General features: G+C 65.5%; 349 protein-coding genes, 5 tRNA genes, 1 other RNA gene and 12 pseudogenes (1 of these 367 cut by a window edge). 206 read left to right on the forward strand and 161 right to left on the reverse strand.

Annotated elements, in window-relative coordinates; all coding sequences use genetic code 11:
• Window positions 1-523 carry the start of a Rieske 2Fe-2S domain-containing protein gene (locus tag AC4ELH_RS07045; protein ID WP_448446135.1) on the reverse strand. It extends 1,034 nt beyond the left edge of the window, so 523 of the gene's 1,557 nt are visible here — the first part of the coding sequence; the start codon lies at window positions 521-523; its stop codon lies off the left edge, out of view.
• 90 nt (window positions 524-613) lie between these two features.
• Between AC4ELH_RS07045 and AC4ELH_RS07050 the strand changes: the two genes are divergently transcribed.
• From AC4ELH_RS07050 to AC4ELH_RS07060, 3 genes are read left to right on the forward strand one after another with little or no spacing between them, the layout of a single operon-like run.
• The gene (locus AC4ELH_RS07050; RefSeq protein ID WP_448446137.1) at window positions 614-1,414 is read left to right on the forward strand and encodes a lysophospholipid acyltransferase family protein; all 801 of its coding nucleotides are present in this window, start codon (window positions 614-616) and stop codon (window positions 1,412-1,414) included.
• Window positions 1,415-1,421: 7 nt separating this feature from the next.
• Window positions 1,422-2,210, forward strand: coding sequence for a lysophospholipid acyltransferase family protein (locus AC4ELH_RS07055; protein WP_448446139.1), 789 nt, complete (start codon window positions 1,422-1,424; stop codon window positions 2,208-2,210).
• On the forward strand, window positions 2,210-3,034 hold the full coding sequence (locus AC4ELH_RS07060; protein ID WP_498883634.1) for an HAD family hydrolase: 825 nt from the start codon (window positions 2,210-2,212) through the stop codon (window positions 3,032-3,034). Before AC4ELH_RS07055 ends, AC4ELH_RS07060 begins: the two co-directional genes overlap by 1 nt.
• Before the next feature lie 21 nt (window positions 3,035-3,055).
• Here AC4ELH_RS07060 and AC4ELH_RS07065 read toward each other — a convergent pair whose 3' ends face one another.
• Together AC4ELH_RS07065 and AC4ELH_RS07070 are read right to left on the reverse strand one after the other, a co-directional pair.
• Complete coding sequence (locus AC4ELH_RS07065) at window positions 3,056-4,663, reverse strand: N-acetylmuramoyl-L-alanine amidase (RefSeq protein ID WP_498883635.1); 1,608 nt, start codon at window positions 4,661-4,663, stop codon at window positions 3,056-3,058.
• 128 nt (window positions 4,664-4,791) lie between these two features.
• Window positions 4,792-5,739 carry a hypothetical protein gene (locus tag AC4ELH_RS07070; protein WP_064882791.1) on the reverse strand — a complete coding sequence of 316 codons (948 nt, stop codon included), beginning with the start codon at window positions 5,737-5,739 and terminating at the stop codon, window positions 4,792-4,794.
• Between the two features lie 240 nt (window positions 5,740-5,979).
• Here AC4ELH_RS07070 and glf point away from each other — a divergent pair, with 240 nt between their 5' ends.
• From glf to AC4ELH_RS07140, 14 genes are all read left to right on the forward strand, one after another.
• Entirely contained in the window at window positions 5,980-7,227 is a 1,248-nt protein-coding gene (gene glf, locus AC4ELH_RS07075; RefSeq protein WP_064882789.1) for a UDP-galactopyranose mutase, read from the forward strand.
• Window positions 7,224-9,161, forward strand: a complete 1,938-nt coding sequence (locus AC4ELH_RS07080) for a glycosyltransferase (protein ID WP_064957360.1) — start codon at window positions 7,224-7,226, stop codon at window positions 9,159-9,161. Before glf ends, AC4ELH_RS07080 begins: the two co-directional genes overlap by 4 nt.
• A gap of 1 nt (window position 9,162) precedes the next feature.
• Entirely contained in the window at window positions 9,163-9,696 is a 534-nt protein-coding gene (locus AC4ELH_RS07085; RefSeq protein ID WP_064882786.1) for a phosphatase PAP2 family protein, read from the forward strand.
• On the forward strand, window positions 9,693-10,631 hold the full coding sequence (locus AC4ELH_RS07090) for a decaprenyl-phosphate phosphoribosyltransferase (RefSeq protein WP_064882784.1): 939 nt from the start codon (window positions 9,693-9,695) through the stop codon (window positions 10,629-10,631). The genes AC4ELH_RS07085 and AC4ELH_RS07090 overlap by 4 nt, the downstream gene beginning before the upstream one ends.
• The gene (gene aftB, locus AC4ELH_RS07095; protein ID WP_498883638.1) at window positions 10,609-12,651 is read left to right on the forward strand and encodes a terminal beta-(1->2)-arabinofuranosyltransferase; all 2,043 of its coding nucleotides are present in this window, start codon (window positions 10,609-10,611) and stop codon (window positions 12,649-12,651) included. Before AC4ELH_RS07090 ends, aftB begins: the two co-directional genes overlap by 23 nt.
• Before the next feature lie 165 nt (window positions 12,652-12,816).
• The gene (locus AC4ELH_RS07100; RefSeq protein ID WP_498883640.1) at window positions 12,817-13,194 is read left to right on the forward strand and encodes a hypothetical protein; all 378 of its coding nucleotides are present in this window, start codon (window positions 12,817-12,819) and stop codon (window positions 13,192-13,194) included.
• Window positions 13,195-13,330: 136 nt separating this feature from the next.
• Window positions 13,331-14,326, forward strand: a complete 996-nt coding sequence (locus AC4ELH_RS07105) for an esterase family protein (RefSeq protein WP_055118679.1) — start codon at window positions 13,331-13,333, stop codon at window positions 14,324-14,326.
• A 176-nt stretch (window positions 14,327-14,502) separates the two neighbouring features.
• Entirely contained in the window at window positions 14,503-15,405 is a 903-nt protein-coding gene (locus AC4ELH_RS07110) for an alpha/beta hydrolase-fold protein (protein WP_064882779.1), read from the forward strand.
• A 75-nt stretch (window positions 15,406-15,480) separates the two neighbouring features.
• Window positions 15,481-15,927: a hypothetical protein gene (locus AC4ELH_RS07115; protein ID WP_064882834.1), complete on the forward strand. Its 447-nt coding sequence runs from the start codon at window positions 15,481-15,483 to the stop codon at window positions 15,925-15,927.
• Between the two features lie 42 nt (window positions 15,928-15,969).
• Window positions 15,970-16,983 (forward strand): carboxylesterase Culp6, encoded by a 1,014-nt coding sequence (gene culp6, locus AC4ELH_RS07120; protein WP_498883641.1) that lies wholly within the window; start codon window positions 15,970-15,972, stop codon window positions 16,981-16,983.
• 254 nt (window positions 16,984-17,237) lie between these two features.
• On the forward strand, window positions 17,238-19,127 hold the full coding sequence (gene fadD32 / locus AC4ELH_RS07125; protein ID WP_498883642.1) for a long-chain-fatty-acid--AMP ligase FadD32: 1,890 nt from the start codon (window positions 17,238-17,240) through the stop codon (window positions 19,125-19,127).
• Between the two features lie 62 nt (window positions 19,128-19,189).
• Window positions 19,190-24,628, forward strand: coding sequence for a polyketide synthase Pks13 (gene pks13 / locus AC4ELH_RS07130; RefSeq protein ID WP_498883643.1), 5,439 nt, complete (start codon window positions 19,190-19,192; stop codon window positions 24,626-24,628).
• Complete coding sequence (locus AC4ELH_RS07135; protein ID WP_055118670.1) at window positions 24,625-26,178, forward strand: acyl-CoA carboxylase subunit beta; 1,554 nt, start codon at window positions 24,625-24,627, stop codon at window positions 26,176-26,178. The genes pks13 and AC4ELH_RS07135 overlap by 4 nt, the downstream gene beginning before the upstream one ends.
• A gap of 97 nt (window positions 26,179-26,275) precedes the next feature.
• The gene (locus tag AC4ELH_RS07140) at window positions 26,276-27,691 is read left to right on the forward strand and encodes a phytoene desaturase family protein (RefSeq protein ID WP_498883645.1); all 1,416 of its coding nucleotides are present in this window, start codon (window positions 26,276-26,278) and stop codon (window positions 27,689-27,691) included.
• Between the two features lie 145 nt (window positions 27,692-27,836).
• Here AC4ELH_RS07140 and AC4ELH_RS07145 read toward each other — a convergent pair whose 3' ends face one another.
• On the reverse strand, window positions 27,837-28,445 hold the full coding sequence (locus tag AC4ELH_RS07145) for a TetR/AcrR family transcriptional regulator (protein ID WP_448446164.1): 609 nt from the start codon (window positions 28,443-28,445) through the stop codon (window positions 27,837-27,839).
• A 39-nt stretch (window positions 28,446-28,484) separates the two neighbouring features.
• Between AC4ELH_RS07145 and AC4ELH_RS07150 the strand changes: the two genes are divergently transcribed.
• Window positions 28,485-28,934 carry an SRPBCC family protein gene (locus AC4ELH_RS07150; RefSeq protein WP_448446166.1) on the forward strand — a complete coding sequence of 150 codons (450 nt, stop codon included), beginning with the start codon at window positions 28,485-28,487 and terminating at the stop codon, window positions 28,932-28,934.
• A 76-nt stretch (window positions 28,935-29,010) separates the two neighbouring features.
• Here the strand turns inward: AC4ELH_RS07150 and AC4ELH_RS07155 are convergent, their stop codons facing one another.
• The 6 genes from AC4ELH_RS07155 to AC4ELH_RS07180 form a co-directional block, all read right to left on the reverse strand.
• Complete coding sequence (locus AC4ELH_RS07155) at window positions 29,011-32,211, reverse strand: arabinosyltransferase domain-containing protein (RefSeq protein WP_448446168.1); 3,201 nt, start codon at window positions 32,209-32,211, stop codon at window positions 29,011-29,013.
• Complete coding sequence (locus tag AC4ELH_RS07160; protein ID WP_498883648.1) at window positions 32,208-35,474, reverse strand: arabinosyltransferase domain-containing protein; 3,267 nt, start codon at window positions 35,472-35,474, stop codon at window positions 32,208-32,210. The genes AC4ELH_RS07155 and AC4ELH_RS07160 overlap by 4 nt, the downstream gene beginning before the upstream one ends.
• 94 nt (window positions 35,475-35,568) lie before the next feature.
• Window positions 35,569-38,847 (reverse strand): arabinosyltransferase domain-containing protein, encoded by a 3,279-nt coding sequence (locus AC4ELH_RS07165; protein ID WP_498883650.1) that lies wholly within the window; start codon window positions 38,845-38,847, stop codon window positions 35,569-35,571.
• Window positions 38,837-40,729 carry a galactan 5-O-arabinofuranosyltransferase gene (locus AC4ELH_RS07170; RefSeq protein ID WP_498883652.1) on the reverse strand — a complete coding sequence of 631 codons (1,893 nt, stop codon included), beginning with the start codon at window positions 40,727-40,729 and terminating at the stop codon, window positions 38,837-38,839. The genes AC4ELH_RS07165 and AC4ELH_RS07170 overlap by 11 nt, the downstream gene beginning before the upstream one ends.
• Entirely contained in the window at window positions 40,729-41,493 is a 765-nt protein-coding gene (gene dprE2, locus AC4ELH_RS07175; protein ID WP_448446176.1) for a decaprenylphospho-beta-D-erythro-pentofuranosid-2-ulose 2-reductase, read from the reverse strand. Before dprE2 ends, AC4ELH_RS07170 begins: the two co-directional genes overlap by 1 nt.
• A 92-nt stretch (window positions 41,494-41,585) precedes the next feature.
• On the reverse strand, window positions 41,586-42,464 hold the full coding sequence (locus AC4ELH_RS07180; protein ID WP_498884093.1) for an SDR family oxidoreductase: 879 nt from the start codon (window positions 42,462-42,464) through the stop codon (window positions 41,586-41,588).
• 83 nt (window positions 42,465-42,547) lie between these two features.
• On the opposite strand from AC4ELH_RS07180, the gene AC4ELH_RS07185 reads away from it, so the two are divergent.
• From AC4ELH_RS07185 to AC4ELH_RS07195, 3 genes are all read left to right on the forward strand, one after another.
• Window positions 42,548-43,111, forward strand: a complete 564-nt coding sequence (locus AC4ELH_RS07185) for a TetR/AcrR family transcriptional regulator (protein ID WP_498883654.1) — start codon at window positions 42,548-42,550, stop codon at window positions 43,109-43,111.
• Window positions 43,112-43,206: 95 nt separating this feature from the next.
• Entirely contained in the window at window positions 43,207-44,289 is a 1,083-nt protein-coding gene (locus AC4ELH_RS07190; RefSeq protein WP_463806141.1) for an oxygenase MpaB family protein, read from the forward strand.
• Between the two features lies 1 nt (window position 44,290).
• Window positions 44,291-44,917, forward strand: coding sequence for a TetR/AcrR family transcriptional regulator (locus AC4ELH_RS07195; RefSeq protein WP_498883656.1), 627 nt, complete (start codon window positions 44,291-44,293; stop codon window positions 44,915-44,917).
• Between the two features lie 61 nt (window positions 44,918-44,978).
• On the opposite strand, the gene katG is transcribed toward AC4ELH_RS07195, so the two are convergent.
• The 4 genes from katG to AC4ELH_RS07215 form a co-directional block, all read right to left on the reverse strand.
• The gene (gene katG, locus AC4ELH_RS07200; RefSeq protein WP_498883658.1) at window positions 44,979-47,183 is read right to left on the reverse strand and encodes a catalase/peroxidase HPI; all 2,205 of its coding nucleotides are present in this window, start codon (window positions 47,181-47,183) and stop codon (window positions 44,979-44,981) included.
• Between the two features lie 33 nt (window positions 47,184-47,216).
• Entirely contained in the window at window positions 47,217-47,621 is a 405-nt protein-coding gene (locus AC4ELH_RS07205) for a Fur family transcriptional regulator (protein ID WP_064931554.1), read from the reverse strand.
• Between the two features lie 102 nt (window positions 47,622-47,723).
• Entirely contained in the window at window positions 47,724-49,106 is a 1,383-nt protein-coding gene (dprE1, locus tag AC4ELH_RS07210; RefSeq protein WP_064957343.1) for a decaprenylphosphoryl-beta-D-ribose oxidase, read from the reverse strand.
• Window positions 49,107-49,229: 123 nt separating this feature from the next.
• A complete protein-coding gene (locus AC4ELH_RS07215) occupies window positions 49,230-49,652 on the reverse strand; it encodes a GtrA family protein (RefSeq protein ID WP_498884094.1) in 423 nt (140 codons plus the stop codon).
• Window positions 49,653-49,700: 48 nt separating this feature from the next.
• On the opposite strand from AC4ELH_RS07215, the gene AC4ELH_RS07220 reads away from it, so the two are divergent.
• Entirely contained in the window at window positions 49,701-50,327 is a 627-nt protein-coding gene (locus AC4ELH_RS07220) for a trimeric intracellular cation channel family protein (protein WP_064882749.1), read from the forward strand.
• On the opposite strand, the gene pdxR (AC4ELH_RS07225) is transcribed toward AC4ELH_RS07220, so the two are convergent.
• Complete coding sequence (gene pdxR / locus AC4ELH_RS07225; protein WP_498883660.1) at window positions 50,324-51,784, reverse strand: MocR-like pyridoxine biosynthesis transcription factor PdxR; 1,461 nt, start codon at window positions 51,782-51,784, stop codon at window positions 50,324-50,326. The genes AC4ELH_RS07220 and pdxR (AC4ELH_RS07225) overlap by 4 nt on opposite strands.
• Here pdxR (AC4ELH_RS07225) and AC4ELH_RS07230 point away from each other — a divergent pair.
• The 3 genes from AC4ELH_RS07230 (at window position 51,783) to AC4ELH_RS07240 (ending at window position 54,025) form a co-directional block, all read left to right on the forward strand.
• Entirely contained in the window at window positions 51,783-52,256 is a 474-nt protein-coding gene (locus AC4ELH_RS07230) for a carboxymuconolactone decarboxylase family protein (RefSeq protein WP_064882747.1), read from the forward strand. The genes pdxR (AC4ELH_RS07225) and AC4ELH_RS07230 overlap by 2 nt on opposite strands.
• Before the next feature lie 601 nt (window positions 52,257-52,857).
• Window positions 52,858-53,505: a porin MspA gene (mspA, locus tag AC4ELH_RS07235; protein ID WP_064957341.1), complete on the forward strand. Its 648-nt coding sequence runs from the start codon at window positions 52,858-52,860 to the stop codon at window positions 53,503-53,505.
• A 100-nt stretch (window positions 53,506-53,605) separates the two neighbouring features.
• Complete coding sequence (locus tag AC4ELH_RS07240) at window positions 53,606-54,025, forward strand: pyridoxamine 5'-phosphate oxidase family protein (RefSeq protein ID WP_064957340.1); 420 nt, start codon at window positions 53,606-53,608, stop codon at window positions 54,023-54,025.
• Window positions 54,026-54,029: 4 nt separating this feature from the next.
• Here AC4ELH_RS07240 and wzm read toward each other — a convergent pair whose 3' ends face one another.
• Genes wzm through AC4ELH_RS07265 form a run of 5 tightly spaced genes read right to left on the reverse strand, consistent with a single transcriptional unit; the run spans window position 54,030 to window position 59,074 of the window.
• Window positions 54,030-54,860, reverse strand: a complete 831-nt coding sequence (wzm, locus tag AC4ELH_RS07245; protein WP_064885886.1) for a galactan export ABC transporter permease subunit Wzm/RfbD — start codon at window positions 54,858-54,860, stop codon at window positions 54,030-54,032.
• Window positions 54,857-55,813 (reverse strand): galactofuranosyltransferase GlfT1, encoded by a 957-nt coding sequence (gene glfT1, locus AC4ELH_RS07250; RefSeq protein WP_064885909.1) that lies wholly within the window; start codon window positions 55,811-55,813, stop codon window positions 54,857-54,859. Before glfT1 ends, wzm begins: the two co-directional genes overlap by 4 nt.
• Complete coding sequence (gene wzt, locus AC4ELH_RS07255; RefSeq protein WP_055118629.1) at window positions 55,773-56,570, reverse strand: galactan export ABC transporter ATP-binding subunit Wzt/RfbE; 798 nt, start codon at window positions 56,568-56,570, stop codon at window positions 55,773-55,775. The genes glfT1 and wzt overlap by 41 nt, the downstream gene beginning before the upstream one ends.
• Before the next feature lie 6 nt (window positions 56,571-56,576).
• Window positions 56,577-57,092, reverse strand: coding sequence for a bacterial proteasome activator family protein (locus AC4ELH_RS07260; RefSeq protein WP_064885884.1), 516 nt, complete (start codon window positions 57,090-57,092; stop codon window positions 56,577-56,579).
• Window positions 57,093-57,115: 23 nt separating this feature from the next.
• The gene (locus AC4ELH_RS07265) at window positions 57,116-59,074 is read right to left on the reverse strand and encodes a DUF6541 family protein (protein WP_448446197.1); all 1,959 of its coding nucleotides are present in this window, start codon (window positions 59,072-59,074) and stop codon (window positions 57,116-57,118) included.
• Window positions 59,075-59,199: 125 nt separating this feature from the next.
• Between AC4ELH_RS07265 and AC4ELH_RS07270 the strand changes: the two genes are divergently transcribed.
• The gene (locus tag AC4ELH_RS07270) at window positions 59,200-60,396 is read left to right on the forward strand and encodes a cysteine desulfurase-like protein (protein ID WP_064885881.1); all 1,197 of its coding nucleotides are present in this window, start codon (window positions 59,200-59,202) and stop codon (window positions 60,394-60,396) included.
• A 5-nt stretch (window positions 60,397-60,401) separates the two neighbouring features.
• On the opposite strand, the gene AC4ELH_RS07275 is transcribed toward AC4ELH_RS07270, so the two are convergent.
• The gene (locus AC4ELH_RS07275) at window positions 60,402-61,379 is read right to left on the reverse strand and encodes an NAD(P)H-quinone oxidoreductase (protein WP_448446199.1); all 978 of its coding nucleotides are present in this window, start codon (window positions 61,377-61,379) and stop codon (window positions 60,402-60,404) included.
• Between the two features lie 67 nt (window positions 61,380-61,446).
• Here AC4ELH_RS07275 and AC4ELH_RS07280 point away from each other — a divergent pair, with 67 nt between their 5' ends.
• The 8 genes from AC4ELH_RS07280 (at window position 61,447) to AC4ELH_RS07315 (ending at window position 71,236) form a co-directional block, all read left to right on the forward strand.
• Entirely contained in the window at window positions 61,447-61,959 is a 513-nt protein-coding gene (locus AC4ELH_RS07280; protein ID WP_055118620.1) for a MarR family winged helix-turn-helix transcriptional regulator, read from the forward strand.
• A gap of 19 nt (window positions 61,960-61,978) precedes the next feature.
• Window positions 61,979-62,065 (forward strand) — tRNA-Ser (locus tag AC4ELH_RS07285).
• A gap of 154 nt (window positions 62,066-62,219) precedes the next feature.
• Window positions 62,220-63,407 carry a site-specific integrase gene (locus AC4ELH_RS07290; protein WP_498883666.1) on the forward strand — a complete coding sequence of 396 codons (1,188 nt, stop codon included), beginning with the start codon at window positions 62,220-62,222 and terminating at the stop codon, window positions 63,405-63,407.
• Between the two features lie 77 nt (window positions 63,408-63,484).
• The gene (locus AC4ELH_RS07295) at window positions 63,485-64,126 is read left to right on the forward strand and encodes a hypothetical protein (RefSeq protein ID WP_498883667.1); all 642 of its coding nucleotides are present in this window, start codon (window positions 63,485-63,487) and stop codon (window positions 64,124-64,126) included.
• Between the two features lie 114 nt (window positions 64,127-64,240).
• Window positions 64,241-69,223, forward strand: coding sequence for a DEAD/DEAH box helicase (locus tag AC4ELH_RS07300; protein WP_498883669.1), 4,983 nt, complete (start codon window positions 64,241-64,243; stop codon window positions 69,221-69,223).
• Between the two features lie 6 nt (window positions 69,224-69,229).
• The gene (locus AC4ELH_RS07305; RefSeq protein ID WP_498883671.1) at window positions 69,230-69,694 is read left to right on the forward strand and encodes a GNAT family N-acetyltransferase; all 465 of its coding nucleotides are present in this window, start codon (window positions 69,230-69,232) and stop codon (window positions 69,692-69,694) included.
• A gap of 269 nt (window positions 69,695-69,963) precedes the next feature.
• On the forward strand, window positions 69,964-70,809 hold the full coding sequence (locus AC4ELH_RS07310; RefSeq protein WP_498883673.1) for a hypothetical protein: 846 nt from the start codon (window positions 69,964-69,966) through the stop codon (window positions 70,807-70,809).
• Between the two features lie 34 nt (window positions 70,810-70,843).
• Window positions 70,844-71,236 (forward strand): hypothetical protein, encoded by a 393-nt coding sequence (locus AC4ELH_RS07315; protein ID WP_498883674.1) that lies wholly within the window; start codon window positions 70,844-70,846, stop codon window positions 71,234-71,236.
• Here AC4ELH_RS07315 and AC4ELH_RS07320 read toward each other — a convergent pair.
• On the reverse strand, window positions 71,230-71,388 hold the full coding sequence (locus AC4ELH_RS07320; RefSeq protein ID WP_498883676.1) for a hypothetical protein: 159 nt from the start codon (window positions 71,386-71,388) through the stop codon (window positions 71,230-71,232). The genes AC4ELH_RS07315 and AC4ELH_RS07320 overlap by 7 nt on opposite strands.
• 136 nt (window positions 71,389-71,524) lie before the next feature.
• Between AC4ELH_RS07320 and AC4ELH_RS07325 the strand changes: the two genes are divergently transcribed.
• The 7 genes from AC4ELH_RS07325 to AC4ELH_RS07355 all read left to right on the forward strand — a co-directional run bounded on the left by AC4ELH_RS07325 (window position 71,525) and on the right by AC4ELH_RS07355 (window position 76,184).
• Window positions 71,525-71,806, forward strand: a complete 282-nt coding sequence (locus AC4ELH_RS07325) for a hypothetical protein (protein ID WP_498883678.1) — start codon at window positions 71,525-71,527, stop codon at window positions 71,804-71,806.
• Complete coding sequence (locus tag AC4ELH_RS07330; protein WP_498883680.1) at window positions 71,803-73,497, forward strand: GH-E family nuclease; 1,695 nt, start codon at window positions 71,803-71,805, stop codon at window positions 73,495-73,497. The genes AC4ELH_RS07325 and AC4ELH_RS07330 overlap by 4 nt, the downstream gene beginning before the upstream one ends.
• A gap of 176 nt (window positions 73,498-73,673) precedes the next feature.
• Window positions 73,674-74,159 carry a hypothetical protein gene (locus tag AC4ELH_RS07335; protein ID WP_498883682.1) on the forward strand — a complete coding sequence of 162 codons (486 nt, stop codon included), beginning with the start codon at window positions 73,674-73,676 and terminating at the stop codon, window positions 74,157-74,159.
• Window positions 74,149-74,580 carry an ankyrin repeat domain-containing protein gene (locus tag AC4ELH_RS07340; RefSeq protein ID WP_448401935.1) on the forward strand — a complete coding sequence of 144 codons (432 nt, stop codon included), beginning with the start codon at window positions 74,149-74,151 and terminating at the stop codon, window positions 74,578-74,580. The genes AC4ELH_RS07335 and AC4ELH_RS07340 overlap by 11 nt, the downstream gene beginning before the upstream one ends.
• Before the next feature lie 125 nt (window positions 74,581-74,705).
• Window positions 74,706-75,485, forward strand: a complete 780-nt coding sequence (locus tag AC4ELH_RS07345) for a DUF2185 domain-containing protein (protein WP_498883683.1) — start codon at window positions 74,706-74,708, stop codon at window positions 75,483-75,485.
• A gap of 48 nt (window positions 75,486-75,533) precedes the next feature.
• Window positions 75,534-75,992, forward strand: a complete 459-nt coding sequence (locus tag AC4ELH_RS07350; RefSeq protein WP_498883685.1) for a hypothetical protein — start codon at window positions 75,534-75,536, stop codon at window positions 75,990-75,992.
• Window positions 75,993-76,055: 63 nt separating this feature from the next.
• The gene (locus tag AC4ELH_RS07355; protein WP_498883686.1) at window positions 76,056-76,184 is read left to right on the forward strand and encodes a hypothetical protein; all 129 of its coding nucleotides are present in this window, start codon (window positions 76,056-76,058) and stop codon (window positions 76,182-76,184) included.
• Window positions 76,185-76,233: 49 nt separating this feature from the next.
• Here the strand turns inward: AC4ELH_RS07355 and AC4ELH_RS07360 are convergent, their stop codons facing one another.
• Both AC4ELH_RS07360 and AC4ELH_RS07365 read right to left on the reverse strand, forming a co-directional pair.
• Window positions 76,234-76,593: a hypothetical protein gene (locus AC4ELH_RS07360; protein WP_498883688.1), complete on the reverse strand. Its 360-nt coding sequence runs from the start codon at window positions 76,591-76,593 to the stop codon at window positions 76,234-76,236.
• Between the two features lie 149 nt (window positions 76,594-76,742).
• Window positions 76,743-77,270, reverse strand: a complete 528-nt coding sequence (locus AC4ELH_RS07365; protein WP_498883690.1) for a hypothetical protein — start codon at window positions 77,268-77,270, stop codon at window positions 76,743-76,745.
• 504 nt (window positions 77,271-77,774) lie between these two features.
• Between AC4ELH_RS07365 and AC4ELH_RS07370 the strand changes: the two genes are divergently transcribed.
• Entirely contained in the window at window positions 77,775-78,911 is a 1,137-nt protein-coding gene (locus tag AC4ELH_RS07370; protein WP_498883692.1) for a site-specific integrase, read from the forward strand.
• A gap of 27 nt (window positions 78,912-78,938) precedes the next feature.
• Here the strand turns inward: AC4ELH_RS07370 and AC4ELH_RS07375 are convergent, their stop codons facing one another.
• The 3 genes from AC4ELH_RS07375 to AC4ELH_RS07385 form a co-directional block, all read right to left on the reverse strand.
• Window positions 78,939-79,202 (reverse strand): helix-turn-helix domain-containing protein, encoded by a 264-nt coding sequence (locus AC4ELH_RS07375; protein WP_498883694.1) that lies wholly within the window; start codon window positions 79,200-79,202, stop codon window positions 78,939-78,941.
• 61 nt (window positions 79,203-79,263) lie between these two features.
• The gene (locus AC4ELH_RS07380) at window positions 79,264-79,644 is read right to left on the reverse strand and encodes a VOC family protein (protein WP_498883696.1); all 381 of its coding nucleotides are present in this window, start codon (window positions 79,642-79,644) and stop codon (window positions 79,264-79,266) included.
• The gene (locus tag AC4ELH_RS07385) at window positions 79,641-79,817 is read right to left on the reverse strand and encodes a hypothetical protein (protein WP_498883698.1); all 177 of its coding nucleotides are present in this window, start codon (window positions 79,815-79,817) and stop codon (window positions 79,641-79,643) included. Before AC4ELH_RS07385 ends, AC4ELH_RS07380 begins: the two co-directional genes overlap by 4 nt.
• Window positions 79,818-80,014: 197 nt before the next feature.
• On the opposite strand from AC4ELH_RS07385, the gene AC4ELH_RS07390 reads away from it, so the two are divergent.
• The 4 genes from AC4ELH_RS07390 to AC4ELH_RS07405 all read left to right on the forward strand — a co-directional run bounded on the left by AC4ELH_RS07390 (window position 80,015) and on the right by AC4ELH_RS07405 (window position 82,548).
• Window positions 80,015-80,614: a hypothetical protein gene (locus tag AC4ELH_RS07390; RefSeq protein WP_498883700.1), complete on the forward strand. Its 600-nt coding sequence runs from the start codon at window positions 80,015-80,017 to the stop codon at window positions 80,612-80,614.
• Complete coding sequence (locus AC4ELH_RS07395; RefSeq protein ID WP_498883701.1) at window positions 80,614-81,228, forward strand: hypothetical protein; 615 nt, start codon at window positions 80,614-80,616, stop codon at window positions 81,226-81,228. The genes AC4ELH_RS07390 and AC4ELH_RS07395 overlap by 1 nt, the downstream gene beginning before the upstream one ends.
• Window positions 81,225-81,836 (forward strand): hypothetical protein, encoded by a 612-nt coding sequence (locus AC4ELH_RS07400; protein ID WP_498883703.1) that lies wholly within the window; start codon window positions 81,225-81,227, stop codon window positions 81,834-81,836. The genes AC4ELH_RS07395 and AC4ELH_RS07400 overlap by 4 nt, the downstream gene beginning before the upstream one ends.
• Window positions 81,837-81,906: 70 nt before the next feature.
• The gene (locus AC4ELH_RS07405) at window positions 81,907-82,548 is read left to right on the forward strand and encodes a VOC family protein (protein WP_498883705.1); all 642 of its coding nucleotides are present in this window, start codon (window positions 81,907-81,909) and stop codon (window positions 82,546-82,548) included.
• A gap of 22 nt (window positions 82,549-82,570) precedes the next feature.
• Here AC4ELH_RS07405 and AC4ELH_RS07410 read toward each other — a convergent pair whose 3' ends face one another.
• The 6 genes from AC4ELH_RS07410 to AC4ELH_RS07435 all read right to left on the reverse strand — a co-directional run bounded on the left by AC4ELH_RS07410 (window position 82,571) and on the right by AC4ELH_RS07435 (window position 85,668).
• Entirely contained in the window at window positions 82,571-82,897 is a 327-nt protein-coding gene (locus tag AC4ELH_RS07410; RefSeq protein WP_450072485.1) for a helix-turn-helix domain-containing protein, read from the reverse strand.
• Between the two features lie 71 nt (window positions 82,898-82,968).
• Complete coding sequence (locus AC4ELH_RS07415; protein ID WP_498883707.1) at window positions 82,969-83,169, reverse strand: helix-turn-helix domain-containing protein; 201 nt, start codon at window positions 83,167-83,169, stop codon at window positions 82,969-82,971.
• A 374-nt stretch (window positions 83,170-83,543) separates the two neighbouring features.
• Complete coding sequence (locus AC4ELH_RS07420; protein ID WP_448446201.1) at window positions 83,544-84,065, reverse strand: DUF1990 domain-containing protein; 522 nt, start codon at window positions 84,063-84,065, stop codon at window positions 83,544-83,546.
• Window positions 84,066-84,079: 14 nt separating this feature from the next.
• Window positions 84,080-84,871, reverse strand: coding sequence for a hypothetical protein (locus tag AC4ELH_RS07425; RefSeq protein ID WP_498883710.1), 792 nt, complete (start codon window positions 84,869-84,871; stop codon window positions 84,080-84,082).
• A gap of 146 nt (window positions 84,872-85,017) precedes the next feature.
• On the reverse strand, window positions 85,018-85,326 hold the full coding sequence (locus AC4ELH_RS07430) for a hypothetical protein (protein ID WP_064885877.1): 309 nt from the start codon (window positions 85,324-85,326) through the stop codon (window positions 85,018-85,020).
• 66 nt (window positions 85,327-85,392) lie between these two features.
• On the reverse strand, window positions 85,393-85,668 hold the full coding sequence (locus AC4ELH_RS07435) for a hypothetical protein (protein ID WP_498883711.1): 276 nt from the start codon (window positions 85,666-85,668) through the stop codon (window positions 85,393-85,395).
• Window positions 85,669-85,757: 89 nt separating this feature from the next.
• Here AC4ELH_RS07435 and AC4ELH_RS07440 point away from each other — a divergent pair, with 89 nt between their 5' ends.
• From AC4ELH_RS07440 to AC4ELH_RS07455, 4 genes are all read left to right on the forward strand, one after another.
• Entirely contained in the window at window positions 85,758-86,783 is a 1,026-nt protein-coding gene (locus AC4ELH_RS07440; protein ID WP_064885873.1) for a linear amide C-N hydrolase, read from the forward strand.
• Window positions 86,784-86,898: 115 nt separating this feature from the next.
• Window positions 86,899-87,816, forward strand: a complete 918-nt coding sequence (locus AC4ELH_RS07445; RefSeq protein ID WP_055118498.1) for an acyl-ACP desaturase — start codon at window positions 86,899-86,901, stop codon at window positions 87,814-87,816.
• Between the two features lie 140 nt (window positions 87,817-87,956).
• Window positions 87,957-88,682 carry a cutinase family protein gene (locus AC4ELH_RS07450; protein ID WP_055118496.1) on the forward strand — a complete coding sequence of 242 codons (726 nt, stop codon included), beginning with the start codon at window positions 87,957-87,959 and terminating at the stop codon, window positions 88,680-88,682.
• A gap of 58 nt (window positions 88,683-88,740) precedes the next feature.
• On the forward strand, window positions 88,741-88,890 hold the full coding sequence (locus AC4ELH_RS07455; RefSeq protein ID WP_157923448.1) for a hypothetical protein: 150 nt from the start codon (window positions 88,741-88,743) through the stop codon (window positions 88,888-88,890).
• 13 nt (window positions 88,891-88,903) lie between these two features.
• Here the strand turns inward: AC4ELH_RS07455 and pdxR (AC4ELH_RS07460) are convergent, their stop codons facing one another.
• Window positions 88,904-90,301 (reverse strand): MocR-like pyridoxine biosynthesis transcription factor PdxR, encoded by a 1,398-nt coding sequence (gene pdxR / locus AC4ELH_RS07460; RefSeq protein WP_448446209.1) that lies wholly within the window; start codon window positions 90,299-90,301, stop codon window positions 88,904-88,906.
• 46 nt (window positions 90,302-90,347) lie between these two features.
• Between pdxR (AC4ELH_RS07460) and AC4ELH_RS07465 the strand changes: the two genes are divergently transcribed.
• Together AC4ELH_RS07465 and AC4ELH_RS07470 are read left to right on the forward strand one after the other, a co-directional pair.
• Entirely contained in the window at window positions 90,348-90,782 is a 435-nt protein-coding gene (locus AC4ELH_RS07465; RefSeq protein ID WP_064847794.1) for a hypothetical protein, read from the forward strand.
• Window positions 90,783-91,691, forward strand: a complete 909-nt coding sequence (locus tag AC4ELH_RS07470) for an NAD-dependent epimerase/dehydratase family protein (RefSeq protein ID WP_498883715.1) — start codon at window positions 90,783-90,785, stop codon at window positions 91,689-91,691.
• On the opposite strand, the gene AC4ELH_RS07475 is transcribed toward AC4ELH_RS07470, so the two are convergent.
• Window positions 91,678-92,493 (reverse strand): crotonase/enoyl-CoA hydratase family protein, encoded by an 816-nt coding sequence (locus AC4ELH_RS07475; protein WP_463806147.1) that lies wholly within the window; start codon window positions 92,491-92,493, stop codon window positions 91,678-91,680. The genes AC4ELH_RS07470 and AC4ELH_RS07475 overlap by 14 nt on opposite strands.
• Before the next feature lie 19 nt (window positions 92,494-92,512).
• On the opposite strand from AC4ELH_RS07475, the gene AC4ELH_RS07480 reads away from it, so the two are divergent.
• Entirely contained in the window at window positions 92,513-93,058 is a 546-nt protein-coding gene (locus AC4ELH_RS07480) for a TIGR03086 family metal-binding protein (protein ID WP_498883717.1), read from the forward strand.
• Here the strand turns inward: AC4ELH_RS07480 and AC4ELH_RS07485 are convergent.
• Complete coding sequence (locus tag AC4ELH_RS07485) at window positions 93,055-93,528, reverse strand: DUF4334 domain-containing protein (RefSeq protein ID WP_498883719.1); 474 nt, start codon at window positions 93,526-93,528, stop codon at window positions 93,055-93,057. The two genes, AC4ELH_RS07480 and AC4ELH_RS07485, sit on opposite strands and share 4 nt — an antisense overlap.
• Window positions 93,525-94,607, reverse strand: coding sequence for a histidinol-phosphate transaminase (hisC, locus tag AC4ELH_RS07490; RefSeq protein WP_498883721.1), 1,083 nt, complete (start codon window positions 94,605-94,607; stop codon window positions 93,525-93,527). The genes AC4ELH_RS07485 and hisC overlap by 4 nt, the downstream gene beginning before the upstream one ends.
• Before the next feature lie 88 nt (window positions 94,608-94,695).
• Here hisC and AC4ELH_RS07495 point away from each other — a divergent pair.
• Together AC4ELH_RS07495 and AC4ELH_RS07500 are read left to right on the forward strand one after the other, a co-directional pair.
• A tRNA-Ser gene (locus AC4ELH_RS07495) sits at window positions 94,696-94,787 on the forward strand.
• Window positions 94,788-94,824: 37 nt separating this feature from the next.
• A tRNA-Arg gene (locus tag AC4ELH_RS07500) sits at window positions 94,825-94,897 on the forward strand.
• Between the two features lie 127 nt (window positions 94,898-95,024).
• Here the strand turns inward: AC4ELH_RS07500 and AC4ELH_RS07505 are convergent.
• Both AC4ELH_RS07505 and AC4ELH_RS07510 read right to left on the reverse strand, forming a co-directional pair.
• Complete coding sequence (locus tag AC4ELH_RS07505) at window positions 95,025-95,438, reverse strand: hypothetical protein (protein ID WP_498883723.1); 414 nt, start codon at window positions 95,436-95,438, stop codon at window positions 95,025-95,027.
• Between the two features lie 103 nt (window positions 95,439-95,541).
• Window positions 95,542-95,898 (reverse strand): Fe-S protein, encoded by a 357-nt coding sequence (locus tag AC4ELH_RS07510; protein ID WP_463791939.1) that lies wholly within the window; start codon window positions 95,896-95,898, stop codon window positions 95,542-95,544.
• Window positions 95,899-95,962: 64 nt separating this feature from the next.
• Here AC4ELH_RS07510 and AC4ELH_RS07515 point away from each other — a divergent pair, with 64 nt between their 5' ends.
• Complete coding sequence (locus AC4ELH_RS07515) at window positions 95,963-96,463, forward strand: metallophosphoesterase family protein (RefSeq protein ID WP_498883726.1); 501 nt, start codon at window positions 95,963-95,965, stop codon at window positions 96,461-96,463.
• A 5-nt stretch (window positions 96,464-96,468) separates the two neighbouring features.
• Here the strand turns inward: AC4ELH_RS07515 and AC4ELH_RS07520 are convergent, their stop codons facing one another.
• On the reverse strand, window positions 96,469-96,807 hold the full coding sequence (locus AC4ELH_RS07520; RefSeq protein ID WP_064885853.1) for a winged helix-turn-helix transcriptional regulator: 339 nt from the start codon (window positions 96,805-96,807) through the stop codon (window positions 96,469-96,471).
• 102 nt (window positions 96,808-96,909) lie between these two features.
• Here AC4ELH_RS07520 and AC4ELH_RS07525 point away from each other — a divergent pair, with 102 nt between their 5' ends.
• The 6 genes from AC4ELH_RS07525 to AC4ELH_RS07550 all read left to right on the forward strand — a co-directional run bounded on the left by AC4ELH_RS07525 (window position 96,910) and on the right by AC4ELH_RS07550 (window position 104,020).
• Window positions 96,910-97,785: an NAD(P)-dependent oxidoreductase gene (locus tag AC4ELH_RS07525; protein ID WP_498883728.1), complete on the forward strand. Its 876-nt coding sequence runs from the start codon at window positions 96,910-96,912 to the stop codon at window positions 97,783-97,785.
• Window positions 97,782-98,654 carry an NAD(P)-dependent oxidoreductase gene (locus AC4ELH_RS07530; protein WP_498883730.1) on the forward strand — a complete coding sequence of 291 codons (873 nt, stop codon included), beginning with the start codon at window positions 97,782-97,784 and terminating at the stop codon, window positions 98,652-98,654. The genes AC4ELH_RS07525 and AC4ELH_RS07530 overlap by 4 nt, the downstream gene beginning before the upstream one ends.
• Window positions 98,655-98,672: 18 nt before the next feature.
• Complete coding sequence (locus AC4ELH_RS07535) at window positions 98,673-100,550, forward strand: alkyl/aryl-sulfatase (RefSeq protein WP_498883732.1); 1,878 nt, start codon at window positions 98,673-98,675, stop codon at window positions 100,548-100,550.
• A gap of 88 nt (window positions 100,551-100,638) precedes the next feature.
• Entirely contained in the window at window positions 100,639-101,775 is a 1,137-nt protein-coding gene (locus AC4ELH_RS07540) for a TIGR03364 family FAD-dependent oxidoreductase (protein ID WP_498883734.1), read from the forward strand.
• A 26-nt stretch (window positions 101,776-101,801) separates the two neighbouring features.
• Window positions 101,802-102,500 carry a phosphonatase-like hydrolase gene (locus tag AC4ELH_RS07545; protein WP_064885845.1) on the forward strand — a complete coding sequence of 233 codons (699 nt, stop codon included), beginning with the start codon at window positions 101,802-101,804 and terminating at the stop codon, window positions 102,498-102,500.
• Between the two features lie 185 nt (window positions 102,501-102,685).
• Window positions 102,686-104,020: an MFS transporter gene (locus AC4ELH_RS07550; RefSeq protein WP_498883736.1), complete on the forward strand. Its 1,335-nt coding sequence runs from the start codon at window positions 102,686-102,688 to the stop codon at window positions 104,018-104,020.
• Between the two features lie 51 nt (window positions 104,021-104,071).
• Here the strand turns inward: AC4ELH_RS07550 and AC4ELH_RS07555 are convergent, their stop codons facing one another.
• A complete protein-coding gene (locus AC4ELH_RS07555; RefSeq protein ID WP_413784931.1) occupies window positions 104,072-104,818 on the reverse strand; it encodes a GntR family transcriptional regulator in 747 nt (248 codons plus the stop codon).
• A 60-nt stretch (window positions 104,819-104,878) separates the two neighbouring features.
• On the reverse strand, window positions 104,879-105,634 hold the full coding sequence (locus AC4ELH_RS07560; protein WP_064885840.1) for an SDR family NAD(P)-dependent oxidoreductase: 756 nt from the start codon (window positions 105,632-105,634) through the stop codon (window positions 104,879-104,881).
• A gap of 48 nt (window positions 105,635-105,682) precedes the next feature.
• On the opposite strand from AC4ELH_RS07560, the gene AC4ELH_RS07565 reads away from it, so the two are divergent.
• Together AC4ELH_RS07565 and AC4ELH_RS07570 are read left to right on the forward strand one after the other, a co-directional pair.
• The gene (locus tag AC4ELH_RS07565) at window positions 105,683-106,291 is read left to right on the forward strand and encodes a histidine phosphatase family protein (RefSeq protein WP_064885899.1); all 609 of its coding nucleotides are present in this window, start codon (window positions 105,683-105,685) and stop codon (window positions 106,289-106,291) included.
• Window positions 106,292-106,300: 9 nt separating this feature from the next.
• A complete protein-coding gene (locus AC4ELH_RS07570) occupies window positions 106,301-107,323 on the forward strand; it encodes a phosphotransferase family protein (protein WP_448446234.1) in 1,023 nt (340 codons plus the stop codon).
• Between the two features lie 4 nt (window positions 107,324-107,327).
• Here the strand turns inward: AC4ELH_RS07570 and AC4ELH_RS07575 are convergent, their stop codons facing one another.
• A complete protein-coding gene (locus AC4ELH_RS07575; RefSeq protein ID WP_064957315.1) occupies window positions 107,328-107,723 on the reverse strand; it encodes a LapA family protein in 396 nt (131 codons plus the stop codon).
• A 154-nt stretch (window positions 107,724-107,877) separates the two neighbouring features.
• Here AC4ELH_RS07575 and AC4ELH_RS07580 point away from each other — a divergent pair, with 154 nt between their 5' ends.
• Genes AC4ELH_RS07580 through AC4ELH_RS07600 form a run of 5 tightly spaced genes read left to right on the forward strand, consistent with a single transcriptional unit; the run spans window position 107,878 to window position 111,932 of the window.
• Complete coding sequence (locus AC4ELH_RS07580; RefSeq protein ID WP_498884097.1) at window positions 107,878-108,792, forward strand: ABC transporter substrate-binding protein; 915 nt, start codon at window positions 107,878-107,880, stop codon at window positions 108,790-108,792.
• On the forward strand, window positions 108,789-109,895 hold the full coding sequence (locus AC4ELH_RS07585; RefSeq protein ID WP_448446237.1) for an ABC transporter ATP-binding protein: 1,107 nt from the start codon (window positions 108,789-108,791) through the stop codon (window positions 109,893-109,895). The genes AC4ELH_RS07580 and AC4ELH_RS07585 overlap by 4 nt, the downstream gene beginning before the upstream one ends.
• 2 nt (window positions 109,896-109,897) lie before the next feature.
• Window positions 109,898-110,569, forward strand: coding sequence for an ABC transporter permease (locus AC4ELH_RS07590; RefSeq protein WP_064885828.1), 672 nt, complete (start codon window positions 109,898-109,900; stop codon window positions 110,567-110,569).
• Complete coding sequence (locus tag AC4ELH_RS07595) at window positions 110,566-111,348, forward strand: ABC transporter permease (RefSeq protein WP_064957386.1); 783 nt, start codon at window positions 110,566-110,568, stop codon at window positions 111,346-111,348. Before AC4ELH_RS07590 ends, AC4ELH_RS07595 begins: the two co-directional genes overlap by 4 nt.
• Entirely contained in the window at window positions 111,345-111,932 is a 588-nt protein-coding gene (locus AC4ELH_RS07600; protein ID WP_064885826.1) for a putative glycolipid-binding domain-containing protein, read from the forward strand. Before AC4ELH_RS07595 ends, AC4ELH_RS07600 begins: the two co-directional genes overlap by 4 nt.
• Here the strand turns inward: AC4ELH_RS07600 and AC4ELH_RS07605 are convergent.
• Window positions 111,895-112,839 carry a prephenate dehydrogenase gene (locus AC4ELH_RS07605; RefSeq protein WP_498884098.1) on the reverse strand — a complete coding sequence of 315 codons (945 nt, stop codon included), beginning with the start codon at window positions 112,837-112,839 and terminating at the stop codon, window positions 111,895-111,897. The genes AC4ELH_RS07600 and AC4ELH_RS07605 overlap by 38 nt on opposite strands.
• A gap of 98 nt (window positions 112,840-112,937) precedes the next feature.
• On the opposite strand from AC4ELH_RS07605, the gene AC4ELH_RS07610 reads away from it, so the two are divergent.
• The 3 genes from AC4ELH_RS07610 (at window position 112,938) to AC4ELH_RS07620 (ending at window position 114,028) form a co-directional block, all read left to right on the forward strand.
• Window positions 112,938-113,444 carry a tRNA adenosine deaminase-associated protein gene (locus AC4ELH_RS07610; protein WP_064885821.1) on the forward strand — a complete coding sequence of 169 codons (507 nt, stop codon included), beginning with the start codon at window positions 112,938-112,940 and terminating at the stop codon, window positions 113,442-113,444.
• Window positions 113,441-113,896 carry a nucleoside deaminase gene (locus AC4ELH_RS07615; RefSeq protein ID WP_064885819.1) on the forward strand — a complete coding sequence of 152 codons (456 nt, stop codon included), beginning with the start codon at window positions 113,441-113,443 and terminating at the stop codon, window positions 113,894-113,896. The genes AC4ELH_RS07610 and AC4ELH_RS07615 overlap by 4 nt, the downstream gene beginning before the upstream one ends.
• Before the next feature lie 41 nt (window positions 113,897-113,937).
• Window positions 113,938-114,028: transfer RNA gene (locus AC4ELH_RS07620), tRNA-Ser, on the forward strand.
• A 139-nt stretch (window positions 114,029-114,167) separates the two neighbouring features.
• Here the strand turns inward: AC4ELH_RS07620 and AC4ELH_RS07625 are convergent.
• Window positions 114,168-115,034, reverse strand: coding sequence for an SAM-dependent methyltransferase (locus AC4ELH_RS07625; RefSeq protein ID WP_498883741.1), 867 nt, complete (start codon window positions 115,032-115,034; stop codon window positions 114,168-114,170).
• Window positions 115,035-115,141: 107 nt separating this feature from the next.
• Here AC4ELH_RS07625 and AC4ELH_RS07630 point away from each other — a divergent pair, with 107 nt between their 5' ends.
• Window positions 115,142-115,699, forward strand: coding sequence for a TetR/AcrR family transcriptional regulator (locus AC4ELH_RS07630; protein WP_448446246.1), 558 nt, complete (start codon window positions 115,142-115,144; stop codon window positions 115,697-115,699).
• 16 nt (window positions 115,700-115,715) lie between these two features.
• On the opposite strand, the gene AC4ELH_RS07635 is transcribed toward AC4ELH_RS07630, so the two are convergent.
• Both AC4ELH_RS07635 and AC4ELH_RS07640 read right to left on the reverse strand, forming a co-directional pair.
• Complete coding sequence (locus tag AC4ELH_RS07635) at window positions 115,716-117,491, reverse strand: peroxidase family protein (RefSeq protein WP_448446248.1); 1,776 nt, start codon at window positions 117,489-117,491, stop codon at window positions 115,716-115,718.
• Complete coding sequence (locus AC4ELH_RS07640) at window positions 117,451-117,861, reverse strand: hypothetical protein (RefSeq protein ID WP_448446250.1); 411 nt, start codon at window positions 117,859-117,861, stop codon at window positions 117,451-117,453. Before AC4ELH_RS07640 ends, AC4ELH_RS07635 begins: the two co-directional genes overlap by 41 nt.
• 110 nt (window positions 117,862-117,971) lie before the next feature.
• On the opposite strand from AC4ELH_RS07640, the gene AC4ELH_RS07645 reads away from it, so the two are divergent.
• A complete protein-coding gene (locus tag AC4ELH_RS07645; protein ID WP_448446252.1) occupies window positions 117,972-119,327 on the forward strand; it encodes a WS/DGAT/MGAT family O-acyltransferase in 1,356 nt (451 codons plus the stop codon).
• Between the two features lie 26 nt (window positions 119,328-119,353).
• Here AC4ELH_RS07645 and AC4ELH_RS07650 read toward each other — a convergent pair whose 3' ends face one another.
• From AC4ELH_RS07650 to AC4ELH_RS07660, 3 genes are all read right to left on the reverse strand, one after another.
• On the reverse strand, window positions 119,354-121,126 hold the full coding sequence (locus AC4ELH_RS07650) for a penicillin-binding transpeptidase domain-containing protein (RefSeq protein ID WP_498883745.1): 1,773 nt from the start codon (window positions 121,124-121,126) through the stop codon (window positions 119,354-119,356).
• A gap of 24 nt (window positions 121,127-121,150) precedes the next feature.
• Window positions 121,151-122,464 carry a PE-PPE domain-containing protein gene (locus tag AC4ELH_RS07655; protein ID WP_448446257.1) on the reverse strand — a complete coding sequence of 438 codons (1,314 nt, stop codon included), beginning with the start codon at window positions 122,462-122,464 and terminating at the stop codon, window positions 121,151-121,153.
• Between the two features lie 107 nt (window positions 122,465-122,571).
• The gene (locus AC4ELH_RS07660; protein WP_064885896.1) at window positions 122,572-123,072 is read right to left on the reverse strand and encodes a lipoprotein LpqH; all 501 of its coding nucleotides are present in this window, start codon (window positions 123,070-123,072) and stop codon (window positions 122,572-122,574) included.
• A 138-nt stretch (window positions 123,073-123,210) separates the two neighbouring features.
• Here AC4ELH_RS07660 and AC4ELH_RS07665 point away from each other — a divergent pair, with 138 nt between their 5' ends.
• Window positions 123,211-124,119, forward strand: a complete 909-nt coding sequence (locus AC4ELH_RS07665) for a haloalkane dehalogenase (RefSeq protein WP_448446259.1) — start codon at window positions 123,211-123,213, stop codon at window positions 124,117-124,119.
• On the opposite strand, the gene AC4ELH_RS07670 is transcribed toward AC4ELH_RS07665, so the two are convergent.
• On the reverse strand, window positions 124,106-124,555 hold the full coding sequence (locus AC4ELH_RS07670) for a lipoprotein LpqH (RefSeq protein ID WP_064885798.1): 450 nt from the start codon (window positions 124,553-124,555) through the stop codon (window positions 124,106-124,108). The genes AC4ELH_RS07665 and AC4ELH_RS07670 overlap by 14 nt on opposite strands.
• A gap of 66 nt (window positions 124,556-124,621) precedes the next feature.
• Between AC4ELH_RS07670 and tgt the strand changes: the two genes are divergently transcribed.
• The gene (tgt, locus tag AC4ELH_RS07675; RefSeq protein WP_448446262.1) at window positions 124,622-125,866 is read left to right on the forward strand and encodes a tRNA guanosine(34) transglycosylase Tgt; all 1,245 of its coding nucleotides are present in this window, start codon (window positions 124,622-124,624) and stop codon (window positions 125,864-125,866) included.
• Here tgt and AC4ELH_RS07680 read toward each other — a convergent pair.
• Window positions 125,859-127,082, reverse strand: coding sequence for an MFS transporter (locus AC4ELH_RS07680; protein WP_498883747.1), 1,224 nt, complete (start codon window positions 127,080-127,082; stop codon window positions 125,859-125,861). The genes tgt and AC4ELH_RS07680 overlap by 8 nt on opposite strands.
• A gap of 73 nt (window positions 127,083-127,155) precedes the next feature.
• On the opposite strand from AC4ELH_RS07680, the gene AC4ELH_RS07685 reads away from it, so the two are divergent.
• From AC4ELH_RS07685 to AC4ELH_RS07695, 3 genes are all read left to right on the forward strand, one after another.
• Window positions 127,156-128,469, forward strand: coding sequence for an acetyl-CoA hydrolase/transferase family protein (locus tag AC4ELH_RS07685; protein ID WP_064957300.1), 1,314 nt, complete (start codon window positions 127,156-127,158; stop codon window positions 128,467-128,469).
• Between the two features lie 61 nt (window positions 128,470-128,530).
• Window positions 128,531-129,880 carry a hydroxysqualene dehydroxylase HpnE gene (hpnE, locus tag AC4ELH_RS07690; protein ID WP_498883749.1) on the forward strand — a complete coding sequence of 450 codons (1,350 nt, stop codon included), beginning with the start codon at window positions 128,531-128,533 and terminating at the stop codon, window positions 129,878-129,880.
• Window positions 129,877-130,473, forward strand: a complete 597-nt coding sequence (locus tag AC4ELH_RS07695) for a TetR/AcrR family transcriptional regulator (RefSeq protein WP_498883751.1) — start codon at window positions 129,877-129,879, stop codon at window positions 130,471-130,473. Before hpnE ends, AC4ELH_RS07695 begins: the two co-directional genes overlap by 4 nt.
• Window positions 130,474-130,533: 60 nt before the next feature.
• Here the strand turns inward: AC4ELH_RS07695 and AC4ELH_RS07700 are convergent, their stop codons facing one another.
• The 6 genes from AC4ELH_RS07700 to AC4ELH_RS07725 all read right to left on the reverse strand — a co-directional run bounded on the left by AC4ELH_RS07700 (window position 130,534) and on the right by AC4ELH_RS07725 (window position 136,276).
• Window positions 130,534-131,298, reverse strand: a complete 765-nt coding sequence (locus tag AC4ELH_RS07700; RefSeq protein ID WP_448446270.1) for an amino acid ABC transporter ATP-binding protein — start codon at window positions 131,296-131,298, stop codon at window positions 130,534-130,536.
• Complete coding sequence (locus AC4ELH_RS07705; protein WP_498884099.1) at window positions 131,295-132,713, reverse strand: ABC transporter permease subunit; 1,419 nt, start codon at window positions 132,711-132,713, stop codon at window positions 131,295-131,297. Before AC4ELH_RS07705 ends, AC4ELH_RS07700 begins: the two co-directional genes overlap by 4 nt.
• 95 nt (window positions 132,714-132,808) lie before the next feature.
• Entirely contained in the window at window positions 132,809-133,690 is an 882-nt protein-coding gene (gluQRS, locus tag AC4ELH_RS07710) for a tRNA glutamyl-Q(34) synthetase GluQRS (RefSeq protein ID WP_448446272.1), read from the reverse strand.
• 13 nt (window positions 133,691-133,703) lie between these two features.
• Window positions 133,704-134,072 carry a hypothetical protein gene (locus AC4ELH_RS07715; RefSeq protein ID WP_064885890.1) on the reverse strand — a complete coding sequence of 123 codons (369 nt, stop codon included), beginning with the start codon at window positions 134,070-134,072 and terminating at the stop codon, window positions 133,704-133,706.
• A gap of 42 nt (window positions 134,073-134,114) precedes the next feature.
• Window positions 134,115-135,107 carry an ATP-grasp domain-containing protein gene (locus tag AC4ELH_RS07720; protein WP_448446274.1) on the reverse strand — a complete coding sequence of 331 codons (993 nt, stop codon included), beginning with the start codon at window positions 135,105-135,107 and terminating at the stop codon, window positions 134,115-134,117.
• Complete coding sequence (locus AC4ELH_RS07725) at window positions 135,104-136,276, reverse strand: peptidase MATCAP family protein (protein WP_498883753.1); 1,173 nt, start codon at window positions 136,274-136,276, stop codon at window positions 135,104-135,106. The genes AC4ELH_RS07720 and AC4ELH_RS07725 overlap by 4 nt, the downstream gene beginning before the upstream one ends.
• Before the next feature lie 69 nt (window positions 136,277-136,345).
• Here AC4ELH_RS07725 and AC4ELH_RS07730 point away from each other — a divergent pair, with 69 nt between their 5' ends.
• The 3 genes from AC4ELH_RS07730 (at window position 136,346) to AC4ELH_RS07740 (ending at window position 141,462) form a co-directional block, all read left to right on the forward strand.
• Window positions 136,346-137,647 carry a carboxylesterase family protein gene (locus AC4ELH_RS07730; protein WP_498883755.1) on the forward strand — a complete coding sequence of 434 codons (1,302 nt, stop codon included), beginning with the start codon at window positions 136,346-136,348 and terminating at the stop codon, window positions 137,645-137,647.
• A gap of 92 nt (window positions 137,648-137,739) precedes the next feature.
• A complete protein-coding gene (locus AC4ELH_RS07735; protein ID WP_498883757.1) occupies window positions 137,740-140,538 on the forward strand; it encodes a helix-turn-helix transcriptional regulator in 2,799 nt (932 codons plus the stop codon).
• Window positions 140,539-140,607: 69 nt separating this feature from the next.
• Entirely contained in the window at window positions 140,608-141,462 is an 855-nt protein-coding gene (locus tag AC4ELH_RS07740; RefSeq protein ID WP_064885773.1) for a hypothetical protein, read from the forward strand.
• Here AC4ELH_RS07740 and AC4ELH_RS07745 read toward each other — a convergent pair.
• Window positions 141,459-142,532, reverse strand: a complete 1,074-nt coding sequence (locus tag AC4ELH_RS07745; protein ID WP_498883759.1) for an ATP-dependent DNA ligase — start codon at window positions 142,530-142,532, stop codon at window positions 141,459-141,461. The two genes, AC4ELH_RS07740 and AC4ELH_RS07745, sit on opposite strands and share 4 nt — an antisense overlap.
• Before the next feature lie 218 nt (window positions 142,533-142,750).
• Here AC4ELH_RS07745 and AC4ELH_RS07750 point away from each other — a divergent pair, with 218 nt between their 5' ends.
• Together AC4ELH_RS07750 and ligD are read left to right on the forward strand one after the other, a co-directional pair.
• Window positions 142,751-143,809 carry an ATP-dependent DNA ligase gene (locus AC4ELH_RS07750; protein ID WP_498883760.1) on the forward strand — a complete coding sequence of 353 codons (1,059 nt, stop codon included), beginning with the start codon at window positions 142,751-142,753 and terminating at the stop codon, window positions 143,807-143,809.
• A gap of 1 nt (window position 143,810) precedes the next feature.
• Window positions 143,811-144,854: a non-homologous end-joining DNA ligase gene (gene ligD, locus AC4ELH_RS07755; protein WP_498883761.1), complete on the forward strand. Its 1,044-nt coding sequence runs from the start codon at window positions 143,811-143,813 to the stop codon at window positions 144,852-144,854.
• 14 nt (window positions 144,855-144,868) lie between these two features.
• On the opposite strand, the gene AC4ELH_RS07760 is transcribed toward ligD, so the two are convergent.
• Genes AC4ELH_RS07760 through AC4ELH_RS07770 form a run of 3 tightly spaced genes read right to left on the reverse strand, consistent with a single transcriptional unit; the run spans window position 144,869 to window position 147,586 of the window.
• Window positions 144,869-145,885, reverse strand: a complete 1,017-nt coding sequence (locus AC4ELH_RS07760) for an aldo/keto reductase (RefSeq protein ID WP_498883763.1) — start codon at window positions 145,883-145,885, stop codon at window positions 144,869-144,871.
• Complete coding sequence (locus AC4ELH_RS07765) at window positions 145,882-146,748, reverse strand: SDR family NAD(P)-dependent oxidoreductase (protein ID WP_498883765.1); 867 nt, start codon at window positions 146,746-146,748, stop codon at window positions 145,882-145,884. Before AC4ELH_RS07765 ends, AC4ELH_RS07760 begins: the two co-directional genes overlap by 4 nt.
• 46 nt (window positions 146,749-146,794) lie before the next feature.
• A complete protein-coding gene (locus AC4ELH_RS07770; protein ID WP_498883767.1) occupies window positions 146,795-147,586 on the reverse strand; it encodes an SDR family NAD(P)-dependent oxidoreductase in 792 nt (263 codons plus the stop codon).
• 85 nt (window positions 147,587-147,671) lie between these two features.
• Here AC4ELH_RS07770 and AC4ELH_RS07775 point away from each other — a divergent pair, with 85 nt between their 5' ends.
• Window positions 147,672-148,238, forward strand: coding sequence for a TetR/AcrR family transcriptional regulator (locus tag AC4ELH_RS07775; protein ID WP_498883769.1), 567 nt, complete (start codon window positions 147,672-147,674; stop codon window positions 148,236-148,238).
• Here the strand turns inward: AC4ELH_RS07775 and AC4ELH_RS07780 are convergent.
• The 7 genes from AC4ELH_RS07780 to AC4ELH_RS07810 form a co-directional block, all read right to left on the reverse strand.
• Window positions 148,222-148,785: a TetR/AcrR family transcriptional regulator gene (locus AC4ELH_RS07780; protein WP_498883771.1), complete on the reverse strand. Its 564-nt coding sequence runs from the start codon at window positions 148,783-148,785 to the stop codon at window positions 148,222-148,224. The genes AC4ELH_RS07775 and AC4ELH_RS07780 overlap by 17 nt on opposite strands.
• Window positions 148,786-148,810: 25 nt before the next feature.
• Window positions 148,811-149,275, reverse strand: a complete 465-nt coding sequence (locus AC4ELH_RS07785) for a GreA/GreB family elongation factor (RefSeq protein WP_448446297.1) — start codon at window positions 149,273-149,275, stop codon at window positions 148,811-148,813.
• A gap of 95 nt (window positions 149,276-149,370) precedes the next feature.
• Window positions 149,371-150,621 (reverse strand): NAD(P)/FAD-dependent oxidoreductase, encoded by a 1,251-nt coding sequence (locus tag AC4ELH_RS07790; RefSeq protein ID WP_448446299.1) that lies wholly within the window; start codon window positions 150,619-150,621, stop codon window positions 149,371-149,373.
• A gap of 74 nt (window positions 150,622-150,695) precedes the next feature.
• Complete coding sequence (locus AC4ELH_RS07795) at window positions 150,696-152,270, reverse strand: PucR family transcriptional regulator (RefSeq protein ID WP_448446301.1); 1,575 nt, start codon at window positions 152,268-152,270, stop codon at window positions 150,696-150,698.
• A gap of 3 nt (window positions 152,271-152,273) precedes the next feature.
• Entirely contained in the window at window positions 152,274-153,296 is a 1,023-nt protein-coding gene (locus AC4ELH_RS07800) for a S1C family serine protease (RefSeq protein WP_448446303.1), read from the reverse strand.
• 50 nt (window positions 153,297-153,346) lie between these two features.
• Window positions 153,347-154,105, reverse strand: a complete 759-nt coding sequence (lucA, locus tag AC4ELH_RS07805) for a lipid uptake coordinator LucA (protein WP_448446305.1) — start codon at window positions 154,103-154,105, stop codon at window positions 153,347-153,349.
• 84 nt (window positions 154,106-154,189) lie between these two features.
• A tRNA-Ser gene (locus tag AC4ELH_RS07810) sits at window positions 154,190-154,275 on the reverse strand.
• Window positions 154,276-154,344: 69 nt separating this feature from the next.
• Between AC4ELH_RS07810 and ffs the strand changes: the two genes are divergently transcribed.
• The 3 genes from ffs to AC4ELH_RS07825 all read left to right on the forward strand — a co-directional run bounded on the left by ffs (window position 154,345) and on the right by AC4ELH_RS07825 (window position 157,856).
• Window positions 154,345-154,439, forward strand: an RNA gene (gene ffs, locus AC4ELH_RS07815) — signal recognition particle sRNA small type.
• Window positions 154,440-154,473: 34 nt separating this feature from the next.
• Window positions 154,474-155,757, forward strand: coding sequence for an aspartate aminotransferase type Ic (locus tag AC4ELH_RS07820; RefSeq protein ID WP_498884101.1), 1,284 nt, complete (start codon window positions 154,474-154,476; stop codon window positions 155,755-155,757).
• A 26-nt stretch (window positions 155,758-155,783) separates the two neighbouring features.
• A complete protein-coding gene (locus tag AC4ELH_RS07825; protein ID WP_498883775.1) occupies window positions 155,784-157,856 on the forward strand; it encodes a DNA polymerase III subunits gamma/tau in 2,073 nt (690 codons plus the stop codon).
• Window positions 157,857-157,871: 15 nt separating this feature from the next.
• Here the strand turns inward: AC4ELH_RS07825 and AC4ELH_RS07830 are convergent, their stop codons facing one another.
• Window positions 157,872-159,185, reverse strand: coding sequence for a class I SAM-dependent methyltransferase (locus tag AC4ELH_RS07830; RefSeq protein ID WP_498883777.1), 1,314 nt, complete (start codon window positions 159,183-159,185; stop codon window positions 157,872-157,874).
• A 13-nt stretch (window positions 159,186-159,198) separates the two neighbouring features.
• Window positions 159,199-160,590 carry an FAD-binding oxidoreductase gene (locus AC4ELH_RS07835; RefSeq protein WP_498883779.1) on the reverse strand — a complete coding sequence of 464 codons (1,392 nt, stop codon included), beginning with the start codon at window positions 160,588-160,590 and terminating at the stop codon, window positions 159,199-159,201.
• Window positions 160,591-160,655: 65 nt separating this feature from the next.
• On the opposite strand from AC4ELH_RS07835, the gene AC4ELH_RS07840 reads away from it, so the two are divergent.
• Window positions 160,656-161,093 (forward strand): SRPBCC family protein, encoded by a 438-nt coding sequence (locus AC4ELH_RS07840; RefSeq protein WP_044521372.1) that lies wholly within the window; start codon window positions 160,656-160,658, stop codon window positions 161,091-161,093.
• Here the strand turns inward: AC4ELH_RS07840 and AC4ELH_RS07845 are convergent.
• Window positions 161,090-161,818 carry an Rv3717 family N-acetylmuramoyl-L-alanine amidase gene (locus AC4ELH_RS07845; protein WP_044521370.1) on the reverse strand — a complete coding sequence of 243 codons (729 nt, stop codon included), beginning with the start codon at window positions 161,816-161,818 and terminating at the stop codon, window positions 161,090-161,092. The genes AC4ELH_RS07840 and AC4ELH_RS07845 overlap by 4 nt on opposite strands.
• 148 nt (window positions 161,819-161,966) lie before the next feature.
• On the opposite strand from AC4ELH_RS07845, the gene AC4ELH_RS07850 reads away from it, so the two are divergent.
• Window positions 161,967-162,299 (forward strand): YbaB/EbfC family nucleoid-associated protein, encoded by a 333-nt coding sequence (locus AC4ELH_RS07850; RefSeq protein ID WP_044521368.1) that lies wholly within the window; start codon window positions 161,967-161,969, stop codon window positions 162,297-162,299.
• Window positions 162,300-162,911 (forward strand): recombination mediator RecR, encoded by a 612-nt coding sequence (recR, locus tag AC4ELH_RS07855; protein ID WP_003883644.1) that lies wholly within the window; start codon window positions 162,300-162,302, stop codon window positions 162,909-162,911.
• A gap of 72 nt (window positions 162,912-162,983) precedes the next feature.
• On the opposite strand, the gene AC4ELH_RS07860 is transcribed toward recR, so the two are convergent.
• Window positions 162,984-164,225: a hypothetical protein gene (locus AC4ELH_RS07860; protein WP_498883783.1), complete on the reverse strand. Its 1,242-nt coding sequence runs from the start codon at window positions 164,223-164,225 to the stop codon at window positions 162,984-162,986.
• Window positions 164,226-164,728: 503 nt separating this feature from the next.
• On the opposite strand from AC4ELH_RS07860, the gene AC4ELH_RS07865 reads away from it, so the two are divergent.
• Window positions 164,729-165,448 carry an MBL fold metallo-hydrolase gene (locus AC4ELH_RS07865; protein ID WP_498883785.1) on the forward strand — a complete coding sequence of 240 codons (720 nt, stop codon included), beginning with the start codon at window positions 164,729-164,731 and terminating at the stop codon, window positions 165,446-165,448.
• A 9-nt stretch (window positions 165,449-165,457) separates the two neighbouring features.
• Here AC4ELH_RS07865 and AC4ELH_RS07870 read toward each other — a convergent pair whose 3' ends face one another.
• On the reverse strand, window positions 165,458-165,904 hold the full coding sequence (locus tag AC4ELH_RS07870; protein WP_498883787.1) for an Lrp/AsnC family transcriptional regulator: 447 nt from the start codon (window positions 165,902-165,904) through the stop codon (window positions 165,458-165,460).
• A gap of 165 nt (window positions 165,905-166,069) precedes the next feature.
• Between AC4ELH_RS07870 and AC4ELH_RS07875 the strand changes: the two genes are divergently transcribed.
• The 8 genes from AC4ELH_RS07875 (at window position 166,070) to AC4ELH_RS07910 (ending at window position 175,523) form a co-directional block, all read left to right on the forward strand.
• A complete protein-coding gene (locus AC4ELH_RS07875) occupies window positions 166,070-167,197 on the forward strand; it encodes a thiamine pyrophosphate-dependent enzyme (RefSeq protein WP_498883788.1) in 1,128 nt (375 codons plus the stop codon).
• 11 nt (window positions 167,198-167,208) lie between these two features.
• Window positions 167,209-168,168: an alpha-ketoacid dehydrogenase subunit beta gene (locus AC4ELH_RS07880; protein ID WP_498884103.1), complete on the forward strand. Its 960-nt coding sequence runs from the start codon at window positions 167,209-167,211 to the stop codon at window positions 168,166-168,168.
• A 28-nt stretch (window positions 168,169-168,196) separates the two neighbouring features.
• Window positions 168,197-169,435, forward strand: coding sequence for a dihydrolipoamide acetyltransferase family protein (locus AC4ELH_RS07885; protein WP_498883789.1), 1,239 nt, complete (start codon window positions 168,197-168,199; stop codon window positions 169,433-169,435).
• On the forward strand, window positions 169,435-170,850 hold the full coding sequence (lpdA, locus tag AC4ELH_RS07890) for a dihydrolipoyl dehydrogenase (protein WP_498884105.1): 1,416 nt from the start codon (window positions 169,435-169,437) through the stop codon (window positions 170,848-170,850). Before AC4ELH_RS07885 ends, lpdA begins: the two co-directional genes overlap by 1 nt.
• Before the next feature lie 11 nt (window positions 170,851-170,861).
• Window positions 170,862-171,926 carry a Glu/Leu/Phe/Val dehydrogenase dimerization domain-containing protein gene (locus tag AC4ELH_RS07895; RefSeq protein ID WP_498883791.1) on the forward strand — a complete coding sequence of 355 codons (1,065 nt, stop codon included), beginning with the start codon at window positions 170,862-170,864 and terminating at the stop codon, window positions 171,924-171,926.
• A complete protein-coding gene (gene hxlB, locus AC4ELH_RS07900; RefSeq protein WP_498883793.1) occupies window positions 171,923-172,483 on the forward strand; it encodes a 6-phospho-3-hexuloisomerase in 561 nt (186 codons plus the stop codon). Before AC4ELH_RS07895 ends, hxlB begins: the two co-directional genes overlap by 4 nt.
• A gap of 27 nt (window positions 172,484-172,510) precedes the next feature.
• Window positions 172,511-173,140: a 3-hexulose-6-phosphate synthase gene (gene hxlA / locus AC4ELH_RS07905; RefSeq protein ID WP_498883795.1), complete on the forward strand. Its 630-nt coding sequence runs from the start codon at window positions 172,511-172,513 to the stop codon at window positions 173,138-173,140.
• Between the two features lie 67 nt (window positions 173,141-173,207).
• Entirely contained in the window at window positions 173,208-175,523 is a 2,316-nt protein-coding gene (locus AC4ELH_RS07910) for a LuxR C-terminal-related transcriptional regulator (RefSeq protein WP_498883797.1), read from the forward strand.
• On the opposite strand, the gene AC4ELH_RS07915 is transcribed toward AC4ELH_RS07910, so the two are convergent.
• A complete protein-coding gene (locus tag AC4ELH_RS07915) occupies window positions 175,520-177,103 on the reverse strand; it encodes a 4Fe-4S binding protein (RefSeq protein WP_498883799.1) in 1,584 nt (527 codons plus the stop codon). The genes AC4ELH_RS07910 and AC4ELH_RS07915 overlap by 4 nt on opposite strands.
• 310 nt (window positions 177,104-177,413) lie before the next feature.
• On the opposite strand from AC4ELH_RS07915, the gene AC4ELH_RS07920 reads away from it, so the two are divergent.
• From AC4ELH_RS07920 to AC4ELH_RS08005, 18 genes are all read left to right on the forward strand, one after another.
• The gene (locus AC4ELH_RS07920; RefSeq protein WP_498883801.1) at window positions 177,414-178,181 is read left to right on the forward strand and encodes an MlaE family ABC transporter permease; all 768 of its coding nucleotides are present in this window, start codon (window positions 177,414-177,416) and stop codon (window positions 178,179-178,181) included.
• A 32-nt stretch (window positions 178,182-178,213) separates the two neighbouring features.
• A complete protein-coding gene (locus AC4ELH_RS07925; protein ID WP_498884106.1) occupies window positions 178,214-179,032 on the forward strand; it encodes an ABC transporter permease in 819 nt (272 codons plus the stop codon).
• A gap of 4 nt (window positions 179,033-179,036) precedes the next feature.
• Window positions 179,037-180,347: an MCE family protein gene (locus tag AC4ELH_RS07930; RefSeq protein ID WP_498883803.1), complete on the forward strand. Its 1,311-nt coding sequence runs from the start codon at window positions 179,037-179,039 to the stop codon at window positions 180,345-180,347.
• A gap of 22 nt (window positions 180,348-180,369) precedes the next feature.
• Window positions 180,370-181,398: an MCE family protein gene (locus AC4ELH_RS07935; protein ID WP_498883805.1), complete on the forward strand. Its 1,029-nt coding sequence runs from the start codon at window positions 180,370-180,372 to the stop codon at window positions 181,396-181,398.
• Window positions 181,395-182,663, forward strand: a complete 1,269-nt coding sequence (locus AC4ELH_RS07940) for an MCE family protein (protein WP_498883806.1) — start codon at window positions 181,395-181,397, stop codon at window positions 182,661-182,663. The genes AC4ELH_RS07935 and AC4ELH_RS07940 overlap by 4 nt, the downstream gene beginning before the upstream one ends.
• On the forward strand, window positions 182,660-183,925 hold the full coding sequence (locus AC4ELH_RS07945) for an MCE family protein (protein WP_498883807.1): 1,266 nt from the start codon (window positions 182,660-182,662) through the stop codon (window positions 183,923-183,925). Before AC4ELH_RS07940 ends, AC4ELH_RS07945 begins: the two co-directional genes overlap by 4 nt.
• Window positions 183,919-185,052 carry an MCE family protein gene (locus tag AC4ELH_RS07950; protein WP_498884108.1) on the forward strand — a complete coding sequence of 378 codons (1,134 nt, stop codon included), beginning with the start codon at window positions 183,919-183,921 and terminating at the stop codon, window positions 185,050-185,052. Before AC4ELH_RS07945 ends, AC4ELH_RS07950 begins: the two co-directional genes overlap by 7 nt.
• 1 nt (window position 185,053) lies before the next feature.
• Window positions 185,054-186,487 (forward strand): MCE family protein, encoded by a 1,434-nt coding sequence (locus tag AC4ELH_RS07955; RefSeq protein WP_498883808.1) that lies wholly within the window; start codon window positions 185,054-185,056, stop codon window positions 186,485-186,487.
• Window positions 186,488-186,687: 200 nt separating this feature from the next.
• Complete coding sequence (locus tag AC4ELH_RS07960; RefSeq protein WP_498883809.1) at window positions 186,688-187,929, forward strand: cytochrome P450; 1,242 nt, start codon at window positions 186,688-186,690, stop codon at window positions 187,927-187,929.
• 4 nt (window positions 187,930-187,933) lie between these two features.
• Window positions 187,934-188,164 (forward strand): ferredoxin, encoded by a 231-nt coding sequence (locus AC4ELH_RS07965; protein WP_498883811.1) that lies wholly within the window; start codon window positions 187,934-187,936, stop codon window positions 188,162-188,164.
• A complete protein-coding gene (locus tag AC4ELH_RS07970; protein ID WP_498883813.1) occupies window positions 188,161-189,162 on the forward strand; it encodes an LLM class flavin-dependent oxidoreductase in 1,002 nt (333 codons plus the stop codon). The genes AC4ELH_RS07965 and AC4ELH_RS07970 overlap by 4 nt, the downstream gene beginning before the upstream one ends.
• Before the next feature lie 11 nt (window positions 189,163-189,173).
• A complete protein-coding gene (locus tag AC4ELH_RS07975) occupies window positions 189,174-189,629 on the forward strand; it encodes a nuclear transport factor 2 family protein (RefSeq protein WP_498883814.1) in 456 nt (151 codons plus the stop codon).
• Window positions 189,626-190,426, forward strand: coding sequence for an alpha/beta fold hydrolase (locus tag AC4ELH_RS07980; protein ID WP_498883816.1), 801 nt, complete (start codon window positions 189,626-189,628; stop codon window positions 190,424-190,426). Before AC4ELH_RS07975 ends, AC4ELH_RS07980 begins: the two co-directional genes overlap by 4 nt.
• Window positions 190,427-190,430: 4 nt before the next feature.
• On the forward strand, window positions 190,431-191,342 hold the full coding sequence (locus AC4ELH_RS07985) for a DUF1028 domain-containing protein (RefSeq protein ID WP_498883818.1): 912 nt from the start codon (window positions 190,431-190,433) through the stop codon (window positions 191,340-191,342).
• Window positions 191,339-192,526 (forward strand): M20 family metallopeptidase, encoded by a 1,188-nt coding sequence (locus AC4ELH_RS07990; RefSeq protein ID WP_498883820.1) that lies wholly within the window; start codon window positions 191,339-191,341, stop codon window positions 192,524-192,526. Before AC4ELH_RS07985 ends, AC4ELH_RS07990 begins: the two co-directional genes overlap by 4 nt.
• Entirely contained in the window at window positions 192,513-192,992 is a 480-nt protein-coding gene (locus AC4ELH_RS07995; RefSeq protein WP_498883822.1) for an Rv1363c family protein, read from the forward strand. Before AC4ELH_RS07990 ends, AC4ELH_RS07995 begins: the two co-directional genes overlap by 14 nt.
• A gap of 23 nt (window positions 192,993-193,015) precedes the next feature.
• Window positions 193,016-193,570, forward strand: coding sequence for a hypothetical protein (locus tag AC4ELH_RS08000; protein WP_498883823.1), 555 nt, complete (start codon window positions 193,016-193,018; stop codon window positions 193,568-193,570).
• Window positions 193,540-194,028: a CAP domain-containing protein gene (locus tag AC4ELH_RS08005; protein ID WP_498883824.1), complete on the forward strand. Its 489-nt coding sequence runs from the start codon at window positions 193,540-193,542 to the stop codon at window positions 194,026-194,028. The genes AC4ELH_RS08000 and AC4ELH_RS08005 overlap by 31 nt, the downstream gene beginning before the upstream one ends.
• Here AC4ELH_RS08005 and AC4ELH_RS08010 read toward each other — a convergent pair.
• Complete coding sequence (locus tag AC4ELH_RS08010) at window positions 194,025-194,726, reverse strand: type 1 glutamine amidotransferase (RefSeq protein ID WP_498883825.1); 702 nt, start codon at window positions 194,724-194,726, stop codon at window positions 194,025-194,027. The two genes, AC4ELH_RS08005 and AC4ELH_RS08010, sit on opposite strands and share 4 nt — an antisense overlap.
• Window positions 194,727-194,731: 5 nt before the next feature.
• Window positions 194,732-195,952, reverse strand: coding sequence for a Mur ligase family protein (locus AC4ELH_RS08015; RefSeq protein ID WP_044521359.1), 1,221 nt, complete (start codon window positions 195,950-195,952; stop codon window positions 194,732-194,734).
• A 74-nt stretch (window positions 195,953-196,026) separates the two neighbouring features.
• Here AC4ELH_RS08015 and AC4ELH_RS08020 point away from each other — a divergent pair, with 74 nt between their 5' ends.
• Window positions 196,027-197,016 (forward strand): DEDDh family exonuclease, encoded by a 990-nt coding sequence (locus tag AC4ELH_RS08020; protein ID WP_498883827.1) that lies wholly within the window; start codon window positions 196,027-196,029, stop codon window positions 197,014-197,016.
• Between the two features lie 21 nt (window positions 197,017-197,037).
• Here the strand turns inward: AC4ELH_RS08020 and AC4ELH_RS08025 are convergent, their stop codons facing one another.
• Window positions 197,038-197,424, reverse strand: coding sequence for an SHOCT domain-containing protein (locus AC4ELH_RS08025; RefSeq protein WP_205264970.1), 387 nt, complete (start codon window positions 197,422-197,424; stop codon window positions 197,038-197,040).
• A gap of 50 nt (window positions 197,425-197,474) precedes the next feature.
• Complete coding sequence (gene leuA / locus AC4ELH_RS08030; protein ID WP_498883828.1) at window positions 197,475-199,304, reverse strand: 2-isopropylmalate synthase; 1,830 nt, start codon at window positions 199,302-199,304, stop codon at window positions 197,475-197,477.
• A 318-nt stretch (window positions 199,305-199,622) separates the two neighbouring features.
• Here leuA and AC4ELH_RS08035 point away from each other — a divergent pair, with 318 nt between their 5' ends.
• Window positions 199,623-199,838, forward strand: a complete 216-nt coding sequence (locus AC4ELH_RS08035) for a hypothetical protein (protein ID WP_211156391.1) — start codon at window positions 199,623-199,625, stop codon at window positions 199,836-199,838.
• A 70-nt stretch (window positions 199,839-199,908) separates the two neighbouring features.
• Here the strand turns inward: AC4ELH_RS08035 and AC4ELH_RS08040 are convergent, their stop codons facing one another.
• From AC4ELH_RS08040 to AC4ELH_RS08075, 8 genes are all read right to left on the reverse strand, one after another.
• Entirely contained in the window at window positions 199,909-200,913 is a 1,005-nt protein-coding gene (locus AC4ELH_RS08040) for a lytic transglycosylase domain-containing protein (protein ID WP_498883829.1), read from the reverse strand.
• 33 nt (window positions 200,914-200,946) lie between these two features.
• The gene (locus AC4ELH_RS08045) at window positions 200,947-201,591 is read right to left on the reverse strand and encodes a helix-turn-helix domain-containing protein (protein WP_044521341.1); all 645 of its coding nucleotides are present in this window, start codon (window positions 201,589-201,591) and stop codon (window positions 200,947-200,949) included.
• A 15-nt stretch (window positions 201,592-201,606) separates the two neighbouring features.
• Window positions 201,607-202,794, reverse strand: a complete 1,188-nt coding sequence (locus AC4ELH_RS08050; protein ID WP_498883831.1) for an NAD(P)/FAD-dependent oxidoreductase — start codon at window positions 202,792-202,794, stop codon at window positions 201,607-201,609.
• The gene (locus AC4ELH_RS08055; protein WP_498883833.1) at window positions 202,791-204,083 is read right to left on the reverse strand and encodes an FMN-binding glutamate synthase family protein; all 1,293 of its coding nucleotides are present in this window, start codon (window positions 204,081-204,083) and stop codon (window positions 202,791-202,793) included. The genes AC4ELH_RS08050 and AC4ELH_RS08055 overlap by 4 nt, the downstream gene beginning before the upstream one ends.
• Complete coding sequence (locus tag AC4ELH_RS08060) at window positions 204,083-204,766, reverse strand: GltB/FmdC/FwdC-like GXGXG domain-containing protein (protein WP_211156388.1); 684 nt, start codon at window positions 204,764-204,766, stop codon at window positions 204,083-204,085. The genes AC4ELH_RS08055 and AC4ELH_RS08060 overlap by 1 nt, the downstream gene beginning before the upstream one ends.
• Window positions 204,754-205,623 (reverse strand): class II glutamine amidotransferase domain-containing protein, encoded by an 870-nt coding sequence (locus AC4ELH_RS08065; protein ID WP_498883835.1) that lies wholly within the window; start codon window positions 205,621-205,623, stop codon window positions 204,754-204,756. The genes AC4ELH_RS08060 and AC4ELH_RS08065 overlap by 13 nt, the downstream gene beginning before the upstream one ends.
• An 11-nt stretch (window positions 205,624-205,634) precedes the next feature.
• A complete protein-coding gene (glnT, locus tag AC4ELH_RS08070; protein ID WP_211156386.1) occupies window positions 205,635-206,939 on the reverse strand; it encodes a type III glutamate--ammonia ligase in 1,305 nt (434 codons plus the stop codon).
• A 133-nt stretch (window positions 206,940-207,072) separates the two neighbouring features.
• Window positions 207,073-208,332 (reverse strand): ammonium transporter, encoded by a 1,260-nt coding sequence (locus AC4ELH_RS08075; RefSeq protein WP_498883837.1) that lies wholly within the window; start codon window positions 208,330-208,332, stop codon window positions 207,073-207,075.
• A gap of 188 nt (window positions 208,333-208,520) precedes the next feature.
• Between AC4ELH_RS08075 and AC4ELH_RS08080 the strand changes: the two genes are divergently transcribed.
• The 3 genes from AC4ELH_RS08080 to AC4ELH_RS08090 are packed head-to-tail and all read left to right on the forward strand — an operon-like array spanning window position 208,521 to window position 211,239.
• Window positions 208,521-209,834, forward strand: a complete 1,314-nt coding sequence (locus AC4ELH_RS08080) for a cytosine permease (protein ID WP_498883838.1) — start codon at window positions 208,521-208,523, stop codon at window positions 209,832-209,834.
• Entirely contained in the window at window positions 209,831-210,520 is a 690-nt protein-coding gene (gene biuH, locus AC4ELH_RS08085; protein WP_498883840.1) for a biuret amidohydrolase, read from the forward strand. Before AC4ELH_RS08080 ends, biuH begins: the two co-directional genes overlap by 4 nt.
• Complete coding sequence (locus AC4ELH_RS08090; RefSeq protein ID WP_211156382.1) at window positions 210,517-211,239, forward strand: GntR family transcriptional regulator; 723 nt, start codon at window positions 210,517-210,519, stop codon at window positions 211,237-211,239. Before biuH ends, AC4ELH_RS08090 begins: the two co-directional genes overlap by 4 nt.
• Window positions 211,240-211,246: 7 nt before the next feature.
• Here the strand turns inward: AC4ELH_RS08090 and AC4ELH_RS08095 are convergent, their stop codons facing one another.
• The 3 genes from AC4ELH_RS08095 to AC4ELH_RS08105 are packed head-to-tail and all read right to left on the reverse strand — an operon-like array spanning window position 211,247 to window position 214,202.
• On the reverse strand, window positions 211,247-212,617 hold the full coding sequence (locus AC4ELH_RS08095; protein WP_498883842.1) for an alpha/beta hydrolase: 1,371 nt from the start codon (window positions 212,615-212,617) through the stop codon (window positions 211,247-211,249).
• A complete protein-coding gene (locus tag AC4ELH_RS08100; RefSeq protein WP_211156380.1) occupies window positions 212,614-213,558 on the reverse strand; it encodes a UTP--glucose-1-phosphate uridylyltransferase in 945 nt (314 codons plus the stop codon). Before AC4ELH_RS08100 ends, AC4ELH_RS08095 begins: the two co-directional genes overlap by 4 nt.
• A 44-nt stretch (window positions 213,559-213,602) precedes the next feature.
• Window positions 213,603-214,202 (reverse strand): nitroreductase family protein, encoded by a 600-nt coding sequence (locus AC4ELH_RS08105; RefSeq protein ID WP_498883844.1) that lies wholly within the window; start codon window positions 214,200-214,202, stop codon window positions 213,603-213,605.
• Window positions 214,203-214,289: 87 nt separating this feature from the next.
• On the opposite strand from AC4ELH_RS08105, the gene AC4ELH_RS08110 reads away from it, so the two are divergent.
• The 12 genes from AC4ELH_RS08110 to egtE all read left to right on the forward strand — a co-directional run bounded on the left by AC4ELH_RS08110 (window position 214,290) and on the right by egtE (window position 225,401).
• Entirely contained in the window at window positions 214,290-215,555 is a 1,266-nt protein-coding gene (locus AC4ELH_RS08110) for an aspartate kinase (RefSeq protein WP_044521271.1), read from the forward strand.
• 1 nt (window position 215,556) lies between these two features.
• Complete coding sequence (locus tag AC4ELH_RS08115) at window positions 215,557-216,591, forward strand: aspartate-semialdehyde dehydrogenase (RefSeq protein WP_498883847.1); 1,035 nt, start codon at window positions 215,557-215,559, stop codon at window positions 216,589-216,591.
• A gap of 40 nt (window positions 216,592-216,631) precedes the next feature.
• Window positions 216,632-217,723: a DUF4185 domain-containing protein gene (locus tag AC4ELH_RS08120; protein WP_211158310.1), complete on the forward strand. Its 1,092-nt coding sequence runs from the start codon at window positions 216,632-216,634 to the stop codon at window positions 217,721-217,723.
• A 72-nt stretch (window positions 217,724-217,795) separates the two neighbouring features.
• Window positions 217,796-218,227 (forward strand): hypothetical protein, encoded by a 432-nt coding sequence (locus AC4ELH_RS08125; RefSeq protein ID WP_498883849.1) that lies wholly within the window; start codon window positions 217,796-217,798, stop codon window positions 218,225-218,227.
• Window positions 218,228-218,277: 50 nt separating this feature from the next.
• Window positions 218,278-218,715, forward strand: coding sequence for a Fur family transcriptional regulator (locus AC4ELH_RS08130; protein ID WP_124713236.1), 438 nt, complete (start codon window positions 218,278-218,280; stop codon window positions 218,713-218,715).
• A gap of 113 nt (window positions 218,716-218,828) precedes the next feature.
• On the forward strand, window positions 218,829-219,356 hold the full coding sequence (locus AC4ELH_RS08135) for a hypothetical protein (protein WP_498883850.1): 528 nt from the start codon (window positions 218,829-218,831) through the stop codon (window positions 219,354-219,356).
• A 17-nt stretch (window positions 219,357-219,373) separates the two neighbouring features.
• Window positions 219,374-220,015 carry a sensor domain-containing protein gene (locus AC4ELH_RS08140; RefSeq protein WP_498883852.1) on the forward strand — a complete coding sequence of 214 codons (642 nt, stop codon included), beginning with the start codon at window positions 219,374-219,376 and terminating at the stop codon, window positions 220,013-220,015.
• Between the two features lie 77 nt (window positions 220,016-220,092).
• Window positions 220,093-221,364, forward strand: coding sequence for an ergothioneine biosynthesis glutamate--cysteine ligase EgtA (gene egtA / locus AC4ELH_RS08145; protein ID WP_211156375.1), 1,272 nt, complete (start codon window positions 220,093-220,095; stop codon window positions 221,362-221,364).
• The gene (gene egtB, locus AC4ELH_RS08150; protein WP_498883854.1) at window positions 221,361-222,635 is read left to right on the forward strand and encodes an ergothioneine biosynthesis protein EgtB; all 1,275 of its coding nucleotides are present in this window, start codon (window positions 221,361-221,363) and stop codon (window positions 222,633-222,635) included. The genes egtA and egtB overlap by 4 nt, the downstream gene beginning before the upstream one ends.
• A complete protein-coding gene (gene egtC / locus AC4ELH_RS08155; RefSeq protein ID WP_211156373.1) occupies window positions 222,635-223,327 on the forward strand; it encodes an ergothioneine biosynthesis protein EgtC in 693 nt (230 codons plus the stop codon). Before egtB ends, egtC begins: the two co-directional genes overlap by 1 nt.
• A complete protein-coding gene (gene egtD / locus AC4ELH_RS08160; protein WP_498883857.1) occupies window positions 223,324-224,289 on the forward strand; it encodes an L-histidine N(alpha)-methyltransferase in 966 nt (321 codons plus the stop codon). The genes egtC and egtD overlap by 4 nt, the downstream gene beginning before the upstream one ends.
• Complete coding sequence (egtE, locus tag AC4ELH_RS08165; RefSeq protein ID WP_498883859.1) at window positions 224,286-225,401, forward strand: ergothioneine biosynthesis PLP-dependent enzyme EgtE; 1,116 nt, start codon at window positions 224,286-224,288, stop codon at window positions 225,399-225,401. The genes egtD and egtE overlap by 4 nt, the downstream gene beginning before the upstream one ends.
• Here the strand turns inward: egtE and AC4ELH_RS08170 are convergent.
• Window positions 225,398-225,775 carry a DUF6985 domain-containing protein gene (locus AC4ELH_RS08170; RefSeq protein ID WP_498884110.1) on the reverse strand — a complete coding sequence of 126 codons (378 nt, stop codon included), beginning with the start codon at window positions 225,773-225,775 and terminating at the stop codon, window positions 225,398-225,400. The two genes, egtE and AC4ELH_RS08170, sit on opposite strands and share 4 nt — an antisense overlap.
• On the opposite strand from AC4ELH_RS08170, the gene AC4ELH_RS08175 reads away from it, so the two are divergent.
• Both AC4ELH_RS08175 and AC4ELH_RS08180 read left to right on the forward strand, forming a co-directional pair.
• On the forward strand, window positions 225,722-227,020 hold the full coding sequence (locus AC4ELH_RS08175) for a DUF222 domain-containing protein (protein ID WP_498883861.1): 1,299 nt from the start codon (window positions 225,722-225,724) through the stop codon (window positions 227,018-227,020). The genes AC4ELH_RS08170 and AC4ELH_RS08175 overlap by 54 nt on opposite strands.
• A 9-nt stretch (window positions 227,021-227,029) precedes the next feature.
• Window positions 227,030-228,466: a recombinase family protein gene (locus AC4ELH_RS08180; RefSeq protein ID WP_498883862.1), complete on the forward strand. Its 1,437-nt coding sequence runs from the start codon at window positions 227,030-227,032 to the stop codon at window positions 228,464-228,466.
• 481 nt (window positions 228,467-228,947) lie between these two features.
• Here AC4ELH_RS08180 and AC4ELH_RS08185 read toward each other — a convergent pair whose 3' ends face one another.
• The 3 genes from AC4ELH_RS08185 to AC4ELH_RS08195 form a co-directional block, all read right to left on the reverse strand.
• The gene (locus AC4ELH_RS08185) at window positions 228,948-229,424 is read right to left on the reverse strand and encodes a GNAT family N-acetyltransferase (protein WP_498883865.1); all 477 of its coding nucleotides are present in this window, start codon (window positions 229,422-229,424) and stop codon (window positions 228,948-228,950) included.
• A 103-nt stretch (window positions 229,425-229,527) separates the two neighbouring features.
• Window positions 229,528-230,505: a prolyl aminopeptidase gene (pip, locus tag AC4ELH_RS08190; RefSeq protein ID WP_498883866.1), complete on the reverse strand. Its 978-nt coding sequence runs from the start codon at window positions 230,503-230,505 to the stop codon at window positions 229,528-229,530.
• 55 nt (window positions 230,506-230,560) lie between these two features.
• Complete coding sequence (locus AC4ELH_RS08195; RefSeq protein ID WP_498883867.1) at window positions 230,561-231,034, reverse strand: AAA family ATPase; 474 nt, start codon at window positions 231,032-231,034, stop codon at window positions 230,561-230,563.
• 76 nt (window positions 231,035-231,110) lie between these two features.
• On the opposite strand from AC4ELH_RS08195, the gene AC4ELH_RS08200 reads away from it, so the two are divergent.
• Window positions 231,111-231,575, forward strand: a complete 465-nt coding sequence (locus AC4ELH_RS08200; protein WP_498883869.1) for a GNAT family N-acetyltransferase — start codon at window positions 231,111-231,113, stop codon at window positions 231,573-231,575.
• A 13-nt stretch (window positions 231,576-231,588) separates the two neighbouring features.
• Here AC4ELH_RS08200 and AC4ELH_RS08205 read toward each other — a convergent pair whose 3' ends face one another.
• The 8 genes and pseudogenes from AC4ELH_RS08205 to AC4ELH_RS08240 form a co-directional block, all read right to left on the reverse strand.
• Complete coding sequence (locus AC4ELH_RS08205) at window positions 231,589-232,125, reverse strand: AAA family ATPase (protein WP_498883871.1); 537 nt, start codon at window positions 232,123-232,125, stop codon at window positions 231,589-231,591.
• A gap of 339 nt (window positions 232,126-232,464) precedes the next feature.
• On the reverse strand, window positions 232,465-233,196 hold the full coding sequence (locus AC4ELH_RS08210) for a hypothetical protein (protein WP_498883873.1): 732 nt from the start codon (window positions 233,194-233,196) through the stop codon (window positions 232,465-232,467).
• A 203-nt stretch (window positions 233,197-233,399) separates the two neighbouring features.
• The gene (locus AC4ELH_RS08215) at window positions 233,400-233,813 is read right to left on the reverse strand and encodes a TetR/AcrR family transcriptional regulator (protein ID WP_498884119.1); all 414 of its coding nucleotides are present in this window, start codon (window positions 233,811-233,813) and stop codon (window positions 233,400-233,402) included.
• A 6-nt stretch (window positions 233,814-233,819) separates the two neighbouring features.
• Window positions 233,820-233,879, reverse strand: a pseudogene (locus AC4ELH_RS08220) (hypothetical protein); the annotation flags it as partial.
• 148 nt (window positions 233,880-234,027) lie between these two features.
• Window positions 234,028-234,741, reverse strand: a complete 714-nt coding sequence (locus AC4ELH_RS08225; protein WP_498883875.1) for a hypothetical protein — start codon at window positions 234,739-234,741, stop codon at window positions 234,028-234,030.
• A gap of 79 nt (window positions 234,742-234,820) precedes the next feature.
• Entirely contained in the window at window positions 234,821-235,237 is a 417-nt protein-coding gene (locus tag AC4ELH_RS08230; protein ID WP_498883877.1) for a type II toxin-antitoxin system VapC family toxin, read from the reverse strand.
• A complete protein-coding gene (locus tag AC4ELH_RS08235; RefSeq protein WP_498883879.1) occupies window positions 235,234-235,485 on the reverse strand; it encodes a FitA-like ribbon-helix-helix domain-containing protein in 252 nt (83 codons plus the stop codon). The genes AC4ELH_RS08230 and AC4ELH_RS08235 overlap by 4 nt, the downstream gene beginning before the upstream one ends.
• A gap of 640 nt (window positions 235,486-236,125) precedes the next feature.
• A complete protein-coding gene (locus AC4ELH_RS08240; protein WP_498883881.1) occupies window positions 236,126-236,425 on the reverse strand; it encodes a type II toxin-antitoxin system Phd/YefM family antitoxin in 300 nt (99 codons plus the stop codon).
• Between the two features lie 642 nt (window positions 236,426-237,067).
• Here AC4ELH_RS08240 and AC4ELH_RS08245 point away from each other — a divergent pair.
• Window positions 237,068-237,361 (forward strand): hypothetical protein, encoded by a 294-nt coding sequence (locus tag AC4ELH_RS08245; RefSeq protein ID WP_498883883.1) that lies wholly within the window; start codon window positions 237,068-237,070, stop codon window positions 237,359-237,361.
• Window positions 237,362-237,389: 28 nt separating this feature from the next.
• Here the strand turns inward: AC4ELH_RS08245 and AC4ELH_RS08250 are convergent, their stop codons facing one another.
• Window positions 237,390-237,965 carry a TetR/AcrR family transcriptional regulator gene (locus AC4ELH_RS08250; protein ID WP_498883885.1) on the reverse strand — a complete coding sequence of 192 codons (576 nt, stop codon included), beginning with the start codon at window positions 237,963-237,965 and terminating at the stop codon, window positions 237,390-237,392.
• 97 nt (window positions 237,966-238,062) lie between these two features.
• On the opposite strand from AC4ELH_RS08250, the gene AC4ELH_RS08255 reads away from it, so the two are divergent.
• The 3 genes and pseudogenes from AC4ELH_RS08255 (at window position 238,063) to AC4ELH_RS08265 (ending at window position 239,861) form a co-directional block, all read left to right on the forward strand.
• The gene (locus AC4ELH_RS08255; protein ID WP_498883887.1) at window positions 238,063-238,905 is read left to right on the forward strand and encodes an oxidoreductase; all 843 of its coding nucleotides are present in this window, start codon (window positions 238,063-238,065) and stop codon (window positions 238,903-238,905) included.
• Window positions 238,906-238,947: 42 nt separating this feature from the next.
• On the forward strand, window positions 238,948-239,127 hold the full coding sequence (locus tag AC4ELH_RS08260) for a hypothetical protein (RefSeq protein ID WP_498883889.1): 180 nt from the start codon (window positions 238,948-238,950) through the stop codon (window positions 239,125-239,127).
• 4 nt (window positions 239,128-239,131) lie between these two features.
• Window positions 239,132-239,861, forward strand: a pseudogene (locus tag AC4ELH_RS08265) (oxidoreductase).
• Window positions 239,862-240,530: 669 nt separating this feature from the next.
• On the opposite strand, the gene AC4ELH_RS08270 reads toward AC4ELH_RS08265, so the two are convergent.
• From AC4ELH_RS08270 to AC4ELH_RS08285, 4 genes are all read right to left on the reverse strand, one after another.
• Complete coding sequence (locus AC4ELH_RS08270) at window positions 240,531-241,622, reverse strand: LLM class flavin-dependent oxidoreductase (protein ID WP_498883891.1); 1,092 nt, start codon at window positions 241,620-241,622, stop codon at window positions 240,531-240,533.
• Window positions 241,623-241,654: 32 nt separating this feature from the next.
• Window positions 241,655-242,056 (reverse strand): nitroreductase family deazaflavin-dependent oxidoreductase, encoded by a 402-nt coding sequence (locus AC4ELH_RS08275; RefSeq protein WP_498883893.1) that lies wholly within the window; start codon window positions 242,054-242,056, stop codon window positions 241,655-241,657.
• Window positions 242,057-242,178: 122 nt separating this feature from the next.
• On the reverse strand, window positions 242,179-243,261 hold the full coding sequence (locus AC4ELH_RS08280; RefSeq protein ID WP_498883895.1) for an NAD-dependent epimerase/dehydratase family protein: 1,083 nt from the start codon (window positions 243,259-243,261) through the stop codon (window positions 242,179-242,181).
• 72 nt (window positions 243,262-243,333) lie between these two features.
• A complete protein-coding gene (locus AC4ELH_RS08285; RefSeq protein ID WP_498883897.1) occupies window positions 243,334-244,497 on the reverse strand; it encodes an epoxide hydrolase family protein in 1,164 nt (387 codons plus the stop codon).
• Window positions 244,498-245,142: 645 nt separating this feature from the next.
• Here AC4ELH_RS08285 and AC4ELH_RS08290 point away from each other — a divergent pair.
• The 3 genes and pseudogenes from AC4ELH_RS08290 to AC4ELH_RS08300 all read left to right on the forward strand — a co-directional run bounded on the left by AC4ELH_RS08290 (window position 245,143) and on the right by AC4ELH_RS08300 (window position 247,448).
• Window positions 245,143-245,820 carry an SDR family NAD(P)-dependent oxidoreductase gene (locus AC4ELH_RS08290; RefSeq protein ID WP_498883899.1) on the forward strand — a complete coding sequence of 226 codons (678 nt, stop codon included), beginning with the start codon at window positions 245,143-245,145 and terminating at the stop codon, window positions 245,818-245,820.
• Window positions 245,821-245,951: 131 nt separating this feature from the next.
• Window positions 245,952-246,414, forward strand: a pseudogene (locus AC4ELH_RS08295) (SRPBCC family protein).
• Between the two features lie 473 nt (window positions 246,415-246,887).
• Entirely contained in the window at window positions 246,888-247,448 is a 561-nt protein-coding gene (locus tag AC4ELH_RS08300) for an ERG2 family protein (RefSeq protein WP_498883901.1), read from the forward strand.
• Window positions 247,449-247,911: 463 nt separating this feature from the next.
• Here the strand turns inward: AC4ELH_RS08300 and AC4ELH_RS08305 are convergent.
• Window positions 247,912-248,456 (reverse strand): annotated as a pseudogene (locus AC4ELH_RS08305) (AMP-binding enzyme); the annotation flags it as partial.
• Between the two features lie 440 nt (window positions 248,457-248,896).
• Between AC4ELH_RS08305 and AC4ELH_RS08310 the strand changes: the two are divergent.
• The 3 genes and pseudogenes from AC4ELH_RS08310 to AC4ELH_RS08320 all read left to right on the forward strand — a co-directional run bounded on the left by AC4ELH_RS08310 (window position 248,897) and on the right by AC4ELH_RS08320 (window position 251,892).
• A pseudogene (locus AC4ELH_RS08310) lies at window positions 248,897-249,587 on the forward strand (TetR/AcrR family transcriptional regulator).
• A gap of 116 nt (window positions 249,588-249,703) precedes the next feature.
• Complete coding sequence (locus tag AC4ELH_RS08315) at window positions 249,704-250,825, forward strand: aromatic ring-hydroxylating oxygenase subunit alpha (RefSeq protein ID WP_498883903.1); 1,122 nt, start codon at window positions 249,704-249,706, stop codon at window positions 250,823-250,825.
• 149 nt (window positions 250,826-250,974) lie between these two features.
• Window positions 250,975-251,892: an alpha/beta fold hydrolase gene (locus AC4ELH_RS08320; RefSeq protein ID WP_498883905.1), complete on the forward strand. Its 918-nt coding sequence runs from the start codon at window positions 250,975-250,977 to the stop codon at window positions 251,890-251,892.
• A 20-nt stretch (window positions 251,893-251,912) separates the two neighbouring features.
• Here AC4ELH_RS08320 and AC4ELH_RS08325 read toward each other — a convergent pair whose 3' ends face one another.
• The gene (locus tag AC4ELH_RS08325; protein WP_498883906.1) at window positions 251,913-252,839 is read right to left on the reverse strand and encodes an SAM-dependent methyltransferase; all 927 of its coding nucleotides are present in this window, start codon (window positions 252,837-252,839) and stop codon (window positions 251,913-251,915) included.
• 115 nt (window positions 252,840-252,954) lie between these two features.
• On the opposite strand from AC4ELH_RS08325, the gene AC4ELH_RS08330 reads away from it, so the two are divergent.
• The 3 genes and pseudogenes from AC4ELH_RS08330 to AC4ELH_RS08340 form a co-directional block, all read left to right on the forward strand.
• Window positions 252,955-254,745: an N-acyl-D-amino-acid deacylase family protein gene (locus AC4ELH_RS08330; protein ID WP_498883908.1), complete on the forward strand. Its 1,791-nt coding sequence runs from the start codon at window positions 252,955-252,957 to the stop codon at window positions 254,743-254,745.
• Between the two features lie 100 nt (window positions 254,746-254,845).
• Window positions 254,846-255,718, forward strand: a complete 873-nt coding sequence (locus tag AC4ELH_RS08335; protein ID WP_498883910.1) for a diaminopimelate epimerase — start codon at window positions 254,846-254,848, stop codon at window positions 255,716-255,718.
• Window positions 255,719-255,720: 2 nt separating this feature from the next.
• Window positions 255,721-256,005: pseudogene (locus AC4ELH_RS08340) on the forward strand (2Fe-2S iron-sulfur cluster-binding protein); the annotation flags it as partial.
• 60 nt (window positions 256,006-256,065) lie between these two features.
• On the opposite strand, the gene AC4ELH_RS08345 reads toward AC4ELH_RS08340, so the two are convergent.
• From AC4ELH_RS08345 to AC4ELH_RS08360, 4 genes are all read right to left on the reverse strand, one after another.
• Window positions 256,066-256,986: a metal-dependent hydrolase gene (locus AC4ELH_RS08345; RefSeq protein WP_498883912.1), complete on the reverse strand. Its 921-nt coding sequence runs from the start codon at window positions 256,984-256,986 to the stop codon at window positions 256,066-256,068.
• Window positions 256,987-257,130: 144 nt separating this feature from the next.
• Window positions 257,131-258,057, reverse strand: a complete 927-nt coding sequence (locus AC4ELH_RS08350) for an alpha/beta hydrolase (protein WP_498883913.1) — start codon at window positions 258,055-258,057, stop codon at window positions 257,131-257,133.
• Between the two features lie 16 nt (window positions 258,058-258,073).
• On the reverse strand, window positions 258,074-258,844 hold the full coding sequence (locus AC4ELH_RS08355; RefSeq protein ID WP_498883915.1) for a glucose 1-dehydrogenase: 771 nt from the start codon (window positions 258,842-258,844) through the stop codon (window positions 258,074-258,076).
• 20 nt (window positions 258,845-258,864) lie between these two features.
• Entirely contained in the window at window positions 258,865-260,835 is a 1,971-nt protein-coding gene (locus AC4ELH_RS08360; RefSeq protein ID WP_498883917.1) for a flavin-containing monooxygenase, read from the reverse strand.
• A 177-nt stretch (window positions 260,836-261,012) separates the two neighbouring features.
• Here AC4ELH_RS08360 and AC4ELH_RS08365 point away from each other — a divergent pair, with 177 nt between their 5' ends.
• The 4 genes and pseudogenes from AC4ELH_RS08365 (at window position 261,013) to AC4ELH_RS08380 (ending at window position 263,180) form a co-directional block, all read left to right on the forward strand.
• Window positions 261,013-261,939: an alpha/beta hydrolase gene (locus AC4ELH_RS08365; RefSeq protein WP_498883919.1), complete on the forward strand. Its 927-nt coding sequence runs from the start codon at window positions 261,013-261,015 to the stop codon at window positions 261,937-261,939.
• A 114-nt stretch (window positions 261,940-262,053) separates the two neighbouring features.
• Window positions 262,054-262,143: pseudogene (locus AC4ELH_RS08370) on the forward strand (nuclear transport factor 2 family protein); the annotation flags it as partial.
• Window positions 262,144-262,231: 88 nt separating this feature from the next.
• Window positions 262,232-262,435: a nuclear transport factor 2 family protein gene (locus AC4ELH_RS08375; protein ID WP_498883921.1), complete on the forward strand. Its 204-nt coding sequence runs from the start codon at window positions 262,232-262,234 to the stop codon at window positions 262,433-262,435.
• 85 nt (window positions 262,436-262,520) lie between these two features.
• Window positions 262,521-263,180 (forward strand): TetR/AcrR family transcriptional regulator, encoded by a 660-nt coding sequence (locus AC4ELH_RS08380; RefSeq protein ID WP_498884112.1) that lies wholly within the window; start codon window positions 262,521-262,523, stop codon window positions 263,178-263,180.
• Window positions 263,181-263,203: 23 nt separating this feature from the next.
• On the opposite strand, the gene AC4ELH_RS08385 is transcribed toward AC4ELH_RS08380, so the two are convergent.
• From AC4ELH_RS08385 to AC4ELH_RS08400, 4 genes are all read right to left on the reverse strand, one after another.
• Window positions 263,204-263,710: a hypothetical protein gene (locus AC4ELH_RS08385; RefSeq protein WP_498884114.1), complete on the reverse strand. Its 507-nt coding sequence runs from the start codon at window positions 263,708-263,710 to the stop codon at window positions 263,204-263,206.
• Complete coding sequence (locus AC4ELH_RS08390; protein WP_498883923.1) at window positions 263,604-264,776, reverse strand: phosphotransferase; 1,173 nt, start codon at window positions 264,774-264,776, stop codon at window positions 263,604-263,606. Before AC4ELH_RS08390 ends, AC4ELH_RS08385 begins: the two co-directional genes overlap by 107 nt.
• A gap of 102 nt (window positions 264,777-264,878) precedes the next feature.
• On the reverse strand, window positions 264,879-265,688 hold the full coding sequence (locus AC4ELH_RS08395; RefSeq protein WP_498883925.1) for an NAD(P)/FAD-dependent oxidoreductase: 810 nt from the start codon (window positions 265,686-265,688) through the stop codon (window positions 264,879-264,881).
• A 144-nt stretch (window positions 265,689-265,832) separates the two neighbouring features.
• Complete coding sequence (locus tag AC4ELH_RS08400) at window positions 265,833-266,492, reverse strand: flavin-containing monooxygenase (RefSeq protein ID WP_498883927.1); 660 nt, start codon at window positions 266,490-266,492, stop codon at window positions 265,833-265,835.
• 148 nt (window positions 266,493-266,640) lie between these two features.
• On the opposite strand from AC4ELH_RS08400, the gene AC4ELH_RS08405 reads away from it, so the two are divergent.
• Window positions 266,641-267,873 carry a cytochrome P450 gene (locus tag AC4ELH_RS08405; protein ID WP_498883929.1) on the forward strand — a complete coding sequence of 411 codons (1,233 nt, stop codon included), beginning with the start codon at window positions 266,641-266,643 and terminating at the stop codon, window positions 267,871-267,873.
• 7 nt (window positions 267,874-267,880) lie between these two features.
• On the opposite strand, the gene AC4ELH_RS08410 is transcribed toward AC4ELH_RS08405, so the two are convergent.
• Window positions 267,881-269,071 (reverse strand): alpha/beta hydrolase, encoded by a 1,191-nt coding sequence (locus AC4ELH_RS08410; RefSeq protein ID WP_498883931.1) that lies wholly within the window; start codon window positions 269,069-269,071, stop codon window positions 267,881-267,883.
• Window positions 269,072-269,515: 444 nt separating this feature from the next.
• Between AC4ELH_RS08410 and AC4ELH_RS08415 the strand changes: the two are divergent.
• Window positions 269,516-269,751 (forward strand): annotated as a pseudogene (locus tag AC4ELH_RS08415) (IS607 family element RNA-guided endonuclease TnpB); the annotation flags it as partial.
• 448 nt (window positions 269,752-270,199) lie between these two features.
• Here AC4ELH_RS08415 and AC4ELH_RS08420 read toward each other — a convergent pair.
• Both AC4ELH_RS08420 and AC4ELH_RS08425 read right to left on the reverse strand, forming a co-directional pair.
• Window positions 270,200-271,717, reverse strand: coding sequence for a flavin-containing monooxygenase (locus AC4ELH_RS08420; protein WP_498883933.1), 1,518 nt, complete (start codon window positions 271,715-271,717; stop codon window positions 270,200-270,202).
• A gap of 433 nt (window positions 271,718-272,150) precedes the next feature.
• Complete coding sequence (locus AC4ELH_RS08425; RefSeq protein ID WP_498883935.1) at window positions 272,151-273,074, reverse strand: metal-dependent hydrolase; 924 nt, start codon at window positions 273,072-273,074, stop codon at window positions 272,151-272,153.
• Between the two features lie 854 nt (window positions 273,075-273,928).
• Between AC4ELH_RS08425 and AC4ELH_RS08430 the strand changes: the two genes are divergently transcribed.
• Window positions 273,929-274,858: an enoyl-CoA hydratase-related protein gene (locus AC4ELH_RS08430; protein ID WP_498883936.1), complete on the forward strand. Its 930-nt coding sequence runs from the start codon at window positions 273,929-273,931 to the stop codon at window positions 274,856-274,858.
• 728 nt (window positions 274,859-275,586) lie between these two features.
• Here the strand turns inward: AC4ELH_RS08430 and AC4ELH_RS08435 are convergent.
• From AC4ELH_RS08435 to AC4ELH_RS08450, 4 genes are all read right to left on the reverse strand, one after another.
• On the reverse strand, window positions 275,587-276,231 hold the full coding sequence (locus tag AC4ELH_RS08435) for a PaaI family thioesterase (RefSeq protein WP_498883938.1): 645 nt from the start codon (window positions 276,229-276,231) through the stop codon (window positions 275,587-275,589).
• A gap of 198 nt (window positions 276,232-276,429) precedes the next feature.
• Window positions 276,430-276,963, reverse strand: coding sequence for a hypothetical protein (locus AC4ELH_RS08440; RefSeq protein WP_498883940.1), 534 nt, complete (start codon window positions 276,961-276,963; stop codon window positions 276,430-276,432).
• Between the two features lie 149 nt (window positions 276,964-277,112).
• Window positions 277,113-277,550, reverse strand: coding sequence for a hypothetical protein (locus AC4ELH_RS08445; RefSeq protein ID WP_498883942.1), 438 nt, complete (start codon window positions 277,548-277,550; stop codon window positions 277,113-277,115).
• A 251-nt stretch (window positions 277,551-277,801) separates the two neighbouring features.
• Window positions 277,802-278,620, reverse strand: a complete 819-nt coding sequence (locus tag AC4ELH_RS08450; RefSeq protein ID WP_498883944.1) for an Emopamil-binding protein — start codon at window positions 278,618-278,620, stop codon at window positions 277,802-277,804.
• Window positions 278,621-278,841: 221 nt separating this feature from the next.
• On the opposite strand from AC4ELH_RS08450, the gene AC4ELH_RS08455 reads away from it, so the two are divergent.
• The 3 genes from AC4ELH_RS08455 to AC4ELH_RS08465 all read left to right on the forward strand — a co-directional run bounded on the left by AC4ELH_RS08455 (window position 278,842) and on the right by AC4ELH_RS08465 (window position 281,378).
• Complete coding sequence (locus AC4ELH_RS08455; protein ID WP_498883946.1) at window positions 278,842-279,510, forward strand: TetR/AcrR family transcriptional regulator; 669 nt, start codon at window positions 278,842-278,844, stop codon at window positions 279,508-279,510.
• Window positions 279,511-279,574: 64 nt separating this feature from the next.
• A complete protein-coding gene (locus AC4ELH_RS08460; RefSeq protein WP_498883948.1) occupies window positions 279,575-280,366 on the forward strand; it encodes a class I SAM-dependent methyltransferase in 792 nt (263 codons plus the stop codon).
• A gap of 202 nt (window positions 280,367-280,568) precedes the next feature.
• Complete coding sequence (locus AC4ELH_RS08465; protein WP_498883950.1) at window positions 280,569-281,378, forward strand: MlaE family ABC transporter permease; 810 nt, start codon at window positions 280,569-280,571, stop codon at window positions 281,376-281,378.
• 333 nt (window positions 281,379-281,711) lie between these two features.
• On the opposite strand, the gene AC4ELH_RS08470 is transcribed toward AC4ELH_RS08465, so the two are convergent.
• Entirely contained in the window at window positions 281,712-282,371 is a 660-nt protein-coding gene (locus AC4ELH_RS08470; RefSeq protein ID WP_498883952.1) for a TetR/AcrR family transcriptional regulator, read from the reverse strand.
• Between the two features lie 512 nt (window positions 282,372-282,883).
• On the opposite strand from AC4ELH_RS08470, the gene AC4ELH_RS08475 reads away from it, so the two are divergent.
• Genes AC4ELH_RS08475 through AC4ELH_RS08515 form a run of 9 tightly spaced genes read left to right on the forward strand, consistent with a single transcriptional unit; the run spans window position 282,884 to window position 292,372 of the window.
• Window positions 282,884-283,741: an MlaE family ABC transporter permease gene (locus tag AC4ELH_RS08475; RefSeq protein WP_498883954.1), complete on the forward strand. Its 858-nt coding sequence runs from the start codon at window positions 282,884-282,886 to the stop codon at window positions 283,739-283,741.
• Window positions 283,742-283,763: 22 nt separating this feature from the next.
• Entirely contained in the window at window positions 283,764-284,936 is a 1,173-nt protein-coding gene (locus AC4ELH_RS08480; protein ID WP_498883956.1) for an MCE family protein, read from the forward strand.
• Entirely contained in the window at window positions 284,933-285,958 is a 1,026-nt protein-coding gene (locus AC4ELH_RS08485) for an MCE family protein (RefSeq protein WP_498883958.1), read from the forward strand. Before AC4ELH_RS08480 ends, AC4ELH_RS08485 begins: the two co-directional genes overlap by 4 nt.
• Entirely contained in the window at window positions 285,958-287,040 is a 1,083-nt protein-coding gene (locus AC4ELH_RS08490) for an MCE family protein (RefSeq protein ID WP_498883960.1), read from the forward strand. Before AC4ELH_RS08485 ends, AC4ELH_RS08490 begins: the two co-directional genes overlap by 1 nt.
• Window positions 287,037-288,470, forward strand: coding sequence for an MCE family protein (locus AC4ELH_RS08495; protein ID WP_498883962.1), 1,434 nt, complete (start codon window positions 287,037-287,039; stop codon window positions 288,468-288,470). Before AC4ELH_RS08490 ends, AC4ELH_RS08495 begins: the two co-directional genes overlap by 4 nt.
• On the forward strand, window positions 288,467-289,810 hold the full coding sequence (locus AC4ELH_RS08500) for an MCE family protein (RefSeq protein WP_498883964.1): 1,344 nt from the start codon (window positions 288,467-288,469) through the stop codon (window positions 289,808-289,810). The genes AC4ELH_RS08495 and AC4ELH_RS08500 overlap by 4 nt, the downstream gene beginning before the upstream one ends.
• Window positions 289,810-291,369, forward strand: a complete 1,560-nt coding sequence (locus AC4ELH_RS08505) for an MCE family protein (RefSeq protein WP_498883966.1) — start codon at window positions 289,810-289,812, stop codon at window positions 291,367-291,369. The genes AC4ELH_RS08500 and AC4ELH_RS08505 overlap by 1 nt, the downstream gene beginning before the upstream one ends.
• The gene (locus tag AC4ELH_RS08510; protein WP_498883968.1) at window positions 291,366-291,887 is read left to right on the forward strand and encodes an Rv2253/PknI dimerization domain-containing protein; all 522 of its coding nucleotides are present in this window, start codon (window positions 291,366-291,368) and stop codon (window positions 291,885-291,887) included. Before AC4ELH_RS08505 ends, AC4ELH_RS08510 begins: the two co-directional genes overlap by 4 nt.
• Window positions 291,888-291,934: 47 nt before the next feature.
• Window positions 291,935-292,372: a hypothetical protein gene (locus tag AC4ELH_RS08515; protein ID WP_498883970.1), complete on the forward strand. Its 438-nt coding sequence runs from the start codon at window positions 291,935-291,937 to the stop codon at window positions 292,370-292,372.
• On the opposite strand, the gene AC4ELH_RS08520 is transcribed toward AC4ELH_RS08515, so the two are convergent.
• From AC4ELH_RS08520 to AC4ELH_RS08535, 4 genes are all read right to left on the reverse strand, one after another.
• Window positions 292,337-292,939, reverse strand: coding sequence for a TetR/AcrR family transcriptional regulator (locus AC4ELH_RS08520; RefSeq protein ID WP_498883972.1), 603 nt, complete (start codon window positions 292,937-292,939; stop codon window positions 292,337-292,339). The genes AC4ELH_RS08515 and AC4ELH_RS08520 overlap by 36 nt on opposite strands.
• Window positions 292,940-293,016: 77 nt before the next feature.
• A complete protein-coding gene (locus AC4ELH_RS08525; RefSeq protein WP_498883973.1) occupies window positions 293,017-293,514 on the reverse strand; it encodes a hypothetical protein in 498 nt (165 codons plus the stop codon).
• A gap of 271 nt (window positions 293,515-293,785) precedes the next feature.
• Window positions 293,786-294,076: a type II toxin-antitoxin system RelE family toxin gene (locus tag AC4ELH_RS08530; RefSeq protein ID WP_498883975.1), complete on the reverse strand. Its 291-nt coding sequence runs from the start codon at window positions 294,074-294,076 to the stop codon at window positions 293,786-293,788.
• Window positions 294,073-294,342 (reverse strand): type II toxin-antitoxin system Phd/YefM family antitoxin, encoded by a 270-nt coding sequence (locus AC4ELH_RS08535; RefSeq protein WP_498883977.1) that lies wholly within the window; start codon window positions 294,340-294,342, stop codon window positions 294,073-294,075. Before AC4ELH_RS08535 ends, AC4ELH_RS08530 begins: the two co-directional genes overlap by 4 nt.
• A gap of 137 nt (window positions 294,343-294,479) precedes the next feature.
• Between AC4ELH_RS08535 and AC4ELH_RS08540 the strand changes: the two genes are divergently transcribed.
• The 4 genes and pseudogenes from AC4ELH_RS08540 to AC4ELH_RS08555 all read left to right on the forward strand — a co-directional run bounded on the left by AC4ELH_RS08540 (window position 294,480) and on the right by AC4ELH_RS08555 (window position 299,241).
• Window positions 294,480-295,325 (forward strand): helix-turn-helix domain-containing protein, encoded by an 846-nt coding sequence (locus AC4ELH_RS08540; protein ID WP_498883979.1) that lies wholly within the window; start codon window positions 294,480-294,482, stop codon window positions 295,323-295,325.
• A gap of 7 nt (window positions 295,326-295,332) precedes the next feature.
• A pseudogene (locus AC4ELH_RS08545) lies at window positions 295,333-295,701 on the forward strand (recombinase family protein); the annotation flags it as partial.
• A gap of 1,042 nt (window positions 295,702-296,743) precedes the next feature.
• Entirely contained in the window at window positions 296,744-298,141 is a 1,398-nt protein-coding gene (locus AC4ELH_RS08550; protein WP_498883980.1) for an N-6 DNA methylase, read from the forward strand.
• Window positions 298,141-299,241 (forward strand): restriction endonuclease subunit S domain-containing protein, encoded by a 1,101-nt coding sequence (locus AC4ELH_RS08555; RefSeq protein ID WP_498883982.1) that lies wholly within the window; start codon window positions 298,141-298,143, stop codon window positions 299,239-299,241. The genes AC4ELH_RS08550 and AC4ELH_RS08555 overlap by 1 nt, the downstream gene beginning before the upstream one ends.
• A gap of 218 nt (window positions 299,242-299,459) precedes the next feature.
• Here AC4ELH_RS08555 and AC4ELH_RS08560 read toward each other — a convergent pair whose 3' ends face one another.
• The gene (locus AC4ELH_RS08560; RefSeq protein ID WP_498883984.1) at window positions 299,460-299,621 is read right to left on the reverse strand and encodes a hypothetical protein; all 162 of its coding nucleotides are present in this window, start codon (window positions 299,619-299,621) and stop codon (window positions 299,460-299,462) included.
• A pseudogene (locus AC4ELH_RS08565) lies at window positions 299,614-300,216 on the reverse strand (replication initiator); the annotation flags it as partial. The pseudogene AC4ELH_RS08565 and the gene AC4ELH_RS08560, both read right to left, overlap by 8 nt.
• Here AC4ELH_RS08565 and AC4ELH_RS08570 point away from each other — a divergent pair.
• From AC4ELH_RS08570 to AC4ELH_RS08580, 3 genes are all read left to right on the forward strand, one after another.
• Window positions 300,156-300,308, forward strand: a complete 153-nt coding sequence (locus AC4ELH_RS08570) for a hypothetical protein (RefSeq protein WP_498884121.1) — start codon at window positions 300,156-300,158, stop codon at window positions 300,306-300,308. The pseudogene AC4ELH_RS08565 and the gene AC4ELH_RS08570 overlap by 61 nt on opposite strands.
• 216 nt (window positions 300,309-300,524) lie before the next feature.
• Entirely contained in the window at window positions 300,525-301,343 is an 819-nt protein-coding gene (locus AC4ELH_RS08575; RefSeq protein ID WP_498883986.1) for a helix-turn-helix domain-containing protein, read from the forward strand.
• Window positions 301,344-301,351: 8 nt separating this feature from the next.
• A complete protein-coding gene (locus tag AC4ELH_RS08580; RefSeq protein ID WP_498883988.1) occupies window positions 301,352-301,819 on the forward strand; it encodes an NUDIX hydrolase in 468 nt (155 codons plus the stop codon).
• A gap of 16 nt (window positions 301,820-301,835) precedes the next feature.
• Here the strand turns inward: AC4ELH_RS08580 and AC4ELH_RS08585 are convergent, their stop codons facing one another.
• Together AC4ELH_RS08585 and AC4ELH_RS08590 are read right to left on the reverse strand one after the other, a co-directional pair.
• On the reverse strand, window positions 301,836-302,369 hold the full coding sequence (locus AC4ELH_RS08585) for an HD domain-containing protein (protein WP_498883990.1): 534 nt from the start codon (window positions 302,367-302,369) through the stop codon (window positions 301,836-301,838).
• A gap of 555 nt (window positions 302,370-302,924) precedes the next feature.
• A complete protein-coding gene (locus AC4ELH_RS08590; protein ID WP_498883992.1) occupies window positions 302,925-303,587 on the reverse strand; it encodes a TetR/AcrR family transcriptional regulator in 663 nt (220 codons plus the stop codon).
• Between the two features lie 229 nt (window positions 303,588-303,816).
• Here AC4ELH_RS08590 and AC4ELH_RS08595 point away from each other — a divergent pair, with 229 nt between their 5' ends.
• From AC4ELH_RS08595 to AC4ELH_RS08610, 4 genes are read left to right on the forward strand one after another with little or no spacing between them, the layout of a single operon-like run.
• The gene (locus AC4ELH_RS08595; RefSeq protein WP_498883994.1) at window positions 303,817-304,242 is read left to right on the forward strand and encodes an MmpS family transport accessory protein; all 426 of its coding nucleotides are present in this window, start codon (window positions 303,817-303,819) and stop codon (window positions 304,240-304,242) included.
• Entirely contained in the window at window positions 304,239-307,136 is a 2,898-nt protein-coding gene (locus AC4ELH_RS08600) for an MMPL/RND family transporter (protein WP_498883996.1), read from the forward strand. The genes AC4ELH_RS08595 and AC4ELH_RS08600 overlap by 4 nt, the downstream gene beginning before the upstream one ends.
• Window positions 307,136-307,465: a DUF732 domain-containing protein gene (locus tag AC4ELH_RS08605; protein ID WP_273733161.1), complete on the forward strand. Its 330-nt coding sequence runs from the start codon at window positions 307,136-307,138 to the stop codon at window positions 307,463-307,465. The genes AC4ELH_RS08600 and AC4ELH_RS08605 overlap by 1 nt, the downstream gene beginning before the upstream one ends.
• A 16-nt stretch (window positions 307,466-307,481) precedes the next feature.
• Window positions 307,482-307,946: a DUF5078 domain-containing protein gene (locus AC4ELH_RS08610; RefSeq protein ID WP_498883997.1), complete on the forward strand. Its 465-nt coding sequence runs from the start codon at window positions 307,482-307,484 to the stop codon at window positions 307,944-307,946.
• Between the two features lie 466 nt (window positions 307,947-308,412).
• On the opposite strand, the pseudogene AC4ELH_RS08615 reads toward AC4ELH_RS08610, so the two are convergent.
• Together AC4ELH_RS08615 and AC4ELH_RS08620 are read right to left on the reverse strand one after the other, a co-directional pair.
• Window positions 308,413-308,625: pseudogene (locus AC4ELH_RS08615) on the reverse strand (helix-turn-helix domain-containing protein); the annotation flags it as partial.
• A gap of 108 nt (window positions 308,626-308,733) precedes the next feature.
• Window positions 308,734-310,302 carry a hypothetical protein gene (locus AC4ELH_RS08620; protein ID WP_498883999.1) on the reverse strand — a complete coding sequence of 523 codons (1,569 nt, stop codon included), beginning with the start codon at window positions 310,300-310,302 and terminating at the stop codon, window positions 308,734-308,736.
• A gap of 841 nt (window positions 310,303-311,143) precedes the next feature.
• Between AC4ELH_RS08620 and AC4ELH_RS08625 the strand changes: the two genes are divergently transcribed.
• Window positions 311,144-311,377: a PASTA domain-containing protein gene (locus tag AC4ELH_RS08625; RefSeq protein ID WP_498884001.1), complete on the forward strand. Its 234-nt coding sequence runs from the start codon at window positions 311,144-311,146 to the stop codon at window positions 311,375-311,377.
• Window positions 311,378-311,721: 344 nt separating this feature from the next.
• Here AC4ELH_RS08625 and AC4ELH_RS08630 read toward each other — a convergent pair whose 3' ends face one another.
• The 19 genes from AC4ELH_RS08630 to AC4ELH_RS08720 all read right to left on the reverse strand — a co-directional run bounded on the left by AC4ELH_RS08630 (window position 311,722) and on the right by AC4ELH_RS08720 (window position 329,273).
• The gene (locus AC4ELH_RS08630; protein WP_498884003.1) at window positions 311,722-312,027 is read right to left on the reverse strand and encodes a TetR-type transcription factor C-terminal domain-containing protein; all 306 of its coding nucleotides are present in this window, start codon (window positions 312,025-312,027) and stop codon (window positions 311,722-311,724) included.
• A gap of 20 nt (window positions 312,028-312,047) precedes the next feature.
• Window positions 312,048-312,368, reverse strand: a complete 321-nt coding sequence (locus AC4ELH_RS08635) for a TetR/AcrR family transcriptional regulator (RefSeq protein ID WP_498884005.1) — start codon at window positions 312,366-312,368, stop codon at window positions 312,048-312,050.
• A gap of 246 nt (window positions 312,369-312,614) precedes the next feature.
• Entirely contained in the window at window positions 312,615-313,214 is a 600-nt protein-coding gene (locus tag AC4ELH_RS08640; protein ID WP_498884007.1) for a histidine phosphatase family protein, read from the reverse strand.
• A gap of 143 nt (window positions 313,215-313,357) precedes the next feature.
• The gene (locus AC4ELH_RS08645; protein ID WP_498884009.1) at window positions 313,358-314,200 is read right to left on the reverse strand and encodes a 3-hydroxyacyl-CoA dehydrogenase family protein; all 843 of its coding nucleotides are present in this window, start codon (window positions 314,198-314,200) and stop codon (window positions 313,358-313,360) included.
• A gap of 340 nt (window positions 314,201-314,540) precedes the next feature.
• Window positions 314,541-315,524 carry an NADPH:quinone oxidoreductase family protein gene (locus AC4ELH_RS08650; RefSeq protein WP_498884011.1) on the reverse strand — a complete coding sequence of 328 codons (984 nt, stop codon included), beginning with the start codon at window positions 315,522-315,524 and terminating at the stop codon, window positions 314,541-314,543.
• Window positions 315,525-315,550: 26 nt separating this feature from the next.
• Complete coding sequence (locus AC4ELH_RS08655) at window positions 315,551-316,678, reverse strand: CaiB/BaiF CoA transferase family protein (protein WP_498884012.1); 1,128 nt, start codon at window positions 316,676-316,678, stop codon at window positions 315,551-315,553.
• Window positions 316,675-318,342: an AMP-binding protein gene (locus AC4ELH_RS08660; RefSeq protein WP_498884013.1), complete on the reverse strand. Its 1,668-nt coding sequence runs from the start codon at window positions 318,340-318,342 to the stop codon at window positions 316,675-316,677. Before AC4ELH_RS08660 ends, AC4ELH_RS08655 begins: the two co-directional genes overlap by 4 nt.
• Window positions 318,339-319,409 carry an acyl-CoA dehydrogenase family protein gene (locus AC4ELH_RS08665; protein WP_498884015.1) on the reverse strand — a complete coding sequence of 357 codons (1,071 nt, stop codon included), beginning with the start codon at window positions 319,407-319,409 and terminating at the stop codon, window positions 318,339-318,341. Before AC4ELH_RS08665 ends, AC4ELH_RS08660 begins: the two co-directional genes overlap by 4 nt.
• Entirely contained in the window at window positions 319,406-320,182 is a 777-nt protein-coding gene (locus tag AC4ELH_RS08670; RefSeq protein WP_498884017.1) for an enoyl-CoA hydratase-related protein, read from the reverse strand. The genes AC4ELH_RS08665 and AC4ELH_RS08670 overlap by 4 nt, the downstream gene beginning before the upstream one ends.
• 1 nt (window position 320,183) lies before the next feature.
• The gene (locus AC4ELH_RS08675) at window positions 320,184-321,071 is read right to left on the reverse strand and encodes a 3-hydroxyacyl-CoA dehydrogenase family protein (RefSeq protein ID WP_498884019.1); all 888 of its coding nucleotides are present in this window, start codon (window positions 321,069-321,071) and stop codon (window positions 320,184-320,186) included.
• Window positions 321,072-321,080: 9 nt separating this feature from the next.
• Window positions 321,081-321,959, reverse strand: a complete 879-nt coding sequence (locus tag AC4ELH_RS08680; protein WP_498884021.1) for a 3-hydroxyacyl-CoA dehydrogenase family protein — start codon at window positions 321,957-321,959, stop codon at window positions 321,081-321,083.
• A gap of 20 nt (window positions 321,960-321,979) precedes the next feature.
• Window positions 321,980-322,732 carry an SDR family NAD(P)-dependent oxidoreductase gene (locus AC4ELH_RS08685; RefSeq protein ID WP_498884023.1) on the reverse strand — a complete coding sequence of 251 codons (753 nt, stop codon included), beginning with the start codon at window positions 322,730-322,732 and terminating at the stop codon, window positions 321,980-321,982.
• Window positions 322,729-323,952, reverse strand: coding sequence for an acyl-CoA dehydrogenase family protein (locus AC4ELH_RS08690; protein WP_498884025.1), 1,224 nt, complete (start codon window positions 323,950-323,952; stop codon window positions 322,729-322,731). The genes AC4ELH_RS08685 and AC4ELH_RS08690 overlap by 4 nt, the downstream gene beginning before the upstream one ends.
• Window positions 323,949-324,740: an enoyl-CoA hydratase/isomerase family protein gene (locus AC4ELH_RS08695; RefSeq protein WP_498884027.1), complete on the reverse strand. Its 792-nt coding sequence runs from the start codon at window positions 324,738-324,740 to the stop codon at window positions 323,949-323,951. The genes AC4ELH_RS08690 and AC4ELH_RS08695 overlap by 4 nt, the downstream gene beginning before the upstream one ends.
• Window positions 324,737-325,978, reverse strand: a complete 1,242-nt coding sequence (locus AC4ELH_RS08700) for a CaiB/BaiF CoA transferase family protein (protein WP_498884029.1) — start codon at window positions 325,976-325,978, stop codon at window positions 324,737-324,739. Before AC4ELH_RS08700 ends, AC4ELH_RS08695 begins: the two co-directional genes overlap by 4 nt.
• Before the next feature lie 83 nt (window positions 325,979-326,061).
• Window positions 326,062-327,294 carry an NAD(P)/FAD-dependent oxidoreductase gene (locus tag AC4ELH_RS08705; protein ID WP_498884031.1) on the reverse strand — a complete coding sequence of 411 codons (1,233 nt, stop codon included), beginning with the start codon at window positions 327,292-327,294 and terminating at the stop codon, window positions 326,062-326,064.
• Window positions 327,288-327,608 carry a 2Fe-2S iron-sulfur cluster-binding protein gene (locus tag AC4ELH_RS08710; protein ID WP_498884033.1) on the reverse strand — a complete coding sequence of 107 codons (321 nt, stop codon included), beginning with the start codon at window positions 327,606-327,608 and terminating at the stop codon, window positions 327,288-327,290. The genes AC4ELH_RS08705 and AC4ELH_RS08710 overlap by 7 nt, the downstream gene beginning before the upstream one ends.
• Before the next feature lie 73 nt (window positions 327,609-327,681).
• Window positions 327,682-328,863 (reverse strand): thiolase family protein, encoded by a 1,182-nt coding sequence (locus AC4ELH_RS08715; protein ID WP_498884035.1) that lies wholly within the window; start codon window positions 328,861-328,863, stop codon window positions 327,682-327,684.
• Window positions 328,860-329,273, reverse strand: a complete 414-nt coding sequence (locus tag AC4ELH_RS08720) for a Zn-ribbon domain-containing OB-fold protein (protein ID WP_498884037.1) — start codon at window positions 329,271-329,273, stop codon at window positions 328,860-328,862. The genes AC4ELH_RS08715 and AC4ELH_RS08720 overlap by 4 nt, the downstream gene beginning before the upstream one ends.
• Window positions 329,274-329,632: 359 nt before the next feature.
• On the opposite strand from AC4ELH_RS08720, the gene AC4ELH_RS08725 reads away from it, so the two are divergent.
• The 3 genes from AC4ELH_RS08725 (at window position 329,633) to AC4ELH_RS08735 (ending at window position 333,511) form a co-directional block, all read left to right on the forward strand.
• Entirely contained in the window at window positions 329,633-330,472 is an 840-nt protein-coding gene (locus AC4ELH_RS08725) for a DUF2889 domain-containing protein (RefSeq protein WP_498884039.1), read from the forward strand.
• Complete coding sequence (locus tag AC4ELH_RS08730) at window positions 330,472-331,704, forward strand: cytochrome P450 (protein WP_498884041.1); 1,233 nt, start codon at window positions 330,472-330,474, stop codon at window positions 331,702-331,704. The genes AC4ELH_RS08725 and AC4ELH_RS08730 overlap by 1 nt, the downstream gene beginning before the upstream one ends.
• Window positions 331,705-331,912: 208 nt before the next feature.
• On the forward strand, window positions 331,913-333,511 hold the full coding sequence (locus tag AC4ELH_RS08735) for an AMP-binding protein (RefSeq protein ID WP_498884043.1): 1,599 nt from the start codon (window positions 331,913-331,915) through the stop codon (window positions 333,509-333,511).
• A 91-nt stretch (window positions 333,512-333,602) separates the two neighbouring features.
• Here AC4ELH_RS08735 and AC4ELH_RS08740 read toward each other — a convergent pair whose 3' ends face one another.
• Complete coding sequence (locus AC4ELH_RS08740; protein WP_498884045.1) at window positions 333,603-334,451, reverse strand: FadR/GntR family transcriptional regulator; 849 nt, start codon at window positions 334,449-334,451, stop codon at window positions 333,603-333,605.
• A 228-nt stretch (window positions 334,452-334,679) separates the two neighbouring features.
• Between AC4ELH_RS08740 and AC4ELH_RS08745 the strand changes: the two genes are divergently transcribed.
• The 20 genes and pseudogenes from AC4ELH_RS08745 to AC4ELH_RS08840 all read left to right on the forward strand — a co-directional run.
• Entirely contained in the window at window positions 334,680-335,252 is a 573-nt protein-coding gene (locus AC4ELH_RS08745; RefSeq protein WP_498884047.1) for a hypothetical protein, read from the forward strand.
• Window positions 335,253-335,368: 116 nt separating this feature from the next.
• A complete protein-coding gene (locus AC4ELH_RS08750) occupies window positions 335,369-337,024 on the forward strand; it encodes a GMC family oxidoreductase (protein ID WP_498884049.1) in 1,656 nt (551 codons plus the stop codon).
• A complete protein-coding gene (locus AC4ELH_RS08755) occupies window positions 337,021-338,094 on the forward strand; it encodes a zinc-dependent alcohol dehydrogenase (RefSeq protein ID WP_498884051.1) in 1,074 nt (357 codons plus the stop codon). Before AC4ELH_RS08750 ends, AC4ELH_RS08755 begins: the two co-directional genes overlap by 4 nt.
• Before the next feature lie 140 nt (window positions 338,095-338,234).
• The gene (locus AC4ELH_RS08760; RefSeq protein WP_498884115.1) at window positions 338,235-339,368 is read left to right on the forward strand and encodes an epoxide hydrolase family protein; all 1,134 of its coding nucleotides are present in this window, start codon (window positions 338,235-338,237) and stop codon (window positions 339,366-339,368) included.
• Window positions 339,369-339,417: 49 nt separating this feature from the next.
• On the forward strand, window positions 339,418-340,623 hold the full coding sequence (locus tag AC4ELH_RS08765) for an NAD(P)/FAD-dependent oxidoreductase (RefSeq protein ID WP_498884053.1): 1,206 nt from the start codon (window positions 339,418-339,420) through the stop codon (window positions 340,621-340,623).
• Window positions 340,624-340,656: 33 nt separating this feature from the next.
• The gene (locus tag AC4ELH_RS08770; protein ID WP_498884055.1) at window positions 340,657-340,977 is read left to right on the forward strand and encodes a 2Fe-2S iron-sulfur cluster-binding protein; all 321 of its coding nucleotides are present in this window, start codon (window positions 340,657-340,659) and stop codon (window positions 340,975-340,977) included.
• Window positions 340,978-341,026: 49 nt separating this feature from the next.
• Window positions 341,027-342,250, forward strand: coding sequence for a cytochrome P450 (locus AC4ELH_RS08775; RefSeq protein ID WP_498884057.1), 1,224 nt, complete (start codon window positions 341,027-341,029; stop codon window positions 342,248-342,250).
• Window positions 342,251-342,748: 498 nt separating this feature from the next.
• Window positions 342,749-343,462, forward strand: a complete 714-nt coding sequence (locus AC4ELH_RS08780) for an MlaE family ABC transporter permease (RefSeq protein ID WP_498884116.1) — start codon at window positions 342,749-342,751, stop codon at window positions 343,460-343,462.
• Between the two features lie 9 nt (window positions 343,463-343,471).
• The gene (locus tag AC4ELH_RS08785; protein ID WP_498884059.1) at window positions 343,472-344,323 is read left to right on the forward strand and encodes an ABC transporter permease; all 852 of its coding nucleotides are present in this window, start codon (window positions 343,472-343,474) and stop codon (window positions 344,321-344,323) included.
• Between the two features lie 4 nt (window positions 344,324-344,327).
• Window positions 344,328-345,752, forward strand: a complete 1,425-nt coding sequence (locus AC4ELH_RS08790; protein WP_498884061.1) for an MCE family protein — start codon at window positions 344,328-344,330, stop codon at window positions 345,750-345,752.
• Window positions 345,753-345,782: 30 nt separating this feature from the next.
• On the forward strand, window positions 345,783-346,811 hold the full coding sequence (locus AC4ELH_RS08795; RefSeq protein ID WP_498884062.1) for an MCE family protein: 1,029 nt from the start codon (window positions 345,783-345,785) through the stop codon (window positions 346,809-346,811).
• On the forward strand, window positions 346,808-348,124 hold the full coding sequence (locus tag AC4ELH_RS08800; RefSeq protein ID WP_498884064.1) for an MCE family protein: 1,317 nt from the start codon (window positions 346,808-346,810) through the stop codon (window positions 348,122-348,124). The genes AC4ELH_RS08795 and AC4ELH_RS08800 overlap by 4 nt, the downstream gene beginning before the upstream one ends.
• On the forward strand, window positions 348,121-349,419 hold the full coding sequence (locus AC4ELH_RS08805; RefSeq protein ID WP_498884066.1) for an MCE family protein: 1,299 nt from the start codon (window positions 348,121-348,123) through the stop codon (window positions 349,417-349,419). The genes AC4ELH_RS08800 and AC4ELH_RS08805 overlap by 4 nt, the downstream gene beginning before the upstream one ends.
• A gap of 38 nt (window positions 349,420-349,457) precedes the next feature.
• The gene (locus AC4ELH_RS08810) at window positions 349,458-350,588 is read left to right on the forward strand and encodes a virulence factor Mce family protein (protein ID WP_498884117.1); all 1,131 of its coding nucleotides are present in this window, start codon (window positions 349,458-349,460) and stop codon (window positions 350,586-350,588) included.
• A gap of 1 nt (window position 350,589) precedes the next feature.
• Window positions 350,590-352,050 carry an MCE family protein gene (locus AC4ELH_RS08815; RefSeq protein ID WP_498884067.1) on the forward strand — a complete coding sequence of 487 codons (1,461 nt, stop codon included), beginning with the start codon at window positions 350,590-350,592 and terminating at the stop codon, window positions 352,048-352,050.
• Complete coding sequence (locus AC4ELH_RS08820) at window positions 352,014-352,607, forward strand: Rv1363c family protein (protein ID WP_498884069.1); 594 nt, start codon at window positions 352,014-352,016, stop codon at window positions 352,605-352,607. The genes AC4ELH_RS08815 and AC4ELH_RS08820 overlap by 37 nt, the downstream gene beginning before the upstream one ends.
• Window positions 352,604-353,269, forward strand: a complete 666-nt coding sequence (locus AC4ELH_RS08825) for an Rv1363c family protein (protein ID WP_498884071.1) — start codon at window positions 352,604-352,606, stop codon at window positions 353,267-353,269. Before AC4ELH_RS08820 ends, AC4ELH_RS08825 begins: the two co-directional genes overlap by 4 nt.
• Window positions 353,239-353,625, forward strand: a complete 387-nt coding sequence (locus AC4ELH_RS08830; RefSeq protein WP_498884073.1) for a DUF732 domain-containing protein — start codon at window positions 353,239-353,241, stop codon at window positions 353,623-353,625. Before AC4ELH_RS08825 ends, AC4ELH_RS08830 begins: the two co-directional genes overlap by 31 nt.
• Window positions 353,622-354,098 (forward strand): CAP domain-containing protein, encoded by a 477-nt coding sequence (locus AC4ELH_RS08835; protein ID WP_498884075.1) that lies wholly within the window; start codon window positions 353,622-353,624, stop codon window positions 354,096-354,098. Before AC4ELH_RS08830 ends, AC4ELH_RS08835 begins: the two co-directional genes overlap by 4 nt.
• 207 nt (window positions 354,099-354,305) lie before the next feature.
• A pseudogene (locus AC4ELH_RS08840) lies at window positions 354,306-355,733 on the forward strand (acetate--CoA ligase); the annotation flags it as partial.
• On the opposite strand, the gene AC4ELH_RS08845 reads toward AC4ELH_RS08840, so the two are convergent.
• Both AC4ELH_RS08845 and AC4ELH_RS08850 read right to left on the reverse strand, forming a co-directional pair.
• Window positions 355,714-355,926, reverse strand: a complete 213-nt coding sequence (locus AC4ELH_RS08845) for a hypothetical protein (protein WP_498884077.1) — start codon at window positions 355,924-355,926, stop codon at window positions 355,714-355,716. The pseudogene AC4ELH_RS08840 and the gene AC4ELH_RS08845 sit on opposite strands and share 20 nt — an antisense overlap.
• Window positions 355,923-356,780: an RNA-directed DNA polymerase gene (locus AC4ELH_RS08850; RefSeq protein WP_498884079.1), complete on the reverse strand. Its 858-nt coding sequence runs from the start codon at window positions 356,778-356,780 to the stop codon at window positions 355,923-355,925. Before AC4ELH_RS08850 ends, AC4ELH_RS08845 begins: the two co-directional genes overlap by 4 nt.
• Window positions 356,781-357,149: 369 nt before the next feature.
• On the opposite strand from AC4ELH_RS08850, the gene AC4ELH_RS08855 reads away from it, so the two are divergent.
• On the forward strand, window positions 357,150-358,265 hold the full coding sequence (locus AC4ELH_RS08855) for an ApeA N-terminal domain 1-containing protein (RefSeq protein ID WP_498884081.1): 1,116 nt from the start codon (window positions 357,150-357,152) through the stop codon (window positions 358,263-358,265).
• Window positions 358,266-359,144: 879 nt separating this feature from the next.
• Here AC4ELH_RS08855 and AC4ELH_RS08860 read toward each other — a convergent pair.
• From AC4ELH_RS08860 to AC4ELH_RS08875, 4 genes are read right to left on the reverse strand one after another with little or no spacing between them, the layout of a single operon-like run.
• Window positions 359,145-360,263 (reverse strand): DUF4062 domain-containing protein, encoded by a 1,119-nt coding sequence (locus AC4ELH_RS08860; protein WP_498884083.1) that lies wholly within the window; start codon window positions 360,261-360,263, stop codon window positions 359,145-359,147.
• Window positions 360,260-360,829 (reverse strand): hypothetical protein, encoded by a 570-nt coding sequence (locus tag AC4ELH_RS08865; protein WP_498884084.1) that lies wholly within the window; start codon window positions 360,827-360,829, stop codon window positions 360,260-360,262. Before AC4ELH_RS08865 ends, AC4ELH_RS08860 begins: the two co-directional genes overlap by 4 nt.
• A 9-nt stretch (window positions 360,830-360,838) precedes the next feature.
• Entirely contained in the window at window positions 360,839-361,222 is a 384-nt protein-coding gene (locus AC4ELH_RS08870; RefSeq protein WP_498884086.1) for a hypothetical protein, read from the reverse strand.
• A gap of 7 nt (window positions 361,223-361,229) precedes the next feature.
• Window positions 361,230-361,670 carry a hypothetical protein gene (locus AC4ELH_RS08875; protein WP_498884088.1) on the reverse strand — a complete coding sequence of 147 codons (441 nt, stop codon included), beginning with the start codon at window positions 361,668-361,670 and terminating at the stop codon, window positions 361,230-361,232.
• Window positions 361,671-361,771: the final 101 nt, after the last annotated feature.

Genomic DNA, 361,771 nt, shown 5'->3' on the forward strand with positions numbered 1-361,771 from the left:
GCAGCATGTGCACGTCGATCTGGCCGAAATCTGTGTCCAGGACCTCGAGATCTACGGGCCGCGCGTCGTTCATGTTGAACACGACGGTCTCACCGTCGTCGACCACCAGACCCGAATCGCCGATCGGGCCGTCGGCCGGCGCCCGCAGCGCGATGATCATCACATCGAGGTCGCCCTTGGGGCCGCTGACGGTGTGTTTGACCGAATCGGTGGTCTCGAAGAACCGGTGAAAGCCCAGCGCCTGCAGCTCGCGCTGCAGATCGGGCACCGGGAAGTCGGGCAGCAGCACCACAGCGTCCTTGTTGACGTGGCGGCGCAGATTTTCCGGGTCGAAGTGGTCCTTGTGCAGGTGCGACACATACAGATAGTCGACATTTCCCAGCGCCGTCCAGTCCAACTGCGTGTTGTCGGGGAACGGGAACCAGGAGGCAAAGTAGGCGGGGTTGACCCAGGGGTCGCACAGAATGCTGCCAGCCTTGGTCTCGATCAGGAAGCCGGCATGTCCGACGCTGGTGACCTGCACAAACGGCCTTTCGATGGAGTACTTCGATGCCCGCCCAGCCTAGCCCGAGTTGGGTGATGCGCCGATCCGGGCTGGGATTAGGCTGGCTACGTGGAACCGGTGTACGGGACTGTCATACAAGTTGCTCGAGCTGCCTGGCGTTTGCAGGGGCTGAAGTTCACGGTGACGGGGGTAGAGAATCTCCCGGTCACCGGCGGTGCGGTGGTGGCCATCAACCACACCAGCTACTTCGACTTCACCTTTGCCGGCTTGCCGGCCTACCTGCAGAAGCGGGGCCGCAAGGTGCGGTTCATGGCAAAGAAGGAAGTCTTCGACAACAAGATCACCGGACCGATCATGCGCAGCCTGCGCCACATCGAGGTGGACCGCGACAGCGGGGCCGCCTCGTTCGAGTCGGCGGTCGACTACCTCAAGGCGGGTGAGCTGGTCGGGGTGTACCCCGAGGCGACGATCAGCCGCAGCTTCGAGATCAAGGACTTCAAGTCCGGCGCCGCGCGGATGGCGATCGAGGCCGGGGTGCCGATCGTGCCGCACATCGTGTGGGGTGCCCAGCGCATCTGGACCAAGGGCCACCCGAAGAATCTGTACCGGCCCAAGGTGCCCATCTCGATCGCCGTCGGCGAGCCGATCCAGCCCACCCTGCCCGCGCCGGAGTTGACCGCACTGCTGCATTCGCGCATGCAACATCTGCTCACCCAGGTGCAGGACGCCTACGGCCCGTATCCGCCCGGTGAATTCTGGGTACCGCACCGGCTCGGTGGTTCGGCCCCGACGCTGGCCGAGGCCAACCGGATGGACGCCGAGGAGGCCGCCGCCAAAGCGGCCAAGAGAGCCGAGGCCGGACCCACAGGGCCCACCGGACCTTCTGGACCGACCGACCTCTCGGGGTAAGTCGCGTATGGAACCGGTCTTCCGAAGTTTGGAGATTGCCGCCGGGCTCGTGGTGCGGGCCACCGGAACCCGGATCACCTTCCGTGGGCTGGACAATCTGCCCACCACGGGCGGAGCCGTCGTCGCCATCAACCACACCAGCTACGTCGACTTCCTGCCTGCAGCTCTGGCCGCGACCGAACGTGGCCGCCGGATGCGCTTCATGATCAAGGCGGAGATGGAGCAGGTGAGGCCGGTGGGCTACCTGATCAAACACACCGGGACGATCCCGGTGGACCGCAGGGCGGGAGCGGGCGCCTACAGCGCGGCGGTGGAGGCGTTACGCCGCGGCGAGTTGGTCGGGGTGTACCCGGAGGCGACGATCAGCCGCAGCTTCGAGCTGAAGGATTTCAAGACCGGTGCGGCGCGCATGGCCCTGGAGTCCGGTGTGCCGATCATTCCGCTGATCGTCTGGGGAGCCCAGCGCATCTGGACGAAGGACCATCCGAAGTCACTGGGACGCAAGAAGATTCCGGTGAGCGTGGCCGTCGGCGAGCCGATCTGGGCATCGGGTTCGGTCACTCAGATCGACGACACCCTGCGGGCCGCGATGTCGGCACTGCTCGATCAGACCCATCAGGGCTACGCCGAGCCTGCCGGGGCGTACTGGGTGCCGAACCGGCTCGGTGGAAGTGCGCCGACACCGGCCGAGGCGAAGCTGCTCGACGAGGCGGAACTCGCCGAACGTGCGCGTAAGCGGGCGAGCGAAGCGACAAGGAACGATGGCTGGACGAGCGAAGCGACGGGAAACAGTTGATGGGCGACGAACGGGCGCCGGGGCTGATCGCCACCGACGTGGACGGAACGCTGCTCGACGAGGACGAGAAGGTCACGCCGCGCACGCGGGCGGCGGTACAGGCGGCGGTGGCGGCGGGGACGACATTCGTCCTGGCCACCGGACGGCCGCCGCGCTGGATCGCACCGGTGGTCGAGGGCCTCGGTCTCGCGCCGATGGCGGTGTGCGCCAACGGTGCCGTGATCTACGACCCGGCCACCGACCGCATCGTGTCGGCGCACACGCTCTCGACCGAGGTGCTCGGTGAGCTCGCCGAGATCGCCACGCGGGTGATCCCGGGCGCGGGGCTGGCGGTGGAACGCGTGGGTCGGTCAGCGCACGACACGGCGACCCCGCAGTTCGTCAGCTCGCCGGGATACGAACATGCCTGGCTCAATCCGGACAACACCGAGGTGTCGGTGGAGGATCTGCTCAGTGCCCCTGCGGTGAAGCTGCTCATCCGCAAGGCCGGCGCACGTAGTGCCGACATGGCCGCCGAGCTACTCAAACACGTTGGGTTACAGGGCGATATCACCTATTCGACCAACAACGGGCTCATCGAGGTGGTGCCGCTGGGCATCAGCAAGGCCACCGGTGTGGCGGAGTTGGCCACCCCGCTGGGGCTCACCGCGGCCGACATCGTCACCTTCGGCGACATGCCCAACGACATACCGATGTTGAGCTGGGCCGGGCGTGGTGTGGCGATGGGCAATGCCCACCCCGAGGCGGTGGCCGCTGCTGACGAGGTCACCGTGACCAATGCCGAGAACGGTGTGGCCCACGTGCTCGAACGCTGGTGGTCCTGAGCCGCAACCGGTTTCGGCCGGTCAGGTGATCGGGGTGAAACGCTCCAGTTGCACCGGCTGATCGTCGGGTGACGGCGGGGGCAGTTCGACCGGCACGCCGTCGACGACACGGGTGACCGTCCCCTTCTCGCGGTCGAAGTTCAGCGTGCCGTGCTGGAAGTTCTGCACGATCCACTGGGGTTCACCGATCTCGGAACTGGTCGGCAGGCCGAGGACTCCCCGTTCGAAGCCAAGGGTTCCCCACGCCTCGTAGATGGCTCCGGAGACCGGTTCGGCACCGCTGTCGGGCGACCAGTACACGGCGCCGCGCTCGAAGGTGGCGTAGCGGGTGGCACCTTCGCCCGCGGTCTCGGGCGAGGTTGGATTGCCCAGCATTCCGGCCGCACCGCCCGCGGCCTGCCACCGGTTGTAGATCGCGCCGCCACGCATCTGGTCGGCCAGGTCCGCCGGGCCGGGCGGCTGGTTGAACCGGGCGGCGATGTCGCGGATGCGATCCATCTGGGCGTACGCCGCGTTGCCTGGGCAGTCGGTGATACCGACATCACGGTGGGTGAAGATCGTCGGCAAAGTGGGGGTGGCTCCGCGCGGGAAGTGGGTGAAGGATCCGCCGGCTGAGGTGAGAACGACGGTGCCGTGCGGGTCGATGTGATCGAGGCCGAGTCGCCAGCCCAGCAGGCGGCCGGTGTTGCGCACCTGGATCTCGGTCGGTGGCACGACGTCGAAGTCGCCCATCATCGCCACACCCCAGGTGTCGATGTTGAACCCGCCGGTGTGGGATCCCTCGACAGGCTTGTCCATGCCGCCTGCGCGGCCCTCGAACACCTGGCCGTATTTGTCGACCATGGCGTTGTAGGCGATGTCGCACCAGCCCAGCTCGCGGGTGTGGTACTCGTAGATCGACCGGATGATGCCCGCCGAGTCCTCGGGGGCGTAATCGTTGCTACCTGCCGTGTGGTGCACGATGCCGGCTCGGATGCCCTTGTCGTACACGGTGTTTCCGCATCGCATCGATTCGTTGGCGCCCCACTGTGCGCGGCTGATGATGGTCGGCGGCTGGCCGGGGTTGATGGCGGCGGTGGGCAGCGGCCCGACGTCGACGGGGGCCTGGGGCGGGCTGATCAGGACCGCGGTGACGTTCTGGCCGATGGGTGCTTCGACGTTGGCAGGTACATAGCCGAGCGCCGGCCCGACCTTCCCCCTCTTGCCGGGAGGTGGCGGTGGGGCTTGCGGCGCGCGGGTGACGGCGATCTGCACGGTGTTGGTACGCCCGACGAATACCGGTTCGGTGCCGCGCGGGCCGGGAGTGTCGGCGCCGACCCCGTCGAGATTCTCGGCCTGGTACCAGGGTCCCCAGCTGCCGTCGTCCTTGCGGGCGCGAACCCGGGCCGAGGTGCCGCGCAGGTCCGGCGAGGTGAGCGCGACCATCGAGAACGGGGTGTCCTGATGGACCTCGCGGATGCTCTCACCGACCGTGAGATTGTCGAGTGGTTGCTGTGTGAGCTGCGGCGCAGCGTCTGATGCGGTTTGGTGTTCGCCGGAATCGGATCCGGAGATGGCCCACGGCACGATCACAACCGTCGCCGCAAGTGCGGTGAAGAGAATCGACGGCGTGGAGCGGCGGGACTGCACGGACTGATGTTACGTATGAGTCTGGTGTTACGAATGATTCGACACGGCCCGCGCGTCACCTTTCGCACACAACGGCACCGCAGAGCCGATGGCTTCTGCGGTGCCGTTCTTTCAACCGGGCTTATTTACTAGGCGGGCGGCGGCGGGACCGGGGCCGGGGCCGCGGGCACCGGCGGCTTCATCGCCGAGGTGATCGCCGGCATGACCATGCCCTTGAGCAGATCGATGGCCTGGCCGGCGCCGAGCTGGTTGGCCGCGCTGGACAGGTCGCCGAACAGTCCGCCACCGCCGCTGCTGGTGGCGGGCATCGCGGCCAAGGACGGGTCGGCGCCCAGCAACGGGTAGGTGCCCGCACTGGGATCCAGCCCGATCGGAGCCGAGATCGGCACCTCGCCCGGGGCTCCCAGGCCACCGCTCAGGGCCGGGTCCAGGCCCGTCGGCGAGGTCAGGCCCCCGCCCAGGCCTGCCGGGGTCGTGGTCAGCCCGCCCGGTGCGGCGCCGGCCGGCGTCAGTGCCGGGTTGGTCAGCGAGCCGGTCCCCGGCGGGGTGAGTGCCGGGTTGGTCAACCCGCCGGGTGCGGCGGGAAGGCCGGCGGTCGGCGAGGTCAAGCTCGGCGTCGCGCCATTGGGGCTGGTCAGCGCGGCGTCAGGGGACGTCAGGCCCGGTGAGGCGAGCCCCGGCGAAGTGAGTCCGGGTGACGTGAGCCCCGGCGAGGTCAGTCCGGGTGAGGTGAGACCCGGGTCGGTCAGGCCCGGCGCGGTCAGCCCCGGTGACGTGAGTCCCGGCGACGCCAGGCCCGGCGAGGTCAGGGTCGGCGAGCCAAGGGTCGGGGCCGGGGTGGAACTGTTGAGAAACGGCATCGGCGGCAGGTTGACGCCGAACTGGGACAGGCCCTGCGACAGTGCGGACATCAGTTCGCCCGGCAGGTCGGTGACCAGCGCTGCCTGGGTGAACTCGCGCTCCTGCGGCGCGGGGGACAGCTGCGACATGGCAACTAGGGCGACTGGACTTGCGACTGCCACTGCGGCGACTGCGCTCATGGCTGTCGAGAGCTTGCGTCGACGGCGGTTCGGCACGGAAGTCTCCTCAATATGTTTGCAGTTAAGGACTGCATTTCGGATTGCACGGGGTGCTCTCCGCTTGCTTCATCGGCGGTTCCGGACCAGGTGGTGTGGAGCCCATGAATGCCAACGAGATCGATGTTAAGGCTGTTACTCGTGTGTCTAGAGTGACGATATTGAATCGTGAGCGAATTGCGACCTGGGCCCTTCGTCGAATTCGGGGCACGGGGGCACGGTCGGATACCCTGGCTGCCGATGACGTCCTTATCTCCCCGGGTCGCTACAGACCAGTCCAGCGGACATTTCGACTTATTCGTCGTCGGTTCCGGTTTCTTCGGTCTGACGATCGCTGAGCGCGCGGCGACGCAGCTGGGCAAGCGTGTCCTTGTTATAGAACGGCGCCCGCATATCGGCGGCAACGCCTACTCGGAAGCCGAACCGCAGACCGGCATCGAGGTCCACAAGTACGGCGCCCACCTGTTCCACACCTCCAACCAGCGGGTGTGGGACTACGTGCGGCAGTTCACCGACTTCACCGGCTATCAACACCGCGTCTTCGCGATGCATGACGGCCAGGCCTACCAGTTCCCGATGGGGCTGGGCCTGGTCTCGCAGTTCTTCGGGCGCTACTTCACCCCCGACGAGGCCCGCGCCCTGATCAAGGAGCAGGCCAGCGAGATCGCCGGGCACGAGGCGGCGAACTTCGAGGAGAAGGCCATCTCGCTGATCGGGCGCCCCCTCTACGAGGCGTTCATGAAGCACTACACCGCCAAGCAGTGGCAGACCGACCCGCGCGAGCTGCCTGCGGCCAACATCACCCGCCTGCCGGTGCGCTACACGTTCGACAACCGCTACTTCAACGACACCTACGAGGGCCTGCCGGTCGACGGGTACACCGCCTGGCTGGAGAACATGGCCGCCGACGACCGCATCGAAGTGCGGTTGGACACCGACTGGTTCGACGTCCGCGACGAATTGCGTGCCGCCAATCCCGACGCCCCGGTGGTGTACACCGGGCCGCTGGACCGCTACTTCGACTACTCCGAGGGCCGGCTGGGCTGGCGCACACTGGATTTCGATCTGGAGGTGCTCGACACCGGCGACTTCCAGGGCACACCCGTCATGAACTACAACGACGCCGACGTGGATTACACCCGGATCCACGAGTTCCGCCATTTCCATCCCGAGCGGGACTACCCGGCCGACAAGACGGTGATCATGCGCGAGTACTCGCGCTTCGCCGAAGAGAGCGACGAGCCGTACTACCCGATCAACACCGAGGCCGACCGCGCCCTGCTGGCCTCCTACCGGGCCCGCGCCAAGGCAGAGACCGCCTCGGCGAAGGTGCTTTTCGGTGGCCGGCTGGGCACCTACCAGTACCTCGACATGCACATGGCCATCGCCAGCGCGCTGAACATGTACGACAACACCCTGGCACCGCACCTGGCTGACGGTGCTCCGCTGGTGAATGAGCAGACCGACAAGGAAAGCAGCAACGCATGAGTGACATCCCTTCCGGCGCACTGGCGGCCGGAGAGTCCAGGGCGGTCAGTCTGCTCGCCCGCGTGATCCTGCCGCGACCGGGTGAGCCACTGGACGTCCGCAAGCTCTATCTCGTCGAAGACCCGACCAATGCCCGCCGGGCCCACGCGCCCACCCGCACGACGCTGGAGATCGGCACCGAATCCGGCATCTCGTTCGCGACCTACTTCAACGCCTTCCCGGCCAGCTACTGGCGGCGCTGGTCCACCCTGAAGTCAGTGGTGCTGCGCGTGGAGCTGACCGGCACCGCCCGCGTCGACGTCTACCGGTCCAAGGCCACCGGCGCCCGGATCACCGTCGGCGGCGCCCCTGTTTCGAGTGGTGACTCCGCCGAGCCCGCAGCCGTCGAATTCGAGATCGACCTCGCACCCTTCGAGGACGGCGGCTGGATCTGGTTCGACATCACCAGCAATACCGCGGTGCGCGTCCACAGCGCCGGTTGGTACGCCCCGACACCTGCGCCGGGCCGCGCCAACATCGCCGTCGGCATCCCGACCTTCAACCGTCCCTCCGACTGCGTCAACGCGCTCGCCGCGCTGACCTCGGATCCGTTGGTCGACGAGGTGGTCAGCGCGGTCATCGTGTCCGATCAGGGCACCAGCAAGGCCAAGGACCATCCCGGTTTCGAGGACGCCGCGGCAGCGCTCGGCAACCGGCTCACGATCCACAACCAGCCCAATCTGGGCGGGTCCGGTGGCTACAGCCGGGTGATGTACGAAGCGCTGAAGAACACCGACTGTGAGCAGATCCTGTTCATGGACGACGACATTCGCATCGAACCCGATTCGATCCTGCGCGCCCTGGCCATGAACCGGTTCGCCAAGGAACCGATCCTGGTGGGTGGCCAGATGCTCAACCTGCAGGAGCCGTCGCACCTGCACATCATGGGCGAGATGGTCGACCGGACGAACTTCATGTGGTCGGCGGCCCCCAACGCCGAGTACGACCACGACTTCGCCAAGTACGCGCTGGACGACACCGACTCCGACCGCAGCAAGCTGCTGCACCGCCGGATCGACGTCGACTTCAACGGCTGGTGGATGTGCATGATCCCCCGGCAGGTGGCCGAGGAACTCGGGCAACCCCTGCCGTTGTTCATCAAGTGGGACGACGTCGAATACGGCTTGCGGGCCGCCGAGCACGGCTACCGCACCGTCACCCTGCCCGGCGCGGCGATCTGGCACATGGCGTGGAGCGACAAGGACGACGCCATCGACTGGCAGGCCTACTTCCACCTGCGCAACCGGCTGGTGATCGCGGCTCTGCACTGGGACGGCGACGCGCGCGGGCTTTTGGCCAGCCACCTCAAGGCCACGTTCAAACATCTTCTGTGCCTTGAGTATTCGACGGTCGCCATCCAGAACCGGGCCATGGAGGACTTCCTGGCGGGCCCGGAACACATCTTCTCCATCCTGGAATCGGCCCTGCCCGACATCCGCGCGATGCGCCAGCAGTTCCCCGATGCCGTCGTGCTGGGCGGTGCCACCGAACTGCCCGCGGCCTCGGACCTCAAGCGCAAGAAGGTCCGCATCCCGGTGTCCAAGCCGGCCATCATGGTGAACCTGGCCCGCGGCGTGGTCCACCAACTGCGTCAGCACGACCCGGAAACCCACACCCGGCCGGAGATCAACGTGGCGACCCAGGACGCCCGCTGGTTCTCCCTGTGCCGGGTCGACGGGGTCACCGTCACCACCGCCGATGGGCGTGGTGTGGTGTACCGCCAGCGCGATCGCGCCAAGATGTTCGCGTTGCTCCGGGCCTCGCTGCGCCAGCAGTTGCGTGTGGTCCGTCAGTTCGACCGACTGCGCAAGGTCTATCGTGAGGCGCTGCCGGTGCTGACCAGCACCCAGAAGTGGGAGACGGTGTTGCTGACAGAGTCGGCGGAGAAAAACTGACATGACCGATGCCCCGCGCGGCGAGGACGCCGTGTTGGTTGCCGTGCAGTCTGCCCTGGCCACCCGGCCGGGCGTACTGACCGGCGCTCGTGCGCTGTCTCATTTCGGTGAGCACAGCCTGGGTTGGCTCGGGCTTGCGGCGGCCGGTGCGCTGGCCCAGCCGGCCAAGCGCAAGTCATGGTTGGCGGTGGGTGCCGGGGCTTTCCTGGCCCATGCCGCCGCGGTCCTGATCAAAAGGGTGGTACGCCGTGAGCGGCCGCACCACCCCGATATCGCCGTGAACGTCGGGACGCCGAGCCGGTTGAGCTTCCCTTCGGCACATGCCACCTCGACCGCCGCCGCCGCGGTGCTGCTGGCCCGGACCACCGGTCTGCCGGTGCGTGCGGTGCTGGTGGTGCCCATGGCGCTGTCGCGTCTGGTGCTGGGCGTGCACTATCCCACCGATGTGCTCACCGGCGTGGCCGTCGGGACGCTCGTCGGTTCTGTGGTCGGAAATACTGCCGGTGTCGGGCCGAAGGAGACTGTGGCCAAATGAGTGAGGAAGCGCAGCCGGAGGCCGGTCCGCCGAAGAACCTGGCCGTCGGCCTGGTCAAGGCCGTCCGTCCGCGTCAGTGGATCAAGAACCTGCTGGTGCTCACGGCCCCGGTGGCCGCGGTCGGCAGCGGGATCCAGTACGACTACGCCGATCTCGCCTACAAGGTGTCGATCGCGTTCGTGGTGTTCTGTCTGGCCGCATCGTCGATCTATCTGGTCAACGACGCGCGTGACGTCGAGGCCGACCGCGCCCATCCCACGAAGCGGTTCCGGCCCATCGCGGCCGGCGTGGTCCCGGCATCGCTGGCCTACACGCTGGCTGTCGTGCTCGGGGTGGCCTCGATCGGCATCTCATGGCTGTTGAACCCGAATCTGGCACTGGTGATGGTTGTGTACATCGCCATGCAGCTGGCGTATTGCTTCGGGCTCAAACACCAGGCCGTGCTGGACATCTGCATCGTGTCGCTGGGGTTCTTGATCCGGGCGATCGCCGGTGGTGTGGCCGCGGACATCCCGCTGTCGCAGTGGTTCCTGTTGGTGATGGCCTTCGGCGCATTGTTCATGGCGGCCGGTAAGCGGTACGCCGAGCTGCAACTGGCCGAGCGCACCGGCGCCAAGATCCGTAAGTCGCTGGAGCGCTACACCAGCAGCTACCTGCGCTTCGTGTGGACGTTGTCGGCCACCGCGGTGGTGCTCTGCTACGGCCTGTGGGCCTTCGGCCGCGACAGTGCCAGCGGCGGCTCCGGCCTGGACGGGAATGCATCGTGGTACGCGATCACGATCGTTCCCTGGACGGTCGCGATCCTGCGTTATGCGGTCGACATCGACGGTGGCATCGCCGGTGAGCCTGAGGAGATTGCGCTGAAAGACCGAGTGCTGCAGATCCTGTTCCTGGCCTGGATCGGAACCATCGGTGCAGCCATCTACTTCAGCTGACCGGATCACGCTGCGCCGCCTGGCGGGCGGCGTGGGTGCCCGGTTGGCGCGGTGGCCGGTGTTTCCCTACGACGTCTCCGTGCGGGTCAGCCTGTGGGTGAGTGTCGTCGTGGTGGCCGGGCTGTTCGGCTGGGGCGCCTGGCAGCGCCGCTGGATCGCCGACGACGGTCTGATCGTGTTGCGGACGGTCCGAAACCTGCTGGCGGGCAACGGTCCCGTCTTCAATGCGGGTGAGCGGATCGAGGCCAACACCTCCACCGCGTGGACCTATCTGGTGACGCTGGGCGCCTGGCTCGGCGGTTCGGTCCGGATGGAGTACGTGGCGTTGGCCCTCGCGCTGACGTTGAGCGTGCTCGGTGTCGTCCTGGCGATGCTCGGCACCGGCCGGTTGTATGCCCCGAGCCTGCAGGGTCGCCGCGCCCTGCTGCTGCCCGCGGGCGCGCTGGTCTACATCGCCGTCCCGCCGGCCCGCGACTTCGCCACCTCGGGGCTCGAAAACGGTTTGGTCCTCGCCTATCTGGGCCTGCTGTGGTGGATGTTGGTGTGCTGGTCGCAGGCCCTGCGCGCGGCTCCGGCAACACGGCGCGGCGCGGCCAAAAAGGCACCGAACCCGGTGTCCAGCAAGTACTTCGATGGTGCACTGGCCACCGTGGCCGGGCTGAGTGTGCTGATCCGTCCCGAGTTGGCGTTGATCGGCGGTGGCGCACTGGTCATGATGCTGATCGCCGCCCGGGGCTGGCGTCGCCGCGTCCTGATCTTGGTGGCCGGCGGACTGCTGCCGGTCGCCTACCAGATCTTCCGGATGGGCTACTACGGGCTGATCGTGCCGGGCACTGCGGTGGCCAAGGACGCGTCGGGATCCAAGTGGGCCCAGGGCCTGACCTATCTCACCAACTTCAACCACCCGTACCTGCTGTGGGTGCCGGTGCTGTTGCTGGCTGCCCTCGGCGCGGTGCTGCTGACCACGCGGACCCGGCCGTGGTGGGTGCGCCATCAGGTGCCCCGCGGCTACGGCTGGCTGGCCCGCACTGTCCAGAGTCCCGCGGCCGTAGTGCTTTTCATGTTCGCGAGTGGGTTGCTGCAGGGCATCTACTGGGTGCGCCAGGGTGGTGACTTCATGCACGGCCGGGTGCTGCTCACTCCGCTGTTCTGCCTGCTGATGCCCGTCGCGGTCATACCGGTCGTGCTGCCCGACGGCACCAGGTTCACCCGGGAAACCGGATACCTGCTCGCCGCGGCCACCAGTGTGTTGTGGGCATCGGTGGTGGGCTGGTCGATCTGGGCCGCCAACTCGCCGGGCCTGGGGGCCGACGGCACCCGCGTCACCTATACCGGGATCGTCGACGAGCGCCGGTTCTACTCGCAGGCCACCGGTCACGCGCACCCGCTGACCGCCGCCGACTACCTGGACTATCCCCGGATGCGTGCGGTGCTGACCGCGATCAACAACACCCCCGACGGGGCGCTGCTGTTGCCATCGGGCAACTACGACCAGTGGGACGTCGTACCCGCCTATCCGCCACCGCCCGATCTCAGCCCATCCGACCGTCGGGCGCTGGAAACCCCGCACACCGTGTTCTTCACCAACATGGGCATGCTCGGCATGAACGTCGGACTCGACGTGCGGGTCATCGACCAGATCGGTCTGACGAATCCGCTGGCGATGCACACCCAGCGGCTGACGGACGGCCGCATCGGTCACGACAAGAACCTGTTCCCGGACTGGGCGGTGGCCGAAGGGCCGTTCCTCAAGACCAAGCAGTGGATCCCGCCTTACCTGGACGAGGAATGGGTCTCTCAGGCCGAGGCCGCACTGGAATGCCCGGACACCGAGTCGATGCTGAACTCGGTGCGCGGCGAGATGAGCCCACGGCGGTTCCTCTCCAACCTGGCGCACGCCTACGAGTTCACCAAGTACCGGATCGACCGCGTGCCTCTCTATGACCTGAAGCGGTGCGGCCTGCCGGTTCCCGAGCCCAAGAACCCGCCGTACACAGGGATGCCCGCCACCGGACCGTGACCGCGCGCGAGATCGTAGGACCGAATTCTGTGTATCCGGTAACGCCCGGGCGGGCGGCACCGATACCCAGACGAGCCCGCGTGATCGATCTTGAACGGACGGTACGAGAAACCGATGCTGACCTCTGGTGTCTCCGGTATGCGCCCTTGGGGTCGGCGCTTACCGATGGCCACGGCCCGTGCGTTCTCTCGCGAGACCTTCCTCACACCCGGGTTCGCGGGTCATCTGGCCGCCGACGAGCAGGTCGTCTGGACCGGGAACGCTGCGGAGGCGTTGACGATGTCGGCCGGGTCCGCGTCGAACATGTCGGTCTACCGCCCGGGCCGGCCCACCCGTGCCGCGTCGTTCCCGGCATTGCGCACCGTCGCCAGGACGCGCAACGACCCGATCAAGTGCAACAAGGACTTTCAGACTGCCCGCGGCAACGCGGGCGGGAGCAACGTGAGCTCTCATTTTCCCCCGGCGGGCAACCACGCCCGGCCGTACCGGGCCGCTCAACTGCGGGCCCTCCAACCAGACCTGATCGCGACCATCAACGGCTGAGGGGCGACCAGGGACGACAACTGCTGAAGAGAAGCATCACGCAATCGTGTGGTTGACTACACGGGCACGTGAGCCGCTTACGTCGGTCATTTATCGATGTGCGGAATACGAAGAAGAGATTCAGATAGGGAGCGGTATGAAGTTCGTTGGGAAGATGCGCGGCCTGTCGCGCCGGTTGACGGTTGCGGTCGCCGCAGCAGCCGTGCTGCCTGGCCTGGTTGGCGTCGTAGGCGGCTCGGCAACCGCTGGAGCCTGGTCTCGGCCCGGCCTACCGGTCGAGTATCTCGAAGTTCCGTCGGCAGCGATGGGACGTGACATCAAGGTCGAGTTCCAGAGCGGTGGCGCGGGTGCACCTGCGCTCTATCTGCTGGACGGTATGCGCGCTCGCGAAGATCAGAACGGGTGGGACATCGAACTGCCTACGTTCGAGTGGTTCCTGAACTCCGGCATCTCGGTTGTCATGCCGGTCGGCGGCCAGTCCAGCTTCTACAGCGACTGGTACAAGCCGGCCTGTGGCAGCAAGGACGGCGGCTGCAAGACCTACAAGTGGGAGACCTTCCTGACGCAGGAGCTCCCGGCGTGGCTGGCGGCCAACAAGGACGTGAAGTCGACCGGCAGCGCTGTGGTCGGTCTGTCGATGGCGGGTTCGTCGGCGCTGATGCTGTCGGCTCGGCACCCGGATCAGTTCATCTACGCCTCGTCCCTGTCGGGCACGTTGAACCCGTCCGAGGGCTGGTGGCCGATGCTGATCGGTATCTCGATGGGTGACGCCGGCGGCTACAAGGCCGACGACATGTGGGGCAAGACGGGTGACCCGGACAACGCCTGGAAGGCCAACGACCCGACCGAGAACGTCGCGACCCTGGCCAACAACGGCACCCGGCTCTGGGTGTACTGCGGTAACGGCAAGCCGGGCGAGCTCGGTGGCGCCGACATGCCCGCGAAGTTCCTCGAGGGCTTCGTGTGCCGCACGAACTCCACCTTCCAGGAGAAGTACATCGCGGCCGGCGGCAAGAACGCGGTGTTCAACTTCCCGCAGAGCGGTACGCACAACTGGGCCTACTGGGGCCAGCAGCTGCAGGCCATGAAGCCTGACCTGCAGCGCGTCCTGGGCGCTACCCCGACCGCCTGAGCGGACGATAGGTAGCGATCCAACGCACCTGACAACACGGAAGACGGCGGCGATCCCCACGGGGTCGCCGCCGTCAGCCGTTTCTGGGCCCCGGCTGTGGTTGCGATGTGGTTCACTACAACGCGGATTACGTGTGCGGGGGCACGCCGAACGACCGGCAGCGGGAGAGGTTGATGATGAGACGTGCGTTGAGTCTGATGCGGGCGATGCTGCTGGCGGTGGTGTTGGGAGCCGGCCTGTGGACAGCGTCGGCGACGACGAGCGCTCCGGCCCGGGCGGACGGTGTCGAGTACCTGATGGTCCCGTCGGCGGCCATGGGCCGTGACATTCCGGTCGCGTTCCAGGGCGGTGGCCCGCACGCGGTGATCCTGCTCGATGCGTTCAACGCGGCCCCCGATGTCAGCAACTGGGTCAACGCGGGTCATGCGATGTCGACCCTGGCCGGCCGCGGTATCTCGGTGGCGGCCCCGGCCGGTGGCGCGTTCAGCCTCTACACGAACTGGGAGCAGGACGGCAGCAAGCAGTGGGAGACCTTCCTCTCGGCCGAGCTGCCGGACTGGCTGGCCGCCAACAAGGGGCTGGCTCCGGGCGGGCACGGGGTCGTGGGCGCCTCGCAGGGCGGCACCGCCGCGCTGACGCTGGCTGCGTTCCACCCCGACCGGTACCGCTTCGCCGGATCGCTGTCGGGCTTCCTGACTCCGTCGGCCACCACTCTCAACGGCGCGATCACCGCGGGTATGGCCCAGTTCGGCGGGGTGGACAGCTACGGCATGTGGGGTGCCCCACAGCTGGGCCGCTGGAAGTGGCATGACCCCGACGTGCACGTGCAGTTGCTGGCCGATGCCAACACCCGGCTCTGGGTGTACAGCCCCGCCGCCCTGACGTGCAGCGACCCGGCTGCCATGATCGGTGTCTGCGATCTGGCGCAGGGCAGCAACCGGTCCTTCTACCAGCACTACCGCTCGGTCGGCGGCAGCAACGGGCACTTCGACATGCCGGCCGGAGGCCAGCATGACTGGGGTAGCTGGGCGCCGCAGCTGGCGCAGATGTCGGGTGAGCTGGTCGCGACCATCAAGTAGCGGTCCGGGCGGGCCGCCGTGGTGACCAGAATCAGCTGCGCCGGGGCACTTTTCACCAGCCGGTACGGTGGAAGCGTGCAGCACACGGTACGGTCGGCCACCCTGGTGGCAGCGGTGTCCGCTGCGTCGTTGCTCACGGCGTGCGACGCGGGCGGCGACATCATGGCGCCGCTGGCCCTGCCGACGTCACAGGTCAACGGTGCGCAGCCGCAGGCGGTGTCCGCGCAACCTCAGCAGGGTCGTCCCGGTGAGCTGGACCTGACGTCGCAGCAGCACACGTATCTCGACAAGCTCAAGGACACGGGGATCAACCCGTCCAGTGAGCTGCTGGCGCTGTCGATCGGGTCGTATGTGTGCCAGGCTCACGCCGCCAAGCTGAACGACCAGGCGGTACGGGATTTCGTCCTGCCGTTGGTGCGTAGCGATGTCCGGGCCGCCCATACCTCGGAAAGCCCCACGTCCGGCGAGATCGACGCCGCCGCCACCGACTACATCCGTATCGCCACCGAACATCTCTGCTGACAAGCAGATCACCGCACCGCACGCGAGGAGCCCGAGTAACCCATGGCAAAAAATGCCGGCCGCCGGAAGCGGCACCGCATCCTGGCACTGATCGCCGCCGGGGCGATGGCACTCGTCGTGGTGCTGGTGGTGTCCATCGTGGTGATCTACCTGCGTCGCCCCGAGAGCCCGTCGGCGCCGCCGTCGGCCCAGCCGCCGGCCGGGGTCCCGGGACCGTCGACGACACGTAAGCCGCGCCCGGAGTTCCAGTCCGCCGACTGCCCCGACGTGATGCTGGTTTCGATCCCCGGCACCTGGGAGTCCTCGCCACAGGACGACCCGTTCAACCCGACGCAGTTCCCGCTGTCGCTGATGAGCAATATCAGCCGGCCGATGTCCGAGCAGTTCGGGAAGGACCGGCTCGAGGTCTACACGGTGCCCTACACCGCGCAGTTCCATAACCCGTTCGCCGCAGACAAGCAGATGTCCTACAACGACAGCCGCGCCGAGGGGAAGCGCACCGCGGTCAAGGCGATGACGGACATGAACGACCGGTGCCCGCTGACCAGCTATGTGATCGCCGGGTTCTCGCAGGGCGCGGTGATCGGTGGGGACCTTGCCAGCGATATCGGCAACGGCCGTGGCCCGGTGGACGAGGATCTGGTGCTGGGCGCGACGTTGATCGCCGACGGGCGTCGCCAACTCGGCGTCGGGCAGGACATCGGCCCCAACCCGCCCGGCCAGGGAGCCGAGATCACGCTGCATGAGGTGCCGGTGTTGTCCGAGATGGGTCTGACCATGACGGGACCGCGGCAGGGCGGCTTCGGGGCGCTCAACGACCGGACCAATCAGATATGCGGCAAGGGAGACCTGATCTGCTCGGCGCCGGAGGAGGCGTTCTCGATCTTCAACCTGCCCAAGACCCTGGAGACACTGACCGGCAGCGCGGCCGGCCCGGTGCACGCTCTGTACAACACCCCGCAGTTCTGGGTGGAGAACGGCGAGACCGCCACGCAGTGGACGTTGAGCTGGGCCAAGGGCCTGGTGGACAACGCGCCGCACCCCAAGCACGGTTGACACCGAACACGCCCGGACCGCGACTCGCGTGGCGGATTTGGCCGGGACCGTCACAGTCCCTTAACATTAAGAGAAAAATAAGAGCTTTGCGCGTGCGTGGTTGGTTGACTAGAGCCGTCAGCTGACTCGTAGGCGTGGTCGCCGCGCCCGGTACGATCGTCCGGGTTTGGGTACGTACGGCCGCCCGAGTGGCTGCAACGCACCTCCAGTGACGTGCGACAACGCGACGAGTACGGCTCTGACAGGAGAGTTATATGCCGTTCATCAATCCGTTCATCAAGGACGGTCAGATCAAGTTCCCTGACGGCGCCAGCATCGTCGAGCACGTCGAGCGTTGGGCCAGGGTTCGCAGCGACAAGCTGGCATACCGCTTCCTGGACTTCTCGACCGAGCGCGACGGTGTCGCCCGTGACCTGACCTGGGCGCAGTTCAGCGCCCGCAACAAGGCGGTGGCCGCCCGGCTTCAGCAGGTCACCCAACCCGGCGATCGCGTCGCCATCCTGTGCCCGCAGAACTTGGACTACCTCGTCGCCTTCTTCGGTGCCCTCTATGCCGGCCGCATCGCGGTGCCGCTGTTCGACCCGTCCGAGCCCGGCCACGTCGGCCGCCTGCACGCGGTGCTGGACGACTGCCATCCGGCGGCGGTCCTGACCACCACCGAGGCCGCCGAGGGCGTGCGCAAGTTCTTCCGCAGCCGACCGGCCAACCAGCGTCCCCGTGTCATCGCGGTGGACGCCGTGCCCGACGACGTCGCCGCCACCTGGGTCCACTTCAAGGACGTCGACGAGACGACCATCGCCTACCTGCAGTACACCTCCGGCTCGACCCGGATCCCGACCGGTGTCCAGATCACCCATCTGAACATGGCCACCAACGTCGTGCAGATCGTCGAGGCGCTCGAAGGTGAGGAGGGCGACCGCGGACTGTCCTGGCTGCCGTTCTTCCACGACATGGGTCTGGTCACCGGTCTGATCGCGCCGATGATCGGCCACTACTTCACCTTCATGACCCCGGCCGCGTTCGTGCGCAGGCCCGAACGCTGGATCCGCGAGATGGCCCGCAAGGAAGGCGACACGGGCGGCGTCATCTCGGTGGCCCCGAACTTCGCGTTCGACCACGCCGCGGCACGTGGCGTGCCCAAGGACGGCGAGCCGCTCGACCTCTCCAATGTCAAGGCCGTGCTCAACGGCAGCGAGCCGATCTCGGCGGCCACCGTGCGCCGGTTCAACGAGGCCTTCAGCCCGTTCGGCTTCCCGGCCAAGGCGATCAAGCCGTCCTACGGCTTGGCCGAGGCGACGTTGATGGTGTCGACCACGCCGTCCGCCGAAGAGCCGAAGATCATCTCCGTCGACCGCGACGAGCTCAACACCGGTCGGATCGTCGAGGTGGACGCAGACTCGCCCAAGGCGGTCGCCCAGGCCTCGGCAGGCAAGGTCGGCGTCTCCGAGTGGGCCGTCATCGTCGACGCCGAGAGTGCGACCGAGCTGCCCGACGGACAGGTCGGTGAGATCTGGATGAGCGGCCAGAACATGGGCACCGGCTACTGGGGTAAGCCCGAAGAGACCATCCAGGTTTTCCAGAACACCCTCAAGTCGCGGACGAGCCCGTCCCACGCCGAGGGTGCCGACGACGACGCCACCTGGGTCCGCACCGGCGATTACGGCGCCTTCTACGACGGCGACCTCTACATCACCGGCCGCGTCAAGGACCTGGTGATCATCGACGGCCGCAACCACTACCCGCAGGACCTGGAGTACTCGGCTCAGGAGGCCAGCAAGGCGCTGCGCACCGGTTACGTCGCGGCCTTCTCGGTGCCGGCCAACCAGCTGCCCGACGAGGTGTTCGAGAACGCGCACGCCGGCCTGCACCGTGACGACGACGACAGCTCCGAGCAGCTGGTCATCGTCGCCGAGCGCGCTCCGGGCTCCCACAAGCTCGAAGTCGGCCCGATCACCGACGACATCCGGGCCGCGATCGCCGTGCGGCACGGTGTCACCGTGCGCGACGTGCTGCTGACCGCGGCCGGCGCCATCCCGCGTACCTCCAGCGGCAAGATCGGCCGTCGGGCCTGCCGCTCCGCGTACCTGGACGGCAGCCTGCGCAGCGGGAAGATCGCCAACGCGTTCCCCGACGAGACGGACTGACCGAACCTCTAAGCCAACGACACGTGGCCGACCAGCCCGTTCTGATGCAAGGTGACCTGAATATGGATGAAACACAAAGCAATTCGAATCTTCCAGAGGGCACCCAGCCCGCCGGGGCACCGGCGTCGCGCCCCGACCTGACCGTCGCGGAGATGCGCGAGTGGCTGCGCAAAGCGGTGGCCACCGCCACGAGTCAGTCGCCGGACGTGATCGACGAGACCACGCCGCTGATCGAGCTGGGCCTGTCCTCGCGCGACGCGGTGGCGATGGCCAGCGACATCGAGGACCTGACCGGGGTCACGCTGACGGCCACGGTGCTGTTCCGGCACCCCACCATCGAGTCGCTGGCGACGGTGATCATCGAGGGCGAGCCCGAACCCCCGAGCACCGACGACGAGGACTGGTCGCGGGAACACGATGTGGAAGACATCGCCATTGTCGGCGTCGCCACCCGCTTCCCGGGCGACCTCAACACCCCCGACGAGATGTGGGACGCCCTGCTCGCCGGCAAGGACTGCATCACCGACCTGCCCGAGGGCCGCTGGGAAGAGTTCCTCTCCGAGCCGCGGATCGCCGAGCGCGTGGCCAAGGCCCGCACCCGGGGCGGCTACCTGTCGGACATCAAGGGTTTCGACTCCGAGTTCTTCGCGCTGTCGAAGATGGAGGCCGACAACATCGACCCACAGCAGCGCATGGCGCTGGAGCTGACCTGGGAGGCCCTGGAGCACGCCCGGATCCCGGCGTCGAGTCTGCGCGGCACCAGTGTCGGTGTGTTCGTGGGCAACTCGACCAATGACTACCAGTTCCTGGCGGTCTCGGACCCGTCGGTGACCCACCCGTACGCCATCACCGGAACCGCGAGTTCGATCATCGCAAACCGGGTTTCGTACTTCTATGACTTCCGCGGCCCGTCGGTCGCCGTCGACACCGCATGCTCGAGCTCGCTGGTGGCAGCGCATCAGGGTGTGCAGGCGCTGCGTTCCGGTGAGGCCGATGTGGCCATCGTCGGCGGTGTCAACGCGTTGATCACCCCGATGGTGACGGTCGGCTTCGACGAGGTCGGTGGCGTGTTGGCGCCGGACGGCCGCATCAAGTCGTTCTCCTCGGACGCCGACGGCTATGCCCGCTCCGAAGGTGGCGGCATGCTGGTGCTCAAGCGGGTGGCCGACGCCCGCCGCGACGGCGACCAGATCCTGGCCGTCATCGCCGGTAGTGCGATCAACCACGACGGCCGGTCCAACGGACTGCTCGCCCCGAACCCCGATGCGCAGGAAGCGGTTCTGCGGAAGGCGTACAAGAACGCGGGGATCAACCCGCGGACCGTCGACTACATCGAGGCGCACGGCACCGGCACCATCCTGGGTGATCCGATCGAGGCCGACGCCCTGGGCCGGGTCATCGGACGTGGCCGCGAGGCAGACAAACCCGCCCTGCTGGGTGCGGTGAAATCCAATGTGGGCCACCTCGAGTCGGCGGCCGGCGCGGCAAGCCTGGCGAAGATGACGCTGTCGCTGGCCAACGACAAGCTGCCCCCGTCGATCAACTACGCCGGGCCCAATCCGTACATCGACTTCGACAAAGAGCACCTCAAGGTCAACGACACCGTCTCGGAGTGGCCGCGCTACAGCGGTCATGCGATCGCCGGTGTGTCGGGCTTCGGCTTCGGTGGCGCCAACGCGCACCTGGTGCTGCGCGAGGTCCTGCCATCGGATCTGGTCGAGCCGGAGCCGGAACCCGAAGCGGTCGAGGACAAGTCGGCTGCCGATGACGCCAACGCGACGTATGTCGGTGGCGTCCGGATGGATGAGTACGGCGAGTTCATCCACGACGAGGCTGAAGCTGACGAGTACCCGACGTACGACGAGGCCAACCATGAGCTGCCCGGCCTGACCGATGAGGCCAAGCGCCTGATCGAGGCGGCCCGCGAGGAGCTGGCCGCCGCCGACGCCGCCGAGCCGGTCAAGAAGGTTGTCCCGCTTGCCGTCTCGGCCTTCCTGACCTCACGCAAGAAGGTCGCCGCCGCCGCGTTGGCGGACTGGATCGACAGCGAAGAGGGTCGGGCGTCGTCGCTCGAGTCCATCGGACGCTCGCTGTCGCGCCGCAACCACGGCCGTTCGCGTGCCATCGTGCTGGCCCACGACCACGACGAGGCGGTCAAGGGGCTGCGGGCGGTCGCCGATGGGAAGCAGCATCCGAGTGTGATCTCGGCCGACGGCCCGGTCACCAACGGCCCGGTGTGGGTGCTCGCCGGTTTCGGCGCGCAGCACCGCAAGATGGGCAAAGAGCTGTACCTGCGCGAGCCGGTCTTCGCCGAGTGGATCGACAAGGTCGACGCCTACATCCAGGATGAACGCGGGTACTCGGTCGTCGAGCTGATTCTCGACGACGCGATCGACTACACGAACGAAACCTGCGAATACCCCATCGAAGTGGTCCAGACGGTGATCTTCGCCATCCAGGTCGCGCTCGGTGAGTTCCTCAAGGCCCACGGTGCGAAACCCGGTGCAGTGGTGGGGCAGTCGCTCGGTGAGGCTGCCGCCGCATACTTCTCCGGCGGTTTGTCGCTGGCCGATGCCACCCGGACCATCTGCTCGCGTGCCCACCTGATGGGCGAGGGCGAGGCGATGCTGTTCGGCGAGTACATCCGCCTGATGGCGCTGGTCGAGTACTCGGCCGACGAGATCAAGACGGTGTTCGCCGACTACCCGGGTCTCGAGGTGTGCGTGTACGCCGCCCCGACCCAGACCGTGATCGGCGGTCCGCCGGAGCAGATCGACGCGATCATCGCCCGTGCCGAAGCCGAGGGCAAGTTCGCCCGCAAGTTGCAGACCAAGGGCGCCAGCCACACCCAGCAGATGGACCCGCTGCTCGGCGAGCTGTCCGCCGAAATCCAGGGCATCGAACCCCACCCGCTGAGCACCGGCTACTTCTCGACCGTGCACGAGGGCAAGTTCATCCGGGCGGGTGCCGAGCCGATCCACGACGTGGAGTACTGGAAGAAGGGCCTGCGGCACAGCGTCTACTTCACCCACGGCATCCGCAACGCGGTGGACAACGGTCACACCACATTCCTGGAGCTGGCACCGAACCCGGTGGCGCTCATGCAGGTTGGGTTGACGACGGCTTCGGCCGGGCTGCACGATGCGCAGCTGATCGCGACCCTGGCCCGCAAGCAGGACGAGGTCACCTCGATGGTCACGGCCATGGCTCATCTGTTCGTCCACGGCCATGACCTGGACCTGCGGACCCTGTTCCCGCGCAAGTCCACCGGCCTGGCCGGCGCGCTGGACTTCGCCAACATCCCGCCGACCAAGTTCAAGCGCAAGCAGCACTGGCTGGATGCGCACTTCACCGGCGACGCCTCCACGGTGATGCCCGGCAACCACGTCGCGACGCCCGACGGCAAGCATGTCTGGGAGTTCGTGTCGAAGGGCGCCGCTGATCTGGCTGCCCTGGTGAAAGCCGCGGCCGCGCAGGTGCTTCCGGATGCCAAGCTGACCGCGTCGGAGCAGCGGGCGGTGCCGGCCGAGGGCTCTCGTCTGGTCACCACGCTGACCCGGCACCCGGGTGGTGCCTCGGTGCAGGTGCATGCCCGCATCGATGAATCGTTCACCTTGGTCTATGACGCGATCGTGACTCGCGGCGGTGCGGCAACCACGCTGCCGACCGCGGTGGGTGCCGGTGTTGTCGCCGAACAGGTTTCGGCCGCGCCGGCTCTGGCCGAGCCTGAGGTCGAGGATGATGCCGAGATCCTTCAGGACAACCTCACCAAGGGTGCCGGCATGGGCGCCGGGTTCGAGAAATGGTCGCCGGAGTCGGGCGAGACCATCGCGCAGCGGCTCGGCGCCATCGTCGGCGGCGCCATGGGCTACGAGCCCGAGGATCTGCCGTGGGAGGTGCCGCTGATCGAGCTGGGCCTGGATTCCCTGATGGCGGTACGGATCAAGAACCGCGTCGAGTACGACTTCGACCTGCCGCCGATTCAGCTGACCGCGGTGCGTGACGCCAACCTCTACAACGTCGAGGAGCTCATCAAGTACGCGATCGAGCACCGCGACGAGGTCGATCAGATCGCCGAATCCCAGAAGGGCAAGACGGCCGAGGAGATCGCGGCCGAGCAGTCCGAACTCCTGGGCGGTGCCTCGACGGTTGCCGAGCTCGAGGCCAAGCTGGCCGAGGCCGGACATCCGTTGAGCGAGAAGGACGAAGCAGTCACCGGGGTGGACCCCGTCGCCGAGGCCGCTGCCACCGAGGGCCTGGAGATCCCGCCGCCGCCGAGTGATCCGAGCGGACCGGCCGTCCCGGCTCCGCCGAGCGATCCGAGCGGACCGGCCGCCCCGGCGCCGTCGGGACCCAGCAAGGCCACCGCGGCTGCCGCGGCAGCCAAGGTGCTCACCCAGGAGGCCGTCACCGAGGCGCTCGGCGCCGACGTGCCCCCGCGTGACGCCGCGGAGCGGGTCACCTTCGCCACCTGGGCGATCGTCACCGGCAAGTCGCCGAGCGGCATCTTCAACGAGCTGCCCTTCGTCGATGTCGAGACCGCGACCAAGCTGTCCGAGCGGCTCTCCGAGCGCGCCGAGGGCACCGTCACCGTCGAACAGGTGCGTTCGGCCAAGACCATCGAAGAGCTGTCCACGATCGTGCGCGATCAGCTCGAAGAGGGTGTGGTGGACGGATTCGTCCGTACGCTGCGGGCTCCCAAACAAGGAACCTCACACGTTCCATTGTTCGTGTTCCACCCGGCCGGTGGATCCACCGTCGTCTACGAACCGTTGATCAAGCGGTTGCCTGCCGATACCCCGATCTACGGCATCGAGCGGGTCGAGGGTGCGATCGAGGAGCGTGCAGCCGAGTACGTGCCCAAGCTGCTGGCGATGCACAACGGCCCGTTCATCCTGGCCGGCTGGTCGCTCGGTGGGGCGCTGGCCTACGCGTGTGCGATCGGTCTGAAGCAGGCCGGCGCCGATGTCCGGTTCGTCGGGCTGATCGACCTCGCGCTCCCTGGCGAGCCGATCGACCAGAGCAAGGAAGGCATGCGGGCCCGTTGGGACCGCTACGCCCTGTTCGCCCAGCGCACCTTCAATGTCGAGATCCCGGCGATTCCTTACGAGGAGCTGGAGCAGCTCGACGACGAGGGCCAGGTGAAGTTCGTCCTGGACGCGATCAAGGACAGCGGCGTGCAGATCCCCGGCGGGATCATCGAGCATCAGCGCACGTCGTACCTGGATCAGCGGGCTCTGGCCACCATCGAGGTCCAGCCCTACGACGGCCACGTCACGCTGTACCTCGCCGACCGGTACCACGATGACGCCATCGTCTTCGAGCCCGCGTACGCGACCCGCAAGCCCGACGGCGGCTGGGGCGAGTACGTCAAGGATCTCGAGGTGGTGCCCATCGGGGGCGAGCACATCCAGGCCATCGATGAGCCGTACATTGCCAAAGTCGGTGCTCACATGAGCGAGGCGATCAACCGTATCGAAGCCGAGAGCGAGAGCAAGTGACGAACAAGACCACGGCTGAACTCCTGGCCGAGCTCCGCGAGAAGCTGGAACTGGCCAAGGAGCCGGGCGACCCCAAAGCCATTGCGCGACGGGACAAGAAGGGCATCCCGAGCGCCCGTGCCCGCATCCACGCATTGCTCGATCCGGGCAGCTTCCTGGAGATCGGCGCGCTGGCCAAGACCCCGGGCGATCCCAACGCGCTCTTCGGCGACGGCGTGGTCACCGGGCACGGAACCATCAACGGCCGACCGGTCGGCGTGTTCAGCCACGACCAGACGGTGTTCCAGGGTTCGGTCGGTGAGATGTTCGGCCGCAAGGTCGCCAAGCTCATGGAGTGGGTGGCCATGGTCGGCTGCCCGATCATCGGGATCAACGACTCCGCCGGCGCTCGCATCCAGGACGCGGCGACCTCGCTGGCCTGGTACGCCGAACTCGGCCGCCGGCACGAGATGCTGCGCGGTCTGGTCCCGGAGATCTCCATCATTCTGGGCAAATGCGCTGGCGGCGCGGTCTATTCGCCGATCCAGACCGATCTGCTCGTGGCGGTGCGCGACCAGGGCTACATGTTCATCACCGGCCCGGACGTGATCAAGGACGTCACCGGTGAAGATGTGACGTTCGACGAGCTCGGCGGCGCCGACGTCCAGGCCCAGCGCGGCAACATCCACAAGGTTGTCGAGGATGAGGCGGCCGCGTTCCAGTACGTGCGCGACTATCTTTCGTTCCTGCCCGCCAACCACTTCGACGATGCCCCGATCGTGAACCCGGGTCTGGAACCCGAGATCACGCCGCACGATCTGGAGCTGGATTCGATCGTGCCGGATTCCGACAACACCGCGTACGACATGCACGAGATCCTGCTGCGGATCTTCGACGACGGTGACGTCTTCGAGATCGCCGAGCAGCGTGGCCCGGCGATGATCACCGCGTTCGCGCGGGTGGACGGTCGGCCGGTCGGTGTGATCGCCAACCAGCCGATGTTCCTGTCCGGTGTGGTGGACACGGACGCCTCCGACAAGGCCGCGAGCTTCATCCGGTTCTGCGACTCCTTCAACCTGCCTTTGGTTTTCGTGGTCGACACCCCGGGCGCCATGCCGGGTGTGCAGCAGGAGAAGGACGGCATCATCAAGCGTGGCGGCCGATTCTTCAACGCGATCGTCGAGGCCGACGTGCCGAAGGTGACCATCGTCGTCCGCAAGGCCTACGGCGGCGGGTACGCGGTGATGGGCTCCAAGCAGCTCTCGGCAGACCTGAACTTCGCCTGGCCGACCGCGCGTATCGCGGTGATCGGCGCCGAGGGCGCGGCGCAGCTGTTGGTGAAGCGATTCCCGGATCCGACCGCGCCCGAGGTGCAGAAGATCCGCGCCGACTTCATCGAGGGTTACAACCTCAACCTGGCCACGCCGTGGATCGCGGCCGAGCGCGGATACATCGACGGTGTGATCCAGCCGCACGAGACCAGGCTGCTGCTCCGCAAGTCCCTGCACCTGTTGCGGGACAAGCAGAACATGCCCAAGGTTCAGCGCAAGCACGGCCTGACCCCGATCTAACCTTCTTTTCCAGCGCGAGCAGACGTGTAGGTACCCCTGAACTACGGTTTAGGGGTACCTACGCGTCTGTTCGGCGAAAGGCAGGAGGGCACCACGCATGACTACCGCGCTTGTGGTCGGCGCCGGGCCCAACGGTCTCGCGGCCGCCATCACCCTGGCGAAGGCCGGACTGGACGTCACCGTGCTGGAGGCCGCCGATGAGATCGGCGGTGGGGTGCGTTCCGGCGAGGGCGAGATCGCGGGCCTGGTTCACGACCACTGCTCGGCGATCCACCCGATGGCGGTCGGCTCGGCTTTCCTGAGCGGTCTCGGGCTGGAACGCCATGGACTGCACTGGAAATGGCCTGAAATCGATTGCGCGCATCCTCTCGACGAGGGTGACGCCGGCCTCCTGTATCGCGGTATCGACGACACCGCAGCGGCTCTCGGGTCGGACGGCCACCGCTGGCGCCGGGCCTTCGGTGGGCCGTCGGCGAACTTCGACCTCCTGTCGCAGGACATCATGGGGCCGCTGTTGCGGGTGCCCAGGCACCCGGTGGCGTTGGCCCGGTTCGGTGCGCCCACCCTGCTCCCGGCGTCGGCATTCGCCCGGCTCTTCCGTACCGAACGGGCCCGGGCTCTGTTCGGTGGCGTTGCGGCACATACCTTCCGGCCCCTGCGCTATCCGCTGACGTCTGCCATCGGCCTCGGCATCATCACGGCCGGGCACCGGCACGGTTGGCCGGTGGCGCAGGGCGGTTCGCAGGCCATCACCGATGCGTTGGCTGCGGTGCTCGCGGAGCTCGGTGTCAAGGTGGAAACCGGCGTCCGCGTCACGTCGGCAGCGCAGCTCCCACCGGCCGAGGTGACGATGTTCGACCTTGCGCCGACGGCCGTCGTCGACATCCTGGGGGACCGGCTGCCACGGCGGGTCGCCCATGGTCTGGGTGGATTCCGTTACGGTCCAGGTGCATTCAAGGTCGACTTCGCGGTCCAGGGCCCGGTGCCGTGGACGAATCCCGCGGTCAACGATGCCGGAACGGTACATCTGGGTGGCAGCTTCGCCGAGGTTGCTGCGACGGAGCGGGCGATCCACGCCGGCCGGATGCCGCAGCGACCGTTTGTGCTCGTCGGGCAGCAGTATGTGGCCGATCCCAGCCGCTCGGTCGGCGACATCAATCCGGTGTATTCGTATGCCCATGTGCCACACGGCTACACCGGTGATGCGACCGAGGCGATCGTCGGTCAGTTCGAGCGGTTCGCCCCCGGGTTTCGCGACCGGATAGTCGGGACGTCGGTGCGGTCGACGACGGAGATGTCGGTGTACAACGCCAACTACGTCGGCGGTGACATCTGTACGGGCGCCAAGGACATCCGGCAGCTGATGTTCGGCCCACGTACTACGCTGCAGCCGTACAGAATTGGTGTTCCCGGCATGTACCTGTGCTCGGCGGCCACCCCGCCGGGGCCCGGGGCGCACGGTATGTGCGGCGCGAACGCGGCCGCGGTCGCCTTGTCCGCCCTCCCGCGGTGACGCCGTTCAGGTTTGCAACAGGCCGCCGGCGCACAGCCTTACTCACAAGCGTGTAATTCGAAAACGTGGCTCCTGAAAAGCTGTGATGCTCAGGCTGCCGAAAACTATCCACAAGTTGTCCACAGGGCACTCGTATTCGCTGTAATCACCCGTGCAGGCCTGCGATGAAGATCTCGAGCAGCCGTCTCAGGGTTGCTTCGAAGTCGGTGACCATGGCGTCGCGCCCGGCCGAGTTCGGCGTCGCCCAGGCCCACGCGGTACCGGTGAAGGCGTGGACGGCGGCCGTCAGGGATCGGAGCTGTTCGTCGGACAACGGAAGTGACTGCTGCAGCGCCGAGCCGAGTCGCCGCTGTGCGGCTTCGCCCTGAGTCGTCAGGGTGCGGAAGCCCTCCGGGTCGAGTCGATTGATGAGCACGGGTGAGGCCGCGATGAGATCGCACAGCACCGGGTGGGCTGCCAGTGTGCGGGCCAGTGCCGCCGCGGGAGCTGACCGACCGAGTTCGTCGGCCAGGGCCTCGATCCAGGACAGATGTTCGTCGTACATCACCCGCAGCAGCAGCGCCTCGCGTGACCCGAAGTACCGCAGGATGCCCGACTTCGCGAGTCCGGCTGCTGCGGCCACGTCGCCCAATGTCAGGGTGGCCGCACCGGTTTCCTCCAGGCATCGCCGCGTTGCGGTCAACACGTGGGACGACCGGTCCTGACGTTGCGCCTCGCTGCGTGCGCGGGTGAACGGCGGGGAGGGTTCCGGCATTCCGCAATAATAGAACATCGTTCTGTTAAAGTCCCGACCGTGAACCGCTACGAATGCGTCATTCGGCGCCACGCAACGGCGTCGCCAAAAACCCTGTTCGCCATCGTGTCCGACGGATCCCGCTGGTCCGAGTGGGCCGCACCCCTGATTCCCTATTCGGCATGGGAGACGCGGGGCCCGGCCGATGACGGCGGCGTCGGGGCGATCAGGGCGGTGGGCATGCGCCGGAAACCGACCCACGAGATGACCACCATCCACGAACCGGACCGCCGGCACGGCTACACCATGCTCACCGACGGCCCGATCCGCGACTATCAGGCACAGGTGACGTTTGACGAGGTTGCCGACGGTACCGAGGTGACCTGGCGCGGGCGGTTCGAGACGCGTTGGCGGGTGGTCGGATTGGCCTACCGGCTGGTTCTGCGGGTCGTGCTCGGGACGCTGGCACGCAAGCTGGTTGCCGCCGCCGAAAAGTCGTCGGCTGGCTAGCGCGATTGGCCAGTTATGACACGGATTTTCGTTGTACGCGTGTCACAACTGGCCACTCGATGCCTCTGACGGAACGTTACGGCTTGATACGGATCCGGCCCGGCTTGTAGAGCCCGGAATGTGTTGCCGTCCCGAGCTCGACCTCCGCGGGTGTCGCGTCGACGATGGTGTCGAACTTGCGCAGCGAGCCCCAGTCGCGACCCCAGTCCTTGTTCAGGTAGGTGGCCATCACATGCTGGCGCAGCAGCAGGTCACTGATGCCCAGCAGACCGCCGTTGATGCCGTCCTCCCAGGTGTCGGTGTCCTTCATCTTGGCGTTGTAGTCCGGGGTGATGCGGAACTTCGGCACCTCGGTGACACCGTTGGCGTGCAGCATCGGCTGCTGGCACGGGAAGGCCAGGCCCACAGCCCAGTCCATCAGCACGGGCTGCTGTGAGCCGATGTACTCCTGCACGGTCTTGACCTCGGGAACGCGGGGCGGGGTGACCGCGATCCAGTCGCCGAGAGACAGCGACTTGTCCTCGGCGATCACCCGGACGAACGTCGCATCCGCCGGGATCTCGCTGCGGTCGAAGCGCAGGTTGCGCCAGGACGGGATCGGACCGAGGTCGTAGGGCGTCACGCGTCCGGCCGGGACGGCGGCGCCGTCGGGCCCGGGCCGCCCGTACTCCAGCTCGACCGCCTGACCTTCGGTGCGGCCGTTGAAAATGCTGTTGCCGGTGATGGTTCCGGCCGCGGTGACGACCACGAGCGGGTGGGCGGCGTCGGGAGCGGGCAGCTGGTACCAGGCGGAGGCCAGCTTGCTCTCCTGCTGGGCCGGGCCTTCGACGTAGCTGCCTGCCAGCGGCACGCGGGCCGGGTCCAGTCCGTAGGGCAGCGGCACGGTCGAGCCGTTGATGCCCGGGGTCTTCAGCTCGGCAGGTGCATTCCAGTCGGCGTCGATGCCCGGCATCGGGACGGTGATCCGAATCGCCTCGGCGACAATGTGGTCCGGCACGCCGTTGGGGGTGAACCCGGTCGGTGCGGTACCTCCCAGCGGCCCGAGCGGGCCGTACTCGCCCGGCACCGGGGTCAGGAACCCGTCGTTGGTGTCGGGTTCGACCAGCACATCGTCGGCCAGGCCGCAGCCGCCGGCGAAGGCCCGCAGGTTCGAGGACGCGTTGGAGTAGGTGCCGTCCTGGCGCACCACGCCGTAGAGCATCGAACCGACGAACACCACGACCATGAACCCGGCCGCGATCGGCACCGGTGCGGTGGTCAGTGCCCGCGCCACCCGGCCCTCGGCAGAGGGTCTCAGGTGCAACCAGTACGCCCACAGCGCGGTGATGGCGAACAGCGCAAAGAAGATGGCGCTCACCGTGACTCCGCCGATGTTTGGCTTGTCGTTGTTGAACGGCACGCCGTAGCTGGAGACGTACCACCAGCCGTTGGTCGTGGCGAAGCACAGCGCCAGCACGAACAGCACAGCCGCGGTGAAGGCCATCCGGTTACGCGCCGAGCGCAGGACCGCAGGCCCGGCGAGCACCGTGACCACCGCCGCCATCGCCGCACCCACGGCGGCGAACAGGCCGAAGTGGTGCACCCACTTGGTGGGGGTGAACATCAGGCAGAACATGGTGGCGAAGATGATGCCCATCAGCCGCCATACCGGCCCGCGGGCCACACCGGGAACCCGCTTGCGCCGCAACATGATGAACAGGGAGGCGAACAGGCTCAGTGCGGTGATGATGAACCCGAACCGGCGCGACAGTGAGCCGTCGACGGTGGGCAGGATCAGGTAGTAGTAGCGCAGGTTCTCGGTGTACCACTCCTGGCTCGGGCCGATCGCGGTGCGAATCCTGGTGGCCTCCAGCACCGTTGCCAGCGTCTGGTCGGCGAACACCACGGTCAGGATCACCGTGCCCGCGGCGAGCAGCGGCAGCACCAGCGGCCACACGCCCAGCACGCGCCGGCGGCGTACCAGGATGCGCAGCAGCGGGCGGCCACCGGCGAGCAGCGCGGCGACGGCGATCAGGCCGGTCGGCTGGATGCCGAGGGTGAAGGCTGCGGAGATGATCGCCATGGCGGCCGGAGTCAGCCGTCCGGAGATGATGGCCCGTTCGATCAGCACGTAGGTGATCAGTGCGCCGGTGGCGATCTGGCCCTCGGGACGCAGCCCGTTGTTGAACGGCATCCAGGCGGCCATCAGCACCAGGCCCGCGGCCCACAGTGCGGGCTTGGAGGCGATCACCGCAGGTCCGAGGCGCGGCAGCACCTCACGCGACAGCAGGAGCCAACAGACCAGCGCGCAGATCAGGTCGGGCAGCCGCATCCAGATGCTGGCGTCGCTGACATGGGTCATCAGGGCCAGCAGGTTGTAGAACCAGCCGAACGGGTCCTCGGGACTGCCGAACCAGCGGAAGTAGTTCGACATATAGCCGGCATGGTCGGCCACCCGCGCCATCTGCAGGATGTAGCCATCGTCGGATGAGTTCGCGCCGATCACGTGCCAGCTCAGGAACCCGCCGACCACCACCACGTCCACGGCGCTGAACGTGCGCCAGCGAGACGGGATCACGTGGTGCATCCGCCGGCCGTCGAGCCGGTCGAGGCGCCACAGCGCCAGCAGTGCCACCACGGTGGCGGCGATGCCGAGCAGGATCGCCACCAGCTTGAGTGCGGTGGGTTTGGAGGTGAACCGGGTGTCGATCGTGGCCGACAACGAAAGACCTTGCGGTGCAGCTCCGCTCAGCTCGGTGAAGACACCGACGATCTGGGGCCGCAGGTTGGGGTCGGCGAAGCCGGTGCGCAACTCTTTGCCGTCGGTACCCGTGAGCCCGACGAAAGTGGCGAAGGTGCCGGCGTCTGACGAGGTGATCTCGATGCGTTGACAAGCAGGCGAGTCTGTCTTCTCCCGCGCGACGCTGGCGATCACCACGTTGCGGTCGGTGATGTCGACGCGTTTGGCGTTGACGTTGACGAACAACGCGTTCAGCGCGGCCTGCCTGCCCTCCTTGGGGGCGGTGCCGAGCACCATCGCCCCCTCGGGCGGCACCGACCGGATCACCTCGCACGGGATCGTGATCGACATGGTGACCGGCGTCTGGGTGATCAGCGGGGCGGTGACGTTACCGAGCTGACCTTGCTGAGGCCAGTTCAGCGTCGCCGTGGTCTGCACCACCGGCAGCAGGGGTGTGGCCACCGCGCACAGGAAGCCGATGAGTCCGGCGATCATCGCGACCCAGCGGGTCATCTGCACATTCTTGTCGGCGCTGTGTTCGCGCAGGGTCACGCTCATGGCAGGGCCCGGATCGGTCCGGGCCGGCTGAAGCCGAACACTCGTTGCGTCCCTTGATCAATCGTGGCGACCGGCGCCTGGCCGGCCGGGACCACCTGGTCGTACTTCTCGATCGAGCCCCAGTCCCGGTACCAGTCGTCGCGCAGGTACGTCGGGATGGTCGACGTGCGCAGCAGCGCCTGGATGAAGAGGAAGGGGCCACCCTTCTGGGCGGACTGCCACATGTTCGACGACACCACCACTTGCTTGACGTTGGGAAGGATCCGGTACTCCGGCAGCTCGGCGACACCGAGATGCTCGGAGAACGGGCGCTGGCACGGGAAATTCGCGGCGGTCGCGATGTCCATCAGCACCGGGGTCTGCGTGCCGAGGAACTGCTGCGCGGTCTGCAGGGTCGGCACCCGCGGCGGGGTGAAGCCGAACCACTGGTCTTCGGAGAGGTTGGGATCATCGGCGACGATCCGGGCCACGTTCGCCTCCGGCGGTGCCCACGCCAGCGGGAAACGCAGGTTGCGCCAGGCATATTGGGCGAACACGTCGATCGGCTGTACGGCGTCGAGTGCCTGGAAGCTGCCGTCGGGGCGGTGCACGCCCCACTGCAGTTTCAGCGACTGGCCGTAGTGGAACTCGTGTTCCTCGTCGTAGTACCAGATGGCGCCGGCGGCGGCGACCGTCACGAGGGGACGGTCCGCGGTGCGGGGCGGCAGCTGGTACCAGGCCGAGGTGGCCTTGGCGGCGACGGTGTTCTCCTTGTAGCTGCCCATCACCGGGGTGCGGGCCGGGTCGAGGCCGAACGGCAGGTACACCCGGGAACCGTTGACGCCGACGGGTCCGTAGCCACCACCGGTGCCTGCGGCGTATGCGATGCCGACGTTGGGTTTGTTGGGTGAACCGTCCGAGTTGACCGTGCCGGGGTTGGCGACCACGGGCTTCGGCGGTTCCAGCGTGTCGCTGATTCCGTTGGGGGTGAACCCAACTGGGTTCTCGCCGCCCAGCGGCCCGTACTCGCCGTAGGTCTGGCCCTCCACCGGCTGCAGCATGCCCGCGTTGGTGTCGGCCTCGACGAGTACGTCGTCGGCCATGGCGCAACTGTTGGACGACAACCCCGAGGTCAGCGCCGAGACATTGGCCTTGGCGGTGGTGTAGACGGGGTAGCGCTGGACGAATCCCTTTGCCATCGAGCCGACTTCGAGGACCACCATGATGGTTGCGACCACCAGCAGCGGTGTCGACGCCAGCACGCGGTTGCGTCGGGTGTCGGCCACCTCGGTGTGACCGGCGTAGTCGATCCGGAAGTGCAGCCAGCCGGCAAGTACCGCGGTGATGATGGCCAGGGCCAGGAAGATGGTGGTCACCGGGAACCCGGCGATCACGGGCTGGCGGTCGAACCAGGGCACGCCGTAGTTGCCGACGTAGAACCAGCCGTTGGTACCGGAGGTGGCCCACGCCAGGACGAACAGGAGCGCCGTCACGTACAGGGCGAGGTTGCGTCGGCTGTGCAGGCCCACCCGGGCGAAGGCGAACGCCGTCACCGCCCCGAGCCCGGCGGCCAGCCCGGCGAAGGCACCGAACTGCACGGCCCACTTGGTCGGGGTGAAGTGCAGCAGCAGCAGGCCGATCGCGGTGGTGCCGATCAGCCGCCAGACGGGGCCGCTGGCCAGTCCGGGTACCCGGCCCTTGCGCAGCAGGACGGCGATCATGCCGAACAGGCACAGCATCATCGCCAGGACCGCGAACCGGCGCGTCAACGAGCTGTCGACAGAATCTTCGACGGTCAGGAAGTAGTAGCGCAGGAACTCCTGGTACCACGAGATGGTCGGGCCGACGGTGTATTTGATGCGGGCCGATTCGGCGACGCTGGCCAGGGTCTGGTCGCGGAACACCACGACGAAGATCAGTGCGGCCGACCCGGCGAGCGTGGCCAGTGCGGGCAGGGCGATGCGCCGGGCTTTGATGATCCTGACGACGGTGCGGGCGCCGACCAGCAGCGGGGCCAGCGCGATGAGTCCCTGCGGGGCCAGCGTGACGCTGAACGCCGCGACGATGATCGCCAGGCAGGTCGGCCACAGTCGGTGGGTGGCGATCGTATTCTCGACCAGCGCCCACACCGCGAGCACGCCGAAGGCGATCAGTGGTTCGGGGCGCAGGCCGTTGTTGAACGGCATCCAGGCGGCCAGGAACACCGCGCCGGCGGTCCACACGGTGACGCGGTTCAGTGCGACGCGTCGTCCGAGGCGGGGGAGCACCCAACGGCTCAGCAGCAACCAGGTGCCGATGCCGGCCAGGGTGGCGGGCAGCCGCATCCACACCCCGGCCGTACTGATCGCCGCGAAGTGGCCCAGCACGGACTGGTACCAGTCGAACGGGGCCTCGGTGGTGCCGAAGTAGCGGAAATAGTTGGCGGTGTACCCAGCGTCGGCCGACACCCGCGCGATGGTCAGGTTGTAGCCGTCGTCCGACGAGATGGCACCGATGACGTGCCACACCAGCAGGCCGCCGATGACGCCGATGTCGGCGATCCAGGTGGCGAGCGGGACCTTCACGAACCGGCGCCAGGCGCTGCGGATCCGGTGGCTGCTCCGGCGGTCCAGCACGGCCAGCGCGAGGATCGACGCCACCACGCACACCACCCCTAGCGCCATCACCAGCAGCTTCAGTGCGGTCGGCGTGGTGATGAAGCGGGTATCGATGTCGACGCGGGCGGACAGACCCGGCTGCGGCGCCATCTTCAGGTCGGTGAACAGGCCGGCAACCTGAGGCTTCTTCTCCACGGCCGCGGTGCCGGTGGCGCCGGGGATGCCGACGAAGTCAGCGCCCACATCGCCGAGGTTCGCCCACAGGTGCAGCGCGCTGCAGCCGCCCGCGTTGATGGCGGCGCGGGGCGCGACGGCGGCCACCGAGTCGCGGAACGCCACGACCACGGTCTCGGGGTTGGCCCGCACGAACAGGCCGTTTCGGCTGGCGTCGATGCCGCCCGAGGGGATCGTGGAGAACACCAGGCCGCCCTCGGCGGGCAGCGTCGCGATCGCCGAGCACGGGATGGACACGTCGAGGGACTGCGGGGCGCCCGACACCAGCGGGGCCGTCACCGAGGTGACGTTGCCTGCGGCATCGGTGCCCTGCGGCCACTGGATGGTCGCGGTGGTCTGTTTGACGGGCAGCAGCGGCACCAGCGCGCACAGCACCACACCCGCGATGCCCGCGACGATGGCGATCAGGCGTGCGATGCCCACAACACGGTCGGTTGGCTCATCGGAAGGCACGAGGCTCGATGTTATGCGACCCGTATGTGAGCCCTGGCCACCGTCGCCCTTTTGGCGAGAGTGTGTGTGAACTTCTAATCAAGCACGGGTTTGATCAGCTGTGCCTCAGCGGCGCCGGGCTCCACAGTCCACTGCGGATCGCGGTGCCCAGGTCCAGGCGGGCCGTTGTGGCGTCCGGATACCAGGGTGTGAGCCGTTGCAGCGAGCCCCAGTCCCGGAACCAGTCGTCCTTCAGATACGTCGGCACGCTCGACGGCCGCAGCAGCAGTTCGGAGATGCCCAGCGGGCCACCACCCAGGTAGTCCATCACCGGCGAGTTGGCCTCGGCGCCGAAGCGGTCCGGCAGGATCCGCCACTTGGGCACCTCGGTGACGCCGTACTGATGGCCGAACGGGCGCTGGCACGGGAATGCCAGACCCACCAGCCAGTCGAGCAGCACCGGGTCCTCGGAGCCGACCACGTCCTGCAGGCTGCGCAGTTCCGGGATCCGCGGCGGGGTCACCGCGATCCAGTGCTGCGGGGCCAGGTCGTCGTCGGAGGCGACCAGGCGGATCTGGGTGGCCTCGTGGGGGATGGCGGCCATCGGGGCGCGCAGGTTGCGCCAGGCCGGCGCTGCGCCGACATCGGCGAACCCGACACCGCCGCCGGGCTTGTTCTCGGCGGCCTGGGCATCGGTGGCCCACTGGGCCACGACCTCGCCCGGATCGAAGCGGCCTGCGGCCGAGACGACCAGAAGGGGTCCGGCCTTGTCCCGGTCGGGCAGCCGGTACCAGGCCGAGCGCATGATCGCGGGCTGCTGGGTGCCGGCCCGCCAGCTTCCGAGCACCGGGGTGGTGGCGGGGTCGAGTCCGTAGGGCAGCCGGGCCCGGGATCCGTTGACGCCGGCGGCCGCGGTGGTCCCGCCTTCGGTGCCGACTTCGCTGCCCGTCACGGTGCCCGAGTCGGTGTCGGCGAAGTTGCCCGCACCGGGCTGTTCCATCACCGGGTCGGCCGAGACGTCCGACGGGATGCCGTTGGGACCGAATCCCTGCGCGGTGACCGCGCCGAGTGCCTGCCCCGGCGGCTCGCTGATCGGTGCCAGCAGGCCGGTGTTCGCGTTCTCCTCGACCATCACGTCGTTGGCCAGTCCGCAGGTCTTGCCGGTGAGCGCCTCGAGGTTGGAGCGTCCGACCGACCAGGCCGGGTACTGCTCGGTCATCGCCAGGGTCAGCGACACCACTTCGAACATCACCAGCACCCAGGCGGCGATCGCGAGCGGCGATTGCACGATCCGTTGCCAGCGGCGTTGCGGCTCGTCCGGGGACTGGTCGCGGTCGGTGAAGTGGAACCAGGCGGCCAGCAGAAGGGCCAGCACCGACAAGCCCAGCAGCATCGTGGTGAATCCGAAGTGCCACTCGGGGAACGAGTTTGACCACGGCACTCCGAAGTTGGAGACGTACCACCAGCCGTTGACCGTCGCGAACGACAGAGCCATCACGAACAGCACGAGTGCGGCGAACATCGACCGGTTGCGCCGGGACTTCATCGCTGCGGCGGTCACCGCGACCGCGGCCAGTGCGCCGAGCGATCCGGCCAGACCGGCGAACACGCCGAAGTGGTGGGTCCACTTGGTCGGGGTGAACATCATCGCGAGGAACGAGATGATCGTGATGCCGATGATGCGCCGGCTCGGACCGGCGGCGGTGCCGGGGATGCGGCCCTTGCGCAGCGTCATCGCCACCGACACGGCCAGCGCCACCAGCAGCGTCAGCACCGCGAAGCGCCGCGCCACCGAACCATCCGGGCTCGAGGTGAACAGCCGCGAGTAGCGGATGTGCTCGTCGAACCACGCCAGGCTGGGGCCGACGGCGGATTTGAAGGTGCTGGCCTGCAGCTCGCCGGCCAGGGTCTGGTCACGGAAGATCAGGATGATCGTCACGGTGCAGGCCGCCAGGATCGGCGCCAGCAGCGGCAGGTGTCCGAAGCGTGAGGTATGCCGGGCCACAATCGTTTTCAGCGGTCCCACGGCGACCAGCAGGGCGCCGACGGCAGCGATGCCGGTGGGTCCGGAGAACAGTGTCAGCGCGCCGATGATGATCGCGATCGCCACCGGCAACATGCGGTTCGTGGCCACCCCGCGCTCCACCGAACACCAGGTCAGCAGGATGCCGAGGGCGATGATCGGTTCAGGGCGCAGCCCGTTGTTGAGCGGCAGCCAGAACGCCAGGAACATGCCCGCGGCGGTCCAGGCCGCGGCGCGGTTGGTCTTGACGGCGCGGCCCAGGCGCGGAAGTACCTCGCGGCTGATCACCCACCAGCAGGCGAGTGCCATCACGAGTGTGGGCAGCCGCATCCAGACGCTGTTGGTGGAGACGTGGGCCCACAGGGCCAGCAGGTCGTAGTACCAGCCGAACGGGGCTTCGGGCGTGCCGAACCAGCGGTAGTAGTTGGCCATGTAGCCGGCGTGTTCGGACACTCGGGCCATCGTCAGGATGTAGCCGTCGTCCGACGTGTTCGCCCCGACGAAGTGCCACCACACGAGAACCGCGGTGACCAGCCCGTCCAGCGGCGTCATCGACCACCAGCGGGGTGGGAGGAAGCGACGGTGCCGGACGCCGTCGGCGGTATCGAGACGGTGCAGGGCGCCCAGCGCGATGACGGTCATCGCCACCCCGATGATCATCGCCAGCATCTTGAGCAGCGTCGGGGCGCTGCTGTAGCGGGAGTCGATGGTGGCCGAGAACTTCAGGCCCTCGGGTGCCGGCCCGGACAGGTCGGTGAAGACGCCGACGATCTGCGGACGGAAGTCATAGCCGCCGCGCTCACCACGCAAAGGTGCGGTCGGGTCGTCGGCGGTTTCGCTGGCGTCGCCCTGTGTCAGCCCGACGAATTCGCCGGTCACCTTGTCGGCGTGCGCGGTGAACGTCAGGGACTGGCAGGCCGGGCTGAGCACGGCGGCCAGCGGCGCGCTGACCACCGGAGTGTTGCGCACGATGACAAGCAGGTCGTTGTTGACCCGCTCGATCAACAGCCCGCGGTCGACTGCCTTCGGGGCCTGCTTGGGCACGGTCGACAGCAGGACTGTCTTGCCGCGGTTCTCGGGCCCGGCCAGTCCGGCCGCGGCCTGGCACGGCACGGTGATGGTCAGGTCGGTGGCGACATACCCGATCAGTGGCGCGTTGATGCTCTGCCAGGTGCCGTTCTGCGGCCAGTTCAGCTGGGCGGTGGTCTGCTTGACCGGAAGCAGCGGTGTTGCCACCGCCATCAATACGCCGAGCAAACCGGCGACGATCGCGATGAGCCGCACCGTCCGGTGGTTGCTGCCGGCGGTTCCCTGCGGTCCCGTCACGGGCTCTGATGCTATCGGCGTATCTGCGCCGGAACTAATGGCCATCGGGGGTTGGCTTTCTGATCGCCAGGACAAAGGGGCCGATGTCGGTCACCTCGAAACGTGGATCTTCGAACAGGGCCGCGTCGAGCGCCACGTGGTAACGGCGCACGTTCGGCTGGTTGGGGTAGACGTCGGAGGCCAGGCGCAGCGTGTACGTGTCGTTCGCGCCATGGCGCATCAAGAACACTGTCGGCGCCTTCCAGGGCATTTCGTCGAGCGCCTTCACGAACTGGTCGGCCTTGCCCATCGTGGCCCAGCCCTCGATGGCCTTGGCCCGCTTGTCGAACTCGGCCAGCGGGTTCGCGTAGTGCGACGTCAGCCCCTGGAACCCGTAATAGGGGTAGTACGACAGGAAGCTGTAGTCGGCGGTCAGCACCACGGTCTGGTTCCGCGGCACCCCGGTGACCTCGGCGATCTTGGCGTCGATCTCGCGGTAGTAGCGCTCGGCCCCCGGAGCCCGGCGGTCGGCCCGCTGGCCGGTGCCGTCGGTGTCGGTGTAGGCCACGTTGATGTCGGGGCGCAGCACATCGGGGATGTCCTGGCTGAACGTGACGGCGCCGATCGCGCCGATGGCAGTGGCTGCGGCGACCACCCGCCGCGCGGTTTCGGCCCGGTAGCGCCTCGCTGCGAGACGGGCCAGGCCCTGTGCCGATTCAACGAATCCGAACGCCCCTGCGGTGGTGAGCAGCACGGTCAGTGCGGGCTGAAGCCGGAAGGACAGCAGGGTGGTGCCGGCCAGGGTGGTCAACATCGACAGCAGAGACCAGGCGTAGACGGCGAGCACCGCGATGGCCAGGGCCCCGGCCCGGGTCGAGCTGCGGGCGCGGATCACGAGCCACAGCGTGCCGAGCATGCACAGCGCACCGAGCAGGGTGAAGCTCAGCATGGGGAAGGTCAGCTGGGCGCCGGCGTCGGGCAGGTAGTGCTGGGCGGTGCCCTTCTCGGCGGGTTCACCGCGCAACGACGCCAGTAGGTACGGGGCCCAAGTGAGCAGGGCGATGGCCCCGGAGATGACGGCGATGACGGTCAGCCGCAGCAGCGGGTCGATGCTGCGGCGCGCCACGGCCAGCACCAGCCCCATGATGGTGAGCGTGAATGCGCAGTAGAGGAACAGCAGGGTGTAGAGCAGGGCGGCGAAGCCGAGGAAGATCCCGACGCCGATGACGGCGGCCCACCCACCGTTGCGGGTTTTGCCCCGTAGCCCCGACCAGGCCAGCACGAACACCGGCGGCAACAGCACGGTGATGATCGCGGCGTAGGGCTCGGTGGAGGAGTAGGCCAGCATCGCCGCGGTGCTCGCGGTCGTCACGATCAGCGCGTACTCGAAGCGAATCATGGTGGCCCACAACACGAATGCCAGCGCCACGGCGATGGTGATCGAGACGATCGACCAGGGCTTGAACATCTCCCAGGCCGGGGTGTCGGTGGCCGCGGCGATGCGCCCGCCCATCCAGAACCAGCCCGCCGGGTAGTACGGCGGCAGCCCGAAGTAGGTCATGTCGTGCAGGCCGGGGGTGTCGGCGAGCCGGGTGAGGTATTCGGTGCGGAACTGCTGGTCGACCGAGACCCCGAACAGGTAGAGCTTGGTCGCGCCCAGCGGCATCGCCAGGGTGACCACCGAGAAGGCCGACAGGAAGATCAGGCCGACCAGCCGGGCCAGGGTGCGCCGGCCGCGCCGCCAGATCAGACCGGCGGCGAAGATTCCGGCCAACGCGCCGACCTGGCCCACCGTGGTGAGTGCGTGCAGTTGGTTGGACGTGTTGTAGGCCGGCCATTGGACCTGGGCGATCGCCGCGATCGACACCCCGGCCACCGCCGAGGCGAGCATCAGGGCGATCACCATGTGTCCGGCCACCCTGGCCGGACCGGCCACTCCGGCCGGCATTAGATGGGGAGCTTGCGGAAGATGGAGCGCGGGATGTGCCGCAAAACCATCATCACGTAGCGGAACGCACCCGGCGCCCAGACCAGCTCCTTGCCCTTGGCCGACGCGGTGACGGCCAGTTCGGCGACGTATTCCTTGTCGACGGTCAGCGGGGCTTCCTTGACGTGGGCGCTCATCCGGGTGCGGACCTGCCCGGGCCGGATCACCAGCACCCGCGGTCCGAATTCGCGCAGCGCCTCGCCGAGGCCGAGGTAGAACCCGTCGAGCCCGGCTTTGGTGGAGCCGTAGACGAAGTTGGAGCGACGCACCCGCTCGCCGGCGGCCGAGCTCATCGCGATGATCTGGCCGTAGCCCTGTGCCCGCATCTTCTCGCCGACGAGGACACCGACCGAAACGGCTGCGGTGTAGTTGATCTCGGCGATCTGCACGGCCTTGCGCTGGTTCTGCCACAACTCTTCGGCATCACCGAGCAGGCCGAACGCGACGATCGCGACATCTACGTCACCGGAGGCGAACGCCTTGTCGATCACGTCGGGGTGACTGGCGGTGTCGACCGCGTCGAAGTCGATGACCTCGACTGCGCTGGCGCCCGCCTTGCGCAGCTGGGCGACCGCGTCGTCGCGGCCCGGATCGCCGGGCAGGGCGGCCAGCACGATGCGGGCCGACGCGTCGCGCAGATAGCGCTCACAGATCGCCAGCCCGATCTCTGAAGTGCCGCCGAGCAGCAGAATCGTCTGGGGGTTACCTACGGCGTCGAACACCATCTAGCGCAGCTCCAAGCCTCGTGGGACATCGTGACGAGGGTACCGTGCGTCCCGTCCCGCGAGGTCGAACGTCCAGGCCAGGCCATCGGGAATCAGAAGTAGTGGCCGAGCGCGAGGTCGTCGAGCAGTCCGATCTCGGTCGGCGTCCAACCGAACCGGTCCCTGGTGTGCACGCTCGATGCGGGGACATCGAGCGAGAAGATCGTGCCGATCCAGCCGAAGTGCTCCGTCGCGGCGTCCGGGGCGATGCCCGTGACGGGCAGATGCAGTTGCCTGCCGATGACGCCGGCGATGTCGCCGACCGGCATGCCCTCCTCGTCGACCGCATGAAGTCGCGAACCGGCGGGCGCCGATTCGACGGCCAGCCGGAACAGTCTCGCGGCGTCGAGTCGGTGCACGGCCGGCCAGCGGTTGGAGCCGTCACCGGGGTAGCCCGATTCACCGCGTGCCCGGGCGATCTCGATGAGCTGCGGGACGAATCCGTGATCGCCCGGCCCGTGTACCGAGGGTGGCAGCCGCACCACCGACGAGCGCACGCCGCGGTCGGCGAACGCCAATGCCGTCGCCTCGGAGACCCGCGGTAACCCGGGCGTCGCCGCGTCGTCCTCGGTGGAGACCTCCCCAAACCGGATGCCGGTGGTGCCGGATGCCACGACCAGTGGGCGGTCCGACCCGGCGAGTGTCTCGCCGAGTGTCTCGATCGCGCGGCGGTCGATCTCGCTCGCGGCGGCGAACTCGTTGAAGTCGTGCACGAAGGCCAGGTGGATGACGCCGTCGGCGTCCTGTGCGCCTGACCGCAGGCTGTCCGGGTCGTCGAGGTCGCCGCGGTGGACCTCGACGCCGGCGGTTCGCAGCGCAGCTGCCGACGCGTCGGAGCGGGCCAGACCGAGGACCTGATGCCCGGCCCCGATGAGCTCGGGTACGACGGCCGAGCCGATGAAGCCGGATGCGCCGGTGACGAATATCCGCATGGGAACCTCCACAGTGATGTCAGTTGCTGTCATCGCCAACGATACGCACGATGTCAGCAACTGTCATCACATAGGATCTCGGGATGGCGCGATGGGAACCCAATGCCCGTGGCCGGCTGGAAGAGGCTGCGCTCGAGCTCTTCGGGGAGCAGGGCTTCGAGCAGACCGCCGTCGCCGAGATCGCAGCGCGGGCCGGGCTTACCGAGCGCACCTACTTTCGTCATTTCGCCGACAAGCGTGAGGTGCTGTTCTGGGGTGAGCATCTGCTGAGCGACACCCTCGTGGGTGCGATCGCGGACGCGCCGGAGTCGGCCTCCGCGCTGGACATGGTCAGGGCGGGGCTGGGGGCGGTGACGGCGATCTTCGTCGAACGGCGGGACCACGCCCGCCGGCGGCAGGCTGTCATCGACGCCAACCCGGGCCTTCAGGAGCGCGAGCTCGCCAAGCTCGCCGCGCTGGCCACCGCAACGACCGAGGCCCTGCGCGCCCGTGGCGTTGCCGAGCCCGCTGCGAGCCTGGCCGCGCAGGCCGGCGTCGCGGTTTTCAAAGTGGCCTTCGGGCAATGGATCTCGGCATCCGATGGCGCAGATCTGGCTGATGTGATCGACGCGATGTTCGCCGAGCTCAAAGCTGTCACCGTGAACTGACCTCCGCGCCGGGTCGACCTCCGTCGGAAAATTCGGGCGCAGGGTATTGACCGCATTTCCTACACGACGTAGCTTTTTTCTACACCGTGTAGGAAATGGGGGAGATCATGACGATCCGCGACTGGCTGACACTGCCCGACACCGAACCGGGGGAGGACTACGGATTCTTCGGTCCCGATTCGGTGACCTGGAAGGTGTGGAGTTATCCCACCTCGCTGTCGATCGGGTTTCAGCGGGCCGTCGTCATCGAGGAACTCGACCCCGCGCTGGTCGCGGCGGTCGACAAGACCCATGAGATCTACGCGCGGCCGCGCACCCGCTATGACCGCACGCTGCGGTACTTCGCCATGGTGGCGTTCGACGACAGCCGTTCGACCACGAAGGCCGCCGATGTCCTGGTCAAGATCCACTCCAAGGCCATCGGCACCGACCCCGTCACCGGAAAGACGTATGACGCCAACGATCCCGGTTCGCAGTTGTGGATCCACCTGACCGCCTGGCATTCCATCCTGGTGGCCTACGAGAAGTACGGCCCCGGCCCGCTGTCACCCGAGGAGGAGTTGCAGTACTGGCGGGAATGCGCGGTCGCAGCCGAACTGCAGACCTGCGATCCCTCCGACGTTCCGCTGACCCGCGAGGGCATCCGCGACTACTTCGAGCAGATGCGGCCCCAGCTGATCGGCTCGGACATCGCCCGCCAGGCCATGCATCACCTGCTCGGTGCCGAGGTGATGTTGCCCAAGATGCCGCTGCTGCTGCGCCCCGGCACCACGGTCATCACTGCCTTCCTGCGCCGCGGCACCCTGGCGACGATGCCGCGCTGGATGCGGGAAATGGCCGGGCTCAGCACATCCCGGGTCCTCGACGCGCTGGCCGTGCTGCCGCTGCGGATCGGGTTCCGGGTGATCGCGATGAGTACCCGGCTCGAGCTGATCCTGCTGCGGCTGCTCTCGCCGGCGACCCTGCCCATCGGCGCCCGGGTCCTGCTGTCCGTCCCGCCGAAGGATCCCGTGACGACGACGCCGCGAGAGGCCCAGCGCCGCTTCGGTTACGACGCACCGAGTCAGGCTCACTTCGCGCTTCGCGACAGGCAGGCGGTCCGCGTGTTCGGCGAGGGCCGCGCGCCGAGTGACGAGGGAATCGTGGAATCACAGCCGATCCTTGGCACCATCGGTTGACATGGAAGATGCCGCACTAGCCAACCGGGCCCGCGCCGAACACCTGGGCCCGGACCGCCGTCGGCCGCAGGTGCTCGATACCGCGTTGGAGATCGCCGCGCACCAGGGCCTGGCCGACGTGACGATGGGGACCATCGCGCGACGTCTGGGTGTCACCCGGCCGGTGGTGTACGCCTGCTACCCCGGCCGCGGGGAAGTGCTTGCCGCACTGTTGGATCGGGAAACCGACGCGGTGCTGGCGAGCCTGCTCGAACTGTTGCCACCTGAGCGCACCGGATCGATCGAGCAACTGTTCGTCGATGGATTCCACGCGCTGCACAGCACGGTCCGCGAGCGTCCGGCCTCGTGGCGCATCATCTTCGCGGCCGATCCCGATCCGGTGCTCACCGCGGCGATCGTCGCCGGCCGGGAGCGGATCCGGGGTCAGCTCGCCACGGCGATGAGCCCACTGCTACAACGGTGGCAGGTCGCCGATGTCGATGTCACGCTGCCGATGCTGGTCGAGGTGTTCCTGGCGATCTGTGAGGCGGCCGTCCGGAAGATGCTTGACGACGATGGCGATGCCGAGTTGGTCGCGGAGACGTTCGGTAAGGCGGCGTATCGGGCCATGCGCGCAAAAGGCCAGTGAGCCAACAACACCCCGCGAGCTTGAAGCCCGCGGGGTGTTGCGTTACCTGTCGGTCAGGCGATCAGGCCAGGTCGAACCGGTCGTTGTCCATCACCTTGGTCCAAGCGGCGACGAAGTCCTTCACGAACTTCTCCTTGGAATCGTCCTCGGCGTAGACCTCGGCGAGCGCCCGCAGCTGCGAGTTCGAGCCGAACAGCAGGTCGACGCGGCTGGCAGTCCACTTCGGGGAGCCGCTGGCGCGGTCGGTGCCGACGTAGGTGCCGTCATCGGCCGGTGCCGGTGCCCACTTGATGCCCATGTCGGTGAGGTTGACGAAGTAATCGTTGGTCAGCTGACCCTTCTTGTCCGTCAAGACACCGACGTCCGAGCCACCGTGGTTGGCGCCCAGCACGCGCAGGCCGCCGATCAGCACGGTCAGCTCCGGACCCGACAGGCCGAGCAGGTTGGCCCGGTCGATCAGGCGGTACTCGGCAGGCAGGGTGTCACCCTTGGCCACGAAGTTGCGGAAGCCGTCGCCCTTGGGCTCCAGGTAGGCGAACGAGTCGACGTCGGTCTGCTCCTGGGTGGCGTCGCCGCGGCCCGAGGTGAACGGCACCGCGACGTCGAAACCGGCGTCCTTGATTGCCTTTTCGAGACCCACGACGCCGCCGAGAACCACCAGATCGGCGAAGGACACCCCAGTGTCCGAACCGGCCTGGATCTCCTCGAGCTTGGCGATCACCGGCGCCAGCTCCTCGGGCTCGTTGACCTCCCAGCCGAGCTGCGGCTGCAGCCGGATCCGGCCGCCGTTGGCGCCGCCACGCATGTCGCTCGAGCGGTACGAGGCCGCCGCCTTCCACGCGGTGTCGATCAGCTGCTGGGTGGTCAGACCCGAATCCGCGATCGCCGCCTTGAGGGTGGCGACGTCGGCATCGGACAGCTGCTTACCGGCCGGGATGATGTCCTGCCACACCCAGGTCTGCTTGGGCACCAGCGGACCGAGGTAGCGGGTCACCGGACCCATGTCGCGGTGGATCAGCTTGAACCAGGCCTTGGCGTACTCCTCGGCCAGCTCCTCAGGGTGATCCAACCAGCGGCGGGTGATCTCGCCGTAGATCGGGTCGAACCGCATGGACAGGTCGGTGGTCAGCATCGACGGGTGGGTCTTGCCGGTGCCCTGCGCCATCGGCACCGAGTTGGCCCAGCCGTTGTCCTTGGGCTTCCACTGGTTGGCGCCCGCGGGGCTCTTGGTCAGCTCCCACTCGTTGCTGTAGAGGATCTCCAGGAAGCTGTTGTCCCACTTGGTGGGGGTGTGCGTCCAGGTGACCTCGATGCCACTGCTGACGGTGTCGTTGCCGAGGCCGGGGTTGGCCCAGCCAAGGCCCATCTGCTCCAGCGGGGCGGCCTCGGGCTCGACACCGTTCTCGATGTCGGTGGCACCGTGGGTCTTGCCGAAGGTGTGGCCACCGACGATCAGCGCCGCGGTCTCGATGTCGTTCATCGCCATCCGGCCGAACGTCTCGCGGATGTCGATGGCGGCGGCCAGGTAATCCGGATTGCCTTCGGGCCCTTCGGGGTTGACGTAGATCAGACCCATGTGGCTGGCACCCAGCGGGTTCTCCAGCTTGGTGCGGTCACCGTCGGCACCGGCGTAGCGTTCCTGCGAGCCCAGCCACTCGTGCTCGGCGCCCCAGTAGATGTCCTCCTCGGGCTCCCAGAAGTCCGGGCGGCCGAAGGCGAAGCCCGCGGTCTTGAAACCCATGTGCTCCATCGCCCGGTTGCCGGCGTAGACGATCAGGTCGGACCACGAGATCTGCTTGCCGTACTTCTTCTTCAGCGGCCACAGCAGACGGCGGGCCTTGTCCAGGCTGACGTTGTCGGGCCAGCTGTTCAGCGGGGCGAAGCGCTGCATGCCGCGCCCGCCGCCACCGCGGCCGTCCTCGACGCGGTAGGTGCCCGCGGCGTGCCAGGACATGCGGACGAACAGGGGACCGTAGTGACCGAAGTCCGCGGGCCACCAGTCCTGCGAATTGGTCAGCAGCTCATCAAAATCGCGCTGGAAGGCCTCGACATCGAGAGACTTGACGGCCTCGCGGTAGTCGTAGCCCTCGTCCGACGGGTCGATGGCGGGGGGATTCTTCTGAAGGATCTTCAGATTGACCGCGTTGGGCCACCAGTCGCGGTTGCTGCCGCCCTCGACGGGAGGCTTGATGACCATGGGACAACCGCTTTCGGCGGGTTCGGTTTGTGCTTCACCAATCGGGGGGTGAGTTTCGGCGTCGGCCATGACAAATCCTTTCCGGGGCTGGCGGGTTAAGGGTTATCTAGTTGGGGCAGTGGAACATTCGGGGCAAGTACCCCAGTAGATGACCTCGGCTTCATCGATCTCGAAACCGTGGTCATGTGACGCGGTCAGGCATGGGGCAGACCCGGCCGCGCAGTCCACGTCGGCGATTGCGCCACATGATCGGCACACGACGTGATGGTGGTTGTCGCCGATACGTGATTCGTATCGGGCGACCGAACCGGATGGTTGGATGCGCCGCACCAGGGCTGCTGCGGTCAGCGCATGCAACGAGTCGTACACGGCTTGGTGGGAGACCTCGGGCAGGTCTTCACGCACCGATCGGATGATCGTTTCCGTATCGGCGTGCGGGTGCGCATGGACTGCATGCAGGACCGCCACTCGGGGGCGGGTCACACGCATGTCGGCGCTTCTCAGCATCTGCTGGAAGTCCGCGGTTGTCGCCACGGGACCGAGTCTGGCCCGTTTTCTGGAATTAGTCAAGAATAAAATTCTCGCCAATCCGAGGTGAACGGTGAGGAGCTAGACGAGCTCCAGTCGGCGTGCCATGTCTGAGACGAACAAGCCGTCGGGATCGACCTTACGTCGCACTGCCAGCCACTCTTCGATACGCGGATACATGGCGTGGAACGTCTTCGCCGTGGTCCGCGAGTCCTTGGCGGTGTAGAGCCGGCCGCCGAATTCCATTACACGCCGGTCGAGTTCGGTGAGGAACTCGCTGAGGCCGGCCTTGATCTGGAAGTCGACGCAGACGTTCCACCCGGGGATCGGGAAACTCAGTGGCGCCTGGTTGCCCGGACCGAACAGCTTGAACACATTGAGGAACGAGTAGTGCCCGGACCGCTGGATGTCGATCATGATGCGCTTGAACTCGTCGACGGCCTCGGTGGGCACCACGAACTGGTACTGGGTGAATCCGCTCGAACCGTAGGCGCGGTTCCATTCCCCGACCATGTCCAGCGGGTGGTAGAACTGCGTCAGGTTCTGCGCCTTACCCCGGTAGGTCTTGCCCAACCGGTACCACACCTCGGTCATCGCACCGAAGATGAGCTTGTTGCCCAGACCGTTGGGGAAGACGTCCGGCGCGGTGAAGTACTGCGGCGCATCGAATTTCAGGGGATCGCGCTGCAGATTGGCTGGCAGTTGGTCCAGTTTCGCCAGCGAGCCGCGGGAGATCACCGCGCGCCCCAGCTTGGGCGGGGCGCTCATCGCATCGAACCAGGCCGACGAGTAGGTGTAGTTGTCCTCGGTTCCGTCGCTGTGGAACTCGATGGTCTCGTCGAGGCCGTGGGTGACATCGCCGTCGGCGATGAAATACGCCGTCTCCGTTGGCGTCATCTCGATCGTGGCCCGCAGCACGATGCCCGTCAGGCCGTTACCGCCGACCGTCGCCCAGAACAGCTCGGCTTCGGGGCCGTCCGGGGTGAGCTTGCGGATCTCGCCACTCGCGGTCAGCAGGTCGATCGAGCGTACGTGGTTGCCGAAGCTGCCTGCGCTGTGGTGGTTCTTGCCGTGGATGTCACAGCCGATGGCGCCGCCGATGGTGACCTGACGGGTACCCGGCAGCACCGGAACCCACAGACCGTGGGGCAGTGCGGCCCGCATCAGTTGGTCGAGGTTGACCCCGCCGTCCACGTCGACCAGCCGGGAACCGGCATCGATCGAGTGGATCTGGTTCAGCGCGGACATGTCGATGACGAGCCCGCCGCCGTTCTGCGCGTTGTCGCCGTACGAGCGGCCCAGGCCGCGGGCGATCACGCCCCGGCCCTTCTCCTCGGCGGCCCTGGTCACAGCCTTGACGATGACCTCGGGATCGCTGGTAGAGAGCACCTGTGCCACGGTCGGTGCGGTCCGGCCCCAGCCTGTCAGGCGCTTGGGAGTGGTCGGCAAGTCAGTAGTCGACATCGCTAAGGAGAGTACCCGTCAGTAGCCACGGACCAGCCCGACTGAACGCCGAGTGTGACGTGATGGTTGTCAGATCGGTGCGCAGAACAACCCTGGTGTCACTCTCGTGGAGGTGATGCCAACTCAGTGCAGTTTGAAGATCACCGCACGTTGCACGATGAAGTTGATCACCGTCGCGGTGCCCTGGGCGATGACGAAAGCCACCGGCACTCGCCAGGGCTGGTTCTCGAACTGCATGTAGAACACGAAGTTGATGCCCACCTGCACCGCATAGGTGAGTGCGTAGAGAACGCAGACTGCGATGAACCGGGCCCTGCTGGGCGGCGCCTGGAAGGTCCAGCGCCGGTTGATCAGGTAGGCCGTGGTGGTTCCGGCGATGAAACTGATGGTCTTGGCGACGTTGACCCGGATGTCCTCGTCGACGTGCCAGACCGTGGAGAACAGCCGAAGGAGGGTGACGTACAGGCCGAAGTCCACGATCGCGGCCAGTCCGCCGGTGACGAGGAACCGGAACGCCTGCGTTTTGAGGTCAAGAGTCGGCGACATGACAGGTTCGGCCACCCGGGCAGCTTAGCGAGCGCATACGGTGCACTCGTGTTGCAGACGGTGCTCAACGACCTCGGGATCGCGGTGTTCGCGTCATCGGGGGTCATGGTGGCGATCCGCAAGGGCTTCGATCTGTTCGGGATCGCGGCCCTGGGTGTGCTGACCGGCGTGAGTGGCGGGGTGATCCGTGACGTCTTCCTCGGGGTCCATCCGCCCGTCTCCATTCAGCACTGGCCGAACATCACGGTGGCGCTGGCGGCGACGGTTGTGGCCACCCTCACCGCGAAGTACCTCATCCGGTTCAACCACATCGTGTTGCCGCTGGATGCGATCGGCATGGGTTTCTTCGCGACCTCGGGCGCGGCGTTCGCCGTGGACCACGGCGCCAGCTGGTTCGCGGCAGTGCTGATCGGCATGACCACCGCCATCGGCGGCGGCATCATCCGCGATGTGCTGGTCCGCGAGATCCCGATGTTGATGCGGCCTGCCGATCTCTATGCCGTGCCCGCCTTGATCGGTGCGACTGCCTATGCCGTCATCGACTATTTCGGTCCGCAGTGGGTCGGCCTGGTGGTGGGCTCGGTGCTGGCGACGACGCTACGGCTGGCCGGATTGATGTTCGGATGGCGGCTGCCCACCGGTCCGGCAGACCTGATCGTCGGTGAGGATTCCTAACGCAACGCAGCTGAAAGCACGCCGCACAACGCGTCGACCGCAGGCCCGAAGGCGTGCTCGGCGGGCGCTCCGAATCCGATGATCACCCCGTCGGGGTCGGGGGTGTCGGGTCCGGCCAGGGGATGACGCATGAGCGACAGCCCGTTCAACGCGATGCCGGCCTCCCCGGCCCGGCGCAGCACCTCGGGTTCGGCGCCGTCGGGCAGGGTGAGCAGCATGTTGACTCCTGCAGCCAGACCGTCGATGCGGAGGTCGAACCCGGCGAGTGCGGCGACAAGGGTGTCGCGTCGTTGCCGATAGCGGTTGCGCATCCGCCGGATGTGCCGGTCGTAGCCGCCGCTGCGGATGAAGTCGGCCAGCGTCAGTGCCGTGAGGGCGTCGACGTGGTACTGCGCCCCGCCGGCCGCCCCGATGACCGGATCGATCAGTGCCTCGGGCAGCACCATCCACCCGACGCGCATCACCTGCGCCATGCTCTTACTGGCCGAGCCCAGGTATACGACCCGTTCGGGGTTCAACGCCTGCAGGGCGCCGACAGGCTGACGGTCGTAGCGGAACTCGCCGTCGTAGTCGTCGTCCAGCACGTACCCGTTGGTGCGTTGTGCCCAGTCGATGACCGCGGTGCGGCGGGACGGGTGCAGCGCCATGCCGAACGGACTCTGATGCGCGGGAGTAAGTAGTACGGCCGAAGCGTCCAGGCGCTCGAGGTCGCCGATCACCGCCCCGTGTTCGTCGACGCCGATCGGTGTTGTCGGGACGCCCAGCGCCGCGAGTACGTCGCGAAAGATGAACAGCCCGTGGGCTTCTACCGCGACGGGGCGGTCGGTGCCCAGGACTCGCCCGATCAGGTCGATGCCGTCGCGCACCCCGGAGCAGATCACGACCGACTCCGGAGTCGTCCGCACGCCTCGCACCCGGCCCAGATACTCGGTGAGTGCCTCGCGCAGCGTCAGCGGTCCGCGCGGATCTCCCATTCGCAGCGCGGATACGGGCGCGTCGGTGATGGCCCGGCGGGCCGATGCCAACCAGGCCGACCGGGGGAACTGCGACACATCGGGCGAGCCGGGCATCAGATTGTGCCGAGGGACCGAGGGAATGCGGCGTGGGCGTGGCGCCGGCGGAGTGACGGTGGTGCGCGCTACCCAGGTGCCCGCCCCCTGACGTGAGGCCAGCCAGCCTTCGGCGACCAACTCCGCGTAGGCCTCGGCGACGGTGTTGCGGGCCAGCCCCAGATCGGAGGCCAGCGCGCGTGACGGTGGCAGTCGCATCTCGGTGCTCAATCGGCCGGTTCGGATTCCTTCTCGGAGAGCGGTGATCAGCTGTTCGCGGGCGGTGCGGCTGCCGGGCTCAATCCTTGCGCGCAGCTCGAGGTGTAGGTCCCGACCGAAATTGGCCCGTGAAATCACCACGATATTGAACCATCTGGGCGGTACTTTCCCGGCTAGCGTTGTCGTCATGACACAGACAATCGAGCCCGCCGTGACCGTCGACCGCCTCAAGATCTACAAGGTCTCGCCGGGTCTCTACGACGCGATGATGACGCTGTCGAGCACGGCGTCCAAGGACATCGACCCGACCATCGGTGAGCTGGTCAAGATCCGGGCCTCACAGATGAACCGCTGCGCCTTCTGCCTCGACATGCACACCCACGACGCCCGCCAAAACGGCGAGACCGAGCAGCGGCTGTCGCTGATCGCCGCCTGGGAAGAGGCGGGCGATCTGTTCACCGAGCAGGAGCAGGCGGCGTTGGCGTTGACCGAGGCGGTGACCGATCTGACTCGTGGACCGGTCTCCGACGCGGTCTACGCACGCGCGGCGGCGGCTTTCACCGAACGCGAGCTGGGGCAGGTCGTCTCCATGGCGGTGACGATCAATGCGTGGAACCGCATCAATGCGGTGGTGAAGGCGGTTCCGCCTCGGCGACCATGACCGCTGAGCGACCCCGGAAGGCCCGTTCTCCAGCGCCGCAAGTGTGATGTCAGCCACAAAATGGAATAACGGCTGCGAGGCCACTGAAGGATCTTCGGCCGGTGTAGTTAATCCGGGCGTTCGGCGGCGCGTAACGGGGCGTTTACACAGCAAGCGCAAACGTGGAGCCGTCGGCGGGGCGGGTTGCGATATTGACGATGGTGACGGCAATCCTTCTGCTCAGCGTGATTGACTGCCCCGCCCTCCATGGAAATGGTGAAATAGCAGTTCCGGTGCCGTGACGAGGCTCTGGCGCGGCGTTCGCGCGGCGGGCACAGGCGAACGCGGCGCGCCGAGCTCTCAGGCAATGGACAGCGACGGTGTGACGCGTTCGGCTGCTGATCCAGCAAACTTTGTGCCAGGGTTTGTCTGCTCGGTGGCCGGAAACCGTTGGCGTTGCCGCCCGGGAAATGCCCGGTTACGTTTCTCCTGCCAATCATGAGCACGGCATGAGAAACGGATGTGACCTGCCTAATCGGGTAGCGAATCGCCCATGTATCTCTGGGGTGGGGACCCTGGTTGGTGAAGAACGAATCGGATCACCGACACAGCTAGGGAGAACATGTTGGCATTCAGTCGGGTGCTGGTCGCATTGGTGACCGCAATGGCAGGGGTCTTTGCGGGCCTCTTCATAGGCACGGCCACTTCTCATGCGGGTCTGGACAATGAACTGAGCCTGGTCGATGGTCAGGATCGGACCCTGACGGTTCAGCAGTGGGACACCTTCCTCAATGGTGTGTTCCCGCTGGATCGCAACCGGCTGACCCGTGAGTGGTTCCATTCCGGCCGCGCCAAGTACACCGTGGCAGGCCCGGGTGCCGAGGACTTCGAGGGCACCTTGGAGCTGGGCTACCAGATCGGCTTCCCCTGGTCACTGGGCGTCGGGATCAACTTCTCCTACACGACCCCCAACATCCTGATCGACGATGGTGACATCACCGGCCCGCCCTTCGGCCTGAACTCGGTGATCACGCCGAACCTGTTCCCGGGTGTGTCGATCAGCGCGGACCTGGGCAACGGCCCCGGTATCCAGGAAGTGGCCACCTTCTCGGTGGACGTCAAGGGCGCGGCCGGCGGGGTGGCGGTGTCCAACGCGCACGGCACCGTGACCGGTGCGGCCGGTGGTGTGCTGCTGCGTCCGTTCGCCCGCCTGATCGCCTCGACCGGTGACAGCGTCACCACCTACGGCGAGCCTTGGAACATGAATTAAGGACATGAACGTCCGGTAGTCATCCCGCCAATCGGCGCGTCCCGCTTCTTCTTCGAAGAGCCGGGCGCGCCGATCGTCTTTTCGGCGCTACGGTGGCCTCATGACGCCGCAGAGCCCGGTTTCGGTGCTCGGGGAAGACGAGTGCTGGCAGTTGCTGTCGAGCGTGACGCTGGGGCGTCTGGTCACGACGGTCGGCACCCGGCTCGAAATCTTCCCGGTCAACTTCGTCGTCCAGCGCCGCACCGTGTTGTTCCGGACTGCCGAGGGCACCAAGCTGATCAGCGCCCTGTGGAACGACCGGGTGCTGTTCGAAGCCGACGAGCACAACGTGGTCGGGGGCTGGAGCGTGATCGTGCGGGGCGAACCGCAGCTTCTTGAGACGCCGGACGAGATCGCCGCGGCCGAGAGCGGGCAGCTGCTCTCCTGGATTGCCACCACAAAACGTCGCTACGTCCGCATCCACCCGAAGGAGATCTCCGGACGCAGGTTCGTGTTCGGCTCCGAACCGGAGGATATGTAGCGGTCTACACCCAGTACGGCACGCGTGCCCGGTACTGGCGCATGGCGATCGCCGCGAAGCCCCAACCGATCGCCGTCAGAGCCAGGACCACAATCCAGTGCCGCGCCTCCTGATCGGCGCCCAACAGTGGGGCCCGCACGATGTCCAGGTAGTGGAGCAGCGGATTGATCTCGACGATCTTCGCCCACGATCCGGCGCCCTGCTGTTGGAGCGTCGACTCGTTCCAGATGATCGGAGTCATGAAGAACAACAGCTGAACCACCGAGGCCAACAGCGGACCGATGTCGCGGTAGCGGGTGGCGAGGATGCCGAAGCAGATCGACACCCATACGCAGTTCAGCACGATCAGGCCGAGCGCCGGGATGACCGCCAGGTCGGTCCACTTCCAGGGTTTCGGATAGACGATCGCGATGATCACGAAGATGACGATGTTGTGGCCGAACAGGATCAGCTGCCGCCACACCAACCGGTAGACGTGCACCGACAACGGGGTCGGAAGTTGTTTGATCAGGCCCTCATTGGCGATGAACACCTCGGAACCTTCGAGGATCGACGCGTTGATCAGATTCCAGATGATCAACCCGAGCGTGACGTAGGGCAGGTGCTCTTCCAGAGGGAGCTTGAACAGCTTCGAGTACAGCAGGCCCATCGCCACCGCGGTGGTGCCGGTGGCGATCGTGATCCAGAACGGACCGAGCACACTGCGCCGGTAGCGCTGCTTGATGTCCTGCCAGCCGAGGTGCAGCCACAGCTCGCGCTTGCTGAAGCCGTCGGAGAGATCGCGTACGGCCCGGGCCATGGTCTTGGAGTCGGACGCCGCGTCGGTGAACGTCATCTGTTGCTTCTCCCGTCGCTTCGCTCGCCCCGAAAAAACCTTTCGCTACTGCCCAACCGCCGCAGGCGGATCCATTCACGCAGACCTGCAGGGTCGCGGCGGGACACCAGAAAGTACCAGCCGAACCGCATCCACTCCTGCGGCAGCAGTTTGCGCAAACCTGGCTGGGACAGCAGGTAGCCCCGGTTGCGGTAGGTGAAGAACCGCTTCGTCTCGTCGTCCGGGTATTGCGTGTGCATCCGACCGCCCAGGATCGGCTTGAACTCATCGGTCCCGCATGGGTGCAGATAGCTTGCGGTCAAACAGGTTCCGAACGGCAGACCGGAGCGGACCAGTCGCCGGTGCAGCTCGACCTCGTCGCCGCGGACGAACAGGCGCAGATCGGGGACGCCGACGGACTCCACTGTGGCGGCCCGGAACAGGGCACCGTTGAACAGCGAGGCGATACCGGGCAGCAGGGCACCCTCACCCTCGGTGCGCAACTCGCTGACCAGTCGACGCCACACCAGTCCGCGGCGCAGCGGGAACGCCAGGCGCTCCGGATCGTCGAGGTTGCACACCATGGGCGAGACCTCGGCCAGGCTGTACTGCTCGGCACAGGCCAGCAGGGTGGAAAGCACCGTGTTGTCGGCAGGGCGGCCGTCGTCGTCGGCCAGCCAGATCCAGTCCGCTCCCTGGGCCAGAGCATGCAGCATGCCCAGCGCGAAACCTCCTGCGCCGCCGAGGTTTCGGCGGGAACCGAGATACGTCGCGGGTACCGGCTGGCTCAGGACCAGCTCGCGTACATCCTCGTCGTTGTCATTGTCGACCACGATCAGGTGATCGGGTTTGCGGTCCTGGGTGACCACCGCGGCAAGGGATTTGGTGAGCAGTTCCCGACGCCGGTGCGTCACGATCACCGCGACGACGGATTCAGGCTCCACGGGCCGTTTCCTCCAACACCTCACGCACATGCCGGGCCGCATCCGGACCCTCGTAGGCACCGACAACCTCTTCGATGCCGCCGGTCATCCGGATGGTGCCGTGGTCGATCCACATCGCGGTCTTGCACAGGCGGGCCAGAAACTCGTTGGAATGGCTTGCGAACACCAGGATCCCGGACCGTTCCACCAGGCTCTGCAGACGTGACTGCGCCTTCTTCAGGAACTCCGCGTCGACCGCGCCGATGCCTTCGTCGAGCAGCAGGATCTCGGGGTCGATGCTGGTGACCACGCCCATCGCGAGGCGCACCCGCATACCGGTCGAGTAGGTCCGCAACGGCATCGACAGGTACTCGCCCAGTTCGGTGAACTCGGCGATCTCGTCGACCTTGGCAAGCATCTGCTTGCGGGTCTGTCCGAGAAACAGTCCACGGATGATGATGTTCTCGAAACCCGAGATCTCAGGGTCCATCCCGACACCGAGGTCGAAGACCGGAGCCACCCGCCCACTCACCGTGGCCGAGCCTCGCGTCGGCTCGTAGATACCCGAAAGTAGCCGCAGGAGTGTGGATTTGCCCGCACCGTTGTGGCCGACCAGACCGACCCGGTCGCCCATTTTCAGCGACATCGTGATGTCGCGCAGTGCTTCGATGACGACGACGTTGGACTCGTTGCGTCCGATGGCGCCGCCGGCCTTGCCGAGGAACGCCTTCTTCAGCGAGCGGGTCTTGGCATCGAAGATGGGGAACTCCACCCATGCTTCGCGCGTCGAGATAAACGGATCAGACAACGCGACCTACAGGTACTGACCGGTGCCGGGGTGCGACGGGCCGCCGCGCTGCCCGCCCGGGACCTGCAGTCCTGGCGGAAGGGCGCCCTGGCGCATCTGCTCGAGCTGCGCGCGGGCCGCCATCTGCTGGGCGAACAACGCCGTCTGGATGCCGTGGAACAGGCCTTCCAGCCAGCCGACCAGCTGTGCCTGCGCGATGCGGAGTTCGGCGTCGGACGGAATGCTGTCCTCGGTGAAGGGCAGCGTCAGCCGCTCGAGTTCTTCCCGCAGTTCGGGGGCCAGACCGTCCTCGAGCTCGCGGATGCTGGTGCGGTGGATGTCGCGCAGCCGGTTGCGGCTGGCGTCGTCGAGCGGAGCGGCGCGCACCTCTTCGAGGAGCTGCTTGATCATGGTGCCGATACGCATGACCTTGGCCGGCTGCTCGACGAGGTCTGTCAGCGACTTGCCGTCAGCTTCGGCATCGGTCTCATCGGCCGTGCTGGCGAGGATCTCGATGTTGTCATCGTCGGGGTTGATGGTCATGGCCTTCCCTTGGATCGGTCGTGTCAGTTCGTCTTCTTCGCCGCGTTCTCTCCGTGCCAGCGGTAGATGCGGTCCTCACCGTTGTCGTAGATCTTCTCCCACGACCGTGAGCTGTCTAGCGACACTAGTCCGTCGGGCATCACGAACCCGCGGACCACCGGTGTGCTGGTGAGCACGTAGCGGATGTTGAGCGCCTCGACGGCCTCGGCAACGCGGGGATCGGTGTCGGCATCATCTGCGTATGCCCAGAAAATAAACCGGTGATACCCCGGGCCTTGCTGCATCGGATAGTCGTAGTGCGTCCACAGCGGGTGTAGCCCCGAAACCGCGTACATCCAGGCGGTGCCGTCGGTGTTGGCGTCGCCGATCAACGTGGTGCGGGCATCCGGCAGTTCAGCCAGGTAGGCGAAGGCCTCGAGGTCCTTGGCGCCGATCATCACCGAGTCGTACTTCTGTCCGAACAGGTACTTGTGCCGGGGGAAGTAGTGCCAGGCCAGGCCCACTGTGGTGGCGACCAGTGCGACGGCGGCCGCCGCGTGGATCCAGGTCGGTCGGGCGCCGGCCCGGCGCAGCGCAGCGGCGCCCAGCAGGACCAGTGCGCCCAGACCGATCGCCGCCATCGGCGCGTACAGAAGGGTGACCACTGCCGACAACCGGCGCGGATCGCTGTAGAACAGGTCGCTGAACTTTCCGGTGATGGCGCCCACCGGCCCGCCGAACGGTGCGCCGGAATGCACGATCGACGCGATGAGGATCAGCCACACCGCCAGCGGCCACCAGATCTTCTTGACCAGCATCACCACTCCGCCGATGGCGGCCAGAGCGATGAGGGCGTTCTGGATCGGGAAGTCGTTGAGGTGGCGGGTGTGCTGGACGACGGCCGCGAACAGCGAGTGCTTCTTGCCGAGGTGGTTGACGAAGGCGTGGCCGACGATGATGTCGGCTTGCTGAAGGACCGCGAGAAATTGGGGCAGCAGGATCACCAGGGCCGGTACCGCGACGGCGGCCAGCGTCAGGAAGTCGGAGAGCCGGCCGCGCACCGGCTGCCACAGTGCATGCCCCAGCCACCAGACGCCCACCAGCAGCGCCGTCACCACGCCACCCGTGAGGTGCACGGAGAAGACGCCGACCGTGGCGAGTGCGGCCAGCCCGATGCGGTCGCGATGGGCCGGGGTCGAGGCGATGAGGGCGAACACCGGTACCGCGAGGCCGTAGGCCACCAGGTTGGGCATTGCCGCCACATCGAACTCGACGTAGGGCACGGCGGTGAACGATGCGGCGAGTGCTGCCGCGGTGCCCGCAACCACGGCGGTGCGCATCTGACAGGTGTGCGGGCGAACCATCTTCCACGCCAGGACTGCCGCGCTCACCGGGAACAGCCATACTGCCGCGACGACCGAACTCACGGTGTACGCGGTGGTCGCGGCGGCACCGGTGAGCTGGCAGTAGACGGCCGCAAGAGCATGGAAGGCCGACGGGTAGTAGAGCGCCTCGTGGGTCTCGACGTTGCGCAGTTCACCCATGTGGGTCGGAGAAGCCTGGCCGGTGTCGAGGATCCACCGGATGGTGTTGGCGTGCCACACCGAGTCCCAGGTGCTGGGAATGGATTGCCAGTGCGGGAGCCCGGCGAAAGCGGCGGCGGCGATCAGGACGGCGCCCAGCACCACCCCCGCCGCAACCACCAATGCCGGCTTGATGGCGATGCCCGACGCCTCGGCGTCGCGGTCCCGGTAGCGGACAAGCAGCCTCCGCAACCCGGCCGCCAGGGCGGCAACGATGGCTACAGCAAACAATGCTGACCATGCATTCCACGGGACGCCGACGGCCCCGAGTGGAACGATCGTCAACGCGACAGTGCCGTAGGTCAAGGCTGGACCCACTGCGACCGCCGTCGACACGGTGAGTCCACCCGCCCTGGCTATCAGCGCCCCGGGTATTACCAGCAACAACAGTGCGATTAGCACTCCGAACCCGAAGCCCACTGGACTAGTATGGCTGCCCAGGGCGACCCGGTCCGAGCACGGTCTCTTCAAGTGCAAACGTGCGGTCGGGCGCTCACCAAATCGTGTCGGTTTGTGATATTTGCGGACGCTCTAAGGTGGCTGGCATGGCATACGACGTCGCCCGGGTGCGTGGCTTGCACCCGTCATTGGGCGATGGGTGGGTCCACTTCGATGCCCAGAACGGCATGCTGGTGCCCGATTCCGTCGCGACGACGGTGTCCACTGCGTTCCGAGGCTCGATGCCCACGGCAGTGGGACCGCACCCATCGGCACGCCGCAGCGCGGCCGTCCTCACCGCTGCCCGTCAGGCTGTCGCCGACCTGGTCAACGCCGATCCGCGGGGCGTGGTGCTGGGCGCAGACCGGGCCCAACTGCTGACCTCGCTGGCCGAGGCCTCCTCCAGTCGGGTCGGCCTCGGCTACGAGGTGGTGGTCACCCGCCTGGACGACGAGGCGAACATCGCGCCCTGGTTACGGGCGGCGAATCGCTATGGCGCCAAGGTCAAGTGGGCCGAGGTCGACATCGAGACGGGAGAGCTGCCGTCCTGGCAGTGGGAAGGGCTGATCGACAAGCCGACCCGTCTGGTGGCCATCGCTTCGGCGTCGTCGACGCTGGGAACCGTCACCGATCTGAGCGAGGTGACAAAGCTCACGCATGAGGTCGGCGGAATGGTGGTCGTCGACCACTCGGCCGCGGCTCCGTACCGGCTGATCGACATCAACGAGATCGACGCCGACGTCGTCGCCCTCAACGCTGTGCCGTGGGGTGGCCCTCCGATCGGTGCCCTGGTGTTCCGCGACCCGTCGGTGATCGACTCGCTGGCCTCGGTGTCGTTGAACCCCCAGGCGACCGGCCCGGCCCGGCTCGAGGTGGGCATGCACCAGTACGGCTTCCTCGGTGGCGTGGTGGCCAGCATCGAGTACCTGTCGAACCTCGATGACACGGCCAGCGGCTCGCGGCGCGAACGGCTGGCCGTGTCGATGCAGTCGGCGGGGGCGTATCTGGACCGCCTGTTCGAGTACCTGGTGGCCTCGCTGCGCTCCTTGCCGTTGGTGATGGTGATCGGCAGGCCGGAGTCGCAGATTCCGGTGCTCAGCTTCGTGGTGCGGGACGTGCCGGCCGAGCGGGTGGTGCAACGGCTGGCAGACAACGGCATCCTGGCGATCTCGAATGCCAGCTCCCGCGTGCTGGACGTGATCGGGGTGAACGACATCGGTGGCGCGGTGACCGTGGGGTTGTCGCACTACTCGACGGGCGCCGAGGTCGATCAGCTCGTGCGGGCACTGGCCTCGCTGGGCTGATCGCGCTAGACGGTCAGGACGATCTTTCCCGACACCTCGCCGGAGGCGAGCAGTTCGTGGGCCTGCTGAGCCTGCTGGATGGGCAGTTCGGCACCGATGATCGGCCGCACCCGCCCGTCGGCGATCATCGGCCACACGTTGTCGAGGACCGCCCGCACGATCTCGCTCTTGCCGCCGGGTCCGTCGACGGGCCGGGGACGCAGCGAGGTGGCGATGACGCCAGCGCGCTTACCGAGCAGCTTGGCGATGTTCAGCTCGGCCTTGATGCCGCCCTGCATGCCGATGATCACCAGCCGGCCGCCGGTGGCCAGTGCGTCGACGTTGCGGTCGAGGTAGGCGGCGCCCATGATGTCGAGGATCACGTCTGCCCCGGAGCCCCCGGTCTCGGCCCGCACCCTTTCGACGAAGTCCTCGTCCCGGTAGTTGATGGTGATGTCGGCGCCGAGCTCGCGGCACAGGGCGAGCTTGTCCGCCGACCCTGCAGTTACGGCGACCCGCGCGCCGAGTGCGTGGGCCACCTGGGTGCCGTGGGTGCCGATGCCGCTGGCGCCGCCGTGGAACAGGACGAGCTGGCCGGCCTGCAGACCTGCCGTCATCACGACGTTCGACCACACTGTGGAGGCCACTTCGGGTAGGCCTGCGGCCTCGCTCAGGGCAACGCCATCAGGCAATGGCAGCACCTGGGCGGCGGGTACGGCGACAAATTCCGCGTAGCCGCCGCCGGCGAGCAATGCACATACGGGTTGCCCAACTGACCAGTCGGTAACATTCGCGCCGAGCTCGGCGACGGTGCCCGACACCTCCAGTCCGATGACGTCGCTGGCGCCTGGCGGGGGCGGATACTTGCCCGCCGCTTGCAGCAAGTCGGCCCGATTGACGCCCGCGGCGTGAACCCGGATCAGAATCTCGTCGTTTGCTGGTGTGATATCAGCGACGTTTTCCCAGGTCAGATGGCCATCGACGGAAGCGACAATTGCATGCATTTTTTCCACGCTACAAGCCTTCTGTTTCCCAAGCGCAGCAATACTGACGTCCCTTACGATTGCGCCCATGGCGGGGATGATTGCGGGGCGCACGGCGGGTGACATGCCGGGCCTGGACATCGCCGAGCAGAGGTCATGGCAGAACTACCTCGACTCGGCGTTGCGAATGTATGCGACCTTGAACCGGTCGTTGGTAGATGCGCATCATCTGACGCTGAATGATGTGCGCCTGCTCGATATCTTGGACAAGTCGTCGACCGGGTCGGCGCGGATGGGTGACTTGGCCGAGCGGCTGATGTCTCTGCCCAGCCGGGTAACCCGGCAGATCCGACGGCTGGAAGTTCAGAACCTGGTGACCAGGTGTGCCAGTCCGGACGACGGGCGCGGCGTGGTCGCCACGATCACCGAAGAAGGCAGGGTCGCCGTCCGCGAGGCGATGGTGACCTACGGGCAGGGCGTCCGCTCGCACTTCCTCGGCAGGCTTTCGCGTCCACAGATCGCGGCAATGGGGGAGAACTGTCGCCGCATCAGCGTCGCGCTGAAGAACGGATCGCCGCCCGCGCACATCGGCCGGGTGTGAAGCCCGTACTCTTGTCGGCGGTGGCGTGGCAGAGCGGCCTAATGCACTCGCCTTGAAAGCGAGAGACGGCTAACACCGTCCGGGGGTTCAAATCCCTCCGCCACCGCAGCTCAGAGGTGGTTTCCGAGTTTCGCGTGCGGAGCTCGGAACCATCTCGATGACCCAAAGTGACCCAATCCGCGGGGAATTGACCCGCCGGACCGGTCGGCGTGTCGTTCGCCTGCGCTGGTCTCACCGAATTTCTACGGTGGGATTTTCCTATGGCTCGCTTGCCCAGTTACATCACCCGCGTCGACACCGGTGACGGTCCGCGCTACGAGGTGCGCCTCCACGCCCGACGGGCGGACGGCTCCCGGTTCCAGCACAAGAAGCGGTTCAAGACGCCGGCAGAAGCGACGGCATGGCACTCGACGATCACCGCGGAGCTCGCCTCCGGCACGCACACGGCGCCGAGCAACGTGACCGTGCGCGAGGCCGTCGAGCAGTGGCTAGCGGCGAAGAGCGCGCGCGTGAAGCCCACGACGGCCGCCGCGTATCGATTCGCTCTCGCTCCCGTGGCGGAACGGTACGGCGACGTGAAGGTGCAGAAGCTCACCAAGCTCGACGCCGAGACGTTAATCACTGAATTGCGAACGGGTTCCGGCGATCGCGGCGTGTGGGCGCGCACCACGATCAACCCGATGTTGGCCCGGTGGAAGACCGTGTGGCGCGACCTTCATGCGCAGGGCGTGGTCGCCCGCGACGTGGTGGCGTTGGTCGAGCCGCTCCGGAAGCCGAGCAACGAACCGGCGATGAAGACCGACGACTCCCTGTCCGAAGCGGAAGTGGAGCTGCTCATCAAGGCGCACACGGAGGGCACCGACGAGTACGCGCGTCGCCGGGAACCATTCGTGCACCTGGCTCTGCTCGGCCTACGCCGCGGAGAACTTGCCGGACTACGCTGGAGTGCAATAGATCTCGACGCCGAGGCGCCTACCCTCACCGTACGGGCAACCCGGGTGGCCACCGCCGAGGGAACCATCGAACAGGATGATGCGAAGACGATTTCGTCAGTCCGGACGCTCCCGATCCCGCCGCACCTGGTGCCGATCCTGCAGCGGGTACACGCGGAGCAGGACGAGACTCGGCGTCGTCTCGGAGAACGCTGGGAGGGCGGAGGCGACGGCCACGTGTTCTGCCACGACCTCGGTGCGCCGCTGTCCCCGCGGACGTTAAACGCTTGGTGGAACAAGAGTCTCGAGGCGGCAGGGCTGCCGCACCGTCGACTGCACGCGAGCCGGCACACCGCAGCGTCGCTGCTGAGCTTGCGCGGGGCGCCGGTGCCGATGATTGCCGCGTGGCTCGGGCACGCTGACGGTGGCGTGCTGGCGATGCGGGTCTACGTACACACGCCGGGCGAGGCGCTCGGGGACACCGCCGCGCTGTTGAGCAAGGGGACTGGCGCATGACCCGACGCGGTACAACGGCTGTGCTCCCTGATCCCCGTCTCCGCCCGCAAGACCGCTGGCTCAGGCACCATCACTCCATGGCGGATGACACCTACCAGGTCCGGCGCATGAAGCTCAGCGAGTCTGATGCGAATCGACTCGGGAAGTGGTCCTCCCTGTGGGCGGACCTGATCCACGTCGACATGGTCCTCGCAGCCAGGACGAAGATCACCGACGTCGCGGCCAACGTGTTCCACCGGCGTGCGCTGTGGGAGTCAGCGATCGTCAGCTATGGGCGGATGGCCGTCAGCGAGAAGCGGCGCAACGTCGACTACGAGGCGCTGCTGCGCGCAGCCCGCGGTGACCGCGGCATCGAGTTCCACGAGACCCTGATGGGATGGCGCCACGATCACGTCGCACACCGCCGGTCCCGTGATCTTGAGACCGTCTCCGTCTACGCCGACTACCTGGACGCTGAGCCTGACGTGCTCGACTCGATCCGGGCCTCGGTGTCGCCTTCCGGCGGTCCTTCGGACACCTCGCCGCTGGCGGTCGAATTCGGAGAGCACGTCAGGGTTCTTCGCGACACCTTGTGGGAGCAGTATCTGGCCCCGATCGGCGAGCTGATCGCGACTCGGGGGCCACGCGGGGGCCTAGTGCCAGCTGAGCCCGAGACATCGGGCAGCTTCGTTGTTCACCAGGTGTTGTGGTCTCGGGGCAACGGCGCGGGTATCGGCTAACGGCACCGCAACCGAAGCCAGACACGCAGTCGCTCCACCCAGGTGCACCGCCTTGTCGTCACTGCCGCCTAGGCTCATCTGACGCACGCGTCGATAGCCGAGGGGGCACGCAGCATGGGGTCGATCCACGAGGTGATGGCAGCGTTCCGTGAAGCGCCATCGAACTCCGAACGCGGGACCAAGTTCGAGAAGCTGATGGTTCGCTACTTCGAGCTAGATCCGCTGCTGGCGCAGCAGTACGACGCGGTGTGGAGGTGGATCGACTGGCCGGACCGGAAGGGTAAGCCGGACACCGGAATCGACCTGGTGGCCCGGGAGCGGGACACCGGCGAGTACACGGCGATCCAGTGCAAGTTCTACGAGCCAACGCACACGCTCCGCAAGGAGGACATCGACTCGTTCTTCACCGCCTCGGGGAAGAACCCGTTCACCAACAGGATCATCATCTCCACCACGGACAAGTGGGGGAAGAACGCCGAGGATGCACTCGAGGGACAGAAGATCCCAGTGCAGCGGATCGGCCTCGCCGAGATCGCGGACTCGCCGATCGACTGGGACGTCTCGATGGTGGACGGCGACCTGCAGATCGACGTGTCGGAGGCGACGCGCCACGAGCCGCGCCAGCACCAGGCGACCGCGATCGAGAAGGTCTTCGATGGGTTCGCGGCCGGCAACGACCGCGGCAAGCTGATCATGGCCTGCGGCACCGGCAAGACGTTCACCGCGTTGAAGATCGCGGAGCGTGCCGCAGCCGAGAACGGCGGCAGCGCACGGATCCTGTTCGCGGTCCCATCGATCTCCCTCCTCTCGCAGACGCTGCGGGAGTGGACCGCTCAGACTCAGCTCGACTTGCGGGCGTTCGCGGTGTGCTCGGACACGAAGGTCTCCCGAGCCGCCGAGGACATCAACGTCTACGACGTGGCGATCCCGGTGACCACGAACGCGGCGAAACTGGCCGACGAGATGGCGCACCGCAAGCGCGCGAAGGGTCTGACGGTCGTGTTCACCACGTACCAGTCGCTGCCGGTGGTCGCCGACGCGCAGAAGCTCGGTGTGGCCCCGTTCGACATGGTGATCTGCGACGAGGCGCACCGCACCACCGGCGTGACGCTGGAAGACGCCGCCGAGTCGAATTTCGTGAAGGTCCACGACGAGGACTACTTGCACGCGACTCGGCGTCTGTACATGACGGCCACGCCGCGGATCTATGACGAGGCCGTGAAGGCGAAGGCCGATGAGCATTCGGCCGAGATCACGTCGATGGACGACGAGTCGAAGTACGGCCCGGAGTTCCACCGCCTGTCCTTTGGGGAGGCCGTCGAGCGCGGCCTGCTGACCGACTACAAGGTTCTGGTGCTCACAGTCGACGAGGAGATGGTGGCCGCTCCGCTGCAGACACAGTTGGCCGGCGGAGAGGGGGAGCTGCGCCTCGACGACGCGACCAAGATCGTGGGCTGCTGGAACGGCCTGGCGAAGCGCGCCGGTAAGACTCCGGACGGTCAGGGCTTCGCGCCCGGTGAGGCGCCTATGCGGCGGGCGGTCGCGTTCGCGAAGGACATCGCGACTTCCAAGCAGGTCGCCGAGCTGTTCCCGAAAGTCGTTGAGGCATACCGGGAGATGCTCAGCGACAGCCAAGACGACGGCGTCGACATCAACACCACGAACCTCGACTTGGCGGTTCAGGTCCGCCACGTCGACGGCACCTTCAACGCCCTGGAACGTAACCGGGAGCTCCAGTGGCTCAAGGCGCCGCTGCCGGAGAACGAGTGCCGCATCCTGTCCAACGCGCGGTGCCTGTCCGAAGGGGTGGACGTTCCCGCACTCGATGCGGTGATGTTCCTCCATCCCCGCAACAGCGTCGTCGACGTCGTCCAGTCCGTAGGTCGTGTGATGCGCAAGGCCCTGGGGAAGGACTACGGGTACATCATCCTGCCCGTCGCCGTTCCGGCCGGGATCTCTCCGTCGCAGGCCCTCGGCGACAACCGGCGGTTCAAGGTGGTGTGGCAGGTTCTCAACGCCCTGCGTGCTCACGACGACCGGTTCAACGCGATGGTGAATTCGATTGCCATCAACGCGGCGAACCCCGGTGTCGACGCAGGGAAGGGATCCGACCGTCTGCTGGGCGGGCACGTCGGCCCGACCACTGACGACCCGGAGACGTTCGGCGAGGGGTCGGCCTCCACCGCCGAGGGTGGCACCGACACAACCGACCCGGCTTCCGGTGTCGCTGACGGCGAGGGTGTCGACGGCGGTGGTCTGGCGCAGCAGATGGCGCTGTTCTCCCTGTCGGAGTGGCAGGAGGCGATCTACACCCGCATCGTCGACAAGGTCGGCACCCGCACGTACTGGGAGGACTGGGCGAAGGACGTTGCGGACATCGCCGCGGCTCTGATCACCCGGATCGGAGCACTGCTGGACGGTGCCGACAAGAAGGTCACCGCGGCGTTCGACAAGTTCCTCCAGGGCCTGCGCGACAACCTCAACGACTCCATCAGCCGAGACGATGCGATCTCGATGCTCGCCCAGCACCTGATCACCGCACCGGTCTTCGACGCGCTGTTCGCCGGCCACGAGTTCGCGGCGCACAACCCGGTGTCGAAGACGATGCAGGCGATGGTGGACCAGCTCGGCGGTGCGGGTCTGGAAGCTGAGACCGCGCACTTGGAGGGCTTCTACGATTCGGTGCGGATCCGGGCGTCCGAGGTTGCCACCGCGGACGCCAAGCAACAGGTGATCGCCGAGCTGTACGAGAAGTTCTTCAAGATCGGTTTCGCCAAGCAGGCCGAGGCCCTGGGCGTGGTCTACACCCCGGTCGAGATCGTGGACTTCATCCTCCGCGCCGCGGATCATGCGTCGCGGGAGGCATTCGGCCGCGGTCTCACCGACGAGGGCGTGCACGTGCTGGACCCGTTCACCGGGACCGGCACGTTCGTGACCCGGCTGCTGCAGTCCGGCCTCCTGCGCCCGGAGGATCTGGCCCGCAAGTACACCGGCGAGCTGCACGCCAACGAGATCATGCTGTTGGCGTACTACATCGCTGCGGTGAACATCGAGACCACCTACCACGCGCTGACCAAGGCGGAATACAGCCCGTTCGAGGGGATCGTCCTAACGGACACCTTCCAAATCACCGAAGACGGCGACTCGATGGACACGGAGATGTTCCCGCAGAACAACTCTCGCATCGTCAAGCAGCTCGCGGCACCGATCCACGTCATCGTCTGCAACCCGCCCTACTCCATGGGGCAGGACTCAGCGAACGACAACAATGCAAACCTCGCCTACCCCACATTGGACAACAGGATTCGCCAGACCTATCTCGCGACCAGGGGACGCGGCGGCAGCAATTCGATGTTCGACTCGTACATTCGCGCATACCGATGGGCGTCCGACCGCATCGGAGACCACGGTGTCGTTGCGTTTGTATCCAACGGCGGCTGGATTGACGGCAATACGGCTGACGGCATGCGTCTCGCCCTCGCCGACGAGTACAGCCGGTTGTACGTCTACAACTTGCGCGGCAACCAGCGCACCGCCGGTGAGCTGTCCCGCCGCGAAGGCGGCAAGGTTTTCGGCTCCGGCAGTCGGAACACTGTCGCCATCTTCATAGGAGTCAGGAATCCTGCCCACGTCGGGCCTTGCGAGATCTTTTATCACGACATCGGCGACTACCTGACCCGGGAGCGAAAACTAGAGATCGTCGCGGGTGGTGATCTCGAATCTGTTGAATGGCAGACGATTGCCCCTAACAAACACGGTGACTGGGTTAGCCAGCGTAGCGACGATTTCGGCGCGTGGCCCGCCATCGGTGCCAAGAAACCGAACCCCGGAGACGTCCAAGTTTTCAAACTGCACTCCCGTGGGCTAGAGACAGGCCGCGACGCTTGGGTGTACAGCTATTCCCGCATGTCACTTGAAAATGTCTGCAGCTCGGCCATTTCATTCTTCAATAAAACAGTCGAAAAATACGCGTCATGGATATCGAACCAAGGGCTTCCGGCGAGTAAGTTAAATATCACAAACTATTTCGACAGAAAATCAGCTGAGTTGAATGATCCCACCAAATTCAGCTGGACACTCAGCGCGAAAAATCGGCTCGCGTCGGCCAAACCCATGAGCTACGAACCTCAGCGCATCACTGAATGTATTTACCGACCATTCAGCAGGCAGAATGTCTACTATGACCGGCAGCTCAACCACATCTGGGGCTCGCTGGGGTCAATCTTCCCTACACCGCACCATGAGAACACCGGCATTTACCAGGTTGGCAATGGATCATCCGTACCCTTCTCGGCTCTCATGCTCGACAGGCTGCCAGACCTGCACGTCACGGGGGCAGGCAGCGGAGGTCAATTCTTCCCCCGCTGGATCTACGAGAAGGTCGATGCCGACGATGGGGCGCTTGACCTTGATACCGGCACCGAGGACGTGGACGCACATGGCTACCGCCGCGTCGACAACATCACCGACGGGATCCTCGCCCTATACCGGGCGGCGGTCGGCGATCACGTCACCAAGGACGACATTTTCTTCTACGTCTACGGCCTATTGCACGATCCGTCTTACCGCGAGACCTACGCGGCGGACTTGAAGAAGATGCTGCCGCACATCCCGACACCGGACTCGCGGGAGCGGTTCGAGCAACTCGCCACGGCCGGACGGGCGCTGTCCGAACTCCACATCGGATATGAGTCTGTCCTGCCGTATCCGGTTGATGTGCAACTCAAGCCGGGCGTGGATCCGAAGGACCGCGAGACGTGGCGCGTGACCAAGATGAAGTGGGCAAAGAAGAAGGATCCCGACACCGGTAAGAACATCGATGACGTCACCAAACTGACCTACAGCCCGAAGGTGACCGTCGCCGGCATCCCCGAGGACGCGGATCGGTACATGATCGGATCTCGCTCAGCGCTCGCCTGGATCATCGATCGCTACTTGGTGAAGACCGACAAGGCATCCGGAATCATCAACGACCCGAACGGCTGGTGCGACGAGCACGGCGACCCGCGGTACATCGTCGACCTCATCGCCAGGGTCACCACGGTCGCGGTCGAGACGATGAAGATAGTGGACAGTCTGGCCGAGAGCGCGGAGTAGAGCGCCATGACCCTGGAGTTCATTGACCGCCGCCGCGGTTCGGCGGACAGGTATTCGTGGATGCCGCCGTTCGATCGGTCGGTCGCCTACGAGAACGAACGCTGGTGGGACGAGCCCCGGCGCTACTCCGTGAGCGAGCCCTGGTTCGTGCAGGTACTGGAAGGCGGCGTGGAGGTAGCCCGGGTGGAACTCGACGACCCCGGCGGCATCAACCCCGAGTACACGGGTGTGCCGAAACTCGGGGATGAACGCCTAGAGATCCAGTTCATGGAGGTGGCCACCGCGGTGCGCAATCGGGGTGTAGGCCCCCGTGTGGTCCAGGGCCTCGCGGAGCTGCACCGTCAGCGTCGGTTGTTCGCATACAGCGAGGAGGCGGACGAGTTCTGGGCGTCCCTCGGCTGGGACCGCTTCGATCATAGGGACGGACAGCCGCAGTTCCACCGTGCGCTGTTCATTCAGCCGGCCCGGTGAGCGGCTCGCCCAACAGGGGAATCGAGCGGGTGATCGACTTCTCCTACGACGCATGCTGGCTCGAGTGCCCGCAGTGCGACGACCGCGTGGTCATGTCGTTCGAGGACCGCGACAGAGGAGAATCCCGCACCTGCCGTTCAGGGCACGACGTCTGCGCGCACCCTCGCGGCTCTCTAGGCACAGCCGGTTAGAGAAGTCATCGCTGCACCGGCGTCCGAGTCCACCGACCCGGACGCCAGCACTACCAGCGCGTGAGTCACCCTGTCCCAGTGGACATCAGCATGGCCGACCAGATCGCTCAACTCCCAGTGCCGATCTACCACGGCACCCGTGTCTCGATGGCGGAACGGATCATGCGGGACGGGTTCGCGCCTCCGCCGGTGTCGGAGCTGATCGAGGCCGTCGCCGCCGACCACGACGTCACGGTGGATACGCTGAGAGCAGATCTCAAGGCGTACAACAGGTTCGTGTTCGCCGACCCGCGGACGGACACCGTGTTCACGACGGGCAACCAGGTGAAGGCCGGCAGCTGGGCCGACCGCGCGCCGGAAGCCACCTGGGAGGCGTTGTGGGCCGTGTACCGAATCCGCCACTCGGAACTCGGCTGGGACTGGAACATGTCCCAGGAGGGGCACCTGTGGGTACTCGCGCAGCGCCTGGTCGACCCGCCGGCAGTGCTGGAGGCAATGGCGCCGCTCGGGGCGGTTCGCAATAGGCATGGCCGTCCCGCCGCAGAGCGCTTCCTCGCCGCGATCGAGTCGGGTGACCCAGACGCAGTGGTGCAGCAACACCGCCTCTTCGGCAAGACACCCGAGTGGCTGGTGGATCCCGGCGACATCACAGCACGCGGCTTCACTACGGTGCCCGCGAGGGTGGACAACGACCTGCTGCTGTTCCTGTCTGGAGAAAACGAGGAGACGTTCCGCGAGCAGCTGCGCACTGATCACTGGGGCGAGTGGGGTGCCAGCGCCCACCCGGGTGACCGGCCATGGCATCCCTTCGACGAGGTGTGGGCGCGGCTGTCCGGTGACCGGCGGGCCGAGTTGGAGGAGTTGGTCGGGCTCCCGATCACAGCGCTGCTCGGAGCCGCGGCCGAACTGGTGCCGGAGGCCTGACTCCTTACGTCGGACCGAATGACAGGATCACCCGATGAACGCCGTCACCTACACCGGCCACCGCCACCGCATCTACTGTGACCCGGTGGCCGGCACCGTTATCGTGACCCCGTACCGCGGCGGGCAGCCTTGGACGGTGGCGCTGGATGAGATCGAGGCCGTCGGCTTCCGGTATTCCACATTGATCAAACGCGGCACGCTGCGGCTGCTGGTCAAGGGACAGACGTGGGAGGAGATCACCGACAGCTCCCCGAACGCCGTGGGACAGGCCCGCGCAGTACCTCGCGGCGACGATGACGATCCGTTCACTATCGTCACGGCGTTCGGCCAGGCGGGAATCCCGATGGTGCCGCTGGATGGGAAGGGCCACGCGGCGAAGGTGAAGAAGCCCGGGCTGCTGGACGGCCTGGACCTGAGCGGCTACTGACCGAGGCGCCGACGCAGTTGCTCCCGCGCCTCCGACTCGCTCATCGCACCGGTCCAGCGCAGCAACCGGTGCCACTCGCGTTCCCCTACCAGGTAGTCCTCTGCCCACCCCGGCAGCCGCGGTCCGGGCAGATCCTCCGCGTACTCGTCCATGTCTACTTGGACGCAGCCCGACCGGGTTCGGTTCCACGCGGTTGCCGAGCCACCCCCGTGACAATCTCGCGCACAGGTGGGCGCAAATCGTGAGATAGGCTCACGACCAGGTGTATCAGCCGGTTGGGGGATTGGCGTGGCAAACGGATTGGAAGTCGACGGGGCGGGTCTGCGCACAGCGGCGTTCAGCAGCGAAGTCGTGGGCGCGGGGCTGACGGGCGGACACTTCGACACCGCCGCATCCTCACAGCCCAGCGGTGCCGGCGTGGCAGCGGTCAACGCGGCCCTCGCCTCAGTGCGTCAGCGTCAGTCGGCGCGCATCGAGGGCCAGGCCGATGACCTGTCGGTGAGCAGCGCCCGGTACGACACCACGGACTCCGACGGCCGCGACGCCATCAACACCACGGTGTCCGTGTGAGTCCGGCTGCTGCTCCCACTCCAGTCCCCACGCGCTCAGAGATCGAGGAGTGGGCGACTTCGCACCTGTCCGACGCCGCGACCACCTGGCGGACCGCGGCCACGGGATCCGAGAGCGCCTTCGATGAGCACCGCCAGAACATCTCGTCGCCGGGTGGCACCACCTGGGAGGGCACGGCGAAGGACGCCGCCCTCGACCGAGTGACAGCAGACACCGCCGTGGTCGGCCGTCAGAGCGGTGTACTGCGCGCCGCCGCGGACCTCGCCGAGAACGGCAGCCACGACATCAAGGCCGCCAAGGACAAAGCGGTGGAGGCGATCAAGGCTGCCGAGGACGCAGGGTTCAGCGTCGCCGAGGACTTGTCGGTGACCGACACCAAGCGCGTCGACGTGTTCTCCATGCGGGCGCGCCAGACATCCCTGAACGAGCACGCCGAGGACATCCGATGGGCGGCTCAGCAGCTCATGCAGGCCGACAAGTTGGTCGGTGACCGACTGGAGGCGAAAGCCGCTGATCTGGAAGGGATCCGGTTCGACGGCGAGAGCGACGGACGGAACGGTCACGTCGACCTCGTCGACCATGAGACAGATGGCTCAGACCCGAACCACCCTGCGGTGGGCGCACCGAACGACGGGTCGGGGCCGATGTCCGACGCCCAGGTCGCGGCCGCACTCAACGACCTGGTCAACGGACAGGATCTCTCCGCGGCGGAAGCCGCGCAGCTTGAAAACGTGCTGCGTGAAGGCCTGGTCGTAGCGTCCAGCCGCGGTCTGAACGCGAACGACGCCTATGCGCAGGCCGAAGAGGCCGCGACGAACTTCATGTCGAAGCTGCGCCGGCCCTACATCCGCAAGTCGACGCGCTTGGGTGTTTTCAGAGATTCGCTCCGCACGCCAGAAGGCGACTTCCTGTCGGACGTCAGCGGTGATGTGATCCCCGCCCTGCGGGATGCCGACGGGAAGTTGCTCTGGTTCGACGAGGTAACGGGCAGGCGTGTCGCAGAGGGAACACCGGGGGCGATGACCGTCCCGGACCAAGGCAAATACCATCTCGGACATGATTTCGGCTCCGAGAACTGGCGGATCCTCAGGCAAGCCATGGAGGAGGGCTGGACGCAACAGGAGCTCAACGACTTCGTGAATCGCCGGGAGAACTTCCGGATGGAAACACCGGCAGAGAACTCTGGTCACGCCAACGAGGACAAGAGTCCATACGCCCCAAATCCAGCCTGGACGCCAGACCGCATCGTGCAGGGAGCCAACGCCGCGGCGGGAAGCACTGCAGCGCCGAGCATCTCACTGCCGCCCAACCTGCCCAACGTGCTGAACCATCCGCCGGTCGCTCTGCCCTCATTCGACGGCAGTCATCACTCGCCTGTGCCGGGACTTCCGCCCGTCGCCCCGCCACCGCCGCTGCCGCCGTGGCTCACCGGTGCGGGTGGCGTGGGCGGCGGCGAATACACGTACAACCCCTTGGGTGGCCCGGCCGGCGTCAACGCCGATACCCTGCCTGCCCCCGCGCCGGCGGCTCCGTCTCCCGGGTGGTCCCCGCCCGACATCTCGGTTCACATGCCTGACGTGAACGTCACGCCCGAGGAAGCGGGGAAGGCGGGTGGGATCCTGGCGGGAATCGGCGGGGTCCTCGTGATCCTCGGTAAGTTCGGCAGCGATCTGGCCTACCTGCTCAAGTGATGACCCACCCAGACTCAGACCCCCGCAACGACCACCGTCGACTGATCACGGTGGAGTCGGTTGTCGACACCGTAGCCCCGTACCTTGCCGATCTCCGCCTATGTCGGCCGCAGGAGTCCCCGGAGTGGTTGTGGCAGTTGACTGTTCCGCACACTTGGCAGGTTGTCCAAGTCGACATGGGATCGGTCCAACCCACCAGGACAGCTGTCGTCGCCGAAGCCCGCGCCGACGGCGGATGGGACGGCTGCGAAACCATCAGCGTCTACCGATTCACCGGATGGCCGCCATGCAGTGTCATCTCAGAACACAACGACTGCACCTTGCGCGGGTTGGCCGCCGAGTCGCTCACGACGCATCAGTTGACGGTGCCCGAAGGGCAGCAGGCGTGCGCGGTGCGCAGCAGCGGCTACTTCACCGCCGCCGGGCGCCGCATGTGGGCGCAGTACAGCACCTACGTCATGGGAGGCAATACACCGAGCGCCGGTTCGCTGACCCTGCACGGCCTGTTCATCAGCGCCGACGCCCGCGCCCGGCTGCGCGATGACGTCACCGAGCTGTCGGACGCCGTGCACGACGCGTTCCTCACCGCGGCCGATACCGTGAATGCCGAGGCACCAACCATCCCGATTCCCATAACGGAGGTACATCCCCATGGCTCGTAGCGGTCGTCCGCCCAAGATCGACCCCCTCAGGCCGATCCACCGCGCGGTCATGGACAACGACGCCGCGGCGTTCGGTGTGGAGCTCGCTGAGGGCACCGACATCAACACCCCCGGACCCGAAGACATGACGCCGCTGCACATCGCCGCGGACCGAGGCAACGTCGAGTTCGCCAAGGCGCTGCTCGATTCCGGGGCGAACGTCGATCCGATCAACGTGTGGGGCAACACTCCGCTGTGGATGGCGATCATGAAGCAGAGCCGCACCTGTCCCGACGGTTCGATGGTGCGGTTGCTGCTGGACCACGGCGCCGACCCCAACCGCACCGAGGGCAAGAACTCCCCGCTGGTGATGATTGGCCGGATCGCCGGGTTCCCTGACGATCTCATCGAACTGATCGAGCAGAAGGCGAAGGGACAGTAGCCATCGCCGGAATCGAGGACGTGGCGGATCTGGCCGGGGTGCCGCTGTGACCGGGCCTGCGTGGGTCTGAACGCTCGACGGCGGCACGGGAGAGCATTAGCGCGGTGGGCGGTACTGTGCCGTTCGTGGCGAACAAGAAGTTCCGGTTGTCGGCCGAGGACATCGTGCCGGGCCTCGCTCCAGGGGACGGCTGCATGGCGACCGACCGAATCCTGGTAGACGGCAGCCAGGTCGGCTACATGTACCGCGACGGCTCGGGCTGGGTGTTCACCGCCGGGGACGAGACCCCGCAGTACCTTGCCGAACCCGGCCACGTGAACCTGCTGTCGCTCAACGAGATCGCCAACTACGACCGTGCGATCCTGCCGTACCTCCAGGCGCCGCCGGGGGCTGCGTTCATCCGACACGGGGACGCGTTCGTGGAGGATCCCGAGGGCGCGCCGCGTGAGCCGGATGAGCCGACACCGCCTGCGCTCAACCCGCAGTTCCCCGTCGTGAGCGGCTACCACGAGCTCAGCGCGGACTGGGTGCTCACGGTGCCCGAGCCGATGAACTTCCGCATTCACCAGGACACGGGCTCGTCCTCGGCGGTGTTCTGGCGGCCGGGCCTGACGGCGATGCTCACCCCGTGGGGTAACCCCCGCAACGACGCCCCGTCCGAGCGCCTGCGGCAGGTGAAGGGCCACGTCTCACCGCGGGGATTCGACCACGCTGAGTGGTCCGAGGACGGTGTGCACTACCTCACGTACCGCCTCGCCGAAGGGGCCGACGACGGGAGGCTGCCGGCGCTCTACGGCTTCGCGGTGAGCAGCGCCGGCCACCTGCAGCTGGCCGTGTACTTCGACAGCGGCGACGATCTGACCTCGGCGCAGGCACTGGTGCGGTCGATCAGATGTGGGCGATGAGTGGGTTCGCCCTGCCCGGCAACCAGACGGCGACGGGCTGTTCCGCACGTGTTTGAGTTCATGGAGAACTACCGGAACGTGTCCATCCCCGCGCCGGACATGGATGGAGTGACGCTCACTTGCAGCCTGGACGCCGGGCTCAGTGACAGTGACATCCCGGCCGGTGCCACAAGGCAGCTACGCGAATTCTGGCACCGCACTTCCGGAGGGCTGCTTCTCGTCGACGAACAGTTCGGAATATGCGGATTGACACTTCACAACCCGACAGAGGCGAAGCAGCGATCGCGGGACCGGGCCAATGACGGCTACGAAGTTTCGGAATCTGACTGGGTGCTCGGTGAATTCGTCGGCGACACCGACATGCTCATCATCGATGCGGACGATGCTGTATTGATTTCGGCGGGCTCATATCCACGCAGCGATTGGTATAGATTCGAATCCCTGTCTGACGTGTTGAGTAAATACGTGGAGACGGCCGCCGAGAAGTACTGGGAGCTGACCGGATAGTTACGTGGCAATGGTCTCAACGAAGCTCCGTACTAAGCGATTCCGGGGGATGACATGGTGTACATGGCGGGACAGCTGCTCTTCTTGGCAGTCGTCGCGGCGGTGATCGGCGGAGTGATCTGGGCGGTATCGGTGATGCGCAAGCCGCGTCCGCCGCTTGAGGAAGCGGACGACGAAGACGACGGGTGGTGACGCCGGTTTCTCCGCGGCGTTGGCCCGGGGCGCAGGGCGAGGCGGAGCGCTACGAAAAATCGCTCAGCAGGTACTCGGTCTCGCTGCCTACGTCGAACACCCGCCACCCGAGCTGATGCCCGTTGCGGCAGAACAGCTCTAGCAGCTCGCCCGTCGGCCTCGAGATCCAGATCGATCGAACATCATCGCGATGAATGTGGAAGCGCACTGCCGCTACACCATCCGGCAGGGTCACACCTGAAGTGTCGTCACGCCATGGAGTTCCGAGTCCGGCCGCCGTGATCCATGAGTTGATCTGATCGCAGATGTCGGTGGGACTCCCCATCGGGGGATATTCATCGGCACCCCATTGCTTCACTGTGGTCATGGGATCTTCAACGCCGGGGCCGGGGATGAACACGGCGGTCATGGAACCCATCGCGTCAGCATAGGCGCAGAGCGGGCGACGGCGACGCACGGCGGATCATCGCGTCAACCGTGAGTCGGGTGACGCCGAGGCGCTCCATCGCGTCGGCGGGGCGACACCTCGTGCGCAGACGCGCGGTGGTGTTGCGGGGCCTACCTTCGCCGAGCGCTCGCTCCGCGAGTCACGCAACGCAGCGGCTGCGTCGTCTCCCTCAGCCCGAACTCCGACTGCACGGCGGTGAGGCGGGCGTACACGTGCTGGCGCAACTCCGGCGACATCTCGGACTCGAAGTGCAGCAGCGCCCGTAGGACACCGTCCTCGTGGCCGGCCTCGGCTTTGGTGTGGGACGGTTCCGCGTCGGCGACCTGGTGAACGGCGCGGCGGAGGTCCTCGATCCTGCTGAGCTTCACCTCGTCGCGCTTGGCGGCAGCCTGCGCGACCGACAAGCCGGCATCCTCATCGCGCAACGCGTTGCCGTAGTGGCAGTCGGCGCTGCGGAGAAAGTTGAGTACCTCGTCGCGGTACGGCTCGGTGTCCTCCAACGCGACGAGTGCGGCCACCGGCTTGCCGGCGCGCACGATGACGATCTGTTGGCCGGTCCGGATCACCTGTTCGACTGCGGTGTCGAGGTCGTCGGCCAGTTGAGAGGTGGTCATGCACGCGGTCTGGGCAACGGTCATGGAGGGACCCTAGCGGTACCGGCGACGCCGTTGATCAGAACGGCCCGGTCACTCCCGATCTCGTTCCTCATCGTCCCACTGCTCGCCTTCGTCGCGGATGTTCTCGTTGTCGTACACGGGATCTGTCTGGTCCATGTCGGTCACCGTGCCCTCGGCTACCGCCGGGGCGGGTGTAGGGCGCGACCGCGGAGGCTAAACCCCAGCTCAACCCATTTCCAGGCTCACCCTGAGTTAACCGACGGGAATTTCTTCCCACCTCTTCTCTGGCCCTTGACCAGCGCATCGCCCCAGGTCGAATCTCCTTGCTCGCCAGCCCATCACAGTCACATCCGGTTTCTGTGCGGTGACCGACGAGAATTTCCATTCCCGCAGTTATCGAGCCCGTGAACAGGGGAAATAGCTTGAGAAATAGGGCGTTCCCGCACAGGGCGCAGGTAGACGTCGAGGCCGTGCCGACGCGCCCCATGCCTCATCGCGGCGGGCGAGCCGCATAGTTTCCGCCGCATGATGCTTCCCGCAGTGACTGCCGGCGCGCAGCCGCCGGACCTCGCACCCGATGTCGTCGAACGAATCCGGTCCGCCACCGTCTCGTCGCAGTCGGAGGGCACCCGTCGCGCCTACACGTCGGCGTGGCGGCGGTTCGAGGGCTGGTGCCGGCGCAGTGGGTACGAGGCACTGCCCGCGCATCCCGCGACCATCGCGGCGTACGTCGTCGACGCCGCCGAGACGATCACCCCGGACGGACAGCGCGCCTACTCGACGATGACGTTGGGGAAGTGGGTCGCCGCGATCGCAGACCGTCACCGCCGCGCGGGCGTGGAACCGAACCCTGCAGCGCACGAACTGGTGCGTCAGACCGTGGCGGGGATCAGGCGGCAGTACGCCTCCCGCGGTGACAGACCACGCATGCCTCGTACCCCGCTGCTCACCGACGACGTGGTCGCCATCGTCACCGCCGCGCGGGAGCAGGCGACCGGCTGGGTGTCGCAGGTGTACGAGCGCCGAGACAGCGCCTTGTTGCTGATGGGATTCGCGGCTGCGCTGCGGCGCAGCGAGCTCACGGCACTCACCGGCGCCGACGTGGAGCTGCACGCGGCGGACGGTGTTCACGTGCACCTGCGGAAGTCGAAGACGGACCAGTTGGGGGAGGGCGCCGTGTACCCGTTGCCGCGGTCGAAGGAGCCGAAGCGGTGCCCGCCGTGCGCCTATGTCCGTTGGGCCGCAGTATCTTCCGCGTTCGATGGGGGTGGCAAGGACGCGGTGATCCGGTTGATCACTGATGCGCCGGAGTTCGGGGACCGTCACGTGTGCCGGTCACGCGCGGCGAAGATCGACCCTCGGCGTCCGCTGTTCCGGTCGGTCCGCCGCAGCGGGATGCTCACTGACACTGCACTGTCCGGTGCGGGGGTTCATGCGGTGATCCGGCGACGGGCGCTCGCGGCGGGCTTCGATCCCGAGGCCGTCGCGCGGCTCGGCGGGCACAGTCTGCGGGCGGGATTCGTGACTCAGGCGGCGCGGGCCGGTGCGGATCACCACAGCATCATGAGGCAGACCGGACACCGGTCGCCCGCGATGGTCACCCGCTACGTGCGCGAGTCAGCGCCGCTGATCGGGAACGCGGTCACGCAGCTCGGGTTGTGACTGAGGCGGACTGATTCTCCGCTGCGGTCAGATGTCGGCGGTGGCGGCGTGGAACAGCGCTACTCGGTCGACGCCGTAGGCATCCGCGAGTGCGGCGAGTTCAGCGACTCGGCATGGTCGCTGGCCCAACTCGATGCGGGTGATGATGCTTTTGTCGATGCCGGACGCCTCCGCCACCTCGCGTACCTGCATCCCCGCCCGCTCGCGCGCCGCGGCGAGCACCTGGCCGATCTCGGCGTCGGCTTCGGTTACGCGCTGCGGGACCCACGGAGTCTTCTCGGTCTCAACCATCCGGACATTCTCCAGGGTGGGGCCGGCGCGTGGTCGCACCACTCGGTTGCCGTCGCCGTCACTACATCAGCTCGTCCCGGCCGAGCCTTGCAGAGAGGGCGGCGTCCGTCTCCCGCCGCGAGACCGCCTCGGAGTCTGTGATCTCAACGCGGTTCCCGTCCGGGTCGATCGCGAGGCTCTGCCGCTTGACGGTGAACCCCGCCACGCGCAGCGCCGCCGCCACCGCTGCCCGATCCCGCACCATGAATCCCAGCCGGGTGCGGGTGACGGGGTGATCGCCCGCTGGGTACAGCTCCAGCACGATCCCGCTGGGCAGCTCTGCGGCGTGGTGAACCGGGCCGCCTTGATGGCGCTGCTCGGTGAAGTCCAGGCCGAGCAACTCGTAGAAGTCTCGGCTTCGCTCCGGGTCGGAGACGTAGAGCACCAGAAGGGTCAGCGTCACGTAGCCTCCGCGACGATCATGACCAAGTGGTGTCCGGAGGGTGCGGACACCTCGTCGCGCGCGGAGGTGATCGTCACCGGCGCGTCGAAGAGCAGGGACAAGAACTCGGCCAACGCGGCGATGTCCGAAACGTTCGCGCGGATCACGGGGCGGGTGGCGGTGGCGTTGCTCATCCCTGCAGACTGCCACGCCACCGCGGCATCGGACACGGCGAAAAACACCGCTCTGCAATCTAGTTCACCGATCCTGCAACAGCTCGCGGAGCGGCCGCAGGTCCATCATCGTTTGCCGGATCTGTTGCACATGCACCGCGGCGTGCATCGAGGAATTGGCTCGCGGGGTGTCAGTGCGGCCCGGCAGGATCGGCCTCATGACCGAGACCGACGGCTACGGCTGGCCTCCGATCGACCCCAACGATGGCTGGGCGGAGCTCCTCGCTGCGCTCCGCGCCGACCTGGAGCGCATCGATCCGCACCTCGTCGTGCGGCAGGTGAAGCAGAAGCTCGGGACGCTCGAGGTGTGGGCCGAGGCGAGCGACCCGGAACTGGCCGAGTCAGTGCATGAGCGGATCGCCGCCGCCGAGCGGCAGTCCGCCGTCACCTGCGAACGCTGCGGAGCGCCCGGCCAGCTGCATCAGCGCGACAACGGCTGGGTACGGGTGGAGTGCGGCGTGCATTCCCAGCCCGCGCACCGCTGGCCGGCCTGCCCCTGGCCGGGGTGGGCGGCACTGTACGCGCACCTGATCCGCGACTTGGTGAACATCGACGAGGACCTGGTCGTCGAGAGCGTGGATGTGCGCGACGGGGAACTGCACGTAGAGGTGCGGGGTGCCGGTGCCGATCGGCACAACGCCGCGCTGGCGCGAGTGGCTGACGCCGAGGACCAGTCCCTGATGACGTGCGTCGTCTGCGGCGAGGAGGCCGACGTGCCCGAGGATGCGGTCCCACCGCTGTGTGAGGAGCACCGGTGATGCCGACGTCAGAAGATCGTGACCGCCGCGCTGCTGATCTTCGCGAGCGTGCCGCTCTCGTGCGCCGCGACAGCTGGGCGCCGTACGAGTCGACCTGGAGCGCAGGGGAAGTCGCGGGTGTCCGAGCCGTACTCGGAGAACCAGGTGCCGTGGAGGAAGCCGCCGAGTTGTGGGCGACAACGCTGTGGGGTGCCGGCGCGGCCGAGGCTGACGCCCGGACCGGTTACCAGTCCACGTGGAAGTGGTTCGCGGCGCTGCGGGGTCACGCCGCGGTTGACGTCGAGGCCACAGCGGGGATTCCGGCCGGTCCCGTCACCACGGCGGGGGAGCTGCGAGCTCTGCTCGACGGAGTGCCGGACGACGTGTTGATCCTGACTCAGGGTTACGAGGGCGGCTTCACGACGATCTCCAGCGCCACTCTGCATGAGGTGCAGCGGCTCGACCGGCACGGCGAGCAGGACTACCTGGGGGACTACGAGCTGATCGACGAGGCACAGCGGCAAGCTGCCGAGCCTGCTGGCGGAAGCGCCTGCAACCCGATCCAGGACTTCGTTCCTCCGACCTTGGTCGGGGAGCCGGTCACCGCGCTGATCCTTGGAAGGGAGGGCCGATGAGGTACGACGCCGACGCGCGCCGTCTCGAGCTCACTATCCGAAATCTGAACGCGCTCTTGGACAAACTCGGCGATCCGCAATCCGCCCGCGCCCTGGGCTCACCGTGTGGCCGCGTGATGGTGCGCAGCGTCGAGGACGGCGGGCGCACCAGCGCGGACACCAGCGAGGGCATGGTCACTGTCACCCGCAGCGAGCTCGCCGAGCTGCTGGCCGGCACTGCGGTCACGGTGGGTGGGATCAGCGTGGTTCCTGTGCCGGATGCCGCGCACTACAGCGGCCGCCCGGCCGGCGACGTGGTGATGCCGAGCAGCGGTGAACTCCGCAGCGGGGTGGACGCGATGAGTCTCCGGCACATCTGCGAAGTCTGCGGCCGGACCGAGATCCTCACTCCCGCCGCGGCGTACGAAGCTGGGTGGGATTATCCGCCGAAGATGGGGCAGTTCGGCGTGATCAGTCCGCGCACATGCCCGGCCTGCCCCATGGCGAAAACTGTCTGGGCTGCGCTCACCCTGGAGCAGCGCAGCCAGGAGGATCTCACTGAGGAACAGCTCGACGTTGTCGCTCGCATCCTCGCGGAGCCGATGTCGATCACGGTGGAGCAGCCGTGACGAGCGGCAGTGACATCATCGGCATCGAACCCCGTGGCGGCGCCGAAGGCACGGTGATCGAGCGCGTCCGGTGATCGAGATCGCGCTGTACGTCAGCGATGTGGAGCGGAGCGCGTTGTTCTACCGCCTCATCGGGTTCGATTTCCGCGCCGGCAAGGCCGGCCAGCTAGCGGCGCGGCTGCCCAGCGACGTCTGGATCGTGCTGCACGCCGCCGGACGCAGCCCTGTTACGCGCATCCACCTCACGTACCCCGTGGCCGATGCCGAGACAGTGACTGAGCAACTGCGTGACCATGGCTTCGTCGTCCGGCACAAGGCCCTGGCCCTGGACCCCGACGGCAATCGCATCGAGCTGCACGAGGCGGAGAATCCGGACCCGGCAAGCCTGCCCACAGCACGCGAGCTTGGATTCCCACCGCCGCCAACAGTCGGGGAGCTGCGACAGTTCCTTGCCGGACTCCCCGAGACGGCACTGGTGCTCACTGACGGGTATGAGGGCGGCTTCAGCGAAATCCTCGGCGCCACAAGAATGGAAGTGCAGCAGCTGGACCGTCACGGTGGTGACGATTACCTGGGCGATTACGAGGAGGTCAGTGAGGCGCTGCGGCAAGCGGAGCGGGGTAAACGCGGGGTCGCCGCGGGTGCAGTTCCGTCTCCGACGCTGATCGGTAAGCCGGTCACAGCCGTGGTGCTGACACGGGAGGGCCGATGACCGGCACGCACCCAGCGCGCAGCTAGTCGGCCAGCAGCTCGTCGATGAACCGGAGGAGATCCCGGTACTGGATCAGGGTTCGCGAGCCCAACTTGATCGAGCGGAGCCTGCCCTGGCCCATCAGCTGGTAGAGGTGTGTCCGACCGATACGCAGTTCGGCCATCGCCTCCTGAACCGTGAGAAGTGAGTCCGGGGTCAGGGTGCGTGGAGCCGAAGTCGCGGTGTCCGCCGTTGTCTCCTCGGGTCTGCGCGGCTCCGGCGGTGGAGGCGGCGATTGGTCACGGATCTCCTGCCGAAGGGCAGAGACGAGCGCGGTGATCGCAGCGGTGATGGGGTCAGATTCGGTCATGTACCCGAAGCGTAAGACCGGCAACGTTCCAGAAGCGTTTGCCGGTCTGATGCATCTTCGTTGCCAGATCCCTATGCTGCCCGCGCCGCAGCGATCACCCTGTCGATCTCAGACGCCTCGACCAGCGTGCGCCGGCCGAACTTGACCACGGTGATCTCGCCGCGCTGTCGCATGCGGTACAGGTACTCCCTACTGACACGGAGGATCTCGGCCGCCTCCTCCATGGTGTGCAGCTTCTGCGGCATCAGACCCGCGGCGTTGTTCTCGCTCATAAGGCCATGGTCTCTTGAGGCCACGACAGGTTCCACCGAGACCGCTCCGGAGCCTTCGGCGTGTCGAGGGACCGGGGGAGAGGCGTCGGGACACGCTGGTACACATCTCCGGACTGGGCGTCGTGCCAGGTCGCGACATGGTGACGGTCCGTCGCTGATGACCCACGGATGACCCAATCCCGTCCTGCGATCCGCTCCGCGAGACCACCTAAGTGCACGTCGGGACACGCCGAGCAATCCGACACCCGGAGCATTTACCCTGTTCGCGGTATCTTGAAAGCGAGAGACGGCTAACACCGTCCGGGGGTTCAAATCCCTCCGCCACCGCCATAAGGCGTGTGAGCCCGCCGGCCGTCAGGCGATGAGTCGATCGCTCAGACAGCAAGTGCCCGCAGATAGCGGCGGCGAAAGAAGCGTTGCGCGATCAGCAACGCGGGAAACAGCGGCCGCCAGGGCCACTCGGGTGCAGGCCGCGTCAGGGAGCGCAGTGTCAGAAATACTGTGCCGACGGCATTTCGGTGCACGATGAATGCCTCTTCGCCACAGACCGGGTGTCCGAGTCGCGTGCCGTACGCGAAACCGCAACGATCGTCGTCGTCGACGACAGCGACGACCCGTACCGGCTCCCGTACGACGACAGGTCCCCACCTTGCCGTGATGCAGAAGTCGGAACCTTCAACGGCAACACTGTTCGGTGCGACATCGAAGCCGCTGCGCCGCTTGATGCCCCACTGCATCACCTCGGCCGCCGCGAAGATCCACACAGCATTCCCGTGGCCGACGACGATCGTGTGCTCGAAGCGGCGGAAGGTCGGTGGATTGGCCGTCCAGACATCGCGGCCGGGTTCGGTGAGGCTTGCACCGGCATAGGTCAGTTCCGCCGGAAATGTCGGCATGGATGTGGCTGCCCTCAGTCCGCCCGCAGCACATCGAGCATCCCCGGCCGCAGCTGATCTGCGATCTGGTCCCAAGGCACGGTCACGACTACGTAGTCACCCATCACGTGGGCCACTGACACGTAGACCTCGAGCCCGCTCGACGTGGGCAACCAGTTGGCGTCGATGTCCTCGCCCGAGACCGAGCTCTCGTTGAGCCGCCCGCTGGTGTCCAGCTGCGGCAGGAGCGTCCGCAGCCGGGCCTGCGCGGCGGGGCGATCCTGGTAAAGGTCATCGACGGTGACCGGCGTCGCGGTGTGGGTCGCGATCACCACGGTGCCCAGACTCTGGTTGGGGTGCGCGGCGCCTTTGCCGTACCAGAGCAGGACGATGCGCCCGGCGACGACGCCGGACCCGATCCTGGTCACGCCGCTACCGAACCCGCCGGGCAGCTCCCCGTCGTCCACGCTCATGTCGGCGGACTGTGCGGGCATCCCGGCCCGCGAGGCCTGCATGGCAGCGTTGAAGCGCGCAGTGACGGCCGGGTCGCCGCCGGACAGCTGAGGGATGGTCACCGACTTGTCCGGTTGCGAGCCTGGCTCCGTGATCGACGTGACCGTGTAACCGTGCGCATCGGTGGCCAGTGGTGGGGCCGAGGTTGCGGCGGACGGTTCGTGCTTCGTGCTCGATGGCGTCGTACTGGCCGGTGCCGCAGAGGTTGTCGCACTTGTCGGGACGGCTGGTGGCGACGGTGCGGTGGTCGGCCCGCAACCTGTGAGGGTGACAGCGGCTACTGCGGCAGCCGTGACCAGTCTTGCCGGCAACATGAAGGTGAATCCTATCGGTCGGCTGCGGCCAGTCGCGGCGCATTGCAGCGGGTGTCTCCCGATGAAGGTGCCGGCCCTGATCGCAGCGCGCGAGCAGCGAACGAACACGAGGTGCTGGGTAGGTCTGCACGGCCGACGAAGGTCGATCAGAACGCAAGTTGCAGCGTGACGAGCGACAGAAGCGCCAGCGGCGCAGAGGCCATGAGTACCAACACTATTGGGACGACCATGCGACCCGCGACAACTGCCACCCATGCGCATCCTCCGGCCACGACGCCACTCACTGCGGCGATGCGGTTACCCAACACGTCGGTCCCCGGTGGCGCGACGCCATTCTCGAATCTGGATGCCATGTCCGTGTCGGAGAGCACCGCGAACACCAGTAGATACGCGACAACCATCGCAGCGATGCCGATGAACGACAGCGGCCCGCGGCGACTCGGTTCGTGATTCATGACGCCATCGTGGGTCACGGAGTGGACGACCGGATCAGTAGAACTACGCGAGCAACTTCTTGGGGCTCAACCGAATACCGGCAATCCGTTCGGGCCGATCTGTGGTGGCGGCATGAAGCACGGCGGGATGCCCGGCGCGTACGGCGGCACGCACGGCTGCGGAAAGCACAGTTGCCCATTCCAATAGGACGGTTGGTTCGGCGGGCACACGGTCATCGGATCGGCCATGGCGCTCACGGCGCCCGACAGCGCGGTCGCGGCGGCGAGCACCGTTGCCGCGAGGACCGTGCACAGCGTTGCCGGGAGCGAAGAAGGCAACTTGAACAACGTCGTCGACGCCATGCCTTGAAACGATAGCGGTTAACTGCGCGATGAGATGTGTTCCGCGGGTTCGCCGTACACCTACGTGTGCCGACACTAGGCTCGCTCGCATGTGCACAAGAGTCATGTGGCCCGAAGCAGGCGATGCGGTTCTGGTCGGCAGGAACATGGACTTCCACAAGGACCTGATGACCAATCTGTGGAAGCAACCCCGCGGCGTCAAACGGGATGACGGGGTTTCGGGCAAGCTCACCTGGACCTCGAAGTACGGCAGCGTGGTCGCCACGGCCTTCGACATCACCTCTGTCGACGGCATGAACGAGGCGGGCCTTGCCGGACACATCCTGTGGCTGGCGGAGTCGACCTACGGTGAGCCTGACGATTCGCGCACCCAACTCGGCCAGGGCATCTGGCTCCAGTATTTCCTGGACAACTTCGCGACGGTGGCGGAGGCGACCGCCTGGATCGCGGAGACCGATGTCCAGGTCGTACAGATGGACGATCCGACCGGCGGGGTCCGCCCCGGATTGCACTTGGCGCTCGACGATGCGACCGGGGATTCGGCGATCATCGAGTACGTCGACGGCAAGGCCCGGGTGTACCACTCGAAGGACTACAAGGTGATGACCAATTCGCCGACGTTCGATCAGCAGCTGGAACTGGTGAAGTCGTTCACCGGTCTGGGTGGCGATCAGCCGATCCCGGGCTCCACCCTGGCCAGCGACCGCTTCGCCCGGGCCAGTTACTACGCCGGCCGACTGCCCAAACCGGCCGGCCAGGTGGAGGCCATCGCCGGCATGTTCTCGGTGATCCGTAACGCCGCGCAGCCGTTCCGCATCCCGGACCCGGGCAAGCCCGATGCCTCGCAGACCATCTGGCAGGTGGTCCTGGATCTCACCAACAAGCGGTACGTCTACGAGTCCACCACCCGTCCGAACATCGTGTGGGTGGATCTGGCGGATCTCGACTTCTCGGAGGGCGGTCCGCAGCTCAAACTCGACCTGATCGGTGAGCTCGCCGTGCAGGGCGGCATCGCCGGCAACGTGGCCCACAAATTCGAGGACAAGGGTGCCATGACCTTCTTGTCGCTGGCGATGCTCCGTGAGCTGGAGGAAGGTGCGGCCGGGGCGAAGTGAGCCGCCTCTGAACCGTTCATCCAAAAATAACCTACGGTCCCGTAACCTACGCTACCGTAGGTTACGGAATGGCGCGTTGACGCCGTTGTGTCGCCAACACCTTGGGAGGACTGGAATGGACGCCCAGAGCGGAGTGCTCCACGAACTGGAACCGGTTGTCGCGAGCAACCTCGACCGCCATCTCTCGATGGCGCGGGAATGGTTTCCGCACGACTACGTCCCGTGGAGTCGGGGGCGCGACTTCGCCTTTCTGGACGGGGAAGACTGGCAACCCGAGGATTCGCCGCTGGATCATGTCGCCAAAGTGGCCATGACGGTGAATCTGCTGACCGAGGACAACCTGCCGTCCTACCACCGTGAGATCGCCACGCGCTTCTCCCGCGACGGCGCGTGGGGCACCTGGGTCGGGCAGTGGACCGCCGAAGAGGGGCGCCACAGCATCGCCCTGCGCGACTACCTCGTCGTCACGCGCGGTGTGGATCCCGTTGCCCTGGAACGTCTTCGCATGGCCCATACGGTGGCGGGGTACGACTCTGGCGACAAGACGCCGCTTGCGGCGATGGCCTATGTGTCGTTCCAGGAGCTGGCGACGCGGGTGTCGCACCGCAACACCGGGCGGGCATCCGGTTGCCTCATTGCCGATCAGTTGCTCGCCCGGATAGCCGCCGACGAGAACCTGCACATGGTCTTCTACCGCAATCTCATGGCGGCGGCGCTGGACATCGCGCCTGACGCCTCGATGATCGCCATCCGTGACGAGGTGGTGAACTTCGCGATGCCGGGTCTGGGGATGGCCGACTTCGCGCAGAATGCGATCACCATCGCCAAGGCCGGCATCTACGATCTGCGCGTCCATCACGACGACGTGGTGCAGCCGGTGTTGCGCTTCTGGCGGATTTTCGACCGAACCGATTTCGGGCCGGAAGGTGAGAAGGCCCGCGAGGAGCTAGCCCAGTTCCTCGATGCGGTCGACGAGCGCGCCCGGTTCTACGAGGAGAAACGCGAGCGCCAGCGCGTTGGCGCGGCTTCCTAGCAACCTGAGGGCCGCCACCGCGTCGCGCTAAACGTGTCGCACATCACACCTTCGGGGAGATTCACTCCGCCTTGATCTTGGGTATCGAGGAGTAGTTGGTGCGAAAAGTTGTCGCGGGTCGAAACGAGTGGGGTCGAGAAATGAACCGGATTGGTCGTTGGTTGGCGGCAGTGGCATCGTCGGCGTTCGTGGCGGGTGGGTGCATCGCCGCTGCCGGGCAGGCTTCTGCGGATTCGTGTGCGGACGTGCAGGTGGTATTCGCGCGGGGCACGTTCGAGCCGCCGGGCGTGGGTGGTGTCGGGGACGCGTTCGTCAACGCGCTGCAGGCCAGGACCGGCGGGAAGTCCGTCGACGTCTACGCGGTGAATTACCCTGCCTCACTTGACTTTGCGACTGCAGCCGACGGTGTCGCCGACGCGAGCAACAAGGTCAGGGCAACGGTGGCGGCCTGCCCCGACACCAAGATCGTGCTGGGCGGTTTCTCCCAGGGTGCTGCGGTGGCCGCTTACCTCACCGAGGATGCGGTGCCGCAGGGGTTCGTGTTGCCGCCGAGCATCAGTGGCCCGTTGCCCGCGGAGGTGGCCGATCATGTCGCCGCGGTGGCGTTGTTCGGCAAGCCGTCGAGCGGCTTCCTCCAGATGATCTACACCGGCGCACCGCCGATCACGGTTGGCCCCCGGTACGCCGGGAAGACCGATGATCTGTGTATCCCGGAGGACCCGGTGTGCTCGCCGACCGGTGGTGACAGCAATGCGCACAACCTGTACGCGGCGAACGGCTTGACGGACCAGGCTGCCGACTACGTGGCCGGCAAGCTGGGTGTCAAGCCCGCCGACCGCAGTGTCGATCAGGCTGCCGGGCGGTAGGAGCTCCGAAGCTGACACACGCTACTGTTCGGGCACGTTCTCGGATAGGGGAGAGTCAGTGACGGATCAAGAGCCACAGTTGACGGCGGCCCAGAAGGCCAAGCTGTACCTTCAGGCCGCAGGCGCGTTCGCGCGCAATCCCAAGGCGCTGGTCGCTCTCGTGAAGTACAAGATGGCAGAGCGGAAGTCGGCCAAAGAAGCAGGCTGACACGGCGTCACGGTCAGGCCGCGCCCAATTGGCGTGCGGCCTGACCCAGCATTTCCACACCGGTCGCGATCTGATCCTCGGTCAGGTTGGCATACCCGAGGATCAGCCCGGGGGGCGCGGTCGCCGGATCGGCGTAACAGGGCCCCAACGGCTCCAGTCGGATACGTGACTCGGCGGCGCGTCGGGTCAGCTCCTCGAGCGGGAATCCTTCCGGAAATCGCACGGTCAGGTGCACGCCTGCGGCCGCGCCGAGAACCTCGGCCTGGGGTAGGTGCCGCGACAACGCTGTCAGCAGCGCGGCGCGGCGGGCCGGATAGCGTCGGCGCATCTGCCGTAGGTGACGGTCGTAGCCACCGGAGGTCAGGAACTGGGCGAACGCGATCTGATCCATCACCGAGCTCCCGGTGTCGGCAAGGCTTTTGGCGGTTCTGACCCGCTCGATCAGGTGGGCGGGCAACACCATCCAGCCGATGCGCAGCCCCGGGGCCAAGGTCTTACTGGTCGAGCCGAGGTACACCACCCGGTCCGGCGCGACTCCCTGCAGAGCGCCCACCGGCGCCCGGTCGTAGCGGTACTCGGCGTCGTAGTCGTCTTCGATGATCAACCGCCCGGGCTGGGCCCATTCGAGAAGTGCGGTGCGCCGGACGGCCGAGAGCACCACCCCTGTCGGCGATTGGTGGGCCGGAGTGGTCAGCACCGCCGTGGCATTGCCGGCGGCCAGTGCGGCGACGTCGATACCGTTGTCGTCCACCGGGATCGGGACCGGCTCGACACCGTTGTGGCGCAGGATCATCCGGTGCAACCAGAATCCGGGATTCTCTGCCGCGATCGGCCCGTCGAGGCATCGGGCCAGCAGCGCGACGGCTTGGGTTGCGCCCGAGCACAACACGATGCGGCGTGGATCGGCGACCACGCCGCGGGTACGGCGCAGGTAGTCGGCCACCGCGCTCCGGGCGGCCGGCAGCCCGTGGGGCGCCACGTAGCCGAATGCGCTGGATTCGATCTCGGCCAGGCCCTGGCGCATGGCCCGTAGCCAGGCCTGACGCGGGAAGCTGGCGAGATCCGGTGAGCCTGGCGCGAAGTCGATGTCGAAGCGGGGGCGAACGCGGTCAGGACCGAAGCTGCCGGAGGGGGCGGCGTCGACGGCCGCGACCCGGGTGCTGCCGCCCTGGCTGCTGTGCAGGAATCCCTCTGCCGTCAGTTGCCCGTAGGCCTCGACCACGAGCCGTCTCGACACTCCGAGGTCGGCGGACAGGACACGGGTGGACGGCATCCGGGACGCCGGAGCCAGCCGACCGGAACGGATGGCATCGCGCAGTCCGTCGGCGAGTTGACGATGCAGCGGCGCCTTGCTGCCCCGGTCGAGTTCGACCAACAGCTCCGGACCCGAACTGGTACCCGAATCTGCCATGGAATTGGAGCCTACTCGGAGACCACTGCAGCGTTAGCGTGATGACATGGCCAATGCCGCGCCGCCGGTGCCGCAGACCCGGCGCTACCCCGAAGTGGTCCTCGCCGTGTTCGGCGCCTACTCGGTGATCCTCGGTCTGTTCATGTTGTTCGCGCCGGGCACATTCTTCGACACCCTTGGCGCGTTCGGCACACGCAACGATCACTACATCCTCGACAACGCCTCGTTCGAGTTACCGCTCGGGCTGATGATGCTGGCGGCGCTGAAGTGGCCGCGTTGGCGCGTGCCCACGCTGGCCTTCGCGACCGCGCACTGGGTCCTGCATTCGTTGAGTCACCTGATCGACACCAACCACGCCGCAGGCAACTGGGTGGGTTGGTTGGAAGCTGCGGGTCTGGTGCTGACCACGGTGCTACTGGCAATTGCCTTACGTATCAGCATGTCCGACCAGAAATTCAACGTAGAGGCAGGAGAACCATAGATGCGTGTCCTGGTGGCGGGTGCAACCAGTGTCCCGGGAATCCCGTTGCTGCGGGAGCTCACCGCACGCGGTCACGAGGTGATCGGGGTGACCCGCTCGTCGGGCAAGACCGCCCAGATCTCCGCCGAGGGTGCCAAACCGGTGGTGGCCGACGTCCTCGATACGGGCCAGATCGACGCGGTGCTGGCCGAATTCGCACCGGAGGCGGTGGTGAGCCTGCTGACCACACTGCCGAAGTGGGGTCCGAAGCGCCCCAAGGACTTCGGCCCCGCCACCGAACTGTGGAGTCGTGGGGCGCCGAACCTGGTGGCAGCGGCCCAACGTGCGGGCGTGCGTCGCGTCGTCGCGGAATCGGTCATCTTCGCGTACGGCTATGGCGCAGACGGGCCGACCCGGATCGACGAGAGCGATCCCTACCCGGGGCCGCCACCGCCGCACGGCGCCGAGTTCCTGGAGGCGCTTCGTGGCATGGAACGCACGGTGTTGAGCTCGGGTGAACACAGCGGCACCGAGGGAATCGTGTTGCGCTACGGCGTTTTCTATGGGCCTGGGGTGATCCACGACGAGCTGTTCCACCGGCTCGCCAAGTGGTGGGCCCTGCCGGCACTGACCGGTCCGGGAGTCCTGTCCTGGGTACACATCGACGACGTCGCCCGGGCCACCGCCGACGCCCTCGACAGGGGCCGGGGCGGGCAGATCTACAACATCGTCGACGACCGCCCCCAGTCCTTCGGCGACTACGCCAGGGAGCTCAGCCGCAAGCTACACCGGCCGCCACCGGTGCCGATCTCGCACCGGCTGGTAGGACTGGTCGCCTCGTACCCGGCGACCGCGTTCGGGCAGGCGTGGCTTCCGCTGTCGAACGCGAAAGCCAAGGCCGAACTCGGCTGGACGCCTATTCCCCGGTGAACTGCGGCGGGCGCTTCTGGAACATCGCGGTGACCGCCTCGGCCAGATCCTTGGACGGCAGGAACGCCGAGTTCCACGCGGCCACGTACCGCAGGCTCTCGGCCACCCTGGCGGTGCGCTGCTGATCCAGCACGTCCTTGACGCCGGCGACGGTCAGCGGCGGGTTGGCGGCGATCTCGTTGGCAGTGGCGTGCGCCGCCGCCAACGAGGCATCGGCGTCGTCGTACACGTCGTTGACCAGACCGATGCGCGCGGCATGCGATGCGTCCACGTCTTTACCGGTCAGAACCAGCTCGCGCAGGTGCCCGTCCGACAGGATCAGCGGCAGGCGGGCCAGGCTGCCCACGTCGGCGACGATGGCCAGCTTGGTCTCGCGCACCGAGAATTTGGCGTCGGTGCTGGCGTAGCGGATGTCCACCGCGCTGATCAGGTCGACGCCGCCGCCGATGCACCAGCCGTGGATCGACGCGATGGTGGGGGTGCGGCAGTCGGCGACAGCGGTGATGGCGCCCTGCATCTTGCGCAGGGTGGTGTGGAAATCGGCCCGGGCCTTCGCGCCGGCGTCCAGTCCCGGCATCGTCGCGCCCATGGCAGGCAGGTCCAGGCCATAGCTGAAGTTCTTGCCTGAGCCGGTCAGCACGATCGCGCGTACGTCCGGGTCGGCGTCGAGAGCGCCGAACACGTCGGGCATCTCCGCCCAGAACGCCGGACCCATCGCGTTGCCCTTGCCGGGACCCAACAGCGTCACCTGGGCGACGTAGTCCTTGATCTCGACGGAAACGGACTCGTACGTGTCAGACATGGAGTGGACACTACCGAGTATGGATGAACTCGATAGCGCCGAGGCCACCCTCGACGTGCTGCAACGCGTGCTGAGCGGCATCACTGCGGACGATCTGTCCCGTCCGACACCGTGTCGCGAGTTCGACGTGGCGGGGCTGACGGACCACCTGCTGAACTCCATCACCCTGATCGGCTCTGCGGCCGATGCGCAGCTCCCCGAACGCAACCCAGACACCTCGGTGGAGGAGCAGGTGCTCAGCGCGGCGCGGCCGGCCGTGGCGGCTTGGCGCCGACGCGGAGTGGACGGCACCGTTCCGTTCGGTCCGGGGGAGGCCCCGGCGCGGATGATGGCCCGGATCCTGTCACTCGAATTCCTGGTGCACGCCTGTGATTACGCCGCGGCCACCGGACAGACGGTCGACGTGTCGGATGATCAACCGCAGCGTGTCCTGGAGTGGGCGCGCGGAATCATCACGCCCGACGGGCGGGTGCGCGCCGGCTTCGACGATCCGGTCGAGATCAGCGATGGGGCGCCGGTGCTGGACCAGCTGCTGGCCTTCACCGGCCGCCGGCCGCAGGGTTAGACGCGCTGCAGGTAGAAGTACAGGTAGCGAGCCGCCCCCGAAGTGGTGTCGACCGCGCCCTTGCCGTTCATGATGCCGACGACGGTGTTGTCGTCGACCACCTTGAAGTGGTCGTGCACGGGACGGCCGTCGTAGACCATGGTCGCGGTCACCTCGCCGCGGAACTCCTCCAGCCACAGGCTGGCCTCGCCGTTCATGGCCTCCGTGTTGGAGAACTTGTTGCCCTCGGCGTCCAGACACACGAGCGGCTGGGCCTCGGCGGCCGAGCGGAACGACTTGCCGAACCAGTTGAGCCGGTTCATGAATCCGTTGGCCTTGTGGCCGGTCTGGAATTCGCCGCCCTTCCACTCGCCGAGCATGAAGTCGATGCTCGCGGGCCGCAGCAGCGCCCAGAACGCGTCGAGTTCGGCGTCGGGGATCTGACCCTCGCGGCTGACGAATCCGTCGAACGTGCCGCGTACACCGTTCACTTCGTCTCTCCTGTCCGAGTCCCGGCGTCACCCGCGATCCAGCGCGTGGCGAATTCCAGGAAGGCGTCGTTCTCGTGCGGGGCTCCGATGGTGACCCGCACGCCGTCCTCACCGTACGGGCGCACGATGAGGCGGTTGTCGGCGGCCCTGGCCACGAAGTCCAGAGTGCGTTCGGCCAAAGGTAACCAGACGAAGTTGGCCTGCGACGGTGGGAGCGTGAATCCGGCTTCACGCAGGGCCGCGCTGACGCGGATGCGCTCGGCGACGACAGCGTCGGTGCGGGCCAGGAGTTCGTCGGCGGCCTCCAGCGAGGCGATGGCCGCGGCCTGGGACACGCTCGTGGCGCTGAAGGGCACGTAGACCTTGCCCAGGGCGGTCACGATCTCCGGATCGGCGACGGCGTACCCGACCCGCAGACCGGCCAGCCCGTAGGCCTTCGAGAAGGTGCGCAGAACAACGACATTGCGATGCGAGCGGACCAGACCGAGGCTGTCGGGCAGCAGCCCGTCGCGGATGTACTCCACGTAGGCCTCGTCGAGCACGATCAGGATGTCGTCGGGCACCGCCGCCACGAACCGGGCCAGCGCCTCGGGTTCGACGACGGTGGAAGTCGGGTTGTTCGGATTGCACACGAAGATCAGCCGGGTGCGGTCGGTGACCGCCGCGAGCATGGCGTCGAGATCGTGAGTCTCGTCACGCAACGGCACCGGCACGCCCGTCGCGCCGGCGGTGCGGATCTGCAGCGGATAGATCTCGAAACTGCGCCATCCGTACACGACTTCGTCGCCGGGAGCGGATGTGATTTGTATCAACTGCTGGCACAGGCTCACCGAACCGCAGCCGACGGCGATGTTCTCTGGCGCGAAACCCACGTGCTTGGCCAGATGTTCGCGCAGGTCAAGGTACCCGTTGTCGGGGTAGCGGTTGATGTTCTCGGTGGCTCGCACGATCGCCTCGCGCACGCTGGGAAGCGGCGGATGCACGGTTTCGTTGCTCGCGATCTTGATTGCGCCTGGAACTGTTTTGCCTGGTGCGTACGCCGGGAGGTCGGCCATTTCGGGGCGCAAACGGATACTCACTTGGCCAGAATAGGGGAGGCTGTGTACTGTGTGCCCTCGGCGGTTTCGGGCGACAGGACGGAGTCCGGTACCCTCACAGAAGTTCGAAGGAGGCGTGCCAGAGCGGCCGAATGGGACTCACTGCTAATGAGTTGTCCCCCTTACAGGGGACCGGAGGTTCAAATCCTCTCGCCTCCGCCACGGTTGACTTGTCAACCGCACAACTGAATAACGCTAGGCGCCCGTAGCTCAACGGATAGAGCATCTGACTACGGATCAGAAGGTTAGGGGTTCGAATCCCTTCGGGCGCACTCTGAAAAAGCGAGGCGTGGTCTGCGGACCGCGCCTCGCTTTTTTTCGTCGAGATCCACACCAGGGCTGTGCTTCTTGCGAGACAGCGACCCTGGCGTCGATCTCGGCGACTACAGGGGCTAAGCCTCAGTCGGAAGCGACGGCGGTGGCGATGTCGACCGCCATCTCGCGCAGAACGTCGTCGGTGACGAACTGACGCGCGCTCTGGCGGTCCAGCCGCAGCACGGAGACCAGTAGTTCGATGTGGCCGGCCACCTGGACCCGGGCGAGTTCGGGCGGCAGATGCAGCCCGTGCAACTCTGCGAGGAACCCGCGCAGCACGGTGACGCGATCGTTCATCCACGGTGACCGGCCGGTCACCGTGGATGTCGAGGACTTCAACTGCCCGATGTAGCGGCGCTTCCGCGGCTGCTCGAACGCGCCGTGGTGGGTCTGACGCGCCGATTCTGCGGGACGCGTGCGCGCGCGTACCCGGATGTCACCGTGTGGTGAAGCGCATCCGGTGAATGCCGCCGTGCGCATGACCTTGGCGGTTGCCATGGCGTGTCTGTGACCCATCGTTCCCGTACCTGCCGACAAAAGTTGTTTGCCAGTTAACTTTACGGGAACGTCTCAGGTTCAGCTCAGGTTCGAGGCCGGGGCCTCAGTTCCAGAGCACCGCGATCGCCGACGCGAGCAGGGGCAACACGCCCGCGGTGATGAAGAGTGCCATGACCGGTTGGCCGCCCGCTCGACGCTGCCGTGCCGTGCCGATGCCCAACACCGCACCGAGCGCCACCAGGATGACCAGCTTGGTGCCGATCTTGGGGTAGTTCAGCACGATGCCGGCGGGCCAGGGCGCGGCCAGTGCCATGCCGGTGACGAGCGACAGCACCATGCCGTAGGTCATCACCGGGGTGATCAGGAAGCGTCGGGCTGCGGCCTCGGCGATCCAGGCGCCGACCATGACTGCGAAACCGATGAGATGCGCATAAACAACTACGTTGCGTAGTAGATCCATGGTCGGAGTGTAAGCGGTACGAGATCCCGGGCTCACCGGTATCGGTCACGTAGGCTCGGCTGGCATGCGGCTGCTGCTGATCGCCGATACCCATGTCCCCAAGCGCGCCAAGGATCTGCCGGCTCAGGTGTGGGAGGAGGTGGACCAGGCGGATGTCGTTGTCCACGCCGGTGATTGGGTCGACCCCGCACTGCTCGACGCGCTCAGTTCACGCGCGGCGCACCTGATCGGCTGCTGGGGCAACAACGACGGGGCCGAGTTGCGCAGGCGACTACCCGAGCGTGCCGACGTGACGCTGGACGGGCTGCGATTCACCGTCGTGCACGAGACCGGTACGGCCACGGGTCGGGAGGCCCGGATGGCCCGCGACTATCCCGGTACCGACGTCCTGGTGTTCGGCCACAGTCACATCCCCTGGGATACCACCGCGAAAACCGGTCTGCGCCTGCTGAATCCGGGATCGCCGACGGACCGGCGTCGCCAGCCGTACTGCACATACATGACGGCTCGTATCGCCTCGGGCGTGTTGTCGGACGTCAGCCTGCACACGCTGGATCGGCCGTGATGCGGCTAGCTCGCCTCTCCCGCGCAGATTAGCTCTATGTGTTTGGTGGCCCAATCTCCGAGTGGTTCAAGGGATTCGAGTAGCTCCCGGCCCGCGGGCGTCATGGAGTACTCCACCCGCGGCGGAACCTCGTGATAGCTCTCCCGATGTACGACGCCGTGCCGCTGGAGTTCCTTGAGGTGCTGGGTCAGCATCTTCTGGGACACCCCGGGCAGGCTTCGGTGCAGTGCGTTGAATCGTTTCGGGCCTTCCTGCAGCTCCCAGAGGATCAGCGGTTTCCATTTGCCATCCACCACGGCGAATGCCGCATCGAGTCCGCAGGTGTACTTGCCCAGTTGGGCCATCGGAGATTCTCCCTGCTCAGGGCCAATAGTTTCGAAAAAGTAAGTATCCCACTTTTAAGTGGGTACTTGTCGGGTGGTCAGTGTCTCTCCAACGATGGTGGCATGACAACCACACGCCATACGATCAGTTTTCTCGGTCTCGGTGAGATGGGTTCAGCCCTGGCAGACACCGCCGTGAAGGCGGGCCACCCCACCGTCGTCTGGAACCGGACCGCTGCACGGACCGCTGCACTCGTCGAGGCAGGAGCCACCGCTGCGGCAGATCCGGCTGCGGCGCTCGACGCGGACGTGATCGTGGTCTGCCTGTTCGACCAGGCTTCGGTGCGTGAGGTTCTCGAACCCGTCGCGGACCTGCTGGCCGGCCGCCGTGTGGTGAACCTGACCACCACATCACCAAATGGTGCGCGCGAATTGGCTCGCTGGGTTGCTTCCCACGGTGCCGACTATCTGGACGGCGGCATCATGGCGACGCCGGAGATGATCGCGACGCCGCAGTCGGCGATCCTATACAGCGGCTCGGCCGCCTTGTTCGAAGACCATCGCGAGCTCTTCGAACTGTGGGGCAGCACTGAGTACTTCGGGGACGATGCGGGCATGGCGTCGCTGTATGACCTGGCGCTGCTGTCGGCCATGTACGTGATGTTTGCGGGATTCGCACACGGAGCCGCCATGGTGGGAGCGGCCGGAGTGCCTGCGAAGGAGTTCGCCGCCCGCACGGCCGCGTGGCTGCCGGCCCTGATGCCCGCGATCGCCGGGTACGCGACCGTGATCGACGGTGGCGACTACTCGGTACCCGGCCAGCAGAGTCTGCACTTCTCCGATCTCAGTGACATCGTCAACGCCAGCCGGGACCAGGGGATCAGTACCGAAGTCGTCGACATGGTGCAACGGCTGATCCACCGGCAGATCGACGCCGGCCACGGCAACGACGGCTTCGCCCGCATCATCGAGAGCATCAAGAACGGGGCGGCCGCATGACCACCACCGTCACCGTGCTCGGTCTCGGACCGATGGGCCAGGCGCTCGCGAGCGCGCTGGTGGCTGCGAAACACCGCACTACCGTGTGGAATCGGACAGCGGCCAAGGCCGACGCGCTCCGTGCCCGCGGCGCGCTGTGGGCCGACACACCCGCGCTGGCGGCCGCGGCCGGCGACCTCGTCCTGGTCAACGTCGTCGATCAGTCGGCCGCAGACGCGGTGCTGACTGCGGCAGGCGACGCACTCGCGGGCCGGGCGGTCATCGGATTGTCCTCAGATATCCCGGATACGGCGCAGCACACCGAGGACCTGGTGATCGCACGCGGCGGACGTTATCTGGACGGGGCCATCATGACGCCGACCGACACCATCGGAACCCGCAGCGCGAGCATTCTTCTCGCCGGGCCGCGCGACGTGTTCGACGCCCACCGGGAAGTGCTCGAGGCGTTGGCGACGGTCAGCTGGGTCGGCGCAGATGTGGGTCGGGCCGCGGCCTTCGACATGGCCCTGCTCGATGTGTTCTGGACCTCGGTCAGCGGGTTCGTGCATGCCCTCGCGATGGCGGGTGCGCATGGCATCCCACCCACCGAGTTGCTGCCGCACGCGAACAACATCGCCGCGATCCTGCCGCCGATCTTCGGCGAGATCGCCGAACGCGTCGAGGACGACCGTCACAGCGACGCCGGCGCCTCGGTGTCCTCGGTGGCCGCCTCGGTGCGGCACCTGATCGCTGCGTCGCAGGCGGCGGGTCTGGACGCAGGCGCGCTGGAAGCCTTCCGCGGTTACGTGGACGCGGCGGTCGACGCGGGGCACGGGGGAGACGAGATCAGCCGGATCATTCCGGCAAGCGTGACCGTGCCGTCAATCTGAAGTGGCAGGCTCGTCGGTATGGAGCAGAAGCCACCGGCCGCCGTCATCGACGCCGCCCACCGCGAGCACCTGATGAGCCTGCCTTTCGAGGACACGCGCGATTTCGACGACACCGACCGCGGTTTCATTGCCGCGCTCGACCCGTGTGTGGTGCGAGCGGCGGACGGAACTGTGGTGTGGGACAACGACGTCTATGCCTTCCTCGAAGGTGAGGCGCCGCCGTCGGTGCATCCGAGCCTCTGGCGCCAGTCGCAACTGTGCGCCAAGCAGGGCCTCTATGAGGTGGTCGAGGGCATCTATCAGGTGCGCGGGTTGGACATCTCGAACATCAGCTTCATCGAGGGCGATACCGGCGTCATCGTCATCGACCCGTTGATCTCCACCGAGGTGGCCGCGGCGGCCTTCGGTCTGTACCGCGAGCATCGCGGGGACCGGCCCGTGGTCGCGGTCATCTACACCCACAGCCACGGCGACCACTTCGGCGGAGTCCTCGGCGTCACCAACCAGGCCGACGTCGATGCGGGCAAGGTCGCGGTGCTGGCGCCCGAGGGATTCGTCGAACACGCGGTGCAGGAGAACGTCTACGCCGGCACCGCGATGACCCGTCGCGCCACCTACCAATACGGCGGGCGGCTGGACCGCGGGCCGCAAGGCCAGGTCGGGTGCGGGCTCGGCCAGAGCACGTCCACTGGCGAGGTCGCGATGATCGTCCCCACCATCGACATCTGCCGCACCGGTGAGACCCACACCATCGATGGCGTCGAGATCGAGTTCCAGATGGCGCCCGGGACCGAGGCGCCCGCCGAGATGCACTTCTACTTCCCGAAGTTCCGCGCGTTGTGCATGGCCGAGAACGCCACCCACAATCTCCACAATCTGCTGACCCTGCGCGGTGCTCTGGTACGTGATCCGCACGGCTGGGCCGGGTATCTCACCGAGGCCATCGACACCTTCGCCGACCGGACCGACGTCGTGTTCGCCTCGCACCACTGGCCCACATGGGGCCGGGAACGGATCGTGGAATTCCTTTCGCTGCAACGGGATCTGTACGCGTACCTGCACGATCAGACGTTGCGCCAGCTCAACCAGGGCTACACCGGCATCGAGATCGCCGAGCAGTTCCAGTTGCCGCCCGCGCTGGAGAGGGCCTGGCATGCCCGCGGTTACTACGGCTCGGTCAATCACAACGTCAAGGCGATCTACCAGCGCTACATGGGTTGGTTCGACGGCAACCCGGCCCGCCTGTGGCCACACCCGCCCGAAGCGCTGTCACCGCGCTACGTCGACGCGATTGGCGGCCCTGACCGGGTTGTCGAGCTGGCCGGCAAGGCCTTCGATGAAGGTGATTACCGCTGGGCGGCAACACTTCTGGATCATGTGATGTTCACCGATGCCGAGCACGCCGCGGCCCGCGCGCTCTATGCGGACACGCTGGAACAGCTCGCCTACGGTTCGGAGAACGCCACGTGGCGCAACTACTTCCTCTCCGGCGCTCTTGAGCTGCGTGAGGGCAAGTTCGGTACGGTCGGGCAGGTCACCGCGCCGACGATGCTGGCCCAGTTGAGTCCCGAGCAGATGTTCGACGTCCTCGCCATCAGCCTCAACGGGCCGCGGGCCTGGGATCTCGACCTGGCCGTCGACGTGACGTTCCTCGACACAGCGACGAACTACCGCGTGACGGTCCGCAACGGGGTGCTGGTCTACCGCAAGGCCGACGCCGACGCGGCGAGTGCGCTGACCACCGTGAAGCTGGCGAACAAGCTGCGACTGCTGGCCTTCGCCACCGGCGACGCCGCGTCACCGGGCCTCGAGGTCACCGGTGACACCGACGCCCTGCCGTCGCTGTTGGCCGCTCTGGACCGACCCGACCCGGACTTCAACATCGTCACGCCGTGAGGTGAACAGAACTTTACATATATAGACACGAGGTAAAAACTCGTAACTTGTATTGACAAGTTGCGGTGATGTGGACCACAGTGTCCGCATGGGAAAACACAGCTACGACGTCGTGGTCGTGGGTGCAGGCATCGTCGGCCTGGCGCACGCCTATCACGCGCATCAGCGGGGACTGAGCGTCGCCGTGGTCGATCACGCCGACGGTGTCGTCGGCGCGTCGGTCCAGAACTTCGGCCACGCCTGCATCACCGCGCAGTCCGGCGTCGCGCGGGATTACGCCCGCAACGGCCGGCAACACTGGCTCGACCTGTCCCGCAAGGCGGGGTTCTGGTCGGCCGAGTCGGGTACGTTCTGCGTCGCCCGCCACGACGACGAGCTCGCGGTGATGGATGAGTTCGCCACCACCCGCGAGGACGGCGAGGTGCGCCTACTGAGCCGCGAGCTGCTCCTCGAGAAGATCCCGGTGGTGCCGACCGATGTCACCGGCGGCATGTACCTGCCGAATGATCTACAGGTCGATCCGCGTACCGCCGCCCCGTCGATCGCTCGGTGGCTCGAATCCGAGGGCGTCGACTTCCATTGGCGTACCGCGGCTTCGGGGTTCGAACCCGGCGTGGTGCACACCCCGCGCGGGCCGCTGCATGCGGGCACGACGTTCGTCACCGTCAACTACGACGTCGACCGGTTGTTCCCCGAGCTGGCCGAACGTGACGGCCTGCTGCGCTGCCGGCTCCACATGCTGCGGGCTCGGCTGCCGCTGGCCTTCGCGCTGCCCGCACCACTGTTCACCGGCTGGTCGCTGCTGAGATACTCCGGATTCGAGGGGCTCCCGAGCACGCCGGCCGTCGCCGATCGGTTGCGCGCCGAGCACCCCGACTACCTCGCGATCGACCTGCATCAGATGTACACCCCGCAGCCCGACGGCTCACTGCTGATCGGCGACACCCACTATCGCGACATCTCCGCACCTCCGTTCCAGTCCGAAGAGGGATTTGCCGTCCTGCTCGACGAGGCCCGGAAACTGTTCGGCGTCAATGACATCGAGGTGACCGAGCGCTGGCAGGGCGTATACACCTCGGCGCCCGGGCAGGAGTTCCTGATCGAGCAGCCCATCGAGGGCACCCACGTCGTCACCGTCACCACCGGTATCGGCATGACCACCAGCATGGGCCTGGCCCACGCCGGCGTCTGCAACGCGCTGGACCGGCTCGCCGCCACCGTCTGAACGATCCAAACCGAAGGGATAAACCAATGGGTACCAAAGCAACTGATCCGATCAGCCTCGTCGTCTTCGACATGGCCGGCACCACCGTCGAGGACAGCGGGCTGGTTCAGCAGTCGTTCCTGGCCGCCGACAGTCATGCGGGTCTGTCGAAGACCGACGCCGACCGTGAGGAGATGCTGCGCTACGTCTCCGACACCATGGGCCAGTCCAAGATCGTGGTCTTCCGGCACCTGGCCAAGGGCAACGAGGAACAGGCGCAGGCCGCCAACAAGGAGTTCGAACGCTGCTACGCCCAGCTGGTCTCCGAGGGTAACTGCAGCCCGATCCCCGGTGCTGAAGATGTCATTACATCTTTGCGCTCCAGTGGTATCAAGACCGCGCTGACCACCGGGTTCGCCCATGAGACCCAGTCGGCCATCATCAATGCCCTGGGCTGGCACAACTTGGCCGACGTGGTGCTGTGTCCGTCCCCGGGCGTCCGCGGCCGGCCGTACCCGGACATGCCGCTGACCGCGCTGATGCAGACCGAAACCGATTCGGTGCGTTCGATGATCGTGCTGGGCGACTCCTCCTCGGACGTCATCAGTGGGCTGCGTGCCGGCGCGCGAGCCTCGATCGGCGTGCTGACCGGAGCCCACAACCGGGCTCAGCTGTCCGAGGCCGGCGCCACCCACATCCTCGACAGCGTCGCCGATCTCCCCGCTCTGGTGGCAGCCCTCCGGTAGTCCGCCACCCTCCACCGCCCCCGCGGCGGTCGGTCGCAGGCCGCGCCTCCCGACCGCCGCGCCCCCTCTGCACCGTTCTCGCAAGAGAAACCTGCCTTTGACGTTCGGCCACACTCGTTCGGCAATCTGCCCCGGCCCGTCAGCACACCGCATGCCTGCAGCACGCCCACCAGAGGTGCAATCTCATGACCCAAACCGCGATTCCCGCTCCTACCACGATCGTTCCGCGCTACAAGCGCTGGCGGTTCCAGATCTTCGCCGTCACCTGGATCGCTTACGCCGGTTTCTATTTCACCCGGCAGGCCTTTTCTGTCGCCAAGCTCGGCATCCTCGAAGACCCGATCCTGAGCACGCACCTGACCAAGAGCACCCTGGCCAACCTCGATGCCGCCTACCTCGCGGCGTATGCGGCCGGGCAGTTCGTCTGGGGGCAGGTTTCCGACCGCTTCGGCCCGCGGGTGGTCATTCTCGGCGGTCTCGCGATATCGGCGATCGCCACCGTCTTCATGGGGCTGTTGCCCGCGCTGGTGTTCCTGCTGCCGCTGATGATCGTGCAGGGCCTGGCCCAGTCCACCGGCTGGTCCCCGACGCTGAGCAACATGGCCCAGTTCTTCTCGATCGGAGAACGGGGTCGGGTTCTCGGATTGTGGAGCACCAATTACGCATTCGGTGGCCTGGTGGCCGCACCGATTCTGGGTTGGGCCGCCTACGACGTGTTCGGCACCTGGCGGGCGGCGTTCTTCACCGGGGCGGCCATCGTGGTCGGGGTGTTCGTGCTCGTGCTGCTGTTCCAGCGCAACCGGCCGCAGGATGTCGGGTTGCCGCCGATCGAGGAGTACCGCGCTGCCCAGGATGCCCGGGAGGGCGTCGAACTCGACGAGTCGCCCGAGGCCGAGGCGGTCGCCGAACCGACCCCGTCGTGGCGGGAGTCGCTGAAGGTGGTGCTGAGTGACAGTATGGTGAGAACCCTTGGCGCGTCGTACTTCCTGCTCAAGCCCGCCCGCTACGCGATCCTGCTGTGGGGGCCGGTGATCGTCGCGGAGCGTCTGGTCGACGGTGACAAATTCCAGGCCGTGACCATCCCGGTGGCGTTCGGTGTGGCGGGCGTGATCGCCCCGATCCTGCTCGGCCGGATCTCCGACCGCGTGTTCAGTGCGCGACGCGTGCCCGCCTGTGTGATCAGTCTAGGGATCCTGGTGGCGGTGCTCGCGCTGTTCGGTCCGCTGACCGCGACCGGCAGTGCCTGGGTCATGGTGGTGGTGCTCGGGCTGATCGGCCTGAGCGTGTACGGCGCCGACGCGATGATCTCCTGTGTCGCCGCGGTCGACTTCGGCACTTCCAAGCACGCCGGCACCGCGGCCGGTTTCATCAACTGTTGCGGTTCGGTCGGCGCGATCCTCGGTGGGCTGCTGCCCGGTTACGTGAGCACCTCGACGCTGTTCTACGGATTCGCCGGCGCCGCACTGCTGTCCGCGTTGCTGCTCATCCCGCACTGGAATCGGATGCCCGCCGCGGACTGATTCCCGCGAGCAGACGTGAACGCACCCCAAATCACCCGGTTTGGGGTGCGTTCACGTCTGTTCGGCGGAGGAAAACTTGGTGCGGGCGTTGACGATGCTGAATGTGACGACGTCGGGCCGGTAGCGGTCGTCGGCGCACTCGAAGACGACGCCGTGCTGGTCCCGCGAGACTCGTCGCTCCCGCAACAACGGACTGCCCGGCGCGATCCCGAGATTCGCGGCGTCGTCCGGTCCGGCGGCGACCGCGTCGAGCACGTGTTCCATCGAGTCGAAGTACACGCCACGGCTGGCCAGATAGTCGGTCATCGACCCGGAGTCGGTATCGAACTCGAACAGCAGGGAACCCACGGATTCGATGAAGGTGCTGCGCTCGATCATCGCCGGTTCGCCGTCGAGCAGGCGGACACGCAACACCTCGACCACGAAGTCGTCGGCCGTCAAACCCAATGCCTCGATGGCGGTTTCGGAGGCACGGCGGCGCGCCACCTCGATCGTGCGGTTGCCCGCGACGCGCCCGGCACGCTCGGCCCACTGGGTGAACGGCGTGAACGTGTCCAGGGTCTGGGTGGCGTCATGACTGCGGACCACCGCCGGCTTGCCCCGCGAGACCCGGATCAGGCCCTCGTTCTTCAGCGTCGCGAGAGCCTGGCGCACCGGACCGCGCGACACGTCGAACTCGGCGCACAGCGCGCTCTCGGTGGGTAGGGGCGCTCCGATGGCGTAGTCGCGGCGTCTGATGCGCTGACGCAGTTCGGAGGCGACGTGCTCGTGGCGCGAAACGGGCCCCGCCATCCGCATCACCTTCCGGTCAGGGTGTCATGACAAGTTTGCTACCCGCGCTACATTACCGCGCCCTGCTCAGGGCAGGCCGCCGTCTACCCGCAGGATCGATCCCGTGGTGAAGCTGGACGCATCAGACATCAGAAACAGTGCAGCCCCGACGATCTCGGGAGGGTTGCCGGCCCGCTGCAGGGCGAGGTGGGCGAACGGCTCGCCGGCCATGTCCCAGGCCTTGCTGACATCGGTGAGGAACGGCCCGGCCATCAGGGTGTTGACCCGCACGGTCGGACCGAACGCCTTGGCCAGCCCTTCGGTCATGGCGTTGAGCCCGGCCTTGGCCGCGGCGTAGGGGAGCATGTACTGGTCGGGCCGTAGCGAGCCGGATGAGCTGACGTTGATGATCGTGCCGCCGCCGTCGGCAACCATGCGTTCACCGAGCAGGGCCGAAAGCCGGAACGGCCCTTTGAGATTCAGGTTGAACACCGAGTCGAAGAGTTTCTCGCTGACCGAGCCCAGCGACTCGTACAGCGGTGACATGCCGGCGTTGTTGACCAACACGTCGACCTTGCCGAACCGCTCATACACCGCGTCCACCAGACCGTCGAGCTGGTCCCACCGGCCCACGTGCACCTGATAGGGCAGGGCAGCGCGACCGGTGGCCGCGCTGATCTCCTCCGCGGTGGTCACACATGAGTCCAGGTTGCGGCTGGCGATCACCACGTCGGCGCCGCACCGCGCGGCTCCCATCGCGATCTCGCGGCCCAGCCCGCGGCTGCCGCCGGTGACCAGGACCACCCGGTCGGTGAGGTCGAACAACTCGTCGGCATATCCCATGTGATGACCCTCTCCGGCCGGCTTACACCGCGGCCCTATGGTGACACGGTGCAACTGCTTCTGGTCCGACATGCTTTACCGCTGCGCAGCGAGCCCGGTCAAGGGTCCGATCCCGACCTGTCCGAAGAAGGCATCGCCCAGGCGCAGCGGCTGCCCGCCGCCCTGGCTCGCTTTCCCGTCAGCCGGCTCGTCAGCAGCCCGCAGCGGCGTGCGATCCAGACCGCGGGACCGGTCGCCAAGGAGCTGGGCCTGCAGGTCGAGGTCGACGAGCGGCTCGCCGAGTACGACCGCGACATGTCGCACTATGTGCCGATCGAGGAGATCGCCAAGGAGAACCCCGAGGAGCTGGCGCGGTTGGTGAACGGTCACCTGCCCAGCAGCGTGGACGAGAACGCGTTCATGGCCAGGATCGGCGCCGCGGTCGAGGACCTGGTGGAGGCCGGTGACCATGACGGCACCGTCGCGGTGTTCAGCCACGGTGGGGTGATCAACGTGCTGCTGCACCAGATCCTGCAGACCCAGCGGCTGCTGTCGTTCCACGTCGACTACGCCTCGGTCACCCGGCTGCTGTCGTCGCGCTCCGGCAAGCTGGCCGTCGCCTCGGTCAACGGGACCGAACACGTATGGGACCTGCTGCCTCGAAATGTCCGGTGGTAAACAGTGACGGTGACAAATCTGGAGGGTCTCGACCTCAGCGCCCTGGACCGGCATCTGCGCTCGGAGGGCATCGCCCGCAGCGGTGAACTCCGCGCCGAGCTGATCGCCGGTGGCCGTTCCAACCTGACGTTCCGGGTGTGCGACGACGAGTCCGCCTGGGTGCTGCGCCGTCCGCCGCTGCACGGTCTGACCCCGTCCGCACATGACATGGCCCGCGAGTACAAGGTGGTGGCGGGGCTGGCCGGCACCGCGGTACCGGTCGCCCGGGCAGTGACGATGAGCAATGACGACTCCGTGTTGGGTGCTCCGTTCCAGATGGTCGAGAACGTGGACGGCAGGGTGGTCCGCAGCGCATCTGAGCTTGCCGAGCTGGGTGACGAGACCGTGATCAGCGACAGCGTCGACGCCCTGATCCGCGTGTTGGCCGACCTGCACGCGGTGGATCCCGAGGCCGTCGGTCTCGGCGATTTCGGCAAGCCCGCCGGCTACCTGGAACGGCAGGTACGTCGCTGGGGTTCGCAGTGGGACCTGGTCCGGCTGCCCGACGACCCCCGCGACGACGACGTCAAGCGCCTGCATCAGGCCCTGGCGGATTCGGTTCCGGCCCAGAGCCGCAACTCGATCGTGCACGGTGACTACCGCATCGACAACACGATCCTGGACGCGCAGGATCCGACGAAGGTCCTCGCGGTGCTCGACTGGGAGCTCTCCACGCTGGGCGACCCGCTGAGCGACGCCGCGCTGATGTGCGTGTACCGCGACCCGATGTTCAACCTGATCCTGAGCATGGAAGCGGCGTGGAGTTCACCGCAGATGCCGTCGGCCGACGAGTTGGCCAACCGCTACTCGGTGCAGTCCGGCCAGGACCTGGCGCACTGGGACTTCTACATGGCGCTGGCGTACTTCAAGGCAGCGATCATCGCCGCGGGTATCGACTTCCGTGCACGCCAAGGCTCTGAGGCGCCCGGCGGTTCGAGTGTCGGCGAGGCGGTGGCCCCGGCGATCGCCTCGGGCCTACGCGCTATCGGCTGACGAGTCAGTCGCGCTGCGCGGCCTTGAAGTTCTTCTTGGCCGTGCGGCGCAACTGGAAGATTCGCGCCGATCCGGCGGCGACGGTCAGCAATCCGCCGGCCACCGCAGCGCCCAGGATGGCCACGCCTGTCGGCAGCGACCAGTGCCAGGCCAGGAACGTCATCGGGACCGGCTCGGTGTTCTGCGCGATGAAGATCAGCAGCACGATGAGCACCAGGAAACCCAGGATCAATGCTGACCACAGGGCCCCGGCGCGGGTCAGTTTGGGCTCGGCGGCCTTACCTGACTTGGCGGGGGGCTTGCCGGCATCGGGGACTTTGCCTGGGTCAGGAGTCGGTGTCACCGGAACATTCGGCGTCGGCTCAGGCAGATCGGGCGATGCAGACGGATCGCTGGTCATACTGACATCTTTGCCCGTCATGGCGGCAAAGCAAACACCATGAGGTAAAGCGCGGCGGCATGTCGGGTGTGCCGTTAGGGTCGTCAGAGGCTGATCGTCCCGCCGCCGTCGCCGAAAGGATGCGCCTGTGCAGCGCAAAACCCTGGCAATCACGATGACCCTGCTCGCCCTGATCGTTCCGCTGGCGGTGGCCTGCGGAAGCTCCAATCCGCTGGGCGGCGGGCCGATCTCGGGTGACCTGAAGTCGATCACCGTCGGGTCGGCCGACTTCCCGGAGTCCAAGATCATCGCCGAGATCTATGCCCAGGCTCTGGAGGCCAATGACTTTCAGATCCGCCGGCAGTTCGGTATCGGTAGCCGCGAGACGTATGTGCCTGCGGTGCAGGACCACTCGATCGATCTGATCCCCGAGTACACCGGGAATCTCCTGCAGTATTTCGATGCCCAGGCCACTGCCACCACTCCGGACCAGGTGCTGATCGCGCTGTTCAAGGCCTTGCCGGGCGACCTGTCGATCCTGTATCCGTCACCGGCTGAAGACAAGGACACCCTCGCGGTCACCGCCGAGACCGCCCAGCGTTGGAACCTGAAGACCGTTGCCGATCTGGCTGCGCATTCGCCTGAGGTGAAAGTCGGTGCACCATCGGAGTTTCAAACCCGTCAGACCGGACTGGTCGGCCTGAAGTCCCGGTATGGGCTGGACATCGCGCCCGTCAATTTCGTCGCGATCAGTGACGGTGGCGGTCCGGCCACCGTTCAAGCCCTCAACAGTGGCGCCGTCACGGCCGCCAACATCTTCAGCACTTCACCGGCGATCGAGCAGTACCACCTGGTGCCTCTGGGGGATCCCGAGAACGTCTTCCTGGCCGCCAATGTCGTTCCACTGGTGGCCTCGCAGAAGATGTCGAATGAACTCAAGACCGTGCTCGACGCGGTGTCGGCCAAGCTCACCACCGAGGCCCTGATCGAGTTGAACACCGCGGTCGAGGGCAATGCCGGCGTCGATCCGGACGAGGCGGCGGAAAAGTGGATCAGGGACAACGGATTCGATCGGCGGGTGATCAAATGATCACCTTCGAGAACGTCACCAAGCAGTACCCGGACGGCACGGTCGCCGTCGACAATCTCAATCTGGAAGTGCCGCAAGGCACGCTGACGGTGTTCGTCGGTCCGTCGGGCTGCGGTAAGACCACCTCGATGCGGATGATCAATCGGATGATCGACCCCACCTCGGGCACCATCACCGTCAACGGGGACGACATCAGCACGGTCGATCCGGTCAAGCTGCGTCTCGGCATCGGCTACGTCATCCAGAGCGCCGGCCTGATGCCCCATCTGCGGGTGGTCGACAACGTCGCGACCGTGCCCGTGCTGCGGGGCGAATCCCGGCGCAAGGCCCGCAAGGCCGCGATCGGCGTGATGGAACGGGTGGGGCTCGACCCGAAACTTGCCGACCGGTATCCGGCACAACTGTCCGGCGGGCAGCAGCAGCGGGTCGGGGTGGCCCGCGCGTTGGCCGCCGACCCGCCGATCCTGTTGATGGACGAGCCGTTCAGTGCGGTGGACCCGGTGGTCCGCGAGGACCTGCAGGCCGAAATCCTGCGATTACAAAGCGAATTGCGCAAGACGATCGTGTTCGTCACGCACGACATCGACGAGGCGGTCAAGCTCGGGGACAAGGTCGCGGTGTTCGGCCGCGGCGGGGCGCTACTGCAATACGCCGATCCTGCCTTTGTGCTGTCGAATCCGGCCAACGAACTCGTATCGGCGTTCGTCGGTGCCGACCGTGGCTACCGCGGACTGCAGTTCTTTCACGCGAGCGGACTGCCATTGCACGAGATCGAACACATCGACGAGGACGACATCGACGCGCTCGACCTGAGCCCGGGTCAGTGGCGGCTGGTCATCAAATCAGGCAAGCCGTTCGCGTGGATCAATGCCGACGGGGTCGAGGTGCATCGCAAGGGCAATGAGCTCTACGACAGCACCATCGGCGGCGGGTCGTTCTTTCCGCCCGACGGCACCCTGCGGCAGGCGCTGGACTCCGCGCTTTCGTCACCGAGCGGTCTCGGTGTCGCGGTCGACGAGGAAGGCCGGCTCCTCGGGGGTGTGCGCGCCGACGACGTGCTCGACGCGCTCAAGGAGCAGCGCCGCGTCCCGGAGTTGGGGTAGCCGTGCGGTATCTGCTGAACCATCTCGACGACCTGTGGGTGTTGACCATCGTGCATCTGCGGTTGTCACTGGTGCCGATCGTGCTCGGGCTGCTGATCGCGGTGCCGTTGGGCGCGGCGGTTCAACGCACCACGGCGCTGCGGCGGCTGACCACCCTGACCGCGAGCATCATCTTCACCATCCCGTCGCTGGCGTTGTTCGTGGTGCTGCCGCTGGTCATCCCGACCCGCATCCTGGACGAGGCCAATGTCATTGTGGCGCTGACGCTTTACACCACGGCGCTGTTGGTGCGGGCGGTGCCGGAGGCGCTCGACGCGGTGGACGATCAGGTGCGTGACGCGGCAACGGCGATCGGCTACCGACCGTGGGTGCGGATGCTCAAGGTGGAACTTCCGCTCGCCATCCCGGTACTGATCGCCGGGCTGCGGGTGGTGGCCGTCACCAACATCTCGATGGTGTCGGTGGGTTCGGTGATCGGCATCGGCGGCCTCGGCACCTGGTTCACCGAGGGCTATCAGTCCAACAAGAGTGACCAGATCATCGCGGGGATCATCGCGATTTTCGTGCTGGCCGTCGTCATCGACACTTTGATCATGTTGGCCGGCAAGGCCATCACGCCGTGGAATCGCACGCCTCGAACGCCGCGGGCCACGCGCGCCAAGGCGGCAGCATGAACTTTCTGCAACAGGCACTCGACTTCATCTTCACCGCCGCCAACTGGGCCGGGCCCGCAGGGTTGACTGCCCGCATCGTCGAACACCTGCAGTACACCGTCGTCGCGGTGGCGGCTTCGGCGGTGATCGCGATCCCGGTCGGCCTGCTCATCGGGCACACCGGGCGCGGCACCTTCCTGGTCGTCACCGGGGTCAACGCGTTGCGCGCCCTGCCCACGCTCGGCGTGCTGCTGCTCGGGGTGTTGTTGTGGGGGCTCGGCTTGGTGCCGCCGACGGTGGCCCTGATGCTGCTGGGCATTCCTCCGTTGCTGGCCGGCACCTACGCCGGGATCGCGAACGTCGATCCCGCCGTGGTGGACGCGGCCAGATCGATGGGCATGACGGAGCGGCGGGTGCTGTTCGGGGTCGAGGTGCCCAACGCGCTGCCGTTGATCGTCGGCGGTCTGCGAACCGCGACGCTGCAGATCGTGGCGACCGCGACGGTGGCGGCCTACGCGAGTCTCGGCGGGTTGGGCCGGTATCTGATCGACGGCATCAAGGTGCGGCAGTTCCACATCGCGCTGGTGGGTGCGCTGATGGTGACGGCGCTGGCCTTGATTCTCGATGCCGCGCTGGCGTTCGCGGTGTGGCTCTCGGTACCCGGTAGTGGCCGCTTGGGAGGTCGACGACGGATTCCGCAGCCGTTGCTCGGCGACGAGGTGGCGCTCGAGTCGCGTCCGGCGGGGAGTTCCGGACTCGGCTACGAAGGCCGCGCGTCGTCGCATACGGTAGACGGGTGAGCGACGAGAAGGATCGTGCCTGGCCAGCAGTGTTGACCTGGCGGGCGCACGACGAACCCCGGATGGAATCCGCTCGGGTTCAGCTGTCGGGCAACAGGATCAAGGCCTATGGCCGGATCGTGGCGGCTTCCACCGATTCCCACCCGGCCTTCTCGGCCTCCTATGACCTGGTCACCGACGAGACCGGCGCCACCAAGCGGTTGTCTCTGACTGTCACGCTGGCCGAGCGGGAACGCCAGCTCTCCATCGCCCGCGATGAGGAGAACATGTGGCTGGTGCAGGATCACACCCAGACCAAGCGCTCGGACTTCGGCGGTGCGCTCGATGTGGATCTCGTGTTCAGCCCGTTCTTCAACGCGCTGCCGATCCGGCGGACGGGCCTGCACCAACGCGCGGAGTCGGTGACGCTGCCGGTGGTCTACGTGCGGTTGCCGGACCTGTCGGTGGAGACCGCGAACATCAGCTACAGCAGCCCGGGGCCCGGAGCCGCGGTGAAACTGCGCTCGCCCGTCGCCGACACCACCATCACGGTTGATCCCGACGGCTTCATCCTTGATTACCCAGGACTGGCAGAGCGGATCTGATCACCCCGCCGGCTCGTCCGGCGGCGGCCAGCTCGGCCCGCCAGTTGTCGGTGCCGACCACCGTGGTGATGATCTCGGGGCGGCTGAAGCTGTCGTAGCGCATCCGCGCGGCATGCCCGGTCTCGACCAGATCGGCCACCGAACCCGTGTCCGCCAGTGTCTCCTTGGCTCGCGTCAGCAGTTCGATGCCGTGTTCCAGCGCGGGCAGCAGCTGGTCGGCGTTGGCCTCGCACATGGCCCGCACCAGGTCCGGTGCGGTGGCCGCCACCCGGGTGCCGTCGCGGAATGATCCGGCGGCCAGGGCAAAGGCCAGCGGAACTTCTCCGGCGATCACGGCCAGGGTCTCGGCGAACAGGTGCGGCAGGTGCGAGATCGTGGCCGCGGCGGCATCGTGCTCGTCGGAGCGGGCCGGCACCACGACGGCGTGGCAGTCCAGGGCCAGCTGGGCCACCTGGGACCAGACGCCGGCGTCGACGTGGTCGTCCACGCTGACCACCCACGCGGCGCCGGTGAACAGCGTGGCATCACCGGCCGACCAGCCGGAGTGCGCGGTACCGGCCATCGGATGCCCGCCGACGAAGTTCTGCAGGAGGCCGGCTTGTGCCACCTCGGCGAGCACCGCGCCCTTGACACTGGTCACGTCGGTCAACGGGCACTGGGGTGCAGTGCTGCGGATGCGGTCGAGCATCTGCGGCAGGGCCGGCATCGGCACCGCCACCACGATCAGCGCGTTGCAGTCGGCCGCCCGGCGCAGCGCCTCGTCGAGGTCCGCCGTGGCGTCGAACCCGTCGAACTTGGCGGCCGCGACGGACTCCAGCGACCGGTTGTAGCCGAAGACCTCACGGCCCGCCCCGGCAGCGGCGCGCATCAGCGAGCCACCGATCAGACCGAGGCCCAACACGCACACGGGTGTGTTCGTCACGCATCAAGGTTGGCACACCGACCCGGCCGGGGCCGAGGGTGATCCCTGTCAAAATTGCTGGTCGGCGACTACCGTAGGCGGGCATGGAGGCGCAGCGTGCACCGGCAGACCTGCCCGATGGTTTCGGGGTGGCCGTTGTCCGGGAGGACGGCAGGTGGCGGTGTGCCCCGATGCGGTCGTCATCGTTGAAGAGTTTGACCGCCGCCGAAACCGAGCTTCGCGAGCTGCGCAGCGCCGGGGCGGTGTTCGGACTGCTCGATGTGGACGACGAATTTTTCGTGATCGTGCGGCCCGCACCGGCGGGTACCCGGTTGCTGCTGTCGGACGCCACCGCGGCACTGGACTACGACATCGCCGCAGAGGCGCTGGAGAATTTGGACGCTGACCTGGAAGAAGAGGATCTCGAAGACTCGGATCCCTTCGAAGAAGGCGACCTCGCGGTGCTGTCCGACATCGGTCTGCACGAGGACGTGCTCGGGGTGATCTTGTCGGAGACCGACCTGTACGCCGACGAGCAGATCGGGCGGATCGCCCGCGAGATGGGCTTCGCCGACGAGCTGTCGGCGGTGCTCGACCGGCTCGGTCGGTGAGTGCCTCAGACGAATCCCTGATCCGCGCGGCGCTCGGGGCTGCCCGGACAGCCGGTCCGCGCGACGTGCCGATCGGTGCGGTGGTGTTCGCCGCCGACGGGACCGAGTTGGCGCGCGCTGCGAACGTCCGTGAGGCCACCGGCGACCCGGCCGGGCACGCCGAGATCGTGGCGATGCGCGAGGCCGCCCGGGTGCTCGGCGACGGGTGGCGGCTGGAAGGTGCGACGCTGGCCGTGACAGTCGAGCCGTGCACGATGTGCGCGGGCGCGTTGGTGCTTGCCCGGGTGGCGCGGGTGGTGTTCGGCGCCTGGGAACCCAAGACCGGGGCGGTCGGCTCGCTGTGGGATGTGGTCCGTGATCGCCGGCTCAACCACCGTCCCGAGGTGGTCGGCGGGGTCCTGGCCGACGAGTGCGCGGCCCTGCTGGAGGAGTTCTTCGCGGCCCAGCGGTAAGCGATTAGGGCTTGGCGCGCTCGCCCGGTAAGCTGCCACACGGTGGCGTGTCCGAGCGGCCTAAGGAGCACGCCTCGAAAGCGTGTGACGGGTAACCCCCGTCCGAGGGTTCAAATCCCTCCGCCACCGCCATAAATCCCGCACCTGTTCTCGCAGGTAGCGGGATTTTTTGCGATCAACGCGCGACGCAGATCACTCGCCTGGGCGCTGTGTCGAGCGTGCAGCCTTTCTGTCGCTGATGGCGAAATTGCGACAACAACCTGCACGTTCGTCACAGGGTTTCCAACCGGGTGGCGGTGACGGTTCCGCTGCCGGCGTCTGAACCGACCTTGCGGGGATAGCGTGCGGCCAGTTCGGCGAAGCTGGTGAAAGACGTTGACCACCCCAGGCTTTCGATCCAGTGCCGGGCGTCGTCACCGAGGCCCCGATCGACATTGGACGTGCCGCGATACAGGTCTGCGGCGCCGTCCACCGACTTCAGTGTGGTGTTGAAGCTCTGGCTACCCATGGTCGGGAATTCGTACCGGCTGCCGGGCGTGGACAGTCGCGTGATCGCCTCGACCCCGGCGCGAGCCGAGGCCCTCGGCAGTGTCATCAGGGCATGGTCGACCCAATGCGTCGGGATGGCGGGATCAAACCCGTTGGTCACCAGGGATTCTGCCCAGTCGCCGTCGGACAGGTCGGCCTCGATGACGTGGCGCTCGCAGGTCGCGACGGCGTCGCGCAGGGTCGGTTCCTTGAAGGCGAAGAGCTGGGGTAGATCGACCTCGAACAGGTGCACGGACCCGGGCCAGGTCAGCCGGAACGCGTGGGTGTCCAGCCCGGCGCCGATCAACACGATCTGGGTGCGCCCGGCATCGGCCGCTTGGGTCAAGGCGTCGTCGACCAGGCGGACACCGACTGTGCGGGATTCGTACATCACCGCGGCCAATCGCAACACGGTCGCCCAGGTTTCGGCGGCACCCTCGGGCGCGTCCGGGGCGAGATATGCCTGCTGTGCTGCCGCGACGAAGCGGGCGGCGTAAGGATCGGCATAGAGGCGGTCATCCCGTTCGGATTCCCGGGCTCGGATCACCGCGACCCCGACGGCGGTGAGTGGTGGGCCGGTCAGTGTTGTGGGCAGCTCTGAACCGTGCATGGATTCCCCCTCGATGCGTCACATTCATTACTTGACGGCAGGTAAGTAATGGATCCGGCCACGCTAAGCTCATCCCTTACCGGGCGTCAAGTAATGGGAGGGGCTGGATGGCAGGTCGACGGACCGACACCCGCGACAAGATCCGCGCCGTGGCCCTTGAGCTGTTCTCGGCCCACGGCTACGACCACACCTCGATCCGTCAGATTGCCGAAAGTCTCGGGATCACGAAGGCCGCTGTCTACTACCACTTCCCGGCAAAAGAGGACATCGTGGTGAGCCTTGCCGACGATTTGCGTACGGGTGTGGACGAGATCCTGAGCTGGGCTGCCGATCAACCTGCGGGCAGGGAAACCGGACTCGAGGTCCTGCGACGGTACGGCACGGTTCTGCACGGCACCGGCCGGGCCATGACGCGGTTCATGCACGAGAATTATGCGGCGTTCAATCGGCTCGGGGTCGGCGCCGACCTGCGCTACCAGTTCCGCACCGTTTCCGACGCCATGACTGCCCCCGCCCACGATCCCGTCGCGGTGTATCACGCCCGCCAGGCCCTGCTGACCATCTCCTGGAGCGTGGCAATGATGGGTGACCTGCCGCTCACCGATGAGCAGTGCAACGACACGGCCATCGCGATCGCCGCGGACATTTACGAGCGCACCTTCTAGCGGCCCGATGTCCCAACTAGATCCGCGCCCACGGCGCGAAGGCGTTGCGCTGCCCGCGCAGTGACGGCTCGAGCTCGGGATAGTGCCGCAGCAACACCGAGGTCATGTCGTTGTGGTCGATCCAGTCCATGCCCTCGGGGGTGTAGACGCGCGGCGTGAAGTCCACGGTGTAGAACCGGTCGCTCTTGAGGCGACGGGTGGCCATCAGCACGAAGATCCGGAATGCGGTGTCGCTGAACCCGAATCCCTCTGGCAGTTTCTCGCCGAACATGCCGACGGTGGTGTCCACCTTCTCGATGTCGCCGCCGTAGATCTCGGCCATCACAGCGGCGGTGGAAGCGTCGCCGCCGCTGATCTGGTCGAAGCTGGTCACCGGGTTCAGTCGCAATGCACGGCGGAAGTCGTTGTAGCGCGGGACTCCTCGTTCCCGGGAGCGCAGGATGTCGGTGGCGATCATGTCGAGTGTGTGTTCGTCGGTGCGCTGGAAGTTCCGCATGAAATTCGGGCTGTTGTGCAGGGTGACCGCGCCGGGATGGGCGACGCCCAGGGAGTACAGGCACTCGGCCACACCCATGCTCTTGAGGACACCGCGGGAGTTCGCCCCGCCGTGGATCTCGCCGAAGGTGAGTTGGCGTGGCTCGACTCCGGTTGTCAGGCTGAGGAATTCATAGTCATCGGGCACCAGGGGGTGCATCCGGTAGACGGTGACGAAGTCCTCGGTAATCGAATACGGGGCGGTGTGGTGGTCGGTGGTCGAGCCCGGGATACCGCTGACCACATCGCTGGACCCGATCCGGCCGAACAACTCCTTGACCCGCTCACCGGCTAGGCCGAACCAGTTGGCCCGCATCCCGATCTGCAGGGTCGGATGCCCCAGGATCGCCGGGGTCCATTCGATGGTGTGGATCTTGGCGATCAGCGCGGCGTTGATGAGTCGTGCCTTGTTGAACAGTTGGTCGTCGTCCCAGTTCGGATATGCCGCCTTGAGCCGGTCACAGATGGCGTTGTGCTCACGCATGAATATCGTGCCCATCAGCTCCATGCCCAGCCACCAGCCGTCCGCGCCACCGGAAGCGCCGATGAGGGCCGGGTCGATGTCGATGAACCCGTCGGCGTCGATGCGCACCTTGCCGCCCTTGCCGCTACGGATGGCCTTCTGGAAATCCTGGTTGCTGCCGTAGATCTGCGAGGCATCCCACCAGTGGGTTTCGGTGTTGACAAAGGTCGAACCGCCCGGCGCGGCCGTGGGGTCGACGGCCGTGGCGGGGACCTTGATGGTGTCCTCGGGCCATTCGTCGTCCCCGTTGGGGCGGGGGATCTCGAGCATCCGATTGGCGTCGGTACCGTGGCTGAACCAGTCCCGGGTCTCGAACTGCAACCACGCCCCGGCGAGCACGTTGAGTGTGGTGGCCGGCTTGAATTCGCGGCGCTGCAACAGTTTGGTGCTGATCAGTCGGGGATTGGGATCCATCAGCTGCGGCAGCGTCTCGGCCCGGCCCTCGGCCAGGGGCACGTTGCGCCCGAACCGGGTGTTGGCCATGCCCATCGACGGCGCCGAGAGGTCGTTGTAGGCGCCGTTGGCCGTCCGGTTGGTCAGGTATTCGGTCGGGGCCAGCGGCGGCGCCTCCGGTGGCTTGCCCTGGTAGGTGTCGTACAGGTTGTGCTCGCGCAGGGCATCGCGGATCCCGACCAGCACCGAGATGCCGACGATCGGGGGCAGCTTGTCCCAGCCGATCCGCCGGTCGACCAGCTCAGTGGTTTTGAGAAACAACCTCGTGAGAAGCGATGGCATGACGGGATCCTTTCCAGGCGATGACGGCGAGAGCGGTGTTGATGGCGGAGATGACTGTGGCCGTCACGCCGTGGCGGCGCGGCAGATCGCCGCGCGCTGTGGTGACGGCGGCCGACAGGGTGTCGGTGGCGTGGATCAGGACGGCGAGGTTCTCGGCCCGACGAAGTTCGCTGCCCCGCAGGACGAGCAGATCCAGCCCGATCAGCACGGTCCTGATGCCGAACATCCGGAACGGATAGCCGGCCGAACGATCGCGTGCGGTGTCGACGCCGAGGCGGGTGAGAAGTCTTTCGGGCGCCGCAAGGGCGGTCGCGCCATTGAGGATCCGGATCACCGCCAGCGCGGTCCGTGCTGCTGTCGGGCTCAGCATGTCTAGATCTTGGGCGTTCGCCGCGGCCGGTGCATGAGTAGTCGGCTACTTGTTTCGCCTGATTCGCCCGGTCTTCGTCAGAGCTCGTCGCAACGGCGTTGAATGTGTCCATGGATCTGATGTCGCCGACCGATTCGATGTTCCTGATCGCTGAGACGCGGGAGCACCCGTTCCATGTCGGTGGCCTCGCGCTCTACGAACCTCCGGCCGGCGCGGGCAGTGACTTCGTGCGCGAATTGCACGAGGAGATGGTGGCCCAGACCGACATTCAGCCGGTGTTCCGCAAACACCCGGCGACCATCCTCGGCGGCATCGCCAACGTCGGCTGGACCTACGACAACGACGTCGACATGGACTACCACCTGCGCCGGTCGGCGCTGCCGACCCCGGGCCGCGTTCGGGATCTGCTGGAGTTGACCTCCCGTCTGCACGGCGGCCTGCTCGACCGGCACCGTCCGCTGTGGGAGGCGCACCTGATCGAGGGACTCGCCGACGGCAGGTTCGCGGTCTACACCAAGATGCACCATTCGTTGATCGACGGGGTGTCGGCGCTGAAGCTGTTGATGCGCACCCTGTCGCAGGATCCGGATGACACCGAGGTGCGGGTGCCGTGGTCGCTGCCGCGCCGCAAGCGGGAGAAGCAGAGTTCGTCGGTGCTGCGAACGGTCGCCGATACCGTCGGCTCGGCCGCGGGCCTGGCGCCGTCGACGGTCAAGCTGGCCCGTTCGGCGCTGCTCGAACAGCAACTCACCCTGCCGTTCGCGGCTCCCAAGACCATGTTCAACGTCAAGATCGGCGGAGCCCGCCGGGTCGCGGCCCAGTCCTGGCCGCTGGAGCGGTTCCAGCGGATCTCGCGGGCCGCCGGGTTCACAGTCAACGATGTGGTGCTCACGGTGTGCGCCGGAGCGCTACGTGCCTATCTGGTGGAACAGGACGCGCTGCCGGACCAATCGTTGATCGCGATGGTGCCGGTGAGTCTGCGCGCCGAACACGAGGCCGACGCCGGCGGCAACATGGTCGGCACGGTCCTGTGCAATCTGGGTACCGATGTGGATGACCCCGCCGAGCGGCTGAATGTCGTCGGGGAGTCGATGCGGGGCAACAAGAAGGTGTTCTCCGAACTGCCGAGAGTCCAGGCCCTGGCGCTGTCGGCGCTGATGATCGCCCCGCTGGGCCTGGCTGCGGTTCCCGGATTCGTCAAGGCCACGGCACCGCCGTTCAACCTGGTCATCTCCAACGTGCCCGGGCCGCGACATCCCTTGTACTGGAAGGGCGCTCGGCTTGACGGCAACTATCCACTGTCGATCGCGCTGGACGGGCAGGCGATGAACATCACCTTGGCCAACAATGCCGACAACCTGGATTTCGGGCTGGTCGGATGCCGGCGCAGTGTGCCGCACCTGCAGCGGATGCTCAGCCATCTGGAGGACTCGCTCAAGGCGCTGGAGGTGGCGTCGGGCGCCTGACGCCATGCTCACATCCTCCGCGTCGATCAGCCCGCGGACCGCAGGAAATCTCCCGAGATCTTGACCGCGGGCGTCGAGGAGTCCCCGCCCACCACCAGCGTCGCGAACGCGATGTCACCGGCGATCCCGGCGAACCACCCGTGCGAGTGCGTGTTGTCGCCGAATTCCGCCGTACCGGTCTTGCCACCGAGATCCGGGATATCGCTCAACTGGCTGGCGGTGCCCTCGGCGACGGTCTTGCGCATCATGTCCCGCAGCGCTGCGGTGACCCCGGCCGGCAGCGTTTCGGAGGGCGTATCGGCGGTCACCTTCTCACCGTCGACCAGGCTGGGCAGGACTGTCGAGCCGTGCGCCAAGCTCGCCTCGGCGACGGCGAGACCGAACGGGCTGACGGTCACCGTGCCCTGGCCGATACCGTTCTCCACCCGCTGGGCGGCCGTGTCGGCGTTGGGAACGCGGCCCGTAACAGTGGTGAGCCCCGGAATGGTGAAGTCCACCCCGATACCGAACGCGCGCGCCGTCTTGGTGAGCGCATCGGCGGGCAACTTCTCCGACAGTGCCGCCATGCTGGTGTTGCACGAGTGGGAGAACGCCGACGCCAAAGGCACGGTTCCCAGGTCGAAGTCATCGTCGTTGGGAATGGTGCGGTTCTCGATCGTCAACCGACCGGGGCATGCCACCGGGCTGTCCGGGGTGGCCAGGTTCGCTTCCAGCGCGGCTGCGGTGGTGATGGTCTTGAACGTCGACCCCGGCGGGTAGAGCCCGGAAAAGGCAATGGCGCCTTGGGGATCCGCCGCCGTGTTCTGTGCGGCAGCCAGAATCCCGCCCGTCTTGCCCGACAACGCGACCAGCACCGCGGGACGCGTCTCCTGGTCGACGGCCTGTTGGGCGAGCAGTTGCAGCCGCAGGTCCATCGTGGTGCGCATCGGGTCGGTCGGTGCGGGCGGTTGCGCGGTGAGCCGCTGCGCGGCCGCGCCCTCGGCGTCGACCAGATAGACCGACCATCCGGCGGCTTTGGTGATCCGGTCGTGCCACAGCTCGGTGAGCCCGCCGATGGCCGGCGAAGACAGCTGGCGGTCGGCAGTCAGCAAGTCACCCTGCTCGGCCACGGTGACCCCCGGAATCTGGGCCAGCTGGTCGCGCACCTGGGCGAGGTCGTCTTCGCGCAGTTTCATCACCGTCACGCGGTCGTCGGTGTTCGACGTGAACTGCGCGCCGATGGATTCCGCGGTCGTAGTGGCATCGAAGCGGTTCAACAGCGCGGCAAGCGGCGCGGCGGAACCGACGTGGGCGCGGTCCAGCGACACGACGCCAACGGTCTGCCAGGTCATCAATGGCTGGCCGGTCCGGTCGAGCACCGGGGTCTGCAGGTCACTGTCGGTGCTGTACTGAAAGCGCAAGCCGTCCCGCAGATCTCGGTGCAACAGCGTCGGGGTCCAGGTGATCAGCCAGTCGTCGCCGGTCTTGGCAGCGGTGCCGGTGGTGTCGTAGCCGAAGTCGTGGCCCTCACCCCAGGACCACTGATACTTCAGGGTCGCGCCGGTCTGGTCATCGGGTTCGGCGCTGACCTTGACCGAGGCGGCGTCGCCCATGCCGTTGAACATCGAGGTGATTGCCGGCTCGGCAGCTGCGGGGTCATCGGTCTGCACGGCCGCGCCGTGAGCGTCCTTGCGTTGCAGGGCTTCGGCGAATGCGGTGAATCGGTCAGCCGGGTCCGGGGACGACGAGCATCCCACGACGGGAAGAAACAGGCCGAGTAGCAGGAACCAGACGATGGCGGGGCGGTGCCGTCGAGTCATGCCCCCAGCATGACATCCCGGGCTCTAGGCAGCCTTGTCCGTGTCTGACGCCTGTTGCGGCTTGGCCCGGTGCTTGGGCTCGGACTTGGGCTTGGGCTTGAAAGAGTCCCTGACGTTCTTCGCCACATCCGACATAGTGTTTCGCATCTCGTCGCGCCGCTGCACGGGTGCGCGCTTGATGGGCCTCTTCGGGGTCTCGGCGTCGGCATTCGTCTCGACTGCCTTGGGGGCTTCCTTTGCCGCGATACGGACGGTGGGTGCCGGAGCCGTCGAAGGTGGTGTCGTCGAGGGCAATCCATCCTTGAAGTTGTCCGCTCCCTGCTGCAAGGCACCGGGGACCTGGTTCAGGGTCTCGGCAATCCGCTTGGGGGGCGTGATCAACGAGAACCGGGTCGGCGTGGCGGGATCGGAGTAGTCGCGATCGGTGTAGCCCATGTCGACGGCGAGCTTGAGGGTGGGCTCGATCGCGCCGAGCACCGGCTCGGTGAATGCCGTGGTGTGCAGCGCCGTCGACACGTCGCGGATGGGCTGCAGCAAGGGCAGGTGCTCGGTCTTGACCAGGATGTAGGTGTCTGTCCCGCCACCCGGCGTGGTGACGGTCTTCACGATGACGGCGTCGGGATTGTTGAGGTCGGTGGCATCCGGCGTCGGGTCGCCGTGCAGATAGACGAACCCGGCCGCGGCATTGGCTAGTGCCAGTGGATTGGCGTAGGCCGGGAAGTCGCCGACCGGGTCGTACTCGATGGTGATGAAGGTTTCGTCATAGGGCGACTGTTCGGCTGCGCCGGTGCTGGTGAATCCGAGGAGCCCGAGCGGTCCCATATTCGGGAAGCGGGCATAGATTCCGCCGTTGGGAACCGTGGGCGCCGCGATGTACACGAACTTCAACGCGCCGGTGTCAGGGCTGTTTTGGGCATCGAGTTCGCGCTTGTACTTCTCGGCGACGATGGTCCCCTCGGAGTAACTGACGATGTAGACGGTCCCGCCGGGGCCGGCCGCGGTGCGCGCTTGGGCGACTGTGTCGATCAGCGGCTGGCGGCCCTCGGCGACGCTGTCATCGATCGGCAATGTGGCCGGGTAGTTGACGCCGTAGAACTGGCCTGGGTCGGTACCGACGAACTCGCCGCCGTACGGCACGTAGTTGCCCTGGAACTTGTTCGGGATCCGGTCGCTGTTCGGGTTCTTCGCCCCGCCGACACCGACCACCGCATTGCCGCCCGGCAGGGTGGCCGCCAGCGCGTCGGCGACATGTCCGAAGGTGAGCACCGCGGCCAGGCCTGCGGTAGCACCGGCCACCACGGCAGTCGATGATCGTGCGCGCTTACGTTGGTCGGCCACGGTGCTCCTCAGGTCGTCCGAACTGAAAACGACTGAGAACAGAGCGTGGGCCCGGGATCAGTCCGGGCCCACACTATGCCAGATGTTTGCTAAAAGTGAGTGGATTGCTACGGGCAGGAGACTTCCAGCTCGAAAGGCTTGGTCACCGGGTTCATTCCATCCACACCGGTGGCCTCACCCTTGATCGTGTACTTGTTGCCATCCTTGGTGGCTTCCGCACTGCCGCCGGGTACGCCGGGCGTGTAGCCGAGGCTGACGCCGTCGATGTTGCCGAGTGCCACTGCGGTCACCGACGGCTGGTCGCCTTCGCCGAGGGTGGCGCTGACCGCGGACATGCCCTGCCCGACGGTCAAGGTGACATTGCCTGCGACCGTGGCACACACAACCGTGCCCTCGACCTTGTGGTCCTTGCCGTCGATGCTGACCCGGGCGGTGCCTGCACCCGTGGTCGCCTTGGCGTCGCCTGCCTCGACCGAAGCCGTTGCCGACGCCGTTGCGGTGGCCTTCGTCTCGCTTGAGGTGTCTTTCTTGTCGCTCGACGAACAGCCGGACAGGCCGGCGATGACGATCGCGGCGCCGCCGACGGCAACCAGGAACTCACGCTTCACCACTGCTCTCCTCACGGTTGTGCAGCCCGTCGTCAGTGGCGGACTGTCAGGCAGAAGTATTGGGGTTGATGCAGGTCATGGGCATGGGATTGGAAGAATCGTTCCCCGCGGACGCGAGGCGGTCGTAAGTTCAGCGTCATGCAGACGTTGCGTACTCCAGATGACCGGTTCGCTAATCTTCCCGAGTTTGCTTATCTACCAGTCTATTCCGAGATCGACGACAGCGAGGGTGGCCGATTGCGGGTGGCGTGGGTGCAGGCCGGCCCACCGGAAGCCGACCCGGTGTTGTTGTTGCACGGGGAACCATCCTGGTCGTTTCTCTACCGGCGCATGATCCCGATCCTGGCCGCGGCGGGCCATCGCGTCGTCTGTCCTGATCTGGTCGGCTTCGGCAGATCGGACAAACCCACGCGCATCGAGGATCACACCTATGCCCGGCACGTCGAGTGGATGCGGACGCTGGTCTGCGATGTCTTGGACCTGCGGCGGGTGACCCTGGTCGGTCAGGACTGGGGTGGCCTGATCGGGCTGCGACTGGCGGCTGAGAATCCCGACCGGTTCGCCAACATCGTCGTTGCCAACACCGGGCTGCCCAGCGGCGACATTCCCATGCCGGAAATCTGGTGGCAGTTCCGCAAGGCCATCCAGAATCTGCCGACCATCGATGTCGGCAGATTCGTGGAGGCCGGATGCCGTCGCCCGGTCAGCGACGAGGTCCGGGCGGCGTACGACGCGCCGTTCCCCGACGACACCTTTTGCGCGGGTCCGCGCGCTATGCCCGGTCTTGTTCCCACCGCACCCGACGACCCGGCCGCGGCCGCCAACCGGTCAGCTTGGAAAGCGTTGACGGCCAGCGAAACCCCGATGCTGGTGGCGTTCAGCGACGGCGACCCGATCACCGGAGCCATGGCGCCCATCTTCCAACGGGACATGCGGGGCGCACAGGGCGTCGATCATCCGACGATCGCGAACGCGGGTCATTTCCTGCAGGAGGATGCCGGCGAGGAACTTGCCGGGGCGATCGTGACCTTCCTCAGGGGCAGGTGATCGCGATGTCGAACGGCATGTCCACCGGTTCGCCCGGCTGGTTGGGGTCGATGCCCATGCCGGTGCCGGTGATCGTGTAGGCCTTGCCGTCGCGTGCGGCCACGACCGGTGCGCCCGACAGGCCGGACAGGTAGGTCAGCGAAGCCCCCTCGCCGTTGACGTCGCCGATGTTCACCGACTGCACCACGGGGGCCTCGCCGTCGGTCAGCGCCACGGAGGCCGGCATCTTGCCCTTGACGCCGATCGTGGTCAGCCCGTCCTTGGTCTCGCAGCTGACGCTGGTCACGGGGCCGGCGTCGTTGGGACCGAAGGTCACCCGCCCCTGGCCGGACTTTCCTGATGAACCCGATTCCTGCGACGAGCATCCGGCGACTGCAGCCAGACACACAGCAAATCCGGTGGCAATGACAATGGGGCGGCGCATGACCAAATTCACGTCCGCAGTATGGCCGCGTGCGCCCCCGTGACGGAAATCGGACGCGCATCCGGTTGAATACCAGGTGTGGACCAGCCGTATTTCACCGTGGAGGCCGAGTTGCCCGGCCGACTTGGTCGGGTCGGGATAATCCACACGCCGCACGGCGATATCCAGACTCCGGCGTTCATCGCGGTCGGCACCGCGGCCACCGTCAAATCGGTGCTTCCCGAGACCATGAAACAGCTTGGTGCCCAAGCGATCCTGGCCAACGCCTACCACCTCTACCTGCAACCGGGCCCGGATGTCGTGGCCGAGGCCGGCGGGCTCGGGGCGTTCATGAACTGGCCCGGACCGACCTTCACCGACAGCGGCGGCTTCCAGGTGATGTCGCTGGGTGTCGGGTTCAAGAAGGTCCTGGCGATGGATACCGAGCGGCTGCAGGCCGACGACATCATCGCCAAGGGCAAAGAACGGTTGGCTCACGTCGACGACGACGGGGTCACCTTCCGCTCGCATCTGGACGGTTCGAAGCACCGGTTCACCCCGGAAATCTCGATCGGCATCCAGAACAAGCTCGGCGCCGACATCATCTTCGCGTTCGACGAGCTCACCACGCTCGTCAACACCCGCGCCTACCAGGAAAGCTCGGTGCAGCGCACCCATGAGTGGGCGGTGCGGTGCCTGGCCGAGCATCACCGGCTGCAGGCGCTGTCACCGGAGCGGCCGCGGCAGGCGTTGTTCGGGGTGGTGCAGGGCGCGCAGTACCAGGATCTGCGCCGGCAGGCCGCGAGCGGGCTGGCCTCGATCGGGCAGGAGGCCGGGCCCGCCGAGGGACTGAGCTTCGACGGCTACGGCATCGGCGGCGCGCTCGAGAAGCAGAATCTGGCCACCATCGTCGGCTGGGTCAGCAGTGAACTGCCCGCGGACAAGCCCCGGCACCTGCTTGGCATCAGTGAGCCCGATGACCTGTTCGACGCCGTGGCCGCCGGAGCGGACACCTTCGACTGTGTGTCGCCGTCACGGGTGGCGCGCAATGCGGCGGTGTACTCGGCGACCGGCCGCTTCAACATCACCGGGGCGCGGTACAAGCGGGATTTCACCCCGATCGATGCCGAATGCGATTGCTACACCTGCGCCAATTACTCCCGCGCCTACATCCGGCACCTGTTCAAGGCCAAGGAAATGCTGTCGGCGACGCTGTGCACGATCCACAACGAGCGGTTCGTGATCCGGCTGGTCGATCAGATCCGGGCATCGATCCTGGCCGGCGAATTCGATGAGCTCCGGTCGCATGTGTTGGGGCGGTACTACGGGGTGCCCGTCAACTGACCCGCCCGCACTTTGTCACGCTGGCGTGGCATTCGGCGACGGGAGCCACTCTGGCGTGACGGTCGGTGGCGCCGAGCAATAGCGCGACAACGATTGCCCCGGCAGTTACGGCTGCGGTCGCAGGCCATCCCATCCACCCGACCGCGGCCGCGCCGAAGGCGGTGCCCAGGCTGCCGCCCACGAAGTACACCACCATGTAGGCGCTGTTGAAGCGCGCGGGTGCGGCGGCGTCGATCGCCAAAACCGTGCTCTGATTGGCAACTTGAGCCGCGAAGAGCCCGGCGTCGAACACGGCCAGACCGATGATCGTGGCCGCCGTGTTCGACAGGCACACAGCGAGGCTGATCGCGCCGAGGGCCGCGACGACCAGGCCGACCAACATCACTCGACGTGGACCCACGCGATCGGTCCACGTGCCGGCGATGCGCGTTGCGAGGATGCCCAGGAGGCCGGCGAGCGCGTACAGGCCGATCCGTTCGGCTGTGTACGAATACGGCGGTTGTGCCAGCGCAACAGCGAGCCCGGCCCACACCGCGCAGAACGCGAAGAACCAGAGCGCGCCGCGTACCGCGGCCATGCGCAACGTCGGGAATCGCAGGTAGAGAGCGGGCAGGCCGCGAAGCGTCTCCATGATGCCGCTCGCGGTGGAACCGGCGGTGGCAGGCAAGGTCCGTACGGCGACAACTGCGGTGACGGCCGATGCGAGGGCGAACACGAGCAGAGCGCCGCGCCATCCCGATACGTCGGTCAGCCAGCCGCCGGCGATGCGGCCCCCGATGATCCCGGCCGAAATGCCCGCCGTGACAATGCCCAGTGCGGTGGCCCGGCGCCCCTCCGGGACGAAGCGCGCGGTGATCGAACTCAACTGCGCACCGACCGTGGAACAGGCACCGATCAGCATGATGGTGAGCGCCAGCAACCACATCGTGCCGCAGGCGGCGTTGGCGGCCAAGGCTGCGGCCAAGGCGCCGAACTGTGCGGCGAGGACGTACTTCGGTGGAAACCGGTCGACGAGCGGTACCAGCAGGGCGAGCCCCAACAGATAGCCGACCGGGCCGCACGCCAGCGCGACACCGACGTGGGCAACCGAGATGTCAAGACTGTCGGCCACATCGGACACCGCCGGTTGGAGCGGATAGATCGCGGCAGTACCGAGTGCGGCGGCAATCGCCATGAACCACACGGTGATTCGGGTCATCTGGGGCTGCGATGTCATGCCGCTGACGCTATGGGCGCCCAGGTCAGCGTGCTGGCGGAAATCGGACCATGCGGTGTGGGAGAGTGGCGCCATGCCGGAAGAGCTCACCGCCGAACAGGCCGCCACGCGTCTGGCGACCGCCGACACGCTCGGGATCCCGCTGGGGCCCGGCCAGCCGCCCGCGTTCCTCCGTGCACTCGGAGAGCGCACGGATTGGACCGACCTGCGTGTCTACGGCGCACTGCTCGGAGTCGGGACCGAACTGTTCAACCGCTCCGGTGTCCGTTACCTGTCCGGCTTCTTCGGTCCCTTCGAGCGGATGTTGCGGGACATGGGCGCCGACGTGGAATTCGCCCCCGCGGATTTCCGTCGGTTCGCTCCGCTGCTCGAGCGTCAGGCACCGCGCGTGATGACGACCGTGGCGGCCGCGCCCGACGAGCATGGCTGGTGCTCCCTGTCGCTGCATGCCGGTGCCACGGTGGGTGAATTACGCCGCGCCGGTGCCGATCCGCAACGGTTGCTCGTCGTCGAGGCGTCCGACGCCTATCCGCGGACATTCGGGCTCGACGGATATCGACATGCGCTGCACGTCGACGAGATCGACGTCCTCGTGCACTCGACCGACACACCGCTCGCGCTTCCCCCGGCGTCGCCCTCCGACGTCGACAGGGCGATCGCGAGGCACGCGGTCGCCTACATCCCGTCCGGCGCGACCCTGCAGACCGGCATCGGCTCCATTCCCAGCCAGATCGCCGCGCTGCTCGCCGAGGGAGACGGGGGAGACTACGGGCTGCACAGCGAGATGTTCACCGACGGCTGCATGCAGTTGCACCGGGCCGGCAAGGTCACCAACGCAGGCAAGGGACTCTATGACGGTGTCAGCGTGACGACGTTCGCGTTCGGCTCGTCCGAGCTCTACGCCTGGCTCGACGGCAATTCCGATGTCGCGTTCCTCCCCGTCGAGATCGTCAACGCGCCCGAGGTGATCGGTGCGAACAACGACATGATCACGATCAACGGCGCGCTCGGGGTCGACATCCACGGCCAGGTGGTCGCTGACACCATCGCGGGCGATCAGTTCAGCGGGATCGGCGGCGCCGAGGATTTCGTGGCCGGAGTCGGGCTTGAGCTGTCGGACCGCTCGTTGATCTGTCTGCCCTCGACGTTCGAGAAGGACGGAGTGCTGCAGTCGCGGATCGTGCCGTGGTTCGGCCCCGGTGCCGTGATCACGACGCCCCGGCATCAGGTGGATGTAATCGTCACCGAGTACGGCGCAGCCGAGTTGGAGGGCCGGACGGTCCGTGAGCGCGGCGAGGCGTTGGCCGCGATCGCCCACCCGCAGTTCCGCGACGCGCTGCTGGCCGCTGCGCATCGTGCCGCGCAAGGACGCTCGCCCGTCCAATAGCACCCACGCGGCCTGGCCCCTAACTTACAATTTGCAAGTTAGTCGACGAAGGGGCTGCGACATGGGCGAACGCTACGTGGTGATCGGCGGCGGGCTGGCCGGGCTGGCCGCCGCGGTGTGGCTGAGCGAAGCGGGCAAGAGCGTCACCCTGCTGGAGCGTCGAGGCCAACTCGGTGGGCGCACCCATGCGATGCGGGCCGAGACGGTCGACGACATCCCGGACAACGGCCAGCACGTGATCGCCAGCGGCTATCAGCATCTCTACCGCTATCTGACGAGCGTGGGCACCCGGGAGCACATCGCCTTCCCGAAATCGTCCACGCTGCGTTGGCCCGACGGGCGCAAGGTCACCATGCAGACCACGGGCGCAGGCGCGATCTGGACCCTGTTCGGGGTTCACCCCGACGCGAGCTGGGCCGACCGCCTGCGGGCAGCCCGCGCGACGCTGCGGTTGGGTTGGCAGGCCCTGCATCAACCGGCCGACCTGGCGGATCTGAGTACCGAGCAGTGGTTCGAGCGGGTCGGCATGCCGGCCCCGGCGCGAGAAGCCTTGTGGGACTGGCTGGCCCTCGGGATCGCCGCCGAGCCTGTCGCCCGCGAATCCGCCAAGGTGTTCGCCAACGTGATGGCGACCGGCTTCCGGCTTGGCGTCAAACACCGCACCCCCGTCACCATCGGTTACCCCACAGTGGATCTCGACACGCTCTACATCTCCGGGGCGCTGAAAGTGTTCGAGGAGCGTGGTGTCGATGTGCGGTACCGCGCCGTGGCCCGAAAGATCGTGATCGAGAACAGCGCCGTCACCGCGGTGCTGCTCGCCGACGGCACCCAGATCCCCGCCGACGCTGTGGTCTGCGCGGTACCGAACTCGAACATCGGCGGGCTGCTCGACGATCTGCCCGAACATCCCGAAATCTATGCCGCTGCCGACAAACTGGGCTACACGCCGATCGTCAGTACCAACCTCTACCTGGACGGGCCGTTGGGCACCGAGTCCGCATTCGAGGGGCTCATCGGCGGCACCGGGGTGATCGACGAGGTCTTCGACCGCCAGATCATGCACGGCCGCAGCACCGACCGCGCCTGGCTGTACTGCCTGACCACCAGCGGTGCCTACGAGCAGATCCACAAGAGCAACGACGAGATCGTCGACGAGCAGATGGCGCTGCTGCGTCGTTACTACCCGGCGGCGGGCGGCGCGAAAGTGGTTCAGGCGCAGGTGGTCAAGATGCCCAAGGCCACGTTCTCCCAGGTGGTGGGCACGGATGCGCTGCGGCCGCCGCAGAAGACCTCGGTGCCCTCACTGGTGCTGGCGGGTGACTGGACTGCGACGGACTGGTCGGCGACCATGGAGAGCGCCGTGCAGAGCGCCGCCAAGGCCGTCGACCTGCTACTGGAACTCCGACAATGACCCGGCGGCGGCTCAGCGGTGCCGAGCGCAGGGTGCAGCTGCTCGACGTCGCGCGTGACCTCGTGGCCGAGGGCGGTTACCCCGCATTGACCATCGAGCAGGTTGCCGGCCGGTCGGGTGTAACCAGAACCGTTGTCTACCAACAGTTCACCGATCTTGCCGGTCTGATCACCGCTCTGCTGGACCGCGAGTCGGCGATCGCGTTCGCGGGAATCAGCACCGTGGACCGGCCCGACCTCGATCCCGAGCAACTCGGCAAAGGCATCCTGGCCTACCTGCATGCGGCGCCGACGAGCTGGCGCATCATCTTGCGGCCCCCGGACGGTGCACCGCCGCAGGTGCGCGAGCGCATCGAGCTGGGCCGCCGGTACGCCAGGAAGGTCGCGGCCCGCCCACTGTCGGTCGCCGCGGGCGTGGACATCGATCCGGACGGCACAACCGTACGAATCCTGTTGTCCGCCGTGGAGGAACTCGCGCGACTGCATCTGGAGGACCCGCGCGAACATCCCGACGAGGAAGTTCTGACCCACCTCCGTTCGCTGGTCGGGTGGGCCGTCACCATCTCTGCCGAGCAGACGCGAACGCACCCCTGACCGGGCGAAAATGGGTACCTCCGCGTCTGCTCGCGAGGGGAATCGCAGGTGCTGGGACAACTACAGCGGGTTGAGGATCCGCTGCAGGAACTGGCGGGTGCGTTCTTCCTTGGGATCGCCGATCACCGCGGCGGGCGGGCCCTGCTCCAGGATCACGCCGCGGTCGGTGAACAGCACCTGATCGGAAACCTGCCGGGCGAACTGGATTTCGTGGGTGACGATCACCAGCGTCCAACCTTCGACGGCCAGGTCGCGGATCACCGCGAGCACCTCACCGACCAGTTCCGGGTCCAGTGCCGAGGTCGGCTCGTCGAACAAGACCACCTTCGGTTTCAAAGCCAGCGCCCGGGCTATGCCGACGCGCTGCTGCTGGCCACCCGAGAGCTGATACGGGTACTTGTCGCGCTGGTCGGCCAGCCCCACCTGGCCCAGCAGTTCGGTGGCCTCGGCCAGCACCTCCTCACGCGGGCGTTTCTGCACGATCAACGGGCCCTCGGTGACGTTCTGGAGGACGCTCTTGTGCGGAAACAGGTTGTGGGACTGGAACACAAAGCCGCTCTGCGCCCGGTAGCGGCGCAGCTGGTCCTTGGGTACCGGCTCGGAGAAGTCGAGTTCGGTGTCGCCGACCCGGATCACCCCGGAGTCCGCGACATCGAGGGCGTTCAGCGTGCGCAACAGCGTGGTCTTACCGGAACCCGACGGACCGATGACGGTGGTCGCAGTGCCGCGCGGCACGGTGAACGACACACCCTTGAGTACCTGGAAGTCGCCGAACGCCTTGTGCACATCGGTCGCGACGATCCGGTCTTCGCGTTCTGTGGTCATCGCGCAACGTGCCTTTCCAGTCGGCGTTCCAGACGACTCTGGCCGAACGACAGCACCAGGCAGATCACCCAGTAGTAGATCGCGGCTGTGCCGTACAGGGCGAAGAACTCGAACGTGGGCGCCGCGATGATCTGGGCCTGCCGCAGCAGTTCGGTGACCAGAATCGTCGACGCCAATGAGGTGTCCTTGACCAGCGAGATCAAGGTGTTGGACAACGGCGGGACCGCCACCCGGGCGGCCTGGGGCAGGATGATGCGTCGCAGCGTGCCGGTGTAGTTCAGCCCGATCGTCTCGGCGGCCTCCCATTGCCCCTTAGGGATGCTCTGGATCGCGGAGCGGATGATCTCGGCCGCATAGCCGCCGACGTTGAGGCTGAAGGCGATCACCGCGGCGGGGAACGGATCGATCTTCACCCCGAACTCGGGCAGCGCGAAGAACACGATGAACAGCTGCACCAGCAGCGGGGTGCCGCGGATGATCGAGATGTAGAACCGGGCGATGTTGCTCAGCACCACATTCGGCGACAGCCGGGCCAGCGCCACCGCCAACGCGATCACCAGACCGATGATGAAGCTGATGATCGTCAACGGAATGGTCATCGTCAGAGCCGCTTTCGCCAGCGGCCACAAGTTGTCGGCGATCAGCTGCCAGGTGGAACGTGGAGCCGGGGCACCTTCCGCAGGCGCCCCGGATGCGTTGGCCTTGAGGTATTTCTGCGAGATGGCGGCCAGCGTGCCGTCGGCCCGTAACTCGTCGAGTGCGGTGTTGAGTTCGGGCAGCAAACCGCTGTCCTTGCGGGCCGCGAAGCCCTGTTCGCTCTTCTCCCCGACATTGCCCGCGATCTTCACCGACTTGTCGTTCGTCTCGGCCAGATACGCGTAGACCGCGATGCTGTCGTTGACCACGACATCGACCCGACCCTGGTTGAGCAGCTTGATGGCCTGGGTGAACCCTTCGACCGCTTCCACCCGGGCCCCGGCCTTACGGGCGATCTCCGACCAGTTGCTGGTGGCGTTCTCGGCAGCGACCTTGCCCTTCAGGTCCGTGAGGCTCTTGATGGAGTTGTCGTCGGCGCGGGTGACGATGACGCCCTCGCCGATCGAGTACGGCTGGGACAGGTCGTATTTGGCCTGGCGTTCCGGCGTGATCGTGACCTCGTTGGCCACCACGTCGAACCGGTTGGCCTCGAGCGCGGCGAAGATCGAATCCCATGGTGTTTCGACGAATTCGACTCTGACGCCGAGTTTGTCGCCGACCGCGCGGGCGACGTCGACGTCGTAGCCGACGAGTTGGTTCGTGGCGGTGTCGTGGTAGCTGAACGGGGAGTACACACCTTCGGTGCCCACGCGCAGCACACCGGCCGATTTCAGCGGTTCATCCGTATTGCCGGTAGTCCCCCCGCATGCCGCCAGCATCGCCGTGACGATCAGCAGGAGGCCCAGTAGCGGAATTCGTCGGGAGCGCACGGCCGGACGCTAACAGGGGCACGCCCTGTTCGGCAGGCTTCTGCTCAGCCCGGCCGATATATCCACGGATGCCGCGGCAGAGCGGCCGGGTCGAACCGGTCCAGCATGCCGACCACGTCGAGCGCAGGCCACCCCAGCGACGCGCTGATCTGCTCCAGCGCCCGCTCGACGCCGATCTCGGCCAGGGTGACCGCTCCGTCGCGTTTGGCCAGCCGGGCGCCGTCCTCGTTGAGCACCAGCGGGACATGGGCGTAGACCGGCTCCGGGCACCCCAGTAGCCGCGCCAGGTAGGCCTGCCGCGGAGACGAACTCAGCAGGTCGTCGCCGCGCACCACCTGGTCGATGCCTCCGGCGGCGTCGTCGACCACGACGGCCAGGTTGTAGGCGGGGACTCCGTCGCCGCGTCGCACCACGAAATCGTCGATGATGCCGGTGTAGCTGCCGTGCAGCAGGTCGGTGACGGTGCCGACGAAGGTGTCCGTGCGCAGCCGCAGCGCAGGTGGGCGTCCGGTCTCGGCGCGGCGCTGCGCGCGTTCGGCGTCGGTCAGGTCTCGGCAGGTGCCCGGATAGGCGCCTTCAGGGGCGTGCGGGGCTCGCGGGGCTTGGGCGATATCCCTTCGGCTGCAATAGCATTCGTACAGCAGCCCACGCTCGAACAGGTCGCCGACCACCGCGTCGTAGCGTTCCTGGTGGCCCGTCTGCCATTGCACCGGCTCGTCCCAGGTCAGCCCGATCGCGGCCAGGTCAGCCACCTGACGGTGTCCGATCTCGGGAAAAGTGCGGTCGTCGAGATCCTCGACGCGCAGCAGGAACCGGCGCCCGGTGGACCGGGCGAACAACCAGGCCAGCACCGCGGTGCGTAGGTTGCCGATGTGCAGGTCGGCCGACGGGCTCGGCGCGAACCGCCCGGCGGGGGTTGGGCTCACGCCCGCAATCTAGCTAATCGCGGTCCCAGGGCGCTGTCTCGCCCATCTTCTCGTAGTACTTCGCGAGGTGGCTTTTCACCCGGTCGATGTCGTCCTTCGGGAGGTCGACGCCGCCGCGCGCGCCGTCCATGATCCCGCCGGCAGCCATCACCCCGCGAGGTACTACCTCCAGTTTGCCGCCGACCACGTCGGCGATCAGCAGCTTGTAGCCGGTGAAGTTGTCCTTCGCGTCCTTGTCGTACCAGACGTGCGCGTCGCGGTACTTCTCGTTGGGTTCGTCCTCCGCACCGGCCCACTTGCGGACCCGTTTGTCGGCAGCATCGCCGTCCCACTCCCGGTCCCGGTCAGCCAGTGGCAGATCCTGAAATGCGGTTACAGACATGCTGTTGGCGTGCCCGAACCGGGCGCCCGGTAAACCCGCCACTCACGCCCTACTCCGGCGCTCCAGTGCTTCGATCACGGCCGGGCAGATGTCGACTCCGTACAGATGCTCCATCGCCTGCAGGCCGCCCGGACTCTCGGCGTTGATCTCGATGACTTTGTCGCCGATCATGTCGATGCCGACGAAGAACATCCCATCTTGCGCGAGTTTGTCCTTCATCGTCTCGATCACCGCGCGCTGCTTGTCGGTGACCTCTTCGGGTTGAACTGTGCCGCCCTTGCAGATGTTGGCTCGCGGGTCGTTCCCCTCTGGCACCCGCCGGAAAGCGGCGGGATGCCCGTCGACCTCGATGAGCTCTCCGTCGAGCAGGAAGATCCGCATGTCGCCGTCCTCGGCGCCCTCGACGTATCCCTGGGCGTAGATGTAGCCGTCTTCCAGCACAGACTCCATCATCTGATTCAAGTTGGGCTCGTCATCGCTGACGATCATGAACACGTTGCGGCCCTGCGCGCCGCACAGCGGTTTGATGATGGAGCGTCCCACGGACGAGATGAAGCTCCGGACGTCGTTCACGTTTTGCGTCACCAGGGATCGCTGGCGGATCTGCGCCGGAAACTCGTCGAGGTATACCTTCAACGCCGCACGCATGAGCACCGCGGGGTCGTTGACCACGGTGACGCCGTGCGCCACGAGCAGCTGACCGAACATGGAACCCAAGCTGCTGGCCCACGGCCGATCCTGCCGATCCTCGACCGAGTCGTTCCTCAGAAACACGGCGTCGAGCTCGTCCATGCGTATGCGCTCGGGCGAACTCTCCTTCATGCGATCGACGAACGAGGTCAGCGTGTCCTCACCCCGGGCGATGCCGGGACGTGCGTGCGCCCCGATCTGACCGTCGGGCTCGCCGATACTGACGTCGCTCAGCCCGACGTACCAGACCTCGTGGCCCATCAGGGCAGCCGCCTTCGCGAGGCGGGTGGTCGCGTACTCGTCGACCTCGGTCTCCGCGCGATTGACCAGAAATGCAATCCTCATGCGGCCACATCCATTTCAAGTAGGTCTGCGGGGCCCATGCCGCCGCGCATACGGTCGATCCGCACTTGCGCCCCGGGCGCGGACAGCCAGCGTGGGCGCGCTCGCGGCGGTTCGAGAACCCCTTGCTGGATCAACTCCTCCACGAGCGGCGCATGGTCGAGGGCGAGCTTGCCGGCGAGAAGGGGTTCGATGCTGCGTCCTTCGGCGAAGTACCCGAGGACTCGTTCGATACCGCGCAGATAGATGATGTCCTTGGTCGAACCTCCGCCGAATGTTGCGCGGCTCGTCACCGACCACGCGGTGCGCGGCGCGAAGCCATGGGCGTCGGTCAGGTGATTGAAGATCTCGACGAACTCCGCGTGGGCCAACATCATCGATGCGGCAACGACCCGCGCGGCGAGCACGCGTATGCGCCGGGGATCGAGCCCCCCAACGACGTACTCGGCCAGCACCGCCAGACCTTCCTGCGTCTCCTCGTAAGACGGCAGCCCGACGGCCAGCAGGCCCAACGGCTGCGCCTCGCCGTTGCGATAGGTCAGCACGTGGGTCCCGACCTCGTGCTGGATCAGTGGCTGCACTCGATCCTTGCGGAAGACGGCGGTGGCAGGGATGTAGAGCCGGCCGAACGACACCATCAGATCGGCGACGTCGTCGCGCACCTCGACCGCTACGGGAAAATCCGGGTAAGCCGACTCCAGCTCCGCGCGTGCCGCCTCCGCGAATTCCATGGCGGTGACGCTGGTCGGGCTGATCGGTTGCGGGTCGATGAGATCGAGCAGTGAGCGGGCCGTTGCGCACAGCGAGTGGCCCGGATCTCCATAGAGTTGCAGCGCGCCATACCTGAACCGCGATGTGCCTCGGTCCTCGAGCAACGTGATCTGCCGGGCGATCTCGTCGCGTTTTCCGCGGAAGAGAGAGTTGAGCGCAGGGTTCTCCACTCGCTCGATCTCGACGTCGTACAGGTCGCGCTTGACCAGATCCGGGTCGAAGTTCAGCGGTCTCGACTCCAGGACGGGTGATGACTCGAACCCCGAGCGCGCGAAATCCCGCCACGCCTCGGCTCCATTGGCCGGAGTGACGTAGAGCAGGAGGTTGAGTTCGCGCTCGATCTCCGTCAGACGCGCATCGACGTCTAAGGATTCCTGCGCAAGGGGCGAAGTTCGACCCACTTGCTATCGATACCCAATTGTCGACGTGGTCAATCCGTTGTTCGAAGTGTGCCCGCTAACGTTCAGGAAGTGGCAGAGCGGAGAATCGCCGGCGGCACGATCCGGGTTGACCATCGAGACGGACTGGTGCAGGCGCGAGGTGTGCGCTACGGCACCGCCAGGCGATTCGGGGCTGCCGAACCGCCCGCGGCCTGGTCGGGTGTTCGCGATGCGACCCAATCAGGTCCCGCCTGCCCGCAGCGGCCGTCGCGCCTGGGCTGGGTGACCGGCGACGCACTTGCGGGCTTGTCGACCAACGAGAACTGTCTCGTGCTGACCGTCACGGCTCCGGCCGATGCGCACCGGTTACCCGTCATGGTGTGGTTTCACGGCGGCGCGTACGTCGCGGGCAGCGGTGAGTCTGCGAAGTACGACCCCGGTGCCCTGGTCCGTGCGGGCAACGTGGTGGTGGTCAACGTGAGCTACCGGCTCGGCATCTTCGGCTATCTCGCGCCGCCCGGGGTCGGCGCGGACAACCTCGGACTGCGCGACCAGATCCTGGCGCTGCGCTGGGTCCAGGACAACATCGCGGCGTTCGGCGGGGACGCGGCCAACGTCACCGCGTTCGGTCAGTCCGCGGGTGCACATTCGGTCATGTCGCTCATGCTGTGCGAGGAGGCGGCCGGGCTGTTCCACCGCGCGATCCTGCAGAGCGCCCCGCTGGAGTTGGACGAGGGGCGCGACGACATGGCGCATGCCATGGGCGCGGCGATGGCCGGCTCGCTCGCCGGGGCCGACCCGGCCGAGACCAGCGTGGACAAGCTGCTTGCCGCCGAAGCTGCCGCCGTTGCCGCGGCGCAGGGCTTCGGCCTGCTGGGCGGTCTGGCGTTCGCGCCCCGGCTCGGCCGGGGGCCGCTGCCGGCACCCGCAGACGTCCCAGCGGTCATCGCTACCGCCGCGGGCCGCATCGAGCTGCTGATCGGCTACACCAAGGACGACGCGGCGCCGTTCGTCGCGATGGATCCGCGGGTGGTCAGGCTCAACCGGGTGCCTGCCCTCGGCCGGCTCGCCGTCCGGGCCGGCTCGAAGGCGGTCACGAAGCAGGCGTTCTCCGGCCCCGCCGAGCGTCTGGCGCAGGCCTGGCGATCCCACGGCGGCCGGGTCGGTACTTATCGTTTCGACTGGACACCGGTCAGCGCGCCGCTGGGTGCCTGCCACTGCATGGAGTTGCCGTTCCTGTTCGGCTCACCGCAGACCTGGGCGGACGCCCCCATGCTCGGCCCGCAGCGTGCGATCGACAACCAGCTGTCCGCCGAGATGCGCACTCGATGGACGCAATTCGCGCACCACGGAGTCGAATCGCTGCCCGCCCCGACATTGCGGTTCGGCTAGTTCAGTAGCCGGCCCGAGAGGCACCTCTGCCGGGGAGGCCCGACCTGGTCTGCCTTGATAAAGTTTCGGCAAAATTCGGACTCGGTGGTGTGATGGCGATTATGGGCGCAGTCCCGTCTCTACGTGGACGCGTCAGCGAATGCGCGGCCCTTCGAACCCTGGTCTCGGGTGGCCGCTCGGGCGGCAGCGCAGTGCTGGTGGTGCGGGGCGAGGCGGGCGTCGGGAAGACCGCCCTGCTGGACTACGTCGTCGAACATGCGCCGGGGTTCCGGGTGACCCAGGTGGCCGGGGTCGAATCCGACATGGAACTTGCCTTCGCCGGATTGCACCACCTGTGTGCACCGCTGCTGGATCATCTCGACAAGCTCCCCGAGCCGCAGCGCGACGCGCTCTCGGTGGCTTTCGGTCGCGGTGTCGGCCCGGTGCCTGACCGTTTTCTGGTCGGTCTGGCGGTGCTCAGCCTGTTGGCTGCCGCGGCTGACCGGAAGCCGATGCTGTGTTTGATCGACGATGCGCAGTGGCTAGATCAGGTGTCGGTGCAGACCCTGGGTTTCGTCGCGCGCCGATTGCTTGCGGAGCCGGTCGTCATGGTGTTCGCCGTCCGAGACACTCACGCCGGCGCCCCCGACGTGCTGCCGGGCCTGCCCGAACTGCGGGTCGAGGGGTTGTCGGACACCGACGCCAAAGAGCTGTTGGACTCGGTCTTCCTCGGCCGGCTCGACGAGCGGGTCCGAGACCGGGTCATCGCGGAAACTCGCGGCAACCCGTTGGCACTGCTGGAGATTCCGCGTAACGTGCCGGCCGCCGAGCTTGCCGGCGGTTTCTGGCTCGGCTCGGCGCGCTTATCGGTAGGCCACGTCGAAGAAGGGTTCGTCCGCCGCATCCAGTCGCTGCCGGACGACACTCGGCGGTTGTTGCTTCTCGCCGCAGCCGATCCGCTCGGCGACCCGATCTTGTTCTCGCGTGCCACAGGGCATTTGGGGATCAGCGTGGATGCGTTGGCGCCGGCCGAGGCCGCCGGTGTCATCGAGTTCGGGTCACGCATGCGCTTTCACCACCCGCTGGTCCGGTCGGCCGCCTACCGGGCCGCCGATGCAGCCGACCGCCGGGAAGTACACCGCGCCTTGGCCGTTGCCACCGACCCCGAGCTCGATCCGGATCGCCGGGCCTGGCATGCGGCCAATGCCGCGGCCGGTCCCGACGACGCGGTGGCCGCCGAACTGGAAGCCTCGGCTTGGCGAGCCCAGAGCCGAGGCGGGATCGCCGCCGCGGCGACTTTCCTGGAACGGGCGGCGATCCTGTCCGCCGATCCGGCCCTGCGCAGTTCCCGGGCGATCGCGGCCGCCGAGGCCAAACGTGAGGCTGCTGCCCCCGAAGCCGCCTATGAGCTGCTCTCCCTGGCTGAATTGAATCCGTTGACCGAGCTGCAGTGGGCACAGGTGGGCCGGCTGCGGGCGCAGATGGAATTCACCCGCAGCCGGGGCGGACTACCAGGTGCGCCACCGGTCCGGCATGCGGCCGGATTGCTGCTCGACGCCGCCAAGCGGTTGGAGAATCTCGACGACGAGTTGGCCCGCGAGACCTACATGGAGGCGCTGGCCGCTGCGATGTTTGCTTCGCGCAGTCAACCGGAAGCCCTCGTGGTGGCCGCCGAGGCGGCGCGCGCCGCAGTCGAAAGGGTCGAGACGCCGACTGGGCCCATCGATCTACTCCTCGTCGGCATGGCGAACCTGATCACCGATGGACTGCCCGCGGCGGTCGAGCCCCTGCGCACCGCGCTGGAGCTGTGGAGTGAGCACACCCGTCGCCACGACGGCCGGGCGTTGCGCTGGTTGGCATTGGCCTTCCCGATCGTGCACGAATCTGCTGCCCATGAGATCTGGGACGACGACCTGGTCGACCGGCTGGCCGCCGACATGATCGGCTACGCCCGCGCCATCGGCGCGCTGGCCATCCTGCCGCCGGCGATCGCCTACCAGGCCGGTGTCCAGACGCACAAAGGCGAATTCGTCACAGCTGCAAGGCTTATGGAGGAGGCCGACTCTATCTCGGAGGCGATCGGCCACCGTCCGATGAAGTACCACAAGGTGGAATTGGCCGCCTGGCGCGGCGATCTCACCGAGGCCGGCGACCTCATCGAGGCGGGGATGGCAGAGGGGACCGCCAAGGGTGAGGGCCGACTGCTCGGGGCGGCCGGCTATGCCGCCGCAGTGCTCTACAACGGCTTGGGCCGCTACGAGGAGGCCCTGACAGCTGCCAAACGCACGTGCGAGTTCCACGACATCGGGTTCTACTGCTGGACTTTGATCGAACTGGTCGAGGCCGCCATGCGGGTCGGCGAGCGAGATGTCGCCGAGGACGCGGTGCGACGGTTGGAGAGATGTACGGAGTCCAGCGAAACCGATTGGGGGCTGGGAGTATTGGCCGCGGTCCGGGCTGTCGTCGCCGACGACGCCGAGGCCGACGTGCTGTTCAAAGAGTCCGTCGAGCGGCTCGGCCGCACTCGGATGGGGGTGCAGCTGGCGCGGACCCATCTTCGTTACGGGGAATGGTTACGTCGCCAGAAGCAACGCACCAGTGCCCGAGAGCATCTCAACACCGCCTACGAGATGTTCACCAGGATGGGCGCCGCAGGATTCGCCGAGCGGGCCCGGCGTGAGCTGACTGCCACCGGTGAGAAGGTGCGCAAACAGCCGATGGCCTCGGGCGACGTGTTGACCGCCCAGGAGGCGCAGATCGCCCAGTTGGCCCGTGACGGACTGACCAATCAGGAGATCGGCGCACAGTTGTTCATCAGCACCCACACCGTCGAATGGCACCTGCGCAAGGTCTTCGTCAAGCTCGGTGTCCGGTCACGCCGACAGCTGCGCTCCGTGTCGTGGAGTAGCTGAACCGCGCTCGCTCCAAGACCACGGGTTTTCAAGGGTCCCGAGGGTCCTGGCGGTAACGAGACTCGTCACATGGCGACAATTTTGTTGCAGACGACGATCACGGAGAATCCCGACGACTGGGATGTCGGACGATTCTCGATGCTGGCGGGCGAGCTGCGCGCGGACGGCCACGAGGTGCTGGCCCGTAACCGGACCGATCATGGCGGGCAGGATCCGGTGCTCAGCCATCTCGACGAGCTCGGGTTCGACCAGCTGTGGTTGATGGCCGTCGACGTCGGCAACGGTCTGACGCCCGACGAATGCGCGGCGATCGGCCGCTTCCGCGGGCTCGGCGGTGGGGTGCTCACCGCTCGTGATCATCAGGACCTGGGTAGCTGTCTGAAGGGACTGGGTTCGTTGGGGCAGGTCAACGATTTTCACGACGCCAGCTTGGACCCGCAGTCGCGGTGCGACGACCAGGACAATCCCGACATCTCGTGGCCCAACTATCACTCGGGCGCCAACGGCGACTACCAGCCGGTGCTGGCCGATGAGCCGGTGCACCAGCTGCTGCGCACTTCCAGGACCGCCACCGGCCGCATCGAGTGGTTTCCGGCGCACCCGCATGAGGGTGCGGTCTCGGCCCGGGGGCCGTTCGCGACGGTGGTGGCTCAGGGGCGCAGCACCGCGACCGGCAGACAGTTCAATCTCGCGGTGGCACTCGATGGTGAGAGCACGCCGGAGGGCAGGCCGATGGGGCGGGCCGTTGCCGAGTCGACCTTCCACCACTTCGCCGACTACAACTGGGACCTGGCGCATGGGGCGCCGTCGTTCGTCACCGATCGACCCGGCTGGCAGATCGGAGCGGATCCGTCCCGTCTGGGCGTGTTCAAGGACTATGTCCGCAATCTCGCCACCTGGCTGCAGCCCGTGGGTCGCTACTAGCTGGGGAGCAGGCCCGGGACGATGTCGTTGAGCCCGAAGGTGACCGGCTGTTCCAGCTGCTCGTAGGTGCACGAGCGCGGGTCCCGGTCGGGCCGCCAGCGGTTGAACTGGGCAGTGTGTCGGAAGCGCCTACCCTCCATGTGGTCGTAGCGGACCTCGACAACGCGTTCGGGTCGCAACGGCACGAAAGACAGGTCCTTGCCTGCGTTCCAACGTGAGCCGCCGCCGTACCTACGCGCGAGGTCCGGGTTGGCGGCCACTTGGGCGGCCCAGTTCCACGGATGGTTCTCGAAACTGGTTACCAGAGACTGCAATTCGGTGAACAGGGCTTGGCGTCGCGCCATCGGGAAGGCACCGATGACGCCGACGGATGCCAGCTCGCCGTCATCGGTGTAGAGCCCCAGCAGCAGCGAGCCGATCGCATCCGGCCCCGACTTGTGGAGCCGATAGCCGGCGACCACGCAGTCGGCGGTCCGCTGGTGCTTGATCTTCACCATGACCCGTTTGTCGGGCTGATAGGTGAGCGTCAGCGGTTTGGCGATCAGTCCGTCGAGCCCGGCTCCCTCGAATTCGTCGAACCAGCGCCGCGCAGTCGCCATATCGGTGGTGGCCGGGGTGACGTGAAAGGCGGGGCCGGGACCCAGCGCGCCGACCAGAGCGGCGCGGCGTTCACCGAACGGTCGGCCGGTGAGGTCGTCGTCTCCGAGGGCGAGCAGGTCGAAGGCGATGAAGCTGGCCGGGGTCTGTCCGGCCAACAGGCGCACCCGGGAAGCCGCGGGGTGCAGACGCAGTTGGAGCGCTTCGAAGTCCAGGCCTTGCTCGGTCGGCAGGACGATCTCGCCGTCGATGACGCACCGCGGTGGGAGCTCGGCTTTCGCAGCCTCGACCAGTTCGGGGAAATACCGGGTCATCGGCCGCTCGTTACGGCTGCCCAACTCGACTTCGTCGCCGTCGCGGAACACCAACGCCCGGAAGCCGTCCCACTTCGGTTCGTAGGACGCATCCGGTGGAATCACTGTTGCCGGCTTGGCCAGCATCGGTGAGACGGGCGGCATCACGGGTAGCAGCATGGCTCCGGACCTGGTGTGGATTGGCTGGTTTGTGGCTATTCAGTATGCGCGACACAGTCCGGCCGAGCCGCGAGACAAGAGCGGGAGTACTGGGTTTCAGGCGGCCTCATCGGGTATGCGTCAAGCAGAGCACGGCTGGTCCCACCCGCCGCCGGTGTCCGCGCGATGAGTTCGCCGCGGCGCGGCGGTCTAGATCCGTGACGCCCCCATGAACCAGGATGGAGCCCGTGGACCTACCCGTAGTGCCGCCGATCGAACCGATGCTCGCCAAAGCCCAGGTGAAAGTGCCCGAGGAGGCCGGGGTGTGGTCCTACGAGCCGAAATGGGACGGCTTCCGGGCGCTGGTCTTCCGGGCCGGCGACGAGGTGGTGTTGCAGTCTCGCAGCGGAAAGGAACTCGGGCGCTACTTCCCCGAACTGCTCGACGCGCTGCGTGACGAACTCGCCGACCGTTGTGTCCTCGATGGTGAGGTGGTGGTGCCCCGCGAGATCGACGGCCGCATGCGCCTGGACTGGGAGTCGTTGTCGCAGCGCATCCACCCTGCCGAGTCGCGGGTGCGGATGCTCGCCGAACAGACGCCGGCGCACTTCATCGGCTTCGACGCCCTGGCCACCGGGGACCGGTCGTTGCTCGCCGAGCCGTTCCGGGTGCGCCGCGAGGCGCTGATCGAGGCCGTCAAGGCCAAGACGTGGTGTCATGTCACGCGGACCACCACCGATCCCGAGCTCGGTGCGCAGTGGCTGCAGACCTTCGAGGGGGCCGGCCTCGACGGGGTGATCGCCAAGAAGCTCGACGGCCCGTATCTGCCGGGCAAGCGGGAGATGGTGAAGGTCAAGCATCACCGCGACGCCGACTGCGTGGCGATCGGCTACCGCATCCACAAGAGCGGGGAGGGTGTCGGCTCGATCCTGCTCGGCCTCTACCGGTCCGACGGCGAGCTGCAGATGGTCGGTGGCGCAGCCTCGTTCAGCGTCAAGGACCGGATCAAGCTGCTGGCCGACCTGGAGCCGCTGCGGGAGGGCGACGAAGTCCGCGAGGGTGATCCCAGCCGCTGGAACTCGGCCGCCGACAAGCGCTGGATCCCGGTGCGCCCGGATCGCGTGTGCGAGGTGGCGTATGACCAGATGGAGGGCAACACCGAGAACGGTCGACGCTTCCGGCACGCGGTGAAGTTCATGCGCTGGCGCCCGGACCGCGAACCGTCGAGCTGTACGTTCGACCAGCTCGACGTGCCGTTGAACTACGACCTGTACGACGTCCTGACGGGGGAGAGCTGAAATGGCAACACCAGCAACCGAACTCGATGTCGACGGAATCAAGGTCCGGTTCACCAACCCGGACAAGGTGTATTACCCGAAGCTGGGCAAGGGCGGCACCAAGGGCAAGCTGATGGAGTACTACCTGTCCGTCGCCGACCGTATGGTCACGCTGTTGAAAGACCGGCCCACGCATCTGCAGCGGTTCCCCGACGGCATCGAGGGTGAGGAGATCTACCAGAAGCGGGTGCCGCAGAAGCATCCCGATTACCTGGAGACCTGCACGGTGACGTTCCCGTCGGGGCGCACCGCCGACGCGCTCAAGGTGACGCACCCGGCGTCGATCGCGTGGGCCGCGCAGATGGGCACGATCACGTTGCATCCCTGGCAGGTTCGCTGTCCGGACACCGAACATCCCGACGAGCTGCGCATCGACCTCGACCCGCAACCCGGCACCGGCTTCGCCGAGGCCGCCGCGGTGGCCTGCGATGTGCTCAAGCCGCTGCTCGACGAGCTGGATCTGATCGGCTATCCGAAAACGTCGGGCGGTCGCGGCGTGCACATCTTCCTGCGGATCAAGACCGACTGGGATTTCATCGCGGTGCGCCGCGCCGGAATCGCACTGGCCCGTGAGGTGGAACGGCGTGCACCCGATGCGGTGACCACGTCGTGGTGGAAGGAAGAGCGCGGTGAGCGGCTGTTCATCGACTACAACCAGAATGCCCGCGACCGCACGTTCGCCTCGCCCTATTCGGCCCGCAAGACCCCGATCGCGACCGTCTCGACCCCGTTGTCCTGGGACGAACTTCGCACCGCCAACCCCGACGACTACACGATCGCCACCGTGCCGGATTTCCTTGCCGGACGCGAGGATCCCTGGGCGGATATCGACAAGAAGAAACAGTCGCTACAACCACTGTTGGACCTGGTGGCCGCCGACGAGGAGCGCGGCCTCGGTGACCTGCCGTACCCGCCGAGCTATCCCAAGATGCCAGGTGAGCCGCCGCGGGTGCAGCCCAGCAAGAAGGTGGCCGAGAACTGGGACGAGGACGGCAATCCGAAGTAGCGAGCCGCTAATCCTCATCGGATGGTTCGGGCGTGAGCCGGGGTGTAGCGCTCGCCGGCGACGCGTCCCGGTGCGAAGATCTCGGCCAGGAGCGCCACTTCGTCTGCGCTGATCGCAATGTCGGTGGCGGCGATGTTCTCCCGGACGAACGGGATCCGCTTGGTCCCCGGAATCGGCACCACATCGAGCGGCTGTGCGAGCAACCAGGCCAACGCCAGTTGTCCTGGGCTGCAATTCTTCTCTGCGGCCAAGGCTCGAAGTTGCTCGACCGGCGCGAGGTTGCCAGCGAGATTCTCGGCGGAGAATCTTGGGTTCGTGGCCCGGAAATCACCTGGGGCGAAAGTTTTTCCGGCCGTCACGGAGCCGGTGAGTGCCGAGCGGCCCAGCGGACTGTAGGGAACCAGGGTGATGCCCAGTTCCCGGCATGTCGAAGTGATGCCGTTCTCGACGTGGCGTTCCCACAGTGAGTACTCGGATTGCAGGGCAGAGATGGGGTGTGTGGCGTGTGCGCGGCGGATCTGATCGGCGCCGACCTCACTGAGTCCGATGGCGCGGACTTTGCCCTCGGTGACCAGTTCGGCCATCGCGCCGACGGTGTCCTCGATCGGCACGCTCGGATCGAGACGGTGGTAGTAGTACAGGTCGATGGCGTCGGTACCCAACCGCCGCAGGCTTGCCTCGCAAGCTGTCCGCACGTACTCGGGTCGGCCGTCGATGGCGATCCCGTTCTCGGAGTCGTTGATCTTCGCCGCGAACTTGGTCGCCAGCACTACCTGGTCTCGTTGCCCGGCGATCGCACCGCCGATCAGCCGCTCATTGTGGCCGAAGCCCCGGATCGGTACACCGAAGGTGATGTCGGACGCGCCATAGACATCGGACGTATCGAGGAAATCCACCCCGAGCTCAAGCGCCGCGCGAATGGTGGCCACCGACTCGCTGTCGTCGGCGTAGCCGTAGGACTGGGACATTCCCATGCAGCCCAGGCCGATCGAACGCACCGTCAGATCGGAATGCCCGATGGTTGTTCTCATTTGGCGGCTCCCAGCGGATCGACCTGATCGGCGGTGACGTCATCGGCCGCGGTGGAGAGGCTGAGAGCCTCCCAACTCTCGTCATCGGCGAGCAGTTCGCGCCCGGCAGCGGTGGCGTAACGGTAGGCATCGGGGCCGACGAGCAACCGCTCTGGGGGATCGGTCATCCCGGCGACGGTGAGGACGAGTTCGGCCACCTTGGCCGGGTCGCTGGCACCGAGGCTTTCGGGAGTGCTTCTGGCGATCGACGCACCGACGGTATCGGCGTACTCGTCGCGGACCGCGGCGACCCGCATCGATGAGCCGGCCCAATCGGTGCGCATACCGCCGGGTTCCAGAACGGTGACGTTGATGCCGAGAGGACCTACTTCCTGGGCGAGCACGCCGGAGAATCCGGTGACTGCCCACTTGGCTGACTGGTAGGCGCCCAGGCCGGCGCGCACGAGCCGCCCGCCCACCGAGGAGATCTGGATGATGTGGCCGGTGCGCTGGGCCCGCATGACGGGCAGTGCGGCTTGGGTGAGTCGGACGACGCCGAAGAAGTTGGCGTCGATCTGGGCACGGAAGTCATCGAAGTCGAAGTCTTCGATGGCGGCCATGTTCGCGTAGCCCGCGTTGTTGACCAATACGTCGAGCCGGCCGAACCGCTCGACTGCAGTGGCCACAGCCGCCCGCACCTGGTCGTCGTCGGTCACGTCGAGCTCGACGACGGCGAGCCGGTCCGGCTGGGTTCTGGCGAGGTCGGACAGCGCGGTGGAGGAGCGGACGCCGGCTACGACCCGGTGCCCCGCCCCCAAGGCCGCCTCGACGATCGCGCGGCCCAGACCGCGGGACGCGCCGGAAACGAGAAATACGTACGACATTGCGGTTACCTACTTTCGGTTGAGATATCTGAGGTGGAGCAATGGTTCAGGCGACGCTGCGGACGGCCCCGCCGTCGACGCGCAGATCGGCACCGCTGATGTAGCCGGCATGAACACTGGCCAAAAACGCGACCGCGGAAGCGATTTCCTCCGGGCGGCCGAACCTGCCGACATCGTTGGGAAACCACTCGGTGGCGGCAGCGCTCTCGATGTCCTCCCACGCCGGGCCCCAGCCGTGTACTGCCGCGGCTTGGACGGCCATGTCCCGCACGGGTTCGGTCAGGATGGCCCCTGGCGCAACGATGTTGGACGTGACACCTGTCCCGGCGAGTTCGCGGGCCAGCGACACCGTGAGGTTGTGCCGGGCGGCGAGTGTCGCGTTGTAATGCGGCTGCCCGGCGGCGGGCTGGATCGCGAGCCCGCCACCGATCTGGATGACGCGGCCCCAGCCGCGCCGCCGCATCCCGGGCACCAGCCGCTCGATCATGCGCACCCCGGACACGACGTTGACCTGGTAGATCTGCGTCCACAGCTCCGCTGTGAGTTCGGGCCACCCGAGCCCGTCGTAGTACCCGGCGTTGTTGACGAGGATGTCGACGTCACTCGCAATCGCGGCAACTGCGTCGGCGCCGGCATCGGTGGCCAGGTCACCCGTGACGGGTTCCGCGTCGCCACCGCCGGCTCGAATACCGTTGGCGACAGCCCGGGTACGTGATGCGTCGCGTCCGTGGACCACGACGGAAGCACCCTCGGCGGCAAGCGTTTGGGCGATGGCCTGCCCGAGCCCCGTGCTCGATCCGGTGACCAGTGCGCGCTTGCCCGACAGACCCAGGTCCATAACCCACTCCTATGTCTACAGTCGTATACATTCGATAGGTATACATACGTAGACTTGTGCCCGGATATTCCCTAGCGTGGTCGGCATGGGTTCCTCCCGAACACGCAACGCTGCGGCCACCCGCGAGGCGATCCTGCAATCGGCGATCCGGCACTTTGCGCTGTCCGGGTACGACGGGGTCGGCGTTCGTGAGATCGCGCGAGACGCCGGGGTCACCGCGATGCTGGTGAACCGCTACTTCGGGTCCAAGGAGCAGCTGTTCGCCGAGGCGGTCGAAACCTCTTTCGCGCCACCGACGATCGTCGCGGAGGAGCCGGACGCGCTGGCGCGCGATGCTGCGACCGCGCTGACCGAACGCTCCGACTCGGATGCCGACCCGCTGGAGCCGTTCCTGATCATGCTCCGTTCGGTCTCGAACCCGGTTGCGGTGAACATCGTGCGCGACGCGATCGCACGCCACGTCGGCCAACGGTTGGCCCGCCAGCTCCCCGGGTCTGACCGTGAGCTCCGCGCCGACGCCATGCTGTCGGTGATGAGCGGGGTCCTGCTGATGCGGCGGGTGATCAGGAGCCCGGGCCTGACCGATGCCGACGCCGGCCGGCTGACCGACCTGTTCGAGCGCGTGTTCTCCGCGATCATCGAGCCAGCATGAGATCCAGGAATCTCTCGTAGCGGTCGGCGGTGGTCAGGGCGTCGGCTGAGTCCATCAGGTGCAGCACGCCGATCCCTGTGGCGAAGGTGGCCTGTCCGCGCAGCGCCGCGTCCTCGGGGCTGAACCCGTAGTCGAGATAGGCCTTGGTGACGGCGACCAACACGCGGTGGTCGGCCGCCCGTACGTTGGCCGCGGCGACGTCGTCGGAGCGCGCCCACTCCCGCATCGCGCGTTCCAGCGTCCAGTGCTGCGGGCTGAGCAGCTGTTTCATCATTCCCGACAGCCGCTCGCGAGGCGGCAGGTGTTCGAGTTCGGCCAATGAGCGGCGGTCCTGCTCCAGGAACGCATTCCACGACGCGACCAGGGCGGCCCGGTAGCCCTTCATGTCGGTGAAGTGCCAGTAGAAGCTGCCCCGGGTCGCGCCGATCTGCTCGCAGAGTCGCTCGATCTTCAGCGCCCGCATCCCGTCGGAGGCCAGCAGGGCGTACCCGGCCTGCACCCAGTCATCGGCGGTCAGGCTGCCCAGCGTGCCCTTGCGTTCGGCCATCCGAACAGACTAGGACGCACACGCCTTATCCCACGGCCGGCAGGTGCATCCCGAACGGCACTGCACTGATCAGGGTGACCGGCAGGGCCTCGCCGCTGGGGACCGGGTAGTGGCGCTGCTCGCCTGGACGCGCGCCGACGATCGCCTCGCCCAACGGTGAGTTCACCGAATAGACCTCCAGGTCGCCGTATTCCGCGCCGCGGACGCCCAGCAGGAAGGTCTCGATCTCGCCCGTCTGGTCGTAGCGCACGGTCAACACCATGCCCGGCTCGGCCACCCCGTCGTCCGGCGGATCCTCACCGACGACGGCGTTGAGCAGCAGGTCGTGGATCTGCTGGATGCGGGTCTGACGTGCCCGCTGGATCGCCACCTCGTTCTCGTCGGAATCGGACGCGGCTTCGCCTGCGATCAGATCGCGCAGTGTCGACAGCTCGACCTGGAGGCGCTCATACGCCTGTGGAGATAACCAAACACGTTGGCTGACAGTCATTGTGATTTCCTTCCGATGATGCGGAGTTGCCGCCAGGGCGGGATGTTCGCCGCCCCTGACGGCTTGTCGGCCCGTCAGGGCAAAGTCGTGGTTCGTCAGCGCAGGGGATCGAATTCCCGCAGTGCCTCGGGTTGCTTTCCGGTGGTCATGTACTCGGCGAGCAGTCGGCCGGTGACCGGACCGTGAGCCAGTCCCCACATGCCGTGACCGCCGGCCACGTAGATGCCTTGTGCGACTTCGCCTATCAGGGGGCGACCGTCTGAGCTGACCGGGCGTGGGCCCACCCACACATCGGTGCGGGCCTCCCAGTCCACACCGTCGAGCAGCGGGGCCGCCGACGCGATGATGGCGTCGACCCGCGGCGGTTGCACCGGGTCGTCGGGGGAGCGGAACTCCATGGTTCCGGCCACCCGCAGCTTGCCCTGGTACGGCGTGCAGGCGACGCGGGCGTCGGGCAGGTAGATGGGTCCGAGAATCGGGCGGTCGACCGGCACGGTGAACGAGTAACCGCGACCGGCCTGCACGGGCGTACGGACCCGGGGTTTCGCCAGCTTCGAAAGCCACGCCCCGGTGGCGATCACGGCGGTCTCCGCGCTCAGTGATCGGTCGGCCAGGTCCACGTTCACTCCGGCACCCATGGCGCGCACATCGGTGACCTCGCCGATGACCAGTTCCGCGCCCCTGGCGATGACGGCATCGCCGAGCGCCTGGACGAACCGGCCCGGGTCCACGAAGCGCTGGCCTTCCACGCTGATGCCCGCGGTGATCGCCGGCGAGGCCAGCGGGACATGGTCGCGCAGCGTGTCACCGGACAGGCCGGTGACCGTGACGGTCTGCCCGACGGCAGCCATCCGGCGCAGTTCGGTCATCAGATGTTCGGCCTGCCGGGCGGTTTCGAACAGCGCGGTGATCGGCCCGTCGGTGGTGGGTACCGCCACGCCGTTGGCGGTCAGCACGTCGTAGGCCTCGAGGCACTCCTCGTTGAGCGGCACGTTGGCCTTGGCCACCCTGGTCCAGGTCGACAGACGGCAGCTCATGGCGAATCGGGCCAGGAACGCCAGCAGGCGAGGGCCCGAGGTCAGCGGGATGTGCAGCGGTGCGGCCGGGTCGAAAAGCGACCGCACGCCGTAACGCAGCACCGCCGGATCATTGAGCGGGATGGTCAGCGTCGGCGAAACCCAGCCGGCGTTGCCCCACGACGCACCCGCGGCGACCCCGGTGCGGTCGACCACGGTGACCTTGACTCCGTGCTCCTGGAGAAACCATGCGGTGGACAGGCCGACAATGCCTGCACCCACGACAACCGCTGACCGCGGTGCACCGTCAATGCGCTCGACCCCATACATGCTCCCATGGTGAGGCCGCTCACGCGCTCGGTGTTTGCACCATCTCGACAAACAGAAGCGGAGTGATTGTCGAGTTACGACAACTCTTCGGTTGCCGCCAGCTCGATCATCATCGCCAGTCGCTTGCGGGCATCGTCGAGGTCCAGCTGGGTCAGTTCGATCATCTTGCGCAGCCGGTAGCGCACGGTGTTCTCGTGCACACCGAGCGCCCGCCCGGCCCCGGCCAGATCGCCCTGGGCTTCCAGCCAGGCTCGCAGCGTGGCGGCGTACTGCGTGCCACTGGCCTGGTCGTGGGCCCGTAGCTCGGCGACAGGTCCGCGCTGCGGGGCACGGCCGGCGCGCGCGGCGATCCGTAGTCGCTGCAGCAGGATCTCGTCCCAGGCCTCGTCGTAGACCGGCACTCTGTCGTCGAGGCCGACGTCGTCGTCCCTGTGCACCTCGTGCCGGACCTCGTGACGGACTTCGTGCAGGGCCAGGCACTCGTCGGCCTCACTGCGGGCCAGGGCCAGCTCGGCGGCGGTGGCCGGACCGCTGATCCCGGCCAGCACGGTCACCGGCTCGGGCAATGCGGCACGCAGCCCCGCCACCCACCGGCTCGCAGCTTCTGCCTCGGCCCCGGGCAACACGGTGTAGACGGTGTTGCCGGCCAGGGCGCTGCGCCCGGGACGCGACCAGCCGAAGCCCGCGGTCGCCCGCTCGAACGCCAGGAGCAACGCGGCATGCCGCTCGTTTCCGGTGCGGGCACGCAATGCGATCACCCGCAGCGGCGTCTGCGGCAGCCCGAGCCGGCTGGCCGCCGTGGTGGCATCGGCGGCACTTTCGAGCAGACGGATCACCAGCTCCGACTCCACCTGGCGTTCCAGATCGGCGCTGGCGCGGGAGCGCAACAGATGCAGGGCGACCATGCGGGCGCCGTCGGCCAGTGCGGCGCGGCGCGCGTCGGGCAGGGGAGCGGCACACGTCACCCAGATCGAACCGAGCAGTTCGCGGCCGGCCCGGGCCGCCACCACCATCCGCCCGGTCAGGCCGAGCTCGTCATCGCCGTCGACGAACATCGGGTCGTCGGATTCGACCAGGTGCCGGAACACCCCGCGGGCCTCGAAGAGGGTGCGCAGCCGTTCGGGTGCCCCGCGGCTCAGGATCGTCTCGGCGCGCGCCGGGTCGGCATGCTGCTGCAGTCGCGAGTACGCCAACACCGCACTGCGCCGGTCCTCGATGGTGACCGCGCCACCCACGGCATCGGCGAGGCTGTCGGCCAGGGCGAACAAATCGGTTGGGCCGCGCCCGGATTCGGTCTCCCGGCCTTCAAGTACGACGCCGTAGACCACGGCCGCGAGCTCACTCCAGGAGACCTCCGGATCGACCGTCATCACCGCGATGCGCTCGTCGGCCGTTACGTCGTCGGCCGGGTCGTGCGGACCGCGGACCAGGACCACCACGGCGCGCGCGGCCTTCGCCCACTGAACCGCCTCGGTCACAGAACCGGCTCCGACGGCCAGCAGGACATCGCCGATGACCGGTCCGGGCTCGTGCATCACCACACTGCGCAGCTCGGTCGAGCGGGGCGCCGGAGAGGATCCGTGTGTCGGGGCGCGCAGCCGCACCCCGTAGCCGCCCAGGACGTTGATCAGGCGGTCCAGCGTGACCACGGATTACGGCCCGGCGGCCAGTGTGGCCTTGCCGGTGTGCTGCTGGCCGCCCTGGTCCAGCCAGGTCAGGCCGACCACGTCGCCCGGGTAGTGCCGATCGAGGACCAGCGTCAGGGCGCGGGCCGAATCCAGCGGGGTGTTGTCGATGGCGGTGAGCACGTCGCCCGGGATCAGGCCGGCCGCGTCGGCCGGGCCGCCGGCGATGACGTCCTGGACGATCACGCCGCCGCTCTGGCGCTGCGCGGTGCGGACACCGACGCCGAGCAGGGTCGGTGGCCCGATGTGCACCGAGCCCGACGGGGTACGGGAGCGGATCTGCCCGGCAATCGCCATCGCGTCGTTGATCGGGATCGCGAACCCCTTGCCGCCGGGACCCATGCGGAAGTTCACCGACGCGGCGGTCGTCATACCCACGACCTGCCCGGCATCGTTGACCACGGGACCGCCGGAGTCACCGGCACGCACCGGCGCGGCGAACTCGAACAGGCCGTTGATCTCATCGCTCGTGCCCGTCAGCTCGTCTTCGGCGTTGACGGTCCGATTGAACGCGCTGATGGTGCCGACCTCGCGGGTCAGGGGCGCGCCGCTGCCCCCGGCATTGCCGAGTGCGACCACGGGACGCCCGGGTGCCAGAGCGGCCGAATCGCCGATCGGCGCCGGCGGCAGGCCTGCCGCACCGTGCAGTTGCAGCACTGCGATGTCGTTCTGCCGGTCGTAGCCGACCAGGTCGGCCGGGTACCGCTGGCCGCCGACCGTGGCGCTGATCGAGTTGGCTCCCTGGACCACGTGGTAGTTGGTCAGGACCTCACCGTTCGGCGACAACACGATGCCGGTGCCGATGCCGTAGGCCTGTTGGTAATCCACGACGGTGTCGATGCGGGCCACCGACGGTTCGATCTGGGAGGCCACCGTCTCGGGGTCACCGGGTGCGGCGGCGGCAGGTGCAATCGGGGCGATAACGGCCGTCGCGGCGGTCACTGCCACCGCGACGATCGTTCTGAACGGATGTGAGCTCACTTTGCTCATATACCCATCTTGGCTGGATAAGTAGCCGATGTCGACGCGATTGGTGTGCGTCAGTCCTCGGTGGCGACTTCGCCGCGCGAGCGCCAGCCCCGCCGCTTGCTACCGCTCTTGCTGGACGGCCGCCGGTTACGCAGGGAGTTGCCTTCGATCGGCTCGGCTTCCTCTGCCGTCGACTGAGGCTCCTCGGCGCCGGACTCTTCGACCTGGTCCTCGGTCTCTTCCGCCTCTGCGGCGTCGTCCTCGGACTGGGCTTCAGTGGACTCTTCGGCCTCTTCGGTTTCTTCGGCCTCGTCCGACTCGGCAGCATCCTCGGTCTCGGCTGCGGCCTTCTTGCGACCGCGGCGCTCGGACTTCTCCCGGGTCTTGACCGGCTTCGGCGGCGGTGGCGGCAGTTCGGCAACGAAGGCCAGGTAGAAGGCGAAGATGCCGAGCAGTGCGATCGCGGCGGCGGCGCCGTAGATCCCGAACAGCCACGGCCCGGCGCTGTCCAGGGACAGCCAGATCTCGGAGACTGCGGCGCCGATGATCAGCACCGCGGCCAGCACGTGCAGCGCGATCGAGGCGGCCCGGAGCCGCAGCGCCAACTCGGGGGTGGACAGCTCGGGACGCTTGGTCCGCTGCAGCGTGAACACCACCGGCAGGGCGGCCAGACCGATCAGCACTCCGGTGACGATGCGCAGGATCAGTCCGAGCGTGGGCGAGGTATCGCCGACGAGCTCATGCCATCTGGGGAGAACGAAAAAGAAGTAGAGGCCGGCGGCCACGATCGAAAACGACACGTGCCAGATCACCGCGACGGTGCGGCCCATACTCCTCCTCGGGTACTGAAATTGGGCCGGGGTGCGAGCTGCTGATCAGGGTTGATTCAGCAGGTCGCACCCCGGACCCGAGCGCGGAGGATAGGGGATTTGAACCCCTGAGGGCTGTTAACCCAACCCGCGTTCCAGGCGAGCGCCATAGGCCACTAGGCGAATCCTCCGTCGGCAATCGTAGCGGACGGGGGAACCAGTCCCGAAACGCCGGGGAAAGGGACGGGTATTACACTCGCCTTGGACCCCGCGCGGCGTCCATCCTGTGAACTCCCCCAGGGCCGGAAGGCAGCAAGGGTCAACGGGCTCTGGCGGGTGCGCGGGGTCCCCTTATGTCCAGCTCATTCCGCTTCTGTGAAAGGCGCGCGGTGTCGTTCCAGTCTCTTGGCCGCGACGATCTGCTCGCGCAGCATGAAGTCCAACAGCGAAACTACGCAGAGCTACAGGCGAAGAAGCTGAGCCTGGACCTGACGCGCGGTAAGCCGGCCCCCGAGCAGTTGGACCTGTCCAACGCGCTGCTGTCGCTGCCCGGCCCGGAGAAAGATTCCTTCCGCGACCGCACGGGCACCGACACCCGCAACTACGGCGGACTGCACGGGCTGCCCGAACTGCGCGAGATCTTCGGTGAGCTGCTCGGAATCCCGGTGCAGAACCTGATCGCGGGCAACAACGCGAGCCTGGAGATGATGCACGACGTCATCGTGTTCTCGCTGCTGCACGGCGGGGTGGATTCGGTCCGGCCCTGGATCCAAGAGCCCGTCGTGAAGTTCCTGTGCCCCTCGCCCGGTTATGACCGCCACTTCGCGATCACCGAGTCGTTCGGGATCGAGATGATCCAGGTGCCGATGCGGGAAGACGGCCCCGACGTCGACCTGATCGAGGAACTCGTCGCGGCCGACCCGGCGATCAAGGGTATGTGGTGCGTTCCGGTGTACGGCAACCCGACCGGGGTCACGTACTCCTGGGAAGTTGTCCGGCGCCTCGTCCAGATGCGCACGGCGGCAAACGATTTCCGGTTGATGTGGGACAACGCCTACGCGGTCCACACCCTCACCGACGAGTTCATCCGTCAGGTCGACGTGCTGGGCCTGGCCGAGGCGGCCGGCAACCCGAACCGCCCGCTGGTGTTCGCCTCGACCTCAAAGATCACCTTCGCCGGGGCAGGGGTGAGCTTCCTGGGTGGCTCGCTGGGCAACATCGCCTGGTACCTGCAGCACGCCGGCAAGAAGTCGATCGGGCCGGACAAGATCAACCAGTTGCGTCACCGGATCTTCTTCGGCGACGCCGACGGCGTGAAGTTGCAGATGCAGCGTCACCGTGAGCTGATCGCGCCCAAGTTCGCCCTCGTCGCCGAGATCCTCGAGGACCGGTTGGGTGAGTCGAAGATCGCATCGTGGACCGATCCCAAGGGAGGCTACTTCGTCAGCCTCGACGTGTGGCCCGGCACCGCCAAGCGCACCGTCGCCCTGGCCAAGGAGGCCGGCATCGCGGTGACCGAGGCAGGTGCGTCGTTCCCGTACCGCAAGGACCGCGAGGACAAGAACATCCGCATCGCCCCGACGTTCCCGTCGCTGTCCGATGTGCGTGAGGCGATCGACGGCCTGGCCACCTGCGCGCTGTTGGCAGCGACCGAGTCACTGCTCGGCGAGTAGTCGGACGCAGTCGGTAGCCTTCTCCCGTGGCTCTCTACCGCAAATACCGGCCGGCAAGCTTCGCGGAAGTCGTTGGCCAGGAACATGTCACCGAGCCGCTATCGACTGCGCTGACCGCGAACCGGATCAACCACGCATATCTGTTCTCCGGACCGCGCGGCTGCGGCAAGACATCCTCGGCGCGCATCCTCGCCCGCTCGCTCAACTGTGAGCAGGGGCCGACACCGACACCGTGCGGGGTGTGCGATTCGTGCGTCGCACTGGCACCGAACGGACCGGGCAATGTCGACGTCGTCGAGCTCGACGCGGCCAGCCACGGCGGTGTGGACGACACCCGCGAGCTGCGGGACCGCGCGTTCTACGCACCGGCCCAGTCGCGGTACCGCATCTTCATCGTCGACGAGGCCCACATGGTCACGACGGCCGGCTTCAACGCCCTGCTCAAGATCGTCGAGGAGCCGCCCGAGCACCTGATCTTCGTGTTCGCCACCACCGAACCGGAGAAGGTGCTGCCGACCATCCGGTCGCGTACGCACCATTACCCGTTCCGGCTGCTGGCCCCGCGCACCATGCGTCCGCTGCTGGAGCGCATCTGCGCCGAGGAGAACGTCCACGTCGACGACGCGGTGTACCCATTGGTGATCCGGGCCGGCGGCGGTTCACCTCGCGACACGCTCTCGGTGCTCGATCAGCTGCTGGCCGGCTCCGAGCAGGGTGCCAACGGCAACCACATCACCTATCAGCGGGCGCTGGCCCTGCTGGGCGCCACCGATATGGCACTCATCGACGAAGCGGTTGAGGCGCTGGCCGCCGGCGACGCGGCGGCGCTGTTCGGAGCCGTCGAGGCCGTGATCGACGCCGGTCACGATCCGCGGCGGTTCGCCACCGATCTGCTGGAGCGCTTCCGCGATCTGATCGTGCTGCAGGCCGTGCCCGACGCGGTTACCCGCGGTGTCGTGGATGCCCCGGCCGACGTGCTGGAACGCATGCGGGAGCAGGCCGACCGGGTGGGCGCGGCGACGTTGGCCCGGTATGCCGAGGTGGTCCACGCCGGCCTCGGTGAGATGCGCGGTGCCACCGCGCCGCGGCTGCTGCTGGAAGTGGTGTGCGCCCGGCTGCTGCTGCCCTCGGCGCACGACACCGAATCGGCCCTCCTTCAGCGCATCGAACGTATCGAGACGCGGCTGGACATGTCGCTCCCGGCCGGCGAGGCGTCGTCGACCGCTCGGCCCGCAGCACCGGCCCGGCCCGCCGCGGCCGCCGAGCCGTCCGTGCCCGCCGCCGAACCCACCAAGACATTCACCCGCCGCAGCCAAGCGGCTCCGGCACCTGACCCCGCTCCGGCCCCGTCACCGGCACCCGACCCCGCCCCTGCTCCGGCACCGCCTGCTCCTGCTCCCGAGCCCGAGCGTGCACCCGAACCGGTGTCCGCGCCCGAACCTGTTTCCGCGCCGCCACCGCCGCCCCCTGTTGCAGAACCCGCGCCCCAGTCCGAGCCAGAGCCACCGCTGCCGCCGGAGCCGGACTTCGAGCCTGAGCCCGCTCCGGAGCCCGAACCCGAGCCGGAACCGCTGCAGGCATCGGTGACTCCCGGGGGTGAACCCAACGCCGCCGCGGTGCGCTCGATGTGGACGACGGTGCGGGAGAAGGTACGCGAGCGCAGTCGGACCACCGAGGTCATGCTCTCGGGTGCCATCGTGCGGGCCGTCGAGGACAAAACCCTTGTGCTGTCCCATGACTCACCGCCGTTGGCCAAGCGGCTGACCGAGTCGCGAAATGCCGACGTGATCCGGGATGCGTTGAAGGACGCGCTCGGTGTGGACTGGCAGATCCGCTGTGAGGTCGGCACGGCAGAGGCGGCCCCGCCGCCCGCGCCGAAGGCCAGTAAGCCCCCGCCACGGGTCCCCACCAGGCCGGGCCGCGTCATTCCCGAACCTGAGCCGGAGCCCGCGCCGGAACCGCCGTCCTCCCCGGAGCAAGAAGAGGCAGAGATGCTCGCCGAGGCTTCGCAGAGCGAGGCCGGGCCCCGTCGTGATCCCGAAGAGGTTGCGCTGGAACTCCTTCAGAACGAACTCGGTGCGCGAAAGATCGAGAGCTAGGTAGGAGTCGCGACGCTAGGCCGTCCACCACGGCCGCAGCGGCAGGCCGCCGTCATTCCCGTGCTCGTCGAGCTTGACGGCCAGAACCTGGTGCAGCTGAACCACATTCGTCTCGAAACCGAGTCGGGATCCGGCCATGTACAGGCCCCACACCTTCGCGGTGGGGAGCCCGACCTCGGCGACCGCCTCATCCCAGTGCTCGACGAGGTTGGCGCACCAATCGCGCAGCGTCATCGCGTAGTGGTTGCGCAGGTTTTCCTCATGCATGACCTCAAGGCCGACGTCCTGCACCTCGGCGATGATCCGCCCGGAACCGGTCAGCTCTCCGTCCGGGAACACGTAGCGGTCTATAAAGCCCCCAGCACCCGCCGTCGATCTGTTGTCGTGACGGGTGATGCAGTGGTTCAGCAGTAGTGCGCCGGGACGCATCTTCGACTTCAGGAAAGCGAAGTACGAGGGGTAGTTGTGCACGCCGATGTGCTCGGTCAGTCCGATCGAGGACACGGCGTCGAATCCGGTCTCGGTGATGTCGCGGTAGTCGCCGTGGCGTACCTCGGCCAGGTCCGCGAGGCCCTCCCTGTCGATGGCAGCCTGGGCCCAGTGGGCCTGTTCTTTCGACAGCGTCACGCCGAGCGCGTTGACGCCGTGGCGCGCGGCGTAACGCACCATGCCGCCCCAGCCGCAGCCGACGTCGAGCAGGCGGTCACCGGGCTGCAGCCGTAGCTTCTCGAACACCAGGCGGTACTTGTTGTCCTGCGCCTCCTCCAGGCCGGCATCGGCATCCGGGTAGCAAGCGCAGGTGTAGGTCATCGACGGCCCGAGCACCCACTCGTAGAACGTGTTCGACACGTCGTAGTGGTGGTGGATCGCCTCGGCGTCGCGGGTCTTGCTGTGTCGCAACCCCTCTACCACCCGGCGCCACCGCGGTAGCGCCTCCTGTGGAGGCGGCGCGATGGGCTTGAGGTGCTCGATGCCGATGGACCGCACGATGTTGGCCAGCACCCGGGCGGGCGGGCGCTTGAACGCCATCTTCTCGGCCAGTGCGCACAGCAGCGGGTACGGGTCGCCGGGATGGACCCCGTACAGCTCCAGGTCGCCGGACACGTAGGCGCGGGCCAGACCCAGATCCCCGGGAGCGGTCGCGAGATAGGTGGTGCCTCGCGGAGTCTTGAGGTCCAGCCCGAGGGTGGCGTCCGTGGGCCCCGAGGTGCTTCCGTCGTACGCGGTGAACTTCAGTGGCTGCGAGCCCGACGCGAAGATCTCCAGGATCTCGGCAAGGCTGAGCTTGTGATCGGTTGCGTGCGTCGAGTGTTCTTTGAAGGTGGTCATCGCTGTTCTCCGTTCATCGGCGCAAGACGGCTTTCGAGTACAGGTCAAACAGGCGTGAATCGGGGTCGTAGGATTTCTTGACGGCCTTGTAGGTCTCACCGCCGTAGAGCGCGTCGAAATCCTCACGCGGATAGTAGGAATCGGAATACAGGGACTTGTGTCCGTCGAGCTCGCTGACCTTGGTCTCGATCAGCTTGTTGGTGTGGCCTTCCACCGGGCCGACCGGTACCGAGGACCAGAACCCGACGTTGACGTAGGTGTGGTGGGCACGCAGGGGATACAGGGGCCAGCCCGCCGCATGGCGGTCGTCGTCGCGTAACCGCAGTGGGCACAGCCAGATCGGTTCGATCGGCACGTTCTCCAGGAACCAGGTGAGGAACCGTTCACAGTTCTCTATGGGCACCTCGATGTCCTGCACCACCCGCTCGCGGGGCGGGCGCCCGTTGCGCTTCTCGATACGGTCGGCGATGTTGAACCGCTGGTCGTAGCCGATCAGTTTCCAGTAGAAGCTGCTGCGCCGCAGCCGGCGCGGCCAGAATCGCCGGATCGTGGGGTTCTGCGCGCCGAATGCCCGTGAGCACCAGAACCAGTCGGTGTCCCATCGCCACAGGTAGTCATGAATCGTCAGTCGGTCGTGTTTCTCGCCTTGCTCGTGCTGGATCGAGCGGTAGTAGATGTCCTGGCCGGTGTAGTCGCTGACCGGGCCGGGCGTCGTCGTCTTGAAACCGACGCACAGGTAGCTCTCGTCGGCACTGAACACCACGCCGTCGAGGTAATCGACCGGTTCGCCGTCCAACCCACCGGTCTCGATGATCCGGTCCATCGCCGCGACGAGGTCGGTCAGCGAGTGAAACCGAAGGTGGCGCAGTGCGACAAAAGGAGTGACGGGTTCCAGTTCGATTCGCAGCCGGGTCGAATATCCGAGCGTGCCATATGAATTGGGGAACGTCCGAAACAGGTCGGGATGCTGCTCGGGTGATGCGGTGACGATTTCGCCTGCCCCGGTGAGAATGTCCATCTCCCGCACCGATTCGTGCGGCAGACCGTTGCGGAATGACGTCGACTCGATGCCCAACCCGGTGACGGCTCCGCCCAGCGTGATGGTCTTGAGCTGGGGCACCACCAGCGGCGCCAGGCCGTGCGGCAGCGTCGCGGCCACCAGATCCTCGTAGGTGCACATACCGGCCACGTCGGCGGTGCGGGCTTCGGCGTCGACCGCGATCACATTGGTCAGTCCTGATACGTCCAAACCCTTGACATCGCTGCGATCTCGCGCGCGAAAGAGGTTCGACGTCGGTTTGGCAAGCCGGATCGTCGAATTCGGCGGTATGGCGCGGTAACTGTCCATGAGGCGCTGCACGCCGAGGGCATGGACAGCTTGTGCGTCAGTCGTAACAACAGACACACATATACGCTAGTCGGAGGTTGCCAACGATGCACCCGCAGACACGAGTAAAAGGAGTTTCAGTCATGGGACAGGTCAGTGCGGTCAGCACGGTTCTGATCAACGCCGAGCCGGCCGCGGTGTTCGCCGCCATCGCGGACTACCAGACCGTGCGCCCGAAGATCCTCTCCTCGCATTACCGCGACTATCAGGTGCTCGAGGGTGGTCAGGGTGCGGGCACGGTGGCCAGCTGGAAGCTGCAGGCGACTGAGTCCCGGGTGCGTGACATCAAGGCGTCGGTGGACGTTGCCGGCCACACGGTGATCGAGAAGGACGCGAACTCCAGCCTGGTGACCAACTGGACCGTTGCCCCGGCGGGCGCCGGATCATCGGTCAACCTCAAGACCAGCTGGACCGGCGCCGGCGGGGTCAAAGGCTTCTTCGAGAAGACTTTCGCGCCTCTGGGCCTGCGCAAGATCCAGGACGAGGTGCTGGCCAACCTGAAGAAGGAAGTGGAGAGCTAGCGCGCCTGCGAACCCAGATACGCGGCGACACCCCGGGCGATTGCCTCGGCATACTTCTGCTGGCCGTCCGGGGTTTTCATCAGCGCTGAGTCGACGGGGTTCTTCATGTTGCCGCACTCGACGAGGATCGACGGGAACTGAGCCAGGTTGAGCCCGGCGATGTCGGAGCGGGCGTCCAGACCACCGGAACCGATGTAGGTGGCGGGCGGGATGCCCGACGCGGACAGCTGATCGCGCATGGTCTGGGCGAACTGCACAGACGGCCCGGCCTGCACATTGTTCAACGGCGGCGACGAGTAGAGCACGTGGAAGCCGCGGCCGTTGGGCGGGCCGCCGTCGGCGTGGATGGACACGATGGCGTTCGGCCGCAGTGCATTGGCCATCGAGGCCCGTTCGTCGACACACGGTCCCAGCGCGTTGTCGTTGCCGCGTGACATCGCGGTGCGCACACCCATCTGGTTCAGGATGGCGCGTACCCGCAGCGTGGTATCCCAGGTAAAGGTGTGTTCGGGGTAGCCGTCCGTGGTGGAGGTGCCGCTGGCCTGGCAGTCCTTGGTGCCGCCGCGGCCGGTGGGCACCTGGCGGCTGATCGATGCGTCGTTCGCGCCGTTGTGGCCGGGGTCGAGGAAAACGATCATGCCGGCGATGTTCGAGGGAGCGGCGTTGGCGTGGGGAGCGTCGATGACTGCCGGGACGGCCGCGGCGACAATGACGCTGCTGACCATCGCGGTGCCGACACGCACGCAGGCTGGGACTCGCACGGGCGCCACGCTAGCCCGCACGCCGACTAGGCTGAAAGTCCGAATCGCCGCCGACAGGCGAGAGCAACCAAGTCGAGACCAAGACGCAATCAACACGGCAAGGGGACCACGCATGCAACCCGGAGGCACGCCCGACATGTCTGCCCTGCTGGCGCAGGCGCAGCAGGTACAGCAGCAGCTCATGGAGGCGCAGGAGGCGCTGGCCAACTCCGAGGTGCACGGCCAGGCGGGCGGCGGGCTGGTCCAGGTCACGGTCAAGGGCAGCGGGGAGGTGATCGCGGTGGCGATCGATCCCAAGGTCGTCGATCCCGAGGACGTCGAGACCCTGCAGGACCTCATCGTCGGTGCCCTCGCCGATGCCTCCAATCAGGTGACCGCCCTGGCGCAGAGCCGCCTGGGCCCGCTGGCCGGCGGGCTGGGCGGATTCGGACTTCCGGGGCTGTAAGTGTTCGAAGGCCCAGTACAGGATCTGATCGACGAGCTGGGCAAGCTGCCCGGCATCGGCCCCAAGAGCGCGCAGCGGATCGCGTTTCACCTGCTGAGCGTCGAGCCGCCGGACATCGATCGGCTGACCGCGGTGCTGGGCCGCATCCGTGACGGCGTCACCTTCTGTGCGGTCTGCGGCAATGTCTCCGACGAGGAACGCTGCCGGATCTGCAAGGACCCCCGCCGCGACGCCTCACTGGTGTGCGTGGTCGAGGAACCCAAGGACGTGCAGGCCGTCGAGCGCACCCGCGAATTCCGCGGTCGCTACCACGTGCTGGGCGGGGCGCTGGATCCGCTGTCGGGCGTCGGGCCCGACCAGCTGCGCATCCGTGAGCTGCTCAACCGGATCGGCGAACGCGTCGACGGTGTCGACGTGGCCGAGGTGATCATCGCGACCGACCCCAACACCGAGGGTGAGGCCACGGCCACCTATCTGGTCCGGATGTTGCGCGACATCCCTGGGCTGACGGTCACCCGCATCGCCTCGGGCCTGCCGATGGGCGGCGACCTGGAGTTCGCCGACGAGCTCACCCTGGGCCGGGCACTGGCCGGCCGCCGCGCGATGGCCTGATTCGCGCCCCCGCCAAGACCGAAACGGTGGGCCCTCTCCGCAGAAAGGGCCCACCGCATTCAGGATCGGTGACTATTCGTGGTGCTTGCCGCCACTCTTGCGATCGGACTTGCCGGCGGCGGTCGACGCGCCGTCGGTGCTGCTGCCTGCCGCACTCTTGCCGGCCTTCCCGGCGATTCGCTGCGTGGCTTTCCTGAGATTGTCGCGAACCTGCTTCGCCGAGCCGGTGACCTTGTTGCTCGCTTTCGACGTCGCTTTCAGAGTCGCTCTCGCGGGTGCTGTGGCTTCGGTGGAATCGGCAGATGTCGCGCCGGCTTCTGGTGCCGCGGCGGTTTCGGAGGCGCTGGTATCGGTTTCGGGGGCCGCAACGCTGAGCGTGACGCTACGTGCGGACGTCCCGCTGCTGAGCGTGCTGACGGCTGAAGTGCTCAGCTTGGCGGAGGTGACCGCGGCCGTGGTGGTGGCCGGCGCCGACGGGTTCGGGTCGAGCAGGCCGGCGATGGTCTTGGGGATGCCGAGCAGGGATGCGATGGGGCCGCTGGCCAGGACGCCGAACGGGGACTCCGGCGTCAACAGCCCGGCGACCGGCAGGATCCCCAGAATCGTGCCCTTGCCGTTGAGGAATGCGTCGGTGAGGTTCGCCGGTGCATTGATGAGGGCGTTGGCGACACCTTCGGTATCGCCTGCGTTGGCGGCAGTCACCACTTCCTGCGCGGTTGCGGCGACTCCGTTCAGCACGGACAGGAGCGGGAAGACGGCCGGCAGCACCGCCGCAGTCGCGATGGTCGGCACCGCGGCGATCACATTCGCGAGATTCTGCGTCGTCGTGGTCACCGCGGTCCAGCTGTTGTTCGACAGGTCGAGCAGGCCCAGGATCGCGGGAAGCAGGCTGAGGGTCAGCCCGTCCACGGCGTCGGTGATCTGGCCCTGCGAGATCAGGTCGGAAGCCGTCTGCAACGCGTCGGGCAGGCCCTGCAGCGTGGAGGTGAGGTTGTCGGCATACGTCTGGATGGCGTTGCCGACGACCGTCGCGTTGCCGATCTGATTGCTGATGACGGTCTGCAGGATCGGAGCGGGGCTGGCCAGCAGCTGCTCCCCGAGTGCCTGCAGGTTGGTGCTTGCGTTCGACAGGGTCTGTGCCCACGCGTCCACGGGGTTGGTCAGGGCGGACAGTTCGACCGCTGCAGACGATGCGTGTACGGCGGGCAGCTGCTGGATGTCAGTCGGGGTCGGCATCACCGGGCTGACGGCAATGACGCCCGCGCCGGCCAGGGCCACCCCGGCGGTGAGGTACGAGCGAACAGCGGTTTCCATCATTCATTCCTTTGCTTTCTTCCGTGGTGGAAGCTGATACTTACTTGAGAGTAATAAGAGATTCAACACATAACACCATGTCGAATCCATAGTTAGTCCAAATAATGAGACGGCACAGAGCGGCTGGAGCTGCACTCGACGTTTGCTGTAGCGGGTGCCCGCGGCTTGATCTTGAACGGTCTGGCAAATCTCTCGACGGCCGATATCTGACCGGCGGAACGGCCCGCGGACGGACTGTGGGCAACGCGGCAGTGCCTGTCAGTAGTTAGCTCACCTCGACATCAATGGTCTAGATGATGGTCCATACTGGCCGGTAGCTTTGGGCGATCGTGATGCACGGCAGTTTGCGGCGCATATGTGATCTGCATGACCAACATGGGTCGATCAGGTGTAGACCACGGTGTTGCCGCCCCGCCAGCCGGCAATCACAGGATTTACACAGATGGCGAAATTGTCCGATTCGCGGACACGCCAAGAAAGATCTGAGCCACTAGCGTCGAGTCATGCCCGACCTACTCCAGATGACTGATTCGTTGTACCGGCTGCGCATCCCCGGGGAGCGGGCACACCTGCTCAACAGCTACCTGTGGCTGGACGGCGAAGGTGTCACGCTCATCGACACCGGCTGGCCGGACAGCTCCGGCCTGATCGCCGAGGCGCTGGCCGCACTCGGTATGCGACGCCTGCACGTCAAGCGCGTCGTGCTCACGCATTTCCACGAGGACCATTGCGGTGCGGCCGCCGAGATCGCGGATTGGTCCGATGTCGAGGTCGTCGCGGGCAAGGGTGACGCCGAGTTCATCCGCGGCGACGAATCCGGGCCACTGCCCGTGCTGACCGATCCGGAGCGCACGCTGCGCCCCGACTTCGACACCTCACCGCACGGCCCGGCCTGCCGGGTGGATCGGGTGGTCGGCGACGGTGACGTGCTGGACTTCGCCGGCGGGGCGCGGGTGATCGGCGTACCCGGCCACACCCCGGGCGGCATCGCCCTCTATCTGCCGGCTGCCGACGCCGTGCTGACCGGTGACGTGGTCGCCGAGTCCAACGGCCAGGTGATCGTGGGGGTCTTCAACACCGACCGCGCCGAGCTCGCCGACTCTGTGGCCAAGCTTGCTGCCACGGGCGCGCAGCGCGCCGGATTCGGGCACGGTGAGCCGATTCTCACCGATGCGGCTGCGCAGATCGCGGCCGCCACCGACCCGTTTGCCGCCGACGCCTGACATCGTGCCTCAGCCAGGACCGGCAGCGTGCGGGTCCGAGGATCGGAGCACGATGAAAGTCTTTGTGCCCAAAACCTTCCCGGAGGTGCGGATGGCGTTGACGACGCGCTGCAGGTGGTCGACGTTCTCGACGCGGAACCGGATCAGCGCGTCCGGGTCACCCGAAATCGTATAGACCTCTTTGATTTCCGGCATGTTCCCGGCCATGGCTTCGATCTCGCTGGTGTCGATGCTGCCGATGAGCCGTACCTCGGTGAAGGCGTCGATTCCGCCGACCGCCTGTTCGTCGACGACGGCCACGTAACCCTTGATCACTCCGGTCCGTTCCAATCGGGCTATTCGCCGCGATACCGGTCCGGTGGACAGGCCGACCTGGTGAGCGATCTGACTCACCGGGGTGCGGGCATTTTTCCGGAGAAGCTCGATGATCTCGCGGTCGACGGGGTCAAGTGCCATTGCTGTGTCGGGTTCCGATCAGTGCGCGCAGGTACGGGATTGATGCGCAATGTAGCCGATGTTGAGCACGATCGGTGCGAATTGTCGTGCGATTGTGCGCAGTTGTTGCTAGCCGATTGGCCCGCGCTGCAGGCTCTCGGCACGTCTTCGTCTGAGGAGGGATCGATGTCTGCAGCACCGAACACCGCGGTATCCGAGCCATGGTCTGTTCTCACTCCGAAGGGTGTGCCGGCGACGCGCGACACCGATGAGTTCAACCCCGGGAACCTCGATTTGCGGGTCGCGTTGCGCGACATGATCCTGGCCCGCCGGATCGATACCGAAGCCATTGCCCTGCAGCGTCAGGGCGAGTTGGGACTCTGGCCTTCGCTGCTCGGTCAGGAGGCAGCGCAGGTGGGCGCCGCCTCGGCGGTCAGGCCTCAGGATGTGGTCTTTCCGACCTACCGTGAGCATGCGGTCGCCTGGTGCCGGGGCGTCGATCCGGTCAGTCTGCTCGGGGTGTTTCGCGGAACGACGTGCGGTGGTTGGGATCCGGCTGAGCGCGGGTTTCAGCTCTACACGGTGGTGATCGCGGCTCAGACCCTGCATGGGGTCGGCTATGCGATGGGCCTGCTGCGCGACGGCAGTGTCGGCACAGGCGATCCCAACCGGGACCGGGCGGTGCTGGTGTTCCTCGGCGACGGGGCGCTGAGCGAGGGGGAGTCGAATGAGGCTTTCGTCTGGGCGGCCACCCAGGATCTTCCGGTGGTGTTCTTCTGCCAGAACAACCAATGGGCCATTTCGGCGCCCTACTCCGTCCAGAGCCGGATTCCGGCCGCCGACCGGGCCCGGGGATTCGGGTTCCCGGGTGTTCGGGTGGATGGCAACGACGTGGTCGCCTGCCACAGCGCCACCGTCCGTGCACTAACCCACGCGCGCGAAGGCGGCGGTCCCACGCTGATCGAGGCGGTGACCTACAGGCGCAATCCGCACACCACCTCTGACGACGACCTGCGGTACCGCTCGAGCGCGGAGAATGATCATTGGCTCGCTCTGGATCCCATTGAGCGCCTTCGCCTTTACTTGCAATCGGAGGCTGCCGGCGAGGATCGGATCGATGAGGCTTTCCTGTCTGAGATCGAGGAGGAAGCGGCGCGGTTGGCCGAGCGGCTCCGCACGGGGTGCCGCGCGCTGCCCGAACCCGATCCCGGTGAACCCTTCCGCCACACGCTGGCCGAGATGACGCCCGAGTTGGACAGTCAGCTGGCCGCGCACCTGGAGTTCGTCGCACGCGGATCGGAGGAATCGAGATGAGCACCGTCGCGATGGCGCATGCCCTCAATCACGGCCTGCGCGATGCCATGGAGGACGACGAGAAAGTGCTTCTCATCGGTGAGGACATCGGCCGCCTCGGCGGGGTGTTCCGGGTTACCGACGGGCTGCAGAAACACTTCCACGAGCTGCGGGTCGTCGATGCACCCCTCGGTGAGGCCGGAATCGTCGGAAGCGCCGTCGGTTTGGCGATGGCCGGCTACCGCCCGGTGTGTGAGATCCAGTTCGACGGATTCGTGTTCCCGGCCGCCAATCAGATCATCACCCAGCTGGCCAAGTATCGGCACCGCTCCAGCGGCATGGTGAAACTCCCTGTGGTGATCCGGATCCCGGTCGGTGGCGGGATCGGGGCCATCGAGCATCACAGTGAGTCGCCGGAGGCGTACTTCGCCCACACCGCCGGGCTGCGGGTGGTGTGCCCGTCGACCCCGCAAGACGCCTACCACATGCTGCGGGCGGCGATCCGTTGTGAAGATCCGGTCATCTTCCTGGAGCCGAAGAAGTCGTACTGGCGGAAAGGTGAGCTGGACAAGACAAGTCATGACCAGCCATGGGATCGGGCGCGCATCGTGCGGGCAGGATCGGATCTCACGCTGGCGACTTATGGATCCCTGGTCCCGGTGGCACTCAACGCCGCATCGGCGCTGGCCGAGGAGGGCCGTGATGTAGAGGTGATCGACCTGCGGTCGATCTCGCCGATCGACGACGAGGCTGTGGTGACGTCGGTACGCCGAACCGGGCGGCTGGTGATCGCGCACGAGGCGCCGCAGAGCGCTGGTGTCGGGGCCGAGCTGGCCACCCGGGTGCAGTCCGAGGCCTTCTATGAACTGCAGGCTCCCATCCTGCGGGTGACCGGCTATGACACCCCCTATCCGCCGAGCCGGCTGGAAGAGGACTGGCTGCCCAATACCGACCGCATCCTCGACGCCTGCGATGCCAGCTATGGCCACTGAGAATGTCACCAAGACACCCGGAGCCGTCATGACAGACAACGCTGAGCTGTTCCACCTGCCCGACGTGGGCGAAGGGCTGACCGAGGCCGAGATCGTCTCCTGGCATGTCGAGGTAGGCGACGAGGTCGCGATCAACCAGGTCATCGTCGAAATCGAGACGGCGAAGTCGATGGTCGAGCTGCCCTCGCCGTACGCCGGCACCGTCATCGAGCTGATGGCCGAGGCCGGTCAGACCGTCGCGGTAGGCACTCCGATCATCGCGATCGCGGCAAAGTCCGCATCCGAGGAGCCGAAGCTGTTGGTGGGGTACGGCTCACGCGATGATGGGCAGGCGGGACGGCGGAGGCGACGGGCTCCGCAACCAGCTGCCGAGCCGAGACCGGCCGCGGGGCGGAATCCGCGCGCGAAACCGCCGGTACGAAAACTTGCCCGGGTACTGGGGGTCGATCTCGCCGGCATCGAACCTTCCGGACGGGACGGTATCGTCACCCGGGCCGATGTGCTGGCCGCGCACGGAACCGATCCGGTCGCCGAATCAGCAAGCGGTGCAACTCAATCGGATGCGGTAACCCGGATCCCGATCAAGGGTGTGCGCAAGCACATGGCCGCGGCGATGGTCCAGTCGGCGTTCACCGCGCCGCACGTCACCGAGTTCGTCACGGTCGACATGACCGAGACGCTCGTCCTCAAGGACCGGCTGGCGCAGCATCGCGATTTCCGCGGTGCCAAGATCACCCCGCTGGCCCTGGTGGCACGGGCCTATCTGCTCGCACTGGCACGGACCCCGATCGCCAACGGTCGCTGGGATGAACAGGCGCAGGAGATCGTCATACCGGACGCGGTCAACCTCGGCATCGCGGCGGCCACAGACAGAGGTCTGGTCGTGCCCAACATCCGCGCGGCCAACCGGCTCAGCCTGCGTCAACTCGTCGACGGAATAACCGAACTGGCGAACACGGCGCGTGCCGGCAAGACACCACCCGAGGCCATGCGGGGCGGGACCACCACCATCACCAACGTCGGTGTGTTCGGAGTCGACACCGGAACACCCATCCTCAATCCCGGGGAAACCGCGATCCTCGCGGTCGGGGCCATCCGGCGCATGCCGTGGGTGGTCGACACCGGAATGGGTGAACGCATCGAGCCGCGCTCGGTGCTGCAACTCGCGCTGTCCTTCGACCATCGGGTGCTCGACGGACAGCACGGTTCGCAGTTGCTCGCCGATACCGCCGGCGTTCTTGTCAACCCGGGAATGGGATTGCTTTGATAGAGAACAACAATGAGGCCGCTCGTCATTTCGACGTGGTGGTCCTCGGTGCCGGTCCCGGCGGATACGTCGCGGCGATCAGGGCCGCCCAGTTGGGACTCTCGGTCGCCGTCGTCGAGGACAAGTACTGGGGAGGTGTCTGCCTCAACGTCGGCTGTATCCCCTCGAAGGTATTGTTGCGCAACGCCGAGATCGTCCGACTGGTCACCAACGACGCGCAGACCTACGGACTCAGCGGTGAGGTGAAGGCCAGCTACCAGGCCGCCCACGACCGCAGCCGCAAGGTCGCCGACGGCCGTGCCGCAGGCATCCACTACCTGATGAAGAAGAACCGGATCGCCGAGGTCGACGGACGGGGCTCGTTTACCGGCCCCAAGACCGTCGAGGTTCTCAGCCGCGACGGACAGTTGAGCACCATAACCTTCGAACAAGCCGTCATCGCCACCGGTGCTCGACCGAAACAGCTTGCCGGGGTCGAGCTTTCGGATCTCGTGGTGACCTATGAGCAGCTCATCCTCGATCCGGAGCCGCCGAAATCGATCGTCATCGTCGGTGCCGGTGCGATCGGCATGGAAGTCGGCTATGTGCTCAATGCCTACGGCGCCGAAGTCACCATCGTTGAATACGCCGACCGCATCGTGCCGGCAGAGGATACCGAGGTATCGCGGGAGCTGGCCAAGGCGTACCGAAAGCTCGGCATCGACATCGTCACCTCGGCCCGCGTCGAATCGATAGCCACCGAGGATGATTCGGTCACCGTCCGCTGGAAGCAGGCCGACGGCCCGGTGGGTGGCAAGACCGCCGGCAAGGTGCTGGTGGCAGTGGGATTCGAGGCCAACTCCGACGGTCTGGGGCTCGACGCCGCGGGTGTCCGCGTCGATGCCCGCGGCGCGATCGTCATCGATGACCGGATGCGCACGACGGCTCCGCACATCTACGCGATCGGCGATGTCACGATGAAACTGCAGCTGGCGCACGTGGCCGAGGCCATGGGTGTGGTCGCGGCCGAGAGCATCGCCAACGCCACGACCATGGAGCTGGGCGATTACCGGATGATGCCGAGGGCCATCTTCTGTCAGCCTCAGGTCGCCTCGTTCGGCCTCACCGAGGAACAAGCCCGCAGCGAGCACGACGAGGTCCGAGTTGCGAAGTTCCCGTTCTCGGCGAATGGCAAGGCCCACAGCGTCGGTGACGCCGGCGGGTTCGTGAAGCTGATCGCCGACCGAAACGGTGCGCTGCTCGGTGGCCACATCATCGGCGCGGATGCCGCCGAATTGCTTCCCGAGCTGACGCTGGCGCAGAAGTGGGAGCTCGGCTCGTTCGAGCTATCCCGCAACGTCCACATTCACCCCACCCTGGGCGAGGCAGTCGTCGAGGCCGTTCACGGCCTGCAGGGTCACGCCATCAACATCTGATGAGGAGATCAATGGTTACCAGTGGCGCCGCATCCGACACTCTGCGGATCGAGCAGCTCGACGTGTCCGGCTACGACGAGGTCCGGACCTGCGAGGACCCGTCGACCGGTCTGCGCGCGATCATCGCCGTCCACGACACCCGGCTCGGGCCCGCCCTCGGTGGCACCCGGTTCTACCCCTATCCCGACGATGCCTCGGCGCTGACCGATGTGCGCCGGTTGAGTGCGGGTATGACCTACAAGGCGGCCGCGGCAGACCTTGCGCTCGGTGGCGGCAAGGCCGTGATCATCGGTGATCCGGCGGTGCTGAAAACACCTGCGCTGCTTCGGTCCTACGGGCGGTTCGTCGATTCCTTCGACGGCCGCTACGTGACGGCGGCCGACATCGGCACTACGTCGGCCGATCTCGATGTGATCGCTGAGGCGACCCGGCATGTGGTCGGCTGTACCGAGGCCGCCGGAGGTTTCGGAGACAGCAGCCTGTCGACCGCGCTCGGGGTGCTCGCCGGGATCCGGGCGGCGGCCCGCTTCAGCTTGAATCGCACGCTCGCCGGGCTGCGGGTCGGTGTCGAAGGGGTCGGCAAGGTCGGAACCTGCCTCGTCGAGCTCCTGCTCGACGAAGGCGCCCTCGTGGTCGTCAGCGAGCGCTATGCGCCCGCACGGGCCCGCCTCCAGCAGACCCACCCGGACCTGCCCATCGTCGAGGACCTCTTCGACGCCGCCATCGACGTCTACGCACCGTGTGCGCTGGGCGCCACGCTGACACCCGAATCGGTTGCGGCACTGCGAGCGTCGATCGTCTGCGGGGCGGCGAACAATCAGCTGGCCAGTGATGACGTCGAGGAACAACTGTTCAGCAGGCAGATCACCTGGGTGCCCGACTATGTGGCCAATGCCGGCGGGCTCATCCAGGTGGCCGCCGAACGTGACGGCCGGACCCTGCCTCAAGCCCGCGACCAGATCGGGCAACTCGAATACGCCGTGCTCGACATCCTGCGGCGGGCCGCACATCAGCGCGGCACACCCGCGCGCGCTGCCAAGGAGATCGCCGATGACCGGCTGGGGCGTGGCCGATGAGCACGGGATTCGACACCGGACGTCGCGTCATCGCCGACGAAACCCGGCGGGTGCTGGATGCCGTCGACGCGGAGGCCTGGAATCGGGTGGCCGCCCTGATCATGCGGGCCCGGTCGATCTACGTCATCGGTAGCGGCCGCAGCGGTCTTGCGGGCCAGATGGCCGCGATGCGGCTCATGCATCTCGGGCTCAGGGTGCATGTGGCCGGCGAGGTGACGGCTCCGGCGATCGGAGCGCATGATCTGCTGCTCGCGGTCTCCGGGTCCGGTACCACCGCGGAGGTGGTCAGCGCCGCCGAGACCGCGCGCCGAGTCGGGGCCTCGGTGGTGGCCATCACCACCGCACCCGACTCACCGCTGGCCCAGCGTGCCGACGAGGTCCTGCACCTGTCCGGCACGGACAAGCAGGACCACAGCGGTTCGGTCAGCAGGCAGTACGCGGGCAGCCTGTTCGAACAATCGGTCCTACTCGCCTTCGACGCGCAATTCCACGCGCTGTGGAACGCAGGGGACCAGAGCGCGGAAGACCTCTGGGATCGCCACGCCAACATCGGCTGACCAACAACCGAACAACCAGGAGGAAATATGACGAAATTGCAGGTGGCCGTCGATCTACTGTCCACCGCCGACGCGCTGGCGCTCACCAACAAGGTGGCCGGCCACGTCGACATCATCGAGCTCGGGACTCCGCTGATCAAGAGTGCCGGTCTGGGCGTGATCAGCGCAGTCAAGGCCGCACATCCCGACAAGGAGGTCTTCGCCGACATGAAGACCGCCGACGCGGGTTTTCTCGAAGCCGATCTGGCTTTCGCGGCGGGGGCCGATTTGGTGACCGTCCTCGGTACGGCGGGTGACCCGACCGTGCGAGGCGCCGTGGAGGCCGCCGAGAAACATGGCAAACGCGTCGTCGTCGATCTCATCGGAGTGCCCGATCGGGTCGAGCGGGCCAGACAGGTGGCCGAGCTCGGCGTGGCTTTCGTCGAGATCCACGCCGGCCTCGACGAGCAGGCGCAACCCGGGTACTCAATCCGGACGTTGCTCGACGACGGCGTGAGCGCGGGCGTGCCGTTCTCCATCGCCGGCGGGGTGAACGCAAGCACCATCGCCGCGGTGCGTGCGGCGGGCGCCCAGGTCGCTGTGGCCGGTGGGGCGATCTACGGCGCCAACGATCCCGCTGGTGCGGCCGCCGAGCTGAAGGCGGTCTTGACGCAGTAGCTGCCAACGCCGGTGCGGCCGATTCGACTCGGTGGCGCCTTTCCCGGTACGAACTAGGATGCGTCAGATGGCTTTGCCTGAATCCGACCCCAATCGTGGGCCCGGCGATGATTTGCCCGCCGAGGCAACGCGGTTTGTCGGGCGTTCGAACGAGCTGAAACAGCTGGTTCGCCTGCTGACCAGGGAGCGGCTGGTCACGCTGACCGGAGTTGGTGGAGCGGGGAAGACCCGGCTGGCGATCCAGGCTGCGAATCGGGTACGCGGTTCATTCTCAGACGGCATCACCTACGTTTCGCTGGCCGACTTGCACGACGAAGAGCTGTTGTGCGAGTTGGTCGGCGATGCGCTGGGGTTCCGCGGGTCGGTGCACCGGTGGAACGCGGACACTCTCATCGGTTATCTGACGGATTCGCACCGGTTGTTGGTCTTCGACAACTGCGAACACATGGTCGGTGCCTGCGCCCAGCTGGTCGACGCGCTGCTGAGTGCCTGTCCCCGGGTCAGCATCCTGGCGACCAGCCGGGAACCGATCGCCGTCGTCGGTGAGAACATCTTCCCGACCCTGCCGCTCCAGGTGCCTACCGCTGACTGTCCGTTCGAAGGCTTCGGCCAGTACGACGCGGTCCGGCTGTTCGTCGAGCGGGCGGTCTCGGTGCTGCCGACCTTCAAACTGACCGAAGCGAACCACCAGGCGGTCGCCGAACTGTGCCGCATGCTCGACGGGATACCCCTTGCGGTCGAACTGGCCGCGGTCCGGCTGCGAGCACTCTCGCTCGAGCAGCTGGTGCAACTGCTTGCCGCCCGGCCCGACCTGCTCGACAGCGGGCGCCGCGGCGGCCCAGCTCGGCAACGAACCCTGAGCGCCTCGATGGCGTGGAGCTATGACATCTGCTCGGTCGAGGAGCAACTGCTGTGGGAACGGGTGTCGGTGTTCTCCGGTGGCGTGGAACTCGCAGCTGCCGAAGGGATTTGTGCCGATGAGCGGATACCGGCCGTTCAGATCCTGCCGCTGCTGACCTCTCTGGTCGACAAGTCGATCTTGATCCGAGAGGAAGACCGCGGGCGGGTTCGTTACCGGCTGCTGGAGACGATCCGCCAATTCGGCCTGAACAAGCTCGGCGATGACGCCGCGGACAGCACCGAGTGGCGGCGCCGGCATCGTGATTGGTACCTCGGGGTCGTCAACCGGACAATGCTGGACTGGCGCACCCCCGGGCTGCCGGAAGGCCAGGAACTGCTGCGCGCGGATATCGCGAATCTCCGTGCCGCGCTGGATTTTTGCCTGACCGAGCCGGGGGAGGCGGCGGCCGGTCTCCGGATGGCCAGTGCTCTGTATCAGTACTGGATGATGAGCGGTCTGCTGGCTGAAGGCAGTTACTGGACCGAGCGGCTGCTGGCGGCGGTGCCGGATCCCGGCGCGGTGCGGATCCGCGGTCTCTACGCTGCCGCCAGCCTGTGCATCCTGCGACGTCAGCTGGACGCCGCCGAGCGGATGCTCGAGCAGGCCGACCAGATGTGCGATGCCGATGCCACGGGCCGCGCCTACATCGTGCAGGCGCACGGATTGCTGGCCCTGATGTGCGACGACACCGAACAGGCCGCCGCGCTGCTGGAGCAGGCCCTCGGCAAGTTCGAGGCCACCGGTGACCAGTCTGGGACGGCCATCACCCTGGTGCTGTACGCGATCGTCTCGATGCTGCGCGGTGAATCCGACCGGGTGGCCGACGCGCACCGCCGATGTCGCGAGTTGACCGTCCCCTACGGCGAGACCTGGGCCTGGTCCAGCTCGTTGTGGGCGGCCGGGATGGACGCCTGGAATCGTGGGGACCTGGCCGAGGCATCCGAATTGCTACGTGCCGCACTTAATCTCAAACGCCCACTGCGGGATCACATCGGAATCGCCGAGGCGATCGAAGGCATCGCCTGGGTGGCGGCAAGCGACGGCAAGCTGGACCGGGCCGCCGTATTACTGGGCGCCGCGGACCGGATCTGGCACGGCATGGGTATGTCGGTCGATACTGTTCCCGGTTTCTACCGGCACCGCGAGGACAGCGCCAAGCTCGCCCGCAAGCTGGGAGAGCGACCGTTCCAGGCCGCCCACCGTCGTGGGAATCAGATGATTCTCGACGAGGCGGTGGCCTTTGCCCTGGAAGAGTCCGTGCCGAGCGGCGCCCCCGACGGAATCACCAAACCGACCAAGCGGGAACTGCAGATCGCCGAACTCATCGCGCGCGGACACAGCAACCAGGAGATCGCAGACGAGTTGGTGCTGTCCCGGCGCACGGTCGAAGCCCACGTGCAGCACCTGCTGGCGAAGCTGGGCTTCAACACCCGAACCCAGGTTGCGGCATGGGTGGCCCATCAGAATGCGGTCCGCGGCTAACACGGCCGGCTCATAGCGGATCCGAGCATTTCGTCCACGTCGACGAACTTGATCCTGGGACGCGATGCCGCGGCGCCCCGCGCGCATTCGGCTGCGTCGATCGATCGCCATCCTTCCCAACTGATCTCGGCCACACCGCGTTCGACCAAGAGTTCACGCAGCGCCTCTCGGTCGCCGATTTCGCGGTCCAGGAGCCCGGCGCTGAAATCGGCGAGGACCGCGGAGACAGTTTCCGCCGCACATGTGCGGTTGGTCCCGATCACGCCCCGTGGGCCGCGCTTGATCCAGCCGGTGACATAGGAACCCGGGGTGCCGATCACCCGTCCCCCATCGTTGGGGACGATGCCGCGCTCGGAGTCGAACCCGAGCCCGGGCACAGGCTTTCCGCGGTATCCGATGGCCGACACCACCAAACCGGTTTCGAGATCCTCGATCTCGCCGGCCCGGCGCACCCGCAGACCCCGGACCCGGTCGGGGCCGTGCAGTTCGACGGGCGAAGTGTGGAACCTAAGGATCAGCCGCTTACGGGATGCCAAGGTGGGCCGAGCGGTATAGCTGCGGGCCAGATCGAGCTTGGCCGCGGTCTCCGCGTCGTCCTCGGGGCGGGCGGTGAGATCTCCACCGTCCACGATGACGTCCACGCCGTCGAGGTTCCCGAGGGCCAGGAACTCACCGAAGGAGAACGCAGCCTCCCGCGGCCCGCGGCGGGCGAGAATCACAACCTCCCGGATCATGCTGCGAGACAGGACATCCAGTGCATGCTCGGCGATATCCGTCGCCGAAAGACGGTCCGGCTCCAGAAGCAGGATCCGGGCGATGTCGAGGGCCACGTTGCCGTTGCCGACGATCACCGCACGGGTGCCGGTGGTGTTCACCTCGATGGCGGCGGCATCGGGATGGCCGTTGTACCACGCCACGAAGTCGACCGCACTGTGGTGGCCGGTCAGCTGTTCTCCGGCGATCCCGAGTCGCCGGCTCGCTGAGGCCCCGACGGCGTAGATGACCGCATGGTGGTGCGCCAGCAGATCGCCGTGGGTGATGCGATCGCCGACCTCGACGTTGAGGTGGCATTGCAACCGCGGGTCGGACAGCCCTCGCTGAAACACCCGGACCACGTTCTTGGTGGCTTGATGGTCCGGGGCGACACCGGCCCGGATCAGACCGAAAGGTGTTGGCAGTCGCTCGAATAGGTCGACTGCGACGTCGCGCACGTTGAGCAGTTCATTGGCGGCATAACACGCTGCCGGACCCGCGCCGACGATCGCCACCCGCAGGGTCTCGGGTCGCTGCGTTCTGCGGGCCGGCGCGGCCGGTAGACCGGTCGGACGCAGCGGGTTGGCGCCGAAGTACGCGGCATTGAGGCCGGCGAACGGTGCCAGCACCGGGGGCAACTGCTCGGCGCTGTAGATCGCGTCGACCGGGCAGACCTCCTGACATGCACCGCAGTCGATGCAGGTGTCCGGATCGATGTAGAGCATCTCGGTGCCCTCAGCGTCCTCGCCGGGGCGGATGCAGTCGACTGGGCACACCGGGACGCAGCTCGCGTCTTTGCAGCAGTTCTGCGTGATGACGTACGGCATGGAACCTCATATCGGCCGGTGATCGTGAAGATCGAAAAGTCTGATTGCTTACCGGATTTCGGAAGAGTCCGATGCAGCGCCGATGGATGGCGCGCTGCGGCACACCATAACCGGGTTCACGCCGGTTTGTCAGTTCCCCTGATCAATTTTTACGCGTGGGTAAGCGTCGACAGCGACTACGTACGTAGTCCTTCTGCGGTCGCTACGGATGTGGTGCACGTGTGATCCAGCTCATCCTTGGGGCGGTCGGCAGGCAGCAGGAGGATGAACGGTTTATGTACCCGAGGACCTTTGGATTGGGTCACGAACGATGAGCGCGGTTGCGGCGATATCAAGCCCGCTACGCGCGACCGGTGGTTTCTTCGCGCTCTCGCTGGACACTTTCGTGACGCTGGTCCGGACGCCGTTCGCGTGGCGCGAGTACCTGACCCAGACCTGGTTCGTGGCGAAGGTGTCCCTGCTGCCTGCCCTGATGCTCACCATCCCGTATTCGGTCCTGCTGGTCTTCACGCTCAACATCCTGTTGATCGAGTTCGGCGCGGCTGATCTGTCCGGAACCGGTGCGGCGCTGGGCACCGTCACTCAAATCGGGCCGTTGGCAACCGTTCTGGTGATCGCCGGCGCCGGCGCCACCGCGATGTGCGCAGATCTGGGCGCCCGCACGATCCGTGATGAGCTCGACGCCCTACGGGTGATGGGCATCAATCCGGTGCAGGCCCTGGTGGTGCCCCGGGTGCTGGCCGCCGCGACTGTCTCTACCGCCCTGGCGTCGACGGTGATCCTGGTTGGACTCACCGGTGCGTACTTCTTCTGCGTGTACGTGCAGCATGTGTCACCGGGCAACTTCGTCGCCGGGTTTACGCTGCTCACCGGGGTCGCCGAAGTGGTGATCGCGTTGGTCAAGGGCGCGATCTTCGGCATGGTCGCCGGCCTGATCGCCTGCTACAAGGGCATTTCCGTCGGTGGCGGCCCTGCCGGTGTGGGCAATGCCGTCAACGAGACCGTCGTGTTCACCTTCATGGCGCTGTTCGCCATCAACATCATCGTGACGGCTGTCGGTGTGCAGGTGACCCTGTGATCGACGCAGGGGTACCCGCCACCCGCACCCGGATCGGGCAACGGGCCAAGGCCTGGAAACAGAGTTGGGATCAGGTTGGAGAGCAGGCCGAGTTTCACTTCCGGGTGCTCAGGTCCCTCGGTGACGCAGTCGCCAACTATGGCACCGAACTCTTGCGGCTCATCGCGCAGATGGGACTCGGGGTCGGTGCGTTGGCCATCATTGGAGGCACGGTCGCGATCGTCGGATTTCTGACGCTGTCGACCGGTGCCGTCATCGCAGTTCAGGGCTACAACCAGTTCGCCAACATCGGTGTCGAAGCTCTGACGGGGTTCGCCTCAGCGTTCCTGAACGTCCGCATCATCGCACCGGGAACCACGGCGATCGCGTTGGCGGCCACGATCGGGGCTGGTGCCACCGCTCAACTCGGCGCCATGCGGATCAACGAGGAGATCGATGCCCTGGAGGTCATCGGCATCCGCAGCATCGCCTATCTGGCATCCACCCGGGTCATCGCCGGTGTCGTCGTTGTGATCCCGCTGTACTGCATCGGTGTGACGATGGCGTTTACCGCGGCCCGGTTCGGCACCACAGCGATCTACGGCCAGTCCACCGGAGTCTACGACCACTACTTCAACACGTTCCTGAACCCGACCGACCTGATCTGGTCCTTCGGTCAGTCCATCACCATGGCCACCGTGATCATGCTGGTACACACCTATTACGGGTTCACCGCATCAGGCGGACCGGCTGGGGTCGGCCAGGCCGTCGGGCGCGCCGTCCGCACCTCGCTGGTGGTGTCGGCATTCGTGGTGACCACGATCTCGCTGGCCGTGTACGGCCAGTCCGGCAACTTCAACCTCGCGGGATAACGCCATGCCCACCAACACAAGACGGGGCGCCATCCCGCCCTCGGTATGGACGCTGATTCTGCTGGGGACCGTGGTCGCGGTCATCGCGACGACCGCGGCGTTGTTCACCGGGAGGTTCAACTCCTATGTGCCGGTCACCGTCACCGCGCCGCGTTCGGGGCTGGTCATGGAGTCGGGCGCCAAGGTCAAGATGCGCGGCGTGCAGGTCGGCCGTGTGGCGGGGATCGCCGGTAACGATCCGGTTCGGCTGGAGCTGGAACTGTTTCCCGCGCAGGCCGCGCATATCCCGGCCAATGTGCAGGCCGAGGTCCGGGCCACCACCGCATTCGGGGCCAAGTACGTCGACTTGATATATCCGAGTAGTCCGTCACCGCAACGGATCTCGGCTGGAACTGTGTTGTCCTCGCGCAACGTCTCCACGGAGGTCAACACGGTCTTCCAGAACCTGGTCGACGTGCTGCACCGGGTGGATCCCCCCAAGCTGAACGCCACGCTCACCGCGCTGGCCGAAGGGGTGCGGGGACAGGGGGAGCGCATGGGTGAGGCCCTATCGGCGAGCAATGCCGTACTCACGGAGGTCAACCCGCGCATGGACATCGCGCAGGCGGATTGGCGCGCGGTCGGAGAGTTCAGCGAGGCCTACGCGGCCGCGGCCGACGACATCGTCCACGTGCTGGACGCAACGAGCAGGATCAGCGAAACCATCGCCATCAACGCCCAATCGCTGGACGGCCTGCTGCTCAACGTGATCGGCTTCGCCCAGGCCGGCACCAGTCTGGTCGGACCCAATCAGGACAACCTGGTCGGTGCGATCAACCATCTCGACCCGACGACCGCGCTGTTGAAGAAGTACGACCCGACCTACACCTGCATGCTGCTGGGGGCCAAATGGTTCCTCGACCATGGCGGGCACGATCAGGTTGGCGGCAACGGCCGCAGCATCGTGCTCGACAGTGCCATCAATCTCGGCGAAGACCCGTACCGCTATCCCGACAACCTGCCGATCGTGGCGGCCAAGGGCGGACCCGGCGGAAAGCCGGGCTGCGGGTCACTGCCCGATGTGACCAAACAATTCCCGGTGCGGCAGCTGATCACCAATACCGGATGGGGCACCGGCATCGACTGGCGCCCCAACCCCGGTATCGGACACCCCTGGTGGGCCAACTATTTCCCGGTCACCCGTGCGGTGCCCGAACCGCCGAGCGTGCACGGAGAAGGCCCACCCGCGATCGGCCCGGTGCCCTACCCGGGCGCTCCGCCGTACCAGCCGCTACCCCCACCTGTTCCATCGGACGGCGAAGTACCCAATCCATGAGCATGACGACAGGAGGCCAACGGTGAACCACAGCCTGGTTGGAGTCGGATGGCGGCTCGCGGCGTTTCTGACCGTATGCGGCATGGGCACCTTCGTGTTGCTCATGGTCTTCGCGCAGTTACGGTTCAACGACGACCGGACGTACCGGGCTGAGTTCGTCAACATCAGCGGACTGGAGGAGGGCAACTTCGTCCGGATCGCCGGTGTCGAGGTCGGCAAGGTGCGAAACATCTTCGTCAACTCCGACAACCGCGCCGTCGTGGAATTCGCCATCGATTCGGCTGTCGCACTGACAGAGGGCACCCGTGCACTCGTCCGCTACGACAACCTCATCGGCGGCCGCTACATGGAGTTGCAGGAAGGCCCCGGCGGGCTGCGGCCGCTGGTGAACGGCCAGACGATACCGGTGGACCGCACACAACCGGCTCTCGATCTGGACGCATTGATCGGAGGCTTCCGTCCGCTGTTCCGCGCGCTGGACCCCGAGACCATGAACACGCTGACCCGCCAGCTGATCGAGGCGTTCCAGGGGCAGGGCGCCACCATCGGATCGTTCCTGCAGCAGACCGCGTCGCTGACCAACACACTGGCCGACCGAGACCAGCTGATCGGCGAGGTGATCGCCAACCTCAATTCCGTGCTGGGCGCGTTCGGCGATCAGACCGATCAATTCGACAAGGCGGTCGACTCGCTTTCCCAACTCATCGACGGACTCGCAGCCAGAAAGGCGGACGTCAGCGACAGTATCGCCTCGTCCAATGCGATGGCCGCCGGTGTCGCCGATCTGCTTCAGCAGACTCGCGGTGACATCAAAAATGTTGTCGGCCAATCCGATCGGGTCACCTCGGCGGTCCTGGCGGACAAGGACTACGTGGAGGATCTACTCGACACGCTGCCCGATACCTACCGGGCCCTCAATCGGATGGCGCTCTATGGTGACTACTTCTCGTTCTACCTGTGCGACGCCATCTTCAAGCTCAACGGCAAAGGCGGGCAGCCGGTGTATGTGAAGGTGGCCGGTCAGAGCACCGGGCGGTGTGCTGCGAAATGAGATCTTTCTCCGAGCGCAACCCGCTGGTGATCGGCATCGTCGGGATAACGCTGGTCGCGGCGATGGCCGCCGCGGCGTTGCAGTACAAGAAGTTACCGTTCTTCGCGTCAGGGCAGCGATACTCGGCGTACTTCGCCGAGGCCGGCGGCCTGATACCGGGCACAGCAGTCCAGGTCGCCGGCTACCGGGTAGGAGAGGTGTCGAGTGTCGAGCTCGACGGCCCACGGGTGCTGGTCGAGTTCGACGTCGACAAGAGCATCCGGCTCGGGGAGCGGACCGAAGCGGCGGTCAAGACCCGCAGCCTGCTCGGTGCCAAAGTGCTCGAGGTGACTCCCCGCGGCGATGGGACACTGACCGGTCCCATCGAGATGGATCGCACCACCCCCGCCTATCAATTGCCCGACGCGCTGGGCGATCTGGCCGATACCGTTGCCAGTCTGGATACCGGCGGACTCAACGAGTCGCTGCAGACGCTGAGCGACACTTTCCGCGATACGCCGCCCGAACTGCGGGTCGCGGTCGACGGGGTGGCCCGCTTTTCACACACCCTGGGTGAACGCTACGAGCAGCTGCGGACCCTGCTGGCCAACGCACACAAGGCCACCGGGGTGCTCGCGCAGCGCACCGATCAGGTCGTCGGGCTGATCGCACAGAGCAACGCTCTGCTGGCCCAGCTCCTCACCCAGAGCGCGGCACTGGATCAGATCACCAACACCATCGCCACTGCGACCGCGCAGGTCTCGGGTTTCATCGCCGACAACCGCGCCACACTGGGCCCGGCGCTGGAGAAGCTCAACGGCGTACTGGCGATCGTCGAGATGCGCAAACAGAAAGTGCAGCAGGTGATCACCATGCTGCACCGCTACGCGATGTCGCTCGGCGAATCGGTGGCCTCCGGGCCCTTCTTCAAGGCCTACCTGGTCAACCTGCTGCCGGGACAGATCGTCCAACCGTTCATCGATGCCGCCTTCTCGGATCTGGGGCTCGACCCGAATGTGCTGGCACCGACCGAACTCAACGATCCGCAGACCGGACAGCCGGCCACCCCGCCTCAGCCCGTGCCCTACCCGAGAACCGGTCAGGGCGGGGAGCCGCGATTGACCCTGCCGGACGCGATCACGGGAAACCCGGGTGATCCTCGCTATCCGTATCGGGAACCACCGCCAGCGCCCCAGCCCGGCGGTCCACCGCCGGGGCCACCCGCATACGGTCCGGCGTCAGGTTCTGGTTCGGCACCGGCTGCAGAGGAAGGAGCGACCCCATGACCCGTGTCCGCGCCCTGCGGATCGGACTGGTCGCGGTGCTCGTCACCTGTGCCGTCACGGGAGCCGGTCTGATCGCCGGCAACCTGACCACCGCCCACCGCACCACCGTCACCGCGTATTTCGACAACAGCAACGGGATCTTCCCTGGCGATGATGTGGTGTTGCTCGGGGTCCGAATCGGCGAGATCACCGCGATCGAACCACAACCGGAGCGCGCCAAAATCACGTTCTGGTTCGACCGGCGGTATCAGGTTCCGGCCCAGGCCGGCGCCGCCATCTTGTCCCCGCAGCTGATCACCTCCCGGGCGATCCAGCTGACCCCGGCCTATACCGGCGGCCCGGAGCTGGCCGACGGAGCCGTCATTCCGCAGAACCGTACTGCCGTGCCGGTGGAGTGGGACGACTTCCGGATGCAGCTGGAGAAGATCAGTTCCAGCCTGCAGCCGGGACCCGACGGTGACAGCCCGCTCGGCGCGTTCGTCAACACCGCCGCGGAGAACCTGCGCGGGCGCGGGGCCGACATCCGCGAGGCGATCCTGGAACTGTCCCGGACCTTGTCGGCGCTGGGCGACCACAGCACCGATATCTTCGGCACGGTCAAGGGTTTGGCCACATTGGTGTCGGCCCTGCAATCCAGCACCGGTCTGATGAAGGAGCTCAACCGGAACCTGGCCTCGGCCACGTCGTTGCTGGCCGACGACCCGGCCCAGATCGGCACGGCGGTGGAGGGTTTGAACACGGCTGCGCGCGACATCGCGTCGTTCACGGCCGAACACCGCGAGGCGGTCGGGTTCGCGACCGACAAACTGAACTCGATCGCCCAGGCGCTGGCGGACAGCAGCGGGGATATCAAGCAGGCCCTACATCTGGCGCCGACGACCCTGCAGAACCTGGTCAACATCTACGAGCCCGCGCACTCCTCGCTGACCGGCGCACTGGCCCTGAACAACTTTGCCAATCCGATCCAGTTCATCTGCGGCGCAGTGCAGGCCGCGTCACGGCTGGGCGCCGAGCAGTCGGCGAAGCTGTGCGTACAGTACCTCGCCCCGATCGTCAAGAACCGCCAGTACAACTTCATCCCGCTCGGCCTCAACCCGTTCGTCAACGCCTCGGCCCGGCCCAATGAATTGACTTACAGCGAGGATTGGATGCGTCCCGACCACGCCGGAGAAAGACCGCCGGCCGAAGCCGTAACGACCGTCACCGAACCCGCGAAGGGACTGGAAGGCATGATGGTTCCGGAGTCCGGGGGCGGATCGTGATCCGGCCGCGACTGCGGATTGCCACGCTGCTGGCCGCCATCCCTCTGCTGATCACGAGTTGTGGTTGGCAGGGCCTGAATTCGCTGCCACTGCCGGGCGTGGAGGGCCGCGGACCGGACTCCTTCGAGGTGCGGGCCGAGCTTCCCGACGTCACGAACCTGGAACTCAACTCGCGGGTCCGGGTGGCCGATGCGGTGGTCGGCAGCATCATCGGAATCGAGCTGCAGGGCTGGCACGCCGTCGTCACGATGCGACTGCTCGACGATGTGGTACTCCCGGAGAACGTGACAGTCAAGGTCGGACAGACCAGCCTGCTCGGCTCACTGCATATCGAGCTGACCCCGCCGGCCGGGGAACGGCCCCGGGGCAGGCTGCACGACGGGTCGATCATCGCGTTGGATCGGGGCGCTGCCTACCCCACGACCGAACAGACCCTGGCCGCGGCGTCGATGCTGCTCAACGGCGGTGGCCTGGGACAGGTTCAGGATGTCACCCGGGCATTCAGTACCGCCCTGGCCGGCCGGGAGAACGAGCTGCGCAGCTTCGTCGAGCAACTGGACAAGTTCATCGGCCATCTGGACCACCAGAAGGACGACATCCTCACCGCCACCGACCGCCTGAACCGGCTGACCAGCCGGTTCGCGGCGCAGAAGCCGGTGCTGGACAAGGCGTTACATACCATCCCGAATGCGCTCGAGGTCCTCAAGGACGACCGCGAACAGTTGGTGGCGGCGCTGGACAGCTTCGGCAAGCTCAACGCGTTGCTTTCCGACTCCATCGCCGAGACCAAAGAGTCACTGGCCCATGAGTTCCGCGACATCGGCCCGGTGCTGGAGTCGCTGGCCAATGCCGGACCCGCGATGACCCGCTCGCTTTCGTTCTTCTCGACCTTTCCGTGGCCCAAGGAAGGTGTGCTCAAGTGGCTGCGAGGCGATTACGCGAACCTCACGGCGATCTTCGACCTGACACTGAGCCGACTCGACACCTCTCTGCTCACCGGAACGCGGTTCGAAGGCGCGCTCACCCGATTGGAGATGCAATGGGGCCGCACGATCGGCCAGTTGCCCAGCCCGGCCACCGGGGCGAATCCGCTCGTCATTCCGTATCAACCCAACCAGGGACCGTGACATGCGCCTGAATCGTCTGGCCAAGATCCAGCTCGCCGTCTTCGCCGTGCTGTCAATGGTTTCGGTGGCGTTGATGGCGGGCGGCTATATGCAGTTGCCCGCGCAGCTGTTCGGAATCGGCCGCTATACCGTGATCGTCGACCTTCCGCAGGCCGGCGGTTTGTACGAACGGGGCAACGTCACCTACCGGGGCACGGAGGTGGGACGGGTCACCGACGTGCGTCTCACCGACACCGGTGCGCAGGCGCTGCTGTCCCTGGACTCCAGCATCAAGATTCCCGCAGACGTGGATGCCCAGGTGCACAGCCAGTCCGCGATCGGTGAGCTCTATGTTGCGCTGCTGCCCCGCACTGGCGAGGGGCCGGCGCTGGCCGACGGGGATGTCATCCCGCGAAGCCGGTCTTCGGTGCCGCCGGATGTCAGCAGCCTGCTCGATGCGACCAACCGTGGGCTGGCTGCGATCCCACAGCAGAATCTGCAGACCGTTATCGACGAAAGCTACACAGCAGTATCGGGATTGGGCCCGGAACTGTCCAGGATTGTCAAAGGCGGGAGCAAACTCGCCATTGATTCCCGCGAGCAGCTGGAGCCGATCGTGACCCTGATCGAACAGTCGAAACCGGTGCTGGATTCACAGGCCGAGACCGCGGGCTCGATCCAGGCCTGGGCGGCCAACCTGGCCGCGATCACCGGGCAGGTGCGCGATCACGATGCCGCATTCGGTGAGGCGCTGAACACGATCCCCGTGGCGGCCGAGGAAGCTAGGCAGTTGATCGAACGAGTCCGGCCCACACTGCCGGTGTTGCTGGCCAATCTGGTCAGCCTGGAGCAGATCACGATCTCCTACCAGCCCGCGGTGGAGCAGCTTCTGGTGTTGTTCCCGCAGGGCACCGCGATGATGGGTGCCCTCGGTGTCGCCAATCTGAACACCAAGCAGGACTACACGGGGATGTACCTGGACTTCAACCTGAACATCAACCTGCCGCCGCCCTGCAACACCGGATTCCTCCCGGCGCAGCAGCAGCGCGCGCCCGCGCACGAGGACCATCCGGATCGCCCGGCCGGGGCTCTGTATTGCCGTGTTCCCCAGGATGATCCGATGCTCGCGGTGCGTGGCGCGCGCAACACCCCGTGTCTGACGGTGCCCGGTAAGCGGGCGCCCACGGTCGAGATGTGCGAGAGCGACCAGCAGTACGTGCCGCTCAACGACGGATACATCTGGAAGGGTGACCCGAACGCGACGCTGACCGGGCAGGCTGTCCCACAACCGATGGCGCCGTCACCGGGCTCGCCGCCGCCGATCGCGGCGGCACCGTACGATCCGGCCACCGGCAGCTATGTCACCCCCGACGGACGGCTCTTCACACAGTCCGATCTCGCGCGGAACGCACCACGACAAACGTGGCAGGACATGCTGACACCGCCCGCGCGCTGACATCCGATGACGCCGAAAGCGGCACCACCGAGGGGTGGTGCCGCTTTCGGCGTCTCTGTGGGCTTCGGCGCGCGTCGACAGCGCGCAATTACGTAGTGGAGTTGCGCGCTCTACCGATGTGATCGCACGGCGCCGGATGGGAATCTCGTCTGAACCCACAAGGGCATAACGGTTTTCGAACCACGATCGTGGAGGTGTAAGTGGTAGGCGCGGTCGAAGACATCGATGCGGAGGCCATCGTCCGGGACCTGGTTCTGGGTGGTGTCGCAGATCCGTTCCCACTGTACGAACAGCTGCGGGAACTCGGGTCGGGCGTGCACTGGTCCGATGTGCTCGGCGCCTGGATCGTCTGCCGGTACGAAGACGTGCGGTCGATGGTGTCGCAACACGACGCATTCTCGAACGACACATTCTTCGCCGGTGGCCCGGGGATCCACGACCCCGAGGACCCGGAACATCGCCGGTTCGTCTCGATCAGCTCACGGCAGTTCATCTTCAAGGACCCACCGGACCACACCAGGATCCGCTCGATCTTCCGGCATGCGTTCACTCCGCAGTCAGTCGCCGGCTGGAGGTCCACCATGGAGGACGTCGCCGACGAGGTACTCAGCCGGTACCAGCCGGGCGAGGAAGTCGACATCATGCCCCACCTCGCCGCGGACATCCCGGTAGCCGTGATCGCCTCGATTCTCGGTGTGCCGAAAGACATGTGGTCGCAGCTTCGCGAGTGGTCCGAGGCGTTCGGGCGGACTTTCGACGCCGGGGTCCAGGGCCAGTTGCGGGACGCGTCCATCCGCACATCGCTGGAGATGATCGACTATCTGGCCGACCTGGTGAAGCGGCGCAAGGCCGATCCTCAGGACGATCTGATCACGCTCATCGCCTCCACCGAGACCGACACGGGCGAACTGTTGGAGCTCGACGAGGTGGTCTCACAGGTAACACTGCTGCTGTCGGCGGGCAACGACACCACCACGTCGTTGATCGGTAGCGCGATGACGATCATGATCGACAATCCCGACATCAAGGCGCAGCTGCAGGAGGACCCGGCGCTCATTCCCGTTGCGATCGAGGAGATGCTGCGGTTTGACCCGCCGTTCCACATGGACTTCCGCAAGGCGGTACGGGACGCCGAGTACGGCGGCAGGCAGATCAAGGCCGGCCAGATGTGTTTCCAGATCATCGCCGCCGCCAACCGCGATCCGCGCCAGTTCACCGATCCGGGGGTGATGGATATTTCGCGCGATGCCTCGCGGCACCTGTCGTTCAGCCATGGCATCCACTTCTGCGTGGGTGCGCCTCTGGCCCGGCTCGAGGGTGCGGTCCTGATCGGCAAGATCCTGGAACGTTTCCCCAACTTCACCGCGGGCAGTCGGCCCGCGGTGCGGCGAACCAGCAACATTCTTGCGCGCGGCTGGCATTCGCGTCCGGTGAGGCTGTGAGCAGATGACCGGCATGAGGGTGGTCGTGCACGCGGAGCACTGCATGGCCAGCGGAGTCTGCCGGCGCAGCGCGCCGGAGGTATTCGGCAGTACCGCCGACGGCTGGGTGACCTTGCTCGCGGAAGCGCCACCGGACGAGCTCCAGGCCGGGGTCACCCGGGCCGCCGAAGCGTGCCCGGTGGGGGCGATCGAGATCACCGAACAATCCGACCAGGACCCGAGAGGACAGCGTTGAGCACCACAGCACAGGTAGACGGTGGACGACTGGGCGTACTGCTCGGCAGCACCACAAAGCCGGAGGATATCGCCGGACTCGCGAAGTGGGTTGAACAGAACGGGTTCGGCGAACTGTGGGTGCCCGAGGACTACTTCTTCCTCGGCGGCATTGCGGGGTCGGCGATCGCACTGGGCGCCACCGACCGAATCCGGGTCGGAGTTTCGGTGGTGTCCTCGATGGTGCGGCACCCGGCGCTGCTGGCGATGGAGATCGCCACCCTGGCCCGGGCCTTCCCCGGACGGTTCGCACCGGGCGTCGGTCACGGGGTGCCGGCCTGGACCGCCCAGATGGGCCTCACCGTCCGATCACCGATGAGCGCGCTGCGCGAGACCCTCAGCGGTGTGCGGCGGTTGCTCGACACGGAGACGGTGACCGACGAGGGCAAGGTGCATACATTCGCCGAGGTCACGCTGACTCATCCGCCGGCGGAGCGGGTTCCGCTCTACGTCGGGGTACTCGGTGACAAAGGCATCGCGTTGACCGGGGAAGTGGGCGACGGGCTGGTGGTCAGCGTGCTGGCCACACCCGAATACGTTGCCGGAGCCCGGATCAAACTGGATGCCGCCGCCGCTGCGGCCGGTCGCGAGGACAAGCCCGAACTCGTTGTGCTGTGCGCGATCAACATGGCCGGCGACCCAGCCGCGGCGGCTCAGACACGTGAGCAGATCAAACCGGCACTGGCCTTCTACCTGGCCGCGACGGGACCGAACCCGATGCTCGGTTCGATCGGCGGCAACGACCTGCTGGCCGACATGCTGACCCGGGGCGGACCGGAGGTGGTGCTCGCGGAGATGCCCGACCAGTGGGTGGACGCGATGTCGATCACCGGGACGCCCACGGAAGCCGCGGTCGCGCTCAAGCGACTTTTCGAGGCCGGGGCGGACAAGGTTGTCGTCGTGCCACTGATCGAGGACAACGGCCGAGAATCCCTGGCCGCCATCGCATCCCTGTTCTAGGAGGTATACCCATGACCGATACCGACACCACCGCCATCCTGGCGGTACACAACGACTGGTACGCAGCAAATGTGGAACTGGTCGCCGAATCCATGATCGACTTTTTCCCGCCCGGGGATGCCTACCTGCAGTTCAACCTCAACGGATTCACCTACAACGGAGCGCAGGACAAGGCCAAACTGTGGCGCAACCTGCATGAACTCGGCGCGAAGATCAAGACCATCGGCGACACCGCCGCCCCCAACGTCGCGGTCTTCGGTGACGTCGCGTTGCTCACCTCGGAGGGGGAGTGCGAGCTGATGCTGCCCTCCCAGTCGGGGACGCTGGAGAGTTCGGGGTCGATCCGGTTCCGCAACACCGAGTTCTACCGCCGTGACGACGGCACGGGTGCGCCGCAGTGGCGGATCTGGCATATGCACGTCAGTGAGGCGGCCAAGGCCGGGACCGCGAAGTACGTAACGGAATGACGGCAACATTCCAGTCCCGCCGACTGGCCGGTCCGGCCGGGCCGCTGGCGGTGACGGCATCTGAACGGTTCGATCCGGGCGCCGCGGTGGTGCTCCTGCATCCGATCAATACCGCCGGAGTGGTTTGGAATTCGGTCCTGCCGCTGTTGGAGCTGCCCGCGGTGGCGATCGACCTGCGCGGGCACGGGCAATCCGTGTGGTCCGGCCCGTACAGCGTCGAGGACGGATACGTCCCGGATGTGATGGCGGTGCTCGACGGACTGGATCTGGACGCCGTGCACCTCGTGGGCGGCTCGCTGGGCGGGGCGATCGCGCTCGCGATCGCGGCCCGCCACCCCGGCCGGGTCCACAGCGTGACCACATTGGGCTCGACGCTTGGTACGGGCCTGTCCCATCAGGACATCGAGGCCATGGTCGGCCAACTGGAAAGTGTGGGCAGTCAGCGTTACTTCGCCGACCTGGTGCCCACGATCGTCGGACCGCGGTTCCGGGAGGAACCGCGGCTGCTGGACGTCGTTCGCGCGGCGGGTGAACGCCCGGAATCCGTGGTGGGTGCGATCCTTCGAGCCGCCTTCGGGGCCGACATCCGGCATCTGGTCGGTCGGGTGTGCGCGCCGGTGCTGGCAGTGGGCGGCACGGCCGATCCGACCTGCCCGCCGGAGATGACGGTGGAGATCGCGGCTGCCACCGGAGGCAGCACCGCGATCCTCGACGGGGTCGGTCATCTCCCCATGGTGGAGGTGCCCGGCCGGGTGGCCGAACTGATCAACCAGCACACCAACAAAGGAAACCGGTGAGGCCATGACGTATTCGATTGTCGCGAGGGATTCGGCAACCGGAGAGCTGGGGATCGGCTCGCAGTCGCATTTCTTCGGGGTCGGGCGGCTGGTCGGCTGGGGCGAGGCGGGTGTCGGTGTGGCCGCCACCCAGGCCTTCGTCAACGTCGACTACGGGCCCGGCGCCGTCGCGGCGATGCGGTCCGGGGCTGCGGCACAGGATGCGGTGGACGCCGTGACGGCAGCGGATCCACTGAGCGCGTACCGCCAGCTCGGTGTCGTCGATGCCGCGGGCCGGGCGGCGACGTTCACCGGTGATCGGTGCGCCCCCACCGCGACGGGCCTGGTGGCCGAAGGCGTCGCGGTACAGGGCAACATGCTGGCCTGCGACCGGGTCTGCCACGACATGTTGGAGGCCTACCTTGGTGCGAAAGGCCATCTGGCCGAACGGATTCTGGCCGCGATGGTCGCGGCGGAAGCCGCGGGCGGCGATATCCGCGGATCGCAGTCGGCGGTGCTGAGGACCTACGGCGCGCAGCGATCCGAAACCCCCTGGAACCAGGTCCTGATCGACATCCGGGTGGACGACCACCCGGAGCCGGTCACCGAACTGTCCGGTCTGCTGCCTCGGCAGCGGGCCTTCGATGTGATCGGTGCGGTGATCTTCGCGCAAGACCTGATGATCGGACCTTACCGCGACGTACCACCGGAGTTGTTGCGTGAGAAGCTCACCGGGCTGGCCGACGCAGCCGAGCTGCTCGGCCCGGACAACCGCGAGGCCGATTTCTGGCGCGCGGTTCTACTGGCGCGCAGCGGCGAGCGAGATGCTGCCCGGGCGCTGTTCGCCGAGCTGTTCACCTACCGGCCCGCGCTACGCGAATTCTTGACGGGCATCGGACCATTGGGTTTCCTCGAAGACGTCACGGACTATCTGTGAGTAACGCACTGGCCGCAGCGGCTGCGGTCGACGAATGGCGGTGCGCCGAGCTGACTGCCGCAATGGTGCGGTGCGATACGAGCAACCCGCCGGGCGACGAGCGGTCGATCATCCCGCTGTTGACCGATGTTCTGGTGGGTGTCGGGGCGAGAACCGAGGTCTTCGAGCCGGCTCCCGGACGGACATCGTTGCTCGCCATCGTGTCCGGAACGGGCCCAGGGCCGCGGCGGCGGTTACTGGTCAATGGACATGTCGACGTCGTCCCGGTGGTCGAGGAGGAGTGGGCCCTGCCGCCATTCGGTGGGGTGGTGCGCGATGGCCGACTGTACGGTCGTGGTGCCTGCGACATGAAGGGCGGTATCGCGGCGGCGATTGAGGGCCTGCGGGCCTGCTTGGACGCGGAGACCCCACCGGCCTGTGATGTGCTCTTCCATCTCGTTGCCGACGAGGAGACGGGCGGCCGCTGGGGCACCGAGGCGCTGCTGCGCGCCGGCCGTATCGCGGCTGACGCCGCCATCGTGCCCGAGCCGAGCGAGCTGCAGGTCGGTGTGGCCGAGCGCGGAGTGCTGCTGGCCGAGATCACGGTCGCCGGGCGCGCGGCTCACGGCAGTGACCCGGCGGCTGGGCATTCCGCCGTCGCGGACGCAGCACGCCTGGTGGATTTGCTGCATCAGGCCGACTTCGGCATCAGCCACTCGCTGCTCGGGTCGCCTACCTGCAACGTCGGTCAGATCCAAGGAGGTACCGCCCCCAATATCGTTGCCAGCTCCTGCATTCTGCGCGTCGACCGCCGAGTGTTGCCGGGTGAGACGCGGGAACGGGCCCTGGAGAGCCTGCGACAACTCATCGACACCGCAGGCGAGGACATCGACTGGAAGGTAGAGGTTTTGGCCTTCGCCGCCGGCTCGGAACTGGATGCGCAGCATCCGTTCGTCGGCTTGGTGCGGGCCGCGGCGGGCACGGAAACCCCGATTCGTGGACTCTATCTGGGCACCGACGCCCGGTTCCTGCGCAACGACCTCGAGATCCCGACGGTGGTCTACGGACCGGGTTCGATGACGGTCGCCCATAGCAGTGAGGAATCCGTGGCGCTGTGTGAGCTGACAGCGGCGGCCCGCACGTTCGCCACGGTTTTCACCCGGTTTGGCGCCGCCGAGACCGGAGGACACCATGTTCAAAGCTAAGTCTGCCGCGGTCTTCGGGCTCGCGACGGTCGTGGCCCTGTCAGCTGTCCTGGGGTGGTTGTGGTTCCGGCTCGATGACTCCCGTCGTGATCAGCAACATCACGCGGTGCTGGTGGAGGCGGCACGGCAAGGTGCGCTCAACCTCACCACGATCGACTACGCCAACGTGGACGCCGATGTGCAGCGCATCCTCGACTCGGCGACCGGCGAGTTCCGCCAGGATTTCGATCAACGGTCACAACCGTTCATCGACGTGGTCAGGCAGGCCCAGTCGAAGACTGAGGGCACGGTGACCGCTGCCGGTCTGGAATCAATCGAGGGTGATCACGGCCGGGTCCTGGTGGCGGTTTCGGTGAAGACGATCACCGGGGAGGCGGATACCGAACCGCGGCGGTGGCGGCTGCGTGTCGACGTTCAGATGGATGGTGACCAGGTCAAGGTGTCGAATGTGCAGTTCGTACCGTGAGTCCGGCGGCAGGAGGTTTGTCGGTGTCTGAGGAAATCGCGTCCGAAGTGGAGGAACCCCGCGACGAGACCGAGGTGCCGGCGCAGCCGGCCCGCCGGGACTGGGCGCGGATCGTCGGTTTCGGGCTGGTTCCCGCCGCGGTGTTCGTCGCGGTGGGCGCGGCCGGCTATCTGAAATGGGCAGCCGCCGGGGCGGATTCGGCCGCCACGGCCAGGACCGAGGCGCTACGGGCAGCCACTGAGGGCGCCACCGCGATGCTGTCCTATCAACCGCAGACGGTGGAGGAAGCTCTGCATGCGGCGCGCGACCGGTTGTCCGGGAGCTTCCGGGACTCATACTCCGAACTGGTCGACGGCACCGTGATACCCGGTGCCAAGCAGAAGAACGTTTCGGCGGTCGTCGACATCCCCGCTGCGGCAACAGTTTCAGCGTCTCCCAGCGAAGCCGTCGTGCTGGTGTTCGTCAATCAGACGACAACTGTGGGTGACGGAGCCCCCACCAGCACCGCATCCAGCGTGAAAGTGTCGTTGGTCAAGGAAGGCTCTCGATGGCTGATATCCGACTTCACGCCGGTATAGCGGCGGCGGTGGCCGGGTGCGTCGTCGTGCTCAGTGCACCGCTCGCGGGTGCCGACAACAAGCGGCTCAACGACGGAGTGGTGGCCAACGTCTACACGATCCAGCGCCAGGCCGGCTGCACCGGTGACCTGAAGATCGACAAGCGTCTCCAGCAGGCCGCCGAATGGCATACCGGCGATGTGTTGCACAACCGCACGCTCGAGGGCGATCTGGGCTCAGATGGGTCGACACCCCAGGACCGGGCGTTGGCGTCCGGATTCCGTGGACGGGTAGCCCAGACCGTCGCGATCAACCCGGCATTGGCGATCAGCGGACTGGACCTGCTCAACCGCTGGTATCACGACCCGCATTACTACGCCGTCATGTCGGACTGCGCCAACACCGCGATCGGGGTGTGGTCGGAGAACAGCCTGGACCGCACGGTCGTCGTCGCGGTGTACGGCCAACCCGATGCCTAGGCTCGGCGCGGGGCGGCCAGGCGTTCGCGGCGCAGCAGCTCGACTTCCGGAAGCTCCAGCGGTGGCAGCTCACCCACCACCTGCGTCAGCAGATGGTCGGCCAGTTCCGGATTGCGGGCCAGGCACGGGCCGTGCAGATAGGTCGCCACCACGCTGCCCTGAACCGCACCGTCATAGCCGTCGCCCAAGCGGTTGCCCGCCCCTTTGGTGACCGCGGCCAGCGGCCGGGCATCCGGGCCCAGAACCGTTCCGCCACGGTGGTTCTCGAAACCCGTCAGCGGCTGGGTGAGCCCGTCGAGCAGGGGAGTGGATGCCACCTCGCCGATGGTGCGGGCCTCCTGCGGCGATGTGGTGACGTCGAGCAGCCCGACGCCGTCCACCCGCTCACCGGCCGAGGTCTCGTACCAGTGGCCGAGGACCTGGATCGCAGCGCAGATCGCGAGCACCGGCGCGCCACGCGAAACCGCTTGTTGCAGACCGGGGTACCGGATCAGGTGCTTGGTGGCCAGCCGCTGCGCGTAATCCTCGGCGCCACCGAGGGTGTACAGGTCCAGCGAGTCGGGCACCGGGTCGGCCAGGGTGATCTCGACGATCTCGGCGTCGATACCGCGCAGCCGCAACCGCTGTTGCAGCACCACCGCATTGCCGCTGTCTCCGTAGGTCCCCATCACGTCGGGCAGCACGAGCCCGATCCGCACCGCACTCACGAGATCCGCCGATTCAGTTGCAGGAAGGCCGTGTAGTTGGCGATCACCTCGACATGCCCGGGCGGGCAGGAGTCGATCGCGGCGACGGTGTCGTGCACCAGTGAATGCTCGACGCCGGCGTAGCCGAGCCGCACCGCGAGGTCGGTGCCACGTTCGCCGGCGGCGACGACGACGGTGTCGTCGAAGTGCTCGAATCGGACGTCCCACAGCCAGGACAGATCCTCGCCGTCGGGCACCTGCCCGTTGACCGAGATGACGACGCCTGCGCCGTGCTTGTCGACCATGGACAGGGCTTCCTGCCATCCGGCCGGGTTCTTGGCCAGCAGGATCCGCGCGGTGTGAGTGCCGATCTGCACCGTGCGGTACCGCCCGGCGACCTCGTCGACGCCGGAGACCGCCGCCACCGCAGCAGCGGGGTCGGCACCCAGCGCCACGGCGGCCGCGACGGCCTGGGTGGCGTTACCGCGGTTGACGGCGCCGGGCAGGGCCAGGGTCATCGGCAGCACCAGGCCGTCCGGACCGTAGATGTGGGTGTCGTCGAACCACCACTGCGGGCTGGGACGTTTGAAGTCGCTGCCGGTCGAGTACCAGTCGCGCCCGTTGCGCTCGATGATCTCGCCGGATCGCGGGCAGCTCACCGAGTCACCCGCCCAGCTGCCGCCGGCGGCAACCCAGACCACGTTGGGGCTGTCGTAGGCGGCCGAGGTCATCAAGACGTCGTCGCAGTTGGCCACGATCACCGCGTCGGGATGCCTGGCCAGCCCGCCTCGCAGCGTGCGCTCGATGTGGTTGATCTCACCGACCCGGTCCAGCTGGTCACGGGACAGATTCAGCAAGACGATGACCGATGGCGACACCGCATCGCTGACGTGCGGGACGTGCATCTCGTCGACTTCCAGGGCGGCCAGCGTGGCATCGCGGGCCCCGGCCAGCGCCGCCACCAGGCCGGCGTCCATGTTGGCGCCCTCGGAGTTACTGGCCACCGGGCCGAGCGTGGCCAGGGCGGCCGCGGTCATCCGGGTGGTGGTCGACTTGCCGTTGGTGCCGGTCACGACGACGCTGCGGCGGCCCTGGCCCAGTTGGCCCAGGATCGAGCGGTCCAGCGTCATCGCCACCAGGCCGCCGATCATCGCGCCAGCGCCGCGGCCGGTGACCCGCGACGCCCAGCGCGCGGTTGATCCGGCGGCCAGGGCGGCGCGCCCGCGAAGGGTCAGCATTCCGGCGATTTTAGGGGCACGACACGCTGCCGTGCCGCCCGAGGTTGTCGGACTCGCGTGCCATCCTGGCGAATATGAGCAGCGCGTGGGGCAGACCGGCGGATGAGCCGGGCGCGGGCTGGGCCGTCGTCGACGTGGAGACCACGGGGTTCCGGCCGGGGCAGGCACGCATCGTCAGCGTGGCCGCCCTCGCGGTCGGGGATGACGGAAATGTCGAGCGCAGTGTCGCGACCCTGCTGAACCCGGGTGTGGATCCCGGGCCCACCCATGTGCACGGGCTGACGACCGAGATGCTGGAAGGCCAGCCGACCTTCGGGGACGTCGTCGACGAATTGAGCGACATCCTGCGTGGACGCACGCTGGTCGCCCACAACGTGGGCTTCGATTACAGCTTCCTGACCGCCGAGGCCGAGTTGGTCGGCGCCGAGCTGCCGATCGACAGCGTCATGTGCACCGTCGAGCTGGCCCGCCGGCTGGCGCTGGGCACCGAGAACCTGCGCCTGGAGACGCTGGCAGCGCACTGGGGCGTGAGCCAGATGAAGCCACACGATGCTCTCGACGACGCGTTGGTGCTGGCACAGATCCTGAAGCCGACCCTGGCCCGGGCCCGCGACCGCAAGGTCTGGCTGCCGCTGCGGGAGGTGACCCGACGGCGCTGGCCCAACGGCCACATCACCCATGAAGAGCTGCGGCCGCTGAAGGTGCTGGCCTCGCGCCTGCCGTGCGAGTACGCCAACCCGGGTGTCTTCGTGCCGGGACGGCCGTTGGTGCAGGGCATGCGGGTGGCGCTCTCGGCCGAGGTAGTGCGCACCCACGAGGAGCTCGTCGAGCGCATCCTGCACGCCGGGCTGGCCTACACCGACCTGGTGGACCAGCAGACCTCGGTGGTGATCTGCAACGAACCGGCACCCGACCAGGGCAAGGGCTACCAGGCCGTCGAGGTGGGGGTGCCGCTGCTCGATGACGACACCTTCATGGGCCTGCTCGCCCATGTCGTCGGTGGTGCCGACATCGAGCAGTTCTGCGACATCCCTGCCGAGAGCGATCAGTACACGCTGTTCTGATTCGCGGCTCGCCGCGGTCTTTTAGCTGAGCGCCTTCGCCTTCAACCCGTCGAACTCGGCCTGGCTGATCGTGCCGGCATCCAGCAGCGCCTTGGCGTCGGCGATCTCCTGTGCCGGGGACCGGCCGGCTGCCTCGCGGATGTAGGCGTCGGTGTCCTGCTTGGCGGCCAGCGCGGCTGCCTGCGCGCGCTCGGACATGCCCTTACCCCGGGCGATCAGGTACACCAGCGCGGTGAGCCACGGGAACACGATCAGGAAGACCACCCACACGGCCTTGACCCAGCCGGAGGTCTTGTGGTCACGCCAGAACAGGTCCGTGAGGATCTGGAACAGGACCAGCAGATATGCGATCCAGGCGAAGATGATCAGGAAATGCCAGAGGAAATCCCATGTCGAGCCCCAGTCCATGGACCGCTCCTTGCCGTTGGCCTCCGCGTAGTGATCTACGCCAGCGTCAGCTAATCACGCGCCGCGCGGTTGACGGCAGATACGACCGCGCGAAGTGATGCAGTTGTGATCGAAGTCGCGATACCGACGCCCCAGACGGTCCTGCCGCCGATCGACGCCTCGACGTAGGCCGCGGCCTGCGCCTCTTCGCCCGAGGACATGGCGTGCTCGGAGTAATCCAGCACGTTGATGTCGTAGCCGATGGCTCCCAGGGCGTCGACGAACGCCGCCAGCGGGCCGTTGCCGGCACCGATGATCTCGCGTTCGACGCCGTCGATCTTCACGATCGCGGTGATGGTGTCGGTGCCACCGTCCACCTCGGAGGCAACCACCTTCTGGCGAATGCGCTCCAACGGGATGATCGGGGCCAGGTACTCCTCTGAGAACGCGTCCCAGATCTCCTTGGGCGACACCTCGCCGCCCTCACCGTCGGTGATCTGCTGGATGGCCTGGCTGAACTCGATCTGCAGCCGGCGCGGCAGCACCAGACCGTGGTCGGCCTTCATGATGTAGGCCACGCCGCCCTTGCCGGACTGCGAGTTCACCCGGATCACGGCCTCGTAGGTGCGGCCGACGTCCTTGGGGTCGATCGGCAGGTAGGGGACTTGCCAAAGGATCTCATCAACGTCCGAGTCCATGTCGTCCGCGTCAATTTTCATCTGGTCCAGGCCCTTGTTGATGGCGTCCTGGTGGCTGCCGGAGAACGCGGTGTAGACCAGGTCGCCGCCGTAGGGGTGACGCTCGTGCACGGGCAGCTGGTTGCAGTACTCGACGGTGCGGCGGATCTCGTCGATGTTGGAGAAGTCGATCTGCGGATCGACGCCGCGGCTGAACATGTTCAGGCCCAGCGTCACCAGACAGACATTGCCCGTGCGCTCGCCGTTACCGAACAGGCAGCCCTCGATCCGGTCCGCGCCGGCCTGGTAGCCCAATTCCGCTGCGGCAACGCCGGTTCCGCGGTCGTTGTGCGGGTGCAGGCTCAGGATGATCGAATCGCGCGGGGTCAGGTGCCTGCTCATCCACTCGATCGAATCGGCGTAGACGTTCGGGGTGGCCATCTCGACCGTGGCGGGCAGGTTGACGATCAGCGGCCACTCGGGCGTGGGCTTGACGATGTCGGCGACGGCGTTGCACACCTCGACGGCGTACTCCAGCTCGGTGCCGGTGTAGGACTCGGGGGAGTACTCGAAGCGCCACCGGGTCTGGGGGTACTTCTTGGCCTCCTCGACACACATCTGGGCGCCGTCGGTGGCGATCTTCTTGACGGCGTCGCGGTCGGCCCGGAACACCACGCGGCGCTGCAGGATCGACGTCGAGTTGTAGAAGTGCACGATCGCCTGCGGGGCTCCCGCGCAGGCCTCGAAGGTGCGCTCGATCAGCTCGGGCCGGCACTGCGTCAGCACCTGGATGGTGACGTCGTCCGGGATCGCGCCGTCCTCGATGATCTCGCGGACGAAGTCGTAGTCGGTCTGGCTCGCAGACGGAAAGCCGACCTCGATCTCCTTGTAACCCATCCGTACCAGCAGGTCGAACATGCGGCGCTTGCGCGCGGGGCTCATGGGGTCGATCAGGGCCTGGTTACCGTCGCGCAGGTCGACCGCACACCACATGGGCGCCTTGTCGATGACGCGGTCCGGCCAGGTGCGGTCGAACGGGACGCCGGTGCCGAAGGCCGGGCTGCCGCCGGGGACCTCGTCGGCGAAGCTGCGATAGCGGCTGACCGGCATGGATGAGCCGCGCTGGGTGTTCCAGACGGGCTGTCCGGGGTTGGGGGTGCCGGCCGGCGTATTGATCGCGCGAACCGAACTGAAGGCATCTGCAGAGATGTCGGGGGTGGTCATGTCTTTGCTCCGGGGTTTGAAGGGGGACCCGACCGGCGCATCGCAAAAACCCGCGACAGGAAGCCGGTCTGATCAGACCCCGTCGCGGCGTCCGAGAAGGAGCACCCGCTGCACGCGGTCAACTGTACTCCGCGTCATTCCCAGGCCAAAACCTGAGGTTGACGTGTACTTCCCCCGATCGGGGGAACGCATCTTCATCAGTCCCATCGCCTGATCGCCCGACAGACCTGGGGCCGCCCAGGCCGCATTCTTGTCTCAGTGGCCCAACAAGCCGCCAAGGAAAACGAAAAGCCTACTGAGACAGAAGGATTCACGATCATGACCAAGTTCACCAAGGCCCTGGCACTGCCCATCCTGTCCGCAGGCGTCTTCGGCGCCGTCGCGCTCGGCCTGGCCGGCACGGCCGCCGCGCAGACTCCGCAGGGCGCGGGCAACCTCTACAGCCCTGATACCTACGCCACACCGGCGCCCGGCATGAAGCCCGGCTGGCACAACCATCACGGCCCGCAGCGGATCACCAGCATCTACGAGTGATCGACGTGGTGACTCGCACCTGCGAATCGGGGAAGGCGATCACCGGTCGGTGAGCGCCTTCCCCATCTCGTCAGCGCGCCCCGCCGGAGCGGCCGTTGCCAACTTTGACCTTGGGTGTGCCGATGCTGTGCCGGGATCCGCTCCTCGTGCTCGTGCTCGTGTTCGTGGAGTCCTTGGGCGTCACAGAAGATCCGTCGTCGTTTCGACGCACGGTCTTGTCCGGCTTGGCGGTGGCGTTTTCAGTCGACCCGTCGGCCGATGCCGCGGGGCCGGTGACCGCGCGCACGGCGACGCTCGGCGGCCGCGGCGCAGTGAGCGGCGGCAGGTTGACCGGAGCCACACCGGTGGCGTAGGCCTGCGCCCAGCCCAGCACGTTGGCGACGTAGGCCATCGAGTGGTTGTAACGCAGCACCGCGGCGGTCAGCTGCGACTGGTCGCGCAGGTCCGCTCCCTCGCTGCAGAGGTAGCGAGCCGCGGCCAGGGTGGCATCAAAGAGGTTGTGCGGATCGGCCTGACCGTCGCCGTCACCGTCGGCGCCATGCAACAGCCACGTGCTCGGCAGGAACTGCATGGGCCCCAGTGCGCGGGCGTAGATGGTGCCGCCGCCAAAGCTGCCGACGACGATGATCTCGTTGCCCGGCAGTGAGCCGTCGAGGGCTGGGCCGTATACGGGACTCACGGCATGCGTGGACTCGACATACCCGATCCCGGCGAGCAGGTTCCACGTCACACCGCAGTCGGGTTGGTGCTGCGCCATCATGGCGTCCGCGTTCTGGTAGGCCGCGAGTGCGATCGCGGGGATGTGCACCCCACCCGGTGCCTGAATCTCCGGGGGCGGGGGTGGCCCCGTCGTACCCGGCGCGGCGGCATTTGGACGCGCCGACGGCGCCGCCGCCCAAAGCTGGCCGGCGAGGTTGGGCAACGGCGGGACCGCCGCCGGCGGTCGTACCCGGTTCTCCTGGACCAGCCCGACCAGGCTGGGTGCGACGGCGACCGCGCTGGTCAACGCCATCCGAACGATCACGGCCAAGCACTTGGAGGCGTCGCGGACCGCTCGACGGGCACGGTGGCGCATAGGACAACAGTGACACAAACGCCGATCGGTGACTCACACCTGCGAATCGGGGAAGGCGATCACCGACAGGAACCGGATCGGCAGTTCGATCAGGTCAACCGGTCCGTGCGCGCCTTCACCGTCTATCTGTAGGGAGTCGCCAGGCTGCAGCCGGTACACCGAGCGGCTGTGGCTGTAGTCCATGACGCCCTCGAGCATGTAGATGAACTCGGTGCCGGGATGCTGGAACAGCGGGTAGGTCTGGCTCTTCTCGGTCAGCGTGACGTGTAGGCATTCGAGCCGCTTGTGCTCCCCGCGCAGGGAGCTGAGCAATTGATACTCATGGCCCTGTTTGGTGCCGTTGCGCACGATCTCCGGACCCGTGCCCGCCTTGACGAATGCCGCCGGACGCTCGACGTCGGCCCCGCGGAACAGACTGGTGACCGGAACATCGAGGCCCTTCGCGAGCAGGGCCAGGGTCGACAGGCTGCACGAGGTCTGGGCGTTCTCGATCTTGGACAGCATCGCCTTGGAGATACCCACCCGGGCGGCCATCTCGGCCACGGTCAGCCCGTGCTGCTGACGCAGCTGACGCACATTGCGCCCGATCGCCGCCTCGAATTCCAGTTCCTCGACCGGTTCGTTCGGATCACGGTCGCGAGCTGTGCCGGTGTTGCGGAGCAGCGGGACGTCGCTCATGCAGTCCGCCCCCGTCTATCGCATCTCCCCGGCCCCGACGTACGGGTACCGGCTCTTGAGCAAATTGTCCTCTGCGAACCGGGCCAATCGGAAATCCGTCTCGGGTATCCGCGGGTCGGAACTGCGGCCCTCGGTCACCAGGTCGGCGACCAGCTTGCCGACCGCCGGCGCGATCTTGAAGCCGTGTCCGCTGAATCCGGCCGCCACCATCAGGCCGTCGATCCCGGTCGTGGAGATCACGGGATTCCAGTCCGGCGTGACGTCGTAGCAACCGGCGTAGCTGCCGGTGATCGCGGCGTCGGGGAAGCCGGGAAATCGGGTACCCACCTTGTCGACGGTCAGGTCGATGAAGCCGTCGGTGGCCCGGTTCAGGTAGTCGTCCGGGTCGGCAGGCTCGCAGTGCGCCAGGTCGCTGTTGCCGAACAGGATCTCCCCACCGAGCTCGGGGCGCACGTACTGCAGCGACACCAGGTCGGAGAAAACCGGGACCGCGCCGATCGGGACCCCGGGGGAGATGGTGACGATCTGCTCCCGAACCACCCTGATCGGCACGTCGATGCCGTAGGGGGCCAGGAACGGCCGGGTCCACGCGCCGGTCGCCACGACAACGGTGCCCGCCGAAACCCTTGTGCCGTCGGCCAGCTCGACGCCGGTGGCCCGGCCCCCGTCGAGCATCAGTCCGGTCACGTTGGCGCCCTGTCGGATTCGCACTCCGGCGGCCCTCGCCGACACCGCGAACGCCTGCGCGGTCTGGTAGGCGTCGCCGTATCCGCCACGCGCCTCCCAGCCGAAGGCCGCGAACGGTTCCAGATCGGCCCACGGCCACAGCTTGGCGACCTCGGAGGCGTCGATCTCCTCGGTCTGCACCCCGACCTCGCGCTGGGCGGCCAGGCTCTTGCGCAGATTGCCGACGTTGGGCTCGCCGACTCCGACGACATAGCCGGTCTGCCGGAAGCCGATGTCGGTCCCGAAATACTGCTCGGCCTTCTCGAACACCTCGAGGCCGACCGTGGCCATGGCGGCCAGTGAGCTGACCCCGTAGTGGCAGCGCACGATCCCGCTGGATTTCCCGGTCATCCCGGAGCCGACGGTATTGCGCTCCAGGACAGTCACATCGGTGACGCCGCGTTTGCTCAGGGCCCAGGCCGCCGCCGCGCCCTCCAAGCCACCGCCGACGATGACGACATCGGCTGTTTCGCTCATGTCCCCGGAATCCAGTTCGTGCCGGCCAGCGGAACCCGCGCCATCGCCGCGGCCTCGATGGTCACTGCCACCAGGTCCTCGGGTTCCAGGTGGCACACATGGGCCTTGCCGCACGCCCGGGCGATGGTCTGGGCTTCCATGGTCAGCACGTGCAGGTAGTTGGCCAACCGTCGGCCGCCCTCGACCGGGTCGAACCGGGCGGCCAGCTCCGGGTCCTGGGTGGTGATGCCGGCCGGATCGCGTCCGTCCTGGAAGTCGTCGTAGAAACCGGCTGCGCTGCCGAGCTTCTCGTACTCGGCGGCGTAGCGGGGGTGGTTGTCGCCCAGCGCGATCAGTGCGGCGGTGCCGATCGCGACCGCGTCGGCGCCCAGCGCCAGCGCCTTGGCCACGTCGGCGCCCGAGCGGATGCCGCCGCTCACGATCAACTGGACTTTCCTGTGCACGTCCAGTTCCTGCAGGGCCTGCACCGCCTGCGGCACCGCGGCCAGGGTCGGGATGCCGACGTGCTCGATGAACACCTCCTGGGTGGCGGCCGTGCCGCCCTGCATGCCGTCGACCACCACCACATCGGCCCCGGCGTGCACGGCCAGCTTCACGTCGTAGTAGGTGCGGGTGGCCCCGACCTTGACGTAGATGGGCTTCTCCCAGTCGGTGATCTCCCGCAGCTCGTTGATCTTGATTGTCAGATCGTCCGGGCCGGTCCAGTCCGGGTGCCGGCACGCGCTGCGCTGGTCGATGCCCTCGGGCAGCGTGCGCATCTGGGCCACCCGCGGGGAGATCTTCTGTCCCAGCAGCATTCCGCCGCCGCCGGGCTTGGCACCTTGGCCGAGTACCACCTCGATGGCGTCGGCCTTGCGCAGGTCATCGGGGTTCATCCCGTAGCGCGAGGGCAGGTACTGGTACACCAGGTGCTTGCTCTGCCCGCGCTCCTCGGGCGTCATGCCGCCGTCGCCGGTGGTGGTCGACGTGCCGGCCTCGCTGGCCCCGCGGCCCAGGGCCTCCTTGGCCGGTCCGGACAGCGCGCCGAAGCTCATGCCCGCAATGGTGACCGGGATATCCAGGTGCAGAGGATGTTTGGCGTGCCGGTCACCGAGGATGACGTCGGTGCCGCAGCGTTCCCGGTAGCCCTCCAAGGGGTAGCGCGACATCGACGCACCCAGGAACAGCAGGTCGTCGAAGTGGGGCAAGCGGCGTTTGGCTCCCCAGCCGCGGATGTCGTAGATGCCGGTGTCGGCGGCGCGCTGGATGTCGGCGATCGTGGATCGATCGAAGGTGGCGGATTCGCGCATCAGTACTCACTCGCGTTGTCGACGTGGAAGTGGTAGAGGTTTCGGGCCGAGCCGTAGCGGGTGTAGCCCGCGGTGTCATCATCAAAACCCGCGGCTGTCAACAACTCCGCGAGTTCGGCACGGTGCTCGGCGCGCATCGGCTTGGCGATGCAGTCCGCACCCAGCGAGGTCACCTCGCCGCGCACGTAGATGCGGGCCTCATAGATCGAATCGCCCAGCGCCTCGCCGGCGTCGCCGCGCACCACCAGCCGTCCGGCCTGGGCCATGAATGCGCTCATGTGGCCGATGCTGCCGCCCACCACGATGTCCGCGCCCTTCATCGAGATGCCGCAGCGTGCCGCGGCGTCCCCCTCGATGACCAGCAGTCCGCCGTGTGCGGTGGCACCCGCTGACTGCGAGGCATTCCCGGTGACCCGCACCGTGCCGCTCATCATGTTCTCGGCCACCCCGGTGCCGGCATTGCCCTTGATGGTCACCTCGGCGAGCTGGTTCATCCCGGCCGCGTAGTAGCCGACGTGGCCTTCGACCGTCACGCGCACCGGCGCGTTGAGGCCGACGGCCACATTGTGCGCGCCGTCGGGGTGTGCGATGACGTAGTCACCCTCCACACCCGGTTGATGCAGCGCCGCGTTGACCTCACGCAATGGTGTTGTGCGCAGGTCGAATCCAACTAGCGTGTCCATGCGTAGACCACCTCCGGTTCCGGTTCCCAAATGCGTGCCTGCTCGACCCCGGGTAGCCCGGCCAGGGCGCGGTACTCACTGGCCATCGCCACCCAGTCGGCGGTTTCGGCGATCACCGCCGGCTTGCAGGCGATGGCGTCACGCACCACCGCGAACGAGTCGTGATCGGAGACCAGCAGTGTGTAGAAGCCATCAAAGGCTGCGAGGAGGTCCTTTAATGCGGTCGCCACATCACGGCCGGCGGCCAGCTGTTCGGCCACGAACCGGGCGCCCACCTCGGTGTCGTTCTCGCTGTCGAACGCCACACCGGCGCGGCGCAGTTCGCGGCGGATGGTGGCGTGGTTGGCGAAAGACCCGTTGTGCACCAGGCACTGTCCGGGACCGACGGTGTACGGATGGCAGCCCGACGGCGTCACCGCGGACTCGGTGGCCATCCGGGTATGCCCGACGCCCTGCCAGCCCTGGGCCTTGGCCAGGCCCCAGGCCTCGGTGAGGGCGCGCGGATGCCCGACCCCTTTGAGCACTGCCAGATCAGGGCCGAATCCGGAGATCAAAGCGGTCGGGTAAGCCGCCCGGGCCAGGCTCAGCAGCTCCTCGGAGTCCATGTCGGCCGACAGCAGGTAGGTCGAATCCACCTGCACCACATCCACATCCGGTCCCAGCTCGGGTGTCTCGGCGACATCCGTGATCGAGACACAGCCCTGCCCGTACGGCGACCACTCCGGGTCTCCGTAGATCGCGATCCCCGCCGAGTCGGCGCCGCGATCGGACATCTCGCCCAGCATCGCGGCGAGCAGTTCGCCGAGCCGCGGGTACAGCTCGGGGCTACGCAGGTGCAGCCCGATAATTCCACACACGTTTTCTCCTCTCAGAACGCCGTCAGGTACTGGTCGATCTCCCACGGCGTGACGGTGCCGTGGTAGGCGAAGAACTCGTCGCGTTTGACGTCGGCGAAGTAGGAGGCGACACCGTCGCCCGCGACGTCGAGCACGCCGGTGACGATCGGATCGGTCTCCAGGGATTCGATCGCGTGCAGCAGCGTGGGCGGCAGAGCCGCCGGTCCCTGGGCGCCCACGGCTCCCGGGTCGAGGCTGCGCTTGACGCCGTCGAGGCCGGCACCCAACGCGGCGGCGATCGCGAGATACGGATTGGCCGAGCCGTCGCCGCCGCGCAACTCGATGCGTTGACTGTCGGGCACCCGGATGTAGTGGGTGCGATCGTTGCCGCCGTAACTGGGCTTGCGAGGGGCCCACGAGGCGCCCGATGCGGTCGAGGTGGCACCGGTTCGCTTGTAGGAGTTGACGGTCGGCGCGACGACGGACTGCAGCGCGCAGGCATGGTCGAGGATGCCGCCGATGAACGCGTACGCCGTCTCGGACAGGCCCAGGCCCCGCTCGTCGGCGTCGGCCGGGAAGACCGGCGTCCCGGCACTGGTCAGTGACAGGTGCAGGTGCAGGCCGCTGCCGGTGCGGTCGGAGAACGGCTTGGGCATGAAGGTGGCCACCATGTCCCGTTCGGCGGCGATCATCGACAGCAGGTAGCGCAGGGTGATCACCCGGTCGGCAGTGGTCAGTGCGTCGGAGAACTCGAAGTTCTGCTCGAACTGCCCGTTGCCGTCCTCGTGGTCGTTGGCGTAGTTGGACCAGCCGAGTGAGTTCATCGCGGTGGAGATCGCGGTGAGGTGGTCGTACATCCGGGTGACGCCGCGGGCGTCGTAACAGGGTTGGGCAGCCGTGTCCGCCGCGTCGGCGGTGGCCAGCGTGCCGTCGGCGCCGCGGCGCAGCAGGAAGTACTCGACCTCGGCGCCGACCCAGGGTTCGAATCCCGCGTCGGCGGCGCGCTGGATCAGACCTCTGAGGATGACCCGCGGCGCGTACGGCCACGGCGCGCCCCCGACGTGGGGGTCGCAATGCACCAGGGCCAGGCCCTCTTTGATGAACGGGATCGGGGTGAACGAGGCGGGATCGGGGATGGCGATCAGGTCGGGGTCTTTGGGCTCCTGGCCCATGGCGCCGACGGCGTAGCCGGCGAAGCCGACGCCCTCGGTGGCCAGCAGCTCGACCGATTCGACGGGAACCAGTTTGGCGCAAGGCTTTCCGCGCAGGTCGACGAACAGCGCGAGGATGAACTTGGTGCCGGATTGTTCGGCGAGGGCGGCGAGATCGGAGGGCATAGCACCAGCACTTTCGTCTCTTGTTATGAATCAAGGTATCACAGTAGGAAACTTCAGCAAGCCGAGGAAACCCCGGTCACCGGCTGCCGTGAGAGCGGTCCACGGCAGCCGGGCCGGGGAATCAGACTGACTGTCAGGCGAATTCGAGCTCGTAGGCCGAATCCCGGTGGAACTTGGTGTCGATTCCCTTCTCCTCCTCGTCGGAGGAGATGCGGATTCCCATCGTCTTCTTGAGGACATAGGCGATGGCGAAGGCGACCGCGAACGAGTAGACGGCCACCGCACCCGCGGCGATCGCCTGCTTCCACAGCTGTTCGAGACCGCCGCCGTAGAACAGACCGCTGACCTTGCTCGGCATGGCCTCGGAGGCCAGCAGGCCGATCAGCAGGGTGCCGATCACACCACCGACCAGGTGGACACCCACCACGTCCAGGGAGTCGTCGTAGCCGAGCTTCTCCTTGAGGCCGACGGCGAGCACGCAGACCGCGCCGGCGATGGCGCCCAGGACGATGGCGCCGACGGGGGTGACAGCGCCGCAGGCCGGGGTGATGGCGACCAGGCCGGCAATCGCACCCGACGCCGCACCCACGCCGGTGACGTGGCCGGTCTTGAGCTTCTCGACCGCGATCCAGGCCAGGGTGGCGGCACAGGTGGCGACAAATGTGGTGACCATGACGATCGCCGCGGAATTGCCTGCGGCCAGGGCGGATCCGCCGTTGAAGGCGTACCAGCCGGCCCACAGCATGCCCGCACCCAGCAGGGTCAGCGGAACGTTGTGCGGCTTGCGTAGCTGGCCGAACAGTGCGGACTTGCCCAGCACGATGGCCAGCGCCAGGGCGGCGGCGCCGGCGTTGATGTGCACCGCGGTGCCACCGGCGAAGTCGACCGCGTGCAGCTTGTTCGCGATCCAGCCGCCGACGGAGTCCTCCGAGAACGTCCCGTCAAAGGCGAAAACCCAGTGTGCGACAGGGAAGTACACCAGCACGGCCCAGACGCCGGCGAAGATCATCCAGGCGCCGAACTTCATCCGGTCGGCGACCGCGCCGGAGATCAGCGCCACGGTGATGGCCGCGAAAAGTGCCTGGAAAAGGGAGAATAGGCTGACTGGTAGGCCATTGACGGACGTCATCGGCTCAACCAGATTCTTCATGCCTGCGAACTCGGTGATGCTGCCGAGCAGTCCGAGGTCGCCGTAGGACGTCCCGAACGCCATCGAGAAGCCGAACAGCACCCACAGCACGCCCACCAGGGCGACTGCGCCGAACGTCATCATCATCATGTTCGTCGAGCTCTTGACCGAGACCATGCCGCCGTAGAACAGGGCAAGGCCCGGGATCATCAGCGTGAGGCCGATGATGCAACACAGCATGAATGCCGTGGTTCCTGTATCCATCAACATCTCCTGGGGGTGGCGGCCCGGACGGGCCGATCACTGGGAGTTGACGACGTTTCTGTTACGTGGACCGGCTCGTTGTGTTGCGGTGACGTAAACCTCGGCGCCGCACGGCGGTGAGGACCCCGTTACGGAACGTTCATCGACAGAAACGCTCGGGAAATCCGTATACCGCACCGTATACAGCCATGGATACAGCGCACGCCGAACATCATTCGGCGCTTGGTGAGGAGTACGAGAACCAGCCCGTCCCGGCGTCCGCCCGGAAATCGCTGTTCGCGGTGTCGGCGGTGTGGGTCGGATTCCCGATGATCATGACGTCGGCGGTGTTCGCCGGCATCGTCGTCTACAACCTCGGCTTCGTCGCCGGAATGGCGGCGATCGTCGTCGGCGACCTCATCCTCATGGGCTACGTGGGCACGCTGAGCTACCTGGCCGGGCGCTCCGGCAAGAACTTCGCGCTCACCGCAGCGGACACCTTCGGAGCCAAAGGTTTTCGCATCGTCTCGGCATTCCTCTCCGCGCTGGTGATCGGCTGGTTCGCCTTCCAGACCGGAATGGTGGGCTCGACGCTCAACCTGTCCATGGGGTGGAGCGCACCGTGGATCACGCTGCTGGCCGGGGTGCTGTTCGTGGCGCTGACCTTCGTCGGGATCCGGGCGATCTCGTGGATCGGGGTGGTGGCGTCGGTCCTGTTCATCCCGCTCGGTGTGGTCGCCGTGGTGTTGGCGGCGGCCGATGACGGCATCGGCTCGGCCCTGTCCTACGGCGGCGGAGCCGGGGCGAGTGCGTTCAGTTTCGGTGTCGCTGTGACGATGGTCTTCGCGTGCTTCGCCGACTCGGGCACCATGACCGCCGATTTCACGCGGTGGGCCCGTAACGGTAAGGAAGGTGCGCTGGCGGCGTTCGCCGCATTCCCGGTCGCCTACTTCATCGCTCAGCTGGTCGGAGCGCTCGTGGTCGCGCTCGGCGCCGCCGCCGCGGCCGACACCGCAGGCGGCGACTTCCTGCACGTCCTGGTCAGCGCCGGGGGAGTCCTGGTGCCCCTGGCGATCGTGTTCGTCTTCGTCAACCTGGGCAGCGTGTGTGCGCACTGCCTGTACAACGGGGCCGTCGGATTCGGCAACATCACCGGAAAGACCATGCGCCAGTTGACGATCGTGCTCGGCATCGTCGGAACCGTTGCCGCGGTGGCCGGTATCTGGTCGTACTTCGCGACCTGGCTGAACATCCTCGGGGTGTTGGTACCCCCGATCGGCATCGTTCTCATCCTCGACCAGCTGGTGTTCTCCGCCAGGCGCACGTCATCGACCGCCGGGCTCTACTGGAAGCCGTTCGCCGCATGGGCGATCGGAGCCGGGGGAGCGCTGCTGACGCACTACTACGCGCCTCAGCTGTCCGATGCGGTCGTGGCGATGGTCGTCGGCGGCCTGGCCTTCACCGCCCTGGCGTACCTGCCGGTGCGCACCGAGCAACCCGTTCTCGTGGGAGAGACCGCATGACCGTCACCATTGCCGCCAACCCCTATGTGTGGCCCTACGACGGTGACATCCCCACCGGGCGAACGGCGTTGATCAACATCGACTGGCAGGTCGACTTCTGCGGCGAGGGCGGATACGTCGACACCATGGGTTACGACCTGTCCCTGGTGCGTACCCCGCTCGGCCCCGCGCAGGAGGTGCTCGCCGCGGCCCGCGCCGCCGGACTGTTCATCGTCCACACCCGTGAGGGCCACCGGCCCGACCTGTCGGACCTGCCGGCCAACAAACGCTGGCGCTCGGCCCAGATCGGTGCCGAGATCGGCTCGGCCGGTCCGTGCGGACGGATTCTCACCCAGGGTGAGCCGGGCTGGCAGTTGGTACCCGAGATGGCCGCTCTGCCAGGCGAACCCGTCATCGACAAGCCGGGTAAGGGCAGCTTCTACGCGACGGATCTGGACCTGGTGCTGCGCAGCCGCGGCATCACGCACATCATCTTCACCGGGATCACGACCGACGTCTGCGTGCACACCACCATGCGTGACGCCAACGACCGCGGATACGAATGCCTCGTCGTCTCCGACGCCACCGGTGCCACCGACTACGCCAACCACGTTGCGGCGCTGAACATGATCACCATGCAGGGCGGGGTGTTCGGGGCGCATGCCACCAGCTCCGATGTGGTGGCCGCGCTCAAGGAACTGCAATGACCACGACCCAAGTGGAGGAACCGGTCTCCCTGCGCGACCGTGTCTACCTCGACCTCGGCAAGTTGCTCATGGTCGGCGAGATCGACCATCGCACCCGGTTGGTCGAGTCCCAGCTGTGCGAGACGCTCAACGTCAGCCGGACCCCGCTGAGAGAGGCACTGGTCCGGCTGCACGCCGACGGCATGCTCGAACGCAGGCCCGACGGGTACTACCCGGTCGCGCTGGACATCCCGGGCGTCCGCGACCTCTACGAGCTGCGCATCACCATCGAGCTTCGCGGCATCACCCGGATCCTGGAAACCGATGAGCTGCACTACGACAAGGACCGGCTCGCGACATTGCGCGCGGAGTGGCTGGGCCTGAAGGCCAGCCCGCCCCCGCCGGACGGTGACATGGTGCTGCGCGACGAGTCATTCCACCTCGAGCTGTGCGCGGCATCCGGGAACAAGGCGATGGTGGCCACGCTCGACAACCTCAACCGGCGGATCCGGCTCATCCGGATGTACGACTTCGTCACCGAGGAACGGGTGATCGCCACCATCGACGAGCACCTCCAGATCGTCGACCTCCTGCTCGATGATCAGCTCGATGCCGGCCGTACCGCCTTGCATGAGCATGTCGGGGCGAGTTTCGACGTGGTCGAGCGGCGTGCACTGCGAGCGCTGAGCGCCCGAGCGCTCGGCCAGTCCGTCACCTCGCTGGAGGCACTCTGGAAGTAACGGTCGGCTAGTTCCCGTCCGATCCGGGCAGGGCTCGTTCTCGGACATTCGGGGTACCGAGCCGCCAGGCCAGCCAGGGCAGCGCTGCATCGAATGCCGTACTGGCCGCCTGGAAATCGTGCCCGCCCTTGTAGCCCACCACGGAGCATTCGACGTTGTAACCGCTCAGCAGGGCGCACAGCTTGTTGGCGTTGGAGGCGTGCTCCTCGGAGAACGTGTCCCACCCGGCGATCGCCTCCTCGGATGGAGGGGTGGTCGTGGGGTCACGGTGGACGGTCGGTGTGCTTTCGCCGACGCCGAGCCACGCCGCCATGGTGTCGTACGGGCCGTGCCGGGTGATCACCGTCTTGGGGTCGAATGCTTCCCAGGCCGCCCGGTCGCCACCGAAGAGTCGTGCGATGGTCTGGTCTTTGGTGCCCGCATTGGGGCCGAGGGTGCCGTCCAGCCAGACGAAGGCGCTGAACATCTCGGGATTGCGGACCGCGGTGTTCAGGGCACACGTCGCACCCGAAGACCACCCGGCCAGTCCCCAGTTCTCGGCTTTCGGGCTGACCCCGAAGCGTGAAATCAGGTAAGGCACCAGGTCTTTGGTCAGGTGGGAGGCGGCGTTGCCGCGGGTCCCGTCGACGCATTCGGTGTCATTGCTGAACTTGCCCGCGATGTCGGGGAATACGATGACCGGCGCATTGCCGTGATGCAGTGCGGCGAAGTCGTCGAGCGTCTGCAGGGCGCCGGTCGATTGCAGCCAGTCGTTGGGATGGTTGAACTCGCCGCCCATCAAGATGACCGCGGGTAGTTGTGGTGGCGGGTTGCTGGCGAACCAGGCCGGCGGAAGGTAGACCACCTCGGTCCGGTGCTCGAAACCCGATGCGTCGGCTGGGATGTTGACCCGCACCACCGTGCCGCGGGTCGGTACCTCACCGGACTGCTGAAGCGCGGCGAGCTGGGATTCATCGATCCACTGTTCCGGCTCGGTTTGGGTCAGCCGCAGCCAGGCAGCCCGAACCGTGGGGAAGTAGCCGGTCGCGGTGTTGAGCGCGGCAAGACCGCACACCACCATCATCACCACGGACAGCACGGATACCAACCGGCGCCACCACGCAGTGCCATGCCAGCCACCGATGAGAACCGTGACGGCGAATCCGAACATCGCCGTCCAGAAGATCGTGCCGAAGGAGATGGCGTCGGCGGACCAGCCCTGTTCCCGGACGATCAGTCGTGCGGCCGCCGCCAGACCGACGCCGACGAGCACTGCGGCGAGCAGCCAGCGCCTCATCCACTCCCGAGACCGGCCGCGACCGATCGCGACCACGATGGCGATCACTGCCAGCAGTTGCAGCGTGATCGGGATCAGTCCGTTGGTCAGGGACAAGTTCATGTGGGTGGGCCTTCCCCGATCTCACGCGAAAGCTTGTGTAGCAGCAGGTCTGGCTGGTCGGCCAACTGCCGTAGCGCGGCACCGTATTCGGGATGGGCCAACGCGAAGGCGAACTGTGCGACCAGGTAGTCGGCCGGATTGCCGGTGTCATACCAGTGCCCCTGGATCACCTGGCCGTAGACGGCATGGTCCCTGGCGTGGGCATTGATCGCGTCGGTCAGATAGATCTCGCCGGGCTGGGTCTGGGTGTACCAGCGCTTCGTCTGCTCTCGAAGCTCGTCGATGATGCCCGGTGTGACGACATAGCCACCGATCGCGGCGTACTCGGAGCGCGCCTCGTGCGGTTGTGGCTTCTCGACGATCCCGGTGATCCGCAGCAGCCCGCCGTCCAGATCCTCGTCGATGATCGGCACGCCGTACCGGCGGGAGTTCTCGGGAGCCATCGGCATCAACGCCAGCACCGGGGACGAGGTCTGTTCGTAGGCCCGGATCAGTTGTTGGGCGCGTGGCACCTCGGCGACGAAGACGTCGTCGGGCCACAGCACCAGGACCGGCTCGTCACCGAACGAGCGTGAGGCATTGAGCACCGGAGTGCCGTTGCCGTACGGACCGTGCTGATGGAGGTAGGTGATGTGGCCACGCGCGGAGAGCTCGCCGACCTCCTCGACCGCGTCGGCGTAAGCGTCCTTTCCGTCCGCGCGAAGCTGATCGACCAGTGTCGTGTTCGGCCGAAAATGCTCCTCTATCAAGTTCTTTCCGCCGGAAACGACGATCGTGATGTCGGTGATCCCGGAATTGACCAGCTCGCGCACCGTGTGCTCGATGACAGGCTTGTCGCCTACCGGCAGCATTTCCTTGGGGATGGCCTTGGTCAGCGGCAGGAGACGCGAACCGATCCCCGCGGCGGGGATGACGGCTTTGCGAATGGCCTGTCCTGCCATGTGTTCCTCTCCCGGTGCTTCACCAAAACTAGCCGGTGCGCCGGTCAGCCGAGCGGAATTCCCCAGCGCCCACCGAAGGCAATCTGCTCCAGCGGTAGCCGTTCGCGGGGCCGGCCGTCGCGTTCGGCGATGGCCTCGTCGACGTGGGAGTAGTCGCCGAGCGTGCCGACGGCGATGACGGCCAACGGCCGCACACCGTCGGGAATCTCGAACGCTGCCCGGGCCCCGTCGACGTCGAAGCCCGCCATCGGATGGACGATCAACCCGCGGGACACCGCCTCGACGGTCAGCTGCGCGATCGCTGCTCCGGCGTCGACCGCCGAGTACAAGGCCGTCCTCTCATCTTCTCCCTGGTCGGCACACGCCAGGATCAGCGCGGAGGCCGCATGCGCGTAGCTGTTGCCGCGTTTGAGCAGGCCGGCCAATGTAACGAAGGTCTCATCCCCTCGCCGGCCCACGACAAACCGCACCGGCTGCCGGTGACCCCAACTGGCGGCCCAGCGTGCTGCCTCCAGCAGCGCGGTGACCTGGTCAGCGGTAATGGCGGCATCGGGATCGAACGCCCGGGGACTCCAGCGGGCCGCGAGATCGGGATGGATCGGCACAGAGGTGGCGGCCGGCCGACCGCTCGGCGTGTCAGGCACGTCAGCCAAGCTACCGGCGGAGAAAATCGCGTGCGCGTCTCCCTTATCCTGTTTGGGACTCATTCCCGAAGCTCGAAGGGTTAGATAGTGGCGCTCGTCGTACAGAAGTACGGCGGATCCTCGGTATCGGATGCCGATCGGATCCGTCGGGTGGCCGAGCGCATCGTCGAGACGAAGAAGGCAGGCAACGACGTCGTCGTCGTGGTCTCGGCGATGGGCGATACCACCGACGACTTGCTTGACCTGGCCCGTCAGGTTTCCCCGGCGCCGCCGGCGCGCGAGATGGACATGCTGCTGACCGCCGGTGAGCGCATCTCCAACGCCCTCGTCGCGATGGCCATCGAGTCCCTCGGTGCACAGGCCCGCTCGTTCACCGGCTCGCAGGCCGGCATCGTCACCACCGGCACCCACGGCAACGCCAAGATCATCGACGTCACCCCTGGTCGCCTGCGCGATGCGCTGGACGAGGGCGTCATCGTGCTGGTCGCAGGGTTCCAGGGCGTTAGCCAGGACAGCAAGGACGTCACCACGATGGGCCGCGGCGGCTCGGACACCACCGCCGTCGCCCTGGCCGCCGCGCTCAAGGCTGACGTCTGCGAGATCTACACCGACGTCGACGGCATCTTCACCGCCGACCCGCGCATCGTGCCCAACGCCCGCCACCTCGACACCGTCTCCTTCGAGGAGATGCTCGAGATGGCCGCGTGCGGCGCCAAGGTGCTGATGCTGCGCTGCGTCGAATACGCCCGCCGGTACAACGTGCCGATTCACGTTCGTTCGTCGTACACGGACAAGCCCGGCACCATCGTCAAAGGATCGATCGAGGACATCCCCATGGAAGACGCCCTTCTGACCGGAGTAGCCCACGACCGCGGGGAGGCCAAGGTCACCGTCGTCGGCCTGCCCGACGTGCCGGGTTACGCCGCCCAGGTGTTCCGCGCGGTCGCCGACGCCGACGTGAACATCGACATGGTGTTGCAGAACATCTCGAAGGTCGAGGACGGCAAGACCGACATCACCTTCACCTGTCCGATGGACAACGGCCCGACGGCCGTGGAGAAGCTGACCGCGCTCAAGGATGAGATCGGGTTCAGCCAGGTGCTCTACGACGACCACATCGGCAAGGTGTCGCTGGTCGGTGCGGGCATGCGCAGCCATCCCGGCGTCACCGCCAAGTTCTGCGAGGCGCTGGCCGAGGTCGGCGTCAACATCGACCTGATCTCCACCTCCGAGATCCGGATCTCGGTTCTGGTCAAGGACACCGAGTTGGACACGGCCGTCCGCGCGCTGCACGAGGCTTTCGACCTCGGCGGCGAGGACGAGGCCGTCGTCTACGGCGGAACGGGGCGCTGACATGGTCAACATTGGTGTCGTCGGTGCGACCGGCCAGGTCGGCCAGGTCATGCGCACCCTGCTGGAGCAGCGGAACTTCCCGGCCAGCTCGGTCCGGTTCTTCGCCTCGGCACGGTCCGAGGGCAAGAAGCTGACGTTCCGCGGCCAGGAGATCGAGGTCGAGAACAGCGAGACGGCCGATCCGTCCGGTCTGGACATCGCGTTGTTCTCCGCCGGAGCGACGATGTCGCGCGTGCAGGCCCCGCGGTTCGCCGCGGCCGGCGCGGTCGTCGTCGACAACTCGTCGGCCTGGCGCAAGGACCCGGACGTACCTCTCGTCGTCAGTGAGGTGAACTTCAAGCGCGACGGTCGGGTTCGTCCCAAGGGCATCATCGCCAACCCGAACTGCACAACCATGGCCGCCATGCCGGTGCTCAAGCCGCTGCACGAGGAAGCCGGGCTGACCCGCTTGGTCGTGTCGAGCTACCAGGCAGTGTCGGGCAGTGGCCTGGCCGGTGTCGAGGAGCTCGCATCGCAGACGCGCGCGGTGGTCGACGGAGCCGAGCAGCTGGTGCACGACGGCTCGGCGCTGACGTTCCCGGCGCCGGTGAAATACGTTGCGCCCATTGCCTTCAACGTGATCCCGTTGGCCGGCTCGCTGGTCGACGACGGCTCCGGTGAGACCGACGAGGACCAGAAGCTGCGCAACGAGAGCCGCAAGATCCTCGGTATCCCGGACCTTCTGGTCTCGGGCACCTGTGTTCGCGTTCCGGTGTTCACCGGGCACTCGCTGTCGATCAATGCCGAGTTCGCCCAGCCGCTTTCGGTTGAGCGGGCGAAGGAACTGCTGGCTGGTGCCGCGGGTGTGAAACTGGTCGACGTACCGACCCCGCTGGCCGCCGCCGGTGCCGACGAGTCCCTGGTCGGCCGGATCCGCCAGGATCCGGGTGTGCCCGACGGACGTGGTCTCGCTCTGTTCGTGTCCGGCGACAACCTGCGAAAAGGTGCCGCGCTGAACACGATTCAAATCGCCGAACTGCTGGCCGCCGAGCTCTGATCCGCGGGTGAACCCGGCCCGCAGGTTCGCCCTTGTCGCGATGCTTGCTGCGGCGGTGTGGCAGGCCCCTTTCGCCCGGGCCAATCCGGGCTTCGGCGATCCGGTGGTGCCTCCGCTGGCCCCCGGCCAGGTGTTGCGAATCGGGCCGAGTGCCGGAACCGGTACGCCCACGGCTGATTACGGCATCGGCGCGACGGACCTCTGTGAGTTCATGGAGTTTCCCAGCCGGGTGCTCCAGGTCTGTGGTGACAGCTTCGCCGGGCAGGCAGTCGGCTTCGGCGGCTGGCACTCGCCGGTGGCCCTGCACGTCGATGCCGACTCGATCGAGGACGCGGGCGGTGTGCGCTACCGAGGTGTCACCGGGGTCGACAAGCCGTTGCTGGCCGACCCGACGCCGCCGGGCGGATCCCAGTTGCCGGCCGGTGTGGTGGCGATCAACCGTGAGAACTACATGATGGTGACCACCACCTACAACCTCAAGCCGTACAGCTCCCGGTTGGTGAAAGCCGATGCGGCCCGGCCGAATTGGCCGACGGTGCCCGGTTCGGTGCGTGACGCCGAGTTTCTGGGTGGCACCCAGTCGCAGATCACGGGCTACTACGACCCGGTCCCGGCGCCGGATTCACCGAGTGGGTGGGTCTACATCCTGGCCAACAATTTCGACCGCAGCAGCCCGCCGTTCCTGTACCGGGCGAACCCGAAGACCTTCACCGACCGGGCCGGCTGGCAGGGCTGGTCGTCGGCGGGTGGATGGGGCAAGCCGCCGACGCCGTTGTTCGCCGACCGTACGGGGGAGATGAGCATCCGGCAGATCGACGGCAAGCCCGTGCTGTCGTACTTCAACGCCACCAACGGAAACATGGAGATGCGAGTCGCCTACGACCCGACCGGTCTGGGCGCGGCACCCGTGACCACGGTGGTGTTCGCGAGTGCCTGGCCCGATCCGGTCGACGCGTTGCCCCCGCCGGAGGTCAACCAGTTGGCCCAGCCCTACGGCGGCTACATCTCGCCGGGATCGACGCTGGATCAGGTCCGGGTTTTCATCAGCCAGTGGAACACAATGGCCCGCGGCGGCTCGCCGTACCGTGTGATCCAGTACGCGGTGAACCCGATCAAGCCCTGGGAGCAATAGTCCCGGGTCTTTCAAAGCTGATTCACAGCCAATTCTTGATCAGCACCTCACCAGCCCTCGCATGCTCGTGTCATGACTGAAACACCCCCCGATCCTGCGACCGAACCAGTGGCCGCGCCCGAGCCTGTCGCGGCAGCACCGGCGACCGTGGTCGCCACTCCCGCCCCGCCTGCCGAGAACAAGCCGAGTCGCCTGCTGCAGGCGCTCGCCTGGGTGGGTATCGCGGCCGGCACCGTCTTCATCGTCGCCGTGGTCTTCGGCACCGGGTTCTTCCTCGGTGCGCATTCCGGTGGCGGCGACGGCCATCACCACCGCGGCGGCCACGACCGCGGCGGCATGATGATGTTCCATCGCGGTGGACCGGACGGCGGACCGGGGCGGATGGGGCCGCAGCACGGCATGATGCCGCCGTGGGGCCCCGGTGGGCCGGGTGCGTTCGGTCCGGGCAGCGGCCCGCAGCGCCCTGAGACGCCGCCGACACCCGCACAGCCTGCGCGACCATAATCACAGCCCGCTCTTTTGGACTGACTCCAAAGAGCGCGCATACTGGAGCCGTGACCACGGTGCATGACCACGACCCCAAGGCCCTGTTGCGGGCTGCGGGGCTGCGTGTGACCGCACCGCGGGTCGCGGTTCTCCAGGCGCTGGCCGACCACCCGCATTCGACTGCAGACGATGTGGCGGGTCTGGCCCGCGAAAACCTCGGCTCGGTGTCGACCCAGGCGGTCTACGACGTGCTGCGGGCCTGTGTCAATGCGGGCCTGGTCCGTCGTATCGAACCCGCCGGCTCCTCGGCGCGCTACGAGACCCGCGCCGGCGACAATCACCATCACCTGGTCTGCCGGGTGTGCGGTGCGGTTGCCGACGTCGATTGCGCGGTCGGGCAGACCCCGTGCCTGGAGCCCTCTGAACTGGCCGGATTCGCGGTTGACGAAGCCGAGGTCGTGTTCTGGGGAGTCTGCGCGGATTGCCAGACACCCGCACCCAACTAGACCACTCTGCAGCCCAACGGACGCCCCGGCCACTTCCCCTTGGTGGCCGGGGCGCCTGTCTTTTCACCCAAGCACTGGGTGGGGTCCGGGGAATCGTGAGATTCTCGCTAACCATGACGCGCAATCGGCTCCCGGTTGCGGCACTGATCGCAGTGCCGCTGCTGGCCGCCGGGTGCGGCGCGGGGGCCGAACCCGAGCGAGGCGCGGCCATGGTCTTCTCCGTCGGCGATTGCGTGAGCGTCCCGGCGACCACACCCGCTGCGCCCGAAGTGACCCGCGCCGGCAAGGTGTCCTGCAGCGTCGATCCCAGCTACACCGTCGGGGCCATCGCCGACGGTGCCGGTAACTGCCCGAGCGCCGAATACCAGCACCTGCCCGCCAAGCTGGCCGATCCGTCGACCGCGCGCCTGTGCCTGGTTCCCAATCTGGTCGCCAATCACTGCTACGAACTCGGCATGCCCGCGGGCATGGTGGAGCTGACCGACTGCACCGCGCGCACCGAACGCGGCCCGGGCGTGATGGTTCAGGTGACCCAACGGCTGGACGTACGGGACGGGTCGGCCTGCCCCGCCGAAACAGGGCACTACGCCTGGCCTTACCCGTCGCCGGCGCGAACCTATTGCACGCGGACGGTTCACTAACTGGCATGATCGAGGCCATGCGTGCCCTGACTGTCGGTTTCGGGCTGGCCGGTCTCGCGCTGGCTTTGGCTGCACCTGCTGGTGCGCGTCCCTCGGATCCTGGTGTCGTGTCCTACGCCGTCATGCCCAAAGGCTCGGTGGGCAACATCATCGGCGCTCCGATGACGTGGGAGTCCCAGTTCAGCGTCCCGTTCCAGGCTTTCTCGGTGGAGAACCCGGTGTGCAACAACTGGGCCGACATCGGCCTGCCCGAGGTGTTCAACGACCCGGACCTCGCCTCGTTCAACGGCGCCACCACCCAGACGTCGGCCGGTGACGACAACCATTACGTCAAGCAGGCGATCGGGGTGTTCGCGACGCCGGAGGCCGCCGACCGGGCCTTCCACCGGGTGGTGGACCGCACCAACGGCTGCTCGGGCCAGACCACCGCGATGCACCTGGACAACTTCGTGACCCAGGTGTGGACGTTCACCGGCGGCCCGGCGAGCGCCACCGACGCGGATTGGGTGAAGCAGGAGGCCGGCACGGACCGCCGCTGTTTCAACACCACCCGCAAACGGGAAAACGTACTGCTACAAGCCAAGGTGTGCCAGTCCGGCAACGCCGGCCCCGCGGTCAACGTGCTGGCCGGCGCCATGCAGAACACGCTGGGGCAGTAGAACGTGTCGGTCAGATCTGGATGATGGAACAGAACCGAGCCGTTTGAATCCGGTGAGGACCGGGAGGGGTGGTTGCCATGGCAGTACCCGTCAGGGCTGATGCGGCCCGTCTGACTCCCGTCGAGTTCACCAGCGCCGAACACGCCGCGGCCTTCATCGGAGCGCACTGCCTGGATGACGGGCCCGTCGGGCAGGTCGGTCTGGAGATCGAGGCGCACTGTTTCGACCTCGACGATCCACTGCGGCGGCCGGGCTGGGAGGAGCTCTCCGAGGTCATCGCCGCGGTGCCCGCGCTGCCCGGTGGCAGCCGCATCACCGTCGAACCTGGGGGCGCGGTCGAACTGTCCGGCCCGCCGGCGGACGGACCCTCGGCCGCCATCGCCGCACTGCTGGCCGACCGGGCCGTGCTGCGCGCGGAGTTCGAACGCCGCGGTCTGGGCCTGGTGCTGCTGGGCGCCGATCCGGTCCGGCCCACCCAACGGGTCAACCCGGGCCCGCGCTATCAGGCCATGGAGCAGTTCTTCGCGGCCAGCGGATCGGCCGAACCCGGCGCAGCCATGATGACATCGACCGCCTCGGTTCAGGTCAATCTCGACGCCGGGCCGCGGGACGGCTGGGCAGAGCGGGTACGGCTGGCCCACGCGCTCGGCCCGACGATGATCGCGATCACCGCGAATTCGCCGATGCTCGGCGGTCAGTTCACCGGCTGGCAGTCGTCACGGCAGCGAGTGTGGGGGCAGCTGGATTCCGCGCGCTGTGGCCCGATCCTGGGCGCCGACGGCGATGATCCGGCCAGTGACTGGGCGCGCTATGCGCTGCGGGCGCCGGTGATGCTCGTCAACACCCCGGATGCCGTTCCGGTGACCAACTGGGTCCCGTTCGCCGACTGGGCCGACGGACGCGCGGTACTGGGCGGCCGTCGCCCCACCGAAGCCGACCTCGAGTACCACCTGACCACACTGTTCCCGCCGGTGCGGCCGCGGCGCTGGCTGGAGATCCGTTATCTCGACAGCGTTCCGGACGCCCTGTGGCCCGCCGTGGTGTACACGCTGACCACCCTGCTCGACGATCCGGGGGCCGCCGCGATCGCCACCGAGGCGACCGCACCCGTGGCCACCGCTTGGGACCGGGCCGCCCGGATCGGGCTGGCCGATCGCCGCCTGCAGGAAGCGGCCGCCGCATGCGTCTCGGCCGCGGCGGAGCGGGCCCCGGCGGAGCTGACGGAATCGATGGCGCAGTTGACGCGTTCGGTCCAGGAGGGACGCTGCCCGGCAGACGATTTCGCCGACCAGGTGGTGACTCACGGAATCGCTTCTGCGATGAGCCAACTGGTGAAGGGCGAGCTTTGACCACACGCGAGACGCTGGCACAGCAGCTCACCAGGGCGCGGGAACGCACCTTGGGCCTGGTCGACTTCGACGATGCCGAACTGCATCGCCAGTACAGCCCGTTGATGAGCCCGCTGGTCTGGGATCTCGCCCACATCGGCCAGCAGGAGGAGCTGTGGCTGCTGCGTGGCGGCAATCCGGACCGCCCGGGCATGCTGACCCCGGAGGTGGACCGGCTCTACGACGCCTTCGTGCACTCACGGTCCAGCCGCGTCGACCTTCCTCTGCTGCCGCCCACCGATGCGCGCACGTACTGCGCGACGGTGCGGTCCCGCGCCCTAGATGCCCTCGATGCTCTTGATGCCGACGACTCCGGGTTCAACTTCGGGTTGGTGATCAGCCACGAGAACCAGCACGACGAGACCATGCTGCAGGCGCTGAACCTGCGGGCCGGTCCGCCGTTGTTCGACACCGGCAGCGCACTGCCGGCCGGTCGGGCCGGAGTGGCAGGCACTTCCGTGCTGATCCCGGGTGGCCCGTTCGTGCTCGGGGTGGACGAACTCACCGAACCGCACTCACTGGACAACGAGCGTCCGCCGCATACCGTCGAGCTGCCTCCCTTCTCCATCGGCCGAGTGCCGGTCACCAATGCCGAGTGGCGCGAGTTCATCGACGACGGCGGCTATCAACAGCAGCGATGGTGGTCGGAGCGCGGTTGGGCGCATCGTCAGGAGGCGGGTCTGACGGCACCCGAGTTCTGGGGGCACGACGGCACCCGCACCCGGTTCGGCCACATCGAGACGATCCCGGCCGACGAACCGGTCCAGCACGTCACGTTCTTCGAGGCCGAGGCGTATGCCGCCTGGGCCGGAGCCCGGCTGCCCACCGAAATCGAATGGGAGAAGGCCTGCGCCTGGGACCCGGTGGCCGGGAGCCGACGCCGATTCCCATGGGGCACATCCGAACCGACCGAGGCGCTGGCCAACCTCGGTGGCGACGCGCGCCGGCCCGCCCAGGTGGGGGCGTATCCGGCCGGCGCATCGGCCTACGGCGTCGAGCAGATGCTGGGTGACGTCTGGGAATGGACCACGTCCCCGCTGCGGCCGTGGCCCGGCTTCACGCCGATGGTGTACGACCGCTACACCGAGCCTTTTTTCGACGGTGACTATCGGATCCTGCGCGGCGGATCGTGGGCGGTGTCCGCCGACATCCTGCGGCCGAGCTTCCGCAACTGGGACCATCCGATCCGGCGCCAGATCTTCTCCGGCGTGCGGTTGGCCTGGGACGTCTGATGTGCCGGCATATCGGATGGCTGGGCGCACCGCGATCGGTGGCCTCACTGGTGCTGGACCCACCGCAGGGCCTGCTGGTGCAGTCGTATGCGCCGCGTCGGCAGAAGCACGGGTTGATGAATGCCGATGGTTGGGGTGCAGGGTTTTTCGATGAGGGCGTGCCTCGTCGGTGGCGCAGCGACAAGCCGCTGTGGGGTGATGCCTCCTTCGCGTCGGTCGCACCGGCGTTGAGCAGTGGGTGCGTGGTCGCTGCCGTGCGCTCGGCGACCATCGGCATGCCGATCGAACCCTCGGCCTCGGCGCCGTTCACCGACGGGCAGTGGCTGTTGTCGCACAACGGGGTGGTCGACCGGGCGGTGCTGCCGCTGACCGGGGAGGCCGAATCCGTCGTGGACAGCGCGGTGCTGGCAGCGCTGATCTTCCAGCGGGGTCTGGACGCGCTGGGGCAGACGATTGCCGAAGTCGGCGCGCTGGATCCGAATGCCCGGCTGAACATCCTGGCTGCCAACGGTTCTCGTATGGTGGCCACCACCTGGGGCGACACCTTGTCGATGCTGCGGCTGCCCGATGGCGTCGTGCTGGCCAGTGAACCCTACGACGACGATCCCGGCTGGTCCGACATCCCGGACCGCCATCTGGTGCACGTCTCTGACTCGCATGTCGAGCTCACCCCACTGAAAGGTTCGGTATGACGCTCACCCTGTCCAACTATCTGGCGGCCGATTCCGCTGCCACCGCGCTTCGTCGCGATGTGCGCGAGGGGCTGGCCCAGTCGCCGAAGATGCTGCCGCCCAAGTGGTTCTACGATTCGGTGGGCAGCGATCTGTTCGACCAGATCACCCGGCTGCCCGAGTACTACCCGACGCGCACCGAGGCGCAGATCCTGCGGGACCGCTCGCCGGAGATCACCGAGGCAGCCGGGGCCGACACCCTGGTCGAGCTGGGCAGCGGTACGTCCGAGAAGACCAGGATGCTGCTCGACGCGATGCGCGACGGCGGGCAGCTGCGCCGGTTCATCCCGTTCGACGTCGATGCCAGTGTGCTGCGCGCTGCCGGAGATGCCATCGGCCAGGAGTATCCCGGCATCGAGATCGACGCGGTATGTGGTGATTTCGAAGAGCACCTGGGCAAGATCCCGTCGGTGGGGCGCCGCCTGGTCGCGTTCCTCGGTTCGACGATCGGCAATCTGACGCCCGGTCCGCGAGCGGATTTCCTGACGTCCCTGGCCGAGACCCTCCAGCCCGGCGACAGCGTGTTGCTGGGCACCGACCTGGTCAAGGACACCGACCGGCTGGTCCGCGCCTACGACGACAGTGCCGGCGTGACCGCGGCGTTCAACCGCAATGTGTTGTCGGTGGTGAACCGTGAGCTCGACGCCGATTTCGACCTCGACGCCTTCGAGCACGTGGCGAAATGGAATGCCGACGAGGAGCGGATCGAGATGTGGCTGCGGGCGGATGCACCGCAGCAGGTCAGGATCGCCGGCCTGGACCTCGACGTCGCATTCGGTGCCGGTGAGGAGATGCTGACCGAGGTGTCCTGCAAGTTCCGGGCCGACGGCGTGGCCGATGAGCTGGCGAAAGCCGGTCTCCGGCAGACCCATTGGTGGACCGACGAAGCCGGTGACTTCGGCTTGTCGCTGGCGGTGAAATGACCCTCGCGCAGCAGTGGGCGGACGCCCGCCCCAAAGTCGCCGGACTGCACCTCGACAGTGGCGCCTGCTCGCGGCAGAGCCTCGCGGTGATCGATGCCGTCGCCGCGCATGCCCGCCATGAGGCCGAGGTCGGCGGCTACGTGGCCGCGGAGGCGGCAGCGCCTGTGCTCGCGGCGGGCCGGGCCGCAGTGGCGGCACTGACCGGACTCGATGCCGCTGACGTGGTCTACACGACGGGCTCCAACCACTCCCTGGACCTGCTGCTCGGCAGCTGGGTGGGGGAGCGCACGCTGGCCTGCCTGCCCGGCGAGTTCGGGCCGAACCTGGCGGTCATGGCCGCCAACGGTTTTCAGGTGCGCGCTCTACCTGTTGACGGGGATGGCCGGGTCGATCTCGACGAGGCGGCCCGCGTGCTTTCCTCCGATCCGCCGGCACTGGTGCACTTCACGGCGCTGGCCAGCCACCGCGGCGTGGCCCAGCCGCTGGCTCAGATGGTCGCGGTGTGCCGCGAGGCCGGGGTCCCGATCGCGGTGGACGCCGCGCAGGCATTCGGGCATCTGGACTGCAATGTCGGGGCCGACGCGATCTACTCGTCGTCGCGCAAATGGCTGGCCGGGCCGCGTGGGGTCGGTTTCCTGGCCGTGCGGCCGGAACTTGTTGGGCGGCTGCAACGACGCGTGCCGCCGGCGTCGTGGGATGTTCCGGTGAGCGTGCTGGCGAGCTTCGAGCACGGTGAGCACAATGCCGCGACCCGCGTCGGATACTCGGTCGCTCTCGGTGAACACCTGGCTGCCGGGCCGGATAGTGTGCGCGGCCGGCTCGCCGAGGTGGGCCGCACGGCCCGGGAGGCCCTGGCCGGGGTGCTCGGATGGCGGGTGGTGGAAGCCGTCGATGAACCCACCGCGATCACCACGCTCGAACCGACCGACGGTGCCGATCCGGTTGCGGTGCGGGCCTGGCTGATCGCCGAGCGCGGAATCGTAACCACCGCATGTGAACTCGCGCGGGCTCCGTTCGAGATGGCCAAGCCGGTGCTGCGGGTTTCACCCCATGTCGACACCACTGCCGAGGATCTGGAGCAGTTCGCCTCGGTGTTGCGGGACGCGCCTTAGAGCCGCGTGGTGTATTCGTCGCCTATCGCCGAATAGACGACGTCGTCGTACCCGCGCCCGTGGGTCATGAGTCCGTTGTATGGGCCGACTTTCGACAGCTTCGTCCCGTCCTGCCAGACCATCATGAGCCCGTGTTCCTCCTCCCAAGGGCATTCGGCCTCCATCACGACATACCTGTGCTCGTACCAATCGCTGACCATGACCGGTCCGGGTGTGACGCTCCGCCAGATGTCGGCGGGGGTTTGTGGCACACCCATCTCCTCGTCCATCCAATCCTCGCCGCCGACCGCGTAGTGGATATCCCGGTAGTAGGCGTACACATGGCGAGAGTCGGCGATCCGGTCGGCTGGCGTGAGCGTCAGGAAAGCCGCCAGGACCGCCTCTGCTGCTGGCTTATCGTGCGGTGCGACGTCGTCGTAGTGGAGGTCGACTTCGACGGCGCCATCATCATCGACGATTCCCCGCCACTGTCAGTGGATTTCGGTATACTCGAACACATGTTCGATAACGAGTTCGATCCAGCGGCACCGGGTCGGCTCGTGGGTGCGCTTGCCGATAGCGCGCGAGTCGAGGCGCGGATGATCGCGACTCGGATGGCGGCGGTGGCGGACTTGTTGGCGCAGCGCACCGCCGAACTGAATGTCGAAGGTGTGCACCCGAACTACATGATCCTCACCGGCTTCGCCCGCGCGAGCGCTGAGGTGGGTGCGGCGTTGAACCTGACCTCGGGCGCGGCCAGTCGCTTGGTTTCCCAAGCTGAGGCATTGCGGGATCGCTTGCCGCGATTGGCTGCTCTATTGGCCGACGGTCAGACCGATTGGCGCACTGTCGAAATCGTGATCACACGGACCCGTTTCGTGTCGCCGAGGGTGATGGCCCAGATCGACCATGACCTGGCGGAGCGCATCACCGGGTGGCAGTGCTGGTCGGACGGGCGCATCACCACCACCGTGGATGCCAAGGTGCGCAGCCTCGACCCGGCTGCGATCTGTGAACGCGAACACGCGACCAAGCGCCGCAGGGTCAAGGTGAGTGCGCGCGGAGATGGCACAGCCAAGATCGACGCTATCGTCACGACTCGTGCCGGATTGACCTTCGACGCAAAGCTTTCGGAAATGTCAGCCAGGCTCTGCCCGAAAGATCCGCGCAGCAATGACCAACGCCGCTCTGATGCGATCGAAGCCCTGGCTGAGGGGCGAGAGCTGTCATGCGAGTGTGGCCGCGCCGAGTGTCCGGTCCGGTCGACGAACGAGCCGTCAGAGCCGCCGGTCAAGGTAGTGGTCAACGTGATCGCCGAACGTGACACGGTCCTCGGAACCGGGACGACGGCCGGGTATGTGTGTGGCTTCGGGGTGGTCGACGCCGAGCAGGTTCGGGAGCTCGCTGCCGAAGCCACGACGAGGTTGGTGACCGAGCCGGAGGTGGATGCTGCCGCCGCGTTGCGCTATCAGCCGACGGTGTCGGTCCAGCGCTGGGTCCGTTGCCGCGACCTGACGTGCCGCTTCCCGGGCTGCGAGCACCCGGCCGAGGACTGCGACATCGACCACACGGTGCCGTTCGATCACCACGATCCGACCCGCGGCGGGCTCACGGTACCGGCCAAGTTCAAATGTCGCTAAACTACCCTCATGGCGAAAGCGAAAACTCCCGCTCAGCGAGCTGCGGTGCGGTCGGCGGCGATCTATGCCCGGATTTCCGCGGACGTGGAGGGCACCGCACTGGGGGTGGCGCGGCAGGTGGAAGACTGCCGCAAACTGGCCGCCGATCGTGGCTGGCCCATTGGTGATGAGTATGTCGATAACGATGTGTCGGCGTACTCGGGCAAGCCGCGCCGCGAGTACGTCCGGATGTTGGGCGATTTGCAGTCGGGCGCGCGGGATGCGGTGATCGTCTACAACCTCGATCGGCTGCATCGCCGCCCCGTCGAGCTGGAAGAGTTCGTGACGCTGTGCGAGTCCGCGGGGGTGCGTGACGTCGCGACGGTGACCGCCGACATCGACCTGGGCAACGATGATGGATTGTTTATGGCCCGGATCTTCGCGGCGTTCGCCGCCAAAGAATCCGGCCGCAAATCCGCCCGCGTGCGCCGCAAGCTGTTGCAGAACGCCGAACAAGGATTGCCGCACGGTTCGGTGCGCCCGTTCGGCTACGAGAACGACAAGGTCACCCTGCGCGACACCGAAGTCCAGGTGATTCGCGAGATGGTCAACCGCTACTTGGCTGGGGCGTCGATTCGGTCTTTGACCATCTGGCTCAACGACGCCGGTATCGCTCCGGCGGTAGCGAAGTCGTGGCAGACCTCAGCGGTGCGCCAAATCCTGACTTCCGGGCGTATCGCCGGGCTGCGCGAGCATCATCGCGAGGTGATCGGCCCCGCGGCGTGGCCGGCGATCATCACCCCGGCCGAACGTGACCGCATTCTGGCCCGCATGGTTACTCGCTCCTTAACCAAGACCCGGGCCCCACGCACCTACCTCCTGTCTGGGATGTTGCGGTGCGGCCGCTGCGGCAACCGATTGTTTTCCCAAGCCCGCCACCACAATCCGGACAACCGGGTACGCCGCTATGTCTGCTTGAAAGGCCCCGACCACGGCGGATGCGGGCGCCTGACGGTCGTCGCGCAACCGGTCGAGGAACTATTGACTAACGCGGTGCTAACTCGTCTGGACTCCCCGCAGCTGGCCGACGCCCTCAACGGCAAGAGTATGGCTGGCGAGCTTTACCGGGATCTTATCGATGCCGTACCACCCATGGACACGCCATCGCAGACGACCGCAGAAATGACTCGCGTCCCGTTTCGCCCGTTCCTGGGCTTTGGACCTGGCCGCTACGACGAAGTGTTTGCAGCAGGCCGACGTCGTGACGGCACGCGCGCGGCCGAGCACAAAAAACTGGACGCGTGTCCGATTGGCCGTGGTTGGAGTGAGATCGCAGTGAAGGCCAACGAGGATGAGGTCGTCGTGGCGTTCGCCGTGGCCAGTAACCAGCAGGTTCCGGTTTCAGAACCGTCGAAATCTGGATCTGCTGGCGATTCGCAATCTGACGTTGTCGGTTCAGGAACGTAGTCTTACGCCTGTGACGGATGAAGGAGCGGATTTGACAGCCGAAATGTGCGAGGGCTGGCTTTTTGCGCAGGTGCAGGCTTCCGCTCAGCGATTGACGAGTCGCCCCACTTCTATGTTGTCTCCCACGGGCCAGATCTTGAAGGCTGACATCGAGGCGTGGGCTGTAACACCGTGCGCACGTCTGTCGGCGTCAGAGTCCCGGGCCTTACGTGTTGTTCATCAGACAGGAACTCCGGAAACCTCACCAGGCCAACAGATGCCGCTTATCACATCGGTGACCAGCGGCGCTGCTCTGCCCAAGAAAAAGAGATAACTCAGCTTCGAGACGTACCGTCCCGCTTGTTGCACACTATAGGCAGTTCAGATCGTGTTCGTCAGTAGAGCTCTATTAGCCAGACGACTTGCCTGGTGCGCATGTAACCCACGGCGACTCATGGGCGGCGCGCACGCCAAAGGCAGGAACACAGTCAGTTCATCCAGTTCACCGAAAATACTTGACCAACGCGAGGCCTAGTGGTCCATTGCCTTGTTCGACAACGCAAAACCCCTTGCGCTCGTAGAGGCGCTTTGCAGGGTTGCGCACGTGGACGTTGGTACACATGGTGTCGTGACTCTTCGCCAGATCGGCGAACAGCCCGTCCAGGAGCATGCCACCGATGCCGACACCACGGAACTCTGGCGCCACAGCGATGCACAGCTCGGGCATCGGCGCACCTGCCGCATCACAGCGCAATGGCGGATTGCCGTGATAGGTCCACACCGCACCGACGCGTGTACCGCTGCGATCCACCGCGATGATCGGCAGCACTCCATCAGGCGGAAGCATCTCCAACACCTCGTCGTCATCGGGGTCAGGCAGGGGCCAATCTTCGATGACGCAGGCGTGTCGTGCCATCTCGACGATGAAGGAAGCATCGGCAGACCCGGCCGCGCGACGCAGGGTGTACTGAGATGTCATCGCGCGATTGTGGCTGACGCCTCGTGCCGAGCACACCTTGTCTTCACCGCGCCGCTCACCGGAAAGGCCCCTGTGCGAAAGGTTCGCGAGCCGTTTCGATCACTTAGCAATGAGACACCGGTGGTTCGAACCTCGCGATAGCGTCGAGTACCGCGGCACCCATGGCTGGGCTTCCTGTGTGACCGGAGTCATCGATGATTGTCAGATCAGCCTCGGGCCAGGCTTGCGCGAGTTCCCATGCGGTGCCCAACGGGCCGGACAGATCGAGGCGGCCATGGATCAGTACGCCGGGAATTCCCTTGAGGCGGTGAGCGTCTCGCAGCAGCTGCCCGTCTTCCAGCCAGGCGCCGTGGGCGAAGTAGTGGGTACATATTCGCACGAACGCCAGTTTCGCCGCGTCAAGTTTGGCGCTATATTGGGCCGGGTTGCCGAGGCGTTCGTGTGCGATGACGGCGTCCTCCCACTTGCACCAATCGCGGGCTGCCTGCTCGCGTATCGCAGGATCAGGGTTCTCCATCAGCTGCCGATAGGCCTCGACGAGGTTGCCGTCGCGGTCGTGGTGGGGCACGCCCGCGCGGAAGCGGTCCCATTCGATCGGGAGCAGCAGGCGTAGTCCGTGATAGAGCCAGTTGATTTCTTGGGGCCGCGTCATGGTGACCCCGACCAAGACGATGCCGATCACCCGTTCGGGGTGGCGTTCGGCGTAGGCGAGGATGAGGGTGGATGCCCACGAACCGCCGTAGAGCAGCCAATGCTCGATACGGAGGTGCTGGCGCAGTGCCTCCATGTCGGCCAATAGGTGTTCGGTGGTGTTGTGTGCCATGTCGGTTGTCGGGTCGGCTGCACTGGGCTGGCTGTCGCCGCATCCGCGCTGGTCGAACAGCACAACCTGAAAATGGTCGGGGTGAAACCCCTTGTGCGCTCCGCGTGGTCGTCCTGATCCCGGGCCGCCGTGAACGACCAGTGCGGGCCGGCCATCGGGGTTGCCCCTGGCCTCCCAGTAGATGCGGTTGCCGTCACCCACATCGAGTAACCCGTGGTCGTACACCTGCGGCTCAGGGAACGATCGCCGATCAGACACTCTGGTGACGTTATCGCGGCCGGCTGACGACCGTCGAATCAGCAAGGAGGAGTTCTCATTGCCTTCCGCCGATGATGCTGGTCACGGCATCGACGACCTCCGATAGCGGGCGGTCAGTGCGTACTTCGTGGGTGGCGCCTTGGCGCAGCAGTGGCTCCACCTCGGCGATGTCGGCCAGGATCTGCGTAAGCTCTTGGGCGGATTTGCCGAAGGGGTTGTTGGTGCGGCCTTCGATGCGCTGCAGTACGACGTGGGTCGGGGCGCTGAGCAAGATGATCGCGTCGAAGCGCTCGTAGAAACGTCCTTGGTTGGCCACTGTGCCCTGCACGATCAGTGGAGTCTCACGAGGTCGATCCAACAACTCCGCGATCAACGCCTCCCGCCATAACGGTTCACCCTCGACGACCTCGATCCATTCACCGTCGTCGGTATCAACGGTCGCGTAGCCGCGCCGGGCAAGGTCGGCCAGCACCGTTGACTTGCCTACGCCAGACATCCCGGTCCCCAAGACCGCCCTGTGCCGCGCCATGCGCAGCATTCAACCGCTCCCTGGGCGCTACCCCATCTGGCGCGCACAAGTCATGATCTCAGGGCAGGCTGTGACAATGGCGATCCGGCCTGTGCAGGTGTCACCTGTCGATGTCGATGACGAGGGTGTGTCCGAGCTGTTGGCTGTGGCCGTTGGTGGCGGCCAGGACCGCACCAGCCGCATTGTTGAGCAGTACCGCCAAGATCCAAGATTGGACTTGTTGAGTGCATCGATTGGATGCGATCTGGTCGGTGTTGTGGGTTACACCGTGCAGGGTGCCGAGGTGGCGATCCTGCACATAGCGACCTGCGAGAAATCTCGCCGAGCCGGCGTTGGAAGCCGCATGTTGCGGGCGGTGCGTGAGGTCACTCCCAGTCATGCGCACTTGGTTGCCGAAACCGATTCCGACGCAGTGGGTTTCTACATCGCCAACGGTTTCGTCGCCGAATCGCTCGGCGAAAAATATCCAGGTGTCGAGCGGTTCCACGTCCGCACCCTGACTGGCTGCGGAACGCAAGCTGAGAACCAGAGCACTATCTGATCAGCCTTGCTGGTTACGCGTCGCGCCCCGACCGTGTGACCGCTTGTGCGATGCGGTCTGCAACTGCTTCGGCATTGCGGTGCGAGGTGTCTATTACTTCGGCGTCGTCATGCAGCCAGTCTCGGGCCGCCTGGGCGTAGGGCTCCATGTGTTCGAGTCGGAATTCGGAAGGGCCCATCACGTGATTGCCTTCGATGCGCCGTCGCAGGGTTTTCTGGTCGGCGTGTAGGACGAAATGCCTTACGGGAATGGCATGTTCGGAGAGTCCGGAACTGATCTCCCGCCAGTAGCGCTCGACGAGCACCGTCATAGGTATCACCAGGATTCCGCCGGTGTATTCAAGCACCCGCCGAGCGGTCTCGACGACGAGGGGACGCCATGGTGGCCAATGCTGGAAGTTGTCGGTCTCTGGCAGGCCCGGCGTGATGTTCATGAGCATCTCGCCGATCATCTCCGCGTCAAACACCCGCGAATCCGGGATCAACGCCTGCACGAGGGCGCTGGTGGTTGTCTTGCCCACGCCGTGAGTCCCGTTGATCCACAAGATCATGGCTGCGACGCTAGCGGGTCCGCGACCTCGAGTGAGCCCGCGGCTGTTGAGGAGCCCGATGCCCACGCTCACTCGCCCGATACACCACTCCGGGCTCACGAATCACAGGAGCACCATGGGTCACACTCGTACGCGTGCTCGGCAGGAATAGTCACCCAGTTCTACACGCCACCAGGATTGCGCCCGACGACTCCCGCGTTGCCGAACCCGGCCCTCGATCCGGTTCCGTTACAGATAAGCAGGTAGGGACGCTGCACAAGCTGAGGCGGCCATCCTCCCTCGGGCGCTCGCTCCGAAGGACCGAACCCCTAGCCGCAGGGCTTTGCTCCTACACGAGCATCACGAATGCGACGTCCACCACGTGTAGAGCTGCGCAAGTGAAGGGCCGCGCGCATCGGCTTCGGCCACGCTCACTAGGTGATGATCATCGGTGGTCCACGCGACGAGACCTCGGCCGGCCTGCGTTGCGCACACCAAGGTGCCGGCGACCTGTGATGGTGTCGCGTTACGCCGCCAGGGGCCGGGGGAGGCGATGTTAACTGGACAAACGACGACCTCTGCGCCTTCGAGGTTCTCGAGCAGCAGGCTTTGGAGGTCGGCGTTGTCTTGGGCCTGGATGAATCGCGCGAGCGCCGGCCCCGAAGGATCTGAGCTGGTCGTGCAGGTCAACTGTGCAACCACCGGGGGAGTCGTGGACTGCGTCTGACACGAATCCCCGAAGCCTGCGGGAACAAGCGCGCGTAGCTGTGCCGCCGTGTCGACGGTGGCCGGGGGAGACGCACTCGGCACGGATTTCTCAGGCCAGAGCAGCCAGGCGGCGGCCGCGACGGCGATCATCGATGCCGCACCGACGGCGACACGCTTGCTGCGCACGCCCGACATCCGGTCAGGCAGTGCGAGCCGCGGCCACGAACGGGGGGAGTGACGGGTGGCGGCGAAGTCGTAGGACAGGCCGGTGAGTGGCCGCAGAGGGGCGTTGTCTTCTGCCTCGGGTGTATCCGCGGCGACGATGGGCAGCGGTTCAGTGTCCTCACCGCCTGCACCCGCGGCGGTATCGACCCCCCCGTGCATACCGTGGTCCTTTCCGTCTCGCGCGGTCCCTCCGCGGGCGCGCGGACTCTGGGTCCCCGGGCGCGCACCTGTCTGGCGAACCAGCATCTTCACGATAAAGCGCGTGCGTCCACGTTAACTACGCCTGAGATGAGATCCGGCGTGCGGACTCCTCATTTCATCTGACCTTCGCGGATCATCCTTGTGACCGCAGCATCCCACCGCTACGTTTGCGCGCGGTCGTACAGCGAGCCGGTCACGTGCCGCTCGACGTGCGGTCGCAACACGATCGTTCCGACGCGCAGAATCAGCGGCAGCAGGTTCGCCCACACCGGATCGAGATCGTCAGGAACGAGCCCTTGTGCTGCAAAGGTGGCGCCCTGTTGAGCGCTGATCGCATAGAGGCCATCGAAGATCACACTGCCGACCGCGCCGCCTTCGGCGAGCGCCCTGCCGATGTAATCCATCACATCGGGGTTTCTGTACATCAGCTCGGCGAAGCGCCGACCGGCATCGGCAGCGCTCACCTCCGATGGTCCGTCGAGTGCCACAGCAAAGATGGACAGGACATGCCGATCGATACATTCGATCAGTTGGTTCTTGGTGATGAGGTAGTGCTGTATCAGACCCAGGCTCACCCCGGCTGTCTCGGCGATGACACGCAGCGATGTCGTCGCAATCCCGTGCTCAGCGAAGCACTTCATCGCGGCGTCGCGGATCTGCTCCGGCTTGGTTGCCTTCGGGTGGCTTTCCGGCGGGCGGGGAGTGATCCGTCATCCATCGTCCTCAATCCTCCCAGGTGCCTTACACGCCGCAGGCGGTCCTAGTCTGCGGCGCAGGAAGGCAGCTCCGCTAGGAATGCAGCGGAATGCGCACCGCGTGATTCCGGACCTCGGCGAGCCCATCCCGGGCGTCCTCTAGGTACACGTAGCTGGTGGCCTGGCCGTAGAAGCGTGGATGCCCTGGAACCGATACGCACCCCACACGTGGCCAGTCGGGGTCGATCAGATCGGATGAGACAAGCCGATGCTTGGGTTTCTCGGCGGTGGGAAGGGCCGGCATCAGGACCAGGCCGGCCGTCGTGGGCAGCATGGTGTGGACGGTCTCGGCCACGGCCCAGGCCCGCAGGCCGGACTCCATTTCGATCCTGTTGTCAATGGCGGCATCGAGCACGACGAGCACGGTGCTGATGGGCATATCGCCGGTGAACTCGCTTTCGTCCAACTCCGGGTTTAGCCACTCGGCGTCGAACAGCTCAGCGAAGCTTGCCGCACGTTCCCCGAACAACGGGAGTACTTCTGCAGGGCTCTCGTAGTCGACCTGGAGAACGAGGAATTGAACGATGCCGACCTCGACGTCCGGGATGGTCCCCCGGGTGTCGAGGGGCGACATCCGAACGCACGCGCGCCACTCCCGACATCCCGACAACGAAGGCCAGTTGTCCGTGGTCTCGTAATGCATCCAAGCGGCCCCGAAATCGGCCCCTGACGCCTGCGCGGCCGCGTCGACGAGGTGGCCGCTGCGCTCGGCCAGGAACGTATCGAGGTCGATGGTGGTGGGAGCCAACGTAGAACTTCCTGTCCGTTATCGCTGAATCTGGGGCAATTTCATCCGAATGTAGGTGGTGTCCATGGTTAGCCCACGCCTAGTCCCAAGGATTAACAAGGTCCACGCCAGCACCGTCAAAATGGCGCGTATTTCGCGTCGCGACAATTGCACGTCGCGACGCGGCGATGCCGATGATCTGCACGTCGCGGATCTCCACCGACCGTCCGCTGCGCTGCCGGCTCGCGGCAATCGTTCCTGCAGCCTCCGCGGCCGCCAGGTCGAAAGATTGCACGCGGCCTTCGAGGTCTTCGGTGAGGAGTTGGGTGAACTTATCGTCCAGTCGTTTGCGGCGACGACTTGGCGTCAAAAGCTCTATGCCAGTGCGTATCTCAAACACTGTCACCGATGTTGTCCAGATTGATTCTGTGGGCTGGTGGTCGAGCCATTGCACCACCGCCAGGTCGGGCGTGTCTCGCATCAGCGCGGACAGAACATTGGTATCGAGCAAAATCATGATTCGTCGAACTGAGCTGGCTGGACGGACTGACCCCGCAGTTCCGGTATGTCCTCGGTCAGGCCTGAGCCTTCAAAACGCGCCGCGATACGCGACCCTAGTCGCCCCGGTGGCTCATCGACGCTTCGGACAGCGTTTCGCAGGATTTCGCGCACCTCTTCCTCTGTGCTGCGACCGTGCTGACGCGCCAGTCGCTGCAATTTAGCTTTGGTGTCATCCTCAAGTTGACGGATCAGAATCTGCGCCATGCTCCTGACGATATCACGATATCATCAGGAGGTGGGCAACGTGTCCTCACTAGACGCCTGTGTGCGGCAGTTCGCGTCATTGTGCCCCAGATTCGAATTGTCCGTTGTCAACTGAGGCAACTGCACTGGATTCTCATTTGATCTGAGGCAGATTCACGATCAGTGCAGGTCCCGGCGTTGCGAGCTAGAGGTATCCGTGTCGGAGTTGCCCAGATTCGATGAGAATCAAGCGCCCGCGGGTTGTCACTTGATCTGCGGCATCGCAGGTCAGAGGCTATGACGTGCCTCAGATCAAATGAGAACGGACACGAATGGGAATGCCCCAGACAGTTCCTTAAGGATTTTCGGCAATAGGCAACAACCCTCTCACCGAGGTCGGTGGGATGTGCTCGATGCTCGATCCAGCCGATGTGCAGGGCGTGATCGTCGGGGAGGGCCCGGAATGCCACGCGGTAAGCGCCGCGGCGCGCCACGCGCCACCCTTCCAGCTCGAAGCGCAGCGGCTTGGACATCACGTGCGGGTCCGTGGGCAGTGTGTTGATGATGAACTTGGCGATCGCGGCGGCCACCTTGTGCGGCAGCCGATCCAGCGTCCGGATCGCGCCCGACGACAGCTGAACCGTCCACGGCTGCGGATCGCTCACGTGAGCCCGTACCGGCGGCGCAGCTCATCGCCGGACACGGTGTTGCCAGCGGCATAGTCGGCGTCAGCCTGGCCTAGCCCGTCGACCACGCCGGGAGTCGTTAGCGCGTGCAGAGTTTCGGTCAGCGATTCCAGATCGTCGGCAGACATGATCACCGCCGCGACGCGCCCATGTCGCGTGATCTGGATAATTTCGTGGGTGGTGTCGGCTTCCTCGACGAGCGCCGACAGCTTGTCCTTGGCCTCACTGAGCGGCACGGTTCGTGTCCGATCCAGAACTAGTGGAGAGGGAGACATGTCGCTGACCTCGGTGCTTTCAAGTGGTTCTGGACGATATCCTTCCGAGCTGTCCGAGAAAACACGGGAGTGCCGGACAGATCCTGCAAAGACCTGAGAGTGTCCGACACCCGCTTGCCTACGCCGCCGTTGCGCGGGCTGGCGTTTTAGCGATTCACTTCGGCAAGCGATCTCAAGGACGGTCATGGGGGGTTCCGCAAATGCGGGCCTGCGCCGTAGCCGAATCTCATGGATACCCGTTATCCACGATCGTTCTGCCGTGCTTCCGAGTCGCCAGAGAACCGCCCGATCGAAGGCGACCGGGGCGTCGGCCCTTAATCGCTCGACGCTCGGTCGCGCCCCGTTCATGTATTGGGGCCATCCGCCGTCACAGTGACGGTATTGGCAGCTCAAAGGGGGGGCGGCTGACATCGGGTGGAAGGTCGCGGTGATTGATTTCGGAACTAGTGTCATCCTCGTGGCCGAAGCGGCATAACGAGTTGGAGACGCTGCTGGGCAACCTCGCGATTCCGGATGCAAGGCAAGGCCAAACCGACACCGAATCGAAGTACCGGTGTTCATCGTCTCAACTGTTGGCCGAGCGCTGCGTGCGGGGAGTCCGAGGACACGCTGGTGTAGATCGGAGTCGTCGAGGCGTGGTTGTTGCCGACCTCTTCCTGCACGAACCGGGAGATCCTGCGCGTCGTTTCGAGGGCCGCGCCGCGGGACGTCGGCGACGGCGAACAGTGCTCGCACGTCGCCGGACCACTGCTCGACGCGGCGACGAGGAGCACGCGGCGCGGGAGAAGGAACCATAAGGACGCGACGATCCTGCTTCACGCGATCGACAAGCTCGACGCGATCGGCGTGAGAGTAGGAACGACGCGGAGCTTCGCGCAGGCCGACGCGCAGCTGGAGCGCGACGAACCGCTTGGCGAAGTCAGTCCACCCGGATAGGTCCGGAGTTCCAGTTGGACCGCCCCGATCAGGGATGCGGTACGCGATTGTGGTTGGTTAAACCCGGCAGGATGAGGGTGAGCCAGCGGCTTCGCGCTGCGGGCGGCTGATCGGTCGGTGCCGCCGACACGAGCAGATAGACGTCGGCAACGGTCACGTCCGGATGGATTTCACGATGGGTTTGACCCGCCGCGATGAGTTTGGCCAAAGCCTCGCTGGCGCGCGCTTCGGCTGCTGTGTCACCGTGGTCGGCACCGAGCGCGTGTGCAGCCGATTTCACTGCGTGGTTGGTGGCCGACGCCTCCATCACGCGGCTAAGGAATTCTGCGATCTCAGTCAATGCTGAACCGCCGGCTTGTGCACGTGCCCAGCATGTTTCAGCGTCGTCGGCGACCTGGCCGACGTACTCGGCGACCACTGCCTCAACCAAGTCGGTTTTGGTGGGGAAGTGCCGGTAGAGGGTGCCCACCGCCACTCCGGCGGCCGCCGCAATCTCGTCCATGCCCGCTGCCGAACCGTGCAGCGTGATCTGCTCGCGCGCTGCGTCGAGGATTTTCACGCGGTTGCGAACTGCGTCAACGCGCTGGGCACGGGCTTGTGTCATGGGCTTCTCCGGTGCAGAGAGGTGTGAGCTTGCATCAAGGTGAATCATAGTTCATGATAAACATGAACCAATGCTCACTATACGTGAAAGGGAAGACATGACCACCAACACCACCAAGACTGCGCTTGTCACGGGCGCGTCGTCGGGCATCGGAGAGGCCACGGCCCTCACGCTCAAAGAGCTCGGGTACACCGTCTACGGGGCGGCCCGGCGCACCGATCGCCTGACGAAGCTCGCCGACGCGGGGATACGCGCGTTGGCGCTCGACGTGACTGACGACGCGTCAATGGAATCCGCGGTCGCACGCATCATCGCCGAGACCGGCCGTCTGGACGTGCTGGTCAACAACGCTGGCTACGGCTCATACGGGGCACTTGAGGATGCACCTTTGGATGAGGGGCGCTATCAGTTCGATGTGAACGTGTTCGGTGCCGTCCGGCTGATCCAGTTGGTGTTGCCACACATGCGTGCCCAGCGCAGCGGGCGGATCATCAACATCACCTCGATGGGCGGCAAGCTGTACACCCCGTTGGGTGGCTGGTACCACGGCAGCAAGTTCGCGTTGGAGGCGCTCAGTGACTGCCTGCGTCTGGAAGTCAAGCCGTTTGGTATTGATGTCGTCGTCATTGAGCCGGGAGGTATCGAGACGGAGTGGGGTGGTATCGCCGCGGACAAAGTGGAAAAGATCTCCGGCAGCGGTCCCTACGCTGACCAGGCGAACGCGGTCGCCGCGTCCCTGCGTTCGGAGGCCAACGCCAAACGCAACTCGCCACCGTCGGTGATCGCGAAAGTGATCGGCAAGGCGGTTACCGCGCGCCGGCCCAAGACCCGCTATGTTGCCGGATTCGGTGCTGCTCCACTGCTTTTCACCCGACGCCACACCTCCGATCGCGTGTTCGACTGGGTGATCTCGCGGGCCGTTGGCCTACCACGCAAGTAGCCCATCCCGACAGTCCATCGCGATCGGCTTCGGGAGCGTACAATGCTCATCCACGCGTTCGAACTCGATGCATCCGGCATCGGTCACCTTGCCTACGTTGTCTTCTTCGCCGTGGCTGGGCTGTGGCTGCTCCTGACGCCCGATGATCCGGTTGACACGGCGCCCGGTGAGCAGCCCGCCGATACCGTTGTCGGATCGGATCGCGTCATCCAGGAGCGCTGAGATGATGAGCAAGACTGCTCTAGTCACGGGCGCGTCCTCCGGTATCGGTGAGGCAACTGCGCGCAAGCTCATTGAGCTTGGGTACACCGTGTACGGAACGGCCCGCCATCTTGGGCGGCTTCAGGCGGTGGCTGGGGTGGGTGTGCGGCCGATCGCCGTCGATGTCACCGATGACACCTCCATGCGGTGGGCCGTGCGGCGCGTTGTCGCCCAGACTGGTCGCATCGATGTGTTGGTCAACAACGCTTGCTACGGTGCCTGGGGCGATCGAGGATGTGCCCATTGACGCGGGGCGTCATCAGCTGGAAGTCAACGTGTTTGGTGCCGTGCGACTGACGCAGCTGGTGTTGCCGCACATGCGTGCGCAGCGCAGCGGGCGGATCATCAACGTCACCTCAATGGGCGGGGTGTTTCATTCTCCGTTGTGCGGGTGGTACCACGCGAGCAAGTTCGCCTTGGAAGCCATCAGCGACTGTCTGCGCCTGGAGGTCAGGCCGTTCGGTATCGACGTTGTTGTCGTGCAACCGGGAAACATCGGGACCGCAGGTAGCAGCGTCACGGCGACACACTTGATGGAGGCTTCTGATGCTGGTCCGTACGCCGATCAGGCGCACGCGGGATTTGCGGTGCTGACCGCGAAAACACCTGTCAAACGTGGGTCGCCACCGTCGGTCATCGCCGATCTCATCGCCGAGGCTGTCAGGGCCCGGGCCCCAAATGTCGACGGCGGTTGAAAATTTGGCGCTCTGGCGGCCGCGCCGCGCCGGGGTCAGAATTCACGTGCTGCTGACACCAAAAACCAGGTATGCGGCGAGATTCGGTGCTCGCCCGGTGATATTCCTGCGTCGTCATCTATCCGATCGTGCTTTCGACGCGTTGGTGAGCCCGATCCGTAGGACTGCGTTAGGCACTGTGCCACCGACTGTTGGCAAGTGACACAACCCGCCCTGCATAGATGCGCGCGTCCGAGAACGGCACAATGACGCTGCCGTACTTCCCAGTAGGCAACTGTAGGGAACTCGTAATTCTCGATCCGCTGCTGCGAACCACTGACTTCGGAGCCCAGGTCCCGCGCACGCCCGCTCAGCAACCGAGAAGTTGGACACCACGCTCAAAAGTGTGATCGTCTCGGCTCTCGACGAGGTTTCAGCAGGGACAACCGGGTGGAGGTGGCCCGGCGAATCGTCGATAACGCTGCCGGTCCTCGCGCAAAGCTTTGGGATGTGCTGGTCCCACCCGACAGGATCTGGAAGCTACTCTCGGCGAACCACTTGGCAGTCCCGCCGATGACCTGGCAGAAAAATCCACCGCACGCTTGACGATGGTCGCCTACGAGGTCGCCGCCGAGGCATGGTGGCGTGAAACCTCCGCACGACCAATCGCCGATGTGGTGGACGAAGTCTTCAGTCGGCACCAAGAGACCGTGATGATGATGCCGGGGCAACCTGCCCACGCCTAGGCGCGGAACCATGTCGCATCGAGACCGCAATAGGAGCCGACATGGCCTGCCTCGGTTGTACGCTGTGGGTGGCCGAGTAGGCCGGAACGACCTCGTTGACCACGCGTGTGAGGTAGGGCCAGGCGATGTCGGGTGGCAGCCCGCCGCATAGAGGATGCAGCGAAAGATATCCGCTGCGACGCAATTCGTCGACGGCCTCCTCGACGGTATAAATGCGGTAGGCGCCGCTCTCCTCGCGCAGCTGGTCGACGGTGACGCCGCGGGACAGGCTGGCGGTGTGGTCGTTGGTGTGCCAGCTGGCGTAGGTCATCGCGTCGTGCAGGAGGTACTCGCCGAGTTCATCCCAGGCTCGGTCGACGTCGTCGGCGACGAACACCGTCAGTGGCGCGCCCGCCGGTGGCGCGCCGACGCGACCCGGCGTTCGGCCGAGTCGTTCGCATTCGCGTCGGTAGGCCTCGGCGATTACGGGATCATTGTTCTGCGCGTTGAAATTGAGACCGAAGCGGGCAGCGCGGCGTGCTGCGGTGACGGTCTTGCCCCCGTAAGCGATGTCGATGGGGCGGGCGGGGCTGGGTCGCGCGAAGATGGTGCGCCCGGTGTGTTCGAAAGGTTCGCCTTCGAGTGCGCGAAGCAGAACGGCGAGTCCGTTCTCGGCGAGTTCGCCTCGCTTGGGGAAGAGCAGGCCGAGGGAGTCGAATTCCTCGGGGCGATAGCCTACACCGAGGGTATAGGAGATCCGTCCGCCGCTGAGCAGGTCGGCCACCGCCATGTCCTCGGCGAGCCGTACAGGGTTGTAGTGCGGAAGCAGCAGTGCCGCAATGGAAATCGGAACGTTCGTTGTGCGCGCCGCGAGCGCGGCGGCCATGGTGATAGGGGAGGGGAGGAACCCGTCGGCAGATGCGCGGTGCTCGGACAGAACAACGATCGCCAGCCCGCGTCCCTCGGCCCACTCGACCATGTCCAGGGCTGCCGGGTAGAGCTGCGCCGCCGGTGCCGCCCATGCGGGCGCGCGCATGTCGAAGCGCATCGAGAACAAGGCCTGTCTCCTTCTGTCTGTGGCCAGATCGGTTAGCGCCCCGCCGCGGCGGGCTCCTTGGTGAGCAGGATCGCCGACTCGTTGTAGGGAAACAGGCGGTAGAAGAATCGGTTACTGGGGATGACGAGTTCGGCGCCTTCTGCCTTGCTCAGCAGTCGGGGTTGTCCGACGGGGACGGCCTGGCCGCGGAGTCGCACGGTGGTGGGTCCACCGGCCAACACGTTTTTGGCCCAGTTGGTTTCGGGGCCGTAGCCCATCAGGATGATAAATCCGTCAGCGGTCTTAAAGATGTTCAAGGGGGTCTCGTAGCTTTTGCCTGACGTGCGTCCGACGTGACCCAGGACACCCATGGTGGGGAAGAAGCGGGCCAGCGGACGCATCAGGCGGTTGGTGATCCGCCGGTTAAACCGGGCGGCGGCGCGGGATACGCGCATGACATCCTCTTTCCTGTCTCCGGGTTCGACGCCGGATCGGTACGGGGCTGTGCGAGCGGAACGGACCTTTGGCTAGAAGTAGACGAAGCGTGGACGGTGAGTGAGATGTGGCGTCGCCGTCGCTAGACGTCCCTCAGCGCATTCTGCTGCAGGGCGAAATCGCCGGGGTCCCAACGCTTCGCGACGGCGCCGCGGACGTCGGCGTACTTACCAGGCCACTGGCGGTACGGTGCCTTGCGCGATAGGTACCACCGTGCGCCGGGGGCGACGGTGCGCAGCACGTGGTACCGCATCCCTGCGTTACGCTTGATTTCGTCGAGCATGTCCGGCCAGGTGTGGTGCTGAAACTCGAGTGCCTGTTGGGCGCGTTCGGTGTCCATCCAGTCGGTGGTGAACCAGTTATCGGTGCTGGTCGGGTCGCCGATGCGGCCGCGGGGGATTCCATTGACCAGACCGAGGGCGGCGGCGATGGACGGTCCGAGTTCGCCTTGGGTGATTCGGTGTGTGCGGTCGTCGCCGCCGATCATCAAGATCTCGCCGATCACGTCGGCGTCGACGGCGGCTGTGAACGCGGCGGCGACGTCGCGGACGTCGACGGTTTGGATGCGGTTGTCGACCGGCAGCATGCCCTCGAATGCCAGGTGGTCGGCGCTGAAGGGGAAGGTGGTGGTCGACATGACGCCGCCGAGTCGTAGCACCACCCAGTCGAGTCTGCAGGAACGCACGAGGGTCTCGGCTTGGGCTTTGTGTGCTCCGTAGAGGTCGGTGGGTTTCAGTGGGGTGTCGGGCCCCAGCAGGTCGGTGCAGGTGTGGGGGTTGCGGCTGCCGTGGACTGCGACGCTGGATGCATGGATGAATCGAGGCCGGGTGGGCAGTTTTTCGGCTGTGGTAACGAGGTAGCCGGTGGCGTCGACGTTGACGCGATGCGCGAGCGCGGGCTCAGCGAGGCATCCGGGTGGGATGATCGCGGCGAGGTGGATGATCACGTCGGGGCGCACTCGCTCGAGCAGTGCGCTCACATTGCGGGGCTTGGTGAGGTCACACCACCGCACCTCGACGAATTCGGGCAGTCGCGCGGCGGCCTTGCGGTGTGCGGGTAGGTCCAGGTCGCTGGCCACAACGCGATGGCCGCACACGTGCAAACGGTTAACTGCTGCGGATCCGACCAGCCCGAAAGCTCCGGTGACGAGCACGGTTTTCGTCACGTCAGGATCTGCTTTCGGTCGGTGGAGCACGGTGGGCGGCTGTCGAGGTCTGTGGCGCAGTGTGTTTCGCTGTCACAGCGTCATCGTCTGCAGGCAGGTGCGTATGTCGTGGGCCAGTGCGGTGGGTTGCTCAACGGCGGCGAAGCGGCCGCCGCGCGGTAGCTCGTTGAAGAACCGCAAATCGGTGAAACGTTTCTCGGCCCAGGCTCTGGTCGTGCGCACCACCTCCTTGGGGGACTGGGTGATGCCGCTGGGCACATTCACGGGTTCGAAGTTGATGTCATTGAAGCTCTCCCAGTACAACCGTCCCGAGGAGCCCCCGGTCGCGGTCAGCCAGTAGAGCATGACGTTGTCGAGCAGCTCGTCGCGGCTGGCGATGTTCTCGGGATGTCCGTCGCATTCGGTCCACCCGTGGAACTTCTCCACGATCCACGCGGCCTGGAATGCTGGTGAGTCGGCGAGACCGTAGCTCAGTGTCTGGGGTCGCGACGCTTGAATGGCGGAATACCCATTCTCCCAACGCAGGTAGTGCGTCAGTCCGGCCATTACTGATGCTTCGTCCTCGGCTGGCGGATCGCCGGGCTCAGGCATCGTCATGGCCAGGTTGACATGGATACCGGCGACCCGGTCAGGGTGGCGTTGGCCCAGCGCGGTGGTGATCATCGCGCCCCAGTCGCCTCCCTGCGCGAAGAAACGGTCGTATCCAAGCCGTGCCATCAGGCTCGCCCAGGTGTCGGCTATAGCATCGATGCCCCATCCGGTGCGGGTTGGTCGTTCGCTGAAACCGTAACCGGGCAAGGACGGGGCGATGACGTGGAACGCGTCGGCGGCGTCTCCGCCGAACTGTGTGGGGTCGGTCAGCATGGGAATGATCTTCTGGAATTCGACGATCGAGCCGGGCCAGCCGTGACTGATGATCAGGGGCCGCGCTTGTGGATGTGGGGACCGCGCGTGGATGAAGTGAATCACCAAATCCGATATCCGGGTGCGGAACTGGGCATGCTCGTTGAGTAGCGCTTCACGAGCCCGCCAGTCGTAGACGTCACGCCAGTACGCACACAGCTCCTGCAGATAGGCCAGCGGAATGCCCTGACTCCAGTCGTCCACGCTCTCACGGTCGGGCCACCGGGTCGTGCGCAGTCGATTCCGCAGATCGACCAGCGACTCCTCAGGCACGTCGATCCGAAACGGCACCACCACGGTGCCATGCGGGGCGACCGCAGCCCTCGTCGTCATTCGAACCTCCCCCGCAAGCGTTTCACTCCCGTGCGAGCACTTCTCACTCAGCCGGCTCACCGCATTACCTCGGGTCCCGCGCGGTCCCGCAACCGCGACCCAGGCCCGCGCCATACGTAATCAAGATAGCGTATGGCGAGTAGCGTGGAAACAAGCCGCGGCGGGCGGCAGAAATGGGAACTCCCGATGATGATGGCCGCGTCGAGAGGTGCGACGCCGCTGTCGATGGCGGGCGCTAGGACTGCTAACAGGCGGTCGGCCCACACTTCGCTTTGACACAACGGACTATCGACTATGTATGGTCAATGCGCTATGCGTCGGAACCCCGCCCATTCGATGGGGCTCGGCACCAGCTGAAGGAGAGGCTCAATGGAACATGATGGCATCCAGCTGAATCACACCGGTTCGCGGCGGACCCATGCGACGAGCACGGACAGTGGGGGACATTGCACGGTTGGCGGTTCGGGTGTCCCGCGATGACTGGGACGCCCACCGATGACCTCGTCGTCATGGTGACGGGGGCCAGCCGCGGGCTGGCGCGGGGTTTCGGCGCCGCAGGAGCCACGGTCTTCGTGACCGGTCACGTCGGGCGAACTCGACGCTGCAGTCGAGGAGGTCGAGTCCAGCGGCGGACACGGTATCGCCGTGCCATGCGACCACTCCAACGATGAACAGGTGCGAGTGCTCTTCGAACAGGTCGCCGATCGACGCGGGAAGTTGGACATTCTCGTCAACAACGCCACCGCCGTCGATCAGTTGGCGCTCGCCTCGCCGGGCGGATTCTGGGAGAAGCCGCTGCACCTCGTCGACATGATCGACGTGGGTCTGCGGTCGAGCTACGTAGCGTCGTACTACGCAGCACTTCTTATGGTGCAGGCCGGCGGAGGGCTGATCGCCAACATCTCCTTCTACGGTGCCGTCACGACGTTCCACGGCCCCGCGTACGGCGCGTCGAAAGCCGGCACCGACAAGATGACGGTGGATATGGCCGTCGACCTTGCCCCGCACGGTGTCGCCGTTGTGTCGTTGTGGCCCGGCTTCATCCTGACCGACTTCATCAAGCAGGTGCCCGAAGAGCTTCTCCCCGAGAACATTCGCGACAATCTGCCGAACTGGGAACATCATGAGTTCAGCGCATCCGTCCTGACGGCCCTCTACGCTGATCCCGAGCTCACCTGGATGTCCGGATGCACGCTCATCGCCGCCGAACTCGGTCGCCGATACGGGATCACCGACTTCGACGGCAAGACGCCGATCGACTACAGAGCCTCGATGGGCTCGCCGGTGTTCGACTACCCGACGCGGTCACCAGCCGTCGGCTAAAACGACGGTCTCCGCGGACGACGGCGGAAACCGGGGCCGTCGTCATTGCGCAACGGTATCCAAGCCCCGCCGTTCTGGCGTTTGGCGCCGGTAGTCATTCGCTTAGCGACACTACGACACCTGGAGGACACATGACGGGCCGGAAATACTCGTTCGAGGTCAACTGCAGAACACACGCTGTGCCCAGCATCTTGTTCGAACTGGAACAGACGGAGCGCGCTGGTCCGCATGGGCCAAACCCATAGTCGTCCAATCCAGTTGGTCCAAAACCGGGATCCCCTCGCCCGGTGGGATCGGCGCCGTGCGCAAAGTGGGCATGTGGCCGCTGTTCATGCACGAGCAGACGGTGGACTACGAGCAGGACCGCAGACACGCCTACACGCTGATATCCTCGTGGACCCCGGCAGCCAACTACCACGGAGAGCTGACCCTCACTCCGAACGGCCACGGCGGAACCGATGTGAACTGGAGGGGCCAGTTCACCGAAGCTATCCCCGGAACGGGTCCGTTCATGCGGATTCTCCTGCGCTGGCGATCCGCGCGATATCAGCACGGCTGGTGAGAGCCGCGGAGCGTGGTCATACTCGAACCTGACCACCGCCCAGTCGACAACGGTCGCCGTGTCGTAACACGGACGCTCCGAGAGGGGTCGTTGTACCGAGCGGGTAGACGGGGCCGTCGAGAGTCATCGCAGATCGCGTTGCGGTAAGCGCCGAGAACCGTTCCACTCCACGCGGCTCCCCAGCCAAACCTGCGACAGGACTGTCAAACATCTTGGCATGAGATGCATTTCGTGCCCACTAGCACGCATTGACCACCGCGAGTCGGTATCTGACACCGTTCTTCACGGGGATATCACCGTCACGGTCGCCGCCAGCGGTCGGCGAGGGACCGACGCGGTGGGGCGCCTCGACGGCAGCGCAGAATCCTGCTCGCTTCTGTCCGATCTTGTGACCGGGTAAGTGTGTCGCGGCGACGGCTCACACTCGCACCGGGCCCCGGTCAACGCAATAGCGCCACCGTGAGCCAATGACCATACGCAAAATATTTACTGTATGGTGGCGGTTATGAGCGTGGTCTTCGACACCGAACATTTGCACGCGATCGCCAAGAGCGCCGCGGGCGCCGAGTCGCGCTCAGCAGCCTTCGACCAGATCGTCACCGATCTCAAGCAGCACTACGACCGTCACATCCGCGACGACGTGCCGTGGCTTTTCAACAACGCCGGCGGGGCGATGGGGCAGCTGAAGCTTCTGCACGCGTCGCTGTCGGAGTACCTCATCCTGTTCGGCAGCCCGATCGGGACCGAGGGCCACTCGGGCCGCTACGCCGCCGAGGTCTGGGATTTCGTCATCGACGGCGACGTCTGGTGCTACGAGGAGGGCGAGTTCGACCGTCGCACTTACGGGCCGGGCGACGTGGCGTACCTGGGCGGCGGCAAGGTCAAGGGCTACGCGATCCCCGACGGTGCGTACATGTTGGAGTACGCGCGCGGCTCGATCCCGTCGATGCTGGCGTTCGGAGTCGCCGACTCGATCTTCAGCACGGTAGACGCCCCCGCCGTTGCCAAGACGGCGTGGTTCTACGGGAAGCTGGCGGCCGGCGAGCTGCGCAGAGGTAAATTCTGAACGCCGTAGGCCGACGGAGGTCACGGCCAGGCCCGACGATGACGAACACATGTTGCCGCTGGCCCCGGCGACCCCCGCTGACGGGCTGCGCTTAACCGGTTCGGTACGACCGCCCTTCCATCGGCACGGTGCGCCATCCAGATCCTGACGTCGCCTCCACTCCCTAATGACGTTGGATCAACGTCAACCAGCGCGCCATCGGCTCCGTCGACATAGCGATCACCGCGGTGAGCCTCACCAACCGCGTTAAGGACAGCAAGACCTACCGCCGCCGCCCGCCTCGCCGACACGGGCGGCCGACCCGGCGGCAGCGCAGAGAGTCTGAGTCTCTCCGGGATTCGCTGTCGCCGTCACCGCCGAACTGGGCCAAGCCTACGAGTCCGCGGCACCGCAGCGGTCGTCGTTCTGCTGGACGCCGTGCCTGCCGGCGCTGCCACAGGCCCTGGGCGCCGCCGAGCGCCGATCAGGTGTCGACGCTCGCGGCGGCGACCTCCTTGGCCCACCGGTAGTCGGCCTTCCCAGCGGGGACCGCCGCACGTCGGCAACCCGCACGAATTCCTTCGGCAGCTTGTACCGGGCCACGTGGCTGCTGCAGACGTCGCGCAGGTCGGCATCGCTGGGGTCGGCGCCGTCGACGAGCTGCACAATCGCCACGACCTCCTGGCCCCAGCGTGGGGACGGCCGCCCGACGACGACGACGTCGTACACATCAGGATGCGCGGCCACGGCACGCTCGACTTCCTCGGCGAAAATCTTCTCGCCGCCGGAATTCACTGTGACGGAGTCCCGCCCCAGCAGCTCTACGCGGCCGTCGGGAAGGCATCGGGCCCGGTCGCCGGGCACCGACCAGCGGACGCCGTCGACAACGGGGAAGGTGCGTGCGGTCTTGTCCTCGTCGAATAGGTAGCCCAGGGGGATGAGGTCGCGACGGGCCAGCCAGCCCGTCCCGTCGCCCGGTACGAGCACCCGGTCGAGGTTTTCGGCGACCAGACCGGTCTCCGCTCCCGGGGCGAGCGACCCCAATCGATAGACCATCCGTTTTACTGATAATGTATTGCCATGGGGTCAGTGCACGCGCGACGGCTCGAAGGCGGGTCGCGCATGCAGACAACCGGACACCGCCGAACTACGCCCAACCGCGTAACCGGCGCACACCCGCCGACTCTCAAATGGCCTCACCATCGGACGCCCGAGGAATCGACCCCCCGCGTCGCACCGGCGTCCCGCGGATGACCTGGGGCGGCGGGCGGCCGTCGCAACGCAGGCGTACTCGCCGGCCTTCTCGTGGGGATCTCTGACCGTGGGAACGACATGACCGACGCCGCAACGGGGACGTGTAGCGAGGGGTCGTGGAACTTTCGCGAAGTCGGTCACGCGGCTGCGCGCTGCCCGACCGGGTGCGCGGGGAGCTGGCGGCGTGATCGACAGACGGAAAGGAGGCGGGTCGGGTGGTTCGTAGTCGCGGATGGTCGGGCAACGCACCGGCGTCGGACGACGAGGCGGTCGCGCGGATCCTCGACGCGGCCGACGCGATCGTCGCCAAACGCGGATCGGCGATGCGCATCGCTGACGTGGCGCGCTCGCTGGGGGTGACGCGTCAAACAGTGTACCGGTACTTTCCCGGCAGTGACGCTCTGCTGCTGGCGATTGCGCTACGGTCCGGGGACGGTTTCCTGGACCGTCTTACCGGCCGTGTCGCGGGGATGTCCGATCCGGTCGAGGCCATGGTCGAGGGGGGTGGCCTTCGCCATCGAGCACCTAGCCGACAATCAGCGGATCGCGATCCTGCTGGCCGGGCCTCAGCGCGACGGAGGAGCCGCGACGCTGACATCGGAGACGGCGATGGCTTTCGGTCGCTCGCTTATTCACCGGTTCGACGTCGATTGGAAGGCGCACGGATTCGACGCGCAAGGCAGGGACGAGCTTTGCGAGTTCGGTCTGCGGCTGCTGTATTCGTTCCTCGTCGATCCCGGTCCGTTGGCGCGCGATCCGGATGCTCTGCGCGCGTTTCTGGCGCGGTGGATCGGCCCGGCGATGGTGTACCCGCGTATGGCGAGCGCACTCGGCGCACTAGACGGTGTGACACATCTGCGCAGTCGAGGCGATTCGGCGTTGCGGCCACGAGACGCGTGCGGGTGAACGAACCCGTGTGCGCTCCCGAAAGCCGCCGCATACCCAGGGGGATCGATGCGGCGCCGAAAAGCCGTCCGCGACCCCCTGATCCAGTAACCCCACCACCAACCTGAAGGATCAGCATGAAGCGCGACGATGTCATCGACTACACCCGGCGGGTGTTCAAGTGCACCGCCGATAACACTCTGGAGACCACCGAACACCCCCGGTCCTACCCGGCGAGCATGTTCACCGATCGTGAGTACCTCGACGTGGAGCGCCGGCGGTTGTTCGCCGACACCCCGCACGTCGTCGGGTTCATCGGTCAGGTGACGCGGCCCGGTGCGTACTTCACGTGCGACGTGGCCGGCGTTCCCGTGCTGGTGGTTCGGGGTCACGACGGCGAACTGAGGGCGTTTCTGAACGCGTGTTCACACCGTGGTGCCAGCGTCGCGCAGGGAGCCGGCTGTAGCCGGCGCTTCACCTGTGGGTATCACTCCTGGTCGTACGACAGTTCGGGGCGCTTGGTGAGTCTGCCCGGCAAGTCGATGTTCGCGGGGATGGATTTGGACGGGCTGGGGCTCACGCCGCTCCCGGCCAGCGTGGAGGCGGGATTGATCGTGGTCGGCCTGCACAGCGCAGTGACGACGGCCGGTGCGCTCGAGTCGCTGAATGAGGCCTTGTCCGAGGAACGGTTCGGGGATGTCGTGCCCATAGCCGAGACCACCGTGCGCGTCGCTGCCAATTGGAAGCTGGCTGTGGACATCAACTTCGAGGGCTATCACTTCCCGGTCGTACATACCGACTCACTGAACCCGATGGTCACCAACCATTCGCCGTTCGACGTGTTCGGCAGACACTGCCGGTGGGCGTTTCCGATGCGGACCATCGACGAGCTGGTGGGGCAGGCCGAGGCCGACTGGCCGGCGGACTTCCTGGGCACGGTGGTCTTTTTCCTCTACCCCAGCTGCGTGCTGGTGGACGCATTCGGCACGCAGCAGCTGATTCGGATCTACCCTGGTGCGCACCCCGGCGAATCGATCGTGAACATCGCCTACTCGACGACGCTGAACCCGAGCGAGGAGGAGAAGGCGAACCATCGGGCGAGCTTCGAGTTCGTCAAGAATTTGCTGTTGCAGGAGGACGTTCCGATGGCTGAACAGTGTCAGCGAGGTCTGGATGGCGGGCGCGATCGCATCGTCGTCGGCCGCAACGAACCGCTGCTGCAGCATCTGCACGACGCGTGGATCGCCGGCGTGGCATAGCCGAATCCGTTGTGTCTCAGTGTCGGTCAACGGGCCGATGCCGTCTTCGCGATCGATCACCGAGGGACTCGCTACCCGGAATCGCCGCAACGTCGTGCCGCCACCACTTTCCGCCACATGACAGATCGCCGATGATGTATGGTCATTTTGTGGTCGCCGAACTCACCGCCAGCACAGAGTTGCTGGACCTCGAACTGCCGCACATCACGCTCAAGGCCCTCGCGTGGGGCCCGCGGGACGGCCGGCTGGCGCTGCTGCTGCACGGATATCCGGACAGCGCGTACAGCTGGCGTTTCCTCGGACCGATGCTCGCCGCCGAGGGGTACCGCGTGGTGGCGCCGTTCACCCGCGGTTACCATCCGTCGCCGCTACCGGTCGACGGCGACTACCACGTCGGGGCGCTGATGCACGACGTGCTGGCGATACACGCCTACCTCGGTGCCCCCGAGGCCGCCGTGCTCATTGGTCATGACTGGGGCGCGTGGACCACTAATGCGCTTGCGGCGTACCCGAAGTCGCCGTTCGCCGCGCACATCGCCATGGCAATGCCACCGATTGCGGCCGTCGCCGCCGGTAGCGGCGGCCCCCTTCGCCGGCTCGCGCTGGTGCTACGCCAACTGCACCGCAGCTGGTACGTCATATTCCAGCAGCTGCCCTGGTTGCCCGAACGAGTCCTGCACCGGGTGATCCCCCGGCTCTGGAAGGACTGGTCACCGAGGTCGGCCGACGTCCGCAGCGACGTCGTCATCACGCTCTCGGCTGTTCCCACGGTGGCGCATCGGGCCGCCGCGGTCGGCTACTACCGGGCCAACTTCCGTCCGCCGCGTCCGTCGCCGGCCTACGCCGACTTGCACCGCTACTACCGCGAACTGCCGTGCCACCCGATCATGCTGATGTACGGCGACGAGGACGGCGCCGTACTGGGGGAGTACTTCCGCGACGCGGAGTCGGCGCTGCCGGCGCACAGCCGCCTGCAGATGATCCGGGGCGGTGGTCACTTCCTGCAGGTCGACACACCGGCGCCGGTGTTCGACGCGATCGTCGACTACCTCGACTCGCGGCCCTGAAACGGCGGGCCGTCCGGCTCTCAGCGTCCGGCCCGCACGAACACGGAGCTGATCAGACCGTCACGCAGGTCGGCGCGAACCGGACGTCCGTAGCCCGCCATCATGTCCGCAGCCTCAACGGCCGCAGCGGACCAATCCCGTTCAGACAGCCAGTCCGCCACGTCGGGGTGGGGTTCGAGATAGAACAGCTCGCGGGTGCTCGCCATTTGGCCGCCGACCACGGCGGGTGCATGACCCACCACCCCCGCTGCGCTGCGCCCGGTGTCAGCCGGATCGTAGAAGCGATCGTCGAAAGCTTCGACGGCGATGAGGCTGCCCGGGGCACTGAGGTCGTCGATGAAGTCGAAGAGGACGTTCTGATCGACCGCCGAGATGTAGGGCAACAATCCCTCCACGATCCACATCGTGGGATCGGCGCGTCGAAAACCACTATCCATCAGTTGATTACGCCAATCATGGCGTAAATCAACACCCACCCCGACATATGTTGCGGTCGGCTCCACCCCGTTGGCGCGCAGTACTCGACGCTTGAACGCCAGCACATCGGGCCGATCCAGTTCGAACACCGTCGATCCGGCCGGCCAGTCGAGGCGAAACGCTCGGGCGTCCAGCCCGGCAGCGACAATCACGGTCTGAGCCACACCGGTTCGCGCGCCCTCGATGAGGAAGTCGTCGAAGAACCGCGTGCGCACCGAGGTGTAGTCGGCCATGGCCCGCAGTCGGTCGAGCGCCAGCGGGTCCGCCGCGGTGAATTCTTCGAGAAGATGCTCGGTGAAGGGAGGGCTCCAGCCGTCCTCGATCGCCGCTGTCACGAGCAGCTGCGCGCAGTGATCAGTGAATAGCGGTGTCTGCGAGTGTGTTTCGGCCATCCGTCCCATCGCCACCTGAATCGCGGTTTGACCCACGCTCTCGGTGACGCTCCAGGTGTCGTCGTTCGCCCGTGCCATGCGGCACCTCGCTTCCGGTTCGCTGGCCGCGCCCTCCGCGGCCAGACTAGACGTTTTATAACAAACGTATGCTCGAAACGTTGACACCGGCATCGATCGACGGTTTCATGGATGCATGGCATACACAGCGATCATCCGGAACTGCCGCTGGTTCGACGGCACCGGTGCGCCGTCGGCCGTGCGCGACCTTGGCATCCGGGACGGCCATCTGGTGTCGGTGAGCGCGGACCCGTTGGACGCCACGGGATGCCACACCGTGATCGACGGCACCGGCAAATGGGTCATCCCCGGCATGATCGACATCCACACCCACTACGACGTGGAGGTGTTCGACGGCCCGGCGCTGGCCGAGTCGCTGCGCCACGGCGTGACATCGGTCGCGCTGGGTTCGTGCTCGTTGTCGGCCGTGCACGTCGAAGCCGAGGCCGCCGGCGACCTGTTCGGTCGCGTCGAGGCGATCCCGCGTGCGAGCGTCATCGATGCGGTCGCCCGGCACAAGAACTGGACGAACGCCCGCGAATACGTGCAGGCGCTGGAGTCCCGTCCCTTGGGGGCCAATCTCATGTCGCTGATCGGCCACTCGGACATGCGGGTTGCGGCGATGGGCATCGACCGTGCGACGCGTAGCGACGTGCAACCCACCGCGGCTGAGCGCAAGCAAATGGAGCAGTGGCTCGCGGAGGCCCTCGACGAGGGCTTCATCGGTCTGTCATCACAGGCGCTGAAGTTCGACCGGCTCGACGGCACCGAATGCCGTTCGCGCACACTGCCGTCCACCTACGCCGGTATCAGGGAGTTGCGCCGCCTGAAGACGATCGTGCGCAAGCGAGGGCGGGTGCTGCAGTCGGGTCCCGATATTCAGAACCCGTTGAATATCGTCTCCCAGATGCTGCAGTCGCTGGGCATCTTTCGCAAGAGCCTCAAGACCACGCTGCTCGCCGCCGCGGACATGAAGTCGAACCCGTTGTCCGCCTACATCATGCGACCTCCGGCGATGGCCATCAACAAGCTCGGCGGCGACTTCCGCTGGCAGCATCTGCCCGTTCCGTTCCAGGTGTACGCCGATGGCATCGACTTCGTGGTATTCGAAGAGTTCGGCGCCGGCATGCTCGCCCAACACGTCCAGGACTCCCCGGAACGTGACCAGATGATGCGCGACGAGGCCTACCGGGCACGCTTCCGCAAGGAGTACGACAGCAAGCTGGGTACCAAGGCGTGGCACCGCGACTTCTTCGACGCCGAGATCGTCTCCTGCCCCGACGAGTCCGTGGTCGGCAAGACGATCGGTCAGGTCGGCACCGAGCGCGGCGGATTGCATCCGGTCGACGCGTTCCTCGATCTGGTGCTCGCACACGGTAAGGCGCTGCGCTGGCGCACCACGATCTCAAATCACCGGCCCGAGATCCTCAAGCGGTTCGCGGTCGATCCCACCGTGCAGATGGGCTTCTCCGACGCCGGGGCGCACCTGCGCAACATGGCGTTCTACAACTACGGACTGCGGATGCTGCGCAGCGTTCGCGACGCGGAGCGCGCGGGGCGGCCGTACATGAGCATCGAGCAGGCTGTTCACCGGCTCACCGGCGACTTGGGCGACTGGTACGACATCGACGCCGGGCACCTTCGCGAGGGTGACCGCGCCGATCTCGTCGTCATCGACCCGGAGCGGCTCGATGACACCCTGGAGGGATACCACGAGGCCGTCATCGACCACTTCGACGGCCTCTCGCGCATGGTGAACCGCAACGACGACACGATCGTGGCGGTGATGGTCAGCGGTCGCCTCGTCGTCGAGAACGGACAACCGACCGACATCGTCGGGCGGGAACGGACCGGCCGGTTCCTGCGCGCCGGCCAGACGGCGGCGGCCGTGCCCCCGCCCAAGCAGCAACTGAGCGCCGTCGGCTGACACCCCGCACGAGGGGTCCGCGCACCCGCGTCGCGACGCCCGCTGGGCCCAGCGGGCGTGTGCGGCCGTCGACCGGACGCGAATCCGAGGAGAGAGTGGCGTGGAGTTCGCCAAGATGCACGAGGCGCGGAACGACTTCGTCGTCCTGCTGGACATGCCGGCCAGGCACGATCTCCAGCCGGGCGCGGTCGCCACGGTGTGCGACGGGCCCAGCGGTGTGGGCGCCGGTGGACTCGTGCGTGTCACCGTCGCCGGATCGGCGCGTGAGGCCGGACTGTTCGACGTGTTGCCCGACGGTGTGACCGAGGACGACTGGTTCCTCGACGTTCGCGCCGCATCCGGCGCGCGGGATATCGCTCCTGTCAACGGGTTCCGCGCTGCGGCGCACTACCTGTGGGCGACCGGACTCGAGCGACGGGGCACCTTCGTCGTGGGTTCGCTGGCCGGGGCGCGTCTGGTCACCGTGCACTGTGCGGTGGGCCATCGCGCCGAGGTGACCGTGAGGCATCCGGCGCCGTCGCTCGTCGGCCGCGGAACGGTCACCCTCGGTGGGCGCGACGTCGACGGCTGGCTGCTCGACATCGGTTCGGGCCATCTCGCCTGCCTGCACCCGGCCGGCGGGACAGAGCCGCTCCCCGAACCGGATCCGCGCGTGATGGTCCGCACGGCCATCCTGGGCGCCGCGGACGCCGACCTCACGGTGCTCGCCGCATCCAGCGGCGAGATCATCCGGGCCCGGACACACCGGGGCGGGTTCGGCGAGGTGCGTTCCGATACAGGCGGGGCGATCGCCGCCGCCGCGGTGGCGATCGATCAGGGCGGGCGAGAGGGCGCAACGGTTCTCGTCGAGTATCCCGGCGGTTGGATCACCGTCGGAGCCGGCGACGTCGACTACGACGTGCGCGGCGCCTCGACGCTGGTCGCTCGTGGGGACCTGTGCCGAGACTGGTGGCGCGCGCAGGTGATGGCGTGACCGATTCCGACGCTCCGGCGACGGTCGTCGTCACGCTGGACGGCCGGACCCGCGAACTTCCGTGGCCGCGGGGTGTTCGACTGTTGGACGTACTGCTCGACGCCGGTCTGGACGCGCCGTCGTTCTGCCGCGAGGGACACTGCGGGGCGTGTGCGGTGACCAAGCAGGCCGGGGAGGTCGAGATGGTGGTCAACGACGTGCTGGATGCGACCGAACTCGACGAGGGCTTCATCCTGGCGTGTCAGTCCACTCCCCGTTCGGATCTGGTCCGGATCACCTACGATTAGTGTCCTGACCCGCGCGTGTGCGGTCGAGCCCACCCCTCGAAGGATCGACCTCCCAGGTCGTCAGGCGGGCACGTCCGCGCTGTACCAGCGCACCACGCTCTTGGGCTGCTGCCGGTACCGTTCGACCCACACCCCGGCCAATTCCGGAAGGTTCTCGTGCGCCGGATCATGCCTGGGGCCTTGGGATTTCACCAATCCCTTCAGCATCGTGAAGACCTCCCGCTTGGGAATGCCCGCGTAGGTGCCCTGGTCGGGTCGCTGGAGCTGGCGTGTGGCCTTGTGCAGCTTGCGGTACTCGGTGAAGCTGAAGCCGGCCGGGATGAGGCGGCCGATGTCACCGCCGTCGGCGGCGGGTACGTGTTCGCGGACGCCGTTGGCGATGATCGCGGTGATCTCTCCGAGATGTCGTATCACGTCCATGATCGTCCGCAGACGGTACGCGTAGCTGCCGTACACGGCGTTGTACACGGCCAGCGCCGAGCTGCGGTGCTCGATCTCCTCGACCAGGTGCCAGAGGAACAGCGAGGCGACGCGCTCGTCGGCGGGCTCGAACAGCAGGTCGTCGTGGTCGAGGAAGACCTTGAACCAGGGGGTGAAGGTGTTCTCGATAATGGCGGTGTAGGCCAGCCGCCACTGCAGCGACTTGGTGTCGGTCAGCCGCTGGAACGAGGCCATGACCCGGTCGTTGGTCTCCTCCAGGCCCGGCCACCGGCGACTGAGCGCTTTGATGTGGCGGACGTGCGCGGACGAGTGCTGAGCCTCCTGGCGCAGATAAAGGTTGGCTTCCTCGACGTCGGCGGGGTCGGTCATCAACGGGATCGCCTCACGCGTCGCCTCGACGATGAAGGTCTCGAAGCCGGGCGCGAAGAAGGTGATGGTGTTGCACAGCATCGCGAACGAGGGGCGTTCGGGATGCCAGTTGAACGGGATGTCGTCGCCGCCGAGGTCGAAACGCACGCGCCGCACCGTGAGGTCGCTCATCCGGATGTTTCCTTTCGACGATGCGGAGCGGCTGCTTCGACGGCGCCCGCCCGACGGGGCCATGACAAGACGGATTCTAACATATGTATGCCCTTTTGTGTTGGTCCATGGCCGTTGGACGGTTGCCTCCGACGCGCCGGGCGCTCAGCTCATCGAGGCGAGTGTGTGTTGGAGGAAATGGATTTGGCTGGCCTGGAACGCCGCCGAGATCGTCGCGGTGGGTGCCAACTGGTCGAAGATATGAAAGGCGCCCGCCACGAACTCCTCGTGGACGTCGACGCCCGCGTCGCGCAGACGCCGGGCGTAGTCGACGCATTCCCGGTAAAACAGGTCCAGCGTGCCCACGCCGATCCAGGCCGGCGGCAACCCCGTCAGGTCCGTGCGCCTCGCGGGTACCGCTTTGCCGAGTTCCGCCCCGTTCAGATACCACGCCCAGGCGAGCTGATTGTCCCGTTCGTTCCAGATGAGGCGCTGGCGCCCGTCGGGTTGCGCCCCGGTCCTGTCGTCGAGCTGGGGGTAGACGAGCAGTTGCGCCGCGGGTCGCACCTCGCCGCGGTCGTGTGCGCGCTGAGCCAGCGCGGCCGCGAAATGTCCACCGGCGCTGGCGCCGCCGACCGCGATGCGAGCGGGGTCGACCCAGCGTTGGCGGGCCAGCCACGTCAGGGCCGCGTAGCAGTCTTCGACGGGGATCGGGTAGGGATGCTCGGGTGCGAGCCGATGTTCGACAGAGGCCACCGCGATCGCGCACAGATGCGCCATTGTGCGGCAGTACTTGTCGTCTTGAGCGGCCGTGCCCATGATCGTGCCGCCGCCGTGGATCCACAGCAGGGCTGGGGCGCTGTCAAGCAGGCCGGTCGGCCGGTGCAGGCGTACCGTGACGTCGGCGCTCACCGGGGTTTCGACAACGTCGGCCAGTGCGGCCGCTGCGCCGAGAGCGTTCATCAGGCGTCGCTGAACCCGGTAGCCGCGGTGCAGCGCGTATGTGCGGGGCAGTACTCGCGCGAGGCGCCGCAGTTCGGGAGCGAGCGCCCGTGTCGCGGTGAAGGCGTCTGGTGGGTAGCGCGCGTCCATTCGCCGTGGGTTCCTCTCAGGCGGGGGCGGGTGCGTCGACCGACGAGAAATCCTTGTGCCCCAGACCGGCGGTGACGCCGCCGTCGACCACGAACTCCGACCCGGTGGAGTAGCTCGACTCGTCGCTGGCCAGGTACACCACCAGCCGCGAGACCTCCTCCGGTTCGGCGGCGCGTCCCAGCGCGGTCTGGAAGATGTCCTCCGGCAGGCCCTCGATCATGGGTGTCCTGATCAATCCGGGATGGATTGAGTTGACGCGGATACCGGCGGGTCCCAATTCCAGGGCCGCGGACTTCGTGAGTCCGCGCACGCCGAACTTCGACGCGGTATAGCCGTGGCTGGCCATCGTGCCGGCGAGCCCTTCAATGGAGGACACATTGATGATGGAGCCGCCGCCATGCTCTTTCATCGGCGCGACAACGGCCCGGATGCCGAGGAAGACGCCGGTCAGATTGACGTCGATGATGCACTTCCAGTCGGCGACCGCGTAGTCCTCGAAGAACCCGAAGTTGAGGATGCCCGCGTTGTTGACCAGCACGTCGAGATGGCCGAATCGCGTGAGCGTTTCGGCGACCGCGGTGTCCCACTGGTCGGGTTCAGTGACGTCAAGGTGAACGTAGTGACCGGCCTCACCGAGTGCGGCGGCGACCTCGTGCCCCACGTCGTCGAGCACGTCGGCGAGCACCACGCGGGCGCCCTGCTCGACGATGGCCCGTGCGTGGGCGGCGCCCATGCCCCGAGCGGCGCCGCTGATGAGAGCGACCTTGCCAGTGAGTCGGTCGGTCATCGTGGAGTTCCTCTTCTCGCTCAGTAGTGCAACTGGTAGTCGGCGGGGTCGGCTCGTCGGGTCCAGTTCCAGTAGTCGAAGATGCGCCAGCCGAAGAGGGTGGGGACGTCGCCGGTGGAGTTCTTGTAGTAGCTGCTGGATACGGCGGGGTGGGTGTACACCATGGTCTTGAGCCTGTCCTGGTTGCGGCGGTTGTAGTCCGCGCAGACCTCGGCGCGGACCTCCGCGGCGGTGGCGCCGGAGGCTAGGGTCATGTCGATGCAGGCCATGATGTAGCGCATCTGGCATTCGGAGTTGTAGATGATGCTGGCGCCGTTGACGGCGTTGGTCGCCGGACCGTACAACAGGTACAGGTTCGGGAATCCGGGGACGGTGACGCCGAGGTGGGCGTAGGCGCAGTCACCCCACGCCTCGTTGAGGGCGATGCCGTCACGGCCGTGAATGTCGATCGGTCCGAGTTGGTGGTTGACGTCGAAGCCGGTGGCCCACACCAGCACCTCGGCGGGGCGGTGTACGCCGTCGACGGTGCGGATTCCGTCGGCGGTGATCTCGGCGATGCGGTCGGTGACCAGTTCGACGTCGTCGCGTTGCAGGGTGAGCAGCCAGGTGCCGTTGTCCTGCAGCATGCGCTTACCCATGGGCGGGTACGGGGGGATGACCTTGGCCAGCAAATCCTCGTCGGTGGTGAAGGCGCGCATCCAGGCGATGAAGAGTTCGCGGATCTCGTGGTTGGCCGCGCTGACCGACAGGCCGCCGTTGTCCCACTGCGGATCGATCACCACCTTATCGGCGGCGCCGTCGACGATCGGCCACCAGGAGATGAAGCGCAGCCAACGGCCGTAGTAGGGCAGATGCCGGATGGCCCACCGCGCACCCTCGCCGACCGACGCGTGATAGCTCGGGTTGGGGGCCATCCACTGCGGGGTGCGCTGATAGACATCGACGTGGGCAGTGCGCTCGGCGATCGCGGGGACCAACTGGAATCCGGTCGCGCCGGCACCCAGCACGGCGACACGTTTCCCGGTCAGGTCGACGTCGTCGCGCCAACCGGTGGTGTGAAACGCCGGGCCGGCGAAGGTGTCGGCGCCCTTGACCTCAGGGATCACCGGGTTGCTGAACTGCCCGACGGCGCAGATCAATCCGCGCGCGGTCAGTGTGTCGACGGTGCCGTCGGCGTGGCGGGTCCGCACGGTCCAGGTCGCGGTGCGTTCCTCCCAGGTGGCGGCGGTGACTGTGGTGTCGAAGCGGGCATGGGCGCGGATGCCATGCCGATCGGCGACATCGTTGAGGTAGCGCAGGATCTCGTCGCGCTCGGAGTAGTGGTGGGTCCAGTGGTCGGTCGGTTCGAAAGAGTAGGCGTAGTACTGGTTGGGGATGTCGACGCGCAGGCCGGGGTAGCGGTTGGCCAGCCAGGTCCCGCCTACTCCGCTCTGGCGTTCGACAATCGTGAAGGGGATACCGGCCTCCTGCAGTTTGATGCCTCCGAGCAGGCCACCCTCGCCGCAGCCGATGATGACCACGGGGAAGGCGGCACGCTGCTCGACGCTCGACTCCAGGACCGGACCGAGCTGGTCGTCGACCGAGATCCGTACGTCGGCCGCGATGTAGTCGACGTACTCTTCGGCGACGTCACCGGCGCTCAGAACCTGCAGCATCCTGCGGAGTTCGGCTCCATCGGGGACGAACGCCGGCGGGCAGCCGCGCTCGCGGTAGTCGCGGATCACCTCGAACGCCCGCTGCCGCACGGTCTGCTTGTCCGGTTCGCTCATACCGCCCTGAAGATCCATCGCGATCAGCGCGTAAGGCGAGGGGAGCTCGTCGAGCAGCGTGAGGTCGCCGGTCATGTGCACCATCGACATCAGCAGCGCCGGAACGCTGGCCTCGTCCACCGCCGCGCGGATCACCTCATCAGCGTCGTCGAACGGTAGACCCAGCAGCCGGGCATCGTGGTGCTGGCCGGAGGTGGCATCGGTGGCTGAGGAGATCGACATTCCGCCACCATACATTCATTAGGTTTAGTATGGTCAAGGGATTGGTGAGAGTTTCGTGCCGCTCCGACCATCCGTTGCCGGCGAGGTGTCTCACGGCGGATAGCTGCAAGCGAGACAGAAAGACAAGCGAGACAGAAAGATACGCAGAATGAATCACGTCTTAGCGGGGGTCCGCTGATGGGCGCACTGGATTACCGCAACGTCGACCCAGAACTCCGCACCATCGCCCGACTCCTGCCTACTACCTACGCGATGCACCGCGGCGTGAAGGCACAACGCGCGATGATGACCGCCCTTGGCCGGGTCGCCCGGCTGCGCGACACCGAGGTGGCCATGATCGACGAGAACGTACGTCTGCGCATCCGCCGTCCGCACAACCAGCAGGGCCCGCATCCCGCATTGCTGTGGATCCACGGCGGCGGAACGGTGATGGGAACCGCGGAGCAGGAGGACAAGCCACTGCGCACGCTGGTCAACTTCACCGACGTCGCGGTGGCCTCGGTGACGCACCGACTAGCACCCGAGCATCCCTATCCCACGCCGCTCGAAGACATCTACACCGCGCTGCTGTGGCTCGCACGACAGCCGTGGGTGGACCCAACACGGATCGGAGTTGGCGGCGTGAGCGCGGGCGGCGGATTCGCCGCCGCATTATCACAATTGGTCTGTGACAGAGGGGATGTGAAGATCGCACTGCAGGTCATGGTTCATCCGATGCTCGATGACCGCAGCGGCGACCTCGGTGACTATCGGTCGTATCCGCTGTGGTCTGCGCGCGACAACGCGATCGCCTGGGGTCACTACCTCGCGGGCGCCGACCCCGACTTCGCGGTACCAGCCCGGCGGGCCGACCTCACCGGGCTCGCGCCGGCGTGGATCGGAATCGGCACGGTGGATCTCTTTTACCCCGAGTGTGTTCACTACGCCCAGCGGCTCCGCGACGCCGGTGTGCCTGTACACCTCGAGATCGCCGAAGGCGGTTTCCACGTCTTCGACATGCTGGCACCCAAAAGCGCACTGGCGCAACGGTTCTTCGCCAGTCAGGTGCGCGCCATCCGCGCGGCGTTGGTGGACCACCCGACAACCGCTCCGAAGGGTTCGTAACCCGTGCCGGTAGCCGGATTCGATTGGCGGACAACACGAACCGGGGACAACGACAATCGGAACGCTCCTTTGAGCGATGTTCGGCCAGACGATCAGCGGTCCTTCGAGACGACGATGTCCGATTACGCGTGCGCCGTGGACACCGGGGATTGGGACCTCTACCGTTCGCTGTTCACCGAGGCCGCGCACCTCGACTACCCGTCGACACCCTTCGGCATCGAAGGAACGGTGGACGAGGCCGTCTCCTGGCCGGGGTCGCAATCTCGCGGTTCTACCGTTGACCATGCACTACGTGACCGACGTCGTCGCCGACGTGAACGGCGACACCGCTACGGTAAAGGCACAGTTCTACAGTCCGATGCGACTGCCGGGATTCGCCGATCTCACCTTGCTCGGCAGGTATTACCATCACGATCTGGTCCACACCGGCACGGGTTGGCGCAGCGCCAGGTTGCGCGAGCAGAACGTGTGGGCGGTCAATCCACCCGTGCCGTGAGCGCCACGGCGGCGGGGCGGCACCCCGATATCCGGCGCGCTCGATATCATCGCTGGATGGCACACGCGCGAACGGCACGGTGATGGTGCGCAGTCACGGGTGGGCGGGAAACACTCCGTCGTCGGACGAGGAGGCAATCGCCCGCATCCTGGACGCGGCCGACGAGATCGTCGAGGAGCGCGGCGCGGCCATGCGGATCGCCGACGTCGCACGATCGCTCGGGGTGACCCGCCAAACGGTGTACCGCTACTTCCCCGGCACCGAAGCGTTGCTGCTGGCGATCGCCATGCAGTCCGGCGACGGATTCCTCGATCGCCTGGCCCGCCACGTGAAAGGCCGCACCGATCCCGTCGACGCCACGGTCGAGGGGATGGCGTTCGCCGTCGAGCACGTGATGGACGATGAACGCATCGGGTTCATGATCACCAAGCGCAACGGCGGGGTGTCGCTGACCTCCGATACGGCCCTGGCGTTCAGCCGCTCCATGCTGCACCGCTTCGACGTGGACTGGGAGGCGCACGGCTTCGACGACGCCGCGCTGGGGGAACTCGCAGAGTTCGGCCTGCGACTGCTCTACTCGTTCCTCGTCGACCACGGCGAAACACCGCGAGATCCCGACGAGCTGCGCCGTTTCCTGGCGCGCTGGGTGGGACCAGCCGTCATCTACCCACGCTTCGCGGGGGCACTCGGATCGCTCGAACGTGTCGCCGCGGCACCGCGCAAGCGCCGACGCACCGCATCGTAATCGCGCTGCGTATCGAGCGACGGTCAGCCGGCGAGCAGCAGGCCGGTAAAGCAACGTACGAGGTCATCCTCCGCACGCCGGCGACCGCGGCCGGTGGTCAGTTCGCCGCGCCGTTCGCAGTCCGCCATCAAGGCGAACATCGCCGTGCTCATCAAGCGGATCCGCCGATTCTGCGCTGCCCGTTCGGGTTCGGGCAGGTGGGCCCGCAGACGGCGTAGCAGTCGACCGACCGCCGGCCAGGTCGCAGTCGGCACCGCCTGCGATATGACGGGATGCACGCGGATCTGCTCGACGAAGCGCGCGTAGTGCGTCGCACCCTGCTCGAACGGCACCGCGAATGCGGGACCGACGACGACGTGCATGAGCCCGGACACGGTGTCCTCGGCGGGCCGGGTCGCGTCGAGCAGCAAGGCGCGGCGGGCTTCAATGGCGTCCATCCGGCGGGCGAGGGTGGCGCGAACCAGCTCGTCGTGGCCGCCGAAGTGGTAGATCACCGCAGAGTTGTTGCGCTGTCCGGCGTGAGCGGCGATCTCGCGCGCGCTGACGGCGGCGCCACGCTCGGCGATGAGCACCTCTGCGGCGTCCATCAATCGGGTCCGCGCCGGTACCGCCGGCTCCGCGTGAGGGGTCGATCTGGCTCCGCGGGTGCGCACTGCCACGTTCGTCATTGAAGCACAGGATGCGGATGCCGACGGCGATCAGAGGGTCGCGGTAGTAACCGATCAAGTCCTTCTCGTGCTCGCGACGGTCGCAGACAGACAGGCCGGTGGTCAGGATGTAGCTCACGTCGTGCATGCAGTAGCCCTGCGATGTCAGCTGCCAGTCGAGCAGCCCGCGCGCACCGCTCGGTAGCACGTAGGTGTTACCGATGTGGGCGTCGCCGTGTACCAGGGTTCGCGGCAGGGTGGCCTGATGGGCCTGGGCGAGGCCGACTTTGGCGAGCAGCGTCGCGGCGGTCTCGTCCACCGACTGGAGGAGTTCGCGTTTGAACTGCAGGGTATCGACCTGCCAGGCGACGACCATCGGGACGCCGGCCTGGTCGCTGAACAGATCGTGTAGTGGACCCTCGGTGTGCTTGTGCAGCCAGTCGAACTCACGGTCGCGCAGGCGCGGCGACTCCCAGTACTCGGCGTGCAGCCGAGCCAACTGGTCCAGCAGAATCATCATGTCGTCGGGGGTGGTCTGGCTCAGGACGGAGGGGAACTCGGCGTCGGCGGCGCGCAGGTCCTCCAACACCAGGGCGAACGCACTACCTGCCACGTCCCGGACGCCGCCCATGCACGTGGGCGTGTTTACCGGCAACTCGTCGCCCAGCCGGGTGTAGACGTTGACCTCGTTGTCGTACAACGGTAGGTCCCCGAAACCGGGTCGGGCGAACTTGATCGACAGCCGTACGGGCCAGTCGCAGGGGGCGTTGTCACCGTACTCGACGGTGATCGCCATATGCTGAGCGGTCGATACGACCTGTTGCCCGTGAATCGCGCTGTCCACCAGGTCAATACGGTTCACGACCGCATCGGGATACTTGGTTTGGATCAGCAGCTCGACAGTGCGGCGATCCATGCCCTCGGCGGTGAGGTCGTCGGAGTTGAGCATGTCCGAAAAATAAGTCGCTTGCTTTAATAATTCAAGCAGATGCCCCAATAACCCGGCCGCGGCCGCAGTCACGGAGTTCCGCCGGTGCGCCGCCTCGCTCGGCTACTCGAAGACGTAGTCGTCGAAGGACCTCCGTCCCAGGAACCGTCTTGTCTCGCTTAGTGTCTGCGGCCGGAAGTAAAGAATCTGGCCATGGCTATTCACGTAGTAGGTGTTGACTCCACGTGTCCGCCGGGATCCGTAGTAGAGGTGCAGTACCCGCGATCGGCGGTCGACGAGGTCGTTCCTCCGGTTGAAGGCGGTGCTACCCACTCGGACGATTTCTGCGCCGCGAGCCCGCGTCTGCTGGATGAGGCGGACGGCGTGCCCGGCCGTGAGATCGACGTAGTGTGGGCACGCCGACCCTTGGAAGCCGGCCGGCCCGACGAGCTCCCATCGATTGGGCAGTGCCGGATGTGCGGTCCCGCTGTATGCGCGCAATCCCTCGCGGTGATAACTGTCGGCCAGGTCGAAGCCGTCGATACCCATCAGGGTGTCGCGCCGATAGGTCTCGGGATCGGTCCACATCTCGTATCCGGTGGCCATCACGATGAGGTCGGCGGGGAAGTGCGCGCCGTCAGCGGTCCGGATACCGCTCTCGGTGACGCGCTCGATCGGGACGGTGACGAGCTGGGTGGCGGGGTGGTTGAACGACGTGAGGTATGTGTTGGTGAAGACCGGCCGTTTGCCGAAGATGCCGTACCGCGGTAGTAGGGCCCGGCGCACCCACGGATCGTCGACCTGTAACCGCAGTAGTCCGCGGTACAACAGGCGGCACACCGCGTCGACCGCGGACAGCGCAGCGCTGACCACGGTGTCCGGAAGCCGAGCGAGTACGTGGAACAACGGCATGAGCAGTGTCGCGTCGATCATCGCGCCACCCACGCTGTTGAGGCACTGACCCACACCGGGTGCCCGTAGAAATGCGGCGAGCCGTCTGGGTATCCGGAAATCGGGTTTGGGGAGCATCCAGCTCGGCGTTCGCTGAAAGACGTTAAGCGAACATACATTTCCTGACTATGCTCCCGCAATCTGTGCACCGCTGGAGCCGGTGCCTACGATCGCGACGGTCTTGCCCGCCGTGTCGTAGTTGTCGTCCCACGCGTTCGGTCGAAGCACGGTGCCTTTGAAGTCGTCCAAGCCGGGCAGGATGGTCGAGGTCTTGGCGTTGACGTATCCGCCCACAGCGCTGATGACGAACCGCGCCCGCACGGTACGGCCGTCCTCGAGCAGTAGGGACCAGGTTCGCGCGTCGCCGTCCCACAGCTGCCGCTGTACGTTGCATCCGAGGTGCAGGTGGCGCCGCAGACCCAGCTCGTCGATGGCGCGCAAGAGGTGGTTCTGCACTTCGGATCCGGGTGAGAAGAACCTCGACCATTGCCGGGTCGGCGCGAACTGCAGTTGGTACCAGGGCGATGGTAGGTCCACGGCCAGGCCGGGATAGTGGTTGTCCCGCCAGGTGCCGCCGGCCTCGTCGGCGCGCTCCAGAATCGCGAAGTCGGCGATCCCCGCTTTCTGCAGTTTGTGGGCAGCCGTGATGCCGCCCATACCCGCGCCGATGACGACCACCTCGAAGTGGGCCAGCGACGGCTGATCGTCCCGGTGGTCGGAGGATGGACCGGTCAGAGCGCCGCAGCGCGCACCGGCGACAGCGGCGGGTGTATCGACAGATCGCATGGAGTCACCATACATAATGCAAAAGCGTCTACCCAGTGCGGTTTCAGACGCTAAGCTCACGAAAACGCGACCCACTGACACATATTCGTGGCGTAAGCGGCCCCCGTCGGCGAACGGAGCTTGCGTCGATCCGGAAGAGGAGTACGGCATGACACGCGCCAACGAAATCGCCTCTTTCTCAGCGGATTTCGACTTCACCGATCCCGACATGTTGGTGCGCGGCGTGCCGATCGACGAGTTCGCTGAGTTGCGTTCGACGGCACCGTTGTTTTGGAACGAGCAACATTCGGAGCACTTTGGCGACGGGGGGTACTGGGTAGTCAGCCGCCACCGCGACATCGCGGAGGTGACCAAGGACAGCACCCGGTGGTCGACGGCGTTGAAGGGCTCGATCATCGGACTGCCCGAGTCCGCGCCCATCGAGACGGTGCGGGCCACCACGTCGCTGCTGATGGTCAACCAGGAGGGTGACGACCACACCCGGCTGCGCACCCTGGTGTCCCGGTTGTTCACGCCGCGTGCCCTGGCGGTCATGGAGGCGCGCTTGACGACGTCGGCCCGGCGGATCGTGCTGCGGGCCCGCGAGCACGGGAGCGGGGACTTCGTCGACGACGTGGCGATGCGGTTGCCGTTACAGGCGATCGCGGAACTGCTCGGGGTGCCCGACGAGGACCGTTCGATGCTGTACGCGCTGACCAACTCGGTGATGTACTTCGACGATCCGGACGCCGACGACCTCATGGAGGCCAGTGCACGTTTGGTGGAGTACGCCTACGGGTTGGCTGAACAGCGCCGACGCCAGCCGCAGGACGACATCGTGACCCGGCTGATCGCACCACGCGATGACGGCGACGAACTCGAGGACATGGAGTTCGCGCTGTTTGTCATCCTGCTCGCCATTGCAGGCAACGAGACGACCCGCAACGCGTTGTCCGCCGGTATGCACGCATTCATCGAGCACCCGGAACAGTGGGAGCTGTTCCGCCGACTGCGGCCCGCGTCGGCTGTCGAGGAGGTCCTGCGCTGGGCGACACCGGTGCACTGCACCCAGCGCACGGCGATCGTCGACACCGAATTGTCAGGCACCCCGATTCGCGCCGGCGATCGCGTCGGCCTCTTCTACAGTTCGGCGAACTTTGACGAGTCAGTCTTCACCGATCCACACCGGTTCGACATTCTGCGGGATCCCAATCCCCACCTCACGTTCGGCGGCAAAGGCGTGCACTACTGCCTGGGCGCCAACCTGGCGCGACTGGAGGTCCGACTGATCTTCGACGCGATCGCCGATCTCGCGCCCGACATCACCAAGATCGCCGATCCGGTGCGCGCCCGCTCAGGGTGGCTCAACGGTTTCAAGCGCTTCGACGTCGGCTACCGCTAACGGCGATTCACCCTGCGCGGGGCAGCGGGGGGTGAACGTTCGCTCGTCGCACTTGTTCGAGGAACAATGCGGATGCCGTCACCGCGGCGTGTGTCGAGCGCCAGTCGGTGAGGTCGAAGCCGTGGCCTGCGCCGGGCAGTTCGAGGTAGCGGACGTCGGAGCGCGACACCTCCCGCATCCTCGCGACGAAGGCGCGGGCCTCCCCGACGGGGATGACCCGGTCGTGCGTACCGTGGATGACCAGGAACGGCGGACTACCGGGGTGTGCGCGCACGATGGGTGACGCGTCGCGGCAGACAGCGTCGACGTCGACACCGTTCCGGCCCCGCACGACCACGTTCTGCACGAACGCGACGAAGTCGTGCCGCTCACGCGTCGCTCGGTCGGCCCAGTCATAGCGACCGTACAGGCCGATCACCGCATCAACGGCCGAGTGCGTGTCGGTCGGGACGCGGTTCAGGAAGGCGGGGTCGTCGGGACAGAGTCCCGCCAGAGCCGCCAGGTGGCCGCCCGCCGATGCACCGGCCACGGCGACGAAGCCCGCGTCGCCGCCGTATTCCCCCGCATGCGTTCGCGCCCAGGACAACGCGGCTAGGGCGTCCTCGACGTGGCAGGGCCAGCGATAGCGCGGCGCGACGCGGTACTCGGCGGACAGACACAACCAGCCGCGCCGCGCCATCTCGGCCAGGAGTGCGTAGCCCTGCATGACGCGTCCGCTGTGCAGCCACGCTCCGCCGGGCAGGAACAGCAGTACCGGCGCCGGCCGGGCCGACTCGTCGTGTCGCCGCCATACGTCCATAACCTGCCGCGGTGAGGCTCCGTAGCGTATTCCGCTGCGGTACAGGAGTTCCCGCCGTGCGACGAGACCGGACAGCACGGGGTGGCGGCGGTCGGGACGGCCCCACTGGGCATCGACGACAGGCTTGGGTACAACTCCCGTGAGCGCGCCTGCCACCAGCGGCTTGAGACCGACAACCGACATCCTCGGCCTCGGCTGTGCGGCCATGTCCCCGTGCGACGCGGGTTGCCGCGCGAGCACGCTCCGAGACGCCCACGCGGACGCGGCGACCACGCTGCCGAGCGGTTCGAGCCATCGACCGACGACCGGAAGCCGAGCACACGCATCGGTGAGCGCGAAAGCGCCCGCCAGCCACTTGGGTGGCCCGTCGGTCGTAGCGGCGTGCTGCGATTCGGCCATCGCCGCCAGAGCGGAAGCTGGCGTGGCCGGCGCCCTCGATCCGCAGCAGCGCGACAGATAGCTCACGGCGACCTCACAGCAGACGGGCCGGCTCCGCGGAGCGGGGCCAGACGTGCGGGATGACCCGCCCATGGGTGGACGATAGCAGATCAACGTCCGGTCATCGGTGCGGTCGGCGACTGTGGGGTCGCGTGCTTGCTCGCGACGGGCCGGGAGTCAAGCGGTGCAGCGCCGGAACGAAACTAAGTTGAGCGGCGGACGTTTGCACTACCACGACGCGGATCCGGTCCGTATCCGAGACCAGCAGGACAATCGATGGCGCCGGAGCTGTCGCCCACCATTCGCCATACGAATCGTCGATAGCGTATGGTGCACCGCGGACCAGTGGGGCACACGGTGACCGTCGCCCCGAATGCGCGCACCGAGGGAAGCGGCCATGCAAACTGGGCCGAACATTGGCAATACGGCAGCTGCTCGGTCACACACCAACGTGATGACAACGCCGCGATCAACCTCGCACGCTACGAGGACACCGTTAGCGTCGTCGGCCCAGTTGGGGCCGCCGTCAAGCGTGGAGCCGACCGTAAGACCGGGCCCCGCCGACCGGCGGCCGTGAAGCGCCGAAGGGAACCAACCCAAAGGTTGGCGAACAACCTCGAGATGGGGTGCAAGTCGCGTGACCACTAACGATCACTCACTTGCAACGGTCAAGGTTCAGAAGCTGGAACGGGGTCACTTTTCAGAAGTTCTTGACACCCCGCTCCGACCAACAGACCGCCATCGAGTTCCTCGACTACGTTTTGTCGCGGCTGCCGTTCCAGGGGGAGTGTGAATAGCGTTGGGGCCGAGACGTGTAGGGCGCTGCGGGGAGGACGTACGTTCGAAGGCTGCGTCGTGTCGGCCGCGGTGGCGGCTGCGCCGGGCCCCACACGTCGCCGCGATCTGTCGGTTGGTTCGCAGCCCAGAGAACGCCGCGTAGCCGGTCACCGCCGTGCCGAGCAGCGCGGGGGAGGAGACGTATCGAAGTGACCGCGAGACTGCGCAATTCGCCAACGCCGACAGATTCGGACTCGCATCCGACAGTCGTGGTCGGGACCGTGTCCACCGGTGCCTGATGCCCGGCGGCGGTCAGACGGTTCCGCTCATCTGTACGGCGGCACCGGCGAACGTGTAATCGGTGAGCGGGAAGCGGGACTGCTGTCTCACCGCGGTGCCGGTCGACGTCGGACGGAACCAGCACACGTCGCCGGCCTCGTTGTAGTAGTAACTGTTCGAGGTGGCGCAGTTACCGGTGAAAAGCAGGGACCTGCCCATCCGGTTGTGAGCGCGGTCGGACCACTGCAGGGCCGCGTGCTCGGACACTTCGAAGGTCGTGGCACGGGTGCGGCGCATTTCGCGGAGCAGCCGGTTGATGTGCACGGTCTGTTGTTCGGCCTGATCGAAGAACGATAGGCCGGTGAACGCGAACGGGCTGGTCATGCAGATGAAGTTGGGGAAGTGAGGCACGGTGATGCCCTCGTAGGAGGCGTACCGGTTGGTCCGCCACCAGGTGCCGAGATCGATCCGATTGCGGCCGGTGATCTTGAAGGCGGGGAAGTTGTGGTCGTAAATGTTGAAACCGGTCGCAAGGATCAGGGTGTCGAGGCGGGCGCGTCGCCCATCGCGGGTCACGATACCGTCCCGTTCGATGCGGTCGATTCCGGCGGTCTCCAGAGTGACGTGGGGTTGGTTGTAGATCTTGTAGTAGACGTTGGAGACCGCCGGCCGCTTACAGCCGAACGAGTATGTGGGAGTGAGCTTGCGACGTGTCTCCTTATCGCGGACCTGGAGAGCGAGCATGGCTCGGCACTGCCATTCGACGAATGCGTGCAGACGCTTGAACTTCGGATAGTTGAGGATCGCCGTCATCAGTACGAACTGGTAGAGCAGGTTGCTCAGGGTGCGCACCAGACGGTGCAGCGGTGGCGCTGTCGCGAACACCGTCTGCAGCCGCTCGGGGATCTCCGCATCCATCTTGGGTGTTACCCAGATCGGCGTGCGTTGGTACACCCTGAGGTGATCGACATCCTTGGCGACTTCGGGAAGCAGCTGCACCGCGGTGGCGCCGGTGCCGATGACACCGACTCGGCGACCCCGTAGATCGGTGGCGGGATCCCAGCCGGTGGTGTGCAGGATCTCGCCCTCGAACGACTGCAGGCCGGGGATGTCGGGATAGTGCCGTTGGGACAGAATGCCGGTCGCGTTGATCAGCAGCCGGGAGGTCAGGGTTTCCCCGTCGGAGAGCGTCGTATGCCAGAGCTGCGCGACGTCGTCCCATACCGACTCGGTAACGGCGGTGTTGAGGCGCACGTGGCGTTTCACGTCGTACTTCTCGCTGACGTGCTGTGCGTAGGCGAACAGTTCGGGTCCCTCGGCGTAGAGCCGCTTCCACCGTGGGTTCGGCTCGAACCAGTACTGGTAGGTGGTCGACATGATGTCGACGGCCGCGCCCGGATAGCGGTTGACGTGCCAGGTGCCCCCGAGGTCGTCCTCACGTTCGACGATGACGAAGTTCTCCAGCTCGAGTTTCTTCAACTCGATGGCGGCGGCCATGCCTCCGAATCCGGCTCCCACGACGACCGCGTCGAGAGGTTCTGCGATGCCCATTCCGCTACCATACACATGACTCATTCCGTATGGTCAACTTCTGTTGCGTCATGGAGCGGGATCGCGCTGCCGGAGAACGATGTTCGGCTGACCCGTCTCGTCGACACGGTGACTAGCGGTGCCGGCCCGGCGCCTGACACACCCTTGATATGTCAAGGGGCGGTGTATGAGATGAGAAGGACTGGTAAGGAGGGGATTTCACGTCCGACGCGGCAGCCATCCGGTTCAGGTTATTGGTCCGGCCTGGACCATGCTTAGAGGTGAGTGCGCGAGCTACCCCCTCCGGGGCGGATGATCTCGAACCCTGAGCCGCGACCGCGGTTTGGCGGGAGCCAGCCCGCAGAGCGAACTTGTGGCACGCTCACCGGCGCGCACGCGGAAGACCTGCCTTCGCGCTCGGTCGAAAGGTCAGGCGGGGGTGCCGCGCCGGTCGCTAGGCGCCAGCGGTTGAGTAGAAGCGCGACGCGATGTCGGGCTGCTCGTCGTAGCGGGCGAACCACTGCGTCGCGAACGCCGGAATGCGCTCGTCGACGGGTTTGTGGCCAGGTGCCTGGCACTTGATCAGCCCGATCACCATGTCCATCACCTCGCGCTTGGGAATTCCGGCGTAGGTGGTTGCACCGCGCCCGCTGCGCGCCAATCGGCGGTTCGCCACATTCGCCGCCAACATTGCACGCGGAGTGAGTCGTCGCGGCAACAGATCGACGATGTACCCACCGTCAGCGGCCGGCACGTGTTTGCGGAACCCGTCGGTGACGATGGCCAGGATCTCGCTCATGTGACCGGCCATCTCGAAGAGCACCCTGAACCGGTAGGCGTAGCTGCCGTTGATCGCATCGTAAACGCGCAGCGCCGAGCTGCGATGTTCCATCTCCTCGACGAAGTGCCACAGCATCAACGACGCGACCCGCTCGTCGCCGGGAGCGAAGAGCAGGTCGTCGTGCTCGATGAACGTGCGGAAGTAGGGCGTGAACGTGTTCTCGATACACGCGACGTAGGCCAATCGCCAGTCCAGCGGCTTGGTGGCGGTCAGCCGCTGGTACGAGTCGTGGACGGCGTCCATCGTCTCCTGCAGGCCAGGCCAGGTGCGGATCAGCCCCCGATAGTGGCTCATGTGGGCGGCGGAGTGCTGCGCTTCCTGCCGCAAGTAGGCGTTAGCGTCCTCGACGTCGGCAGGATCACGCATCACGGGGATGGTCTCCCGCGTCGCGTCGACGATGAACGTCTCGAAACCGGGTCCCGCGAACGTCAGCATGTTGCAGAACATCGAGAAGGCGGGCCGCTCCGGGTTCCAGTTGAACGGGACGTCCTCGGAGGCGAAATCGTAGCGCACCCGGCGCACGGTGAGATTGGTCATCGCAAAGGTCCCTCCGTTCGAAGGTTCGGCGCCTGCGCTCGAACCCATCACAACACTATACATAAATCTCTGTATGTATGGTCTACGGACAGGGGCCACGTCGCACCCCTCGGCGGCTGCGTGTATGAGATTCCTAGACAGCGAGGGTCCACGTTTGGTGTCGCGGAGGATGCCTCACTGATACCGCCGGGGTCACCAGTGACGTCGTGTTGCACCCGCACCTCGCAGACGCACAGCCTCGTACAGTACGTGCCGTAGAGGGCGAAAGCGGTGAATTGGCGACCTATATCCGGCCGCGTGCACGCCCCCGTCACAACATCACAGCGTCGCGCTGTTCCGCCGACGCCGCTGCCATCCAGGGAGGACCACCACCGCTGTAAGGCAGCCGGTTTCGGCACTGCGGTCACACGTGGAGGCCGCGAAAGCACTCGCGGATATCGTGCGCAAGCATTCGCTGGTTGTCTGAGCGCGGCGAAATGGCCTCCGCGGGCTGACTCGGTGCGGAAACGGAGGGTCGGTGAACCGCGTCTTGGCTCAGCGGCGAGCCATGCGTACCACTTCGGCTCGGCTGCGAGCTCGAATGGGAGCGGCGACCGGGTCGAGGTTCAGCCCACCTTCATCTCCGAGTTACAGCCGAGCCGACGAGTACCGGTCACTGTCGTCCAGCACATCATCACGTTGTCTGGGTGACGCGTTCGCAGTGCGTGTCGTGATCGGCAGGACTGTCGCGTGATGCGGGTGCGGCATGCGGTCGGCAACCGGCAACGGGTGGCGGCTCCGGGGCCTATCGGTGCAACGTCGTTGACGGCGCGCTTGGGCCCGTATTAGTTTCAAGCAACAGTAGACAGCTCGCGATGTACGTCTTGTCTGCTGCGTTCTTCAAGGACGAGGGGAGCTCGACTTGGCGCGCGGCGGTGCTTGCGGTGCTCGGCGTTTGTGAGCCAGTGACAGGGAGGAGCGCCGTGTCCATCAGCGATCAAAGCGCGGAACCGCAGCTGCTTGTGGAACGCGATGGCAGCGTTGTCGTTTTGACGATGAACAATCCGCGTCGACGTAATGCGTTGACGCCAAGCATGATTGCGCTGATGGCGCAGGCGTGGAACGAGATCGACGCGGACGACGACATACGAGTGGCCGTTCTGACTGGCGCTGGATCAGACTACTGCGCCGGCGGCGATCTAGCCGATGGGTGGATGGTGCCCGGCGCCGCCGCGGAGGACGGTGCTGAGCCACGGGCCAGAATGGCGGGGTCCGTGATTACCGACGGCCTGTTACTGAGCAGGTCGTTGACCAAGCCGCTGATCGCTGCGGTAAACGGGGCCTGCCTCGGTGGCGGCTGTGAGATGCTGCAGCAGACCGATATTCGGGTCGCCGAGGAGCATGCCGTGTTCGGACTTCCCGAGGCACGATGGGGGATGATTGCCGGCGCGGGATCGACAGTGCGGCTCAAGCGTCAGATTCCGTACACGAAGGCAATGGAGATGATCCTGACCGGCGAGCCGCTGTCAGCCGCCGAGGCATACCACTTCGGTCTGGTCGGTCACGTGGTACCGACAGGCCGCGGATTGGACAGGGCGCTCGAACTTGCGTCTCGGGTGGCGGCCAATGGGCCGCTTGCGATCCGGAACGCCAAGGCCGCGATCGTGAGCAGCGGCTGGATCAACGAGGCGGACGCTCTCGCCGTCGAGAGACGGTTTGTCGCCGAGGTCATGCGCTCCGCTGATGCCAAGGAGGGTTTGGCGGCCTTCGCGGAGAAAAGGCCGTCCAGGTTCACAGGACGATGATCGGATCCATTTCGACAGAGCGTCACGCTGCGACGTGCCGTCGGACGACGGAATAACATCGACGCGAGGCCATACGACTGTGTGGCGTAGGAGGGCGGCCGTTCCTAAACGCCCCTGAGTGAAATTCGGCTGGACCGCAACGAGGCGCGCGGATTCAGGGCGATGAGCCGACACCGGACGTGGTCAATTGTTTCGGCAACAAGCATTCGAATGTCGGACCCGATGGCACACCTGGGCCCACCCACCAGCGCCCCAGTTGAGCTAGGCACCGCGCCGCGGAAGAAGTCAATGTGGGAACGGATTGCGCGCCGTAGGACAACTAAGCCGCACAGTCACTGTCGGTCGTGTCGGGTTCACCCTCGCCTCGCGGGCTGGCTGTCCGCCGCACGCTCTGTCAGCACAGCGTTCACTGCTTTATGGACGATCGGCCTATGGCACTTGAGCTGACTAGCCACCGAAGACTGGTCGGGGATATGTAGTCGGCAGCAGGCGGTCTTCTGTCGAAAGCTACTGCTAAACAAGCGTATCCGGTGAGGGATGAGCGTGCATGACGCATGTCCTTTGCGTGCGCTCGTTAGGCGGGGCGGCCACGACGATCCTGTCAAGGTGTCCAGCACCGTCGCGCGAACATGCCCGAAGGTCTGCTGCCTCCGCATGTCAGCTCCGGAGCTGACTGCTCACGATTCAACCGGAGCTGACACCGCGATGGGGCGACAAGACGTGGTGGTTCATCGCTGGTGTGGTTGCAGCGCGATCATCAGTGCGGCGGCGCTAGCCAATAATGCTCCATCGGGGCCGCAGAGTTCGGCGCTGAGATAGGCTTTGCGGCCTTCGACGGAGTCGATGTGTGCTGTTGCCCGCACTGGAGTGTCGGTCAGCACATAGCCGGTGTAGTCGACGTTGAGATAGGCGGTTCGGCTGATGGGTAGGCCGGCGGCGTCGACGACGAGGGCGAAATGCCAGTCGAAGAGCAGCGGCAGAGCCCCGCCGAATACCACGTCGTGTGCACCGTGATAGAAGCGGCTGAAATGTCCCTGCAGGACCACGCCGTCGGCACCAGAAGAGTGGATGGCAAACGCCGGTATCAGCGGGTTGCCGAAGCCAGGAAGATTGGAAGCGCGGCCAGCCGGGGCAAGGGCTTCGGTCACACGATGCTGCGTCAAAGTGTTGCTGATTTGGCTCAGCTGAGCGGCGGCTGCGGCCCACACTTCGGGCTCGGGGAGCACCGACTGCAGGATGTCTTGCAGGCGCCGCAGCCCTTGAGTGAACTGAGCGAACTCCGGGGTCGCCACGGTTGGTCGGTATTGGGAGAAGTCGAATTCAGTGGACGGCGCCGGGGAGGTGGGCTCGTCCGGGGGAAGGGAGTTGGTCATCGCGTCCGATCGTGTTGTGGTGAGGCCATTTACGCATCAATGCGTCAACTGAAGGGGCCAGCACGTGGCTGGGACCTGCGAGGTTGAATCATCGATCGCTGAATTTCCCGCGATCTGCCGAGGAGGACGCGCGTGGGTTACTGCTTAACGGTTCACCTCGGCAGCCTCGTACGGCGACAGCTGCTGCGAGGCGAGTGGTCATCGATTCCACTTGCTGCGATTCAGGGCGTACAGCCACGGCAACATGACAAACGGTGTGAGATACCAGAAATTGATGAACCACCATCCGGCGACACCAAACTTGGCGGCCCCAAAACGGACGTCGAAGTTTTGCAAAACGTTCGTGAGATAACCGAGCCATGCGAATGTGTACACCCATGTAGTGATGAGCATAAAATCATACCCCCACCGCTTCATCTTCAAGAATGCCCAGATGGCCACTACTCGAAGTGGAAACACTGCCATCACCGCGAAGACACCCCAACCCTTCTCGCCCGCACCGCCCGCACCGCCGAGCACCATCGTGCTGTAGTCCATGTAATAGCCACCGTCGAACAGGCGGCCATACCCGGTGGTGAAGGCCTGCATGAGATGGGTGCTGTTTGCGAAGATGTCCAGAGCCCAGGCGCCGAAATTGATTCCCGCGTCGGAAAGTGCGAACACCGCCAGCACCGTCACTGCCAGGGGCCGTTGTCGTTCGCCCGCGGCGGCGGCCCGGCGTAACCCCACCATGCCCCAGATGATCAAACCCAGGCCGACTGGACCCAGAACTCCCGACCCACACGCCAAACATCCTGCAAGCAGGAACAAGTCGGCCCGTTTGGCCAACGGACCCTCGGTCTCCGGGGCCACGGCAGACGTTGGGTTTCGAGCAGTCATATTCACCAGCCCGACGTCAACAGGATTGCTGGGAGAAGGGCCGCGCCCATGATCGACACGGCCGCGATGCATGCCGCACCGAGAATTACCAAAGCCTTGGTGTAACGTGGAATTGCGATGAGGTAGAACGGTTGCGCGTCGACTTCTTCCTGAGTGAGCGACGAATCGGGGCCATCGCCTAACCGCGAGGCCAGCCAGTGCCAACCCGCAATGAGCAGCGCCAGGATGACGAATGTTCCTGCGATGACCAACGCGTCGATCCAGAACCCGTTGCCGGCATGAGTCGTAGTCTTGGGATGGACGTTGCCGGCAAACAGGCCGTAACCCTTATGCAAGGCTTGGCACACGTTGAAGGTGATGAAGAATCCGAAGATCACCGGCCCAGACCACATCAGCGCCATGACAGCGCGCCGTCGGCGTTCCAGGTCGTCAGTGTGCATGGTGAACTCATGACCTTTCATGGCCTTCGCCGCTGTGCACGGCGTTGACATAGGTCGATACCTATAGCCTGTGCACCCGGGGGTGGGCAGGCCGACTGCCTAACCAGCGCGCCGACCTTAGGTGGGCATGTGGAGTCTCGTTGCGACATTAAATGCGTTGCGCGGAAGCGGCTTCGAGGAGCCCGAGGCCCAGCGGATGGTTGCACCGGCTGATCGAATCAGGCGGTGCAACCATCGGGCCGGGCGGGGGATTAACCGCGAACTGCTGCCAGGTCCGCGGGGGTAGCAGGTGCGCCCGCTGCCGCCGACTTCAAGGCCTTCTGTTCGTAGAGGTAGCCCAGTTGCTTGGCGACAAAGGGCATGCTGACGATGGGCGCGATCATCCAGGGGAGGTTTTCGTAGATCAGCACCATGGTGACGCCCCAGAAGTCACGCAGCGGGAAGTTGGGAAAGCCGTGCCGGGCTTCGGCAACGAAGTAGATGAAGAACACCGTCAGCATGGCCGCCATCGTGGCGAACGCCCACCACAGCGGGGGGATGCGCTTTTCGGGATCGTTGCCTGCTTTCCTCAGCTTCCACCACACGTACAGCAGGACGGCCGCGCCGACCACGACGACAAGTTCCATGGCCCACAGCGGCCCGTCGCTGTTGAGGTAGCGCACGTCGTAGATGCCGTAGTACCAGAACACCCATCCCCACGGCTTGGTCTCGTCGAGATGCATCCAGCCCATGAGGTCGCCCACCAGCCAGGCCACCTCCCACCACAATTCACTTGCCGCACCGGCGATGCAGAACCAGAGCATCGAGAACTCGTTGGATTTCTCCAAGGTGGTGCGCTTCTCGCCGGGGGCGTCCTTCCACGCCATCGCGAACATGATGAAAACCGGTGTCATGAACAGGGTGCAGGCGATGATCCCGGTCTCTTTGACCATGGGAAGCCAGCCCATCCCGACACCGATGATGCCCCCGATGGCGACTGTCGCGGTGAAGGCCGAGCCCCACGCGTAGACCCGGGTGCGCTGCTTGGCCCACGGTTTAGTGAAATCGTGCTCTAGGACAGGGGTCGTCATAGCTGTTTCCTCCAGTCTGCTGAGGCGATCCGAGTGAGGATAGCGTCCGGAATGGCGCTCCCGTTTACCAGAATCGCTATTCTGCAAGGTAGCATCGCGATTATGGCGTACGCAATAGGTGTTACGGGCTGGTGCGGCCGACGATCCGACGAGCGGTCGCGAACCGGTGTGCCCTCGTTGGTCCGCCAACAGTCGCCAGCGTTAACTGCAGGGCTTGCCCTATGACGGCAGCCACGAGTATTCGCCAGGCGCGCCGGCTGATGTACCGCCAGCAGATCATCGCTGCGGCAGAACTCGAATTCGCCAGGACCGGCTTTGATAAGACCAGAGTCGGCGACATCGCCCGTGCTGCCGGCGTATCTGTCGACACGGTCTACAAGAACTTCGACGGCAAGACCGACATTTGGAATGCGCTCAACCGTCACCGTATGGATGAGTTGATCGCTGCTGGCGAGCGCGCGACAGGTGGCCTGACCTCCCCACTGGACCGGCTGCTGTGTTCAGCGCGAGCACAGGTCATGTTCTTCAACGATCATCCGCACTTCCTGGAACTGCACATTCGGGAGGGCTGGAACTGGGCGACCGCCGGCTTTGAACGTGGCCGCGGCGTTCAGGCCGATGTGTGGCGCACTGGTCTGGCCGTGGTGGGCGCGCTCACACAGGAGGCTATTGCTGCCGGCGAGATTTCGGCGATGCCCTCCAATGTCGCGGCCGGACTGGCAGTCTCGGCGTTGCAAGTCTGGTTGTCCGAATGGGTCAACACTGAGCGCATACGCCCGGCACGAGACGTCGCCGACGAACTTGTCGGGCACTTGCGCCAGATGCTGGCAGCCCCCGGCGTGCACTCATCGCGGGTCGAGGCAGCCGGGCCATCACTTGCACCGCAATAACCAAACCCTGGGCCCGCCCGTTTCCCGTTTTCTCGCCGCGACCGACCAAGGAAGGCGCAAGCTCGTGCCGCACACCCCGCCACCATCAGCCAGTGACCGCATCGACGCGTTGTTAGATCCGCAGCGCTGCAGGGGAGTTCAGCTCACCGAGCAAGGCTACATCGACGTTCTCGGCGAGCACATCCCGCCGGCACCGCGCATCGTGCACCGACTGATGCACACCGAGTTTTACACCACCGGCTATCAGCGCGGCCGCGGGGTGCTACGACGCGTCACCGGGCTCACCGCCCCGCAACGTGGCGACGACCGCGCTCGGATAGTGGCCGACCTGCACTTGCATCCAGGGGCGACCGTGATTGACGTTGGTTGTGGGCCGGGCAACTTCACCGGACTGTTCGGCACCGGGGTAGGTGAAAGCGGCATGGCGGTAGGCGTTGACGCGTCACGCCATATGCTGCGACGCGCCACCCTGGACAATGCAGGCCGCAATATCGCTTATCTGAGGGCCGACGCCCAAAACCTGCCGTTCGCCGATCGCAGCGCTGACGCCGCGACGTGTCTGATGGCGCTGTATCTGATCGAGGATCCCTTCCAAGCCCTCGACGAGATCGCGCGCGTGTTGCGCCCTGGCGGTCGGGTCGTCATTCTGACGAGTCTGGCGCCGGGGGGCGTGCGCGAAGATGTGCGCAGCCGGCTCGTCGAGGGGGTGAGCGGGTGCCGGATGTTTGGTCGCGACGAGATCGTCTCGGCTTTGAGGCTGCGGGGTTTCACCCATGTCGAGCAACGCACCGGCGGTCTGTCACAGACTGTCACCGCGGTGCGCGCCCACCCCACCGAGACGGGCAGAGGATGCTAACGACGGTCGCCGATTCGGCGACGGCACGGGTTCCTCGTCGCGGGGCGGTGCTTCATAACTTCGCGTGGGGAACGACGGGCGTGCCGGTCTGCCGTCGAGGCACGACGATGGCGGGGACGCGTCGCATCCCGTCGAGGACGGTCGTCGGAGCTCAACCTTCACACGGTGGGCGCCGGTCAAACACCGGGGCAGGCAAGCGATAATGGCGGCCAGGGATAAGCAACGTTGGTCCAGGCCGGTCTCACTGCCCAAAGGCCTGACGGCGCCCATGGGCGCCGTCGGTGGATTGTTCTCCATGGGTGTAGATGCGTTCAAGTTCGTTTTTGCGCGGCCGTTCCAGGGGCAGGAGTTCGTCCAGCAATGCTGGTTTGTCGCGAGGGTTTCGTTGTTGCCCACGCTGTTGGTAGCGATTCCCTTCACCGTCCTGGTGAGCTTCATTCTCAACATCCTGCTGCGCGAGCTTGGTGCCGCAGACCTGTCGGGTGCGGGCGCGGCGTTTGGCGCGGTCACTCAGGTGGGGCCGCTCGTCACGGTGCTCATCGTGGCCGGGGCCGGCGCCACGGCGATGTGCGCTGACCTGGGATCGCGCACCATCCGCGAGGAAATCGACGCGATGGAGGTGCTGGGCATCAACCCGGTGCAGCGTCTGGTCACTCCGCGAATGCTGGCCTCAGGACTGGTGGCCTTCCTGCTGAACAGCCTGGTGGTCATCATCGGCATCCTGGGCGGTTACCTCTTCTCGGTGTTTGTCCAGGATGTCAACCCAGGCGCGTTCGCCGCCGGGATCACGCTGTTGACCGGAGTGCCCGAAGTCATCATCTCCTGTATCAAGGCAGCCTTGTTTGGCCTGTTCGCCGGGCTGATCGCCTGCTACCGCGGGTTGACGATCACCGGGCGCGGCGCGAAGGCGGTGGGCAACGCGGTGAACGAGACGGTGGTCTTTGCGTTCATGGCGTTGTTCGTAATCAATGTGGTCGTGACGGCCATCGGCATTCAATTGACGGCGAAGTAGCCGAACGGCGTTGCGGCCTTGTAGTACTTTCTGCGCGACGCATCCACGGGGTCTCCGGACATTGCGCACGGCGTGAGAATGGCGATGACGTCGACTCACCTCTGAAAACGTCCGAGTACTGCTGTCACCAACGAATTTCGTCAAGCATCCTGCCGGCCGGGATCAGTTGGTGTGCTTGCATCTACCGTCACACGCCAGCGCCGTCGTCACCTCCTGCGCGTTCCCGTTGGACACGTCTGGTCGATAGAAAGAACTACCCAGAGGTAGCCGGTGACCTGCAACGAACGGGGCCTCCTCAGGCCGTGACCATCTGACTCACAACGACGGCCACGCTCATGGGTTAGCGCTGCCGCGCGCACCGCGTCTCGTGCGTGGAGTTGAGGGAGCGCGCAGGGAACGGGTGAGGTACTGGCCTAGTTCAGCTGCCACCTGCTCAGCGGGCCGATCAAACCCGCTGGTCAGCCAATCGGTCAACCACACCTGTAAGGCAGACACCACCAATCGTGCCAACACGGGCGGCCGGATCGCTTCTATCTCGCCCGAGGCGACGGCGTCCTCGGCGAGTGCGACCATGATGTCGATCCCCGTTCGCCATGCGTCCCGCTGATTGCCGCGGCCCCACTCGGTGCCAGCGGTTGCCCAGCTCAGGCCCTCGCTGATGTGGAGTCGCAGATAATTCGGATGATCGCCGAAGTAGACAACTAACGTTCGTAGCACATTGAGTAGGCGATCAAGTGGCGAATCGAGCCCTTCGACGGCTTGCTTGCCGAAGGTAATGAACTCGTCCATACGTTGTCGATTGAGTTCATCCCAGATCTCATCTTTTCCCGCAAAGTTCTTGTACACGGTAGCGAGTGAGACATCGGCACTCTGGGCGATATCGGCAACCTTCGTCCTATCAAAGCCCGCGCGCGCGAACTCGGCCTCTGCCGCGGCGACGATCTGACGGCGATACATCTCGCGCCGCGCGTCGCGGATGCTTCGTACGGTCACGTCGGTTGTGCCACTGCTCGCAGCTACCTTTCAGCTCAGGTCTGATCACGATGATAGCCAAAGCCCCACCCTAGCTGCTGCAACCACGGGGTTCGCTCGGTCGCGGGTGCGCGCCCGGCGACGGATCAGTGACCACACACACCTTTCGGCGTTGCGTCGCGTGCGCCCTTGCTGATAACTTGCATAATCGTGGTTCTGTTCTTTAGCTTGACGGTTACGCAGTCGGCGGGTGGTGTCCGGTCGGACCGAGCCGCGCGAGGACTCTAGCTACCGCTCGGGCTCGTATTGGGGACTTTGACAAGGGGCGGTCGTGACATGTTTGCCGGCAATGCTGGTTGTTGGATGGTGACCGGACTCCGAGTGCACGAGACCATCGGTCGCGGTGCCCACTTATTCAGTAGCGCGGTCCGAGCGAGGGGAGTGCTCGCGTTCGCGGCGTCGGCGTCCGCCGGGACCACCGTCGCCGCAACCGCCGTCGGCACCCACCTGACGGCGAGTTAGCCGGCCACGACATGCAGACGTCGCAAACCGTGCGGGGCACTTACCCGCGGCTTTTCCGAACTTTGTCCATGCCGGGATCCTTCTTGTCAAGCGTGGGTGACAAAACGCTGTTCTTCGGCCGGGGGATTCGTGGAATTCCGTACGCGATGGGCCACTTCCGTACCGAGATTGTGCGGCTGATTGCCGAAATCAGCATGGGCACAGGGGTGCTGGCGATGATCGGGGGAACCCTGGTGATCGTCGGGTTCCTCACCCTGGCCACTGGTGGCACCCTCGCGGTGCAGGGATATAGCTCGTTGGGCAATATCGGCATCGAGGCGTTGACGGGCTTCCTGGCCGCGTTCATCAACGTGCGCATTTCCGCCCCCGTGGTGGCGGGCATTGGCCTGGCTGCCACGTTCGGCGCCGGAGTCACCGCGCAACTCGGTGCCATGCGCATCAACGAGGAGATCGACGCCTTGGAGTCGATGGGCATTCCTGCGATCGAATACCTCATCTCCACGCGCATCGTGGCCGGGATGATCGCCATCGCCCCGTTGTACTCGATCGCGGTGATCCTGTCGTTTGTCGCCTCCCGGTTCACCACCGTGATGCTCTTCGGACAGTCCGGCGGCCTGTACGACCACTACTTCAACACCTTCTTGAACCCGACCGACCTGCTGTGGTCCGTTCTACAGGCCCTCCTGATGGCGATATCGATCCTGCTGGTGCACACCTACTACGGCTACTACGCCACGGGCGGGCCGTCCGGTGTGGGCATCGCGGTCGGCAACGCGGTGCGCACCTCGCTGATCATCGTCGTGTCGGTAACACTGCTGATCTCCCTTGCCGTGTACGGCTCCAATGGCAACTTCAACCTCTCGGGTTAGGGACGCGATGCAGCGCGCGCGGATGCAGCAGAATGTGGGTTTGGGCACCGTCGTCGTACTCGCAGCGGTCGTCGCGATCTGCATAGCTTTGTTCCGGGGAGATTTCGCCGAAAGCGTCCCGGTGACGGTCATTTCCTCGCGCGCAGGTCTGGTCATGAACCCAGATGCCAAGGTCAAGTTCCATGGGGTGCAAATCGGTCACGTCGAGTCGATCGAGGCATTACCTGACGGTCAGGCGGCACTGCATCTCGGAATCGATCCCGCGCAACTGAGTCTTCTGCCGTCCAACGTGCGCGTCGACGTAGCCTCCTCGACGGTGTTCGGAGCGAAGTTCGTCCAACTGATGAGCCCGGCGACACCCGCGGCCGACATCGTGCACCCAGGCCAAGTGTTGCAGGGCGAGCACGTCACCGTCGAGCTCAACACCGTGTTCCAGCAGCTCAGCGATGTCCTGCGAACGATAGAACCAACGAAGCTCAACGAGACCCTGGGCGCGATGTCCAAGGCGTTCAACGGGCGCGGAGCGCAGCTCGGCCAATCGCTGGCCGACTTCGAGCAATTGCTCGCCACGCTGGAACCGAGCCTGCCCAGTCTGAGCCACGATCTCGACACACTGCCAACGGTGGTGACCTCCTACGCCGACGCGGCACCCGATCTGCTCACCACCACCGAGAACGCGACCCGCATCAGCCAGACCGTCCTCGACACGCAAGACGATCTGGACACCTTGCTGGTGAGCGCGACCGGACTCGCCGATATCGGCAACGACGTCCTGAGCACCAACCGTGCGCCTTTGACCGATGTCCTTCACCTTCTGGTCCCCACAACGGACGTGCTCAACCAGTACCACCACACACTGAACTGCTCGATCGCCGGACTCATCCCGCTCGCGACAACGCCCCCGCTTTCCGAACCCGGCATCGTGGTCTCAGCGGGGCTGACCTTCGGCATCGAACGATATCGGTATCCATCCAACCTTCCGAAGGTCGCTGCCACGGGTGATCCCACCTGTCTCGGTATGCCACGTGTGACACCAGGCACGAGCGCACCGTTCCTGGTCGCCGACGTCGGCGCTAACCCGTGGCAGTACGGCAACCAGGGCATCGTGCTCAACTCCGACGGACTGAAACAGCTGCTCTTCGGCCCGATCGACGGACCGCCGCGCAACACCGCACAAACGGGTCAGCCCGGATGACCTCCGCACGCATGACGCTGCTCAAATTCGGGGTGTTCGGCCTGGTCATGACGATCCTCACCACCTGTCTGTTTCTCGTGTTCAGTCAGTACCGCGGAGGTCGGTCCAACGACTACTCTGCAATCTTCACCGACTCGTCGCAGCTAGAGGCCGGTGACTCAGTGCGCGTAGCCGGCGTCCGCGTGGGCACCGTGCACGACGTCACGCTGCAACAGGACCACAACGTATTGGTCACGTTCGACGCCGGCCAACAGGTCGCCCTGACCAACGGCAGCAAGGCCGCCATCCGCTATCTGAACCTGGTCGGCGACAGGTATCTCGAACTGCTGGACGGCCCGGGGTCCACAACCCGGATGCCCCCCGGATCACGGATACCGATCGAGCGCACCGCCCCCGCACTGGATCTTGACCTGCTCCTCGGCGGCCTCAAACCGGTCATCCGAGGACTCAACCCACACGACGTCAACGCCCTCACGTCCTCGCTCATTCAAATCCTGCAGGGCCAAGGCGACACCTTGAATTCGTTGCTGACCGAGACGTCGTCGTTTACCAGCAGCCTGGCCGACAACTCCGCGGTCATCGAACAACTCATCGACAACCTCAACACTGTGGTAGCCACCCTCGCCCGCGACAAAGGCCGATTCTCGGGCGCGATCGACCGCCTCGAACAACTCATCAGCGGGCTATCCTCACAACGGGATCCCATCGGCACAGCCATCGACGCCCTCGACACCGGGACAGCGTCGGTCGCCGACCTGCTCGGCCAGGCCCGCCCAGCACTCAACGGCACCATCGACGAACTCAACCGCCTGGCCCCGCTTCTGGATTCAGACAAAGGGCGCATCGACGCCGCCCTGCAGAAAGCTCCGCAGAACTACCGGAAATTGGTGCGCCTGGGCGCGTACGGCAGCTGGATCAACTACTACATCTGCGCAATCTCGGTTCGCGTGTCCGACCTTCAGGGCAGAACCGCAGTCTTCCCGTGGATCAAACAAGAAAACGGAAGGTGCGCGGAGGGCTGATGCTCAAATATGGCGGCTCCCACCTCGTCCGCGCCGGATTCATCGGCGTGGTGCTCATCGCGCTGGTCATCGCGGTCGGCTTGCAGCCCGAGCGGCTGATAGCGATGGCGACCTCCATCCGCCATCAGGCGCTGTTCACCGAAGCCGGCGGCCTAACCGCCGGATGCGACGTCCGACTATCGGGCGTGAAAGTCGGCTCGGTCACTGATGTTTCACTCCACGACGGCGACGCGATCGTCACCTTCACCGTCGACAGCACTGTCGCTCTCGCTGCAGAAACCAGCGCGGCGATTCGAAGCGGAACGCTGTTGGGCCAACGAATCTTAACCTTGCAATCACACGGAAGCGGGTCGCTTCGATCCGGCGATCTGATCCCGGTCACGCGGACATCGTCGCCATACTCGCTCACCGAAGCAGTCGATGAGCTGACCACCAACACCGAAGGCACCGACACCCAACAACTCAATCAGTCCCTGGACACGCTGTCGGAGACGATCAACCAGATCGCACCTCAGGTCGGTCCAACCTTCGATGGAGTGACGCGCCTGTCGAGATCGCTCAATAGCCGCAACGAACACTTGCGTGCCCTGCTCAAAGGCGCCACCGACCTCACCGGGGTGCTGGCCGAGCGAAGCCAACAGGTGAACACCCTCCTGCTGAATGCCAATGAACTCTTCGGGGTGCTCAATGAACAACGCGAGGCCATTGTCAGTCTGCTGGCAAACACCTCCGCGGTAGCGCGGGAGCTGTCAGGGCTGGTCGCCGACAACGAAAGCGAACTGGCACCCACCTTGCAGAAGCTCAACTCGGTGACCGCCATGCTGGAGCGAAATCGCGACAACATCGCCAAAGCACTTCCAGGATTATCCAAATACCTCATCACTCAAGGCGAAACCGTCGCCAACGGGTTCTACTACAACGCCTACCTACCCAACCTCGTCCCTGGACAGACCCTGCAGCCCTTCTTGGACTACGCGTTCGGATTCCGTCGCGGAGTCGACGCCGGCCAGCCGCCCGATAATGCCGGGCCGCGAGCTGAGCTTCCCTTTCCCCGCAACGGCATTCCGGGAGGTTCACGATGACCCGACGTCGACTATCAGGGGCTCTCGCGGTCGTATTGTTGGTGCTACTCGGCGGGGGAGCAGCTGTCGTGATCAGGCAAACGGTGTTCCATCACAACACCATCACCGCGTACTTCACCAGCGCAACCTCGGTGTACCCCGGAGACGAGGTCCGCGTGGCCGGGGTAAAGGTCGGCACCATCGAGTCGATCACCCCCGAGGGCAGCACAGCCCGCATGGTGTTGGACATCGCCCACAACGTCGACATCCCAGCGGACGCGCGCGCAGTCATCGTCGCGCAGAACTTGGTCGCCGCCCGATACGTCCAGCTGACCCCGGCCTACCGCTCCGACGGGCCGGTGATGGCTGACGGAGCCGTGATCCCCGTCGAAAGAACCGCCATACCAGTGGAATGGGACGAGGTCAAAGAACAACTCACCCGACTGGCGACCGAACTGGGGCCCACGGGCGACACCTCGACGACCGCGGTGGGACGCGTCATCGACAGCGCCGCCGACGCCATGGACGGCAACGGTGCGAAACTGCGAACCACCATTTCAGAAATGTCGTCGGTCGGACGCCTGCTGGCCAACAGCAGCGGCAACATCGTCGAAAACATCGAGAACCTCCAGGCATTCGTGAATGTGCTACGCGACAGCGGAGACCAGATCGTCGAGTTCGAAGGCCGACTCGCCACGTTGACCAGTGTCGTAAGTGACAACCGAAACAACCTCGACGCCGCCTTGACCGATCTGTCCTCCGCGGTGGTCGAGGTGCAGCGGTTCGTCAACGGCTCACGCGATCAGACCTCCGAACAGGTGCAGCGCCTAGCCAACGTGACGCAGAACCTCGTCGATCACCGCATCGACCTCGAGAACGTTTTGCACGTCGCGCCAAATGCGATTGCCAACGCCTACAACATCTACAACCCCGACACCGGCAGTGCGTTGGGCTCCATCGTCACCAACAACATGTCCAACCCGCTGCAGTTTATCTGCGGAGCCATCGGGGCAGTGGAAAACGTCACCGCGCCCGAGACATCCAAACTCTGCGCAGATTACCTCGGCCCGGGTCTGCGCCTGCTCAACGCCAACCACATCCCGTTCCCGGTCAACCCCTATCTGATGAAGTCTGCGAGCCCGGACAACATCGTCTACGCCGATCCCGCTCTGGCTCCCGGCGCCCCCGGCCCGTCACCGACACCGCCCGAGATGCCGGCCATATCCGCGTACACCGGTCTGGCCGGCAACCCGAATCCGGAGCCCGCGGCGGTGGCGCCGCCGTTCACCGGACGAGCACCCGGCACCGCACCTCCTGGCGCATCGCCAGGTCTGATTCCCTCTGTGCCATCCAGCATTTCGGACCTGCTGCTTCCGGCCGAAACGCCAGCGGCACCCTCGGCCCCGCAAACCGCCACGGCACCGTCTAGCGACCAGGCGCCTCCCGCATGACCGATTCGAAACCAGCACTGCGACTGGCCATCATCGGATTCTGCGTCGTAGCCGTTGCGGCGGGCTGCGGATTCAACGGGATCAACTCCCTTGCGCTGCCCGGCGCGGTGGGACGCAGCCCCGACGCCGACACCTATCACGTCCAGATCGCCAACGTGGGAACCCTGGAGTCGAATTCGCCTGTACTTATCGGCGATGTCGTCGTGGGCAGCGTCGGGGCAATCACTGTCGAAGGTTGGCACGCCGAGGTTGAGATTTCACTGAACCATGGCGCCCGGGTACCGCAGAATGCCGTCGCCAGGGTGGGACAGACCAGCGTTCTCGGATCCCAGCACCTCGCCCTGGACCCCCCGCTCGGCGAGCCGCCAACAGGAACCTTGGCGCCCGGAACCACGATTGCGCTCAACGCAAGCTCAACCTACCCCTCCACCGAGGAGACGCTGTCCTCGCTGTCGGCCGTGGTCAACGGGGGCGGACTCGGCCAAATCGGTGACGTCATCCACAATTTCAACGCGGCGCTGTCAGGGCGCCAAGACCAAGTGCGCCAGCTGCTTACGCGCCTCGACACCTTCATCGGCACGCTCGACGCCCAACGAGACAACATCGTCGCCTCCTTGCAGGGTATGAACCGTCTTGCGGCAGACTTCGCCGGCGAGCGCGACGTCATCTCCAGAGCGCTGAACGACATTCCACCGGCGTTGGATGTGCTGATCAAACAACGGCCCCGCCTCACCACCGCTCTGGAACGACTCGGAACGTTCAGCGACACCGCCGCAGGAGTGATCAACGACACCCAAGCAGATCTGGTGCACAACCTGCAGAACCTCGAACCCGCCATTCGGGCACTCGCCGACGTCGGACCGCAGCTCGATACCGCGCTGGCAGCGGCAACGATATTTCCCTACTCGCAGAACCTGATCGATCGTGGCGTGAAGGGCGACTACGTGAACCTGTTCGCTACCTTCGACCTCACCGTGCCGCGGCTCAAACGCACACTGTTTCTGGGCACGCGATGGGGGCAACCCAACGCTGCGCTGACCCCTGCCCCCGGCGACCCCGCCGCACAAAACTACACCTACGCACCACTAATGACCGGCCTGGCTCCGCCGCAGGAGGCGGGGGTGCCGTATTCGCCGCCGTCCCAGGGCTCGCCAACGCCCCCCGCGGGTGGTCCGGTCCTGCCCATCTCACCCCCAATAGACGCACTGCCATCGCAATCACCGCAAGGGGTTTCGCCGCCCATTTTCGCCGGCCCCTATCCCACAACGGAACCTGCGGACGCAAACCCGCCGAGCGCTGCCGATCCACCCAACGATGACCTGCCCGGAGGTGGCCACTGATGTTGACACGTCTGGTGCGTGTTCAGTTGATCGTGTTCACCATCGCCTCGGTCATTGGGATAACGGTGATGGCGATCAGCTACCTGCAGGCCCCCGCGATGCTGGGCGTCGGACGAATCATGGTGCGCGTCGAGTTGCCCAGCGGCGGCGGCCTGTACCGGTTCGGCAACGTCACCTACCGCGGCGTCCAAGTCGGCAAGGTCGTCGACGTTCGAGCAACCCACCAAGGCGCCGAAGCCACCCTGTCGATCGACGCGTCACCGCCAATCCCCGCAGCCCTACACGCTGCGGTTCGAAGTGTTTCCGCCGTCGGTGAACAGTACATCGACCTACAGCCCCGAAACCAGTCGCCACCCTACCTCGGCGATGGTTCGGTCATCGCTATGCAGGACACATCGGTACCCCAAGAGGTAGGGCCCATGCTCGATCAGGTCAGCGCCCTAGTATCGAGCATCCCCAAAGATCGCCTCAGCGACCTCCTCAAAGAGTCATTCACGGCGTTCAACGGGGCAGGAGACGATCTCGGTTCACTGTTGGACTCTTCAGCGACGATTCTGCGCGACGCGCACAATGTCGCGGGCCAAACACGATCGCTGGTCGAGCAGAGCGGCCCGCTGCTTGACGCGCAGGCCCACTCCGCGGATGCGCTGCGCCTCTGGGCGCGCAGCACAGCTGGCATTACCGACCAGGTCGTCGCCAACGATCCGCAACTGCGCGCAGTCCTCGACGCGGGACCCGGTGCGGCTCAACAGGTGTCGAAGCTATTGGATCAAGTCAAGCCCACGTTACCGATCTTGCTGGCGAACCTGACCTCAATCGGTCAGATCGCGGTGACGTACCACCCGTCGATCCAACAGCTCCTGGTACTGCTTCCCCCCTATGTATCGTTCACGCAGTCGGTAGCAGGGTTCAACAACCCCACCGGATTTCCGCTCGGCGACTTCGCACTGACCGCGGGTGACCCACCAGCATGCACCACCGGATTTCTTCCACCCTCGTCCTGGCGTTCGCCGGCAGACCTGTCAGACATCGACACTCCCGATGGGCTCTACTGCAAGTTGCCCCAAGATTCACCTGTCGCCGTTCGGGGCGCGCGCAACTACCCCTGCATGGGCAAACCCGGCAAAAGAGCTCCGACGGTACAACTTTGCGACAGCGACGCCCCTTTCGAACCGCTGGCTCAACGCCAGCACTCATTGGGACCCTATCCGCTCGATCCGAACCTGATCTCCCAGGGCATTCCCCCTGACGACAGGGTCACCGCCGATCAAAACATCCAGGCACCCGTCGAGGGCACCCCACTTGCGCCCGAGACCACACTGCCTGCCGCAGCGCCGCCGACCCCCTCAGACCCTGCTATTGGCGCAGGCCCTGAGGTCACCGGTCCTGCCCCGGCCGCGCCCGCTGGCTTATCCTCGACCCCAACTGCCGAGCCGGAAGTGGCTGTGGCCCAATACGATCCCGCCACCGGACGATATGCCGCACCCGACGGACACCTCTACACGCAATCCGAACTCGTGAAACCGGCCACCACCTGGCAAGAGCTGATGCCCCGATGACATCTCGGACATCTCGCCTGCTCGCGATCATCACCGCGTTCGTCTTGCTGACCGTATGCGTTGCTCCCACGGTCGCGGGACCTGCTTCCGCAGAAGGCGATACGGCGATGAATGGAACATTCATCGCGACCGAGAACGGGCAGTGGGCGAAGACGAATGACGTTTACCGCGACGAAGCGGTTGTTACCAGTACCTGGACGGTGACTTCGAGATGCGACACCCCGGTGGACTGCTCTGGCCGTGTGAATAGTGACCAGGGATGGAGTGCCGACATCGCCACCAGCAGCGGACTGTGGTTCCTCAAGCGCGAGGTACCCGATTGGGAACGCTGCGCGGACGGGACGTCAGCCCCAGGCCAACAAGTCTACCGGTTCTACCCAACCGATGCGGAGGGATTTCAGACGCCCGGATCGCCTATTTGGTCCGGCGAAGTCATCACCACCGGACCCAGCGGAGCCTGCGGCGTCAACAGATCGCTTGTCATCCGGATGCCGCTGACGTTAATCAAGACTCGATGAAACAACAACGCTGACCGGCCTTCAAGGCGGCGTCGTCGGCGCACACAATGAAGACGACCGACACGGCTCGGCAAGAAGTCGGGACCGCCCGTGGAACGCTCGATTCCGCAGTGGCAGTGGCGATCTGGGCTATAGTGTTCATCGGCCTATGCCCCTTGGCGTGGTGGGCGGCGCCGCTGGGTGCAGTGGTCGCAGTTCTGGTGGTGATATTCTGGATTCCACTGCGGGCGGAAGTGTTCGCAGAGCTGATCGAGGGCTGTTACGACTTATACCGCAGTGCGCAGCCAAGGAAGCTCTACGTGACCACCATTGACCTTAATGCGTTTCTGGCCGAGCGCACTCGCTATCTGGTCGACGCCGCGGCCCGGCGGGCCTCGCGCGTCGACTTCGGCGCCGCTCGAATACATCTCGAGGCGCGTGTCGTGCAGCTCCTCATTTTCCAGGCCAGGCTACGAGAGCCCCGCCGCAGCGGCATCCCACCGTGACGTATGCGCGGGGTCATACAGCGGGCTGTCCACGTATCGCTCGAGATGCGGTCGCAGCATGATCGTGCCGACCCGCAGAATCAGTGGCAACAGGTTCGCCCACACGGGATCGAGGTCGTCAGGTAGGAGGCCCTGTGCTGAAAAGCTGGCGCCCTGTGCAGCGCTGATCGCATAGAGCCCGTCGAAGATCACGCTGCCGACCGCGCCACCCTCGGCCAGGGCCCTGCCGATGTAGTCCATGACATCGGGGTTTCTGTACATCAGCTCGGCGAATCGAGTTCCGGCGTCGGCGGCCTGGTCCGTCGCGCCCGCCTCGGCTTCCCCGTGGTTGAGGGCATCACCGAAGATGGACAGCACATTGCGATCAATGCGCTCGATCAGTTGGCTCTTGGTGGCGAAGTAGTGCTGGATGAGGCCCAGGCTCACCCCGGCTGTCTCGGCAATTGCCCGCAGTGATGTGGCCGCGATGCCATGCTCGGCGAAGCACTTCATCGCGGCATCGCGGATCTGCTCCGGCTTCGTCGCCTTCTCCTGGCCCGGCCGGCGGGGGAGGGGTCCGTCATCCATCACCGTCAATCCTCCCAGACGTCGAGAGGAGGCCGGTCCAGTGCGGGCATGCGCTGATGAGGCGCCCAAAGCCGCGCTCACCGATCCAGGTGCACACTCACCGACTGATTTCGGACGTCCGCAAGGGCGCGCCGAGCGTCGTCGAGATACACGTAGCTCGTTGCCTGCCCGTAGAAGCGTGGATGGCCCGGAACGGATGCGCAACCCACCCGTGGCCAGTCTGGATCGATCGCGTCCGATGACACCAGTCTGTGCCGTGGTCTCGCGGCCGAGGACAGTGCCGGCATCAGCACTAGCCCCGCCGTCGTGGGGAGCATGGTGTGAATGGTCTCTGCAACGGCCCATGCCCGCAGGGCGGACTCGGTTTCAAGCCGGTCATCGACTACCGCGTCCAACACCACCAGCAGGGTGCTGATGGGCATCCCGCCGGTGAAGTCGTCGCTTTCGTCCAACTCGGGATCCAACCATTCCTCGTCGAAAAGCTCGGCGAAGGTCGCTGCGCGGGCCCCGAACAGCGGCAGCCGTTTCGGCGGGGCTCTCGTAACCGGCTTGGAGGATGAGGAACTGCACGACACCCACCTCGGCCTCCGGGGCTCCAGGGTGGGCGTCAAGGGCAGACATCCGAATGCGTCCCCGCCACTCACGGCACCCCGACAGCGACGCCCAGGCGTCGGTGGTCTCGTGATGCATTCGAGCGGCGCCGAAGTCGACGCGCGAGGCCCGCCGGGCCGCGGCGTCGACCAGATAGCGAGAGCGCTCGGCCAGAAACGTATTGAGATCAATGGTGGCCACGTAGAACTTCCTTGGTCTCATCGGGGACGCCCATGACTGCCCGCCATCATTTCGTCACAGTGACGAATTAGCGTGGTTGATAGGCGCGTGTGCTCGGTGCTCGATCCAGCCGATGTACAGAGCGTGCTCATCGGGGAGGGCGCGGAACGTGACGCGGTAACCGCCCCGGCGCGCTACCCGCCAGCCTTCCAGCTCGAACCGCAGCGGTTTGGACATGACATACGGGTCGCTCGGCAACGTCTTGGTGATGAACTCGGCAATTGCCGCGGCCACCTTGTGCGGCAGCTGCTCCAGCGTCCTGATCGACCCCGGCGACAATTGAACCGACCAGAGCTGATCGCTCACGTGAGTCCGTAGCGGCGTCGCAACTCGTCGCCGGAGACGGTGTTGCCGGCGGCGTAGTCCGCGTCGGCCTGGCGCAGACCGTCAACCACGCCGGGAGTCGTTAGCGCGTACAGAGTTTCGGTCAGGGACTCCAGATCGTCGGCAGACATGATGACCGCGGCGACGCGGCCGTGACGGGTGATCTGAATGACTTCGTGAGTGCTGTCGGCTTCCTCAACGAGCGCCGAAAGCTTGTCCTTGGCTTCACTGAGCGGTACGGTTCGCATTGGCGAATTATAGCCTGATTACTGGCCACTGAATAGCCCAGAATTTAGCCGATAATGGAGATTATGTCAGGTAGCGCCTTCCGAATATGGAAACTGATAGTTGTCAGTATCCGATGTGATGGTTCACAATGGCAGTCATGGCCTTCCCTTCAACAACTCATCTTGGCCGGCTGATCGATGAGTATTTGCGGCGTCACAGCGCGAGCGTGAGCGGGCTGGCTGAGCGCATCGGCATTAGTCGCCAGTCCCTGCGGCAATGGCGCGTCGGCGAATTGCGTTCCCTCCCAACGAAAGAAAACCTGACTGCCGCAGCGATGGAGATCGGCTGCTCCTACGTCGAACTTCTTGATGCCGCTCTGCGTGATGCGGGCTACCTCGACGCTGGTGACACCGTGGCGGTTGACTCGACGTCAATGACCGCAGGAGCTGCCTATATCAACAGTGTGATCGTCTCAGAGCGCGTTTCGGGGCCGGCGAACGAGCGGGTGCGTGAGTGGGCGCGCGGGCCGGGGATCTGGACGATGGCGCACCGCGGCTACAGCGGATCGCGGCGTCTGGATCTGTGGGCCTACCGCGACGAAGCTGCCGCCCTGGCAGCCGCCGCGACGCTTGGGATGGAATGCGGCCTCGACGAGGATGACGTAGCAGCGAAAGCCTATGCGCGGCAAGACTATCGGGCAGTTATCGACCGTCACCGTGAGACTGCGCCTGACTGGCAAATCCTTACCGTTGAACTCGTGTATTTCATCGGAGAGGACGGAGAGCTCATCGCCACGTCGGCCGGTATTAACCCCGATACCTTCCCGACCGATGTTGGTGGCTTGGATAGAGACGATGAAGAGTCCGGCCTCGCGGAAGGGGACGAAGAGTTCCGCGAAATCGTCGAGATGGTCTCGTCGGGACAGGCGGCACTCATCGCTGACGCAGCGGACGCGATCGCCGCCGCCATCCGGTCTGACGCGGACACGCTGGTATCGACCTGATGAGCTTCGGTCCAGCGTGGATCGTGACGTCGCCGCGTTGGCTGCCCAGTTGGAGGCTGATCAGGCGCGTCTTGACGAGCTGGCCGGACTCTATGCGGAGGGGGCGGTGTCGGCACGGGAATGGATCGCTGCCCGCGACCCCATCACCGACCGCATCGCCCAGACCCGGCGCGACATCGCGAAGGCCACCGACACGGGCTCGGTGATGGACTTGGTGGGAACCGGCGCCGTACTACGAGGCGAGTGGGATGACCTCGACATCGACCGCCAGCAAGCGATTGTGAAATCAGTGCTTGATCACGCCGTGATCGCTCCCGGCACTCCCGGCTCCCGCAGCCTCGATATCAATCGCGTCCAACCCCACTGGCGGATATAGGGGCAACGGGATCAAGGTGGGGTCATCTCTCGGCGGGAACTGCGGTGAGGAGTCGCGGGTACCCCCGGCATGTCCGGAGACTCTGATGTATCCTGGGTTCTCCGGAATCTCTGAGGCGATTCAGATCAGAATGCCGTTGGGGGATGCCGTCGGAGAGAACTGTGGCGCGGTTGTGCTCCAGCAGCGCATTCTGGTCGGTCCTCACCAAGAAACGTGGGCTGAACCGGCCATCCGGCTCACCGCTGCACGACGACCTCGTGCAGCACGCAGGCCACAAACTAGGAGTGGCTGGCCGATATCCCCCAACACCACACCGACGAGCGCAACCCCACCTGTGCGCCATCAAGGACGTGTACAGGACTATTGGTTCTTCGGTTGACCCGCGAATGACGTCCTCGCTTGAGGTGGCCGGCCTCGATCATGCCGTGGCCCTGCGTTCTCCTGGAGTGACCACCGTTCAACCCGACAGGGGTAGTCAATTCAGGTCACAAAAGATCGTCTAAGCAATGTTGCACAACGGATTACACGGATCGTTGGTCCGTCCGGGGCAAAGCCATGGGGTCGTTCTTCGCCTTCTACAATGCAACGTGCTCAACCGGCGAAGCTTGCCCCGGAGCCGAAATAGGCCGGGCGATAGTGACTTGATTGAGCGGACATACCACCGACGGCGCCGGTAACGCACACTTTCGGCAGGCTCGCCCCGATAGAGTTCGAACGGGTCTACTAACTAGTCGTAACCGCGACCCAGAACATACCCCCGAGTCAACTGAACCCCGGGCAATCCCACAGGCTGGTTGTTCGGAACTTGTGTGGGCGGTCGCCATCCCTCACCGCTCGCCACGACCTGAACCTAGGATAGCCGGCAGGCAGATGAGCCCTCGAATATCCCCAGCTTGGGTGCAGGTGAATTGCGTCCAGAGCGAAGACAGCACACTAGATGAGCCATTGGTCACCGTCGGCGGGTCTATGAGGATGCAACGGTGCCTGGTCGATACCATCAACGTCATGACCGCCCGCCTGACCTCGTCGTGCCATGACTAGCGTGCGCACGGAGACCGAGACGGTCATAAAACGGATTCTGCCCTACCTACGGCGCCGAGGCTACGATCCCGAGACCGACATCGACTTCGAAACGCCGGTGCAGGACCTTGAGCGTTACACCAAAGGGTACGTCGATCTCTTGGTCAACTGCGGCAACAAGCGGCCGCTTTTTGTGATTGAAGCGAAAAAGAACGGTAAGCGGCTGACCCAGGCAGACGCCAAGCAAGCATTGTCCTACGGTCGGTCGGTCCAAGCCCCATTTGTAGTGGTGACTAACGGCGAAGTTGTGCAGGCCTTTAACACCGTCACGGGTGACCCGCTACGGTGGAACGGCAAGCTCGCAGACAAGATCCCAAGCAAGGATCAGGTCAAGGGCGCAGTGGCCGCGCTGCGACGCAACAAGCGGGCGGTCGACGTACCGTTGGGCGACGGCGACGAGTCGCTACCCTTTCGCCCTTCACTGCCGCTTCCCAAACTCAACGATCTGTTCTCCAGGTGCCACAACAAGATTCGTAACATCGAGAAGAACGAGGAGACAGCGTTCGCGGATTTTTCGAAGCTGTTGTTCCTGAAGCTGTTGGAGGAGAAAGCTGACAGCTCCGAAGGTTTCTCGCTGCCGTACTCATACCGGTTCTGGGAGCTGGCTGAACACGCGGACACGCGAGCAGATCAGGTCAAGCATGCTGTTGATCAAATGTTGACCGCGATCCGGCGCATGGGTTTTGGTGATGTGCTCGCCGAGGACCTCCACCTCCGCCAACCAGCGACCTATCAGTACATCGTTCGAGAGTTGTCGAAGGTGTCGTTCACCGACAGTGACCACGATGTGAAGGGCACCGCCTTCGAGTACTTCGTTCGTGCCACTCTCAAGGGTAAGAAGCTCGGACAATACTTCACGCCGCGGCCTGTGATCGATCTGATGACGGACCTCATCGGGCGCGACGCTATCGTTGCCGCGCTGCGGGTTGGGGACGACGTGAGGGTGTTGGACCCGGCCTGTGGCACGGGAGGGTTCCTGGTCTATGCCCTGAACTCAGGGTTGGCGCAGATCGATGGCATGCTCGCTCGGAGGAAAGTGACCAGGGCGACCGCAGACAAGCTCAGGGCGCGACTAAAAGCGGAGGTGTTCCATGGCTGTGACGCGAATGAAGGGGTCGCAGCCTCTGCGAAGATGAACATGGTGGTCGCTGGCGACGGCCACACCAACATCGTGTGCGAGAACTCAGTGCTGCCCACCGCGAAGGTGTGGCCGATGGATGCTGGCGGAGAGTACGACTTCATCCTCACCAATCCACCGTTTGGAACAACAGAACGCGACTCCCTCTCGCCCGCGCAGGCGAGCAGATATCCCGTCCCCCGAATGGACGTGGGCAGCACCTTTTTCTGCAACGTATGGTGATGGCGACCAAGCCTGGCGGTCTCATCTGCACCGTGATCGACGACGGGCTGTTGAACACGGAGTCGGGAGTGGGGCTGCGACTGTGGGTGATGCAGCATGCTGATCTCCTGGCCGTGATCCAACTACCTGACGTGACATTTAAGCCAAACAAGATCAGCGTACGCAGCAGTATCCTTCTGCTGCGCAAGAAGGAGAGCGCCGACATAGATCTGTTGAGCACGTACCCGATTGCCTTCGGCGTAGTCGACAATCTCGGCTACCACGGGACCGGTGAGCTGATTCGTGGTTTCGACTTTGCCGCGGTTCGGGACTCGCTTGCGGCGGAGTTCGACAACCACGGAGCCGGTCCATTCCGCGAGGGGCCCTCGTGGCGTGTATTTGATGTGCCATCGACAGAAGTAGCGGCCGACGCCACACGGCGATGGGATCGCAAGTACTGGGAACCGGAGGTGCGCTGCCGAACCAGTGACCTCATCGCCTCCGATAATGCGCAGTTGGTCGCGCATCTCAACACGATCACCACTATGCGGGGAAAGAGCCCGTCGGCATCGGCCTACGTGGATGCCGACGACGGTTACGCGGTCGTTGTCAAGGCGGGCAGCTGCATCACCCGGTACGGCACCGTGACCCTTGAGGGGGCGGACTGGATCGAGAAGCAGGCTTACGAGGACATACCGTTGAGCTGTCACCTCGAACCCGGTGACGTACTGCTGAGCTCCACTGGCACTGGGACACTCGGTAAGTGTGCTGTTTGGGGAGAGGGCACTCCCGCGGTGGCAGACTCCCACGTGACGATCATGCGTGTGGACCCCGAGGTGATTGACCCGTTCTACCTCGCTGACTACCTGCGTGCCGGTTTCGGGCAGGAGCAGATCCAGCGGCTATATACCGGCAGCACAGGTCTGATTGAGTTGACCACCGACCACGTAAACTCCATCGTGGTGCCCCTACTTGAAGATGTCGACATGCAGCGGAAGCTCTCGAAAGAACTGCGCGCCGCAGAGTCGACTTATGAGGTGTCTATTGAGGCTGCGCAAGCTGCGCTCGCGGGCGTCCGTAGTACGTTCGACCATCGGACCTACGCCCAGGAACCAGGCTAGTCACGGTTGTGCGTTTCTCGGGTCTCCCTCGTGGCCGATCCGAGGTTCCGTCGACGGTCGGTCACTCTGAGTTGCTGCCTGCATGCGCTCCGCGGTTAGCCGCCCGCGACGCGGCCCTTGATATCAGTTGTCAGCCAACGAAATTGGGCTTATGCCCAAGAGAGGGACAACGCAGACGTTGAGGCTTCTCCGTGCGCTCGGATGTATCGGCTCGCTGCTCAGCGCAGCAGGGTGGCGATATCGGCAAGAACAGCAGGGTTGGTGATGGTGACCGGTAGTTGTTGCCGCTCACAGGATCGGACAAGCCACACCGTGAATTCGTCATGACTATAAGACTTTTCGCGTTGCTGCCCGGTGGCCTCGGTCTGGGGGCTAGCCATCGGGCACCTCGATAGGAGTGTCACGGTTTGGTGGTTGTCGTGCCTCGCGGGCGGTATGGCGCTGCTGGATGCGCCGCAGCGCGGCACTGATAATCAGGGTGCGCTCACCGAAGCTGGTATGGCCGGCGCGGTCGAACTCCCACGCGGCCAGATCGTCCTCGGCGACAGCGCGATTGGAGTCGTGACGCAAGCTTGAACTAGGTTGTTGTGCGGCACTTTTGGCGTGTTGTTCGCGGGTCCAGGTGGCGCGGCGTTCACGTAGGGCGGTCATGGTGGTGGAGTAGCGGCGCGATTTGCTGGCGATGTGGCCGCGGAATCCCAGAGTGTGCAGCCACCGTCTGATCTCGCTGAGTCCTTGGTCTGCGAGGTCGCTGATGGTGGTCAGGAGGGTCCGCACATGCTCGGACACATCCAGGTCGCTGATGGCTTCGGTGGAGAGGCGGCGGGCGCTGATTCCGAGGTCGATCAGGGATTTGGTGACGTATTTGGCCAGATAGCGCGCCACCCGCCGCCCTGACGGCGACCGACGGGCAGGTGAATTCTGCGAAGAGCGGAATCCCGGTGGCGGTGTCGACTTTCGGGCTGCCGGTCTCGAAGTTCAACCGCGGCTCGGCAGCACGGGTGACGATGAACCGTGTCCCTGACGTATCGATTCTCAAACGCATTGTCCTGTATGTCCTCTCGTGAAATGAATGCGGCGGTCAGGCGCTGAACTCAGTTCACGTGGACACCGCGGACCTAGCCAGGGACATCTAGCGGCATTGCCGACATCGCTGCGGACATTTTGGACATGGCACCGACATACCTACCGACATCTGGAGGCAACTACTGCCACCGACGCGCGACGATCGCATGGCAAACTGGAAGCCACGCGCTGGCCATAGACGTAGACGACACCGAAAGATGTGCGCTGAGACGATGGACGATCACGACCAAGCCGACGCAGCCGCGATCCCCAACAATCGCCTTATACAGCGGCTGCAAGCCAAGGGACTGTCCCCGCAGCGATTCGCCACCGCGATGGGCGTGGATGTCAAGACGGTGCGCCGCTGGCTGGCCAACATCGACTACAACATCCGCGAGGACAACGCGCGGCGCGCCGCCACGCTGCTCGGCTGCACCCCGCACGATTTGTGGCCCAACCAGTACCCATCCTCCGCGGCAAGCGCACTGGCGACCATGTCACCCAACAGTGGGCCGTTCACCGCGACCCTGTACGCCAGCCGAACCCAGCTGCCGATCACCGCGTGGCAGCAGCATTTCGCTGACGCCACCACCAGCATCGACATCCTCGTCCTGGCCGCCACGTTCCTGTTCGACACCCTCGACGGATTCCTCGACACCCTGCTCGACGCCGCCGCCCGCGGCGTGGCGGTGCGATTCCTCGTCGGTAACCCCGACACCACCACCATGATCCTGCGCGGTCAGGAGGAAGGCATCGGCGAGGCCGTCATTGCCCGCTGCCGCACCTCAGTCGAACTGCTCACCCCACACGCCGACACCCCGGGACTGCACATCCGCACCCACAACACGACGCTATACACGTCGATCTTCCGCGTTGATGACGCCATGATCGTCAACTTCCACATCTACGGCTCACCCGGGCGCAACAACCCCGTCCTCGTGCTATCGCGCCACCACGAACCCAGACTCTGGGCCACCCTCGAACAGGCCTTCACCCAGGTCTGGGACAACGCCACACCCCTGACCCTGAAAGGCTGACACTCTCGATGCGCACCGACTACTACAACGCCCCCAACGCCCCCTCACCCAACAGCGTCGTCCCGTCCGCCTCGGCGATCGTCACCGACGAACAAGGACGAATCCTGCTGATCAAACGCCGCGACAACACCCTGTGGGCGCTACCGGGCGGCGGACACGACATCGGCGAAACCATCTCCGACACCGCCGTAAGAGAAGTCAAAGAAGAAACCGGGCTCGACGTCGAGATCACCGGGCTCGTTGGTGTCTACACCAACCCGGGCCACGTCGTGGCGTTCACCGATGGTGAAGTCCGCCAACAATTCTCCTTGTTGTTCACGACCAAGGTGCTCGGCGGCACTCTGGCGATCGACGAGGAAAGCACCGACATCGCCTGGACCGATCCCGACGACATCGCCGGCCTGGATATACACCCATCGATGCGGCTGCGCATCGAGCACTACCTCCAGCACCGCGACACCCCCTACCTGGGCTGACCTGGACCCGCACCGGTCAGAGCCAGTCGCGCACCCGCCCCACCGCAGCCAACAGCTCTTCGCGGCCTGCATCCACCGCCCGGTGCACCGGATCCTGCGGCCCGTACCGCGCCAATACCTCGTCAAGACGGTCCTCGGCCGACACCGGCGACCCGTCGGGTCCGGTCGTCAAATCGCAAAATGTCAACGCATCCAGAACATCACAGGGTGGTTCGCTGAACGCCGACAGCCCGGAGACACCCCGCTCGGACGCCTCCAAATGCGCGCCGGTGTGGAACGCCACCAACGATGCGACCAGCTCGCCAAAGCCAGCTGACCGGGCGAACACCGCACCGTCAAGGGGATGAAAACCGCTCCGGCGCACCGAGGGCGCGTAGCCGATGTCATGCAGCCACGCCGACGCCACCAAACACTGCCCAGCCTCGCCATCGAAGTGTCGCTCCAATCGCTCGGCCGCAGCAGCCACCCCACGCACATGCGCCAACCGCCCAGGCTGCCCAGCCAGCCGTGCCTCAGCTTCCCGCCGTGCCCGCTGCTCCGCCCCGCTCATACCGGCCAGCCTACGAGCCCCACCCCAACACCGCAGCGTCTGCACCGCAGTCCTCCTGAGCGTCCAGACCCCGAGTCCCCATCATCCGGCGGCTACCTGCGGGCTTCGCTTCGCTCCCTGTGCTCCCGTCCGCTGGCGCTCCCGTCCGCGCCGGTCGCTGCACTTCGCCCTCCGTCCACCGCCAACCGCCAAGCGATTCCCTGTAGAAACCGCCGCTGACCTGCGATGTGAGAACTTTCTTTACTGGTATCAAGCTTGCCGCTGGTGGTGCGAGGAATAGGGCCTGCGGCGACGAGACGCACGTCCTCGGTAGTCCCATTGTGGCGCCGTGAAACCGCAGCTTTGATTCGTTCAATGGCCGGGCCATGATTGGTTCGGCCGGCGGCGTGTGTCGCCGCCGCGATCAGGTCCGCCTCGGCCTTCTCGATTGCGCCGGGCCAGCTCGACACCGCAGAACAACGGATCCGAGCCCGGGTCTGAGTCACCGTTGATAGCCACGTCGATATTGTGCCCGCGCAAGCGTTTCCGAAACCTCCGGCCACCGCCTCGCGACGGTCAGCGGGGCGGCCCGGCGGGCTCCCAGCTGCACATCGCGATATCGAGCGCGTCTTCGTCCAGGGCGCTCACCGCTATGGGCATTTGGTCGCTGCGGTGGCGCATGCCATCCAAAAGGATGGCCACGTAGCGGCGCCACAGTTCCGGTTCAACGTGGCCCGCCCATTCGCTGACCGTTCCGGCCAGCAGGCTCAAGATTGGTACATCCGTAGGTGCGACATCGAGCCGCAGATAACCGTCCTCGCGTGCCCGCTCGACGAGTCTTGAGACCGGCTGGGATAGCCTCAGTCGCGAACACTCGACCCGGTGCCCGCCGTAGGCCTTGCTGTAGAGCATCTCGCGGAGCCCTCGATCGGTCGCGGTCAGTTCACAGCTCTGCTCTACGAACCGCACGAACCCATCCCACGAATTCTGTTCCTGTAGTGCGGATTCCGCGAGCGCGACGACCTGGTCGATGCCGTCCTCAAAGACCGCATCCAGCAACTCTTCTTTCGTGGCGAACCGCCGGTAGACCGTGCCCACGCCGACTCCTGTGTGATGTGCCACGTCGTTGAGCGTCGCCTCAAGGCCCTTTTCGGCGAACAGTTTGCGCGCAGCGGCGAGCACACGCTGCCGATTGCGCTCTGCGTCCTTACGCAGAGCACGGTGGGTTTCCTCGGTCATATCTCTCAGCTTAAGTGATCGGCATCATAAGTGGATTGAACTTGTCCACTTAATAGGTTAGCTTCAATTCCTGGATGGCGCAGGCTGCCCCTACCCGGCTCGTCGCGAACCCTCGAACGTTGGGAGTCCCTACCTTGACCGCAGTCACCGCGCGGCAGCGCCGATCGAGCGCACTCACTCGGAGGAGAACATGGCCGCATGTCGCGGTCGACCACCTCGGGCGGCAGCGATGACAAAGATGTTCATGCGCATCTGGCTCCCCGTCGCGATCGTGGTTGCTGTGATAGTGGGTGCTCTCGCCGTGTCGCAGCTGCGGTCGGCGTTCGGTGCGAATCCTGTCCTGGTGACGCCGATCGGCGCGGACACCGCGGAGAAGTTCGTTCCCAAGGTGGTGACCTACGAGATCTTCGGCTCCGGTGAAACGGCCGTGATCAATTACAAGGATCTTGACGGAAACCCTCAGCGCACCGGAACCGTGGAACTGCCGTGGACCTTGACATTGTCAACAACGGCGCCATCGGTGGCGCCCAACATCATTGCCCAAACCGACGGCGACACCATTTCTTGCCGGGTCACCGTCGATGACGAGGTCAAGGATGAAAGGACAGCTACGGGTGTGAATGCCCAAACCTACTGCTTGGTGAAGTCCGCATGAGCGCACCAGTGTTCGATCCGCCGACCGATGCCATTCCGGCCCCCCGTCATCGGGCGCGCGCCTGGCTCCCACGGTTCATACGGACGTTCGCGGTGCCGATCATCCTGGGCTGGATCGCTATCATCGTCGCGCTCAACGTCGCCGTGCCGCAGCTCGAAGTGGTGGGCAAGATGCGTTCGGTGTCGATGACTCCCAGCGATGCGCCGTCGATGATCGCGACTAAACGCGTCGGCACCACGTTCGAGGAGTACAACACCAGTAGTTCGATCATGGTCGTCCTCGAGGGTGAGCAGAAGTTGGGCGCCGAGGCCCACGACTTCTACGACCAATTGGTCCGTGACTTGCGCGCGGACACTAAACACGTGCAGCATGTCCAGGATCTGTGGGGAGATTCATTCACCTCGGCGGGGGCCCAGAGCGTCGACGGCAAGGCCTCCTACGCCCAGGTCTACATCGCCGGTGATCAAGGCGAATCACTGGCCAATGAGTCGGTGGAGTCCGTGCGCGACATTGTCGCAAAGAATCCGGCACCGGCGGGGGTCAAGGCCTACGTGACGGGTGCGGCGGCGACGAGCTCCGATCAGAGCCACGTCGGTGACAAGAGCATGAAGCTGATCGAATTCGTCACTTTTGGCGTCATCATCGTCTTGCTGTTGGTGATCTACCGGTCCGTCATTACGACAGCCTTGATGTTCGGGTTGGTCATCACCGGGTTGATGGCCGTGCGCGGAGTGGTGGCATTCTTGGGCTACCACAATGTATTTGGCCTGACGACCTTCGCCACCAACATGGTCGTAACCCTGGCCATCGCCGCGGTGACCGACTACGGGATATTCCTGCTCGGGCGATATCACGAGGCGCGCCGATCCGGTGAGGACCGAGAATCGGCGTACTACACCATGTTCCATGGGACCGCGCACGTGGTTCTGGCCTCCGGCCTGACCATCGCGGGAGCCACCTTCTGCCTGAACTTCACCCGGCTGCCCTACTTCCAGACGATGGGCACCCCCATAGCCGTCGGCATGGTGGTCGGTATTGCGGTGGCACTGACGTTCGGTTGCGCGCTCATCTCGCTGGCCAGTCGCTTCGGCAATGTGCTGGAGCCCAAGAACAAGACGAAGGCCCGGGGGTGGCGTCGGGTCGGAACCGCAACGGTCCGCTGGCCCGGTGCATTCCTGGTCGTCGCGCTCGCGGCATGCATGGTTGGCCTGCTCGCGCTGCCGGGCTATAAGACGACCTACAACGACCGCATCTATCTGCCCGATGATGTTCCGGCGAACGTCGGTTACGCGGCCGCGATCCGGCACTTCTCCGAGTCCCGGATGAACCCGGATCTGCTGATGGTCGAGACCGACCATGACATGCGAAATCCGGCCGACTTCCTGGTGATCGACAAGATCGCCAAGGCGCTTGCGCGGGTCGACGGAATCGCCCAGGTGCAGACCATCACCCGGCCCGATGGCAAGCCGATCGAACATTCGACGATCCCGTACATGATCAGTCAGGGCAATGCCGGCCAGGTCATGACGAACGATTACCAGCAGAGCATGATCGGCAACATACTGGCCCAGGCCGCCGAGATGCAGAACACCATCGACTCGATGGAGAAAATGCACGCGATCACCACGGAACTGGCTGAGACCACAAAAGGGTTGGCCAGCAAGATGGACAACACTTCGATGACCATCCAGGAAATGCGCGATCACATGGCTGATTTCGAGGATTTCTTCCGGCCGATCCGCAATTACCTCTACTGGGAGCCGCACTGTTTCAACATCCCCGTGTGCTGGTCGCTGCGTTCGATCTTCGACGCCCTCGATGGCATCGCGACCATGTCCGACGATTTCCAGAACATGGTGCCGGACATGCACCGGATGTCCGATCTGACGCTGCAGATGACCGCCATCATGCCGGCGATGATCCAGTCCATGAAGAACCAGAAGCAGATGATGCTCAACCAGTATCAGGTTCAGAAGGCGCAGCAAGACCAGACCATGGCCCAGCAGGAAGACAGCACGGCGATGGGAGAGGCATTCGATAAGGCGCTGAACGACGACTCGTTCTACCTGCCTCCGGAAGCCTTCGGCAACGCCGATTTCCAGCGTGGTATGAAGTTGATGATGTCACCGGATGGGCACGCTGTTCGGTTCACCATCATTCACCAAGGCGATCCGTTGACACCGGAAGGCACGTCCCGTACCGAGCCTCTCAAGGCCGCCGCGGCTGCAGCGATCAAGGGGACGCCACTGGAGGGCGCCTCGGTCTTTGTCGGCGGTAGCGCAGCGACGTACAACGACATGCAGTTCGGAGCCGATTACGACCTGCTCATCGCGGTAACGGCTGCGCTTCTGTTGATCCTCGTCATCATGATGCTCATCACCCGAGCCCTTGTCGCCGCAGTCGTCATCGTCGGCACCGTGGTACTCAGCCTGGCCACCGCATTCGGGTTCTCGGTGGTGCTCTGGCAGCACATCGTCGGCATCCCGTTGCACTGGATGGTGATGCCGATGTCGGTGATCGTGCTGGTGGCCGTGGGCGCGGACTACAACCTGCTGCTGGTATCGCGAATGAAGGAGGAGATCCACGCCGGGTTGAAGACCGGCACCATTCGCGCCATGGGCGGCAGCGGCCCAGTGGTCACCGCCGCAGGACTGGTGTTCGCTTTCACCATGGCATCGATGTCGGTCAGCAGTCTGATCGTCATCGGCCAGGTCGGCACCACCATCGCCATTGGCTTGATGTTCGACACCTTCGTCATCCGCGGGTTGATGACGCCGTCCATTGCCACGCTGCTCGGGCGCTGGTTCTGGTGGCCGCAACGCGTCCGCCAGCGTCCGGTGCCGCAGCCCTGGCCGAAGCCCATTCAGCGCGAACCCGAGGAGGCCCTGGTCTGATGAAACGTATGCTGATCGCCCTGTCGTTCTGTGCGGCAACCAGTCTCGCGCTCTCGGCGCCGGCCCATGCCGATCCGGACACGGAGTTCGCCAACGAGTTGCACACCTTCGGGATCTACGGGCAGAAGGACTACAACGCCTGGATCGGCAAGCTCATGTGCAAGCGGTTGCACAACGGCGTCGACCACAATGCTCAGGACTCGGTCGGGTTCGTGAAAAAGCAACTGGCCAAGGACAGCACCGACGCTCAGTCGTGGCAGTTCCTGGGCACCGCCATCAACTACTACTGCCCCGATCAGCGCTTCGTCTACGAACAAGCCGCGCACTGAACGACTTTGGAGCAACATGTCGAACCGCAAGAGTGTCAGTAACCTGATCCGCACCGGCCTGGCCGCCTGCACTGTCGCCGGCGCGCTGGCCGGGGCCGGCATCGCCTCGGCGGATGCGACCGACGATTACCCGATCCCCAACCGGATCCTGAAGACCCCGTGCACGGCCGAACAGATCATGGCCGCCGCCCGCGACGTCGAGCCGGTGTACTACGAGCGCTACATGATCGACTACAACAACAAGCCGGTCGCCGATCAGCAGGGCGCCCAGGACCGGATCCACTGGTTCTTCTCCATGGACTACGCCGGTCGCCGCCAGTACTCCGAGAACATGGCCACCAACGCGTTCTTCGAGAACATGTCGTGGCGCTGGCCGAACTGGGCTAAGCTGTTCTTCAACAACAAGGGCGTCGCGGCCAACACCACCGACGTCTGCCAGAACTACCCGCCCAACGACATGTCCGTCTGGGACTGGCACTGAACCCAGCGCATCAATCCGGAAGTGAGTTGCTCAGCCGCTCGGTGCTTGCGCGGCAGCGACACCGTCTGCAGGTCGCCGGTGATGATGTTCGCGGCCGGTTGCAGCGCACGAGCGATTTGCGCTGAGGTCGGGTCGGCCTCAACCCCCGGTCAGCGCTATAGCCAGATCCGTGGGCGCATGCGTGAGGAAGTTTCCTGATCCACAACCCAAGTCCAGCACTGATCCACCTGTGAATCCTGCAGCCTGCAAGACACCCCAGATATGGGAGACGAGCTTCCGTCGGGGTGAAAAATGAGGTGTCGACGACTCGTGTCGCCTTGGCCATCGATTCGCCGATAGCCTCGTCAAGCTCGTCGGCCAGCCTGCTCGGGGCGCGGTGGTTCTACCGACTTGAGGTCGATAATCCTGGGGTCAAGGTCAAGTCAGAAACGGTCAGCTGCCGTCGACAACCTCATGACCCGCAACAGTTGGCTGCACTATTGGGGGCCGCCGACGCTTCCGTTTCATCCCTGCGGTCCGCTTCGCCCAGTTCGCGGTACCGGCCGGCCCAGCGTGCGGCTGTACTCACCGCGACTTGGAACCGTTCGGCTGCTCGGCGCAGCGACCAGCCATCCTCAACCACGCAACGGGCCAGGCGCAGACGACCGGTTTCAGACAACGCGGCATTGCGGTGGGACACGAAGACCTCCGAAGTGAGTTGGTGCGTTCCTAGACAGCTCGCACTTCACCCGGAGGTCTTCGTTATGTCACCACGCCACGCCGTACCTAACGTCCGTGGTCAGTACCCCTAGTTGCTGGACTTGTCTTTGGACTGGCGTTTGCTCTCGCGCTTGGTCTTGGGTTTGGATACGGACTTCGTCTTTGAGCCCGAATCGGCCCGGGTCGAGGCTTGTCCGGCATCGCTGTTCGAGGCGGTGTTCTCGGACCGGTCCGAAATGCCAAGGCCCTTTCTGACATTGGAGCGCACCCGGTCGAGGGTCGTACGTGCGCTCGTGGCAGTCTCCTGCCGCTGTTCGGTGACTCTTTCGCGAGCAAGCGCGGTGCGCTCCTTGCCTGTGAGCGGCTTCGGGGCGCTCGTCGGCTTGCTGACCTCGTCCGCGGCATCTTCGACGCCCGCGCCGCCGGCGGTGGGTGAGTTCGTCTCGCCGGTCTGGTGCTGGGTGTCGGATGAGGCGACTTTGGCTGATACGCGAGGCGAATCCGCCAGGGTGCTCTGCGGCGAGGGAACGTGTGTCGTTGCGTGCTCGGAGGGCTCGGTTTCGAGTGTGACGGTGACGAGGTCCCGTTTGATGTTGGAGTCCGTTGCCGACACCAGAGTGGCGACCGCATCGGAGTCGAGGCCGCCGATCGGTGCCGGCGCTGCTGGCCGCTCAAGCCGCAGGGAGGTAGCGATCTGCTCTGGCACCTGGCGGAAGAAGAAGTCGACGGGTCCGGTGTCGGAGAAGACACCGGGGAAGCTCTGGCCGGGGCCGGGCGGGAAGGGGCCGTCGGGATCGCCGACGAACGCGGGTACGTATCCGTTGAGGAATGCGTTGGTGATCTTGGCCGGCGCGTTGATCAATTCGCTGACAGCGGTGTCGAATTCGCTGGCCTGTAGCGCGGTTCCCACCCGGTCCATGATCTCCACGGTTTGGAAGATCGCGGTGACCTGTGGCGCCAGCAATGCCCGGCCGAGGTTACCGATCACACCGCGGGACAGCAGGCCGGGTCCGTAGCCGGTTCGTCCCTCTCCTGGTGGTAGGGAGCCGCCGATGACGTTGGGGTCGTAGTACTGGTCCATCCATGTCGTGCCGAGGATGCGGGCGAGTGGTTCGAGGCCTACGGAGTCCAGGAAGTCGCCGGGAACCCGGAATGCGTCCAGAAGCGAGCCCCGGAAGTCGGACAAGCCGGCCGTCAAGAACCACAAGTTGACCTCGCCGAAAGCCTCGAGGAACTTTCCCTGCGCGAGGAGGCCGGCCGAAAGCTCCAGGACGCCGGGGAGTGCTGTCAACGCCTCCTGCATTTGCACGGCCAGCCCGGCGCCTGCTGTGCTGAGGCGATCCCCGAACCCGGGCAGAGCGGCCAGTGTCGTTTGGATGCGTTGCGGGTCGGTTAAGTTGGCGAAGACGTTGGTGAACTGAGCCTGGACGGCTGGATCGCCCAGTGCGGCCGTGAGTTTGCCCGATGCGGTCGTGACCCCTGAGTTCAGCTTCTCTAGTTGGTAGAGCAAGCCGGCGGGTCCGGTGAGAACGTCCCCCCACACCTCGAGCGGGTTCTGGAATGCCGAGAGATCGACGGGCGCCACGCGAACCTCGGGCATGGTTGGTGTGGCCAGCGTCGGCGTGGCCGTCAGGATGCCCGCACTTGCCACGGCCACGCCCGCGACGATGAGCTTTCTCGGGCGAGAAGGCGATGGTGGCGACCCAGGTTCGTAACCCGTCAAGTCGGCGTGGAGCGGTGTTTGCACGGTTTCTCCCTGAGGTAAGCGCCAGACGGCCGTGAGGCGGCCGTTTCTGTGAGTCGGCTGAACAGTAGCTGGACGTTACCTGTCCTACAAGAGCTATGCCTAACCTAAGTAAGCACCCAGCAGTATCGCTTGGCTTGTGGCGCCATGGCGCGGGCCAGCCGACCATCGAGTTTGTCGGGTCGTATGCCCGCCTGTGATGGCGTTGCGCGATGATCGCAGGATGAGTCGGGTAGCGCCCTTCCGGTTGAAGTTCACCCCGCGCACTGCTCCGGACCCGCCTACGACGACGTCGAGGAGCACGGGGGAGCGTCCGGTGGGGCAGTCCTCGGGCTGCTGTCGATTCTGGACCGCCTCCCTTAGTGCGTGGGCATCCCCGGTGTCGCGGAGACGCCAGGTGGCGATAAATCGACTATCAGCGAACCCTACGAAACCTATTGCGGTTCCGTGCAATCCAGTTCCTGGCTGACACTGTCGCGCACCACGATGCGACCGGCCGCCCGTATTGGCGATGGAGCGTTCCAACGGACGGCTGCTCCCATTCTCCCCATCGAGAGCCATGATGTAGCTCACATAGGGCCAAGAACTTCTAGCAAATTCACGGTGACGTCGTTAATCTCCAGCCATGCGTCTTTTAGGTGTGCTTATTATCGCCTTGACCTCCGCAAACCTCGTAGGCTGCGCAAACCTGAACGACGAGGGCCCCAAGATCATCACGGTGACGCAAATACACGCAGGACGCACGGTCACATCGATGACGCCTTCGCTCCCAGGCATCACCATCCCCGAAGTTGCCGGTCGCAACGCCGAAAACGTCCGCAAAGACCTAGAAGCCCTCGGCGTCACCGAAGTCAGCCTCTCGTCTGCGAACCCGAAATACAGTGTCGTGGACCGCGCTACTGACTGGACCGCTGTCGGAATCGAGCCCGCCCCTGGAACCACCGTCAAGAGAGACCAACAGGTCGTCGTGAAGGTCTACAAGAACTAACCAGCCCAAGAACTGCCGATGCCCCGGTCAGCTCAAGACCGTGCTCGGCGCACTGCCTCCTGCAACTGGGCGGCCTCACGCGCGACCTCGCCGGTCCGCCTGCCGGCGGAGCGGCGCGCGGGACTATCTCGTTAACGGTGTTCTGCCACAGCAGGCTGACGTCATGTGTCATCACCTCGGTGGTCATTCGGCCCATGTGTGCTCCTGTCTCGACGCGGCGACGGTGAGCACTGAGGTGCCCAGGTGCCGCCCTGTAAGAAGGACGCTATCCACGGTGATGTGTGTCTCATATCCCCCGCGGGAGGACATGCACTCTCATTAGGGGGTGCACGAGCGAGGCGCCGTCACAGGCGCGCTGCGCCGGCGCGGCTGGTGCTCAAGATGGCGCGAGCTGAGTCGGTCAGCAGAACCCGCAGCCGGTCATCGGCCAGACCCATGTTGTGAAACAGCGGTGATTGAATGGCGCCGATGGCCGCGTGCACGACGACCCGTGCTTCGGTGTCGTCCAAGTCCTCGCGCAGCTCGTTGACCAGATGTACCCACTCCTCCAGGTACAGCCGCTGCTTTCGGCGCAACCGCCGGCGGTCCTCGTCGGGCAGGTTGTTGATCTCGTTGTAATAGACCTGCGCTAGTTGACGATCTCCGACCACGAACTCGACCTGGCCGTCGATCAGCTCCTCCAGTGGGGCAGCTCGACGGTGTTGTCGAGGAGGCGCTGCTCCTCGGCGATCAGATCGTCGATCACCCGGTCGAACAGGGCGACCAGGATCGCCGATTTGCTCTCGAAGTGGCGATAGACGCCGGATCCGGTGATTCCGGCTGCGTTGCCGATGTCAGCAATCGAAACCGCGTGAAAGCCTTTGCGCCCGATCAGATCTGAGGCCGCCAGCAGAATGCGGTTCTTGCGGTCGGGATCGCGCGTTCTGACCCCCGCTGCGCCGGGGCGTGAGTCAACGACGATGAGTACACCTCCTAGTGCATGTCCACTCATTATGCATCGTGGCTGGGCTGGGCATATCACTTCACATAAGTGAACCACAAATAACTAACTCGGTCGTCAATGCATCGCGAGTTGTCACGTGCCGAGGCGGGGTTGTGCCCAGGTGGGGGTTGCATCTCCTGCAAGGAGGGGAACGCAGTGGTCTGCGCCATACATTCTCGGCGTACTTCCCGACGAAGGATTCCTGCTTATGCGCGAGTAATGGACCCGCGATCCGCCCAATCCCTGACTGATCGATCAGACATCCAAGATGTCGCGCACATGTCCGGTCTCATTAATCGATGCAATGCGTCGGTGCCCGGACCGGGAGATCAATACCCGACTAATCGACACGTAGTCGAGCCGAAAAGGCATTGGCCGACCTGCCCCGATTTCGTAGGCCAGCAGAGCGTTGATAACGCCACCATGCGCGGCAACCACGCAGGTATCACTGTGGTCACAGATATCAACGATATAGTTGATCGTGCAGAGTACCCGGTCCTTGAATGCGTTAACGTCGACAAAGTCTGGAAGTTCGCCGGCGAGGATCGCAGTGTATATATCAGGCTGCGATGTGGCGGCTTCGTGAATGGGAACATAATAGTTCTGGACGTAGTCGTACTCCGCAAGGCCGTCGAGTATCTCAACATCAATACCACGGACCGCAGCAATGGGAGCGACGGTTTGTTGGGCCCGTCGTTGTGGACTCGCGAAGATGCGATGGATGGGGTAAGGGCTCAGTGCGGCTTGAAGTCGCACTGCCTGCTCGTGTCCTTCCACGGTCAAGGAGGGATCAGCGTACCCATCGTTGACGACGAGGTGTTCGGGCAAGGCATGACGGATGAGTAGTAATTGCATATTCCCGCTTTCAGTAGGCCTCTCAGCATTTATGTGGTGCGGCCGAAGGTCCTCACGGGCGACCCCCCCCACAACCCTGCCGAGACGTCAGAAAATAATGGACAAGGTCCGACTGCCGGGTGTCTTCAGTCGATTCTGAGCGACTACCAACTGTAAAAGCCGCGGCCAGCCTTTCGGCCCAGATCGCCGGCTGCGACTTTCTCCCGGAGAATCACAGGGGGTTCGAATCGATCGCCCACTTCACGTGCTAGATGCTCAGCGATTGCCAGCCGTACATCGAGACCCACCACATCCGTTGTGCGTAACGGGCCCATAGGGTGCTTGTACCCCAGCGTCATGGCATTATCGATGTCCTCCGCTGAGGCAACCCCGTCCTCGAGCATCCGCATGGCCTCAAGCGCAATAGCCACCCCCAGCCGCGACGACGCGAATCCAGGCGAGTCAGTGACTGTGATAGCCGTTTTGCCGAGCGCCTGTACCCACGTCTGGGCATCGGCGACGAGTTCAGGCGAGGTTTCCGCGCCCGCTACGATTTCCACCAGCTCGCTGGCCGGGACCGGGTTGAAAAAGTGAAGACCGAGGAATCGCTCGGGCCGAGCGAGACCGGAAGCCAATCGGCCTACCGACAGGGAACTGGTATTGGTGGCAAGGACGGCCTCCGGGACGACCTGTTCGATGCGCGCCAACACCATGGCCTTGAGCTGGACGATCTCGGGAACTGCCTCCACTACCAGTTCGCACCCGGCGAGTGCCGCGGAGTCTGAAGCGACAGTCAACCGCCGCTGGATCTGTTCCAACGACTCGGTGAGCGTCCCCCTCTCTGCAGCCTTCTGCAGGCTCGCGCGGACACGCTCGGCCGCCGCGGCGGCCAATGTTTCGTCGGCGTCGATCATTGTCACCGAAGCGCCGGCGAGCAACATCGCGTGGGCGATCCCCGCGCCCATTCGGCCGCCACCGTATACACCGACCATTGCGGGCAGGTTCATTGATTCTCCATTCGGAACGAGATGATTTCGAGGGCGACAGCGGGTACCGGGCCGATACAGTCGGGGCCCGATTCCCACCTGATGTCCGTCGGCGATGAGTCGATAATCGAAGGTGCTGAGCACCCGGCGGCGAGTGGCCGTCCGATGGACTTTCTCTGTGTTCGAGGTCTCTTCGCCTTGCGTCGTACCCTTATCCCGGACGAAGTCACCGGTCCCTCGGGCGTAACCAGTTCGGAGCCATGAACAGAAGACCCGTGCTCGCACTCGGTTGCGGGTCCCGAGCGCTCTCGAAAGGATCTACCGGTTGGGCCAACCGTCAGATCCTTGAACCATCGGCCCATCAACCGAGTCCGGTGATGACGACGACCTTGCCCTTGACCTTGCCGTCTTTGACGTACTGCAGGGCGTCACCGACCTTGTCGAGGGGGAAGACGGTGTCGATGGATGCGTCCAGCTTGCCCTGTACGGACAGCTCGAAAATCGTGGACATCGTCGACCGCATCAGGGCAGGGTCGCGGTCGCGGTAGTCGCTACTCTGCAGACCGACCACGCTGATATTCTTGACGAGAAGATGCCCGGGCTTGATCAAGTTCTGCCCGCCGGAGGCGAAACCAACAATGACGATCCGTCCTTCCCAGGCGGTCGCGCGGAGGATCTGGGTGAGGAAATCGCCACCGAGCGTTTCGAGTACAACATCGACGCCCTTGCCGTCGGTCGTCGCGAGAAGGTCGTCACGCACCCTGTCCGAGGTCGAGGTGAGGACGACATCGGCGCCTTGGCGTCGGGCGAGTTCGCCCTTGGCTTCGTCCGCCGCGAGGGCGATAACCCTGGCCCCATATGCTTTCGCCAATTGCACACCGGCCGACCCCACCCCGCCGCCTGCGCCGGTGACGAGGACCGTCTCACCAGACCTCAGCTGTCCACGTCGTATGAGCCCGAAGTGGGCGGTGAAGTAGACCAGTCCGACGGCTGCCGCCTGCTCGTAACCAAGGCTGTCCGGTAGCTCCATCACGAGGTCTTCGGGCACGACCAACTGCTCGGCGTAGCCACCGTATTCGACGAGGCCCAGCACCCGCTGGCCGACAGCAATGCGGTCGACGCCCTCGCCGACCGCGATGACACGGCCTGCTGCTTCCTTTCCCGGGCTGAACGGACGCGGTGGAAGGTTCTGGTAAGTGCCCGCGACGACGAGAATGTCCGGGAAGTTGATGCTGACTGCACCAACCTCTATCACGACTTCTCCGGGGCCCGCCACCAGATTTGGGACCTCCTCGATCACCAGGGTGGACGGGGGGCCGAATTCCTTGACAAGCGCAGCGCGCATCTGACTTCCTTTCGAGTAGCAGGGATTCAGGCCCAGGGTGAGCCGTCGGGCAGCGAGACGAGGGTGGGGTATGGCACCGTGCCTCCGTCCCTGCGCAATGCCGGGTCAATCGGGCTGGAGAAGGTCGCGAACGACGTCTGGAGGTCGGGTGCAGCTACGCGATCCGGTCCGGCGATGTCGACCAGACCTGCGCTCACCGCCTCGTCCCAGGTGGCAACTACCACGGTGCAGACGTCTTCACCATCTAGCAGGTCTCGCCAGTAGTCCGCTGTCTGGGACGCGAAAACCCTTGCCAGGGCTGCGATAACCGACTGCTCCTGCCCCACCTCGTCATGGAACTTCTCTTCCAGACCGACCAGGTCGACGAGCCGGTCCCAGAACTTCTGCTCGAGGCTGGCGCAGGCGATGTGACGGCCATCCGAGGTCGGATAGATTTGGTAGCGGGGACTTCCACCGGTCAACTGTTCGGCACCGGGCCGCGGCCAAGCGCCGGCCGCCTGGTGGGTGGCGAAGTAGCCGTACCCGAGGATCTGCAGGTTGTGTGTCATCGACACTTGGATATGACAGCCTTCCCCGGTGCGTTCAGCCTGGCGAAGTGCGAGGAGGATGTTGACCACCGCTGGATAGGTTCCGCCCGCGATGTCAGCCAGCACCGTCACTGGCAGTGAGGGCGCTCCGGACGAGTCCGTCACCACCCCGAGCAACCCGGACTCTGCCAGGTAGTTGAGGTCGTGTCCCGCGCGTGCAGCACGACTTCCAGCGGGGCCGTACCCGGTTATCGAGCAATACACCACTCGTGGACTGACCGCCTTTATGGCCTCGTAACCGAGGCCGAGCCGGTCGGCCACCCCCGGCCGAAACTGCTCCATCACTACGTCGGCTTCGGCAGCGAGCTCCAGGACTCGGTTCAGCTGAGCGCGTTCCTTGAAGTCGACCGCATAGGCCCTCTTGCCACGGTTGAGAACGGCATAGTTTGCACTGGACTCACCGAACTTTGGCTCATACGTGCGCATTTCGTCACCGCGTCCGGGTCGCTCGAGTTTGATCACGTCGGCGCCTGCGTCCGCCAACATCAGCGTGGCGAGCGGACCAGGCAGCAGCGTGGACAGGTCCAGGACCTTAACTCCGGCGAGCGGCAGTTCGCGGTGACTCACTGGACCATCTCCCGCAGTTTGAATTTTTGAACCTTCCCGCTCGGGGTCATCGGCAATTCGGGCAGGTTGACAACTCGTTCGGGGAGGTAGTGCCTGGACAGCCCTTTCGAGAGCAGGAACTCGCCGAGCGTCTCCACTGTCAACTCTGACCGACCAGCCTTGACGACCAGCGCGGCACAGACGCGCTCTCCGAGTCTCTCATCCGGAAACCCGACGACGGCGGCGTTTGCCACGTCGGGATGGTCAAAAATTACCGACTCGACGTCGGTGACCGGGATGTTCTCACCGCCGCGGATGATGATGTCCTTGGCGCGGCCACGCAATGACACCCAGCCGTGCTCGTCGACGCTCGCGCGGTCCCCGGTCTTGAACCACAGGCCTGGAAGGTACGAATCCACAGTTGCGTCGGGCCGGTCATAGTAGCCATAGATGATGGCCGGCCCCCGTATGAGCAGATCCCCGACATTGCCGGTAGGCACGTCGTGGCCGTCGACGTCGACGACCCGGACCGCCGATCCGGCGAAGACGGAGCCGTCGGTGCGCTGAATGGCGGTGGATTCCCTTGGGGTGCAGGAGATCATGATGCTGCACTCTGTCATTCCCCAGGCTGGACAGATATAGGCGCCGAGCGCCTCCTGAGCCTGTACGGGCAGATTTCGCGGCACGGACGAACCTGCGATAACTAGACACTTCAATGTCGAGTTCGGGTCGCCAGCCAGGTCGGTACGCAGCATGTCCTGGAGAAAGGTCGGGGCGCCGAAAAAGGTGGTGACCCCCTCGTCGCGGATCACCTCTGCACCCCAGGCGGGTTTCCACCGGTCCACATGGATTGCGGTACCGGCTAGGGAGACCGTGAATAGGATGCCCCAGACGAATCCGGTGTGGTGGCCGAGTGGGGAAGCGACGAGTTGCACCATGGGGTCGCCGAAGATTTCCGGTCCGAGGTGATCCGCTTGCCCGCGGATCGCGTAGATGAGGGTGTCGTGGCTGTGCATCGCACCCTTCGGCTCGCCGGTGGTACCGGAAGTGAAGCCGAGATAGCAGACCCGACTCGGGTCCGGGTCAGGAAACTCCCTCATCGGAGTCTCGGCGTGGCTGGACCACAACGATTCACCTTCGCGCAGGTCGGAGGTGTCGTCGTCAACGACAAGAACGTGCTCCAGGGTCGGTACCTCGACCCGAAGTGCCCGGGCAAGTTCGAGATTGTCGTTTTTGCGCCAACGGCTGAGAATCACCAGCACCTTGGCCCTGCTGCGGCGCAGAATCGCAGCGGCCTGCTTTTCCCCGTAGCCGACCGGGATACCCGTGTAAATAGCACCGATTTCGTTGATACCGAACACCATCTCGGGGTATTCGACCCAGTTCGGCAGCATTAATGCGACCGCGTCACCGGCTCTGACTCCCAGTGAGGCGAACACGCTGGCGGCGTGATGGGCGTTGCGATCGAATTCCCGGTAGGTGCGAGTGATGCGCTCGCCGTCAGTGCGGCGCCCGACAAGGGCAACCCGGTCCGGGTGGGTGTGGGCTGCTTCGGTAAGCAACGATCGGATCGATCGACCTTCCCACCAACCCGCAGCCCGCCACGCTGCGGCGGTCTCGTCATCGATCGCCGTGTACTGCCCGTCGAGGACGTCCGACAGTGGTGGGTGCATCGGTGTCGTCATGACGCCTCCATTCGGAATAAGGTGGACGCCGACGCGAGACCCACGAGCGTGCGAGCGGTGGTGATGGCGGCGCTCCAGGTGTCGGTCGCAGCACGCAGTGAGACCGCGTCGCGCAGGCGGCGCTCGGCGCCGTACTCGGCGAGATACCCGTAGCCGCCGTGGGACTGCAGGGCTGCGGCGGCCACATCGATCGCGCTATCGCACGACTCACGGGCGACAGCGAAGGTCTGCACGGGGTCGTCGGCGACGGCCAGCACTGCACCTAATGTGGTCACGGAGCGAGTGGCCTGGCCGAGAAGGGACTGCCGCACGGCGGGAATGGCGGTGAGCGGCGCACCGAATTGCCTTCGGCTGGATGCGTAGCGCGCGGCATCATCGGCGGACGCCCCGGCGACACCGGCGGCAACCGCGGCGGCTCCGAGCCGTAATCGTGCCCGAGCCGCGGGGACGTCGACTGCCGCCAGCTCATGGATCTCATCCCTGCTGGCCTGGACGTCGAGCGACCGAGTGAAGGCGCCGCCTAGTCCGGTACGGCGCAGCGGCGTGGCCTCCGCTGCAGTGGGCACGACCAGCACGGCAGCATCGTCACCGTCCAGCACCAGGAGGTGAGGATTCTCTGCGGCGGCGTCCACGCGGTCGATGGAGCCGGTCAGTGTGTCACCGTTCCATGTCAGACGTACGTGGGCCGAGGTGGCGTCGACAACCGCGACCGCAGCCCGACCAGCATGGATCAACGTGGCGAGGTCGGCCAAGCGGTGATCACCGGCGAGGACATCGACGGCGGCATGTGCCTGCGCCGACGCCCATCCCAAGGCGGGCCAGGCGCGGCCGAGCCGCTCGAGTACGGCGACGGTGAGGCTGCGCTCAGCCCCTCCGCCGCCCGTGGATTCTGCGGTGCCCACGGTCCAGATCCCGAGTTCGGCGAGCTCGACGATCAGTCCAGCCACCACCGCGGGTTCATCCTCGAGGACGGATTCGTGTGCGGCGACGAACTTGTCGAGCATGGTCCGCACATCGTTGTCGTCTCCGTCGATAACGGGACCCCACCAGCCATTGGACCAGCTCATGACCAGAAACTTTCGGGGTCAGGCTGGCGGCGTTCTCCAAAAGCGGCACTGGCCTCGTGGGCCTCCTGGGTGCGCAGATATAGAGTGAGCTGCTGGTCGTGGGCCATCCTCGCCTGACCGGAGACGCCGTTGTGCCGTGCCGAGAATGCCCCTTTCATGCCCGCTATTGCGAGCGGGCTGCGGGTGGCGATTTCCTGGGCGACCTTGGCGGCGTGCGCCTGGAGCTCGTCGGCCGGAACGACGTCGTTGACCAGGCCGATCTCGCGGGCCTGCGCTGCGGTGTACTTGTTATTCAGGTACCACATCTCCTTGGCGCGCTTCCGGCCGATGGTGTCCTCGAGGTACCAGCTGCCGTAGCCGGCGTCGAAGCTGCCCACCAAGGGACCGACCTGCCGGAAGACCGCGTCCTCCGCTGCGATTGTCAGGTCACAGACGTTGTGCAGAACGTTGCCGCCGCCGACTGCGAAGCCGTTGACGGCGGCGATGATCGGCTTGGGGATGGTGTCGATCGCCTGGTAGACATCGATGATCGGCAGCACCTGCGACTGGTCAAGGGAGGTAATGGGGTCGTGTTCGCCACCGATGCAGAAAAACTTCTCACCGGCGCCGGTTAGTACCGCGGCCCGCAGCTGTGGGTCGAGGCGGAACTTCTGCAGCGCGTCGAACAGTTCCAGACAGGTTTGGTGCCGGAACTTGTTGCCGGCGTCGGGTCGGTTGAGGGTGATGGTGAGGACCGGACCGTCGATGGTTGCGAGAATGTCGTCGTACGTCATGTCACTTGCTCCTGTCGGTGGGCTGTTCGGTGCGGAATCCGTGGCCGTTCTTATCGCCGAGCCGCCCGGCTGCCACCATTCGGCGCAGCAGGGGCGGCGGGGCGTATCTGGGGTCCGCAGTTGCGGTGTACGCCGCTTCAGTGGAGTGAAGATGGACGTCGAGGCCGATCCTGTCGAGCATGCGCAACGGACCAGTTTCGTAGCCCAGGCCCAGTTCGAGCGCGACGTCGATATCGTCTGCGGTGGCCAGTCCGTCATCGAACTCCTGGATGACATCATTGAGGTAGGGCAGGAGCAACGCATTGACCAGAAAGCCTGGACGGTCGGCGACTACCACCGGGACTTTGTCGCCGAGAGTGCCGACAAATGCGACCAGTCGGTCGACGAGGCCTTCGTCGGTTTGTAGCGCCGAGACGACCTCGACCGTTCGTGTCAGCGGCGCCGGGTTGGAGAATTTCAAGCCGGCCACGCGGCCCGGGTTCGACAAAATCGCCGCGAGATCTGTGACCGATAACGCCGAGGTGTTCGTCAGAACCGGGGTCTGCTCGTCGACCGTCTCGGCTACCTCGGTCAGCAGCGCCTTTTTCGTCCCGACATTCTCGGTGACGGCCTCAAGAACGGCGTCGACTGAGGACAGCTGAGCGACGGTGGTGGCAGCGGTGATCCGACCCAGCACGATGTCCTTGTCAGCAGCATTGAGCTTGCCGCGTGCGATCTCGCCGGCGAGAAACGTCCCGACCGTGGCGAATCCAGCGTCGAAGCGTTCACCGTCGGTTTCGAGAACGACTACGTTGCGCCCCGAAGTGGCGAGGACGTGGGCGATACCGGTGCCCATGGTGCCGAAGCCCAGGAGGCCTATTGTTGCGAAGTCTGTGGTGGACTCATTCATAACTAATCCTCAGGATCCGAAGAGGCGGGTGTCGTCGTACTCGTAGAAGCCACGTCCCGTCTTGCGTCCGAGGTCACCAGCGGCAACCATGCGCGCGACCATTGGCGGCGGGAAAAACTTCGGGTCACGCAACTGCTCGTAGAGGCGCGTCGCGACCTGCTGGTGAATATCCATTCCGACGATGTCGAGCAGGCGAAATGGTCCCATCGGATGACCCAGCGATCCGAGTACCGCGGTATCGATTTCCTCTTTGGTCGCGACCTTGGCTTCGAGAGCGCGAATGCAGGAGTTTTCCCATGGGATGAGGAAACGGTTGACGATGAAGCCAGGCCGGTCCATGGTGACCACGCCGGTCTTGCCGAGACCGGTCAAGAACTCGACGGTCGCCTCGTGTACCCAGCCCGCGGTGTGCCGCCCGTCGGCGATCTCGACAAGCTTCATCAGCGGTGCCGGGTTGCAGTAGTGAGTGCCGACAACACGCTCCGGCAGCCGCGACCCGGACGCGATACCCGTCACCGACAGAGTGGAGGTGTTGGTATGGAAAAGCGTGGATTCGGACACGATGTCGTCGAGTTGACCGAAAAGGCTCTTCTTCAACGCCTTATCCTCGAACACGGCCTCGACAACTACGTGGCATGGGGCAAGGTCGGCAAGGTCGGTGGTGCCCGAGAGGGCATCCTTGGCGGCCTGACCAGAGGTGGCGTCGAGCTTGCCCAGCTTCACGCTTTTGTCGAAAAACCCATGCACCGTGTCTATTCCGCGCTGCAGGTTCGCTTCATTGATGTCGAAGAGAATCGTCCGGTGGCCTGCACGGGCCATAACGGTCGCGATTCCCGAGCCCATCGTGCCGGCACCGAGGACGGCGACGGTCATACTGGTGTTGCTCACTGGATCTCCTGAATCGGTTGTCAGCGGACGCTCTGGCCGCCGTCGATGACGATGACTTCGCCGGTCATGAAATGTGAAGCGCTGCTTGCCAGGAGCAGCAGCCACGGCTTGAGTTCATCGGGCGCACCCATTCTGCGGGCAGGGATGGCTCGCACCACCTTTGCCATGGCGTCCGGGTCGTCGCGTAATTCTGCATTCAATGTCGTGGCGAAGTATCCGGGCGCGATGGCGTTGACTTGGATGCCGTTACCGGACCATTCGATCGCCATCGAGCGGGTGAATGCGATCACCCCGGCCTTCGACGCCGAATACGCCGCGTGATTCGCCACTCCCTGCAGGGCGAAGTTTGAAGCGATGTTCACAACTTTGCCCGCGCCCTGGGCGATCATGTGGCGGCCCACAGCGCGGGTAGCCAAGTAGGTGCCGCGCAGATTCGTCGCGATCACTCGGTCCCACTCGTCCGAGGACTGTTCGATAAGCGGGGTTGAGGCGACGATGCCGGAGTTGTTGACCAGGATGTCTACCCGGCCGAACGTCTCGATCGTCGCGTTGACCATCTGCTGCACCGAATTCTCGTCGGTGATGTCGGTCGGACAAGCCAGTGCCTGTCCACCTTCCGACTTCACGTCGTCGACAAAGCTGTCGAGCTCGGTTGCTGTACGGGATGCCACGGTGACCGATGCGCCTGCGTCGGCCAACGCCTTTGCCATCGACCGGCCGAGTCCGCGGCCGGCGCCGGTGACAATCGCGACATTTCCGTGCAGTGATGTCATGCCAGCTCCTTCATCGCGCCGGTGATCTCGCGGCCGATGAGCAGCCGCTGGATTTCGTTGGTGCCGTCGTAGATCTGAGTGACTTTGGCGTCGCGCAGGCAACGCTCGACGCCGAGGTCGGTGAGATCGCCGTAGGGGCCGAGGATGCGGGCGGCCTCAAGCGAGGCCTGAAAGCCCAGATCGGTGCAGGACTGCTTCATCACACCGATTTGCCCCGGGGTGATCTTCGGGTCGGTGTCGACCTGGCGGGCGACTGCCTGCAGCAGCAACCTGCTTTGCAGAATTTTTCCGCGCAGGTCGGCGAGCGCGAAGGTGTGCTCGTCGGACAGTCGGTTGTCGTACAGCCGGGTCAATGCGGCCAGTGTTCGGGCGTACGCGGCGCGAGCGAGACCGACGCCCTGGGCGGCGGCACTGATCCTGGACTTGACGACCGCGCTCATCACGATCGACCATCCGCGGCCCTCGTCGCCGAGGAGGTTTGTCCGCGGGACCGCGACCTGGTCGAAGAACAGTTCGGCGGTGCTCGACCCGTGCATTCCCATCTTGTGGAACGGCTGACCGCGTTCGACGCCATCCCAGTTGCCCTCGACGACGAAAGCGGTGATGCCGTCGCGTCCACGAGTCCGGTCGACAGTGGCGAAGCAGATGATCACGTCGGCGCGATCACCGGTCGTGATGAACGTCTTCTGTCCGCTCAACGACCAAACCTCCTCGGCAGGGGTGGCGGTTGTCGTCAAGCTCGACATGTCGGAGCCGGCCTCCGGTTCGGTGATGCCGAGTGCCCCGTAGCGGGAGCCGTCGAGCAGGCCCGGAATATAGCGGCGCTGCAGTTCGTCGCTGCCGGCGAGCAGGATCGGGTACGCCGCGTGCATCTGGGTCATGAAGACCAGGCTGGTCGCGGCACAACCGGCTGTGATCTCTTCCATAGCAACGGCATACGCCACGGTTGTGTCGTCGGTACCGCCGAGATGTTCGGGGAAGATGAGACCGCATAGCCCAGCTGCGGCGAGCGTCTGGATGCCTTCGTGAGCGAATTCGTGTGTGCTGTCCAGTCCCGCTGCGCGGGGGGCGATTTCGCGCGCGACGATGTCGCGGGTACATGCGCGGATCTCACGATCACGGTCGGTGAGCAAAGCGTCTGCCGCCGGTTCGTCGAGCAGGGCGTGTAGTGCCAGGTACGCCTGTGGGTCGGTGTCGATTTCGAGCGGTTGGATACTCATCGGGGTACCTCCGCGGTCGAGAACTTCGCGGGCCGGCGTTCGAGGAAGGCGCTGATTCCTTCGGAAGACTCCGCGCCGGCCACAGCCAATGCCGCCAGACCGGTCTCGGCTGCGAGACCGGTGTCGAGGGTTGCGTCGCGGCTCAGCTCAAGAACGTGCAGGATCGAGCGAACCGCATTCGGACCTTGCGCTGCAATTCTTTCGGCCACACCTACCGCAGTCGGCATCAACTCGCCAGGAGAAACAGGAGGTATCGGGGTCAGCCCCAGGGCGTAGGCACGCTCGGCGTCGAGGCGGGCTCCGGTGAGCATCAGATGGGCCGCAGCCTGCTGTCCCACCGCGCGGGGCAATCGCTGGGTGCCCCCGTACCCGGGGATCAATCCGAGTCCGGACTCGGGCAGGCCGAACGAAGCGTTGGTCGACAGCACCGGGAATGTTGAAGCGAGCACCAGTTCAAAGCCGCCTCCGAGGGCGATGCCATTGACAGCGGCAACGATCGGGATCGGCGCCTGTTCAATGGTCCGGAAGGCACATTGGCCCGCAGCCATCACCTCATGCGCCCGGTCGGAACCCATGTCGGCGAGCTCTTTCAGATCGGCGCCGGCGCTGAACGCTTTTTCGCCGCTGCCGATGATGACAACCGCTCGACAGGCGGGATCGTCGGCCGCTTGGGTCACCGCTTCCACCAGCGAAGCAATGAGCATACCGTTGAGCGCGTTGAACGCCTTGGGCCGATTGATCGTCAGTGCCGTGACGGCACCGATGCGGTCGATGTGCAGCTCACTCACGAAGCACCCTCCTCATGAACGACCGCAACCGGTTCGCCCACCGCGCCACTGGCGACGAGGGAGGTCACCTCGTCGTTGCTGTAGCCGAGCGCGAGAAGCACCTCGCGAGAGTTGGCACCGAGGCCCGGGAACCGCTCGTTGCGCGGTTCAACTACCGAGGCCAGTCGGAATGGGCTGTGCACTGTCATCAAATCGCCCGTGGAATCGGGCACCGGCATCAGTGATCCTCGGGCCAGAACTTGTGGATCCTTGACGACCTCAGATAGGGATTGAACCGGTGCGACCGGCACATCAGCGTCCTCAAGTATTCGGATCCATGCGGCAGCCGGTCGACTCAGCAACCGATTGGCGATGGTTGCGGTGATCGCTGCTCGGTGCTCACGGCGGCCGGCGTTGTCGGCATAACGAGGGTCTGCGGCGAGCGCAGGAAGTCCGACCGCGGCGCAGAAGCGCTGCCACATCGTATCGTTACCGATTGCCACGACGATGTTCCGGTCGGCCGTCTGGAATGGCTGGTACACCGCAAGCACTGAGTCGGTGCCGCCGCTGGGTGAGGGTTCGGGTTCGCCGGCGAGGTAGGCCGCGATTCGCGGAGCCATCAGCGCCAGGTCGGTGTCGAGCAAGGAGACATCTATCATCTCTCCTTCACCGGTGCGCGCTTGGCGAACCAGCGCCGCATTGATCGCGATCGCAGCACACATCCCAGTCACCACATCCGACAGGGCTGTCGAAACCCGTTGCGGGCTACGGTTCTTTTCTCCGGTAACCGACATCAGGCCGGAGCGTGCCTGGGCCACAAGGTCGTAGCCTGGAAGAGTGCTGTCCGGTCCGTTCAAACCGAACCCGGAGATGGCGCAATAGACCAAGCGCGGGTTCCGGGACCGTAGTGTGTCTGCGTCGATGCCCATCCGAATCAGCTTGCTGGGGTTCATATTTTGAAGGAATACGTCTGCGCTATCGAGCAATCGCAGCAGCACATTCCGGCCTGCTTGCGTCCGCAGGTCCAGTGCCAGTGATTGCTTATTACGGTTCGCTGAGGCAAACCACGCTGAGGTGCCTTCGACGAACGGCGGGCCCCAACTACGGGCGTCGTCACCACCTTCAGGGCGCTCAATTTTGATTACCGTGGCACCGAGATCTGCGAGGTACATGGCCGCCGTGGGACCGGCATACGAAGTGGTCATATCGACCACCCGTAGTCCGTACAAGGGACCTGCATGCTCGACCTTCGTGGTCATCGCCATCCTTTACGAAAACGGGACTTGGTTGTTGAATCATCAAGTGAGGTTCTGCTGGTCGACCCGAAAGGGGCGACTATCTCTCACGGTTCGATCAAGTGCTTTAGCGAAACATCTGTGTCGGCGGCACGATCTGGGCTGATCGTGGAACCGGTCGACAATGCCTTCCGGACTGCGAGGTAGTCCGGCGCCCGGTTGACCGAGGTGCCCGCAATCAACCGCCCGGCGCAGTAGTACAGGGCAGAAAAGCATTCCTCGGTTTGAGACCCACGAACGACGACGTCGTCGAATCCGTCACTGAGGCCCGCCATTTGGAGCTTGAGGTTGCCTTGATCGGACCAGAACCACGGGACGGCGCTGTAGGGTTCAGCTTTTCCCACCAGGGTGGCCGCCGCCGCTCGAGCTTGGTCCACCGCGTTCTGCACGGACTCGAGTCGGACGTATTGCTCGGGTTGCAGGGGGTTCGGCGCGAGGGTGCAGTCGCCGGCAGCGACGACTCGGGGATCGCTCGTCCGTTGGAACCGGTCGACCACGATCGCCTGCTGCCGAACTTCGAGACCGAGCAGTTCGGCGAGTTCAATGCGTGGCTGTACACCGATCCCGATCAGCACGAGATCGGCCGGCACCCGTGTACCGTCGTCGAGCAGTACTCCGCTGACGTTCTCTGCCGAGCCTTCGATCTCGGTCACCGTCCGGTTCAGCCGAATTTCCGTCCCCCGGCGTCGGTGAGCATCGAGGAGGAAACCTGAGACGATGGGATCAACAGCTCGCGCGGCCAGCCGGTCCTGGGCTTCCACGACGACCACCGTGGATGCCCAGTCGCGGGCAATGGATGCGGCTTCCAGTCCGATGAACCCGCCACCGATGATGACGACTCGGTTCGCCTTCGGAAGGCAGCCCATCAGTAGCCGGGCGTCATCGAGAGTGTGTAGGTAACACACTCCCGGTAGATCTGCGCCCGGCACCGGTGCTCGACGCACCCGCGCCCCAGTGGTCAGCGCGAGACGTTCAAACCCGAACTCGGCGCCGGCGTCTGTCCGTGCACATCCCCGATCCAGGTCAACGTCCACAATATGAGTGCCCGGGACAACAGTGATGTGCTGGTCGCGGTAGAACTGTGGAGTACGCAGGGCGAGAGCATTCGCGCCGATCTGCCCCTTGAGGAACGCCTTCGACAGGGGGGGCCGCTGATATGGAGCGTCCGGCGCGGACCCCACTACAGTGACCGGCCCACGATGCCCGTTCACTCGAAGTGACGCTGCGAGCTCGACACCAGCATGCGAAGCCCCGACCACCAGGATTCCGTCAGTCACCATTGCGTCTCCGGAAGGCGGACGGTCAACCCGTCGAGTTCGGGACACATCTCGAGCTGGCAGGAAAGCCTACTGGCTGGGCGGATCTCTGCGGCAGCGGACTCGAGCATCTCCAACTCTTCGGCACTGGCCGGTGGAAGCTTTTCACGCCACGGGGATTCGACGTATACATGGCAGCTCGCGCAGGACAGGGAGCCCCCACATTGCGCATCGATGCCGGGAATGCCGTTGCTGACCGCGGTGGACATTACCGTCGCCTCGGGATCGGCCTCGACGACGTGTTCTTCTCCGCTATCTTCGATGTATCGCAGTTTCATGGTGCTGTCCTCCTTCACTGCTCGCGCCGCCTGGCGCGTTGCGGTTGTTCTTGCCGGTGGGTAGTGCGTCCGTTCATGCCTTCGCCAGCAGCACGGCCCCACCCAGCGGTCCTCCACCAACGCCGACGACAGCGACCCTGGGGTCTCCGCCTACCTGGGTGCCTCCAGCCTCACCCCACAGTTGTCGGCAGGCTTGGTACAGCAAGCCGTACCCATGCAGTCGACCGCCGGACAGTTGACCGCCTCCGGTATTCAGCGGCAGCTCCCCTTCGTCCACCGCGATTCGCTTGCCGCCCTCGACGAACTTCCCGGCTTCACCCTTGCCGCAGAACCCGAATGCTTCTAGCCAGATCAATGTGAAAATGCTGAAGCCGTCGTAAAGCTCAGCAACATCGACATCTCCGGGTGTGAAATCCGAAAGCTTCCAGAGCATCTCGCAGGCATCCCGCGCGGCCATGCTCGTTAGATCGTCGAACTGGTCCCAATAACCTGATCCGTGAAGCGCGCTACCGAGTGATTCGATATAGAGCGGATCCCGCCGCAGTTGCCGTGCGACCGAGGCCCGGGACACAACCACCGCTGCGGCCCCATCGATAGGTGCATCGCAGTCGTAAAGACACAACGGTGAAGAGATGACCCTGGCCGACAGATAATCGTCGAGCGTCAACGGGTCCTGATACACACCATATTCGGTTCGAGCCGCGTTGGCGCGGCCGTTGAGAGCAATCTGTGCGAGTTGTTCGCGGGTGGTTCCGTATTGGTGGAAGTGACGCATCGCGAACATCGCGCTCATATTCACCGCTGACATGGCACCGAAGGGCGCGGTCCACTGATGGACTCCGCTGGCTCGTCTACCATCGGTGCCGGCGACGCTCGCGCGGCGGTGCGGCGTCTGCGCCGAGGATTCCCATAACGAGCGGTAGACCAGCACATTGTCGGCTAGGCCCGCAGCGATCGCACCAACCGCCTCGAACATCGCGCCAAGCTGTCCGGGAGTCTCTCCTGCTCCGCAGAACCAGGAGACCTTCAGGCCCAACGCATGCCGAAGTTCGGCGATAGACGCCCCATTGTGCCCGGGAAACGGCTTTCCGCCCGCGCCAGGGTAAGTCGCGATCCCGTCGATATCGGATAGTTCCAGGCCAGCGTCGCGCACAGCACGACGGGTCGCTTCAACGGTGAGCGCGATAGGGGAGCGTCCGAGGCGCCGACCCACCTGGCTGAGTGCGGCACCGGTAACCGCAGCAACGGGTTTCATCGGGTTACCTCCGGCCGGAACAATGGGAGCCAGACATCCTCGCGGCACTCGAAGGTGACCCGCACTCGCATGCCGACGGAAACGCGCTCTGGGGCGCAATCGATCAGTCGGCTCATAAGTCGGAGATTCTTCTGCTCGGCCAATTCAACGACGGCCAGGACATAGGGCACGGCCATGCCCGGGAGCCATGGTTGGTGGTTGACCGTGTAGGTCAGCAGGGAACCAGCGCCGGATACCGGGCGGGGCGTGACATCATCGCCTCCGCACCGATGACAACTCGGCACCGGCGGGTGTATCCACAACTCACAGGTGTCGCACCTGTTGATCAAGAGCTCACCTTCACGGCCGCCTGTCCAGAACGCGATGTTGTCGACGTCGAGCTCCGGCAGGGGCGGGAGAAGTGTCGTCATGCATGTCTCCAAACTCACGTTCCGTGGGTGCCTGAAACTCTTCCTGTGAAGGTTTCGAGATAACTGATTGAACAACCTGTGTAATATCCTACAATTGCAGGCAACGAAACGCTAGTGGCAGATCGAGGGAAGGTGAGGTCACCAACATGTCGTTCGCCCTGCATCCGCGGCACGGCCTTCATCGACCGACGCAGGGCACACCGCCACGTCCGCCGGGTTCGGTACGGCGGACCGCCTCACTCGACTTGCTCCGACCGGACGGGGTGGACGGATCACTGGTTGTACGGGCGAGGTCGCGCGACCTGATCACCGATGAAAGTGGAGCGACAGGACCGTCCTTTGAGTCCTCGTGCCGTGCGGTGATCGCTTTCCATCGCGACTGGACACTGACCAGCCTGACCACCGAGCCCGCCCACCCTGAACTCAAGGAGCTTCTCGATGCCCGGGTCAGTTCCGGATTTCGCCACAAACTCGGCGAGGTTGCTGCGGATCTGGCCGCCTCGGATAACCGGTTATACGCACTGCTCGATGATCTTCCGGGCGTGACTTTGATATCCGGTCTTGCCCACCGGGCACAAGAACATAGCCTCGGTCGTTCCCCCTCGATTCCACCCGGCCGCCCGAGTATGGCGTCGGACGTCTGCGCGGGGTACGTCACGGGCGGAACGATCCTCATCGAGGTCGCGGTGTCCGGGGCGCCTCCGTTAGTCACCGGACCGGAGGTGCCGCCTCTGGAAACGGCTGATCCGGACGGTTGGCACCAAATGGAATCGTTGCCTGTACATGCGATGCGGCGAGCACGCCGCATCGATGTTCATCCAGGCCAGCCATGCACCGCTGACGTGCTGTTCCGCGATTCGCACGTGCGGGCCGACGGAGTGGAGACCGTGATTCACGAATATCGCATCTCACTCGAGATCGACGACCATCCCGTACCCGTTGTCCGCCGCTGCGCCGCCACACCGCTGGTGCTGCCGTGGATGGAGTGTCCGGTCGCGGCTGGTAGTGCGGGCCGGATCGAAGGTGTGGCATTGGCAGACCTACGCGCGCACGTGAGCAAGCAGTTCCGTGGGGCTGCGACCTGCACCCATCTCAATGACGCTCTACGCGGATGCGCCGACGTACGCGAGCTGCTCCAACTTGCGAGGGCCACGACCCTGCATAGCCCGAGCTTCCCAGATGAAAGGCCGACAAATTGATGATCAACCAGGCTACGGTCTCCGTGCTCGACCCGGAGATCAACCAGGACCCGTTTCCATACTTCAACGAATTGCGAGAACAGGACCCGGTTCACTGGAACGCCCGACACCGGGCCTGGTTCATCACTCGCTACGACGACGTCAAGACGGGACTCCGCGATCCCCGGCTGTCAGTGGACCGGATCCAGCCCTACATCGAGCGCCGACTCAACGCCGAAGAGAAGGTGCTGTTCCAGGATACGTTCTCACTGATGGAATCGTTCTTGCCTTTCCGCGATCCGCCGCAGCACACGCGTTTACGCAAGATCGTCCAGGTGGGGTTCACCCCGGCCGTGGTAGCCAAACAGGCTGACGGCGTGGAAGAGATCACCAAAACACTCGCTGACAACGTAGTGACCAAGCTGCGCCGGGGTGAGACGGTCGACCTGGTGTCCGAGTATGCGCGTCCGCTGCCGGCCACGGTGATGGCTCGCATGGTGCACCTCGCAGATCTGGACAGTCACCTGATCGACGCGTGGACGACGGATCTGTCGCTGTTCATGGGTGGAGCTGTCGACGACCCCGACCGCAACAAGAAGATCCACCGGGGGGTGTCCAACATGGCAGACCACATCGCCGAAGTGCTGAACAACTACGACGGGGACCACACTGATGTGGTCGGCTCACTGCTGGCGGCCGAGGCGGACGGAGACCGGCTCACCCGCAAAGAGATCATCGCTACCTGCATCCTGATGATTTTTGCCGGCTACCGAACCACGGCGTGTTCGACGGCGAACGCGATCAACCACCTCCTGGATAAACCCGAGTTGCATCGAAGGCTGCAGGCGGACCACAGTCTGCTGCCTACAGCTCTCGAGGAATTCATGCGTTTCGAAGGACACGCCCGCATCGCTATTCGTTGGGCAGCCGAGGAGTTCGACCTGCACGGCAAGACGATACGGCCTGGCGACCGCGTCTTCCTCGTGCTGGCCGCGGCAAACCGAGATCCCCGCCAGTTCCCAGATCCTGACCGGCTCGACATTGATCGCAAGCCGAACCAGCACCTCGGGTTCGGCTGGGGCATGCATCACTGCCTCGGTGCCCCGCTGGCCCGCGTCGAGATGGCGTCAGCCCTGCGCTTCTTCCTCTCCGAGTTCCCTCCGGTCGCACCGACCGGTCCCGATCGACAATGGGAAAAGCTCCTGACGAACCGAGCGCTGGCTCGACTCGACGTTCGCATGGCTCAGCACTAGGGAAGGCCGACACCCCAGGAAATTCGAAAACACACTGCGCCGCCGACGATCACGCCCTCAATGTCTCCGCAGTGATAGTGCGATCCGAACCGGACTGCCGCGGTAGCGAGTATCTGTCAGTGCCGGCATTACCCCGGCCGTCTCTGGTCCACCGGACCAACACCGAAAGGAACAATCAGTGACCGCTAGCACGTCAATAGATCACGCGGTGCCGACAACGGTTACGCAATGGATCGCCGAGGCCGCCAAGGAAGCAAGCGAGCAGATATTCCTCGATTTCACCGAGGGGGAGAGCTACACCTACGGTGAATTCGACCGGCTGACCAACAGACTCTCGCGTGGCCTCAGTCAACTGGGCGTCGAACCGGGCGACACGGTTGCGACGATGCTCGACAACACCATCTATGCCGTCGCGGGGTGGGTCGCGGCCAATAAGACCGGCGCCATAAATGTTCCGGTGAACACCTCGCTCAAAAGTGAGTTTCTTCGGCACATTCTCGACGACTCACAGGCGAAAGTACTGCTCATCGAGGCCCACTATGCGGATCGTCTGACACCGCTGTGCGCCCGAATTCCGAGCCTCGAACACGTAGTCCTCGTCGGCGCCGAACAGCACCCCGGTCTGCCCGGCACTACGGTCACCGTAGATCGACTTCTAGAGCATTCCGATGCGCCGCTAGAGGACCCGAACACCCCCCGAGATCTCACCGCGATTATCTATACCAGCGGAACGACAGGCGTCTCGAAAGGCTGCATGATCAGCCACAGCTATGCAATTCACATCGCCCGTCAAGAGCTGGAAGTCAGCCGTCGCCAGCCCACCGAGCCCTCGTACACTTGCCTGCCGTTATTCCACCTCAACGCCGCGGTGATCAACGTGCTTTCGACGGTCGGGGTCAAATCGAAGATCACCATCGCTCCCCGCTTCAGCCTGTCCGGGTTCTGGCGCGACATCCGCCGCAGTCAAGCCCGCAGCACCAGTCTGCTCGGCGGAATGATCCCGCTGATCGCCAAAGCGCCCGACACACCGGACTCGCTCGCCTGCCGCGGCCAATTACGCTATGTCGCCGGACAGCCGTGGCCAGGTGATACCCAGCAGATCTTCCGGTCACGATTCGGAGTAGAAATGGCAGGTTCACAACGGTATTCGATGACCGAGGCATTTGCGGTCACCAGCTACCGCTACAACGACGGGCCGCCCCCGCCGGCAGGATCGTCAGGACGCCGCAACGAGTATTTCGATGTCAGAATCTTCGACAACGACGACAACGAACTTCCCCCGGGCGCGGTCGGGGAGATTGTCGTCCGGCCACTACTCCCAGGCATCATGTTCGACGGCTACTGGCAGCGTCCCGAAGCTACCGTCGAGGCCTTTCGAAACCTGTGGTTCCACACCGGCGACTGCGGTTACATGAACGGGGACGGCTTTCTGTGGTTCGCCGATCGCAAAAAGGACTACATACGCAGGCACGGCGAGAACATCTCAAGCATGGAGGTCGAGATGACCGTGCAGACACATCCAGCCGTCCACGATGTCGCCGCACATGCGGTGACATCGGATCTCAGTGAGGACGAAGTGAAGATTTGTGTCGTCCCGATCAGCGGGACTGCGGTGCGGCCAGACGAGTTGTTCCAGTGGTGCCTCGACAAAATGCCATACTACGCCGTTCCGCGCTACGTCGAGATCGTCGATGACCTTCCCCGCACTCCTACCGGCAAGGTACAGAAGTACGCGCTGCGCGCCGCTGGTGTAACCGAGGCCACGTGGGACCGAGAGAAGGCGGGGTTGGTGGTACCACGCGACTAACGGCCAGTGCCGGCCTTCAATCCGGTCGACGCGGACAACCGAAACGACGTCGAACGCCGGCGGCCTGAAAGCCGTGAAAATACGGCGCCCGTCATCGAGGTTGGGTGCCACGGTTGTCGACGGTGATGTGCTCGCCCGGTAACTGCCGCTCTTGTGCTTGCCGTTGGTGAGCGATGATGTGCTCACGCAAGAAACTCAGATGCTCGATGATGGCCCGCTCCCCCGCATCGGGGTCACGATCAGCAATAGCGTCGAGAATCGCCTGATGCTGACGTACCCCCGTCCGACCTACCTCTGGAGACATATCGAGATACCGCACGGGTTCGGTGTGCTTGTGCAGCGCTCTGATCAATGCAGCAAGCACACGATTCCCGGAGGCATCGGCGATTGTCGTATGGAACTGCGAGTCAAGTTCGGACACCTGCGGATCGTCGACGGACGCCGCTCTTTGTCGACCCATGATTTCGACCAAGCGAGCTAGATCGTCCTCCCTACGATTGACCGACGCTCCCCGTACAGCTGGGACTTCGAGATGCTGTCGCACCAGAGACAGCTCCGCGAAGTCGATTCGCCCCAGACTGAGCAGGCTGTGCAACGAATCTGACACTGATTGACCCAGGGACTCCGTATCGATATTGCGGACGAAGCTCCCGCCCCCCTGGCCGGGGACCTTGGTGATCAAGCCCTGGGTGCTGAGGCTCCTCAGCGCTTCGCGCACGGTATTTCGGCTCACGCCGAACTGACGCGTCAGTTCCGACTCCGACGGGAGGCGATCGCCACCGCTGAGTTGGCCCGACAGGATCGCATGGGCGATCTGGTCTTCGACCTGCTGCCTCGGCCGCAGCACCTTCTGGCCGAGCAGGCCCCGGCTTTCGGCTTCCCTACTGGGATCGACCTGTTCGTGCCACATCACCGTTTCTCCGTTTGCCAACCTGTTCACCACCGATCTTCAAGGTCAGTTTTGCACAACTGTGCAGTAAGTAAGTCGCCCCTCGTCGCAGTGCGGTATCTTGACTCAGCTGTAGGGAATGTGCTACTAATCACATTATGCTTAATGTAGAATTTTAGCTCACTTGGTCATTACTGGCGCGCCGCGTTGTATCCAGCGGGTGCTCTGACCGCCCAAGTCAACTCCCAAGCCCAAGCCAACTCCCAAAGGAGGAGAGCGATGAAGAAGTTCTTGCAAGAGACCCAAGAGTGGCTGACCAACATCCAGAAGGCAGCCGATGCCGCACAGGACGCTCGTCACAAGGGCATCCTGTACAACTACCTCCACCACGCCGCACACGAACTCTCGGGCAATATCGATGGACTCCTCTCGACCGAACTGACGATCGAGAAGCCGGTGTACCGGGCACGACTGGACGGCGCTGCCGAGGCGGTCGTCATCGACGGGTCGGAGGCCGTGCGTGGTTTCTATGGCCGACTCAACGACGGTGTCATCACCATGGCCGACGATCGTTTGGCAGTGGCAGACTGGGGATTTGCCGCATACAACTGGCTCAAGCTCACGATAACGGGAGCCAAGCTGATCGAGCTTGGCACCGAGGTCGACGACCCCGCCGCCAGTTACGCAGTCACGCGGCCACTGTGCATGTTCTGGGACTATGACCACCACGGCAAACTGATCGGCGAGAATCTCTACGAGGCGTCGGTACCCAAGATCACCAAACTCGACCCAGCCGAGGTCGTCACCTTCGACGAGGTAACGGAAATCGCGCGGCAGTTCCTGCCACGCTGACCCGACGCCCTGGGGCAGTGAGTGCCTGCCCCGCCCATCGCATTCGGTCACATCCAAGTAAACAACGGATTGCACAGGATGCACGCACCCAAAATGCGTTCCCCGAGGGACAGAGAATGAACCATTTTGACTACATCATCATAGGTAGCGGCGCGGCAGGATCAGTGCTGGCCGAGCGGCTCAGCCGCGACCCTGGAAATTCCGTACTCGTTATCGAAGCAGGCGGGCCCGACCGTCATCCAATCCATATGGTGCCCAAGGGCTTCTACTTCACAATGAATAACCCCAAGTACGCGAAGCTCTTCCAGACCGAGCCCTACGGCGACGGCAAGATCGATACCTGGCATCGCGGGAGCATCATCGGTGGTTCGACAACAGTCAATGGCATGGTCTGGAACCGAGGGTGGGCTCACGCGTACGACGCGTGGGAAAAAGCGGGCAACAAGGGCTGGAACTGGCAGCGCTTCCTCGAGGCATTCCGAGCGCTGGAGAAGCACGAACTCGGAGGGAACACCCTGCGGGGAGGGTCAGGACCGGTCGACATCACTATCGCCAAGCCCTGCGAAGTCGTCAGCGACGCACTCATCATGTCGCTCGGCCGGCTTGCGATCACCCATACCGACGACGTGAACAGCACAGGGGACGACCGCGTCGGTTACGTCACGTCGAACATCAAGCGCGGAACGCGAGTGAGTGCCGCGCACGCCTTCCTGCGCAGTGCACGCCGTCGCAAGAACGTAACCGTGGTGAACCACACCGAAGTTTCGCGGATCACGCTCACCGGGACCCGGGCCTCGGGTGTCGAGGCGAACAGCAAAGGCCGAACTGTCTCCTTCAGGGCGAACAAGGAAGTGCTCGTCTGTGCGGGCTCGCTGGAAAGTCCTTTGCTCCTGGAACGCAGCGGCATCGGCGCCCCCGAGGTGCTCCGTGCCGCCGGGGTACCCGTGCGCGTCGAGAGCCCGAAGGTAGGCGAGAACCTACACGAGCATCGCGGCATCCTGTTCCAGTACCGGCTGAAGGGAAAAACTGGCTTCAACCACCAGATCAACGATGTAGTCAAGCAACTTTGGACCGGTGCAAAGTACCTCTTCACTCGCCAAGGCGTCATTTCATACGGCGGCTACAACCTCATCGCCATGTACCGATCCGACTCCGCCTCACCAGAACCGGATACCCAAAGTTTCTTCACGCCCATTTCGACTTCGGGAGTCGACCCCACCACGGGGCGGATGATGGTGGACAAGTTCTCTGGGGGAATGTTTCTCACCTTCCCTATGTTCCCGACAAGCACTGGGTCCATCCACATCACCGGCCCCGCGGTCACCGACAAACCTAGGATCATCCCGAACTTTCTTGCCACCGAGCACGACCGGCAGATGATGGCCAAGGCGGTGACCAAAGCCCGCGAGATCGCCGCTACAAAGCCGTTCGCCGATTACATCGAGGACGAAGTCGTCCCCGGCCCCACGCTCGTCACCGAAGCCGACATCGCAGACTACGCCGTCAATAACGGTGCCACCGGCTACCACACGCTCGGCACCTGTGCGATCGGCCCCAATGATGACGATGTCGTCGACGACCGCCTTCGGGTCCGCGGTACCACCGGGCTGCGGGTCATCGATGCCTCCGTGTTTCCCGCTATGCCCTCCGGCAACAACAACGCCCCGACCCAGGCCCTGGCTTGGATCGGAGCGGAGCTCATCACCGAAGACAACGGTGCCGGTTCGCCAAACCACACAACACCGGAACGACAGGAGAAAGAAATCATATGAAAGCCATGATCTTCCGGGGACCTAAACAGGTGACCATCGAGAGCATCCACGAACCCACGGTAGGGCCGGAAGACGTTCTAGTTCGACCGTTGGCGGTGTCCTTCTGTTTCTCGGAACTGCACATGTACCACGGTCTGTGGGGACGCGAGCTCGCAGGGTGCATTCTCGGACACGAGGGCGTCGGTGTCGTGCAAGCGGTCGGATCGAATGTCGACGGCTGGTCGGTCGGCGACAACGCCGTCTACGACCCCACTCTCGGATGCGGTTGCTGCGACCTGTGCAACGGGGGCCTTCGCCGGGCCTGCTTCAATGGCCCTGCGGGCCAGCCCTTCGGGCTATTCGCGGATCTCTTTGCCGCGCCGGCGTATCGGTGGCGTACGGTTCCCTCGGAACTGAGTGTCTCGGGCACCGCGAATATCGAACCCTTCTCCGTCGGCACCCGGCACATGCGTCACTCAGGGATCACCACGGGCGACAACGTCGTCTTCTTCGGGCTCGATGATTACGCGGGTAGCGCACTCCAATGGGCTGCGGCGTCCGGACTGGGCAAGATCGCGGTGGTCGAACCCGTCAAGATCCGGCAGGACTTCGCGAGGTCGCTCGGTGTGGACCGCGTCATCGACCCATCCCAGGAAAACGTCCCCGCAGCGGTTCGCGAGATCATGCCGCTCGGCGCCGACGTGGCGTTCGTCTCCGCCGAAGAATACATCCCACAGGCCTACCGCTATCTCGGCGACGCATCGCGGTCGGTTCGCCTCCAAGGCCGGCTGAACATCATCCGGGCATACAACGGTGCAATCTTCGAAGACTTTCCAGGGATGGAATTCTGGGCCAAGGAGCAGACACTCACTGGGTCCGGGATCGCATGGGCGGACGAGAACTGGCGCGGCGGACAGGCCCGAGGCGACTTCCAAGCGACGATGGATGGCGCGGTCAAAGGACACCTCGACATGGAACGTGGCCTGACCAAATTCTCCTGGAACGACCTCAACTCCCAGAAACAACTCGAGGAGATCCTCGATGCCTTGCCGTACGAAATTTACAAGGCTCAATTCACCTTCACTTCTTGACGACGTGTCTCACCTGCTTAAGCCCGTGGCCGTGAGGCTCGCACTTGCACCTACCCGACGCATCCGCATCTTCGCCGGCGCGCCAGTGTATTTCCGGGATACCCCCACAGAAAGAGCTTGTCATGCTTGAAGTCAACCCAATTCGCCCTTTTGAAATGGACATCCACGACTCGGAACTAGACGAGCTCAGAGCCAGGTTGCTGGCAACCCGATGGCCATCTGCCGAGACCGCGGGAGATTGGTCACAAGGCGTTCCACTCGGTTGGATGAAGGAGATCACCGACTACTGGGCCAACTCGTACGATTGGCGTGCTCGCGAAAAGCGACTGAGCCAGTTCGATCATTTCGTCACGACTATCGATTCCGTGGATGTCCACTTCATTCATGCGCCGTCCCCGCATCCCGCAGCGGTACCGGTCATCATGACGCACGGTTGGCCTGGTTCATTTGTAGAGTATCTAAAGGTCATCGAACCATTGCGCAATCCAACTTCGTTCGGCGGATCAGCCGAAGATGCGATGAGCGTCGTCGTGCCTTCGCTTCCTGGATTCGGTTTTAGTGGAAAGCCGGCCGAGGCAGGGTGGACCATTGAGCGGATCGCACAGGCGTGGGACACTCTGATGCGACGTCTCGGCTACAAGCAATACATCATGAACGGCACCGATTGGGGTGCACACGTGTGCATGGCGGCGGCGCAACTTCCAACCGCTTCACACATTCAGGGCTTGGCCTTGAACCTAGCCTCGGCCGATCCCATGGGCTTTGATTTCGAACCAAATGCGGAAGAAGAAGCCTTCCACAGGCATAATGCCTCCTACTTTGAGTCGGGTCACGGTTACTCGGCGCAGCAATCAACCAGACCCCAAGCCGTGGGCTACGCGCTCGACGACTCGCCAGTAGGCCAAGCTGCCTGGATCCTAGATAAATTCTCCTCGTGGGTCGATTATGACAAAGATATGGGTGAGGTACTCAGTCGAGACGAACTCCTCGACAATATTATGTTGTATTGGCTAAACCGCGCCGGAGCATCATCTGCGCGTTTATACTTCGAATCATTCAATTCGATCCTTATCAATATGCCGACAATCGGCATACCCTCCACGTACACGAGAGCTAAAGATGTCTTCATGTTCTCAGAACGGGAGATTAGAACCCGGTTCACGGATCTACGACGATATGGCGTTGTCCAGCGAGGCGGCCATTTCTTGGCGTTCGAGCAGCCCCAAATTTTTATCGATGATCTTCGATCTTCAGTTCGTGCATTAACTAATTAGCTCGGCTTCTAGTGGAAAGTCCAGAGTTAAGGGAGAGAAGGATGTCCAAGTGAGTACAGATGAACTAGACAGTCTTGCCGGCTGCCTAGTGATCGTCGGCGCCGGCACTGCCGGCGTAGAGTGCGCATTCGCATCTCGAAGTGGCGGCTGGCGTGGGGAAATCCTTCTAATAAGTGCCGAGCCGGATGTTCCGTATCACCGGCCACCGTTGTCGAAAGAAATGCTAGTCGCTGGCGCGGCTCCTGACGCAACCCCCCTAAGGGCTGCACATTTGTATGACAAGAAGGGCATCGACCTTCGCCTGGGAAGCCGCGTGGTGGATATTGACGCGAGTGGTCAAAGCGTGGTCACAGACAGCCGTGACCGAATATCGTACGATCACCTTATTCTCGCAGTGGGGGGAAATCCACGTGAAATGCCATTGATCAAAACACTCGATAAGCGTCCACCGAACGTCCACGCACTCAGAAACCTCGCGGATTGCGAGCGACTGCGAAACGCACTGAAAACCGACGATACTCTGATGATTCTCGGCGGGGGATACATTGGACTCGAAGTGGCGGCCGCCGCTACGAAGATCGGATCGCGCGTTATTCTGGTAGAATCTGCCGACCGCATTCTGGCCAGAGTGACTACGCCCACGGTTTCGGCATTCTTTCAAGAGCAGCATGCCGCGCATGGTGTCACGATACTTACTTCGACGACAATAGATAGTCTGGACCTGACAACCAGCGGGGAAATTGAGAGCGTGAAGACATCCGACGGCCGCTCACATAGAATCGACCATCTGGTTGTGGGAATAGGTCTCGAACCCAACTTTGACCTCGCGAAGAAAGCCGGCCTGAAACTCGAACGTGGGGTTGTTGTCGATGACACCATGACAACGAGTGATCCGCGAATCCTTGCCGTTGGCGATTGCGTTCAATTCTGGAACCCAATTTACAATCGACACGTTCGAATCGAATCCGTGTCGAATGCAGTTGAGACTGCACGCAGAGCAGCAATAACGTTGACGAATGGAAGCCAAAAAAGCTGGGGTGTGCCATGGTTCTGGTCCAACCAATATGCCCATAGTCTGAAGATCGCCGGTCTATCCGAAGGATTTGATGACACCTCCATAATGGGCGATATTTCAGGCGGTTCGTTTGCCGTCGAGTACCGACGCAACGGACGAGTAATTGGAGTGGACGCGATCAATGATCCTGCTTCCTTTCAAGCTGGAAAGCGTCGGATCATTGACACGGCGTCGATATAGCAGCGACATGCCGTACGAAATGGAGTATTCATCATGACCAAGGTTACATTCATCTGCCCAGATGGGGAGACGGAAACAGTTGACGTCCCCGCCGGCACCTCAATCATGAAAGCCGCAGTAGCCCACGGCATCGATTCAATTATTGGGGACTGTGGTGGGAGTGCATCCTGTGCGACTTGTCATGTGTATCTGGAGGAGGGTGCCCAAATGATGCCTTTGCGAAGCGCTCTCGAAGACGAAATGCTGCACGATGCGGCATCTGAGGTGTTACCGAACAGTAGGCTGGGTTGTCAATTAGTAATGCGCGACGACATAGCGTCACTCATTGTTCGTGTCGCACCGGAGCAGTGGTGACTCACCTTAACAGAACCATACGGATGCCGAAGATCAGAAAGGGAATGAAATGACCACCATCCAGAACGATACCTTGACCCTGCCGGACAACGTTCCCCCAGACCGTGTTGTCGATTTTGACGTTTACTTTGATACGTATGCACCGACAGGTTACGAGGCCGGCAAATTCCAATCGGCCTACACGCGATTGCTTGAAAATAAACATGGTGTTGTCTGGACGCCACGGAACGGCGGCCATTGGATAACAACAAATGGCGAACTTCTCAAGCTCGTCCTCAAAGATCCTGCGCAATTTTCTAGCGAATGCATATTTGTCCCCCGGGAAAGGGGGGAACAGTCTAATTTGATACCGGCATCAATGGACCCCCCCCTACACCGCCCATTTAGAAAGGTTTTCAACGCCGCGGTTGGTACGCCCGTTGTGCGTCGCATCGAGGCGGATATTGACCGTATCGCCGTTGATATTATCGAATCACTCGTTCCGCAGCGGGAATGTGATTTCACCAGAGATTACGCGACAATATTTCCGATCGAGGTGTTTCTCAAGCTGATTGATCTACCCAGTTCGGACGCACCGAAACTTAAACGTATCGCGGATCAGGTGACGCGTCCTGACGGCACAATGTCGGTGGCCGAGGCCATGGAACAGTTCGTGAACTATATCGATCCCGTCATTAACGAACGACGCAAGAACCCTGGCGGCGACGCCATCAGCATTCTCGCAACCAGCACGGTGGACGGTCGGCCGCTCACCCAGGATGAGTGCCACCGTGTGGTAGCTATGATGTTGGTTGCCGGATTGGATACAGTGGTCAACTTTTTGAGCTTCATGCTGCAGCATTTAGCGGAGAACCCCTCTGACCGGAAACTTCTGATCGATAATCCCGATCTTATTGATTCGGCTGCAGAAGAATTGCTTCGCCGGTACGGGCTGGTAACCACTGGACGGCTCGTCACGGAGGATATCGAGGTCGATGGCGTGACCCTTCGTAAGAACGATATCGTTCTGATTCCGACCTTGATGTCGGGCTTGGATCCCACTATCACCAAGTGCCCGATGGATGTAGACCTACGGCGTGAGAAGCCAGAGCATATCGCCTTCGGCTTTGGTATACATCAATGTGCTGGCACTTATCTCGCACGCCATGAAATCACGACGACAATGCGTGAATGGCTGTCACGGATTCCCGATTTCGAAGTCGTACCCAATTCGATTATCGAATACCAATCGGGAGTGGTTGCGGCCGTCGGCAGCTTGCCGTTGCGATGGTAGCGGGATCGGCCACCCGCTGAATGTGTTTCGGGTCTATGCCTATGTGCGGCGGCAATGGGTGCGCAGCCATTGCCGGCGTGCGCTTCCCAGGAGGGGATCGCGCGATGTAGTTCGTCATGTTTCGGAGGCCCAAGGGGGATCCGCGTCGGCGTAGCACTTCATATAAGTGCACCACAAATAACTAACTCGGCCGTCAATGTAACTCAGGTTTGTTGCACGCCTCGGTGGTTGTGCCCCGATGGGGGGATTCATCTCCTCCTGCGAGGAGGGGAAACCGCAGTGATCTGTGCCATACATTCTCGGCGTGCTTCCCAACGAAGGGTTCCTGTTTATGTGCAGCGCGTATGCCGTACGGCGAAGCGACGGGCCGCCGAGCAAGGTTCATCGCCAGATTAATGCTGACTTACCGTGGCCCGCTGCCTCGCACTGTCGAGAAGCACAGTGAACGCGCTGGGGCCCGCTGCTAAGCCCGTCGGAGCGCTCGGCGGTTTCTTCGCGATGACCCTCGATGTGTTCGTAATGATCTTCCGGCCGCCGTTCGCGTGGCGGGAGTATTTGGACCAAACATGGTTTGTGGCTCGGGTGTCGCTAGCCCCGGCTCTGATGTTGACGATCCCCTACACCGTGCTGCTGGTCTTCACCTTCAACATCTTGCTGATCGAGTTTGGGGCCGCCGACTTCTCCGGAACCGGCGCGGCGATCGGCACGGTGAGCCAAATCGGCCCGATCGTGACGGTGCTGGTGGTTGCTGGGGCCGGTTCCACGGCGATGTGCGCTGATCTGGGCGCCAGAACAATTCGCGAGGAACTTGATGCCATGCGGGTGATGGGTATCGATCCCATCCAAGCTTTGGTAGTGCCGCGTGTGCTGGCCGCGACGACGGTGGCGCTCGCATTGTCGGCAACGGTGATCATGGTGGGGTTGGCAGGCGGGTTCACCTTCGCGGTTTTTATCCAGCATGTGCCTCCCGGCTCGTTTGTGGCCGGCTTGACAGTGCTGACACACGGTGCCGATGTGGCTGTGGCTCTGGCCAAAGCCGCGTTGTTCGGGCTGTCAGCTGGTCTGATCGCCTGCTACAAGGGCATTTCTGTTGGGGGCGGTCCGGCCGGTGTCGGCAACGCGGTAAACGAAACAGTCGTGTTTACCTTCATGGCACTGTTCGCAATCAATGTCATCGCCACGGCAGTCGGTGTGAAGATCACTGTGGTCTGAGGTGGGGGAATGAGTTCTGTAGTACGACAAAGGTTTCCGCGAGTGAGTCGTCGCATTGGGCGAATCAGCGCGGCCTGGAATGACATTGGCGTGCAGACGCAGTTCTACGCCCGCGCGATTGCTTCGATCGGCGACGCGGTGATGAACTACCGCCCCGAGCTCATCCGGCTCATCGCCACGATGGGGCTGGGTGCGGGCGCGTTGGCCGTTGTCGGCGGCACGGTGGTCATCGTCGGGTTCTTGACCACCACCACCGGCGCACTGGTCGCAGTCCAGGGCTACAACCAATTCGCGTCGGTGGGCGTGGAAGCGCTGACTGGGTTTGCTTCAGCATTCTTCAACGTGAGGCTTATCGCGCCGGGCACCACCGCGGTGGCACTATCGGCCACGATCGGCGCCGGCGCGACTGCCCAGCTGGGCGCGATGCGCATCAACGAGGAAATCGACGCACTGGAAGTCATCGGTATTCGCAGCGTCACCTACCTGGCCTCCACGCGGGTGGCTGCCGGGGTCATCGTCGTGATCCCGCTGTACTGCGTCGCGGTCATCATGTCATTCGTTTCGTCGCGGCTGGGGACCACGGTGATCTACGGACAGGGCTCCGGTGTCTACGACCACTATTTCAATACGTTCCTCAACACGACCGATCTGTTGTGGTCGTTCGGCCAGTCCGTGGCGATCACGGTAGTGATCATGTTGGTGCACACCTACTACGGGTTTACCGCCTCCGGTGGCCCCGCCGGTGTCGGGGAAGCCGTCGGCCGCGCGGTGCGGACCTCGTTGATCGTGGCCGCCGTCGTCGTGGTGATGATCTCGCTGGCGCTGTACGGCCAGTCCGGCAACTTCCATTTGGCGGGGTGAACGTATGCAGTCAGGACCTAGCGATGCCCGGATCAGGCCAGCCTGGTGGACACTGATCCTCGTCGTCGCACTCGGCGTTTTCTTTTTCACGACAGGCTCGTTGTTCGCCGGCACTTTCCGCACCTTCGTCCCGGTGACACTGATGTCAGACCGCGCCGGTCTGGTGATGGAAACCGGCGCGAAAGTGAAACTGCAGGGCGTCGAGGTGGGCCGCGTCAGCGCCATCCACGGCGGAGCCTCCGCGGTGAGCCTTCAGCTGGAGATCGCTCCCGATCAGATCAAGTTCATCCCGGCAAATGTCGACGCGAGAATCACCGCGACAACGGCTTTCGGCGCGAAGTACGTTGATCTGAGCTACCCGGACGACCCCGCCAGTCAGCGACTGGCCGCCGGTGCGGTGCTGCACTCACGCAACGTCAGCACCGAGGTCAACACGGTCTTCGAGAATCTGACCGACGTTCTGAAAATGGTCGATCCGGCCAAGCTGAACGCGGTTCTTTCGGCACTGTCTCAGGGGTTTCGCGGTCAAGGAGAGCGGATCGGACAGGCGATCACCGATTCCAATGAAGTTCTGGCGGCCATCAACCCGCGCCAGGAAGTGATCCGCCAGGACTGGAAGGCAATGGGCGACCTCAGCGCGACCTACGACCACGCCGCCGACGACATCGTCACGATCCTCGACGCCGGCACCACCACCGCCGAGACGATCACCGCCCAGCGTGCACAGCTTGACGCGTTGCTGCTCAACGTCATCGGCTTCGGCAAGGCCGGTGTGGACCTGTTGGCCCCCAACGCCAAAAACCTGGTCGATGCGGTCAATGGCTTCGCTCCCACGTCGGATCTACTGATGAAGTACCAACCTGAGTACACCTGCCTGCTCAACGGATCGGTGTTTCTCATGCAGAACGGACTTACCGATGCGTTCGGCGGCAACGGCCGCTCGGGGATCTTCGACATCGGGCTGCTGCTGGGCAACGACCCGTACATCTTCCCAGACAACCTGCCGATCGTCGGCGCCAAGGGCGGCCCTGGCGGAACTCCGGGCTGCGGTTCGCTGCCTGACGTCGCGAAGAACTACCCGGTACGACAGCTAGTGACGAACACAGGTTGGGGTACCGGTATGGACATCCGGCCGAACCCCGGCATCGGATTCCCCGGCTGGGCGAACTATTTCCCGGTCACTCGCGGAATCCCGCAACCACCCGTTGTCCGCAACCTCGGAGGTGGTCCGGCTCCCGGTCCGGTCCCATACCCCGGTGCACCGGCCTACGGTGCCGACCTGTACGCCGACGACGGGACGCCACTGTGGCCCGGTCTGCCGCCGGCACCACCGCCCTCGGATCAGTTACCACCTGACCCGAACAATCCGCCGCCTGGTGCGGAGCCCTTCGTTCCGCCCGCACCCGCCATCATGACGCCAACTCAGTGATGGCCCGCCGACCCCGACAGGAGCCGAATCGTGAACAAAGAAGTGCTCGCCACCCTGATACGCGTTACCGCCTTCCTGACCGTATGCGCTGTCGGTGTGTTCGCCCTGTTCTCAATCTTCGCCGACCTGAGGTTCGGTGAGCGCAAGCAATACACCGCACAGTTCACCGACATCAGCGGGCTGAAGAAGGGAGATTTCGTACGGATCGCCGGCGTGGAAGTCGGCCAGGTTCAGGGTGTTTCGATCGACAGCGACGCCAAGGTGCTCGTCGACTTCTCCACCGAGGACTCGGTGGCCCTGACCACGGCGAGCACCGCAGTGATCCGGTACGACAACTTGATCGGTGGTCGTTACCTGGAGCTCCAGCAGGGCGACGGACCGGGCCAGGCACTGGCCGCCGGCGCGACGATTCCGGTGGAGCGCACCCAACCCGCTCTCGACCTCGACGAATTGATCGGTGGATTCAGGCCGCTGTTCAAGGCGTTGGACCCCGATCAAGTCAACGCGTTGAGCACTCAGCTGGTCCATGTGTTCCAGGGACAAGGCGCCGCCATCGGGTCATTCCTGAACCAGACGGCGGCGATGACCTCCACGCTGGCCGACCGCGACCAGCTTATCGGCGAGGTGGTCACCAACCTTAACGTGCTTCTGGGTTCTCTCGGTGGCCAAAGCGACCAGTTCGACAAGGCGGTGGATTCGGTGTCGAGGCTGGTGGAGGGGCTGTCTGCGCATCGAACCGACATCACCAACGCCCTCGCGCACAGCGACATTGCGGCCACCGAGATTGCTGATCTGATGTCCCAATCCCGTCCAGCGCTTCAAAACATGATCGCACAGACCGACCGAGCCGCCGGCATCGCGGTCGCCGATCACGAGTATCTCGACAACCTCCTGAACACCCTTCCCGACAAGTACCGGGTGCTTGGCAGGCAGGCCATGTACGGCGACTACTTCAGTTTCTACCTCTGTGACCTCATCTTGAAGCTCAACGGCAAAGGTGGACAACCCGTCTACGTGAAACTTGTCGAACAGGTGAGCGGACGGTGCGCGCCGAAATGAAGTCATTCTCAGAACGAAACCCACACACCATTGGTTTGGTCGGAATGGCCATCACGATTGTGATCGCGCTGGCAGCGCTGAACTTCGACAAGCTGCCGATGCTCACTCGGACAAAGGATTACTCGGCCTACTTCGCCGATGCTGGTGGACTGAACACCGGTGCCACCGTACGAGTTTCGGGTTTCGCTGTCGGCAAGGTGAATCGGATCACCCTCGACGGCAGCAAGGTCATGGTCGATTTCACCGTCGACAGCGCAATTCGGCTCGGCGAGCAGAGCGAAGCGGCGATCAAGGTGAAGAGCCTTCTTGGAACTAAGGTGATCGACGTCCTTCCCCGTGGCAACGGCCAACTGCACGAGGCCATTCCGCTGGAGCGCACAACCTCGCCATATCAGCTGCCCGATGCGCTGGGTGACTTGGCCACCACGGTCGAAGGGCTCGACACCGACAACCTCTCGGCCGCACTCGACACCATGGCGCAGACCTTCGCCGGCACCCCGCCCGACGTCAAGGTCGCCGTGGCCGGCGTGGCACGGCTTTCCGAGACGATCAACAAACGTGACGTCGCGTTGCGCAACCTGCTCACCAACGCGCGTAAGGCTACCGCCGTCCTGGCCAACCGCAGTGATCAGGTCGTTGGCCTTGTGCACGACAGCAACGCGTTGCTCGCCGAGTTACGCACTCAAAGCGATGCGCTTGACCGGGTGTCGCAGGACATCAGCATGGCTGCAACGCAGCTGAGAGGGTTCATCGCCGATAACCGCCAACAGCTGCGCCCGATGCTCGAGAAGCTCAACGGCGTACTCACGATCATCGACAATCGCAAGGAGCGACTGAAAGAGGCCGTCAAGCTTCTCAACAAGTACGCGTTGTCGCTGGGGGAATCGGTGGGCTCGGGCCCGTTTTTCAAGGCGTACATTCCCAATCTGATTCCCGGCCAGATCTCGCAGCCGTTCATCGATGCGGCGTTCTCCGACCTCGGCCTAGACCCTGCGACGCTACTTCCGTCCCAGCTCGCTGACCCGCCGGTAGGGCAGCCGGGCACCCCGGCGTTGCCGGTGCCGTTCCCGCGCACCGGACAAGGGGGAGAGCCGCGTCTGAATCTGCCCGATGCGATCACCGGAAAGCCCGGTGATCCGCGGTACCCGTACCGGGAGCCTGCCCCGGCACCTGAGCCCGGCGGCCCACCGCCGGGACCCCCGGCGCCGCCAATCCCCGGGCTGGAATCTACACCGGAGCCGACACCGAGCCCGGTCTTCGTACCCGCGCCCGGTGAGCCCACAAATCCCCCTCCAGCAGGTGAAGGACAATGAGGATCAGTAAAAAGCAACTAGCGCTGGCGACCGGGCTGGTGGTCGTCTTGACGGCCGGAGTCCTCTTCGTATTCCGGATGAACGGCCCAGCTGCCCGCACCACCGTTACCGCCTACTTCGAGAACAGCAACGGATTGTTCGTCGGGGACGACGTGCTGATCCTGGGCGTGCCGGTCGGCAAGGTCAAGCAGATCGAACCGCAACCCGAACGCGCCAAGGTGACGTTTTGGGTGGACACCCAGTACAAGGTCCCAGCAGATGTCACCGCCGCGATCCTCTCACCGCAACTGGTGACCGGCCGGGCGATCCAGCTGACCCCGCCCTATGAATCCGGCCCCCAACTGCCCGATGGCGCCGTCGTACCGATCGAGCGGACCGCAGTTCCGGTGAGCTGGGACGACTTTCGAGTGCAGTTGGAGAAGCTGACCCGCACGCTGCAGCCCCAGAGGCCCGGCGGCACCAGTGCGCTGGGCAACTTCATCAACACTGCCGCGGACAACCTACGAGGTGAAGGCGCAAACATCCGTGACGCGATGGTGAAGTTGTCCAAGACGGTGACCATGCTCAGTGATCACAAGGATGACGTCTTCTCCACCCTGACCAACCTCGCCACTTTAGTCTCGGCGCTGCAGGACAGCACCGACGTGCTGTCGACGCTCAACCGCAACCTGGCGGCCGTGAGCGCACTGCTCGCCGACAGTCCCGACGAGGTGGGGCAGGTGATTGCTGACCTGAGTGCGTTGGCTATCGATGTGAAAAGCTTCGTATCCGAGAACCGTGACGCCGTGGGAACGACGTCGGACACCTTGGCGTCGATCAGCACGGCGCTGGTGCAAAGTCTCGACGACATCAAACAGTCACTACACATATTTCCCACCACCCTGGCCAACTTCAGCAACATCTACGAGCCTGCGAGCGGCTCACTGACCGGTGCATTGGCGATCAACAACTTCTCTGACCCGATCTCGTTCATCTGTGGCGCAGTCGAAGCGGCGTCTCGGCTGGGAGCCGAGCAATCGGCGAAGTTGTGTGTGCAGTACCTGGCGCCCATCGTCAAAAACCGCCAATTCAACTTTCCGCCGTTCGGCGAGAACGCCTTCGTCGGCGCTCAGGCGCGACCGAATGAGATCACCTACAGCGAGGATTGGCTGCGGCCGGACTACATTCCGCCTTCTCCGGCTGCGGAGTCCGGTCCAGAACCGGCACCCCTGCCCGCCGAAGCAGCGCCACCCGACAGCATCGATCCCGCCGCCGGGCTGCCCGGCCTGATAATTCCCACGGGGGCGGGATCATGACCAGCAGCGCCGCGTGGCTGATGACCTCGACGATGGCGATGAAACGACTGGTCGGAGGTGCGGTTGGTGCCGCAACGTTGATGCTCAGTGTCGCTGGCTGTGGCAATTGGCGCGGCCTGAACTCGGTGTCGCTCCCGGGAACAGAAGGCGGCGGGCCGGGTGCTTTCGACATCCAGGTTCAAATGCCCGATATCACCAATTTGCAGCCGAATTCGCGGGTTCGGGTCGCAGATGTCACGGTAGGCACCGTTACCAAGGTCGAGCGTCAAGACTGGCACGCACTTTTGACGCTGCGCCTCAACCGCGAAGTGAACCTTCCGGCCAACGCCACCGCCACGATCGGCCAAACCAGCCTGCTGGGGTCGTTGCACGTCGAGCTGGCGCCGCCGGTCGGTGCTGCGTCGCAGGGACGGTTGCACCAGGGCTCGTTGATTCCGTTGGCCAGCTCGGCTGCCTACCCCACCACCGAGCAGACACTGGCCGCGGTGTCGATGCTTCTCAATGGCGGTGGCCTGGGCCAGATGCAAGACATCACCACGGCGCTGAGTACCGCGCTGCGTGGCCGTGAGGCCGATCTGAGAGATCTCATCAACCAGCTCGAGACGTTCGTGGCGAAAACCAATGAGCAGACAGGCGACATCATCGAGGCCACCGATAAACTCAACAGCCTGACGGGCAAATTCGCATCCCAGCAACCCGTCTTCGACAAGGCCGTGCGCACCATTCCCGACGCTCTGCAGCTGCTGAAAGACCAGCGACACAACTTGATCGCAGCACTGGATCAGCTCGGCAAGTTCAGTGCGCTGGCGGCTGATTCGACGAGGCAAACCAAGGAATCGCTGGTCCGAGAATTCAACAACCTCGGCCCGGTGCTGGAATCGCTGGCCAACGCGGGCCCCAACATGACGCGTTCGCTGTCAATGCTGGCCACCTATCCGTTCCCGAACGAGACGGTGGAGAAATGGTTCCGAGGTGACTACGCCAACATGACTGCGATTGTGGACCTCACATTGAGCCGAATCGATGCCGGGTTCTTCACCGGCACCCGCTGGGAAGGCAACCTGACCGAGCTCGAAATGCAATGGGGCCGAACCATCGGTCAGCTCCCCAGCCCCTATACCGCGGTCAATCCGCTCGTGGCTCCTTACCGCTGGGATCAGGGGCGCTGACATGATTCACCGGAGAACCAAAATCCAGCTGGCCATCTTCGTTGTGATTGCCGTGGTGTTCGGCACCATCATGATTTTCGGATACATGAGGCTGCCAGCGCACCTCTTCGGGATCGGTCAGTACACCGTCACTCTCAATCTGGACTCGACCGGTGGACTGTATCCGACCGGTAACGTCACCTACCGCGGGACCGAGGTCGGTCGCGTGAAATCTGTGCGCCTCACCGAGAACGGCGAAGTTCAGGCTGTATTGACACTGAAATCGGGTGTCGACATCCCGTCTGATCTGCGCGCCGAAGTGCACAGCCAATCGGCGATCGGCGAACAGTACGTCGAGTTGTTGCCGCGCGACGCCGCAGCCCCAGCGCTCAAGGACGGGGATGTGATTGCGGCCAAAGACGCTTTCATCCCACCTGACATCAACAGCCTGCTCGACGCCGCCAACACAGGGCTGCAGGCCATTCCGCACGACAATCTCAAGACGGCGATCGACGAATCGTATGCGGCCGTAGGAGGTCTCGGTCCAGAGATCTCGCGGCTGGTTCGGGGATCGACTGCGCTGGCCTCCGATGCCAGGAAGAACCTGGACTCACTGACCACCTTGATCGACCAGTGGCAGCCGGTCTCCAACTCGCAAACCCGCACCGCCGACTCGATCGACGCGTGGGCGGCGAACCTGGCCTCGGTCACCAATCAGCTCAGACAACACAATGGCGATGTTGCCGGTCTCATCGAGCACGGAGCGCCGGCAGCCGCAGAAGCCCGCCGATTGCTGGAGCGGCTGCAACCGAATTTGCCGGTCTTGCTGGCTAACTTGGTGAGTATCAACCAGGTAGCCCTCACCTACCAGCCAGGCATCGAGCAAATTCTTGTCCTGCTGCCGCAAGGCATCGCTCAACTGCAGGCGCCAACCCTGGCCAACCGTGACATTAAAGACAAGGCGCACAAGGGCCTCTATCTGGCCTTCAACACCAACATCAACCTGCCGCCACCGTGCACTACAGGATTCTTGCCGGCTCAGCAACGCCGGCCGCCGTCGTTCCAGGATGCTCCAGAGCGGCCCGCAGGTGATCTGTACTGTCGCACCCCGCAGGATTCAGTGTTCAACGTTCGCAGTGCCCGCAACCTGCCGTGTGAAACGGTGTCGGGTAAACGCGCGCCGACAGTGAAGATCTGTGAGAGCGAAGAGAATTTCGTGCCCCTCAATGACGGCTTCAACTGGAAGGGCGACCCCAACGCAACCTTGTCGGGGCAGCCCATCCCCGATCTGGGACCCGGGCAGGGCCTGCCGGTTGCACCTGCTGAGGGCGAGCCGGTGCCGATAGCGGTAGCCCGCTACGACCCGGCGACAGGCACCTATCTGGGCCCCGACGGTCGGGTGTACACCCAGGCCGATTTGGCTGACAACGGATCAAAGGAGCAAACATGGCAGTCGATGCTGACCCCGCCAGCGACGAAGTAGCTGAGATCGCCGCCGACTACGCCGGCAGCGATCTCAAGGTCCACAACGGCTTTCGGTCCCGGGCCGCACGTCGTGGCAGGGGAGTGCGTGGCACTCTGCTGGTGGGAGTGCTCACCCTCGTAGTCATCGGTGGACTGACGGGCTGGCTCGGTTGGCACACCCACCGATCCGAGCAGACACAGCGGCTCAACGACATGTTCCTGCAGGCAGGTCGTCAGGGCGCGTTGAACCTGACCACCATGGACTTCGCGCATGTCGAAGCTGACATTCAGCGAGTACTGGACGGGTCGATCGGAACGTTCTACGACGACTTCGAGCAACGGGCACCGGCATTTGAGGAAGTAGTGAAAAAGACCCAGTCCAAGACGCAGGGAACGGTGACCGAAGCCGGAATTGAATCTGTGTCCGGCGATTCGGCCAGAGTGCTGGTCGCAGTGTCGGTGAAAACCTCGAATATCGTTGCGGCTGAACAGCGTCCGAGGTTGTGGCGGATGCGCATCGATGTCCAGAAGGTCGGCGACGTCGCGAAGGTGACGAATGTGGGGTTTGTGGCATGAGCACCCGCCTCAAGACCAAAGAAACGTCCGAATCCGTTGCCGATATCGATGCCGGCGATGATCTCCTAGGACACGCGCGGATGGAGCTCCCCGACGAAACCCGTGGCGACGCCGACGAACCTGCGTCCGCAGCGGCCTCGGAACCAGCCATGGCCGAGGAACACCCCACGAGCACATCTCGACGATCGGTCATGTGGTTGACCTACGGAATCGTTCCGGTCCTCATCGTCGGCCTGGCCGCATGCGCGGGTTATCTGCTGTGGAAAGACAGTTCGCTGCGCGCCGCGCAGGCTGCCACCGTCAGCGCTGTGCCCGCCGCTACCGATAGCACGATCAAGATGTTGTCTTACAAGCCCGATACCGTTCAGAAGGATCTGGAGGCAGCAGGCGAAGGACTCACCGGGGCGTTCAAGGATTCCTACAACGCGCTGACCCACGATGTCGTGATACCGGGCGCCCAGCAGAAGCAGATCTCCGCGGTGGCGACAGTGCCTGCAGCCTCGGTGGTTTCGGCGACCGCCAAGCGCGCGGTGGTCATGGTCTTCGTGAACCAAACGACGATCGTGGGCGCAGATCCGCCGACCGCGACAGCCTCGACTGTCAGGGTGACGATGGACAAAGTGGGTGACCGATGGCTCGTTTCCGATTTCACCCCGATCTGAACCGGGCAACAGCGTTCGTATTGATCGCCGCTGCGATGGGCGCGGCGACAGCGACAACGGCAGCGCCACGTGCCGCCGCCGACGATTTCGTGTACTTGGTCAACGTCACCGTGCGCCCTGGCTACAACTTCGCCGGCCCTGACGCTGCCCTGGCCTATGGGCACGACATCTGTTCGAAAGTGGCAGCCGGAATTGCCTATAGCCAACTTGTCGGCGACATCGATCGTGACTTCAACACCAACGACGAATTCCACGCGTCCTATCTGGTGACGCAAGCCGTCAACGAGCTGTGCCCCGAATTGATCTGGCAGCTGCGGAATTCAGCGGCCGGCTATCGACCTGGCGAGGTGAAATGACAATCAATGCCCGGCGGCTAGCCATCCTGGCCCAATGCGGCGTGCTCACTGTGACCGCCGTGCTGCATGCACCCGGTGCGGCAGCAGATAACCGACGCCTCAACAGCAGTGTTGTCGCCAACGTCTACACCGTCCAACGGCAAGCCGGCTGCGCCAACAACATCACCGTAGATCCGCGCCTCCTGGAAGCCGCCCACTGGCACACCCTCGACGTCCTCAACAACAGATCCCTCGACGGTGACACCGGGTCGGACGGGTCGACACCACAAGTTCGGGCGGCCAACGCGGGGTTTCGTGGACGCGTGGCCCAGACCATCGCCATCAACCCGGCGTTGGCGATCAACAACCTCGACGTCATCAATCAGTGGTATCACCGGCCCGACTATCTGGCGATCATGCAGGATTGCGGCTTCACGAGAATCGGAGTCTGGTCGGAGAACAGCCTCGATCGCTCGGTGCTCGTCGCGGTCTAAGGCAGCCCTGAGCCCTGAGCGCATCAATACCTTCCGTTCGGGGAATCAATCCCCGGGTCGGAGGAGCGAATTCCCCCCAGCGGTGGGTGTTTCCGGCGGCTCAAACCAGCACCATGTCACGCGTGCCGGTTGATAAGCCGCCGGTCTCGATGACGCATGGTGCCAGCCGCCACGATGAAATAGAGGTGACACGCAATGGATTCACCCATGAGCGGCGCGGACAGTGTGGCTGAGGAGCAGTCCAGTTTTGCGCCGCCTGCCGATTTCGCGGTCAACGCCAACGCGACGGGCGAGTTGTACGCAGAGGCCGAGAAAGACCGGCTGGCGTTCTGGGCCGCCCAGGCCAACCGGCTGAGCTGGCAGACCCCGTTCAGCGAGGTGCTCGACTGGTCGGAGGCACCGTTCGCGAAGTGGTTCGTGGGCGGCAAGCTCAACGTCGCCTACAACTGCGTCGACCGCCACGTCGAGGCGGGCAACGGCGACCGGGTCGCGATCCACTGGGTGGGGGAACCGGTCGGCCCCGATCCTGCCCATGCCCGCGACATCACCTACGCACAGCTCAAGGACGAGGTCAGCAAGGCCGCCAATGCGCTGACCGCGCTCGGCCTGACCGCCGGCGACCGCGTCGCCATCTACATGCCGATGGTGCCCGAGGCGATCGTGGCGATGCTGGCCTGCGCCCGGCTGGGTGCCATGCACAGTGTCGTCTTCGCGGGCTTCTCCGCCAGTGCGCTCAAGGCACGCGTCGAGGACGCTGCGGCCAAGCTCGTCATCACCACCGACGGCCAGTACCGGCGCGGCAAGGCCGCCTCGCTCAAGGACGCCGTGGATGAGGCCGTCTCCGATCAGCCGTCGGTCGAGCACGTCCTGGTGGTCCGCCGCACGGGAATCGACGTGAACTGGACCGACGGACGCGACCTGTGGTGGCACGAGACCGTCGACGTCGCCTCCCCGGAGCACACGCCGGAAGCCTTCGACTCCGAGCAGCCGCTGTTCCTGCTGTACACCTCGGGCACCACAGGCAAGCCCAAGGGCATCGTGCACACCTCGGGGGGCTACCTCACCCAGGCCGCCTACACCCACTACAACGTCTTCGACCTCAAGCCCGAGACCGACGTGTACTGGTGCACCGCCGACATCGGCTGGGTCACCGGGCACACCTACATCACCTACGGGCCGCTGGCCAACGGCGCCACCCAGGTGGTCTACGAGGGCACGCCCACCTCGCCCACTGAGCACCGCCACTTCGAGATCATCGAAAAGTACGGCGTCACAATCTATTACACCGCTCCCACGCTGATCCGCACGTTCATGAAGCTGGGCCGCCAGATCCCGGCCGAGCACAACCTGTCCAGTCTGCGGCTGCTGGGTTCGGTCGGCGAGCCGATCAACCCCGAGGCCTGGCGCTGGTACCGGGAAGTCATCGGCGCCAACAAGACTCCGATCGTGGACACCTGGTGGCAGACCGAGACCGGGGCCATCATGATCTCCCCGCTGCCCGGTGTCACCGCGACCAAGCCCGGATCGGCGATGACGCCGCTGCCCGGCATCTCGGCCAAGATCGTCGACGACGACGGCAACGAGCTGGTGCCCGGCGCCGACGAAGCCGAACACGTCACCGGCTCATCGCTTCTGTAAACGATCCCACGGCGACAGTGACCTGGTCAGGTTGAAGATGGGTGCTCAGTTGCTCGGCGAGCTGCTCCAAGCTCATCGTGCGGTGATAGAAAAGGGCCCACAACGTCTCCACGCCCAGGTCGGCTTCCTCGACAAGTCGCTCAATCTCGTCGTCCGGAGCGTCCCGCAGAGCCTCTTTGCGTTCCTTCAAGATCTTGCCGTGTACTCCTTGCGGGTCGTTTCGACGGCCCCAAGTTGAGCGTTGTACGTATCGCGATGAAGAACTCGGGATTTGTCGGCGTTGATGAGCAATCTCACCGAACGAAGTTGCCTCTCTAACAGGTGAATTGCCCGGCGCCCGTCGTCGTGCGTAGCAACGGCGATCCGGAAGTCATCGCCGTGCCGTCGGTAATCGAAACCGTTCCTGAGCATCTCCGCATCGACAACGCTGAGGTAAGCCGTGGCCAACACGTCACTCGTTGCGGTGCCTTGCGGCAATCCGCGAGGAGACCCCATCACTTGGCCAAGAAAATCGATCAGCGCCCCAACTACATCGACCCTGCCGGTCAGCCTGACGAGAATGTCATGGAGGACGGCATGGTCGATAGATTCATAGAATCCGGTGACGTCGGCGCGGACGATGTAGTCGTCTCCATGTGCTGGCATTGCCTCGAAATCGGGCCAACGTTTACTTGCCTCGAAACCGCGTGGCCAGAAGACCACCCCTTCCGATACGAGCCCCCGCTCAATCCGAGACCGCAACGGCTCGGCGAGTGCTTCATACACAACTCGGTCAATGAGATTCATCAGTGCCGCCGGCCGTGTCGAATATTTCGGCTTCGCCACGGGGACAGTGACGGAGGTCTCCGGTTCGTACCGACCACTAATGAGCGAATGCTCGATGGCGCGCACAAAACGCTCTCCGACTGCTCCACCCACCTTGTCGTCGGGCCGCGGCGGTAGAAGATCGTTGGAGCGTAGCGCCGACAGTGCGTCAGCCAATTTCAACTTGTCCGCGACAGCTGAATAACTGCTGACGCCTATTGGTGAGTTCATGCGCGCCATCGCAGTAGTCTGTCAAGTCCCCTGAACTCAACGTCGCGACCCCCGCAGTACGGGGTGTTTACAACGTTCCTCAACCCCGATGAGGCGGCGATCGTGCTACCGATCGCCCAGACCTGGTTGTTCATTGCTGTCGCGCAGCAGGGTCGCCGACTGTGCACAGAATATCGGGGTTGGGCTGCTGCCCGGACTCGGCAACACCAAGAGCGGATTCTTATAACGCTCGTCGGATACCGGGCGGTCGGCCTGCCTGTCGTTCTCGGATCCGCATACTTCACTGGTCTACGAACCGAATGTCAACGTCGCTGTCAATTATCGACATGGTTTCTCCTATGCTGCGTGCAACAGATTGCTGCGTGAGATCGGAGGGGCATGGTTGGGGGAGCGTTGACCGGACTCATTGAGACAGGAACACACCGAACTACGTGGACTCTGTCGAAGCCGCCTGATCCTGAAACGTGGGATGTATCTGGGGAGGTTGAACTGCAGGGATCGCGTCAGCCTGTGGGGACGGTTTTTGGCACTGCTCCAGTTAGTTGGACCATTACTGCGGGATCACGTGGAGCTGGATTTCCTCAACACTTCGATTATCCGCTGGTCTACGGCGAAATGAACGGGAATCTGGACGTGGTGCTGCTCGACGCCCACTTGACGGTCTTCGGCGAACATCCACGTGAGGGCTTCAGTTCATTTAAGGGAGGAAACGCTTACTTTGATGCGTGGGCAGCACTCGTCGGCCACGGTGCCCCTCGGAGCGGTCCCGTGCTTGTTGATTCGGGCAGCATCCAAGTGCCCTACCTTGAAGCGTTCGCGGGCAAGAGCCCGATCGAAGAGATCATCTTTCCCCAAGGCAGCATCTACGAACAGGACAAGCCGCAGTTCGCCGCCACCTTCGATAAGAGCAGTCTCCAGGAGTGGCGCGATGACAACGCGGAAGTGTCTCTCCACTACAATATTTCGGCAGATGTTGGAGGATTTCACAGCTTCGGCCTGGCGTTCAGCCCTGTTGTTTCAGTGGAGTTGTCCCAGCCAGTGCCTCTCGCCGAGTTCCTGACTCAGTGGGCATGGCCTCTCCGTGGCCTGATCGCTGCCGCGACGGGACGACGAGTAGACATCAACCATCTGACGTGTTCTCCAGTCATCGAAGGTGATACACGACGGCAGTTCCAAGTGTTCAACGCGTCCGTCACCCAAACTCCGTACACGTCGTCGAACTCGCTTAAGGACAAAGATGTCTCAGCGATCCGACTCGCGCCGGACGGCGAGTCACTCCTGAGACTGTTTCGCAAATGGCAGGAGCTCCGAGCCGCCGAGAATCCCATCCTGAATACATACGACATCACCGCCGTGGGTCGGAGCCAACACCCGCGGGCGCGGTTCTTGTTGCTCGTCCAAGCTCTGGAAGGCCTGCACGGAACTGAAAAGCGGTCCGAGGAGCGGCATTCCAGCTTCGCGAGTGAGCGTGATTTCGATGTTGGCTCGTTGTAAGGATCAGCTCGAGGGTGCGGTCTTCAAGTTCGTCAAGAAGCACCTGTCAAAGCGTCCTCCGATGGGGGTTGATTCGGTGCTGCGAGAGATGCTTCAGTCGCTGCCGATCGATCTAGAGTCGGAGTTAGCTGATGGCGCATTGGTGACGTCAGCCCGATCGGAAAATCCCACTGTCACTTCGACGTTGGATGCGATCCGGATTGTTCGGAACGATCTTTCGCACGGCAACAGGACGTATGACCGGCAAGCGTTGTCCGAGGCGGCTGACATCTTTGAGCGCGTTGTGCGTGGTCACCTATTTCGGCTCCTCGAAGTGTCGGATGAGGTCGTCACTCGAGTGCTCTCTCCACGTGATTGATCAAGATGCTCACGGCAGCGCGGTACTACCGAACGATGGGGGTGATTCCCAGGTTGTTCGCCCCGGTTGGTAAGCGGTTCTGACTTCTGTATAGGGCTGCGAGCTTGTTCACCGCAGCTGCGTGGCCTACCTCGTGTGCCAACCTGACGGCGGATAGTCTGCGTGACGTGCCTGTGGCGGAGATCGGTGCTCTAGATCTGGAGGCCTGAGTGATGCATGGCGCTGCAATCGAAGACCGTCTCCTTGAGAGGCTTAATGACCATCCTGTCGTAAACGCTTTTCCTCTTCACGATGCGCGTCTGCATAGTGACGGTCCAAACGTCATTCTTGAGAATGCCTGGAAGAGCTATCCGTTTCCCGCGCTCAGGGATGGTTCACGGCCTACCGATCGCCGAGATCATGCCACAGCTGGCGGAACTTCAGAAGGAGTGCCAGGATCCCCGAGGGTTGCCCTGGGCGGGCGAACCGATGGGAGCTGTGACGGAAAGGCTCACGATGTGGGGCGAGTCGGTGTGCGCCGATTACCGATGCTGGTGGAACGCCTCGATGACACGGCGGGTCAGTATGACCCCGACCTCCGGAGCGCCAGCATCCAGCGCGGCTACCGTCACCAACTCGTCCGGCTCAACTCGCAGTGGCCGATCGGACATCTTCAGAAGTTGTGCCGAACTCCTTGGCATGTCAGACACCTTGCGGATCGACAACGTACTGACTGGCTCGACACCTACGGCGATCGCAACTTGAGGCGACGAGACTGCCTGGGTGTGACCGATCAACCGCAGCATCCCGGCGATCTGTATCGGCAACTGATCGGGATCGACAACCGCGCCGAGCCCGTCACGGGGCAACGACGCCCACACAGACACTTGACCACTGTTGCCAATGCGCAGTCCGAGCGTCCGTCCCTCAGCGGCGGAATTCCACCCGGCAGGAGGATCATCACCAAGCAGCAAATAGATCGCATCCTGGACAGTGCGTGTGTCCAAACCTGCGTGCTCATCAACCAGACCGCTGCGGCGCATACGTCCAGCCAACGCATCTCCCAAGTCAGCCAGTGCCCGCGCCGATATCGGAGCGGCCGGCGACGGCATCACATGGACTTCAAGCGTAGACCGCGAAAACTGCTGCCCCCGATCGCCCAGCGCAAATTCGTTGCGCCACTGAAGAACCGGGGCTTCGGCAATTGGTACGAACGCGAGAGGGCTACCGGTTTCAACGAGTTCGCGGATCTTGGACGCGACCTTGGTCAGGAGGTCGGCTGTCGACGTGAAGCTGTCGCGGAACACCCCGGCGGCGTAGTCCTCGACCCCCGCCATGAAGGCGGCTTGGTCAGTATCCAGCTCGATGTCAGCCTTGCGGTAGACAACTCGGGGCATCCCCGCGGCCGTAGCCGCGATCCATTCGTCGTGGGTCGCGGATTGCCCGGTGTCCTGGAAGACATGGCCGTAGTGAGGCCCGACCAACAGCACGTAGACATCGGAGCTTTCGACTCCCGCCAGGCAGGCTTCCCGGCTTGGCGCCGTTTTTGCGGTGAAGTCCTCAAAGCGCACCGGAGTGTGACCGATCGCCGAGATCAATCCCGGCAGGGCGTCGCGCTCCTCTTCTAACCCACGCCGGACGCTGCTGATGAAAATCCTCATTCCGCTCCTCCCGTGATGACTGCCTGGCGTGCAGCGAAGATAAACTCCTCCCAGCGCTCTCGTTTGGCTTGGTCGTCAAAGATGGTCTCGATACCGACGTTCACCGATGACCGGCCGAAGCAGATCTCGATTTCCAGTGGCGTGAAGTCTTCGTAGTAGCCGCCGATCGGTCCGACTCCCGAATGGTGGTACACCCGCGTCACGGCGAAGGCAGACGCGGTGCGCAGCGGCAGCATTCGACTGGTCAGCGTCTTGGGCTCGTCGGGCGGCTTCGAGACAGTCCGGGGTTGTCGGCGCCGCCGATCTTCGATTGCGTCGTAGCTCTCGGCATCGAACGTCGCCTCGAGATATGCCAGCCCAGACCTCGTGAACGCCCAGGTCCGCCAGGTTGACGGACCCTCCATTGTGTACTCGGTATGGGATGCCGTGATCTGGTCGAGGTCCCCGATAAGAGCGGCGAGCGTCAGCAAGACGACGTTGGGGGCGATTCTGATACCCGGGCCGGGGAAGTTCGCAGCAGTGGCGTGGCGAATGGCCGTTTGCCACTGAGCCTCAGTGAGTTCCATGGTCCCCTCTTAGGCTTCTTGTTTGAGGCGGGTTTCCCAGGCCGGATAGCTGCCGAGGCTTCGAAGGAGCGGTGCGGTGAGTGCTGCCACTACCTGGTCGGGGTTTTCGTCGAGGTCGTTTAGTGAGGCTTCAGTTGCCCGCTCATAGATGTCGTCTGTGTAGATCGGCCCTGTGTCTCCGAAGCTGCGGTCGGCGATGATCCATGATCTCGAAGCGCGAAGACCGTTCATAGAGAGGGCGAATCGCCAACTGCCTGTGTATCCCCAGCGATGCGATACCGCAGCGGCCAGGCGGGCAAGCAAGCTGACACTCCCGATGATCAAGTCTTCGAAGACGACGGTGGCGTCAGGTGGAGGAGGGAAGACGCGACCTTGAAACGACAGTGCCGTCACAGCGCGTTCAGACGCCAGTATGAGCCGACCGGAACTCTTGGAGCACGATCTCGGCGGCCGAATCGCTACCGGCGAAGCGCTGCCCGTTGTGCATGCCGGTGGTCAATGCCACGCCACCGGGCCGCCGAGCGAAGCCACTCGCCCGAGCCAGTGTGGGTGCGTATTTGTGCTGCTCAGGACCTGTGACCGAGTGGACGAGCTGGAGCACTGGCTCTTGCCACTGTGCTGTTTCGGTGAGGGAGACGAGCATGTCTTCCGGTGCGCCGAGTGGATCGGCCAGCACGACCAGCAGAGGCGCATCGTCTACGAGCTCGGTACGGACCGAGCGGGCCTCAGTTCGCAGATCGCGGCGGTCCGCCAGGCGCCGGTCCAGGAGCCGCACGACCTCGGTGTTAGAGAGCACTCGGTTGGTCTTGTCGCCGCGGCCGTAGTAACGGCCGTCGGCCATGTGTGGCGCTCGGACTGATTGCGGGACGTGGACGACTAGACATCCCAGGACCGTAGGTCGTCAAGCAGCCTTGGTGTCGGGGTTAATGCGGCGGTGCCCCC

This window comes from Mycobacterium shunyiense (genome assembly GCF_058270075.1).

Excerpts from the sequence above, each read along its gene's own strand:
- AC4ELH_RS08805 (WP_498884066.1), top strand. The coding sequence starts at position 348,121 with ATGAGGATCAGTAAAAAGCAACTAGCGCTGGCGACCGGGCTGGTGGTC.
- AC4ELH_RS07865 (WP_498883785.1), top strand. The coding sequence starts at position 164,729 with ATGCCCGACCTACTCCAGATGACTGATTCGTTGTACCGGCTGCGCATC.
- AC4ELH_RS08350 (WP_498883913.1), bottom strand. The coding sequence starts at position 258,057 with ATGGACGCGCGCTACCCACCAGACGCCTTCACCGCGACACGGGCGCTC.
- lucA (WP_448446305.1), bottom strand. The coding sequence starts at position 154,105 with ATGGGCCGCACCGTCGCGGTGATCTGGCACGTGTCGTTTTCGATCGTG.
- AC4ELH_RS07650 (WP_498883745.1), bottom strand. The coding sequence starts at position 121,126 with ATGACTCGACGGCACCGCCCCGCCATCGTCTGGTTCCTGCTACTCGGC.
- AC4ELH_RS08330 (WP_498883908.1), top strand. The coding sequence starts at position 252,955 with ATGGCATACACAGCGATCATCCGGAACTGCCGCTGGTTCGACGGCACC.
- AC4ELH_RS08645 (WP_498884009.1), bottom strand. The coding sequence starts at position 314,200 with ATGAACCTGCCCGCAATGGTCGGTGTATACGGTGGCGGCCGAATGGGC.
- AC4ELH_RS08705 (WP_498884031.1), bottom strand. The coding sequence starts at position 327,294 with ATGGTGACTGACGGAATCCTGGTGGTCGGGGCTTCGCATGCTGGTGTC.
- AC4ELH_RS07685 (WP_064957300.1), top strand. The coding sequence starts at position 127,156 with ATGCCGGAAGAGCTCACCGCCGAACAGGCCGCCACGCGTCTGGCGACC.
- AC4ELH_RS07355 (WP_498883686.1), top strand. The coding sequence starts at position 76,056 with ATGGCGGGACAGCTGCTCTTCTTGGCAGTCGTCGCGGCGGTGATCGGC.
- AC4ELH_RS07575 (WP_064957315.1), bottom strand. The coding sequence starts at position 107,723 with ATGACCAGCGATCCGTCTGCATCGCCCGATCTGCCTGAGCCGACGCCG.
- AC4ELH_RS08520 (WP_498883972.1), bottom strand. The coding sequence starts at position 292,939 with ATGGATGACGGACCCCTCCCCCGCCGGCCGGGCCAGGAGAAGGCGACG.
- AC4ELH_RS08205 (WP_498883871.1), bottom strand. The coding sequence starts at position 232,125 with ATGATCTTGTGGATCAACGGGACTCACGGCGTGGGCAAGACAACCACC.
- AC4ELH_RS07530 (WP_498883730.1), top strand. The coding sequence starts at position 97,782 with ATGACCACCACCGTCACCGTGCTCGGTCTCGGACCGATGGGCCAGGCG.
- AC4ELH_RS08830 (WP_498884073.1), top strand. The coding sequence starts at position 353,239 with ATGGCTCGTTTCCGATTTCACCCCGATCTGAACCGGGCAACAGCGTTC.
- AC4ELH_RS08835 (WP_498884075.1), top strand. The coding sequence starts at position 353,622 with ATGACAATCAATGCCCGGCGGCTAGCCATCCTGGCCCAATGCGGCGTG.
- AC4ELH_RS07955 (WP_498883808.1), top strand. The coding sequence starts at position 185,054 with ATGCGCCTGAATCGTCTGGCCAAGATCCAGCTCGCCGTCTTCGCCGTG.
- AC4ELH_RS07465 (WP_064847794.1), top strand. The coding sequence starts at position 90,348 with ATGGCCAATGCCGCGCCGCCGGTGCCGCAGACCCGGCGCTACCCCGAA.
- AC4ELH_RS07430 (WP_064885877.1), bottom strand. The coding sequence starts at position 85,326 with ATGAATCACGAACCGAGTCGCCGCGGGCCGCTGTCGTTCATCGGCATC.
- AC4ELH_RS08730 (WP_498884041.1), top strand. The coding sequence starts at position 330,472 with ATGATCAACCAGGCTACGGTCTCCGTGCTCGACCCGGAGATCAACCAG.
- AC4ELH_RS07360 (WP_498883688.1), bottom strand. The coding sequence starts at position 76,593 with ATGACCGCCGTGTTCATCCCCGGCCCCGGCGTTGAAGATCCCATGACC.
- AC4ELH_RS07525 (WP_498883728.1), top strand. The coding sequence starts at position 96,910 with ATGACAACCACACGCCATACGATCAGTTTTCTCGGTCTCGGTGAGATG.
- AC4ELH_RS08345 (WP_498883912.1), bottom strand. The coding sequence starts at position 256,986 with ATGAGCGACCTCACGGTGCGGCGCGTGCGTTTCGACCTCGGCGGCGAC.
- AC4ELH_RS07435 (WP_498883711.1), bottom strand. The coding sequence starts at position 85,668 with ATGGCGTCGACGACGTTGTTCAAGTTGCCTTCTTCGCTCCCGGCAACG.
- AC4ELH_RS07640 (WP_448446250.1), bottom strand. The coding sequence starts at position 117,861 with ATGCTGAGCCCGACAGCAGCACGGACCGCGCTGGCGGTGATCCGGATC.
- AC4ELH_RS08180 (WP_498883862.1), top strand. The coding sequence starts at position 227,030 with ATGGCGAAAGCGAAAACTCCCGCTCAGCGAGCTGCGGTGCGGTCGGCG.
- AC4ELH_RS08750 (WP_498884049.1), top strand. The coding sequence starts at position 335,369 with ATGAACCATTTTGACTACATCATCATAGGTAGCGGCGCGGCAGGATCA.
- AC4ELH_RS07185 (WP_498883654.1), top strand. The coding sequence starts at position 42,548 with ATGGCGCGATGGGAACCCAATGCCCGTGGCCGGCTGGAAGAGGCTGCG.
- AC4ELH_RS08815 (WP_498884067.1), top strand. The coding sequence starts at position 350,590 with ATGATTCACCGGAGAACCAAAATCCAGCTGGCCATCTTCGTTGTGATT.
- dprE2 (WP_448446176.1), bottom strand. The coding sequence starts at position 41,493 with ATGGTGTTCGACGCCGTAGGTAACCCCCAGACGATTCTGCTGCTCGGC.
- AC4ELH_RS08660 (WP_498884013.1), bottom strand. The coding sequence starts at position 318,342 with ATGACGACACCGATGCACCCACCACTGTCGGACGTCCTCGACGGGCAG.
- AC4ELH_RS08390 (WP_498883923.1), bottom strand. The coding sequence starts at position 264,776 with ATGCTCAACTCCGACGACCTCACCGCCGAGGGCATGGATCGCCGCACT.
- AC4ELH_RS08455 (WP_498883946.1), top strand. The coding sequence starts at position 278,842 with ATGACGGCAGCCACGAGTATTCGCCAGGCGCGCCGGCTGATGTACCGC.
- AC4ELH_RS07775 (WP_498883769.1), top strand. The coding sequence starts at position 147,672 with ATGGGTTCCTCCCGAACACGCAACGCTGCGGCCACCCGCGAGGCGATC.
- AC4ELH_RS08510 (WP_498883968.1), top strand. The coding sequence starts at position 291,366 with ATGACATCTCGGACATCTCGCCTGCTCGCGATCATCACCGCGTTCGTC.
- AC4ELH_RS08135 (WP_498883850.1), top strand. The coding sequence starts at position 218,829 with ATGACGCGCAATCGGCTCCCGGTTGCGGCACTGATCGCAGTGCCGCTG.
- AC4ELH_RS08125 (WP_498883849.1), top strand. The coding sequence starts at position 217,796 with ATGACTGAAACACCCCCCGATCCTGCGACCGAACCAGTGGCCGCGCCC.
- glnT (WP_211156386.1), bottom strand. The coding sequence starts at position 206,939 with ATGCCCTCCGATCTCGCCGCCCTCGCCGAACAATCCGGCACCAAGTTC.
- AC4ELH_RS07680 (WP_498883747.1), bottom strand. The coding sequence starts at position 127,082 with ATGACATCGCAGCCCCAGATGACCCGAATCACCGTGTGGTTCATGGCG.
- AC4ELH_RS07860 (WP_498883783.1), bottom strand. The coding sequence starts at position 164,225 with ATGGAAACCGCTGTTCGCTCGTACCTCACCGCCGGGGTGGCCCTGGCC.
- AC4ELH_RS08745 (WP_498884047.1), top strand. The coding sequence starts at position 334,680 with ATGAAGAAGTTCTTGCAAGAGACCCAAGAGTGGCTGACCAACATCCAG.
- AC4ELH_RS08275 (WP_498883893.1), bottom strand. The coding sequence starts at position 242,056 with ATGCGCGTATCCCGCGCCGCCGCCCGGTTTAACCGGCGGATCACCAAC.
- AC4ELH_RS07390 (WP_498883700.1), top strand. The coding sequence starts at position 80,015 with ATGACCGAGACCGACGGCTACGGCTGGCCTCCGATCGACCCCAACGAT.
- ligD (WP_498883761.1), top strand. The coding sequence starts at position 143,811 with ATGGCAACACCAGCAACCGAACTCGATGTCGACGGAATCAAGGTCCGG.
- AC4ELH_RS07580 (WP_498884097.1), top strand. The coding sequence starts at position 107,878 with ATGACCCTGCTCGCCCTGATCGTTCCGCTGGCGGTGGCCTGCGGAAGC.
- AC4ELH_RS08495 (WP_498883962.1), top strand. The coding sequence starts at position 287,037 with ATGACCCGACGTCGACTATCAGGGGCTCTCGCGGTCGTATTGTTGGTG.
- AC4ELH_RS07110 (WP_064882779.1), top strand. The coding sequence starts at position 14,503 with ATGAGACGTGCGTTGAGTCTGATGCGGGCGATGCTGCTGGCGGTGGTG.
- AC4ELH_RS08485 (WP_498883958.1), top strand. The coding sequence starts at position 284,933 with ATGACCTCCGCACGCATGACGCTGCTCAAATTCGGGGTGTTCGGCCTG.
- AC4ELH_RS08425 (WP_498883935.1), bottom strand. The coding sequence starts at position 273,074 with ATGACCAATCTCACCGTGCGCCGGGTGCGCTACGATTTCGCCTCCGAG.
- AC4ELH_RS08860 (WP_498884083.1), bottom strand. The coding sequence starts at position 360,263 with ATGAGGATTTTCATCAGCAGCGTCCGGCGTGGGTTAGAAGAGGAGCGC.
- AC4ELH_RS07090 (WP_064882784.1), top strand. The coding sequence starts at position 9,693 with ATGAGTGAGGAAGCGCAGCCGGAGGCCGGTCCGCCGAAGAACCTGGCC.
- AC4ELH_RS08855 (WP_498884081.1), top strand. The coding sequence starts at position 357,150 with ATGGTTGGGGGAGCGTTGACCGGACTCATTGAGACAGGAACACACCGA.
- AC4ELH_RS07875 (WP_498883788.1), top strand. The coding sequence starts at position 166,070 with ATGTCTGCAGCACCGAACACCGCGGTATCCGAGCCATGGTCTGTTCTC.
- AC4ELH_RS07275 (WP_448446199.1), bottom strand. The coding sequence starts at position 61,379 with ATGCATGCAATTGTCGCTTCCGTCGATGGCCATCTGACCTGGGAAAAC.
- AC4ELH_RS07365 (WP_498883690.1), bottom strand. The coding sequence starts at position 77,270 with ATGACCGTTGCCCAGACCGCGTGCATGACCACCTCTCAACTGGCCGAC.
- AC4ELH_RS08045 (WP_044521341.1), bottom strand. The coding sequence starts at position 201,591 with ATGAGCGACGTCCCGCTGCTCCGCAACACCGGCACAGCTCGCGACCGT.
- AC4ELH_RS07625 (WP_498883741.1), bottom strand. The coding sequence starts at position 115,034 with ATGCACGGTTCAGAGCTGCCCACAACACTGACCGGCCCACCACTCACC.
- AC4ELH_RS07920 (WP_498883801.1), top strand. The coding sequence starts at position 177,414 with ATGAGCGCGGTTGCGGCGATATCAAGCCCGCTACGCGCGACCGGTGGT.
- AC4ELH_RS07550 (WP_498883736.1), top strand. The coding sequence starts at position 102,686 with ATGACCCAAACCGCGATTCCCGCTCCTACCACGATCGTTCCGCGCTAC.
- AC4ELH_RS08360 (WP_498883917.1), bottom strand. The coding sequence starts at position 260,835 with ATGTCGATCTCCTCAGCCACCGATGCCACCTCCGGCCAGCACCACGAT.
- AC4ELH_RS08480 (WP_498883956.1), top strand. The coding sequence starts at position 283,764 with ATGCAGCAGAATGTGGGTTTGGGCACCGTCGTCGTACTCGCAGCGGTC.
- AC4ELH_RS07180 (WP_498884093.1), bottom strand. The coding sequence starts at position 42,464 with ATGCGGATATTCGTCACCGGCGCATCCGGCTTCATCGGCTCGGCCGTC.
- AC4ELH_RS07410 (WP_450072485.1), bottom strand. The coding sequence starts at position 82,897 with ATGACCGAATCTGACCCCATCACCGCTGCGATCACCGCGCTCGTCTCT.
- egtA (WP_211156375.1), top strand. The coding sequence starts at position 220,093 with ATGGCAGTACCCGTCAGGGCTGATGCGGCCCGTCTGACTCCCGTCGAG.
- AC4ELH_RS07915 (WP_498883799.1), bottom strand. The coding sequence starts at position 177,103 with ATGCCGTACGTCATCACGCAGAACTGCTGCAAAGACGCGAGCTGCGTC.
- AC4ELH_RS08635 (WP_498884005.1), bottom strand. The coding sequence starts at position 312,368 with ATGAGTGGACATGCACTAGGAGGTGTACTCATCGTCGTTGACTCACGC.
- AC4ELH_RS08055 (WP_498883833.1), bottom strand. The coding sequence starts at position 204,083 with ATGCGCGAATCCGCCACCTTCGATCGATCCACGATCGCCGACATCCAG.
- AC4ELH_RS07560 (WP_064885840.1), bottom strand. The coding sequence starts at position 105,634 with ATGGGATATGCCGACGAGTTGTTCGACCTCACCGACCGGGTGGTCCTG.
- AC4ELH_RS07880 (WP_498884103.1), top strand. The coding sequence starts at position 167,209 with ATGGCGCATGCCCTCAATCACGGCCTGCGCGATGCCATGGAGGACGAC.
- AC4ELH_RS07830 (WP_498883777.1), bottom strand. The coding sequence starts at position 159,185 with ATGACCACCTTCAAAGAACACTCGACGCACGCAACCGATCACAAGCTC.
- dprE1 (WP_064957343.1), bottom strand. The coding sequence starts at position 49,106 with ATGTCGACTACTGACTTGCCGACCACTCCCAAGCGCCTGACAGGCTGG.
- AC4ELH_RS07060 (WP_498883634.1), top strand. The coding sequence starts at position 2,210 with ATGGGCGACGAACGGGCGCCGGGGCTGATCGCCACCGACGTGGACGGA.
- AC4ELH_RS08865 (WP_498884084.1), bottom strand. The coding sequence starts at position 360,829 with ATGGAACTCACTGAGGCTCAGTGGCAAACGGCCATTCGCCACGCCACT.
- AC4ELH_RS08640 (WP_498884007.1), bottom strand. The coding sequence starts at position 313,214 with ATGCAATTACTACTCATCCGTCATGCCTTGCCCGAACACCTCGTCGTC.
- AC4ELH_RS08005 (WP_498883824.1), top strand. The coding sequence starts at position 193,540 with ATGGCTGATATCCGACTTCACGCCGGTATAGCGGCGGCGGTGGCCGGG.
- AC4ELH_RS07370 (WP_498883692.1), top strand. The coding sequence starts at position 77,775 with ATGATGCTTCCCGCAGTGACTGCCGGCGCGCAGCCGCCGGACCTCGCA.
- AC4ELH_RS07230 (WP_064882747.1), top strand. The coding sequence starts at position 51,783 with ATGACACAGACAATCGAGCCCGCCGTGACCGTCGACCGCCTCAAGATC.
- leuA (WP_498883828.1), bottom strand. The coding sequence starts at position 199,304 with ATGACCACCCCCGACATCTCTGCAGATGCCTTCAGTTCGGTTCGCGCG.
- AC4ELH_RS07545 (WP_064885845.1), top strand. The coding sequence starts at position 101,802 with ATGGGTACCAAAGCAACTGATCCGATCAGCCTCGTCGTCTTCGACATG.
- AC4ELH_RS07080 (WP_064957360.1), top strand. The coding sequence starts at position 7,224 with ATGAGTGACATCCCTTCCGGCGCACTGGCGGCCGGAGAGTCCAGGGCG.
- AC4ELH_RS08515 (WP_498883970.1), top strand. The coding sequence starts at position 291,935 with ATGAAGACGACCGACACGGCTCGGCAAGAAGTCGGGACCGCCCGTGGA.
- AC4ELH_RS08820 (WP_498884069.1), top strand. The coding sequence starts at position 352,014 with ATGGCAGTCGATGCTGACCCCGCCAGCGACGAAGTAGCTGAGATCGCC.
- AC4ELH_RS07745 (WP_498883759.1), bottom strand. The coding sequence starts at position 142,532 with ATGCTGCTACCCGTGATGCCGCCCGTCTCACCGATGCTGGCCAAGCCG.
- AC4ELH_RS07750 (WP_498883760.1), top strand. The coding sequence starts at position 142,751 with ATGGAGCCCGTGGACCTACCCGTAGTGCCGCCGATCGAACCGATGCTC.
- AC4ELH_RS07205 (WP_064931554.1), bottom strand. The coding sequence starts at position 47,621 with ATGCTGAGAAGCGCCGACATGCGTGTGACCCGCCCCCGAGTGGCGGTC.
- AC4ELH_RS08445 (WP_498883942.1), bottom strand. The coding sequence starts at position 277,550 with ATGCACACTGACGACCTGGAACGCCGACGGCGCGCTGTCATGGCGCTG.
- AC4ELH_RS08625 (WP_498884001.1), top strand. The coding sequence starts at position 311,144 with ATGACGCCTTCGCTCCCAGGCATCACCATCCCCGAAGTTGCCGGTCGC.
- AC4ELH_RS07630 (WP_448446246.1), top strand. The coding sequence starts at position 115,142 with ATGGCAGGTCGACGGACCGACACCCGCGACAAGATCCGCGCCGTGGCC.
- AC4ELH_RS08675 (WP_498884019.1), bottom strand. The coding sequence starts at position 321,071 with ATGAATGAGTCCACCACAGACTTCGCAACAATAGGCCTCCTGGGCTTC.
- hxlB (WP_498883793.1), top strand. The coding sequence starts at position 171,923 with ATGAGCACGGGATTCGACACCGGACGTCGCGTCATCGCCGACGAAACC.
- AC4ELH_RS08440 (WP_498883940.1), bottom strand. The coding sequence starts at position 276,963 with ATGGTGGGGTTACGCCGGGCCGCCGCCGCGGGCGAACGACAACGGCCC.
- AC4ELH_RS08040 (WP_498883829.1), bottom strand. The coding sequence starts at position 200,913 with ATGCGCCACCGTGCCCGTCGAGCGGTCCGCGACGCCTCCAAGTGCTTG.
- AC4ELH_RS08700 (WP_498884029.1), bottom strand. The coding sequence starts at position 325,978 with ATGACCACGAAGGTCGAGCATGCAGGTCCCTTGTACGGACTACGGGTG.
- AC4ELH_RS07780 (WP_498883771.1), bottom strand. The coding sequence starts at position 148,785 with ATGGCCGAACGCAAGGGCACGCTGGGCAGCCTGACCGCCGATGACTGG.
- AC4ELH_RS07475 (WP_463806147.1), bottom strand. The coding sequence starts at position 92,493 with ATGTCTGACACGTACGAGTCCGTTTCCGTCGAGATCAAGGACTACGTC.
- AC4ELH_RS07440 (WP_064885873.1), top strand. The coding sequence starts at position 85,758 with ATGTGCACAAGAGTCATGTGGCCCGAAGCAGGCGATGCGGTTCTGGTC.
- AC4ELH_RS07540 (WP_498883734.1), top strand. The coding sequence starts at position 100,639 with ATGGGAAAACACAGCTACGACGTCGTGGTCGTGGGTGCAGGCATCGTC.
- AC4ELH_RS07610 (WP_064885821.1), top strand. The coding sequence starts at position 112,938 with ATGGAGGCGCAGCGTGCACCGGCAGACCTGCCCGATGGTTTCGGGGTG.
- AC4ELH_RS07170 (WP_498883652.1), bottom strand. The coding sequence starts at position 40,729 with ATGCCGGCCGGAGTGGCCGGTCCGGCCAGGGTGGCCGGACACATGGTG.
- AC4ELH_RS08090 (WP_211156382.1), top strand. The coding sequence starts at position 210,517 with ATGACCACGACCCAAGTGGAGGAACCGGTCTCCCTGCGCGACCGTGTC.
- AC4ELH_RS08670 (WP_498884017.1), bottom strand. The coding sequence starts at position 320,182 with ATGACGTACGACGACATTCTCGCAACCATCGACGGTCCGGTCCTCACC.
- AC4ELH_RS08035 (WP_211156391.1), top strand. The coding sequence starts at position 199,623 with ATGACCAAGTTCACCAAGGCCCTGGCACTGCCCATCCTGTCCGCAGGC.
- AC4ELH_RS07635 (WP_448446248.1), bottom strand. The coding sequence starts at position 117,491 with ATGCCATCGCTTCTCACGAGGTTGTTTCTCAAAACCACTGAGCTGGTC.
- AC4ELH_RS08120 (WP_211158310.1), top strand. The coding sequence starts at position 216,632 with ATGCTTGCTGCGGCGGTGTGGCAGGCCCCTTTCGCCCGGGCCAATCCG.
- AC4ELH_RS08100 (WP_211156380.1), bottom strand. The coding sequence starts at position 213,558 with ATGGCAGGACAGGCCATTCGCAAAGCCGTCATCCCCGCCGCGGGGATC.
- pdxR (WP_448446209.1), bottom strand. The coding sequence starts at position 90,301 with ATGGCAGATTCGGGTACCAGTTCGGGTCCGGAGCTGTTGGTCGAACTC.
- AC4ELH_RS07385 (WP_498883698.1), bottom strand. The coding sequence starts at position 79,817 with ATGAGCAACGCCACCGCCACCCGCCCCGTGATCCGCGCGAACGTTTCG.
- AC4ELH_RS08250 (WP_498883885.1), bottom strand. The coding sequence starts at position 237,965 with ATGACACAAGCCCGTGCCCAGCGCGTTGACGCAGTTCGCAACCGCGTG.
- AC4ELH_RS07375 (WP_498883694.1), bottom strand. The coding sequence starts at position 79,202 with ATGGTTGAGACCGAGAAGACTCCGTGGGTCCCGCAGCGCGTAACCGAA.
- AC4ELH_RS08300 (WP_498883901.1), top strand. The coding sequence starts at position 246,888 with ATGAGCGTGGTCTTCGACACCGAACATTTGCACGCGATCGCCAAGAGC.
- AC4ELH_RS07190 (WP_463806141.1), top strand. The coding sequence starts at position 43,207 with ATGGGGGAGATCATGACGATCCGCGACTGGCTGACACTGCCCGACACC.
- AC4ELH_RS08685 (WP_498884023.1), bottom strand. The coding sequence starts at position 322,732 with ATGACATCACTGCACGGAAATGTCGCGATTGTCACCGGCGCCGGCCGC.
- AC4ELH_RS08610 (WP_498883997.1), top strand. The coding sequence starts at position 307,482 with ATGTCGAACCGCAAGAGTGTCAGTAACCTGATCCGCACCGGCCTGGCC.
- AC4ELH_RS07280 (WP_055118620.1), top strand. The coding sequence starts at position 61,447 with ATGGCGGGGATGATTGCGGGGCGCACGGCGGGTGACATGCCGGGCCTG.
- AC4ELH_RS08595 (WP_498883994.1), top strand. The coding sequence starts at position 303,817 with ATGACAAAGATGTTCATGCGCATCTGGCTCCCCGTCGCGATCGTGGTT.
- AC4ELH_RS07155 (WP_448446168.1), bottom strand. The coding sequence starts at position 32,211 with ATGAGCGTGACCCTGCGCGAACACAGCGCCGACAAGAATGTGCAGATG.
- AC4ELH_RS08450 (WP_498883944.1), bottom strand. The coding sequence starts at position 278,620 with ATGACGACCCCTGTCCTAGAGCACGATTTCACTAAACCGTGGGCCAAG.
- AC4ELH_RS07720 (WP_448446274.1), bottom strand. The coding sequence starts at position 135,107 with ATGAGGATTGCATTTCTGGTCAATCGCGCGGAGACCGAGGTCGACGAG.
- AC4ELH_RS07740 (WP_064885773.1), top strand. The coding sequence starts at position 140,608 with ATGGCGACAATTTTGTTGCAGACGACGATCACGGAGAATCCCGACGAC.
- hpnE (WP_498883749.1), top strand. The coding sequence starts at position 128,531 with ATGGGCGAACGCTACGTGGTGATCGGCGGCGGGCTGGCCGGGCTGGCC.
- AC4ELH_RS08555 (WP_498883982.1), top strand. The coding sequence starts at position 298,141 with ATGGCGACCAAGCCTGGCGGTCTCATCTGCACCGTGATCGACGACGGG.
- AC4ELH_RS07165 (WP_498883650.1), bottom strand. The coding sequence starts at position 38,847 with ATGGCCATTAGTTCCGGCGCAGATACGCCGATAGCATCAGAGCCCGTG.
- AC4ELH_RS07260 (WP_064885884.1), bottom strand. The coding sequence starts at position 57,092 with ATGACCATCAACCCCGACGATGACAACATCGAGATCCTCGCCAGCACG.
- AC4ELH_RS07940 (WP_498883806.1), top strand. The coding sequence starts at position 181,395 with ATGAGATCTTTCTCCGAGCGCAACCCGCTGGTGATCGGCATCGTCGGG.
- pks13 (WP_498883643.1), top strand. The coding sequence starts at position 19,190 with ATGGATGAAACACAAAGCAATTCGAATCTTCCAGAGGGCACCCAGCCC.
- AC4ELH_RS08285 (WP_498883897.1), bottom strand. The coding sequence starts at position 244,497 with ATGACGACGAGGGCTGCGGTCGCCCCGCATGGCACCGTGGTGGTGCCG.
- AC4ELH_RS07800 (WP_448446303.1), bottom strand. The coding sequence starts at position 153,296 with ATGAGCAAAGTGAGCTCACATCCGTTCAGAACGATCGTCGCGGTGGCA.
- AC4ELH_RS07420 (WP_448446201.1), bottom strand. The coding sequence starts at position 84,065 with ATGCCGACATTTCCGGCGGAACTGACCTATGCCGGTGCAAGCCTCACC.
- AC4ELH_RS07340 (WP_448401935.1), top strand. The coding sequence starts at position 74,149 with ATGGCTCGTAGCGGTCGTCCGCCCAAGATCGACCCCCTCAGGCCGATC.
- AC4ELH_RS08255 (WP_498883887.1), top strand. The coding sequence starts at position 238,063 with ATGACCACCAACACCACCAAGACTGCGCTTGTCACGGGCGCGTCGTCG.
- AC4ELH_RS07535 (WP_498883732.1), top strand. The coding sequence starts at position 98,673 with ATGGAGCAGAAGCCACCGGCCGCCGTCATCGACGCCGCCCACCGCGAG.
- AC4ELH_RS08195 (WP_498883867.1), bottom strand. The coding sequence starts at position 231,034 with ATGGCGCGGCACAGGGCGGTCTTGGGGACCGGGATGTCTGGCGTAGGC.
- AC4ELH_RS07910 (WP_498883797.1), top strand. The coding sequence starts at position 173,208 with ATGGCTTTGCCTGAATCCGACCCCAATCGTGGGCCCGGCGATGATTTG.
- AC4ELH_RS07240 (WP_064957340.1), top strand. The coding sequence starts at position 53,606 with ATGACGCCGCAGAGCCCGGTTTCGGTGCTCGGGGAAGACGAGTGCTGG.
- AC4ELH_RS08755 (WP_498884051.1), top strand. The coding sequence starts at position 337,021 with ATGAAAGCCATGATCTTCCGGGGACCTAAACAGGTGACCATCGAGAGC.
- AC4ELH_RS07055 (WP_448446139.1), top strand. The coding sequence starts at position 1,422 with ATGGAACCGGTCTTCCGAAGTTTGGAGATTGCCGCCGGGCTCGTGGTG.
- AC4ELH_RS07520 (WP_064885853.1), bottom strand. The coding sequence starts at position 96,807 with ATGGCCCAACTGGGCAAGTACACCTGCGGACTCGATGCGGCATTCGCC.
- AC4ELH_RS07985 (WP_498883818.1), top strand. The coding sequence starts at position 190,431 with ATGACGTATTCGATTGTCGCGAGGGATTCGGCAACCGGAGAGCTGGGG.
- AC4ELH_RS08500 (WP_498883964.1), top strand. The coding sequence starts at position 288,467 with ATGACCGATTCGAAACCAGCACTGCGACTGGCCATCATCGGATTCTGC.
- AC4ELH_RS07555 (WP_413784931.1), bottom strand. The coding sequence starts at position 104,818 with ATGCGGATGGCGGGGCCCGTTTCGCGCCACGAGCACGTCGCCTCCGAA.
- egtE (WP_498883859.1), top strand. The coding sequence starts at position 224,286 with ATGACCCTCGCGCAGCAGTGGGCGGACGCCCGCCCCAAAGTCGCCGGA.
- AC4ELH_RS08710 (WP_498884033.1), bottom strand. The coding sequence starts at position 327,608 with ATGAAACTGCGATACATCGAAGATAGCGGAGAAGAACACGTCGTCGAG.
- AC4ELH_RS08095 (WP_498883842.1), bottom strand. The coding sequence starts at position 212,617 with ATGAACTTGTCCCTGACCAACGGACTGATCCCGATCACGCTGCAACTG.
- AC4ELH_RS07845 (WP_044521370.1), bottom strand. The coding sequence starts at position 161,818 with ATGGTCAGCAGCGTCATTGTCGCCGCGGCCGTCCCGGCAGTCATCGAC.
- AC4ELH_RS08490 (WP_498883960.1), top strand. The coding sequence starts at position 285,958 with ATGCTCAAATATGGCGGCTCCCACCTCGTCCGCGCCGGATTCATCGGC.
- AC4ELH_RS08315 (WP_498883903.1), top strand. The coding sequence starts at position 249,704 with ATGAAGCGCGACGATGTCATCGACTACACCCGGCGGGTGTTCAAGTGC.
- AC4ELH_RS07450 (WP_055118496.1), top strand. The coding sequence starts at position 87,957 with ATGAACCGGATTGGTCGTTGGTTGGCGGCAGTGGCATCGTCGGCGTTC.
- katG (WP_498883658.1), bottom strand. The coding sequence starts at position 47,183 with ATGGCCGACGCCGAAACTCACCCCCCGATTGGTGAAGCACAAACCGAA.
- AC4ELH_RS08395 (WP_498883925.1), bottom strand. The coding sequence starts at position 265,688 with ATGATCGACGCGACACTGCTCATGCCGTTGTTCCACGTACTCGCTCGG.
- AC4ELH_RS08800 (WP_498884064.1), top strand. The coding sequence starts at position 346,808 with ATGAAGTCATTCTCAGAACGAAACCCACACACCATTGGTTTGGTCGGA.
- AC4ELH_RS07945 (WP_498883807.1), top strand. The coding sequence starts at position 182,660 with ATGACCCGTGTCCGCGCCCTGCGGATCGGACTGGTCGCGGTGCTCGTC.
- AC4ELH_RS08690 (WP_498884025.1), bottom strand. The coding sequence starts at position 323,952 with ATGAGTATCCAACCGCTCGAAATCGACACCGACCCACAGGCGTACCTG.
- AC4ELH_RS08810 (WP_498884117.1), top strand. The coding sequence starts at position 349,458 with ATGAAACGACTGGTCGGAGGTGCGGTTGGTGCCGCAACGTTGATGCTC.
- mspA (WP_064957341.1), top strand. The coding sequence starts at position 52,858 with ATGTTGGCATTCAGTCGGGTGCTGGTCGCATTGGTGACCGCAATGGCA.
- AC4ELH_RS08605 (WP_273733161.1), top strand. The coding sequence starts at position 307,136 with ATGAAACGTATGCTGATCGCCCTGTCGTTCTGTGCGGCAACCAGTCTC.
- AC4ELH_RS07695 (WP_498883751.1), top strand. The coding sequence starts at position 129,877 with ATGACCCGGCGGCGGCTCAGCGGTGCCGAGCGCAGGGTGCAGCTGCTC.
- AC4ELH_RS08560 (WP_498883984.1), bottom strand. The coding sequence starts at position 299,621 with ATGGCTAGCCCCCAGACCGAGGCCACCGGGCAGCAACGCGAAAAGTCT.
- AC4ELH_RS08785 (WP_498884059.1), top strand. The coding sequence starts at position 343,472 with ATGAGTTCTGTAGTACGACAAAGGTTTCCGCGAGTGAGTCGTCGCATT.
- AC4ELH_RS08770 (WP_498884055.1), top strand. The coding sequence starts at position 340,657 with ATGACCAAGGTTACATTCATCTGCCCAGATGGGGAGACGGAAACAGTT.
- AC4ELH_RS08780 (WP_498884116.1), top strand. The coding sequence starts at position 342,749 with ATGACCCTCGATGTGTTCGTAATGATCTTCCGGCCGCCGTTCGCGTGG.
- AC4ELH_RS08020 (WP_498883827.1), top strand. The coding sequence starts at position 196,027 with ATGAGCAGCGCGTGGGGCAGACCGGCGGATGAGCCGGGCGCGGGCTGG.
- AC4ELH_RS07195 (WP_498883656.1), top strand. The coding sequence starts at position 44,291 with ATGGAAGATGCCGCACTAGCCAACCGGGCCCGCGCCGAACACCTGGGC.
- AC4ELH_RS08590 (WP_498883992.1), bottom strand. The coding sequence starts at position 303,587 with ATGACCGAGGAAACCCACCGTGCTCTGCGTAAGGACGCAGAGCGCAAT.
- AC4ELH_RS08430 (WP_498883936.1), top strand. The coding sequence starts at position 273,929 with ATGTACGTCTTGTCTGCTGCGTTCTTCAAGGACGAGGGGAGCTCGACT.
- AC4ELH_RS08775 (WP_498884057.1), top strand. The coding sequence starts at position 341,027 with ATGACCACCATCCAGAACGATACCTTGACCCTGCCGGACAACGTTCCC.
- AC4ELH_RS07295 (WP_498883667.1), top strand. The coding sequence starts at position 63,485 with ATGGCGGATGACACCTACCAGGTCCGGCGCATGAAGCTCAGCGAGTCT.
- AC4ELH_RS07930 (WP_498883803.1), top strand. The coding sequence starts at position 179,037 with ATGCCCACCAACACAAGACGGGGCGCCATCCCGCCCTCGGTATGGACG.
- biuH (WP_498883840.1), top strand. The coding sequence starts at position 209,831 with ATGACCGTCACCATTGCCGCCAACCCCTATGTGTGGCCCTACGACGGT.
- AC4ELH_RS07735 (WP_498883757.1), top strand. The coding sequence starts at position 137,740 with ATGGCGATTATGGGCGCAGTCCCGTCTCTACGTGGACGCGTCAGCGAA.
- AC4ELH_RS08115 (WP_498883847.1), top strand. The coding sequence starts at position 215,557 with ATGGTCAACATTGGTGTCGTCGGTGCGACCGGCCAGGTCGGCCAGGTC.
- glfT1 (WP_064885909.1), bottom strand. The coding sequence starts at position 55,813 with ATGTGCGTGAGGTGTTGGAGGAAACGGCCCGTGGAGCCTGAATCCGTC.
- AC4ELH_RS08410 (WP_498883931.1), bottom strand. The coding sequence starts at position 269,071 with ATGGCCGAATCGCAGCACGCCGCTACGACCGACGGGCCACCCAAGTGG.
- AC4ELH_RS08235 (WP_498883879.1), bottom strand. The coding sequence starts at position 235,485 with ATGGCGCAGATTCTGATCCGTCAACTTGAGGATGACACCAAAGCTAAA.
- AC4ELH_RS08535 (WP_498883977.1), bottom strand. The coding sequence starts at position 294,342 with ATGCGAACCGTACCGCTCAGTGAAGCCAAGGACAAGCTTTCGGCGCTC.
- AC4ELH_RS07470 (WP_498883715.1), top strand. The coding sequence starts at position 90,783 with ATGCGTGTCCTGGTGGCGGGTGCAACCAGTGTCCCGGGAATCCCGTTG.
- AC4ELH_RS08875 (WP_498884088.1), bottom strand. The coding sequence starts at position 361,670 with ATGGCCGACGGCCGTTACTACGGCCGCGGCGACAAGACCAACCGAGTG.
- AC4ELH_RS08140 (WP_498883852.1), top strand. The coding sequence starts at position 219,374 with ATGCGTGCCCTGACTGTCGGTTTCGGGCTGGCCGGTCTCGCGCTGGCT.
- pdxR (WP_498883660.1), bottom strand. The coding sequence starts at position 51,784 with ATGACGACAACGCTAGCCGGGAAAGTACCGCCCAGATGGTTCAATATC.
- AC4ELH_RS07700 (WP_448446270.1), bottom strand. The coding sequence starts at position 131,298 with ATGACCACAGAACGCGAAGACCGGATCGTCGCGACCGATGTGCACAAG.
- AC4ELH_RS07515 (WP_498883726.1), top strand. The coding sequence starts at position 95,963 with ATGCGGCTGCTGCTGATCGCCGATACCCATGTCCCCAAGCGCGCCAAG.
- AC4ELH_RS07300 (WP_498883669.1), top strand. The coding sequence starts at position 64,241 with ATGGGGTCGATCCACGAGGTGATGGCAGCGTTCCGTGAAGCGCCATCG.
- culp6 (WP_498883641.1), top strand. The coding sequence starts at position 15,970 with ATGGCAAAAAATGCCGGCCGCCGGAAGCGGCACCGCATCCTGGCACTG.
- AC4ELH_RS08230 (WP_498883877.1), bottom strand. The coding sequence starts at position 235,237 with ATGATTTTGCTCGATACCAATGTTCTGTCCGCGCTGATGCGAGACACG.
- AC4ELH_RS07895 (WP_498883791.1), top strand. The coding sequence starts at position 170,862 with ATGGTTACCAGTGGCGCCGCATCCGACACTCTGCGGATCGAGCAGCTC.
- AC4ELH_RS08185 (WP_498883865.1), bottom strand. The coding sequence starts at position 229,424 with ATGACATCTCAGTACACCCTGCGTCGCGCGGCCGGGTCTGCCGATGCT.
- egtC (WP_211156373.1), top strand. The coding sequence starts at position 222,635 with ATGTGCCGGCATATCGGATGGCTGGGCGCACCGCGATCGGTGGCCTCA.
- AC4ELH_RS07215 (WP_498884094.1), bottom strand. The coding sequence starts at position 49,652 with ATGTCGCCGACTCTTGACCTCAAAACGCAGGCGTTCCGGTTCCTCGTC.
- AC4ELH_RS08080 (WP_498883838.1), top strand. The coding sequence starts at position 208,521 with ATGGATACAGCGCACGCCGAACATCATTCGGCGCTTGGTGAGGAGTAC.
- AC4ELH_RS08420 (WP_498883933.1), bottom strand. The coding sequence starts at position 271,717 with ATGGGCATCGCAGAACCTCTCGACGCGGTCGTCGTGGGAGCCGGATTC.
- AC4ELH_RS07445 (WP_055118498.1), top strand. The coding sequence starts at position 86,899 with ATGGACGCCCAGAGCGGAGTGCTCCACGAACTGGAACCGGTTGTCGCG.
- AC4ELH_RS07140 (WP_498883645.1), top strand. The coding sequence starts at position 26,276 with ATGACTACCGCGCTTGTGGTCGGCGCCGGGCCCAACGGTCTCGCGGCC.
- AC4ELH_RS07980 (WP_498883816.1), top strand. The coding sequence starts at position 189,626 with ATGACGGCAACATTCCAGTCCCGCCGACTGGCCGGTCCGGCCGGGCCG.
- AC4ELH_RS08575 (WP_498883986.1), top strand. The coding sequence starts at position 300,525 with ATGTGCGCTGAGACGATGGACGATCACGACCAAGCCGACGCAGCCGCG.
- AC4ELH_RS07790 (WP_448446299.1), bottom strand. The coding sequence starts at position 150,621 with ATGTATGGGGTCGAGCGCATTGACGGTGCACCGCGGTCAGCGGTTGTC.
- AC4ELH_RS07290 (WP_498883666.1), top strand. The coding sequence starts at position 62,220 with ATGGCTCGCTTGCCCAGTTACATCACCCGCGTCGACACCGGTGACGGT.
- AC4ELH_RS07840 (WP_044521372.1), top strand. The coding sequence starts at position 160,656 with ATGGGACAGGTCAGTGCGGTCAGCACGGTTCTGATCAACGCCGAGCCG.
- AC4ELH_RS08465 (WP_498883950.1), top strand. The coding sequence starts at position 280,569 with ATGGCGGCCAGGGATAAGCAACGTTGGTCCAGGCCGGTCTCACTGCCC.
- AC4ELH_RS08665 (WP_498884015.1), bottom strand. The coding sequence starts at position 319,409 with ATGAGCTGGTCCAATGGCTGGTGGGGTCCCGTTATCGACGGAGACGAC.
- AC4ELH_RS07305 (WP_498883671.1), top strand. The coding sequence starts at position 69,230 with ATGACCCTGGAGTTCATTGACCGCCGCCGCGGTTCGGCGGACAGGTAT.
- AC4ELH_RS08240 (WP_498883881.1), bottom strand. The coding sequence starts at position 236,425 with ATGTCTCCCTCTCCACTAGTTCTGGATCGGACACGAACCGTGCCGCTC.
- AC4ELH_RS07425 (WP_498883710.1), bottom strand. The coding sequence starts at position 84,871 with ATGTTGCCGGCAAGACTGGTCACGGCTGCCGCAGTAGCCGCTGTCACC.
- AC4ELH_RS08475 (WP_498883954.1), top strand. The coding sequence starts at position 282,884 with ATGCAGACGTCGCAAACCGTGCGGGGCACTTACCCGCGGCTTTTCCGA.
- AC4ELH_RS08720 (WP_498884037.1), bottom strand. The coding sequence starts at position 329,273 with ATGACGACACTTCTCCCGCCCCTGCCGGAGCTCGACGTCGACAACATC.
- AC4ELH_RS07760 (WP_498883763.1), bottom strand. The coding sequence starts at position 145,885 with ATGAGAACAACCATCGGGCATTCCGATCTGACGGTGCGTTCGATCGGC.
- AC4ELH_RS08600 (WP_498883996.1), top strand. The coding sequence starts at position 304,239 with ATGAGCGCACCAGTGTTCGATCCGCCGACCGATGCCATTCCGGCCCCC.
- AC4ELH_RS08400 (WP_498883927.1), bottom strand. The coding sequence starts at position 266,492 with ATGCGATCTGTCGATACACCCGCCGCTGTCGCCGGTGCGCGCTGCGGC.
- AC4ELH_RS08825 (WP_498884071.1), top strand. The coding sequence starts at position 352,604 with ATGAGCACCCGCCTCAAGACCAAAGAAACGTCCGAATCCGTTGCCGAT.
- AC4ELH_RS08505 (WP_498883966.1), top strand. The coding sequence starts at position 289,810 with ATGTTGACACGTCTGGTGCGTGTTCAGTTGATCGTGTTCACCATCGCC.
- AC4ELH_RS07705 (WP_498884099.1), bottom strand. The coding sequence starts at position 132,713 with ATGCTGGCGGCATGCGGGGGGACTACCGGCAATACGGATGAACCGCTG.
- AC4ELH_RS08435 (WP_498883938.1), bottom strand. The coding sequence starts at position 276,231 with ATGACCAACTCCCTTCCCCCGGACGAGCCCACCTCCCCGGCGCCGTCC.
- AC4ELH_RS07415 (WP_498883707.1), bottom strand. The coding sequence starts at position 83,169 with ATGAGCGAGAACAACGCCGCGGGTCTGATGCCGCAGAAGCTGCACACC.
- AC4ELH_RS07400 (WP_498883703.1), top strand. The coding sequence starts at position 81,225 with ATGAGGTACGACGCCGACGCGCGCCGTCTCGAGCTCACTATCCGAAAT.
- AC4ELH_RS07395 (WP_498883701.1), top strand. The coding sequence starts at position 80,614 with ATGCCGACGTCAGAAGATCGTGACCGCCGCGCTGCTGATCTTCGCGAG.
- AC4ELH_RS08325 (WP_498883906.1), bottom strand. The coding sequence starts at position 252,839 with ATGGCACGGGCGAACGACGACACCTGGAGCGTCACCGAGAGCGTGGGT.
- AC4ELH_RS08050 (WP_498883831.1), bottom strand. The coding sequence starts at position 202,794 with ATGAGCGAAACAGCCGATGTCGTCATCGTCGGCGGTGGCTTGGAGGGC.
- AC4ELH_RS08650 (WP_498884011.1), bottom strand. The coding sequence starts at position 315,524 with ATGCGCGCTGCGCTTGTCAAGGAATTCGGCCCCCCGTCCACCCTGGTG.
- AC4ELH_RS08025 (WP_205264970.1), bottom strand. The coding sequence starts at position 197,424 with ATGGACTGGGGCTCGACATGGGATTTCCTCTGGCATTTCCTGATCATC.
- AC4ELH_RS07505 (WP_498883723.1), bottom strand. The coding sequence starts at position 95,438 with ATGGCAACCGCCAAGGTCATGCGCACGGCGGCATTCACCGGATGCGCT.
- egtD (WP_498883857.1), top strand. The coding sequence starts at position 223,324 with ATGACGCTCACCCTGTCCAACTATCTGGCGGCCGATTCCGCTGCCACC.
- AC4ELH_RS08585 (WP_498883990.1), bottom strand. The coding sequence starts at position 302,369 with ATGAGCGGGGCGGAGCAGCGGGCACGGCGGGAAGCTGAGGCACGGCTG.
- AC4ELH_RS07595 (WP_064957386.1), top strand. The coding sequence starts at position 110,566 with ATGAACTTTCTGCAACAGGCACTCGACTTCATCTTCACCGCCGCCAAC.
- AC4ELH_RS08405 (WP_498883929.1), top strand. The coding sequence starts at position 266,641 with ATGACACGCGCCAACGAAATCGCCTCTTTCTCAGCGGATTTCGACTTC.
- AC4ELH_RS07665 (WP_448446259.1), top strand. The coding sequence starts at position 123,211 with ATGCAGACGTTGCGTACTCCAGATGACCGGTTCGCTAATCTTCCCGAG.
- AC4ELH_RS07585 (WP_448446237.1), top strand. The coding sequence starts at position 108,789 with ATGATCACCTTCGAGAACGTCACCAAGCAGTACCCGGACGGCACGGTC.
- AC4ELH_RS07870 (WP_498883787.1), bottom strand. The coding sequence starts at position 165,904 with ATGGCACTTGACCCCGTCGACCGCGAGATCATCGAGCTTCTCCGGAAA.
- AC4ELH_RS07995 (WP_498883822.1), top strand. The coding sequence starts at position 192,513 with ATGTTCAAAGCTAAGTCTGCCGCGGTCTTCGGGCTCGCGACGGTCGTG.
- AC4ELH_RS08790 (WP_498884061.1), top strand. The coding sequence starts at position 344,328 with ATGCAGTCAGGACCTAGCGATGCCCGGATCAGGCCAGCCTGGTGGACA.
- AC4ELH_RS07085 (WP_064882786.1), top strand. The coding sequence starts at position 9,163 with ATGACCGATGCCCCGCGCGGCGAGGACGCCGTGTTGGTTGCCGTGCAG.
- AC4ELH_RS07105 (WP_055118679.1), top strand. The coding sequence starts at position 13,331 with ATGAAGTTCGTTGGGAAGATGCGCGGCCTGTCGCGCCGGTTGACGGTT.
- AC4ELH_RS08015 (WP_044521359.1), bottom strand. The coding sequence starts at position 195,952 with ATGCTGACCCTTCGCGGGCGCGCCGCCCTGGCCGCCGGATCAACCGCG.
- AC4ELH_RS07100 (WP_498883640.1), top strand. The coding sequence starts at position 12,817 with ATGGCCACGGCCCGTGCGTTCTCTCGCGAGACCTTCCTCACACCCGGG.
- fadD32 (WP_498883642.1), top strand. The coding sequence starts at position 17,238 with ATGCCGTTCATCAATCCGTTCATCAAGGACGGTCAGATCAAGTTCCCT.
- AC4ELH_RS07645 (WP_448446252.1), top strand. The coding sequence starts at position 117,972 with ATGGATCTGATGTCGCCGACCGATTCGATGTTCCTGATCGCTGAGACG.
- AC4ELH_RS07335 (WP_498883682.1), top strand. The coding sequence starts at position 73,674 with ATGGGATCGGTCCAACCCACCAGGACAGCTGTCGTCGCCGAAGCCCGC.
- AC4ELH_RS07770 (WP_498883767.1), bottom strand. The coding sequence starts at position 147,586 with ATGGACCTGGGTCTGTCGGGCAAGCGCGCACTGGTCACCGGATCGAGC.
- AC4ELH_RS07320 (WP_498883676.1), bottom strand. The coding sequence starts at position 71,388 with ATGGACGAGTACGCGGAGGATCTGCCCGGACCGCGGCTGCCGGGGTGG.
- AC4ELH_RS07975 (WP_498883814.1), top strand. The coding sequence starts at position 189,174 with ATGACCGATACCGACACCACCGCCATCCTGGCGGTACACAACGACTGG.
- AC4ELH_RS07510 (WP_463791939.1), bottom strand. The coding sequence starts at position 95,898 with ATGGATCTACTACGCAACGTAGTTGTTTATGCGCATCTCATCGGTTTC.
- AC4ELH_RS08075 (WP_498883837.1), bottom strand. The coding sequence starts at position 208,332 with ATGGATACAGGAACCACGGCATTCATGCTGTGTTGCATCATCGGCCTC.
- AC4ELH_RS07850 (WP_044521368.1), top strand. The coding sequence starts at position 161,967 with ATGCAACCCGGAGGCACGCCCGACATGTCTGCCCTGCTGGCGCAGGCG.
- AC4ELH_RS07965 (WP_498883811.1), top strand. The coding sequence starts at position 187,934 with ATGACCGGCATGAGGGTGGTCGTGCACGCGGAGCACTGCATGGCCAGC.
- hxlA (WP_498883795.1), top strand. The coding sequence starts at position 172,511 with ATGACGAAATTGCAGGTGGCCGTCGATCTACTGTCCACCGCCGACGCG.
- AC4ELH_RS08850 (WP_498884079.1), bottom strand. The coding sequence starts at position 356,780 with ATGGCGCGCATGAACTCACCAATAGGCGTCAGCAGTTATTCAGCTGTC.
- AC4ELH_RS07315 (WP_498883674.1), top strand. The coding sequence starts at position 70,844 with ATGAACGCCGTCACCTACACCGGCCACCGCCACCGCATCTACTGTGAC.
- AC4ELH_RS07480 (WP_498883717.1), top strand. The coding sequence starts at position 92,513 with ATGGATGAACTCGATAGCGCCGAGGCCACCCTCGACGTGCTGCAACGC.
- AC4ELH_RS08540 (WP_498883979.1), top strand. The coding sequence starts at position 294,480 with ATGGCCTTCCCTTCAACAACTCATCTTGGCCGGCTGATCGATGAGTAT.
- AC4ELH_RS07885 (WP_498883789.1), top strand. The coding sequence starts at position 168,197 with ATGACAGACAACGCTGAGCTGTTCCACCTGCCCGACGTGGGCGAAGGG.
- glf (WP_064882789.1), top strand. The coding sequence starts at position 5,980 with ATGACGTCCTTATCTCCCCGGGTCGCTACAGACCAGTCCAGCGGACAT.
- AC4ELH_RS08200 (WP_498883869.1), top strand. The coding sequence starts at position 231,111 with ATGGCGATCCGGCCTGTGCAGGTGTCACCTGTCGATGTCGATGACGAG.
- AC4ELH_RS08715 (WP_498884035.1), bottom strand. The coding sequence starts at position 328,863 with ATGAAACCCGTTGCTGCGGTTACCGGTGCCGCACTCAGCCAGGTGGGT.
- AC4ELH_RS07765 (WP_498883765.1), bottom strand. The coding sequence starts at position 146,748 with ATGTCGTACGTATTTCTCGTTTCCGGCGCGTCCCGCGGTCTGGGCCGC.
- AC4ELH_RS08210 (WP_498883873.1), bottom strand. The coding sequence starts at position 233,196 with ATGCACGGGGGGGTCGATACCGCCGCGGGTGCAGGCGGTGAGGACACT.
- AC4ELH_RS07145 (WP_448446164.1), bottom strand. The coding sequence starts at position 28,445 with ATGCCGGAACCCTCCCCGCCGTTCACCCGCGCACGCAGCGAGGCGCAA.
- AC4ELH_RS08175 (WP_498883861.1), top strand. The coding sequence starts at position 225,722 with ATGGCGAGAGTCGGCGATCCGGTCGGCTGGCGTGAGCGTCAGGAAAGC.
- AC4ELH_RS08260 (WP_498883889.1), top strand. The coding sequence starts at position 238,948 with ATGCTCATCCACGCGTTCGAACTCGATGCATCCGGCATCGGTCACCTT.
- AC4ELH_RS08060 (WP_211156388.1), bottom strand. The coding sequence starts at position 204,766 with ATGGACACGCTAGTTGGATTCGACCTGCGCACAACACCATTGCGTGAG.
- AC4ELH_RS07785 (WP_448446297.1), bottom strand. The coding sequence starts at position 149,275 with ATGACTGTCAGCCAACGTGTTTGGTTATCTCCACAGGCGTATGAGCGC.
- AC4ELH_RS08355 (WP_498883915.1), bottom strand. The coding sequence starts at position 258,844 with ATGACCGACCGACTCACTGGCAAGGTCGCTCTCATCAGCGGCGCCGCT.
- AC4ELH_RS08365 (WP_498883919.1), top strand. The coding sequence starts at position 261,013 with ATGGGCGCACTGGATTACCGCAACGTCGACCCAGAACTCCGCACCATC.
- AC4ELH_RS07715 (WP_064885890.1), bottom strand. The coding sequence starts at position 134,072 with ATGTCTGTAACCGCATTTCAGGATCTGCCACTGGCTGACCGGGACCGG.
- AC4ELH_RS07270 (WP_064885881.1), top strand. The coding sequence starts at position 59,200 with ATGGCATACGACGTCGCCCGGGTGCGTGGCTTGCACCCGTCATTGGGC.
- wzm (WP_064885886.1), bottom strand. The coding sequence starts at position 54,860 with ATGACGTTCACCGACGCGGCGTCCGACTCCAAGACCATGGCCCGGGCC.
- AC4ELH_RS08580 (WP_498883988.1), top strand. The coding sequence starts at position 301,352 with ATGCGCACCGACTACTACAACGCCCCCAACGCCCCCTCACCCAACAGC.